This is a genomic window from Mesorhizobium sp. P2_F7, from assembly GCF_056403695.1.
This window is the reverse complement of sequence record NZ_JBFUFA010000001.1, coordinates 340,131-796,771: the sequence shown is the minus strand read 5'-3', so window position 1 is coordinate 796,771 and position 456,641 is coordinate 340,131. Positions and strand designations below refer to the sequence as shown.

Below are 456,641 nucleotides of genomic sequence, written 5' to 3'. Positions count from 1 at the left end.
GCTCGATGCATATGCTGAAGGACGTCAAGGAACTGGCCGAAAGCCTCGGCTTCCATGAAGGTTCGCTTAGCCATCCCTCGACTTTCGTCGTCGAGCGGGCCTTCGTCGGCTGAGAACTGCCGGCGCTTCGGCGCCGCCCTCTCTCGCATCGACTTTTGACCATGCGGTCAAAATTCAGCTGCTTTCGCCGCCTTTTTCCGCTATGACCGTTTGAAGGACTCGTGAAGCGATGCTTCACGGGCTATCTTCGGTGCGTGTTGCCCCAAACCACCATAGGGTTGGGAGGAACGACACGCACCACGACGGAACGTCGTCGAGCGAAAGGGCAGGAGATGAGCAGCACAATCCGCGAAGCCGATCTCGGCGCGTCCAAGGTTACGCCGCTACCCGCGCGCGCCGCCGCCAACACGCCTGTCCCGCAAAGCCACAGCATTGCCCGCAACACTGGCATGCGGCTCGATCTCGGCTTTATGGAATCGGTGCGTTCCGTCAACCGCTCGGCGCTGGAGCGCCGCGTCGCCAGCCTGACCAAAAGGCGCTCGATCAAGGCCGACAACCAGGCGGCATGGCTGTTGCGCGCCGTGTCCTGCATGGACCTGACGACGCTGAATTCCAACGACACAGAAGAACGCGTGCGCCGGCTCTGCGCCAAGGCGATCAACCCGTTCCGCCGCGACATCGTCGAGGGCCTCGGCATAGAGGGCGAGAAGATCCGCCCGGCCGCGGTCTGCGTCTATCATCCCTTCGTCGCCACCGCCGTTGATGCCGTGCGCGGCACCGGCATCCATGTCGCCGCCGTCTCCACCGCCTTCCCGCACGGCCTCGCACCGCTGTCGACGCGCCTGCAGGAGATCGAGGCTTCGGTGCGCGACGGCGCCGACGAGATCGACGTCGTCATCCCGCGCGGCCTGGTCTTCGGCGCCAAATGGCAAGAGCTTTACAACGAGATCGTCTCGATGCGCGAAGCCTGCGGCGATGCGCATTTGAAGGTCATTCTGGGCACCGGCGACCTTGCCACGCTGCGCAATGTCATGCTGGCTTCGATGGTGGCGATGATGGCGGGCGCCGATTTCATCAAGACCTCGACCGGCAAGGAAAGCGTCAACGCCACGCTGCCTGTCGGCCTCGCCATGGTGCGCGCCATCAGGGCCTATTTCGAAGAGACCGGCTTTCTCATCGGCTTCAAGCCGGCCGGCGGCATTTCCACCGCCAAGGCTTCGCTCGACTGGCTGGTGCTGATGAAGGAAGAGCTCGGACGGCCGTGGCTGGAGCCGGATCTGTTCCGCTTCGGCGCCTCGAGCCTGTTGACTGACATTGAGCGTCAGCTCGAGCATCACCTGACCGGGCATTATTCGGCCAATCACCGCCACGCCATGGCGTGAAGGCAGATCTCCCCCTCGTGGGCAGGGGAATCGCATACCTGGAGCGCGCCATGAACATCCTCGAACGCTATCACGCCATGGAATACGGTCCGGCGCCGGAAGCCCGCACCGAGGCCGATGCATGGCTCGCGGCGCGCGATTTCGGCAAGGCGCTGTTCATCGACGGTGCCTGGAAGGCCGCTGCCAGCGGCAAGACTTTTGACACAAGCGAGCCGTCCTCCGGCAAGCTGCTGGCCAAGATCTCCGATGCCGGCGCCGCCGATATTGACGCAGCCGTTGCCGCGGCCACCAAGGCGCTGCCGAAATGGAGCGCCAGCTCGGGTTACCAGCGCGCCAAGGTGCTCTATGCCATCGGCCGCGCCATGCAGCGTCATCAACGCCTGTTCGCGGTGCTTGAAACAATCGACAACGGCAAGCCGATCCGCGAAAGCCGCGACATCGACGTGCCGCTCGCCATCCGCCATTTCATCCACCACGCCGGCTGGGCGCAGGCGCTGGACAAGGATTTCCCCGGCCACAAGGGCGTCGGCGTCGTCGGCCAGATCATCCCGTGGAATTTCCCGCTCTTGATGCTGGCGTGGAAGATCGCGCCCGCCCTTGCCGCCGGCTGCACGGTGGTGCTGAAGCCGGCCGAGTTCACGCCGCTCACCGCCATTCTGTTTGCCGAAATCTGCGAGCGCGCCGGCGTGCCCAAGGGCGTCGTCAACATTGTCCAGGGCGGGCCCGAAGCGGGCGTGGCCATCGTCAACCATCCCGGCATCCAGAAGATCGCCTTCACCGGCTCCTCCGAGGTCGGCAAGATCATTCGCAAAGCCACGGCCGGCTCCGGGAAAAAAATATCGCTGGAGCTTGGCGGCAAGTCGGCCTTCATCGTCTTCGAGGACGCCGATCTCGACAGCGCGGTCGAAGGTCTGGTCGACGGCATCTGGTTCAACCAGGGCCAGGTCTGCTGCGCCGGTTCGCGGCTTCTGGTGCAGGAAGGCATTGCCGAAGCCTTGATCGCCAAGGTCAAAGTCAGGATGAGCCGGTTGCGCGTCGGCAGTCCGCTCGACAAGAACACCGACATCGGCCCGCTGGTCGACGCCACGCAGCTCGACCGCGTCAAGGGCCTGGTCGCCGAGGGCGCCAGGCAAGGCGCCGTCTGCTGGCAGCCGGATGCCGCGCTGCCATCTTCCGGCTACTACCATCTGCCGACGCTCGCCACCGGTGTTGCGCCGGCTAACATATTGGCGCAGGAAGAGGTGTTCGGTCCGGTTCTGGCCACCATGACGTTCCGCAACACCGAGGAAGCGATCGAGCTTGCCAACAACACCCGCTATGGCTTGGCCGCCTCGGTGTGGAGCGAAAACACCAACCTCGCGCTGCATGTCGCGCCGCAGCTGAAGGCCGGCGTCGTCTGGGTCAACGGCACCAACATGTTCGACGCCGCTTGCGGCTTCGGCGGCTACCGCGAAAGCGGCTTTGGCCGCGAAGGCGGGCGCGAGGGCATGTTCGAGTATTTGTCGGCGAAACTGCCACTTGGCCCTGTCATCAAGCCCACGACGTCTTCGGCGCAGCCGGTCGAGCAGGCGGACGGCGGCGCCATCGATCGTACGGCAAAGCTGTTCATCGGCGGCAAGCAGGTCCGGCCGGACGGCAATTATTCGCTCAGCGTTGCCACCGCCAAGGGCAAGCTCGCCGGCGAAGTCGGCCTCGGCAGCCGCAAGGACATCCGCGACGCCGTTTCCGCCGCTCGTGCCTGCAAGGCCTGGCCGGAGGCGACCGCCTACAACCGTTCCCAGGTGCTTTACTACTTGGCCGAAAATCTGTCCGGTCGTGCTGGCGAGTTCGCCGCGCGCCTGACCGAACTCACCGGCGCCAACGCCAAGGCCGCCCGGGAAGAAGTGGAACATTCCATAGAGCGGCTGTTCCTTTATGCCGGCCTTGCCGACAAGTTCGAGGGCAGGGTGCATCAGCCGCCGGCCCGCGCCGTGACGCTGGCGCTGCACGAGCCGGTCGGCGTCGTCGGCATCGTCGCGCCTGATAGCGCGCCGCTGCTCGGGTTTATCTCGCTGGTGGCGCCGGCGCTGGCCATGGGCAACACCGTGGTCGCCGTGCCGTCGGAAAAATACCCGCTGCTCGCCACCGATCTCTACCAGGTGATCGAATATTCCGACGTTCCGGCCGGCGCCATCAACATCGTCACCGGCCGCACGGCCGAGCTGGCCGGCGTTCTGGCCAAGCATGACGATGTCGACGGGCTCTGGCTGTTCGCCGATGCCGACACCTGCGCCAAGGCGGAGGCCGATTCCATCGGCAACCTCAAGCGCGTCTGGACCGGCAATGGCCGCAGCCTTGACTGGACGTCCGACGAAACCGCCGGCGACGCCTTGCTGCGTCGTGCCGTCGAGGTCAAGAACGTCTGGGTGCCTTACGGCGATTGAACGTCGCTAAGGCGCGTTGCGTTTGGACGAACGAAGGCCGCGCGACAAGTTGCCCGGTTGTCATACAAGCTGTTGCATCGGGGCTTGCGATGTGTATTACATCGGCTGTCGTGAAGGTGATCGCGTTCGGGCTTGACGCCCGGACACATGTTCTTTAACCAGAAAAAACATATATTATTCGTGAACTGATGGATCGTGCAGGCCGCATAGTCGCGCCTGTCTGGCACAGGACGCCTTGGTCGGCCGTCAGTAAATCGGGCTGAACCCTGGGAAAGCGGCACAAGGGCCGAGGAGAAAAGCATGGCGGATCTGGCAGGCAAGGTCGTTGTCGTCACGGCGGCGGCGCAAGGCATCGGCAAGGCGAGCGCGCTGGCCTTCGCCAAGGCAGGCGCCGTCGTCCATGCCACCGACATCAACGAGGCGCTGCTGGCCGAACTCGCCAAGTCATCCGGCATCAAGACCCGCAAGCTCGATGTGCTCAATGATGATGCCGTGACATCGGGCTTTGCCGAAATCGGCCGCGTCGACGTGCTGTTCAACTGCGCCGGCTTCGTCCATTCCGGCTCGATCCTCGAGATGAAGGATGCCGATCTCGATTTCGCCTTCAACCTCAACGTCCGCGCCATGATCCGTACCATTCGGGCTGTGCTGCCCGGCATGCTCGAGCGTGGCGACGGCTCGATCATCAACATGTCTTCGGTCGCCGGCGCCGGCAAGGGCGTGCCCAACCGCTTCGCCTATGGCGTCACCAAGGCGGCCGTGATCGGCCTGACCAAGGCGGTCGCCGCCGACTATGTCGCCAAGGGCATTCGTTGCAACGCCATCTGCCCCGGCACTGTCGAAAGCCCGTCGCTGCAGGACCGCATGCACGCGCAGGGCGATTATGACGCCGCCCGCGCCGCCTTCATCGCCCGTCAGCCAATGGGCCGTCTCGGCACGCCCGAGGAAATCGCCGACCTAGCCGTCTATCTCGCCGGCGCCACCTACACGTCGGGGCAGGCCTACAATATCGACGGTGGCTGGTCGATCTGAGCAATTCTCGATCCGACGATCCGGGATAGAGCAGTCCTAAAGTCCGGCTTGCCCTAGGTCGGATCCGATAGCCAGAGTCCGCCCCGATCCCTCGTCGCTTTGGCTGAGTGAGTTTGAAAACGGCCTTGGGCCGCAATTTGGAGAGCAAGATGAAACTGCTGCGCTATGGCGAGACAGGGAACGAACGCCCCGGTCTGCTCGATGCGGATGGAACGATCCGCGATCTTTCAGGTCATGTCTCCGACATTGCCGGCAAGGCGCTCGATCCGGCGTCGCTCGAGACATTGTCGAAGCTCGATCCGAAGTCGCTGCCGGCGGTGTCCGGCAAGCCGCGGCTCGGCGCCTGCGTTGCCGGCACGGGTAAATTCATCTGCATCGGCCTGAACTATTCCGACCACGCCGCCGAAACCGGCGCCACCGTGCCGCCGGAGCCGATCATCTTCATGAAGGCCAGCTCGGCCATTGTCGGCCCGGACGACGACGTGCTGATCCCGCGCGGCTCGGAAAAGACCGACTGGGAGGTCGAGCTCGCCGTGATCATCGGCAAAACGGCGAAATACGTCAGCGAAGCCGACGCGCTGGACTATGTCGCCGGCTATGCCGTCGCCCATGACGTGTCCGAGCGCGCCTTCCAGGCCGAGCGCCAGGGTCAGTGGACCAAGGGCAAGAGCTGCGACACGTTCGGCCCGACCGGCCCGTGGCTGGTCACCAAGGACGAGGTGCCGGATCCGCAGAACCTGAAGATGTGGTTGACCGTCAACGGCAAGACCATGCAGAACGGCTCGACCAAGACCATGGTCTACGGCGTCGCCTATCTCGTCTCCTATCTCAGCCAGTTCATGTCGCTGCATCCCGGCGACATCATCTCCACCGGCACGCCCCCCGGCGTTGGCCTCGGCATGAAGCCGCCGGTGTTCCTGAAGGCCGGCGACGTGGTGGAACTCGGCATCGAAGGGCTCGGCCAGCAGAAGCAGACCTTCAAGGCGGATATCTAGCCGCCTCTTTTCCTGAATCTGCTTGCCCGACGGCTACGGCTTGACGGAGCCGCCGGGCGAGGGGCCACCCATTCCACCGGGCGCTCCAGGGCCACCCGGTGACCCGGCGGGTGTGTCGACACCACCCGTCCCGCCAGGCCCACCGACGCCATCCTGTGGCCCGGTGGCTGGGTTGGCCGGGACATCACCGCTGGCGCGTTGAGCGGGTACGCCGGGTTGGTCCGGCGACTGGCTGCTTCCGGCCTGCCGAGATGCCGAGACAACATGCCCCTCCCTGTCGAAGCGGACGTCGAGGAACGCCCGGACAATACCTGCCGGTTTCGGTTCGTCAGTCCGGTCGTCCAGAGCAACGCCCAGGCCTGATTTGAGCCGTCGCCCCTGACGTTGCAGGAAGGTCTCGTAAAGGACGCCGCCGACGCGGCGGTGGGGGATCGGCGTTTCCGCCGCCAGATGCAGCACCTTGTATCCGTCCGGTGCCTTGGCCAGGGCAACTTCGACGCGCCGGTTTGCAAATTTCGACGATTGCGATCCGACCTTGAGCCGACCGACCAGCAGCGCGCCTGACTTTGCGATCGCCAGCCCGCGCACCAGATACTGCGTTTCATCAGGCCTGGCCTCAATCAGGCTGGCGACGATCTTCCCGTCGGGCCGGCGGATGCCGAAGACGGCGATGACATCGCCGGGCCTGATCCTGGACCGCCTGGGGAGGTGAGCGATGTCGACCTGTTGTCCCAGGATCGACAAGGAGCCGGCAGTCACGCGATCAACAGGTCCGACCACCTCGCTGGTGACGTGGATCGCGCGAGTGACCGTGCGACCGCCCACCACCATCACCGCGACCCGCACGACATGCCCTATCTTCAGCCTGCTTGCCGTGACGCGGGTGCCGTCGATCCATACCGGCACATCAGGGGAATAGCCGACGCGAACGCCGTTGACGAAAATACTGCCGAAACGCTGGACGGTTCCAACGATGCCGGTGCCGCCAATCCCCTGATCGCTGTCGGTCCCCGCCGTCCAGCCGGTGCCGCCGATGCCCTGGTCCTTCGAAGCTTCCCCCGCGCCGGCAGCCATGCCGCGCAACAGCGCCGGCAAGGCGGCTCCCAACATCAGGAGGCCGCGCCTTGTCAGGCTCCGGCTCATGCGGCGTCTCCGTCGTCATCCTTGCGCTGCGGCGCGTCTTCGGCAACCAGCGACGTCCCGTCCGCGGTGAGGATATAGACGCCGCAATTCCACCGGCTGTTGCCGCCGGCATCGGTCTGGACAGCCTGGTTTGCATGCTTGTTCAGGTGCAGCAGCATGTCGATCGCGAGTTTGCGGCTGTAGGCCTCCAGCGATCTGGCCAGGTCTTCGGACAACCCGTCATAGTGGACGGCGCGCTCGAGGAACGGCGGATTGTCGGCCAGCACGTTTTCGACAGCCGCAGTGGCGTGGTCGCCGAGATTGCGGGCAAAATAATAGAGCCGGACCTCGCCGTCCTCGCGCGGCACCATTGCCCTTTCCAGGAGGACGATACGGTCCTTCTCGTCGATCTCGACGAGCTTGCGGTCGAGCCAGTCGTCGAGGACGGCCCTTGGCCGCAAATCGCGCGTCACCGACTCCACCAGGCCGGCAAAGGAAGCCTCTCCGGCCTCGCTCGCGCGCGGCAAAGGCAACGGCACCCCTTTGGCATCGACAAAGGCCGGATCGGCAAGCCAGCGCGCGACGATGGCGCTGGTCCTCGACACGGACTCGGGCACCACTCGAACCGGCGCGCCCGCTCCTCTTAGCCGGCTGACTTCCTTTCGGTGAACGCCTGTCAGCAGGCTGACCCTGCTGTCCGTCTGCTGCTTGTCGGGCAGTGCGAATTCATGCTCGGCGACATTGACGTAGAGCTGGCGCAGCAGATCGACGAAGGTCGGAAACGTCACCCCGCAGCGGATCGCCAGCCGCACCAACGGACGAAGCAGCCGGTTCAACGCACCCTGGACCCCGGCGCCATCCAGATTTTGCCCCCCTGATCTGTCCATCGCCCTGTCCTTCACTAGCTGATCACGAAATCGACCGTCCCTCCCTCAAAAGACGCTCGCCGAACCTACCGCGTGGGAAATGTCTCCACAAGGGCGACCCGAGTCCGGCGTCTGAGTTGACACGTGTGAATTTTTCCCACATGTTCGACTTCATCGTGGAATCATGGCAAGGGGCGCTCTGCAACCACGGCACAGGAGAGGTTTTTGAAGAAGACTTATGTAACGCCTGTTCTAGGCAGGCTTGGCGGCAAACCACAAAGAACCTCTGCCGATTCCATTTCTGAAAAAATCCCCCATACGAACCTTGCTGTTGCCGGAGAGATTGTTGCCATGGTGCAAACGACTGAACTCGACCCGATTGTGTCCGTTGCCGCCGGCGTTGTGTCGGCCTATATTGCCAACAACTCTCTCCCCGCCGCCGACCTGCCTGGTTTCATTGGCCAGGTTTACAGCTCGCTCAAGCATCTCGCGGATGGGTCGCCCGCCCCCCGGGCCAGCGAACTCAAGGCTGCAGTTCCGGTCAAGAAATCCATCACGCCCGACTTCATTTTCTGCCTTGAGGACGGCAAGCCGTTCAAATCATTGAAGCGGCATCTCAGCGTGCATTACGGCCTGACGCCGGATCAATATCGAACGAAGTGGAGCCTGCCTCCCGAGTACCCGATGACGGCGCCGAACTATTCCTCAAAGCGCTCGACGCTGGCCAAGTCCATGGGTCTCGGCCAGAAGCCGAGATAGATCGGCCAAGATAGATCGCGCTGCGGGGTGGCGCCTCTCGTCAGCGCCAGCCGAGAGCCGGCGCGACGTGCTTCAGGATAGCCTCGATGACGTGGGCATTGTACTCCACGCCGAGCTGGTTGGGGACGGTCAGAAGCAGCGTGTCGGCCTCGGCGATCGCTTCGTCCTCTTTCAGCTGCTTGACCAGCACATCAGGCTCGGCGGCGTAGGTACGACCGAAAACGGCGCGCTTCTCGGGTTCGATGTAACCAAAGTGGTCCTCGCTGTCGTTGCCGCCGAAATAGGCGCGGTCGCGGTCATCGACCAGCGCGAAGATGGAGCGGCTGACCGACACACGCGGCTCGCGCGCATGCCCGGCTTCCTTCCACGCCGCGCGGAAGGCGCGGATTTGTTCGGCCTGCTGGATGTGCAGCGGCTGGCCGCTCTCGTCGAACTTCAGCGTCGAGCTTTGCAGGTTCATGCCGAGCTTGGCCGCCCATTCGGCAGTGGCGTTGGTGGCGGCGCCCCACCAGATCCGGTCACGCAGGCCGGCCGAGAACGGTTCGAGGCGCAGCATTCCCGGCGGATTGGGAAACATCGGCCGCGGATTGGGCTGCGCAAAGCCTTCGCCGCGCAGCACGTTCAGGAAAACCTCGGCATGGTTGCGCGCCATGTCGGCGTCGCTCTGCCCCTCCTGCGGCACGTAGCCGAAGTAGCGCCAGCCGTCGATCACCTGCTCCGGCGAGCCGCGGCTGATGCCGAGCTGCAGCCGGCCGCCGGCGATCAGGTCGGCAGCACCCGCATCCTCGGCCATATACAGCGGATTTTCATAGCGCATGTCGATGACGGCGGTGCCGATCTCGATGCGGCTGGTGCGGGCGCCGACAGCGGCCAAAAGCGGATAGGGCGAAGCAAGCTGGCGGGCAAAGTGATGCACGCGAAAATAGGCGCCGTCAGCGCCAAGCTCCTCGGCGGCCACCGCCAGGTCGATCGACTGCAAAAGCGCATCGGCGGCCGAGCGCGTCTGCGATTGCGACGAGGGCGACCAATGGCCGAAGGAAAGAAAGCCGATCTTTTTCATGCGCGCATCCTGTTCTTTGCAGGTCCCTACTTCGTCGCCCGTGCGATTGGGTTCAATCGACTCTCACGCGACGCAGTGTCAATGGCGCCGACCCTTGACGGTTTCGCGACGATACCCATCCGCGTGCAAGGCACCAGGATTGTTAGCCAGCGGACATCGAACCGGATCCGCCGCGTTCTTTTGGGCCAAATGAACCAAGGAAAGGCGATGTGCCGCAAACTCCATTCGCTTGACGGGCTGGTTTTGAAATCTTCTCGCTCATTTAATTCTACAAAATCGGTAGCCTTAATGCACATACGATCGTGTAAGGAGCCGCAAAATGTTAAAAAAGCTCGTGGTGGGGTTGTCTGGCAACCTGACCCGTCCGTCCAAGACCAAGGCTTTCGTCGGCCACATCGCCGGTGAAGTGGCGAGCCGTGCCGGTGCTGCTTTGAGCGTTTTCGACATCGAGGACCTCGGCCCGTCCTTTCCGCTCGCAAAGAAACTTGACGATCTCGACCCGGCGGCCCGCGCCATTGTTGACCAGCTGTTGGCCGCCGACGTGCTGGTGGTCGGCTCACCGACCTTCAAAGGCAGCTATACCGGGCTGTTCAAGCATTTCTTCGACCTGCTCGACCCATCATCGCTGCGCGGCAAGCCGGTCATCCTCGCGGCGACCGGCGGCGGCGAGCGCCATTCGCTTGTCGTCGAGCATCAGTTGCGGCCGCTGTTCGGCTTCTTCGAAGCGCAGACCTTGCCGACCGCGATCTACGCCTCAGACAAGGATTTCGCCAATGGCGTGCTGGTGTCCGAAGCCGTCCAGGCGCGAGCCCGGCAGGCGGTGGCCGAGGCATGCCGCGTGGCCGGCGTGCCCTACAGCGTCGTCCGTGCCGCCTGAAGATCAGCAACGCAACATTCCTTCCCGCATAGACCAGAAGGACGTCTGCAATGACCAGAGCCAGCAAATCCCAGAGCAAGCCGCGGCAGATCAAGCTCGGCGCCTTCCTGCCCGGCGGCGGGCAGCATATTGCCGCCTGGCGCCATCCCGATGCGCCGGCCGACGGCGCCACCAATTTCGAGTTCCACAAGCAGCTGGCGCTGACCGCCGAGCGCGGGCTGTTCGACGCCTATTTCCTGGCTGACAATCTCACCGTCGGCCTCGGCGCCCGCGAAGGCGGCAATGCCAAGATCGCCGGCTTCGAGCCGGTGACGCTGTTTGCGGCGCTGGCGCCATTGACCACGCATCTCGGCTTCATCGCCACGGCCTCCACCACCTATGAAGAGCCCTATACGCTTGCCCGCAAATTCGCGTCGCTCGACCTGCTGTCGAACGGCCGCGCCGGCTGGAACGTGGTGACGTCGGCCGGCGACGAAACGGCGCGCAATTTCAACCGCGACGTCCAGCCCAACCATGCCGAGCGCTATGCCAGGGCGCATGAGCATGTCGAGACGGTCAAGGCGCTGTGGGACAGCTGGGAGGATGACGCCTTCATCCGCGACAAGCAGTCGGGCCGCTTCTACGACAAGGACAAGTTGCACGACATCGACCACACGGGCGAGCATTTCAGCGTCAAGGGTCCGCTCAACGTGCCGCGCCCGGTACAGGGACATCCGGTTGTCGTACAAGCCGGGCAGTCGGAAGATGGACGCGGGCTTGCCGCACACTCGGCCGAAGTCATCTTCACCGCCCATCAGAAGCTCGAGACGGCGCAGGAATTCTACCGCGACATCAAGGCTCGCGTGGCGCAAGTCGGCCGCGATCCTGACCAGGTGGTGATCATGCCCGGCGTCGCGCCCTTCGTCGGGCGCACCGAGGAAGAAGCCCGCGCCAAATACCAGCAGCTCAACGACCTCATCCTGCCAGAGGACGGTGTCGCGCTGCTCAACGGGCTTGCCGGACAGACGCTCGACATCAGGGGCTATCCGCTCGACGGCCCGCTGCCACCGAGCAAGGAAACCGAAGGCATGAAGAGCCGTCAGGCGCTGATCCGGCAGATCGCCGACGAGCACAACTTCACCATCCGCCAGCTCTACCAATGGGTGGCGACGGCGCGCGGCCACTACACCATCGTCGGCAGCGTCACGCAGGTCGCCGACCAGTTGGAGGAATGGTTCACCAGCGAGGCGGCCGACGGCTTCAACATCCTGCCGCCCTGGCTGCCCGGCGCGCTCGACGATTTCGTCGACCTCGTCATTCCCGAACTGCAACGGCGCGGCCTGTTCCGCACCGCTTATGAAGGCCGCACATTGCGCGAGAATCTCGGTCTCAGGCGCCCGGAAAATCCATGGACCGTCGCCCGCTCGACCGTCCTTGCCGCCGAATGATCCTCGTAGCTGAAGGGATGACGCGATGACATTGCAGCACATCGATCGGCCGATCACCATCCGCGCCAGTCGCGGCGAAAGCGGGCTCGGCGACGACTTTCTCCGCCTCGGCGGCAGGGCGGCTGTCCGCTTCCTGTCGCGCTACGGTGTGCTGGTCGGCTTCCTCGCGCTCTGGCAGGTGGCGAGCAGCGTCGGATGGGTCAACGCGGCGGTTCTGCCGCCGCTCGACATGATCATAGCAGCGCTCTGGAAGGGGCTTGCCGGCGGCAGCCTGCTCGGCGACATCGCCATCAGCCTGCAGCGCGCCGGCATTGCCTTTGCGGCGGCCGTTGCGGTTGCCATCCCGCTCGGCCTGTTCATGGGTCAGGTGCGCACGGTCGAAACCGCGCTCGATCCGATCCTGCAGGTGTTCCGGCAGACGTCGGCGCTGGCGCTCTACCCGGTGTTCATCCTGCTGCTCGGGCTGGGCGAAACCTCGAAGATCTTCGTCATCTTCTGGGCGACGCTGTTTCCGCTGCTGCTCAACACCACCAGCGGCGTCAAGGAAGTCGATCCCAAACTGCTCGAAATGGCCCGCGTCTACGGCGCGAGCCGGCTCACCGTGTTTCGCCGCGTCGTGCTGCCGGGCGCCGTACCGTCGATCTTCGTCGGCTTGCGGCTGAGCGCCACCACGGCGTTGCTGCTCCTGATCGCGTCCGAGATGATCGGCGCCAACAAGGGCATCGGCTTCCAGGTGATGAACGCACAGTACAATTTCCAGATCCCGCTGATGTTTGCGGCAATCGTCATCCTCGCCGGACTCGGCCTGATCGCCAACCAGGCGCTGGTCGCGCTGCAGCGGCGGCTCTGCCGCTGGAGCAACCCCGTCAACTAGCAGTCCGTCCCTCACCCTCACTTAGGAAAGACCGGATCATGAAAATCACCCGCCGTTCCCTACTTGCCGGCGCACCGCTTGCCGCCGGCCTCATCGCCGCCGGCTTGCCACGCCTCGCCTTTGCCGAAGCGGCACCGGTAAAATTTCGCTATCTCGCCAGCCGTGGCAGCATCTCGCCGCATGAGCTGGCCGCCGAACTCGGCTATTACAAGGGGCTCGGCGTCGAGCTGGAGAATGTCGGCTATGCCTCGGGCGGACCGGAATCGCTGTTTGCGCTGTCCTCCGGCAGCGTCGACATCGGCTCGGCCGCCACCGCGGCGGTGATCAACTCGATCTCGGGCGGCAATGACTTCGTCGCGGCGTATCCGAGCAACGGCATCAACAAGGACGTAAAAAGCGTCTTCTACGTGCTGGAAGACAGCCCGATCAAATCGATCGCCGACATCGCCGGCAAGACCATCTCGGTCAACACGCTCGGCGCCCATCTCGACTATACGGTGCGCGAAGCCCTGCACAGCGTCGGCCTGCCGCCGACTGCCGCCAACCTCATTGTCGTGCCCGGGCCGCAGCTGGAGCAGACCTTGCGCTCGCGCCAGGTCGATATAGCGGGCCTAGGCTACTGGCAGGCAACGTTTGCCGGCGCGCTGGTCGCCAATGGCGGCGTTCGCGGCGTGTTCGACGATACCCAGGTGCTCGGCGAACTCGCCGGCGGCTTCGTCGTGCTCAGGCGCGACTTCATTGCCGCCAATCCGGATGCGGCGCGCAACTTCGTCCAACAGTCGGCGCGCGCTTCAGACTGGTCGCGCCAGAACCCGGATGAAGCCCGTAAGGTGCTGGCCAATATCCTCAACAAGCGCGGCGAAAACGGCGATCTCGCCAAATACTGGACCGGTTTCGGACTTCGCGATGGTGCGCAGGCGACCGACCACGACATCGATTTCTGGGTCGCCGTGCTGGAGCGCGACGGCCGTCTGGCAAAGGGCAAGCTGAAGGCCGCCGACATTCTGTACCGGCCCGGCGAAACCAAGACGAACTGAGCTCTGAAATAGCTGAGAGATGAGATGAACGGTTCCAACCGTGGAGGAGAGGTCTCGATCCGCGACCTCTCCAAATCATTCAGCCTCGGCGGGCGTCGGCTTGCCGTGTTGCGGACGCTCAACCTCGACATCCGTTCGGGGGAATGCTTGGTCATCGTCGGCGCCAGCGGCTCCGGCAAGACCACGCTGCTGCGCATTCTGGCCGGACTGGAGGCTGCCGACAGCGGCGCCGTCGCCATCGACGGCCAGCCAGTTCATGGCGTCGGCGCCGAGCGCGCCGTGATCTTCCAGGAACCGCGCCTGCTGCCGTGGCTCAGCGTGCTCGGCAATGTCGCCTTTGGCCTCGAAGTTCGCGGCGTGCCCAAAAGGCAAGCCGAGGAACGCGCCCGCTTCTACGTTGCGCTGGTCGGGCTTGCCGAATTCGCCGATGCTTTTCCGAGCCAGCTTTCCGGCGGCATGGCGCAGCGCGTCGGCATCGCCCGGGCGCTGACCGTCCAGCCCGAAATCCTTCTGCTCGACGAGCCGCTGGGAGCGCTGGACGCCATGACCAAGATCGGCATGCAGGAGGAACTGGCGCGCATCTGGAGCGAGGAGAACGTCACCATGGTGATGGTCACCCACGATCTGGAAGAGGCGATCTATCTGGCCGACCGCGTGCTGATCCTGCCCAAGGAGAAAGGCGGCGCGGCGCGATTGATCGACATCGACCTGCCACGCCCGCGCGAGCGCAGCGAAACCCGCTTCGTGCGCTATCGCGAAGAACTGCTGCGCGAATTCGGACTGCACTGATCGGGGCGGGCGCCAGCCGTGGGCTGACACAGGAGATTCGCTCTCGCGATTACTGCTTGGTGAACGTGCCCGTATAGGTGCGGTCGGCAAGCCCATAGGTGACGGCCAGCGTTCCGTCCGCCTGCATGACCGCGCTGACGTCCGCGCCATTGGGAAGGCGCCGCAGTTTCAACGTATTGCCGAAAATCTTGCCTTCGCCGTCGGCCACGCCAGGCTTGTTGTCGGCCACATCGCCCCAGGCGTAGGTGGCGGTGACATTGCCGCCGCGCGATATCGTCAGCACGGCGAGCTTGCCGTCATACATCCCATCCAGTTGTCCACCCCATATGCCGGAAAATGCGACATATTTGGCCGGAATGCCCTCGCCGGGGGGCATGACCCGCACTGACGGATCGAGGACCGCCGCACCGTCCGCAGAGATCGCGGCAGGCGCCATCGGCTGAGCTGCGGGCGCTGGCGGCGGGGATGACGGTTCAGGCGCCGATTGGCAGGCGACAAGCATGAATGCCGCGAAACCGAGCGTCGGAAAGAGACTGTTTGGTGGAGCCAATCGGAATCGAACCGACGACCTCTTGAATGCCATTCAAGCGCTCTCCCAACTGAGCTATGGCCCCACTCCGGCAGTCAGCCGGCGCCGTTGCCGGCGTAGAGGTCCGGCGCGGTTTTCAACACCGCGCCGTTTAGTGCAGGCGGCTTCTAACCCCGCCTTCCCTGAATATCAAGCCTGCAAGAACCGCTTTTTCGTCACAGCTCAAGAAAGCCGGCGAGCGCTAGGCCCGCGGCCGATCAGACCTCGTCGTCGTCGTCGCCGACGCCGATCATGTCGGCGACGTCATCGTCTTCTTCTTCTTCGTCGGCAAGGAAGGTATCGTCCTCGTCGTCGCCGAGATCCACATCGTCTTCGTCGTCGCCCAGATCGGGAAGGTCGTCGCCGGCCTTGACGTCTTCGTCGGCCTCTTCAAGCGAGACGACTTCAACGCCTTCTTCTTCCTCGGCGTCTACTTCCTTCTCGGCCACTTCCTCTTCCTCTTCGATGGCGGCAATCTTACCTTCCTCGAAGTAGGAACGCGGATAGGTCTTGCCCGTATACGGCGAGACGATCGGGTCCTTGTTCAGGTCGTAGAATTTTCGACCCGTCTCAGGGTCGACACGCTTTGTGCCAAGTTCATTTTTTGCCACGGCAAGCCTCGTCAATAAAAGAGTGGTCCCCATACCCACAGTTTACCGCGCTGTCAAAGCGAAAAGCCGGCGTCACAAAACCAAGTCCTGAAAGGCCTCGCGCCAAGTGACGGCCATGGGGATGACCATTTCCCCCCGCCGTGATACGAGACCGCCGCAACAAATGAAAAGCGCCGGTGCGCCGGCATTCCGTCCAGGGAAATTCCATGTCTCACGCCGCCGCTGCCAAGCCGGCCACCGCCCGCAAATCCTCAGCCCTTTCCGGCACCGCCCGCGTGCCGGGCGACAAGTCGATCTCGCACCGTTCCATGATGTTTGGCGGCCTCGCCTCCGGCGAAACCCGCGTCACCGGCCTGCTCGAAGGCGAGGATGTGATGCGCACAGCGGCGGCCATGAAGGCGATGGGCGCGCATATCGAGAAGCGTGGCGCCGAATGGGTGATCCGCGGCACCGGCAATGGCGCGCTGTTGCAGCCAGAAGGACCACTCGATTTCGGCAATGCCGGCACCGGTTCGCGCCTCACCATGGGTCTTGTCGGCACTTACGACATGGAAACGACCTTCATCGGCGACGCTTCGCTGTCGGGACGGCCGATGGGCCGCGTGCTCGAACCCTTGCGCCAGATGGGCGTGCAGGTGCTGAAGGCGACGCCGGGTGACCGCATGCCGATCACGCTGCATGGACCGAAACACGCCGCCCCCATCACCTACCGCGTGCCGATGGCTTCGGCGCAGGTGAAATCGGCCGTGCTGCTAGCCGGGCTGAACACGCCGGGCATCACCACCGTCATCGAACCGGTGATGACGCGCGACCACACGGAAAAGATGCTGAAAGGCTTTGGCGCCAACCTGTCGGTCGAGACGGACGAGCGCGGCGTGCGCCACATCTTCATCGAGGGCCAGGGCAAGTTGACCGGTCAAACCATCGCCGTGCCCGGCGACCCATCCTCGGCGGGCTTTCCGCTGGTCGCGGCCCTTATCGTGCCGGGTTCCGACATTGTCATCGAGAACGTGCTGATGAATCCGACGCGTACCGGCCTGCTTCTAACGCTGCAGGAAATGGGCGGCCAGATCGACATCTTGAACCCGCGCAATGCCGGCGGCGAGGATGTCGCCGATCTGCGTGTGCGCTATTCCGAGCTGAAGGGCGTTGCCGTGCCGCCCGAACGGGCGCCGTCGATGATCGACGAATATCCGGTGCTAGCCGTTGCCGCGAGCTTCGCTGAAGGCGAGACGCTGATGCAGGGCCTGGAGGAGCTACGGGTAAAGGAATCCGACCGGTTGGCGGCTGTCGCCACCGGCCTGAAGATCAACGGCGTCGACTGCACCGAGGGTGAAGCCTCGCTCGCGGTGCGCGGCAAGCCCGGCGGCAAGGGCCTGGGCGGCCACCCCAACGGCCAGGACACGACGGTGCAGACCCATCTCGACCACCGCATCGCCATGAGCTTTCTGGTGATGGGCCTGGCGACGGAAAAGCCGGTGACCATCGATGATGCCGCCATGATCGCGACGAGCTTTCCGGAGTTCATGGGGCTGATGAAGGGTCTGGGCGCGGAGATCGCTTGATGGCGCGGGACTTGTTAGCTGTCGCGACTTACCTCGGATTTGCGCTGGTCCCGTATTTGATTGAACGCATCGCCTTCAAGAAGAGCTTCGGTATCTTTGCGTTCCTTTTTTGGCTCTTTGCTCTGCAGTTCCTTGTCATGTTCGCTTCCGTTCATACCAGCGAGTTCCTGGAAAGAAACGGCTGGAGCATCCTTGCAGGAATTTCGCGCGCAATCGGCGCCATGGCTTTTGTAACAATTGGCGTCATACCCTTTATCTTGTTGCCCCTGTCGATTTTGATCGCTCTGGTGGTGCGGGGGTTCCGTCAATTCAGGCAAGTTAGATGACCCACACCTTCACCATCGCCATCGACGGTCCCGCCGGCGCCGGCAAAGGCACGCTCGCCCGCCGGCTCGCCGACCATTACCGCCTCAACCTGCTCGACACCGGCCTCACCTACCGCGCTGTCGCCTATGCGCTGATCCGGCACGCGCTGCCGCTCGACAATGTCTCGGCGGCTGAAACCGCCGCCCGTCAGGTCGATCTGGCAAAACTCGACCGGGCAGTGCTGTCGGCGCATGCGGTCGGCGAAGCGGCCTCGAAGGTCGCGGTTTACCCGACGGTGCGGCGCATCCTGGTCGAAAAGCAGCGCGACTTCGCCAAGACGCCGCCGGGTGCGGTGCTCGACGGCCGCGACATCGGCACCGTCGTGTGCCCCGATGCCGACATAAAACTCTATGTGACGGCGAGTGCAGAGGTGCGGGCGCAGCGGCGCCTGGCCGAGATCGAGAGCATCGGCGGCTCCGCCAATTTTTCCGAAATCCTCGCCGATATCGTGCGCCGCGACGAGCGCGACATGGGCCGCGCCGACTCGCCACTGAAGCCGGCCGCCGACGCGCACTTGCTTGATACCTCCGAAATGGCTATAGAGGCCGCGTTTCTGGCGGCCAAAGCGATCATCGACGACGCCCTGGCCAAGAGAGATAAAGCCTGATTGAAGGTTTTCCTCGAGTTTCCGTTGCTGGAAGCGAAGAAAATACCCATATCGGGCACGAACCAGCCTGCCAGCATTCTTCATGCGCCGGAATTGCCGCTTAGGCGGCCCAGGGCTTTTGTAGCCCGGAACGCCGGCAGGCCAACGCAACGCTAACCCACGGCGCCCGTCCCGCTTCCAGATGCGGGGCACTCCAGGAGAAAATATGTCAGCTGCAAATCCCACTCGCGACGATTTCGCGAGCCTGCTCGAAGAATCATTTACCACCGGTCACTCCGGCGAAGGTCAGGTCGTCAAGGGCACGATCCTGGCGATCGAAAAAGACATGGCCATCATCGATGTCGGCCTCAAGGTCGAAGGCCGCGTGCCGCTGAAGGAATTCGGCGTCAAGGGCAAGGACTCGACGCTCAAGGTCGGCGACACCGTCGAGGTCATGGTCGAGCGCATCGAGAACGCACTGGGCGAAGCCGTCCTGTCGCGCGACAAGGCCCGTCGCGAAGAGAGCTGGGTCAAGCTCGAAGAGAAGTTCACCAAGGGTGAGCGCGTCGAAGGCGTCATCTTCAACCAGGTCAAGGGCGGCTTCACCGTCGACCTCGACGGCGCCGTGGCCTTCCTGCCGCGCAGCCAGGTCGATATCCGCCCGATCCGCGACGTCTCTCCGCTGATGCACAACCCGCAGCCCTTCGAGATCCTCAAGATGGATCGCCGCCGCGGCAACATCGTGGTGTCGCGCCGCACCGTGCTCGAGGAAAGCCGCGCCGAACAGCGTTCGGAAATCGTGCAGAACCTCGAAGAAGGCCAGGTTGTCGAAGGCGTCGTCAAGAACATCACCGACTACGGTGCGTTCGTCGACCTCGGCGGCATTGACGGTCTGCTGCATGTCACCGACATGGCATGGCGCCGCGTCAACCATCCGACCGAAATCCTCAACATCGGTCAGACGGTCAAGGTGCAGATCATCCGCATCAACCAGGAAACCCACCGCATCTCGCTCGGCATGAAGCAGCTCGAGTCGGATCCGTGGTCGGAGATCGGCACCAAGTTCCCGATCGGCAAGAAGATCAAGGGTACCGTCACCAACATCACCGACTACGGCGCGTTCGTCGAGCTGGAGCCGGGCATCGAAGGCCTCATCCACGTTTCGGAAATGTCGTGGACCAAGAAGAACGTGCACCCCGGCAAGATCCTGTCGACGACGCAGGAAGTCGACGTTGTGGTGCTCGAGGTCGATCCGGCCAAGCGCCGCATCTCGCTCGGCCTCAAGCAGACGCTCGAGAATCCGTGGCAGGCTTTTGCCTCGAGCCATCCGGTCGGCAGCCAGGTCGAGGGCGAGGTCAAGAACAAGACCGAGTTCGGCCTGTTCATCGGCCTCGAAGGCGACGTGGACGGCATGGTGCACCTGTCCGACCTCGACTGGACCCGTCCGGGCGAGCAGGTCATCGAAGAGTACAATCGCGGCGACATGGTCAAGGCGCAGGTGCTCGACGTCGACATCGACAAGGAGCGCATCTCGCTCGGCATCAAGCAGCTGGCCAAAGATACGGTCGGCGAAGCGGCGACTTCAGGCGAACTGCGCAAGAACGCGGTCGTCACCTGCGAAGTCATCGGCGTCAAGGATGGCGGTCTGGAAGTGCGGCTGGTCGACAGCGGCATCGAGACCTTCATCAAGCGCTCGGACCTCAGCCGTGACCGCGACGAGCAGCGCCCCGAGCGCTTCACCGTTGGCCAGAAGGTTGACGCCCGCGTCATCGCCTTCGACAAGAAGACCCGCAAGCTGCAGGTCTCGATCAAGGCGCTGGAAATCGCCGAAGAGAAGGAAGCCGTCGCACAGTATGGCTCGACCGACTCCGGCGCTTCGCTGGGCGACATCCTCGGCGCCGCGCTGAAGAAGCAGGGCAACTAGCCCACCGCGTAACCATCAGCCGCGCCTCGCGCGCGGCCTGAACAAGAAACCCGCGGGCTGCAAGGCTCGCGGGTTTTTTCATGCGCGGTTGGCACAAGACAAAGACTGTGCGAGCCCTTCAATTCCATATTTGCGCCTGTAGGCTCCGGCGTATGTCAGAGAAGCAATTCGCATGAAGGTCGTCGAACTCTATCGCTATCCGGTCAAGAGCTTGCGCGGCCATGCCGTGTCGAGCGCCGACATCGAGACCATGGGCATGGAAGGCGACCGTCGCTGGATGGTCGTCGACAAGGACGGACAATTCCTCACCATTCGCCAGATACCGGCAATGACGACGATCGACGTCGAGCATCGCGCCACGGGCATCCTGCTCAGACATGACAGGCATGGCTCGCATGCCGTCGGAGTTCCGTCCCCAGGTGCCGCGCTCCGCCAGGTCAAGGTCTGGAAGGATGTGGTTGCAGCAAGATCGGGCGATCCGGCCGCCGGCGCATATCTCTCGGCGATTCTTGGCCGGCCCGTCGATCTCGTTTATTTCGACGATCCGAAGAACCGGCCGGTCGACCCGGAATTCGGCCAGCCCGGCGACTATGTCGGCTTTGCCGACGGTTTTCCGTTGCTGATCGCCACGACGGGCTCGCTGCACCATCTGAACAGTCATCTTGCCAGGCCCATCGAGATGGCGCGGTTTCGCCCGAACATCGTCCTCGACGCTGAAGGCGCATGGCCCGAAGACAGCTGGAGGACGATCCGCATCGGCGCTGTCGAGTTGCGCATCGCAAAGCCCTGCTCGCGCTGTGTCATCACCACCCGCGATCCGTTGAGCGGCGAGCAGCCGGATCCACGCGAACCGCTGCAGACCCTTGGCAAACTCCATCGCTCGGCCAAGGGCGGCATCATCTTCGGCCAGAATGCGATACCGAACAACGCCGGCACAATCGCCATCGGCGACGCAGTCGAGGTCATCGAGGCGGGCGTCTCGAACCTGACATAGTCGCGGGTTCTTCTAGTGCGTAGCAGCGTTGGCGACCGCCATGCTTGAAGGGCCGGAAGCCAAACCATCGGAGGCCCTATGACCCGTATCGGTTTTGTCGCAGCATTCCTGCTGGCCGGCACAGTGGCGGCGTCGGCGGCGTTACCGCCCTACTGGCAGCGCAAGGCCGAGATCGACGCCATCACCGACAGCGGCGATGTTGCGCGCAGGCTGGAAAATCACGGCCCGATCGACGTGATCGAGCATATCGGAAACGACCACTACCGGGTGGGCGGCGGCGGCTGCACGCTCGATGTGTTTATCGTCAACGATACGAGCGCGGAACCGATGCCGGGCCCGCGCAAATTCAAGCTGCAGATAGGCACGCTCGTCTGCAAATGAGTTGCACCGCGGCAGCGTCGCCTCAGGCGCGGCCGTAAAGTGGCACCAGCGTACCGCTCATCGCCAGATTGGCCGGTGATGCCAGATAGGCGATGGCTTCGGCGGCAGCTTCCAGGCTGACCCATTTGGTGGCATCGGCATCGGGCATGTCGGCGCGGTTGGCGGGCGTATCGAGCGTCGAGGGCGCGACAGCGTTGACCAGAATGCCCTTGTGCTTCAGCTCTTCCGCCATAGCCACCGTCATCGCCGCGACAGCGGCCTTGCTCGCGGTATAAGCGACCATGCCGGCGCCGCGGCGCGGGTCGAGCCCGGCGCGCGCCGTGACATTGACGATGCGACCCGCCGTGGTTGAGGCGAGCATCGAGCGCACGGCAGCGCGGCAGCACAGGAAGGCAGTGCGCGCGTTGGTGTCCATCATTTCGGCAAAGGATGCGGATTCGATCTTTTCCACCGGCGCCATGGCAAAGCCGCCGGCCAGGTGGATAGAGGCCCACAGTTCGGGGACGCCGGCATAGAAGGCATCGACCTTGGCCGGATCGGCGAGGTCGACATTATGCGCCAGCTTGACGCGCTCATGCGCCGAAAAGGGAAAATGCGAAGGGGCCGAGGCGTGCGCATTGGGCACGTGGCATATGGTGCCGTCGGCCAGCAATTTGCCGACAACCGCCGCACCCAGCGCTCCAGTGCCGCCGGTCACCACGATATGCCTGCCTTGAAGTGTTTCCGTCATCCTGGACCGCTCCTGTAATTTCTTATGATTATGTCGTTCTTTCGCCGCGCCCGACGCAGAGCGTCGCGCCTTTTTAGCGATCACTCAACCGCCATCTCGACATGGCAGTGTTGCGTCTTTGCATCGCTCGAACCTGCCGGCCCCCGCTTTGCCGGCGCATGGATGTACGGCGGATGGCAAGGCGTCAGTCGATGGTGATTTCGATGACATGGGGCAGGCCGGTTGCGCGCGCGCGTTTGAGCGCATCGGCAAGATCCGCGGTCCCGGCAAGCCGTTCGGCTGATATGCCGTAGGCCTCGGCCAGCTTGCAGAAATCCGGAGGCGCCGGCGACACGCCGACCGGCTCGACGCCGACATCGAGCATCGAGGTCTCGATCTCGCGATAACCCCGGTTGTTCCAGACGACGAAGATGACCGGCGCCGGCGCATCGAGCGCCGCGCCCAGTTCCGGCAAGGTGAACTGGAAGCCGCCATCGCCAGTGAGGCAGACCACCGGCACGCCGGGCATGGCGAGGGCTGCGCCGATCGCCGCCGGCGGCCCGTAGCCGAGTGCGCCGAAGCCGGTGGCGGCGTTGAACCAGCCGCCCGGCCGGTCATGGTCGTAATAGAGATTGGCGGCATAGATCGGCTGTGTGGAATCGCCGACGATGATGGCGCCCGGCAAGGCGTCGCGGATGGTTTCCACCGCATGCACCTGCGCGGCATAGGCAGGGCTGAGCTCGGCAAAGGCCGCCTTTCGTGCTGCGGCGGCGCGGACCCCGCCGTCCTTCGCGGCTATGTGAGAGGAGCCGATCGCGCCGAGCAGCGCTTCAATCGCCTCCGCGCAATCGGCCTGGATGCCGACGCTGACCGGGCGGCGGGCGAGCTGATCGGCACCGATATCGATGCGGATGAGATTGGCCGGCAGCACAAACCCGCCATCGCTGTAGCCGTCATAGTCGGTCGGGCCGAATTCGGTGCCGGCGGCGATGACCAGATCGGCGTCGGCCATCAGCGCACGCACCGCCTTAAGGCTGGGACTGGCGGGCACGCAAAGCGGATGCGCGTGCAGCAGGCCGCGCGCATTGGCGGTCTGGACGACAGGCGCGCCGAGCCGTTCGGCCAGGCGCTGCAATGGCTCACCGGCGCGCTTGGCGCCGCCTCCGGCCAGGATCAGCGGCCGGCGCGCCGCGGCGATCAATTTGGCGGCTTCGGCAATGGCCGCGCCATCCGGCGCCGGCGGCGCAGCATTGGTGAGCAAGGCAGCAATACCGTCGGCCGGTTTGACCATGACGTCGGTCGGGATCTCGATATGCACGGGGCCCGGCCGCGAGGACGAGAACAGCGCGAAGGCCTGCGCCAGCGCGCCCGGCAATTCGCTGGCCTCGGTGACGCGTTGCGAAAACAGCGCCACCTTTTCCATCATGCCGCGCTGGTCCGGCAGTTCGTGCAGGAAGCCCAGCCCCTTGCCCAGCGTCGGCATCGCGTTGACGCCGGAAATCACCAGCATCGGCACCGAATCGGCGCGCGCCTGGCCCATCGCGGTGATGGTGTTGGTCAGCCCCGGTCCGGTGATGACGAAAGCCACGCCCGGCCTGCCGCTGGCACGCGCATAGCCGTCGGCCATGAAGCCGGCGCCCTGTTCGTGGCGCGGCGTGACATGGCGGATTTTCGAGCGCGCCAGCCCGCGGTAAAGCTCGACCGTGTGGACGCCGGGAATGCCGAAGACGGTGTCGACGCCATGCGCTTCGAGCAGCGTGATGAGGGCTTCGCCGATGGTGGTCATTGGTTTCCTCCCGTTAGCACCGATCACTGTTCAGCGGAAACAGTGATCGGCTCTACCTCTTTGTTTTTAACGCAATTCCGGACGGAAAACCGCTTCTCACTTTTCCTGGAATTGCTTGTCCGGCGCGAGGCCGAGCTCGGCCTCTATGGCTTTGATGCCTATCGCCGCCAATTCGCCAGGCGAGAACATCTCTGCGGCCAGACAGCCTTCGATCCAGAGCCCGTCGATGATCGCGTTGATCGCGATGGCATGGCGGCGCAGCTCGCTTGCCCCCGGCTTGCGCTGTTCGGCGGCAAGCACTTCGGCCACGACCGCTTCCACCTCGTTGCGAAAGCCGAGATAGCCTTCGCGGTGCGCTCGGGCGAGCGCCGGATCAGCACCTGCGCGGCCGATGAAGGTTGCCCAGAGCGAAAACACCCGCGCGTCGATGATCGGCGCGTTGAGGTTGGCGGTGACGAAGGCCGCAAGGCGTTGGCGCGGCGAAGAATTTTCCATGAGCAATGCCGCCTTCGCCTGCTCGGTCATGCGGCCCATCAGCGTTGCATAGGCTTCCTGCAGCAGTTCCTCCTTGCCGGGGAAATAGTGCCGGATCAGCCCGGCGGTGACACCGGCGCGCAACGCGATGGTGCGCAGGCTGGCGCCCTCCAGGCCATGTTCCGCCACGCTGGCAAGCGTCGCATCGATCAAATCCTGGCGCCGCCGCTCCTCGCCCTCGCGACGGAACTTGCGGCGCTCATTCATTGCCGCAGGATGGGCCGCGTCAGGCATGTCGGCCCACCTTCGCAGGCGATGCAGAGCGCATCCGCATCGAAGATTTCAACCGTGCAGCCGGCGGCTTCCATCGCGGCCCTGGTCTTGGGAAAGCCTGCTACGGCAATGACCTTGTGCGGGCTGGTTGGCAGCACGTTCAGGCTGAGGCCGTTCGAAGTGGCAAACTCTTCCGCGTCGCCTTCGACCAGCCGGATGCCGCGCGCCTTCAGCAGCTGATAGAACGGAGCCGGCAAAAGCGGCGAATAGACCAAAGCGAGGTCGTCGGCCAGCGGGCTGATCACCGACATCAGATGCAGGCATGCCTCTTCGCCCTGCCACAGCGGCAGATCGAAGCCGTAGACCGAAATGTCGAGTGGCGACAGCAGGTTGGAAACCTGCTGGATGCCTTCCTGGTTGGAGCGCACACCGCGTCCGATCACCAGCGTGCTGTTATCCAGCCATACGCAATCACCACCTTCGACCTGGCCGGGAGCCTCGACGCGGCCGAGGATAGGAATGCCCAGGCGTCGATAGGTTTCCTCATGCAGCGATGGCTCACTCTCGCGCAATGGCTTGCCCATGGACAGGATCAGCGCGCCGTGGTCGGTCATCAGCGATGGGTCGTGCGTGAACACCGAATCCGACAGTCCGTCGGCCTTGTCATCGATCCATTCGATTTCCGCGCCGGAAGCTGCCACCAGTTCAGCGAGGGCCGCGTGCTGCGACGCCGCTTTCGCCGGGTCGAAACCCGGGCCATAGTGCCAGGTAGCCCTGTCGGCGCCGCGCATGGCATTGGCCGCCGACCGCATCAGCACACGCCGCAACGGCGCCGCCATGGACTGTGATCCGAAAGCGCTCATCAGTGCCCTTTTCAATGCCGTGTTCAAGGTGAAAAAAATGGAAGAAATTTCATAGAAAGCTATTTATACACTTGCACAATAAGGCCGCAAGTGCCGTAATGAGCGGGATTGACGGGCTCGCGCTGTTGGGTCCATGCTGAAGTCTGGAGTGGGCATCACAGCGTATGTTGATTAGCCGGATAGACGTTCGACGATCTGCGGTCGACCCTGTGGTAGAGGTCACCCGGTGAGCGCGGTGGGAGCCGCCGCAGTCCAATCCGGCAAGGCGCAAGACGGCGCCGCCGAAGCCATCCATGTCGAGAACCTGCACAAGAAATTCGGCCAGCTGCATGTGCTGAAGGGCGTTTCGCTGTCGGCGCGCGACGGCGAGGTGATCGCCATCATCGGCGGCTCCGGCTCCGGCAAATCGACGCTGCTGCGCTGCATCAACTGCCTGGAAAATCCGACCAGCGGCATCATTCGCGTCAATGGCGAAGAGATCAAACTCAAGGCCGACAGCCACGGCCATACCATTCCTGCCGACCGCCGGCAGATCGAGCGCATCCGCTCCAAGCTCGGCATGGTGTTCCAGAACTTCAATCTGTGGAGCCACATGACGCTGATCGAGAACGTCATCGAGGTTCCGGTGCATGTGCTGGGCGTCAAGCGCGATGTCGCGATCCACGACGCCGAGAAGCTGCTGGCACGCGTCGGTCTCGCCGAAAAGCGCGACGTCTATCCGGCCTATCTCTCCGGCGGCCAGCAGCAGCGCGCGGCAATCGCCCGCGCCTTGGCTATCAACCCGCGTGTCATGCTGTTCGACGAGCCCACATCGGCGCTCGATCCGGAACTGGTCGGCGAGGTGCTGAAGGTGATCGGCGACCTGGCACGCGAGGGGCGCACCATGGTGCTGGTGACGCATGAAATGAAGTTCGCCCGCGAGGTCGCGACCCACGTCGTCTACCTCTACAACGGGCTGGTCGAGGAAGAGGGGCCGCCGGAGCAGATCTTCGGCGCACCGAAATCCGAAAGGCTGAAGCAGTTCATCCGCAACATCGGCTAGGAAGGCCGGGACGGAAGAAAACCGGGAACCAACAACAAACTGGGAGTCGTGACTATGAAGACTGTTCTGAAAACATTCGCCGCAGCGCTGCTGCTCGGCGTGGCCGCCATGGGCGTGGCCAAGGCCGATCCGGTCAAGATCGGCGTCGCCGCCGAGCCCTATCCGCCCTTCACCTCGCCGGATGCCTCAGGCAAATGGGTCGGCTGGGAAATCGACTTCATCGACGCCGTCTGCGCCGAGGAAAAGCTTGACTGCGTCATCACCCCTGTCGCCTGGGACGGCATCATCCCGGCGCTGACGACCAAGAAGATCGACCTCATCGTCTCCTCGATGTCGATCACCGCCGAACGCGAGAAGACCATCGACTTCTCCGACAAGTATTATAACACGCCGACCGCCATCATCGGCCCGAAGGACCAGAAATTCGGCGCCACGCCGGACGATCTCAAGGGCAAGGTCGTCGGCGTCCAGGTGTCGACGGTACATGCCGTCTACGCCAAGAAGCACTTCACCGGGGCTTCCGAGATCAAGGAATACCAGACCCAGGACGAAGCCAACAACGATCTTGCCGCCGGCCGTCTCGATGCGGTCCAGGCCGATTCGATCGCGCTCGGCGAATTCCTGAAGTCGGACCAGGGCAAGGCCTGCTGCGACCTGAAGGGCATGGTGGCTCCCGACGACGAGGTGCTTGGACCGGGCGTGGGCGCTGGCGTGCGCAAGGAAGACACCGAGCTGAAGGGCAAGATCAACGCCGGCATCAAGGCGATCCGCTCGAACGGCAAATATGACGAGATCTCGAAGAAGTACTTCGATTTCGACATTTATGGTGGCGGCGGCGCGCAGTCGAACTGACGATCCTCGCATGAGCTAGGGGGCATGGCGCCAAGCCATGCCTCCCTGCCCGATCTTTCCCAGACATGCTTGCCGCCGGCGCTGCCGTCGGCGGTGAGAGCCAGCAATCCGGGGGCGACGCTGATCGACGCACTTCTTTCGGCCTCGGCGGCCGGCATCATCGAGCTTCTTTCGCCCTACCCGCCGGGCTGGGGCGGCACGCTGTTGCTTGGCCTGCTCCACTCGATCGAGATCGCGGTTGGCGCCACGGTCCTCGGTCTCCTGATCGGCACCGGTGGCGCCTTTGGCAAGCTCTATGGCGGGCCGGTCGTGCGCGACCTGCTCGCCGTCTACACCACCGTGGTGCGCGCTGTGCCCGAACTGGTGCTGATCCTGCTGCTCTATTATGCCGGGACGGATCTGATCAACCAGGCGCTGACCGCAATGGGCTACCAGCGCGTCGACATCAGCGGTCTTGCCGCAGGCATCGCCGTGCTCGGCTTCGTCCAGGGCGCCTATTCGACCGAGGTGATCCGCGGTGCGATCCTGGCCATTCCTCAAGGGCAGATCGAAGCGGCCCGTGCCTATGGCATGTCGCCCGGCCTGATGCTGCGGCGCATAACGTTGCCGGCCATGCTGCCCTTCGCCATACCGGGCTTGGCCAATCTGTGGCTGATCGCCACCAAGGACACAGCCCTTCTGGCGGTCGTCGGTTTTTACGAACTGGCGCTGGCGACGCGGCAGGCCGCCGGCGTCACCAAAGCCTACTTCACCTTCTTTTTCGCCGCGGGCGTTCTCTATCTCATATTGTCGCTGGTCTCCAACCTGCTCATCGGCCGCGTCGAGGCCTGGTCGCGGCGCGGCATGCCTTCGCTCAAGGATGCGCGCTGATGGCCGGAGAGGCGACCCTCATCAACGCTGCCGCGCGGACGTCGCTATGGCTGCAGCCGCATCGCATCGTGCTGATCCTGATCGCAATCGCGCTGGTTTTCGGTGCAGCCTTCTTCATGCGCTGGGACTGGCTGCCGCAATATTACGAAATGGGACTTCTCGGCATCTGGCGCTCGCTGTGGATCCTGGCCGTCACCTGCTTTCTCGGCTTCCTGCTTGCGGTACCGCTCGGGCTGGCGCAGGCCACCGGCTCGTTCTGGTTTTCCGCCCCCGCCAAGACATTCTGCACCGTCATCAGGGGCACGCCGCTGCTGATCCAGCTCTGGCTGCTCTATTACGGGCTGGGCTCGCTGTTTCCGCAATATCCATGGATCCGCGAATCCTGGATGTGGCCGTATCTGCGCCAGGCCTGGCCCTATGGCGTGCTGGCGCTGACCTTGTCCTTCGCCGGCTACGAGGGCGAGGTAATGCGCGGCGCCTTTGCCGGCGTGCCCAAGGGGCAGCTCGAGGCCGCCCGCGCCTTCGGCATGAGCCGCTGGAAGATTTTCCGCCGCATCTGGCTGCCGCAGGCCATCTACCGGGCGCTGCCGACGCTGACCGGCGAAACCGTTCTGCAGCTGAAGTCGACGCCGCTGGTGGCGACGATCAGCGTCATCGACATCTTCGCCGTCTCGTCCAAGGTGCGGCAGGACACCTATCTCACCTACGAACCCTTGCTGCTCCTGGCGCTGATCTACATGACAATCACCGGCATTCTGGTGTTCGCCTTCAGCAAGATCGAGGCGCGGATTCCAAACAAAGTTGGATAGGGAATAGGCAGTGGTGAGTAGTAGGTAGTAAGTAGCGAGGATATGGCCGCGAACCCGCTTGCTTTCCCTATTCCCTACTGACAACTCCCTACTCACTCATCACCAATCCAAGGTCCCCCACCATGCAACTCTCTCTCGACCAGGCAACAGGGCTTTGCCGGATGGCGGCACTCGGCGCCGGCGCCAATGAAGAGGCGGCGCAGTCGCTCACCGCCTCGATCATCGCCGCCGAGGCGGAAGGGCTTTCGACCGTCGGGCTGAGCCACTTCATCGACTACCTCGAAGCGCTGGAAGCCGGCCGCATCGACGGCAATGCCGATCCGGTGATCACAAGGCCGGCGCTCGCCGTCTATCTCTCCGATGCGCGCGGCGGCCTGGCGCATACCGGCTTCGACCGCACCATCGACGACCTCGCCAAGGCGGCAAAGCTGTTCGGCGTCGCCATCTTCTCGCAGAAGAACGCCTATACGTGCGGCGCGCTCGGCTATTTCACCGGCCGTCTCGCGCAGCTGGGGCTGGTTTCTTTCGCCGCCACCAACGGACCGGCGGTGCTGGCCGGCTCCGGTTCGGTCAAGCCGGTCTATTGCACCAATCCGATGTCGTTTGCGGCACCCGCCGCCGATGGCGCACCGCTGGTCATCGACCAGTCGTCGAGCGCCACCGCCTTCGTCAACATCCGCAAGGCGGCCGAGGACGGCAAGAAGATCCCCGAAGGCTGGGCGCTGGACGCCAGCGGCAATCCGACCACCGATCCGGCCGCGGCCATGAAAGGCGCCATGCTGGCCTTCGGCGGCCAGCGCGGCGCCAACATCGCGCTGATGGTCGAGGTGCTGGCGGCCGGCCTGTCGGGCGCCAACTGGTCGCTCGACGCGCCATGGTTCTCCGGCGGACCGGACAGCCCGGGAACCGGCCTGTTCGTGCTGGCCGTCGAGCCAAAACTGCTCGATCCGGATTTCGAGCAGCGCATGAAGGACCAGCTCGACCGGCTGCGCCGCCGCTTCGGCGTGCGCGTGCCGGGCCGGGCGCGGGCCGAAGCGGCGGAAAAGGCACAGGCGCGCGGCATCAATGCCCCCAAGGCGGTGGTGCAGCGCATTTCCGAATTCGCCGAGCGCTATTCGGGCTGAAGCAGTCCCAACCAGGAGCTCGACTTGGATACTCCGGAAATGACCTGGACGAGGCTGGATCGTCTGAAGGAAGCCCCGCCTCTTTTTCGCGGGTCGCTGTTTCGCTACCGGAAGATGGCGCCCATAAAGGAAATCATCGACTACATGCTTTTTGAAACGCATGAGGCGTCAGGTCTGGGTCTTATTCGAGATTCCGGATACGGCGCGGGCAACGTACTCGTATTTCTTCCGGCGGAGGCGAGGGTCTCGCGCGACAAGGTGGCCATTTCGCCCGAATGGCTAAGGCGCAACTGGCAAAACTGGGTGGACAGCGATTGCAGCGCCGACCAGGTCTGGGTTTGCCTTGGTGGCCGCCCGGCACCGGACAAACTACCCGAAGAATAGTTGCTCGCAGCGTTGAACCTTTTCCGGTGGGACTGCGACCAATAGCTGCCGGGTTGGGTTTGCCCGGTCGGTGTCTTCTGTCGGATGCGTTTAGGGCCGGGCGGGCGTATGCCGTCTCAGGTCAGCCGCCTCGAGCCCTGTCTCGACCGTTGCGTCACCCAGAAAACCCCGCCTCGGCGGGGTTTTCTGCGCTTCTTGCTCCGCGCACTAAACATGATGGCGAAAGTTAACTTTTGTTAACTTGACTTGCCGGGAGCCATGGGGCGTTTTCGAGCGATCATCACAACGACAGGAGCTACGATGTCCGTGACCACCGACGCTTCCCGCGGCAGACTGATCATCCCACTGTTTGGCCGCCTGTATTCGTCGTTGCATGACGGCGTCGAAACCCTTCTGCGCGTCGTCACCGGCGGGTTTCTCACCATCCACGGCTCGCAGAAGATCACCAACCCTTTCGGCGCCGCCGAAATGGTCGAGGGTCTCGGTTTCTATCCCGGCGCGTTCTGGTCCCTGCTTTTGTCCTGCACCGAATTCTTCGGCGGCATTTTGATCGCCATCGGCCTGTTGACCCGCCCGGCCGCCTTCGCCGGCATGTTTGTGTTGCTGGTCACCGTCTGGTTCCACTGGATCACGGTTGGCCAAGGTTTTTCCGGCGCTGAAAAGTCGCTGCTGTGGGCGGCGATCCTCTTGTTCTTCGCCATCCGCGGCGGCAACCGCCAGTCGGTCGACGCACGCATCGGGAAGGCCTTCTGACAGGTCGAAACTAGGGGTGACAGCGACGACGCGTCACCCTTTGCCTTTGGCCCAAAACGGACTATGAAACGGCTTCAGCCAAGCTTTCGAGCGCCGGAGCCAGCCATGACCGAAATCCTGCAAATCCCAAAGCTCGTGGTCGTCTTCGGCGGCTCCGGTTTTGTTGGCCGCCACATCGTGCGGGCGCTGGCCAAGCGCGGCTACCGCATCCGCGTGCCGGTACGCCGGCCCGATCTCGCGGGCCATCTGCAGCCGCTCGGCAATGTCGGCCAGATCCAACCGGTGCAGGCCAATGTGCGCGTGCGTTGGTCGGTCGACCGCGCCGTGCAGGGCGCCGACCACGTCATCAATCTGGTCGCCATCCTGCATGAGACCGGCCGGCAGAAATTCAACACCGTGCACGAATTCGGCTCCCGCGCGGTGGCCGAAGCCGCGCGCTCGGTCGGCGCCGGCCTCACCCACATTTCGGCGCTGGGCGCCGACCTCAACGCCGAGTCCGACTATGCCCGCACCAAGGCGCTAGGTGAAAAGGCCGTGCTGGAGACCATCCCCGACGCCGTGATCTTCCGTCCCTCGATCAATTTCGGACCGGAGGACAGCTTCTTCAACCGCTTCGCCGACATGGCGCGCTATTCGCCGGTGCTGCCGCTGATCGGCGGCGGCCAGACCAAGTTCCAGCCGGTCTATGTCGGCGACGTCGCCGAGGCGGTGGCGCGCTCGGTCGAAGGCAAGATCAAGGGCGGCCAGATCTACGAGCTGGGCGGGCCACAAGTGCTCACCTTCAAGCAATGCATGGAAGAGCTGCTGACCGTCATCGAACGCAAGCGGCTCTTGGTGCCGGTGCCGTGGTGGGTGGCCAATCTGCAGGCCTCGATCCTCGGCCTGCTGCCCAACCCGCTGCTGACCAAGGACCAGGTGCTGCAGCTGCGCGAGCACAACATCGTCTCGGAGGCGGCGACCAAGGAGAACAGGACACTTGCCGGCCTCGACATCCAGCCGCAGTCGATCGGCACCATCCTGCCGAGCTACCTCTGGCGCTTCCGCGCCGCCGGCCAGTTCCAGCGCAAGCCTGCCAGCATCGCTTAGCTAAGCTAGCTAGAGGCGGCGTGTCACCTGCATCGGCAGGCCGCCCTGCGGTTGCGTCGTCAGCTTCTGCACCGGCCATGGCTTGGTTTCGGATGTCACATCGAAGCGGAAACGCGACAGCATGATGGCGAGCGCAATGATCGCCTCCTGCATGGCGAAGCTGGCGCCGATGCAGATGCGCGGACCGGCGCCGAAAGGCAGATACTGGAAGCGGTCGATTTTTTCACGATTTCCTGGATGGAAGCGCTCGGGCATGAAGGCGTCGGGCCTGTCCCACAATTTTCTGTGGCGGTGCACGACCCATGGCATCACCAGCACGGCGGCGCGCTTGGGCAGCACCAGATCGTTCCAGGTCTCGGTCTCGATCGGCTCGCGGTTGATCGACGGCGCCGGCGGGTAGAGCCGCAGCGCCTCCTCGAAAGCAGCGCGGGTGAACGGCATGGCGTCGAGCCACTTCGTCGGGTCGGGTTCGCGCGCCAGCACGGCATCGATCTCGCGCTCGATCCTTTCGCGCTCCCATGGCGCCTCGGCGAGCAAGTAGAGCGTCCAGCCGAGCGCCCGCGCCGTGGTCTCGTGGCCGGCGCCGATGAAGGTGATGATGTTGTCCTCGACCTCGGCCCGCGTCAGCCCGTCCGGGCCTTCGGCCCTGAGCAGAAGCGTCAGGAAATCCTGCGGCGCGGTGTCTGGGTCGCGCTTCAGCCGCTCCTCGCGCATCTTGACCGTATCGGTGACGATCTTGCGGAAATAGGCCATGGTCTTGCGGCCGCGAATGCGGGTCAGCCGCGGCAGCCATTCGGGCGCGCGCAACAGGTCGAGCGGATCGACACGGCCCATGGTCTCGAACAGGCGGTCGATCTCCTGCGCGAAACTGCCTGGCTCGCCCGAAATCTCGCCGGAAAACAGCGTTTCGGCCAGAATGTCGTAGGTGAGCAGCGTCATGTCATGGGCGATATCGGACATACCGCCCTCTTCGTAGCGGGTGACGAACTGCATCGTGCGGCGCAGCATCGGCTCGGCGAAGCCGAAGATGTGGCGCGGCGTGAACACCGGCGCCATCGCCTTGCGCGAGCGCTTCCACACCTCGCCTTCGGCGGTCAGCAGGCCGTCGCGCAGGATCGGCCGCAGGATCATCTGACGCACCGTCGCCATCTTGTAGTTTTTGGCATTGTCGATCAGCACATGGCGGATGAGGCCGGGATCGTTGGCGACGATCAGATGCCCGCCGACGCCATTCGCCGAAATCCAGGGTTCGTTGTAGGTGTGCTCGCCCCACAATTCGAGCGGGTTGCGGTAGACGATCCGCATCATCTCCAGCGTCGAAGGCGGCGTCGTGCGCGGCTTGGGCGCCGGCGGCACGAAGGGGGCGGGCTGCGTGTCCATGAGGTACTCCGCTGATGCCTCAATGTAGTGGCTGGCAATCGGGGCGTCCATGTGACCGAAGGGTAAGCCGGAACGTGGTATCGCGGGCATGCTTCAACACGAGTGTTCATCGGATCGTGACCGCCTGTGAAACGGCTGCGTCTTGTCCGACAGGACACTCTGCAGTAGGGGACAGTCACCAACAGATACTACCAACCGCCCAGGAGAGCCCGCCTTGAAGCACCAGCTGAACATCATCATCGGCAGCACGCGGCCGGGCCGCGCCGGGCCGGTCTTCGCCCACTGGCTGGAGGGTTTTGCGCGCGAACACGGCAAATTCGAACCGGTGCTGACCGACATTGCCGCATTCCAGCTGCCGGTCCTGGACGAACCGCACCACCCCAGGCTCGGCAATTATCAGAACGACCACACCAAAGCCTGGTCGAAGGCCATCGATGCCGCCGACGCCTTTGTGTTCGTGGCGCCGGAGTACAATTATTTCGCCGCGCCGGCGATCGTCAACGCGATCGACTACCTCCTCCGCGAATGGAAATACAAGCCGGCTGCCATCTTCAGCTATGGCGGCGTCTCCGGCGGCCTGCGCGCCGCGCAGGCGCTGAAGCCGCTGCTGACCTCCGTCGGCATCATGCCGATCCCTGAAGGTGTCGCGCTGCCACTGTACCAGAAACTGCTGGAGGCAGACGGCTCCTTCAAGGCCAGCGAGCAGGTGCAGGGCGGCACCAAAGCCATGCTGGACGAGCTGTCGCGCTGGAGCGAAGCGCTGAAGCCGATGCGGGCGGCGTAAAGCAGCCGGTTTTCGGCCAGAAGCCCGGCTTGCTCATGCCATAAAGAGGTGGAATGGTTGGCAGGTGACTGAGCCGGGGGCGGTTCGACTTGCGGTTTTTGTTTGCCTTGCTGCTGATGCTTGCGACCACCGCAACCGCGGTGGCGGAGCGGCGCGTGGCGCTGGTCCTTGCCGACGATGACTACCGGCTGGTGCGGAAGCTCTCCAATCCGGTCAATGACGGCGAGGCGATGGAGGCGGCGCTGAAGAAGCTCGGCTTCGAAGTCGTGCTCGAAACCAATCGCGACCTCAGGCGCATGCGCCGCGCGCTCGACGATTTTCGCGAAGACGCCAAGGGCGCCGATGTGGCGCTGGTGTATTTCTCCGGCCATGGCGTCGAAATCTCCGGCGACAACCGGTTGTTGCCGGTCGACGCCGATGCCTCCTCGCTCGACCAGCTGGAAAAGACCAGCCTGCCGCTGGAGGAGGTGCGCGACGCCGTTGCCACCACCGCCAAGGTCGGGCTGATCGTGCTCGATGCCTGCCGCAGCGATCCGTTCACGGGTGGTGGTGGCGAAGGACGCGGCGCGGCATCGCTGATCAAGGATCTGGTCGACAAGGTCAAGCCTGGCCTCGGCCGCATCGGAAAGGCGGAAAACATCCTGTTCGCCTTTTCGGCCGCACCTGGCGAGACAGCCGCGGACGGAACCGGCGCGAATTCGCCCTTCACGGCGGCGCTGACCAAATATCTCGGCACCGACGGGCTTGAGATACGCTCGGTGCTGACCCTGGTGCAGCAGGAGGTCTATGACCTCAGCCGCGGCAAGCAATTGCCCTATGTCGAAAACGGACTGCCAAAACTGTTCTTTGCCTCGGCGGCCAAGGAGCAATTGCCGGAGCGCGAACGCCTGCTGCTCGCCATGGCGGATGTGACGCCGGAAATGCGTGGCGCGGTCGAACGGATCGCCAGCGACGCCGACATGCCGCTGGCGCCGCTCTATGGCGCGCTGATCAGCACAGATACCAGCCATCTCTCCGGCGAAAGCCTGGACGCCAAGTTGCGCGAGGCGGCCGATGCCTTCGTCAAGGTGCAGGGCGAGATGAAGACGCTCGCCGCCGACGACCCGAAGGTGACCGAACTGCGCCACCAGGCCGAGGAGCAATTGTCGCTTGGCGCTTTCGATGGCGCACGCGTGATCCTTGCCAAGGCCGCCGACATCGACAATGTCTCGCGCACCACATTGAAGTCCAAATTCGTCAGCCGCACGCTTTCCGAGGCTGCGACACGATTTCTCTCAGGCGGGGCGGCGCGCGCCAGCCTGGATTACGCGACTGCCATCAGCGACTATGAATCGGTGCTGGCACTCTATGGCGAGGCCGGACAGACCTCGCTCAGCCTGGAACAGGCCGACCGCCAGAGCCGCACGCTGGAGGAACTCGGTATCCTCTATACGACGGTCGGCAATGTCGAGGCGGCCGGCCGCGCCTTTACCGCACTGCTGGCCAATCTCGAGCAGCGGGCACGCCAGGAGAGCGACCCCAGCGTCAAACGCGATCTCGCCATCAGTCATATCAAGCTCGCCAACATCAAGATGGCGCAAGGCGACCTGCCGGCCTCCCTGCAAAGCTATGAGGCGGCCCGGGACATGCTGCAGGACCTGACTGCAAGGGTTCCAGACAAGAAGGGCTGGCTCGGCGATCTGGCCATGGCGAACGACAAGATCGGCAATGTGCTGGCGACGCAAGGCGATGTGGGTGCGGCGGCTCAAGCCTATCAGAAGAGCCTGTCGCTCAAGCAGCAATTGGCCGACGCGGAGCCGAACAGCGTCTATCTGCTGCGCGACCTGACCATTACCTATGATGAGATTGGCGATCTTGCGCGTACCGCCGGCCAGCTGGACGGCGCCCAGACGGCATTCGAAGAGAGCCTCAGAATTCGGCTGGCGCTGGCTGACAACAAACCCGACGACCCTGAGCACCAGCGCGCCGTCTCCGTCAGCTACACCAGGATCGGCGACGTCATGCGCCAGCGTGGCGACCCTGCCGGCGCTTTGGCAGCCTACAACAAAAACCAGGCGATCGCCGAAGCGCTGGCGCGCCGCGACCCCAACGATACCGATTTGAAGCGCGACCTGTCGGTCGGTTACGCCAAGATCGGCAACGCGCTCAGCGACCAGAAGGATTGGCAGCCGGCACTGGAGTCCTATCAGCAGGCATTGGCCATAGCGCACGAGCTTGCCGCGAGCGACCCCGGAAACACCGATTGGCAGCGTGACCTGTCGGTCAGCCTGGAAAAGGTTGCCGGTGTGCTCAATGCCCAGGGTGATGTCAGCGGGGCATTGCAAAACTATCAGGATAGCCTTGCCATTGCAGACCGGCTGGCCAAGCTCGACCCTGCCAATTCCGACTGGCAACGCGATCTGTCGATCACGTTCGAGGAAATCGGCTTGCTGGAAACCAAGCAACGGCACTTCGAGGGCTCCAAGAACGCCTTCGAAGCCAGCCTCGGCATTCGCCAGAAGCTCGCTCAGTCCGATCCGGACAATGCGATCTGGCAATTCGATCTCGTGCAGGCCTACATCAACTACGCCTATGTGGCGAAGGATCCGAAGGCGGCGCTGACCAAGGCGTTGAACATCACTTTGGAGCTCGATCGCACCGGGCGGCTGGCGCCCAGGGACAAACCCACGATCAAATATCTGCGCGGCCTTCTGGCCAAACTCGGCGCTCGAAAAAAATAGCCGGCTGCCGGCTGGGGATTCGGCCTCGAAATCCCCGCAAACCTTGGAAAAACCGCCTTTAGCGCCTATATCTAGGCAATATCAGAGGCGCGATTCGGGGCCGATTTTTCGCGCTGTACAAGCGGCATCTAGACAACAGGTTTTCATGAGCGATCAGAGCGACAACACCAACGGCGCCGAAGCCGAATACGGCGCCGATTCCATCAAGGTTTTGAAGGGGTTGGACGCCGTCCGCAAGCGGCCGGGCATGTATATCGGCGACACCGACGACGGCTCGGGCCTGCACCACATGGTCTATGAGGTGGTCGACAACGCCATCGACGAGGCGCTGGCCGGCCATGCCGACCTGGTGACGGTGACGCTTAATCCCGATGGTTCGGTCACCGTTATCGACAATGGGCGCGGAATTCCGACCGATATCCACACCGGCGAAGGCATTTCGGCGGCCGAAGTCATCATGACGCAGCTGCATGCCGGCGGCAAATTCGACCAGAATTCCTACAAGGTGTCGGGCGGCCTGCATGGCGTCGGCGTCTCGGTGGTCAATGCGCTGTCGGCCTGGCTGAAGCTGAAAATCCGCCGCAATGGCCAGATTTTCGAAATGAGCTTCACGCATGGCAATTCCGACGCGCCGCTCAAGGCCACCGGCAGCTATGAACAGGACAAGCAGCCCGGCACCTATGAAGGCCGCAGCGGCTCCGAAATCACTTTCTTTCCGTCGTCCGAGACCTTCACCATGGTCGAGTTCGATTTCGGCACGCTGGAACATCGGCTGCGCGAACTCGCTTTCCTGAATTCGGGCGTGCGCATCATTTTGACCGATGCCCGCCATGCCGATCTCGTGCGCCATGAGCTGCACTATGATGGCGGCCTGGAAGAGTTCGTCAAATATCTCGACCGGGTCAAGAAGCCGCTGATCGACAAGCCGATCGCCATCAAGGCTGAGCGCGACGGCATCACCGTCGAAGTGGCGATGTGGTGGAACGACAGCTACCACGAGAACGTGCTGGCCTTCACCAACAACATCCCGCAGCGCGATGGCGGCACCCATCTGGCCGGCTTCCGCGGCGCGCTGACGCGCCAGATCACCGGCTATGGCGAGTCCTCGGGCCTGACCAAGAAGGAAAAGGTGGCGCTGATCGGCGACGATTGCCGCGAAGGCCTGACGGCGGTGCTGTCGGTCAAGGTTCCCGACCCGAAATTCTCCTCGCAGACCAAGGACAAGCTGGTCTCGTCCGAGGTGCGCCCGGTGGTCGAGGGCCTGGTCAACGAGGCGCTCGGCACCTGGCTCGAAGAACACCCGACCGAAGGCAAGGTGGTCATCGACAAGGTGATCCAGGCGGCCGCGGCGCGCGAGGCTGCGCGCAAGGCGCGCGACATCACCCGCAAGAGCTCGCTCGGCGTCACCTCGCTGCCCGGCAAGCTCGCCGACTGCCAGGAACGCGACCCGGCGAAATCTGAAATCTTCATCGTCGAGGGTGACTCCGCAGGCGGCTCGGCCAAGGGTGGCCGTTCGCGCCAGAACCAGGCGATCCTGCCGCTGCGCGGCAAGATCCTCAATGTCGAGCGCGCCCGCTTCGATCGCATGCTCGGTTCCGAGATGATCGGCACGCTGATCACCGCGCTCGGCACGTCGATCGGCAAGGACGAGTTCAACGCCGACAAACTGCGCTACCACAAGATCATCCTGATGACCGACGCCGACGTCGACGGCGCCCATATCAGGACCTTGCTGTTGACCTTCTTCTTCCGCCAGATGCCGGAGTTGATCGAGCGCGGCCATCTCTACATCGCCCAACCGCCGCTCTACAAAGTGACGCGCGGCAAGAGCTCGCAATACATCAAGGACGAGAGCGCCTTCGAGGAGTTCCTGATCGGCTCCGGGCTGGAAGAGGCGTCGCTGACGCTTGCCTCCGGCGAAGCGCGGGCCGGACAGGATCTGCGCGGCTCCATCGACGACGCGCTGGCCGTGCGTCAGCTGATCAACGGGCTGCACACGCGCTACAACAGGGGCGTGGTCGAACAGGCGGCGATTGCCGGCGCGCTCAATGCCGATGTGCTCAACGACCTCGGCCGCGCCAACGCCATGGCCGAACGCGTCGCCCGGCGCCTCGACATCATTGCCGAGGATACCGAGCGCGGCTGGACCGGCCGGCTGTCGACCTCTAATGAAGGCGTCGGCGGCTATGTGTTCGAGCGCACGGTGCGCAGCGTCAAGGAATTTGCGCAGATCGACGCCGGGCTGATCAATTCGGCCGACGCACGCCAGCTCGATCGCTATGCGCCGCGCCTCACCGAGGTCTATGGCGAACCGCCGGTGCTGCGCCGCAAGGATGTCTCGGAAACCATTTCGGGGCCGCTAGCGCTGCTCAACGCGGTGTTTGCGACCGGCCGCAAGGGCCTGACCATGCAGCGCTACAAGGGCCTTGGCGAAATGAATGCCGAGCAGCTGTGGGAAACCACGCTCGACCCGAATGTGCGCTCGCTGCTGCAGGTCAAGGTCAATGACGCGACCGATGCTGACAGTTTGTTTTCGCGGCTGATGGGCGACGAGGTCGAACCACGGCGCGAATTCATCCAGGACAATGCGCTGTCGGTCGCCAATCTGGATATCTGAGGGCTTGTTAGGGCGCGTTGCGGCCGGACCTACGCTTCGGTGTTAGGCGCAGCCTTTGACTTGGCACCGGCACTCGGCTCCAGCTTCCGGCCGAGATCGACAGCGTCGCGCAGCACTTGCAGATGCGAGCGCCGCGTGGTGCCTGCGGGCGGAACGACCTCGTCGCCTTTTGCCGTCAAAGACCAATAGAGCGTGTGGGTGAAGACGCGGCCGAGCGCGCTGCGCAGCTCGACCTGGATGTTTTCGACGCCGGGGCCGAAATTTTCCGTCATTGGTCCCGAAATCGGGTCGCCTGTCGCCCAGCCATTGCCGCGGTCGAAGACGTTGGTCCAGCGCGTTGCCGCAAACACCGCGCCATGATGCACCGCGCGCTGCGCCTCGCCTGCGAGGTTGTGTCCTTCCTGATAAAGCACGGTGCCGCCGGCCCGCCCGCCATCGGCAATCGGCGGGCAGGCCGAGAACAGCCGCTCGGCAAGGCCGCGCCGGAATTCGGCGAGATTGTAGGTCACCAGAAACTCGCTGTGCGAGAGCGGACTGCCAAGCGTGACGAAATCGCTGATCTTCCACGGCAACGGATGGTCGGCGTCCTTGGTCCGCAGTTGCTGGTAGAGCGCCCACTGCCCACGCCGAAAGCCGGCGAGATCAGCAAGGCTTTCAGGCCATGCCGAGCCATCGGAACCGAGCGTTGCCTTGTCGACGGCATCGACCGCTTCGAGCCTGGCCTTGTCGCGGACGGCTTCCAGTTTTCGCGGCCGGAACTCGGCCCACAATATCTGCAGCAGGTCATAGGCGATGATCGATCCCAGGCTGTGCGAGACCAGCACGATGCGATCGTAGCGCTTGTCTTCCATAAGCGTCTTGAGCAGCGTCAGGCCTCTATCACGGATCAAGGCGCGCTTTTCGACGGTTGCAGCCTCCGCCCGCACATAGGTCGCGACGTCGCCGAAATAGGGAAGAGCGAACTGGTCCACTGCCCAGATGACAAGAGAGGCGAGAGCGGCAATCACAAGGCCGGTGGTCAAGCCGACGGCCTCTTGCCAGACAGATGTCGCAAGCACGAGTGCCGCAAAGAGAATGACGATGACGATCAAAAGCGTGGCGATGTAAAGCTTGCGGGCATCTTGCGGGATATCGGACGGCTTGCGCCACAAAAGGTTCGTCACCCAGGCGGTTAGCCGGCCTCGGGTCGTGCCTTGCGTGATGTCTGCCCAATAGAGTTCGTAGAAATCGGTGCGGCGCCCCTTAACATCGTAGGGCGTGGTGATGCGGCGCAGTTCGTGCGATTTGGTCCGGCTGTCGGGGGTAATCCAGCTTTTGTTCATCTTGGCGCTGCTGGGATCGTCCGGATCCGTCATGTGGGCATGGGACGGCGCGAGGCTGGGATCATGGCTCCAGACAGCCTGCGCAAATCCCCGCAGCGTATCCATGGGCCGCTGTTCGCCCATGCCGTGCACGATCACCACCGCCTGGCTGGGCGGCGCTTCTTTGGAAGCCGGCGATGCGACAGCGTCAGGCACCAACGTCTCCGTTGACGGCAATCCCGTCGATTGGACGGGATTGTTTCCATGCTACCCCCGGATGCCTCCCCGAGCCAACAATACACTGCAGCCGATGTGGAACTCAGTGAACCAGTCCACAGTTTTGCAGTCTTGGCTCGTGCCAACGCACCAAATAGTTCCATCGTCGGCAAACAAAATCATTTCATTTCCCGCCGGAACGGAAGTCGCAGCAAGACATTGTGAAACCATCGATCACAATCTCTCGAAGGAGGCTTTCATGGGACGTGGTATTTTGCTCTGGTTGCTCGGTATTCCGATCCCGATCATCATTCTCATCATGCTGTTCGTACGGTAGGGGGCGTCGATGCAGCCCACCGTATCGGCTATCGACCTATCCGCTTCGGAAGAATCCTCCGCCACGGCCGTCAGCTGGGGGCCGATCATCGCCGGCGCTTTCGCGGCTTCGACGCTGACCTTCATCCTCATGCTGCTCGGCTCGGGGCTGGGGTTAACCATGGTCTCGCCATGGTCCGGCTCCGGTGCCTCGTTGACCACCTTCGCGGTGTCCGGCGCCATCTGGCTGGTCATCGTGCAGTGGCTGTCCTCTGGCGTCGGCGGCTATCTTGCCGGCCGCCTGCGGACCAAATGGGTCGGCATCCACACTGACGAGGTCTATTTCCGCGACACCGCGCACGGCTTCCTCGCCTGGGCATTGGCAACCTTGCTGGTCGTAGGCGTGCTCGGTTCGGCGCTGTCTGCTGTGATCGGGTCAGGTGTGCAGGCGGCTTCGACTGTGGCGTCGGGCGCCGCCATGGGTGCATCGGCCGGCGCGTCTGCCAACGTCGGCGCCGACAATGCGACCTCCTATCTCGTGGATTCGCTGTTCCGGCCCGCCGATGCGACCAAGCTCGCGGCGGCCAATCCGGACAGCGACGCTGCGGCGGTCGGACAGGCCTCGCGCATCCTGATCGCCAGTGCCGCTGCAGGCGAGATTTCGGCTGACGACAGGACCTATCTGTCGCAGCTGGTCGCCGCCCGCACCGGTCTCTCGGAGGCCGACGCCAAGGCGCGTGTCGATGCGCTGGTGGCCAAGGTCGAGGACGCCAAGGTCAAGGCAAAGCAGGCCGCCGACACCGCCAGGAAAGGCAGCGCCACGTTCGCCCTGCTCGGCGCCCTGTCGCTGGTCATCGGCGCCTTTATCGCCAGCGCTGCGGCCGCACTTGGCGGCAGGCAGCGCGATGACGAGGAAGCGGTTTTCCTGACCAACCGCTGAACCGCCCGTTCAACATAAAAAAGCCCGGCACGAAGCCGGGCTTTTCGATTCCGATGCATGGACCGACAACCTTCCCGTGGAAGGTTGCGGCGGGATCAGTGATCCATCGCCTTGACGATTTCCTCGGTCATCTTCTTGGCGTCGCCGAGCAGCATCATGGTGCCGTCCTTGTAGAACAGCGTGTTGTCGATGCCGGCATAGCCGGAGCCGAGCGAGCGCTTGACGAACAGGCAGGTGCGCGCCTTGTCGATATCGAGGATCGGCATGCCGTAGATCGGCGACGACTTGTCGTCGCGGGCGGATGGATTGGTGACGTCATTGGCGCCGATGACATAGGCGACATCGGCCTGCGCGAACTCGGAATTGATGTCTTCCAGCTCGAACACCTCGTCATAGGGCACGTTGGCTTCGGCGAGCAGCACGTTCATGTGGCCGGGCATGCGGCCGGCGACCGGATGGATGGCGTATTTCACGTCGACGCCATTGGCCTTCAGCTTGTCGGCCATTTCGCGCAGCGCATGCTGGGCCTGGGCGACCGCCATGCCGTAACCCGGCACGATGATGACCTTCTGCGCGTTCATCATCAGGTAGGCGGCGTCGTCGGCCGAGCCCTGCTTGACCGTGCGCTCGATGCCGTCGTCGGCTGCCGCCGCCGTCTCGCCGCCGAAGCCGCCGAGGATGACCGAAATGAACGACCGGTTCATGCCCTTGCACATGATGTAGGACAGGATGGCGCCGGACGAGCCGACCAGCGCGCCGGTGATGATCAGCGCCAGATTGCCGAGCGTGAAGCCGAGGGCGGCTGCCGCCCAGCCGGAATAGGAATTCAGCATCGACACGACGACCGGCATGTCGGCGCCGCCGATTGGGATGATCAGCAGCACGCCGAGCAGCAGCGACGCGGCGACGATCAGCCAGAACACCAGCTTGGCCTCGGTGGTGACCAGAAGCACGATCAGCACGATCAGCGCGATGCCGAGGGCGGCGTTGATGATGTGGCGGCCGCCGATCATGATCGGCTTGCCCGACATGCGCCCGTCGAGCTTGAGGAAGGCGATGACCGAACCGGTGAAGGTGATGGCGCCGATGGCGACGCCAAGGCTCATCTCGATCAGCGCCTGGGCGTGGATGTCGCCATTGGTGCCGATGCCAAAGCTTTCCGGTGCGTAGATGGCTGCGGCCGCCACCATCACCGCGGCAAGGCCGACCAGCGAGTGGAAGGCGGCGACCAGCTGCGGCATCGAGGTCATGGCGATGCGGCGCGCAGTGACGGCGCCGACGCCGCCACCGATGGCGAGACCAAGCACGATCAGCCCGAAGCGCCCGGCTGACGGGGTCGCCAGCGCCAGCGTGGTGGCAATGGCGATGCCCATGCCGATCATGCCGTAGAGATTGCCCTGGCGGCTGGTGGTCGGATGCGACAGACCGCGCAGCGCCATGATGAACAGCACGCCGGAGACCAGATAAAGGAAGGACGCAAAGTTGGCGTTCATGGCGCTCTACTTGTCCTTCTTCTTGTACATCGCCAGCATGCGCTGGGTGACCAGAAAGCCGCCGAAAATGTTGACCGAGACCAGCATCAGCGCGACGAAGCCGAAGCCGGTCGCAATGCCCGACGCCGAGATGCCGACGGCCAGCAGCGCGCCGACGACAATGACCGAGGAGATGGCGTTGGTGACGGCCATCAGCGGCGTGTGCAACGCCGGCGTCACCGACCAGACGACGTAGTAGCCGACGAAGATCGCCAGAATGAAAATGGCAAAGCGGAAGACGAAGGGATCGATGGCGCCGCCGGACAGTGCGTGCGCGGCATCGCCCGCCGCATCGGCGCCGCCAGGCGCGTTGGCTAGGTTCTGCACCGCCAGGCGGACGGCGGCACTTGCCTGATCAAGCTGGTCGAGGGCTTTCTGCAAGGTCTGATCCATCACGCGATCCCCTTCGGCTTGGCGGCTTTTTTCGGCGCGGCCTTCTTTGGCGCGGCATCGGCGACCATGGTCTTGGCCGGGATAGCCGCCGGTTCGACATGGGGCTCAACCGCCGCCTTGGCGAAGGCCGGATGCACAACCTTGCCGCCGTCCGTCAGCATCGTTGCCTTGACCAGGTCATCGTCGCGGTTGATGGCGAGCGTCGTGGTGGTCTTGTCGACCAGTGTTTCCACGAAAGCGAACAGGTTGCGGGCGTAAAGCAGCGAGGCCGATGCGGCGACGCGCCCGGGCACATTGAGGTGTCCGACGATCTTCACATTGTTGGCCGTGGTCACCACCTGACCTGGGACCGCGCCTTCAACATTGCCGCCGCGCTCGACGGCAAGGTCGACGATCACCGAGCCCGGCTTCATCGAGGCGACCATCGCTGCCGACACCAGTTTCGGCGCCGGCCGGCCGGGGATCAGCGCCGTTGTGATGACGATGTCCTGCTTGGCGATGTGCTCGGCGGTGAGCGCAGCCTGCTTGGCCTGATATTCCTTGGACATTTCCTTGGCGTAGCCGCCGGCGGTCTCGGCTGCCTTGAACTCCTCGTCCTCGACGGCGAGGAACTTTGCGCCGAGCGATGCGACCTGTTCCTTGGCGGCGGGGCGCACGTCGGTGGCGGTGACGACCGCACCCAGCCGGCGCGCGGTGGCGATCGCCTGCAGGCCGGCGACGCCGACGCCCATGATGAAGATCTTCGCCGCCGGCACCGTGCCTGCCGCCGTCATCATCATCGGCAGCGCCCGGTCATATTCCGATGCGCCGTCGATCACCGCCTGGTAGCCGGCAAGGTTGGCTTGGCTGGACAACACGTCCATCGACTGGGCGCGGGTGATGCGCGGCATGAATTCCATCGAGAAGGCGGTGACGCCGGCCTTGGCAAGGGCAGCTATCGCCGCATCGTTGCCGTAAGGGTCTATGATGGCGATGACCGCCGCACCCGATTTGTAGCCCTTCAGCTCGGCATCCGTGGGACGGCGCACCTTCAGCACCACATCCGCCCGGCCCGCATCCGCAGCCTTGCCGATCGCGGCACCTGCCTTGGCAAATTCCTCGTCGGGAATGCGCGACCTGGTGCCGGCGCCGGTCTCGACGATCACGTCCAACCCCAACGCCGCAAGTCGCTTCACCGTATCGGGCGAAGCAGCAACACGCGGCTCGTTGGCGTCGAGCTCACGAGGGATGAAAACCGTCTGCCCCACCGCATGATCCTTTCGGCTGGAACCTGTTTGCGCAACATGGCGGCCGGAGTCCGGCGGCCTTCCGGCAAAGGGTCTGAAAGTCTATCGGAGAATGAAGGCGCCGACGGCCAAGATCAGCACGAACAAGATGACCGCCGAGAAGAAGCCGCCTGCAAAGAAGCCGAAAGCCATGGCCAGGAGCAGGGCGCCGCAAAACAGCGAGCCGTATTTGGCGAGCGCCAGGAAGCCGGCATAGGTGCGGTCGTGCTCGGCATAGTCCATCTTCGCGCCCAGTTCGACAGGACCGGTCGGCGTGTGATCAGCCATAGGAATACCCCTTCGAAGACATCTTTGAGGCACATAGCGAAAAGCCGGGCCAAGAGCAATGGCAGGATTGCCGCACGGCCGGCGACAACAGCCTCAAAGGAATGTTGAAAGCCGGCGATGCGGGCTTGAAGCCGGCCTCTGTCGAAAGTTGAGATTTCGCGGCTCAGCCGGCGAGATGCGGGAACAGGCCGAGCAGTCCGGCAACGATGAGATAGAGGGCGACGATGTAGTTGAGGAGCCGCGGCATCACCAGGATCAGCACGCCGGCGATCAGCGAGATCAGCGGGGTGAGCGTTAGCGCGGAGATATGCATGTGGTTTCCCTTTCGATGGGCGCGTCAGGCGCCGCGTCATCAAGAACGCCGAAGCCACGGGAAAGCTCCAGAATCAACGTGCTAAATTTCACGGGCTTTGCCAGCGCTACGCTGCTTCGCGGATATATTTGGCGGTGGGCAGAATGGTCAGCGGCGCGAGCTCGCCGGCCGGCGCCTTGGCAAACAGCATGCGCCGCTCCAGCGCCGTCGACTGGAAGAAGGGGAAGCGGTGCAGTGTCGGCGCCATGTTCTGCTCGCAGATCGATTCATAGAAGAAGATCGGCATGGTGAAAGGCGGATAGAGGCGCGGCTCGCCGACCTGCACCGAACCGAAGATGCGATGGTAGAACGCCGTGTGCTCTTCGCGGATCATCGAAATGCAGCTGGTGGCGTTGAAGAAGGTGTTGGCGATGACAGCCAGCCGCAGCGTGACATAGGGCAGGGCTCGGTGGGCCGACGACATTTGCGGATCGATCGCCAGCCGGCTCGGGTCGATGAAGGTTTCGCCGCGTGCCAGCCGCAGCAGCAGCCGGTCGCCGAAAACCGTCATGATCGGCGCCTCGGGGCTCTCGCGGGTCAGGTGGTGGAGCCTGACGGTGCTGACCAGCTCGCCGTCCATGAAGACGCCGAAGCAGTAGCAATTGCGCGCCTCGTCAAGATGATCGGCGAGCTTCTGTTCGACGATGGTGTCAAGCAGGCCGTGCGAGTGAAAAGCCTTGTAGCGCAGCCGGTAGACCGCTTCGAGGTCCTCACCGCTTTCGCAGCGCCGGTATTCGATGCGCTCCAGAACGTCGAGCACATTGCGGGCGAACAGTGAAATCGGCTCGGATTTGACCGCCGTGCCCGAAGGCAGGCCTGACTGATGAGTGTCCATTACTTCCCCTCGTACCGCCGCAGGAGAACAATACCGGACGACCGAAGGAACAAGAAGATGAAACTTAAATCGTCTGCGTTTACTGAATGTTAACCTTAACAAACGGTTAACGCCTAAACAATTCAACGCCTTTTAAACCGGCTTTTCAAGCGCAAATTAATCACGGAAAAGTCAGGGCGTGGCGAGTTTTGCCACTGGCCGCAGCTCCGCGGCGAAAGGCCAGGTCACATTAGACATGGTTTCGATGCCCGAGGCGCTCAGTGCTGCGCCAAACAGGAAGCCCTGAACAAGATCCGGCTTCACCGAATGCACCAGGATCTTCAGCTGCTCGAAGGTTTCCACGCCTTCGATGGTGACGGTCAGCCCGAGCACCCGGGTCAGGTCGACAATGCCTTTCAAAAGGTCGAGCGAGCGCTTGTTCTGGGTCACGTCCATCAGGAACGAACGATCGATCTTGATCTTGTCGAGCGGCAGCTTGTGCAGATAGCTCAGGCTTGAATAGCCGGTGCCGAAATCGTCGAGCGCGATGCGCACGCCAAGCTGCTTCATCTCCTCGATGTACTGGCGTGTCAGCGACTTGTCGTCTAGCAGGGCGGTTTCGGTGACTTCGATCTCCAGGCGGCCGGCGGCGAGCCCCGATTTAGCAAGCGCATCGGCAACCTTCTGGACGACGTCGCGATTGCGGAAATCCTTCGCCGAAAGGTTGACCGAGACGCTGGTCTGGCCGGGCCATTTGGCGCATTCGACGCAGGCCGCCTCGAGCACGAACGTGCTGATCTCGGAAATGATGCCCATTTCCTCGGCTAGAGGGATGAAGACGCTGGGCGAAACCGGCCCGAGATCGGGATGATCCCAACGGCACAGCGCCTCGCAACTGGCGATGCGCATGGTGCTCATCGCCACGATCGGCTGATAGACCACCCGCAGCGCCTTGCCTTCAACGGCGGTGCGCAGGTCCGCTTTCATCAGCTGGCGGTTGCGGAACGCCGCATCCATCGCGGCCTCGAACAGCCGCCAGTTGTTCTTGCCGAGTTCCTTGGCCTTGTAGAGCGCGAGATCCGCCTTGACGATCATGGCGTCGACATCCGTGTCCTCGACCCTGGACAGCACAGCACCGGCGCTGGCCTGGATGCGCAGGCCATGGCCGGCGACATCGACCTCGCCCTGCAGATCGGCGAAGACCTGGTCGAGCAGGCCGGTCAGATGGCTTTCATCCTCGACCCGGTCGAAGAAGATCATGAACTCGTCGCCGCCGAAGCGGCTGACATTGACACCTTGCCCGGCGACGGCCGCCAGGCGTTCGGCAACGGCATAGATCAGCCCATCGCCAACCGGATGGCCGAGCGTGTCGTTGACGCTCTTGAAATCGTCGAGATCGAGCACTGCCAGCGCGCACAGGCGGTCGCGGCTGCCCGACGCCATGGCTTCGCCGACCAGCTCATGGAAATAGGCGCGGTTCGGCAGGCCGGTGAGGCTGTCAAAGCGCGCCATGAAGCGGATCTTTTCTTCGGCCTCGACGCGGGCTGTGACGTCCTCGAAGGTGATGACGCCGAGGTCCTGATTGCCCTCGCGGGCAGAGAACTCGAAGTACTGGCCATTGGAGAAGGAGACCAGCACCTTACGGTCGCGGCCCTCGCGCAGCGCGCGCGTCAGCTGCGCCTCGACATAGCGGCAGTCCTTGGGCGCCAGCATGCCGCCGGCAACGCCGCGCAGCAGCAGGGAATGGATCGACCGCCCGAGCAGCTGGTCGGGCGAGCGCAGCGACATCAGAAGCGCGGCTTCGGCATTGCCGACGACAACCTTGCCGTCGGGGCCGAGCATGACCAGGCCATGCGACATGGTGTTGAGCGCGCGGTTGAAGCGCTCGGCGAGCCTCGCCGCCGTCTTGCGCTCCGAAATGGCGTTGAACAGCACGGTGCGGACGTGGCTGGCCATGCGGGTGATGATGAAGATGAACGGTACGATGTAGAGGCCGAGGATGAAATCGCCGACATGGCCCTTGAGCATCAGCCCGACCGCGATCGGCATCACGACCGTGAAGGCCTGCACCGCGACCATGGTCTTGGAGCCGTAATTGCGGCCAACAATGGTCACCGTCGAGCCCATTATGACGGCAATGGCAGCGCTTTCCCCGAAAACATCGGGAATGAGATAGATCGAGGTAAAGCAGAAGAGCCCCATGAAGAAGGCCTGGATGGTGCCGCCAACCAGGTAGTAGCGTTCCCACTTCTTGGCTTGTTCATAAGTCTCGAAACTACCGACGCGCAGGCCTTTGCGGATGCCGTAATAACGGTAGAGGCCGGCCGCAAGCATAAGCGCGGCCAGTGCAAGATAGGCCGGGTGCCCTGAGGTAAAATAAACGAGAATACCGATGAGGCCGTGGCAAAACGCGCCAATCAGCAGGATCCCGGGATCGTTGAACAACGATCGCACGAACCCAGCATAGACGTCCTCACCTATCTCTGCGGCTTTGTTTTCTTGCATGGCCTGCGGTGTCGCACGAACCGCAGTCATGGCACATCTGCCTTAAGAAAGGTTTAGAGATGCCGTTTCGGCGTCTGCCGTCAAGTCGGCTATCCCGGCGTAAGCCGGGGAAATTCCTGTTCAGGTAAACAAGGCGTCACTCTGCGGCCTGAAGTTCAGGCCGCGCCGGCGTGTTGGCCAGCCGCTCGACAAGCCTTTTGCGCTCGCCATCGGCCTTTTCGGCGCTGGCCTGCCGGACATGGCCATAGCCGCGAATGAGCGCCGGCACCGAGGCCAGCGCCACGGCGGCCTCGATCCTGCCCGGTGCAAGTGCCGCCGCGATAAGCGCGAGATCGGCCTCATAGCGGGCCAGAAGCTGCCGCTCCATGCGCCGCTCGGCGCTATAGCCGAACACGTCGAAAGCCGTGCCGCGCAAGCCTTTCAGCGTCGCCAGCAGGCGAAAACCCTTCATCATCCACGGGCCGAAGCTCGATTTCTTCGGCTTGCCGTCATTGCCGCGCCTGCCCATGATCGGCGGCGCCAGATGAAATTCGAGTTTTTCGTAGCTCTGGAACTGCTTTGACAGTTCCGTGGCGAAGGAGCCGTCGGTGTAGAGCCGCGCCACCTCGTATTCGTCCTTGATCGCCATCAGCTTGAACAGGTTTTTGGCCGCAGCTTCGGTCACCGCCGTTGAACCGGGCACCGCCTTTGCCTCGGCGGCGCGCAAAACGGCCAGCTTTTCGGCATAGCGCCGGCCATAGGCGGCGTTCTGGTAGGCGGTGAGGAAAGCGATGCGGCGGGCAATGATATCATCCAGCGTTTCGGCGATCTCAGTGGCCTTGCCCGGCTGGGCGATGAGGCCGCGCACGAAATCAGGCTGATGCGCAGCGCGACGCCCCCAGCGGAAAGCGGCGATGTTCATCGCCACCGCTTCGCCGTTCAATTCTACTGCTTTTTCAACGGCTTGCGCCGACAGCGGCAGGCCGCCATGCTGGAAGGCAAAGCCGAGCATGAACATGTTGGCGCCGAGCGAATTGCCGAACAATTGCGTGGCGGTGCGCGTGGCGTCGAAGAAATGCGCCTTGTCGTCGCCGGCAGCAGCGCGGATTGCCTTCTTCAGCCGCTCGATCGGCAGCGAGAAATCCGCCGAGCGGGCGAATTCGCCGGGCATGATCTCGGCGGTGTTGGCGAGGAAGATGGTATGGCCTTCGCGCACCGCGCCAAGCACCTTCTTGGCGCCGGACACGACGAGGTCGCAACCGAGCACCAGGTCGGCCTTGCCGGCCGAAACGCGGATGGCATGGATATCGTCCGGGGTGCGGGCGATGCGGACATGGGTGAACACCGAGCCGCCCTTCTGGGCGAGGCCGGCCATGTCGATCATGCCGCAGCCCTTGTCCTCGAGATGGGCGGCCATGCCGAGCACCGCCCCGATGGTGACGACGCCGGTGCCGCCGACGCCGTCGATGATCGCCGCCCAGCCCTCGCTGCCAAGCGGGAATTCAGCCGGCACCGGCACGCCGTCGAGCGGATCGGTCCGCCCGGCAATGCCTTCAGCCTTGCGGATCTTGGCGCCGTGGACGGTGACGAAGGACGGGCAGAAGCCGTTGACGCAGGAGAAATCCTTGTTGCAGCTCGACTGGTCTATTCTGCGCTTGCGGCCGAACTCGGTCTCGACCGGCTGGATCGAGACGCAGTTCGACTGCACGCCGCAATCGCCGCAGCCCTCGCAGACCAGTTCGTTGATGAACACCCGCTTGTCGGGATCCGGGAAGGTGCCGCGTTTGCGGCGGCGGCGTTTTTCGGCCGCACAGGTCTGGTCGTAGAGCAGCACCGAGACGCCTTTGACGTCGCGCAGCTGGCGCTGGACCAGATCGAGATCGTCGCGGTGATGGATGGTCGCGCCGGATGGAAATTCAGCCTTCCCGGCATATTTGTCCGGCTCGTCGGTGACGATGGCGATGCGCTCGACGCCTTCGGCGCGCACTTGCCTGGCGATCATGTCCACCGTCAGCCCGCCTTCATGCGGCTGGCCGCCGGTCATGGCGACGGCGTCGTTGTAGAGGATCTTGTAGGTGATGTTGGCGTGGGTCGACAGCGCGAAGCGGATCGCCAGAACTCCGGAGTGATTGTAGGTACCGTCGCCGAGATTCTGGAAAATGTGGTCGCGCTTGGAGAACGGCGCCTGGCCAACCCATTGCGCGCCTTCGCCGCCCATGGCGGTGAAGCCGACGGTGTTGCGATCCATCCACAGCGCCATGAAATGGCAGCCGATGCCGGCGGCGGCGATCGAGCCGTCTGGCACCTTGGTCGAGGAATTGTGCGGGCAGCCGGAGCAGAAGAATGGCGTGCGCGAACCGATATCGCTGGTGTCGGCAAGCATCGCCTGGAACTGGCGCAGCTTCGCCACCTTCGCGGCGATCTCTTCCGAAGGACCGATGGTGCGCAGGATCCGCTCGCCCAGCGCAATGGCGATCTCGTTGGGGTCGAGCGCGCCCTTGGCCGGGAACAGCCAGTCGCCGCGCTCGTCCTTCTTGCCGACGATGACCGGCTGGGTGGCTGTGCCGTAGAGGTTTTCGCGCAGCTGCACCTCGATCAGCGAGCGCTTCTCCTCGACGACGACGATGGTGTCGAGGCCACGGGCGAATTCGGAGATATGCTGCAGGTCGAGCGGCCACGGGCAGCCGACCTTGAACAGGCGGATGCCGATGCGGTTGGCGGCGGCCTCGTCGATGCCGATGTCTTCCAGCGCCTGGCGGACATCGAGATAACTCTTGCCCAGCGTGATGATGCCGAGCTTCGGGCTGCGGCCGCCGGAATAGACCATGCGGTTCAGGCCATTGGCATGGATGAAGGCGGACGCGGCGGCGCGCTTGTGTTCATGCAGCCGCTCCTCCTGGCCGAGCATGTCGATCTCGTGGCGGATGTTGAGGCCGCCGGGCGGCATGTCGAACTCCGGCACGACGATGTTCAGCCGCTCGAGCGCGGCATCGACGGAGGCCGTCGATTCGATGTTGTCCTTGACGCATTTGATCGCCGCCCAGGTTCCGGCGAAGCGCGACATGGCAAAGCCGTAGAGCCCGTAGTCGATGATCTCCTGGACGCCGGCCGGATTGAGGATCGGCACCATGGTGTCGACGAACAGGAATTCGGTGGCGTGCGCATTGGTCGAGGATTCGGCCATGTGGTCGTCGCCCATCAAAGCGAGCACGCCGCCATGCTTCGACGATCCCGCGAGGTTGGCGTGGCGGAAGACATCGCCCGAACGGTCGACGCCCGGTCCCTTGCCGTACCAGACCGAAAACACCCCGTCATGCGTGCCTTCGCCCAGCAACTCCGTCTGCTGCGAGCCCCAGCAGGCGGTGGCGGCAAGCTCCTCGTTGAGGCCGGGCTGGAAGACGATATCGGCCGCGGCGAGCTGTTTTTTCGCCCGCCACAGCTGCATGTCGAGGCCGCCGAGCGGCGAGCCACGATAGCCGGAAACGAAGCCTGCCGTGTTGAGGCCGGCGCGGCGGTCGCGCTCGCGCTGCATCAACAGCATGCGGATGACCGCCTGCGCGCCGGATAGGAAGATGCGCTCCTTGCCAAGATCGAACTTGTCGTCGAGCGCGACGTCATGCAGCGTCATCAGGCATTTCCTCTGCGGAGGCGGCGGCGGGGGGCGCAGCCAACGTAGGAGTGAGATGGCGCAGTCTTTCTCCGCTTGCAAGGCAGGTCAAACGAAATCGAAAGTGCCAGGCTGAGCGGCGCGTCAGGCCTTCGGGCAATCCGGCTTCGGCTCGTTCGGCAGCTTGCCGTCGGGATGGCCGGCGAGATCCGGGTTGGCGGTGTAGAGCTGGTCGACGACCAAGGGACGGTCGGGCAAGATCGACTGATCCTCGCTCGATATCAGCGTGGTGTCGATCTTCTGAAGCTCAGTGCCGTCGGAACCCTTGATGCTGATCGAAATCGCGTAAGGCTTATCCTTGACGATACAGGTCAGCGCCGGGCTCTCCAGGCTGACCTTGTCGAGCTTCGGCCAGACCTTCTGCTCGACCACCAAAGGCGCGCCGCCGGCGGGATTCTGGAAGCTGGCGACCGCCACCTGGCCTTCGCCCATCGGCTGCAGGGGCCGCAGCGTCACGACATAGGTCGCCCGGGCGAGACGGTAGTTGAAGACGACGACCTTGCCGGAAACCTCGAACAGCTTGCCATCGCCGCCGGTGTCGCGGCAGGCGCCGAGCGCAACAGCGGCAGTGAATGCCGCGCCGACAAGGATCGAACGAAAAACCCTAGGCATTCTTGACCTCATGAGCCGCCGTACGGCGGCGATAGTGACGGCTTGCTTTCTGGCGGTTGCCGCACACCGCCATGTCGCACCAAAGACGGCTGGAATTGCGGCTTCTGTCGACGAACAGCCAGCTGCAGTTGGGACAGATTCTGAGCCTGGCGACCGTATCGTCGCGCAGCAGCGACAAGGCCGAAACCGCCAGCGCCGCCTCAAAGGCGATCGGCGTCGCCGGATCGCCGAACGGCTTGCCCGGAGCGCCGATCTCGGCCGGGCTCTGATCGAGTCCGCTGGCGCATGCCTTGAGAAAAGGGGCGAGGTCGCCGGCGGCAAGCGCACCTTTCGACACCGCGCCGCGAAACAGCCGGTCGGTCGTCTCCCGGATCGACAGCACCACCGGGGCGATCCTGTCCGGCGAGGCCGCCTCCAGCCGCCTGCCGCCAAGCTCGGCGCCGCGAAAACCGCTGGCGGCATCGGCAAAGCGCGCGATCTCGGCCGGATCGGCAAAACGGTCGAAGGTTTTGTCGGGATCGTTGCGCAACACCACGGTGTTCGCCGTGTCGAGCGCAAGCATGCCGCCGGTGAAGCGATGCGGGGTCCAGGATACCGTCATATCGGAAATCTAACCGATAAATCGCGTTTGACAAGTTAGATTCTACGATGCAAACCTTGGTGCGGGCGCGGCCTCCGCAGGACTTTGTTGAGGCATGTCGTTGCCCCAAAACCGCTTTGCACTTTTGGGCGGCATGCCCGGAAGGTCACCCATGCTCTATTTCTTCCAGCAGGTGCTGAACGGGCTGCATTCGGGCGCGCTCTATGCGCTGCTCGCCTTCGGCTACGTGCTGACCAACGGCATCCTGCACCGGACCAATCTCGCTTATGGCGCACTGTTCGCCTTTTGCGGCCAGACGATGATCCTGACCGTGGCCTTCGGCTATCAGGTATTGTGGCTGACCTTGCTGGCGGCGGTGGTGCTCGGCGTCGTCACGGCTTTCCTCTATGCCGCGCTGATCAGCCACGTGCTGTCGCGCAGCGTCTTCGAACCGCTGGCCGACCGCACGCCCAACGCAATCGTGGTGACAACGCTCGGCATCCTGCTGGTGCTGTCGGAAGCCAGCCGCATTGCCGCCGACACACATGACTGGTGGCTGCCGCCGATGCTGGCGCAGCCCATTGTTTTTGCTCAGGACGCCAGCTTCAAGGCGACGCTGACGCTGATCCAGCTTATCGACTGCGCGATTGTTCTAGCGGCAATCATCCTCGCCGCATGGGCGTTTGCCCGTTCGGGTTTCGGCCGCCGCTGGCGCGCCGTCTCCGACGATCCCCATGCGGCAGCCTTGTGCGGTGTCGATGTGCGCAAGGTGTTCCGGCATGCTGTGCTGTCCGGCGGTTTCTGCGCCGCACTGGCCGGCGTCATGGCAGCCCTCTACTACGGCAATGTCAGCTTCGGCTCCGGCCTCGTCTACGGTCTGAAAATCCTCTTCGTCACCGCGGTGGGCGGCTATCTCTCGCCGCCACGTGCCGCGCTCGGTGCGGCCGCCTTCGGCATGGCGGAGTCGTTATGGGCCGGCTATTTCCCGATCGAATGGCGCGATGGCTGGATGTATCTGTTCCTGGTCGCAGCACTCGTGCTGATCGGTCCCGGCCGCGACCAGCAGAAGATCGCCTGATCGCCGCATCCGGCATCAGACTTTGGTTGCATGACGCAGCCGCCAGGCGGCGCTTTATCCCCTGCCTCCCGTCACAACGCCGTTGATCGCGCCTATGCCATGTTGACCCGCCGAACCACGCGCGGCATACCGTTAGGCCACAGCGGCGCGACGGAAAATAAGGGGAGCCGGCGCGCCTTCGACATAAGGGAGGAATGCATGGCAGGGCTGCTCGCTCTATCCAGAACGATTGACCGTATGAACGAGTTCATCGGCAGATGGATATCGTGGCTGATCCTGCTGGCAATCCTGGTCAGCGCCGGCAATGCCGTCATCCGCAAAATCTTCGACATCTCGTCGAACGCATGGCTGGAATTGCAGTGGTACCTGTTCGGCGCCGCCTTCATGCTGGCCGCCGCCTACACGCTGAAGCAGAACGACCACATCCGCATCGACATCGTCTACGGCATGTTCTCGCGCCGCGTTCAGCACTGGATCGACCTGCTCGGCCATCTGTTCTTCCTGATGCCGTTCGTGACGCTGATGGTGATCTATTTCGTGCCTTACGTGTCGCTGTCGTTTCGCAGCGGCGAAATGTCGAACAATTCCGGCGGCCTGATCATCTGGCCGGCCAAGGCGATCTTGCTCGTCGGCTTCTTCCTGCTGGCCCTGCAAGGCATCTCCGAGATCATCAAGAAGATCGCCATCATGAGCGGCGACATGGACGATCCCAATCCGTTCATATCGGCGCACGAGCAGGCCGAGCTCGACGCGAAGGCCCTCGCCGACGAAGCCAAGGCGCTCGCCCAGGAGGCGCGCCCATGATCGAGTTCATCGCCCAGAACATGGCGCCGATCATGTTCGCCTCGCTGATCATCTTCCTGCTGATCGGCTACCCCGTCGCTTTCTCGCTCGCCGCCAACGGCCTGATGTTCTTCTTCATCGGTGTCGTTTTGTCGCCCTATTCGGGCGGCTCGATCAATCTGGCCTGGCCGCTGCTGCACGCTTTGCCCGACAATTTCTACGGCAGCCGGGTGATGTCCAACGACACGCTCCTGGCGATCCCGTTCTTCACCTTCATGGGCATCGTGCTTGAGCGCTCCGGCATGGCCGAGGATCTGCTCGACACGATCGGCCAGCTGTTCGGGCCGATCCGCGGCGGTCTTGCCTATGCCGTGATCTTCGTCGGTGCGCTGCTGGCGGCCACCACCGGCGTGGTGGCCGCGTCGGTCATCGCCATGGGCCTGATCTCGCTGCCGATCATGCTGCGCTATGGCTATGACCGCCGGCTGGCGGCCGGTGTCATTGCCGCCTCGGGCACGCTGGCGCAGATCATCCCGCCATCGCTGGTGCTGATCGTGCTGGCCGACCAGCTCGGCCGCTCCGTTGGCGACATGTATGCCGGCGCGCTGATCCCAGGCCTGGTCCTGACCGGCCTTTACGCGCTCTACATCCTGATCATGTCGATCGTCCGGCCGAAATGGGTGCCGGCGCTGCCGCTGGAGGCGCGCACGCTGGGCCACGGCGTTCTGTCGCTTCTGGCGGCGCTGCTGGTGACAGTCGCGATTTCCTATGCGGCCTATCGCTATCTCGCACCGGCGCATGGCGACAATGCCGACATTCTCGGCGCCAGCGTCGGCGTGCTGTTCATCTACATCGTGGCGATTGCCGACAAGCGCCTGAACATCAACATGATGTCCCGGCTGGCACAGCAGGTGATCATCGTCTTGATCCCGCCGCTGGCGCTTATCTTCCTGGTGCTGGGCACCATCTTTCTCGGCATTGCCACGCCGACCGAAGGCGGCGCCATGGGTTCCGTCGGCGCCTTGATCATGGCGGCGGCCAAGGGGCGGCTGTCGCTCGACGTGATCAAGCAGGCGCTGACCTCGACAACGCGGCTATCGTCTTTCGTGCTGTTCATCCTGATCGGCGCGCGGGTGTTCTCGCTCACCTTCTACGGCGTCAACGGCCATATCTGGGTGGAGCACCTTTTGACGTCGCTGCCGGGCGGCGAGGTCGGCTTCCTGATCGGCGTCAACATCCTGGTCTTTTTCCTGGCCTTCTTCCTCGATTTCTTCGAGCTCGCCTTCATCATCGTGCCGCTCTTGGCGCCCGCAGCCGACAAGCTCGGCATCGACCTGATCTGGTTCGGCGTGCTGCTTGGCGTCAACATGCAGACCTCGTTCATGCACCCACCCTTTGGCTTTGCGCTGTTCTACCTGCGCTCGGTCGCCGCGCGCGTGCCCTATCTCGACCGCCTCACCGGCAAGCAGATCGCGCCGGTAACCACCGGCCAGATCTACTGGGGCGCGGTGCCCTTCGTCTGCATCCAGGTGATCATGATCGGGCTGACCATCGCCTTCCCGCAGATGGTGATGCACTACAAGGGCGCGGCCGTCGATCCAGGTACGATCGAGATCAAGTTGCCGGACATGCCAGGTCTTGCGCCTCTCGGCACACCACCGCCTGCCGATGGCGGCGCATCTCCGGCGGCGCCACCCTCGAACGATCTGTCGCAGCCGCCGAATTTCGGCGACACGCCACCGGCCAGTCCGGCGCCGCCGGCGACGGATCTGTCCAAGCCGCCGAGTTTCAACTGATGCCGCATGGGATAAAGCGATGAGAGCTGTGCGCCTGGAAGCGGTGGGTAGCATCGCGCTGCGGGAAGTCGACAAGCCCGTTGCGGGACCGCAGGATGTTCTCGTGCGCGTGGAAGCCTGCGGCGTTTGCGGCACCGACCGCCACCTCCTCCACGGCGAATTCCCTTCGAGCCCGCCGGTGACACTTGGTCACGAATTCTGCGGCATCGTCGAGGCCGTCGGAGAAGCGGTTTCCGGCATCGCCGTCGGCGACCGCGTCACCGGCGATCCCAACATCTCCTGCGGGCGCTGCGGCCATTGCCGGGCCGGCCGTGTCAATTTGTGCAGCAATCTCAGGGCCATCGGCATCCATCGCGACGGCGGCTTCGCCGACTATGTCGTGATGCCGCAGAGCCAGGCCTTTCTACTGCCTGCGAACCTCAAGCCAACGCATGGCGCGTTCTGCGAGCCGCTGGCGTGCTGCCTGCATGCTGTCGATCTCGCCGGCATCAGGCCTGGCGCTTCGGTTGTCGTGCTCGGCGGCGGCGTCATCGGCCTGCTCACCGTGCAATTGGTGAGGCTCGCAGGAGCGGCGACAATCATCCTGTCGACGCGGCAAGCCTCCCGCCGGGCGCTCGCCGAAGAGCTCGGCGCAACGGCGACGGTCGATCCAGGCGCCGTTGACCCGATCGAGGCCATCGCCGGGCCAGGCGGGCTTGTGCCCGGTGGGCTCGACGTGGTGCTCGAATGCGCCGGTGTCCCCGACACCGTCGAACAATCGATGCGGCTGGCGAAGTCGGGCGGCACGGTGGTGATTGTCGGCGTCATGCCGCAAGGCGTGAAAGTGCCCTTCGAACCGTTCGACATCCTGTTTCGTGAATTGAAGGTTCTTGGCTCGTTCATCAACCCCTTCACCCACCGGCGGGCTGCGGACCTTGTCGCGTCCGGAGCAATCGAGATCGACAAGCTCATCTCAAGACAGGTCGGCCTCGAGGAAGCCCCCTCGGTGATCGCCAATCCGGCCGCCCCCGGCCAGGTCAAGGTGCTGGTGGTGCCGGGACGAAGCTGAGGCGCACCGGCGCACGTCAACCCTTGCCGCCGGTTTGGCTATCGGCTATTCAGGCCGCGCCGAAAAAGACATGGCCGGTTCGGTAGTCCGGCCTCTTCCGTTTCTTGTTTCTCGAGCATGATCTTGTCCGAAAACCGGACGCCACTTCTAGGGATCATGCTCGGCGGAGGCCTGTTCATCGCTCTTGTGCGAGAGGACCCGCGGCCGGCAAGCGAGGCGCACAGCCCGCGAGCCGGTTGGGTCTTGGCAAAATTCCGATGTCAATGCACCCGCCGGTTCGTGGTCTGCGGCCAAGCCTGTCCGCACCTCAACCGTGACAGGAAACGTATCATGAAACTGAACCATGCAAATCTGGTGACGGCCGACGTTGCCGGGCCTCAGTGATTTCTTCACCGGCCATTTCGGCTTTGCGCTTCTCGACATGCGCGGCAAGGATGCCTTTGCTGTTCTGCAAGGCAGCGATGGCTTTGCGCTCAACCTGATGAAGCCCAGCAAGGGAGAGGAGGCCGCCTATCCCGACGGCTTTCATGTCGGCTTCTTCATTGGCAATGCGCAGATGGTGCATGCAAAGCATGCCGAACTTGCCGGTGCCGGCCGCGAGCCGGGCGACGTGCAGGAGCTGACGCGCGGCGGCGTCAAATCGACCACCTTCTATTGCAATGCGCCGGGCGGAATACTGGTCGAGGTCAGCGCCTACGCGGGCTGACAAAAAAAGACCCCGGGCTATCCAGCCCGGGGTCTTTTTAAATGAACAGCGGCCTACAGCTTGCCGTTGCGCTGCTGGACCATCATGAAGGTGTCGTAATTGTACTCGGCCACCTGCGCCCACAGATAGTGCTCCTTGCGGAAGCCCTTGATCGAGTCCCAGATCTTCTTGAACTGTGCGTTTGAGGCTTCCATTTCGGTGTAGACCTCGTTGGCCTTCTCGAAACAGGCAGCCATGATTTCCGGGGTGAACGGCCGCAATTTCGCGCCGCCGGCCACCAGCCGCTTCACCGCCGCAGGATTGAGATAGTCGTATTTCTGCAGCATGTTGGCGTCTGCCGCCTGCGCCGCTGTGTGTACCAGCGACTTGTAGGCAGGCGAAAGCTCTTCGTATTTCGCCTTGTTGAACATCAAATGGACGGTCGGCCCGCCTTCCCACCAGCCGGGATAGTAGTAGTAGGGCGCGACCTTGTAGAAGCCAAGCTTCTCGTCGTCATAGGGGCCGACCCATTCGGCGGCGTCGATGGTGCCCTTTTCCAGCGCCGGATAGATGTCGCCACCGGCGATCTGCTGCGGAACGACGCCGAGCTTCGAGACAACTTTGCCGGCAAAGCCACCGATGCGCATCTTGAGGCCGGAAAGGTCGGCGACGGTGTTGATCTCCTTGCGGAACCAGCCGCCCATCTGCACGCCGGTGTTGCCGCCGGGCAGGCCGAAAAGACCTTGCGTGGCGAGAAACTCGTTGAACAGGTCGATGCCGCCGCCATGGTAATGCCAGGCATTCATGCCGCGTGCATTGAGCGAGAACGGCACCGCCGCACCCAGCGCCCATGTAGGGTCCTTGCCCCAGTAATAGTATGACACCGTGTGGCAGGCCTCGACCGTACCGGCAGTGGTGGCGTCGGCGGCCTGCAGGCCGGGCACCAGTTCGCCGGACGCAAAGACCTGGACCTGGAAATTGCCGTCGGTCGCCTCCGACAGCATTTTCGAGAAGACTTCCGCGCCGCCATAGATCGTATCGAGCGATTTCGGGAAGGACGATGCCAGCCGCCACGTCACTTTCGGATTGGATTGGGCGATTGCCGGCGCGGCAAGCGTGGCCGCAGCCGCCGCGGCGCCCACGCCGGTGACCCCGGCCTTGCGGATGAATGAACGACGATCCATGCAGTTCCTCCCTATTGGACCAACAAACCGATATCAGGGACATCTCCTCACGCCCGGTATCGGTTTGCCCGAAACAATACACGGGCAAGGGGTCGAGTCCAGCATGGCAGCGGGATTTGACGGCGGCGCTGGCGACAAATCCGCAGGCTTGGCGCCCGGCCTGCAACTATAGTCTAACGTTTATTGCCTGGCCCATGCGAGGCGGTGAAACTTGCCATGGAAAAGCGCCTTCGGATCGCCTATTTTGCAGGCACAATAGCCTATTCGCTTCGCGTCAAAGGGAATCCGGACCCAAAATGCACCAACCGCTCGTCGCCATATCGACCGACGTCCGTCAGTTCGACAACTACACCTGGCATGCCGCCCCGCAGCAATATATCGAGGCGGCGCTTTCGGGCGCAGGCGTGTTGGCGCTGCTGGTGCCGTCCTTCGGTGACCGGCTCGACTTCGACGAATTGCTGTCGTCGGTCGACGGCGTCATGGTCACCGGCTCGAAGTCCAACGTGCATCCCTCACTTTATGGCGGCGATGCCAGCGAGGCCAACGGCCCCTACGATCCGGCGCGCGATTCCACTACGCTGCCGCTGATCCGCAAGGCGATCGAGCGCGGCGTCCCGCTGCTCGCCATCTGCCGCGGCATCCAGGAACTGAACGTGGCGCTGGGCGGCACGCTCGGCACCGAAATCCAGGAGCGCGAGGGCTCGCTCGACCACCGCGCCCCGGTGAGCGACAACCAGGACGAGCGTTTCGCCATTCACCAGACCATTTCGATCAAGCCGGGCAGCTGTCTGGCCGGCGTGTTCGGCGCCGGCGACATCAAGGTCAATTCGCTGCATCGCCAGGCGATCGACCGGCTCGGCTCGAAGCTGCAGGTCGAGGCCGTCGCCGCTGACGGCACAGTCGAGGCGGTGTCGGTAAAGGACGCCCGCGCTTTCGCTGTCGGCGTGCAATGGCACCCGGAATACTGGGTCAAGTCGGACAGCAACTCGGCCAAGATTTTCCGCGCCTTCGGTGATGCGGTGCGCCTGCATGCGGCGGCGAAAGCCGGCGCGCGGGCGGCGGCCGAGTAATCGAGCGTATCAGTTGCCGGATTGATCCCGATCGTCGGCGGCCGCCAGCGATAGCAACGGCGTGGCTGGCGCGTAGGATTCGTAGCCATCGCCATCGGCAACCGAGAAGGTGACGATCGGGTCGATGCCGTCGGCGCTGAAAGCCACGGTGCCGTCCTGCTCTTCGCGCCAGAATTTCGCCCGCTCGATGCCGGGCAGCAGCCGGCGGCAATTTGGCGCTACCGTCAACAGTGACAGGCCGTCTCGAATCGCGGCGCCGCGGCTCACCGCGCAATCGCCTTCATCGCCATTGGCGACAAGCCTGAAGCTGGTGGACGGCGTGACCTCGTCGGCAGCGCTTTGCCCAGCGCCGCCGTGAAGCAGCTGAACGCCGCCTAACAGCGCCGCGGCGGCGATCAATGCGGAAAGTATCTTCATTCTGGTATTCATCCACGCATACGCCCCGGATGAATAATCATTTCAAAGGGGTTAAGCCGACGTTAATAAATGTGGCCGTCGCGCCCCGGCGTTAACCGGCGGCCTTCACATTCACCGTCTCCGGCACCGGTGTCAGCGGCCGCCGCTCGCTGAACCAGGACACCAGATTGTCGACGCACAGATCCGCCATGGCGCGGCGCGTGTGGTGCGAGGCCGACCCGACATGCGGCAGCAGCGACGTGTTGGGCGCTTCGAGCAAGGCCTTGGGCACGTTCGGTTCGTCGGCAAAGACGTCGAGCCCGGCGGCGGCGATGGTGCCGTTGGCAAGCGCTGCCGCGAGCGCCGGCTCATCGACCGTACTGCCCCGGCCGATGTTGACGAACACGCCATTGGCGCCAAGCGCCGCCAGGATTTCGGCGTTGACCGCCTTTTCGGTGGAAGCGCCGCCCGGCACCACGGAAATCAGCGTGTCGACCGCTTCGGCAAGGCCCTTCAGCGTCGGATGGTATTGGTAGGCAAGCCCTTCGACACGGCGCCGGTTGTGGTAGGCGACCGGCAGCCCGAACGCCTCCAGCCGGCGCGCCATGGCCAGGCCGATGCGGCCCATGCCCAAAATGCCGACATGGCGGCCGCGCAAGGTCAGCCGGCTCAGCGGATAGTTGCCCTTCTTCACCCAGCTGCCGTCGCGCAGCCATTTCTCGGCGGTATAGAGTTCGCGCACGGTGTTGAGCAAAAGGCCGATCGTGGTGTCGGCAACCTCTTCGGTCAGCACATCGGGGGTGTTGGTGACCATGATGTTTTTCTTGGCCGCATGGACGGCATCGACGGAATCATAGCCGACGCCGAAAGACGCGATCAATTCGAGATTGGGCAAGGCATCCATCAATGCCGCGTTGACGCCGGCGAAGGACGCAATGGCGCGCACGTCACGGCGCATTTCGTCGGTGACAAGTGCGGGATCGGCGCGTTCGATCTTGACCCGTCTGAAGGTGCGGTCGATGCGCTCGACCGCATGGTCGTTGAAATGCCCCGGCACCAGAACGGCGACGGAGTGCAACTGCTCAGGCTTGGTCATGCACGCTCCACCGGCTTGCCGGTCGACTGGCGCACATGCAGTTCCGGCTTGATCAGTTCCTGCGACGGCCGTACCGCCTGTCCATTCAACTTGTCGAGCAGTGCGCTGGCGGCGCGGCGGCCGACCTCGCGCTGGCCATTCCAGACCGTGGTGAGCGCCGGTGTTGCGATTGCCGCCTCCTCGAGGTCGTCATAGCCGGTGACCGAGATGTCGGCGCCCGGCACCAGACCGGCGCGGGCAATGCCGTTCATCAGCCCGATGGCGACGAGATCATTCCAGCAGCAGGCGGCGGTTGGCTTGTCTTTCAGCGCCAAAAACTGTCCAGCCGCCTCGAACCCGCCCTGCTTGGTGCGCGGCCCGGCAATGCGCCAGGACGGCCTGACCTCAAGCCCGGCGGCCTCCATGGCGTTGAGATAGCCCTGATAGCGGTCGCGCCCGGTCGAGGTCTGGTCGGTGCCGCCGATCATGGCGATGCGCTTGTGGCCGAGCGAGATCAGATGATTGGTGGCAAGTGCTGTGCCATAGGCATCGTCACCACGGAACACCGGCACATCGGCGCCTTCCACGGTGCGCGCGATCAACACCGCCGGCAGGCCGTTTTCCTCGGCCATGACGATGTCGGAAGCCGGCGTGCCGATGGCCGGCGACATGATGACGCCGTCTGCGCCGAGCTGCAGCAGCGTGTCGATGAAGGTGCGCTGCTTCTCCAACTGGTCGTAGTGGTTGGACAGGATGAAGGTCTGCCGGCTGCGGTCGAGCTCGCTTTCGATCGAGCGCAGGATCTCGGCGAAGAACGGGTTCATGATGTCGTGGACGACGACGCCGACAATGCCCGAGCGCGAGGTGCGCAGCGAGGCGGCGCGGCGGTTGTAGATATAGCCGATGGCGCGGGCATGTTCCTTGATGCGGTCGCGCGTGGCGCCGGCGACCAGCGGGCTGTCGCGCAGTGCGAGGGAGACCGTGGCCGTGGACACGCCAAGCGCATCCGCGATCGTCGAAAGCTTGATCTTTTGTGCCAGCCCTTCGCTCCCCGAGTTTTTAAATTGTTTAAATGCGGCGTTATGCCATCGGATTCGGAGCAAATCAAAGTTTTTTCGCCAGCGCCTCCGCCTCGACGTCGACAGTCGTGCGATTGCGCAGGCGCAGACGGTGCTCACGATGGATGATGTAGAGGCCGCTGGCGACGATGATGGCGGCACCGACCAGCGTCCAGCGGTCGGGGAACTGGTGGAAGATGATCCAGCCGGACAGGATCATCCAGACCATTTGCGAATAGGGATAGGGCGCCAGCGCCGTGGTGGTCGCCAGGCGGTAGGCCTGCACCAGGAGCCAGTGGCCGCCGGCGCCGAACACGCCCAGCATCACCAGAATGAGCCAGTGCCAGCCGTCCTGCGGCAGCCCATGCGAGAACGGCAGCATGGGCAAAAGCAGCACGGCCGGCGCCAGCGCCGAAAACAGGATCAGGCTTTCCGAGCTTTCGCTGGCCGACATGCGTCGCGTCATGATGACGTAAAAGGAGTTCGACAGCATCGAGCCAAGCGCGAAGAGATGGCCGACACCGAACACGCCGACGCCCGGCCTTGTGATGACCAGCACGCCGACAAAACCCGACAGGATCGCCAGCCAGCGCCGCCAACCGGCCCATTCGCCAAGCAGCGGGCCGGCAAGCGCGGTGATCACCATCGGGCCGAAGAAGTAGATCGAAGTGGTCTCGGCCAGTTGCAGTGTCTTGAGCGCCATGACGTTGCACATGGTCGAGCCGAACAGCAGCCCGCCGCGCAGGATGTGGGCCGGCAGATTGTTGGCGCGGAAGCGCGACGGCTCGCGCCAGCCGCGCAGGAAGACACCGACGAGCACGACATGGACGGTGAAGCGGGCCCAGGCGACGACCAGCGCCGAGACGCCGGCCAGCACCAGATATTTGCTCGACGTGTCGAGAAAGGTGAAAAATACATAGGTCGAAAGCATGAACAGCATCGCCGCGGGCGGCGTTGCGCTTTCGTCTGATTTTGCGGGAACGTTCAATGTCAGGCCGGGCAGGGAGGATAGAAGCCTACCTTTGCGGCAATCGCCTGTGCCCGGCAAGCCAAAAGCGACTGGCACAACAGGCGACGCGCACAGGCTCAGCCCACTGCAGCCCAATTGCTTACGAACTAGGCATGCATGCGGGCACCCTTGGTGATCTTGTCGACAAGTTTCTTGTCGGCGCGCAGCGCGATGCCGACGATCTTGGCGTCTTCCGGCGCGAACTCGGCAAAGATGGCGCGGTTGGCGGCATCAAAGCCGGTGGCAAACATCTCCTCGACATAGGCTGATGTCGCCACGCCGCGCTCCAGCGCCTGGCGGTGGACGGCATTGAGCGTCGGTCCGTCGGCCGAAAGCACGATGACCGGCTGGATCGACAGTGGATTGTAAAGGTTGCCCGCGCGGTCGCGATAGGGCTTGCCGATGATGTCAGGGAATTGCGCGACGATGCCGCTGGTCAGGAACGCCGTGACGTTGAGCTTTTGCCAGACGGCGAGATCGTCCCGCAGCACGATTGCAAATTTCGTATCGAACACCAAGATTAGGACTCCGGGAGCGGGCCCGTGACGGGCAGGGATAGGCGATGGCGCACGGTCTAGACGGTGAGGCGGCACAGGGTCTTGAACGTTCGTGCGCGGATTCGGTCGCCCCTGGGGACCGCATCGTTTCGGCGCCTGTTACCACCGGCATCGAGCGCATCGAGGCGCATTTCCACGGCAACGCCTTCGACCTGCACCGCCACGATACGCTTGCCGTCGGCGTGACGCTGTCGGGCGTGCAGCGTTTCCACTACCGCGGCGCCTTGAACCACAGCCTGCCCGGCCAGGTGATCGTGCTGCACCCTGACGAAGTGCACGATGGCGGCGCCGGCACCGAGGACGGGTTGCGCTACCGGATCCTCTATCTGGAGCCGTCGCTGCTGCTTGATTGCCTTGGCGGTGCGGCGCTGCCTTTCGTCAGGGATGCGGTGGTGAGCGATGCTGCCTTGCGCGGCACGCTGCTGTCGGCCCTGGCGCCGCTCGACGAAGGACTGGACGAGCTGTTCGTCGCCGATTTCGTTGCGGAGCTGGCGCAGCATCTCAGGCGTCATGCCGGACAGAAGGCAAAGCCGATGGGAAAGACGGCCTGGCGCGCCGCGGCGCTGGCGCGCGACTATCTCGAGGAGAATGCCGAGCGGGCCGTCCGTTCCGATGAGCTGGAGGCGATCACCGGGCTCGACCGCTATGCGCTGTCACGCCATTTCCGCGCGACCTATGCCACCAGCCCGCATCGTTTCCTGCTGATGCGCCGGCTGCAAAAGGCAAGGCGGATGATCGAGGCAGGGGAGCCGCTGGCCGAGATCGCCGTTGGCGCCGGCTTCAGCGATCAGAGCCATTTCAACAGACATTTCAAGAAGGCATTTGGCCTTACGCCCGGCCGCTGGTCGACGCTGGTGCGCGGACCTTCGTTGGCGGCCTAGCTCAGAACGTGCCGATCAGTCGTCGATGTCGCCATCGTCGTCGATGAGCACCAGCTCTTCGTTCGACAGATTGGCTTCGATGCGGGCGAGCAGCTTGAACAGCGTCTTCTGCTCTTTCTTGTCGAGGCCCTTCAAGGCCTGTTTTTCCGTCTTCTTCACCGATTTCTCGATGGCGTGGATGATTTCGCGGCCGGTGTCGGTGAGGAAAATATGCGCCTGGCGGGCGTCTGCCGAGGAGGCGCGCTTTTCCAGAAAGCCCTGCGCCTGCAGCCGGTTGATGGTCTTGGTGATGGTCGGCGGGCGCACGCCGAGGCGGCCGGCGAGGTTGCCGGGCGTCTGGCCGTCCTCGCGGTCGAGTGTCAGCATGATCTGGTCCTGGCCGGCATAGAAGCCATGCGCCAGAAGCCGCGCCGCCAGCGCGGTCCTTGCTAGCCTTGCCGCCGAATGCAGCCGGCTCATCGTTGCAGTCTTGTCCGCCTTGGCCATGGTGATCCCTCTTCGGCCGTACCGGTGCGTGCAGCATAGACGCAGCCGGCCGGTTGGCAATCGACGATCAGAAAGATTCCGGCTTTCGAAACAGCTTTGCCGGCAAGCATTTGTGGTGCCCACCGTGGTGATGCCAGATGTTTATTTCAGTTAGATGACAAACGAGTTTCCGCCAAGGCGATTGCAGTGGTTTGAGACGGCGCGGCTCCGCACAGCTCAACGAAGAGGCTTTCAGGCGACGCGCTGGATGGGCGGCATCGCTCGCACACGGCCTGTTCGGGGGATGTTTCGGTCCACACGCCCGCACCCTCAACCCCTGGGTCAAACGCCCATGCGGTTTGCCCCGTGCAAAAACCCGGAGCACATCCTATATCAGGCCAACAATCCCTTCTTGCGGCCCGGAATTTCGCGGCCCAGTCATTCGAGGCAAGACATGAGCGATGCACAGACGACGCAGATCCCCGTGACCGTTCTCACCGGCTATCTCGGTGCCGGCAAGACGACGCTGCTCAACCGCATCCTGTCGGAAAACCACGGCAAGCGTTACGCCGTCATCGTCAATGAATTCGGCGAAATCGGCATCGACAATGATTTGATCGTGGAATCCGACGAGGAAATCTACGAAATGAACAATGGCTGCGTCTGCTGCACCGTGCGCGGCGACCTGATCCGCGTCGTCGAAGGCCTGATGCGCCGTCCCGGCCGTTTCGACGCCATCGTCGTCGAGACCACGGGTCTGGCCGACCCGGTGCCGGTGGCGCAGACCTTCTTCATGGACGACGACGTGCGCTCCAAGACCAAGCTCGACGCTGTCGTGGCGCTGGTCGACGCCAAGCATCTGCCGCTCAGGCTCAAGGATTCCAGGGAAGCCGAGGACCAGATCGCCTTCGCTGACGTCGTGGTGCTGAACAAGACCGATCTGGTGACACCCGAAGAGCTGGCCAAAGTGGAGGCGACCATTCGCGCCATCAACCCGGCGGCCAGGATTCACCGCACCACGCGCGCCGGCGTGGCGCTGTCCGAGGTTCTCGACCGCGGCGCTTTCGACCTATCGCGCGCGCTGGAGAACGATCCGCATTTCCTCGAAGCGCACGATCATGATCACGACCACGACCATGATCATCACCACGATCATGACGGGCACGACCATCATCACCACGATCATGCGCACCCCTCCGATATTCACGATGTGACGGTGCAGTCGGTGTCGCTGCGCGGCGGCGAGATGGATTCGAAGAAATTCTTCCCCTGGATCGAGAAGATCACCCAGATGGAAGGCCCCAATATCCTGCGGCTGAAAGGCATCATCGCGCTCAAAGGCGACGACGAGCGTTATGTCATCCAGGGCGTGCACATGATCATCGAAGGTGACCACCAGCGCGCGTGGAAAGACGGCGAAAAGCATGAGAGCCGGCTGGTGTTCATCGGCCGCGACCTCGACGCCGAGCGGCTGAAGAAGAGCTTTGACGCCTGCCAGGCGGCTTGATTTCCGGACTTTATGGCGCTAGCGCTGCCCGCTCTTCCTTCTCCCTTGTGGGAGAAGGTGGCCTCGCGAAGCGAGGTCGGATGAGGGGTGCTCCAGCTTGGCAAGGACGGCGATCCGTCCAACACCCCTCATCCGTCTCGGCGCTGCGCGCCGATCCACCTTCTCCCACAAGGGGAGAAGGTTGGCGCTACACCTGGCCGCGCTGGCGGCTTCCCGGGGATGGCGACAAAATTCATTGGAATGGTTCTGATGCCCACAGTTGCCCCTCTCGACCTCGACGGCCATTGCGTCGCCGCCGTCTTCCTCGACAACGTGCCGCATTTTGCGCTGGCCGATGGCGCCGTCCATCGGCTCGACAATGGCCACAGGACGGTGCAGGCGAATGATGGACTGCTTTCCACGTTCCATGACGCCGCCAATGATCGGCTGATCACCGGTGGCGAAGACGGCAAGATTCTTGCCATTGCCGCAGGTGGCAATGTCGGGGAACTGGCGAGCGCTGGCAAGAAGTGGATCACCAGCGTTGCCGCCGGGCCGCAAGGCGCCATCGCCTATGCCACGGGCAAGACCGCTTTCGTGCGCTTTGCCGACGGCAAGACCAAAGAATTCTCACATCCGCGTTCGGTCGAGGGGCTGGCTTTCTCGCCCAAGGGCATGCGCTTCGGCGTCGCCCGCTACAATGGCGCGACGCTGCATTTCCCGGCCGCCGAAGGCAAACCGGTGGAACTCGAATGGGCCGGCGCCCATACCGGCATTACCTTCTCGCCCGATGGCGCCTTTCTGGTCACCACCATGCAGGAAAACGCGCTGCATGGCTGGAAGCTTGTCGACGGCAAGCACATGCGCATGACCGGCTATCCCGGCAAGGTCAAAAGCCTGTCGTGGAGCGTGAAGGGCAAATGGCTGGCGAGTTCCGGCGCGCCGGCGGCGATCGTCTGGCCGTTTTCGGGCAAGGACGGCCCGATGGGCAAGGCGCCTCTTGAGCTCGGCACGCGCGGCAATGCGATGGTTACCTGCGTTGCCTGTCACCCAAGCCAGGACGTGGCGGCGATCGGCTATGATGACGGCATGGTGATGGCGGTGCGCTTTGCCGATGCCCGGGAAGTGTTGCTGCGCCGGCAAGGCAAGGGCGCCATCACATCGATGATGTGGGACAAAGAAGAACGCCGGATCGCCTTCGGAAGTGCGACCGGCGATTGCGGCGTCATCGACATCTCAGCCTAGCCGGAACGCTCTTACTCAGCCCCGCAAGACACTTTGCCTGTGACTTCAACCGGCTTGCCGTCCTGGTCCGTGTCCGCGGCGGCATCGTAAATGGCGAGCGTATAGTTCCCGTCATAGACGCCTTCGTCCGTGGTCTTGGTCAGGATTGTCAGCTCGACCGAGTTGATGTGCTGCGCGACTTCATGCTCGTGGTAGATGTTCAGCCGCAATTCCTTGTCGTCGAGCCAGTACTGCGTCAGGTTGGAATCCTCGAACACGGTCTTGCGCAGGCTGTCGCCGTCGGGCCGGCCGACGATCTCGAGATTGCCACGAAAGTTGAAGGTCGGTCCGCCCATGCCCCTTGTGACGCCGGCTTCGACCTCGAAATTTGCCGCCTTGTCATCGGCGGAACACCAGATGCCACCCGACGCGAAGGCCGCGCCAGCCGACAGAAGCAATGTCGTCGTGCAGATGATCGTCCGCATTTTCTCCCCCAGAACCAAATGCCTAAGCGTATTGGCACCGGGCTTGGGCTCAAGGTCAAGCGCCAGCCGAGTGCTGCTGAACCAATGCAGTGCAGCCCGGCGGCCAATTGCGGTTTGAGATGGCGATTGGCTAGAGTGGTGGCCGAGAGGGGATTTTCATGCATTCAACCGACCATTCAGGCCTATCGATCGGCGGCATCAGCCGTGACCGCATCGCCAGGCTGCGCGAGAGTGAGGCAGAAGCCTTCCGCAAGGCGCGGCCGAAATCGGCAGCCAAGGTGGGCAACGGCCTGCCTGGCTTCTTCGGCGGCGTGCCGATGCACTGGATGAACGACTGGCCGACGCCGTTCCCGATCCTGGTCGACAGCGCCAAAGGCGCCACCATCACCGACATTGACGGTATCAGGCTCGACGATTTCTGCCTGGGCGACACCGGCTCGATGTTCGGCCATTCGCCGCCGCCGGTGGCGCGCGCCATCCGCCGCCAGGCTGGACGCGGTCTGACCTACATGCTGCCTTCGGAGGATGCACTGGCCATCGGACCGCTGCTGCAGAACCGTTTCGGCCTGCCGTTCTGGCAGATCGCCACCACCGCCACCGACGCCAACCGCTTCGCGCTGCGCGTTGCTCGCGCCGTCACCGGCCGCGAAAAAATCCTGGTCTTCAATGGCTGTTACCACGGCTCGGTCGACGAGACGATGGTGCGGCTGGTCGATGGTATCGCTGTCAACCGGCCGGGACTGGCGGGCGAATTCCGCGATCTGACCAAGACGGCGAAGGTCATCGAATTCAACGATGTCGCCGCGCTGGAAGCCGCACTCGCCGACCGCGATGTCGCCTGTGTCATCACCGAGCCGGTGCTGACCAACTCCTGCATGGTGCTGCCCGATCCGGGTTTCCATGATGCTTTGCGCAAACTGACGCGCGCGGCCGGCACGCTGCTTCTGATCGACGAGACCCACACCATCTCCACCGGCCCGGGCGGCTACACCAAAAAATTCGGGCTGCAACCCGACCTGTTCGTGCTGGGCAAGCCGATCGCCGGCGGCGTGCCGGCGAGCGTGTGGGGGATGAGCGACGAGGTCGCCAGCCGCTATGCCGATTACAACAGAACCAAGGAACCGGGCTATTCCGGCATGGGCACGACGCTGTCGGCCAATCCGCTGCAGTTCGCGGCCATGCGCGCGACGCTGGAACAGGTGATGACCAGTGAGAACTACGACCGGATGGACCGCCTGGCATTGCGGCTCGACGCCGGGCTGACTGGCGTCATCGACCGCTACAATCTGCCCTGGCATGTCTCCCGCGTCGGCGCCCGTGTCGAGTTCATCTGCGCGCCCGACCCGTTGCGCAATGGCGCCGAGGCCGAGGCAGCGCACGCGCCGGAACTGGAAGCGGCGGTCCATGTCGCGCTGGTCAACCAGGGCGTGCTGATTGCGCCCTTCCACAACATGATGCTGATCTCGCCGGCTACCACCGGCGCCCAGGTCAACCGGCTGATCACCGCTTTCGCCACGGTTGCGGCAAGGCTTACGGCATGAGACAAGCGACTGAACGGGCGGTCAACGAACGGGCCGCCAAGCCAACCTTGAGTACAGTAATCATGACTTCACCTTCGGGCTCGACGCCCGCCGAGGCGCAAGCCTTTCTCGACGCCCATGCCGAAATCGAAGCCTTCGATATCGTCTTGACCGATGCCAACGGCGTCGGCCGCGGCAAGATCGTGCGCCGGCATGAGCTGAAAAGCATCTTTGAGGGCGGCCGCCACATGCCGATCTCGATCCTCGGCCTCGACATCACCGGCGAGGACGTGCACGAGACCGGACTGATCTGGACAACCGGCGACGGCGACCTCAGGGCCTGGCCGATCCCCGGCACGCTGGTGCCGCTCTACGGCACCAGCCCGCCGCGCGGCCAGCTGCTGATGGCGATGTACCATCTGGACGGACAGCCAATGTCATCGGACCCGCGGCTGGCGCTTGCCAGGCAGGTCGAGATCCTGGCGGCCAAGGGTCTCTATCCCGCGGGCGCCTTCGAGCTCGAATTCTTCCTGCTTGCCAATGAGCGTGATGCCGACGGCAAGGTGAAGCCGGCAGACGCCGTACTCGACGGCCGCCGCTCGGCCAAGACCGAGGTCTATTCGGTCGACCACCTGCACGGCATGGAGCCGCTGTTTTCAGACATCTATGCCGCAGCCAAGGCGCAAGGCATTCCGGCCGAGACGGTCATTTCCGAATATGCGCCCGGCCAGTACGAACTGACGCTGAACTACCGCAAGGATGTGATGCGGGCGGCCGACGATCTGGTCATGCTGAAGCGGCTGGTGCGGGCGCAGGCGCGCCGTCATGGCGTCACCGCCTGCTTCATGGCCAAGCCGATCGAGAAATACGCCGGCTCCGGCATGCATTTCCACGTGTCGTTGCAGGACAAGGCTGGCCGGAACGTGTTTGCCGAGGCCGGCGGCGAAAGCTGGTCGCTGCCTTTGCTGCAAGGGCTCGGCGGGCTGATCCAGACCATGGCCGAATCGATGCTGGTGTTTGCGCCACACGCCAATTCCTGGCGGCGCTTCGTCTCGCAATCCTATGCGCCGGTTGCGCCGACATGGGGCGTCAACAACCGTTCGGTGGCGCTGCGCGTTCCGGCGGGCGATGCGAAGAACCGGCGCATCGAACACCGGCCGTCGGGCGTCGACGCCAATCCCTACCTGATCGCCGCAACCGTGCTGGCAGGCATCGTCAAGGGACTGGACGAAGGTCTCGACCCCGGACCCGAGACGATCGGCAATGGCTATGAAGCCGCCGTCACGCGCACGACCATGCCGGTCGACTGGCGCGCCGCGATCGAAGCGGCACGGGCGTCGAGTTTCCTGAAAGAAGCGCTGGGCGAGGACCTGCATCGCACCTTCGTGGCGATCAAGCAGTCCGAATATCTGCGCGTCGCCCGTACCGTGAGCGAACTAGATTACCACCTTTATCTGCACGAGGTGTGACGACCTGATGCTGGGCGGCGATCACTTTTTCGCCGCCTGCATCAAATGAGGTGACATCCGGGCCGTTTAGAACATATCATGAACGGATGAGCGCACTCACCGTCCGTGAAAAGCTGGCGATCCTGTCCGACGCCGCCAAATACGACGCTTCCTGCGCCTCGTCGGGCTCGGCGAAGAGGGATTCGCTCAGATCCGGCGGCATCGGCTCCACCGAAGGCATGGGCATCTGCCATTCCTACGCGCCGGACGGCCGCTGCATTTCGCTCTTGAAAATCCTGCTTACCAATTTCTGCATCTACGATTGCAGCTATTGCATCAACCGTTCGTCGTCCAACGTGCGGCGCGCCCGCTTCGGCATCGACGAGGTGGTGAAGCTGACCATGGATTTCTACCGCCGCAACTACATCGAGGGCCTGTTCCTGTCCTCGGGCGTCATCCGTTCGCCCGACGAGACCATGGCCGAAATGGTGGAAGTGGCGCGGCGGCTGCGACTGGAGGAAAAATTCTCCGGCTATATCCATCTGAAGACCATTCCGGAAAGCTCGGCCGAACTGGTCGAGCAGGCCGGCCTTTACGCCGACCGGCTGTCGATCAATGTCGAGCTGCCGACCGATGAGGGCGTGAAAAAACTGGCGCCGGAAAAGAAGCCGGAAACGATCCGCCTGTCCATGGCCAGGCTGCGCAGCAAGATGGAGGAAAAGGCCGAGCCGACGCTAAGGACCAAGAAGCGCGAACGCTTTGCGCCGGGCGGACAATCGACGCAGATGATCGTCGGCGCCGACAAGACATCCGACGATGGCATATTGCACACCAGCGCGCGGCTCTATGGCAGCTACCATCTGCGGCGCGTCTATTATTCCGCCTTCAGCCCGATCCCGGATTCGTCGTCCTCCCTGCCGCTACAGAAACCACCGTTGATGCGCGAGCACCGGCTTTACCAGGCCGACTGGCTGATGCGCTTCTACGGCTTTTCGCAGCCGGAAATCCTCGCCGGCAGCGGTGACGGCATGCTCGATCTCGCCATCGACCCGAAGCTCGCTTGGGCTTTGCGCAACCGGGGGCGGTTTCCGGTCGACATCAACCGCGCCGATCGCGAGGCGCTGCTGCGCGTACCAGGTCTCGGCACCAAGGTGATCGCAAAAATCCTGGAGACGCGCCGCCACCGGCGGCTGCGGCTCGAAGATGTCGGACGCATCTGCCAGTCGATCGCCAAGCTGCGGCCGTTCATCATCGCCGAAGGCTGGTCGCCGGGCGGGCTCACCGACCAGACCGGCCTGCGCGACACGATCGTGCGCTCTTGCGAACAACTGTCGCTGTTTTGATCATGCAGCCGGCTCAACTCACCCTTGCCCGATATAGCGTGCACCTTGCGAGCCAGACCGATTTCGCCGGCTGGCGCGATGCGGCGCGGCGGCTGGCGCTGAACGAGGTGCGGCCGGAGGACGTCGCTTGGAGCGTTGCAGCAGACTCCCATCAAGCCGATTTGCCTTCTGTGCTGGCGGGCGCGCAACTCGTCGTGCCGCGCGAGTTTATTGCCCATGCCGGAACCGCCTTTTGCCATTCCGATCCCGGCCGGTTCGGTTTTCTCTACCGGATGCTTTGGCGCCTGCGCACCGAGCCAAAATTGCTGGCCATCGCCACGGATCCCGACACCAGACGGCTCGAAGCCATGGAAAAGGCGGTGCGGCGCGACAGCCACAAGATGCATGCCTTCGTCCGCTTTCGGAAAATCGGCCATGGCGACGATGAGCGCTATGTCGCCTGGTTCGAGCCCGAGCATTTCATCGTCGAGCGCAACGCGGATTTCTTCGTCCGGCGTTTCACCGGCATGCGCTGGACCATCCTGACGCCTTACGCCTCCGCCGACTGGGATGGCGAAAGGCTGGCCATCGGGACCGGCGCCGCCAAAGGCGATGCACCGGCCGAGGACGATACCGAGGCGCTGTGGCTCACCTATTTCGAGAACATCTTCAACCCGGCGCGGCTGAAGGTGAAGGCGATGCAAAAGGAGATGCCGAAGAAATATTGGCGGAACCTTCCGGAGGCCTCGCTCATTCCAGACTTGATCGCGGGAGCGGACGAGGCCGCCAGGGATATGATTGCCAGACAACCGACGACGCCCGCGCCGCACCACGCCAAGGTGCAGGCGAAACATTGGCCGAAACGTGAGCCGGCCGAGGCGCCGGATGATGATGCCAGCACCATTTCCGAACTACGCCACGCCGCAAAAGGCTGCCGCCGCTGCCCGCTGTGGCGCGATGCGACGCAGACCGTGTTCGGTGAAGGGCCAGATACTGCCAAGGTGGTTTTCGTCGGCGAACAGCCTGGCGATCAGGAGGACCTCGCCGGCAAACCTTTTGTCGGCCCAGCCGGCAAGGTGTTCGATGCGATACTGGACGATGCCGGTGTCGACCGGCAAAAGGTTTATGTCACCAATGCGGTAAAACACTTCAAATTCGAACCGCGCGGCAAGCGTCGCATCCATTCCAAGCCGAATGCCGGAGAGGTTCAGGCCTGCCGCTGGTGGATCGGCAAGGAGCTCGAGCTGATCAAGCCCGACCTTGCCGTGGCGCTTGGCGCAACGGCGGCCTCGTCGCTGCTGGGCAAGGCGATCCCGGTAACGAAGATGCGGGGTCAGGTGGTTGAGCGGGAGGACGGCTTGCGGGTGTTCATCACCATCCACCCATCCTTCATCCTGCGCATTCAGGAGCCGGCGGAGAAAGAGGCCGAGCGCGAGCGGTTTTTGCGGGATATGAAAGAGGTGAAGCGGTTGATGGTGGCGTGAGATGAGCGAAAGCCTCCGCGCCTTCGTCATCCACGGGCGAAGCAAGGAGCGTAGCGACGCAGCGCAGACCCGAGGATCCATGCCGCGACCTCAATGCTCCGCCACGGTGCAGAACAAGTCCTGGTGAACGCGACCTTCATTCTGTGCCGCTGCGCTCTTCGGCCGCTGTCACGGCATGGATCCTAGGGTTTCCGCGACGTCGCTTCGCGACTGCTCCACCCTAGGATGACGAAGAGAGGCTTCGGCCAATCACCATCGGTTTCGCGACTGAGCGCCAGCCGCGACGACGCGCTCTACCGGATCAGGATCGCCCTCAAATCATTCACATTCGTACCTGTAGGTCCCGGCACAAATAGATCTCCGACGGCATTGAACGCAGTCCAGGCATTGTTCCCCGCAAGCATCGCCTTGGCGTCCACACTGGCCGCTCGCATGCGGGACACCGTCGAACCATCGGCGAAGGCGCCGGCATTGTCTTCCGAGCCGTCAATACCGTCGGTGTCGGCGGCCAGCGCATGGATATTGTCCGCGCCGCTGATGCCGATGGCGAAAGCGAGCAGGAATTCGGAATTGCGGCCGCCCTTGCCCTTGGCCCGCAAGGTCACCGTGGTTTCGCCGCCCGACAGGATCAGCACCGGCTTGGAAAATGGCCGGTTGCGCGTCGCCACTTCGCGTGCGATCGCGGCATGGACGCCGCCGACCTCACGCGCTTCGCCCTCGATGGAATCGGAGAGGATGACGGCTTCGATGCCTTGCCGTCTTGCCTCAGCGGCGGCCGCTTCCAGCGACACGCCGGCCGAAGCGATCAGATGCACTTCATTGCCGGCAAAGCCCGGATCGTCGGGACTAGGCGCATCGGCGGCCGCCGAATTGACGTGCGCCATGACGGCGTCCGGCAATTTCATGCCATAGGCCGCAATCGAGGCCAGCGCATCGGCGCGGCTGCCGGTGTCGGGCACGGTCGGGCCGGAAGCCACCAGCGCCGGATTGTCGCCGGGAATGTCGGAGACGACAAGCGACACGACCTTGGCCGGGTAAGCGGCGGCGGCCAGGCGACCGCCCTTGATGGTCGAGACATGCTTGCGGATCGTGTTCATCGCAGCGATCGGCGCGCCGGAACCGAGCAGCGCCTCGTTGACGGCGATCTCGTCGGCCAGCGTCAGGCCGGCGGCAGGCGACGGCAGCAGCGCCGAGCCGCCGCCGGAGATCAGAGCCACGACCAGATCATCGGCGGTCAGCCCCTGCACCTTCTCCAGCAGGCGCCGCGAGGCTTCCAGGCCGGCAGCATCCGGCACCGGATGCGCCGCTTCGATGATCTCGATGCGCTCGCATTTGGCGCCATAGCCGTAGCGGGTGACGACCAGCCCTTCGATCGGACCGTCCCAGACCTTTTCGAAGGCAGCAGCCATCTGCGCCGAACCTTTGCCGGCGCCGATGACGATGGTGCGGCCTTTGGGCTTCGCCGGCAGATGATCCCGAATAGTTTTTTCTGGATCGGCAGCGGCCACGGCAGCGTCGAAGATGGATATGAGAAAGGATTTGGGGTCGAGTGCCATCACTTGTCTTTATTCCGCTGAAGCAGGCGGCAAGGCAAAATCGGACGGTTCGAACCCAAGACATTCGCATATCGCCGCCACGACGACACCGTGATCCTCACGTTCGGGCAAACCAGAGACCGTAATCGCGCCAATAACGCCAGCGCCCTTGACCGTTATGGGAAAACCGCCGCCGGCCAGCACATAGTCGGCGATATCCAGGCCCTCGCCGATCTTGAAGGTGCGGTCCGGCCGCTGCTGTTCCAGCACCAGACGGTAGGTGCTTTTGAGGTAGCGCTTGACGACATTGATCTTGCGCCGCGCCCAGTCGGGGTTGGAGGCGTTGGAGCCCGGCATCGCGGCATAAAACAGCGGCCGATCCCACAGCCTGATGTCGACGATGATGGGCAGGTTCTCCGCCAGCGCCCGCTCACGGATCGCTGCGCCGATCTTGAAGGCGATGGCCTCGTCGAAGGCCGGAAAGACCAGCGTCTCTTCCTGTTTCTGGATCAGAGCGATGTCGTCCGCAGCGGCCATTTTCTTTCTCCGAAATCGTCACACGTCGTGTGTACGACAAGCTCCGCCCGGTCAAGCTCCCGTCTTGCCGCGCCAGGATCGACCCCCACTCCGTCGAGCTTCGCTCGACACCTCTCCCCCGATCGACGGGGGAGAGGAAGGGCGCGAAGCGATTCCAGCCGGCGCGCTTCCAGTTGGCACCCTTCCTCTCCCTCCGGAGGGGGGAGAGGTGGCGCCGCGAAGCGGCGACGGAGTGGGGGAACCACTTGGCAACCGGGCGCAATCGTCATCTGGTCCCGCGCAAAGATCGACCCCACTCCGTCGAGCTGCGGGTCTCTCCCCTCGGGGGCCGGGCCTTATCCCGCAATCATATCGCTCTTCGCCGGCCGCCCCGCGACATAGACCTCGCGCACCGCGCGGTCGTCGCCCAGCGTCTGCAGCAGGAACAGTTCTTCGGCCAGCGTCTCGACCGTTTCCATCCTCAGCTGCATCGCCGGTGTGGCCCGGGCGTCGAGCACGGTGATGTCGGCGTCGGTGCCTTCATCCAGCGTGCCGACCTTGCCTGCTACCGACAGTGCCTCGGCATTGCCACGCGTGACCTGCCAGAAGGACTGGAACGGGTTCAGCTTCTCGCCGTTCAGCGCGATCACCTTGTAGCCCTCGTCCATGGTGCGCAGCATCGAATAATTGGTACCGCCGCCTACGTCCGTCGCAGCGGCGATGCGCAACGGCTTCTGACGACGACGAAAGCGCTGGTAGTCGAACAGGCCGGAGCCGAGGAACAGGTTCGACGTCGGACAGAACACTGCGACCGATCCGGACTCCGACAGCGCATCGGCCTCGCGCTCGGACAGATGGATGCAGTGGCCGAACAGGCTCTTGGGCCCCAGCAGCCCGTACATCTCATAGACATCGGTATAGTCGCGCGCCTGCGGATATAGCTGTTGCGTGAAGGCGATCTCGGCGTGGTTTTCCGACAGATGCGTCTGCATGTGCAAATCGGGGTGCTCGCGGCAGAGCGCACCAGACATCTCCAGCTGTTCGGGCGAGGAGGTGATGGCGAAGCGCGGCGTGATCGCATAAAGCTGGCGCCCCTTGCCGTGCCATTCGGCAATCAGCGCCTTGGTGTCGTCATAGCCGGATTGCGGTGTGTCGAGCACGCCTGCCGGCGCATTGCGGTCCATCATCACCTTGCCGGCGATGTTGAGCATGCCGCGCGCGTGCGATTCGGCGAAGAACGCTTCGGCGGAGGCCTTGTGCACCGAGCAGTAGGCAGCGACCGTCGTCGTGCCATGGCGCACCATCTCGTCCAGGAACAGCCGGGCGATGCGGCGGCCGTGCTGGGCGTTCTGGAATTTCGTTTCCTCGGGGAAGGTGTATTTGTTCAGCCAGTCGAGCAACTCGGCGCCGTAGGAGGCAATGACCTGCATCTGCGGAAAATGCACATGCGCGTCGATGAAGCCCGGCAACAGCAGATGCGGCCGGTGGTCGATCTTTTTCGTACCGTCGCCGGCCTGCTTTTCGACTTCTGAGTAGGTGCCGGCAGCAATGATCCGGCCGTCGTGGATCAAAAGGCCGCCATCCTCCTCGTAGCGCCAGGCGGTATGGTCGTCGATGGCTTCGGGCCAGCGCAAAAAGCTCAGCGTGCGGCCGCGCAGAAGGGTGGAGGTCATGCTTATTTCCCTGCGCCTTCGAACCAGGCGACCAGCAGCGCCCGTTCCTTGTCGCTGATCTGGGTGACGTTGGCCGGCGGCATGGCGTGGCTGCGCCCGGCCTGCAGGTAAATCTCGCGCGCATGCTCGGCAATGCCGGCATCGGTGTCGAGCATCACGCCCTTCGGCGCATGGTAGATGCCTTCATAAACCGGCTCGGCGGCATGGCACATCGAGCAGCGGCCAAGCACGGTGTCGCGCACCGCGGGGAAATGCGACGAGGCGATGTAGACTTCGGCCGCGGCGGAAGCCTTGGGCTCGCCGGTCAGTATCTTCGGCGCCGTCGACAGCCAGATGATGATGAGGAACAGCACGGCAGCCGCCATCCAGGTCCAGTGCGGGTTGCCGGCGCGCTTGTGCACGGTGTTGAAATAGTGCCGGATCAAGACGCCGATGATGAACACCAGCGAGGCGATGACCCAGTTGAACTCAGTGCCAAACGCCAGCGGATAGTGGTTCGATAGCATCAGGAACAGAACGGGCAGCGTCAGGTAATTGTTGTGCAGCGAGCGCTGCTTGGCGATCTTGCCGTATTTCGGGTCTGGCTTGCGGCCGGCGATGAGATCGGCGACGACGATCTTCTGGTTCGGAATAATCACCATGAAGACGTTGGCCGACATGATCGTGGCGGTGATGGCGCCCAGATGCAGGAAAGCGGCGCGGCCGGTGAACAGATGCGTCAGCCCCCAGGCGATGAACACCAGCACGCCGTAGAGCACCAGCATCAGGCCGGTGTCGCTTTTGCCCAGCGGCGAGCGGCAGAGCAGATCATAGACCACCCAGCCGACGCCGATCGTGGCCATCGACAACAGGATACCCACCGGCACCGACATCGGCAGCACATTGGGATCGATCAGGAACAGGTCGGCGCCAGCATAATAGACCGCGCACAGCATGGCGAAGCCGGATAGCCAGGTGGCATAGGATTCCCATTTGAACCAGGTCAGGTGCTCCGGCATTTCGGCCGGCGCCACCAGGTATTTCTGGATGTGGTAGAAGCCGCCGCCATGCACCTGCCATTCCTCGCCAAAGGCGCCGACCGGCATGCCGGGGCGCTGGCGCAGGCCAAGATCGAGCGCGACGAAATAGAACGACGAGCCGATCCAGGCGATGCCGGTGACGACGTGCAGCCAGCGCACGGCGAAACTCAGCCAGTCCCAGAAAATCGCGAAATCCATCATTTGAAATCGTCCCTGCCGATCGGGTGACTTTACGGTGTGGTACGCAAACGAAAAGAGGCGAGGTGTACGATGACTTTCAAAAAAAAATGGAAAATACTAAGCTTACCCTACGCAGCCACATAAAGAGCCACGAACCAGCATGGCCTATCTCGACAACATCGCCGTCTTCGTCCGCGTCGTCGAGCTTGGCAATCTGTCGGCGGCTGGCCGCGACATGCGCATTTCACCGGCGGTCGCCTCCAACCGCATCAAGGAGTTGGAAAAGCATCTTGGCGTGCGGCTGTTCAACCGCACGACGCGGCAATTGATGCCAACCGAGCATGGCAATGTGTTCTATTCCGGCGCCAAGCAGGTGCTGGAGGCGATCACCGAGGCTGAAGCGGCGGTCTCCGCACTTTCCGGCCAGCCGCGCGGCACGATCCGCGTCACCGCGCCGCTTGGCCTCGGGCGCCGGCTGGTGGCCTCCGGCATTCCGGATTTCCACGACAAATACCCCGACATCGAGGTGCGGCTGAGGCTCTCGGACCACAATATCGATATCATGAAGGAAGGTATCGACGTCGCCTTCAAGCTCGGCATCATCGAGGATTCCAGCCTGCGCATGCGCGGCATCATGGAATGCGAGCGGGTGCTGGTCGCGGCGCCGAAATATCTGGAAGCGCGCGGCGAACCCCTGGAGCCGCAGGAATTGATCGGCAAGAAGCATGACTGCCTGATGCTGCGCTATTCCGGCGCGCGCGAATATGTCTGGACGCTGCAGACGCCCAACGGCCCGCAGAAATTCGAAGTCCACGGCCCCTACGACACCGACGATGGCGATGTGCTGACCGGCTGGGCGCTGTCGGGACGCGGCATCATCAACAAGCCGCGCTTCGAGGTCGAACCCTTCATCCGCGACCAGCGGCTGCAGGTCATCCTGGCCAGCACACCGCCGACGCCGGTGCAGTTCGCCGCAGTCTATCCGCACAAGAAGCTGCAGGACCCCAAGGTGCGGTTGCTGCTCGACTTCATGGCCGAGCGCTGCCAGCGGCTGATCAAGGATTTGCTGGCCGGCAAGTGAGGGGACGTTGGCCCAGCGCCGGCGGTTGCCATCGGGGCATGTGGCGAACATAGTTCCCGCTTGCCTTACCGCAGGAACCATTCATGACCGACGGCACCATGATGCATCTTGCCGTTTCGCCGATGCTTGACACTTCGCCGGATTTCCGCAGCCTTGCCAGCTTCGCGCAGAAGGCCGAAGCCGTCGGGCTGGACATGGTGCTGCTCGCCGACTCAGCACCGGCCGCCGACGCGGATACGCCCAACCGGCAGATGCCGTTCGAAGCGACCACCTTGCTCGCTGCGCTGGCGACGGTGACGAGCCGGATCGGCCTTGTTGCCGAGGCTTCCACCGTCACCCACCAGCCCTACAATCTGGCGCGCCGCTTTGCCTCGCTCGACATCATCAGCCATGGCCGCGCCGGGTGGATTGCCACCCTGATGCAAAACCCGCGCGAAACGGCCAATCTCAGCCGTCCGGAAGGCTTTTCCGACGACGTTTTTAGCCGCCGCATTGAGGAGTATGTCGGCATCGTCCGGCGTCTGTGGCAGGGCTGGGATGCCGACGCGCTGCTGTTCGACAAAAGCGGTGGCCGCTTCCACGATCCCGAAAAGATGCACCTGCTCGACCACAAGGGCGAATTCTTCTCGGTGCGCGGGCCCCTGAACGTTGCGCGCTCGCCGCAGGATAGGCCGGTGCTGGTGATGTCCGGTGTGTCGGAGCGAGCCTTCGATCTTGCCGCCCGCAGCGCCGATGTCGTCTTGCTGGACGAGGCCGAAGACGCAAAGACGCGCCATGACGATCTGAAGCGCCGCGTCGCCGCATCCGGGCGAAACCCGGGTACCGTGAAGGTGCTGGTGAATGTCTCTGGCGCCAGGTCGGATATCGACCCCGGCAGGCTGGAAGAGCTGTGCGGCTCGAAAAGCTGCGACGGGTTCAACATGGTGATGCCGCCTTCCGCGCTCGGCGGTTTCGTTGAGGGCGTGCTGCCGGAGCTGCGGCGGCGTGGCCTCGTTCACCAAGGCTATCCGGGAACGACATTGCGCGCGCATCTCGGACTTGCCGGAGGCGACCAATGACCCGCCAGATGAAACTCGGCGCCTTCCTGTGGGCGACGGGCCACCACATCGCCGCCTGGCGTCACCCCAAGGCGCATGTCACGGCGGGCATCGACATCGACCATTACATCCAGCTGGCGCGTACGGCGGAAGCGGCGAAGTTCGACATGATCTTTTGCGAGGACGCCGCGGGCTTACGCGAAGCCGATGTCGGCATCGCCAGCCAGACCTCGCGTTCGATCGGCTTCGAACCGATCAGCCTGCTGTCGGCGCTCGCCGTCCAGACCGGCCGCATCGGCCTCGTCTCGACGGCCTCGACCAGCTACAACGAACCCTACGGCCTGGCGCGGACGTTCCTGTCGCTCGACCAGTTGAGCGGCGGCCGCGCCGGCTGGAACCTGGTCACATCGGCGAGCCCCATCGAAGCCGCCAACTTCGGCGCGACAGGCCTCAAGCCGCATGCCGACCGCTATGAGCGCGCGCGTGAATTCGCCGAGGTGGTGTCAGGACTTTGGCACGGCGGCGGCTTTCACGGCCATGACGGCCAAAGCTTTTCGGTGCGCGACCCGCTCGATCTGCCGCGCTCGCCGCAAGGCGCACCTGTGATGGTCCAAGCCGGCGCCTCCGATGTTGGCCGTGATCTTGCCGCCCGCACCGCGGACGTGGTGTTCACGGCAGCGCAGACTTTCGAGGAAGCCAAGGCCTTTTACGACGATCTCAAGGGACGCATGGCTGCCTATGGGCGCGAACCCGACGACATCAAGATCATGCCTGGTGTGTCGCCCGTGGTGGCGGAAACCGAAGCTGAAGCGCAGGAAAAACACGAGGAATTGCAGGCCCTGATCCCAGACGATGTCGGCGTGGCGTTGCTGTCCAGCTATCTCAGCATCTCCGATCTCGGGCGCTATCCGATCGACGGACCCATGCCCGAACTGCCGGAGACAGAGGGCATGAAAAGCCGCCAGGCGCTGGTTGTCGAGCAATCGCGCCGCGACGGGCTTTCCATCCGCCAGCTTGCCCGCCATTTCGCCGGGGCGCGTGGCCATTGGCGCATTGTCGGTACGCCGGCGCAGGTGGCCAACGAGTTGCAGGCGCGCTTCGAAGGCGGCGGCGCGGACGGCTTCAATGTCATGCCGTCATATTTCCCCGGCGAACTCGATGCCTTTTGCGACCTCGTGGTGCCGGAACTGCAACGTCGCGGGCTGTTCCGCCGGGAATACGAGGGCAGCACGCTGCGCGCCCATCTCGGGCTGAAGCGACCTGCCTAGCGGCGCCGAAGTTTAGCCGGCCATCATCTTGTCCTGCCGGACCTGATTGTCGGCATTCGCGGCAGCGTTGTGAACGACCAGTGCCGTCATGATCTCGGCGGCAGCAAGCGCCGCGATCACCGGCGGGCGCTTGTCCTTGACCGCATCGCCGCCGATTGGCGAAACGAGGCGGGCGAACTCAGCCTCCGTGCCCTCAGCCGATTTCACGAACCAGTTTCTGAACGTCGCCTTCTTGGTCTTCGAGCCGATCATGCCGACATAGGCCGCGTCGTCGCGCTTCAGCGCCTCGGCGACGATGAGGAAATCCAGCGCGTGGTCGTGGGTGAGGATGGCGAAGGCCGTGCCCGCGGGTGCTTTGCGTATCTCGGCCTCCGGCATTGGCGTCAGCCGCGTCTCGACGGTGTCCGGCATGCCCTCCAACGCCTCGGCACGGGTCTCGATGACGACGCCGTGTACAGGAAGAAGTGCGATGGTCGAGGCCAGCGCCTGGCCGACATGGCCACCGCCGAAGATATAGACATGCGGCAGGTGGGTTTCCTCGGCTTCCGCCGCTGCAACCAGCTCGGCAGCAATAGTGGCATCGACGATACGGATCAGCACCTCCACGCGCCCGCCACAGCACTGGCCGATCTCTGGCCCGAGCGGCACGTCGAGCGTGGCGCAGGTTTCGTCGACCCCGATGCGGGTTCCCCTCCCCCTTGAGGGGAGGGTGGCGGCGAAGCCGCCGGGTGGGGTCGTTGCGGCAGTGCGCGACGCCCTTGCGGTGCCTTCTGAGAGGACCCCCTCTGGCCGCTTCGCGGCCATCTCCCCCTCAAGGGGGGAGAAAAGCATCTGCCTGGCCTTGTCGATCGCCATATATTCGAGCTGGCCGCCGCCGATCGTGCCGAAAATCGCTGCCTGCGAGACGAGCATGAAGGCGCCCTTCTCGCGCGGCGTCGAGCCTTTGGTGCCGGCCACTTCGACCAAAGCAAGCCGCCCGGCGCCGCCGAGAAAGGCCTTCAAGCTTTGCACTTTCGAGTTCATCGTCTGCATTCCCACCTGGGAAATATAGCGTTTCCGCGCCGATTTTGCACGTTTTGGCTCAATCAGGCCGGTTTTGCGGCTCTCAACCGGTCGATCGCCATCAGCACGCGTTCGGGCGTTGCCGGCGCGTCGAGGCGCGGACAAATCTTGTGGTCGGCCACACTTGCCACCGCATCCGACAATGCGTGCAACACCGACATGCCGAGCGGGAAGGGCGGTTCGCCGACCGCCTTGGAGCGGTGCACCGTCGGCTCGTTGGCCTCCGGCCAATCGGCCAGCGTCACATTGAAGATCTTCGGCCGGTCGGACGCCAGCGGGATCTTGTAGGTCGACGGCGCATGGGTGCGCAGCCGGCCCTTGTCGTCCCACCACAGTTCCTCCGTCGTCAGCCAGCCCATGCCCTGGATAAAGCCGCCCTCGATCTGGCCAAGGTCGATGGCGCGGTTCAACGAACGGCCGGTGTCGTGCAAGATGTCGGTTCGTTCCACCACATATTCGCCGGTCAGCATGTCGACCGAGACTTCCGAGCACGAGGCGCCATAGGCGAAATAATAGAACGGACGGCCCTCGCCCTTGTCGCGATTCCAGTGGATTTTCGGCGTCTTGTAAAAACCCGCCGCCGACAGCTGGATGCGGGCCATATAGGCCTGCTTGACGAGGTCGGCGAAAGCGATCTCCTGGTTGCCGATGCGCACGCGGTTGGGCAGGAACAGCACCTGATCGCGCGGCACCTGGTATTTTTCGGCGGCGAAATCGGTCAGCCGGTTCTTGATCTGGCGGGCGCCGTTCTGCGCCGCCATGCCGTTGAGGTCGGTTCCGGATGAGGCTGCGGTGGCCGAAGTGTTGGGCACTTTGCCGGTCGTCGTGGCGGTGATCTTCACCTGGTCGAGGTCGATCTGAAACTCCTCCGCCACCACCTGCGCCACCTTGACGTAAAGGCCTTGGCCCATCTCGGTGCCGCCATGGTTCAGATGCACCGAACCGTCGGTGTAGACATGCACCAGCGCGCCGGCCTGATTGTAGTGGGTGGCGGTGAAGGAGATGCCGAATTTCACCGGTGTCAGCGCCAGGCCGCGCTTGATGAAGCGGCTGTTGGCGTTGAAGGCCTGAATGATGCGGCGGCGGCTTGCATAGTCCGCGCTCGCCTCCAGTTCGGCGACGATGCGATGGATGATGTTGTCCTCGACCGTCTGGTGATAGGGCGTGACGTTGCGATCGCTGGTGCCGTAAAAGTTCTGCTTGCGGATTTCGAGCGGGTCCTTGCCGACTGCAAAGGCGACCTCGTCGATGACGCGTTCGGCGCCGACCATGCCTTGCGGGCCGCCGAAGCCGCGAAAGGCGGTGTTCGAGACGGTATTGGTGTAGAGCGGCGCCGACTGCGCGTGCACCGCCGGCCAGAAATAGGTGTTGTCGCAGTGAAACAGCGCACGGTCGGTGACCGGGCCGGACAGGTCCGACGAAAAGCCGCAGCGCGCCGCGAACATGAAGTCGACACCGAGAATGTTGCCGTCATCGTCAAAGCCGACCTCGTAGTCGACGAGGAAATCATGGCGCTTGCCGGTGGCGGTCATGTCGTCGTCGCGGTCGGGCCGGATTTTCACCGCGCGATGATGTTTCTTCGCGGCGATCGCGGCCAGCGCAGCAAACTGGTTGCCTTGCGTTTCCTTGCCGCCGAAGCCGCCGCCCATGCGGCGGATTTCCACCGTGATGGCGTTGCTCGGCACGCCCAGCGCATGGCTCACCATATGCTGCACTTCGCTCGGGTGCTGGGTCGAGGAATAGATGGTGACGTCCTGGTCCTCGCCCGGAATGGCGACGGCGATATGGCCTTCGAGATAAAAATGCTCCTGGCCGCCGATGCGCATCTTGCCCTTCAGCCGGCGCGGCGCCGTCTTGATCGCGGCAGCAGCATCGCCGCGCTTCAACGTGAGCGGCGGGGTGACCAGTTTGTCCTTGCGCGGGTCGAGGTCGCCAATGTCGGTGACGAAGGGAAGTTGGCTGTATTCGACCTTGGCCAGCCGCGTGGCGCGGCGCGCCTGTTCGCGCGTCTGCGCAATAACGCAGAAGATCGGCTGGCCGTAAAACTGCACCTTGTCTTCGGCCAGCACCGGCTCGTCGTGACGGCCGGTCGGCGAAATGTCGTTTTCGCCGGGCACGTCTTTTGCCGTCAGCACGTCGACGACGCCCGGCGCCGAGCGCACAGCCGACAGGTCCATTTTTGTGATGGTCGCATGCGTCGCCGTCGACAGGCCGAGGCAGCCATGCAGCATGCCTGCCGGTTCCGGCATATCGTCGATGTAAACGGCGGTGCCGCTGACATGCTTGTGCGCGGAATCATGGCGCTGGTCGGTGGCGACGCTGCCGGAAATTTTTTGTGCCTTGAGGTTGGGAGAAGCATGTTTGTTCATCAGGCGGCCTCGTTGCGTGACACCTGGAACGGCGCCTTGCTGCCGCTGGTTTCGGCAAAGAAGCGCAGCAACAGGTTCTTGGCCGCCAGCGCCCGGTATTCGGCCGACGCCCGCATATCGGTCAGCGGGGTGAAATCACTGGCATATTCAGCCATCGCCGCTTCTACCGTCGCCTCCGTCCACGGCTTGCCAAGCAGTGCCTTTTCGACGCCGAAAGCCCGCTTTGGCGTTGCCGCCATGCCGCCATAGGCGATGCAGATATCGGCCACCGTGCCATCCTTGGCGAGGTCGAGGAAAAAGGCGCCGAGGGCCGCGGTGATGTCCTCGTCGCGGCGCTTGGTGATCTTGTAGACGGCAAACTTTGTGCGCTTGGCCGGCACGGGAACATGCACGGCCTCGACGAATTCGCCGGGCTGCCGGTCCTGCTTGCCATAGGCGATGAAGAAATCCTCGAGCGCGATGGTACGCCGCTTTTTGCCGCGGCGCAGCGTCAGTTGCGCGCCAAGCGCGATCAGGGGCGGCGGCGTGTCTCCGATCGGCGAGCCATTGGCGATGTTGCCGCCGATCGTGCCCATGTTGCGCACTTGCTCGCCGCCGATGCGGTCGAACAATGGCCCCAGAGCCGGGATGCGCTTGGCCAGCGTCGCGAAGGCGTCGGTGTAGGTGACGCCGGCGCCGATGGTGATGACATCATTGTCTTCGGAGATCCCGCACAGCCCGTCGAGATTGCCGATGAAGATCACCGGTGAAATATCGCGCATGTGCTTGGTGACCCACAGGCCGACGTCGGTCGAGCCGGCGACAACCGTGGCGCCCGGCTCCTTGTCCAGCACGGTGGCGAAATCGTCGGCATCGGCCGGGACGACCATCCGCTGCTTGCCGGAGCCGATTTCGACGCGCGAGCCGTCATGCATGGCCTCGAGCCTTGCCGTGATTGCCTTGCGCTCGGCCGCCAGCGGGTCCTTAGCCGCCTTGCCGTAGCTGGAGATGGCGTGCGCGGCGCGCATGATCGCCTCGTAGCCGGTGCAGCGGCAAAGATTGCCTTGCAGTGCCTTTTCGATCGCGGCGTTCGACGGGTCCGGCGACTTCATCCACAGGCCGTAGAGCGACATGACGAAGCCCGGCGTGCAGAAGCCGCATTGCGAACCGTGGAAATCGACCATCGCCTGCTGCACCGGATGCAACTGGCCGGGTGCACCGCGCAAATGCTCGACGGTCACGACATGGGTGCCGTCGAGTGAGCCGAGGAACCGGATGCACGCGTTGACGCTCTCATAAGCCAGTTTGCCGGCCGACAATTTGCCGACCAGCACTGTGCAAGCGCCGCAATCGCCCTCGGCGCAGCCTTCCTTGGTGCCGTTCAGCGAACGCTCAAGCCGCAGCCAGTCGAGCAAGGTCGCGTCTGGCGCCACCGACGACAGCGCGACATCCCTGCCATTGAGGATGAAGCGGATTTCGTTGCGGATGGAAATCTTGGCCATGCTTCAGCTCCCCCTGTAGGTCGAATAGCCATAGGGAGAGATAAGCAATGGCACGTGATAATGCACTGTTGCGGCCATGCCGAAGCGGATCGGCACGCTGTCGAGGAAGGCAGGCTCCGGCAGTTTCGTGCCCTGGCCGCGCAGATAGTCGCCGGCGGCGAAGACCAGTTCGTATTCGCCGAGGCGGAATTCCGGGCCTGCCAGCAGCGGCGCATCGCAACGGCCGTCGGCATTGGTGACAACGGTCTTCAGATGTGTCCGTGCATCGCCCTCAAGGTGATAGAGGGCGATCGACAGGCCCGCCGCCGGCTTGCCGGTCGCGGTGTCGAGAACATGCGTCGTCAGACGTCCGCCATCGGCCTTCGACGTTTCTGCCACTGGCGCCTCCCATTTCGGTACAGTCGAACAAAGCAATGAATTGTGCGCCAATTAAAGGCGATGCATAAGTCCCGGTCGAGCGGAGCGGCACAAAAACACTTTCAAAAATTTCGGGGGAATGCGCAGGCAGCCCTTTCGACTATCCTGATCACAACTTCCGGCGGTGTCCGGCAGGGAGGGGCAATGCGTTACAGCAGAGACATGCGCGGCTACGGAGCCAATCCGCCGGATCCGAAATGGCCGGGTGGTGCGCATGTCGCGGTGCAGTTCGTCGTCAACTACGAGGAAGGCGGCGAGAATTGCGTGCTGCACGGCGACAAGGCCTCGGAAGCCTTCCTGTCGGAGATTGTCGGCGCCGCGCCCTGGGTGGGGCAGCGCCACTGGAACATGGAATCGATCTACGAATATGGCGCGCGTGCCGGCTTCTGGCGGCTGTTGCGCCTGTTCAGCGAGGCGCAAGTGCCGGTGACCTGTTATGGCGTCGCCTCGGCCCTGGCCCGCTCGCCGGACCAGGTCGCGGCGATGCAGGAGGCCGGCTGGGAAATGGCCTCGCACGGGCTGAAATGGATCGACTATCGCGATCACAGCGCCGAGGACGAGCGCCGTGACCTCGAAGCGGCAATCAAGCTGCATTACGAAGTAACGGGACAGCGCCCGACCGGCTGGTACACCGGTCGCACCTCGGTCAACACGGTGCGACTGGTCGCCGAAGAGGGCGGCTTCGACTATGTCTCGGACACTTATGACGACGAATTGCCCTACTGGTTCGAGCACGCCGGCGGTGCGCAGCTCGTCATACCCTACACGCTCGACGCCAACGACATGCGCTTCGCCACGCCGCAAGGCTTCAATTCGGGCGACCAGTTCTTTGCCTACCTCAAGGACAGTTTCGATACACTCTATGCCGAGGGCCAGGCCGGCCGACCACGCATGATGAATATCGGCTTGCATTGCCGCCTGGTCGGGCGTCCCGGCCGGGTCGCGGCGCTGAAGCGCTTCGTCGATTATGTCAAATCGCACGACAAGGTCTGGCTGGCGCGGCGCATCGATATCGCCAGGCACTGGCAGGAGCACCATCCTTATCAGCCGCCGGCACTCAAGCCATCGAAGATGGAATTCGAGACCTTCGTTCATACCTTCGGCGGCGTGTTCGAACATTCGCCATGGATTGCCGAGCGCGCCTATGAGCTGGAGCTTGGTCCCGCGCATGACAGCGCAGGCGGCCTGCACAATGCGCTCTGCCGCGTCTTCCGCGCCGCCAGCGAGACCGAGCGGCTTGGCGTGCTCAACGCCCATCCAGATCTCGCCGGCAAACTGGCCAAGGCCAAACGCCTGACGGCGGAATCGACGCGGGAACAGGCCTCCGCCGGCCTCGATGCGCTGACCGACAAGGAGCGCGAGCTTTTCTCCAAGCTCAACGCCGCTTACGTCACCACCTTTGGTTTCCCCTTCATCATCGCGGTGCGGGGCAAGACCAAGGAGGAAATCCTCGCCGAGTTCGAGGCGCGCATCGGCAACAGCCGTGGCGTCGAACTCGATACCGCCTGCAAACAGGTTGAGCGCATCGCGCTGCTTCGCCTGAAAGACATGCTCCCACTCTGAGGGTCAGGACCCCATGGATATGATCAAGACTGACCAGAAAACCTATTACGCGCCGCGTGGCGGCCATCCTGGCCAAAATGAGCTTTTGACAGGTCGCGCCGTCTTCACCGAGGCCTATGCCGTCATCCCCAAAGGGGTGATGCAGGACATCGTCACCAGCCCCTTGCCGTTCTGGGACAAGACCAGGGCCTGGATCATCGCCAAGCCGCTATCGGGCTTTGCCGAGACATTTTCGCAGTACATCGTCGAGGTTCTGCCTGGCGGCGGCAGCGACAAGCCGGAACCGGACGCCGGCGCCGAGGGCGTGCTGTTCGTGGTCGAGGGCGAGCTGACCGTTTCGCTCGCCGGCAAGAAGCACGTGCTTCAAGCCGGCGGCTTTGCCTTCTTGCCGCCGGCCAGCGGCTGGACGGTGCGCAACGAAGCTCGCGACGCCGTGCGTTTCCACTGGATCAGGAAGGCTTATGAGGCCGTCGACGGCATCGACGTGCCGGAGGCCTTTTTCAGCAGCGACCAGCAAGTGGCGCCGACGCCGATGCCCGGCACCGAGGGCCGCTGGGCCACGACCCGTTTCGTCGACCCGGCCGACATGCGCCACGACATGCATGTCACCATCGTCACGCTCGAGCCGGGCGCCGTCATTCCGTTCGCCGAGACTCATGTCATGGAGCACGGGCTCTATGTCTTGGAAGGCAAGGCCGTCTACCGCCTCAACCAGGACTGGGTCGAGGTCGAGGCCGGCGACTTCATGTGGCTGCGCGCCTTTTGCCCGCAGGCCTGCTATGCCGGCGGCCCCGGCAAATTCCGCTATCTGCTCTACAAGGACGTCAACCGGCACGCCAAGCTTGGCGGGGCGGGCATTGGCGGTCGCGCGCGGTGACCCGTATCGTCGCGCGGCCGCTGACCCGCGGAAGCTTTGCCGGCTTTGGTGACGTGCTCGACATGGGCGGCGACAACCACTATCCGATCAATGGCGGCAAAACCGAGCGCTACCACGATCTCGCCACCGCTGAAGCCGCGGGGCCGAACGCCCGCGTGCTGATCTCGATGGCGCGCGGCACGCCCTACGAACTGCCGCTGAAGCTGACCATGGTCGAGCGCCACCCCTTCGGCAGCCAGGCCTTCATCCCGCTGTCACCGCGGCCTTTCCTGGTCGTCGTCTGCCATGACGGCAAGGATGGTCCGGGCGAGCCGCACGCCTTCATCACCGCGCCCGGCCAAGGCATCAACTATCCGCGCAATCTCTGGCATGGCGTGCTGACGCCGCTTGGTGAAGCCCAGGATTTCGTCATTGTTGACCGTGGCGGCGACGGCTCCAACCTCGAAGAGTTCCACTTCTCGCATCCTTACGAGATCTATCTCCCCGACGAGACCTGAGTAAAAAATGACCGACATATCGCTGATCGACCGCCTGCTAGACGTCATCGAGCACGACATCGTACCCAAGACGGCTGACGGTGTTGCCCATGGCAACAAGCTGTTCGGCGCCGCGATCCTGCGGAAGAGCGACCATTCGCTGGTGCTGGCCGAGACCAACAATGAGATGGAAAACCCGCTCTGGCACGGCGAAGTGCACTGCCTGAAGCGCTTTTACGAAATGCCTAGGGCGGAGCGCGTCGACACCAAGGACGCCATCTTCATCGCCACGCACGAGCCGTGCTCGCTGTGCCTGTCGGCGATCACCTGGACTGGCTTCGACAATTTCTACTACCTCTTCAGCCACGAGGATTCGCGCGACTCCTTTGCCATCCCGCACGACCTGAAGATCCTGAAAGAGGTCTTCACCCTCGATCCCGGCGGCTACGCCGCCGAGAACGCCTACTGGAAGAGTTTTTCCATCCGCAGGCTGGTGCGCGCGCTGCCCGAGGCGGAACGYCAAAGACTGGAGACGCGCATAGGCAAGATTTCGGCCCGCTACGACGCGCTTTCCGGTGTCTATCAGGATAGCAAGGCTGAGAACGACATTCCGCTGAACTGAGGTCGTTAGGCGAGCTCCGGCCAGGTCGCAATTTTCGCTGCTCCAGTCGCGAATGGCGATTGAAAGTCGTCGCACTGCAGGGCGTTATGAGCCTCGCATGAAAACCGTTACTGAATTTCCTCGCAAGGTCGTCGAATTCCCGGATATGGGCATCGTCATGCCGGATGGCTGCCGGCTGTCGGCGCGGGTGTGGATGCCGCAGGATGCCGGCGACGATCCAGTGCCGGCGATCCTTGAGCACCTGCCCTACCGCAAGCGTGACGGCACAATCTTTCGCGATCAGCTGACACACCCCTATTTCGCCGGCCACGGCTACGCCTCGATCCGTGTCGACATGCGCGGCAATGGCGATTCCGAAGGGCTGATGGACGACGAATATTCCGAGCAGGAATTGCAGGACGCCTGCGATGTCATCGCCTGGGCGGCGAGCCAGCCCTGGTGCAATGGCAGCGTCGGCATGATGGGCATCTCCTGGGGCGGCTTCAACTGCCTGCAGGTGGCGGCCAAGCAGCCGCCGGCGCTGAAGGCCGTCATCAGCCTGTGCTCGACCGTCGACCGTTATGCCGACGACATCCACTACAAGGGCGGCTGCCTTTTGACCGAGAATTTCGGCTGGGCCTCGACCATGCTGTCCTATTCGTCGCGGCCGCCGGATCCGCTGATTGCCGGCGACAACCGCTGGCGCGATCTGTGGCTGACGCGGCTGGAGAACCAGTCTTTCCTGTTGCCGCTGTGGCTGAAGCACCAGCACCGCGACGCCTATTGGAAACGCGGTTCGATCTGCGAGGACTTTTCCGCCGTCAAGGCGGCGGTGCTGTCGATCGGCGGCTGGCATGACGGCTACCGCAACACGATCTCGCACCTGGTCACCAACATCCAGGCGCCGGTGAAAGGCATTGTCGGGCCGTGGATCCACAAATACCCGCACTATGCGGGGCCAAAACCCGCCATCGGCTTCCTGCAGGAGGCGCTGCGCTGGTGGGATCGTTGGCTGAAAGGCACTGAGACCGGCGTCGAGGCCGACCCGGACTACCGCGCCTATGTGATGGACAGTGTGCGCCCTGCGCGCTGGCATCCCGAGCGGCCGGGCCGCTGGGTGGCCGAGCAGGAATGGCCGTCACCCGGTATCAAGGTCGAGGCGATCGAACTCATCGCTGCCGGCGCCAGGCCGGCGATCGTGGCGACGCCGCAAAGCTGCGGACTTGCCGGTGGCGAATATTTTCCCTTCACCTTCGGCCCGGAACTGCCGGGCGACCAGCGCCCCGACGATGCGCTGTCGGTCTGCTTTGACCAGCCTGTGCTCGCAGAGGCCATCGACATTGTCGGCGCGCCCGAGCTTTTGGTCAAAGTCTCGTCGGATCGGCCACAGGCCAACATCGCGGTGCGGCTGTGCGACGTGCACCCCGACGGCGCCTCGGAGCTGATCTCCTACGGCGTGCTCAACCTGACGCATCGCAAGTCGCATGAATTCCCGGAAGCGCTGGTGCAGGGCGAAACTGTTTCGGCACGTGTCGTGCTCGACCAGTGCGCCTACCGCGTGCCGGCCGGAAACAAGCTGCGCATCGCCATTTCGAACGCTTACTGGCCGATGATCTGGCCGTCGCCGGAGCCGGTGCGGCTTGACCTCTCAGCAGCGACGCTGAAGCTGCCGCTGCGCCCGCTTGCGAAAGGCGACGAGGCATCATTCCTGGCCCCCGAAGGCGCAACGCCCTGGGCGACCGAGACGGTCCGGGCGGCGAATTCCGAGCGTCATGTCGATCGCGACGAAAAGACCGGCATCGTCAAGCTGTCGATCACGGACGATTTCGGCGCGATGCGCGATCTCTCGCATGGGCTGGCCAACGGCAGCATCGCCCGCGAGACGTGGGCCATTCATCCTGACGACCCGCTGTCGGCCTCGGGAAAAACCCACTGGACGCAGACCCTGTCGCGAAATGAATGGTCGGTGCGCACCGAGACATCGGCCGAAATGCGCTGCGACGCGCAAAACTTCATCGTCAGTGCCAGAATCGAAGCCTATGAGGGCGAAACGCTGGTTTTCGAGCGCGATTTCGAAGAGACGATTCCACGTGACCTGCTCTGAGCGCAGATCCGGCTGGTCCAGTTGCGACGTGCGATTTACGCCACGGCATGTCGCATTCGGTCTTGCTTATGGCTTTGCCCTTCGGTCAATATCTCTTTGGTAACAACAAACAAAAAACGACCACAAGGTCGAACCAACAGAGTGAGGAACTCAAATGTCTAACGAACTCGAATATCTGAGCCGGCGCGTTGCGTCTGGCAAGCTGAGCCGTCGTGATTTTCTCGGCCGCGCGGCCGCCCTGGGCGTCACCGCACCCTTCGCCAATATGCTGCTGTCCAGCGCGGCGCGCGCGGAAGGCCCGGTCAAGGGCGGAACGCTGAAAGCCGGCCTGGTCGGCGGCGAATCCACCAACAGCCTCGACCCGGCGCTGATGATGACGCAGGTGCCGTTCGCCTTCGGCAAGTGCTGGGGCGAAATGATCGTCGAGCTGTCGCCCGAGGGCAAGCTCGAGAACCGCATCGCCGAGGAGATCGGCTCGTCGGACGACGCCAAGGTGTGGACGCTGAAGATCCGCGACGGCGTTGAATTCCACAACGGCAAGACCGTGACGGCCGAGGACGTGGCTGCCACACTCGAGCGCCATTCGGACGAAAAGTCGAAGTCGGGCGCGCTCGGCTACATGAAGGGCATCGAAAGCATCAAGGCCAGCGGCAAGGAAGTGGTGCTGACGCTGAAGGAGGCCAACGCCGACCTTCCCTATCTGCTCAGCGACTATCACCTGATCGTCCAGCCCAATGGCGGTAAGGACAAACCCGATGCCGGCATCTCGGCCGGCCCGTACGTGGTCAAGACCAACGAGCCCGGCGTGCGCCATGTCGGCGAGCGCTTCGCCAATTACTGGCAGGGCGACAAGATGGGCCATGCCGACCAGATCGAAGTCGTCGTCATCAACGACGCGACGGCGCGCACGGCGGCCCTGCAGGGCGGTCAGGTCAACATGATCAACCGCGTCGAGCCGAAGATCGTCGACCTGATCAAGCGCGTGCCCGGCGTCACCATCCGCAATCACGCCGGCCCCGGCCACTACGTCTTCATCATGCATTGCAACACGGCGCCGTTCGACAACAACGACCTGCGCATGGCGCTGAAGCTGGCCATCGACCGCGAGGAGATGCTGAACAAGGTGCTGCGCGGCTACGGCTCGCTCGGCAACGACTTCCCGATCAATTCGTCCTATCCGCTGTTCACCGAAATCGAGCAGCGCAAGTACGATCCCGACAAGGCCAAGTTCCACTACAAGAAGTCGGGCCATGACGGCACCGTGCTGCTGCGCACCTCCGACGTCGCCTTCCCGGGCGCCGTCGACGCCTCGCAGCTCTTCCAGCAGAGCGCAGCCAAGGCCGGCATCAAGATCGAGCTCAAGCGCGAGCCCGGCGACGGCTATTGGAACGAGGTCTGGAACAAGCAGCCCTTCTGCGCCTCCTACTGGGGCGGCCGCTCGACCCAGGACCAGATGTACTCGACGGCCTATCTGTCGACCGCCGACTGGAACGACACCCGTTTCAAGCGCCCGGATTTCGACAAGATGGTGCTGGCGGCGCGCGCCGAGCTCGACGAGGCCAAGCGCAAGCAGATGTACCACGACATGGCTGTCCTAGTACGCGACGAGGGTGGCCTGATCCTGCCGATGTTCAACCAGTTCATCGATGCCACCGGCGCCAAGGTCGGCGGCTGGGTCGACGATCCGCATCAGGAGCTGATGAACGGCTACGCACTGGCTAAGTGCTGGCTCGAAGCCTGAGCTCGGCTTTGCGGATATGTCCTCACCCATCTTGAAACTGATTGCCCAGCGCGTTGCGCTGGGCGTCGTCCTCCTGCTGGCCGTTTCGGTCCTGATCTTCGCCGGTACACAGATTCTGCCCGGCGACGTCGCGCAAGCCATTCTCGGACAGTCGGCGACGCCGGAGTCGCTCGCCAATCTGCGCGAGCAGCTCGGCCTCAATCAGCCGGCTTACATCAGGTATTTCCACTGGCTCGGCGGTGCGCTCACCGGCGATCTCGGCACGGCAATGTCGAGCGGCCAGGATATCGCGACCTCGATCAAGGGACGGCTGTGGAACACGCTGTTCCTGGCCTTCTGGGCAGCGGTCGTAGCCGTGCCGCTGGCCATCATTCTCGGTCTGATCGCGGTGCGTTACCGCAATGGCTGGGTCGACAAGCTGATCTCCGGACTGGCGCTCGCTTCGACGTCCTTCCCGGAGTTCTTCATCGGCTACGTGCTGGTCTTCTTCTTTGCCGTCAAATATCAATGGTTTCCGGCAATTTCCACGGTCTATGACGGCATGCCGTTCGGCGAGCGCATGCAGGCGATCGCCCTGCCGGCCGCCGCGCTGACGCTGGTTGTTCTTGCCCACATGATGCGAATGACCCGTGCGGCCATCCTCAACGTCATGCAGTCGGCCTATGTCGAGACGGCGGAACTGAAAGGCCTGTCGGCCTTCAACGTCATCCGCAAACACGCTTTCCCCAATGCCATCGCACCGATCATCAACGTCGTCATGCTCAACCTCGCCTACCTCATCGTCGGCGTCGTCGTGGTCGAGGTGATCTTCGTCTATCCCGGCATGGGGCAATATCTGGTCGATCACGTCACCAAGCGCGACGTGCCGGTGGTGCAGGCGGTCGGCCTGATCTTCGCCGCCGTCTATATCACTTTGAACATCATCGCGGACATCGGGGCGATCGTCGCCAATCCGCGCCTCAGACATCCGAAATAAGGGGGCGGGCATGCTCGATATCAGACGCATCCCCATCCCCGCACTGATCGGTATCGTGCTGACGACAATGTTCGTCGTGGCAGCCGTGTTTGCGCCATGGATCGCGCCGCACGGCAATGCAGAGATCGTCAGCGACGTTCCTTGGGAACCGATGTCTTCGGCGCATTTGCTGGGCACCGACAATCTTGGCCGTGATCTGTTGTCGCGCATGATCTATGGCGCCCGCATCACACTGTTCATCGCGGTGCTGGCCACCGCGCTGTCGTTCTCGCTCGGCGCCATTCTCGGCTTTTCGGCGGCGGTGTTCGGCGGCTGGTTCGACACGCTTTTGTCGCGCCTCGTCGATCTCCTGATGTCGATCCCGACCCTGATCATGGCGCTCGTCGTGCTCTCGGTGCTGCCGACCAATCTGGTGACGCTGATCCTGGTGATGGGCGTTCTCGACTCGACCCGGGTCTACCGGCTGTCGCGCGCAGTGGCCGTCGACATCAACGTCATGGACTATGTCGAAGCCGCCAAATTGCGCGGCGAAGGCAGCGGCTGGATCATCTTCCGCGAAATTCTGCCCAACGCGCTGTCGCCGCTGGTCTCCGAACTCGGCCTGCGCTTCATCTATGCCGTGCTGTTCCTGTCGACGCTGTCCTTCCTCGGCCTTGGCGTGCAACCGCCGGATGCCGACTGGGGCGGCATGGTCAAGGAAAACAAGGACGGCATCGTCTTCGGCATCGGCGCCGCGCTCATTCCGGCGGCGGCAATCGCCGCACTGGCAATCTCGGTCAACCTTGTCGCCGACTGGATCCTCAACCGCACGACAAGCCTGAAGGGAGGACGCGGGTGATGGCCGACACAAAAGCAAAGCCCGGCCTGTTGCTCGATATCCGCAACCTGCGCATCGAAGCGACAGTGTTTCCGCCTGGCGAAGCGCCGAAGAACATCGTGCTGGTGCACGATGTCTCGCTGACGCTGGAAAAGGGCAAGGTGCTCGGCCTGATCGGCGAGTCCGGCGCCGGCAAGTCGACCATCGGCCTGTCGTCGATGGGCTATGGCCGCGGCGGCGTGCGCATCACCGGTGGCGAGGTGCTCCTCAACGGCCGCGACATCCTCAAGGGCGGCAAGGAAGGTTTCCGCAAATTGCGCGGCCGCGAGGTCTGCTATGTCGCGCAGTCGGCGGCCGCCGCCTTCAACCCGGCGCACAAGCTGATGGACCAGGTGGTGGAAGCCACGCTGCTGCACGGCACGGCGACACGGGCCGAGGCCGAGAAACGCGCCGTGGCACTGTTCAAGAAGCTCAGTCTGCCGAACCCCGAAACCATCGGCGAACGCTTCCCGCACCAAGTCTCCGGCGGCCAGCTGCAGCGGGTGATGACGGCGATGGCGCTGTGCTCGGAACCCGACCTGATCGTCTTCGATGAGCCGACCACCGCGCTCGACGTCACGACGCAGATCGACGTGCTGGCGGCAATCAAGGACGCCATTCGCGACACCCATGTCGCGGCGCTCTACATCACCCACGACCTTGCCGTCGTCGCCCAGGTCTCTGACGAGATCATGGTGCTGCGCCACGGCAGGCTGGTCGAATGGGGCGGCACCCGCCAGATCATCAAGGAGCCGCGCCAGGAATATACCAATGCGCTGGTCTCGGTGCATGAGATCGAGCACGCCGAGCAGAAGCCCGGCGCGACACCGTTCCTGTCGGTCAAGAACGTCACCGCCGCCTATGGCGGCAGCAACGTCAAGGTGCTGAAGAACGTCTCGGTCGACATCTATCCGGGCCAGACGCTGGCCGTCGTCGGCGAATCCGGCTCCGGCAAGTCGACGCTGGCGCGCGCAATCACCGGGCTTTTGCCGCCCGAGGAAGGCACCGTCACCTTCGACGGCAGGCCGCTTGCCAACAGGCTCGCCGACCGGCCGAAGGAGGATCTGCGTCAGTTGCAGATGATCTACCAGATGGCCGACGTGGCGATGAACCCGCGCCAGACCGTCGGCACCATCATCGGCCGGCCACTGGAGTTCTATTTCGGCATACGCGGCCGCGAACGCGACAAGCGCGTCGCCGAACTGCTCGACGAGATCGAGATGGGCAAAGGCTTCCTCGACCGCTATCCGGCCGAACTGTCCGGCGGCCAGAAGCAGCGCGTCTGCATCGCCCGCTCGCTTGCAGCCAAGCCGAAGCTGATCATCTGCGACGAGGTGACATCGGCACTCGACCCGCTGGTGGCCAACGGCATCCTCAAGCTGCTGCTCAACCTGCAGCAGCACGAGAAGGTCGCCTACCTCTTCATCACCCACGATCTGGCGACGGTGAAGTCGATCGCCGATTCGATCGCGGTGATGTATCGCGGCGAGGTGGTGCGCTATGGCGCCAAGAGCAAGGTGCTGACGCCGCCCTTCGACGCCTATACCGACCTGCTCCTGTCCTCCGTCCCCGAGATGGAGATCGGCTGGCTGGAAAAGGCGATCAAGGGACGGCGTATGGCGAGTGCGGGCAACTAACGGTTTCGCGGCGCCAACCGTGAAAACTTGCCTTCAACGACAAGCCTTCCGGAGCCGCCGATGGCGCTCAAGACAAAACTGTTGCTGATCGTCCTCGACGGCGTGCCTTACCGGAACTGGCGCCGGCTGATGGGCAATCTCGAAGGCTGGGTGCAATCGGGCGAGGCGCAAGTGTGGAAGATGCGCTCGGTGCTGCCGTCGACCTCGGCCTGCTGCTACGCCTCGATCCACACCGGGGTGTCGCCACAGGAGCATGGCATCCTGTCCAACGAGAACCGTTTCTTGGTCAACAAGCCGGACATCTTCTCCGAGGTCAGCAAGGCCGGCGGAAAGACCGGCGCGGTGACGCATTCCTATTGGTCGGAATTCTTCCGCTCCTATCCGTTCGACCTCGTCGAGGACATGGAATATGACGAGCCGGAGGGGCCTATCACGCATGGCCGCTTCCACACCATGACCGGCTACAATCTGAAGAACCAGATGACGCCGAGCGACGTCGATCTGTTTGCGACGCTGACCATGCTGACCCGGCGCCATGGCATCGACTACGGCATCCTGCACACCTGCACGCTGGATTCGATGGGCCATCGCTTTGGCCATGATTGCCACGAAATGGACCATGCCTGCTATGCGATGGACGGCATGCTGGCGGCGTTCCTGCCCCTCTGGCGGCAAGCTGGCTACGAGGTGATCGTCACCGCCGACCACGGCCAGACCGACCGCGGCCATCATGGCGGCCATGACGACGAAATGCAGGATTTCGCGCTGTATTATTTCGGACCTGGCAAGGGACCGGAGGCCGACACGCTGCTCGACCAGTTGCGGCTGGCGCCGACGGTGCTGAAGCGGCTGGGTGTGCCGGTGCCGGAGACGATGAAGGCGAAGCCGTTTTTGGATTAAGCGGGCGAGGCGCATGCGCTTACCTTCTCCCCTTGTGGGAGAAGGTGGATCGGCGCGCAGCGCCGAGACGGATGAGGGGTGCGCGACAGAGCGCGGTGTGAAAGATCGAAGAATCTGAAGCGCTTACTTCTGCAAAGCAGCGATCCGTCCAGCACCCCTCATCCGACCTCGCTTCGCGAGGCCACCTTCTCCCACAAGGGGAGAAGGTAAGAACCTCACCCTACTGGCAACACTCCCTCTCTTCGGTTAGCTTCCGGAAAATTCCTTGGCGGAAGGATGAACCTTTTTGGACCGATCGGCGACAGAGCAGACAGGAGCCAGGCGGCTCGACCGGCCATGACGGCAGCGACAGAGACTGATCGCGCGCTTGTCGACCGGGTCGCGAAGGGCGACCGTGCCGCTGTTCGGCTGCTGTTCATGCGTCACCACGCGCGGGTCTACCGCTTCGTGGCGCGCCAGACGGGATCGGAAATGATGGCCGACGATATCGCAAACGAGGTGTTTCTTGAGCTGTGGCGCCAGGCGCCCGGCTTCGAAGGACGCTCGGAAGTCTCGACATGGCTGCTCGGTATCGCCCGCTTCAAGGCGCTGTCGATGCTGCGCAAGAAAAAGGAAGACTGGATCGACGACGACGATGCGGCGCAGGTCCCCGATAGCGCCGACACGCCCGAAGTCGCCACCATGAAGGAAGACAAGGGCGCCGCCTTGCGGCGCTTCGTCGATGCCTTGCCGGAAGAACACCGCTCGGTGATCGACCTTGCCTATTACCACGGACAGTCGGTGACGGAGATCGGCGAGGTGCTCAACATCCCGGTCGCCACCGTCAAGACCCGTATGTTCTACGCCCGCAAGAAGCTCGGCGAAGCCCTCAAGGCCGCCGGTTACGACAGGGGTTGGCCATGAGCAATCCTGAAGATATGAGTGCCGCTGAAAAGATGTCGCGCCGCGACGAAATGGAAACGCTGCTGCCGTTCTACCTGAACGGCTCGTTGGAAGGCTCCGACCTCCAAGCCGTCGAGGAATGGCTGGCGTCCGATCCGGCGGCAATGGCAGCACTTGGCGAGGCCGAGGCCGAATTCTCCGGCACCACCGCCGCCAACGAGGCGATCCGGCCGCCGGCCGATGCGCTCAGCCGCTTTGCCAAGGCGCTCGACGCCGAGGCCGGGCCGGTGCGTGCGCCGGCGGGCCGTTCCTGGCTGGCGCAGGCGCTCGACCGTTTCATGGCGGTGCCGGTCGGTGTCGCCTGGGCGGCAGCCGCAGTGTTGCTGGCGCTGATCGTGGTGCAGTCCTATGTGCACACCGGCGGCAAGGGCAATGATTTCGAGATTGCCGGCGCCGAGGACGATCTGGTGAAACTGCCGTTCGCGCTGGTCAAGTTCAAGCCGGAGGCGAAGATCTCCGACATCGCCGTCTTCCTCGACCAGAACGAACTGAAGATCGCCGGCGGGCCGACGGCCTCGGGCGTCTTCCGCATTGCCATCCCGGCCAAGACCGCAGCAGACTATACCAAGTTGCTCGGCCTTATTGCCGCCCAGCCTTTCGCCGAGACTGTGATCGAGGGAAGGAAACCGGTTGATGGCAGCTAAGGCGGTCATTCGATTTGCAATCCTGGCGGCGGCGATGACAATCGCCGCCGTGCCCGCTTTAGCACAGACCAGCAACCCCAATGCCGGCCGCACAACGACCGACTGCACCGACACCACCGGTGCGGCGGCAGCCGACTGCCCCAAGGACGACAAGGGTGGCGGAGCGGGCGGCGGCCAGGGCGCTGTTGTCCTTCCGGCCCTGATCGTCGACCTGTTTCCAAATCCGCCTGCTGCCGCGGCGCCGGTGCCGACGCCACGGCCGTCAGCGCCGCCTGCCGACACGCAGGCCGGTCCGCCGGCTGGTGGGCCGATCGTTTCGCCGACCGATCTTGTCGCGACCGCGCCGCGGCGTGCCATCGCCGGCGATTTTGTGCCCGACGAGGTGCTGGTGACCGTCGATGGTGACGCCGGCGCCGTTCAGCAGATCGCCGCCTCGTTTGGCCTTCAAGTGCGCTCGCAACGCCAGTCGCGGCTGCTCGGCACCACGCTGGTGCGCTTCGGCATTCCGGATGGCCGTCCGGTCGGCACCGTGCTGGCACAACTGGCCTCCGATGGCCGCACCCAGCGGCGCGAGCCGAACCATGTCTATTCGCTGCAGCAGGCAGCCGGGATCGTCAACTATGCCTTCGAGCGCATCCAGCTCGACAACAAGCAGGCAAGCGGCGAGAACGTGCGTGTCGCCGTCATCGACACCGGCATTGACGACACCAATCCGGCGCTGGCCGGCGTCATTGCCGAGCAGTTCGACGCCATGCCCGAAGTGCCGGTCGAAAAGCGCGATCATGGCACCTCGGTCGACGGGCTGATCGCCGGCGTCGGCGCGCTCGAAGGCATGGCGCCGGGGGCCAGGATCTATCATGCGCGGGCCTTCGAGGACGGCAGGTCGACCATGGATGTCATCCTGTCGGCGCTCGACTGGGCGGCCGAGCAGAATGTCAGCATCATCAATATGAGCTTCGTCGGCCCCAAGAACGATTTGCTCGCCACCGCCTGCCGCAATGCGCGCGGGCTCGGCATCATCCTGGTTGCGGCGGCCGGCAACAATGGCCCGAAAGCGCCGTACGGCTATCCGGCCGCCTATCCCGGCGTCATCGCGGTGACCGCCACCGACGCCAAGGACGGCCTGATGCCGCAGGCCAATCGCGGCGCCTACGTCTTCATCTCGGCGCCCGGCGTCGAGATGGTGGCGCCGAGTGGCGCCGGCTCGGACGTGGTCACCGGCACCTCGTTCGCCGCCGCGATCGTCTCCGGCGCCATCGCCAATTTGATCCACGCCGCACCGGAGCGCTCGGCCGACGACATCGAAAAGGCGCTGGCCGCCACCGCCCGGGATCTCGGCCCGAAAGGCCGCGACAAGGATTTCGGCTATGGGTTGCTGGACATCAAGGCGGCCGAAGCGGCGAAGAAGTGAATTTGCGGCACGGCCCCTTCAAGTGGCAACAGCGCGCAGTGGCATCTCACGCTTGATCGTCCTGTCGACGTAGTCGGTCAGATGCGCGGTTAGTTCCCGCGCGTCGTCCTCGGCGCCGTGAATGAAGCTCGATTTCCGGCGACGCAAATATGGCAGTCCCATCACATAGAGCCCGGGAACCTCAGCAACGCCTCGATCGTGCTTCAGGTCGCCCTTGCGATCGAAGATCGGCAAGTCCAGCCAGGAAAAGTCCGGCCGAAAACCGGTGGCCCATAGCACCGTGCGAATGTCTTCGCCGAGTTTAAGATTCATTTGCGGCGGCGCGTCGATTGCAGTGAGGGCAAAGCGCTCGACGGGACCGACGCCGGACGGTGCATTCGCCTCGGCCCATTCGTCGATCGCCGTGAGCAGCCGATTCATCTTCAGGTCGGCAAGCGCGCAGACGTTGCGAAGCGTTCCGGAAAACTGGGCTGTTGCGTCGCGAATGCCCATCAGGCGTCCGACGATTTTAACGCCTTGCCCCTGCAGGACATTGAGGTCAAGCGTGGCGCGGTCTGATGTGCCGACAAGCTGCGGCGACGGGACTCTTCGGGCGCGGTCGGGGTCGTCAGCGTCTTCGATGCGCTGGTCGAGCACGCCCGTCGCAAGCATCCACCATTGGATGTCGCGACCTCGATAGATGCGCGGCAGCCGGACGTGTTCGCCCACCGCGAGCGTGACGGGCCGGCCGCTGAGCTGGATCTCTTGCGCCAATTGCAGGCCTGTCGCCGATGCTCCAACCACCAGCACCCCGCCAGGGGCAAGTTGCCCCGGATGGCGGTAGGAGTGCGCCGATAGCTGTTCGACGGTGGCTGGCATGGAATCGGCCAGTCGCGGTATGACCGGCTTGTTGAAGGCGCCAGTCGCGAGCACGACGGCACGGCACAGCCAGTCCCCATTTTGGGTTTCCACCCGAAAGCCGTGGCTGATCTGTGCAACTCTGTTGACTGTGGTGTGCGTCAGAACCGGTGCTGAGGTGTATGTGGCATAATCGGAAATGAAATCGGCGACCTGTCCGGCGCTCATGTAGCCATCCGGGTCGTCGCCTCGGTACGGGTAGTCGGGGAGCCGCGCCATCCAGTTGGGAGTGAGCAAGCGCAGCGAATCCCAGCGCTCCGTGCGCCAGCTATTCGCCACCTCGCCTTGCTCGAGAATCACATGCCTGAGCGAGTGCTGGCCCAGCAGATAGCTCATCGCCAGGCCCGAGTGACCGGCGCCGATGACGACGACGTCAACGGCGCCGGCGATCCCGCGTGATGCGCTTTCGCTCATCAGGACTTGCTCGAAGTGACCGTGACATCCGTTGGGTTGGCGATCACGTCAAAGACGGCCGAGCGCTTCTGCGACTGCGCGACAAGAGCGGCTATATCGTCCGCGCTGGCGTCCGCGTCGATGTCGTAGTGCACCTTGATGCCGTCGAAGCCGTTGCGCACGTCCGGATCGATGCCGAGGATGCCCTGGATATTCATGCCGGCTTCGAGCGTTGCCTTGACAGAGTGGAGCTGGATGTTGCGGTTTTGCGCGACAGCCGCGATGCCCGCGGTCAGGCAGCCTGCCAGGCCGACCAGCACAAACTCGACCGGTGTCGCACCCTTGTCCTCGGATGCAAAGATTTCCGGGTGATCGGACTCGAACTTGTAGGTCTGGCGATGCTGCTGTTCTGCGCCCAGGCCGAAGAATCCGTCGACGGTCGCTCTGTTGTGGGTCCCCTTGACCCATTCGCTCGTCGCGCGCCACTTGAAGCGGGCTGCGTCGGGGGCATCCTTCAGCGCGTCACGGGCGCCAAGCAAGGCGGCTACGTTGACACCATTTGTGGCGGCTTCCGTATGTTTGGTCATAGGTCGTACTCCTGTTGACAGGTGAGGGTCCGGCTTACAGCGGACGGAATGTTCTTCCCACGGGCGTGTTGTGCGCAGCATGGGCGTGAGCGTGGAATCGCCTGGCGAAGCGCTGTGCTGGCGTGACTCCGGCAAAGCCGAACTCCAGCTATCGCCGAGGTTGAGGTGGTGCCTCGTTCAGAGGATCCTGCCCCAGCTGTTGGATGAGAGCCTTTTCTGGCGCGGTGTAACCGGCCAGCCAATGTCCTTTTGAATTTCCAACGGCAGACTGTTCAGAACGCGTTCGGATTTTCTTGCTTCACGGGCGTTTTTGATGGCCGCCCCATAGCGCGCGACCGTTTCAAACATTGACATTTTCTTCTCCTGTAGAGCCTTTGGGCGCTCGGAATATGCCCGGGCAACCGCTCAACGGTCTGTTAAATGCTCCACATTTGTATCTGCAAGGTTGCACCAAAACCGGCATTCGGTAACAAAATCGCAGATGACCTACGTGAGCGATTTCGGCTACGGGTGGCTGGACACGAAGTCGGCGACGAAGTGGCGGATACGCGCGACCAATTCAGAGAGCCGGACCCAACCGGACAGGGCTTCCATCATAAAAGCGTGACAGCCGGAAGCGGCTAAGGTCGTGCCCGGTCTCGTTTCCCTGAATCATGTCGGTAACGACGCGGCCTATGCCAGGCCCGATACCGAAGCCGTGGCCGCTCATCCCCGTCGCGACGAAAAGGCCGCCGACTGCCTCTACCCGATCTACGACGGGGACGACGTCTGGCATGGCGTCGATCATGCCGCCCCAGCTTGCCTTCAGGCGAACCGTCTCGAACTGCGGAAAGAGGTGCTTGAACTTGCGTTCTATCGCACGCAGACGGGCCGGTTCAGGGGCCGGGCTGAGCACCCGCATTCTCTCGAAAGGGCTGTGCGAATCCGGCGCCCAATCGCGCGGCGTCGACCAGCCATCAGGGTAGCCTGACGGCGCGAACGGAAAGTAGCGTGTCCCCAGTGGATTGTCCCTGAGGGCGGGAAGGTATTTGGTGGCGTGACGGAATGCATCCGGCCCCAGGTAATGCAGGTGACTGCCTCCCGCGGCGAGCGTGTAGCCGCCATCCTGCCGGCGCCTGAAAGCGATGTGTTCGTCAGTCGCAGCACCTGCATAAATCTCGGGCAAGGGCTCTGTCGCGGCTACGGTTACCCTGACGCTGAGCTGGGGGATGGAGACGCCGTGTCTGCGCAAGAACAGGGATGACCAGGCGCCGCCCGCCACCAGTACGCTGGAGGTCTCGATATATCCCGCCTCGGTCCACACCCCTTTGACCCTGCCGCCTGAGATTTCGAGGGTTCGCACTGCGCAATTCTCCACGATTTTGACGCCTTTTCGGACAGCAAGCCGAGCTAGCGCCGGCACCGCCAGCCAAGGCTCTGCACGCATATCGGAGGGTGTCGTCATCGCGCCCTTGAACCTGCGCGACATGCCTTTGATGAGCTTCGCGGTTTCGTCGCCGTCCAGGAGGCGGGTGTCGAGATCATGGATCGCGGCGATCCTCATGAACTCCTCGAAGCCGGCCATGTCCTTGTCGGAGTTCGCCAGGTAGGTCACGCCTGTCTGCGTCAGCCCGATGTCTTCGCCGCATTCCTCAGCCAGTTGCCGCCACAGGCGAATAGCCTCGATGACGATGGGCAGTTCGTCGGCGTCCCGTCCCTGCTTTCTGATCCAGCCCCAGTTGCGGGACGACTGTTCGGCGGCAACGCGTCCCTTTTCCAGCAGCGTCACCGGGATGTTGCGCTGCGCCAGCAACAGCGCCGTCGTTACGCCGATGACACCGCCACCGACAATGACCACCTCCGACGTCTTCGGCGGCGGGCCATGATGCTGGATTGGATCCGCATCGGAGAACGGGAATGTCGGCAAGTGGCGCACCTTTGGGCTGGTCCGGCTCTGGCTTACTGGTTGACACCCTGCAGAAGCCAAATCAAGGACAGGTCCAGGCAGACCGTTGTCCCACGGCAATCCGTTTTCGGGCCATGTCAGCCTGGGGCCGAACGCGTCGCGGAACGAATGGATCGACCTTTAGCCCGGCGCGCCCGCCACCGAGCCCCTGACCACCAGGTCGACCGGCCAGACCTCGCCGCGGGCGCCTTCCTCCAGGCCGGAAATCCGCGCCGCCAGCCGTTCGGCAACGCGGGCGCCGGCGAGGCGGATCGATGACCGCGTCGTCGACAAGGGCACGGAAAAATTCTCCGGCTTCAACCACGGAAAAACGTCGTCATGGGCAATCAGCGACAGGTCGCCCGGAATGGTCAGGCCGAGATCGCGCACCGCGCGCACGACGCCGAGCGACATGATCAGGCTGGAGCAGGCGATCGCGGTTGGCGGCTCGCTCTGTTCGAGCAGGCGCCGCGCGGCGCGATAGCCGTTCTCCTCGGTCATCGTCACCGAGCAGACATGGCGCTCGCCGAGCGCCAGGCCGCTAGCGGCCAGCGCGCGGCGCATGCCGCGCTCGCGGTGGATGGCGAAGGTCTCGCGGTCGTCGCCATTGATCAGCGCCAACCGGCGATGGCCGAGCTGCACCAGCAGCCGCGCCGCTTCGTGGAAGGCGCCTTCATTGTCGATATCGGTGAACGGGTAGTCGAAGTCGAAGCCGTCGCTGCGGCCATGGACGATGAAGGGAATGCCCAGCGTGTTGACCAGCGCCACCCGCCGGTCGGCCGGCCGCGGCGAAGAGATGTAGACGGCGTCGACCTGACGGTTGGCGACGATGCGGCGATAGGTGGTCTCCTGGTCGTCGGCATCGGCCGGCGACAGAACGAGGTCGAGTTCGTGCGAGCGGGCATAGTCGCCCAGGCCGGAGAGGAATTCGACGAAATGCGGATCGATATCGACGGAAGTACCTGTCGGCAGGACATAGCCGATCATGCCGGTCTTGCCGGTCGCCAGCCGGCGCGCGCTCGGGTTGGGCCGGTAGCCGTGGCGCTTGGCGGCATCCACCACGCGCCGGCGGGTTTCCTCGTTGACCTCCGGATAGCCGTTCAGCGCACGGCTTACCGTTGTCTGCGACAGAGCCAGCATCTGGGAGAGCTGCTTCAGGTTCACCGGGAGGCCTCCAAGCCTCAAAGCGCTTTTAATTTTGAATCCACGCGGCCCCCACGACGGGTGCCGCCGAGCCCATCGACCATACGCACTGGTCTGGCCAGTTTGAAGCATAATCTGCTGCTGCATCGCCAAAAAACTATGCTGCAGTGCACTTTATCAAGTGTTGCATCACGAAATTCAATCGATTAGTCTGCTGCCCTCTTGACTTTCGTCGGATTCAGTGGCGAGATCAAAAGGACCAAAGCGCTTTGGAAGACTCTTTCGAAAGGTTGCGGTTCCTTTCCGAGTGAGTCACAGTCCTGCGGCGTCGGCGGACGGAATGGAGGTTCCGTCCGGGTGTATGTGACCACTGGGAGGAATACCGATGAAGAAGATGCTTCTGCTTGGCGCCGCGTTTGCAACGCTCGCCCTGAGCCTGCCGGCGCAAGCCGAACTGAAATTCAAGCCGGGTGAAGACAAGCGCTTCAACTGGGCCAACTACGAAGAGCTGAAGAAGGTCGACCTGAAGGGTGAGACGCTGACCATCTTCGGACCCTGGCGCGGCGAGGACGAAGGCCTCATCCGCACGGTTCTCGAATATTTCCAGGAAGCCACCGGCGCCGAGATCAAATACTCCTCGTCAGAGAATTACGAACAACAGATTGTCATCGACACCCAGGCCGGCAGCCCGCCCAACATCGCCGTGCTGCCGCAGCCGGGCCTGATCCAGGATCTGGCCTCCAAGGGCCTGCTGACGCCGCTCGGCGACGATACCGCCAAATGGGTCAAGGACAATTACGGCGCCGGCCAGTCATGGGTCGACCTCGGCACCTTCAAGGACAAGGACGGCAAGCCGGGCTTCTTCGCGTTTCCCTACAAGGCCGACGTGAAATCGCTGGTCTGGTACTCGCCGGACAATTTCGAGGAAGCCGGCTACAAGGTTCCCAAGACCCAGGAAGAGCTTGCCGACCTCGAGAAGAAGATCATCGCCGACGGCGGCACGCCGTGGTGCATCGGCCTCGGCTCTGGCGGCGCGACCGGCTGGCCGGCGACCGATTGGGTCGAAGACATCATGCTGCGCACCCAGCCGCCAGAAACCTACGACAAGTGGGTAAAGAACGAGATCCCGTTCAACGACCCGGCGGTGGTCAACGCCATCGATATCTTCGGCAAGATCGCCACCGACGACAAGATGGTCGATGGCGGCGCCAAGGCGGTTGCCGCGACCGACTTCCGCGACAGCCCGAAGGGCCTCTTCTCGGTGCCGCCGAAATGCTACTTGCACCATCAGGCCTCGTTCATCCCGACCTTCTTCCCGGAAGACACCAAGGTGGGGCAGGACGCCGACTTCTTCTACTTCCCGCCCTATGCCTCGAAGCCCGAGCTTGGCACGCCCGTGCTTGGCGCCGGTACGCTGGCCATGATCACCAAGGATTCGAAGGGCGCCCGCGCGTTCATCGAATTCCTGAAGATGCCGCTGGCGCATGAAATCTGGATGGCCCAGGGCGGCTTCGTGACGCCGTTCAAGTCGGTCAACAAGGAGGCCTATGCCAGCGACGCACTGCGCAAGCAGGGCGATATCCTGGCCAACGCCTCGACCTTCCGCTTCGACGGTTCGGACCTGATGCCGGGCAAGATCGGCGCCGGCGCCTTCTGGACCGGCATGATCGATCTGGTCGGCGGCAAGTCGGCCCAGGATGTCGCAACCGACATCCAGAAGAGCTGGGACGCGATCAAGTAATCAGCGGCAATCAGCAGCCGCGCAGGCTGCAGCTTTTAGAACGTCCTCCACAGACTGGATCCGGGCCTTTTGGCCCGGATCCGACCGGCGGCTTTAATCTTCAATTTTGATGCATGTCGTTCCCTCAAAACCGTGACCACTTTTGAGCGACATGCACTACGCCGGACCGATTTGCGTTCGTTCGTTCCGAATAACTTAAATCGGCGCATTGCCACATCGCCAGGGCTGTTCAAAGCCCGGCCGATCATGCGCAGGGAGAGGGACCCATGGCTGCTCAGATTCTATCGGCCATTTTTGTCATCATCATCGGCGTCGGCGGCTGCGTCGCCTATTTCTGGGGCGCCAACAAGCTGGTCGACCTGATTTTCCCGTCGCGCGGCGTCGCCGGGGCTGCGGCCATCGACAATCTGCGCCGGCAAGGGCTGGTCCGTCCGTGGCTGTTCGTCGGCCCGGCGATGATCATCCTTACCGTCTATCTGATCTATCCGGTGGTGGCGACGCTCTGGCTGTCCTTCCTCGACCGCGGCGGCCAGCATTTTGTCGGCTTCGCCAACTATGAATGGGCGTTCGGCGACCGCGAGTTCCGCAACTCGATCCTGAACAACATCATCTGGCTGGCAGTGGTGCCGGCAGCGTGCACCTTCCTTGGGCTGATCATCGCCGTGCTCACCGACAAGATCTGGTGGGGCACGATCGCCAAGAGCCTGATCTTCCTGCCGTTGGCGATCTCCTTCGTCGGTGCCAGCGTCATCTGGAAATTCATCTACGAATATCGCGGCGAGGGCCAGACGCAGATCGGCCTGCTCAACGCCATCATCCAGTATTTCGGCGGCCAGCCGCAGGTCTGGATATCGCTGCCGTTCTGGAACAATTTCTTCCTGATGATCATCCTGATCTGGATCCAGACCGGCTTTGCCATGGTCATCCTGTCTTCGGCGCTGCGCGGCATCCCCGAGGAGACACTCGAAGCCGCGGTCATCGACGGCGCCAACCCGTTCCAGATTTTCTGGAAGATCATGGTGCCGCAGATCTGGGGCACCATTGCCGTGGTCTGGACGACTATCACCATCCTGGTGCTGAAAGTGTTCGACATCGTGCTGACCATGACCAACGGCCAATGGAACAGCCAGGTGCTGGCCAATCTGATGTTCGACTGGATGTTCCGCGGCGGCGGCGATTTCGGCCGCGGCGCCACCATCGCCATCATCATCATGATCGCTGTCATTCCGATCATGGTCTGGAACATCCGCCAGGCGAACAAAGAGACGGGAGGACATTGAGATGGCCGTCGCGACCGGAAAATCCTTTGCCAGCCGTTTCGGCGTCCACATCGCCGTGCTCATCTTCGTTGCCATCTGGACCGTGCCGACGCTCGGCATCCTCGTCTCTTCGCTGCGCGACAAGGACCAGATCATCGCCTCGGGCTGGTGGAACTCGTTCTCCAGTTCCACCCAGACTGAAGCCGGCCGGTTGCCGCCTGCCTCGGCACAGGTCGAGAAGGACGGCAAGTTCGTGCTTGCCGGCAACATCTTCGGCGATGCTGTTGCCCGCAACATCAGCGCCTTCGGCGTCAAGTCGGCCGCGCCGACGCAGTATCCGGCCGGCACGACTGCCGATCTCGGCGACGGCGTAACCTTGCAGCTCAATGCCGACGGGACTTTCGTCATGTCGTCGCCAAAAGCCTTTGAAGGCGACCGGGGCCAGCGCGTCTATTATGCCTCGTCGGCGCCGCCGAAATTCACCACCGACAATTACAACACGGTGCTGTTTTCGGAAGGCATCGGCCGCTCCTTCATGAACTCGCTGACCGTCACCATTCCGGCGACCGTCATCCCGATCCTGATCGCGGCCTTCGCCGCCTATGCGCTGGCCTGGATGCGTTTTCCCGGCCGTGCGCTGCTGATCGCCGTCATCATCGGCCTGCTGGTCGTGCCGCTGCAGATGTCGCTGATCCCGTTGCTCAAACTCTACAACGGCGTCGGCACTTTCTTCGGCGTGCCATCGAAAACCTATCTCGGGATCTGGCTGGCGCATACCGGATTCGGCCTGCCCTTCGCCATCTATCTCCTGCGCAGCTATATTGCCGGCCTGCCGCGCGAGATCATGGAATCGGCGCGTATCGACGGCGCCAGCGATTTCGAGATCTTCGTCAAGATCGTGCTGCCGCTGTCGTTCCCGGTGCTGGCCTCTTTCGCCATCTTCCAGTTCCTATGGGTGTGGAACGATCTGTTGGTGGCGATGGTTTTCCTCGGTACCGAGGGCGATCAGATCGTGCTGACCGCCAAGCTCAATGCGCTGCTCGGTTCGCGCGGCGGCGACTGGGAGATCCTGACGACATCGGCCTTCGTCACCATCATCGTGCCGCTGATCGTGTTCTTCTCGCTGCAGCGCTATTTCGTCCGCGGGCTGCTGGCCGGCTCGGTCAAAGGAGGTTGAGACTGATGCAATCCGCTTTGAAGGCGACCTCGAAACCCGATCTCGCCGTCGATCGCGACTGGTGGCGGGGCGCGGTGATCTACCAGATCTATCCGCGCTCCTACCAGGACTCCAATGGCGACGGCATCGGCGATCTCAAGGGCATCATTCGCAGGCTGCCCTATATCGCTTCGCTCGGCGTCGACGCCATCTGGATTTCGCCCTTCTTCAAGTCGCCGATGAAGGATTTCGGCTACGATGTCTCGGACTATTGCGACGTCGACCCGATGTTCGGAACGCTCGCCGATTTCGACGCGCTGGTTGCGGAAGCCCATCACCTCGGCCTCAAGGTGATGATCGACGAGGTGTTGTCGCACACCGCCGACATCCATCCATGGTTCAAGGAAAGCCGCGCCAATCGGACCAACCCGAAGGCCGACTGGTATGTCTGGGCCGACGCCCGGCCGGACGGCACGCCGCCCAACAACTGGCTGTCGATCTTCGGCGGCTCGGCCTGGCAGTGGGACACCAGCCGCCAGCAATATTATCTGCACAATTTCCTGTCCGAGCAGCCGGACCTCAACTTCCACAACAGGCAAGTCCAGGACGCGCTGCTCGACGTCACCCGCTTCTGGCTGGAGCGTGGCGTCGACGGCTTCCGCCTCGACACCATCAACTTCTACTTCCACAGCCAGGGGCTGGAGAACAATCCGCCGCTGCCTCCGGAAGAGCGCAACGACCAGACCGCACCTGCGGTCAATCCCTACAACTACCAGGACCATATCTACGACAAGAGCCGGCCGGAGAACCTTGCCTTTCTCGAGCGGTTCCGGGCGCTGCTCGACGAATATCCGGCGACCGCCGCCGTCGGCGAAGTCGGCGATTCGCAGCGCGGGCTGGAAGTGGTCGCCGCCTACACAGCCGGCGGCAAGCGCGTCCACATGTGCTATTCCTTCGACTTCCTGGCGCCGGAAAAGATCAGCGCCGCCAAGGTGCGCCAGGTGCTGGAAGCCTTCGGCAGGGTCGCCAGCGACGGCTGGTCATGCTGGGCCTTCTCCAATCATGACGTGATGCGTCCGGCTTCGCGCTGGGCCGCCGATGAGGCCGATCCGGCCGCCTATCTCAAGGTGATCTCGGCGCTGCTGATGTCGCTGCGAGGCTCGGTCTGCCTCTATCAGGGCGAGGAGCTTGGGCTGGGCGAAGCCGAGCTGAAGTTCGAGGATCTGCAGGATCCCTACGGCATCCGCTTCTGGCCCGAATTCAAGGGCCGCGACGGCTGCCGCACGCCGATGGTGTGGGATGCCACCGCCAGCAATGCCGGCTTTTCGACGGCCAAGCCCTGGCTGCCGGTGCCGGGCAAGCATCTGTCGCAGGCGGTCAACGTGCAGCAGGGCGACGCCGCCTCGCTGCTCGAGCACTACCGGCGCTTTCTCGGCTTCCGCCGCCAGCATCCGGCGCTGGCCAAAGGCGACATCGAGTTCATCGAGAGCGAGGGCGACACCGTCGCCTTCACCCGCCGCGAGGGCAATGAGCAGATCGTCTGCGTTTTCAATCTGGGCAGCAGGCCGGCCGAAGTCGATCTGGGCGGCCAGGCGCTGCAACCCTTGGCCGGGCACGGTTTTTCGGCACAATCAGGCACAGGCTCCATCCGCCTCGGCGGCTACGGCGCCTGGTTCGGGCGTATCGACTGAGTTTTGACGAAACGGAATTTCTTGACGAAATCTGGGTTCTCTAGGGAAATCACTGGGAGGAAATCATGGCCGATGTCACGCTGAGACAAGTGAAGAAATCATACGGCAATCTGCACATTCTCCATGGCATCGACCTCGACATAAAGTCGGGTGAGTTCATCGTCTTTGTCGGCCCGTCGGGCTGCGGTAAGTCGACCTTGCTGCGGTCCATTGCCGGGCTTGAGGAGATCACCTCCGGCGAGTTGAAGATCGCCGGCGAGGTGGTGAACGATGTGCCGCCTTCGAAGCGCGGCATCGCCATGGTGTTCCAATCCTATGCGCTCTATCCGCACATGACAGTCTACGACAACATGGCGTTCTCGATGAAGATCGGCAAGGAAAGCAAGGCCGAGATCGACAAGCGGGTACGACAGGCAGCGGAAATCCTGCAGCTGACCAAATATCTCGACCGCTTGCCCAAGGCGATGTCGGGCGGCCAGCGCCAGCGCGTCGCCATCGGCCGCGCCATCGTGCGCAACCCGAAAGTGTTCCTGTTCGACGAGCCGCTGTCGAACCTCGACGCCGCGCTGCGCGTCGCCACCCGCATCGAGATCGCCAAGCTCAAGGAATCGATGCCCAACACGACCATGATCTACGTCACCCACGACCAGGTCGAAGCGATGACGCTGGCCGACCGCATCGTGGTGCTGAAGGACGGTCATATCGAACAGGTCGGCACGCCGATGGACCTCTACAAGAAGCCCGGCAATCTGTTCGTTGCCCAATTCATCGGCTCGCCGGCCATGAACATCCTGCCGGCGACAATCGACAAGACCGGCGATCCGACCATCGTCAGCCATGTCGGCGGCCGCAAGGCCACGGTGCCGATCGCGACGCCGGCGTCCGCCAAGGGCGCGGCGGTCAGCTTCGGTGTGCGGCCGGAGGATCTGTCGGTCGCCACCGGCACGGAATATCTTTTCGAGGGCGTGGTGGACTATGTCGAGCAGCTCGGCGAGGTCCAGCTGGTCTATGTCGACATCGGCCGCGCCGACCTGCCGCTGGTGACCAAGCTGCCCGGCAATGTCGAGGTCAAGCGCGGGGCAAAGCTGCGGCTGACGGCGGATGCCGGCGACCTGCACATCTTCGACGCCGACGGGCATTCCTTCTCGCTCAAGCCTCTAGAAGTGAAGGCGGCCTGAGGGCCAGCGCGTCGTATCGGCACGAAAAAAGAACGGCGGGCCAGGCCCGCCGCTCTTTCTTTGCAAACTTCGGCTGTTAGCGGTTGCCGAAGAGGTTCCGGTCGCTGCCCTGCGGGGCGGACTTCTGTACGTCGCCCGACGAGTTCAACAGTTTGTAGACCGGCGAACCGGTGTTCGGTACCGACGACGTCCGGGTGTTGTCGACGTTGACGGTCGCCTGATTGTCGACGGCGCTAGAGCCGACATTGTCGTTGCGGGCATAGGCACTGCCGGCGGCAACCAAAAGCGCAGCGGCAGCAAGAGCAATCTTCTTCATTTCAAGTCTCCTGAGTTTCATCATGCGGCAGAGCGGCTGACGGTCCGCCGCCCTGCGTTTTGTTCGATATTCGACTGGGATCGTTGTTCGAAAACTCTGACGTCAGATCCCGATCGGCTGTTAGCGGCCGAAGAGGTTACGGTCCGCGCCCTGCGCGGGGGTCTGAGCAGCCGAATCCGACTTCGCAACCGAAGCCGTGTGGCCACTGTCGGTCGACGTAACCGCAGGCTGGTTGGCGCCGTTCGAACCGTAGTGGTCACTGGCGGCGAAAGCGCTGCCGGAAACGGCCACAACGGCGGCGGCAGCAAGGATGATCTTTTTCATTTTAAATACTCCTGAATTTCTTCGAGCTCCCAAGAGCGACGGACGGGCCGCCACTCTTTTGTCTGGATCGGAATCAGCTGTTAATGGCCGAAGAGGTTGCGGTCGCTGCCCTGAACGAGGGGCTGCTTGTCAGCGGGCGCCGACTTCTGAATGGAAGCCGTATACGAGCTGTCAGTTGCTGCGGCAGGCTGGTTCGCACCATTGGAACCGTAATTGTCGCTACCAGCGAAGGCGCTGCCGGTAATGGCCAAAACGGCGGCGGCAGTGAGGATGATCTTTTTCATTTTTTGTACTCCAGTTTTGCTGTCCGTCTAGCGGCGTGTCCTGGGAGGAATTCGCGTCGTTCGGACACGCCCGATGTGGGAAAGCCATAGGCCGGTTTCCAATCACGAAGTTGTTCCGTGTGGGCCATGACTTCACCTCTTGTAATTTTCGTAAGCATGCCCACCATCTTGTTTTATAAAAATAATACAAAGGCTTACGTGACAACGCCATCCGGCTCACCGAGTATGTCCAAGCGTCAGCGTACACACCGTCCTGCACGCATTGTCAACAGAAACGAACCGTTCGGTTCGATTTTAGAAGCTGCTAATAGTCACTTTTCGATACTGTTGGCGGTTTTTTCGTTAGTCGGCAGTCTGATTCGAGGTGATTTGCGATGGCCGCGACCCCGCCCCGAAAACAACGACGTCAGCCCCACAATTGTCGGCTGCACCGTTTGTCGCGCGTGTCGCGCCGCATGGAGACGATGTCGCTTTCATGCCGATGTCGCGATCACTGCCGTGATTAGATGATCGCATCTCAGGTGCCGCTTCGTGACGACGGAGCGGAGAATTGGGAAGCCGGTCAGAATCCGGCGCTGCCCCCGCAACGGTGGTGGAGTTCAAGTCGCAACGGGAGACCACTGGGCAATAGCCTGGGAAGGTGTCGCGATGGTCCGCAAGGACAACTCCAGAGCCCGGAAACCAGCCCGAGATGCTTGAACTCGACTGATCGCGGTGGGCGGTCAAGAGGTGGATAGTGCATGTCCGGCGTCGCGCCGGCCTGCGGCCGATCCGTCCTCCATCACCACCAAGTTCAGTCCTTAAACCACGAGGACAGAACTATGGATGCGCGCAACGACATGCTGAGGCTCTTGAACGGCCGCAAGCAAGGCTTTTCGCTCGAACAGCCCTTCTACACCGACCCGGACTACTTCAAGCTCGACATGGAGCTGATCTGGTATCGCGACTGGCTGTTCATCGGCCATGATTGCGAACTGCCGAAGCCCGGCAGTTATATCACCGTGCAGATCGGCGACTATCCGGTGGTGCTGGTCCGCGATCAGAAGGGCAACATCAACGCCTTTCACAATTCCTGCCGCCATCGCGGCAGCCGGGTCTGCAACACCGAGAAAGGCACGGCGGCAAAGCTCGTCTGCCCCTATCACCAGTGGACCTACGAGCTCGACGGCCGCCTGCTGTTCGCCCGCCAGATGGCCGAGGGTTTCGACAAGAGCCAGTTCGGCCTGAAGCCCGTCGCCTGCGAAAGCGTCGGCGGCTACATTTTCATCTGCCTCGCGAAAGAACCTGCCGACTTCGCGCCGATGCGCGCCATGATCGAGCCCTACCTCAAGCCGCACCGACTGAGCGAAGCCAAGGTCGCCTTCGAGTCGACGATCGTCGAGAAGGGCAACTGGAAGCTGGTCTGGGAAAACAACCGCGAGTGCTATCACTGCGCCGGCAACCACCCGGAGCTCTGCAAGACATTTCCGGAAGCGCCGACCGTGACCGGCGTGCAGGGCGCCGACAGCGACCCGGAGATGCTGGCGCACTGGGCAAAATGCGAGGCTGCTGGCCTGCCGAGCAAGTTCCGCATCGATCCGTCCGGACAGTTCCGCGCCACCCGCGCGCCGCTGCTGCGCGATGCCGTCAGCTATACGATGACGGGAAAGCGCGCGGTGACGAAGAACCTTTCCGACAGCGTTGCCGCCGATCGCATCGGCACCTTGATGCACTACCACTATCCGACGACCTGGAACCACATCCTGATCGACCATGCGGTGACCTTCCGGGTGCTGCCGATCAGCGCCACGGAGACCGCGGTGACGACCAAGTGGCTGGTGCACAAGGATGCGGTCGAGGGTGTCGACTACGATCTTGCCGAACTCACCCATGTCTGGACCGAGACCAACGACCAGGACCGCCGCATCGTCGAGGAAAACGCCTTCGGCATCCTGTCGCCGGCCTATGAGCCAGGTCCCTATTCGGAGTTGCATGAGGGCGGCGTGATCCAGTTCGTCGAATGGTACGCAGCCTTCATCGGCCCGCGCCTTGCCGAAGGCGGCCGGCCGGCGCTGCGCAGCGTCGCCTAAGAGAGGTTGAAGGATGAATGCGATGACGGATCTTGGTCTCTATCGCCATCTCGACCAGATGGCGCCATGGAACGACAGGCTGCAGGTGCTGGAAGTGATCGGCGTCAGCGACGAGGCGCCTGGCGTCAAGACCTTCACCTTCCGCTCCGACAACCAGACCTGGTTCCGCTACAAGCCGGGCCAGTTCGTGACGCTGGAGCTGCCGACACCGGACGGGCCGCTGATGCGCACCTACACGCTGTCGTCGTCGCCGTCGCGGCCGTTTTCGATCGCGGTGACGGTGAAGGCTCAAGCCGGCAGCATCGGCACACGCTGGATGTTCGAAAACCTGGTGCCCGGCTCGCACGTCAAGGCCTATGGGCCCGCCGGCGACTTCTCTCTGCACAGCCACCCCGCGGCCAAATATCTGTTCATCTCTGCGGGCTCCGGCGTGACGCCGATGATGTCAATGCTGCGCTGGCTGAACGACTGCGCGCCATGGACAGATGTCGGCTTCGTCAACTGCGCGCGGCGTGCGGAAGAGATCATCTTCCGCAAGGAGCTCGAACTGCTCGGCGGCCATATGCCTGGCCTGTCGCTCGGCTTCATGATCGAGGAACGCTCGAGCCGCGAAGGCTGGTACGGCCATATGGGCCGCATCGACGCGATCCGGCTGCCGCTGCTGGCGCCCGATTTCCGCGAACGCGAGATCTTCTGCTGCGGCCCAGATCCGTTCATGCGCGCCGTGCGTGGCATGCTGGATGCGGCTGGCTTCGATATGACGAAATATCATCAGGAGAGTTTTGCCACACCTGCGGTGGAGGAAGTGCTGGCGCCGTTTGCCTCACCCGCTGAAGACGGCACTGCTGTCCCTGTCGAAGCCGTGACGCCGATCCGCTTCTCGCTTTCGGAGGTTGACGCCGACTGCGTCGCCGGCCAGACCGTGCTGCAGACGGCGCGCAGCTCGGGCGTGCGGATTCCGGCCGCCTGCGAGTTCGGCCTGTGCGGCACCTGCAAGGTGAAGAAGGTCTCCGGCGCTGTCGAGATGAGTCACAATGGCGGCATTCTCGACCACGAGATCGATGACGGCTTCATTCTTGCCTGCTGCTCGAAACCGCTGTCGGCACTCGAAATCGAGGCGTGAGTGGCGCTGCCCGCTCAGACGCCATAGCGCTCGGTGCGAATGATGTCCGCTGACATGCCGGCGTCGATCAGCGCCTGGGCGGCGGCCGAGACGAAGGCGTTCGAGCCGCAGACAAAGGCCAGTGCCGGCGGTTGCGGCAGCCGCGCGAGCGCCTGCATCACCATTGCCGTGTCGATGCGCCTCGAATAGTCGGATGGCCGCCGTGCGGCCTCGCGCGTCAGCGTCAGCACCAGGTCGAAACCGTCGCGGCGGTCGTCGAGGCCGATCAGCTCGTCGCGGAAGATCACCTCGTCCCAGACCCGCACCGAAAACATCAGCGCGACCGGCACCGCCGATTTGCGCAAGGTCCGGTGGCGCACCATCGCCATCAGCGGCACCACGCCGGAACCGCCGCCGACGAGAAGCAACGGCCCGCCATCGCTGTCGGACCAGACGAAATGCCCGCCAAGCGGCCCGCGCAGCTCGATCTCATCGCCGACCGCCGCCACCTCGTGGAAGAAAGGCGAGACTTCGCCATCGTCGAGTTTTTCGATCGCCAGCTCGATCGTGGCGCCGCTCTCCGGTGCCGAGGCGATGGAATAGGAGCGGCGCGCCTGATAGCCGTCAGGCGCCGTCAGCCGGACGTCGACATGCTGTCCGGCGCGATAGGCAAAAGGCCGCGACAGCGCGAAGAAGAAACTGGTGACGCGCGGCGTGCGCTTTTCGATCCGGGTGATTTTCGCCGTCTGCCAGGGAGATTGCGGCGCTTCGCTCATGGATCGCCGCTATAGCGCTGTTCGCGCCACGGGTCGCCATAGATGTGATAGCCGCGCAATTCCCAGAAACCCGGCTCGTCACGCTCTGTGAACTGCAGCCCGTTCAGCCATTTGGCCGACTTCCAGAAATAGAGATGCGGCACCAGGAGCCGCGCCGGACCGCCATGGTCAGCCGTGATCGGCTTGCCTTCATACAGCAACGCCACCATCGCCTTGCCGGTGGTGAGGTCCTTGGCCGGCACGTTGGTGGTGTAGCCGTCATAGCCATGCGCCAGCAGGAAGCCGGTCGGCGCTTCTATGCCGGCATCGGCAAGAATGTCGTCGACCAGCACGCCTTGCCAGGCGGTGTCGAACTTGGTCCAGGCGGTGACGCAGTGGATGTCGCGCGTCATCTTGGTCAGCGGCAGCGCGTTGAACTCGGCCCAGTTCCATTTCTTGATCGGGCGTGGGCCGTGCTTGAGCGTGAACGACCACTCCTCGGTGCGCACCCGCGGCGTCGGTCCCGCCGACAGGACCGGAAAACCCTGTTCGAGATATTGCCCGGGCGGGATGCGCGCGTCGGTTTCCGTTGGAGGCTTTCGACCGGAGGAAAAACCGCGAGTGACCATCGGGACGTGTCCGTCTGCTGGGGATGCAGCCGCAGTGTTCTCGAAGATGCCGCATCGGGCAACAGGAATTTTGGGTGACAGGGCAGGCCCGCCAGTGGTCGGCGAGCCTGCCACGCCATGCCTCAGCCGGCGGCGAAGGGCACCGCGACGAAGATCTGCGCATCGCCGCGGTCGACAAGCAGCAGCACCGACTTGCGGCCCGACTTACCGGCCTCGGCGATCGCGTGGTTGGCCTGCCTTGCGTTGCGCACCGGAGATTGGTCGACGGCGACGATGACGTCGCCCGGCTGCAGGCCGGCATTGGAAGCCGCCTTGTCCGGATTGACGCGCTCGACCACGGCGCCGCGCTGGTTATTCGCGAGGTTCAACTCCTCGCGTATTTCGGGCGTGAGATCGGTCAGGCCGAGGCCGAGCGAGGGCACGCGCAGCGCCTGGCCGGCCGAAGGCTTTTGATTATCCCCCTCGGTCGAGGCGGTCCTCACATCGTCATTGTTGCGGCCGACATCGGCGGAGATCTGCACGCTCTTGCCGCCGCGCCAGACTTCGAGCGTTTCCTTGGCGCCGGGCGAGACATCGGCGACGGCGCGCGACAGGTCCTTGGGATCCTTGATCGCCTCGCCGGCAAAGCTGGTGATGACGTCACCGGTCTTGATCCCGGCCTTTGCCGCCGGCGATCCCTCAGTGACCTCGGAAACCAGCGCACCCCCGGGATGGTCGAGGCCGACCGCACCCGCCACATCCGGCGTCACCGGCTGGATCTGGACGCCGAGATAGCCGTACTGGATGTTTCCGCCCTTCATCAGCTTGGCGACGACCTTTTGCGCCTGGTCCGACGGAATGGCGAAGCCGACGCCGACGCTGCCGCCATTGGGCGAATAGATCGCCGTGTTGATGCCGACGACATTGCCCGCGACATCGACCAGCGGACCGCCGGAATTGCCGTGATTGATCGGTGCATCGATCTGGATGAAATCGTCGAACGGACCGCTGTTGAGGTCGCGCCCGCGTGCCGACACGATGCCGGCGGTAACCGTCGTGCCGATGCCGAACGGATTGCCGATGGCCAGCACCTGATCGCCCGGCATGAGCTTGTCGGAATCGCCCCATTTGACCGTGGGCAGCGGCTTGTCCGCCTTGATCTTGAGCACGGCGAGGTCGTTCTTGGCGTCGTGGCCGACCAGCTTCGCGGGAAGCTCGGTGCCGTCGTCCAGCGTCACCTTGATCGATGTGGCGCCGTCAACGACATGGTTGTTGGTGACGATGGTGCCGTCGGCGTCGACAATAAAGCCGGAGCCGAGAGCCTCGGCGCGCTGCGCCTGCTGTGGCGGCGTCTTCGGCATCGGGATGCCCTGGTCGCCGAAGAACTGGCGGAAATAGTCGTCAAAGGGCGAATTGCCGCTAAAGGGCTGCTCCTCGCTCATGTCTTGCGGCTGCGCCTTCATGACGGTGGTGATGGTCACCACCGCCGGCTTGTCGACGGCCACGATCGGGGCAAAGGAGCCGTTAGGCGCTGTTATCCCGGCGACAGGGGTCTGGGTCGTGGCAACAGAACTCCCAGCGCTTTGGGCGAAAGACGCGACGAAGGGGCTGACGATCAGCGCAGCGCCCAGCAAGGCCGCGACGCGATGTCTGCGAAGTATGTCTGACATGGTCGTTTGTCCGGGCGAGAGATGATCCGGCGCCGTGGCCATTCCGGGAGAGAACCGGTCATCGGCGTGTCGACGGTCGCGGTTGCCCGTCTCGCCTGGCATGGCAGCCGGCCGGATCGACAGCCCTGCATCTAGGGTGCGGATCGGCCCGATTTAGGGTTTTTGCCCTATCTTACGAAGATTTAATATCCGATCACATTTCCGTTAGACGCCAGCTGAGCCAACCTTCAGCGGCCCTCTGTGCGCCTGAGATAGGCGCTGGCGATCTCACGCATCCTCGCGCCGTCGAAGCTCGGCCCGTGGCCGCCATGGCCGAGGCGGACAGGCAGGTCGAGCAGCCGCTGCATGGTTCGGCGATAATCGGGTTTGGAGGAGTCCGGCAGATCGTCGATCAGCATGGAATCGTAGATGGCGTCGCCGGCAAAGAACAGTCCGTCGGCCTCGTCGAACAGCGCGATCGAATCCGGCGAATGCCCGGGCAGGTGCAGCACGCGGAACTGCCTGTCACCGAGGTCAACGATATCGCCTTCGTCAAGCGTACGGGTCAGCGGCGCCGGCGGGATCTTGTAGTCGGCTGCCTTCCAGGTGGGAAACGGCAGTTTCGAGACGGCGCCGTCGAGGTTGGTGAACATGTAGGCGTAGGTGACGGCCTCATCCATGGTGCTGAAGGTCGGGGCACTCTGGATCGGCCCGAGCCGCAGCGGAAACTCATGCAGCGAGCCGACATGGTCGAGATGGATGTGGGTGGCCACAACGATGAGCGGCTTGCCCTCAGGTGTGTCGATCTCCGGCGCCAGCGGACAGATGCCCATGCCGGTGTCGACCAGCAGGTCGGCGTCGCGTCCCCTAAAATGCCAGATGTTGGCGCGCACGAAATCGTGCACGAACGGCTCGGTCAGCATCGTTGTCCGGTCGTCGATGACAGTCTTGCCGAACCAGTCGCCGATCACGCGTTCGCCGCCAAAACGGGCACCGCCAAAACGGTCGCCCATCAGACGAAGGGCTTCCCGACCTTGTATTTTTCCGGCACCAGCCGCTTCAGATAGGCCATGCCTGCCTCCGACAGCTGGTTGACGTCGGGCTTCATGAAATCGTCCGGCATATGGCGCGTCTTGCCGGCGACGTTCTTCAGCGGCACCTTCTTCAGCACGGTCTTGCTGCCGTCATACTGCAACGCCACCGAGCCGCCGCCTTCGCCGGCGACAGCGACCGCGAAGGCCCCGGCATCGAAAGCCTCCTGCGCGTCGACGGCACTGATCGCGCCGATATAGCCGCGCGGCATGTAGCCGAGCGCATCGACACGTGCGCGCTTGCCCGGCAGGCCTTCAGCCAGTGCCCGCTCAAGCGCGGCCGGCAGGTCGCTGCCCGACAGTTTGACGTTGCCATGGGCGTCGCGCTCAAGCTTGTCCGGCGGCACCAGGCTTTCGACCAGTGCCTTGCCGTCGGCGGTGCTGACGCCTTCGGAGACGGCGACGATGCAGCGCTTGTGACGGTCGAGCGAGGCGCGCACGTCGTCGATGAAGCCGGCGGCCGAGAATGGCCGCTCCGGCACGTAGACGAGATGCGGGCCGCTGTCGGGATCGAGCTGCCAGGCGGCGGCGGCCGCGGTGAGGAAGCCGGCGTGACGGCCCATGACGATGCCGACATAGATGCCGGGCAAAGCACGAAAATCGAGATCGACCGAGAGGAAGGCGCCGGCGACGAACTCGGCCGCCGAGATGAAGCCCGGCGTGTGATCGTTTTCCTCGAGATCATTGTCGATGGTTTTTGGTGCATGCACGAAAGCGATGCTGCCGCCGGCGGCATCGGTCAGGATCTGCTGCGTGCCCGACGTGTCGTTGCCGCCGATATAGATGAAGGCGTCGGCGCCGGCTTTCTTCAGGCCATTGAGGATGACCTCGCAATAGGCCGCGTCAGGCTTGTCGCGGGTCGAGCCGAGGGCGGCACTCGGCGTTCCCGCGATCAGCCGCAGCCGATCCTCGGGGATAGCGGAGAGGTCGACATAGTTGCCGTCGCGTATGCCGCGCACGCCATGGATCGAGCCCAGCACCTTGGCGCCGGGATGGCGCTTGCGGATCTCCAGCGTGGCGCCGACGACCGTCTGGTTGATGACGGCGGTCGGGCCGCCGCCCTGTGCGATGACAAACGTTCCAGCCATGCTTGATGTCTCCCCTGGTGTGGTGGATTTGAAGTTCCTGTTGTCTTGGTGGCATCAGCGTCCAGGAACTTCAAATCCACCACACCAGATTCTTACAGGTTTCTAGTGTGGCGGATCCGAAATTCGCTCACTGCGCTGCTCCGAGGTGCTGCGAATTTCGGATCCGCCACACGGGTGATGGTTCTCAAGGCACCTTGGCCTGTCTTGCCGCATCGCGCAACGGGAGTTTGGAGCGGCGCTAACACGCCGCAGAGGGATCAGACGACGACGACCGGGTTCTTCTTGGAAACGCGGCTGTAGAGGTCGATGATGTCCTGGTTGATCAGGCGCACGCAGCCCGACGACATCGCCTGGCCGATGCTCGCCCATTCCGGCGAACCATGGATGCGATAGCCGGTGTCCTTGCCATCCTGGTAGATGTAGAGGGCACGCGCGCCGAGCGGATTGGTCAGGCCGCCGGGCTGGCCGTTTTGCCACTTCACCAGTTCCGGCTTGCGCTGGATCATTTCCGGCGGCGGTGTCCACATCGGCCATTCCTTGCCGTACTGGATGTTGGCGCGGCCGGACCAGCGGAAGCCGTCCTTGCCGATGCCGACGCCGTAGCGGATGGCGTCGCCGCCCTCCTGCACGAGGTAGAGTTTGCGCTCGTTGAGATGGACGACGATGGTGCCGGGCGCCTCGCCGGTCTCGTTGACGACGATCTGGCGGCGGAACTCCGGCTTGACCTTCTGATAGGGCACCGCCGGCACCTCGAAGCCGCCATCGTTGAGCGCGGCGTACATGACGTCGGGGCCGGTGATGTTCTTGTCGACGCTGATCGCCGGGCGGATCGGCCGCACCGAGCCAGTGACCGTATCGTCCAGCTGCAATTGCGGCAGTTCGAGTGTCGCGGTGCTGCAGCCGGTCATGCCGAGCAGCGCCATGGCGCCGGCCCCTGAGAGGACGAAGCGGCGGGAATAAAGATGTTCGGTTTCGATTGCGTCGCCATTCGGCGGCGTCAGATTCTGCGGCAACTCACGCATGCACCCAAACCCTACGCTGTCGGCGGGAAACACGGTCCGGCCGGATAGCGGGCAGTTTCGCTAAACATGGTTGAAAAAGCATGAAGGGCTGCTGGCCGACCTTAACCCTGTCTCGAAATTGGCTGCGAAGACAGGGGCAAAACGGTCCGCCGCGAATTTTTCGGGATGGCTCTTTACAATCTGGCGCACCCAAGGATTTATCCTTTTCTTTGCGCTCAAGGAGACAAAGATGTCGTTCGAAAACTGGGCTGCCTTCGCCGCCGCCTCCACCGTGCTGCTTGTCATTCCCGGCCCGACCATCCTGCTGGTCGTGTCCTATGCGCTGGGCCAGGGCTGGCGTACCGCCTTGCCGATGGCGGTCGGCGTGGCGCTGGGCGACTTCACCGCCATGACGCTTTCGATGCTGGGCATCGGCGCCCTGCTGGCCGCATCGGCGACTGTGTTCACCATCCTGAAGCTGATCGGCGCCTGCTATCTGATCTATCTCGGCATTAAACTGTTTCGGGCCGGCGGTGCGCTCAAAGCCGAACCGCGCACCGACGCCGTATCGGCCGCAAAGATGATGGCGCATGCCTGGCTGGTCACCGCACTCAACCCGAAGAGCATCACCTTCTTCGTTGCCTTCCTGCCGCAGTTCCTCAACCGGGAAGCCGATTTCTGGACGCAGATGCTGACCTTCGAGACGACCTTCCTGGCGCTCGCCTTCGCCAATGCCTTCGGCTACGCGCTGATCGCGGCGCGCGCCCGCAATGTCGTGCGCAACCCCAAGGCGATCCGCATCTTCAACCGCACCGGCGGCACGCTGCTGGTCGGCGCTGGCATTGCCACGGTGGCGATTCGCTCGGGACACTAAGGTCGTTGCTGATCCGGGTGAGGCCGGCAGGCCTCACCATTTTACGCTGAAGCCCAGATTGCCCTCTAGCACGCGCCGTTTGTCGCCGCCGAGATTGGTGGTGTAGTCGCCGGTGGCGAAGAGGCTGACCTTGTCGGTCACCTTGGCGACCACACCGCCACCGAACTCCAGCGATGTCGACTTGCCTTCGGTCGAGATGTCAGTGGCGCCGAAATTGACGTGGTCGATGCCGCCGAAATCATGCCAGATGTTGGCCTTCAGGTAAGGCTGCAACGCCATGCCGTTCAGCATCGTCTCGCCCTGCAGCCGCAACCCCAGCCTGCCACTCACCTGATCGTCGAGGTCGAAGGAGACCGACGAAAAACGGTCCGTGGCGTCGTCAAGCGACAGGTGCTGCCAGACCAGCTGCGCCTGCGGCTCCAGCGTCCAGCCTTGCGCCAGCGCTATGGGATAGCCGCCTTCCAGTGAGGCGGTGATGCCGGTGCCATCGATATCGATGCCGATGTCGCGCGACGAGGTTGCCGAGCCGCTGAAGAAGGTCGCCATGAGGACGCCGTCGAGATACCAGCCGCCCTGGCCGATACGTGTCCAGTAGCCGCCGACGCTGGTGCCGCCGAGATCGATCCCGCCGACGGAGAGACCGTCCTGACCCAGCGCCTGGCCGCGCACGTCGCCATTCATGCTGCCATAGCCGATGAACAGGCCGGCGCGGTCGACACTGCCTGACGCGGTCTCGCGCCCGAACACATCGAAGCCGGACTGCAGGCCGAAGAGCGTGCCATCGAAGGATGGTGACACCGTCCCCGACCAGGCCATTTTGGTGTCCTGGCCGAAAATGCGGCCCCACACCGGCGATATCTCGGTATTCGATAACAGGCTCTGTTCGCCGCGCCGTTCGTGAAATGTGCCAAGCATGCTCATCGCCAGGTGTTCGGCCACCGGAGGCAAGGCCGAATAGACCGGCACCTCGACGCGGTAGAGCAGGATTTCCTCACCTGGGGCCGGGGTCGGCAGAGCAGGGGAATCGCTTGGCACGGGCGGTGGCGGTGGCGGCAGGTCGGCCGGCGGCGCCGGCGGTGGCGGCGGCGGTGGCTCAGGCTCCGGATCGGCGGGCTGGACCGGCGGTGTCGGGTCGACCGGCGGATTGTTGATGTCGCCATCGCTCGGCGGCGGCGTCGGCGGCAATTCGGATGGCGGCGGTGGCGGTGGCTCGGCAGCCGGGGGCTCGGGCTCCGGCGTCGGCGTCGGTTCGAGCGGCGGTGGCGCGGGAGCCGGCTCAGCCGGCGTGGTCAGTGTCGAGCGCAGGTACCAGTTTTCCTCGGTGCCGGCGGTGACGCCGCCCTTGAACAGATAATATTCGAAAGCGCCGGCGGCGACGGGCGCAGCCAGCGCGAACGTCGAGGCGCCCGATGTAGCGCCGTTTTCCGCCTGGATGACCATGATGCCGTTGGCGGTGGTCTCGGCGCCGGCGCCGCCGACATTGACCACCGCAATGCCTGTCGTGCCGGAAGCGGTGCCGCCGGACAGCACCAGTCTGTCCGAATCCGAGGAGTCGTCGCCGAGCTCGGTCTGGATCAGCAGCAGGCCGCCAAGGCCGACATAGTTGCCTCTGATCGTCAGCCGGTCGGTAACGCTCGAGCCGCCATTGGTCAGGTCGATGCGGCCGGCATTGCTGACCGACGCCATCTGGCCGGCGGTGAACGCCTGGATCGAGCTGCTGAAGCCGCCGCCGAACAGCGTGCTGGAAGCGTCGACGTTAAGTGCGCCGGTTCCGGTACCGCTGTCGCCGAGCACCAGATTGCCGTCCAGCGTCAATTCGGTGTCGTCGGTGGCGTTGATGGTTTCCCAGTTTTGAACCCGACTGATGCCGTCGAGCTTGACGTTGTCGAAGGTCAGTTCGTCGGTGCCTAGACCGCCCGATATGGCGTCGGTGCCGCCGAGATTGGCGTTGGTGAGGTTGCTGAGCTTGGCGGTGTCGTTGTCGCCGCCGAGATCGACCATACCGTAGATGATGCCGCCGCCGTTCCAGACAAAGCTGTCGGCGCCGAAACTCATCAGCACGTCGCCGCCGACCGTACCGCCGGTCACAGTTACGCTGTCGGTGCCACCGCTGACGCTGATATTGCCGCCGATGGTGCCGCCCGAGAGAAGGATCGTGTCGTTGCCGAAGCCGGTGACGAGGTTGCGGTCGATGGTGCCGCCGGACATGTCGAAGTAATTGTCGTCGAGCTTCATGTTGACGCGGCCGATGCGGCCGCCAGTCATGACCGCATGGTCGCCATCATCAAAGAAGTCGACGATGCGACCACCGCTCATGGTGAAGGTGTCGAGCGCGTCGCCCTGGTTGAGGGAGCCGATCTGGCCGCCGCTCATGTTGAAATCATCGATGCCGGCGCCCTGCTGGACATTGCCGACGACCGTGCCGCCGCCGATGGTGAAGAAATCCGTGCCGCCGCCCTGGTCCACGCCGCCGGTGATGGTGCCGGACTGCATGTCGATGCGGTCGATGCCGGTGCCGAAGGTGACGTTGCCGCTGATCTGCCCGGTGCCGGCGGTGGGGAAGGTCAGCGTGTTGTCGCCGCTGGTGTCGATAAGGCTGCCGCCTGAATCGCCGCTGTCGCAGATGTAGGCGGTATTTCCGGCCGGTGGGACCAGCGCGCACGCGGCGAAGGCCGTAGAATTGGGCAGCAACGCCAGTGTCGTAGTTGAGAGAGCGCTAATTAACCATGGGTATGGCTGACGCAGCTTTCGCGGCGATAAAGCAACTACTCCCTCCGTAGCCTGCGAACAACTGTCCGCAGGCTTGTTCTTCAGGTGCCGCATCGCGTCCCTCTCGATTCGCGATTTCAAGCTCCCCGCCCAGCGCCGCAATGAAGACACAATCCGCCAGATTTTACAAAGCCTATTCTGTGCCTCATGGTTGATGAACTGCGAAACTAGTTAGACTGGACTCCAGTATTGATTGGTCCAGACTTCGCTTGGCGCGCCCGCCGCCGATGCTCTAGGATCGGCCGCACAGCTGGAATTTTATGATCACCGGAGGGCCGGGCATGGCAGTCAAGGATGCATTCGGCCTGACCATATCGGGCGCGACAGAGACCGGCTTCACGCCCTACAGCCAGGCCGTCCGTGAATTGCAATGCTTCATCGGCGACCCCGTCGCTTCCGTCGATCGCGCCATTGCCGCCGATCCGGGCTTCGTCATGGCGCATGTGTTCAAGGGCTACCTGTTCGGCCTCGCCACCGAGCGCGACGCAACAGCGGTCGCCAGGACATGCCACGAAACGGCGCTGCCGCTTGCCGCGACCGCGCGCGAGCAGGCGCATGTCGCGGCCCTTGGCCATCTCGCAGGCGGCCGTTGGCACGAGGCCTCGCGCTTGCTTGAAGATATCGCCATCGACTTCCCGCTCGACGCGGTGGCGCTGCAGACCGGGCACCAGGTCGACTTCTTCACCGGCAACGCCCGCATGCTGCGCGACCGCATCGGCCGCGCGCTGCCGTCATGGCAAGAGAATATGCCGGGCTATCATGCCATTCTCGGCATGCAGGCCTTTGGTCTGGAGGAAATGGGCGATTATGCGCGCGCGGAGCGACTGGGCCGGCAGGCGGTCGACATCGAGCCGCGCGACGGCTGGGCGCAGCACGCAGTCGCCCATGTCATGGAAATGCAAAGCCGGCAAAAGGACGGCATTGCCTGGATGCGGACCAATCCCGAAGCGTGGACAAGGGACAGCTTCCTGCAGGTGCACAATTGGTGGCATTTGGCGCTGTTCCACTACGATCTCGGCGAGGCCGAAGAGGTATTGGCCCTGTATGACGGGCCGATCTACGGCACGCCGTCGACGATGGCGCTCAATATGGTCGATGCCTCGGCGATCCTGTGGCGGCTTCATCTCGGCGGCGTCGATGTCGGCGACCGCTGGGTAGCGCTCGCCGCCAACTGGCCCAAGGTCGGTGCCGGCAATTACGCCTTCAACGACGCCCATGCCATGATGGCCTTTGTCGGAGCGGGGCTCGAAGCGCCGGCCAAGACCTTGCTGGAGGCACAGCGCGAGGCGATGCGCGGCAGCGACGACAACGCTGCCTTCACCAGGGATGTCGGCCATCCGTTGACGCTGGCGATCAAGGCCTTTGGCGACGGCAACTACAACGAGGCGGTGCACCTGATCCGGCCGATTCGTTCGATTGCTCATCGCTTCGGCGGTAGCCATGCGCAGCGCGACGTGATCGACCTGACGCTGATCGAGGCGGCGCTGCGGGCGGGCGACACAGCGCTTGCACGCGCCTTGACGGCCGAGCGTCAACTGGCACGGCCGGACAGCCCGCTGTCAGCGCTGTTCTCGCGGCGCGCCGCCAATTTGTCAGAGAATTGACCCGCAGCTGATCTTGTTTTAAAAACTGGCCAAGCCAGATTTTTTCGAGACCCGAAAAAATTAATGGCAATGGGAGGAATGCATGTATCTCGGCCTCGATCTAGGCACGTCGGGCGTCAAGGCGCTGTTGATCGATGCCGGGCAAACCGTCATCGGCTCCGGCCATGCTTCGCTTGACGTCTCGCGACCGCACCCCGGCTGGTCCGAGCAGAACCCAGACGACTGGATCCGCGCCTGCGAGACCGCCATTGCAGAGCTGAAAGCCTCGCACCCGAAAGAGCTTGCCGCGGTCAAGGGCATCGGCCTGTCCGGCCACATGCATGGCGCCACCTTGCTCGACGCCGCCGACCAGGTACTGCGTCCCTGCATATTGTGGAACGATACGCGCAGCCATGCCGAGGCGGCCGCGCTCGATGCCGACCCGCGCTTCCGCCAACTGACCGGCAACATCGTTTTCCCCGGCTTCACAGCGCCGAAACTCGCCTGGGTGAAGAACAACGAGCCGGCTGTCTTCGCCAAGGTGGCGAAGGTGCTGCTGCCCAAGGATTTCCTGCGGTTCTGGCTGACCGGCGAGCATATCTCCGAAATGTCCGACTCGGCCGGCACCTCCTGGCTCGATGTCGGCAAGCGGCGCTGGTCGCCGGAACTGCTCGCCGCGACCTCGCTCGACGAGACGCAGATGCCGTCGCTGGTCGAAGGCACGGAAAAGGCCGGCGCCTTGCGCGCCGAACTCGCCTCGAAATGGGGGATTGCGGCGGGCATTCCGGTTGCCGGCGGCGCCGGTGACAATGCGGCCTCCGCCTGTGGCATGGGCACGGTCGGCGCCGGCCATGCTTTCGTGTCGCTCGGCACTTCCGGCGTGCTGTTCGCCGCCAACGCGTCCTATCTGCCCAATCCGGCAAGCGCTGTGCACACCTTCTGTCACGCTCTGCCAAACACCTGGCATCAGATGGGCGTCATCCTGTCGGCGACGGATTCGCTGAACTGGCTCTCGGAGATATCAGGCAAGAAGGCGGGCGAACTGACCGCCGAACTCGGCGAGGCGCTGAAGGCGCCGTCGGGCGTGTCGTTCTTGCCCTATCTCTCGGGCGAACGCACGCCCTACAATGATTCCGCCATTCGCGGGTCCTTCACCGGACTGGCGCATGAATCCAGCCGCGCGGTGCTGACACAGGCGGTGCTTGAAGGTGTCGCCTTCGCCTTCCGTGACAGTCTTGAAGCCTTGAAGACGGCTGGAACGACCTTGACGCGGGTGACCGCGATCGGCGGCGGCTCGCGCTCGCGCTACTGGCTGAAGGCGATCGCCACCGCACTGCAGGTACCGGTCGACATTCCGGCTGATGGCGATTTCGGCGCTGCGTTTGGGGCGGCACGGCTTGGGCTGATTGCTGCAACCGGAGCCAATCCGCTCAGCGTGTGCACGGCGCCGAAGACGGATGCCACGATCGAACCGGAAGCAGGCTTGAGCGGTGCCTATGCGGATGCCTATCAGCGCTACCGGGCACTGTATCCCGCCATCAAGGCCGTAACCGCGTGAGTCGGCGCGAGGCACCCCCCTCTGCCCTGCCGGGCATCTCCCCCCCAAGGGGGGAGACTAGCAGCTTGGGCGCCTCGCTCACTATTGCGGCGTTGGAGATTGGCGAAGGCATAGATGACAGCCAATCTCCCCCCTTGAGGGGGGTGAGGAGAGGTCCGCGCAGCGGACGGAAAGCCAACTGCTTGGCTTTCCGAACGACGAACGCCCGAGGCGATAGCGAAGGGCCAGAGCCGGCAGGCCAGAGGGGGGTGCCTCGCACCACCCTTGCCAAGTTGACCTCACTGCGCCGGCACCTTGTCCAGAAACCCGGTGACGCTCTTGAGCCGCCCGTTCTCGATAACGCCGATATCGGTGCCTTCGATAACCGACGGAACACCCTCCGGTCCGAGGTTCCACGAGAAGCGGATTGTGTCGCCAAATCCGTCCGGCTGACCCTTCAGCGTGAATCGGAAGCCGGCAAAGCGCTGCTGCACGCCATCGATGAGGGCGGCCACGCCCGCATGGCCGTCACCCTGCATCAGCGGATCGCGGTAGCTGACGTCTTCGGTGAAGGTCGCCTTGAGCAGGTCGGCGCGGCGACCCGCATCGGCCTCGTTCCAGGCGGTGATGTAGCCTTCGGCGATTGTGTTGAGGTCGGTCATGGTCTGTCTCCTGTTTTGAGTGGCTTTGACACGAGCCTTTTCACCCCTTGCCAGAACGAAACCAATTACGCCTGAGGTAATCAGGGCGAACTATTCGAGAGAGGACAGAAATCATGAGCAGCGGATTTTTCGGCGACATCAAAGCAATCAAATATGAGGGGCCGGATTCGACCAATCCGCTGGCCTACCGCTTCTACAACCCGGATGAGGTCGTCGCCGGCAAGCGGCTGGAAGACCATCTGCGCTTCGCCGTCGCCTACTGGCATTCCTTCGCCTGGCCGGGCGGCGATCCCTTTGGTGGCCAGACCTTCGACCGCCCCTGGTTTCCCAAGGCGGGTGGAATCGACACGATGGAACTGGCCAAGCTCAAGGCCGATGTGGCCTTCGAGATGTTCTCGCTGCTTGGCGCGCCCTATTTCTGCTTCCACGACGCCGACGTCCGCCCGGAAGGCAAGGATTTCTCCGAAAGTGCCGCGCGGCTTGACGAGATCGCCGACTATTTTGCGGGCAAGATGAAGAAGACCGGCGTCAAGCTGCTCTGGGGCACGGCCAACCTATTCTCCAACCGCCGCTTCATGTCGGGCGCCGCCACCAACCCTGATCCAGATGTGTTTGCCTATGCGGCGGCGACGGTGAAGAGCTGCATCGACGTCACCAAGCGGCTGAAGGGCGAAAACTATGTGCTGTGGGGCGGGCGCGAAGGCTATGAGACGCTGCTCAACACCGATCTTGCCCGCGAGCAGGAACAGGCCGGTCGCTTCCTCAGCCTGGTCGTCGACTACAAGCACAAGATCGGTTTCAAGGGCACGATCCTGATCGAGCCGAAGCCGCAGGAGCCGACCAAGCACCAGTACGACTACGATGTCGCCACCGTCTATGGCTTCCTGAAACGCTTCGGGCTGGAGAAGGAAGTCAAACTCAACATCGAGCAGGGCCACGCCATCCTGGCCGGCCATTCCTTCGAGCATGAGCTGGCGCTGGCCAACGCGCTCGGCGTCTTCGGTTCGATCGACATGAACCGCAACGACTACCAGTCGGGCTGGGACACCGACCAGTTCCCCAACAATGTGCCGGAGATGGCGCTCGCCTATTATCAGGTCCTGCAGGCCGGCGGCTTCAAGACCGGCGGCACCAATTTCGACGCCAAGCTGCGCCGCCAGTCGCTCGACCCGCAGGACCTGCTGATCGGCCATATCGGTGGCATGGATTCCTGCGCGCGCGGTCTGAAGGCAGCCGCGAAGATGGTCGAGGACAAGGCGCTGTCGGGCCCGCTTGCCGAACGCTATGCTGGCTGGAACTCGGCCGAAGCCAAGGCGATGCTCTCGGGCAAGCGCTCGCTGGAAGATATCGCCGAGCGCGTGGTGAAGAAGAAGATCGAGCCGCAGCCGCGCTCCGGCCGCCAGGAACTGCTCGAAAACATCGTCAACCGCTACGTCTGAGACCTGGTACCTTGGGCTGACATAAGCCGCGCGTGGCCGAAAAGCCGCGGCGGCTGACCTCTGCCAGTCAGCCGTTCCCGCAGCACGGTCGCCAAAGTGCGTGGTAAGATCGCGACGGCGCAACCAGCGGAGTCTGATTTGACCATGCCTTCTACCACCAAGCGTGCGCTGATCACCGGGGCGGGTGCTGCTGACGGCATCGGCTTTGCCATTGCGCGGCAGCTCGGCCTTGCCGGTCATGCCGTTTTCCTGAACGGTGCCAGCGCGCGCGTACTCGATCGTGCCGCCGAGCTTTGCGCCGAAGGCATCAATGCCAAAGCCGCGGTCGCGGATCTCACCATCGCGGCCGAAGTCGCGCGGCTGCGGGCCGATGTCGGCGCTGTCGACATCCTGGTCAACAATGCCGGCATGGGTTCGCTGGCATCGCCCTCGGCCGATAAGGCGTTTCTCGCCATGAGCGAGGCCGACTGGGACCAAGGGATCGACGTCAGCCTGAAGACCGTGTTCCTGGTCACCCGCGCGTTTCTGCCGGCGATGGTAGAGGCAGGCTATGGGCGCATCGTCAATGTGGCGTCGGTTACCGGCCCCCTGGTGTCTTTCGAAGGCACAGCAGCCTATTCCGCCGCCAAGGCCGGCATGGTCGGCCTGACGCGCACGCTGGCGCTCGAAGTGGCAAAAAGCGGCGTAACAGTCAATGCCGTGGCCCCGGGCTGGATCGAAACGGGCTCTTCGAGCGCAATGGAGCGGCAAGCTGCCCTGCACACGCCACCAGCGCGGGCCGGGCGACCGGACGAGGTTGCCGCAGCGGCGGTGTTCCTGGCATCGGAAGGTGCGAGCTACGTCAACGGCGCCCTGCTGGTGGTCGATGGCGGCAACAGCCTTCAGGAGCGCAAGGGCTGAATCCGAAACGACCGGCAGAACTCGTCAACCGCTACGTTTGAGGCGGAAAGCCGATTCGTATTGCTTGAGGGGCGACGGGATAACCATCCCGGCCGCCCCGGAATTGGTTTGCGCAAGACCCTGTCCGATGACAAGGTTTTGCCTCGCGCCGCCCCTCAATCACCTCGCTCTTGCCTTCAAACAGCCGTCACGAAGCTCGTATAAGGATGGCGTTGTGGCGGGTGAAAAGGAAGGAGGCGAACCGATGATGCAACACGAACGCGAAATCGACGCCCTACTCTCATCCGGCGAGACCGGATCGATCATCGACCGGCTGATGGCGCTGCCGCGGCCGACCGACAAGGTGAAAAACGAATGGGATCGTGCTGTCAGCAGCCGATTTGAAGTCCGGCTGGCGAGGCAGATGCGCTCGCAGATGGACGCCGGCGGCGATCATCAGAACGCTGCCTGATCTCTCTTTGTCTGTGCATGTCGTTATCCCAAAACCGCGACACACTTTTGGGCGACATGCATCAACCTCGGCGGAGCCGCACCGGCGCTTCGCCGAACGCTCTTGAAAATGCTCTGGAAAATGCCGCGGCGGACGAAAATCCCGTCCGCCCGGCAATATCCGCCATGGCGATCCTGGTGTCGACCACCAGCCGCCGCGCCGCACCCAGCCGCAGCCTGAGATAATAGGCGCCGGGCGTCTCGCCGATCGATTTGCGGAAAATGCTTTCCAATGTCCGTGCCGTCACCCCGGCGCGTTTTGCCACCGCGTCTATGGTCAGCGGCTGGTCGACATGCGATTCCATCAGCCTGATGGCCTGCGCCAGCCGGGGGTCGTAGCCGTCGAGCCGGCCGAGCGAGACCAGCGGCTGCGCGTCGGTGGCGGCGCGAGCCTGGTCGTAGATGAAGACGCTGGCGACATCGAGCGCCACGGCCATGCCGAGGCGGGTGCGGATCAGATGCAGCATCAGGTCGAAGGTCGGCGACGCCCCGCCGGAGGTGAAGACCGGCCCGTCGATGACATAGCGGTCCGGGCGGACATCGACGCCCGGGAAAGCCGAGGAAAAATCCTCCATGTCCTCCCAGTGGGTGGTGGCGCTGCGGCCTTCCAGCAGGCCGGCGCGTGCCACCAGCCAGGTGCCGGCCTCGACGCCGCCACAGGCGCGGGCCGCTCGGGCCGCTCGTCGCAGCCCGGAAAGTAGCGCCGACGTGGCATAATTCTGCGTACCGAAGCCGGCGACGACGACAAGGACGTCGGTTGGCTCGGTGGCATCGAAGCGGCCGCTGACCGCCACCGGCAGGCCGCATGTCGTGACCGGCGCTTCCCCTGTGACCGAGACCAGTTTGAAATCGAACAGCGTCTCGCCCGAGATGCGGTTGGCGGCCCGCAGCGGGTCGACAGCCGAGGCCACGCACATGATGGACGAACCGGAAAACACCAGCAGCGTCACCTTCAGCGGCGAGCGTTCCGAGCGAAAGATGGTCGGTTTTTCGCTTTTGATCATGGAAGCTTCGTAAATCGCAAAACAGTTCGCCGCAAGTCGGATCATTGTTAGGACTTCTGACGATTGGGAGGAGATTGCCATGCCGCTCGCGATGAACCGTGAGGTCTTCATTACCTGTGCCGTCACCGGCTCCGGCGGCTCGCAGGACCGCTCGCCGCATGTGCCGCGCTCGCCCAAGCAGATCGCCGATTCGGCGATCGATGCGGCCAAGGCGGGTGCTGCCATCGTCCACTGCCATGTCCGCGACCCCGAAACCGGCAAGCCGCGCCGCGACGTCCATCTCTATCGCGAAGTGACCGAGCGTATCCGTGACGCCAATGTCGACGTCATCCTGAACCTCACCGCCGGCATGGGCGGCGACATGGTGTTCGGCTCGCCGGAAGCTCCGTTGCCGCTCAATGAAAAAGGGACCGACATGGGCGGCGCCACCAACCGCATGGAACATGTGCGCCAGTGCCTGCCGGAAATCTGTACGCTGGATTGCGGCACCATGAACTTCGCCGAGGCCGACTACGTCATGACCAACACGCCCGGCATGCTGCGCGCCATGGGCGGCATGATGACGGCGCTGGGCGTCAAGCCGGAGATCGAGGCCTTCGACACCGGCCATCTCTGGTTCGCCAAGCAGCTGGTCGAGGAAAAGGTGCTGAACCCCGACGCGCTGGTGCAGCTTTGCATGGGCGTGCCGTGGGGCGCGCCGGACGACCTCAACACCTTCATGGCGATGGTCAACAATGTGCCGTCGACCTGGAACTGGTCGGCCTTTGCCATCGGCCGCAACCAGATGGCCTATGCCGCAGCAGCGGTTCTGGCCGGCGGCAATGTCCGCGTCGGGCTTGAAGACAATCTCTGGCTCGACAAGGGCGTGCTGGCGACCAATGCGCAGCTGGTCGAGCGCGCTGCCAGCATCGTCACCAATCTCGGCGCCAGGATCCTTGGGCCGGAGGAAGTGCGCAAGAAGCTCAACCTGACCAAGCGGGCGCCGATAGCAGCAGCTGCGTAAAACGGGAGCGGATCGTGGCTACCGTCAAATTCACCGCGATGAAGGATGGCGACAGGGACGATTACGAGTTCCTGACCGCCCATGAAATCGACTATGCCGCCAAGACCGGCGAGCGGTTGCTCGACGCGCTGGTTCAGCTCGACGAGGGCCTGTCCGGCTACAAGATCACAAGGCTCGGCCATTCGCTGCAGGCGGCGACGCGCGCCTGGCGCGATGGCGCCGACACCGACTGGATTGCTTGCGCCGTGCTGCACGACATTGGCGACATCTACGCGCCCTACAATCACGACGAATACGCCGCTTCGATCCTGAAACCCTTCGTGCGCGAGCAATGCACCTGGGTGGTGGAAAAGCATGGCGACTTCCAGCGCCTCTACTATGCCCACCATCTCGGCGGCAACCGGCATGCCCGTGACCGCTTTGCGGGTCATATGTATTTCGACGATTGCGACCAGTTTTGCGAACGCTGGGACCAGTCGAGCTTCGACCCCGACTACGAAACGCTGCCGATCGAGTTCTTCCGGCCCTTCGTGCTCGAAGTCTTCGCCCGCAAGGCCTACGACGCCTCCGTGATCCGCGCCGGCGAGCGCGTGCCTCTCATCGATCCTCAAACAGCCAAGACAAGAACCGGAGCCTGACCATGAGCATCATCAACAAGGCGGCCGCCATAGGCGGTGGTGTCATCGGCGCCGGCTGGGTGGCGCGGCTGCTGCTCAACGGCATCGATGTGTCGATCTTCGATCCGGACCCGGAAGCGTCGCGCAAGGTCTCTGAAGTGATGAAGGGCGCGCGCCGCGCCTACAAGCAGATGGTTCCTGGTGGTCTGCCCAAGGAAGGCAAGCTGACCTTCGCCAAGACCATTGCCGAGGCGGTGGCCGATGCCGATTTCATCCAGGAGAGCGTGCCGGAACGGCTCGATCTGAAACATCGCGTGCTGGCGGAGATCGATCTTTACGCGCCGGCCAACGCCATTGTCGGCTCGTCGACCTCCGGCATCAAGCCGACCGACATGCAAGTGGCGATGAAGAAGCATCCGGAGCGGCTGGTTGTCGGACATCCCTTCAACCCAGTCTATCTGCTGCCGCTGGTCGAGATCGTCGGCGGCGAGCAGACATTTCCGGAGGCGATCGAGGTTGCGAAAGAAATCTATGCCTCGATCGGTATGAAGCCGGTCGTCATCCGCAAAGAGATCGAGGCCTTCGTCGGAGACCGCCTGTTGGAAGCGGCCTGGCGTGAGGCGCTGTGGCTGATCAAGGACGGCATCTGCACGGTCGAGGAACTCGACGACATCATGCGCTACGGCTTTGGCCTGCGCTGGGCGCAGATGGGCATGTTCCAGGTCTATCGCGTCGCCGGCGGCGAGGCCGGCATGCGCCACTTCATGGCGCAGTTCGGGCCGTGCCTGAAATGGCCGTGGACCAAGCTGATGGATGTGCCGGAGTTCAACGACGAACTGGTCGACCTGATTGCCACCCAGTCGGACGACCAGGCGCATGGCCTGTCGATCCGCGAACTGGAAAAGATCCGCGACGACAATCTGGTCGCCATCATGGATGCTCTGTCGAAGCAGAACAAAGGCAAGGGCTGGGGCGCCGGAGCCTTGCACAAGGACTATACCAGGCAGTTGGCCAAGCTGGCGGCGAAGAAGCCGGCCGCTTCCAAGGCCGCCGAAAAGGCCAAGGCCTCGAAGCCGGTGAAGAAAGCTGAAAAGCCGAAGAAAAAGAAGAAGGGCTGAGACGATGGATTTCGGTCTTTCGGAAGAGCAAAAACTCATCGTCGAGACGACGCGCGCTTTCGTCGAGAACGAGCTTTACCCGCATGAACGCGAGGTCGAGCGCACCGGCGTGCTGCGCCGGGAATTGATCGAAGAGATCAAGGCCAAGGCGATCAAAGCCGGTCTCTATGCCGCCAATATGCCGACCGACGTCGGTGGCGCCGGCCTCGATACGGTGACCTGGCTGCTCTACGAAAAGGAGCTCGGCCGCGCCAACTATGCGCTGCACTGGACCTGTGTGGCACGACCATCCAATATCCTTCTGGCCGGCACGCCGGAGCAGCGCGAAAAGTACCTGTTCCCTTGCATCCGTGGCGAGAAATGGGACTGCCTGGCGATGACCGAGCCTGGCGCCGGCTCCGACCTGCGCGGGATGAAGGCGACCGCCGTGCAGGATGGCGACGACTGGGTGCTCAACGGCACCAAGCATTTTATCAGCCACGCCGACCTCGCCGATTTCGCCATCTGTTTCATGGCTTCGGGGGAGGAAGAAACCCCGCGCGGCAAGCGCAAGAAGATCACCGCCTTTTTCGTCGACAAGGGCACCAAGGGTTTCACGGTGCGCGACGGCTACCGCAACGTCTCGCATCGCGGCTACACCAACGCCATCCTTGAATTCGACGATTGCCGGCTGCCAGCAAGCCAGGTGCTCGGCGAGGTGCACAAGGGTTTCGAGGTCGCCAATTCCTGGCTCGGCGCCACGCGCCTGCAGGTCGGTGCTACGTGCCTCGGCCGTGCCGAACGGGCGCTCGGCCATGCCATCGAATATTCCGCGCAGCGCCAGCAGTTCGGCCAGCAGATCGGCAAGTTCCAGGGTGTGTCGTTCAAGCTTGCCGACATGGCGACCGAATTGAAGGCCGCCGACCTGATGGTGTTCGAAGCCGGCTGGAAGTACGATCAGGGCACCGTCACCGATCAGGACATGGCGATGGCCAAGCTGAAGGCTACCGAAATGCTGGCTTACGTGGCCGACGAAGCCATCCAGATCCATGGCGGCATGGGGCTGATGGACGACCTGCCGCTGGAGCGCATCTGGCGCGACGCCCGCGTCGAGCGCATCTGGGAAGGCACTTCGGAGATTCAGCGACATATTATTTCGCGGGCGCTGCTGCGTCCGTTCGGGGCTTAGAGCATTATGGCCCCCAAACCGGGGTCCGGTTTTTGGGGAGAAGATCATGCTCAAACGAAAAGATGGCCATGCATAAACTCGAACGTCTCCTGCGCCCGAAGTCGATTGCTGTGTTCGGCGGGGCGCAGGCCGCTGCCGTCGTTGCCCAATCGATCAAGATGGGCTTTGCCGGCGAAATCTGGCCGGTGCATCCGACCAAGGACGAGGTCGCCGGCCGCAAGGCCTATCGTTCTGTTGCAGACCTTCCCGCTGCGCCCGACGCTGCCTTTGTCGGCGTCAACCGCCATCTGACCATCGAGGTCGTCAAGGCGCTGGCCGAGCGTGGCGCCGGCGGCGCCGTCTGCTTTGCCGCAGGCTTTCTTGAGACTGAGGCGTATGACGACGACGGCGAGCGGCTGCAGGCCGAACTGGTGGCGGCAGCCGGCCAGATGCCGATCATCGGCCCGAATTGCTATGGTCTGATCAACTATGCCGATGGCGCGTTGCTGTGGCCCGACCAGCATGGCGGCATCAGGCTGCCAGAAGGCGCCAAGGGCGTCGCCATCATCACCCAGTCCTCCAACATCGCCATCAACATGACGATGCAGAAGCGCGGCCTGCCGATCGCCTTCCTGATGACCGCAGGCAACCAAGCGCAAACCGGCCTCTCCGAAATGGCGCTCGGCCTGATCGAGGACGATCGTGTCACCTCGCTCGGCCTGCACATCGAAGCCTTCGATTCGGTAGCCGGCTTCGAGAAGCTGGCGGCACGGGCGCGCGAGCTGAAGAAGCCGATCATCGCCATGAAGGTCGGACGCTCCGAACAGGCGAGGCAGGCGACGGTCTCGCACACCGCTTCGCTCGCCGGTTCGGATGCTGCCTCGGGCGCGTTCCTCAGGCGACTCGGCATTGCCCGCGTCGACTCCATACCCGCTTTCATCGAGGCGCTGAAGCTGCTGCACGTCACCGGTCCGCTGCCCGGCTACCGGCTATCGTCGATGAGCTGTTCCGGCGGCGAAGCCTCGGTGATGGCCGACAGCGCTGAAGGGCGCTGGGTCAATTTCCCGGAGCTCACCAGCAAGCACCGCGCCCATGTCAAATCGACGCTCGGGCCGCTGGTCGCTGTCGCCAACCCATTGGACTACCACACCTTCATCTGGAACAACGAGCCGGCGATGACCGCCACCTTCACCGCCATGGTGTCAGGCGGCTTCGACCTCAACATGCTGGTCCTTGATTTTCCGCGTCCCGACCGCTGCTCGGTCACCGACTGGTGGGCGACGCTGCGCGCCTTCGAATCGGCGCTGAAGACCAACAAGGCGCATGGCGCGATCGTCTCGTCGCTGCCGGAGAACCTGCCGGAGGAATACACCGCCGAGCTGATGGCGCGCGGCATGGTGCCGTTGTTCGGCATCTCCGAGGCCATGGACGCCGCCGGTGCGGCAGCCTTCATCGGCTGGGCCTGGGCCGAGCCGCAGGCGCAACCCATCGACACGTCGGCTGCGGGCGCTGCCGAAGGCGGCCATGTGACGCCTGACGAGGCCGAAGCCAAGGAGCGGCTGATCAAGGCCGGCTTGCCGGTGCCGAAGGGCGAACGCGCCGCCAACGCCGTCGACGCGGTGATTTCGTCGATGGCGCTCGGCTTCCCGGTCGCGCTGAAGGCGCTCGGTGTCACCCACAAGTCGGAAGTCGGCGCTGTCAGGCTGAACCTGAGGGACGCCGAATCCGTCAGCACCGCGGCGCATGATCTCTTGCCGCTCGGCACCGGGCTCTATGTCGAGCGCATGGTGCGCGACGGCGTCGCCGAACTGATCGTCGGCTTCACCCGCGACCCGATGTTCGGTGCCGTGATGACACTGGGCACCGGCGGCGTGCTGGTCGAGCTGTTGCGCGACAGCGTCACCCTGATGCTGCCGGCGACGCGCGACGATATCGAGGCGGCGTTGCGCCGCCTGAAACTGTTCCCGTTGCTCGAAGGCTATCGCGGCCGGCCCAAGTCCGATGTCGCTGCTGCCATCGAGGCCATCGCCGGCATTGCCGACTTCGTGCAGAAGAACGCCGGCGAGATAGAGGAACTCGACATCAACCCGCTGATCGTTTGCGCCGAAGGCAAGGGCGCCTGGATCGCCGACGCGCTGCTGGTGCTGGGAGACAAGAAGAATGTCTGACGTCATTTCGACCCGCCGCGAGGGCACTATCCTCGAGGTCACGCTTGACCGGCCGAAGGCCAATGCCATCGACCTGAAGACGTCGCGATTGATGGGCGAGACCTTCAAGGCGTTCCGTGACGATCCGGAGCTGCGCGTCGCCATCGTCAAGACCGCCGGCGACAAGTTCTTCTGCGCCGGCTGGGATTTGAAGGCTGCCGCCGGTGGCGACGCGGTCGACGGCGACTATGGCGTCGGCGGCTTTGCCGGCCTGCAGGAGCTGCGCGACCTCAACAAACCGGTCATCGCCTGCGTCAACGGCATGGCGGTCGGCGGCGGCTTCGAGCTGGCGCTGTCCTGCGATCTCATTTTCGCCTCCGACCACTCCTCCTTCGCCCTGCCCGAAATCCGCGCCGGCACATTGGCCGACGCCGCGACGATCAAACTGCCGAAGCGCATTCCCTACCATGTCGCCATGGACCTTCTGCTTACCGGCCGCTGGATGGATGTGGCGGAAGCGCATCGCTGGGGCCTGGTCAACGAGGTGCTGCCCAAGGACAAGCTCGAAGACCGCGTCTGGGAGATCGCAAGGCTACTGGCCAGCGGTCCGCCGCTGGTGTTCGCCGCGATCAAGGAGACGGCGCGGGTGGCCGAGGCGCTGACCTTCCAGGATGCGATGAACAAGGTGACGCGCCGGCAACTGGCGACCGTCGATGCGCTTTATGGCTCGGAGGACGGTATGGAAGGCTTCCGGGCGTTTGCCGAGAAGCGCGACCCGGTATGGAAGGGGAAGTGACACTGCTGAGATGACGGCGCGAGGCACCCCCCTCTGCCCTACCGGGCATCTCCCCCTCAAGGGGGGAGATTGGCAGCTCGGATATCAGCGCTCACTCACCAACGTTGGCGATTGGCGAAAGCCTTCGCGACATCCGATCTCCCCCCTTGAGGGGGAGATGGCCGGCAGGCCAGAGGGGGGCGACTGGGCTCGACCTTCGCAGTCGGCTTTCCCAGCATGACCGACTACAAGACCCTCATCGACGCCGAGACCTGGGCCTTCATCGAGCGGACCAATTCCTATTATCCGCCGGACACGATTGACTACACCATTGCCCAACAGCGCGCGATCTATGACCGGATGTGCCGCGAGTTCTTTGCCGGCTATCCCGACGGCGTGACGGCGGAAACGACCGTCATTGCCGCCGACGACGTCCCGATCCGCATCTATCGTTCTGCCTCACCGAACCAGGCCGCAATGGTGCTCTACATCCATGGTGGCGGTTTCATCCTCGGCGGGCTGGACAGCCATGACGATGTCTGCGCCGAATTGTGCGCCCGCACCGGCTTCGAGGTGGTCTCCGTCGATTATCGGCTGGCGCCGGAGCATCTGCACCCGGCCGCCTTCGACGATGCGCTGCATGCCTTCGAATGGGCGGCCAAAACCTACGACCGTCCTGTTCTGCTCTGCGGCGACAGCGCCGGAGGCAATCTCTGTGCGGCCGTCGCCCACGCAACGCGCAACCACGCCAAAAAGCCCATCGGTCAGGTGCTGATCTATCCCGGCCTTGGCGGCGACCGCTCGCAAGGCTCCTATTTGACGCATGCGGAAGCGCCGATGCTGACGGTGCGCGACCTCGACTTCTACAAGGATATCCGCACCGACGGCGCTGACGGCACCGATGACGTCACTTTGTCGCCGCTCGCCGATACCGATTTCACCAACCTGCCGCCAACCGTGCTGATCACCGCGCAATGCGACCCGCTGTCCTCCGACGGCGAGGCCTACCGCGACCGCGTCCTCGCCGCAGGCGGCCACGCCACCTGGTTCGAGGAGCCGGGGCTGGTGCATGGTTATCTCCGGGCCAGGCACACGGTCGGCCGGGCGCGCGCCTCCTTCAGCCGTATCGTCGAGGCGGTATCGGCGCTGGGCAAGGGCGACTGGGCCTGGTGATCCGGCTCAACCGCGGACAAAGGCGATCAGCGCCTCAGCCATGCGATCGTTGAATTCCTGGCGAAAGCGGTTCTTCTTCAGCCATTCCGGGTTCGAGCCGACGGTTTTGTTGGCATCCACGACAACGCCTTTGCCGTCGACAATGAAATAGTCGATGGCGCCGAAATCCAGGTTGAGCCGCTGCCGCACCGCCAGCACCTCCGGCGGGACGGCGCCGCCCACCTCGTTGCTCAGGATTTTTGAGCCGGCGCACAGAACGTCGTCATAGACCTGCCGCATGTTGATCTCGGCGCCGAGCAGGAACATGTAGCGATGCTTGACGATCGGCAGGTCGAGGGTTTCGAAGGCGAATTTCTCGACCATCAGCCGATCGTTGCGCCACACATCCTGCGGGACCTCGCCGATCGTGTGGTAGACGCGATAGGGCGGGCACAGGCGTTCCTTGTAGCCGGGGTCGAAGAGCTTGCGGATGGCGTGCGCGCTCCGGGTCAGGCCGTTGCGGTGTTGCCACCAGCGCTGCTCTGGCCGGCCCCTGGAGTTGAGGACGGTCTTGACGATGACCGGACCCCGATGGCTGTCGCCGGCCTCCAGCCTCAGCGTCGAATAGAGGTACCTGTGGATGGACAGCGCGCGGCCGTTGATGCTGCGCTCGTAACGTTGGCCGATGTCGCGGTAGGGTGGCGGGACCACGGTCAGGTCGATATGCAGCAGGGCCGCGGGCGCCCTGTCCTGTCGGGCCGGCCGGTCCAGCAGGCGGACTTTCAGCCCGGCCTGTTCCAGGTAGGGCAGCAACTGCGTAATGCTGTAGCTCCGCACCAGGCGGAAATTGCGCAGGCTCTCCACATAGACATCGAGATCGGCCGCCACGAGCCGCTATTCCTTGATATCGACGCCCGAGAAATCATGGTGATCGAACGGGTCCATGACATAGCCGGTCACCTGTTCGCGCATCGGCACCGAGACCACCGAGTGGGCGATGACGACCCACGGCATCTGCTCCCGGAAGATTGTCTGCGCCTGCGCATAGAGTTTCGCGCGGGCTGCAACGTCGGCGATCCCGGCTGCCTGCTTGAGCAGATCGTCGAAGGCCGGGAAACACCAGTTGGCGCGATTGGTGGTGCCGACGCCGGCGCAGCCGAGCGGCACCGACAGGAAATTGTCGGGGTCGCCATTGTCGCCGGTAAAGCCGAACAGCATGGCGCCGTCGCGGTCGCGTGACTTTGAGCGGGCAAGGTATTCTGTCCACTCATAGGTGACGATATCGACGCTGACGCCGATCTTTGCCAGGTCGGACTGCATCATTTCAGCCATGCGCTGCGCGTTGGGGTTGTACGGGCGCTGCACCGGCATGGCCCAGATCTTCATATGCAGGTCCTTGATGCCGGCATCGGCGAGCGCCTGCCTGGCGGCAGCCGGGTCAAAGACATGATCGGGGCTTGTCTTGTCATAGGCCCAGGAGGTCGGCGGCAGCGGATTGCGTGCGACTTCGCCGGTGCCGCGGAACACGACGTCGACCAGCGCCTGGGTGTCGATGGCCATGGCGATCGCCTTGCTTACCCGCGGATCGTCGAAAGGCTTCTGCAAGGTGTTGAAGGCGAGGTATCCGGTGTTGAGCCCCTCCTGCCGCATGACCTTGATGCCGGGCGTCGCCTTGATCGCCTCGAGGTCGGCCGGATTTGGATAGGGCATGAGATCGCATTCGCCGGCCCGCAGCTTTTCCATGCGAATGCTGGCATCGGCGGTGATGGCGAAGACGAGATCGTCGATCTTCGGCCGGCCGCGCCAGTAGTCCGGATTGGCCTTGTAGCGGATGACCGCATCCTGCTGATAGTCGACAAACTGGAACGGACCCGTCCCAACCGGCTTCAGCGCCAGATCGAGCAGCCGCTTCTCGGCGACGAGCTTGTCGGCATATTCCTTCGAGACGACCGAAGCGAAATCCATCGCCAGGTCGGCAAGCATCGGCGCATGCGGTGTCTTCAGCGTCAGCACCACCGTATAGTCGTCAAGCCTGCGCCAACCGGCGACGAGACCTGCCATGCCAATGCCGTCGAAATAGATATACTGGCGTTTGGCATAGTTGTTGAACGGGTTCTGCGCGTTGGCCTGACGGTCGAAGGTAAACAGCACATCGTCGGCGTTGAAGTCGCGACCAGGCGTAAAGCCCTCGATGCTGTGAAATTTCACCCCATGCCGCAGGTGGAATGTGTAGGTGAGACCGTCGTCGGAAATCTCCCAGCGCTCGGCAAGGCCCGGACGCACCCTGGTGGTGCCGGGCTCGAACTCGACCATGCGGTTGTAGAGAGCAGTGGCCGAGGCGTCGCGGGCGCCCGAGGCGAGCGCTGGATCGAACGTGTCCGGACTGACCTCGGTGCAGTAGACCAAGGTCTTGGCATCGCCAGTGACAGAACGAAGTGCCTGCGTGTCATGATACCCCCCAGGGTTGGGATGACGCTAGCAGAACCAGGCACTGACAGTAAGTAAGCCGGCCGGTCTTTCGCGCCGGGTTGTTTTCCATCCTGAGCTGCCTGACACAAGAATTAGTCGCCGGTTCTGTGAAATGGCAAACAGTCCCGGCCGCCGTTTTGAATGAACCTTTCCACTTCCGCCTGCGACTGACGCTCAGGCGCCGCATGGTGCGGGGCCGGAAAGGATGCCCCCAATGACCAGGACCCCAGAGACTCCAAGGTCTCCGGGAACAACGGGAGCTCAGCGCGACCACCGCCTTCGGGACGGGGTCGATGCGCTGGGCTTTCGGCTGATTCCGTTGACCCTGCGCAGGAGCAGGCGTATCGTGAGGATGAGGAAAGCAGACAATTCGATCAGGGACGAACGTGCCGGAACGACGCGCCTTGCCCTGATTCGCACGGCCGGACCGGAAGTTCCTCCCGAAAACTTCGGGGGGAGTTTTATGTCCTGCGATCACGGCACGTCCATGCCATCTCCAAGCGGCGGTTTGCGTCGTTCGCTCCATCGGGCCGGCGGTTTGCTTGCGCTGGCGCTGTGCGCCACGCTCTGGCTGGGCACAGCTGCCCAGGCGCAGGAAACCCAGATCATCTATCCCGGCTCGATGGCGGTGACCGGATTTTCCGGCACCGTCATTCCCAATTTTGAAGAAGGGTTGCCGCCCGGCGTGGACCCGGTCGACGAAACCTTCATCGACACGACGCGCGCCACCTTGCGCGTTTTCGACGTTTCGGCGCTGGGTGGACCGGCCTCCGGCCAGCTCGTCTATACGCCGCCGCCTTTCGAGGTGACGGCCGAACAGATCGGCCAGGTGTTCGCCGTCACCTATGATGACGGCGTGCGCGACGGCGTCCCGTCCGGTATCCCCAACCTCTATGCCGGCGCCACCTCGCTGCACGGCATTCGCATTGTCACCCCCGACGAAGATTCCGACGGCCGGCCCGAGCGGCAACGCCGCGGCACGGCCGGCGCCGTCTTCATGGACGGCCAGTTCGGCACCGAAAACGGCGGCGGTCCCGGCACGATCTGGAAGATCGACGGCATTACCGGTGCCGTCTCCAAATTCGCCGACATCGACACCAACAGCGGTCCCGGCATCGGCGACGTCACTTTCGACAGCAATCATCGCGAGTTCTTCGCCAGCGACCTCGACACCGGCCTCATCCACCGCATCGACGCCAACGGCACGCTGATCGACACCTTCGACCATGGCGTTGCCGGACGGCCGGCGCATGGGCTGGCACCCGTCGCCGACGATGGCGCGGTGATGGACATTCAGGGTGCCGCCTTCGATAGCGAAGACCCCGACACCTGGGGCTACACGCAGGACGAACGCCGCGTCTGGGCGGTCGCCTATCATGGCGGCCGGGTTTACTACTCGGTCGGCGAAAAGTCTGAAATCTGGTCGGTGGGCATTGCCCGCGACGGCACATTCGCCGGCGATCCGCGCTGGGAGCTGACGGTCAAGGCCGACAAGGACTACGCCGTCACCGACATCGCGTTCGACAACCAGGGCTTCATATACCTGGCGCAGCGCGGCCCGGTGGAAAACCGCTATGATTACAGCCAGTTCGCCGATTCCGGCAAAGGCGAGGTCATTCGCTACTGGCGCGAAAACCCCGACGATCCGGCGACGGAATCCGAATGGGTGGAAGAGCCGCAGGAATATGCGGTCGGCTTCCCGCAAGGCAACCGGCAGTCGGCCGGCGGCCTCGACCTGCAATATGGCTACGACGCCGAAGGCAATCTCAACACCGGCGTGTGCACCGATACGCTGGTCAACACCGGCGACAAACTGCGCGACAACCCGACACTGGCCGACCAGCTCGCCGCCGGCGGGCCGCTTGCCGTGCACGGCGTGCAGATAACGCCGACGCCGCTGGTCAAGCCGGCCAACGTGCCGCCCTTCGGCTCATGGTTCGTCGATTTCGACGGCTATTTCGAAGACCCCGAAGTGGAAGGCCATGTCGGCGACGTCGAGGTCTGGCACCCCTGCGAAGGCCGTGCCGGCTACTATGAAGAGATCCCCGGCGGTTACCTGCCGCCCTTCTATCCGCCGGACTTCCCACCGCCCGGCGACCTGCCTCCGTGCATCGATGTCGAGGATGTTCAGTTCTACTGCACGCCTCGCGGCCTCCAGGCCGACCTTTATCTCCATGACCATGCCGGCTTCGGCGGTGATTCGATCAAGGCCCAGTCCAGGACGCCAGGCGTCGGGGTGACATCACTCCAGTCGCACGCGCCCGGCAAGCCATACACGATCGACATCACCGGCCACTATCCGGGCGACAGAGTCGATGTCGGGCTTTGCTTCTACAGGCAATCCGACAAGGACAAGGGTGGCTACTACCCTTGCTGCAAGATGACTTTGCCGCTCAGAACCCCAGCCGTCAGCTGCGAACGTTGAGGAGGGAAAGATGAAAAATCTTGCACTTTCCCCAACCGCAACACGCAACCAGAAAACCGTCATGGAGACCATCATGAGACCCCTGTCATACGCCAGGCGCGGCGCGCGCTGGCTGATGGCGGCCGGTATCGCGGTCGCCATGTACACCCCTGTGGCAAGCCACGCGGAAGATGCCGTTCCGATCACGCCGGAACTGCGGCTCGACCTCGACAACTCGAAAATCATCACTCCGAGGCCGGAACGGGTCGTGCCGTTCTTCACCAAGAAAGGCACCCAGCGGAGCTGCGACTACGTCGTCTACTCCCTGAGCTTCGGCCTGCGCGGCGGTGCGCAAAGCTTTGCCGACCCGGGCATGATTGCCCTGTTGAAGAAGCTCAAGATCGAGTTCAAGGACCAGCTTCCGCACGGCCTGTCGATCGTCAGCGCGCATGTCTCGGGCGACGGCACGGACGCTGCGGGTGGCCCGCTGCCCGGCGTTTCGATCAGCACCTCGGCCGATCCGAACGACACGGCAACCGTGTCCGATTTCCGGCTCTCCGCCGCCGATCTCGACGGCGCAGGCGCCGCCAATGAACGCGTCATCAACTTCCAGATCACGGCCAAGATCGACCATGCGGCGTTTCCCTCGCCGACGGTCATCGACAATCAGGGCCTGATCAAGATTACAAATGGAGCCGGCACCGGGACCATCATCCCGTCGCAGGATCCGGGCAAGCCCGACGATGGCGACTACAAGACGGGTGTGAAGACCTCGATCAAGATCGACCTCACCAACTGCGACAAGCGGCCTCCGCCTCCCGACCGGGAATGCTTCAAGGTGGAGCGCGGCACGGTCGATTGCGTGCCCGGCGGCGGCGCCTTCATCTATCACATGCCTGTCGGCCCGGAGATGGGCGGCAAGTGGGTGCAGGTGTCGACGACCACCCCCGGCATCACCATCATCCCCGACACCCAGCTGGTGCCGGCGGGCGGCGGCGTGCTCAACTGGAAGATCATCGGCGCATCGCCCGGCGACGTCATCCACCTCATCGTCACCGGCATCGAGACCTATGCCGGCCCGAAGGAGGGTTGGGGCCTGTGCTGCACGCAGACCATCGACATCGTCATTCCGCGTGACCTCAGATGTCCGCCCGACAAGGTGCCGGACCTCAAGGTCGAAAAGCGCGCCGATGTCACACGTTGCACGATGGGCGGCGGCTGCGACTTCACCATCCGGGTCACCAATGTCGGCGGAGCGCCTTATCACGGCAAGATCGTGCTCGACGAGGTGACGCTGCCGGCCGGCTCGACGCTGGATTCAGGGCCTAATCCGCCCTGGGTCTGCGTGCCCGGCGTGACCCCGATGACGTGCACCTATCCGGTGACCACGCTCAATCCGGGCGCCTCTGTCGACCTCAAGCTCGGCTTCAAGCCGGCCGGAGGCTGGCAAGGCAGCGTGCTGCGCAACTGCGCCACCTACAATTACGGCGCCAGCGGCAAGCCGCTGTTCGGCAGCCAGCAGAACGATCGCGGCTGCGCCTCGATCCCGATCTGCCGGCGTGGCGATCGCAACCCGGACTGCCGGCCGCCGGTCGACAAGAAGGTCGACCTGATCCTGAAGAAGCGTGCCCGCATTCCGGTCTGTACGCCTGACGGCATCTGCTACTTCGTGATCGACATCATCAACAATGGCAGCGTCCCCTATAATGGGCCGCTGACGGTCATCGACAATTACCCGGGCGGCGCGCCGGCCTCTTCGACCTTCGGCCCGTCTCCGCCCTGGACATGCGGACCGAACGGCCCCGGCCAGTTCCGCTGCGACAATGCCGGCATCGTGCTGATGCCGGGCGCCTCGACGCCGATCGTCGTCAAGGCGGTGATGCCGGCCGGCTACCAGTCGGATACGGTGGAAAACTGCGCGGCGCTGAAGCCTGTCCCCGGTGAGGTCGACCTCACCAACAACAAAGCCTGCGCCAAGGAACGCTTCCGGCATCCCAATGGCGGCAAGCCAACCTTGCGCATAACCAAGGTGTGCAACGGCTCGCTGGCCGGCGCAGCGGTGGTTTCCTGCCGCATCACCGTCATCAGCCTTGGCACCGCTGCCCCCACCGGTCCGGTGCGGGTCAATGATGCCGCCACGCTGATAGCAGGCGGCGCGCCGGTCCAGATCCAGACCGTCACACCCGACGGCGCGGAATGGGCCTGCGGAGCGGTTCCGGCCAACGCGCTGTCGTGCCAGATTCCCGGCGCCGTTATGACGCCCGGAACCTCCAGGCACTTCGACGTGACCGTCTCCGCCAATGGCGCGTTCGAGAACTGCGCACGCGGCTCGTATGGTCCGGCTCCGGGAGACGACGTCGTCTACCCGTTCGGCCAGGACTGCGCCAAGGGCGGAGGCGCTCCCCCGATCAGCGTCAAGAAGACGGGCGATGCCGAGTGCCATCCCGGACAGCCCTGCTCGTTCGAGATCACCATCACCAATGACGGCCAGACCCCATTCTCGGGTCCGGTCCGCATCGGCGATGCGGTCGGCGTGGACGGGCTCGGCCGGCTCGAAGGCGTTGAGATCACCTCGATCGAACCGCCCTTCGGCTGCTCGCCGGAACCGACGACGCTGCCTCTGTCCTGCATTGCCAACCTGACGCTCGGCGCCGGGGAAAGCCACGTGCACACTGTCACCGTGGTCCTTCCCGACGACGGCCGCCTGGCCAATCTGCAGGGCAATGTCAGCGGCCAGAACTGCGTCGGTGTCTTGTCTCCCGATACCAGGGTGCAAGGCGGCGACATGCTGTCCGGCGATCAGACCAACATCCAGGGCGATCGCGGCAAGGCCTATGCCTGCCATCCCTTCACCATCAAGCGCGAGGTGAAGAAGGAGTGCTCGCCGGGCTTTGTGATGAACGACGCCGGCCGGTGCGTGTGTCCGGAAGGCACGACGTTCCGCAACGGCCAGTGCTCGCCCGACGGTGGCGTCATCGTCGAGCCAAAGCCAAGGCCGTGCGTGCTGCTCAAGGGCCAGATCCGCACCGAGGACGGACGCTGTGTCTGCCCACGCGGAACCGAGCTCGAGAACGGCGCTTGCGTCAAGATCGACAAACCGGGCTGCACCATCCCCGGTTCGGTCCCGACGTCGGACGGCAATGGCTGCTACTGCCCGGACGGCACGCATCTCGACCGACAGGCAAATGCCTGCGTGCGCGACAAGCAGAAGCCCGAGCAGTGCAGCATACGCGGCCAGGTTCATGACGCCGACGGCGATTGTGTCTGCCCGCGTGGTACCGAGGTGCGCAATGGAGCCTGCCGGCCGATCCGGCCGAAGCCTGAACAGTGCTCGATCCGTGGTCAGATCCACAACGCCAATGGCGATTGCGTCTGCCCGGACGGCACCGAGGTCAGGGGCAAGGTCTGCCGGCCGATCCGGCCCAAGCCTGAGCAGTGCTCCATCCGTGGCCAGGTTCACGACGCCAATGGCAATTGCGTCTGCCCACGGGGTACCGAGGTGCGGGACGGTGCCTGCCGGAAGAAGCGGCCTGTGCTGGAACAGTGCGACATACGCGGCCAGGTCCACAACGGAAATGGCGATTGCGTGTGCCCGCGCGGCACCCAGGTGATCGATGGTGCATGCCGCAAGCCGAGGCCGAAGCCGGAAGAATGTGCCCCGGGGTCGGTGATGATCAACGGCCAGTGCCAACCGATCAGGCGGCGCTGCCCGGAAGGCACGGTCGGGCGGTTCCCGAACTGCCGGGCGGTCCGTCCACAGCCATCGCTCGATCCGAGCCTGTTGCTCAATCCGGGGATCCTCCAGCAGTTGGTGCCGAAGCGCACGCAGCCGCAGCAGGTACAGCCCCAGAGGGATCCGACGGCCAACTTCAAGCCGTAGGTTCTGGATACAAGCCAAAAGCAGACCCCGCCGGAGCGATCCGGCGGGGTTTTTCTTTCGGGCGGCAGTGTTGTCGACCCTCACACTTGTTCCAGGCCGAATCTCAGTTGGCGGGTGCGTAGCGCAGCAGCGTTACGCCCTGGGCAAGGCTTTGCGTGCCGAGCGGCAGCAAGGTCAGCGACAGGCCGGACTGGAAGTACGGCTTGCCGCCGCCCAGCACGACCGGCTGCATATAGAGCCGGTATTCGTCGATCAGGCCCGCACGCGCGAATTGCGCGGCAAGATCGGCGCCGCTGACGGAGATTTCGCCCTTCGTCTGCGATTTGAGTTGGTTGGCAACGGTTTCGACGTCGCCGCCCGCCAACCGGGCATTGGGTCCGACGTCGCGAAGCGTCGTCGAGAACACGATCTTCGGGGTCTTTTGCCAGGCATCGGCAAAATCCCGCTCGACCTCTCCCCCGGTCTCCCGCTCGGGACTGTCCCAGAAGCGCATCGCCTCATACATCCGGCCCCCGCAGAGCGCGATCGCGGTCCGCCGCATCTCGTCGTTGAAATGCCGGTGCAGTTCTTCCTCGGGCACCGGCAAGCCGATGTCGCCGGACGGCCCTTCGATATAGCCGTCCAGCGACGTCAGCATCGAGTAGACGATCTTTCCCATGGTTACCTCCGTCGATGCCCGCAGACTATACAACTGATTGCATTTTGCAATCAGATTTCAACGAGCGACTGGACTCGAGGTGGATCACCAGGCAGGCCGACACCCGGGCCAGCAATTATGTTTGCCTCTGGGTGAACCTTAGCTCCGGCCGGGATGACCCACTCCTGAAAGGAACACTTTCAGGAGAGAGAAAATGTCTTCAACCCGTTATATGTTTCGCAACACGGCGACCGCTGTTGCCTTGATCGCAGCCGCGCTCGCCAGCACGTCAGCCCTTGCCGAACAGGCCAACATCAAGTCGATGTCCTTCGACACTCAGAGCGCCAACACCACGCTCCACGTCGTTTCGAGCGACAAGCAGAAATGGGACACGCTGAAGAGCGGCACCGTCCAGTTCTGGGGCCACATGAAGATCAATACACGCTGGCCCGGCTACGTTCAGGATGTCGGTGTCGCACTCGGCATCTGCGGACCCAGCCAATGCGGCCCGTTTCCGCCGATCTGGAGCGCGGCGCCTGTCAGCCGTGACTACGACCACCAGGAAAACTTCGCCTTTGATCCGGCCACCTTACCCCTGTCGTCGGATACCGGCATTGCCATCGTGCCCTATGGCGACCAGATCATCGCCAAGTGCAACCAACACCTGCAGGCCGACGGTCCGACGAAATCCTATTCGTTCAGCCACACGTTCGATGCCAGCTTCACGGCGCTTACCGATAAGGCACTCGACATGGGCAATGCCGTTGCCGAAACCCAGCAGGGCAGCTGGCCCTATCCGCTTTTCGACTCGAACTACGCCGCGCATGGCACCTTCCAGGTGCAGGTTGTCTGCGACCCGGTGATCAAGCCCGACGTCCAGGACATCACTGCCGATTTCGGCGAGTTCGAGGTCGAGAACGTCAAGCTGTTCCTGACCACCTACCAGTCGAACCAACAGGGCTCGACACCTGGCACGGTCTGTCCCTCGCTGAAGGTCACCAGCCGGGCGCAGGCCAACCAGGCCGGGCCGGTCTCAATGCGCATCTGGCGACAGAAAGACGGCGGACCGATCACCTCCGAGTTCAAGCAGGCGTGGGCATCGTACGACGCGAGCAAGAACGGCTATTTCGCCAGCTATGAGAAATGGGAGAACGTCGGTGCCACGGCCTATTTCCAGTACAAGACCGAGATCGTCGGCAATGGACCGTTCGAACCCTTCGACGGCTGGAAGGACATCACCGTGCATTGCACCGGTGCCGGCGGCGGTGGCTTCACCGACACACCGCAGGCCGATCCCGACAACCCGCCGGCAAAGGCCGACTGGCAAGGCGAAGTGGTCGTTTCCGACAGCGCAGGAGCGAGAAAACTCTGCCCTCGCAAAGGTCAGGTCGCATTCGAAGTGAACCGCGACGAGCCCGGCGCGTTTCACTATCGGATCGGCTGTTCGAACGGCGCCTTCTTCACCGGCACGACGGTCGCCTTCAATGATGGCGGCGTCTTCAAGGCCAGTGCTGCACATGATCTCAGCATCGTCAGAACCCGCTCGATCCAGTGCACCCTGCAGGAGATCAAGCAGAACGGCTCCATCGCCAGCGTCGATACTGACAAGGAGGACTTCACCTGCATAAAGCGCACCTCCGAACCGGAGGCAGACGATCTCGTCTCGAGCACGCGGCCGGACTTCGGCAAGCCGAGACTGCCGCCGGTCGTCGTCGATCCCGGCCGCAAATGCCTGCCCAGCCAGACATTGCTGCGCGGCAGATGCATCGACAAGCCGATCGTTGCCGCGTGCAAGAGCACCGAAAAGCTTGTCAACGGCAGGTGCATCGGTGTCAGCATCCACTGTCTGCCAGGCTATCGTCAGATCGGCTTGAAATGCGTGAGGAAGCCTGTGGTCGCCGACCAGTGCAGGCGCGACGAATTGCGCATCAACGGCAAATGCGTGCGCAAGCCTCCCCTCGTCATCGACTGCAAGCGCGGCTACCACCTGGTTGGCAAGGCATGCGTCAAGGACGCCGTCATCACCACTGGCTGCCGGACGACCGAAAAGCTGGTGCGTGGACATTGCGTGCCGAAGCCGCCCGTCAAGACGTTCAATCTGCAGAGATTGAAGCAAGGCAGCGGCAAGCTGTTTGCGCCGGGATTGGCCAAACCGCGGCGTCACGTGAACTGAAATTTGACGCTACAGACCTGGAGAGGCGGCCCACTGCCGCCTCTCTGCATTGTGTGGATCAGCCACTCACACCGAATTCCTGTCGACAAGCGGCGTCGAGACGATTAGGGCGGAAGCAAGCTCAACAACGGGAAGCGGACATGGCCAGGAAGACCCTGATTGCGCCATCGGTGCTGGCGTCGGATTTCTCGAAGCTCGGCGACGAGGTCGAGGCGGTGGTCGCGGCCGGCGCCGACTGGATCCATCTCGACGTCATGGACGGCCATTTCGTGCCCAACATCACCTTCGGCCCGCCGGTGATCAAGGCCATCCGCAACCGCACCAAGGCCTTCTTTGACTGCCATCTGATGATTGCGCCGGCCGATCCCTATCTGGCCGCCTTTGCCGATGCCGGCTGCGACGGCCTGACCGTGCATGCCGAGGCTGGACCGCATCTCGACCGTTCGCTGCAGACCATCAAAGGTCTCGGCAAGAAGGCTGGCGTGTCGCTCAATCCGGCGACCCCGGAAAGCGCGATCGAATATGTGCTCGACCGGCTCGACCTGATCCTGATCATGACCGTCAATCCAGGCTTTGGCGGCCAGGCCTTCATCCCGGCGATGGTCGACAAGGTCAAGCGGGTCAAGGCGCTGATTGGCAACCGGCCGATCCGCATCGAGATTGACGGCGGCGTGTCGCCGGAGACAGCTTCCCTGGTCACATCGGCCGGCGCCGACGTGCTGGTGGCGGGCGCCGCTGTCTTCAAGGGCGGCAGCGTCGAAGCCTACCGGGCCAATATCGAAGCCATCCGAACCGCGGCCGACCGGGCTGCCGGCTGACATCAGTTTCAGGAAAAATCCCGACAGCTCTGCTTTCTCGGCCTGATCTTTCCAGCCAGCGAAATCCCAGAAAGCGGTCAACTGGCGGCAGTCGCCAGGGCTGAGCGTCGCGCCGGGCGAGGCGATCATGGCATCTGGCACTACATCTGGAGGCCAAAATCTAGTGGACGAATGCCGAAGGTACCTTCATTACGGGAGGGGCCAGTTCGGCAATCTGACGCGCGTTAAGAAAAAATTACCCGTATTCCGGGCCTCGCAGCCGGGTCGCGAAGACGCGTGCCGCATCGCTGGACAAAGTTTCTTCACAAGAACAAGTTTTTCACGATATTCGTTACTTCCCCCCGAGCAAGATGTGCAAACCTTCCTCTTTAAGTCGAATATCGTGATCTGTCCCTTGAGCCGTGGATGCCTTAAGGCATATAGTAAAAGTACAGGGGATTCGTTTGCTTAGCGAACGGGCAGGCGGAGCATGGGAGAGCGATAGGAGTCATTTTGACCTACGGATCTGCCGATATGAGCGAAGGCGCGGGGGCCAAGAGCACACTCGCCAGCACGGTCTATCAACAGCTTCGCGACGATCTCCTGCGCGGCGTGTTTGAAAGTGAAAGCAAGCTTCGTGTCGAATGGGTGGTTTCCCGTTACGGCGCCGGCGCTTCGCCGGTTCGCGAGGCTCTCAACCGGCTTGCTTCGGAAGGCCTGCTCGGCCGCCACGACCAGCGCGGTTTCTTCATCATGCCGGTCAGTGCACCGGAACTGGAGGAACTGACGCGCACCCGCTGTTGGCTGGAAGAGCGGGCGCTGCGTGAATCCATTGCCAACCGCACCGGCGAATGGGAAGAGCAGTTGGTGCTGGCCTTGCATCGGCTGGCGCGCTCGCAGCGCCGTTTGCCGGAGGATCCGTCCTCGAACAATCCGGAGTGGGAAAAGCTGCATCGCGCCTTCCATCGGGCACTGATCGCGGGCTGCCGTTCCCATTGGCTGACCGGTTTTTGCGACCAGCTTTCCGATCAGGCCTCCCGCTACCGGCTGATCTCCCAGGATGGCAGTGAGCGCGACGAGATCGGCGAGCATCGCCTGATAGCCGAGCGCGCTGTGGATGGCGATGCCGATGGCGCCGTCGAAGCGCTGCTCAACCACTATCGCCTGACAGCGGCCATGTGCATGGAGCGCTTCAACGAGAGCGGCGATGCCCGGGCAAGCGCCAGCAAGTTGCTGCGCGGCCGCAGATAGCAACACTTCCGTTTCGATCCGAAATCTGCTTGCTGCGGTTTTCCCAAAAGCGGTTGTTTTTTTTCGGGGCCATGCGCTAGGGAAGACGCATGACCAATCACCTGTTCGACGCTTTTCGCGACCGCATATCAGCGCCTGAGCGCGCCCTGATGGAAACCGATGACGGGCGCTCGATCCGCTATGGCGATATGCTCGTGCAATCGGCGCAGCTGGCGCATGCGCTAGTGCATTTCGGCGTCGAGCCGGGCGACCGCGTCGCGGTGCAGGTCGAGAAAAGTCCCGAATGCATTTTCCTTTACCTCGCCTGTCTGCGCGCCGGCGCGGTCTTCCTGCCGCTCAACACCGCCTACACGCTGACCGAACTCGGCTATTTCTTCGGCGATGCCGAACCGCGTCTGGTTGTCTGTGACCCAGCGCGGGCAGGTGATATCGCATCGCCGGCGCAGGCGTCGGGTGCCGTCACCGCCACGCTTGGCAGCAAGGGCGAGGGCTCGCTGACCGAACTGGCCGCGCAACAGCCCGCGGATTTCGACGACGTGCCGCGCGGGCCGGACGATCTGGCCGCAATCCTCTACACATCGGGCACCACCGGCCGCTCGAAGGGCGCCATGCTCAGCCACGAAAACCTGGCCTCCAATGCGCGCGTGCTGGTCGAGCAATGGCGCTTCACTGGGCAAGACGTGCTGATCCATGCGCTGCCGATCTTCCACACGCACGGCCTGTTCGTTGCCACCAATGTCATCCTGATGGCCGGGGCTTCCATGCTGTTCGAGCAGAAATTCGACGCGGGCCGCATCGTCTCGCTTCTGCCGCGCGCGACAGTGCTGATGGGCGTGCCGACCTTCTATACCAGGCTGTTGCAGCAGGAAGGGCTCGACGCACAGGCAGCGAAGACCATCCGACTGTTCATTTCCGGCTCGGCGCCACTGCTCTCAGAAACGCACACGGCCTGGCGCGAACTGACCGGCCACGCGATCCTCGAGCGCTACGGCATGACCGAGACCAACATGAACACCTCGAACCCGTATGAAGGCGAGCGCCGCGCCGGCACGGTCGGCTTCCCGCTGCCGGGCGTTTCGCTGCGCATCACCGATCCCGACAGTGGTGCTGCCCTTGGCGAGGGTGAGGTAGGCATGATCGAGGTGAAGGGGCCGAATGTCTTTTCCGGCTATTGGCGCATGCCGGAGAAAACCAAAGCGGAATTCCGCGACGACGGCTTCTTCATCACCGGCGATCTCGGCATCATCGATTCCGATGGCTACGTGCACATCGTTGGGCGCGGCAAGGACCTGATCATCTCCGGCGGCTACAACATCTACCCCAAGGAGATCGAGAGCGAGATCGACGCGCTTGCCGGCGTCTCGGAAAGTGCGGTCATCGGTCTTGCCCATCCCGATTTTGGCGAAGGTGTCACCGCCATCGTGGTGCGTGCGCCGGGCTCGCAGATCACCGGGGCCGAAATCATTGGCGCCATCGCCGGCCAACTGGCGAAATACAAGCACCCGAAGCAGGTCATCTTCGTCGACGAATTGCCCCGCAACACGATGGGCAAGGTGCAGAAGAATGTTCTGCGCGAGACCTACAAGGCTCTCTACAGTCAATAGAAAGCCGGCTAACCACCTGAACTTCGGACACTTCGCCTGACCACCTGTTCGCGGTTCGGCAGAGCCCTCCCTATCGGCGCGGCTTTGCGGTGCCGGAGCCCCACAGGGCGCGGTTCAGCAAGCTGCGTTTGCGCTTGCGCGGGACGAGGTCGACATCGCTGACAAGCTTGGCGCCGCCCTCGCGCCTTTCCAGGGTGATCTTGCGACTATGGAAGGCTTCCAACTCGGCGCGGTGCGCCACGCTGACGATAGTGACCTCAGGCAATTCGCGGATCAGCGTTTTCATCATTGTGTCCTGACTCTTCTCGTCGAGCGCCGAGGTCGCTTCATCCAACACCACGATATCGGGGCGATGCAGCAGCAGGCGTGCGAAGGCGAGGCGTTGCTTCTCACCGCCCGACAGCGTCTGGTCCCATGGCGCTTCTTCCTTGATCCTGTCGGCGAGATAAGCGAGACCGACCTTGTCGAGGGCAACCTTGATCTGCTTGATCGTCCACTTGTCCGCCGCCGCGGGATAGGCGACGGCGCGGCGAAGCGTGCCGGTGGGGATGTAGGGGCGTTGCGGCAGCATGAACAGGCGCCTGTCGGCGTGGAAATTGACGCTGCCGCCGCCCCATGGCCACAGGCCCGCGACGGCCCGCACCAGCGTCGACTTGCCTGAACCAGATTCGCCAGCCACCAGCACCCGCTCGCCCGGCTCGATCACGACCTCGGTTTCCTTGACCACGGAGGTGCCGTCGTCGAGTGTTACGGAAAGATTGTCGAGGCTGAGCATGGCGCCGTCTTCGGTTTCGCCCCGGTTGATGCGTCCTAGCGCATCGCTCTGCTCGGCGCGCTCGAGCCCGTCGAGCGACATCATCAGCGAGGCAATGCGCCGCGCGGAGGCGTTCCAGTCGGCGAGACGCGGATAGTTGTCGACCAGCCAGCCGAACGCGCCTTGCACGATGCCAAAGGCAGACGCTGCCTGCATCACCTCGCCAAGCGTCATCGAGCCTTCGAGGAATTTTGGCGCGCACAGCAGGATCGGCACGACCGGCGCAAACAGGCTCGATCCCTGCGACACCGCCGCCGTGCGCATGTGCTGTCCGGTCAGCAGCGCCCATTGCCTCAGCACATGGCCGAAGTTCCTGTCGATGCCGCCGCGCTCCTCCTCCTCGCCGCCCAGCAAGGCGATGCTCTCGCCGTTTTCGCGCACGCGCGTCAGCGTGTAGCGCAGTTCGGCCTCCGCCTGGTTCTTCCGCTCGGAGAGCTGGACGAAATTGCGGCCGATGACCACCATCGAGGTCGAGGTGATGGCGGCATAGATGATCGCGGTGATGACCAGGAAGCCGGGAATGGTGATGCTCTCGCCGCCGATCGGCAGGGTGAGCGCGCCGCCGATGGTCCACAGCACGACGATGAAGGTCGAGGCCGACAGGAACGCGTTGAGGACGCCGGCGACGAAATCGACCGGCGACTCGGTGGCGATGCGCAGATCGTCGGTCATGCGGGCCTCGGGGTTCTGGTGGTCGCCGCCCACGAGGTTCAGCTGGTAGTAGCGGCCGTTTGCCAGCCAGCGCGCGACGACCCCGGTGGTCAGCCAGGAACGCCAGCGGCGCTGGATCGTCATGCGCAGGTAGACCTGCGCGACGACAAGGCTGCCGCTGCAGATCACCAGCGGCACGAATACGGCGCTGAGGAAATAGACTGTGCGGGCGTTGCGCTGCTCGAGGGCATCGAACATCGAGCGGTTCCAGACATTGATGCCATACTGGAAACCGATGTTGATGCAGATCAGCAGCAGCACTCCGATCGTGAATGGCCAGGCGAGCCGATCGCCGCGCCGGCTCCAGTAGCCGCGCGCGCTGATCCAGAAACGCCGCAGCAGGTATTTCTTGCGCGCCTGCTCGGCCTCTTCGGGCGTCAGCTGCGGATCGGGTTCGATAGCTTCAGGCGGCGGCGCGGCCTCGCCGACGGGCTCGGACGCTGCCTCGGCGGTCGATGCTTCCTGGTCCCGCGACCTACCTTCGCGCGTTTGCCGGGGCGGCTTTTCCCGGCGCGGCTTCGCGGCATCGCGCGGTCTGATGCCGTCGGTCGGTTTCGATTTGGGTTTCGCCTCGGACATACGCTCCGACAACGGCCTCAAAATCAAAAGGTTTCATGGGAGATGGCACCAGCCCCGTCATTCCAGACCGAGCAGCTCCACGACATGCTCGGCGATCGCCAGGCTTGCCGTCAGACCAGGGCTCTCGATGCCGAACAGGTTGACGATTTGCCCGGCGGCATGGTCGGCAGGCCCTTGGACGATGAAGTCGGCTGCCGGCTGGCCTGGACCGGATAGTTTTGGCCGGACGCCGGCATAGGCGGGCTGCAACGCGCCGTCGGCAAGACCGGGCCAGTAGCGCCGGATCTCCTCATAGAAGGCAGCGCTTCGGCCTGGGTCGACGGTATAGTCGACGCGATCGATCCATTCGACATCTGGACCAAAGCGAGCGCTGCCGGACATATCGAGGGTCAGGTGCACTCCAAGGCCGCCGTGGACGGGCACCGGATAGATCAGCCGTGAAAAGGGTGAGCTCCCGGACAGCGCGAAGTAATTGCCGCGCGCCAGCCATAGCGGCGGTACAAGGTCTTGCGGAAAGCCTTCGATGCGTCTGGCCAATGCCTGGGCGTCGAGGCCGGCGGCGTTGACGAAGGCGCCGGCTTTGAGGCGGAACTTCTCACCATTGGCGTCGCGCGTGTCGATCCGGATCCCATCGGTTTCGACGGCTGCGCTGACGACCGTGGTGAGCAAGGCTATGGAGGCGCCGGCGGCCTCGGCGCCGCCGCGCAACGACAGCATCAGCGCCTGGCTGTCGACAATGCCGGTCGACGGCGACAGCAGCGCGCCGGCGCAGGTCAGCGCCGGTTCGAGATTTTCGGCCTCGTCGCGCGTCAAAAGGGTGAGGTCGCCCACTCCGCATTGCGCCGCGTTGGTCTGGATCGCCTGCAGCCTTTCCAACTGGTCGGGTTCGACGGCGACGATCAGCTTGCCGGTGCGCCGGTGGGCGACGTCGTGCTCGCGGCAGTAGGCATAGAGCAACTCGCGACCCGCGACGCAGAGGCGGGCTTTAAGGCTGCCCGGCGCATAGTGGAGCCCGGCATGGATGACTTCCGAGTTACGCGAACTGGTGCCTGTGCCGATGGCTGCGGCCTTCTCGACCACCAGCACTTCGCGGCCCGCCAGCGCCAGCGCACGGGCGATGGCGAGGCCGACAACACCTGCCCCGGCGACGACACAATCGACATCATGCATGGGTGGACTTTAGTGTGAACCGTTGCTGCCTGCAAAAACCCTGTCGCCGCCGATCCACACGCCTTGGACGTCGAGGTTGTCTGACAGGGCGACGATATCGGCCGCGGTGCCGTTGGCGAAGCGGCCGAGCCGGTGCGCCTGACCGACTGCTTGCGCCGGAAAGAGCGAGGCCATGCGCAAGGCTTCCGACAGGTCCAGCCCGACAACCCGATGCACATAGCGGACGGCCGAGATCATATCGAGATCGGCTCCGGCCAGCGTGCCGTCGGCCAGCCGCAGGCTGCCGTCCTTGCGGTAGATGATGCGGCCGTTGAGGGTGAACGAGGTCATGTCGGTGCCGATCGTGGCCATGGCGTCGGTGACCAGCACGATCCTGCCCGGCCCCTGCTTGGCGCGCAGCGCGATTGCCATGGTGGCGGGATCGACATGGATGCCGTCGGCGATGATGCCAGCTGAGAAGCCGCCTATGTCGATGGCCGCACCCGCCAGTCCTGGCTCGCGGTTGCCGATCTGGCTCATGGCGTTGAACAGGTGGGTGACTACACTGGCGCCGGCTTCTGCAAAGGCTTTGGCCGTAGCGTAGCCGGTGTCGGAGTGGCCGAGGCTGACGACGATGCCGGCCTTGGCGAGTGCGGCGACGCGGGCGGGCGCGACGGATTCGGGCGCGATCGTCGTCAGCAGCACCGGCAGATTTTTGCGCGCTGCGATCAGGGCAGCCTGATCGGCATCTGTCATCGGCCGGATCAGCGCCGGGTCATGCGCGCCCTTGCGCGCGACGGAGAGATGCGGGCCTTCAAGATGCAGGCCCAAAAAACCCGGCAGCTTCTGCCGTGCCGCTTCAGCGCCGGCGGCAATGGCCGCGGCGGTGATTGCGGGCGTATCGGTGATCAGCGTCGGCAGCAGCGCCGTGGTGCCGAACGGTGCGTGCGCCCGACAAATGGTTGCAAGCGAAGCGACATCGGGATGATCGTTGAGCATGACGCCGCCGCCGCCATTGACCTGCAGGTCGACAAAGCCCGGCGCAAGCAGGCCACCGCCAGTGTCGACCCGGACAACGCCCGGCGGAATGGCGCCGACGGGATGAATGCCTTCGACCACATCACCCTGCACGACGAGGGCGGCATCGTCATGCCAGTCGTCGCCGTCGAAAATCCGGGCTCCAGTCAGGGCAAAACGGTCGTTCATACGGTTTCCGTCACCTTGCGCAGATTGCGCGGCACATCCGGATCGAGGCCGCGATGGCGGGCGAAGGCCTCGACGAAGCCGTAGAAGGATACGATCAGCGTCAGCGGGTCGGTCAAGGGATGACCGGTGGCGACATGCGGCAGCAGTGCGGCGCTCTTGGCTTTGTCCGAGGTTACAAAAACCGCAGCACCCTTGCCGGCAAGGTTGTCGGCGGCCTCGGCCACGGACGGTTCCGAGGCGTCGCGGGCGGCCAGCGCCAGCACCGGGAAGCCCGGACCGACCAGCGCCAGCGGGCCGTGCATGACTTCGGCGGCGCTATAGGCCTCGGCATGCATGCCGCAGGTCTCCTTGAATTTCAGCGCCGCCTCGTTGGCCATCGCCGCGGATGGGCCGCGGCCGAGAATGAACAGCGACTGCGGCGTCTCCAATGCGCCGGCCAGCGCCATCCAGTCGCAAGCGATCGCCTTGCTGAAATGTTCTGGCAAACGGGCAAGCGCGGCCAGCAGCTTGTCGTCGCCTGTGCAATGCGCCATCAGCGCCAGCCCGGCGACCGCCGAATTGACGAAGGTTTTCGTCGCCGCCACGCTGCGCTCGGGCCCGGCCAGGATGTCGATGGCGAAATCCGAGGCGCGCGCCAGCGGCGAGTCGGCGGTGTTGGTGATGGCAACGGTGAGCGATCCGCCGGCCCGCGCCGTTTCGGCCATGGCGACGATGTCGGGGCTCTTGCCCGATTGTGAGATGGCGAGGCAAGCCGAACCGGCGAGCTTGAGCTTGGCGCCGTAGATCGAGGCGATCGACGGGCCGACCGATGCAACGGCCAGACCGGCGGTCAGTTCGACGGCATATTTCATGAAGGTGGCGGCATGGTCGGACGAGCCGCGCGCGACGGTGACGACGAAGCTCGGATCGCGCTCGCGAATGCCGCGCCCCGCCTCGGTCAGCACTGCCGCCGAGCCGTCGAGCAGGCGCGCGACGGCTTGCGGAATTTCGTCGATCTCGCGCCGCATATGGGTGGTGTTGGGGATCATGGTCGGCCCTCTTCGCTCGGCCCTGTCAGGCGCAATTCGGCGACGAAATCATAGGCGTCGCCCCGGTAGATGGAGCGGGTGAATTCGATCACCTTGCCGCTCGCCAGATAGGAAATGCGTTCGATGTGCAGGCCGGCAATACCCGGCGGCACTTCGAGCAGACGCGCGTCGGCGTCGCCGAGATTGGCGGCGGAAATGCGCTGCACCGCCCGCACCGGCCGGTTGCCGGTCAATTCCAGCGCCGCGTAGAGCGACGAGCCTATTCCTGCCGGATCCGGCAGCACGCTGGCCGACAGCGAGGCGCGCTCGATGGCCAGCGGCGTGTCGTTGGCGATGCGCAGGCGCGACACACGCGCCACCAGCTCGCTCGACGACAGGCCGAGCACCATCATCTCGTCGGGCGAGGGCGCGTACAGTCCGCGGTCAAGCCAGGCCGAACGCACGGCCATGCCGCGCCGCGCCATGTCCTCGGTGAAGGAGGTGAGCTGCGACAGCGACTGCTCGACGCGCTCCATGCGTGGCGCGACGAAGGTGCCGGAGCCGTGGCGCTGGACGAGGATGCCGCCCTTGACCAGGTCCTGCACCGCCTTGCGCACGGTGACGCGCGAAATGTCGGCCTTGGTCGCGATGTCGCGCTCGGAAGGCAGCGCGTCGCCCGGCCCGATCAGGCCGCGATTGACGGCGTCCTCGATGCTTTTCCTCAGCTGCAGATAGAGCGGCGCGCCGCTCTGCGACGATTGCTTCAGCGTGGCGAAGATCTGGTCGGCGGCCTCGCTCATCGAGCCGCCTCCGCTTTGGCGAAGATGCGGGCCGCCATCTGCACAGCGCCGCCCAACGCATCGTCGAGCGGCGCCTTGAGCAACGCCTGATAGCGCTGCGAAAGGCGTGGCGCATAAAGCGGCGCCAGCCCGCCGAGCAGGCAGAGCGGCGCGTTTTGCGAGAGGTCGAGCGCGCCAAGCGATGCCTCGACATCGGCGACCGCCTTGTCGACGATCYAGTTGGCGACGGCGTCGCCCTTCTCGGCATGCTCGAACACTTTGGGCGCGAAGCCGCCGAAATCGCCGGGCTTGGCATTGGTGGTGAACTCGACCACGTCTTCGGGATTGTTGCGGAAGGTGGCCATCATGCTGTCGGTCAGGGCTGAGCGCGGGCGGACACCGTCATGGGCAAGCAGCGTCTGTTCGAGCAGATCGCGGCCGATGCGGGCGCCGCTGCCCTGGTCGCCGACCTGGAACCCCCAGCCGCCAATGGCCCGCGATACCCCGCCCTTGCGCGCCATATAGGCGGTGCCGGTGCCGAGAATGGCCATGGCGCCGTCACCGGAGCCGACTGCGCCTTCCAGCGCGATCTCGGCGTCGGTCTCGACGCGGCTGATGCTGAACGGCAGGATCGCTTCGAGCTGCTGCCGGTAGGTGCCGACATTGGCGCCGGCGAGGCCGAGAATGGCTGGGGTCTGCGGGATCAGGTCCGGATTCTGGCCTGCAGCGATGAAGGCTTGGCGCGCCGACTCGACAATATGAGTGCGGGCGCCGGTGAGATCGGTGCGAATGTTGGCGGCGCCGCTTTTGGCGCGGCCAATGACAGCGCCATCGCCTGTCGCAAGGGCTGCCCTGCAGCTGGTGCCGCCGCCATCGATACCGAGCACGAAATTCACGCGATTTCTCCTCGGGGCGGATAATACCAATAAAATACCAATAGCCAAGGATTAATTTCCGTTTCAAAAAGATTAAGGCGTATTTTATTGAAAAACCTAGGCATTTCGTCGGCTCAGTGATTTCTGGCACCCAAATCCGTTAATGCGTGTGGACAAGTGGTATTTTTTTGGTATTGTTCATCTGTCGGAGGGACAGGGATGGCCGAACCGCGCACCGAAGCGCTTCACAGGAATGCCGAGGGACTGGACATCCAGGCCCCGGACACCATCCTTTCTTCGCTCGCCAATGCACAGATCGAGGCCGCCAAGGCCGTCCGCGACGCCATTCCCGCCATCGCTGCCGCAGCCGAGATCATCGCCGGCCGGCTGAACGGCGGCGGCAAGCTCGCCTATGCGGCGGCCGGCAGCTCCGGCCTGATGGCGCTGGCCGACGCGCTGGAATTGCCCGGCACGTTCGGCATCAAGCGCGAGCGCATCGTCATCCTGATCGCCGGTGGCGACGAGGCCTTCAAGACATTGGCCGGCGGACCCGAGGACGACACAGATGAGGCCTCGGCGGCTGTTGCCGGCGCGGGCATCGGCAAGGGCGACTGCCTGATCGCGATTTCGGCCAGCGGCTCCACGCCCTATGCGGTCCAGGCGCTGAAGGATGCGCGCGACCGGGGCGCGGCGACCATCGCCATTGCCAACAACAAGGACACGCCGCTTCTGAAGCTGGCCGACGTTGCCATCTTGCTGGAGACGCCGCCGGAAGTGATTGCCGGCTCGACGCGCATGGGCGCCGGCACCGCGCAGAAGATCGCGCTCAACATGCTGTCGACGCTGACCGCCATCCATCTCGGCCATGTCCATGACGGCTACATGGTCAATCTCACCGCCGACAACATCAAGCTGCGCGACCGCGCGGCCCGCATCGTCGCCGCCATCAGCGGCCACGACAGGCAAGATGCCGCGCGCCTGCTCGAAGAGAGCGGCGGCGTTGTCAAAACCGCCATTCTGCTCGCCGCCGGCGCCGCCAACGCCGATGTGGCCGAGAAGATACTGGAAAGGACCGGCCAGAAGCTCAGGCCAGCCCTTTCCGCGATCGAGGGGAACAAGGGCGCGAAGGCCCCTGTTCTCAAAACCGAACCTGAAAAAGGTCAACAGGGAGACTAAGCATGACAACGAAACTACTGACGGCACTGCTTCTCGGCACCAGCATTCTCGGCACCGCCGGGCTGGCTCACGCCGCTGACGTTACCCTCAACATCGAAAGCTGGCGCGGCGACGACCTCACCATCTGGAAGGACAAGCTGATCCCCGCCTTCGAAGCCAAGAACCCGGGCATCAAGGTGGTGTTCGCACCGTCGGCCCCGACCGAATATGACGCCGCACTCGGCGCCAAGCTCGCTGCAGGCTCGGCTGGCGACCTGATCACCTGCCGCCCGTTCGACAAGTCGCTCGAACTGTTCAAGAAGGGCAACCTCGCCGACCTGTCGGCGCTGCCCGGCATGGAAAACTTCTCGCCTGTCGCCAAGGCCGCCTGGCAGACCGACGACGGCAAGGCCAGCTTCTGCGTGCCGATGGCCTCGGTCATCCACGGCTTCATCTACAACAAGGACGCCTTCGACAAGCTCGGCATCAAGGTGCCGACGACGCGTGACGAATTCTTCGCCGCGCTCGACAAGATCAAGGCCGACGGTACCTACATCCCGATGGCGATGGGCACCAAGGATCTGTGGGAAGCCGCGACCATGGGCTACCAGAACATCGGCCCGAACTACTGGAAGGGCGAAGACGGCCGCGCAGCCCTCATCAAGGGCGAGCAGAAGCTGACCGACGCCGACTGGGTCGCGCCCTATGCCGAACTGGCCAAGTGGAAGCCCTACCTCGGCGACGGCTTCGAAGCCCAGACCTACCCGGACAGCCAGAACCTGTTCACGCTCGGCCGCGCCGCCATCTACCCGGCCGGCTCGTGGGAGATCGGCCTGTTCAACACCCAGGCGCAGTTCAAGATGGGCGCCTTCCCGCCGCCGGTCGAGAAGGCCGGCGACACCTGCTACATCTCCGACCATACCGATATCGGCATGGGCCTGAATGCAGCGTCGAAGAATGCCGATGCGGCCAAGACCTTCCTGTCCTGGGTCGCTTCGCCGGACTTCGCCACCATCTACGCCAACGCACTGCCGGGCTTCTTCAGCCTGAACTCCAACCCGGTGAAGATGGAAGACCCGCTGGCGCAGGAATTCGTCTCCTGGCGCGACAAGTGCAAGTCGACGATCCGCTCGACCTACCAGATCCTGTCGCGCGGCACGCCGAACCTGGAAAACGAGACGTGGGTTGAATCGGCCAACGTCATCAACGGCACCGATACGCCGGAAGCTGCTGCCAAGAAGCTGCAGGACGGCCTCGACAGCTGGTACAAGCCGGGCAAGTAAGAGCTCAGAGACAGACCGGCCGGGCGCACGCCCGGCCGGCCTTCACTTACAGATTGCGATTGTCGGCACTGCCTCTCGGCCTTACCCTCTTGTCTTGTGGGGAAAGGCTAGCTGACCAGTCGCAGGCCTTCGTCCTGCCCATGCCGGGGCAAGGACATCGGGGCCGTGCATCGAGGCATCATCTGGCATTGACACCCTTTTGGAACCGAGAGACGGCGGGGACCGCACTCATGGCCGCAGAAACACGACCGAAACGACCGTTCCGCTGGCATATCGGCGTCTTCCTGGCGCCGGCCCTGCTGGTTTATACGGCGATCATGATCCTGCCGCTGGCCGGCACGCTGCAGCTGTCGCTGTTCCGCAACATCGAGCAGCACCAGGTCTTCGTCGGCTTCGAGAATTTCCGCACTTTGTTCGGCGACCCCAACTGGTCGGTCAATTTCTGGAACGCGCTGCGGAACAACGTCTGGTTCTTCATCATCCACATGCTGGTGCAGAACCCGATCGGCGTCATGCTCGCAGCATTGCTGTCCAGCCCTAGGCTGAGGTTCGCCGCCTTCTACCGCACGGCGATCTTCGTGCCGACCATCCTGTCCTTTGTCATCGTCGGCTTCGCCTGGAAGCTGATCCTGTCGCCGCTGTGGGGTGTGGCGCCGCATCTGATGGACCTGATCGGCCTGAAAAGCTTCTTCACGCCATGGCTTGGCAAGGAACAATACGCGCTGACCGCGCTCAGCCTGATCTCGGTGTGGCAGTTCATCGGCATCCCGATGATGCTGATCTATGCAGCGTTGCTGTCGATCCCCGAAGAGGTGATCGAAGCCGCCGAATGCGACGGCATTACCGGCATGTCGCAGTTCTGGAAGATCAAGCTGCCGCTGATCCTGCCGTCGATCGGCATCATCTCGATCCTGACCTTCGTCGGCAATTTCAACGCCTTCGACCTGATCTACACCGCGCAAGGCGCGCTCGCCGGGCCGAACTATTCGACCGATATTCTGGGCACCTTCCTCTACCGCGCCTTCTTCGGCTTCCAGCTGCAGGTCGGCGATCCCAATATGGGGGCGGCGATCGCCACGATGATGTTCCTGATCATCCTTGGCGGCGTCTGCGTCTACCTGTTCCTCGTCCAGACGCGCCTGCGTCGCTACCAGTTCTGAGGGACGGAGATGTCGAGCTTGAACACCCCCCTCTGCCTTGCCAGGCATCTCCCCCTCAAGGGGGGAGATCAGATGTCGCGAATGCTTTCGCCAACCACCAACGTTGCAAGGTGGACGGCAGGGTCAATGCTGCCAATCTCCCCCCTTGAGGGGGAGATGTCCGGCAGCACAGAGGGGGGTGCCCTGGCGCCAACCTCACCTGCGTTGGCTCGTCAGGAGACCGTCCAATGAGCACTGCTACCCGTTCGCTGCCCCGCACCATCGGCGCCCACGCTATCCTGCTGACCTACACGGTTATCGCGCTGTTCCCGGTGATCCTGGTCATCATGAATTCGTTCAAATCCCGCGCCGGCATCTTCAGCGAGCCGCTGACGCCGCCGACGCCGAAGACCTTCGACCTGATCGGCTACAATACGGTGATCGGCCAGGGCGACTTCATCCACTATTTCCAGAACAGTCTCGTCGTTACCGTCGCCTCGCTGTTCTTCGTGCTTCTATTCGGCGCCATGGCGGCATTCGCGCTGTCGGAATACCGCTTCCGCGGCAACACGCTGATGGGGCTTTATCTCGCGCTCGGCATCATGATCCCGATCCGGCTCGGCACCGTCGCCATCCTGCAATTGATGGTGGCGAGCGGGCTGGTCAACACGCTGACGGCGCTGATCCTGGTCTACACCGCGCAAGGCCTGCCGCTGGCCGTGTTCATCCTGTCGGAATTCATGAAGCAGGTGTCCGACGATCTGAAGAATGCCGGTCGCATCGACGGGCTGTCGGAATACACCATCTTCTTCCGGCTGGTGCTGCCGCTGGTGCGGCCCTCGATGGCGACGGTCGCCGTCTTCACCATGATCCCGATCTGGAACGATCTGTGGTTCCCGCTGATCCTGGCCCCGTCGGAAGAGACCAAGACGGTGACGCTCGGCGCGCAGCTGTTTCTTGGCCAGTTCGTCACCAACTGGAACGCCATCCTGGCAGCGCTCTCGCTGGCGATCATGCCGGTGCTAATCCTCTACGTCATCTTCTCGCGGCAGCTGATCCGCGGCATCACTTCCGGAGCCGTCAAGTGAGTTTAGAAAGACCTCTTCGCGTCGTCGTCGCTGGCCTTGGCAATATGGGCCGCAGCCATGCGCTGGCCTATCACACCAATCCGGACTTCGAGATCGCCGCACTGATCAACCGCTCAGACGTGCCGCTGCCGGAAGGGCTATCGGGCTATGGCATCAGGCGTTCCTTCGACGACGCATTGCGCGAGGAAAAACCCGATGTTGCCTGCATCGCCACCTATTCCGACAGCCATGCCGACTATGCGGTGAAGGCATTCGAAGCCGGCTGCCATGTCTTTGTCGAGAAGCCGCTGGCGACGACGGTTGCCGACGCCAAGCGCGTCGTCGCCGCGGCCAAGGCCAACGGCAAGAAGCTGGTGATCGGCTACATCCTGCGCCATCACCCGTCCTGGGTCCGGCTGATTGCCGAGGCGCGCAAGCTCGGCGGCCCTTACGTGTTTCGCATGAACCTCAACCAGCAGTCGTCGGGCCCCACCTGGCAGACGCACAAGCAGTTGATGCAGACGACGTCGCCGATCGTCGATTGCGGCGTGCACTATCTCGACGTGATGCTGCAGATCACCGACGCCAAACCGGTCGAGGTGCGCGGCATGGGGCTGCGGCTGACCGAGGAGATCGCGCCGACCATGTACAATTACGGTCATCTGCAGGTGCTGTTCGATGACGGTTCGGTCGGCTGGTACGAGGCCGCCTGGGGGCCGATGATTTCGGAGACGGCGTTTTTCGTGAAGGATGTGATTTCGCCCAATGGCTGCGTGTCGATCGTCATGAAGGAAGGCGTGAAGTCCGACGACATCGACACCCACACCAAGACCTCGACGATCCGGCTGCACAGTGCGGCGACCGGATCGGACGGCAAATTCGCCAGGCCGGACGAAATGCTGTCAATGGAAGGCGAACCCGGCCACCAGGATCTCTGCGACCTCGAACAGGCCTTTGTGCTGAAGGCGATCCGGGAAGACATCGACCTGACCCGCCACATGGACGACGCCGTAAAATCGCTCGCCGTCTGCCTTGCCGCCGATGAGAGCGTGCGCAGCGGCGCCGCCGTCAAACTCTAGAACAAGGACGAAGCCGTGGGCTCGCTGGTAATCGAGAATGTGAAGAAGGCTTTCGGGCCTGTCGAGGTGCTGAAGGGCATCAACCTCGAAGTGACGGATGGCGAGTTCGTCGTCTTCGTCGGCCCGTCGGGCTGTGGCAAGTCGACTTTGCTGCGGGTCATTGCCGGGCTGGAAGATTCAACCTCGGGCCGGGTAGTGATCGATGGCGCCGATGTTTCGGCCACGCCACCCGCCAAACGCGGCATCGCCATGGTGTTCCAGACCTACGCGCTCTACCCGCATTTGACGGTGAAGAACAATATGGGCCTTGGCCTGAAACAGGCCGGCACACCAGCAGCCGAGATCGATCGCCGCATCGGCATCGCCTCGTCGATGCTGTCGCTGGAGCCTTATCTCGAGCGGCGACCGGCGGAGCTCTCCGGCGGTCAGCGCCAGCGCGTCGCCATCGGCCGCGCCGTGGTGCGCGAACCAAAACTGTTCCTGTTCGACGAGCCGCTGTCCAACCTCGATGCCGCGTTGCGCGTCAACACGCGGCTGGAGATCGCGCAGCTGCACCGTCGGCTGAAGGCAACGATGATCTACGTCACCCACGACCAGGTCGAGGCGATGACGCTGGCCGACAAGATTGTGGTGCTCAATGCCGGCCGCATCGAGCAGATCGGCGGCCCGATGGAGCTCTACAATTCGCCGGCAAACGAGTTTGTCGCCGGCTTCATCGGCTCGCCGAAGATGAATTTCATCGACGGCGCGCGGCTGGGCGAGACGGCCAAGACCATTGGTGTGCGACCGGAGCATCTGACGGTCGACGCCAAGTCCGGCGCCTGGAAGGGAACGGTCGTCCACGCCGAGCATCTCGGCGCCGACACCAACCTCTATCTCGACTGCGAGAAGGCCGGGCTGATCACGGTGCGCATTTTCGGTGTGTACGATGCCGAGCCCGGTGCAACGCTTTACGCGACGCCGGAGCCGGGGAAGACCTATCGGTTCGGCGTGGACGGGAAAACGATCAAATAGTCCGCTGCGGACAGCAACACGGCGATCAGACCGCGCCGAGCAGCACCGCGCCGTGAATGGCCGCCTGCCAGCCCAGGGCCGCCCAGCGTATGTCCAGGGGCTGGACAAGAAGCGAGTGCGGCAGGCTGTCCGCGACGCGCTGCTTGAGCGTGAGGCGGGGATAGGACTTCATGTCGACGATCCCGCCGCCGATCAGGATCGTCTGCGGGGAAAACAAAGCGGCCGCCGTTGCGATGGTCACCGCTTGCTGCCAGACGATCTCGTCCAGCCATTCGCGCAGCGATGGCGGCTGCCCGGTCGCCGAAAACAGCTCGGCCACCGGAATATCGTAATCCGCTGCAAGGTCGACGAGCGTTGCCCCCGAGGCATAGGTCTCGACCCGGTTCGGCGGCCCGCTCTCGTCGGGCCGGTAGATCGGCATGTGGCCGATTTCGAGCGCCCAGCCGCCACCCCTGAAAATTCCATCCTTGCCGAGATAGGCCGCACCGATGCCGGTGCCGAGATAGACCGCCAGCACCTCCTTTTGTTGCTTCACCGCGCCGGCAACGCTTTCGCCCAGCAATTGCAGCACGACGTCGCGTTCAAGCCTGACGGGAACGCCGAGCCGCGATGCCAGTTCCGAGCCCAGCCGGATGCCATTCAGCTCGGGAATGTTGGCCGTATGCAGCACCGTGTCGAAATCGCGGTCGATGAAACCCGGTACCGTTGCAACGACGCGCACCGGCTTGAGACCGGCATCGCGGCAGGCTGCGATGACGGCGTCGGCCAGTCCCGCCACCGGCGCGCCCTGGCGCAATTGTGAGGTCGGATAGGTGCGGGCGAAATCCACCGGATTGCCGTGGTCGGCGAAGCCAACCTTGACCGACGTGCCGCCGATCTCGACCACGGCAATCGTGTCGTCCGTCGTTTGATCGGTCATGCGAGCGCTTCCAGAAACTCCGAAAGACAGGCGCGGAACTCCCGCTGGTAGGCTACGCGATCCTGCGATTTGGCGGTGATGGTGCAAAGCCGGGCTGACGGAATGAGCCCGGCCAGTGCCTGCGCATCGGCCATGCGATGGACGAGGTCATGGTCATGACCGATGACCAGGGTCGGCACCGCGATGGAACGGATGTCGGCCTCGCTCACACCGGGCCCATCGCCTGCGATTGCCACCAGCAATCTGCCGAACAGAACCGGATCCGGGCGAGTGAAGAAGCCTTGCAGGCTGGCGAGATTGTCCGGCGCCAGCCTGGCCAGTTCGGCTGATACAGGGCTTTCATCGAAGAGACGCCTGGCATGCTCGGGCGAGTGGCGCATCAAGAGATCGCCGACCACGGCGTAGGGCTTCATGTTGGCCGGCGCCGACTCGGACACCCAGGCAGGCCGTGCGAGTACCAGCGCGCGCACGCGCGCCGGTCTGTGCACTGCCAGGCGCAGCGCCAGCGCTGCGCCCATCGAGATGCCGCCGACAACAGCCGGGCCGATGCCGAGATCGTCGGCCAGCGCTTCGACATCTTCAGCGAACGTTGCAATCGAAAGCCGCTCGACCGGCCCGTAGCCGGAGCCACCCTGGCCCCGGCATTCCAGCGTCAGGCGCCGTGCCTGCGGCCGATCGGGAAACACGTCGGCGACCTGCGCCTCATCGCCGCCCAGCCCATGCTGGAAGATGACGGGAAGGCCGGTGCCGACATCCCGATAGGCAAGGTCGACACCGTCGCGGCTGAAGGTCTGTTTCACGCTTTTCCGCTTTCTTCGAGGACGCTGCGAAGGAAGGCGCCGACGCCAGGCGCCTCGGCCTCGGTCAGGCCATGCGTGATCAGAGGACCATCAAACCCGGCGGCTTTCAGGCGGCCGATGAAATGCGGAAAGTCGACGACGCCCTGGCCTGCGGCGGCAAAACTGCCATCGGCATGGCGATCCTTGGCGTGGGCCATGCCGATCTCCGCGGCCAGTAGATCAATAGCCTCGTCGATCAGGCGATGACGCTCGGCTTTGTCAGCCACTTCGAACAGATTGGCCGGGTCGAGCACGATGCGCAGGCGCGCACTCTTCATCTCGTCGAGCAGTCGGCGAGCCGCCTTCGCACTGGAGACGACATTGGCGAGTTCCGGTTCGATGCCAAGCTCGATGTCGAAGCGGTCGGCAATCGCGACCGCTGCTTCCATCTCCGCACGGAGGTCGCTCCAGGCGGCGTCGCTGGCATTGTCTGGGTGCCAGCGCCACTGATCCTGCGCATCCCTGGTGCCGGTGCAGAGCGTAATCAGCCTTGTGCCCATATCGGCGCATGACGCCGCGAGCACCTCAAGCCGGGCAAGACCTGACACGCGAACCGAGCGATCCGGGTGGATCATGTTGTAGGTTCCAGACACGGCCGCAATCGAAACACCGGTCTGGCTGCTCGCCTCGGCGACGGATCGAGCCACATCGGGCTCGATGCTGTCCGGCATCGACGGCAAGCCAAGGCACGCCATGTTGAACTGTGCCGCCGGGTAGCCGGCATCCGCCACCGCGCGCAGCACCGGCAGAGCGCCGGTGGCGGCGAAGGTCTTGGCGAAAATCCCAAGCTGCATCAGACAACCCCGTCGACATCGGCGAGGTTGACGGCGCGGCCGCCGGCAGCGGCGGAGCGGGCGATTGCCGCCATCCCCCTGACCGATGCGATGCCGTCCTCGATGCCGGCGCCAACCATGGGCGCGCCATTCAGCACCACATCGGCAAAACCTTCGATCTGGCGGCGATAGAAGTGGCCGTCCGCGCCAAGCGTGCGATGCCAGCTGCCATCGGCCTCGCGGAAAATGTCGACCTCGCTGCTCTTGTAGTACCAGGGGTTATAGGTCTTCGCGAGAACGCTGCCGTTCTGGCCGTAGATCTGGAACCCTTCGTGCCAGTCCATGCGCACGGCGACCGTCAGGTCGAGGTGGCCGACCGAACCGTCGGCGAAGATGGCGGTGACGAACCAGCAATAGGCGCCGTAACGCTCGGTGAGCCGGGCCTCGACCGCCTCGATCGAGCCATACAGATGGCGCGCCGTGTCGAGGAGATGGCTGCCATGCGCCAGCATGTAGTATTGGCGCAGGTTCGCCTTGGGGTTGACCGACGGCTTGCGCGCCTTGGCGCTGGTGATGATCAGCGGCTGCACCGCGTCAGTCATCGGGTAGCGATGAGTGCTGTCACAATACCAGCCCTTGAACGCCAGGCGCTCGCCCATCTCGTCGTCGACGAAGGCCTTTGCCGCCTGGATGCCCGGATCGAAGCGCTTCATATGGCCGACCTGAAGCACCTTACCGCTCCTGTCGAGCGCAGCCCGCAAGCCTTCGACTTCCTCGACGGAGACGCCCAGCGGCTTCTCGCACAGCACATGCTTGCCGGCATCGAGCGCCAGTTCCGCTGCCTTCACGTGGAACGTGTCCGATGTCGCGATGATGACGGCATCGAGGTCAGGATCGGCCAGCATCTGGCCATAGTCGGCATAGGATTTTTCGGGCGCGTAGGTCGCCGCCATCCTGTCGCGCAGATCGTCGGCGACATCGCAGATGGCATAGAGATCTGCATTGCGCGCCTTGGTGCAGGATTCGAAATGCGCCGCCTGCGCAATCGGGCCGCAGCCGAGCACGCCGACACGCAGCCGCTTTTCGTCTTTGCGAGGCATGGAAACTCTCCTGATTAGCGCGCGGCGAGGCCGCGAAGTTGAAATTGCGGATCGCCCGACAAAGCTGCCTGATGCAGCAGACAGGCAGCGCCCAGGGCCGGACCGTCGGCGCCGACGCGCGACAGTTCGACTGTGGGAACGGGATAACCTTCGGCGAGGAAGTCCTGCAGGAAAGCTTCCACCTGTTCGGCGACAAAGGGATAGACGGCATTGACCGAGCCAGAGAGGATGATGCGTTCCGGCTGCAAGGTGCAGGCGAGCGTCGCCAGGCCGCGGCCGAACCAGAGCGCCCAGTCGCGCGCGGTGGCGACGGCCGCCGGATCGCCGTCGGCGAGTGCGGCGACGAACTCATCCACGCCGGCGCGCCGCCCGCTTATGTGGAGATAGCGGGCGAGCAGCGCATCCTTGCCGACATAGGATTCCAGCCGACCCGGGCGCTTGGCGTCGAAGACAAAACCTTCGTCGCCGATGCGCAGATGGCCGATTTCGCCGGCGCCGCCGAGCCGGCCGCGATGCAGCCTGCCGGCGTTGATGATGCCGCCGCCGACGCCATTCTCGATCAGGATGACCAGGGCGTCCTCATCGTCCTTTCCCGGCTGTGCCCGGTATGTCTCGGCCACCGCGACGGCATTGGCATCGTTTTCCAAGAGGATCGGAAAATCATCGCCAAAGGCGTTGCCCAAAAGCTCCGCCAGATTGACCCCGTGCCAGCCAAGGATAGTGGCATGGTATGAAACGCCGTCGGCGGCGGGGAAGCCGGGCACGGCGACGTTGAGCCCGTAGAGGCGCGCGCCCGCAGGTAGTTGCGAGCGGATCTCTCCGACAAGCTCCTTGATGATGGCGACCGCCGCCTCAGGCGTGCTGCCAGGGCCGGCAAAGGCCCGCGAGGCGCCGGCACGCTGCGCGCCGGCAAGGTCGACGGCCACCGCTGCGATCCAGTTCACACCGATATAGGCGCCGAGGAAGAAGCCGCCATTGCCTTCGATCTCGACCAGGATACCGGGGCGGCCGACCCGGCCTTCGCCATCCTGCTCATCATCCGCTCCATCCGACCGCTCACGTGCCAGACCGGCTTCGGTCAATCCCAGAACCAGGGCGCCGGTGGTCGACCGGGTCAGACCGAGGTCGCGTGCAAGCGCCGCCCGGCTCGACGCGCCCGCACGAAACAGCGCCGCAAGGGCCCGCGTTTCATTCGGCCGAAGATCGGTCGACACTAGCACATTTTCCTCCATGATTTGTTTGATTGACATACTAATCAACTTTCTCTGCGATTTGAAAGGGACAAAATAGAGTGCAATGCAACAAAATATTTGGCCTTCCGAGCCTATTGACCCAAGTTTCAAACGGTGATTTGTATCCGAAACTTACAAATTGGCATGGGAGGATGCGATGCCGGTTCTAGCGCGTCTCGAACATATCGTGAAGGATTTCGGTGCCGTCCGCGCGCTGGACAATGTCTCGCTCGACATCAATGAGGGCGAGGTTCTCGGCCTGATGGGCGACAATGGCGCCGGCAAATCGACGCTGGTCAAAACCATCGCCGGCAATTTCCAGCCGACATCAGGCACGTACGTTCTCGAAGGCAAACCGGTGCTGCTGTCGGGGCCTGCGGATGCGCGCAGGCACGGCATCGAGGTCGTCTACCAGGATCTGGCGATTTGCGACAATCTGGCGGCGTCGGCCAATGTCTTCCTTGGCCGCGAGATCATGAGACAGCTTGGTCCGCTGAAGGTGCTCGACCACAAGAGCATGAACCAGCGCTCGGCCGAGATCTTTCGCGAGCTGAAGTCGGAGACAAGGCCCGCCGATCTGGTCGTGCGCATGTCGGGCGGCCAGCGGCAAGCGGTGGCCATCGCCCGGACCCGGCTGGCCAAATCCAAGATCGTGCTGATGGACGAGCCGACGGCTGCGATCAGCGTCAGGCAGGTCGCCGAAGTGCTGGCGCTCATCCGACGCATGAAGGACCAGGGCCTGTCGGTCATTCTGATCAGCCACCGCATGCCCGACGTGTTCGAGGTCTGCGACCGTGTGGTGGTGATGCGCCGCGGCCGCAAGGTCGCCGACAAGCCGATCGCGCAATCCAGCCCCGAGGAAGTCACCGGTCTGATCACCGGCGCCATCCAGACCGCCTGAAACAGCCTCTTCACGGAGCCATGCCATGAGCGCCCCCGACGACCATCCCGGAATGGAGATCGACCTTCTCAAGGGGTCGAGCCGCACGTTGTTGAACCGCGTGCTTCTGGCGCAGGAAACCTGGATCGCCATCGCCATACTGGTGCTCGGTCTCGTCGTGTCGATGATCGCACCGAAATTTGCGACGCCGGGCAATCTGCTCAACATTTTTCAAAATGCCTGCTTCATCGGCATCATGGCCATCGGCATGACGCCGGTCATCATCAGCGGCGGGATCGACATTTCGGTCGGTTCGATCCTGGGCATGTGCGGCGTCACGCTGGGCATCGTGCTCAACGCCGATATGCCGCTGGTGGTCGGCATCGTGGCGACGCTGGCGATGGGCGTGCTGTGCGGCGCCGTCAACGGCACGATCATCGCCTACGTCAAGCTGCCGCCCTTCATCGTCACCCTGGCGACGCTGTCGATCGGCCGCAGCCTGGCGCTGGTGCTGACCAACAACCAGGTGTTCTACGAATTCGGCCGGGCAAGCGAGGCGATCGTTGCGCTCGGTGGCGGCTATGCATTCGGCCTGCCCAATGTGGTCTACGCCCTGATCATCGGCGTTGTCGTCCTGCATTTCCTGCTGACCATGTCGCGGTGGGGCCGCTATCTCTTTGCCATTGGGGGCAACGAGCCGGCGGCGCGGCTATCGGGCATTCCCGTCGATCTGATCAAAATCTCGGCCTATGCGTTCAGCGGCTTCATGGTTGCGGTGACCGCCATCTTTCTCGTCGGCTGGCTGGGCGCGGTCACCAACTCCATCGGCACCGGCTACGAGTTGCAGGTCATCGCGTCGACCGTCATCGGCGGCGCTTCGCTGACCGGCGGCTTCGGCTCCGCTCTTGGCGCCGGCATCGGCGCCATTCTCGTCGAAACCATTCGCAACGCGCTGCTACTGGCAGGCGTCAACCCGTTCTGGCAGGGCACGTTTGTGGGGTGCTTCATCCTTGCAGCCGTCCTCCTGGAAAGAATCCGCTCTGTGCGACGCTAGAGCGTGATCCCGAGAGATCATGCCCCAACGAAGAATGAGGCGGACACGTCACGGCGAACCCAAATGGAGGAAACAATGTCGCTGTCGAAAACGCTTAGAACCACGCTTTCCATCGCCTACCTCGCAATTGGCATGACGGCTATCCAGGCCAATGCCGAAGAGCGCGAATTCGCGCTCGTCTTCAAGGTTCTCAACAACGCCTTCAGCCCGCCGATCCAGGCTGGTTGCGAAGCCGCCGCCAAGAAGCTCGGCGACGTCAAATGCACCTATATCGGGCCGACGGAATATGACGAGGCCAAGGAAGTGCAGCTGGCGCAGGACATGGTCACGCGCGGCGTCGCGGGGCTCGGCATTTCGGCCGGCAATCCCAAGGCCATGGCGCGCATCATGAAGATGGCTAAGGAAAAGGGCATTCCGGTCGTCACCTACGACACCGACGTCCTGCCGGAAGACGCCGGCCTGCGCTCGACCTATATCGGCACCGACAACTACGAATTCGGCGTGGCGCTGGCGCAGAAGGTGCTCGCTCACAAGAAGGAGGGCACGGTCTGCATCCAGTCCGGCGCGCCGGCTTCGGAAAACCTCAAAGCACGCGTGCAAGGCATCCGCGACACGCTGGCCGGCGTCACCAAGGACAAGGGCGTCGAGACGCTGACCGGCCAGAATGGCTGGACCGAGCCGGCGGGCTGCCCGGTCTACAACAATGACGACATCACGCTTGCCGCCCAGCAGGTGCGCGACGTCATGACCAACAATCCCGAGCTCAGCGCCTTCGTTGCGGTCGGCGGCTGGGCGCAGTACGCGCCGGAAGCCTACAAGCAGGCGATGACGCCGCTCAAGGCGCGCCTCGACAGCAAGGACCTGGTCGTTGTGTTCGGGGACAATTTCGGTCCGCAGCTCCCGCTGCTCGCCGCCGGTCTCAGCCACTACAATATCGGCCAGCGCCCCTATGACATGGGCTTCGAGACCATCATGGCGTTGGACAAACTGAGCAAGGGCGGCACGGTCGAACCGTTCATCAAGACCGGCACCGAAATCTGCACGCCTGAGGACGCTCTCACCACCTGCGGCAAGGTCGCCAACTGATCAGGCCTCCCAAGCCTGTCCCTCGGCCGCAGCGGCCGGGGGACATCTCTTCGAAGGCGGGCTTGTCAGTTGGCCTTGCCGCCTTTGCGATCAGAGATCGTCGCCGTCTCTCCAGCAGGCGATCAGATGACCGTCGCTGGCCTGCTTGACCGGCGGCTGCGCCTTTCGGCAATCGGGCAGGGCGACAGGACAGCGACTAGCGAAGGAGCATCCGGAGGTCTCGGACGGCTGCGCCGCGAGATCAAGCTGGGCCGGAGCCTTCGGCACCGTCTCGTCCGAGGACGCGGCCAGCAGCAGTTTCGTATAGGGATGATTTGGCCCGCGAAAAATCTGGTCGGCTGAACCGGTCTCGACCAGCCGGCCGCGATAGAGCACGCCGATCCTGTCGGCCATGTAGCGCACGACCCTCAGGTCGTGGCTGATGAACAGATAGGTTGTGTCCTTGTCGCGCTGCAGGTCGTTGAGCACATTGAGCACCGTCGCCTGCACGGAGACGTCGAGCGCCGAGGTTGGCTCATCCAGCACGACAAGCTTCGGCACGCCGGCAAAGGCGCGCGCAATGGCCGCCCGTTGCCGCTGGCCGCCGGACAGCGACCGCGGCTTCTGGTCGACGGTGGTGGCGGCAAGACGGACCGAGGCCAGCAGATCGCCGACGCGCTGCTTCACCTCGCTGCGGCCGAGGCCGGCCAGTCGCCGCAGCGGACGGCCAAGAATCCTGCCGATCCGCTGGCGCGGATTGAGCGTGCGGTCGGGTGATTGGAAGACCATCTGCACGTCGCGCCGTTCGCTCAGGCTTCTTTTCTCGACACGTGGCGCGACAGCGCTGCCGAACAGTTCGACCGATCCGGCATCCGGCACCTGCAGGCCGGTGACGATCCTGGCCAGTGTCGACTTGCCGGAACCGGATTCGCCGATCAGGCCGAACGTCTCGCCCTGGCCGATCTGCAGGTCGATATCGTGCAGCACGGCTTGCGCGCCGAAGGCATGGCTGATCCCTTTGCAGGCGACGGCGATCGGACGCGCGACTTCAGGCTGATCGTTATGGACAGGCAGGCGAGCAAGCGGGCCGGTTGTGTGCGTCTCGGCCAGCCTGCCGTCGCGCTTGGTGAAGTTGAGGGCCGGGATCGAGGCGATCAGCGCCTTGGTGTAGGCGTGCGCCGGGTTCTCGAAGACATCGTTTGCAGCGCCGCTCTCGACCACCGTTCCCGACTGCATGACGGCCACCCGGTCGCAGGCGCGACGAACCATGTTGATGTCATGGCTGATCAGCAAGACACTGGTTTTGTGGTCGCGCCGCAAATCCTGCAGGATGGCGATGATCTCGGACTGGACGCTGGCGTCGAGCGCCGTCGTCGGCTCGTCCAGCACCAGCAGCGATGGGTCGAGCGCAATGGCAATGGCGATGTTGGCGCGCTGCTGCATGCCGCCGGAGAGCTCGTGCGGGTAGAGGTCGAGCACCCGTTCCGGATTGCTCACCCTGACGCGGCCGAGCAGTTCGGCGGCGCGCCCGCGCGCCTCGTCCGGCCGGACCGGCCGATGCCGAATGATCGTCTCGGTGATCTGCCGGCCGATCGTCATGGCTGGGTTGAGTGCGGCGCCCGGATGCTGGTAGACGGCCGCGATGCGGTCGCCCCTTAGCCGGCGCAACTGCTCGGGCGAGAGATCGCGGATCTCGCGGCCCTGGAATTCGAGCGCTGACGCCGCGATCCGGGCGTTTCGCGGCAAATACCGCAATATGGCCATTGCCACCGAACTCTTGCCCGATCCGGACTCGCCGACAAGGCCGAGCGCTTCACCCTCTCCAATATGCAGCGATACGCCGTTGACGGCGGGATGCGCTGCCCGGCGCCCGTTATAGGCGACGGTGAGCTGTTCTACCTTCAGAACCGATGCCGACATGGGGTCCTTGAAACCACTTTCTTCCAGCGCCGCCATCGAGGGCAATCGCTTCCGCTTTCGCAATGTACAATCTCTATAAAATTACTCGAATTAAGCTGGAGCGCAATCTACCTTTCATCGCTCAGGAGAGATTGTCGCAGCCGCTCAACGCATCGCGACGGTCCGCTGAAGCAGTTCTGGAAGGAGACCGGCATGGCACGCGACCACATGATCCTCAGCGCCTTTTTCTTCAATCCGCAGGGCGATCACCGCATGTCGTGGCGCCATCCCCGCGCGCCGGGACGCGAAGTGCTGGACTTCGACTTCTACCGCGATCTCGTGCAGGCGGCCGAGCGTGCCAGGATCGATACGATCTTCGTTGCCGACCATGTCGCGATCTGGGATTCGGTGCAAAGCGGCGTCGCGCACTACGCCAATGCCCGCCTCGAACCGCTGACGCTGCTGTCGGCCCTTGCAGGCGCCACCAAGCACATCGGCCTGATCACCACGGCGTCAAGCTCCTACAGCGAGCCCTACAATGTCGCCCGCATGTTCGCCTCGCTCGACCATATCAGCAAGGGCAGGGCGTCGTGGAATGTCGTGACGTCGGCCATGGACGAGGAGGCCCGCAATTTCGGCCGCGACGGCAATATCGAACACGCCTTCCGTTATGAACGCGCCACCGAATTCCTCGATATCGTCAAGGCGCTGTGGGACAGCTGGGAAGACGAGGCGCTGCTGATCGACAAGGGGTCAGGCTATTTCGCCGATCCCGACAAGGTCCATCCCATCGACCATAAGGGCAAGCATTTCAAGGTGCGCGGCCCGCTCAATGTCTCGCGTCCGCCGCAAGGTCATCCGCTGATCGTCCAGGCCGGCTCGTCCGAAGACGGCAAGAATTTCGCCACTGCGCACGCCGATGCGCATTTCGCCATCTACAGCACCAGGGAAGACGGCATCAAATACCGGCAGGACATCAACGAACGCCTCGCCCGCTATGGCCGCAAGCCCGAGAGCTTCAAGATCCTGCCGGGCATCCTGCCGATCGTCGCTTCTTCAGAAACGGAAGGCCGCGAGCGGCAGGAATATTTGCAGAGCTTGCTGCCCGATCGCGTCGGCATCGATCTCCTCTCGAGCTGGAGCGGCGTCGATCTCTCGGTCTTCCCGCCGGACGGCCCGCTGCCGCCGCTGCCGGATGAGAGCACGTTCAATGGCGGTCGCACCTCGCTCAACCGGGTCAAGGAGTGGTCCAAGCAGAACCTCAGCCTGCGCGAGATCGCCCGCAAGCTCGCCAACAGCGGTTCGGTGCCGACCGTCGTCGGCACGCCCAACCAGATCGCCGACCAGTTGCAGGACTGGTTCGAGGCAGGCGCTGCCGACGGCTTCAACCTGATGTTCCCGCTGCTGCCGGAGGACTGGGTGAATTTTGCCGAACAGGTCGTGCCAGAACTGCAGCGCCGCGGCGTCTTCCCCACCGAGTACGCACCTGGAACGCTGCGCGACCGCTTCGGGCTGGCGCGGCCGGCCAACCGCTTTGCCGAACAGCGCGACAATGCGCGCGCCGTGTCCTGACCTCGCTTAGGAGCAACTGATATGACAGCAGCGCCCAAACTCCAGCCCCGCGAAGCCACCGCTCCGCAGCTCATCAACGTCCTGCACAGCCCCAAGCGCATCCGGGTCCAATTCGCCGGCCGCACCATCGCCGACAGCCGCAACGTGCTGGTGCTGCGCTCCAACCATTTCCTGCCGATCTATTTCTTCCCGGCCTCGTCGGTGGATCGCTCGTTGCTCAAGCCCTCCGAGCACCGCCAGCCGCATCCGGTCGGCGGCGAGACCACCTATTGGGACCTGGAGACAGGCGAAAAAGCCTCGCCCAACGCCGCCTGGTCGTTTGTCGCGCCGCCGGATGAAAACCTGGCGCCGCTGGCCGGCCGCATCGCCTTCACCTGGAAGGCGGTCGACCAGTGGTTCGAGGAGGAGGAAGAGGTCTTCGTCCACGCGCGGGACCCATACGCGCGCATCGACGTCCTGCAGAGTTCGAGCCATGTCCAGATCTGGTTCGATGGCGAGCTGATCGCCGACAGCCATCGCCCGGTCCTGTTGTTCGAGACGCATCTGCCGACGCGTTTCTACCTGCATTCGGACGATGTCAGGCTGGATAGGTTGGTCGCCTCGGACACCACGACGCGCTGTCCCCTACAAGGGCATCGCTTCCTATTGGTCCGGCCGGCGCGCCGACGGCTCGGTGAGCCCTGATATCGCCTGGAGCTACCGCGATCCGATTGCCGAAATGCCCAAGATCAAGGGCCTTATCGCCTTCTACCCGCAAGCCGTCGACCGCATCCATCTCGACGGCGAACCAGTCGCCTAAGCAATTCAATCGTCATTTCAGACAGGGGTTTCAAAATGACCAAACGCAACGATATCGATACGCTTCGCAATCTGTCCGGCGACATCTGGAATGTCGCCGTTGACGAACACCAGGCCGGCTTCCTCAAGCGCCGCGACCTCCTGAAATACGCTGCCTTGATCGGCCTCACCGGCTTTGCCGCTTCGCAGGGGCTTGTTGGTTTTGGCTCGGCGCGCGCTGCCGGCGCCGGCGGCACGGTCCGCGTGGGCCTCGGCCAGCCAACCAAGGCGATCGATCCGGTGTCGATCACCGATCCGGCCAGCATCGGCGTCATCAGCCAGGTTGGCGAATATCTCATCCTCGACGATCCCAAGGATGGTCTGCAAGCCAAGCTCGCTCTGTCCTGGGAGGCCGACGAAACCGCCAGCCGCTGGACCTTCAAATTGCGGCCGGGCGTGAAGTTCCATGATGGCCGCACCGTCACCGCCAAGGATGTGGTGGCGAGCTTCGAGCGGCTGGTCGATCCGGCCAGCGGTTCGTCTGCTTTGTCGGCATATAAGGGCATCCTGTCCAAGGGCGGCGCCAAGGTCGTCGACGATGAAACCATCGCCTTCGATCTTGACGGCCCGAACAGCAACTTCCCCTTCTATGTCTCCTCCGACGTCTACAATGCCGTCATCCTGCCGGCCGACTATGCCGGCGATTTCGAGAAGAATTTCAACGGCACCGGCCCGTTCAAGCTTGAATCCTTCCGTCCCAAGCAGGGCGCCAGCTTCGTGCGCAACCCCGACTATTGGGGCGACAAGGCGCTGCCCGACCGCGTCGAGATCAAGTTCTTCGACGATGAGCAGGCGCAGGTGCTGGCGCTGCAGGCCGACCAGCTCGACGTCATCCCGAGCACGACGCGGCTGGAACTGGCGATCGAGGGCAATCCCAACTTCAAGCTGTTGAGCGTGCAGGCGAGCTCGCATGACGAGGTGCATCTGCGCACCGACCAGGCGCCGTTCACCGACAAGCGCATCCGCCGCGCGCTGGCGCTCACCATCGACCGCGAGGCGGTGGTCAAGGGCTTGCTGAAGGGCCGCGCCATTGTCGGCAACGACACCCCGTTTGCGCCGATCTTCCCGTCAGCCGATCCGTCGGTGCCGCAGCGCAAGCAGGACATCGCCGAGGCCAAGCGCTTGCTTGGCGAGGCCGGCGTGCCGAACGGTTTCCCGGTGACGCTGACCACCGAACGCGCCTATGACATTCCCGACTATGCGGTGCTGATCCAGAACTTCGCCAAGAAGGCCGGCATCGACATCAAGCTCAACGTCCTGCCGCAGGACGCCTATTACGGCTCGGCGAAGTTCGGCAGCTCGCCATGGCTCGATTCCAATCTCGGCATCACCGACTTCGGCCATCGCGGCACGCCCGACATCTTCCTCAACGCCACGCTGAAGAGCTCCGGCGCCTGGAACGCCGCGCATTTCAACAATCCGGCCTATGACGGGTTGCTGCTGGAGTACGGCAAGGCCCGGGACCTGCAGGCGCAACGTCTGGCGGCCGGCAAGATCCAGGCCCTGCTGCTCGACGAGACGCCGCTGATCATCAGCTACTTCTCGCAATACAGCCGCATCGTCTCGTCGAAGGTCGAGGGTGTGCGCTTCACGGCGATCTCGCACCTGCTGCTCGACCGCGTCACCTTCGCCCAGGCATGATCGTGAGACGTCCAGCCATGCGCGGAGCCGCAACGCGATGCTGACCGGCCGCACTTTGTCGGTGCGGGCAGCCACGCTTCTGCTCACGCTGTGGCTGGTCAGCATGCTGGTGTTCTTCGCCGGGCAGGTTCTGCCCGGCGATGTCGGCCGCCTCATGCTGGGGCCGTTCGCCGACGCCGAGGCGGTCGCGGCGCTGAACAAGCAGCTCGGCGCCGACCAGCCGGTGCTGGTGCAGTACTGGCATTGGTTCAGCAGCGCGCTGACGGGCGATTTCGGCACCTCGCTGTCGCTGCGCCTGCCGGTGGCGCCGTTCGTGCTGGAAAGCCTCAAGCGCTCGGCAGCCCTTGCCGGCGTCATCCTCGTCTTTCTGCTGCCGCTCGGCATCGGCGCCGGCATCATTGCCGGGCTCAACCAGGGTCGCTTTATCGACCGGCTGATCGTGCTTGCCGGCGTCTCCTTCGGCATCGTGCCGGACTTCGTCTCCGGCCTGCTGCTGCTCATCGTCTTCGGCCTGTGGCTGAACTGGTTTCCGATCACCGGCGCTGCCCCCGATGGCGCCGGCCTCTGGGTCAGCGGCTATTATCTGATCCTGCCGGCGCTGCCGTTGGTGCTGAACCTGGCCGGCTACATCGCCCGCATGACGCGGGCCGGCGTGATCGAGGCGCTGGCCGCCGACTATACGCGCACCGCCGTCCTCAAAGGCCTCGAGCGGCGCGAAATCCTTATCCGGCACGTGCTGCGCAATGCGCTGACGCCGACCATTGCGGTTCTGGCGACCCAGACCGGCTACATGCTTGGCGGGCTGGTGGTGATCGAGGCGCTGTTCGGCATCCAGGGCCTCGGCAACCTTGTCCTCAATGCCGCCAAGTCCCGCGATTTCCCCATGCTCGAAGCCGGCGTGCTGGTGATGGCCACGATCTTCGTGCTGTCGGCCGCTGCAGGCGATCTCGCCAATGCCTTGCTCGATCCGCGGCAGCGCCGCCGAGTGTCGTCATGATGGAGCTGATGGAATTTCCCGCGCCGCGCCGCGGCGCGCTGGCTTGGCGAACAGCGAGCCGGGTCCGCGAGGCCGCCTCAAAGCTGCCGCCCTCGGTGATCGTCGGCTCGCTGATCCTGCTGTTCTGGGTCGGCTGCGCCGTCTTCGGCCACCTGTTTGTACCTTACGATCCCTATGCCGAGGATTTTCTCGTCATGCTGGCGCCGCCCGATGCCGCGCACTGGTTCGGCACCGACCAGCTCGGCCGCGACGTGCTGTCGCGCATCGTCGTCGGCTCGCGCGACATCCTGCTGGTCGCACCGGCTGCAACCCTGCTCGGCGTTGCCGTCGGCAGCGTGCTTGGCCTCGTGCTCGGCTATTTCGACGGGCTGGTCGATGCCATCGGCGCGAGGCTGCTCGACACGCTGATGGCCTTTCCCTTCATCGTCCTCGTCACCATGACACTCGTCGCGCTCGGGCCGTCGAACCTCACCGTCATCCTGGTGATCGGCATCGCCTATGCGCCGCTGGTGGCAAGGACGGTTCGTGCCGCCGTGCGCGAACAGCGCGAGCGCGACTATGTCAGCGCCGCCCGGCTCGGCGGCGAAAGCGCGCTGGCCATCATGTTCCTGGAGATCCTGCCCAATATCCGGGAGACCATCCTCATCGAGCTGGTCACAAGGCTGGGCTACGCCTTCTTTTCGATCGCGACGCTGAGCTTTCTTGGCCTCGGCATCCAGCCGCCTTCCGCCGATTGGGGGCTGGCCGTCGCCGACGGCTACGGCTTCCTGACCGGCGGCAAATGGTGGGTGGTGATCTTCAACTCCGCCGCCATCGTCTCGCTGGTCATGGCCACCAATCTGATCGCGCAAGGCATGGGCGCCTTCGAAAACAGGGACGGGTGAAGAGCGAAATGCTCAGCAAAGCTGACGCGCAATCCCGGACCGTGCGCTAAAATCGTCCCTTGTGATTCGGTCCCGATAGGGCCTCAAGACAAGGAACGGCATGAGCAAGGCTCTCTCCACATTCGCATTGGTCGCATTGTTCACCGCATTGCTCATGGCGCTTAGCCTGGCGGTCGCCAGGCACGGCTATCCCTACGGCGCGATTGGGGTGCGGCGGCTCGACGGCATTGCCGATGCCGGTTCGTTCCTGCCGCTCGCCGCCGTCTACTTCTTCAGCGCCATGCTGATGATGATCCTGCCGATCCGCGCCGCCGGCATCGTGCTCACCCATGCGGCGGATGCGCTGTTCTGGGCGGTGATCGCCCTGTTCGCCACGATTGTCGGCTGCCTCGTCGCCCGCTGGGCTTTCGGCCAGAGCAGCGTGCTGTGGGCGCTGCTCAACTGGCGCTTCCTGTTCGCCGCGGCAATCGTCGGCTGCCATTTCACCATGAACGAGCTGCGCCGCAACATCCTGCTCAGAAGCCTGTTCTTCGTCATCTTCGCCGCGGCGACGCTGGCCTGCCTGTTCTGGACTTTTCCGACCTGACAAAAGGCCCGCGTCATTTCGTCGGTTTTGAGCTCGCGGCTTTCGCTGCGGCGCGCCATCGGCTATCCAGTCCGCAGCCAATCTCTACCCTCACAGTGTCGTCATTTGTCTGATAAATGATTCAGGCATACGGCAGCGCCAGTGAACAACTACAAGGAAACCGCGACATGACCCTGTTCCGCAAGAATCTGATCGATGGCGAGTGGGTCGGCGAAGCCGGCTCGCGCAACATCAACCCGTCCGATACCGGCGATGTCGTCGGCGAATATGCCTCGGCCGGTGCCGAACAGGCAAAGCAGGCGATCGCGGCGGCCAAAGCCGCTTTCCCGGCCTGGTCGCGCTCGGCGCCGCTCGCCCGTCACAGCGTGCTGAAGAAGGCCTCGGACGAGATCATGGCGCGCAAGGACGAAATCGGCCGCTCGCTGTCGCGCGAAGAGGGCAAGACGCTGGCCGAAGGCATTGGCGAGACCATCCGCGCCGCCCAGATCTTCGACTTCTTCGCCGGCGAGACACTGCGTCTGTCCGGCGAACTGGTTCCCAGCGTGCGTCCGGGCGTCGGTGTCGAGATCACCCGCGAAGCCGTCGGCGTGGTCGGCATCATCACGCCGTGGAATTTCCCGATCGCCATTCCCACCTGGAAGATCGCCCCGGCGCTCGCCCACGGCAACACCATCGTCTTCAAGCCGGCCGAACTGGTGCCGGAGAGCGCCTGGACCATTGTCGAGATCCTGCAACGCGCCGGCCTGCCGAAGGGCGTGCTCAACCTCGTTATGGGCAAAGGCTCGGTGGTTGGCCAGGCCATGCTCGACAGCCCCGACCTCAACGCCATCACCTTCACCGGCTCGGTCGGCACCGGAAAGCGCGTCGCCGCCGCAAGTGTCGAACACATGCGCAAGTTCCAGCTCGAAATGGGCGGCAAGAACCCGCTCGTCGTGCTCGACGACGCCGATCTCGCCATCGCTGTCGATTGCGCCATCAACGGCGCTTATTTCTCGACCGGCCAGCGCTGCACGGCTTCTTCTCGACTGGTGGTGACCGAAGGCATTCACGACCGCTTCGTCGCGGCGCTCAAGGAGCGCCTGGAAAAACTCGTCATAGGCGATGCGCTCGACGCCAAGACCCAGATCGGCCCGGTGGTCGATGCAAGCCAGCTGAAGCAGGACGAGGACTACATCGCCATTGGCAGCCAGGAAGGCGCCAACCTCGCCTTCGGCGGCGAGCGGCTCGATCGCGAAACACCCGGCTTTTACCTCAGGCCGGCGCTGTTCACCGACAGCACAAACGAAATGCGGATTTCGCGCGAGGAAATCTTTGGGCCGGTCGCCAACGTCATCCGCGTCAAGGACTATGACGAGGCGCTGGCGGTGGCCAACGACACGCCTTTCGGCCTGACCTCCGGCATCTGCACCTCGAGCCTCAAGCACGCTACGCATTTCCGGCGCAATTCCGAGGCCGGCATGGTGATGGTCAATCTGCCGACCGCCGGCGTCGATTTCCACGTTCCATTCGGCGGCCGCAAGGGCTCCAGCTACGGCCCGCGCGAACAGGGCCGCTACGCCGCGGAATTCTACACCACGGTGAAGACGGCCTATACATTTGCCGGCTAATCGGTGGATGAACCGATGAAATCGGTAAAAGAGGAACTGACCTGGCTGAACCCGCCGCCGCACCATGTTGTTGGTGACAATACGGTGCATGTGCGCACCGGCAAGGAAACCGATTTCTGGCGCGAGACCTTCTACGGTTTCTGGCGTGACAATGGCCATTTCCTCTATCGCCCGGTCGAGGGTGACTTCAGCGTCGAAGTCACCGTCAAGGGCGACTACAAGGTGCTCTACGACCAGGCCGGGCTGATGCTGCGGCTGAGCGAAACGCACTGGGTCAAGGCCGGCATCGAATACACCGACGGGCTGGCTTACTTCTCCGTGGTTGTCACCAACGACACCTCCGACTGGTCGCTGCTCCGGATTCCAAACGATTCCGACGGCGTCCGCATCCGGCTGACCCGCCACGCCGAAGCCATCCGCATCCAGTATCTGGACTCCACCGACGGCCATTGGAAACCGGTGCGTCTCGCCTATTTCCCGGTCTCGAAGTCGGTCGATGTCGGCATGATGTGCTGTTCGCCGCAGCGCGAAGGGTTCGAGGTAACATTCGCGGATTTCACAGTCGGCCCGCCGATTTCCCGGCAACTGCACGACTGACGACGATTTCGATCTGACCCCGTCTCGGTCGATGTCGCTCGATCAGTGAAGCGCTTCGGCGTTGAACACCTTCTGGACGATTTGCCAGCGGCCGTTGAGGAAGAGACACGACAAAAGGTCGGTCACCTCACGCGGCGGGATTCGCAGGCTGAGCTTGAGGAGCGCCATGTCGCGCACCAGGTTGATCGAGAGAATCTGGTCCTTGCGCTCGACTCCGGCTTCTCGCGGCGATTTCAGCGTGCGAACGATGTCCAGCCAGGCGGCAACAGGGGTAACGACGAGAGCGTCGTTTTCGCCTTTCCGTGTAACGAAGGCCGCCTCGTGCAGGATGGAAGCGAATTTGTCGGCGTCCATGTCATGGGCCGCGTCGAAATAGGTTTGAGCCAGGGCGGCCAGCCCCTCGGTTCCCGGCAATTGGATGTCTGACGTGGTCATGATGGCTTCCCTTCAGGTCTGGCAATGCGCTTGCTATAAGGGTTTCCCCGGCCGCGTTTAACTGGCGCGCCCTTATCAGCCTTGTTAGCTGAACTACGCAATCACGGGTGACCATGGACCCTCTCCTTCCGTCCGCGGGCGACTTCAACCAGCTTCGCGCGTTTGTGGCCGTGGCTGGCTCGCTCAATTTCAGTCGCGCTGCGGAGAAGCTCGGTGTGTCGTCTTCGGCGCTGAGCCAGATGGTCCGCGGGCTCGAGGAGCGCGTGGGCGTCAGCCTGTTCAACCGGACGACACGAAGCGTCTCCCTGACCGAGGCGGGCGCCAGACTTTTCGAGCGCGTCAAGCCCGCCGTCGATCAGCTCGGCGACGCCTTGGGCGAAACCAGCGAACGGCGGGCCCACCCCGCCGGGACAGTGCGGATGCATTGCTTTCACAGTGCCGCCAGCCTTTATTTGACGCCCATCTTGCGAGCGTTCAGCGACGCCTATCCTGAGGTGGTCCTGGACGTCACGCTCGACGATACCGTGGTGAACATCGTCGCCGAGGGCTACGACGTTGCCATCCGGCTGGGAGAGGTCATCGACAAGGATCTGATCGCGGTGAGACTCGGTCGCGAGCTGCGGCAGACCGCGGTCGCCTCCCCCGACTATCTCGCGCGACGCGGCACGCCTGCTCACCCACGCGACCTGCTCGCCCACAGCTGCATCGGCTGGCGATGGCCTGGCCAGGCGACCCCGTACAAATGGGAGTTCATGGCGGACGGCAAGTGGTTCGAGGTCGCCGTGGAAGGGCCTGTCATAGCGAGCCAGAAGGACTTTGGCGTGCAGGCGGCGGTCGACGGGCTCGGCATCGCCTTCGCCAGCGAACATCTGATCGAAGCGCATATCGCGGAAGGACGTCTCGTCCCGCTGCTCGAGGCCTGGTCGGCGCCCTTTCCTGGCTACTACCTTTGTTATCCGGCGCAGCGGCAGATGGCGCCGGCGCTCCGCGCCCTCATCGATACCATCCGTCGGGGGACGCGGGGTCAGCTAGAGGCAGCCAGTTCCTAGCCGTCGGCGCGGTGCTGGAAGAACTGCAAGAACAGCTCCCGCTCGGTGGTGATGTCGAGCTTTTCGTAGATGCGGCGGCGGTGGTTCTTTACCGTTCCGACGGTGATGCCGAGCCGCCCGGCGATATTGGCGGTCGGATGACCCGCCAGGATCAGTTGCACCAGTTCGCGCTCGCGCAGCGAAAGCTCCGGCCACAGGCTCGCAGGGATGGTCGGCTCTTGTCGGGGCGACGCGCCTGGGCCGGTCGGCGCCGATGTGCGGGAGAATTCGGCTCCACGCGCCTTGGTGTCCAGCGCATGCAAGGCTTCGAACACCGGCAGCCGCTCATCCAGAAGCGCAATCTCGCTGTCCTTGAAGGAGGCCGTCGAACGGTCGAGGAAAATGCCGAGGCACCAGTCGCCGCCATCGGCCAGCATGATGCCGACCTCGTCGCAGATTTCCGACTGCGCCAGGAAGCCGGCTATGTACTGGCCGCGCTTGGCTTCCTCGTCGGCCAGGCCCTTGAGCGGCAGGATGCCCAGCCTGCGCTTGCGTCGCCACGAGGCGTAGAAAGGGTCGAAGACGTAGTAGCTGGCGAGATAGCGCTGCACCATCTCGTCGGAAAAGCGCCGGTGCTTGATGAACTCCGGCGTCTGCGTCGCCGAATAGCGTGTCACCGTCACCAGATCATGGTCGATGTCCGCGCCGATCAGGTCGATGAGGCAGTCGACATGCCTGTCCGTACCGGTGGCGGCGATCGCCTTTGCCAGCGGCCCCCAGATAGTGCTCATGCGCATGCCCTTTTCTCGGCGATGTCAGCCGCGCGGTCATTGTGTCTTTAGGCATATGGCGCGATCCGGCACCGAGCCTCTAGCCTGCGGTCATTCTCGAAGAGGGAAGGCGACCCGTGGACCAGATCACTACCAACCCCATCGTTATCGGCATCGACGCCGGTGGCACCATGACCGACACCATCCTTGTCGATCAGGACGGCCACTTCAAGATCGGCAAATCGGCGACCACGCCGAAGGACGAGGCCGAAGGCTTCCTTGCCTCCGCCGAAGACGCGGCCGATGCCTGGGGCATCTCGCTGGAGACGCTCTTTTCCGGCGTCAACGTCGTGCTCTATTCCGGCACCGGCATGCTCAACACGCTCTTGTCGCGCACCGGCCGCAAGCTTGGCCTGATCACCACCAAGGGCCTCGAGGACATGATCCTGATGGGCCGCGGCCTGCAGGCCTGGGCCGACTATTCCTATGCCGACCGCCTGCATGCGGTGACCCACCAGCATCCCGATCCATTGGTGCCGCGCCGCCGCACTCATGGCGTCACCGAGCGCATCGACCAGTTCGGCGACATCATCCTGCCGCTCTACGAGCACGAGGTGCACATCGCCGCCAAAAAGCTGATCGCCGACAAGGTCGAGGGCATCTGCATCATGACGATCTTCTCGCATGTCAACCCGACGCATGAGAAGCGCATCGCCGAGATCTGCCGCGAAGAGGTCACTGCTGCCGGCGCCGACATCCGCGTCTACACCAGCCACGAGGTCCGCCCGGTCATCCGCGAGCAGTCGCGCCTGAACTCGGTGCTGATCGAGGCCTATGCCACCTCGCGCGGCCGCAAGCAGCTCAAGGGCATAGAGGACGTCGCCAAGAAATACGGCTTCAAATATGGCGTGCAGACGCTGCTCTCCTTCGGCGGCCTGACCTCGATCAACCATCCGCGCCTGCATGAAACCATGAGCTCCGGCCCGATCGGCGGCATCCTCGGTGCGGCCTATGTCGGCAAGCTGATCGGCAACGACTCGTTGATCTGCTCGGATATGGGCGGCACTTCCTTCGACATGGGCGTTATCACCCGCGGCCAGACGCGGATCGAGAATGAGCCGCTGATGGACCGCTTCAAGCTCAACGTGCCGACGCTGCATCTCGACACGATCGGCGCCGGCGCCGGCATGATCCTGAAGGTCGACCCGCTGACCAAGAAGGTCTCGCTCGGGCCGGAAAGCGCGGGCTCCGACCCCGGTCCGATCTGTTTCGCCAAAGGCGGCACCGAACCCACCATTGCCGATTGCGACGCAATCCTCGGCCGCCTCAACCCGCACTATTTCCTAGGCGGCAAGGTCGTGCTGCAGGTCGAGAAGGCGAGGGCCGCCTTCGAGGAAAAATGCTCACGCCTGCTTGGCGTGGGTGTCGAGGAAGCCGCCGAAGGCATGATCGACATGCTGGAGGCCGACGCCAACAATGCGTTGCGCCGCGTCATCTCCGGCCAGGGCATCCACCCCTCGGAGTTCACACTGCTCTCCTATGGCGGCTCGGGTCCGTTGCATCTCGCCGGATGCTCCAGGGGCATCGGCTTCAAGGATATCATCACCTTTCAGTTCGCCGCCGCCTTCTCGGCATTCGGCTGCACCACCGCCGATTTCATGCGCCGCCACTCCGTGTCGACGCAGCACGACATCGGCGCGCGGGCCAGCGATGACGAGCTCACCGCCTTCGGCAAGAAGGTCACCACTGTCTGGGACGATCTGACCAAGGCGGCGGTCGATGAAATGATCGAGGACGGCCACGCACGCGAGAAGATCAAGACCGTGCCGTTCCTGATGATGCGCTACACCGGCCAGCTCGAGGACGTCGAAGTGATGGCGCCGCTGTCGGCCATCAATTCCGCCGACGACATGCGCAAGGTGATCGACGAGTTCGAAGCGGTCTATGCCAAGGTCAACCATCGCGTGTCGCGCTATGGCGAAGCCGGCTTCTCGATCACCGAGCTAGGCCTCATCGCCACCGCCGACAAGGTCAAGCCGGTGCTGTTGAAGCGCCCGCTCGGCAAGTCGGATCCGGCATCGGCGCACAAGGGCGTGCGCGAGGCCTATATTGGCGGGCGCTGGCACAAGGCCAATCTCTACGAGATGGATCTTTTGCAGCCCGGCCACGAGGTCATCGGCCCCGCCATCATCGAACATCCGGCGACAACGCTCGTCGTTCACCCGCAAGACCGTGTCCATGTCGATGAATGGACGCTGCTGCACTACACCCACGCTTGAGAAGGGCTGACGCCATGCTGGACAAACCCGCCTCCGCGCTCCGCATCCGCGAACGGCTGATCGAATCCGAACGGCTCATGGAAGAGATCGGCTGCTATGACGGCATTACCGAGTTGCAGCTGCGCAACCAGGATCCGCTGAAGTTCGAGACGCTGCACACCAAGCTGCGCGCCTATTGCGTCTCGGCACGCGAAATGGCCCGCCGCATCTCGGCTTCGCCCGGCGTGCGCGAAGTCGGCGAAATGGTCGTCGCCATCTACACGCCGGAAGGCGATGCGATTGCGCTCTCCAACGGCATCATGGTGCATGTGCACACGATGAGCAGGTTCATCAAGTGGATGATCCGCAACGGCTACGAGGAAAACCCCTGCATTCGCGAGGGCGACATCTTCGCCAACAACGACGCCTTCATTGGCACCGTCCAGGTGCCTGACGTGATGGACGTGGTGCCGATCTTCCATTCCGGCAAACTGGTCGGTTGGGCCGGCGCCGTCTGCCACGAACTCGAGGCCGGCGGCATCACGCCCGGCGGCGACGTGGCGCTGGCACAGGAACGCTTCACTGAAGGCCTGTTCGTCTGCGCCGAAAAGGTCGGCGAGAATGACGAGATCCGCCGCGACTATGTCATTCGCTGCGAGCGCAATCTGCGCATGCCGATCTACTGGGTGCTCGACGAAAAGGCCAAGGTCGCCTCCTGCATCGACATGCGCGAAAGCGTCAAGGCGCTGATTGACGAGATCGGCCTCGACTACTGGATGCAGGTGTCGAAGGAATTCATCGAGGAGGGCCGTCGCGCCCAGCTCGCCCGCACGCGCCAGCTCACCGTACCCGGCATCTATCGCGGCCACACTTTCTACGGCCACGTCACCGCCGGCAAGCCGGGCTACCAGCCGCTTGGCGATCCCGACTGGCTGTACAACATGCCTATCGAGATGGAGATCACCACTGACGGCAAGATCATCATGGATTTCGAGGGCACGCAGCCCTGGGGCTACCATTCGATGAACTGCACGCCGGCCGGCATGGATGGCGGCATGTTCGTGACGCTGACCCAGCACATGAATTTCGAAGGCCTGGTCAATGACGGCGCCTGGATGGCGACCGAGCTGAAACTGCCGCACGGCACCTGGACCAACCCCGACAATGAGATGGTGGCAACCGCCACCTCATGGGCCTTGCTGCTGCCGGCCTATGGCGTGTTCCAGCGGCTTCTGTCGCGCTCCTTCATCGGACGCGGCTTTGTCGAGGAAGCTTTCGTCGGCCAGGTCAACAGCCCGATGATCGAAATGGGCGGCACCAGCCAGTACGGCAAACTCTTCGGCATGGCGCATTTCGAATGCGCGGCCGCAGGCTCCGGTGCACTGGCCATCAAGGACGGGCTCGACACCGCCTATGTCGGCTGGAACCCCGAATCCGACATGGGCAACATCGAGATCTGGGAACAGAACATGCCGATGCTCTATATCGGCCGCTCGATCGTTCCCAATTCCGGCGGCGCCGGCAAATATCGCGGTGGCTGCTCCTTCATCTCGACCTGGCTGGTCAGCAAGACTGATCATTTGCGGCTGGTGACCTCGGAGCATTCGTCTCGCGTCTTCGACAATGGCGGCATGTGCGGCGGCTATCCGGCGCCGACCTGCCAGAAGCATCGCGCGGTGCGCAACTCCAACATCTTCGAGCTCGCCGCAAAGGGCGCGCCGCTGGCGCATCACACCGGCACCAACCCGCACCGTTCGGAACTCGAACTGCGGTTTCAGGGCGAGCATGTGACGATGGAGGGGCCCTACATCACCGCCCCGCACAAGACCGGCGACGTCTTCACCCATTCCTACAACGGCGGTGGCGGCTACGGTGACGTGCTGGAGCGCGATCCGCTCAAGACGGCCATGGATGTCGAGAATGGCTATCTCACCAAGGAAGCGGCCGAGGACATCTTCGGGATCATGCTGGACGAGGATGAGGAGGGTTATCCCGTCGCCAATCTCGAAGCCACCAAGCGCCACCGCGCCGAAATGCGCGCCAAACGGCTCGCCCAGGCCAGGCCGGTGTCGGAGTGGATCGCCACCGAGCGCAGCCGTGTCGAAAAGGCCGACTTCGCGCCCGAGGTGAAGAAAATGTATGCCAGCGCGATAAAACTGTCGTCGCGCTTCACCAAGGACTTCAGCGATTTCTGGAACGTCGACGCCAAATCGATTTTCATGCCGGGAGCAAAGCCATGACCTCATACAGCAAGGAAGTCATTGCCGATCTGGTTGCGGGCACGCTGCCCTGGCCGCAGACGCGCCGCGTCATGAGCGCCTACAAGGATGACGACCGCTTCTTCAAATATGTCGCGGTGCTGCAGGACCGCGTCGGTTGGAAAGACCCGATCCTGCTGCCGGTCTCGGATCATCTGTTCATCTGCCAGAGCGGCGACGAGCGCGTGACGCGGTGCGAATGCGGCCATTCCTTCGGCGACTATCGCAAGAACTGGAAGCTCAAGGCGGCGATCATCGTGCGCAACACCGAGGAGGCCCTGCGCGAAATCTATCCCAACAGCGATATCCCCGATCCGCAGTGGATGGAGATCCGCGAATTCATCTGCCCGCAATGCGGCACCATGCACGAGGTCGAGGCTGCGGCGCCCGGCTATCCGATCGTCCACGATTTCGAACCGGACCTCGAAGGGTTTTATCGCGAGTGGCTGGGAAAGCCGCTTTAAGGAAACTGATTTTGTGACCATGTCGCCGGCAAGGTAGCGCTCCTTGCCGGAGCCGGCCTATGAATAGCGCATCGGATTTCGGCATCGGAGACCGGCCACCCATGACAGACCTTTCCGGCCGCAGCGCGATCGTCACCGGCGGATTCTCCGGCATGGGCTTCGCCATTGCCACGGCGTTGGCGCAAGCTGGCGCCAATGTCGCTGTCGGCTCCTACATAGCGCCCGCCGACGCCGATAGATCGGACGCCGCCTACTACCCGGGCGCCGACGAAATCGAGCGCGTGCGCTCCGCCCTTTCGGCCCATGGCACCAGGGTTCACGCGGCGCATCTCGATGTCCGCGACAGGGAGGTGACCAACCGGTTTGCGGCTGACGCGCAAGCCTCCATCGGCCCCGCCGACATCCTGGTCAATGCCGCCGGCACCACTGCCGAGCAGCCGGTCTGCGGCCATTCCGACGCGCTATGGGACAAGATCGTCGACACCAACCTGACCGGCGCTTTCCGCGTCACACGCGCCCTGTTGCCCGGCATGATCGAGCGCGGCTGGGGCCGCATCGTCAACATAGGCTCGACCGCCGCCACCGTCGGCTGGAAGGACAACCCGGCCTATTGTGCCTCCAAGGCCGGCCTGCTCGGCCTCACCCGTTGCGTGGCGCTGGAGGGCGCTGCGCACGGCGTCACCTGCGTCATGATCAGCCCGACCTGGGTCGAGACCGAACTGATGCGCCGCAACGTGGCGCAGGTCGTCGAACGTGAGGGCAAGGGCCGTACGGCCGAGGAAGCCATGGCCGAGATCGCCAAGGGCAATCCGCAGCAGCGCCTGCTGCAGCCGCAGGAGATCGCGGCACTCGCCGTGTTCCTGTGCTCGGATCTGGCCAAGGGCATCACCATGGAAAACATTCAGGTCACCGGCGGAGCGCTGTGGTAGCCGCCACTCCCTGGATTTTGAGGGAGCAGGCCGTATTCAGGCCACTTGGCTGTTGCATGGTCGTTTTGGCTGGCGCGCCTTTTGCCCGTGACAACATTTCCGTTGAGCCGCCGGCGATAGGGCGCTAGATTATGCTGCAGTGCACAATCGGTGCCGGAAAGCCGCTGTGGGCGTTTGCGCCCGCTTCCGAGACCAACGGATGAAAGATCCGGCATGAAAATCCCGAAATCCATTCTGATCGATCCGGACAACAATAGGGCCTATGCCGCCTTTGCCGTGGCCGTGTCGGTCTTTGCCTTCGCCTATTCCACCAATTTCGGCCAGATCCTGATCCTGGCCTACTATCTGGTGTGGCTGCCGCTGCTGTTCGTCGACTACCGGCGCTTCGCGCGCGATCTTTCCAGCGCCTGGCTGCCGCTGCTTTTTGCGGCCTATGTCTGCCTTTCGCTGTTCTGGTCGCAGGCGGCCGGCACCAGCGCGCGGGCGGGGCTGCAATATTTCTCGCACATCCTGTGCGCCTACATCGCTGCGCGCACCATCAGCACACGCACACTGGTGCTGGGCTCGCTGATCGGCATCTTCATCGTGCTGCTTTACTCGCTGAAGGTCGGCGCCTATGCGCTCGACACCATCGACGGCACCACCAACTTCGTCGGCGCCTTCGGCTCCAAGAACCAGATCGGCTTCTTCGCCTCGCTGGGCATCTTCTTCTGCCTTGCTTTTCTGGCCTTCTACCGGCGCAACTGGATGAGCTTCGTGTGGACCGCGCCGATCATGCTGTTGTCGGTCTATCTGCTGGCGATCGCCCATTCGGCGACGTCGGTTGCTTCGCTGCCGGCGGTGATCGGCGTCGTTGCCTTGCTCACCATGAGCAAGGTCCTGTCGCGCCGTTATCGCCGCGTGCTGTTCGTCGTCGGCGCCGGTGCGTTGGTGGCGGGTGTGGTGGCTGCGCTCAACCTCGGCCTGCTCGACGTCGTGCTCGGCATCTTCGGCAAGGACTCGACGCTGACCGGCCGCACCTATCTCTGGGAACAGGGTTGGGAAGCCGCACAGCAGCGTCCGCTGCTAGGCTATGGCTATGCCGCCTACTGGATACAGGGCTTTGCCGATCCGGAACGCCTATGGGCGGAGTTCTACATCTCGACCCGCACCGGCTTCCATTTCCACAACACCTATATCGAGACGCTGGTCGAGCTCGGCTTCGTCGGTGTGGTCATGCTGGCGCTGATCATCCTGCGCTCCTTCTATGGCCATGTCTCGAAAGTGGTGTTCGGCGATTGGAGTGCCGATTCGGTGGTGCTTGCTGGCGCGGTCGGCATGATGCTGATCCGCTCCTTCTTCGAGGTCGAGATCCTCGGCCCCTATTTCATGGCCTCGTTCATCGTCTATTACGGCCTGTTCAAGCTGCGCCCGGTGCCGGTCGCCAGGGCAAGTAGGACCTATGCTCCGGTGCAGGACGAAAAGGCCGCCAACGGCCGCATGCCGGCCCGCGTCTGACGATTTAGGCGACGGCCCGCTTGCGCAGCATCAGCCGTTGCAGGAAACGCCGCAACGGCTCGTCATAGATCCGCGTGGCGATGTCGGCGATGACGATGACCGCAGCCGCCATGACGATTCCGAACCAGGGATGGTGCGCGAACGGGTCGATCGCGGCGGCCTTGCCGGCGCCGGCGATGATCATCAGCATCGGCGTGTGGATGATGTAGATCGGGTAGGAAATCCGCCCAAGCCAGCCATAGAGGCCTGACAGGCGTGGAGCCGTCGGCGCTACGGCGCCGACCACCACCAGGGCCGGGAAGACGAAGACAATGCAGGCGAGATCGTAGGCGACGCGCGCGCCGCCGTCCGGTGCGATGGCGAAAACGACAAGCGTCAGCGCGATCGCGGCCTCGACCCACCAGCCATGCCGCAGGAACACAAGCCCGCTTTGATAGCGCGCCATGGACCGGCAAAGCAGCACGCCCAAGAAGAACGAGAAACAGACGCGCGGCAGCCCGCTGATGATGGTCGCGCCGGTCATGCCGAAGTCGAGCGTACCGGCCACGATCGAGGCGACCACCAGCAGCGCGAGGCTGACGGTGATCAGCCCGGCCAGCACGCGTTTCGTCAGCAGGACGAAGACGGCGACATAGGCAATGTTGACGATCAGCTCGAAGAACAGCGACCACGACGCCGGATTGAGCGGAAAGATGGTGTGATAGGCATCGCTGACCAGCGGGATGAAGAACATGCCCGTCGTCAGCATCGTGCCAATCTCGGACAGCGGCATGTATTCGGCCGGGATCAGCCGGTTCTTGACCATGAGATAGAAGAAGCCAAGCAGCGTGCCGGCGAGGTAAAGCGGGTAGAGACGGATCAGGCGGATCGCCACGAACGTGCCGAAACCCATGCCGTTCTCGATCTTGCGGTCATAGGCATGCGCGATGACGAAGCCGCTGAGCAGGAAGAACAGGTCGACCGCCAGATAGCTCGACGGCAGCACCTTGCCGTCGGCCAGGAACGGCGAGAAGTGGTAGAGCATCACGCTGATCGCCGCCACGCCGCGGATGGCGTCGAGATTGAGGTAGACGTGGCGCGGGGCGGCGGGTTGCATGGGATGCCTTCAAGCGGTCGAAACGGAATTGCTCGCCCGCGCCCTTGGCGCGAACGAGCCGAATGCATTCCTCCTGCCCCGTCGTGTCAGTCTCGTCGCGCGAGCCCGAGCGGCGAGAGCTACTGGCTGGCCGTCGGCGCCAGCTTCACCTTGACGACGTCGCCCGGCAGCACCGGCGTGTCTTCCTTGGCGTCGATCTCGCTGGTCTTGCCGTCGGCAACGCGCACCAGCGAATAGGTGAGCGTCGGCTCTTCGCTGTTGTTTGTGATGGCGGCAGTCGTGGCGGGATCCGATGCCTGGGTGATCAGCCCCTTTTGCATGTTGACCCTGAGTGCCGCCTCGTTCAGGTCGGCCTCGACCTGCTGCCGGTCGGCGGCAAGGCTCGAGCTCAACGTGTTCTGGGCATCGATGGCGTCCTGCGTCGCTTTGCTGATCGACTGCTTGGCGGTGAGGATCGCCGTCTCATAGTCCAGGATCTTGCCTTGCAGGTCGGTGACCGATTGCTGCGAGGACAGCAGGCGTGCGTTGGCGACCAGGCCCTTTTGCGCCAGCGGACCGATGCTGTCCGCCTGCTGCTGCGCCAGGTCGACCTGCTTCTGCTGGTTGACGATCTTTTTCTGCAGCGCTTCGATTTCGGACTGCAGGACCCCTTTCAAATCGTCGAGCGCCTGCAGCTTCAGCTTCAACGCCTTCTGGTCGGAGGTCAGGATCTGCATTTCGTCGGCGACGATGGTCGGCAAGCGCGGATCGCCCTCGACCTCTTTCGGCGCCTCGAAGCTCGCCTGTCCGGCGAGGTCGGCATCGATGCGTGCACGCCTGACGATCAGCCGCACGCGCTGGTCGTCATAAATGTCGAAATTGCCCTTGGCGGTGACCAGGTCCTTGCCGAGCTGCGAGCCGTAGTCGGCGTTGCGCCGGATGCCGCCGGCGATGCTGATCGCCTTCAACACGGTCAGCTCAGGCACATAGGGGAACTGGCCAGGCGACTGGATTTCGCCCGAGATATAGAACGGCCGGAACTGCACCATTTCCACCGAGGCTTCCGGCTTGTCCGACAAGGCAAGTTTGCGCTGCAAGGCGACGCTGATGGCGGCCGCAATCTCCGACGTGGTCTTGCCGGCAGCCGGCAATTCGCCGACGAACGGCACCGACAAATTGCCGGCCGGACCGACCGAATATTCGCCGTTCACCGCCGACCAGTCGCGGAACGTGCCTTCAACCGTCTGCCATTCGGCGACGCGGATGTTGAGCTTGTCCTGCGAGCCGAGCCGGTACTCGTCGGCCATGGCCGGAACCGTGAGCGACAGTGCGAGGCACGTGGCGACGAGTCGTGSCGGCCGCATCGGGCCGGCAAGGCGAAAATACGCTGATATGTCTGTTTTCAACTGAACGTTTCCGATCCGTTTTGGCCCCATCCGCCCGATAGGCCCGCCGCCGCGGTTGACCACCGCGGCTGCAATGCAAGACCGACCCGTCGCCGCATGGCTTGGGGCCGGATTGGCTTCGGGCCGGACCGGCCCGATTACTGACCCGTTGCGGTCGGTCAGTAGGAACCGCGCGACATCCATACCGCAGGCACGGTCTTGAGGATGATGCGAACGTCTTCGAATAGCGACCAGTTCTCGACATAGTGGCGATCGAACGCAACGCGGCTGTCATAGGAGACATCGTTGCGTCCGCTGACCTGCCAGAGCCCGGTCAGGCCCGGCCGCGACTTCAAATAATAGACCGCAGCACTGCCATAGATCTCAAGCTCGTCGCGCACCACGGGACGAGGCCCGACAAGGCTCATGTCGCCCTGCAGGATGTTGATGATCTGCGGCAGTTCGTCGAGGCTGAGCTTGCGCAGAACTGCGCCGACGCGGGTGACGCGCGGGTCGTTCTTCAGCTTGCGGGTCGCGATCCACTCGGCGTTGGCTTCCGGGTTGGCCGCCAGATAAGCGGTCAGCACGCGTTCGCCGTCTTCGACCATGGTGCGGAACTTGAGGCAGGGGAAAATCCGCCCGCCGCGTCCGATTCGCTTGTGTCCGTAGAAGATCGAGCCACCGTCGGAAAGCTTGACCAGAAGGGCCACCATCAGGAACAGTGGGCTGAGCGCCACCAGGCCGACAAGTGAACCGAAAATATCGAAACTGCGCTTTAGCAGCCCGCCGATTGGTGGCGGAAAATCTACGCCGACCTGCGAAAATGCCGCATTGGCCGACTTGGCAACATCCCTCATGCAAAAGCTCCATACGTTGAACGGATGGTTTATGTCACGATACCAAAAAAATGCTGCAGCGCAACACACAATTTCCCATACGAGTGAAATAGTCACGTCATGAATTGACTAAATAATAAACGTCTCCTGCCCAAATTTTGCCCTTTATGGCACGTTTGTGACGAACAACGAGCAACACAAGAAAATGCAGTGCCGTTTTGGGGCCGATTTTGGGCGAATCGTCCTTTGCCTCAGAGAGAATGGCTTTAACTGATTTCTGAATCCATCGTTTTGCTAATGTAATCAAATAAAATACTAATCAACACCATACATTCTACTGCAGCATAAATTGCGTGGTGAGTTAGGCCACCACCCCTGCGTGTGCATCGCAGCATGGCAGAGTCCAGCGCCCTTGCGGACTGAAAATTATCCCCGGTTGCCCTTGCTGTCAGTTTCGCGCCTTAATAGAGTCGCAAATTATTTCTGTTAGAGTCTGGATGGGTTGGGAAGGCCGGAAGCAACCGGCCGAAAAAGAGCAGCTGAATAAGCTCGCATGGCGAATGGGGAGATACTCGGGTGGGTAAGTCATCGCTTTTGCATGCTCGGGCCGGTTGACGGGCCGCCGATCATGTCATTACCAAAATTCGTCATCGGAATGGTTTTCGCCCTCGCGATTGTAGTCGCGTGGTCCTATGCCGACGGCGCGACGGTCACCACAACGGTGCTTCGCGTCATCGGCTGCGCTGTCCTCATCCAGATCGGTTATTTCCTGCTGGTCTATGTGATGATCGCCAGGAGCGCGCCGACAACGGCCGACAAGGCTCGCGACGCCGAAAGAAGCCTCGGCACCGACAAGGCGGCTGAACGCGAGAAGCTCTCGGCCAGGCGCAGCGTGCATTGAACACAGGCTGAGGGCGGCGCAGTGCCGGCCTCGGATATTCTTGCAGCCGGACTCAGCTTGCCTCGGCCGGCTCCGGTTCTGATTGCTCGCCTGAAAGCATTTTGGACAGGCGGCTGCCGGCCTTCGCCTTCAACCTCTGATATTGCCCGACTTCGACGATCCGGCCGGTTTCGATCGCAACCACCCAGTCGGCGAAGGCGATCATCGATGGCCTGTGCGCGATGGTCAGGATCGTCATCGAACCGCGCAACCCATCGATCGATTTGGCGATCAGGGATTGGTTCTGCCAGTCGAGCGCGCTGGTCGCCTCATCGAGAATGAGCAGCAAGGGCTTGCGCAGCAGCGCGCGCGCGAGCGCAATGCGCTGGCGTTCGCCGCCCGAAAGCCGCACGCCGCGATCGCCGACCACCGTGTCGAGCTTCAGCTCCAGCCGTTCGACGAAGTCGGCGCCATGCGCGGAGCGCAGCGCGGCCCACAGTTCCTCGTCGCTGGCTTGCGGCGCGGCGAGCCGCAGGTTGGCGGCGATGGTGTCGTGCAGCAGGAACACGTCCTGCGGTACATAGGCCACCTGATCGCGCCAGCGCCGCCGGTTGGCAGCACTGATCTCGACCCCGTCGGCGAGGATCTTGCCCGCGCTCGGCTCAAGCAGGCCGAGCAGCATGTCGGCAAGCGTGCTCTTGCCCGAACCTGACGGCCCGATCAGCGCCGTCACCTTGCCGGCAGGCAGGCCGAAGGTGACGTCGCTCACCACCGGCTTGCCGCCGGCCTCATAGGCAAAGGAAACATTGCGGATGTTGAGCCCGATATCGAGCGACAGCTTGGCGTCGGATTCCGCGCTCGCCGGTTCGCGCTCGGCATCGAAACGCGCCTGCATGTCGCGCATCGAGGCGTAGGCGGGCAGGTTGATCAGCACCTGCTGCGCCTGCATCTGCATATCCATGAAGCGCGGCGCAATGCGCATGAATACCAAAAGCAGCACGACGATCTCCGCCAGAGAGAGATTGAAGCGGACCAAAGCGACATAGATGAACAGGCTGAGACCGATGACGCTGGCGACCTGGAACAAAGCCGTGCCGATGGTGCTGTTGCGGACATAATTGATGTTGTCGGCCTTCATCTTCTCCAGCGTCGCGCGAAGCTGCGCGTAATAAGTCGCCTCGACATTCAGGCTCTTGGCCACCTTGATGCCGCCGAGAAACTCCGAGACCGTGCGGTATTGCTCCTGGCGATTGGTGGTCAAAACCCGACCGAAGGCGCTGGCCCGCGCCCGAAACGGCTGCAGCGCCAGGAACATGATTATGCCGATGACGATGGCGAACGCGGTCATGACAGGCGAAATGAACAGCGACACCACGAGATAGCCTGCCGACAGCACTGCGATCTGCACCAGCATCAGCAGCGAGAACGCCGCCGACTGCACGCGGTCGATGTCGCCGGTCAGCGCATGGTCGAGATCGGAGCTGCGCATGCGGGCAAAAATGGCCCAGCGCGCCTTGCCAATGCTCTCGAACAAATTCATCCGCAGGCGGTTGATGAAGTCGAGCAGCAGGCGCGCCATGTAGACGGATTTGTAGCGGTTGAACGCCGCCTGCAGCGCGACAAGCCCGACCAGCAGGCAAAGCACCGTCGTCAATTGCAGCGTCCCGTCCGGCGCCAGCCAGCGCACGAACTCGTTGTTCGGCAGATTGACCGCAAAATTCTGCTCGGGCCGTCCGACCAGATGCAGCAGCGGCACCAGAAGCAGGATCGAGATGCCTTCGGTCAGGCTTCCCAGGATCAGGAACAGCAGCGCCGTCAGCGTTCTGCGCCCGCCGATCCTGGCCATGACGGCGCCTAAGCCGGCAACGTCACGGTAGAACGACAGCTCAAAAATCTTCGATGCCGACATGTCTCGTCACCGCAGCCGGTTGCCGGCCGCCAGATCGTTTTCGATCAGGGCGATGGCTTCGTCGATGCGCTCAAGCCCGGTCGGCACTTCGAGGCGGCAGACGCCGATCTGGCTGGCCAGCGCCGCGCATTGGCGAAGATGCGTCGTGGCAAAATCGCCGACGAGCGCCGGACGGCCGAACCGCGTCACATAGGAGAATTTGATGATTGCCGGCAGGGCACCGATGCTCGGCAGCGGCGTGATCGCGGCCTTGTCGCCGCGCTCGAGGATGTAGATCCGCGTCGCCGGCACCGCATCTGCCGAAAACCCGCCATGCAGGCGATGCTGCATCTTGTCGATGGCCGCATGCACCTGCGGACGTATCTCTGCTTGGCCGAGCGGTATGGCGGCGGCGGCATCGGCGGCGAGTTTTAGTTGCGGAAAGCCCGGAACGATCATCGGCTGCTCGGTGAGATCGAGCGCCACGACATCGTCGGTCAGCAAGCGATGTCCGGCGCGGATCATCGCGCTCGCCGTCGTCGATTTGCCGGCGCCCTTGTCGCCCATGAAAACAGCGCTCTTGCCGCCGACGGCAATGGCGCTGGCATGCAGGATGAGCAGGCCGCGCTGATGCAGGAGCAGCGCCATGACCGGGCCGAGCAGCGGAAACGCCAGCAGCGCATCGTCGACATCAGGCGCCGGCTCGACCTCGATGCGGCAGGCGTCGGTGATCAGGAAGGCGCCGACCGTCTGCCACGCGAGATATTGCTGTCGCGGCTCGAAGCGGAAAGCGGTTCCGGTCTCGGGCGAGGGTTTTGGCCGGTCGATCGGGCCGACCGTGATCAGGACATCGACAGAGGCCGGCGCGCTCGGCTCGAGTTCGGGCAATTCTATCTGCGAAGCAATCGTCAGGCCATAAGCCCTGTAGAAGTGCTGCGCGCGGGCAGCGCTTGGATGCCGGTCATCGGCGGCGACCGACATGTTGGCCGGCATCATGCGTGGCTCCCGCGCTGTTGCACCTGCCGCAGCCACAGCGACAGCGAAATCGAGCGCCAGACATACTGGACATCGGGCAAGGTGGCGGCCTCAGGCTGGCTCGAAATGCGGCCATAGGCGGCGGTTACTGCCGCCAGGTTGACGTAGGGTGCGATCCGATCCGCGTCCTTCACCAGCACCCTGTCCAGAAGATCGCGGTGGTTGCCCAGCATGCCTTTGACCAGATTGGAGGTGAAGTCGATCTTGTCGCGCCGCCATTGCACCGCTGGCGGCAGGATGCCTTCCATGGCGCGCCGCAGCACCGAACGGCCAAAGCCCTGGTTCAGCTTTTCCGCGCCGGGCAGCGCCAGGCAGAACTCGACCAGCGGCTTGTCCCAGAAGGGATAGCGCGGCTCGACGCCGAAATTGGCGGCGGCCTTGTCGAGAACCTCGAAAGCGTGCGGCACCATGCCGTTCGACAGCAGCCAGCGATGGGTCAAGGTCTCGCTGGCGCTGACCGCGGGCGGCATGTAGCCGGCCCGGCGAAACCGCTCGACGAGGTCCGTCCGCCTCGCCAGATCCGGATTGATCAGGCCGCGCCAGCTTGTCGCCGGCCGTCCAGCGGGATGGCGCCGCAATTTGCTGAGCGCACGGTTCGCGAACCGCCTGATTTTCGCGATGCGCCAGGCCGGCCCATAAAGGGTGAGAAACTGGTAGTAGAGGCCGAGCATGCCGTCGCCATAGGTGTTGGAGGCGCTGCGCAGTTCCCGCCACAGCTCCATCCATTTGCCGGCATCGGCGAGTTCGTGCAGATGGCCGTGGCCCTGCGAAACCACCTCGTCGCCGCCATGGCCGTCCAGCAGCACCTTCATGCCTTTGGCGCCGGCGGTTCTGTAGATATCGCGGGTCAACGACAGGCCAGGCGCCAGGAACGTTTCTTCCTGCTCTTCCAGGATGCGCTCGAACTCGGCGAAGGGCGCGTAATTGCCGACCGAAATCAGGGTGCCGTCGACCTTCTGCTGCCCAAGCACCGCCTCGATGAAAGGCCGCTCGTCCATCGGTGAGCCCTTTTCGAACACCAATGAGAAGGTCGCCAGCCTCGGCTTTCGCTGCGCGGCATTCTGCAGGCCCGCCACGCAGGCGATCGAGGAGGAATCGAGCCCGCCGCTCAGCATCGCCCCGACCGCCGGCGTGCCACGCATGCGGTTGCGGACCGATTGCGAAAACAGATGGCGGAATTCTTCGGCCGCGTCCGCGTGCATCGGCCTCCGCGACGGCTCGATCTGCCAGTAGCGGCGCAACACCACCTGGTTGCCGGTCACCGTCAGGCTGTGGCGCGCCGGCAGGCGGAAGATGTCGGCGTAGGCGGTCGATTGCGGATCGTCGGGCAGCCCGGCCAGAAATCCCGAAATCTGGTGCTCGCTGATGCGCATGTCGACGCCGCCGACATCGAGGATCGGCCCGATCTCGGAGGCAAAGACGAAGCGCTGGTCGCTCGAATGGTAGTAGAAGGGTTTGACGCCAAAATGGTCGCGCACGCAAAACAGCTGCTGGCGCTCGCCGTCCCAGATGGCAAATGCAAAATCGCCTTGCAGATGTTCGGGGCAGGCTTCGCCCCAGCGCAGATAGGCGCGCATCAACAGCACCGCGTCGGCAACAGAGCTGTCCCTGATCCCGAGCCTGGCCAGCAATTCGTCGCGATTGTCCAGCCGGCAGTCCGCCGTGATCGCGAGCTTGCCGCCGGCCATCGTCAGCGGGCCGGGGCCGGCTTCATCTGTGGTGTTGAGCCAGGCGTGGCCAAGAACGATGCCAGAATCCATCCACCACGAACTGCCGTCAGGCGCGCGATGCTGCATGCGGGCAAGCATGCGCTGGATATCGGCCGCGGCCGCCGGCTTGCCTTCCTGCCTGAGCAGAATTCCGGCGACGCCGCTCATCGGTCACTGGCCGTGGTCGACGAGATGGGTAAACCTTCCAAGCGAGCCGCCAAGCACGATATGGTCGCCGCTGACCAGCCAGGCATGCGCCTTCAATTCAGTGCCGGTATCGCGCTCGATGCCGATGCGGATCTTCGAAGCGTTGCCCTGGCTGGCAAGCAAATACTGGCCGGAAAGCGCCTGGGTGAGGCAGCTTGCCCCCGGCACCAGGCGCGCCGCGGCGGCAACGCCCCAGGCGACGCGCCTGAGATCGCCGATGCCGGCCGGCTCGCTCGCGTCGAGCCGCGTCACCACCCGACGCACTCTGTTGTAGGAAAACAGTGTCAGCCCCAGCCGCACCGCGACGACCACCGCGAGGCAGTGGGCGAGAAAGAGCATCTCCGGCCCGCTCAGCGAGAGAACTCTAGACAAGTTCCTCATCATGGAGCCTCGCAAGCCCGGCATCCGCCAGGCCTTTCAACAATCCGTCGACATCGGCTTTACAGCGCTCGGGCTCGACATTGTAGCGCTCGAGCACGGCGTTGCGGATTTCCGCAATCGGCTTCGGCTCCTGGATCAGTTCCCAAATATAGGCCCCGACGCTGTTCAGGCTGTAATAGATGTTGGATCGCATATCGAGCAGCGCCAGGCCGTTGCCGAATTCGCAGGCCACGGCATCCTTGCTTGCGCTCACCCGATCATGCTCCGAGGGTTTCCAGTCCATCCTAAACCTCGCTCACACGACACTGCTTACAACACCAACGCTTCGGCAATTCCGGACAAGGCGCGAGAGCCGGGACCTGAGCCCCGACTCTCCTTAATGCGCTCTGTTTCAGAGTCCGGACTTTGTCACCCCAACGAGAAGAGTCTCAGGAGAAGGTGAGTTCGCCGACCGGCGTATGTGCCGGAAACGAGGCGTCGAGAGCCGTCGAGCCGCTACCGCCTTGCGTGATGGTCTCGATCGAGCCGTGGACCGTCAGGCTTGGGGTTTCGTACTCATGCTTTTCAACATTCTGTTCCATTTTACTCTCCAATTATGGACTGGAAGCGGCCTGTCGATTGCCGGCAGCGAGACATTGCTGCACCGCAATAGCTGCATGGCAGCATTTATGAGTCAAGTCTGATTTACCCGCTGTTAATCAATTCTCGGTTGCGGCTGCCTTCAAGGGTGATCAAAACGCTTGCATCTGCACTCTAGCCGCGCATCCCGGGGGAGTTCAACAATGTATCCGTGGTGATTAATTAAGCATCTGATTTAATTACACTAAATTTTCCGCCTGGAATGCCAACCTTTTAGGCTCGAGCGAAGTCGCACGAAAATTGCTGCGGGCGTACCGTCGGCGGATCGGATTCCGGCGACGTGCCTGTGCTGCGTTGCACAATTGCGTCGCTAAACGCTATGGTTGTGGCAAAATCGACCCCGAAGGAAAAACTGGACGCGGCACATGAATTTGGCGATGCTTTGCTTCGCACTTGCAATATAACGCGCCTGGCGAATTATAACGCGCCTGGCGAATTTTTTTGCGGAGATGCTGCAGCATATGGCCTTGCAGGAAGGGACCTTCGAGAGGTTGCGCGCCGCCGGCTGCGCCGACGAAGTCGCCTATGTGCAGGCGTGCCTGCGGCTGTTCTTCAACCCGGAGGCGAGCGCCAGCACGGCGCCTGCACCGGCCATCTCAGTTGCCGACGTTTGCGACATCGCCAGGCTGAACAAGGTCGCGACCTTCATGCTGAAGGCCTTGTCGCGCCCGCCGGCAGGCGAGACGCCACCGGGGTTGCTCGAGTGGCTCGACACCTATCGCCGGCGCACGATCGCGATGAACTCGTCCGGCATCATGGATTCGATGGCTATCGACAAGGCGCTACGCGACAGCAGGATCGATTTCGTCTTCCTGAAGGGACCGTTCCAGCAGCAGCTGCTCTATGGCGACCATTTCATGAAGCCGTCCGGCGACGTCGACATTTTGGTGTCGCCGGCCGGCTTCTTCAAAGCCCGCGATGCGTTGCGCTCGATCGGTTACGAGGTCGCCGGGAAGTCCCGCTCCGTCTGGTGGGTGCGGTTTTTGGGCGAACAGCACATGGTTCGCAGCCAGGGCCAGAAACTGTCCACCGTCGATCTCCACTACCGGCTCCAGCAACCGGGATCGCCAAGCCCACGCGACACGGACGGCTTCCTGCGCCGCAAGCGCGCGCTTGCGATCGCCGGCTCCAGCGTGCCTTTCATCTCGGCTTCCGACACCTTGCTTTTGTCCTGCATCAGCGTCGCCAAGGCGCTGTTCAACCGCGAGCCTTGCGCGGGCTATGTCTGTGACATCAGAGCCGCCGCCAGCCGCCTGAGCGAGGCCGAGCAGCAGACTGTGCTCGACTACGCGGCCGAGCAGGGGCTGGCCGACACGTTGCTGCTGGGCTTGCGCGCCGCCGACGTGCTGCTTGGCGGCGCCGGCACGCTGCTGTCGGATCGGGCGACGCGGATCCTGTCACGCATCGGCAATGAAGATTTGTTCCACATGGTCATCGCGCCGTGGCTGTCGTCGCTGAAGTGGCCGCAGCGACGCACCGTCTTGTGGGAACTGTGCGGTCGCGAACCGGTCCGCTACCTAACCGAGGCCGGCTGGGCTGCGTCCGCCGACCTCAGCCGGCGGATTTTCGAACGGCCGGAAGGCCGGTGACGATGGCTATCGCAGAACGGCAGCGGGCAGAGACGGTTCCGTCCCGGTTGGATGGCGACGGATCATGGGAGGATGGGTTGGGGCACCCTGCGGTGTGCAATGGGCAGGGCAAAGTCAGCAACCATCCATGGAATTGAAAGGCGTCCCCATGTCCGCATCAGTACCCCAGGTCTGCGTGATCATCGCGGCCCGCAACGCGGCCCGGACCATTCCCGCGGCCATCGCTTCGGCGCTGCGCGAGCCGGAGGTGGCGGAAGTCGTCGTCGTCGACGATGCCTCCACTGACGACACCGCAAAAGTCGCCACTGCCGCCGATGATGGCACCGGCCGGCTTTCGGTCATCCGCCTCGACGTCAATCGTGGGCCATCCTTTGCCCGCAATGCCGCTATCGCCGACTCCAAATCGCCCTTCATCAGCATTCTCGACGCCGACGATTTCTTCCTTGAGGGCCGGTTCCGCCAGCTGTTTGCCAGCGCCGACTGGGATTTCGCCGCCGACAACATCATGCTGATCCGTGACGATACGGCGACCGATGTCTCGAAGATCGTCGCCCCGTCCTTTTCGGCCGACCCGGAGTTCCTCGACTTCGAGCGCTTCATCGAAGGCAACATCTCCAGGCGGCGCGTCCAGCGCGGCGAACTCGGCTTTCTCAAGCCGGTCATATCAAGGGCTTTCCTCGACAGGCACGGCCTGCGCTACGACGAAAACCTGCGTCTGGGCGAAGACTATGAGCTCTATGCCCGCGCCTTTGCGCTTGGCGCGCGCTTCAAGGTCATCCGGTCCTGCGGCTATGGCGCGATCGTGCGCGCCGATTCGCTGAGCGGCCGCCACAAGACGCAGGATCTGAAGCGTCTGGCCGATGCCGATCTGGCGCTTCTCAAGATCGACAGCCTGCCTGAAGGCTCCAAGGCCGTGCTGCGCAAGCACGAACGGCATGTGCGCGACAAATACCGGCTGCGCAATTTCCTCGACGTGAAGGCCGAGCGCGGCATGGCGTCGGCGGCTGCCTATGCGCTGGCCAGCCAGTCAAATCTCATTCCCATTGTTCGCGGTGTGGCCTCGGACAAGCTGGATGCGTTGTTTCGTCACGTCGGTTTATCACCGAGACAGCAACCGGTGCCGCCCTTGCGGTACCTGATGGCGGGAACCAGCACGTCCCTGGACAAGTAGGCCTCTCCAGTCCGCGGCAACGGGTACGGAAGGTGGAAAAATTGCCTTTCTGAAACTCGGAGGTTGCCTACGCGCCCCGACGATGGCACTGTATGTTGCGGTGCAGCAATTTTGGAAGGCCAACCGGATGGCTTCAATTTTCGGCTTCAGGTCCAGGGACCCGGCCCGGGACAAGCAGACCGATCTGGCGCGTTTCGACCGTCTGGCAAAGCTGCTGGATCAGATCACGGCCGAGATCGCGGCCGAGAAAACCGGGCTGGAGAATCGCTATCGGTCGAAGTCCACCAACGCGGCCTTCCTGGTCGAATCGATGGAGAACGGTTCAGCGTCGGCAAGCAAGCGGTCGGAAGTCGGCAATTTGACGAAGTCGATCCTGAACTGCGAACAGCGCATTGCCGAATTGGTGCGCCAGACCAGCCGGATGAAAGAACTGCGCCATTCACTCGACGCGATCGTCGAGGAAAATGGGCAGAGTTCCGAGCAGAGAGGCGAATACGTCAAATCCGCGGGCCGCTGAAGCCGGTCATACGAGGCACAGAAGAGAAAGTTCGGGGGACGGAGGATCGGGATCGGCCCGTTAGCAATGTGGGCCAGTCGGTGACTTTGGGTTGGGGCGGAACAGCACAAAGGTGAATTGATATGAACGCAGACCCGAAGACGACCTCCATCGTGGCAATCGATGCCATGGCGTCGGCGCAGCCAAATCGGCAATTGCGTCTTCTATCCGTTGGTGCGCTTCTGCTGGCGGCAGCCGCAGCACTCTTCGGCGCCGCGCAGCCGTCCCGCGCCCAGGATGCCTCCCCGGAGATGCAAAGCGCGCCATCCTTTGTCGACGATTTCAAGAGTTTCGATCGCTCGCGTTGGTATGTCTCCGACGGTTGGTCGAACGGCAACCACCAGAATTGCACCTGGTCGAAAGGCCTGGTCAAACTTTCCGACAACATGCTGACGCTCGGTTTCGAAAAGCGCAAACTGAAGGACCGCGAGTTCGCCTGCGCCGAAATCCAGACCAAGCAGCGCTTTGGCTACGGAACCTATGAGGCGCGGATGAAGACCGACACCGGTTCCGGTCTCAACGCCGCTTTCTTCACCTATATCGGCCCTGCCGACAAACAGCCCTGGTATGAGATCGACTTCGAGGTCCTGACCAAGGATACCTCCAAGGTGCAGGTCAACAGCTACATCGCCGGCAAGCCCAAGAACGAGAAGCTGGCCGAGGTCGAAGGCGGCGCCGACAAGGGCTTCAACGACTATGCCTTCATCTGGGAAAAGGACCGGCTGCGCTGGTACGTCAACGGCAAGCTGGTCCAGGAAGTGACTGACCCGCAAGAATTGCCGACCCATTCGCAGAAGATATTCTTCAGCCTCTGGGGCAGCGACACGCTGAAAAACTGGATGGGCGCCTTTTCGGATCCCGGTCGCCAGGTGTCGATGCAGGTGCAACGCGTGGCCTTCACAGCGCTCGGCCAGCCGTGCCAGTTTCCAGAATCGCTGGCATGTAGTGTAAGCAGCATAAAGTAGATCTGAACCGGCTCGGCCATATCAGGCCAAAGGGCGTGAACAGGAATTAACCCGAATGAATTTGACGGTCTTTGGAATTGGCTATGTCGGTCTCGTGCAGGCCGCGGTGCTGGCGGAAGTCGGGCACCAGGTGGTGTGCGTCGATGTCGATGCCAAAAAGGTCGAGCGGCTCAACCAGGGCTTCGTGCCGATTTTCGAGCCCGGACTGGAGAGCCTGGTCAAGGAGAACCACGCCGCCGGACGCATCCAGTTCACCACAGACGCCGCAGCCGCGGTCAAGCATGGCGAAATCCAGATGATCGCGGTCGGCACGCCGCCCGGCGAGGACGGCTCGGCCGACCTCAAATACGTGCTGGCGGTGGCCGAGACTATCGGCCGCGAGATGGACAGCCCCAAGATCGTGGTTGGCAAGTCGACCGTCCCGGTCGGCACCTGCGAAAAGGTCAAGGCCAAGATTGCCGAGACGCTGAAGGCGCGCGGCCGCCAGGATCTGGCTTTCGACGTCGCCTCCAACCCGGAATTCCTCAAGGAAGGCTCCGCCGTTTCCGACTGCATGAAGCCCGACCGCATCATTGTCGGGACCAACAGCGAGGACACCGAGGCGGTGATGCGCGAGCTCTACGCGCCGTTCAACCGCAACCACGAGAAGATGATCGTGATGGACGTGCGCAGCGCCGAATTCACGAAGTACGCCGCCAACTGCATGCTGGCGACCAAGATCTCCTTCATGAACGAGATGGCCAATCTGGCCGAGCAACTCGGCGCCGACATCGAGGAGGTGCGCAAAGGCATCGGCTCGGATCCGCGCATCGGCTACCACTTCATCTATCCCGGCCTCGGCTATGGCGGCTCGTGCTTCCCCAAGGATGTGCGCGCGCTTATCAAGACCGCCGAGGGCGTCAAGTTCGACGCCAGGTTGCTGCGCGCCGTCGAGGAGCGCAACAACGAGCAGAAGACGGTGCTGTTCGACAAGGTGCACCGCTATTTCAAGGGCAACCTCAAGGGCAAGACCTTCGCGCTCTGGGGCCTCGCCTTCAAGCCCAACACCGACGACATGCGCGAGGCGCCGGCGCGCGTCCTGATGGAGGCGCTGTGGCAGGCCGGCGCCAATGTGCAGGCCTATGATCCCGAGGCGATGCAGGAATGCCAGGCCATTTACGGCCTGCGCGACGACCTGCTTTTGTGCGGCACCAAGGAGGCGGCCTTACGCGGCGCCGACGCGCTTTTGATCGCCACCGAGTGGAAGAGCTTCCGCGCCCCGTCCTTCGACGCGGTGAAGGACGCGCTGACCACGCCGGTCATCTTCGACGGCCGCAACCTCTACGATCCCAAGGTCATCGCCCGCCACGGCATCGAGTATTTCTCGATCGGCAGGATGGCGGCCTGATGCATGTCGACATTCATCAAACCAAAGGCTTAAAGCGCGTCGCGCTTTAAGCCTGGCATGGAAAGTTGGCTGACCGGGGGGTTGGGCCTGGACGAACGACAAAGACGCCGTGGGGTGGGGCGTGTCGCAAGAAAGGCAATATCTGATGGTGCTTGACGTCAAACCCGAGCAAATCGCCAAGGAACATTTCGATCTCGTCGTCATCGGTTCCGGTTTCGGATCGTCCTTCTTCCTGCATGCCTTCGCGCAACACCGCAAGGCGCGCGTCTTGGTGCTGGAGTGGGGCCGCCACAACACGCATGAATGGCAGCTCGAGCAGAATGCCAACACCGATATCGATGACGAGACGACCTACAAGACCGACAATGCCGACAAGCCCTGGAATTATACGATCGGGCTTGGCGGCGGCACCAATTGCTGGTTTGCGCAGACGCCCAGGTTCCATCCGAGTGACTTCCGCCTGAAGAGCCTCTATGGCATCGGCAATGACTGGCCGATCTCCTATGACGAGCTCGAGCCGTTCTACTGCGAGGCCGAAGAGGTCATGTCGATTTCGGGCGATCCCGACATGGCGACGATGCTGCCACGCTCAAAACCGTTTCCGCAGCCGCCGCATCGCATGTCGACGCCGGACCGGATGATGAAGGCGGCGCAGCCGGGCCAGCATTTCGTCATGCCGACCGCGCGCGCCCGGGTGCCGACGTCGCAACGGACCGCGTGCTGCGCCAATCTGCGCTGCTGGCTCTGCCCAGCCGATGCGAAATTCACCGTCAACAATGGCCTCATGCACGTCTTCGAGCATCCCGACGTTTCGGTCTGCCTCGGCGCGGAAGTGCGGCGGCTCGATCATGTCGGCGGTTCCGTGCGCGCGGTGACGTTCATGCATGACGGCAAGGAATACACGGTCAGCGGCGACCTGTTCGTGCTCGGCGCCAATGCCATACAGAGCCCGGCGATCATGCTGCGCTCCGGACTGGGCAGCGAGTTCGTCGGCCTCGGCCTGCATGAATCCTATGGCTGGAATTTTGAGGTCTATCTCGACGGTGTCGACAATTTCGATGGCTCCACCATCACCACCGGGTTGAATTTCGGCCTCTATGACGGCCCGCACCGGGCCGAACATGCGGCAGCCCTGGTCTATTTCGAAAACCGCTGGCAGCACGGCATGCGGGCGGAGAAGGGACGGCTGCGGCAAACGCTGCCGATCGTCATGGTGACGGAAAACCTGCTCGACCCGGACAATCACGTTGTCCTCGACGAGGACGAGAACGCCTTCGTCTCCTTCAAGGGCGCTTCCGACTATGCCGTCCAGGGCATGGCGAAGGCGTTGGACAAGCTGCCGGCTCTGCTCGCCCCGCTGCCGGTGGAGCGGATTTTCGACCGCGGCATAAGACCGACCGAATCGCATGTCCAGGGGACGCTGCGGATGGGCACGGGCCCGGCCGATTCGGTGGTCGACCGCGACTTGATCCACCACCAGCTGAGGAACCTCGTCGTCGTCGGCACAAGCACCTATCCGACCTGTTCCTGCGTCAATCCCAGTCTGACGGCGGCAGCGCTCTCGATGCGGGCGGCAAGCCGGATAGCGGCATGAAGGGAGCTGCCGGAATGATGAAGATATCGCGCCGTGCAGCACTCGCCTTCGTCGCCGGCGGGGTCGCCTCGACCGGCATCGCCTATGCCGCCGTGTCCTCCTTCTCGGACGAGGACCTGGTCCTGGTCACGCTCGAAAAATACCTCGGCAAGTTGAATATGCGGGTCGAGCATCTGCAGCAGTTCGTTGTTGAATTTCAAAACCGCAATCCCTGGATATCCCCGAGCGGAAACCTGGGCGACGCCGTCACCTTGCTCGAGACGGCGAAACTGGGTCAGGCGCGCCAGCTTCTGCCGCGGGAGAAGCGCCGCTATCTCAGGCATTTCGACCGCGTCGTGCTCGCCGAATTCCACATGCTGACCGACTATGCCTGGCGCAGCTCGCCGAACGATCCCATCCGCTTCACCGGGTGGCAGTCATGCACCAATCCATTCGCCAATCTGGAGCCGCCCAAGGTCGCTTGAGCAACGGCAACGGCGTCGTCTGCGGCCGTCCAGAATAACGACAAGGAACACAGTTCGATGAAAGTGCTTTTTGCAGGAGGCAGCGGTTACCCACCCGAGTTCAGCGGCGGTGTCCAGTCCAGCACCCACCATCTGGCCGAGCAGTTGCTCGAACATGGCCACGAAGCCTCGGTGCTGGCCGCTTTGTTCGGCGACGGCATGTTCGGCCTCAAGGCGCGCGCCAAGATGAAGCTCTTGCGGCAGCGCGGCGCCATCGATTCCCACCTTGGCTACCCCGTGGTGCGGGCCTGGTTTCCGTGGGAGGCGGCGGGTTTTGCCGTCAAGAAGCTCAAGCCGGATGTCGCCGTGGTCCAGTGCCACAACTCGGTTCCGATCGGCAAGGCGCTGCAGGCCGAGGGCGTGCCGCTGGTCGTCTATCTCAGGAACGTCGAGTTCCACGAACTCTCCGGCGACCTGCGTGACCTGAAGTCGGCGCTGTACATCGCCAATTCCGAATTCACGGCGCGCACCTACAAGGAAAAATTCGGCATCGAGGCGACGGTCATTCCGCCGACCATCAACCCGGCGCATTACGCGACGCCAACGACCGGGCAATTCGTCACGCTGATCAATCCCTATGAGGAAAAAGGTTTTGATCTTGCGGTGGGCATTGCCGGCGCATGCCCCGAAATCCCGTTCCTGTTCGTCGAGAGCTGGAAGCTTGAGGACGACCATCGCGCCCGCATCGAAGCGACCATTGCACCGCTCGGCAACGTCACGCTGGAGAACCGCACCAGCGACATGAAGACCGTCTATGGCCGCACGAAGATTCTGCTGGCGCCCTCAAAGTGGGAAGAGGCCTGGGGCCGGGTGGCGTCGGAGGCCCATTGCAGCGGCATTCCCGTCGTCGGCTCGCGCCGTGGTGGCCTGCCCGAAGCGATCGGCTCCGGCGGCGTGGTGCTGGACTATGACGCGCCGCTCACCGACTGGGCAGCAGCGGTCAGGCGGCTGTGGAACGACAGCGAGGAATACAAGCGGGTATCAGCGGCGGCACGCGCCTTCTCCGAGCGGCCGGCGCTCAACCCGGAAGCGCAGTTCGCGACCTTCTTTTCGCTGATCGACCGGGCGGCGCAACAGCGCTCGCGCAAGGCCGCGTAGCAGCAGCGATATCTAGGCCGGCCGCTTCACCCGGTTCTTCAACGTCTCGTAGCCGCGCTCGCCCAGCAGCGTGCGCGCCGCCTTCTTGACTACCGACTTGCGCCCTTCGGGCGAATTGATCTGGCGCAGTCTGGCCGGCAGGTTGCGCGCCGCCTGCTCCAGCGCCGGCAGCGACAGCGTGTCGGGGAAGGAGACGATGTTGGTTTCGACGCACAGCACCGGCTTGCCCGACAGTTTCGCTATTCTGAGCGCCTGCTCGTGTTCGCTCTCGATGAACAGGATGGCGTCCGACTTGCGGTAGAACTCGGCCTTGAAGCTGCCATGCGCGCCGAGCCTTTGCCGCTCCGCCTTGCTCGGCAGGTCGAGCATGATCAGGTGGTCGTATTTGATCTCGTGTTTGGCCAGCCAGGCTTCGGTCAGCTTGCGGTATTTCTCCAGCCGGCTGGTGACCAGCCAGCCGATCTTGCGGGTCGGTCCGAGCAGCGTCCGCGCCTCAGCCAGGAATTTCTCGTAGATCGGTCCGTCGTCATTTTCTTCCTCGGTCGGATCGAGACAGAGCACGCCGTCAATGTCGACGCAGCATTGCTCGAGGAAGATGTGGTGCATGAAATTCCACTGGAACATCCGGGGATGCGGCACAACCTCGAGCACAACATCAGTCTCCTGGTGCTGCGGCTGCAGCCCGAAAACCGCGGCGTAGACGAAATCGCCCTGGATGCCGGCGGCAGCGATCTTGTCGCGGGCGTCGCGTATGGCGTTGCCGCCGGCGATGCTGTCGTCGATGACCAGGATCTTGCGCATATCGGCATGCTGCCGGTCGAGCGCGGCGCGCCGCTTGGTGATGCCCGACGTGTAGATCCTGCCGGCGAGAAAGCTGTCGAGATCGGTCATTGGAATGTTGGCCGTCAGGCTGACCAGCGTCGCGGCGAGAATGCCGCTGCGGGGAACGCCCACCACCAGGTCGATGTCGCGCGGCAACCGGTGCAGATTGCGCAGGATGGCGTCGTTCATGTCTGAGATCGATCGGTAATTCATGCTGCTAGCCCTCAAATAGATGCGCGACAAACATGGTCACTTCGCCTCGCTGGGTGCCGGGGCAAAGCCCCGTGCGGGTATCAATTTCATGGCCTCCCGCAGCGCCTCGCGGCCGGCGCTGAACACAAGCGAGACGGCAATCGTGATGACGTAGGCCAGCACGGCTCCTGCGGCCAACGCGATGACCGGCTGTGCCGGCAGCAGCGGCTTGGCGAACCACACGGCGGCCAGCGCCAGATGCGCGCCGAGCACGAAAGGCGCTGCCCCGTAGAGCACATGGCGGGCCTGCAACGGTCCGCTCTTGCCGACATAGAGCCACAGGAACGGCGTCCTGAGATATTCGCTGACCGCATAGGCGACCGCGACGCCGAACGCGCCATAAGGCAGGCCGATCACGAAGGCGATCACCGATGTCACGGCGGTGACGATGCCCCAGCGCATGAAATCGCCGGAGCGGCCCTGGCTGACGAACAGCCAACCCGCGGGATTGTTGAGCGGCTGCAACAGCCCGGCAAAGCCGAGCGCCAGGAAGATCGAGGCGCTTGCACGCCATTGTTCGCCAAGCACGAAAGGAATGAGCACGTCGGACATGGCAGTGGCGAAGGCAACGCCCGGCAACGCCACCAGCAGGATCAGCGGCATGACGCGCAGGTAGGCGCTGCGATAGCGGTCCGGCTCGTCCTTCAACCGGGACAGCGCCGGCACCATCACCTTCGACAGCGGATTGGTGATCTGGCTCAGCGGAAACAACAGCAACTTGTAGGCGCGGTCATAGAGACCGAGCTGCGCTTCGCCCCAATATTTACCGATCAGCACATTGTCGAGATTGCGGGCGAAGAAGTTGGCAAAGTTGAAGCCGGTAATGCCGGCGCCGAAATTGATCAGCGCCCTGATGCCGTCGACCTTGCGCGGCAGGCCGGGGCGCCATTGCGAGCTTGCCCAGTAGCAAAGCGTCGGCAGCACGGCACCCGTCAGCGTGCCGGCGAAGAGCGCCCAGTAGGAGCGGTCGATGAAGGTCCAGGCGATCGAGACGGCCAGCCCGAAGACCGCGCTTGCCACCTCGATTGCCGCCAGCCGGGCGAACTGCATGCGACGCGTCAAAAGCGCCAGATGCTGAGCGCCGAGCCCATAGGCCATGATCTGCAGCCCGAACGCGGCCACCAGGCCCGTCACCCGCGGTTCGCCATAGAAGGCGGCGACCAGGGGTGCCGCGCCCGCGAGCACACAAGCCAGCACGGCGCTGACCGCGACATTGACCCAGAAGAGGTAGTTGACCTCCTCGTGCCGGATCCCGGTCTTCTGGATGGTCGCCTGGGTCAGGCCGAAATCCTGGAACAGCGCGATGAAGGCGAGCACCGGCGCACACATCGCCACCACGCCGAAATCCTGCGGCGACAGAAGCCGCGACAGCACGATGACGGAGACGATCTGCGTCGCGACCCGGACGCTTTGCGCCATGGCGGTAACGACAGCGCCGCGTCCGACCGATTTGCGCAGTGAGCCCTCGGGCGGATCGAATGCACTGGTTTCCAAATTCAGGATTCCTGATTTTACGCCGGTCCGACAATCGTCACGACCGGCGCCCGCCGCCATCAACAAACTACAGCAATACGTTTTTGCAGTGCAACAAAAAACGTGCACTTATTGCTACGGCGCACCAAAAATGTTGCGATGCAGCAAAAGCTGGGTTAGCATTCCCTTGGGTGGGCCAACAGCGGTCGAGTTTTCATGCTGCATGTCTTGTACCTTGTGCACGACGTTTCCGACCCGGCCGTGCGCCGGCGGATCATAATGCTCAGGGCAGGCGGCGCGCGGGTCACATTGGCCGGCTTCCGTCGGACCACAAATGCCGTTCCCGACGTCGAGGGTCTGCAGCCGATCGACCTTGGCGCGACGCGTGACGGCCGATTCGGCCAGCGCATGGCGGCGGTCGCCAAGGCGGCGCTGTCGATAGGTTCCAAGCTTGCGGCAATACCCAAGCCCGACCTCATCATTGCGCGCAATCTGGAAATGCTGGCGCTTGCCAGGCGTGCCAAGGCTGCCTTTCGCGGTGGCGTGCCAATCGTCTACGAATGCCTCGACATCCACCGCCTGGTGCTGCGCAACGACATACTGGGTAAGGCGCTGCGCACCGCGGAACGCTATCTCGCCCGCGACGTGAAGCTTCTGGTGACGAGCTCGCCGGCCTTCATCGCCAATTACTTCAAGCCGTTCGGGCAAGTCGCAGCACCTGTGGAGCTGGTCGAAAACAAATATTTCGAAACCGCGCCGATCGCCACGGACGATCGCCTGAAGGTGGAAAATCCTGTCGCGCCGCCCTGGCGCATCGGCTGGTTCGGCGCGCTGCGCTGCCGCCGCTCGCTGGAACTGCTGGCCGATTTCACGCGCCGCCAAGGTGGGCGCTTCGAGGTCGTCCTGCGGGGCCGTCCGGCACTTTCTGAATTTCCGGATTTCCACGCTTTTGTCGAAGCCGAGCCTTACCTCTCCTTCCGTGGCCCCTACCGCAACCCGGAAGACATGGCGGCGATCTACGGCGAAGTGCATTTCTCCTGGGCCATCGACTTCTTCGAGGAAGGGCAGAACTCGGAATGGCTGCTGCCCAACCGTCTCTATGAAGGCTGCCGCTTCGGCGCCGTGCCGATCTCGATGGGCAACACCGAGACCGGGCGCTTCCTCAACCAGCAGGACATCGGCATTCTGCTCTCCGAAGCCACACCCGAGACGCTGGAAACCGCGCTCGGCCGGATGGACCAGGAGCGCTTCGGCAAGGCCAAGGCGCGCGTGCTGGCCCGCAATCCGAGAACCTGGAGCTACGACCGCAGCGACTGCCGCGCCTTTGTCGACAAGCTGCGTGGTCTGGCGGCGGCACCCGGCGGCCCCTTCGCCACCGAGGCATTGGCCTAGGGATGATTGGCGATGAGAAAAGTGCAGAGCATGGAAAGGCACCGATGACGCAAACCAAGGCGCTGCCGCCAAGCCTGATCGTCATTCCGTGCCTGAACGAGGCTGCGCATATCGGTGCGCTGCTCGAACAGCTGAGGCCGGCCTCGCTAAGGCTCGGCGCCCGCATCGTCGTTGCCGATGGCGGCAGCACCGACGGCACCTTGGCCATTGTCGAGGCGGTTGCGGCCAAGGACCCTCAGGTCATCCTCCTGCACAACCCAAAGCGCATCCAGAGCGCTGCGATCAACCTTGCCGTCGCCAGCTACGGCGCCGGCGCCGAATATCTCATCCGCATCGACGCCCATGGCGGCTATCCCGCCGACTATTGCGACCGGCTGGTCGAGGAGGCGCTGGCCACATCGGCGGATTCGGTTGTCGTGTCGATGCTGACCAGCGGCAGCGGCGCGGTGCAGAAAGCGGTCGCGGCGGCGCAGAATTCCAAGCTCGGCACCGGTGGCTCCAAGCACCGGCACCTGTCGGCTGGCGAATGGGTCGACCATGGCCATCACGCGCTGATCCGCATTTCAGCCTTCACCGCGGTTGGCGGCTATGACGAGACCTTCAGCCACAATGAGGACGCCGAGCTCGATTACCGGCTGCGCCAGGCCGGCTACCGCATCTGGATGAGCGGCAAGACGCAGATGGTCTACTATCCGCGTTCGTCGCTGAAAGGCCTGTATTTCCAGTATCTCGGCTATGGCCGCGGCCGCGCCAAGAACGTGCTCAAGCACCGCATGATCCCGAAGGTACGGCAGATGATTCCGCTGCTGGTGGCGCCCGTCGTTCTCCTCGCGGCATTTTCCTTCATCCATTGGCTGGCGGCGGTGCCGCTGCTGGTTTGGGCCTCGGTCTGTCTCGGCTATGGCATCGTGACCGCGATTACCCAGCGCAATCCCAACAATGTGCTGGCCGGTATTTCGGCCATGGTCATGCATTTCGGCTGGTCGGTCGGCTTTTGGCTGCAACTGCTCGGGGCGCGATCGCAGCGCAAGGTGGCGTGATGGGCATGGCCTCCAGGGATCGTCGCATCGACATCTGCGTCTGCACGTTTCGCCGGCCGGAACTGGCCGACACGCTGCGCTCGCTTGCGGCTCTTGCCATGCCTGCCGGCTTCGGCATCGGTGTCATCGTCGCCGACAATGACGACGAGCCGACCGCCGAGCCGCTGGTGACTGCGCTAGCGAGCGAATTGCAGCTGCTGGTCCGCTACCGGCATGCACCGGCGCGCAACATCTCGGTCGCCCGCAACGCCTGTCTTGACACCAGCACGGCGGATTTTGTCGCCTTCATCGACGACGACGAAACCGCCTCCGCGCAATGGCTGGCCGAATTGGTCGCTGCGGCGGAGACAAGCGGCGCCGAGGCCGTGCTCGGCCCGGTGCGGGCGCTCTACCGCCCGGATGCGCCGGACTGGATGCGCAAGGGCGACTTCCATTCCACCTTGCCGGTCTGGGTGCAGGGCGAAATCCGCACCGGCTACACCTGCAACGTGCTTCTGAGGATGAGCGCCGACAGCTTGCGCGACCGGCGTTTCAGCCTGGCGCGCGGCCAAAGCGGCGGCGAGGATACCGAGTTCTTCGATCGCATGGTCAGGGACGGCGGCCGCATCGCATTTGCGCCGCAGGCCTGGGTCGAGGAAGTGGTGCCGCGTTCGCGCGCCGCATTCGACTGGCTGCGCCGCCGCCGCTTCCGCTTCGGCCAGACGCATGGCCACCTCATCGGCCAAAATGCCGGTGCTGTCAGACGCGCGAAGAATATCGGCCTTGCCTCGGCCAAGGCAGCCTACTGCTTCGGCATGGCCGCGCTCACCGCGATCAGCCCCGTCCGACGCAACCGCAGCGTCTTGCGCGGCATCATGCATGTCGGTGTCGTCAGCGGCCTGGTCGGTATCAGCGAGATTCGCCAATACGGCCTGCCATCCCCACAGCAAGGAGGCAAGCGTGCAGCCTGACGTCTCCTTTGTCATCGCCGCCTACAATGCCGCGGCCACGCTTGACCGGGCGATCGCCAGCGCCATCGCCCAGCGTGATGTCAGTGTTGAAATCATCGTCGTCGACGACCAGTCGCGCGACAACACGCTCGACGTCGCGAGAGCCTACCCGCAGGACATCGTCCGCGTCGTCGCACTGCCCGCAAATCGCGGACCGGGTGGCGCCAGGAATGCCGGGCTCGAGCTGGCCTGCGGCCGCTGGGTCGCGGTGCTCGATTCCGACGACGCCGTCCTTCCCGGGCGGCTTGGCGCCATGATCGCGCGGGCGGAAAAGGCAGGCGCTGTGATCGCCGTCGACAACCTTCAGGTGGTGCGCGAGGACGGCGTTGCAGAAGCGACGATGTTTCCCGCCGACTATCTGGAAAGCCTGCGCGAGATTTCGCTCGCCGACTACATCGCCGGCAACATCGTTTTCGAGTCCACGTTCAATCTTGGCTATCTCAAGCCGATCTTCCAGCGCCGCTTCCTGACCGAAAACAGACTTCGCTATGATGAAAATCTGAGCATCGGCGAGGACTACATCCTGCTCGCCAACGCGCTGGCCAAGGGCGGCAAATGCGTGGTCGAGCCGACGACCGGCTATATCTACCACATCCGCACAGGTTCGATCTCGCGCGTGCTCGAGCTTCACCATGTCGAGGCGATGCGCAAAGCCGATGCGGTCTTCGCCGAGGCCAATTCCATGGACGCGGCTGCCGCGGCCGCCTTCGCCAGGCGCGCCCGCAGCCTGCGCAAGGCGGCATCGTTCCTGTCGCTGGTCCAGCACATCAAGGCGCGCTCGCCGTTGAAGGCGTTACGCACCGCGCTAAGTGATCCGGCGGCTGTCAGGCATATGTCGATGCCGATCGCCGTCCGGCTACGGAGGGTGGCGGCACAGTTTGCCGTGGGGACGGGGAGATGAAGCATGCGGGCCAGTTTCTAGAGCATGATCCCGAAAAGTGGAAACCGGTTTTCGGAAAAGATCATGCTCCAACAATGAATTGCCGGCGATAGGTAGAAATCTTTTTCTCTCAGAAGGAATAGCAGATGCAGAAAGTCAGGAAGGCAGTCATCCCGGTGGCGGGACTCGGAACACGGTTCCTGCCGGCGACCAAGTCGATGCCCAAGGAAATGCTGCCCGTGGTCGACCGGCCCGTCGTCCAATATGCGGTGGACGAGGCTTTCGAAGCCGGTATCGAGCACATTGTGTTCGTCACCGGCCGCAACAAGGCTGTCATCGAGGACTATTTCGACCTGCATCCTGAATTGATCGGAACGCTTGAGCAGACCGGCAAGAAGACCCAGCTGGAGGCGCTTGAAAGCATGCTGCCGGTGGCCGGCGCCACCAGCTTCATCCGCCAGCAGTCGCCGCAGGGCCTCGGCCATGCGGTGTGGTGCGCGCGCGAAGTCATCGGTGACGAACCGTTTGCGCTGCTGCTTCCCGACATGGTGTCGTTCGGCGGCCGAGGATGCCTGGCCGAGACCGTCGATCTCTATCAGCAGACCGGCGGCAACGTCATCGCGGTCGAACGCTGCGAGCCGTCTGAGACCAGCAAATATGGCATTGTCGGCCGAGGCGCCGAGGTCGGCGGCGGCTTCGAGGTGACGGCCATGGTCGAAAAACCTGCGCCGGCCAATGCGCCGTCGAATTACTACATCAACGGCCGCTACATCCTGCAGCCCGAAATCTTCTCGTTGCTGGGCAACCAGCAGCGCGGCGCCGGCAACGAAATCCAGCTCACCGACGCCATGGTCCGCCTGGCGAAAAGCCAGTCTTTCTATGCCCAACCGTTCCACGGCCGGATGTTCGACTGCGGTTCCAAGGAAGGCTTCATCGAGGCCACCATCGCCTTCGCCTTGGCGCGCGACGACATGAAGGGGCCGGTCTTCAAAATGCTTCAGGAGTTCGTGCGGTCGCATGAGCGTCAGGAAGTGGCCGCATAATGCCCATCTTTCGAGGGCATATGCGTTTGGACGATGGCGCAGCTCATGCTTGCGCGCCCGGCCGATCAGGCCCGGCGCCAGATGGCACGAAGCTTGCGTTGCATATCTCGCCCCCGATCTCCGCAGCTTCGGATGAGATGGGGACTGACCCCGTCTCGCTCCGGCGCCTGTAACCTAGAATTGGACCGAAGATGAATTATGCCAGCTTTCCTCTCGACAAGAGGATGCCATTGCCCAACACTGATCAGGAAAAGGGTGAAGACTTCATCGACGTCGAGCGCCTGCTTGGCATGGCGGCGCGCCAGGTCAAGGTGGTGGCGGTCTGCGCCATCATCGGCCTTTTCCTGGGCGTGCTTTATCTGCAGACCACGCCCAAGCAATATATGTCGGTCGCCAGCGTTCTGATCGACGAAGGCCTGAACAAGGTCGTCGACGACATCTCGGCTGCCTCCGTCACCATGCAGACCGACGCCGCTTTGCTCAGCCAGATCGAAATCATTACGTCGGCGCGGTTGGCTTCGGTGGTCGTCGACAAACTGAAGCTCGACGAGAACGCTGAGTTCATGAACCCGCCGCAATCGGCGCTGGTCAAGGGCATCGGCTTCGTGCGCGGCGTGATCGGCTATTTCCGCTCCAGTTCCGCCGACCAGATTCCCGGTATGGAAAACGTCGACGAGGCGACACGCCAGGCCATGATGCAGACGGCGCGCCACGACTACGCCGTGCTGAAGTTGCAGAGCGAGGTGCTGGCGCAGCGCAACGGCCGCTCCTATGTGCTGGCCATCGGCTACCAGTCGACCAATCCGGCGCTGGCCACCGCAATCACCAAGGCCTATGCCGATGCCTATCTGGCCGACCAGCTCAACGCCAGCTTCGACGCCACCGAGCGCGCGGCGGTCTGGCTGCAGGGCCGGTTGACCGAGCTTCGGCAAAACTCGCAGGCAGCGGCGCTCGCGGTCGAGAAGTTCAGGTCAGAGCACGGCCTTGCCGCCAACAGCGACGGCCAGCTGATCAGCGACAAGCAGATCGCCGATCTTACCGCCCAGCTCATCGTCGCGCAGGCTGATACGGCGCGCGCCAGCGCCCGCTACCAGCAGTACAAAACCATCGTCGAAAGCGGTTCCGACAACGCCTTCAACGATTCCGCCATATCGAGCGACCAGCCGGCAAGCTCCGTCATTGCAACGCTCAAGACCCGCTATCTCACCGTCGCCAAGCGACTGCAGGACGTGACGGCCAATTTCGGCGCCGACCATCCGCAAGCCGTGGCGTTGGCCAAGGAGAAGGCCGATCTGTCGACACAGATTTTCGGCGAGTTGAAGCAGCTGACCGAAAGCTATCGCAACGAATATGAAGTCGCGCTTTCACGCGAGACGTCGCTGAGGCAGAAGATCGCCGACGCTGCCGGCAAGAGCTCCATCGACAACCAAAGCCAGGTCAAGCTGCGCGAACTCGACCAGCAGGCGCAGGCGCTGACCACGCTCTACCAGACCTTCCTCGGCCGCTACGAGGAAGCCTCGCAGCAGCAGTCTTTCCCGGTCGGCAAGGTGCGCATCATCTCGGATGCCTCGCAGCCGCTTTCCGCCTCGAGCCCGCGCTCCTCCAGGGTGCTGGCGCTGTCACTGGTGCTTGGCGTGCTGCTTGGCGCCGGCTTTGGTGGCCTGAACGAGTTCAACGAACGCTTCTTCAGGACCGGCGAGGACATCCGCGATCGCGTCGGCCTCAAATTTCTCGGCTATCTGCCGACAATCGGCGGCAGGCTGGGCAAGGATACGGACGACGGTGGGGCGGATACCAAAGGCACCAATACCTTGTCGGCGGCCGAAAAGCGGGCGCGCATGCGGGTCAGCGTCGACGCGCCGGCATCGATGTTCTCCGAAACGCTGCGCAACGCCAAGATCGCCTTCGATGTCGTCATGGAAGGGCAAGGCAGCCGGGTCATCGGCGTGGTCTCGGTCCTGCCTGGCGAGGGCAAGTCGACGGTCGCGGCCAATCTGGCCGGCTTGCTTGCCGCCAACGGCTCGAAGACCCTTCTGATCGACGCCGATTTGCGCAATCCGGGTCTCAGCCGCAACCTCGGCATGGAGGCCGAGCAAGGGCTGATGGAAGCCGTGGTCAACGGCCAGACCTGGCAGTCGGTCGGCAAGGTCGATCGCCAGACCAAGCTGGCGATCATCCCGGCCGTGCTGCGCGGGCAGTTCTCGCACACCAGCGAGCTGCTTTCGTCGGCCGGCATGCGGCGCTTCATCGACAACGCCAAGGAGACGTTCGAGTACATCGTCGTCGACCTGCCGCCACTCGGGCCCGTGGTCGATGCCAAGGCCTTCGCGCCGCTGGTCGACGGCTTCGTGCTGGTCGCCGAATGGGGCCGCACACCACGCGCCATGGTGCGCTCGCTGCTGGAGCAGGAGCCTTACGTCGCCAACAAGGTCGTCGGCGCCGTGCTCAACAAGGTCGATCTGAAGAAGCTGGCGAAGTACAGCTCGCTCGGCGGTTCGGAGCGGTTCTTCGATCGCTACTCGACCTACTACCTCGAAAAGTCGGAACTGCGCGCCAAGACGGCCGCGTAAAGCCGGCGCAGAACGAGTTCAAGCAGGCCAGTGTTAGACGCTGGCCTGCTTTGGTCCCTTGGCTTGCGGAATGGGGCAAGACGCCGGCGCCGGCGGTATGGCGCTACTGACGGGTGGCGAGGGATAGTACTGCGTCGTTTGCTGAACCTGCTGTGCGGCAACCGTCCCTTTCAGCAGCTGGATCAACATCAGCGCTTCGTCCAGTCCCGACGAAATCCCGCCGCCGGTCAGGCGGTTGCGGTCGAGCACGAAACGCGGGTTGCCCTCGGCGACGATGACTTTGGGAAAGCGCTCGGCGAAGCAGGGAATGAACGCCCAGTGCGTGGTCGCATTGTATCCGTCCAGCAGCCCCGCGGCGGCGAGCAGCATGGCGCCTTCGCACACCGAGCATACCATCGGCGTACGCTTCGCCTGCTTGATCAGAAAATCGAGATATCTGCGCTTGGGGTCGTCAATGATCTTGGCAAGCGCCTTCGGGTCGCCGCCTGGCACCCAGAGCGCATCGTATTTGCGCGCTTCGGCAAAGCCTTTGGTGACTTCAAAGGCGAATCCGTTGCCGCGGAACCGTTTCATGCCCGGCTTTTCGGCAAGCAGATCGATCTCGAATCCGGCCCAGCCGAACATTTCGAACGGACCTGTCACGTCGAGCATATCGACATGATCGTAAACCGGAATGCCGATCCTCATCGTCGCGCTCCTGGCAAAACCTCATTCAACTGTCGAATGAAAGTATTATTGCCATGGTTACCTCGAAATCAAAGCATGGGATAGAGAATCGCCCTGCCTTTTTCTGGGCCGGCCCTGCCCTCAGGAAAAGATCAGCTTGCCGAATTTGTCGGCGATCCTGACGGCCGTCAGTCGGCCGCTGTGAAAGGCGCCGGTGTCGATATCGAGCCTGCGTCCGTCGAGCCGGGGGATGTCGACCGGCGTATGTCCGTGCACCACAAAGCGGTCGAGCAGATGGGCGGCATCGAAGAACTCGTCGCGGATGTTGAGCAGGTCCTGCTCATCCTGCGCCACGAGGTCGATGCCCGGCCTGATGCCGGCATGGACGAAGACGAATTTGTCCGAACAGAGCAACACCGGCAGGCTGCGCAGGAAGTCGATATGGCTGGCCGGGATGACCTCCTTCACGCGCCGGTCGACCTCGTCGCTGGATGCATAGAGGCTGGCAAGCCGCGCCGGATCGACGCCATAGGAGAACAGCGTCTCGCGACCGCCGACCGCCAGCCAGCGATCGCGCGAGAGATAACCGTCGAGATAGTGCAGCATCGCCACTTCATGGTTTCCCGCCAGGCAGACGCGCAGGAAGCCTTGTGGCGGCGGCGCCAGAAGATGGTCGAGCACGCGCGCCGATTGCGGCCCGCGGTCGATATAGTCGCCGAGCATGACGATGATCTTGCGCCCGCGAAATTGCAGCCCGTCGAGCGCGATCTTCTCTTCCAGCGACAGCAATTCCTTGTAGCAGCCATGCACGTCGCCGATCGCGTAGACGACCGTGTCCTCCATATCCATTTCGAAGCGCTCGCGCGGCGCCGTCCGTGGGGGTCTGGATCGCTGAAACAAGGCCACTGGGGCTCGATGCCTGCCGAAAAATGGGTTTCGTTGCCACGCTACGCCTTCATGGCGCACCGCAAACCCGTGGATACAGGGCAGGCGTTGGAAATTCCATAACGGCGACCAACTGCTTTCGCCGGGGGTATCGAGGCCTGGTGGTCAGGCGGCCTTGAGGCGGTAGCGGAACACGGTGTGGTCGAGCAGAAGCCGGATGCGCGGCTCGGCCTCGATCGCCACCAGCCAGCTGGCGGCAATCATCGTCGCCCCGGCAACGGCGATCGAAAGCGGATAGGGCACGCCGGCGCGCATCATGGCGCCGATCATCGCCGCGCCGACGACGTCATGCAGGAGATAGAGCGGATAGGTCATCAGGCCGATGCGGCGCCAGCCGGACCAGGACAAATCGAGCCGCAAAGACCATGCCATCAATACCACGGCGGCGAGGAAGATGACGATCGGCGGCGCATAGGGCATTGCCGCTTCGACCTTGATCGCATGCACGTCGACGGAACTCATGATCTCCAGCACGCCGCCGGCCAGAAACACCGCGGCAAAGCCGAGCCGAGCCGGGGTCACCGCCTTGAACCGCATCAGCCACAACAGGACGCCGAGCGCAAAGAAACAGCCATGATGCACCAGCGTCAGCTGCAGCCAGCGCGTCTCGGCGAGGTTGGAAAGATCGAGGGGATAATACAGGCACCAGAACAGCGTGCTGACCAGCCCGATGACGATGGCGACCGTTTCCATCAGATCGAAGCGGCCGAGCCTGAGCAAGGTCCAGACAATGGCGTAGAAGGCGATCTCGATGCCGAGCGTCCAGTAGACGCTGTCGACCCACGGATCGAAGGGAACGAACAGCCCGGTGCGCAGCAACCGGATTACCGCATCTGTCGGCCAGCTGAGGCCGAGACAGAGCAGCACGACAGCGGTGATCGGGGCGCAAACCCAGACCGCCGGCGCCAGCCGCTTCACCCTTGCCTCGAAGAACCGCAAGGGCGTCGAGCGCTCGGCGCTGAAGGCGATGACGAAGCCGCTGATGACGAAGAAGATTTGAACACCGACCCAGCCGGAGCCGACAAAGGCCATTTCCGGATGCGGCGGGATACCGCCGGTGGCGCGGGCCGAAATACCGTCGGGAAATGCCCACACCCAGAAGCCGTAGTGGTAGAACATCACCATGGCGGCGGCCAAAAAACGCAATATGTCGACGCCGCCGAATGTCGTCTTGTGCTGAGCCATGCCGTACCTTCGGGATGGCCCCCCACGCAAACTTTAAAGTCTGTTGCTGCATTGCACAACAGACGATTGCAGTGCGGGATGATTTTGCCGCCTCTGTGCGGCTCCGCCCCCGCAGCGCCGGTGGTCAGATCCCGATGCCGCGGTCTTTGAGCGCCGCGGTGATCTCGTCGAAGATGACAGGATCGTCGATGGTCGCCGGCATCGTCCACGCTTCCTTGTCGGCGATCTTCTGCATGGTGCCGCGCAGGATCTTGCCGGAGCGCGTCTTGGGCAGGCGCTTGATCGTCACCACCGTCTTGAAGGCGGCGACCGGGCCGATCCGTTCGCGCACCAGCGAGACCACCTCGCTTTCGATGGCAGCGGCATCGCGGGCAACCCCGGCATTGAGCACGACGAAGCCGAGCGGTATCTGGCCCTTCATTTGATCGGCGATGCCGATGACGGCGCATTCGGCGACGTCGGGATGCGCTGAAAGCACCTCCTCCATGGCACCGGTCGACAGCCGGTGGCCGGCGACATTGATGATGTCGTCGGTGCGGGACATGACATAGAGGTAGCCGTCCTCGTCCATCATGCCGGCGTCGGCGGTCTTGTAGTAGCCGGGGAACTCCTCGAGATAGGCCTGCCTGAAGCGGGCGTCGGCATTCCACAGCGTCGGCAGGCAGCCCGCCGGCAGCGGCAGTTTCACCACCACATTGCCCAGAGTGCCGCGCGGAACCTCATGGCCGGCATCGTCGAGCACGTGGATGTCGTAACCGGGCATCGGCACGCCGGGCGAGCCGTATTTGACCGGCAGCAGGCCAAGGCCCGCCGGGTTGATGGTCATCGGCGAGCCGGTCTCGGTCTGCCACCAATGGTCGACCACCGGCACGTTGAGTTTCTGCTCCGCCCATTTGATGGTTTCGGGGTCGGCGCGTTCGCCGGCGAGGAACAAGGTGCGGAATTTCGACAGATCGTATTTTGGAACGAAGTCGCCCTTGGGGTCCTGCCCCTTGATGGCGCGAAAGGCGGTCGGCGCCGTAAACAGGGCCACCACGCCGTGTTCGGCGATCACCCGCCAGTAAGTGCCGGCGTCGGGCGTGCCGATCGGCTTGCCCTCGAACAGAACGCTTGTCGCGCCATGCAGCAGCGGCCCGTAGACGATGTAGGAATGGCCGACCACCCAGCCGACATCGGATGCCGCCCAGAACACCTCGCCCGGCTTGACGCCGAACTCGTTTTCCATCGTCCATTTGAGCGCGACCATATGGCCGCCATTGTCGCGCACGATGCCTTTCGGCTGGCCGGTCGTGCCGGAGGTGTAGATGATGTAGAGCGGGTCGGTGGCGAGCATCGGCACGCAGTCGACATTGGCGCCCGCCGCACGCTCGCGGGCGACCGCGTCGGCGAAATCGATGTCGTAATGGTCCGCCAGATCGCAGCGCAGCTGGTCGCGCTGCAGGATCAGGCAGGCGTCCGGTTTGTGCTTCGACATCTCGATCGCCTTGTCGAGCAGCGGCTTGTAGGCAACGACGCGTCCCGGCTCCAGGCCGCAGGACGCCGAAATGATCAGCTTCGGCTTGGCGTCGTCGATGCGGGTGGCGAGCTCGTGCGAGGCAAAGCCGCCGAACACCACCGAATGCACCGCGCCGATGCGGGAGCAGGCCAGCATGGCGATCGCCGCTTCCGCCACCATCGGCATGTAGATGATCACGCGGTCGCCTTTGACAATACCGCGGTTCTTCAGCACCGACGTCAGCGCCACCACTTCGCGCTTGAGCTCGGCATAGGTGAATGTCTTGACCGTGCCGGTGATGGCGCTGTCATGGATCAGCGCGATCTGGTCGGCGCGGCCGCCGGCGACATGGCGGTCGATGGCGTTGTAGCAGGTGTTGCAGGTGGCGCCGTTGAACCAGCGGCCGTAAACGCCCGCACTGGCATCGAACACGCTGGTCCACGGCGAATACCAGTCGATCGCCTCGGCGGCATCGGCCCAGAATTGTTCCGGGTCGCGTTTCCAGCCGTCGTAGACCTCATGGTAGCGTGACGCCATTCACCCCTCCTCGGGAAATTCCCTACCTGCAATAGCCTATGCGGGTTTTTTCGGCCATGTCTTCCCTCAAATGCCATGTGGCTCCCGAAATTCGGCAGATAGTCGCTCTCGCCTTGGCCACAAATTGCAGGCACGATTGCCTGGGTTTGAAATCGGGGCAGGGCGCGCAATGATGGTGCGATACGGGGTTGGATCTGCCGTTGCAGCAGCGTTGCTGTTGACGATCGTTTCCGCCGCCCAGGCCGGCGATGCCGCGGCCAGGCGCATCATCGACTTTTCGCCCGACGGCAATTATTTCGCCTTCGAGCAATATGGCGAGATCGACGCCGCTATTTCCGGCTGGTCGCAGATCGATATCATCGACACGAGAACCGACGAATTCGTCGGCGGCAAGCCGATCCTCATCGTCGACGAATCGGAAGAGGCGACAACGACGGTGGAGCAGGCACGGGCGCAGGCGGCCAGCCAAGCCGCGCCTATCCTGGCCAAATATGCCATCGCCGCGCCCGGTGAGCGCACTGGCTTTGACCGGTTCACCTTCCCGGACGACACGGTCGAATACAACGACATCTTCCGCCTCGAGCAAGCCGGACAGAAATGGCTGTCGCCCTTCTATGATGAAACGGGGATTTCGACTTTTCAGCTCGATGAGATCCTGGGCGACTCGAAGACGGATTGTTCGGCAAGCTTCGACGATGCAAAGCCGGACGACCAGCAAGGCGACAAGACGCTCCAGGGTGACAAGGCACTTCAAGGTGACAAGACGGGCAAGGCGCTCGGCTTCCGCCTGTCGCTGCAGGGGCAGGACGGCAAGCCGTTCAAGGTGCTGCACGAGGACAAGGCGGTGCCCGGTTCGCGCAATTGCCCGACCTCCTACAGCCTGTCGGAATCCTACAAATACACCCCACCCGGCAAACCGGCCGTGCTGGCGGTGCTGGTGCAGCGTTTCAGCCAGGGCTTTGAGGGGCGCGACCGCCGCTTCATTGCGGTGACCGGCCAAGTGCGCTGAACAAACTGGCACGCTGAGCCGCATCCTGCCTTGCGGCAGGCGGCAACGGCTTATGAGCCCCAGTGGGGCCCGTGTCTGATATCAGCTCTTAAAGCGGCAAGGCCGCCAGCATCAGACCGACGCCACCGGCAATCAATATGGCGGCTGCCAGTGCCTTCCGATGGCGTTCGAACGCCGTCGGAGCACGCTCCCAATTGTAACGCATACCCAATGCTCTCCCAAAACCCGGCGACTCCATAGCTTACTTAAGGTAAGAAAAGCAAGACTTTGACACCGTCCGATAGCCGGCTTGACGGTTTGCGGCAGTGATTATCGCGACTATTTCTGGGGTGCTTTCCTGCCTTCAGACCTTGAACGATGTGGAAGCTACCACAACCCAGGATTGGATGTCGCCACCATGTTTTGGTTGCGTGTGTCGTAGAGGCGTTGGCGTTGCCGGATTGCCACAGGTCGGTCAGACTGACCTGTTCTCCTTCTCGCCCGCGCAATGGACAGCGCCGCATCGCCGCGCTATCTGCTCTCCAGCAAAATGGTCTGGAGGGCGCCATGGCCCAAATCGCTTCTGAAATGGTCCTGCGGCTGGCGGACGACGCCTCGGTCCAGCATGTCGGCGACGGCGCTGTTGTGCTTTTGGCGCGCAGCGGCCAGCTTTACACCTGCAACGGCACCACCGAAGCCTTTCTCGACAAGGTCGACGGCGCCCGCAGCCTCGACCAGATCGTCGTCCTGCTTTCCGACGAGTTCGAGGTCGACAAGGATACGCTCGACCAGGACATGGCGGCGTTGGCCGCCGAGCTGGTGAGCGAAGGCATTCTGGCCGACCCGGCTCTCTGATGGCGGATGGCGTTCTCCTGCGCACCCTGTTTCGCGTCCATTTGTGGACAAGCGCGCGGCTGATGCCGGTCCTGATAGGCCACCGCAGCTTCGAATCGGTGTTGAAATGGGCGCCGCTCAGCGCGCCTGCCCCCTATCGCGGCCTGTCGTCCGCCTACATCGTGGCTGCCGTCAACCGCACCGTCAGGCACCCCTGGCTGATGCGCGATCGCAGATGCCTCAGGGAAGGCCTGCTCGCCCACCGCTTCCTGCGCTTTGCCGGCTTCGATCCGGACCTGCGCTTCGGCGTCGATCCGAAGTCGATGCAGGAACCGCGCATGTCGGCCCATTGCTGGGTCTGCCTCGACGGCCGGCCGGTGGTCAGCGACAGCCTCCCCGGCATGGTGCAGATCTATCGCCATCACGCCGATACCGGAAAGGCGCATGCCGCTTGACCGGTTCGGCGGCCACGTTCTGTTTTGACCTCAAGGGTCAGGTCATCAGCATATCGGCCTCGCGGGCCGATCTCTGGCCGAGCTTCGACCTTTTGCTTGGCACGTTGCGTGTGGCTGACCCCGTCGAGCCCGCTTTCCGCGTCAACATCGTGGAGACATCGGAGTTACAGGAATCGCCTGCCGGAAAACTCGCTTTCGACGGCGATGTGCCGGAGGACGGCCATTGCCGGCTGATCGATGGCGGCGTCCTCGTTCACCTGATCTTTCCCGGCCTGCAGACCGTCTCGATCAACGCCGATGAGGGCTGGGCCGAGATCCGTGTTCATCCCGACGCCAAGGTCAAATGGACGTTGCTGATGATGGTGCTGGATGCCGCGCTCGATGCCGGTGGTCAGCACATGCTCCACACGGCCGGCCTGACATTGCCCGGCCGCGAGGCGCTCGTGCTGATCCATGCGCCGAGCGGCACCGGCAAGTCGACGACGTCGCTGGCGCTGGCTTCGCAAGGCTTCGGCCTGTGCTCTGACGACGCCATGATCCTCAAGGTTTTGGCCGATGGCGGTATTACGGCCTGGGGCTTGCCGCGCAAGGTGAAGGTCCACCGTCACACGGCCGCAATGCTGCCTTTCGTGGCTCCCTGCCTTGGCGACAAATGGGACGCCAATGGCGAGCAGGCCGTTTCGCTGGAACGTCTCGCCGAGATCATCCGCATCGAGGAGACAATCGACAGGCCGGTTGCGGCGCTGCTTCATCTCGCCCGCTCGCCGGATGCGCAAACCCGGCTCGTCCCCATGACCAGGACAGACGCCATGGTGGCGCTCGCCACCGACAATGTCAGGACCGGCATGACCGGCCTTTTGCCGGCGCAGAAGCGCCGCATGGCAACGATCGCAACGCTGGTCAAAGCGGTTCCAACCTTTACGCTGGAAGTCGGCGAGAACCCGGCCGAGGCGTCAACATTGATCCGCGCCGCGCTGGCAGACTGAGGCACCCACTCAATCTTCAGATCCAAATCTTCGTATCGGAAGCGCCGGCCTTCGTTGGCTCACGGAACCCAGCTTTCGCTGCAGTTGCATAAGCAGTCGGGTTAGCCGGTTGTAGACCAGGTGAACAACGCGTCCGTCTGCGCAATCAAATGCCACAACGCCCCATCGGTGCATCGACGCCTCGCCGGTCACGGGTCGGGGCCGCAAGACAGGTTGCGCAAGTCGAACCGGTTTTCCGTTTACCAGCACGTTGACCGCAACGCTCGGCCCTACGATGCGGCATAGTCGTGCGACATGGGCGCTCGACCATTCGCGGCCAACGATCAGCGGGTTTCGCCCCAACTGCGCCCAAACATACTCGCCGCTGGGCTGGGGCATGCCGGTCAGCCTGCCACGGCAATGCTCGGGTGCGGCGTCCGCCACCAGCCCGGCCATTGCGATGGCTGTAGCGGCTGAGACGGTCGCTGCCGAATGCCAATCCTCTGGGGATAACGCGACCTGCGCCAGAATATCACCCTGGTCGAATGCCGCTGTCATCTTGTGAAGCGTCACTCCGCCGTGGATTGCGTGGTTGCCGTCGATGACCAGCCTGTGAATCGGATGCGGTCCGCGATAGTGCGGCAGCAGCGCCGGATGCAGGTTCACCCCGCCTTTTGGAAACAGTGCCAGCACCGTCTGCGGGATCAGCCCGCGAAAACCGAAGCAGATCAGGAGATCGGCCTTGAGCGCCGCCAGCCGATGCCCCAGCTTTGCCCAATCATAGGGCGGACCGAACTCGATCAGCGGCGGGTGTCTGTGACCGAGATAGCGCCTTAAGACCGGCCTGCGGCGCCGGCGCCGCCGCCATGTGCTGAAGCTCGACTGCTTGCCCGGCAGCGGGCCGGGAATGACAATGGCTGCAATGCGATGACCTTTCTCAACCCAGGCAGCCAGCATCGGTGCGGTGAGAGAGAAAATTTCGCAGACAAAGACAGCCGAGAGCGGCGCTTCCAGATTCACTGCCTGCTCAGGCTGCATAGGGCTTGGATCGGGTAAGGCGCTGGACCCAGCGGAAGGCGTCGCGGCGCAGACGCGAATGCATCCTGTCCCTGGAATTGACGCCCAGCAGCGTATCGCCGGTGATCAGCCATTTGGCCAAACGTATCGACAGGTCGGGCTTGATGCGCTCAGCCAGCTCGATCGCGCGCGGTGCATTGAACAGCCGCCCCGTCACATTGAGGACCGTGGCCAGCTCAAGTTCGATGCCGCTCATGCGCGCCGCCTCGAACAGCCGATCCTCATCCGCGGATGACCGAAGCGCGCGCACGCCTTGCAGCACGTCCACGCAAAGCTGCAGCCGGTGGAACTTGTGCCCGCCCGCGGCATGGACGATGGCGATGGTCAGCAGCGCGGCCGGCGTGTCGGCCTCGCCGCCATCGATGGTCTGCAATTCGCGAAAGCCCAGCGAGAGCCTCCGCCGCATGCCGGAATCGTGCACAAGGTTGCCGTGCAGTTCGATCAGCAGGCTGGAATTCTCCTTCTCCAGCCATTTGAACTCCTGCAAATCCTGCGACTGCGCCTCACCGCTCCAAAGATCGAAGCCGCATCCGGCAATCACCGCGTTGGCCTCGGCGATGCTGGCCGGCTCGACCAGGATGTCGATGTCGGTGAAGGGCCGGTCGGCGGCGTGGCGGTAAAGTTTGCGCGCGAACACCGGCCCCTTGACGATCCGGGCCGGAACGCCTTTCGCCGCCAAAGCCTTCATGATGCGGTCGCCATGATACTGCAGCAGCATCGACTGGCCGGTCGCCAGCGTCGACTGGTCGCGCAGATCCGCCAGTTTCTGCTGCAACGCGGCTTCCGCCGGCAGCTGGGCGTCGCCGATTTCCCTGAGCTTGCGCAGCATGATCGGCAGCACGCCGTGGAACTCGGCATTGGCGAGCAGCGCCAGCAAGGTTTTGGCAGCAACGTCACTGCCAACAGCAGCCGGCGCCTCCGGGTCGGCGAAGGTCAGCAGCAGTTTTTCATCGGCAGGCGCAAGAGATGGCAGCATCAATCCGGATGTCGTTCGCCCAATCGAGCAATTCCAGGAAAGGTGTGCAGCGGTTTCCCATCTGGAATTGCGTCAAAACAAGAAGCCAGGGCAGGTCGCCGTTTCAGTGAACTGCTCTGGGAGGGCGTATGTTGCAGAAAAGCATGCATGAAGCCAGCGTGTGGGTGATCGAACCGGCTCATGAATTGACTTTCGGCGGTTTCCGTCCATTCTTTTGCATTGGAATCTGGAGGGCATTGGAATGACCAAGAAAAGGTACGAGGCGCCTGTGCTGCGCAGGGCGGGAAAATTATCCAGCCTGGTGGCCGGTGGAGCGTCAAAGGCAGTTTAAGACTTCTGAGACCTCGGTTCGGCTGAGGCCAGATGCCGGGGGGCGCTACTGGACTCGCCGGCAAAAGGGGGAAATAGGATGACCAAGAAGCCATACGAGGTGCCTGTGCTGCGCAAGGCGGGAAAATTGTCCAGCCAGGTGGCCGGCGGGGTGTCAAAGGCGCCGCCGCCCTAAGACTTCTGCGACTTTCAGTTTGCTGAAGCCGGAGCCAGTGGCCTTGTCGGGGCCACTATGGACTTGCCGGCAAAGGGGGAAATGCGATGACCAGGAAGCCATACGAAGCGCCTGTGCTGCGCAAGGCAGGCAAGCTGTCCAGCGTGACCGCGGCTAACGGTGCGTCCGGCCCGACCGGTCCGGCGGGCTGACGGCCAAGGCTCCCATGGAGCAGGGGAATGAGATGACCAGGAAACAATATCAGACGCCGGTGCTGCGCAAGGCGGGCAAACTGTCCAGCGTTACGGCGGACACGGCTCCGTCGGCACGATAGACGGACGGCTAGTCTAGACCCCCCAACGCAGCGCAGCGGTGTGCACAGGCGCATCCCACAAGCCCGTCGTTTCGCCATCCAGCATGGTTAGCGTGATCGAGCAGCCGGCCATGTCGAGCGACGTAACATAGGACCCGACCAGCGAGCGGGTCACCGTCACGCCGCTGTTTTCGAAGATTTTACGGGCGCTGTTGTACATCAGATAGAGCTCCATCAGCGGCGTGCCGCCGAAGCCGTTGACGAACAGCAGGGCGGGGCCTTTCGCCTTGGCGCCGAGATCGCCCAGGATCGCCACGCCGATTTCCCCAGTGATGGCATCGGCGCTTTTCAACGTGTCGCGACGCCGGCCGGGCTCGCCATGGATGCCGACGCCGAATTCCATCTCGCCATCGCCGATGTCGAAGGTTGGCCGGCCGGCCGCCGGCACGGTGCAACTGGTCAGCGCCACGCCCATCGAACGCGTCGCAGCGTTGACGCGATCTCCGAGCGCCTTGAGATCCGCCAGCGCCATGCCTTGCTCGGCGGCAGCGCCGATGATCTTTTCGACCACCAGCGTGCCGGCAACGCCGCGCCGGCCGGTGGTGTAGGACGAGTTCTCGACTGCGACGTCGTCATTGGTCACCACTTGCAGGACGCCGTCGGCCATCTCGGCCGCCATGTCGAAATTCATCACATCGCCTTCATAGTTCTTGACGATGAACAGGCAGCCGGCGCCGGTGTCGACGGCTTCAGCCGCAGCCAGCATCTGGTCCGGCGTCGGCGAGGTGAAGACCTGGCCGGGGCAGGCGGCGTCTAGCATGCCGTGGCCGACAAAGCCCGCGTGCAGCGGCTCGTGACCGGAGCCGCCGCCCGAGATCAGCGCTACTTTCCCTGGCTTCAGCACCTTGCGGCGGATGAATTTGTGCTCGTCACCCAGCACCAGGATGTCGGCATGGGCGGCAACGAAGCCATCGAGGCTTTCGCTCAGCACCGTGTCGACCGAATTGATAAACTTCTTCATGTGTCCTCCCGAACGCCAGGAAACGCTCAGCCCCCGCTTTTACCGGTGATGCTGGTAATCTTCTGGATGAAATCATTGACCGCCCTGTCGAGCGCCGCGTTCTGCTTGTCGTCGCCAAAATCCGGTACGATCAGCGACACATGCCGGGTCTTGCGCATGCCTGAGGCCACCGACAGTTTCCCCGGATGCGCCAGATGGTAGGCAGCCAGAAAATGATCGCGCTCGGCCGGACTGAAATGGCAGACGGAAAAAATAGCCGGCAAATGTTTTGACGGTATCGGGATCGAATAGGCCGGGCTGGAGATCTGCGTCACGAAGCTGCGATGCTTGCCCAGGGCGTCGGCAAGGCGCTGGCGCATGCCCGAGGGGCGCTGGTCGATGACCTGCGACAGGATCGTCTTGTAGGCGCGGATCGCCTCTTCGGAGCCGGGTTCTGGTGTCTTGTCGACCATCTCAGCCACGCCTAGACCGCAACATCTGCGATAGCCGCCTTGGCCATGGCAAGTTGCGCAGGAGCGACGGAAAGACCGCGCAGGCCGGCTTCAATCAGCGCCGGTATCGCCGCGGGGTCTCCGCCGGCATCGCCGCACAGGCTGACCGGAATTTTGGCGCGCAAGCCGAACGCGGTCACTTCCGCAACGAGCCGCAGCACGGCCGGATGGCGGACCGAATTGAGGTGCGCTACCGCAGCATTGTCGCGGGCGGCGGCCATCACATATTGGGTCAGATCGTTGGAGCCGATCGAGAAGAAGGCGACATCGGCAAACGCCTCCGGTGCGATTGCCACCGACGGCACCTCGACCATGATGCCGAGCGGCGGCATTTTGTGCGCGACCCCGCGTGCGACGAGCCCTGCCTGTTCTTCTGCGAACAGAGCGGTGGCGCGCTGGTACTCATCGACGACGGCAATCATTGGAAACATCACCTTCAGATTGCCGTGCATGGCGGCGCGCAGCAACGCCCGAATCTGCAGACGAAACACCTCCGGCCTTGCCAGCGACAGCCTGATGCCGCGAAGCCCGAGGAATGGGTTGCCTTCCTCGACCGTAAAGCCCGGCACCGGCTTGTCGCCGCCGGCATCGACGGTGCGGATGGTCACCGGCTTGCCGCCGGCCCACTCCAGCACTTTTCGGTAGGCGCGGTATTGCGTCTCCTCATCCGGCGGCGCCTTGCCGAACAGGAATTCGGTGCGCATCAACCCGACGCCATCGCAGGTCGAAATGTCGATGCCGTCGACTTCGGATGGATCGGCGATGTTGACCTGCACGCGCACAGCCGTTCCGGCCTTGGTTACCGCCGGCTTCGCCAGATAGGCCTCGGCCTTGTCGCGGCGTGCCGCGAAGGACGACGACGAATGGTGGAACGCCTCGATCTCGGCTTTCGAGGGCGAAAGCACGATGCCGCCATGCTCGGCATCGAGCAGCGCCATGCCATTGGGATTGGCCGGCGAAGAGCCAAGCCCCACCACCATGGGCACGCCACGCGAGCGCGCCAGCATGGCGACATGGCTGGCGGTGCTGCCAGCCCTCAGCGCGATGCCACCGCCGGCGGTCCAGTCGGTTTCGAGAAAGCGCGTCGGCGCAATGTCCTCGCCATAGAGGATGGCGCCCGCGGGCGGAGTGCTCTCATCCTCCTCGGTCAGCGCGCGCAGCACGCGGTCCCTGATGTCGCGGATGTCTGCGGCGCGGGCGCGGAAATAGTCCTGGTCCGATGTTTCATAGCCGGCGATCTCGGTGTCCAGTGCCTGCCGCCAGGCCATGTCAGCGGGTATGCCTGATGCGATCGCGGCAAAGGCTGGACCGGTCAGGGCATCGTCCTCAATCATGGCGATCTGGAATTCGAGAATGCCGGCGGCCTCGTCATCGGCCGTTTCGATCAGGGTCGCGAGCCGGTCCGTCGCGCTGGCGAGTGCTGCTTCCAGTGCAGCCTTCTCCTCGCCGGCTGTCACCTTGCCTATGTAGCGCGCAGGGCCGCGGTCGAGATTGAACAGTGGCCCCTCGGCATAGCCGGCCGAAGCCGAAATGCCTTGCAGCCTAAGCGGTTCGGGCATGGCCCGCACCCTCGTCGAAATCGCGCCGCACCAGCTCGGCCAGCGCACCGACCGCCTCGGTGGCGGCTTCGCCACTGGCCCGGATATGCAGCATGGTGCCTTTCGGCGCCCTGGTTGCCATCACCTTGACGATGCTCTTGGCGTCGAACCACGGGCCATTGGCGGCAAGCGCTATTTCCACCTCGGCGGCAAAGCTCTTAGCAAGCTTGGTGAACTTCACCGAAGGGCGCGCATGCAGACCCACCTCGTGGGTGATCAGGACGGTGGCCTCGGCAAATGCGGACATGCGCTCAAACTTCCCGTTCACTCACGACGGCGACAATTCATGCGCCGTCGCCACCACTTCCTTCAGCGAGGCGCCGCCTGACGCCTCGGTTGCCGCCATCACCGCGCCTTCGACGATCGGCGCGTTGCAGACGATGATCTTCTGCGCCCGCGGCTCGCCGATCATCTCCACCGCCATCTCCGAGTTGGTCTCGGCGCCGCCGAGATCGACGAGGATGGCGACGCCGGCCTCCGACCAGGCCTTGTCGATGGCGCCCATGATCGCCTCGATGCTGGTGCCGAGCCCGCCATGGCCGTTTCCGCCGCACCATGCAAGCGGCACTTCGTCGCCCACCATCTGGCGCACCATGTCGGCCGTGCCTTCGGCAACCAGCGGCGAATGCGAGACGATGACGATGCCGACATTGCTCATGGCTGACCTTCCAGCGTTTCGCCGACAGCCCGCACCAGCAACGCGACGGAGCGTCCGCCGGCATCCATGTGACCGATAGAACGGTCGCCAAGGAACGAAGCGCGGCCGCGCAAAGCCTTCATCGGGATGGTCGCCTCGGCCGCCCGGTCAGCGATGTCAGCGATCTCGGAACCTGTCTTTCCCGTCGCCAGCGCGTCATGCACCGGCTGCAGCACGTCGAGCATCGTCTTCTGGCCGACCTGCGACTTGCCTCTGGCGGCCACCGCTTCGATAGCCTTGCCGAAGGCAGCCCTCAGATTGGCGCGATCGGGCGCTGCCGAAATCTCTTTGCCGAGCGCCAGGAACAGCGTGCCGAACAGCGGTCCGGAAGCACCACCCACCGTCATCACCAGCTTGGTGCCGATGCCCTTCAGGGCTTCGGGCAGTGGCTTTGCCGAAAATCCCGCGGCTTCGGCCCGCACCGCATCGAAGCCACGCTTCATATTCAGCCCATGGTCGCCGTCGCCGATCGCCTGGTCGAGCGCGGTCAACTCGTCGGCGTGCGCGGCAATCCTGTCCGCTGCGGCTGTGATCAGCCTGGCAAGGTCCAACGCCGCCATATCCAAATTCCCGGTTTCGGTCCTGCCGGCAGTATCGAAAGAAATTTCATTCGACAACTGAAGCATACCGTCAGGCCGCTGCATACAGCGCGGCGGCGGCCGCAAACACTTCGGCGACGGCATGCGCACCCGGGTCGACCACGCCTTGCAATTTGGTGCCGACATAGGCGGATCGTCCGGCTTTCGCCTTCTCCATGGCGGCAGTGGCCTCGGCGCCATGCCGGGCCGCTGTCGCCGCAGTGTCCAGGCCCTTGGCGTCGAGGGCTTTCAGCGCTGGTTCCAGGGCATCGACCATGGTGCGGTCGCCGACCTTGGCGCCGCCGTAGAAGGTCATGCGGTCAAGGCCGGCAAGCAGCGCCCTGGAAAGGGGCGCCCCGGAATTCGAAGCCTGGGCCGCAGCGGTAAAGAAGATCGACAGCAGCACGCCCGAGGAGCCGCCCATGGCGACACCTAGGAGATCGCCCACCGCCGCCAGCGTGGCGGCCGGGTCGGCCAGCGGCAGGGCATCGAGCTTTTCCAGCACGGTGCGCGCGCCGGTCGCCACCGTCGAGCCGGTATCGCCATCGCCCGCCTTGGCGTCCAGCCCGTTCAGTGTCTCTTCGAGCCCGATCAGCCGTTCGCAGATCGTGACGACAAGCCGCCTGGTGCTGGCGTCCTGGCTGGCCTTTTGGGCTGCGCCCTTTCCGGCCGCTTTCGCCATCGGCACAACGGCAGGCGCTGCAACCGGCTTTGCCGGCATCCAGGCGTGCGGGCCGACCGGCGCCAGCAGGGCGGCTTCGCGCGCGGCATCGAGCTTGATCAGCGACAGCGAGAAACCGTTCATGTTGAGCGCCGTCATCAGCGGGCCGGGGCCGATGGCAAGTTTGACGGTCTTGGCCAAGGGCGAGGCCAGCACCGCATTGGCGACAAGCGACATCTCGAGCGGCGGCACCGAACCGAGATTGTTGATCAGCAGCGCATGCTTGGCCGTCGGGTCGAGCCGTGCCGCAAGCCGCTCTGCCATGATCGCGACAAGCTTGTCGGCGCTTTGCACCGCGATCCGCTCGACGCCCGGCTCGCCATGGATGCCGAGGCCGAGTTCGCCGTCGTTTTCGCCGAACCGCTCTTCATGCGGCTGGCCAGGGATCGAGCAGGACGACAGCGACATGCCGAGCGAAATGATGTCCTTCGCCGCCGCGCGAGCCGCTGTCGCGATGGACGTCAGATCGCTTCCCGTCTCAGACAGATGGCCTGATATCTTGTGCACGAACAAGGTTCCGGCGACGCCGCGTGGCTGATTGATGTCAGGCAAGGCGATGTCGTCGGCGACGATCGCCATCTCGACGCGAAAGCCTTCGGCGCGTGCCTTCTCGGCCGCCAGGCCGAAATTGAGCCGGTCGCCGGTGTAGTTCTTGACGATCAGAAGGCAGCCGGCCGGGCCGGTCACCGCGCGGATCGCCGCCAGCACGGCCTCGACGCTTGGCGAGGCAAAAATCTCGCCCGAAACGGCCGCCGTCAGCATGCCCCTGCCGACAAAGCCGGCATGCGACGGTTCGTGCCCGGCGCCGCCGCCGGAGATGACGGCAACTTTTGCCTTGTCCCAGTCGGCGCGCAGCACAACCTTGATCTCGGGATAGCCATCGAGGCGCGCGAGATCGCCGGAACCGATGGTCCGCAACAGACCGTCCAGCGCCTCGATGACGATCGTTTCCCTGCGGTTGAAAAAGTGCTTCATCGAATTCGTCCTGTATTCGTCAATCAGAAGCTGGTGCCGCGCCGTTGGCGAGACACCGAAAGCCTCACATCAGCCTTTGCCCATCGGCGCCGAAATAGAGCGGCGACCGGTAGCGGATCACCACTTTGTCGCCTTGCGCCAGATCCGTATCGGGGTCGGTCAGCGTCACCAGCTTCTTCGGGCCGACCGTCACATGCAGATGGTTCTGGTCGCCGAGATGCTCGACCCAGTCGACGACACCGTCGGCATGGCCATTCTTCGCCTTCTCGATCGACAGGTGCTCGGTGCGTGCGCCGATCGTGCTGGTGCCCGCAGGTGCGCCACCATCGGGCAACAGTCCGGCCGGCAGAAGATTGATCGCCGGCTGGCCGAGCCGTGCCGCGACATGAAGGTTTGCCGGCTCCGAATAGATCGTCCGCGGCGTACCGATCTGCACCAGCACGCCATCGGCAAGGATGCCGATGCGGTCGGCCATGGTCATCGCCTCGATCTGGTCGTGGGTGACATAGAGCATGGTAGCGCCGAGTTCGGACTGGATGCGTTTCAGCTCGAGCCGAAGGTCGGCGCGGAGCTTAGCATCGAGCGACGACAGCGGCTCGTCCATCAGATAGATCGACGGCTTGCGCACCAAAGCGCGGCCGATGGCGACGCGCTGCATTTCGCCGCCCGACAGCTTGGTCGAGCGGTTGTTCAGCTTGTGATGGATCCGCACCATTTTCGCCACCTCTTCGACGCGGCGGCGGATCTGGTCTTCCGGTATCTTCCGCGCCGGCGAGCGCAGCGGGAAGGCGAGGTTGTCGTAGACCGACAAATGCGGATAGAGCGAATATTGCTGGAACACGAAGGCGGTGTCGCGCTCGGCCGGCGACAGCATGGTCGCATTGTGCCCGCCAATATGGATCGTGCCGCTGTCCGGCTGCTCCAACCCGGCGATCAACCGCAGCGTCGTCGTCTTGCCGGCGCCTGTGGGACCAAGCAGCACGACGAACTCGCCATCCTTGATCTGGAGGTCGAGATTGCTGACGGCGGCATGGTCGCCAAAGCTCTTGGTCACGCCCTTGATGTGTATGTCAGCCATGCTGCACTCTCCCTTGAGAGGCCGTATCGTGGATCGCGGTGCGTACGGCGCGGCCCGATCCCTTGTCGAACAGTGACAGCCGTGCGCTGTTCAGGGTCAGGCCGACATGATCGCCGGCGGCGATCCGGATTTCGGCCGGCACCCGTGCCTTGATGATGCCGTCCGCGGTCTCCACCGCCACGATCTGCGTGGTGCCGAGATACTCGGTGCCGTAGATCGCGCCGCGCAGCTTTGAGGCATCGTCGAAGCGGATGTGTTCCGGCCTGATGCCGAGCGCCATGTCGGCCGGTGCGATGTCCTCGCGCACCTCCGGTACCGCCACCTTCGCACCCTGGACGACGATTTCCTTTGCCCCCTTCGCCAGCCCGCCGCCAAAGCCCAGAAAGTTCATCGGCGGCGAGCCGATGAAGTCGGCAACGAACATGGTTGCCGGACGGTCGTAGATTTCGCGTGGGCTGCCAAACTGTTCGATGACGCCATGGTTCATGACAGCGATCTTGTCGGCCATCGACATCGCTTCCATCTGGTCGTGCGTGACATAGACGGTGGTGGCGTGGATGCGGTTGTGCAGCTCGCGCAGCTCATGGACCATGAGGTCACGGAACTCTGTGTCGAGTGTGCCGAGCGGCTCATCCATCAGAAAACACTTTGGCCGCCGCACGATGGCGCGGCCGAGAGCGACGCGCTGGCGGTCGCCGCCGGCGAGACCCGAGACCGATTTGTTGAGCAGATGGTCGATGCGCAAGAGCTTCGCCGTCTCTTCGACGCGTTGGCGGATCTCGGCCGATGGCATGCCTTGCGCCAAGAGCGGGAAGCCGATGTTCTTGCGCACATTCATGTGCGGGTAGAGCGCGAACAGCTGGAAGACGAAGGCGATGTCGCGCTCACGCGCGCGCCGCATGGTGACATCCTCGCCGCCGAGCAGGATCTGGCCGCCTGTCGGCAGTTCGAGCCCGGCGATCATGCGCAATGTGGTCGTCTTGCCGCAGCCCGACGGCCCGAGCATGACGAAGAATTCGCCGTCCTCGACGACGAAGCTGGAATCCTGCACGGCGACGAAATCGCCGAAGGCCTTTCTCAGGTTCTGGACGCGGATTTCGGCCATGACTATTCCGGAAATTTCGAGACGATGATGAACATCACCGTGCCGGCGAGCATGGTGATAAAGGAGTAGGTGTAGAGCGCCAGCGCGAAGGGCTGGAACAGCATCAGGAAGCCGATGGCGATGATTGCCGTCGCGATGTTTTCCAGGAGGCCGCGGCGAGCCCAGCGCGGCCAGCGCGACTTCCGTTTCGTGGGTTGGGTCAGGCTCATTTGCGCACCGCGCCGAAGGTGATGCCGCGCAAGAGCTGCTTGCGGAGCAGGATGGTGAAAACCAGGATCGGCACCAGGAAGATCGTCGTGCCCGCCGCCACCGCCGGCCAGTCCTGGCCGCCTTCACCGATGATGGTCGGGATGAAGGGCGGCGCCGTCTGTGCGGTGCCCGACGTCAAGAGTGCCGCGAAGGCATATTCGTTCCAGGCGAAGATCAGGCAGAAGATGGCGGTCGCGGCAATGCCGGTTGTGGCCTGTGGCAGCACAGTGCGCCAGAAGGCCTGCAGCCTAGTATAGCCGTCGATCATCGCCGCTTCCTCGTATTCGCGCGGGATCTCGTCGATGAAGCCCTTGAGCAGCCAAACCGCCAGCGAGACGTTGACCGCGGTGTAGAGCAGGATCATGCCGAGCGCGGTGTCGGAGAGGCCGAGCTCGCGATACATCAGGTAGATGGGAATGGCGACCGCGATCGGCGGCATGAAGCGCGTCGACAGGATGAAGAACAGAAGATCATCCGCCAGCGGCACCTTGAAGCGCGAGAAACCGTAGGCCGACAGCGTGCCGAGGAAGACGGCGCAGAAGGTCGAGCCGAAGGCGATGATCAGCGAGTTGACGAAGCGCGGCAGGAAGTTGGACGGGCCGGCAATCACCATGTTGCGCTTGCGCACCGTCTCGTCGCAGAAGCCGGTCGCCGGCCCCAGCGAGTTGATGTATTCCGGCGTCTGCCTGGTGCGCGTAGTGAACAGGTTGCAATAGCCCTCGATGCTCGGCTGGAAGACGATCTTCGGCGGATAGGCGATCGAATCCGGCGGCGTCTTGAAGCTGGTGGCGAAAATCCACAACAGCGGCACGATCGAGATCAGCGCGTAGGCAACGATGATCGTGCCGGCGATGCCTTTTGCCGTTCCCGAAGGGGCGACCACGGAGTGGGCGGTGGTCAGGCTCATCTCTGCTTCACCTTGTTGAGCGCCTTGACGTAGATGTTGGCGAGGCCAAACACCGCGACGAACAGGATGATGGCGAAGGCCGAGGAATAGCCGGTGCGCCAGCTCTCGAAAGCCTGCCGTTTCAGCGTGATCGAGGCGACCTCGGTGGTCGAGCCTGGCCCGCCGCCGGTCAACAGATTGACCATGTCGAACATCTTGAAGTTCTCGATGCCGCGAAACAGCACCGCCAGCATGATGAAGGGCAGCGCCATCGGAAGCGTGATCGACCAGAACTGCCGCCAGTTGGAGGCACGGTCGACCTCGGCCGCCTCATAGATGTATTCGGGGATGGAGCGCAGCCCGGCGAGGCAGATGAGCATCACGTAGGGCGTCCACATCCAGGTATCGACGATGATGATCGACCACGGCGCCAGCGACACGTTGGACAGCATCTGGATGTCGGTTGGCGGGATGCGGGTGACGAACGATATGGCGTAGGCGAACAGGCCGATCTGCGGCTCGTAGAGGAAGCGCCAGAAATTGCCGACCACCGCCGGCGACAGCATCATCGGCACCAGGATGATGGTCGTCCAGAAGGCATGGCCGCGGAATTTTCGGTCGATCAGCCAGGCCAGTGTGAAGCCGATCAGTGTCTGCAACAGGATGGTCCAGAACACGAAGTGCGCCGTTGTCTGCATGGCGATCCAGATGTCCTGGTCGCCGAGGATGCGCTGGTAATTGGCAAAGCCGAGGTTCTTCACCACCTCGTTCGGCCGGTTGGCGCGGAAGTTGGTGAAGGACAGATAGATCGCCCAGAACAGCGGGAAGATGTTGATGGCGAGCAGCAAAAGGATCGTCGGCGAGATGAACAGCCAGGCGAGGCCCTTGTCGCTGATGCCCCGGACCTTGCGGGCCAACGGCTCCGGGGTCGCCCGGGCAACGTTCTCCGCAGTCCGATTGAGCATGGTAAGTCCTGCTTCGGTCACGTGGGTCGTCTCTGTCATGAATTTATCTGAACTGCGTCCCGTGCCAAGGGCGGCACGGGACGCGTCGGTCTGGCTCGGGAGGAGCCGTTGGTCCGGTTACATCTTGCCGTCGTCCTGGAACACTTGCGTCCAGTCCTTGACCAGGCCGTCAAGCGCATCCTTGGCCGAGCCTTGGCCGGCGACGACATAGTCGTGGAAGCGCTTCTGCGAGGCCTGCAGCAGCGGTGCGTAGCTCGGCTCGGCCCAGAAGTCCTTCACGATCGCCATCGAGTCGAGGAAGGTCTGTGCGTAGGGCTGGCTGGCCGGGAAGGCCGGGTCCTTCACCACCGCGTTCAGGCAGGAGTAGCCGCCGAGCGACCACCACTTGGCCTGCACGTCCTTGTTGGCGAACCACTTGATGTATTTCAGCGCCGATTCCTGCTTGTCGGAATAGGAAACTACCGAAATACCCTGGCCGCCGAGTTGGGCGAACTGCTCGCCGTCTGGACCCTTCGGGTTGACGAAGTAGCCGATCTTGTCGCCGCCGACATTCTCGTCCTTCTGCAGGCCTGGCCAGGTGAAGGCGAAGTTCATATGCATGGCCACCTGGCCGGATTTGAAGGCGTCGACGCCTTCGCCCATGTAGCTGTTCGACGCGCCGGGCGGGGTGCAGCAATCATAGAGCGCCTTGTAGAACTCCAGCCCCTTCACCGATTTCTCGGAGTTGACGTAGCCTTCCATTTCGTAGGGCTTCTTCGGGTTTTCATACTGGAAGCCGAAGCTGTAGAGCACATCCATGGCGCCCATGGTGATGCCTTCCGAGCCGCGCTCGGTGTAGATCGAGGCGCCATAGACGGTCTTGCCGTCGATCTCGCGCTTCTGGAAGAATTCGGCGATCTGCTTCAACTGGTCGAAGGTGGTCGGCGGGCCGAGGTCCCAGCCGTACTTTTCCTTGAATTCCTTCTGCAGTTCCGGCTTGGAGAACCAATCCTTGCGGTAGGTCCAGCCGACGACGTCGCCCATGGCCGGCAGCGCCCAGTAGTTCGGCGTGTTCTTCGGCCATTCGGAATAGCCGACAACGGTTGCCGGCACGAAATCGTCCATGCTGATCTTCTCCTTGTCGAAGAAGTCGTTCAGCTTGACGTAGTGGCCGTTCTCGGCCGAGCCGCCGATCCACTGGCTGTCGCCGATGATCAGGTCGCAGAGCTTGCCGTGCGAGTTGAGCTCGTTGAGGAAACGGTCGGCATAGTTGGTCCACGGCACGAACTCGAATTTCATGCCGATGCCGGTTTCCTTGGTAAAGTCCTTGGACAGTTCGACAAGTGCGTTGGCCGGGTCCCAGGCGGCCCAGCACAGCGTCAGGTCTTCAGCGTGCGCAACGTTCGAGACAGCTGTCGACGCGGTGATCGCCGAGGTCAGTCCCAACGCCAGTTTCAAGCTCGATTTCATGCCTTCCTCCCATTTGCGAAACGCGCCCGGATGGCGGTTTCAAGAGCCCCTCAACCCTCGCTCCTCCGAGGGCCTAAACATGGCGGCGCGGTGCGTCGCAGATGTTTAGTAATTTGTTTAGTGATGCAATTTTTACTAAACAAGGCAAGCGAAATCGTTGCTGCGCCGCAGCATGGCGAAACGGGCATTGAAATCGTTGGGAAATGATTGCCGGGCGGCTCGCCCGAGAGTTGCTTAGCCGGCGTCGATTACAACGTTGGTCTGTGGCGTCACCGGCCGGACAGGCGGCGCGGGCGGCAGCAATGCGCGAATATCGGCAAAGGGAAATGTCGGCTCGAAGCGGAAAGCCTCGGCCAGGGAACCGGGCGTGCTGTTGCATTGCCCGGCGCGAAATTCATTCTGAACGCGCGCCCTGTCGACATATTGTTCCGGCCGCTGCGAGCGATGCGCGCGGATCGCCTGTGTCTTGATATCTCGGTAGGCGGAGATGTCGACATAGTGCGTCGGCGAAAATCCGGTGCCGCCCATCGTATCGGCATGCAGCACCGGCACGGCGAAGGAGGCGGCGATGCGCACCCCGTCCGAGAGCGCGCGGTGGTCGGCGTGATAGTCGTTGGGCGCGTGCGTGATCACCAGATCCGCCGCGGTGTCGCGTATCAGCGCTTTCAGCGAAGCGATCAGCGCCGCATCGGCCACCAACTCGCCGTCGGGAAAGTCGAGAAAGTGAAGGGTTGCGCCGAGCAGTGCCGCCGCCGCCGCCGCTTCCTCCCGGCGGACACGCGCCAGAACGCTGGGGTCGCCCTTGCCGCCCTTGGCGCCATCCGTGGCTATGGCAAAAGTGAGTTCTGCGCCTTGCGCCGCATAGGCGGCCAGCGTACCGAACATGAATATCTCGATGTCGTCCGGATGCGCGCCGAGCGCCAATACCTTCACTTAACTCTCCCCGGAAATGGAAACACGTGACGAACGGAATCCTGCTCGCCCTCATCGCCTATGCAAGCTATTCGTGCAGCGACGCCGTTATCAAGAGCCTTGGCGCACAGTTCACCGTCTTCGAGATCGCCTTCTTCGTGACGCTGTTTGCCGGCGGCTTCCTGTTTTTCAGCCGGCCGGCCGATGAGCGCTGGCGCGGTTTCTGGCGTACCAAGCGGCCATGGGCGGTGCACGCACGCGCCTGGGCCGGCATGGCATCGGGCTTGCTCAGCGTCTATGCCTTCACCACCATTCCGCTGGCTGAAGTCTACGCACTGGTCTTCCTGGCGCCGCTCTGCGTCACCATTCTCTCGACGCTGGTGCTCAAGGAAAAGGTCGGCCCATGGCGCTGGCTGGCGGTGGTTGCCGGCTTTGCCGGCGTCATGCTGGTGGTGCGGCCGGGTTTTCGCGAATTGCATCTCGGCCACCTAGCCGCCTTCGCCGTTGCCTTCCTGGCCGCCTCCAACATCATCCTGACCCGCTCGCTGGCGCAGCAGGAGAAGCGCACCACCATGCTGGGCGTGCTGGTTGGCTATGGCCTGGTGTTCAACGGCATAGGCGTCGCCGCCACATCGTTTACCCTTCCCAACGCGATGCAGTTGCTGTGGCTGGTGATGGCCGGCGCGTTCGCCGCTTGCGGACAGTTGCTGCAGCTGCTGGCCGCCAAATACGCGCCCGCCAACCGCATCGCGCCGACACATTATTCGCAGATCGTCTGGGCGGTGATCCTCGGCGCGCTATTCTTCCAGGAATATCCCGACTGGCTGTCCCTGGTCGGCCTCGTCGTGGTTGGCGCTTCCGGCCTGCTCACCATGGTGCGCGAGGAAGTGCGGCTGGGCACGGTGCGCTGGAATCCGCTTGCGCGGACAAGACTGTGAGCGAGCGCCGGTTGCACGGTTATACTGACCGCTGATATGCGGACGCGATGACGACAAGACCCTTGCCGGAGCTTCCGGTGTCCGCCGTACTGCCGGCGCTGAGCGAGGCGCTCGGCGCCGGCAACAGCGCCGTGCTGGTAGCGCCGCCCGGCGCCGGCAAGACGACGCTGGTGCCGCTGGCGCTGCTCGATGCGTCGTGGCTGGGCACCGGCAAGATCATCCTGCTCGAACCGCGCCGGCTCGCCGCCCGTGCCGCTGCCCGCCGCATGGCCGAATTGCTCGGCGAGGAGCCCGGCGCCACCGTCGGTTATGCCATGCGCATGGAGAACCGCACCTCGGTGCGGACCAAAATCCTGGTCGTGACCGAAGGCGTGCTGGCGCGCATGATCCTCGACGACCCGGAACTGCCCGGCGTTTCGGCTGTCATTTTCGACGAATTCCACGAGCGTTCGCTCGACGGCGATTTCGGCCTCGCGCTGGCGCTCGATGTGCAAGGGGCCTTGCGGCCCGACCTGCGGTTGCTGGTGATGTCGGCGACGCTCGACGGCGCGCGCGTTGCGAAACTTTTGTCCGGCGCGCCGGTGATCGAAAGCGAGGGCCGCGCCTTTCCCGTCGATATCCGTTACGACGAGCGGCCGGCCGGCATCCCGATCGAAGACGCCATGGCCAAGGCGATCCGTTCGACGCTGGCCGAGGAGAGCGGCAGCGTGCTCGCCTTCCTGCCGGGGCAGCGCGAGATCGAGCGCACCGCCGAGCGGCTCGACGGCCGATTGGGCGCCGACACCGACATCGTGCCGCTCTACGGCCAGCTCGACAACAGGGCGCAGGACGCCGCCATCAAGCCGGCGCCGCCCGGCCGCCGCAAGGTGGTGCTGGCGACCTCGATCGCCGAGACATCGATCACCATTGACGGCGTGCGCGTCGTCATCGATTCCGGCCTGTCGCGGCTGCCGCGCTATGAGCCGGCAAGCGGCCTGACGCGGCTCGAGACGGTGCGTGTTTCCAGGGCATCGGCCGACCAGCGCGCCGGCCGCGCCGGGCGCACGCAGCCAGGTGTCGCCATCCGGCTGTGGCGGGGCGAGCAGACGGCGGCACTGCCCGCTTTCACCCCGCCCGAGATCCTTGAGGCCGATCTGTCCGGACTGCTGCTCGATTGCGCCGCCTTCGGTGTCGCCGATCCGGCGAGCCTGTCCTTCCTCGATCCGCCGCCTACGCCGGCGCTCAACGAGGCGCGAACGCTGCTCGGCGCGCTGCACGCCATTGATGACGCCGGCCGGTTGACGGAACAGGGCGGCGCGATGCGCAAGCTGGCGCTGCCGGTGCGGCTGGCGCACATGGTCGCCGAAGCCGCTAACAGCGGCCACGCGCTGGAGGCGGCGATGCTGGCCGTGCTGCTCACCGAGCGCGGTCTCGGCGGCGACGGCGCCGACCTCGAACGGCGGCTGACGCGCTTTCGCAGCGAGAAATCGCCGCGCGCGATTGCCGCAAGGCAATTGGCTGAAAGGTTGGCGAAACCCTCCCCCTCGAGGGGAGGGTCGGCGATCACGCTGAGCAACGCTCAGCAGGATCGACGGGGTGGGGTCGCCGGTGGCGTGCCCGAACCGACCCCACCCCGATCCGCTAAGCGGATCGACCCTCCCCTCAAGGGGGAGGGTAGCACCGCCGGCGCTCTCCTCATCCACGCCTGGCCGGACCGCGTCGCCAAAGCGCGCGGCGAGCGTGGGCGTTTCGTGCTCGCCAACGGCTCCGGCGCCATGCTCGACGCCGCCGATCCGTTGGCCGGCGAGAGCTGGCTGGTCGTCGCCGATCTGCAGGGCAAGGCGCAAAACGCCCGCATCACCGCGGCGGCCGCGGTCGACGAGGCCGACATCCGCGCCGCCCTATCCGACAGGATCGAAACCCGCCGCGAGACGAACTTTGACCGCGAGCGGCGCGCGGTGCGCGTGCGCGAGACCGCCAGGCTCGGCGCCATCACTCTGTCGGAGCGCATGCTGCCCGCACCCTCCGGCACTGACGCCGACCGCGCCATCCTGGATGCCTTGCGCGAACACGGGCTCTCGCTGCTGGAATGGGGCAAGGACGGCGAGACGCTGCGCCAGCGCCTGGGCTGGCTGCATCGCGGCCTTGGGGCTCCTTGGCCCGATGTTTCGGACGCGGCCCTCATCGAACGCCTCGACGACTGGCTGCTGCCGTTCCTCTCAGGCAAGGCATCCTTCGCCGCGATCGACCCGGGGGCACTGTCTTCGGGCCTGATGGCGCTGGTGCCGCATGAATTGCAGCGCAAGATCGGCGCACTGGCGCCGACCCATTTCGATGCGCCGTCCGGCAGCCATGTGCCGATCCGTTATGACGGCGAATGGCCGGTGCTGGCGATCCGCGTGCAGGAGCTGTTCGGCCTCGACCGCCATCCCGCTATCGCCAACGGCACAGTGCCGCTGACGCTGGAGCTGTTGTCGCCGGCACACCGGCCGATCCAGACGACGCGCGACCTGCCCGGCTTCTGGCGCGGCTCCTGGGCCGATGTGCGCACCGACATGCGCGGCCGCTATCCCCGCCATGTCTGGCCGGAAAATCCGCTGCTTACCGCCCCTACAGCGCGGGCAAAACCGCGCGGGACCTAGCGCTCGTCCTTTCCCGGCTATAATCCTTGGCCATGATCAAAATTCTGCACGCGCCAGACTTCCAGCAAAGCCAGCGGCTGCGCCTCAACACGCTGATCCGGCTGCGCTGGCTGGCCATTGTCGGCCAGAGCCTGACCGTGCTGGTCGTCGCCTATGGGCTGAAGTTTCCGCTGCCGGTCAGCCTCTGCTTTGCGCTGATCGCCTGCTCGGCCTGGCTCAACCTGGTGCTGACCTTCCGCTATCCGGCAGCGCACCGGCTGACCCCGTTCCCGGCCTTCTTCATCCTGACCTTCGACAGCCTGCAGCTTGCCGGCCTGCTCTACATGACCGGCGGTCTCACCAATCCGTTTTCGCTGCTGATGACCGTGCCTGTGGTCGTTTCGGCGACATCGTTGCCACTGCGTCTCACAGCCATTCTTGGCGGGCTGGTGATCGTGGGGGCAAGCTTGCTGGTGTTCTTCCATCTGCCGCTGCCCTGGTACGAGGGCGCGCCACTGCCCATGCCGTTCATCTATGTCGCCGGCATATGGATGGCGGTGTTTTCCTCGATCGCCTTCACCGCCATCTACGCCTTCCGCGTCGCCGAGGAAGCCCGCCTGCTCGCCAACGCGCTTGCCGCCACCGAACTGGTGCTGCAGCGCGAGCAGCATCTGTCGGCGCTGGATGGCTTGGCTGCCGCCGCAGCACACGAGCTCGGCACGCCGCTCGCCACCATCGCCCTTGTCTCCAAGGAGATGGAAAAGGCGCTGGGCGACGACCCGAAATACGCAGAGGACGTCAAGCTGCTGCGGTCGCAGAGCGAGCGCTGCCGCGAGATCCTGAAGCGGCTGACCAGCCTGTCCTCCGAGGGTGAGGCGCATCTGTCGCGGCTGCCGCTGACCTCGCTGGTCGAGGAGGTGACGGCGCCGCACCGCGATTTCGGCATCTCGATCAAGCTGCGGCCGGGCGAGCGCATCGGCCCCGAACCCGTGGGACGGCGCAACCCCGGCGTCATCTATGGCCTCGGCAATCTGGTCGAGAACGCGGTCGACTTCGCCCGCAAGACCGTCACCGTACGCTGGAGCTGGGACGAGCTCGACGTCACCTTCTCGATCATCGACGACGGGCCGGGCTTTCCGCCCGAAATCATCGATCGCATCGGCGAGCCCTATATGTCGACGCGCCAGGGCAACGAAGCTGGCGGCGGCCTGGGTCTCGGGCTCTTCATCGCCAAAACCTTGCTCGAACGCTCCGGTGCCACACTCGATTTCCGCAATTCGAGCGGGTTGGGCGAGGGCGCCATCGTACAGATATCGTGGCCGCGCACCGTCTTCCTCAACCCGGAATCGGTGGGAACCTCGATGTTCGACACCGCCTGAAGCATTTTGATTTGGCGCATGATCCTTTCTGAAAATCGACTACGATTTTCGGGGTCATGCACTGGCTGAGACCGGCAAAATTGGACAATGGCGTTCAGGAACTATATCTGCGTAAAATTAAGGCAGCAGGATTTTTGAAAGACGATGACTGGCGAAGAAGCAATAGGCGCAATGGTTGAAGGCGAGGATACCTCGCTGCTGATCGTCGACGACGACAAGCCGTTCCTGACGCGGCTGGCGCGGGCCATGGAAACCAGGGGTTTCGTGGTCGAGACGGCCGAGAGCGTCGAGGAGGCGGTGGCCAAGGCGCGCGCCCATCCGCCGGCCTATGCGGTGGTCGACATGCGGCTTGGCGACGGCAATGGCCTCGACGTCGTCGCCGCCATCCGCGAGAAGCGCGACGATGCCCGCACGGTCATCCTCACCGGCTATGGCAACATCGCCACTGCGGTGACGGCGGTGAAGCTCGGCGCCATCGACTATCTGTCGAAACCCGCCGATGCCGATGATGTGTTTGCAGCACTTACCCGCACCGCTGGCGAACGCGCCGCCCCGCCCGAAAACCCGATGTCGGCCGACCGCGTGCGCTGGGAACACATCCAGCGCGTCTACGAAATGTGCGACCGCAACGTCTCCGAAACCGCACGCCGGCTGAACATGCACCGCCGCACGCTGCAGCGGATACTGGCCAAGCGCGCACCGCGTTAAGGCACCAATAGCGCAGGCCAATCGTCGAGGTTAGCACCGCCCCTCATTGCCCTGCCGGGCATTTCTCCCGTGAACGGGGAGAAAGAAGCTGGCCGCAACGCCGGCGAGTGGCGAGACCGTCGATGACAGCGCCCCTCGCCCCGTTTACGGGGAGAGGATTCCGGCAGGCAGGTGAAGGGCAGCGCCGGCGCTTGGCAAGTGAGACGCTTGCCCAGCCATCGAGCTTTGCGCATCATCGCAAACAACGCTGGAGGACCAGCCCGGTAACGGAGGAAGCATGCGCGACGAGCGGCCGAAATCGATCCTTCGCGAATTCCTCGATGGCGAGGCGGCGGGCGGCATCATCCTGATGGTGGCGGCAGCGCTCGCGCTGATCGTCGCCAATTCGCCGATGGCCGAAACCTATTTCGCCGCTCTCCACGCCTATCTCGGCCCGCTCAGTCTCTCGCACTGGATCAATGACGGACTGATGGCGGTGTTCTTCCTGCTGGTCGGCCTCGAGATCAAGCGCGAGATGCTCGACGGCCAGCTCTCGACCTGGCCGCGCCGCGTGCTGCCGGGCGTCGCCGCCGCCGGCGGCATGCTGGTGCCGGCGCTGGTCTATGTCGCCATCAACCGCAACAATCCGGCCGCGCTCTCCGGCTGGGCGATCCCGACCGCCACCGACATCGCCTTTGCGCTCGGCGTGCTGTCACTGCTCGGCAACCGCGTGCCGGCATCGCTGAAGATTTTCCTCACCGCGCTCGCCATCATCGACGATCTCGGCGCCGTCATCATCATCGCCATCTTCTACACAAGCGGGCTGTCGCTGGCCTATCTCGGCGCCGCCTTTGCCGTCATCGCGGTGCTCATCGTGCTGAACCGCATGCGGGTGACGACGCTGGCGCCCTACCTCGTGCTCGGCGCCGTGCTGTGGGTGCTGGTGCTGAAATCCGGCGTGCATGCGACCCTGGCCGGCGTGGCGCTGGCGCTGACCATCCCGCTCAAGGTCTCTCCCGGCAGCGGCCACGATCTCGACCATTCGCCGCTGCACCGGCTCGAACACGGCCTGCACAAAATTGTGCCCTTCTTCGTCATCCCGATTTTCGGCTTTGCCAATGCCGGCGTGTCGCTGGCCGGTCTCAGCGCCGCTGCTTTGGTCGAGCCTTTGACGCTCGGCGTCGCCGCCGGCCTGGTGCTGGGCAAATTGGTCGGCGTGTTCGGCTCGTCCGCACTGGCGATCCGGCTCGGCTTTGCCGACCTGCCGGTCAATGCCGGCTGGCTGCACATGGCCGGCATTTCGCTGCTCTGCGGCATCGGCTTCACTATGAGCCTGTTCATCGGCCTGCTCGCCTTCGCCAGCGACGTGGCGCTGCAGGACGCGGTCAAGGTCGGCATCCTCGCGGGCTCGCTGATCGCTGCGCTGCTCGGTGCCGCCGTGCTGCTGATGGCGCCGGCCGCGGAGGAGATTGAGGAAGAAGACTAGATTGGCGGCAGGCCGAAAGCCGCAAACAGGTCGGGTCCGAGCGGCGGCACGTAGATCGTCAGCGAGGCGATTTTGCCGTCCGCAGCTTCGATGACATGCAGCGAATGCGGTCGCCATACAAGGTCCTGATGGCTGCATGCGTAGACGCCGACCGCGGGTTGGGCGTTGGCTCCGATGGCGACCGTGCGGTAGCCCGAAAAATTGCCCCAGACGGTCGCCAGGAAAGCATGGATCGCCTCGCGTCCCCGGTACCATTCCTGCCATGGTGGCATGTGGTAGGTGGCGTCCTCCTTCAAGAGCTCGATAAGGCTGTCGAGCCTGGCCGCCTGCCAGGCCTGCATGTAGCGTTCGAGCAGCACGGCCTCTTGCCGGTTGGGCCGCGACCGCTGCTGCGGCCGCCCCTGAGGATATCGCTCGCCCAGCGTTGCGCGCGCCCGCTGCAAGGCGCTGTTGATCGAAGCGGTCGAGCCGCCCAGCAATTGCGCCGTCTCGACAGCCGACCATCCGAGCACATCGCACAAAAGCAGAATGGCCCGCTGCCTGGCGGGCAGAAGCTGGATCGCCGCCACGAAGGCGAGTTGCACCGCCTCGCGAGCTTCGTAGCGCGCTTCCGGCCCGGGCTCGTCGTCAACGAGGTCCGGAAGCTCCGTGTCCGGGTACGGCTCCAGCCAGGTTAACTCGGCGGCGGGCCCGCCAGTGGCCCGCCCGGCGCTCTCCGGTCGTCCGGGCTGCTGGAGGAGGCGATGCGCCGTCGACCGCGCCTTGATGGCGTTGAGGCAGTTGTTGGTGGCGATCGTATAGAGCCAGCCGCGCACCGAGCCTCGCCCATCGTATTGCGACCTGCCGCGCCACGCCCTCAGAAAAGTGTCCTGGACAAGGTCGTCCGCCTCATGCAGCGAGCCCATCATCCGATAGCAATGGAGTTTGAGTTCGCGGCGGTGGGCCGCCGTGAGACGCTCGAAGGCCGACCGATCGAGGATCGGCCGGCCCAGTGGCTCAACGGGGCCAGGAGCATCTGTCATAGCAAGCCTGCGGTGCTGAAATCGCCTTGCATCCTGAGCGCCTCACGCCGCCGCCGCAAGTCCGCTGCCGCTGACGGTGAAGGAACTGCCTTCCGATTTGCCGGTGGCGAGCGCGACCACCGCGCGGCCGACATCGGCCGGCGTCTGCAAGTCGGTCATGCTGGCAAGGACGTCTGCAGGCCGGATGCCCAGATAGGCCGCAAAGCCATCGAGCCCGGCATCGCCTATGCCGGTCCCTGGCATGATGCGAGCCGGTGCGAGCGCCATAAAGCGCAGGTCCAGTCCAAGCCGATCCGATTCCTTTTGGCAATGACCGGCCAGGAACATCTGCATGCGTTTTGCGCCTGCATACCCGCCGGAGAACGGAGGTCCGCCGCTGAAGGCTGCGCCGCTGGAGATCAGCACAACCCGGCTCCCCGGCTTCAACCGGCCCTGGAGTGCGGCCTTGCAGAACAGGAACGACGCCTTGACGTCCATTTCCCAGTTCACCGAGAAGTCCTCCCAGCTCTGATCCTGGACGGGCGCGGACGGCGCAAGGGCGCCGGCGCAGATCACCAGCACGTTAGGCTCGAGCGCGGCGAAAACCGCATCGGGTGCGGTCTCGTCGGTGGCGTCGACCGCAAGCGTCTTCACACCCGATGTCTCCCAGGAGAGTTCCTTCAGCGCGGCTGCACCGCGGGCAACGGCGAGCACTGTCGCGCCCTCGCCAAGCGCGGCCTGCACGATCGAGCGGCCGACGCCCCGGCTGCCTCCGATGACGACGACATTCTGACCTTGCAACGATCCCATGGACTACCTCTCTTTCCGGCCGCCGGACCATCCAGACGCGCCTACTGATCAGGACAGCGCGGGCAGGCGGAAATCATCGGTGCGAGGTCGAAAATTTTCCATTCTGATGACTTCGAATTGATCAAAAGGAACATCTCCAAGAGTGGTGACGTGCTCGAAATGGTCTTAAAATCATCGAAGGGGGTTCACTCGGGTATGGGGTAGCAAAAATGATCTTCCGCACAACAAGTGTCATAGCGATGTTTGTGCTTCTGGGGTTCGCGGTCAGTCCGGCAGCGGCCGGGATGACGCGAACTTATGAAAAAACCACATTGGCTGGGCAGGAGATTTTTCTTTTCGGAGGCTCGACTCTAAACCCGGACTGTTCGAAAGCGGGTAAGGATGATCTCAGGGCAACCTCGGGCCCGAGCCATGGAAGATTGAGGATCGTATACGGGAAGACCTATTCGCATTATTCGAAGAAAGATCAGCGCTCGAGTTGTAATTCTCGGAAGGTCGACGGCATCAAAGTTTTGTACAGATCGAATCCTGGGTTCAAAGGCTGGGACAAGGTGACCTTGGCCGTCCATACCTACTTCGGGCGTGCATCCAACGCTGTCATAAACATCAAGGTTGAATAGCGCCGGCCGGTCGGAAGCCCGCGTCGGGATGCCGGCGCGCCCGACCTGTCACCACGGCGGCGAACCTATTCGCTCTCGCCCTCGAGCGCCGGTACAGCCACCCCGGCAAGCTCCGCCGCCAGCAGCCGCGCTGCACCCGCCCGCGCAATGCGCAACATCAGCGCCTTGCGCGTCGCCGCCGCCATGCGGTGCTCAGGCGCATCGCGCAGGATCTCGGCGCCGTAGCCGTCGGAAAGGATGAACCCGCATTCCTCGGGAAAAATCTCCGAGGGCACACCGGGATGGGTGGCGAAGAAGAAGCGGTCGGAATGCAGCCGGTAATCCGGCCATTTGCGGTCGACGCGAAAATCCTCGATCGAGGATTTGATCTCGATGATCCAGATGTCGCCCTGCCGGGTCAGCGCCACCAGATCGGCGCGCCGGCCTGTGGCCAGCGACAGTTCAGGCAGCACATGCATGCCCATCTGCATCAACAGCCGCTGCACGCCACGCCGCACCAGCATGGCGCGTTCCGACTGGCGGCCGTCGATCAGGGGATTGAGGGGAATCGGCGAAATGAGAGGCATGGCAGCCACCATGCCAGATTTTGTTCACGGTTTGAACCTGTTTTTGGAAGGGGATTATATATTTGACGGACCCAGCCAAAGGTAGGAATGTCCCGTGGGGTGGATATGGGGCATGGCCTTATGGGCATGACTAGACAGGTTTATGCAGTATTGCAGCGGGTGTCGCTCGCGGGTCTCCTGTCGGTCGCCACGACACCCCCCTCTGCTTCAGAAGAAAAACCCTTTGACAAGCAGCTGCTATACCCAATCGAATTTCGGTGCCCGGATACACATGACGGAGCTGCAGAGCTAATCTTGAAGAACGCCCTTGATCAGACTGAGACCTACCTCATCGTTTACGGACCAAATCGTCGACAAACCCGACTGGTAGTGCTTGGGGCAGAAGCGGGCAGCGCCGAATTCAAGGTCGCCGTCGACATTGATCTCACTACTGCTCTCCTCGATCCAGGCCGAACACCCGAGGTTGGGGCTCTTACTGACGAAATGAAGCAATGGGTGTCCCAAGCATGCGATGGAGGGCCTGAGGCAGCAAATCGCGTCGAGCGACAGTCTGAGGAAAATCGCGCGCTCCTCGCGCGAAATCAGTAGCAGTCACTTCACCCCTTTACGTGCGGGGGTGCGTTTCATTGAGGCTATGACAGCCCGGCACCTCCCCTATGTGGGGCTAACACCCTGAACGTGCTATGATTCGTACGGTGGGCAAGAAGGCAAAACAGAGCCGAGAAGAACCAATCGACCGGGAACGAATGGCCGAAGCGGACTTCTACGCCCGCAGATGCGGCCTAACCCGCGAGGAAGCCTTGAGGCTTCTCAAAGAGGCCAGCCCGTCAAAGACCGGCTCTCAACCGACAGGCAAGGGCAAGAGGCGCTAGGCGCTACCCAGCCGCAGGGGAATGGCTAGCTTGATGGCTTCTCCCGCGCGGCTGCGCTGGGCATGTTATGGGCATTGTGCTACGGTTCAAATGTCGGAGGCAGCATGACCCAGTTAATACTTTCGGGAACGATTGGCGGGCTTCTTGGCACCGGGCTGGCTCTAATTGGTGTCCGGCAGGTGAGGATTCTCGACTGTGTCGTCGTGTTCGGCACATTGATGCTGGGGCTGACGTGGTTTGTGCGCTAGCGCATTGGCGGCTTCACCGGCCCTGTCCCGTTCTGCTGGATGAACGGCGCCCTCTTGTCGGTGATAGTCTCTATCGACTTCAACAACGGCTCATGGATCTCACGAAGGGCGCGGCAGTGCTCGCTGTGGTACGCTAACAGCGGCGATTAGATATTTGACAAACCCTATTTCGACTACCACAGCGACTCAAACAGTCCTTGAGAGATCGTCTCCTCGTAGCAATTGCCGGAAAAGCCAGGATAATCGAGGCGTAGCCTATCGACTGTATCCGCATATGTGAGTCGCCCCTCGCGTATATCATCGCCGGCTTGGTAGGCGTTTCTGAACAGCGCGCTCGCAAGGTGAGTTGCGTCATCGATTTCGCTCTTCGAAAAGCGATATCTTAGGACATTCCAATCAATCGGAGGCAGCTGTTCAGGGATTGGGCCAAACCGCCGACGAAAATTGTTGTAGTGATAAATAGCGAACGTCGCGTCTAGCAGGCCGGCGGTGAGTGCTTCTGCTTCAGCCTTTGCTCGGACGGAAGCTTGATGCTTTTCGATTTCTTCTCTGGTGATCATCCGCGCCATCGCCCCGCTCCACAACTGGAGAATGCGGCTCTTGCCCGGTTCGAGTCCAGATGGGCCAGGTCACCAGCCTCGTCCCGTTCCACCGGATGACGAGCTGTCGTTGCTGACTTTTTTCGGCTTGTCGTCTTTCGGCGGCACCGACTTCGCGACCGTTTTCAAGTTGCAGTCAAGGCTTCCTCTGACTGGTCGGTTTCGAGGTTGCGAGCGGCCTCCTCGAACGTTTCGCGCTGGGTCTTCCCTTTCGTCATGGAAGTGGCACCGGACGGCCCGATCCCTTCGCCTTACGCGATCGCACCATATTCGTCTGGGTGCAGTCTGGTATTGATCCGGGGCGGCCCTATGTCGTGCCAGTCACCTTCCGTTCTTATCTAACAAGACGGCAGGACTAAAGTCTTGCGCCGTGAGGGACGAAGGTCTGATGTAACCGCTTTGGTTCCGGTCTTGTCCATTGGACGTTCCGTATTTTAGCCAAATGAGATGTTAGACCTTTGGAGGATTTCGTGCGCGTCGGCGCCAGTCCATTCCAGCGCAGCCTTTCAAACCGTGGCCGAAGCCGGCCCGTCTCCTAACGCCATTCCCGCAATATCATCCAAAATCGGGCAGTCCGGCCGGTCATCACCATGGCAGGCGTGGATCAGCTTCTGCAGCGTCGCGCGCATCGACTGCAGCTCGCGCACCTTCTCCTCGATGGCGCTGACATGGGCGGCGGCGATCTCGCGCACGTCGTGGCTGGCGCGGCTGCGATCGCGGTAGAGCGCCATCAACTGGCGGCAATCGTCGATTGAAAAGCCCAGGTTGCGGGCACGCCGCAGAAAGGCCAGCCGGTGGATGTCGTCGCCGGAATAATCGCGATAGCCATTGCCGGCGCGCGCCGGCGCGATCAGGCCGATCTCTTCATAGTAGCGGATGGTCTTGGCCGGCAGGCCGGACCGCGCCGCGGCATCGCCAACATTCATAATGGTTCCTCGATGTGGTTCCCTGATTCTGGGCTATCCGACAGGACCGCCCATTGATTTTCCTTCACAATCCTGTGACCCCTGTTGCCGAATTGCCATAGTTGATGGCTTACCGGCATGTAAGCCCTTGCATATAGGCATCGCGTGCTTGGCAAGCAAAGCAAATGCCAGCAAGAATGATTTCAGGAAAAGCGGCCGCAACGTGCCGATCGATTCTGGGCGGGGCATCGGACCATTTCATGCGCATGAAGTCATTTGCAATCGTCGCTGCACTTGCGTTGTCGACCGCGATCTCGGGTTGCAGCACGATCGGCTCGCAGCTCTTCAGCAACAACTACGGTTCGGTGAACGATGCAGGCTATCAGCTGCCGCGCATCCCGATCGAGAAGGTGCCGCTGAAGTATCACCGGCAAGAGGTGAACTACGACACCTCGGAAAAGCCGGGCACCATTGTCGTCGATACCCAGAACAAGTTTCTCTACTTCGTCGAAGGCGACGGCCGGGCGATCCGCTACGGCATCGGCGTCGGCCGCGAAGGTTTTGAATGGCACGGCACCGCCCACATCGCGCTGAAGCGCGAATGGCCGACCTGGACCCCGCCGCGGCAGATGATCCAGCGCCAGCCCGAACTGGCCAAGTTTGCCAGCGGCATGGAGCCGGGCCTGAAGAATCCGCTCGGCGCGCGCGCCATGTACCTGTTCAACAAGGGCGGCGACATGGGCTATCGCCTGCATGGCAGCCCAGAATGGAATTCGATCGGCAAGGCGATGTCGTCGGGCTGCATCCGGCTGATGAACCAGGACATCATCGACCTCTACGACCGCACGTCGGTCGGCGCCAAGGTCATTGTGATGTGACGAGTTTTATGACGCGGACCGTCTAGGCAACAACGGACGTCCCAAACAGAAAACCGGGCAATTTGGCCCGGTTTTTTGTTTTTGGTCCGTTGGGAAAGGCCTTTTAAGAGACCTGCTCGACCTGCTGAACTTCCGGCACGAAATGCCGAAGCAGGTTCTGGATGCCGTGCTTCAGCGTCGCCGTCGACGACGGGCAGCCGGCGCAGGCGCCCTTCATGTGCAGGAACACAGTGCCGTTCTCGAAGCCGCGGAAGGTGATGTCGCCGCCGTCCTGGGCAACCGCCGGGCGCACCCTTGTGTCGAGCAGTTCCTTGATGGTGATGACCAGTTGCTCGTCGGCCTTGTCGTAGAATTCGCCGGTCTGGCTGGTCTCGGCGGCGGGGCCGGCGTTGACCATGACGGGCGCGCCCGACATGAAATGCTCCATGATGGCGCCCAGGATGGCCGGCTTCAGATGCTGCCAGTCGGGGCCGTCCTTGGTCACGGTGATGAAGTCATAGCCGAAGAACACGCCGGTGACGCCGGGGATCTCGAACAGCCGGCCGGCCAGCGGCGAGGCGCTGGCTGCACTGTCGGCATCGCGGAAATCCGCGGTGCCTTCAACAAGCACTTCCTTGCCGGGCAGGAATTTCAATGTTGCCGGGTTCGGCGTCGATTCGGTCTGGATGAACATGGCCGTCTCCGTGCCCCAGTCGGGCAGCTAGTTTGGAATAGTTCTAAATAGGCTCAATCGGCTGGACATTCAAGCGAAACGCGTCGCTAGAAATGGCTGGCTGGCGGAATGTTTTTGCTGGCTCCCGGCCTGCTCGAGGTGTGTTGAGATTCAGGTCAGGCCGAGTCGAGAATAGTGGCGTCCGAGAACCGGAGCGGAGCGTACTAGAAGTACGTGAGCACCGGAAGCGCAGGACGCCGCCATTCGCAGGCTGGCATCACCTGAATATCAATACACCTTCAGGCGAGGCTGTCGATCTCCTCGTCCGACAGATTCTGCGGCACCACTGTGACCGGAATGGGGAAGGCGGCGCCCTTGCCGGCGACAGCGCCGACCAAGGGACCAGGCCCTTCCTTGCCGGCGCCTGCCGCCAGCACCAGGATGGCGATGTCCTGGTCTTCCTCGATCAGCTTGTGGATCTCCTCGGTCGGCTTGCCTTCGCGCACCACCATTTCGGGCTCGATGCCGAGCTTCTGACGCACCTTGTTGGCATAGCCGTCGAGCGCAGCGCGCGCCGTGGCGTTGGCTTCCTCGCGCATGATCTTCTCAACACCCAGCCAGTGCTGAAAGTCGTCCGGCGTGATGATGTAGAGCAGCACCAGCGTCCCACTGGTGCTCTGCGCCCGCTTCGAAGCGTAGGCGACGGCGCGCTCGCACTCCGGCGTGTCGTCGATGATCGTCAGGAATTTCCTGCGATGGCCGGCTTCGCGACTGAGGCGTTTGGAGACCATGTCTATCTACTCGATGCTATTTCGGCCGCAATCTGCCACCCGCGCCGGCCGGCCGCAAGCGGCCGGCCTTGTGCCAGTATGGTGCGGTGCACAGGCGATGCAGATCAGCCCTGCAGCAGGCCGACAATGTCGCGCACGGTTTTCATCGTGGTCTCGGCCAGCACGCCGGCGCGCTCGCCGCCATCCTTCAGCACCGCGTCGACATAGGCGCGGTCGCCTTCGATGCGGCGCATCTCGCCGGCGATCGGCGCCAGTTTTTCCACGGCAAGGTCGGCCAGCGCCGGCTTGAACACCGAAAACTGCTGACCGCCGAACTCCTTCAGCACGTCGGCCTTCGACATCTCGGCCAGCCCGGCATAGATGCCGACCAGATTTTCCGCTTCCGGCCGGCTTTCCAGGCCGTCGACCTCGCTCGGCAAGGCCTCCGGGTCGGTCTTGGCCTTGCGGATCTTCTTCGAAATGGTGTCTGCATCGTCGGTCAGATTGATGCGCGACAGGTCGGACGGGTCCGATTTCGACATCTTCTTGGAGCCGTCGCGCAGGCTCATGATGCGCGCCGCCGGGCCGCCGATGACGGGTTCGGTGATCGGGAAAAAGCCGTTCACCGTCTCTTCGCCGACCTGCATCTCGACGCCGACGCCAAGGCTGGCGATGCGGCTCGAAAAGTCGTTGTTGAATTTCTGCGCGATGTCGCGGGTCAGCTCCAGATGCTGCTTCTGGTCCTCGCCCACCGGCACATGGGTGGCGCGATAGAGCAGGATGTCGGCCGCCATCAGCGAAGGGTAGGCGAGCAGGCCGAGCGAAGCATTCTCGCGGTCCTTGCCGGCCTTGTCCTTGAACTGCGTCATCTTGTTCATCCAGCCGATGCGCGCCACGCAGTTGAAGATCCAGGCAAGCTCGGCATGCTGCATCACCCGCGACTGGTTGAAGACGATGTGCTTCGTCGGGTCGATGCCGGAGGCAAGGAAGGCGGCGGTGATCGAGCGGGTCTGGTCGGCAAGGTCGTCATGGACGAGCTGCGCGGTCAGCGAATGCAGGTCGACGACGCAATAGATGCAGTCGGACGTGTCCTGGAGCGCAACGAATTTCTTGATGGCGCCGAGATAGTTGCCGAGATGCAGATTGCCGGTCGGCTGGACGCCGGAAAAGACGAGTTGTTTGAAGGCGGTCATGATGTCCTCATGGCTTGTGGAGGGCCGTTTCGCGCGCGGCGAAAGTCTTTCGACGGCGCGCTTATGGACGAGAGCGGCCTTGCGATCAAGACCGGCGCCGTCGGGCTGCCCCGACTACTCGTCCAGTTCGGTGTTTGCGGCGGGTGGGGTTGCTTTGCCAGAGCCGCGTTTCACATTCCGGCGGATCATGCCGAAATCGGCGCCGCCGGTGGCAAAGGCGGTGACGAAATAGAGAGCCGCGCCGCAGGCGACCAGCGCCAGCAGCGTCGTCGCCTTGATCACCAATGGCGAGCCGGGGCCGAGCCTGACCGCCAGCCAGTGTTCGGCGAAATAGAGCGCCGCCGCCATCACCACCGCCGACAGCACCAGGCGCGGGATGCGCTTCAGCAGCGGCACGTCGCGGCCCCAATGGCCGCGCCGGATCAAGACGGCAAGCAGCATCACCGCATTGACCCAGCCGGCGACGGCCGAGGCCACCGCGATGCCGGGCGCGCCCATCCTGGGAAACAGCGTCAGCGCGGTCGCGACGTTCACGCCCACCGAAATGGCGGCGAACATCATCGGCGTGCGCGTGTCTTCGCGGGCGAAATAGCCGGGGGTGAAGGCCTTGATCAGCACGAAGGCGGGCAGGCCAAGGCCGAAGATCGCCAGGATCGCAGCCACCGTCGGTGTCGAATGGTTGGCGGCAAAGGCGCCGCGCTCATAGACCAGCCGTACGATCGGCTCGGACATAACCCACAGCGCGGCCGCCGCCGGCAAGGTCATGAACAGCGTGAATTCGACCGAGCGGTTCTGCAGATTGGCGGCCTCGACCAGATTGCCCGACTTCAGCGCCCGCGACAATTCCGGCAACAGCACGATCGCCACCGCGACGCCGACGACGCCGAGCGGCAGCTGGTAGATGCGGTCGGCGTAGGCGAGTGATGACACGGCACTGTCCTGCGCCGAGGCGATCGCCGTGCCGATCAGCTGGTTGATCTGGGTGATGCCGCCGGTGATCGCCGCTGGCAGCGCCAGGATCAGCAGCCGCTTGACGTTGGGCGTCATTTTCGGCCGGCGAAAACCGATTGCGATGCCGGCATTGCGCACCGCCACCCAGACGATGGCAAGCTGCACCAGTCCGGCCGCCAGCACGCCCCAGGACAGGCTGAAGCCGACTTCGCGAGCATCCATGCCGTGGTACCAGGCATAACCAAGCACGCTGATCAGGATGATGTTGAGGAAGGCGGGTGCGACGGCTGCCGCGAAATAGCGGCGCAGCGAATTCAGCATGCCGGCCATCATCGCCGCCAGCGACATGCAGATGAGATACGGGAACATGATCGTCGCAAGCAGGACGGTGGTCTCGAACTTGCCCGGCGTGTCGGCAAACCCCGGCGCCACCAGATAGCGCACGATCAGCGGCATCGCCAGTTCCATGATGATGGTCAGCGCCAGCAGCGCCGAGAACAGCACGCCGAACACTTCCTCCGAAAAGCGCTTGGCGCCGTCGGTGCCGTGCGTCTCGATCTCCTTGGCAAACAGCGGCACGAAGGCGGCGTTGAAGGCGCCTTCGGCAAACAGCCGGCGAAACGTGTTGGGAAACTGAAAGGCGGCGTTGAAGGCGTCCGCCACCGGTCCGGTACCGAGTGCAGCCGCCATCAGCATCTCGCGGCCAAAGCCGAGCGCGCGGCTCATCAGCGTGCCGGACGCAACCGTGGCGAATTTCTTGACGAGGCTCATGCGCGGGAAGATTGCCTGGATGATTGGGAAAAAGGGGGTGATTGGGACAAAGTGATGGTCACTCAGCCGCCGCCTTGGCCTTGCCACCGCGCTCCGGGGCAATGCCCTCGAGTGCGGCGATCAGCCTGGTGCGGATGGCGGCGGTGCGCGCCGGGCTGTCGATCTTCTGTCCGGTCAAGTCGGTGACATAGAAAGTATCGATGACCTTCTCGCCGAAGGTGGTGATGTGGGCCGAGGCGATGTCGAGCGACAGGTCGGACAACGCACTGGTGATCTCCGACAACAGGCCGGGCCGGTCGAGCCCCTCGACCTCGACCACCGAAAACCGGTTCGACAGCGTGTTGCGGATTTCGGCGCGCGGCGGAATTTTGAACACCTTGGCGCCGCGCCGCGGCCGGGTGCGCTTCTCGATCATTTCCGGCAGCCAGCTCTTGCCCGACAGCACGTCTTCGATCAGCCGGCCGACGCGCTCGGCGCGGCGGCGCTCGTCCTCGTCGCGGTCGAACTCCCGCGAGATCAGGATAATGTCCAGGGCGCGGCCGTCGGACGTGGTGAAGATCTGCGCGTCGACGATGTTGCCGCCGGCGCCCGCACAGGCCCCGGCAATGACCGAAAGCAGACGCGGATGGTCCTGCGCCAAAACGGTGATCTCGGTCACAGCTTCGAACTGGTGGGTCCTGACCACGGTGGCGAGCTTCTTGCCGGCCGCGTCCGCCTCGCGGATGAATTCGGCATGGCGCAGCTGATCGGCGAGATCGACGGTCAACAGATAATTCTCATAGTGCAGGCCGACATAGCGCTTGCGCGCCTTGTCCGGCCAGTCGGCCAGCGCCTCGGCCAGACGTTCGCGTGATGCCGCCGTGCGCTGGGCGCGCGACACTTCCGAGAAGCCGCCGGTCAACAAGAGTTCGGTCTCGTAGTAGAGCGTGCGCAGGAGCTGACCTTTCCAGCCATTCCAGACGCCTGGTCCGACGCCTCTGATGTCGCACACAGTGAGGATCAGCAGCATCTTCAGCCGTTCGACCGACTGCACGATCGCGGCGAAATCCTCGATCGTCTTGCGGTCGTTGAGGTCGCGCGTCTGCGCCGTCATCGACATCACCAGATGGTTCTCGACCAGCCAGGCGACGGTCTCGGTATCGGCGGCCGACAGTCCCATATGCGGGCAGATGCGCCGCGCTATCCGGGCGCCGGCCTCGGAGTGATCCTCCGGCCGGCCCTTGGCGATGTCATGCAAGAGCACGGCGACATAGAGCGCCTCGCGGCTCTTCTTCAGCCCCGGCATCAGCGTGTGCGACAGCGGATGCACCTTCTCGCCGTCGCCGCGCTCGATCTCGGCCAAAACGCCGATGCAGCGGATGAGGTGCTCGTCCACCGTATAGTGGTGGTACATCGAGAACTGCATCATGGCGACGATCTTGCCGAAGTCGGGGATCAGCTTGCCGAGCAGGCCGGCCTCGTTCATGCGCCGCAGATTGAGCTCGGCATTGCGGTCCGAGGTCAGGATGTCGAGGAACAGCCGGTTGGCCTCCTCGTCGCGCCGCAGCGACTTGTTGACCAGACCGAGCGAACGGGTGAGCAGCTTCAGCGCATCGGGATGGAATTCCAGCCCGTGCTTGTCGGCGAACCAGAACAGCCTGAGCAGATTGACCGGGTCGCGCTCGAACACCGTGTCGTCGGCGACGTTGATGCGATGGTTGTCGACGATAAAATCGGACGTGCCGGCCAGCTTGCGCTTGCGGCGCTGGAAGGTGAGGAAGATGCGGTTGAAGCCCGGAACGTGCTTGGCCTGCTCCTCCTCGAGCGCGGCGCAGAAGATGCGGGTCAGGTCGCCGACATCCTTGGCGACGAGAAAATAGTGCTTCATGAAGCGCTCGACCGCCGACAGGCCGGGATGGGTGGTGTAGCCGAGACGCTCGGCGATCTCGCGCTGGATGTCGAAATGCAGCCGCTCTTCGGGCTTGCCGGTGAGGAAATGCATGTGGCAGCGCACCGCCCACAGAAAGTCCTCGGCCTTGAGGAATTCCCTGTATTCGGCTTCGGTGAAAACAGCCTTGTCGACCAATTCCTCGCCGGTGCGCACGCGATAAAAATATTTGGCGATCCAGAACAGCGTCTGCAAATCGCGCAGGCCGCCCTTGCCGTCCTTGACGTTTGGCTCGACCAGATAGCGGCTTTCGCCGGCCTTGGCATGGCGCTCGTCGCGTTCGGCGAGCTTGGCCTGCACATATTCCGGTCCCGTGGTGCGCACCACTTCATGGTCGAAGCGGGTTAGCAATTCGTCAAAGAGCTTTTGCTCGCCCCACAGGAACCGGGCCTCCAGGATCGAGGTGCGGATGGTGATGTCGCTGCGCGACAGCCTCAGGCACTCGTCGATGTTGCGGGTGGCGTGGCCGACCTTCAGTCCGAGGTCCCACAGCATATAGAGCATGTATTCGACGATCTGCTCGCCCCACGGCGTCTGCTTGTAGGGCAGCAGGAACAACAGGTCGATGTCGGAACCCGGCGCCAGCGTGCCGCGGCCATAGCCGCCGACGGCAACGACAGCCATGCGCTCGGCGGTCGACGGGTTTTTCACGCGATAGACATGGGTCGCGGCGAATTCGTAGAGGGCGCGGATGATCTCGTCCATGAGATGCGACAGCCGGGCGGCGCAGGCGGCGCCGCTGCCATCGTCCATCAACATGCGCTCGGCGACCTTGCGGCCCTCGGTCAGCCGACCCTTGAGCAGCCTGAGCGCGCCGACGCGCGCCCCGGGCTCGGCGCCGTTGCCGGCCGAGGTCAGCGCCGTCATCTCGCGGCGCAGGGCGTCGCTGTCGATCAACTCGTCGAGTTTGAGGGAGATTTTTGCCATAAGTTGCCGGTTGGCCTCGCCTTTCGGCGGCGTCTATAGCGCGTTTTCACGATGCTGGGTATGGGGCGGACGGACGCGTCGGCCGCGAAACTCGAACGGGATGATTTTCTCCCGCCGTAACCGGAAGAGATCGGCGATTTGCCTCGCCAGCCGCTTGGCCTCGATCCCCACCTTGGTGGCAATCGGCTTATGGCGTTTTTTATCCCGGCCGCTTGCCACCCATTCCTCCGTGCGATTCTGCTTGAGCAGGCTCGGCAGTCTCACCGGACTGCCGCCAAGGAACTGAGCCTGCAGGCACAAAGCCGGCACAAGCTGATAAATGACGTCGCGGGACGAGGTCGCAAAACGCGGATTGAAGACGAGCTGATCGACGGGAATGGCAATGTCATTCGTTGCTTCGATGAGATCTCGGGCGGCCTGTCTCGACAGGATGTACCCGGCCGTACCGATATGGACGGCGTACAGCCTGCTCGCAGAAAAACCGTTGCCACAGGCAACCTTCTTGCGTGAAATCACGGTTCGATTGAAGAACGTTTCCAGCTTGACGATGTCCGCATCGGCGGGAATCCAGCCCACATCGGCAAGCAAAGCGCCGGCATTGTCAGCGAAGACGACATCGTCCTCGAAGATGGCGCCATAGGCGTCATCGCCTGCCGCAATGATCGACCAGCATTGTTTATGGCTGAGCAGGCAGGCGATCTCGCCGTCAGCCATACGCAACTGCTTCTTGCCCTGCGACATTTCGGCCAGATCCGGCCGATCGCGCGCGTCGATGGCGACGACCCGTTCAAAGGCGATGCCTATGCGGGCGAACTCGGCCGACACGTGGGCGAGGCGGTCGCGGGACCGATCGAGATTGATAACCAGGCATTTCATTTAGGTGGGATCGATGCAGTGGATGCGGGTGGTCGCGTCCATAACATAGGAAAGAAATTGCGTAAGCGATTTTCCCTCGATGCCGTCAGATGGCGGCCATGATCGAAAAGTCGAAATCGCCCCTTGACCTTCCAGTTACTGGAAGCACTACCTCCGCATCCAGACAGACATGAAGGCATTTATTCGATGGCGCATTCCGAGCATCACCACCACGCGCATGCTGCCGATGGCAGCTGCTGTACGGCAAAGGCGGCTGCGCCGGCCGCCGAGGCGGTGGTGCGCGACCCGGTCTGCGGCATGAGCGTCGATCCGGCCGCAGGCAAGCCGACGGCCGAACATGGCGGCCGTCTCTTTCACTTCTGCAGCGAGGGCTGCCGCACGAAATTCGTCGCTGCGCCTGAAAAATACCTGACCGCCACCGACCCTGTCTGCGGCATGAGCGTCGACCGGGCCACTGGGAAGCATTTTTTCCGCCACGAAGGTCAGGGTTTCTATTTCTGCTCGGCCGGCTGCCAGGCGAAGTTCGAGGCTGAGCCGCAAAAATATCTCGGCGACAGGCCGGCGCCGTCGCCAATGCCGAAAGGCACGCAATACACCTGCCCGATGCATCCCGAGGTGATCAGGGACAAGCCCGGCTCTTGCCCGATCTGTGGCATGGCGCTGGAGCCGATGGGCGTACCCACCGGCGACGAGGGCCCGAACCCCGAACTGGTCGACTTCACCAGGCGCCTCTGGGTCAGCGCGGTGCTATCCGTGCCGCTGCTGATCGTCGCCATGGCGCCGATGCTCGGCCTGACGTTCCAGGCCTTTGTCGATGAACGCACGATGGTCTGGCTGGAACTGGCGCTGGCCAGCCCGGTCGTGCTGTGGGCGGCCTTCCCGTTCTTCCATCGCGGCTGGGAGTCGCTGGTCAATCGCAGCCCCAACATGTGGACGCTGATTTCGCTCGGCGTCGGTGCTGCCTATCTTTACAGCGTCGTCGCTACGCTGTTTCCGGACATCTTCCCGCATCAGTTCCGCGGTCATGGCGGCAGCGTGCCGGTCTATTTCGAGGCCGCCGCCGTCATCGTCGCGCTGGTGTTCCTCGGCCAGGTCCTCGAATTGCGAGCCCGCGAAAAGACCGGCTCGGCCATCCGCGCGCTTCTCGACCTGGCGCCGAAGACGGCGCGGTTGATCGGGGACGACGGCTCCGAGGCCGACGTGCCGCTCGATGCGGTCAAGGCCGGCGACCGGCTGCGCATCCGTCCGGGCGATGCAGTGCCGGTCGACGGCATCGTGCTCGAGGGTCGCTCCTCGGTCGACGAATCGATGATCTCGGGCGAGCCGCTGCCGGTCGAAAAGACCGGAGGCGATGCCTTGACCGGCGGCACGCTGAACAAGAACGGCTCGCTGATCATGCGCGCCGAAAAGGTCGGCGCCGAGACCACGCTTTCGCGCATCGTCGAACTGGTCGCCAAGGCGCAGCGTTCGCGCGCACCGATTCAAGGGTTGGCCGATCGCGTTTCCTTCTATTTCGTCCCGGCCGTCGTGCTGATCGCGCTTGCCGCCTTTGCCGCCTGGGCGGTCTTTGGCCCCGAACCCAGCCTGATCTCCGCCATCGTCTCGGCGGTCTCGGTGCTGATCATCGCCTGTCCCTGCGCGCTCGGCCTGGCGACGCCGATGTCGATCATGACCGCCACCGGGCGCGGGGCGCATGCCGGCGTGCTGATCAAGGAAGCGGCAGCGCTCGAACGCTTTGCCTCGGTCGACACGCTGATTGTCGATAAGACCGGCACCTTGACCGAAGGCAAGCCTCGGCTGACCGATGTCGTCGCTGCCGAAGGCTTTTCGGAGAACGAATTGCTGGCGCTCGCCGCTGGCCTCGAAAAAGGCTCGGAGCATCCTTTGGCCGAAGCAATCGTCGGCGGCGCCGGTGAGCGTGGCCTGACAATCGAAGAGGCCAGTGGCTTCGAAGCCGTCACCGGCAAGGGCGTCTCCGGCACTGTGTCAACCCGCGAGGTCGCGCTCGGCAATGCCGCCATGATGGCCGATCTTGGTATCGATACCGCGTCCCTGTCGGCCAGGGCCGAGGCGCTGCAGGCCGAAGGTAACACCGTCATGTTCGTTGCCGTCGACAAAAAACTGGCCGGCATCGTCGCCGTCGCCGACCCGATCAAGGCAACGACGGCCGAGGCGATCCGGGCACTGCACGACAGGGGACTGAAGATCATCATGGCGACCGGCGACAATGAGCGCACGGCGCGCGCCATCGCCAAAAGTCTCGGGATCGACGAGGTGCGCGCCGGCCTGCTGCCGGAGCAGAAGGCGGCATTGGTCGAGGAACTGCGCGCCAAGGGCGCTGGCATCGCCATGGCCGGCGACGGCGTCAACGATGCGCCGGCCTTGGCCGCCGCCGATGTCGGCATCGCCATGGGCACCGGCGCCGATGTCGCCGTCGAAAGCGCAGGCATTACGCTGGTCAAGGGCGATCTCAACGGCATCGTCAGGGCGCGAACGCTGGCCCAGGCGACGATCCGCAATATCCGCCAGAACCTGTTCTTCGCCTTCCTCTACAATGTGCTCGGCGTGCCGGTCGCCGCCGGCGTGCTCTATCCGCTCACCGGCACGTTGTTGTCGCCGATGCTGGCGGCGGCGGCGATGAGCCTGTCCTCGGTTTCGGTCATCGCCAACGCATTGCGGCTGAGGACATTGAAACTCTGAACTCAACCCCCAAATACGAAATCCAATCAACAGGAGATCATGGATGACCTTGGCTAAAAAGATCGTGCTTTTGCTGATGGCGGCGGGAATGCTGCTTGCCGTTTTCCTCGAAAGCGTCCCGGCGCAGTCCGAGGAGATGAAACATGACATGGGCGCGATGGCGACAGACGCGACCAGTCCGTCGACCGAAGGCTACAAGGCGGCGATGGATAAGATGCATGCCGACATGATGGCCTCCGAATATTCCGGCAATGCCGATGTCGATTTCGTGCGCGGCATGATCCCGCATCATCAGGGCGCAATCGACATGGCCAAGGTGGAACTCGCCAATGGCAAGGATCCTGAAATCCGCAAGCTGGCCGAAGGCGTCATCGCTGCCCAGGAAGCCGAGATCAAGCAGATGCAGGGCTGGCTCGCCGCCCATCCGGTTAAGTAGGGTATGGGCGGCCGCAGCGGAATATCCTTTCTGGAAGTCTCCCGCTCGCTATAGTGCCGGCGTCAGGACTCAGGCATGTCGTCAAGACGGGTCGAGGCGTCGAAGAAATGTGGCAAGAGGGCCCGAATGATGGATAGTGCCAGGCAGTTGCCATCTTGCCCGTGATCTTGGCCTTTAAGCTTGCCACCGCGCCGGTTCTTATCCTTTGCCTTACGCTGCTGAGCCGCAAATACGGCCCCGCTGTAGGCGGAATGCTTATGGGCGTTCCGCTGATAACGGGACCGATCTCGGTCTTTACGGCGCTGGAGCATGGCGCTTCGTTTGCGCAGCACGCAGCGGTGGCAAATTTCGTTGGCCAGGTTTCGACGTGCATCTTCTGTTTTACCTATGCGCTGCTGGCAAAGCGGCTCAATGTGGCCATGACCGTTCTGTGCAGCGCAGGCGCGTTTTTTGCAGCGACATTGATCTGGAATGAATTCGAATGGACTGTCGCATCCGGATTGGGGTTGCTTCTGGCAGCGATCCTGCTTTTCATGGCCATATTGAAGCCTGTGAACATTGACGCCGCTGCAAAGGTCACGATCCGTTTTGATCTCACTCTGCGGATGCTGGTATCAGCTGCCTTCGTGCTTCTGATCACTTTCTTGACAGGGCATGTCGGCGCAAAGCTAAGCGGCCTGCTTGCGCCATTTCCGGTTTTCGTTCTGATCCTGAGCGTTTTTACCCACCATCAGATGGGAGCGGGTGCCGCATCAAATCTTCTTCGAGGGGTGATCACTGGCTCGTTTTCGTTTGCCGCGTTCTTCGCCGTGGTGGCAATCTGGCTGGACAACCTTGGCATTGCTGTCACCTATTCAGCGGCGGCACTCGCGAGTGCGATGGTAAGTGGAGTGGTCTATCTGATCCTCCACCGTTCAACCGCATCTGCCGCATAGGAGGCTTTGTCGAACAATCGCCTGGACGAAGATGAGGAGCTTCAGTCTGGATTTCCCACGGCGGCTATGCCGCGATCTGACTTCACACGGAGCTGGCCATGTCATCTAAAATCAGAACCACCACGCTCCCTTCGGGAGAAGCCGTCCAGGTGCTGGGCCAGGGCACGTGGAAGATGGGCGAGGATTCCCGCCGCCGTGCCGGCGAGGTCAATGCCCTGAAGCTCGGGCTGGACCTCGGTATGACGCTGATCGACACCGCTGAAATGTATGCCAGCGGCGGCGCCGAGGAGGTTGTGGCGGAAGCCATTGCCGGACGCCGCGACGAACTCTTTCTTGTCTCCAAGGTGCTGCCGTCCAATGCCTCGCGCGCCGGCGTGGCGCGGGCCTGCGAAAACAGCCTGAAGCGCCTGCGCACCGACCGCATAGATCTCTATCTCCTGCACTGGCCGGGCAGCGTGCCGCTGGCGGAGACGGTCGACGCTTTCGAAGCGTTGAAGAAGGCCGGCAAGATCCGCCACTGGGGCGTCAGCAATTTCGACACCGACGAGATGGAGAAGCTGACCGGGCTGCGCTCGGGCGGCAATGTCCAGACCAACCAGGTGCTCTACAATCTGTCGCGGCGCGGCCCCGAATTCGACCTTGCGCCATGGAGTCGGCAGCGCAGCATTCCGCTGATGGCTTATTCGCCGGTCGAGCAGGGCGCCTTGGCCCGCAATGCCAGGCTGGAAACCATCGCCGCTCGCCACAACGCCACGGCGGCGCAGATCGCGCTGGCCTGGGTGATGGCGCAACCAGGCGTCATCGCCATTCCGAAAGCCAGCAGCCAGGACCATGTCCGCCAGAATGTCGCCGCGCTCGACATCAAGCTCACCGGCGAAGACCTCGCCGAACTCGACCGCGCCTTCCCGCCGCCGACCCGCAAGCGCGGGCTGGAGATGATCTAGATTGGAACGGATTTCGACCGGGCCTCGTCACACCGCGTACAAGATCGGCGATATCACGGTCACGTCGCTGCGTGACGGTTATGTCGACATGCCAATCAGGCGGCTGCGCCATTCGGGAGATATTCCATTCGGCGATGACCTGCCGTCGCAGGTGCCTCTCGTTGACGGTGCGCTCAGGCTATCGGTCAATGCGTTTGCGATCGATGACGGCGACGACATCACGCTGATCGACACGGGCTCCTCGAACGCCTGGCACCCGACAATGGGGCATCTGCCCGAGGCGCTGCGCGAGGCCAAGATCGCCGCCGATCGGATACGGACCGTTGCCTTCACCCACACCCATCTCGACCATATACACGGGCTCATCCTTGCCGACGGTCGGGATGGCTTCCCGCAGCTCACGCGCCTGCTGGTGCCGCGCGCTGAGCTCTACATGTTTCGGGAGGAGGCGAGGCTGGAACGCTTCCACGACCGCGCCCAGCCTCTCGACGCTGGGCAGCGCCTTAACGCGCATATTGATACGATCCCCACCCCTGGCCATGAAGTCGGTCACACCTGCTTTCGCGTTGTCAGCGGGGGCGAAACACTGCTGATCTGGGGCGACATCGTGCATGTGCCGTCGCTTCAATTCGATCGGCCGGAGATCACTTGGGAATTCGATGCCGACCAGGATCAGGCGCGAGCAAGCCGGCTGCAGATACTGGCCCTGGCCGGCGACAACGCCTGTTACGTCGCCGGCGCGCATCTTGATTCACCAGGTGTTGGCCGGGTTTCTCGCACCGAAACGGCCTTCCGTTTCGAACCCTTGTGAGCGCTAGCCGAGCGCCGCCCGCGCTCGTTGCAGCGCGCGCGAAAACACCGCCGCGTCATCGAAGGCGCGTGCTAGCGTGAGTGCACCCTGGATGGCGCCGACCGTCTCTTCTGCGAGTTCTCCCGCCTTGGCCGGGCTGTGGCCGGTGCGGGTCAGCGCCTCGGCAAGATGCGCCACCCAGCGGCCGAAATAGCTTTTGATTGCCTTGGCAAAAAGGTCGCGAGACTCGTCCAGCGCAAAGGCGCCGATCAGGCAGACACGTTGGCCGGAGCGGAAATAGCTGTCGGTTGCCTCCAGCATGCGCTCAATGCCGGCTTGCGGATCAGCTTTGTCCTGCAGCGGCACGAAGACATTCTCCTCGAACCAGCCGTCTATGTGGGCAATCACAGCCGCTGCCATCTCCTCCTTCCCGCCGGGAAAGAAGTGATAGAGGCTGCCTTTGCCCAAGCCGGTCGCCGCGCCGATCAGCGCCAGGCTGGCGCCCTCATAGCCATGCTCGCGAAAGACCTCTCCGATGATGGAGAGCAAATCGCCACGATCGGGCGCAATCCTGCGCATTTGCGCTTTACAAGCCGAGTTCGGTCAGGCCCGGATGGTCGTCAGGCCGGCGGCCGAGCGGCCAGTGATATTTGCGCTCGGCCTCAGTGATCGGCAGGTCGTTGATGCTGGCGACGCGCCGGCGCATCAGCCCGGCGGCGTCGAATTCCCAATTCTCATTGCCGTAGGAGCGGAACCAGTGGCCGCTGTCGTCACGCCATTCATAGGCAAAGCGCACGGCAATGCGGTTCTCGTTCCAGGTCCAGACCTCCTTGATCAGCCGGTACTCGAGCTCGCGCGCCCATTTGCGCGTGAGGAAGCTGACGATCTCACTTCTGCCTGAGACGAATTCGGCGCGATTGCGCCAGGTGCTGTCCTCGGTATAGGCGAGCGAAACCCGCTCCGGGTCACGGCTGTTCCAGGCGTCCTCGGCCATACGCGCCTTCTGTGCGGCGGTCTCGGCGGTGAAAGGCGGCAGCGGCGGACGGCTCATCGTATTCTCCCATCGTCAGGTGATGGCGAGTATTGTACCGTTTGGTACAGTCGGGTCAAGTCTGGAATTGGGCTACGGTTTTCCCGCCAGCCCCTTCAGCCGGTAGAGCGCTTCCAGTGCCTCGCGCGGCGTCATCTCGTCCGGGTTGATCTCGCCGAGGGCTGCGCCCAATGCATCGCTCTTCACGGGCTTCGGCGCTTCCCGCTTCACCGCCACAGAAAACAAAGGCAGATCGTCTACCAGCCGGTTGGCCTTGCCGGAAACCTCACCTTCCTCAAGCTGGTGCAGCACCTCTTTGGCGCGGCCGACCACCGCTTCCGGCAGGCCGGCAAGGCGAGCGACCTGGACGCCATAGGAGCGGTCGGCGGCACCCTTGCCGACCTCGTGCAGGAAGACCACGTCGCCCTCCCATTCCTTGACCCGCATGGTGACGTTGGAGAGGCGCGGCAGTTTGCCGGACAGCGCCGTCATTTCATGGAAATGGGTGGCAAAGATCGCCCGGCAGCGGTTCTTTTCATGCAGGTACTCGACCGCTGCCCAGGCGATCGACAGGCCGTCGAACGTCGCCGTGCCGCGGCCGATCTCGTCCAGGATCACCAGCGCCCGCTCGCCGGCCTGGTTGAGGATCGCCGCCGTTTCGACCATCTCGACCATGAAGGTCGAGCGGCCGCGCGCCAGATCATCCGAGGCGCCGACGCGCGAGAACAGCCGGTCGACGACGCCGATATGGGCCGATGTCGCCGGCACGAAGGCGCCGGTCTGCGCCAGGATTGCGATCAGCGCGTTTTGCCGCAGGAACGTCGATTTACCGCCCATGTTTGGGCCGGTCAGCAGCCAGATGGCGCCAGCCTTGGCGCCGCCTTGCGGCGACAGATCGCAATCATTGGCGACGAACGGCCCTTCGCCAGAACGCCGCAGCGCCTGTTCCACCACCGGATGCCGCCCACCCGAAATTTCGAAGGCAAGGCTGGCATCGACCAGCGGCCGGCACCAGGCCTCGCTCTCCGAGAGGAGCGCAAGGGCGGCGGAAACGTCGAGCACGGCGAGCGCATCGGCGCCGGCGCGAATCGCCTGCGCCTCGCCCACCGCTTCGGCCGTCAGCGTGTCGAAAGCGGCAAGCTCGATGCTCAGCGCCCGGTCGGCGGCGTTGGCGATCTTGGTCTCGAGTTCGGCAAGTTCGGTCGTCGTAAAACGCATGGCGTTGGCCATGGTCTGGCGATGGATGAAGCGCGCCTTGGCGCCGTCGCTGCCGGTCATGATCGAATGGTGGTTGGCGGTCACCTCGATGTAGTAGCCCAGCACATTGTTGTGCCGGATTTTCAGCGAGCGGATTCCGGTCTCGTCGATCAGCGAGCGCTCCAGCCCGGCGATCACCTTGCGTGATTCATCGCGCAGCGCCCGCATTTCGTCGAGTTCGGCATGGTAGCCGCCGCGCACGAAGCCGCCATCGCGCCGGAGCAGGGGCAGTTCGTCGCCAAGCGCCTGCGACAGATGCTCAGCCAGCGCGCGCGGCAGCGCCACCACCGCCGCCAGCGCTGCGGTCAGCTCTGTGGGCAGGGCCGTCGTCCCGAACAGGTCAGCGATGGTGGCCGCCGCCTCGAAGCCGGCGCACAGCGCGCCGAGGTCGCGCGGCCCGCCGCGGTTGAGCGCCAACCGCGACAGCGCCCGCGGCATGTCGGCGACGCTCTTCAGGCTTGACCGCACCGCCTGGCAGAGCCGCGTCTCGGCACGGAAGAAGGATACCGAATCGAGCCTGGCAGCAATCGCCGCCGGGTCGGTCAGCGGCGCCATCAGCCGGTCGGCGAGCAGCCTTGCGCCGCCGCCGGTGACCGTGCGGTCGATCGCCTTGAACAGCGAGCCGTCGCGGCTGCCCGACAGCGTGCGCAACAGCTCCAGATTGCCGCGCGTCGCCGGATCGATGAACAGCGTCGAGCCCTGCTCCTCGCGTTCGGGGCGCGACAGTGGCGGCCGCTCGGCCTTCTGCGTCTTTTCGACATAGGCGATGGCGCCGGAGATCGCCGACAGTTCGGCGCGCGAGAAGGCGCCGAAACTGTCGGGTGTCGCCACCTCGAAGAAACGCGCGATCCTGCCCGCGGCCGACGCCGAATCGAACAGCGACGGCGGCTGCGGGCTGGCGACGCGGCCGATGACGTCGAACACCGGCTTCAGCTCGGGATCGTAAAACACCGGCTCGGCTACGATCAGCTCGCGCGGGTCGACGCGAAAGACATCGGCCAGCAGCCGGTCGGCCGTGGTTTCGGCGACACGGAAGACACCGGTCGAGATCTCGATCCAGGCGAGTGCGAAGGCGTGATCGCTGCTGCCGCCCTTCACCCGCCCCAACGCCATCAGGAAACTCGATTCCGACGGCGCCAGCAATTTGTCCTCGGTGATGGTGCCCGGCGTCACCAGCCTCACCACGTCGCGGCGCACCACCGATTTGCCGCCGCGTTTCCTGGCTTCCGCCGGGTCCTCGATCTGCTCGCAGACGGCAACGCGGAAACCCTGACCGATCAGCTTCTGCAGATAGTCGTCGGCCGCATGCACCGGCACGCCGCACATCGGAATGTCGTGGCCCTGATGCTTGCCGCGCTTGGTCAGCACGATACCCAGCGCCCGGCTCGCCTTCTCGGCATCGTCGAAGAACAGCTCGTAGAAATCGCCCATGCGATAGAACAAGAGCGAATCCGGGTTCGCCGCCTTGATCTCGATATACTGCTCCATCATCGGCGTGACGCTGCCGGGGGCAGGCGCAGGCGGTGTCACCTCGGGGGCGTCGGTTTCTGCTGAAGTGTGCATGTTCATGCCGGCACGCTAGCAGATGTGGCCGGGCGGTTTAATGCCGGCTGCTTCGAAAACAGGGGACGACTTGGCATCAATGACGGCTTGCGGCGAGCCTGTGCCCCCGCCAACCTGACCTTGCCCGAGTTCGAGATTTAGCGCGGCCGGGTGTGAAGATCGCTTGGCGGTTTACAGCGCTGGCGTGTAGCCTTAATCCGGAAGGTCAAAAACACGCACCCGTCTCAAGGGTCCGGCACCGGCGAGGAAATCAAAAGCATCATGGCCAAGAAAACCGAAAACAGCGGCCCGTCCGTCAGCGCCCAGGAGGCGCTGGAGTTCCACGCCATGGGCCGCCCCGGCAAGCTGGAGGTCGTCGCCACCAAGCCGATGGCGACGCAGCGCGATTTGAGCCTCGCCTATTCGCCCGGCGTCGCGGTTCCTGTCCTGGCCATTGCCGAGGACCCCAGCCGCGCCTTCGATTACACGACGCGCGGCAACATGGTCGCCGTCATCTCCAACGGCACCGCCATTCTCGGCCTCGGCAATCTAGGCGCATTGGCCTCCAAGCCGGTCATGGAGGGCAAGGCGGTGCTGTTCAAGCGCTTCGCCGATGTCGATTCCATCGATCTCGAGGTCGACACCGAGGATGCGGACGAATTCATCAATTGCGTGCGTTTCCTCGGGCCGTCCTTCGGCGGCATCAACCTCGAGGACATCAAGGCGCCGGAATGCTTCATCATCGAGCAGCGCCTGCGCGAACTGATGGACATCCCGGTCTTCCATGACGACCAGCACGGCACCGCCATCATCTCCGCCGCCGGATTGATCAACGCGCTGGAAATAACCGGCCGCGACATGAAGACCACGAAAATGGTCTGCAACGGCGCGGGTGCCGCCGGCATCGCTTGCATCGAGCTGATGAAGGCGATGGGCTTTGCGCCGGAAAACATCATCTTGTGCGACACCAAGGGCGTGGTCTTCCAGGGCCGCACCGAGGGCATGAACCAGTGGAAATCGGCGCATGCGGTCAAGACCGACACGCGCAGCCTGGCCGAGGCGCTGGATGGCGCCGATGTCTTTCTCGGCCTTTCGGCCAAGGGCGCGTTGACCACCAAGATGGTGCAGTCGATGGCCAAGAACCCGATCATCTTCGCCATGGCCAATCCCGATCCGGAGATCACGCCGGAGGAAGTGGCCGAGATCCGCACCGACGCCATCATGGCCACCGGGCGTTCCGACTATCCGAACCAGGTCAACAATGTGCTGGGCTTCCCCTACATCTTCCGCGGCGCGCTGGATGTCAGGGCCACCACCATCAATGACGACATGAAGATCGCCGCAGCCCGGGCACTGGCCGAGCTGGCGCGCAAGGACGTGCCGGACGATGTCGCCGCCGCCTATCAGGGCAACCGGCCGAAATTCGGCCCCAACTACATCATCCCGGTGCCGTTCGATCCGCGCCTGATTTCGGCCATTCCGCTGGCGGTGGCGAAGGCGGCGATGGAGTCAGGCGTCGCCCGCAAGCCGATCCTGGATCTCGACCGCTACGCGCAGGAGCTTTCCGCTCGCCGAGACCCGATTGCGTCCACTTTGCAGCGCATCTACGACCGCGTCCGCCGCCAGCCCAAGCGCATCGTCTTCGCCGAGGGCGAGGAGGAACAGGTGATGCGCGCCGCCGTCTCCTATGTGAACCAGAAGCTTGGCACCGCAATCCTGCTCGGCCGCGACGATATCATCAAGGAAAACGCCAGGCACGCCGGCATCGACTTGAACAAACAAGGCATCGAGATCATCAATGCCCGGCTGTCGCGCCGCAACGGCATCTACACCGACTTTCTCTATGAGCGCATGCAGCGCAAAGGCTTCCTGTTCCGCGACTGCCAGCGGCTGATCAACAATGACCGTAACCATTTTGCCGCCTGCATGGTGGCGCTGGGCGACGCCGACGGCATCGTCACCGGTGTCACCCGCAATTACTCGACCGCGCTCGACGACATCCGCCGCATCATCGATGCCAAGCCCGGTCACCGCGTCATCGGCGTGTCGATCGTGCTGGCGCGGGGCAAGACCGTGCTGGTCGCCGACACCGCCGTGCACGACATGCCCAATGCCGAGCAGATCGCCGACATCGCCGAGGAGGCCGCCGGCTTCGCCCGCCGCATGGGCTACGAGCCGCGCCTCGCCATGCTCGCCTATTCCACCTTCGGCCATCCGCAGGGAGAACGCTCGGAACGGGTGCAGGAAGCGGTGCGTATCCTCGACAAACGCCGGGTCGATTTCGAATATGATGGCGAAATGGCCGCCGATGTCGCGCTCAATGCCCGCTCCATGGCGCAATACCCGTTCATCCGGCTCACCGGCCCTGCCAACGTGCTGATCATGCCGGCGTTCCACTCGGCCTCGATCTCGACCAAGATGCTGCAGGAACTCGGCGGCTCCACCGTCATCGGCCCGCTGCTGGTCGGCCTGAACAAGCCGGTCCAGATCGTCTCGCTCAACGCCAAGGACTCGGACATCGTCAACATGGCTGCGATCGCTGCCTATACGGCGGGGGCTTGATGAGCGATCCGCGCCGCGGACTGTCTTTTTCTTGCTTGGGCAGAGTCGCTGGCGTTTGCAGCGGCTCGTGTCGCCGAACGCTTGCACCGATGGCCTAGTCGCGCCGCCCTATAAGAGATTGATAATATTCAGCTGATATAGAACCCCTCTCGCCGACTTGCCGCTACGGCATCTACGGCGCGCTCAGACCGCCAAAACGGGGGTGCGGCCATGAAGCATGACGGAGTTTCTGCATCCGCGGTTGGCCAGGGGGTCTACCACGACGAGCGGCTGGACGCGCTGCTCAGCATCACCGGCCGCATGGACGGTTATCTCTACCGTTGCCGCAACGATGCGTCCTACACCATGCTCTATATCAGCGACGGCATCTTCACCGTCAGCGGCTACCGGCCGAGCGATTTCATCCACAACGCGGTGCGCGACTACGTCTCGGCCATCCATCCGGACGATCTCGCCGCCGTCTATGCCGCCGTCGACACCGCGCTCGAGGCGCGCTGCAACTGGAACGTCGACTACCGCATCGTGCCGCAGGTCGGCGAGCCGCTCTGGGTCCGCGAGATCGGCGGCGGCGTCTGGGACGAGGCCGGCGAACTCGAATTCCTCGAAGGCTTCGTCGTCGACATCAGCGACCGCAAGGTCGTCGAGGATCTCAACGCCGAGCTGCTTTTGGAGCTCAAGGCCGCCAATGAGGAACTCTCCGCGCAAAAGCGCGAGATCGAACTCGCCAAGCAGCAGAGCGACCATTCGGCCAACCACGACGCGTTGACCGATCTGCCCAACCGGCGCGCCTTCCACAACGAGCTGAAATCGGTGATCGACCGTTGCGCCGGCTCCGGCGATGCAGCCGGTCTTCTGTTCATCGACCTCGACCGGTTCAAGCAGGTCAACGACACGCTCGGCCACGAGGCCGGCGATGCGCTGCTGCAGCGCGTGTCGGACAAGCTGCGCACGATCCTGCGCAGCGCCGATTTCGTCGCGCGGCTCGGTGGTGACGAGTTTGCCTTCCTGTTTTCGGGGAACGCGGAGCAGGCCAGGGAGAAGGCCGTGCGCGTGGCGGAGCGCGTGCTGGAGCGGCTGCGCATCAAGGTTCCCGCTCCGGGTGGCGACATCCATGTCGGCTGCACTGTCGGCGTTGCGATCTATCCGACGGAGGCTGCCGATCCGGACGCGCTGGTCGCGCTCGCCGACCGGCTCATGTACATCGGCAAGAAAAACGGTCGCGACCGGCTGGTCACCACCGACGCTTTGGGGTCCGAAGCCGGAGAGCTTCGCCAGTCCGCCTGAACGAAGCTCGAATGAAAAAGGCCCGCAGCGACGTGCTGCGGGCCTTTTTGTCGAGACAGGTCGATCAGAACGAGCGCTGGAAGCGGAGAATGCCGCCGACGTTGCTCTTCTTGGTGGCCTTGGTCCAGTTGTTGAAGTCGGCGTCGCCGAACTTGCCGGCATTGAGGTAGTCGACTTCAGCCGTGACCGTAAAGCCGGGCACAACGGTATAGGCAACGTTTGCAGCGATGCCGAGGTTCTTCCAGTCGTCATAAGACACCTGGGCGTTGAACGCGGTCTTTTCGTTGAACTTATAGGTGCCGCCGCCCCAGATTGCCCAGTTGCCGCCCCACTGCTTGTAGAAGCCGCGGCCGTGAGCATCGAAAGCGTTGCCCGCGTCGTCTGTGAGGTTATCGTCCGTACCATAGCCGCCCATGACGAACAGCGTGAACTCCTTGCTGACGTTGACGTCCAAACGGACCTTGCCCGCCACTTCCTCGTAGTTGCTGTCATAGGAGACGACGCCCGTGACCGCGCCCCAGTCGCCCTTGTACTTCAAGCCGCCGACGACATGCGGAACATAGCTGTCGATCGTGTGGAAGCCCGCGCCTTCTTCGAGCGAGATCACGCCCGAGAAGCCGCTGCCTGCGTCGAAGTAGTACTGAACGACGTTGCTCTCCTGCCCGCCGTAGGGGACCAGCGTATCCTGGATGACGGCGCCGGCATAGTTGGTGAACGTATCGAAAGCCGTGTCGTCCTTACCGACGCGCAGGCCACCGAGCTGGATATAGGCGTAGCGCAGCGAGACGGTGGCGGCATTGCCAGCCGCATTGATGTCGCCGCCAGGGCCATCCGCACCGACATCAGCCTGACGGTTGCCGAAGTTGAAGCGGGTCTCGGTGTAGGTCTTCAAGGTGCCGAGTTCGGTTTCCTGGCCGGTCCAGGTCTTCAGCGTGAAGCGGGCGTTCTTGCGCCAGGTGTCATTGCTGTTGCCATCCTGGTGGTCGTCGCTGGTCGCGCCGTCGAACGAGCCGACGTCGCCGCCACCGATGTCGTAGCGGACATAGCCGCCGATGCGCAGGCAGGTCTCGGTGCCGGGGATGTAGAAATAGCCGGCGCCGTAGACGTCGCAGATCTTGACGTATTCGGCCGGTTCCGGCTCGGCGACGACGACCGCGTCGGCGGCGCGTGCGCCCGAAAACGCGATCAGCGCCGCGGCGGAGCCGAGAAGAAGGCTCTTGATGTTCATTTTCTTGAATCTCCAGTCAAAGGTTCAAATTCAGGTCGGACACGGCGCTTGGGCCTGCCGCTTCACCCCATATTGAAAGCCGCGCACCGCGCCGTGCTCTCGGCCCTGACATGACCCATGAGGCAGCGGCGATCAACAGAGATTGTGTCCAGAAAGCGGTTTTCTGACTCTTCAAAAAGTATTGTTGCGCAATTATCACGTCATATATTTGATAAAATGGCACAATTGGCACAATCGGTACATAAGAGACGGAGATTTATGGGAATATATGGTGGGATATGCCTTGAAAATTCGATTATGACTGTGTTGTGAAATGCATTTAACTGACTAAGCAACGCGAGGCGTGATCAGCCGATTGTTCTCGATTGGGGCGGCAAATCAGGCCGGCGAGAAATCGCGCGCGGCCGACACGACCTCCTGCACCATGTCCTGCTTGAGCATTTCGATCGGCACGCGGCCGCCAAGTTCCGGTGCGGGGCGGTTCAGCCAGAACCAGGCAAGCCTCGGATTGGCGATCGCCGACAGCACCTCGCTGATCCCGGCCGCCGGCCTGCCATCGACGAACTGGGCCAGCGGGAAGACATGCTTGCGGCCGCCTTTGCGCAGCGCAATGACTTCGCTGCGCCTTTGCCAGCGATGCAATGTCGAGCGCGGGATGCGAAACTTCTCTTCCAGATAGGTCGACCCGGCGACCTCGCCGGCCCAGTCCTCGATCAGCATTGACTGAAGCGCCCGCTCGCCCGGTGGCGAGCCCGATAAGGCAGATGCAGCATTGCCGGTATTGGCTGTCGACGACGATTCGTCGATTGCGGCAAATGCTGGATCCTCAAGTGCAGTCTCAGGGCGTGCAGCCTTGTCCGTCATCCATTGGACGAACTCGGTGGCAAGCGCTGTTCCCTTGACGGTCTCGATGGTCACCTGCTTCATCGGCGAAAGGAACGCCAAGGCGGCAGCGATGCTGCCCGCAATAGCGCCGGCTGAAGCCAGTGCCTGTGTGTCTAGGGCGATGCCGTGTTGGATCAGCGCCTGCTGAACCGCCTCGCCGACAAGGCCTGCCAGGGCTTCCTGCGAGATCCCGTCCGTCGGGTTGTGAAATCTGGTCATGCATCTGTCTTGCTGGCCACGCGCTCTCCTCCCAGGCTGCGGCCGGTTGTTGAACGGCTACAGTGGAAAGCGGAAAGCGCGGTGACGACAGGCGCAGCGACCTGACCGGTTGCTGTCTTGCATTTTGACACCCCAACTGTCTGCGGGCGCCCCGAAATGTCAGTCGCGAGACGCCTCACACTGCATGTAGGTGTCGTCTGTGACGGGGGCGCGACAGAGACGTCGCTCGACGCCTCGTCAGAGGTGACGCAGCGGGACTACAGCAGGCCGGCCAGTTGGGCCGCGCTGCGCAGGTTCTGCCGCGGCCGCGGCCCGAGCTGCTGGATCACCAGCCCTGCTGCCAGCGAGCCGAGATCGCCGCAATCCTTCAGGCTGCGCCCCGCAGTGTAGCCGTAGAGGAAACCGGCGGCGTAGAGGTCGCCGGCGCCGGTGGTGTCGACCAGTTCGCGGATCGTCGTCGCCTGGATGGTGACGGTCTCGTCGCCGCGCACGATCACCGAACCTTTTTCGGACCGGGTGACGGCAGCGATCTTGCAGTCCTTGCGGATCGCCTCCAGCGCTTCGTCGAAAGATTTGGTCTGGTAGAGCGACTTGATCTCGTGGCTGTTGGCAAACACGATGTCGACGGTGCCCGAGCGCATCAGCTCGAGGAACTCGTCGCGGTAGCGATCGACGCAGAACGAATCCGACAGCGTCATAGACACTTCGCGCCCGGCTGCATGCGCCAGCTTCGCTGTCTGCCGGATCGCCTCCTTGGCGCGCGGCGGATCCCACAGATAGCCTTCGAAATAAGTGACCTTGGCGCCCGAGGCCTTGTCGGCCTCGACGTCTTCCGGGCCGAGTTCGACGCAGGCACCGAGATAGGTGTTCATCGAGCGTTCGCCGTCGGGGGTGACGAAGATCATCGAGCGCGCCGTCGGCGGCTGGCCTTCGAGCGGCCTGGTGTCGAAAGCAACGCCCTGGGCATGGATGTCATGGGCATAGATTTCGCCGAGCGGATCGTTCGACACCTTGCCGAAGAAGGCGGCGCGGCCGCCGAAACTGGCGACGCCCGCCGCCGTGTTGCCGGCGCTGCCGCCCGAGGCCTCGATCGCCGGGCCCATGCGGCTGTACAGCAGCTCGGCGCGCCTGGTGTCGATGAGGTTCATCGCACCCTTGATGATGCCGTTGGTCTCGAGAAAAGCGTCGTCGCACTGGGCGATGATGTCGACAATGGCATTGCCGATGCAAAGCACGTCATAATCCGGCATCAATGTCTCCGCCTTGGAACCTGCCGGCTTTCTGCCACGCCGGCCGGGCGCGGGTCTAGCGATTTGAGATCGCTTTGCCTAGCCGTCAAATCGAACTGGACCATGCGCGCCATAGAGATGTGCGGCTACAGTTGCACCGCCATCGAAGCATCTCGTCCGATTCCGGACTAGAACGGCGTCGATCACAACTGTTGAAGGCGCTTACAAGCTATGCCCGCAAAGAGCGACATGACCACCGAACTGGCGCTACTTGGCGTGCTGGCCGCTTTGTGGGGCGCGTCCTATACCTTCATCAAGATCGGTGTCGAGGCGATCCCGCCGATAACCTTCATCGCTGCCCGCACCTTGATCGCCGGCGGCATCCTGCTCGCGCTCATCCGCTGGCGCGGCCTCTCCATGCCGAAGGACGGCGCGACCTGGCGGCGGTTCATGGTCCAGGCCTGCCTCAACAGCGTCGTGCCGTTCACGCTGATCGCCGCCGCCGAACGCTCCATCGATGCCGGCCTCGCCACCATCCTCAACGCGACATCGCCAATCTTCACCTTCCTGCTGACCGCGCTCATCACCCGCCACGAGCAGGTCACCGCACGCAAACTCTTCGGTGTCGGCGCCGGCATAGCCGGCATTTGCCTGATCGTCGGCACCCAGGCGCTTGGCGGTCTCGGCCATCAGTTGTGGGCGCAGCTTGCCGTTGTCGCGGCCACGGTCTGCTATGCCGGCGCCGCCATTTTCGGCCGCGGCTTCAGGGGACTCGACCCGATGCTGCCAGCCGCCGGCTCGATGCTGTGCGGCGCGGTCATCCTCGTCCCCTTGAGCCTGGTGGTCGATCGCCCATGGACGCTTTCGCCGTCTACGGCCTCGATCCTGGCCTTGCTGGCACTGTCGGTGTTCTCGACGGCGCTGGCCTTCTGCATCTTCTTCCGCCTCATCCACACGCTGGGTTCGGTCGGCACCACGTCGCAAGCCTATCTGCGCGTGCCGATCGGCGTCGGCATCGGTGTCCTGTTCCTCGGTGAAAGCCTGGGGCCGACGGCGTTCTGGGGCATGGGTTGCGTCGTCGCCGGCGTTGCTGCGATGACCATCCCCACCCGCTCGCGGGTGCTGGCGCGCTAGCAAGCTTGCGGCCCAAGCGGTCTCAGCCTATCTCCGAGATGTCCATTTCGACCGAGGTTGGAGGCGCCCCGTGATTCTCGACGCTGCCCGCGCCGCCCTGAGTCGGCTGTTCTCTCCCGAATTCCGCGCCGTCTTCCTGAAGACACTGGGACTGACTGTACTGGCGCTCGTGGCCTTATGGTTCGCCTTGACCGGGCTTGTCGATTGGCTGGCCCTGCCCTGGGTTCACTCCCTGTTGCCTGGCCTGCCGTCCTGGGCCGGATGGCTGAGCGGCATCATCGCCGCAATCGCGCTCGCTTTCGGTATGGCGCTGCTGATCGCGCCGGTGACGGCAGTCGTGGCCGGCCTGTTTCTCGACGACATCGCCGAAGTGGTCGAGCGCACCGACTTTCCTGGCGACCCGGTTGGCAGGGCCATGCCTGTGCTGCGCTCGCTGGTGCTGTCGATAAAATTCCTCGGCGTCGTTATAGCGGGCAACATCATCGCCCTGCTGCTTCTGCTGGTGCCGGGCATCAACATCGCCGCCTTCTTCATCGTCAACGGCTACCTGCTCGGGCGCGAATTCTTCGAATTTGCCGCCATGCGTTTTCGTCCTGAAATCGAGGCGAGGGCGTTGCGCAGGAAATATGCCGGCACGGTATTTCTGGCCGGGCTGCTCATCGCCGCCTTCCTCGCCGTGCCGCTGCTCAACCTGCTGACGCCGCTCTTCGCCGCCGCCATGATGGTGCATCTGCACAAGGCGGTTGGCGCGCGGGAAAACGCCAGGCGATAGGCGGCTTGCTCAACGCAATAGAAACCCGCGTCCAAGGTCATCGTCCGGCTCGACGGTGAATTCGGCCCGCCCCGAATAATAGGCGCGGCCGCCGACGCGGGCGATGATGGCCTCATGCGGCCCGGCCTTGGTGGTACGCGCCGCCGCGCCGGAAAAGCGCGAACCGGCGATGCTTTCGAAGGTCCGCGTTTGATCGACCGCGATTTCGCCCTTGGCGTACATCGCCGCCAGCCGCGCGGTGACGCCGGAGCCGGTCGGCGAACGGTCGACCTCGGCATCGGCGAACACGCAGACATTTTTCGTCGCCTCGCCGGAAAACGCATCGCGCCCGTCGGTCAGAATGGTGCCGTAGAGAAAAGCGAGATCGGCATGGTCGGGATGTGACAGCGGGAACTCCGCCTTCAGCCGTTCGGTCAGCGCGGTTGCCGCGTCGACGAAATCGCGCACCCGGCTGCTGCCGAATTCCAGGCCGAATTGATGGCAGTCGGCTAGCGCATAGAAGGCGCCGCCATAGGCGACGTCGAAACCGGTCTTGCCGTATCCCGCCAATTCGATTTTCTGGTCGCGGGCAAACAGGAAGGCCGGCACGCTCTCGAACGACACCGCACCGGCTTTGCCATCCCTGACCTCGACCGAAGCCACGACCAGGCCGCAAGGCGCCTCGATGTTGACAATCGTCACCGGCTCGCGCCGCTCGACCAGGCCTTCATCGACGGCATAGCGGCCAAGCGCGATGATGGCGTGGCCGCACATCGTCGAATAGCCCTCATTGTGCATGAACAGCACGGCGAGGTCGGCGCCAGGCAGGTCGGGTTCGACCAGCAGCGCGCCATACATGTCGTAGTGGCCGCGCGGCTCGAAGATCAGCAGCTTTCGCAGGTGATCCAGATTCTCGCGCACATAGGCGCGCTTTTCCAGGATCGTGCCCTTGGGGATATCGGGATAGCCGCCGGTGATGATCCTCAGCGGCTCGCCGCCGGTGTGCATGTCGACGACGGTGAACGCCATTCGGGAGCCTTAGCCTGAGGATTTGGAAAACAGCGCCTGCAGCTTGCCGAACGGCATGGCGGCCCGGGTGAAGCCGAACGTGCCGTCCTGCTGGATCTCGCGCGCCGCTGTCTCCAGCATGCCGAAGGCGAAATTGGTCAGCCACGGCCCGAGCGAGATGCGCTTGACCCCGGCCATGGCGAGATCGGCAATGGTGAAACCGGGCAGTGCCATGACATTGACCGGCCTGCTCACCGCTGAGCAGACTTTCTGGATCGTCTCGACATCGTCCAGGCCAGGCGCATAAAGCACGTCGGCGCCGGCCTTTTCGAAGGCTTGCAGCCGCTTGATCGTGTCGTCGAGATCAGGCCTGTCCCATAGGAAATTCTCGGCGCGCGCGGTGAAGACGAAATCGTGCTTGAGCGCCCGCGCCGCTTCGGCCGCCGCGGCGACGCGCTCGACGGCGTGCGAAAACTCGTAGATCGGCTTGTCCGGATCGCCCGTATGGTCCTCGATCGAACAGCCGGCGAGACCTGCCGCTGCGGCCGCGAAAATGGTTTCGCCCGCCTGTTCTGCGCTGTCGCCCTTGCCTTTTTCGAGGTCAGCCGACACCGGCAGGCTGGTTGCCGCCGTCAGCTCGCGGCAATGGTGGATCATCGCCTCGAACGTCACCGCGCCGTCAGGCAGGCCGCGCGAAAAGGCAAAGCCGGCGCTGGTCGTCGCCAGCGCCTTGAAGCCAAAGGAGGCCAGAAGCTTGGTCGTGCCGACATCCCAGGGATTGGGCATGACGAAGGTCGAGGCGTGCAGGTCGCGAAAGATCTTGCCCTTGTCCATGGTGCTTCCCTTCATGTGCGGAATTGTGGTCGGATTCTAGCGTGCCGATTTGCACCGGGCAAACGAATGCGGTTGGCTCAGAAGCGTTTGGCGTTCTCTCCTGCCAATTTGTCCAGCGCGTCGGAATCCTTGACGTAATGCGATGCCGTCTTGTCCCAATGATAGGTGACGGAAATCGCGTGAGATTGAGCCTCGGGCGGTTGCTCATCACAGCTTTCGTCGCTGGGTGCCGTGGCGTCGGTCACCGTCACCTTGATTGCGGCATAAGGCTGTCCGTCGGCGATGGTTTGGAACGCCACATCCTGCGTGCGCCTGTAGGCGCAGACGTTCTCGTCGAACGTGTAGATCATGTCGACCAGTTCGAACTTGTCGTCGCGCACCATGATCAGCGGCGTGATCACATAGCCCTGGCTTGAATTGAAATGCGTGCTCATGGTGATGAGGACATCGTCGCCGGCGCCGACGGAAAGCTTGCCGGGCTCGCGGAAATAGGTGCTGCGGTCGACGGCGACATTGACCGCATCGAGCAGTTTTGGCTTGGCCGTGACGTCGTAGAGCGCCAGAACCGCATAGCCTTCGGCGCTGTCGGGAGAGTCGCCGAGGTCGTACAGCATCGCCAGCCGGTCCTTGCCGCCGGCTTTGACCGGAAGCACGCCGGCATTGGAGAGGCCCGAGGTCTCAGGCGGCGAGCCACCGCTATCCGCACCCTCGATGTGGCGCATCTCGATCGGCGATCCGCCCTTGTAGAAGCCGTCACTGTCACCGGTCAGGTCGGGGATGACCATTCTGGCGAGGTCGAGATAGGTGACATCCTTGTGGCCAGGGATGGCGCTGCCGAACTCCGGAAAGCTGACGGCTTGCGCGGCCGCGGTCCACAGCCATGGCAGCAGCACAAGCGTGAGAATGAAGCGAAGCAGGTTGGTTGGCATGGGCGCCTCAGGCTGGCTGCGCGGACCCTAGCACAGCTTCCGAAGGCGTCCAGCTTGCCAAACGGCCCGGATCAGTGGATCGGCACCAGCCCGGCCAATGCGCGCATGTCATCGAACAGGACGCCGCCGGCATCGGCCAGGCCGTCGCGGTCGGAATAGGGGTCGCCATGATAGGAATAGACGCGCATGCCGGCAGCAATGCCGGCCTGTGTTCCGGCGACGCTGTCCTCGATGACGATGCAGTCGGCGGGCGCAAAACCCATGGTCTTTGCCGCATGCAGGAACAGGTCCGGGAACGGCTTGCCGCGGCCGACCATGGTCGAAGAGAACATGGCGTGCTCGAACAGCGGGAGCAGCCCGGTCTGGCCAAGTGTGATGTGCATCTTCGAAATACGCGCTGATGTGGCGACGCAATAGGGGATGCCGGCTGCTCGAACCGCCTCGATGAAGTCGCGCACATAGGGGATCGCCTCGACGCCATGCGCGAACAGATCGGGCAGGCCGGCATTCCAGCGGTCGACGAAATCGGCGCCGAGCCGGACAGCGGTCGTCTCTTCGATTTCTTTCTGCACCGAAGCCATGCTGCGGCCGGAAAAGTATTTGCGGCAATATTCGAATGTGGTGGTAAAGCCGGCCTCGCTCAGCCACTCGGCAAGCCGCCGGTTGGCAAGGTTCTCGGTGTCGACGAGGATCCCGTCGCAGTCGAAGATGACCAGTTTTGGTATGCTCATTTATGCATGTCGCTCAAAAGTGGCCCCGGTTTTGAGAGAACGACATGCATCAAAATAAAGGCTTAAAGCGCGTCGCATGAATCCGTTTCAGCGCGACGCGCTTTAGGCGGTGCCGGTCGATCCGAACCCGCCCGCGCCGCGTGTCGTGGCGCCGGCTAGGCTGCGCTCCTCGACCGTCGCCTGCGTCACCGTGGCAAACACGATCTGGGCAACGCGCATGCCGCGCGTCACCGCGAAATCCTCGTCGCCAAGATTGACCAGCAGCACCTTGACCTCGCCGCGATAGTCGCTGTCGACCGTGCCCGGTGAATTGAGCACGGTCAGCCCGTGCTTGAAGGCAAGGCCGGAACGCGGCCGCACCTGGCCTTCCATCCCCTCGGGTATCTCCAGGATCAGCCCGGTCGGCACCAGGGCGCGCTTGCCCGGCAGGATCAGCAGCGGCCGGTCATCCGGCACCGCGGCGCGCAAATCCATGCCGGCGGCGCCGGTGCTTTCATAGGCGGGGAGGGGAAGTCCTTCACCATGCGGCAACCGGACGAAGCCGACAGTGGGACCAATGACGGAGGAATTTTGGAGGGCTGCGCGCATAAAATCGATCCTATCGGCGCGAACCGCGATTCGGTCAACTCGCCCGCCACGCTATCAACGGCTTTCTTTGCGGCGTCACGATGACCTGAGGTATGTTGAGAGGCGTCAGCGCAGTTCCACCGGCACGACCGTCGTCTCCTTGATCTCTTCCATGACGAAGGAAGCCGAGACGTCCGAAAGCGCCACCTTGGCGATCAGCCGCTGGTAGAGCCGGTCATAGGCCTTCACATCGGCGACGCGGGCGCGCAGCACATAGTCGAGATCGCCCGACATGCGGTAGACCCCGGTTATCTCTGAGAAACCGGTTACCGCGGCGCGAAATTTCTGCAGCCAGTCCGGATCGTGGTTGGAGGTGCGGATCAGGATGAACACCGAAAGCCCGAGCCCGAGCTTGTCGGCATCGACCAGCGCCACCCGGCCGGTGATGACGCCGTCCTCCTCCAGCCGCTTGACGCGCCGCCAGCAGGCGTTGCGCGACAGCGACACTTTTTCCGAGAGCTGGTCGACGGACAGCGTGCCGTCGCGTTGCAGCTCGGCCAGCAATCTTCGGTCTATTTCATCGAATTCAAGCGCCATGTTGGGATGAATGTCCCGAACTACAGCGTTAGGCAAGGACAAATTGAGACCGATGAACCTTTCCCCAGTGGCAAGATACCCAGCATCGGGGCTTATCCCGGCAGGAGGGATCACCATGACGACGCTGTTTTCGAAGCTGTTCACCTCGCACCCGGCCAAGGTCGGCGAAACCTATTTCAGCCACATGGCCTTCGCCGCCTGGTTCTCCTCGCGCCTCCTGATGGCTGCCGGAGCAGCACTCGTTCACGCTTTCTTGCCATTTCTCTTCGAGACTACGGCAAGCCGAATCGTTCGCGAACTCTATGAGCGGACGCACAACAGAGGCTCACATGCGGTCAAGGAGCCCCAGGCTCTCTTGGATCGCGGCTAGGAACGGTCGAAAGCGATGTGCCGATGGGCGGCCTATCTTGGTGAAGCGGTCTTCCTCGAAGACATAGTCACCGCGCCCTGTCATTCGCTGATTGCCCAGAGCCATTGCGCCCAGGAAGCCAAGTCGCCCACCAATGGCGACGGTTTTGGCCTCGCCTGGTATGGCGACCGGCCCGAGCCCGGCCTCTACCGTGACATCCTGCCGGCCTGGTCGGACCCCAATCTGAAGAGCCTGTGCCGGCAGATCAAATCTGGCCTGTTCCTCGCCCATGTCCGCGCATCGACCGGCGGCGCCACCAGCCGCATGAACTGCCACCCTTTCATTTCCGGCCGCTGGTCGTTCATGCACAACGGCCAGATCGCCGGCTTTGAAAAAATCCGTCGCGCGCTGGAGAATTCGCTCTCCGACGCCGTCTTCGATCAGCGCGAGGGCACCACCGATTCCGAACTGTTTTTCCTGCTGATGATCGACGAGGGCCTTGCCAGTGACCCGCAAGGGGCCGTGTCGCGCGCCACCGCTCGCGTCATCGAGGCTTCACGCCGCGCTGGCCTTGAGCCGGCCCTGAAACTCACCGCAGCCTTTTCGGATGGGCAGGCGCTGTATGCCGTGCGCTACGCGAGCGACACCCACGCACCGACGCTCTACACCTCGGTCCGCAATGGCGGCCGCTGCATCGTATCGGAGCCCTTCGACCGCGAAGGCGGCGACTGGCAAGCCATTCCGCCGGCGAGTTTCGTCACCATTGCAGGTGATGGGATGAGCATCCGGCCGTTCGTGCCGGCTGCGGCGAAGCTGGCACTGGTCGGCTGAGACAATCTAGGCCGCATTCCGTCGCGCCCCCCTCTGTCCTGCCGGACATCTCCCCCACAAGGGGGGAGATTGGATGTCGCGACGGCTTTCGCCAATTTCCAACGTTTGAAAGGGGCGCTGTCAGCGAAGCCGCTGATCTCCCCACAAGTGGGGGAGATGTCCGGCAGGACAGAGGGGGGCGCCGTAGAGCGCTGACATCAATCGACCTAAGCAAGCGCAATTCCGATCAAGCGCTGCCTGTCCTAGAAATGCTGAACTTGGCTTCAAGCCGTTATACGCGGGACAGCAGCCGGAGCATTCATCATGGACCTCGTCTTTTCCTCGACCATCGAACTGGCTGCTGCCATTCGAGATCGCAAGATCTCCGCCGCTGAAGCGCTTAACGCCCGCCTGGCCCAGATCGACCGTCACAACGAGGCGATCAACGCAGTCATCAATCTCGACCGCGAAGGCGCCTGCGAGCGAGCAAAAGAAGCCGACGCGGCGTTGGCGCGCGGCGACGCGCTTGGTCCGTTGCATGGTGTACCCTTCACCTTGAAGGATATGCACGAAACAGCAGACATGAAGACCACCGTCGGCTTTCCATCTTTCGCCGACTATGTCGCAAAAGCAGACAGCCCGGTCGTTGCGCGGCTCAAGACGGCCGGCGGCATTCCCATTGGCAAGACCAATGTCGCGACCATGCTTGGCGACTGGCAATCGGACAATCCACTGTTCGGCCGCACCAGCAATCCGTGGAACCTCGCGCGCACATCGGGCGGCTCCAGCGGCGGCGCCGCAGCAGCGGTGGCGACTGGGATGACGCCATTCGACATCGGCACCGACATGCAGAATTCGATCCGCCTGCCTGCGACGTTCTGCGGCGTCTATGGCCTGAAGCCGACCGAGCACCGTGTGTCGCTCGCCGGCGCCTTTCCCGATCCCGGCGGTGCCGCGCGCAGCGTCCGGCTGATGTCGTGCCTCGGCCCGCTGGCGCGCTCGGTGGACGATCTGGCGCTGATTTACAAGATCATCGCCGGTCCGGACGAAGCCGACACCGACCTTGCGCCCGTACCGGTCGAGGCTATGCCGGCGGTCAATCTCAAATCGCTGCGCATCGCCGTCGCGCCGTCCTTCCCCGGCTTTCCGGTGGCCGGCGACATTGCTGCTGCCGTCGAGGCTCTGGCGAAGCAACTTCAGGCCGCAGGTGCGATCGTTGAGCCGGCAAAACTGCCGAAGCTCGATCTGCGCGACGATCTGGAGCAAGGCGGCGCGCTGATTGGCATGATGCTGGAGGCCGCGCAACCCGAGCCGCCCGAAAACCCGACGCCGGTCTCACACTGGTTCGAGGCGCTCGCCCGCCGCGACCTCTCGATCCTGGAGTGGGACAGGTTCTTTGAGCATTGTGATGCCTTGCTGTGCCCGGTCGCCATGACCACGGCCTTCCCGCATTGCGAGCCCGGCACGCCGATAGAGGTTGACGGCAAGGAGCAGAGCTACTGGATGCTGCCGGCCTATGGCGCCGTTTTCAACTATTCCGGCCATCCCGCGCTGACGATTCCGTGCGGGCACGACCGCGACGGCCTGCCCATCGGCTTGCAACTGGTCGGCAGGCGCTGGTCGGAGGCACGGCTGCTTGGCATCGCCAAGGCGATCGAACCGCTTATCGGCGGTTTCCGTCGACCGCCAGGCTATTGAGCGAAGCGCTCCAGCCCGTAGGGCGTGAGCAGCGGGTCGCGTTCGCCGTCGAGGATTTCGCGGCTGGCGAAAAGCCCGACCGCCGGCGCCAGCGTGATGCCGGAATGCATGACGGCGATGTAGAGGCCGTCGGCGCCCTCCGCGCGGCCGATGATCGGAAAGCCGTCGACCGGATTGGGCCGATAGCCGATGGTATGGAAGTCGAGCTCCAGCCCTTCGGCGCCGTGCAGGGCTGCCTTCGCTACCGCAAACAGTTCGCGCGCCGTGGCGTCGGGGTTCTCGCCTGGATCCCCGCCGGCGAAATCCGAGCCGGCAATGATGCGGCCTTCGGCCGTCTGGCGCATATGCAGTCTCTCGGCATGGACCAGCCCGTTGAGCAGCTTCTTGTATGGCCGCGAGTGGACAATCAGACCAGGCGGCGTCTCGATCGGCAGTTTGATGCCGGCGGTAGCGGCAATATCGGGCGCCCCGACACCGGCTGCGATCACCACTTCGTCGGCTGCCATCAGCCCATGCGATGTATCGACACCGGTAATCCTGCCATCGGTCTGGACAAGTGCGGTTACAGAACTGGAGAGAATGCGCGCGCCGTGCCGTTCCGCGTCGGTCAGCAGCGCATTGGCTGTCGCTACCGGCTCGGCCACGCCTTCTTCCGCAACATAGACGGCGAATGCAGGCGGCTCGACGAGGTTGGGCTCGATCTGCGCTGCCCGCTTGGCGTCGACCCGTTCGATGCCGTAGCCCCATGCAGAGTGCTCGGCGGCGTAGGCTTCGAGCTTGTCCGCCGGCAAATCCCAGCACAGTCCGCCGCACCAGCTGAGCGGCAGCCCCGGCAGTTCGTTTGCCAGCCGTTTCCACTCGGCCATGGCGCGGCTGCGCAGCCGGAAATAGATTTCCGGGTTGCCCCAGCTGGCGTTGATCCAGGCAAAGGAATTGGGCGTGGCGACGCCACCGGCGCCGCTCTCGGAAACAACGGTGACCCCTGCGCCCGCCTTGGTCAGGTGCCAGGCGATCGATGCGCCGATGATGCCGGCGCCGATGACGATGATTTGCTTCGCCACGCTGTTCTCCATCTCGTTCCCGATAAGCTCCCACCTGCCATTTTGCGGCAGCTTTTGCCAATGCAAACTTGTGTGCTTGACACAAATACGTACGTACGTATTATTTGACTATGGCTAGACAATCACTCCGCGAAAAACTCCTTGATGCCGGCTTCCAGACCATTTGGAATTCCGGCTATGCCGCAGCCGGCGTGCGCGACATCGTTGCCGCGGCCGATGCTCGGCCGGGCTCCTTCACCAACCATTTTGCTTCCAAGGAGGAGTTCGCCGGCGAGGTGGTGGACCGCTACTTCGCCTATGTCAGCGGACTGGTCGAGAATGCGCTGGCGCGCGACGGCACGCCGCCCATTGGCAGGCTGCGCCGCTACCTCGATGTCATCACCTCGAAACTTGAAGCGCATGACTGGGCACGCGGCTGCATGATCGGCAATCTCAGCCTGGAGACGGCTGTTCACAGCGAGCCGCTCAGGCTGCGGCTGGTCGCCATTTTCGAACGCTGGCGCCAGCCTTTCGCGGCCTGCATCGCCGAGGGCCAGGCGGCCGGCGACATCACTCGGGCCTTCGACGCCGAGGATCTTGCAGATTTCCTGCTGTCGTCCTGGCAAGGCGCCATGCTGCGTATGAAGGTCGAGCGCAGTCCGGAGCCACTCGAGTGGTTCAAAAAAATCATCTTCAGCACAGTGTTCGCAAAGGAGACGACCCCATGAGTCCGAAAACCGACCTGCCTCAAGCTGGCGTCGCCGCAGCGCGACGTTCGCAGATCGCGGTATTCGATTCGACCATGTCCTATGTCGAGGCTGGCGCATCCGGTCCTACCGTTCTGTTCCTGCACGGAAACCCGACCTCGTCCCACATCTGGCGTAACATCATCCCGCATGTCGCGCCTTTTGGCCGTTGCATCGCGCCCGACCTGATCGGCTACGGCCAGTCCGGCAAGCCCGATATCGACTATCGCTTCTTCGATCATGTCCGCTATCTCGACGCCTTCCTCGAGGCGCTCGATATCAAGGATGTCGTGTTGGTGGCGCAGGACTGGGGCACGGCACTGGCCTTTCATCTGGCGGCACGGCGGCCGCAGCGCATCCTCGGTCTCGCGTTCATGGAGTTCATCCGGCCTTTTGAACGCTGGGAGGATTTTCACCAGCGCCCGCAGGCTCGTGAAATGTTCAAGGCGTTGCGCACGCCAGGCGTCGGCGAGAAACTCGTCCTGGAAGACAATGTCTTCGTCGAAAAGGTGCTGCCGGCCTCGGTGTTGCGCACAATGAGCGACGATGAGATGGCCGGCTACCGGGCGCCGTTCCCGACGCCGCAGTCGCGCAAGCCGGTGCTGCGGCTGCCCAGGGAACTACCAATCGAGGGCCAGCCCGCCGACGTTGCCGCCATCAGCGAGCATGATCATCGCGCGCTGCGGCTGTCCACCTACCCGAAACTGCTTTTCGCGGGCGATCCCGGCGCGCTGATTGCGCCGCAGGCCGCACGCGAATTCGCGGCCGTTTTGAAGAACTGCCGATTCATCAATCTTGGACCCGGCGCCCACTATCTGCAGGAAGACCATGCCGACGCGATTGGCGGCGCCATTGCCGGCTGGCTTCCGGAGGTCGTTGCAGCAAGCCGCGTGAGGGAATTGGCCTGAGCGAGCCGTCGGCGGCTCCTAAGCCGCCGCACCGGTCGACAGCCCGGCACTGCGCTGCTAGAAGCCCGGCCTGTCACACGGAAATCCCAGAGAATGCCTGAAGCAATACAAGAGGAAGTGGCGCGCCGCCGCACTTTCGCGATCATCGCCCACCCCGACGCCGGCAAGACGACGCTCACCGAAAAGCTGCTGCTGTTCGGTGGCGCCATCCAGCTTGCCGGCGAGGTCAAGGCCAAGAAGGACCGCATCCAGACCCGGTCCGACTGGATGAAGATCGAGCGCGAGCGCGGCATTTCGGTCGTCACCTCGGTGATGACCTTCGAGTACGAGGACAATGTCTTCAACCTGCTCGACACGCCCGGCCACGAGGATTTCGCCGACGACACCTATCGCACGCTCTCGGCGGTAGACTCCGCCGTCATGGTCATCGACGCCGCCAAAGGCATCGAGCCGCGCACGCTGAAGCTGTTCGAAGTCTGCCGGCTGCGCGACATCCCGATCATCACCTTCATCAACAAGATGGACCGCGAAAGCCGCGACCCCTTCGAAATTTTGGACGAGATCGAGCAGAAGCTGGCGCTGGACACCGCCCCCATCACCTGGCCGATCGGCCGCGGCAAGAATTTTGCCGGCACCTACCACCTGGCGCTGAACGCGGTGCGCAAGGGTGACGCGGAGAAAGACCGCACGCCGGTCAACGGTCCCGATTCCAACCGCGTCGCCGGCCTTTTGCCGGAAAACGAGCGCGAAGCCTTCATCGAGGAGCTGGAACTCGCGCGCGAAGCCTGCCGCCCGCTCGACATCGATGCGTTCCGAGAAGGCCATCTGACGCCGGTCTATTTCGGCTCGGCGCTGCGCAATTACGGTGTGCGCGACCTGATCGAGGCGCTCGGCGCCTTCGGCCCGCCGCCGCGCGCGCAGGAGGCAGACACCCGCAAGGTCGAGGCCACGGAGGACAAGATGACCTCCTTCGTTTTCAAGATCCAGGCCAATATGGACCCCAACCACCGCGACCGCATCGCTTTCGTGCGCGTCTGTTCGGGCAAGCTCGAGCGCGGCATGAAGGCCAAGCTGGTGCGCACCGGCAAGCCGATGTCGCTCTCGGCACCGCAGTTCTTCTTCGCCCGCACCCGTGTCACCGCCGATGAGGCGTTTGCCGGCGACGTCGTCGGCATTCCCAACCACGGCACGCTGCGCATCGGCGACACGCTGACCGAAGGCGAGGAAATTCTCTTCAGGGGTGTGCCGAACTTCGCCCCGGAAATCCTGCGCCGCGTCCGCCTTGGCGACGCGATGAAGGCCAAAAAACTCAAGGAAGCGCTGCACCAGATGGCCGAGGAAGGCGTCGTGCAGCTGTTTTCGCCCGAGGACGGCTCACCGGCAATCGTCGGTGTCGTCGGCGCGCTGCAGCTCGACGTTTTGAAGGAACGGCTGAACTTCGAATACACGCTGCCGGTCGAATTCGAGATGTCGCGCTTTTCCGTCTGCCGCTGGATTTCGGCCGACGACAAGGCCGAGACGCTTCGCTTCATCGAGGCGCATCGCGGCGACATCGCCCGCGACCTCGACAATGATCCGGTGTTTCTGGCCCAGCACGCCTTCTCGCTGAACTACGAAGCCGAGCGTTGGAAGGCGATCCGCTTCGCTACGATCAAGGACTACCAGGTCCGCGACAGGGCGGCTTGAGGGCAACTCGGCGCGGCAGTCACCCGTCGCGATAGCCATTGTTCATAACGCGTGACTATGAAGTGGCCATGTGGTTGGTTTCTCGCAACCGTAGCGGGAAGGCCATGGCGCGGCGCGAGGTGACTAAGCCTGAAGAAGAAATCGTCGCGGGCTATGACAGCTGGCGCCGAGCCAGATTGGCCGCAAGAATGGCCTCAACCGCCCACCAGCCTGTGCGGAACCATCTGATCACGGTCTTGGTGTGTAGCTCGGCATCGACGGGCGCGGCGACTGCGCTGACGCTGTCGACGCTGCTTGAGCAGACTTACCGCAACATCGAGATACTGGTCGCGGGAGCCCAGGAGGCAGAGCTGCCCGATCCGGCGGATTTCACCGCCCTGCGCGGACTGTTTGCGGAGCCCGCGCTTGATCCGCTGGACGTGCTGGCGAACCCCGCAACCGATCACCTTTGGCGCGGCAGCCATATTGTCTTCGCACTTCCAGGCACCACTTTCGATCCCGATGCGTTTGTTCTTTTGAACCGCATGCTTTCCGCGGCGGAGGAAGGGCCTCCAACGGACCTCATCCTATGTGATCACGATCGGTCCACCGGTGCTGGCCAAGCCCCCTGTTTTCTGCCGAGCTGGGACCCCGATCTGATCATGGCGACCGACTATGTCGGGACCGCTTTCATGGCCTCGCGCAAGCTGGTCGTCGAACAGCGTTTGGGTGAGCCGGCCAAATCATTGCACGGTTGGCTACGCAGTCTGGCCGACCGGCCCCTCGCAACGACCCTTCTTGCCGAAACGATCATGCATCTTCCCAGGTCTGCCGCATCCCCTTGGAGAGAAATCAGCCATGACAGGCCGCGTGCGACGAAAGACACGCTCATTCAGAGGAGCCTGCGGCACGTACGCAACGCTATTCTGCGGCGGCAGGAAATCAGGCCGCCCATGCCCGACATCGAGCAGCAGCCACTGCCATCAGTGCCCGATATCGAACAAACCAGCGATCAGCTCCAGGCACTCGCCCAATCCGCAGGCGTCTTCGATGCCGAATGGTACCTGAGCGCCAACAGGGATGTCGCAGAGCACGGCATCGATCCGTTCACCCACTATATGGGCAATGGTTGGCGAGAGGGGCGAAAGCCGGCGAGTGGGATCGACATTGAGGCCTACGCCTCGATGTTTCCGGGGTTCAGGCTGGGCGACGACAACCCGATGCTGTTCGTGCTGCAGAGCGGGCTTCGGCTCGACGCGGTGGGGCGAAAGCTTGCCGAACGCCAGGCCATTCAGCATCCAACCCGTCTGGAGGATGGACTTTGCGTAGTCGGCTATCTGTGTTCGGAGATCGGACTTGGCCAGGCGGCACGCAACATCGTCTACGCTTGCGACGTGGCGCGCCTGCCGGTTTCTTCGCGCTCGGTGACCATTCCCGGTCGCGACAACGCGCCCGAATTCGTCAGCAAATCCAATCCGGCGGTGGATCGCAAGGCTCAGTTGACTGTTACCGGATTGGCGGCGGCCGAACAGTATAGCGGGGATATTGCGCGGGACCGGCTCAACATCCTGTTTCCGTTCTGGGAACTCGGCCAAATCCCTCGGCGCTGGCACGACACGATACGCAGCTATGACGAGGTCTGGGCCCCCTCCCGCTTTGTCGCCTCGGTCCTTGCCGACATTTCCGGCCTGGCCTTGCACTATGTGCCGCAGCCCGTGCTCCTCCCCCTTCGGCAACCGGCGCCCCGCTTGAACCGCACGACGCTGCGCTTCTTCACCTATCTGGATTTTGACTCCTACGTCGCGCGGAAGAATCCGCAGGCCGCCGTCGATGCCTTCCGAGCCGCTTTCCCCTCGGCGCAGCGTGACGTTGAACTCATTGTGAAGACGCGTGGTGAGCGCGACGACGGGTTGCGGGACTGGCTTGGCGAGGTCGCGGCGCGCGATGAGCGGATCCGGATCATCGATCGTACCGTGGATCGCGCCGGAATCGATGCGCTGATGGCGGGATGTGACGCGTTCATCTCGCTGCATCGGTCCGAGGGATTTGGGTTCGGCGCCGCCGAGGCTCTGGCGGCGGGCAAGGCCGTCGTGGCCACCGACTACGGGGGCACGACCGATTTCATCAATGAGCTGACTGGCTACCCCGTGGCCTACAGGCTGGAGCCGGTTCGCCGCGGCGAGTACGTTGAGACCGAAAACCAGGTCTGGGCGACCGCGAAGGCAGACTCCGCGGTCGAGGCCCTGCGCGCCATCTATGCTTCTCCCGACGAGGCCGAGGCACGCGCTAGGCGTGGCTTTGCGCTTCTCAAGCAGCAAAATGCGCTGGCCGTGGTAGGCCAGCGCATTGCGCATATCCTTGGCGAGCACGGCCTGATCCAGCGATAGAGCCGGCCGCAGCAGGCGAGAGCAGCCTATCCCTTCGCCGCCGCTTCGATCTTGGCAATATCGATCTTGCCCATCTGCATCATCGCATTCATCGCCCGGCTGGCCTTGGCCTGATCTGGATCCTGCAGCAGGCGCGGCAGTTGTTCTGGCACGACCTGCCAGGAAACGCCGAACTTGTCCTTCAGCCAGCTGCAACGCCCGGGTTCGCCGCCTTCGGTTAGCCTGTCCCAGAAATGGTCGACCTCTTCCTGGTTCTTGCAGTCGATCGAAAGCGAGATCGCCTCGGTGAATTTGTATTGCGGTCCGCCGTTGAGCGCCAGGAACGGGACGCCGTCGAGTTCGAACGAGGCCACCAGCACTTTGCCTTCGAGAGCGTGGCCCTTGGGCCAGCGCGTCACGTTCAGCTGCTTGGAATTTTTGAAGATGGATATGTAGTGGTTCATCGCTTCTTCGGCCTGGTCGTCGAACCACAGGAAGGTGGTGATCTTTTGCATAGGTCTGTCCTCGTTTCTCTGGGGGATGATGGGAGGGTCAGGCGGCGCCCTTGGCGGCGTCCCGCACGGAAGCAAGATAGGCGTCGAGCTGGGCGTAGCTTTCGGCCATGCCGCTGGTCATGCCGGTGCCGAGCGCGCCGTCACGGGCCGCCTGCGAGGCGTAAAGCACCGTCTGCGTCAGCAGGGTTTTGCCGGTCTGCTCGGCAAAGGTCACCGTTCCGATCGTCTCGCCACCGGTCCAATCCTCGTCGAACAGTTCGGTGGCGACGATCCGGCTTGGCCGCACGATCTCGCGATAGGCGCCGCTCATGCCCATGCTGCGACCGTCGCGATGCTGCCAGACATAGCGCGTGGCACCACCCACCCTGAGGTCGATTTCGCACACAGCCAGCCGCCACCCGTCCGGCCCGTGCAGCCAGCCTTTCAAAAGCTCCGGTACGGTCCAGCAATCGAACACCATCGGCCGCGGCGCGTCGAAGATGCGGGTGATCTGGACTTCACGGTCGCTCGGCGTGGTCACGGTCAATGTCGCAACGGTCGAGCCGGGCAAGGTGGTGGTGCTCAAGGTGGTCCTCCTGCGTTTGTCTGTTTGCCCAAGGACGTCCGGCCGACTGGCGATCCGACACGGGCTTCTGATCTTTTCGGCGAGCGTTCGAGCTGTGGCCCCACCCGCTTCCGGCTATTGGTCCGCCGCGTCGGGGTTCTTCTCGGCTTGCATGGCGCCCAGCAGCGCGTCGAGGCGCTGAAAATTGCCTTCCCAGATCTTTCGGTAGCGTTCAAGCCAGTCATTGGCTTCGGCCAGCGGCCGGGCTTCCAGCCGGCAGGGCCGGCGCTGCGCGTCGCGGCCGCGCGAAATCAACCCGGCGGCTTCCAGCACTTTCAGATGCTTGGAGATCGACGGCTGGCTCATCGCGAACGGCTCGGCCAGTTCCATCACCGAGGCTTCTCCCTGGATGAGGCGGGCAAGGATGGCGCGCCGCGTCGGGTCGGCAAGCGCGGCAAAGGTGGCGTCGAGCTGGTTCATTTCGCGTCCATAGCCAATAAGGTATATACCCATTTGGCTATATACAGCCGAACGACCGTCGTCAACCCGCTTGCGCCTGGCGTTCTGGCGCATCGCAAAATTGTGGCCATACCAGATTGTGGCGTCTATAACGCCTGCGGTCCGAATTCAGCGCCGCCGCGCCGCCCGTCGAGCGCAGCCAGCCACCAAGGAAAAAATATGCCTGCCTATCGTTCCCGCACCACCACCCATGGCCGCAATATGGCCGGCGCACGCGGCCTGTGGCGCGCAACCGGCATGAAGGATTCGGATTTCGGCAAGCCTATCATCGCCGTGGTCAACTCCTTCACCCAGTTCGTGCCCGGCCATGTGCATCTGAAGGACCTCGGCCAACTGGTGGCGCGCGAGATCGAGAAGGCCGGCGGCGTCGCCAAGGAGTTCAACACCATCGCCGTCGATGACGGCATCGCCATGGGCCATGACGGCATGCTCTATTCGCTGCCGTCGCGCGAGCTGATCGCCGATTCCGTCGAGTACATGGTCAATGCGCATTGCGCCGACGCCATGGTCTGCATCTCCAATTGCGACAAGATCACGCCCGGCATGCTGATGGCATCTCTGCGCCTCAACATCCCGACCGTCTTCGTCTCCGGCGGCCCGATGGAAGCCGGTAAGGTGGTGCTTGCCGGCAAGACGCAGGCGCTCGACCTCGTCGACGCCATGGTTGCCGCCGCCGACGACAAGATCTCCGACGAGGACGTCAAGGTCATCGAACGCTCGGCCTGCCCGACCTGCGGCTCGTGCTCCGGCATGTTCACCGCCAATTCTATGAACTGCCTGACCGAGGCCCTCGGCCTGTCGCTGCCCGGCAACGGCTCGACGCTGGCCACGCATGCCGACCGCAAGCGGCTGTTCGTCGAGGCGGGCCATCTCATCGTCGATCTCGCCCAGCGCTATTACGAACAGGATGACGAGACGGCGCTGCCGCGCAGCATCGCCTCGAAGGGCGCCTTCGAGAACGCCATGACGCTCGACATCGCCATGGGCGGCTCGACCAACACCGTGCTGCACATTCTGGCGGCGGCCCATGAAGGCGAGGTCGATTTCACCATGGAAGACATCGACCGCCTGTCACGCCGTGTTCCCGTGCTGTGCAAGGTTGCGCCGGCCAAGTCCGATGTGCACATGGAAGACGTCCATCGCGCCGGCGGCATCATGGCTATCCTCGGCCAGCTCGACAATGCCGGGCTGCTCAACCGCGACCTGCCGACGGTGCACACGGCAAGCCTTGGCGAAGCACTCGACCATTGGGACATCTCCCGCACCACGAGCCAGAATGTCCGCGATTTCTTCCTCGCCGCGCCCGGCGGCGTGCCGACGCAGGTCGCCTTCAGCCAGGACCGCCGCTGGAACGATCTTGATCTCGATCGTGAAAAGGGCGTCATCCGCTCGGCCGAGACGCCGTTCTCCAAGGATGGTGGCCTTGCCGTGCTGAAAGGCAATCTGGCGCTCGATGGCTGCATCGTGAAGACGGCGGGCGTCGATGAATCGATCCTGAAGTTCACCGGCCCGGCACGGGTGTTTGAAAGCCAGGACGCTTCGGTCAAGGCGATCCTGTCCAACGAAATCAAGGCCGGCGACGTCGTCGTCATCCGCTATGAAGGACCGCGCGGCGGCCCCGGCATGCAGGAGATGCTCTATCCCACGAGCTATCTGAAGTCGAAGGGGCTGGGCAAGGCCTGCGCGCTGGTCACCGACGGCCGCTTCTCCGGCGGCACATCCGGCCTGTCGATCGGCCATGCCTCGCCGGAGGCCGCGGAAGGCGGCATGATCGGTCTGGTGCAGGAAGGCGATACGATCGAGATCGACATCCCCAACCGCACCATCCGTTTGGCGGTCAGCGATGCCGAACTCGACGCGCGGCGCGTGGCGATGGAGGCCAAGGGCGCGCTGGCATGGAAGCCCGAGGAAAAGCGCAAGCGCAAGGTGACGACCGCGCTGCGCGCCTACGCCGCCTTCGCCACCAGCGCCGACAAGGGCGCGGTGCGGCACGTGCCGGAGTAGCGCAGTTCTTCCCTTCTCCCCTTGTGGGAGAAGGTGTCGCCGCAGGCGACGGATGAGGGGTGTTCCAGCGGAGTGAGGCGTCGGTGTTCCCTGGAACACCCCTCATCCGTCTCGGCGCCGCGCGCCGATCCACCTTCTCCCACAAGGGGAGAAGGGAGGAGCGCTACGGCATCAACTGATATTCATAAAGCTTCTGATACAGCCCGCCCTGGTTGAGCAGCGTGTGATGCGCGCCGCTTTCAACCACCTTGCCGGCTTCCAGCACCACGATCGTGTCGGCCTGGTGCACGGTCGACAGGCGGTGGGCGATGACGATGGTGGTGCGTCCGACCGTCAGCTGCTGCAGCGCGTCGCGGAACAGCGCTTCCGACTCGGCGTCGAGCGCGCTGGTCGCCTCGTCGAGCAGCAGAATCTCGGCATTGCGCAGCATGGCGCGGGCGATCGAGATGCGCTGGCGCTGGCCGCCTGAAAGCAGCGCGCCGTTCTCGCCGACATCCGTGTCGTAGCCTTTCACCTGGGCGCTGATGAAGTCATGCGCATTGGCGGCCCTTGCGGCGGCCATTACTTCCTCGTCGGTGGCGCCCTCGCGTCCGAGCCGGATGTTGTGCATAATCGTGCCGGCAAACAGGAACGTGTCCTGGCTGACATAGGCGATCTTTTCCCTGACCGAGGCGAGCGTGGCGTCGGAGATGTCCTGGCCATCGAACAGCACCTTGCCGCCCTGCGGGTCGTACATGCGCATGATCAGGTTGAGGATGGTCGACTTGCCGCTACCCGAGGGCCCGACCAGCGCCGTCATCTTGCCGGCCGCTAGCGTCAGATCCAGTCCTTCGAACACCGGCGGGCTTTCCGGATAGGCGAAGCTGACCTTGTCGAAATGGATTTCGCCCGGCCCGGCCAGCAACGGCTTTGCATCCGGCTTTTCGGCCAAGGTCAGCGGCCGGTCGGCGAGCTCGAACATCATGCGCACGCCGACAATGCCGCTCTCCAGCGAGATACGGACGCGCGCCAGGCGCTTTGCCGGCTCATAGGCCAAAAGCAGCGCCGCGATGAAGGCCATGATGTTGCCCGGCATCTGGCCGCCCTCCAGTACCAGAAGCCCGCTGACCAGGACCGACCCGGCAATGGCCAGCCCCGCCAGCGTTTCCATCACCGGGCTGGTGGCAGCTTCCAGCGTGGCGATGTTGTTGGCGCGGTTCTCCACGTCCGACACCGCCTTGTACATGCGCTTGCGCATCGCGCCTTCGAGACCGAAGGATTTGACGACACGCACGCCGATTGCCGTTTCCTGCATCACCTGCACGATCTGGCCGAGCGAGCGGAATTCCTGCTTCGCAATCTTGCGCACACGCTTCAATATGTGGTTGACGCCGTAAATGGCGACAGGCCCGATGACGAAGCAGATCAGCGACAGCCCCGGTTGCTGCCAGACCATGACTCCGACCAGCACAACCATCGTCACCAGATCGCGCACATAGGATGTGACGACGAGGTCGAGCACGCTGCGCGCCGCTTGCGCATTGTTGGTCATGCGGGTGATCAGGTCGGACGACGAGGTCGAATGGTAAAATTCGATGCCTTGCGCCAGGATGCGGTCATAGATCTTGCGCTGTCGGTCGGCGATGATGGCATTGCCGACGCGGCTCATGAAATAGGCCTGGACGAAATTGGCGATGCCTTTGAAGACGAAGATCGCAGCGACCCCTCCGGCGATCAGGTTGACGCGGTCGAGCCTCTTGTAAATCACGAATTCATTGGTGATCTCGCGCAGAATCCAGGCGCTTGCTCCGGTCATGGCGGCCACCACCAGCATCGACGCAATCGCGGCGGCATAGCCGAATTTATGGTCGTGGAAGGATTCCCTGACCAGCCTCGCGATGAGGCGCTGGTTTTCCGTCGAGCGGAAGAAGCGAAACAATGGCGGATCCCATGCCTGACTGAGACGAATTTCGGATTCGCCACGGGGGCGAAAGGCGGCTTATAGAGCGAGTTGTGGTCGGATGGAACCTTTCGCTGTCGCGGCGACAAACCGCTGCGGCACGGTGTCTTTTGCGCCACGATTGTGACGATTGATCTGCAGGGAGATGACGACAGATGGATTTCGACCTTGTTGTGCGCGGCGGAACGCTGCCCGACGGCACCGTCGCCGATCTCGGCATTGTCGGCGAGACGATCATTGCCATCGAGCCCGAACTGCATGTCAGCGCCGGCTCGGCGATCGATGCCTACGGCAATTTGATCTCGCCGCCCTTCGTCGATCCGCATTTCCATATGGACGCCACGCTGTCCTACGGCATTCCGCGCATCAACGCCTCGGGCACGCTGCTCGAGGGCATTTCGTTGTGGGGCGAGCTGAAGCCGCTGCTGACGCATGAAGCGGTGCGGGAGCGCGCGCTCGCCTATTGCGACTGGGCTGTCTCAATGGGCCTGCTCGCCATCCGCACCCATGTCGATGTCTGCGACGACCGGCTGCTGGCGGTCGAGGCGCTGCTCGACGTCAAGAAGATTGTCGCGCCCTATATCGACCTGCAACTGGTCGCCTTCCCGCAGGACGGCTTCTACCGCTCGCCGACGGCGCGGCAGAACACGCTGCGCGCGCTCGACATGGGCGTCGACATCGTCGGCGGCATCCCGCATTTCGAACGCACCATGGCCGACGGCACGCGCTCGGTGACCGAACTGTGCGAAATCGCGGCGAAGCGCGGGCTGATGGTCGACCTGCACTGCGATGAGACCGACGATCCGCTGTCGCGCCATATCGAGCAGCTTGCCTATGAGACGCAGCGCCTCGGCCTGCAGGGCAGGGTGGCCGGTTCGCATCTCACCTCCATGCATTCCATGGACAGTTACTACGTCTCCAAGCTCTTGCCGCTGATTGCCGAGGCCGGGGTGTCGGCCATCCCCAATCCGCTGATCAACATCATGCTGCAGGGCCGCCACGACACCTTCCCCAAGCGCCGCGGCCTGACCCGGGTCAAGGAGATGCTGGCGCTCGGCATCCGTGTCGGCTGGGGCCAGGATTGTGTGCTCGACCCCTGGTATTCGCTGGGCACCGCCGACATGCTCGACGTCGCCTTCATGGGACTTCACGTCGCCCAGATGTCGAGCCCGGCCGACATGGCGCGCTGCTTCGACATGGTCACCAACGTCAACGCCGCCATCATGGGCCTCGATCATCTCGGCCTTGCGGTGGGCAAGCGCGCCAGCTTCGTTATCCTCGACGCAGGTAACCCGATTGAGGCCTTGCGCCTGCGCGCCGAACGGCTGTGCGTCGTCGCCAGGGGCAAGGTGGTGGCCGAGCGCACGAAACAGGAGACGCGGCTGTCGATTGCCGGGCGGCCGCGCGAGGTCAACCGGCGGCACAAAACTGCATAGAGACAGCCGATTTCCGCCGCTGGTCTTACCGATTTGCCTCGTCAAAGCGGTCGCTTGGCGTTAGGAGCCGGCATGGCCCAGCCGCTTGCCCGCAACTTTACGATCAGGAACGTGCTTCTGGCCGGCATTCTCCTGATGCTGGCCGGCGACTTCATGTTCGCGCTGAACGACGCGATGGGCAAATGGCTGGTCGCCAGCTTCTCCGTCGGCCAGGTGGTGCTGATCCGTTCGATCGGCGCCTTCATCGTGCTCGGGCCGATGATCGCCAACCAGGGCACCGCAAAACTGTTCCAGATGGAGCGACCGGTCCTCCAGCTTCTGCGCGTTCTGGCGACGACGGTCGATACCGCTCTGTTCTACGCCGCCGTGGTCTACCTGCCGCTTGCCGATGTGATGAGCTTCTACATGGCCGGGCCGATCTATGTGGCCGCACTTTCGCATTTTCTGCTCGGCGAAAAGGTCGGCTGGCGCCGCTGGGTAGCCATCCTGGTCGGTTTCTGCGGCGTGCTGATCATACTGAAGCCGTCCTCGGCGGCGTTCTCGCAGTCCTCGCTATTCGCGCTGGTCGGCAGCATTGCCTTCGCCTTCGCAATCATCCTCAGCCGCCGCCTGCGCGGCACCAGCGACACCACATTGGTCACCTGGCAGACGATCGGCACGCTACTGGTCGGCGCCGTGATGACCATCGGCGCCTGGAAGACCCCCTCGGCGCTCGATTTCGGCGCCATGCTCCTGCTCGGCATCGTCTCCTGCAGCGCCCATCTGATGATCACAAGGGCGCTGAAGCTGGCGCCTGCCTCGACGCTGGCGCCGCTGCATTACTCCCTGCTTCTATGGGCCGTGATCTTCGGCCTGGCCTTCTTCGGCGACGTGCCGGGACCGCGCACCCTGATCGGCTCGGCTATCGTCGTGCTCGCCGGCCTGTTCATCTTCCACCGCCAGAAGGTGGTCGAGACAGTGGTGCCGCCGGAGAACGTGCCGAAAGGCGTGAACTGACCATCTTCTTGTTTTGACGCAATTCCGGACGGAAAACCGCTTCACACTTTTCCTGGAATTTGCTCTAACCCTTTCGCACAGCCGCCAGGTGCCGTGAAAACTCCGGTGTCTCCATCAGCGCCTTGCAGCGGGCGAAGCGGCCGTCGGCATAGGCGCGGAAATCCTCGACCGGATTGTTGTTGGCAAGCTGGATCAACCCCCACAGCGTCCACAACAGGTCGCACATTGCCTTGTAGATGACGATACGGCCGCGCTCGGCCGGTTTCGCCTCGCCGCCGAAATAGGCGCGCATCATCTCTTCCTCTTGTGCTGTGTCGAACTTGCCCTCAACCGAGAGGTCGCCGAGATCCCAGAGCGGGTCGTTCATGCCCGAATATTCCCAGTCGACGATCCACATCCGCTTGCCCGTATCGAGAAAATTCTCGCACAGCGGGTCGCAATGGCATGCGGCAATCGGCAAAGGGTGGGCGGCAAGCGCGGCCCGCACGCTTTCGGATTCGCGGACAACGTCGTGGTAGCCGGGCGGCAAGGCCACGTCCTTGGTCGATAAAACCTTGAGATAGTCGTCGATCATCGCAAACAACTCGAAGCGGAACGGAAACACCGCGCCGGACGCGTGCAGTTTGCGGAAGGCTTCGCCGGCGCGGGCCGGGCTGCCGGCGCGCAGCTTGAACTTTTCCGGCGACATTGTTTCGGCGCCGGCAACGAAGCGGCTCGCCATCACGCCCGTCTTGGGGTCGACATGCAGAACTTCTGGACTGACGCCGGCTTTGGCTGCCTCGCTCGCGGCGACGGCTTCGTTGGAGCGGTTGATGTACTCATCGGTGCCTTTGCCGGGGATGCGCAGGCAGATATCGCCGGCCCGGAAGACAAGATTGGTCATCCCGCCCAGCCGCTCCAGCGGCCCGTCATAGCCGGCCAGTGCCGGAATCGCCGCAAGTGTTGCGCGTGCCTCGTCCGTCCCCATGCCTGTTGCCCCTGGCGGTGTTATTTCTTGCAACAACGGTTCCACAGTTTTCGCCGTTTGGCTATCATCCGATCGACAATGAGCAGCGAGCTGGCGGAGAAACAGCGATGGCGGGAAACAAGGATAATGGCGGGCTTGGCGCCGCCTATGCGGCGCAACGGCCCGAGGACGTGGCCGCGATCTATGACAACTGGTCGGAAACCTACGATGCCGACATGTCGGCCGCAGGCTATCGCCATCCAACGATCTGCCTGGCCCTGCTCGCCCGCCATCTGCCGCGTGGCGCCGTTCCGCTTCTCGATGCCGGCGCCGGCACCGGGCTGATCGGCGAATGGCTGGCCATCACCGGCTATCCCCAGGTCGAAGCGCTCGACATTTCGCAAGGCATGTTGACCAAGGCGGCGGCAAAGGGCGTCTATTCGGCGCTGCATTGCCTGGCGCTTGGCGGCCCGCTGCCTTTTGCCGACAATGCCTATGCCGGCATCGTCTCGGCCGGCGTCTTCACCTCCGGCCATGTCGGCGCCGAGGGGCTGGACGAACTGATCCGCATCTGCCGGCCGGGCGGCGTCATCGTGCTGACGGTCAAGAACACGCTGTGGAACGCCGGCTTTGGCGAACGCATCGCAGCACTCGAGGCTGAGGGCAGGGTCGTTCGCGCCGAGGAGACCGCGCCCTATGTCTCGATGCCCGGCGAGTCCGATACGGTGCCCAGCCGCGGCCTTGTGCTGCGCGTGAATTGATTCCGGCTCTGCCTATGCCTTGATCCTGCTCATCGTGGGATCATACATCGGTTCGAGATGAATCTTGGCCGGCGTCCGTTCCATCGCCATCACTAGCTCATAGTCGCCCGAGGCAAGAAAATCGTCGCTGACGCCATCGGCGTTGCGGACATAGCCGTAGCCGATGTTCTTAGCCACCGTGTAGCCATAGCCACCACTGGTGAGATAGCCGACCGGCTCGCCATTGCGCAAAATCGTCTCGCGTCCGACCAGCACGATATCGGAATCGTCGACAGTGAAGCCGGCAAAGCGTTTCTTCAGGTCGGCGCCGCTGATCTTTTCAAGTGCCCTTCGGCCGACGAAATCGGTGTTTTTCCTGAGTTTCACGGCCCAACCGAGGCCTGCCTCCTGCGGCGTATCGTTGGGCGTGATGTCGGAACCCCAGGCGCGATAGCCTTTCTCCAGCCGAAGCGATTCCAGCGCCCGATAGCCGATCGGACGGATACCATGCGGCTTGCCCGTTGCCATCAGCGCATCGAAGATCTCACCGGTCGCTGCGATCGGCACATGCAGTTCCCAGCCGAGTTCGCCGACATAGGTGACGCGCAGCGCCCTTACCGTGTGACCGGCGATCTTGATCTCGCGCACATGGCCGAACGGGAAGGCGGCATTCGAGACATCCGCCTCCGTGACCGCTGCCAGCACATCGCGGGCCCGCGGGCCCATCAGCGATAGCGTGCCGAAATCCTCGGTGACGTCCTTCAGCGTCCCGTCGAGATCCTTGCCGACATGGTCGCCGATCCAGGAGAGATCGTGCGTGCGGAAGCCGGTGCCGGTGACGATGTAGAATTTGTCTTCGGCGAGCCTGGCCACCGTCAGGTCTGCTTCGATACCGCCGCGCGTGTTGAGAAGCTGCGTGTAGGTCAGCCGTCCCACAGGCTTGGCGACATCGTTGGCGCAGATCCAGTCCAGCGCCTTCTGTGCGTCCGCACCCGTCATCTCATATTTGGCAAAGGAGGACTGGTCGAAGATGCCGACCTTTTCGCGCACATGCCGGTGCTCGTCACCGACGGCTGAGAACCAGTTCTGCCGGCCCATCGAATAGATGTCTTCGGGCTTGGTGCCCTCGGGTGCGAACCAGTTCGGCCGCTCCCAGCCTAGCTTGGAGCCGAAGACGGCGCGGTGCAGTTTCAGCCGGTCATAGAGTGGCGAGACGATGCGTGGCCGTCCCGAGACGTACTCCTCATGCGGAAAGCCGATCGTGTAGTGCTTGCCATAGGCTTCCAGCGTGCGGTCGCTGACCCATTGCCGGTCGCGGTGCAGTCCGGAAAAGCGCCTGATGTCGACCACCCAGAGGTCGAGCGGCGCCTCGCCGTCGACCACCCATTGCGCCAGCACCCAGCCGGCGCCGCCGCCCGACGCGATGCCGAAGGCGTTGAAGCCGGCGCCAACGAACATGTTGGCGCATTCGGGCGCGACGCCGAGGATGAAATTGCCATCCGGCGTAAAGCTCTCCGGTCCGTTGATCATCTGCTTGACGCCGGCCCGCTCCAGCGCCGGCACGCGCGCGATAGCCTGGTTCATATGCTGCTCGAAATGATCGTAGTCGTCGTCGAACAGGCGGAATTCCCACTCGTCAGGCACATCGCCGCCGGGCAGGCCGGTCGCCCAGGCCTGCGGGTTTGGCTCATAGCCGCCCATCACCAGTCCGCCGACCTCTTCCTTGAAATAGGTGCGGCGGTCGGGGTCGCGAATGGTCGGCGCGTCGGTCGCCAGCCCGTCGATCTTTTCGGTGATGATGTATTGGTGCTTGACCGGCTGCAGCGGCACGGAAATGCCGGCCATCGCGCCGACCTGGCGCGCCCATTGCCCGGCGCAGTTCACCACCTTGTCGCAGGCAATGTCGCCCTTGTTGGTCTTCACCGCGGTGATGCGCCCGTCTTTCATCTCGAAGCCGGTGACGCGGACATCCTCGAACAGTTTGGCCCCATGCATGCGCGCGCCCTTGGCCAGCGACTGCGTGATGTCGGAGGGGCTGGCCTGGCCGTCGGTCGGCAGCCAACTCGCGCCGACGAGGTCGCTGGTCTCCAGCAGCGGCCACATCCTTTTCACTTCCGCCGGCGACAGCAACTGCATATCCATGCCGAAGCTCTTTGCCGTCGTCGCCAGCCTTTTGTATTCGGTCCAGCGGTCGGCATTGGTGGCAAGCCTCAGGCACCCGGTCATCTTCCACCCGGTCGCGAGCCCGGTTTCAGCCTCCAGCCCCTTGTAGAGCTCGACGGAATATTTGAGCACGCGGGTGATCGAGGCCGAGGAGCGCAATTGGCCGACCAGCCCGGCCGCATGCCACGTCGAGCCGGAGGTCAGCTTGCCCTGCTCCAGCAGCACGACATCGGCCTTGTGGTCGCGCGCCAGATGATAGGCCGTCGAACAGCCGATAATGCCACCGCCGATGACGACGATGCCGGCTTGGCTGGGCAAGGTCATGGCTGTGTTCCGTATTTCGTGCGGTAATTGTCCAGCGCCGCGTCGAGCCGCGTCAGGTTCTCTGCGGTATAGGCGACGTAGTCGATGCCGGGCGCATCGAGATAAAGCTCGGAAACCATGCTCCACATCGCCTCGCGCAGCAGCGACGCGCATTGCATGGCGGCGTGCGAGCGGCGGATCGCCTCATCCGGCTCGCGCATGAAATAGGCGGTGAGGAAGGCGAAGGACTCGGCGTCGCTCATCTCGGCGTTGGAGGCAACGCCGGCAAGATCGAACATCGCGGTGTTGAAGCCGGCATATTCGAAGTCGATCAGCCACAGTCTGTCGCCATCGTCAAGAATATTTGCCGGCAAAAGATCATTGTGGCCGAACACGATCGGCAGCAGTTTTTGCGCCCGCTCCAGCTCGTCGGCCAGCGCCAGCAACCGTGGCAGCTCGTCGCGCTTGCGGCTGCCGCCTTCGCTCAGTGTGCGCGCATAGTCGCGGATGACATGGAAGACCCAGAACATGAAGCCGGCGCCGGAGATGTGATTGGGCATCTCGCGATGGAACCCACGCATCAGTGCAGCGACGCGGCCGATATTGGCGCGCACGTCTGCGGCGACATAGGTTTTTGCGCCGAGGAATTCCGTCACCATGATGCCAGGCTCGGAATATCGGACCGCCGGCGCGAAGCCCGCTTCATGCGCAGCCCGCGATGTCATCACCTCGCGGTCGCGAAAGACGTGGTGGAACGGATAGTCCTGGCCGAAGCGCACGACGTGCCGCCCGGACGCGTCCTTGACCAGATAGTTGGCGTTGCTAAGGCCGCCCGGCAGCGGTGCAATGTCGACGCTGCCGTTCCAGCAGGGCAAGGCCCGGATGCGATCTTCAGCAGTCACGGGGCCACCCCTGATTTGGCGGAGACACAACAAGACGGAGGGAACAGCGCAATCAGGGCTGGGGAAACGAAAAAACCTCGTCGGCGCGGGTCGCCGGAACTTCTGTCCAGCGCCGCACCGACGAGCCCCTTTGGCCAGGCTTTGATACCCGGTCTCCGCCCCCGCGGATTTGAAAAACCTTTGTGCCAGATCAATCCCAGACGGTCTGGCCAGACGGTCCGGTCCGTGAATTGCGGCTCTGCCATCACCCTCCCGTGGCAGTTCCGAAGCCTGTCACGCCATCAATGTCACGCCAGTGCCGCCCGGGTGTCAATCAAATGTTGTGACTTTTTTTGGGTGTTTTGCCCGAAAACACCTGCAATTCCTTTAAAAACGTCTGTATTGCCTTAGAACCGGTCATCTCAGCAACTGGGAAGCCACATGATCCATTCGAAACGGCATGGCGAAATCCTCCGTCTCCTGAAGGAAGAGGGCACCGTCACCATTGCCAGCCTGGCGGACCGGCTGGGGGTCTCGCTTGAAACCGTGCGCCGTGATGTCAAGCCGCTCACCGGCAACGGCTCGGTGCTGAAGATGCACGGCGCCATCGGCCTGCCGTCGATGACCGGTGAAGCGCCGTTCGAGCGGCGCATGCGCGACAATGCCGATGCCAAGCGGCTGATTGCCCGCATGGTCGCCGCCACCATCCGCGACGGCGAGTCGGTGATGCTGGACACCGGCACCACAACCTCGTTCCTGGCGCGCGAACTGCTCGGCCACCGGCGGCTGACCGTGGTCACCAACTCGTCCGACATCGCCCGCACGCTGGCCACCGTCAACGGCAACAAGGTCTATATGGCAGGGGGCGAACTGCGCAGCGATTCCGGTGCAGCCTTCGGCGCCTCGGCGATCGACTTCGTCAGCCGCTTCTCGGTCAGCCATGCGGTGATCTCCATCGGTGCTGTCGATGCCGCCGCGGGCCTTGCGGACTATGATCTGGACGAAGCGGAGTTCGCCCGCATGGTGCTATCGCGCGGCCAGCGCTCGCTGGTCATCACCGACCACACCAAATTCGGCCGCCATGGGCTGGTTCAGGTCTGCGGCTTCGACGGCTTTTCCGAACTCGCCACAGACCAGACGCCGCCGCGCGACATTGCCACTGCCCTGGCAGAGGCTGGTGCACGCCTTAGCATCGCAGCCGCTTAGCGAACTCTGATCCCCCGAGCACCGGAGAGCGGAGCGCGTTTCCCGACAAATCTTTCGCTCAAGCCTGCGGCTCGCAATGTTCATGCAATCCGGTCGCCGCAAACAGCGCCTCATCGAAATGCGGGCGAACGAATCGCCCGTATCCGCAGTGAGGTCACCATGCCTGCAAACGACGCCCTGTCTTTCCTCATGGCCTGGACGCTGGCGCCGCTCCGGCTCGGCGCCGTCCCGCCCTCCAGTTCCAGCCTTGCGGCCCTGATCGCGCGCGAGATCGGTCCCGAGACCGGTCAGGTGCTGGAGCTTGGACCTGGCACCGGCCCATTCACGCGGGCGTTGCTGGAGCGGGGTGTCAGGGAGCAGGATCTGACCCTGGTCGAAGCCGACCCAGACTTTGCCTCGCTGCTGACGCGCCGCTTTCCCGCCGCGCGCATCATCGAAGTGGATGCTGTGGGCCTGCGCAATCCGCCTCTGTTCGACAGCCCGGTGGTGGGGGCCGCCATCAGCGGATTGCCGTTTCGGCTGATGTCACCGCGCAAGGCTTTCGCTATACTGGAAGGCGTGTTCGACGCTTTGCGGCCGGGCGCGGCCCTTTACCAGTACACATTGGGCAGCCGCTGCCCTTTCGACCAGACATTGCTCGACAGGCTCGACCTGGAAGCGGTCCGGTTTGGCCGGACCTTCCGCAACTTCCCGCCGGCGACGGTGTATAAGGTGTCCAGGATCAAGAACCTCAAGACCTATGACTGGCGCTTCTCATGACCGATCCGCTGTCGGCGATCCTGGGCCTCGGCCTGCTCGGCGTCGCCTGCCTCGCCTTTACCGAAAAGATTCTGCCGTTACCGCCTTCGCATGTGCTGCTGCTCTTTCTCGGCATGACGGCAGCGCCTGATCTATCGAGGCTGGCGGTCCTGCTCCTTGTGACGACACTGTCCGCCATCACAGGCTGCCTTGTCTGGTATTCCGTGGGACGCAGGATTGGACCCGATCGTGCCGACAGGTTGGTCGAGCGTTTCGGCAAATATGTCTGCCTGCGCTATGCGACCTATTCCAGGCTTGGCGAGGCCTATCGCCGCCATCATGTCAGGGTCTCCTTGCTGGCGCAGTTCATCCCGACGGTGCGCAACTATCTGCCGATCGCCGCCGGTGCGCTTTGTCTGCCGCCCTTGCCCTTCGCGGCGGCGACGCTGCTCGGTGCCACGCTTTGGAACACGGGCTTTCTGGTCACCGGTTATCTCATGCGCGGCAGCGGCCGGGATTCCTATGCCATAGGCTTTCGCATCATCGTCATCGTGGTAGCGCTGGAAGCGACCTTCATGCTTGCCTTGCGTTATGGTCCGGAGTGGCGGCGGCGCATCAGGCTGTTGTTCGGCTGAGCGTGGGGCGTCAGCTATCCTGCCAGGGATAAGCCAGCCGCCTGCTTTCTTTCCCTGCCGCGCCGGTGTTTAGTCCGGCCATGGCCTTCACCATCCGCCAGCTGCAGTTCTTCATAGCCGTCGCCGAGCAAGGCACGGTGTCAGGCGCAGCACAAAACCTCTCCATCTCGCAATCCTCGGTCACCGAGGCGATCAAGGAACTGGAGAGCGATCTCGGCGTCGAACTGTTTGAGCGCCATCCACGCGGCCTCAACATCACCCACAAAGGCCACCAGTTCCTGCGCCATGCGACCAAGATCCTGGCCGACGTTTCCGATGCGCGCCGCGCTTTCTCCGACGAGCAGGTGGTGGCCGGCGGACGCTTGCAGCTTGGCGTCACCTCGCTGGTCGCCGGCTATGTGCTGTCCGATCTTCTGGCGCGCTACCGCCGCGCCTATCCCGGCGTCGATGTCTCGGCCATCGAGGACAATGGCGACTATCTCGAGCACCTGCTGATCGGCGGCAAGCTCGACATCGCCGTCATGGTCACCTCTAACCTGCGTGACCGCACGGCGCTGCAGTCGGAAATCCTCGAAGTCTCGGCCTACCGGCTGTGGGTGCCGCTCAGCCATAAACTGGCCAGCGCCGACATTATCGGCATTGGCGACATTGCCGGCGAACCGCTGATCATGCTCACCGTCGACGAGATCGAGGAAAGCACCGGCAAGCTTCTGGCGGCGATCGGCGCCAAGCCCTATGTCGCCTTTCGCACCCGCTCGGTCGAAGCAGTGCGCAGCCTCGTCGCCACCGGCGCCGGCGTGGCGCTGCTGCCCGACCTCGTCTACCGGCCATGGTCACTGGAAGGTGACCGCATCGAATCGCGTGATATCTCAGGCACTTTGCCGGTGGTCCAGGTCGGCATGGTCTGGCGCCGCGGCTCCGGCCTGCCGCAAGCGGCGCGCGACTTCATCGGCCTTGCCCAGTCGCAGCGCACAGTACGCCAGCAGCGCTGATAGTCTTTCTGTTTTTATGCACGTCGTTCTCTTAAAACCGGGCCACTTTTGAGCGACATGCATTCGGTATCTATCTATCGGAAAAACCGATATCGTGTTTCTGATAAATGAATTTGCGAAACCGGAATTTTCCAAGCACTTTTCATTTCAGGGACCGAACCGCCGCTAGAGCGGTAAGCGTCCATCGGACGAACTGACGCTTTTCAGCCTGCGGCTGACCGCAGCGAAGACCGGCTTCGCAGTCAGGCGCCAAAATGGGAGATTGACGATGAATTCATTTCTGAAGACGTGCACGGCTTTGACGGTCGCGCTGACCTTTTCCGGTCAGGCCGTCGCCCAGGTCAAGGAGCTTGGCAAGGGCGAAGGCGAGGTCAGCATCGTTGCCTGGCCCGGCTATATCGAGCGCGGCGAAACCGACAAGGGTTATGACTGGGTGACCTCCTTCGAGAAGGAGAGCGGCTGCAAGGTCAACGTCAAGACCGCCAACACCTCCGACGAGATGGTCTCGCTGATGAATGAGGGCGGCTTCGACCTCGTCACCGCCTCGGGCGACGCCTCGCTGCGCCTTGTCGCCGGCAAGCGCGTGCAGCCGATCAACACCGATCTGATCCCGAGCTGGAAGAGCGTCGACGACCGGCTGAAGGATGCGCCCTGGTTCACCGTCGACAAGGTGCATTACGGCGTCCCCTATCAGTGGGGCCCGAACGTCCTGATGTACAACACCGATGTCTTCAAGGAAGCGCCCAAGAGCTGGAACATCGTCTTCGAGGAAATGAACCTTCCCGACGGCAAGTCGAACAAGGGCCGCGTCCAGGCCTATGACGGTCCGATCCACATTGCCGACGCCGCCAACTATCTGATGTTCCACAAGCCGGAACTCGGCATCAAGAATCCCTACGAACTGAACGAAGACCAATACAAGGCCGCGCTCGACCTGCTGCGCGTCCAGCGCACGCTGGTCGGCCGCTACTGGCATGACGCCGCCATCCAGGTCGACGACTTCCAGAACGAAGGCGTCGTCGCCTCGGGTTCCTGGCCCTACCAGGTCAACACGCTGGTCGCCGCCAAGAAGCCGGTCGCCTCGACCGTGCCGGAAGAAGGCGTCACCGGCTGGGCCGACACCACAATGATGGAGGCCGACGCCGCCCATCCGAACTGCGCCTATATGTGGCTCGAGCATTCTCTGTCGCCCAAGGTCCAGGGCGACGTCTCGGCCTGGTTCGGTTCGTTGCCGGTCGTGCCCGCCGCCTGCAAGGGCAACGAGCTTCTGACCGACGAAGGCTGCAAGACCAACGGCTACGACAATTTCGACAAGATCAAGTTCTGGAAGACCCCGGTCTCCAAGTGCGCCACCCAGAACGACCAGTGCGTGCCCTATTACCGCTGGGTGTCTGACTATATCGGCGTCATCGGCGGGCGGTAATTTCGCCTTTACCCTCCCCCTTGTGGGGAGGGTCGACGCGCAGCGTCGGGGTGGGGGTCTGCCCGATAGGTCAGCGCTATCACCCCCACCCGCGGCTTCGCCGCGACCTCCCCTATCGAGGGGGAGGTAGGGCCCCGCGCGACATCAGAAGATCAACCAGGCAACAGACTGGCAGCCCATGACCTCGGCCGTTTCCTTCCAGAAAGTGTCTCGCCATTTCGGCAGCGTTCGCGCCGTCGATGCGGTCGATCTCGATATCGTGCCGGGCGAGTTCTTCGCCATGCTCGGCCCGTCCGGTTCGGGCAAGACCACGTGCCTGCGTCTCATTGCCGGTTTCGAGCAGCCGACCTCGGGCTCGATCTCGATCTTCGGCGAGCGTGCCGAGGGCGTGCCGCCCTATCGCCGCAACGTCAACACAGTCTTCCAGGACTACGCGCTGTTCCCGCATCTGAACGTTCTCGACAACGTCGCCTACGGGCTGATGGTCAAGGGCGTCGGCAAGGCCGAACGGCAGAAGGCGGCGGAAGAGGCGCTGTCGCTGGTGCGGCTTCCCGGCTATGGCGCCCGCCGTCCGGGCCAGCTCTCCGGCGGCCAGCGCCAGCGCGTCGCGTTGGCGCGTGCGCTGGTCAACCAGCCCAAGGTGCTTTTGCTCGACGAGCCGCTCGGCGCGCTCGACCTCAAGTTGCGCGAGAACATGCAGGACGAGCTGAAGTCGTTGCAGAAGGCGCTCGGCATCACCTTCGTCTTCGTCACCCATGACCAGGGCGAGGCGCTGTCGATGGCCGACCGTGTCGCCGTTTTCAATGACGGCAAGATCATGCAGATCGGCACGCCGGAAGACATCTACCAGCGGCCGAAGACTCGCTTCGTCGCCGATTTCGTCGGCTCGTCCAACGTCCTGCCGCCGGATTTCGTCCAGCGTTACTCCGGCCAGCACCGCTGGGGCAGCCTGCGTCCTGAATCCATCCGCATCGGCCGCGCCGCGAAAGGCGAAGGCGTTGCCGCCCGCCTGGTCGGAACCAACTATCTCGGCGCCACCACAAAGCTTGCACTCGATGCCGATGGGCTGCGGCTGCACGCCATCGTGCCGGCCGGCACAAAACTGCCGGCGGAAGGCGAAGCAGTGGTGCTGACGTTTAATCGCGAGCACCTGCATCTGATGGATGAGCCGGCATGAGCGTCGACGCCGCCATGCCGCGCGCCACCGCACCCGCCATCTTGCCGGGCAGCGGCGGCATGCGTGGAGCGCTGTCCGACCTGTTCTGGCGTCGGCCGCAACTCCTGCTCTTCCTCATGCTGCTGCCGCCGGTTCTCTGGCTGGGCGTCGTCTATATCGGCTCGCTGTTCGCGCTGCTGGCGCAGAGCTTTTTCTCGATCGACGAATTCTCGGGCCTCATCAACCATGAGTTCACGCTGAAGACCTATGGTGACCTGTTCCAGGCCGCCAATCTCGACATCATCCTGCGCACGGTGACGATGGCGGTGCTGGTCACGCTGGCCTCCGCCGTCATCGCCTTCCCCATCGCGTACTATGCGGCGCGCTATGCCCGCGGCCGCTGGAAGGCGCTATTTTATCTTGGCGTCATGCTGCCGCTGTGGTCGAGCTACCTAGTCAAGATCTATGCCTGGAAGCTGATCCTCGCCAAGGAAGGCATTTTGACCTGGCTGCTCGCCAAACTGCATCTGCTCTGGGTGCTCGACGGCTGGCTGTCGCTGCCGGTCGTCGGCGGCAACTCACTGTCGGTCTCCGCCACCGGTACCTTCATCGCCTTCGTCTATGTCTGGCTGCCCTTCATGATCCTGCCGGTGCAGGCGGCATTGGAGCGCGTGCCCGGCAATCTGGTCGAGGCGTCCTCCGACCTTGGCGCGTCGCCGGGCCAGACGTTCCGCAACGTACTGTTCCCGCTGGCACTGCCCGGCATCGTCGCCGGCTCGATCTTCACATTCTCTCTGACGCTGGGCGACTACATCATCCCGCAGATCATCGGCACATCTAGGCTGTTCATCGGCCAGGCCGTTTACTCGCAGCAGGGCACTGCCGGCAACATCCCACTCGCCGCCGCCTTCACCGTGGTGCCCATCGTCATCATGGGTTTCTACCTCTGGGGCGCCAAGCGCATGGGGGCCTTCGATGCGCTCTGATGGTTCGCAATCGGCTCCGCTTAGCCTCAAGATCGCAGCTGCCTGCGGCCTCCTCTTCCTGCATCTGCCGATCCTGCTGATCTTCGTCTACGCCTTCACCACCGAGGAAAAGAGCTTCGTCTGGCCGCCGCCGGGGCTGACCACGCAATGGTTCGCCGTCACCTGGAACCGGCCGGATGTCTGGCAGGCGCTGTCGCTCTCGGTCCGCGTCGCCGCCATCTCGACGGCGATCGCACTGATCCTGGGCACGCTGTGCGCCGCCGCCGTATCGCGAACGAAATTCTTCGGCCGCGAGACCATCTCGCTGCTGGTCATCCTGCCGATTGCGCTGCCCGGCATCATCACCGGCATCGCGCTGCGCTCGGCCTTCTCGCTGGCCGACATACCGTTCTCGTTCTGGACGATCGTACTCGGCCACGCCACCTTCTGCGTGGTCGTCGTCTACAACAATGCGGTCGCCCGTTTCCGCCGCTCCTCGGGCTCGATGATCGAGGCCTCGATGGATCTCGGCGCCGACGGCTTTCAGACCTTCCGGCATGTCGTGCTGCCCAACATCGCGACCGCATTGCTTGCCGGCGGCATGCTGGCCTTCGCGCTGTCCTTCGACGAGGTCATCGTCACCACCTTCACCGCCGGCCAGCAGCAGACCGTGCCGATCTGGATGCTGGAGGAGCTGATCCGGCCGCGCCAGCGCCCGGTCACCAATGTCGTCGCCATGGTTGTGGTTCTGGTGACGCTGCTGCCCATCCTGTTTGCCTATTACCTGACCCGCGACGGCGACCAGATCGCCGGCTCGGGCAAATAACCGATAAGGGAGAGATGTCCATGGACACCCAGATGCTGATCGGCTCGATCTTCGACAAGGGCACCGAGACCGAGGAACCGATCCTCAATCCAAAGACCGGGGCGACCATTCTCAACCTGCCGGAAGCAAGCCCGGCGCAGATCGAGGCTGCTGTCGCGGCGGCGGAAAAGGCGTTCGTCACCTGGTCGCGGACCACGCCGGCGCAACGCTCGGCCTGTCTCCTCAAGATCGCCGACCGCATCGAGGCCGACGCCAAGGAGTTCGCCGCGCTCGAAGCGCTGAACTGCGGCAAGCCGATCAATGCCGTGCTCAATGATGAAATCCCGGCGATCGTCGACTGCTATCGCTTCTTTGCCGGCGCTGTGCGTTCCATGCCGGGCGTGGTCGCTGGCGAATATCTCCCCGGCCACACTTCGATGGTGCGGCGCGATCCGATCGGCATCGTCGCTTCGATCGCGCCCTGGAACTATCCGCTGATGATGATGGCCTGGAAACTGGCGCCGGCAATTGCCGGCGGCAACACCGTCGTCTTCAAGCCGTCGGAGCAGACGCCGCTGACGGCGCTGAAACTGGCGAAAATCCTGGCCGAGGTGCTGCCCGAAGGCGTCGTCAACGTCGTGCTCGGCCGCGGCGACAGCGTCGGCAACACGCTGATCAACAACGCCAAGGTCAATATGATCTCGATCACCGGCGACGTCGCCACCGGCAAGAAGGTGCTGCAGGCCGCTGCCAAGTCGGTCAAGCGCACACATCTCGAACTCGGCGGCAAGGCGCCGTTCATCGTCTTCGACGACGCCGACCTCGGCGCCGTGGTCAACGGCTTGCGCGCCTTCGGCTACTACAATGCCGGCCAGGACTGCACGGCTGCTTGCCGCATCTATGCCGGCAAGAAGATCTACGACAAGCTCGTCGCCGACCTGTCCTCGGCGGTCTCGACCATCAAGTACAACCAGCCCGACGACACCGAAAACGAGATCGGCCCGCTGATCTCGCGCCGCCAGCGCGACCGCGTCTCGAGCTTCGTCGAGCGCGCGTCGGAATTGAAGCACATCGAGATCACCACCGGTGGCAAGCCGGGCGAGGGCTCCGGCTTCTACTACCAGCCGACCGTGGTTGCCGGCGCGCTGCAGGAGGACGAGATCGTGCGCCGCGAAGTGTTCGGCCCGGTCGTCTCGATCACGCGCTTCTCCGAGGTCGACGAAGCCGTAAACTGGGCCAATGACAGCGATTATGGTTTGGCGTCCTCGGTTTGGACCAAGGACGTTTCGCGCGCCATGGCGACGGCAGCACGTCTTCAGTATGGCTGCACCTGGATCAACACCCATTTCATGCTGACCAACGAGATGCCGCATGGCGGGCTGAAACAGTCCGGCTACGGCAAGGACATGTCGCTTTACGCGCTGGAGGACTATACCGCCGTTCGGCATGTGATGGTGGCTCATGGGTGAGGAGCGGTCCGCGCAGTGGACGAAAAGCCCCTAAATGGGCTTTTCGAGCGACGAACGGTGAAGGCCCGGTTCGCCTTCGGGCGAATAAAAAGGTCCGGTGGACCTTTTTAAGGGACTGAACGCCCGAAGGGCAGGGAGCCATAGCGAAGGGCCGGGAGGCCGTCGAGACGAAGTATGCGTCGGCTATCTCTAAAATATTCGCTGCGCCGTTTTCTGTATATTAAGCGTAAGTTACTTTCACCGCGCGGCGATAGTTCACAATTTACTGAATATTCAACCTGAACGAGCAGCCTCCTTGCCGAGAAACCGCGCGGCGAGGGGGTTTGCGCATGAATACGACCAAGATCAAGCTGGTCATGATTGGGGGCTTCTGCCTGGTGATGGCCTTCTTCGGCGGCAAGGACATGCTGAAGAAAGGCGGTTGGCCGGAAGTGCCGGCCGAAGTCATCGCGGTCAACGTCGAATGCGACATGGAATCGACTGCCCACAAGGTCGTCTACAAGACTGTCAGCACCGCCACGATCCCCTGCGAACTGGTTGAGGCGTTCAAGACGGTGCACGCGGACAAAGAGTGGAAGGTGAAGCAGAAATTCACCGGCACCTTGCGTGTCGGCACTGGTTCTGATGCCGTCGAGACGACGATGGAGCTGAACAAGGACGGCGGCCGTGAGCCGCAGGTCGGCGACAAGCTCACCGTCGTCCAGAACCCCGCCAAGCCGACCCAGATCGAGCGCACCGGCATGACCGGCGCGCGTCTGACGATCGTCATCGGCGGCGGATTGCTCGGCGCGCTGCTTCTCTATCTTGCTTTCAAGCCCCGCCGGCGGGCAGAGGCCTACGCTGCGGCCGGCAACCTTGCCGGCAATGCAGGCGCGGACCAGGGCGCCCGCCAGGCCGACGCCCTGATAGCGGCTGCCCTGGCCAAACAGGCAACGCTGCCCAATCAGCCGTCGCGTGTCGCGGCGACCGGATTGGCCAGGGAAGGCCGCTTCGCCGGGCAGAAAACGAATTTCGGCCGCCGCAACTGACGGCCGAATCGCGCAGTCCTACTCCACGATGCGGTAGATGTTCCAAAGGCTGGTGCCCGACACGACGAAGGGCTCAATCTCCTTGCCCCATTTGGCGTGGGCATCGATCTTGCCGATCCTGGCAAAGAAACTCTCCAGCTGGGCAAGGCTTTCGACCTGATGATGCGATTCCACCGTCGCTTCCCGGGCGCCGATCGAACCCGTCATGATCTGGAACTTGAGGTCGGCAATGCCGACCTGAGAGCCGATCTCGCGCTCCCATTTCTTGAGCAGTTCAAGCACGGTCTGCTTGTGCCCGAATTTGGCGTCGATCTGCCATCTGGCGCTGAACATGTCTCTCCTCCTCACTCGTCCCAGGCCTGCACGACGGTCTGTCGTGCAATCCGCCCGTTTTTCAACTCCAGCATCGCAGCGCAGAACACTTTCGTTCCGTCCGGATAGGCGCAGGCCTGGGTGAAGGCGAGGTTGTCGCCATCGGCGATGGTGGTGTCGACCTTGTGGGTCATCGCCCGGCTGCAGATATCGTCCCAGAACGTGCTGATCGCCGCCCGGCCGCGTATCTCGCGCGGCTTGCTCGGCGGGTTGTTGCGATCAATTACCCGCACCAGCGCATCGTCGGCGTAGAAGCTCGCCAGCATCCTGCCGTCCCGTCCCTCGATCGCTTTCTTGATCGCCGCGCCGTCCACGCTTTGCGTCTTGGTCAGCATTTTCTCCTCCATGGCCCGTCGGTCGGGCGGTTGATGATCACAAGCACTGCCGGCGCCCATCGCCGGGCAGCGTCTTTCACTGCGACTTGGCTTTGATGGCCGCGAACACACCGTCGGTCTGCTGTTTGAAGGTCGCGAAGTCGACCTGGCTGCCGTTGAGCATCGTCGACCAGTGGCGCACGATGGCTGCCATCGCGATCGCCTCTTTGATCTCCTCATCGGTCGCGCCATTGAGCTTGGCCGCCTCGGTGTGGAAATAGATGCAGTACTGGCACGGGATCTGTGAGGCGACGGCCAGCCCCATCAGCTCCTTGGTCTTGCCGTCGAGCGCGGTTTTGGGGTTGAGCTGCACGCCCTTGATCTCGGCCCAGGCGCCGGCAACCGCAACGTCGGGCAGCGTCTTGAACATGTCCGGCACCGAGCCGAGCGTCGCCTCGATGTCCTTGTAGGCGGCGGCCGCCGAGGCATCCTCGGCCTTGGCAGGGGCGATGGTGAACAGCGCGCCAACGCTTGCCGCGATCACCAGCGATTTGATCGACCTGTTTGACTTCAGCATTGCATCCTCCGTTCGCAGCGCCTTCCCGGCGACATCCGCCTGGGCTGCATGGAGAGAATTGGTAGCGCCTGCGCGCCCTTGGCCGCTTCGCCCGAAAGCGCCATGGCTCCTATGGCCCGTCCGGGCCAGTGTGCCTGGCGGAAAATGCCGCTGCCGCCGCCCGCGACGGCAGGTCGAGCTTCAGCAATATGTTGGCGACGTGACGCTTGACCGTATGCTCGCTCAGCCTCAGCTCGACAGCGATTGCGGCATTGCTCTTGCCGTCGGCGATAAGACCCACCACCTCGCTTTCGCGCGCCGTCAGTTGGGCCGGCTCGGCAGGCCTGGCCTTCGGACGGCAGGCGGGCTCGAGATGCTGTTCCGACGTCGCCTGGACCAGCGCCAGCGGCTCGTCCAGTTCATCCACGGTGACACGCCCGGCATCGATGAAATGCAGGCCGGAACCGGCCGCCAGGTCAGCGACCAGCCGCGACGCCAGAATATCGCCGCGCCCGGCATGGGCGGCGATCTGCATCGTCACCCGTGCCATCAGCCCGACCGGCGGCCCGCGCATCTCGACCTCGCCGACATGCGCGCCCTGCGCGCATGCAATGCCCATATGTTGCGCCGCATCGCGCAGCGCCGCCGCGCAGCGTATGGCCCGCGCTGGCCCGTCGAAGCGCGAGATCATCAATTCGCCATGGATGCCGGCGACGCGTCCGCCATGACGGCCGACCAGCTGCCGCCAGCTCTCCTGGAAGCGCAGGCTGCGTTCGCTCCACATGCGGTCGCCCACCCGCGCCGTGTCGTAGATGCGTGTCGCCAGAAGAGCGGCAAGCACGCGATCCGCTTCGGCCACGGCACGCTCGCCGGTAAGGAATTCCTCGAGCAGGTCTGCTACCCGGTCGACGTCGCCGGTCCAGATCGGGTGGTCGCGGCCGGGGATTTCGACCAGCCGCGCATTCGCGATCTTTTTCGCCAGGAAGCGGCTGGCGTCGGGGTCGACCCGCACATCGTTGCGGCGATGGAGGAGCAGCGTCGGTGCCCGGATCGCCGAAAGCACGTCGCGCACGTCGATGTCGGCATTCATCCGGGCCAGCGCCGCCGCTGCCGTCGGGCTGGCCGACAGCCGTTCAAATCGCCCCCACCACTGGGTGAAATGCGGGTCATCGACGCGGCCCGGCGCGAAGTTGGGCAGAGTGGCGCCGGTGCCCCAGGCCGTCCCGGCGGTCGCGATGAAGGCCTCGAGGCGATCCGGCGGCATCACCCATTTGTGGAAATGCGCATAGCCGCCATAAAGCGCCAACGCCCGTGTCCGCTCCGGATAAGTGGCGGCAAACAGCATTGCCAGCGGCGCACCTTCCGAGGCACCGAGCAGGGCGGCACGGCCGCTGCCGGTGGCATCCATCACCGCGCGCACATCGTCCATTCGGGTTTCGAGACTGGGCAGATGGCGTGGGTCGACGCGGTCAGACAGGCCGGTGCCGCGCTTGTCAAACAGGATCAGCCGCGAGAACGCCGAAAGCCGTTTCAACAGCCTGGTATAGCCTTCGTCTTCCCAATGCAGGTCGAGATTGGAGATGAAGCCGGGCACGAAAACCAGGTCGAACGATCCCTGGCCGACCACCTGATAGGCTATCCGCACGTCGCCACTGAGGGCATATCGCGTCTCGATCGGCCTCACGATTCCATCCCGCCCGGCCAGACGATTTCTGATCGCCGACCATAGCAGACGCCTGCAGGATGCGGCAGTCAAACTTTAGAAGACGGGAATATAGCCTGGCGACCCGAACCGCTTTCGTCCGGCTATTCCTGGGGAGGGGCTATTTCTGGGGAGCGGCGCTCTCTGCACCCGTGGGTTGGACGTAGTCGATGCTCATATCGGCCTGCTCCTCGGTCTTCGGCCGCTTGATCCGGGCCGAGGCCACGACGACGAGCTCGTCGAAATCTTCGCCGCCGCTGTCCAGCATCTCGAAGAACTGGCGGCGCATCCTGGGCTCCCAGAACTTGTTGATGTGCTCGGCTACGCCAGCTACGCCCTCCTCGCGCGGCCTCGAATGGAAAAAGGCGGCAATCTGGTTGGCCATCCGCACCAGCTTTTCCCTGGTGCTCGTGATGTGGTCTTCGTCATGCGACATGCTGGGCAACTCCCAAGACCACCCGTTCCGGGTGGGTGAAAACATCGAAATCGTCGCCGCGCACCAAGGCCACCAGTGTCATACCGGCTTCTTCGGCAGTGCGGATGGCAAGTGCTGTCGGCGCCGAGACAGCCATGATGAAAGCCGAGCCGATGGCCGCCGTCTTCTGCACCATCTCGACCGAAACGCGGCTGGTCACGACAACAGCGCCGGTGGCGCCGCCGATGCCGGCCCTTGCAAGCGCGCCGGCCAGCTTGTCCAAAGCATTGTGGCGGCCGACATCCTCGCGCGCCATGACGATGCCTTTGCCCGGTACATAGAAGCCCGCGGCATGCACGGCGCCGGTTTCCGAATGCAGTGGCTGTACCTTGGACAACAGCCTGACCGAGCGAACGATATCGTCAGCCGCAAGCGTAAGTGTTGACGCACCAACCTTGTCGACCGAGCGCATCGCTTCCTCGATGGATTCGATGCCGCACAGCCCGCAGCCGACCGGCCCGGCCAAGCGCCGGCGCCGCGCCTCGAAGCGGGTGTTGGCCTGATCCTTCAGCCGGATTTGAATGTCGATCCCGGCGCCGTGGTCCTCGACCTCGATCGCCTCGATTTCGTCGGGCAACGCGATGATGCCTTCGGTCAGCGAGAAGCCGAGCGCAAAATCCTCGAAATCGGCTGGGCTCGCCATCATCACCGCATGTGTGGTGCCGGCGAACGAGAACGCCACCGGCGTCTCCTCCGGCACCATGCGATTGGCCGCGGTCGTGCCGCTGGCGCGGTGCGCCAGCCGCGAGATCTGCGTCGTTGCTTTGCGGCGCGCGGCCAAGACTACTCCGCCGCCTGTAGCGGAGCGATGCGGCGGCTCTGCTCGGCCTGCTCGTTGTAGTCGCGCTGCCAGTCCGAAGGCCCGTTCGACGCTCCGACCTGCACTGCAGTCACCTTGTACTCCGGACAATTGGTCGCCCAGTCCGAGAAGTCGGTGGTGATGACGTTGGCCTGCGTGTCCGGATGGTGGAAGGTGGTGTACACCACCCCCGGCGACACCCGGTCGGTGATCAGCGCACGCAGCGTCGTCTCGCCCGAACGGCTGGTCAGCCGCACCCAGTCGCCATCGCGCAGGCCGCGGTTCTCGGCGTCGTGCGGATGGATTTCCAGCCGGTCTTCCGAGTGCCACATGACGTTTTCGGTGCGCCTTGTCTGTGCACCGACATTGTACTGGCTGAGGATGCGGCCGGTGGTCAGCAGCAACGGGAAACGCGGCCCCGTCCGCTCGTCGGTCGCCACATATTCGGTGCGGATGAACTTGCCCTTGCCGCGCACGAAGCCGTCGATATGCATGATCGGCGTGCCAAGCGGGGCCTTCTCGTTGCAGGGCCATTGCACCGATCCGACACGGTCGAGCAGATTGAAGGAGACGCCGGCGAAGCTTGGCGTCGTCTTGGCGATCTCGTCCATGATTTCCGAGGGATGCTGGTAGTTCCAGTCAAGCCCGATCGCACGGGCAAGCTCCTGCGTCGCTTCCCAGTCGGCGTAGCGCGCCTTCGGCTCCAGCACCTTGCGCACCATGTTGATGCGGCGCTCGGCGTTGGTGAAGGTGCCGTCCTTCTCCAGGAAAGTCGAGCCCGGCAGGAAGACATGCGCGTAGTTCGCTGTCTCGTTGAGGAACAGGTCGTGCACGACCACGCATTCCATCGCCGCCAGGCCGGCCGCGACATGCTTGGTGTCAGGGTCGGACTGCAGGATGTCCTCGCCCTGGATGTAGATGCCTTTGAAGGAGCCGTCGACAGCGGCATCCAGCATGTTGGGGATGCGCAGGCCCGGTTCGTCGTCGAGCTTCACGCCCCACAGGCTTTCATAGATGTCGCGCACCGCCTCGCCGGAGATGTGGCGGTAGCCCGGCAGTTCATGCGGGAACGAGCCCATGTCGCATGAGCCCTGCACGTTGTTCTGGCCGCGCAGCGGATTCACGCCGACGCCTGGGCGGCCGATATTGCCGGTCGCCATGGCAAGGTTGGCGATGGCCATAACCGTGGTCGAACCCTGGCTGTGTTCGGTGACGCCGAGGCCGTAGTAGATCGCACCGTTGCCGCCCTTGGCATAGAGCCGCGCGGCACCCCGGATCAGCTCCGGGTCGACGCCGGAAAGCTTGCCGACGGTCTCGGGGCTGTTCTCCGGCAAAGCGACGAAGGAGGCCCAGTCCTGGAACTCCGTCCAGTCGCAGCGTTCACGGATGAAGGCTTCGTCGAAAAGCCCTTCGGTGACGATGACATGCGCGAGCGATGTCAGCACCGCCACGTTGGTGCCGGGCTTCAGCGGCAGGTGGTAGTCGGCCTCGACATGCGCCGACTTGACCATTTCGGTGCGGCGCGGATCGAGCACGATCAGCTTGGCGCCCTGGCGCAGCCGCTTCTTCAGCCGTGAGGCAAACACAGGATGAGCGGAAACCGGATTGGCGCCGATGATGACGGCGACATCGGTGAATTCGACGGAATCGAAATCCTGGGTGCCGGCCGAGGTGCCATAGGTCTGGCCGAGGCCGTAGCCGGTCGGCGAGTGGCAGACGCGGGCGCAGGTGTCGACATTGTTGTTGCGGAAGCCCTGGCGCACCAGCTTCTGCACCAGATAGGTCTCCTCATTCGTGCAGCGCGAGGACGTGATACCGCCGATCGAGGTGCGTCCGTATTGGTACTGGATACGGCGGAATTCCTTGGCCGTATGGGCGATCGCCTCTTCCCAGCTTACCTCGCGCCAGGGATCGCTGACCTTTTCCCTAATCATCGGCGACAGGATGCGGTCCTTGTGGGTCGCGTAGCCATAGGCGAAACGGCCCTTGACGCAGGAGTGGCCGTGGTTCGCCTTGCCGTCCTTGTAGGGCATCATGCGAATGACTTCGTCGCCCTTCACTTCGGCCTTGAAAGAGCAGCCGACGCCGCAATAGGCACAGGTGGTGACCGCGGAGCGCTCGGGCATGCCTTTCTCAAGCACGGTCTTTTCACGCAGCGCATCGGTGGGGCAGGCCTGCACGCAGGCGCCGCAGGACACGCATTCGGAAGCGATGAAATCCTCATGCATGCCGGCGACCATGCGCGATTCGAAACCGCGGCCCTCGATCGTCAGCGCGAAGGTGCCTTGCACCTCTTCGCAGGCCCGCACGCAGCGCGAGCAGACGATGCATTGCGCCGGATCATAGGTGAAATAGGGGTTGGACTCATCGCGGGCGATGTAGTCAACCGCCAGCGAGCCATGGCCGGGCGCGACACCGTTCTCTTCCTTGACGTGGTTGCGGCCCTCGACGCCATAGCGGTTCTCGGTCAGGCCGACCGACTTCGCCACAACGTCGAACTCGCTTGCGCCGGTTCCGGCCTTCTCGTTCCAGCCGGTCGGATGGTCGGAGACGTAAAGCTCCATGACACCGCGGCGGATGGCGTCGAGCCGGTCGGATTGCGTGCGCACCACCATGCCTTCGCCGACCGGCGTCGTGCAGGATGCCGGCGTGCCGCCGCGACCTTCGATCTCAACGAGGCAGACGCGGCAGGAGCCGAACGAGTCCAGCATGTCGGTGGCGCAGAGTTTTGGAATCTCGACCCCGCCTTCCATCGCCGCGCGCATGATCGACGTACCCTCCGGCACGCTGATGCTGCGGCCGTCGACGATCAGCGTGACCTGCTTTTGCGCCTTCGATTCCGGGGTTCCGTAGTCGAGTTCTTCGATGAGTGTCGGGAAGTCGGCCTTGATGTTCATCTGCCAGCTCCTATTCAGCAGCCACGCGCGCCGGCGCGGGCTTGAAATCTTCGGGGAAATGGGTGATCGAGCTCATCACCGGGTAGGGCGTGAAGCCGCCCAGCGCACAGAGCGATCCGAACTTCATCGTGTTGCAGAGATCGGTGACCAGAGCCAGGTTCTTTTCCGGCTCGATGCCGGCGGCAAGCCTGTCGATGGTCTCCACCCCGCGTGTCGAGCCGATGCGGCAGGGCGTGCACTTGCCGCAGCTCTCGATGGCGCAGAATTCCATGGCGAAGCGCGCCTGCTTCAGCATGTCCGCGGTATCGTCGAATACGGTGATGCCGGCATGGCCGATCAGCCCGTCACGCTTGGCAAACTCTTCGTAGTCAAACGGCGTGTCGAACAGGCCGCGCGGGAAATAGGCGCCGAGCGGTCCGCCAACCTGCACTGCCTTCACTGGCCGGCCAGTCGCTGTGCCGCCGCCGATGTCGTCGACGATTTCGCCGAGCGTCAGGCCGAAGGCCGTCTCGAACAGGCCGCCATGCTTGACGTTGCCGGCGATCTGGATCGGGATCGTGCCGCGCGAGCGGCCCATGCCGAAATCCTTGTAGAAGGCGGCACCCTTGTCCATGATGATCGGCACGGAAGCCAGCGAGATGACGTTGTTGATCACCGTCGGCTTGCCGAACAGGCCTTGGATCGCCGGCAGCGGCGGCTTGGCGCGCACCACACCGCGCTTGCCTTCGAGGCTGTTCAGCAGCGACGTTTCCTCACCGCAGACATAGGCGCCGGCGCCGACCCGGATTTCCATGTCGAAGGCGTTGGGCGAACCCAGCACGTTGACGCCGAGCACACCTGCCTTGCGGGCGACCTCGACAGCCTTGTTCATGACAGCCACCGCATGCGGATATTCCGAGCGGATATAGACGAAGCCCTTAGTCGCGCCGGTGGCGATGCCGGCAATCGTCATGCCTTCGATGAGCACGAAGGGGTCGCCCTCCATGATCATGCGATCGGCAAAGGTGGCGCTGTCGCCTTCGTCGGCGTTGCAGACGATGTATTTGCGCTCGGACGTCGTATCGAGCACCGTCTTCCACTTGATGCCGGTCGGGAAGCCAGCGCCGCCACGACCGCGCAAGCCCGAATCCGTGACTTGCTTGACGATGTCGAGCGGCGCCATAGCCACCGCGTTCTGCAGGCCCTTCAGTCCGCCCAGCGACTTGTAGGCGTCGAGCGACAGCGGGTCGTTGATGCCGCAACGCGCGAAGGTCAGGCGAGTCTGCTTGGCGATAAACGGGATTTTGTCAGGCGCGCCCAGCCAGCGCTTGTGATGGCCGCCGGTGAGGAAGCCCGAGTCGAACAGGCTCTTGACGTCGGATGGCTTGACCGGCCCGTAGGCGACGCGGCCCTTTTCGGTCGCAACTTCGACCATGGGTTCGAGGAAATAGGCGCCGCGCGAGCCGTTGCGCACGATCTTGGCCTCGATGCCCCGTTCGGCCAGTTCTGCACGAACAGCCTTCGCGACCTTTTCGGCGCCGAGCGCCAGCGCGCCGGAGTCACCTGGAATGTAGATGCGCGGGATCATGAGCGTACCTCCGCGACGATCTCTTCGATCTTTTCGTCATCGAGCCGCCCGATCACTTCGCCATCCAGCATCGCCGACGGTGAGCAGGCGCAAAGCCCGAGGCAATAGACAGGCTCAAGTGTAACCGATCCGTCGCGGGTGGTCTCATGGAAATCGATGCCGAGCAACTGCTTGACCTTTGCGGCGACCGCATCCGAACCCATCGACTGGCAGGCTTCCGCCTGGCAGAGCTTGAGCACGTGCCGGCCGGCCGGGCGGGCACGGAAATCATGATAGAAGGTGACGACGCCGTGCACCTCGGCCCTCGACAGGTTCAGCCCATCGGCGATGACGGGCACCGCGTCCTGCGGTACGTGGCCAAATTCTTCCTGGATCTCGTGCAGGATGGGCAGTAGCGGGCCTTCGAGGCCCTTCAGCTCCTGGATGATCGCTGCCGTGCGCGACTGAATCTCGGTACTTGCAGGCTGCATTGGCATGCAGCGCCCTCCCTGGTCGAAGCGGTTTATCGCTAAGTGGTTACAAAAACAGAGGAAACCCGCGAAATCAATAAAGCTGATCCGTTGCTTGATAGAAATTTTCTATCAAGCACGTCCGGCACCCAGTCTCTAGCCTAGCGGTGGTTGCGGAAATCGTCTGCCAGCGCCATCGCCTCGTCCAGCAGCGCCTGCACCAGCGGCGTGTGCGGTTCGCGCGGCGTCGCCACCAGCCCGACCGTGTGGCTGGCATCGGGCTCGACGATCGGAATGGCCCGGATCGGCTCGGAAAAGCCGAATGTTTCCGCAAGGTTGAGCGGCATGATCGACGACCATTTTCCGGTCCTGATATGCGAAAACAGCACGATCATCGAATTCGATTCCAGCGTCGGCCGAACCTGTGTGCCGGCCTCGGCCAGGTGCTGGTCGATGATGCGGCGGTTCTGCATGTCCGGCGTCAACAGGCAGAGCGGCAACTGGCTAAGCTCGGCCCATGTCACTTTGTCGCGATCCGAATAGGGATTTCCGACCGCGGTGATCAGCTGGTAGCGCTCGTCATAGAGCGGCACACTGGTCACCCGCCCCAGCGGCTCGTTGTCGAGATAGGTGATGCCGGCATCGATGTCGAAATTGCCGAGCAGCGACAGCACCTCGATCGAGGTGCGCGACAGGATCGAAAAGGTGACGCCGGGATGCTTGGCCCGAAAGGGCGTCGTCAGCCGCGCCACCATGGCCAGCGCGGTCGGGATGGCAGCGATGCGAATGCGCCCGGACAGGCCGTGGCGCGCCGCGCGCATCTCCTCGCGCATGGTCCTGGAGTCGCCGACGATGCGGCGCGCCCATTCCAGCACCTGCTTGCCCTCCGGCGTCAGCCCCTGAAAGCGCGAGCCGCGATTGACCAGCATGACGCCGAGCTGACCTTCCAGTTGCTTGATGCCGGCCGACAAGGTCGGCTGGGTGACGCCGCAGGCTTCCGCCGCCCGGCCGAAATGCTCCTCCTTGGCCAGCGCGATGAAGAATTCCAGCTTGTCGATCATGGCACGAGCCTTTCCATATCGACGCCATAGGCCGGGCGGCTGAGCGGTTTGTTAATCATCGTCGTGTACAGGGCGACGGGCCGTGGCAGGATGCGATAACCAATTGATAACACTTGGCTTGCCATCATGGTCGATATGCGCCGCCTCAAGTCGCCGGAGGTAAAGTGGGTAGCATGCTCCGTGAGCTTTCGCCAGAAACACATGCTGCAGCTGAGGCCGACCTGCGCGAAGCTGCACGTCTCGACGCGCTCAATCGCTTCGACATCCTGGACACGCCGAGCGAGGCCTCGTTCGACCGCATAACGCGGTTGATCAAGACAGTGCTCGACGTACCGATCGCCATCGTCTCGGTCATTGATGGGCATCGCCAATGGTACAAGGCCTGCGAGGGTCTCACCACGGGTGAGGCTGACCGCAAAGACGCATTCTGTCGGTACACGATCCTGCAGGACAGCCCGCTGGTCGTCGAGGACGCCACAAAAGATCCGCGTTTTGCCGACAACCCGCATGTCAGGAACGATCCGCACATCCGGTCTTACGCCGGTGTGCCATTGCGCACGGCCGATGGCCACAACATCGGCAGCGTCTGCGCAATTGGACACAAGCCTCGGGAGTTTGGCCCGCGCGAGACCGCCATCCTGCAGGATTTTGCTGATCTGGCCATGGATCAGCTTGAAATGCGTCACCACGCCTCGAGCGATGCGTTGACCGGTGTGCTTTCACGCCGGGCCTTCATGGAGCAGGGCAGCCGGGCGTTCGCGCTGGCCAAGCGGCAGCGCTTCGATTTGTCTTGCATTGCGCTCGATGTCGATCACTTCAAATCGGTCAACGATACGTTTGGCCATACCGCCGGCGACAAAGTTCTGAGCGGCATTGCGAGGCAATGCGCCGACGCCTTGCGCGACGTCGACATTTTCGGGCGCGTTGGCGGCGAGGAATTTGCCATCTTCATGTTTGCGGGCCGCAACGGTGCGCAAGAATCCGCCGACCGGCTCCGCGGCGCTATTGAAACCATGAGGTTCGCGTACGGCTCAACCAACATCAAGGTCACCGCGAGCCTGGGTGTGGCGTCGATCGATTCCACGATCGGCAGCCTGGATGAACTGCTCGAACGCGCCGATGCGGCGATGTACAAGTCGAAGCATTCCGGCCGCAACCGAACCTCTGTGTGGAATTCGCAAGGAGGCGACCAGGCGCGGCCGCAGCGCAGGGTGCTCAAGGCTGGCCAGATCGTGTTCAACGGACGAATGTCGACCATCGATTGCACAGTTCGCGGCCTTGGCGAAGATGGCGCCACCATCGATGTTTCCAACGTTGCCGGAATCCCTCAGCAATTTGTTCTGGCCATCCGGGCGGACCGCTTTGAGACGAAATGCCGGGTCGTCTCCCAGGCCGAAAGACGCCTGGAACTCGCCTTCTGCTGAATCTGGACTGTCCGATCTCGCGCGCCGCCGCTTGGTGTTGGCGATGAACTGCATTATCTCAGGCCAACCGCCCTCTTGGGTCAGAGCATGATCCAGAAAAGTGGAAACCGGTTTTCGGAAAAGATCATGCTCCAACAAAAAAGCCAGATCAGCATGACGATTCAACGAAACGTCATCCTGATCCGGCCAACGTCTGAGGAATGCCGCCATGTCCGTCACAAAGGAAATCGTCACCGAGCGTCTGAAGACGGTCAATGGGCCGGACTTCACCGGCAACATCGTCGACCTCGGCATGGTTTCGGAGATTTTCATTGCCGATTCGAAAGTGTTCTTCTCGATCACCGTTCCGGCTGCCCGCGCGCAGGAGATGGAGCCGCTGCGCGCCGCCGCCGAGCGTGTCGTCAAGGCGATCCCCGGTGTCGCCGGCGCCGTCGTTGCGCTGACGGCTGAAAAGAAGGGCGGCGGCATGGAGGCGCCGGTTCCGGCGCGTCCTGCACCCAGGCCCGCACCACCGGCTCCGCCTGCCGCACCGCGCGCGGCTCCGCACGCCCCGGCCCCGCAAAGCTCGGGCAAGCGTGGCGTGCCCGGCATCGAGGCGATCATCGCGGTTGCGTCCGGCAAGGGCGGTGTCGGCAAGTCGACCACCGCCGTCAACATCGCGCTCGGCCTTGCCGCAAACGGTTTGCGCGTCGGCGTGCTCGATGCCGATATTTACGGACCGTCTATGCCCAGACTGCTCAACATCCACGGCCGGCCACAAACCGTCGACGGCAAGATCCTGAAACCAATGGAGAATTACGGTCTCAAGGTTATGTCGATGGGCTTCCTGGTCGACGAGGAGACGCCGATGATCTGGCGCGGTCCGATGGTGATGTCGGCACTGACGCAGATGCTGCGTGAAGTCGAATGGGGCAGGCTGGACGTGCTCGTCGTCGACATGCCGCCAGGCACCGGCGACGCCCAGCTGACCATGGCCCAGCAGGTGCCGCTGGCCGGCGCCGTCATCGTCTCGACGCCGCAGGATCTGGCGCTGATCGACGCGCGCAAAGGCCTAAACATGTTCAAGAAGGTCGACGTGCCGCTGCTCGGCATCGTCGAGAACATGAGCTATTTCATCGCGCCCGATACCGGCAAGCGCTACGACATTTTTGGCCATGGTGGCGCCCGGCGCGAGGCCGAGCGCCTCGGCGTGACCTTCCTGGGCGAAGTGCCGCTGGAAATGGGCATTCGCGAAAGCTCGGATGAAGGCGCGCCGGTGGTAGCGTCGAAGCCCGACAGCGCGGAGGCCAAGATCTATCGCGACATTGCTTCGAAGGTCTGGGAGCGGGTCAACCAAGAGCGCGGCGCGGCCGCAGCGGCGGTGCCTAGTATCGTGTTCGAGTAGCGCGAGTTACCCCTCCCCCTTGAGGGGAGGGTGGCCCGAAGGGCCGGGTGGGGTCCGCGGTGATACGCTCGGCGCTATTTCTCCACAGATTGAGGCGGTTCAACTCAGGTCGGGGCAGTTGAGGCGACCCCACCCGCCTCGCTTCGCGAGGCACCCTCCCCTCAAGGGGGAGGGAGCTAACCGCCCACCTTCTCGCCAAATGTCGAGAAAAACTGCCCGGCCAGTTTCTTCGAAGTCGATTCGATCAGCCGGCTGCCGAGTTGGGCGATCTTGCCGCCGACATCAGCCTTGGCCGCGTATTTGAGTACGGTCGCATCCGGTCCATCCGCCGTCAGCGTCACATCGGCGCCGCCCTTGGCGAAGCCGGCGATGCCGCCCTTGCCCTCGCCCTGGATGGTGTAGGAATGCGGCGGCTTCAAATTCTTCAGCATCACCTCGCCGTTGAACGTCGCCTTGATCGGGCCGATCTTCAGGACCACGGTCGCCGCCATTTCGGTCGGCGATTTCATCTCGAGGCTCTGGCAGCCGGGAATGCTTTCCCGCAGCACGTCCGGGTCGTTCAGCGCTTCCCACACTTTCTGCAAGGGAGCGGCAATGCGTTCCTCGCCTTCGATCACCAAAGCCATCGACACCTCCCGAGCGCTACTCCAGCAGGCCTAACGTACGGTCAGCTGCCTGTCTATCGCACCAAAGTCCGGATGCGACGGTGCGCCCTCTTGCCTGCTTCCACGCGTTGCCATATCGATTTGTCTTACAAATACGGAGACCACGATGGCAGGCGCCCCCACCAGGAAGAAGAAATTTCGCTCGCAGGAGTGGTTCGACAATCCCGACAACCCAGGCATGACCGCGCTCTATCTCGAGCGCTATCTGAACTACGGCCTGACGCGCGCCGAGCTGATGTCGGGCAAGCCGCTGATCGGCATCGCGCAGACCGGCTCGGATCTGTCGCCCTGCAACCGCCACCATATCGAGCTCGCCAAGCGCGTGCGCGAAGGCATCGTCTCGATGGGCGGCATCCCGTTCGAATTCCCGTGCCATCCAATCCAGGAAACCGGCAAGCGCCCGACCGCGGCGCTCGACCGCAACCTCGCCTATCTCGGCCTGGTCGAGGTCCTTTACGGCTATCCGCTCGACGGCGTCGTGCTCACCATCGGTTGCGACAAGACCACGCCGGCGCTTTTGATGGCAGCGGCCACCGTCAATATTCCGGCCATCGCCCTGTCGGTCGGCCCGATGCTCAACGGCTGGCACAAAGGCAAGCGCACGGGGTCCGGCACCATCGTCTGGGAATCGCGCCAGCGGCTTTCGGCAGGCGAGATCGACTATGACGAGTTCATGGACATCGTCGCCTCCTCGGCGCCGTCCACCGGTTATTGCAACACAATGGGCACCGCCACCACGATGAACTCGCTCGCCGAGGCGCTCGGCATGCAATTGCCGGGCTCGGCCGCGATCCCCGCACCCTACCGCGAGCGTGGCCAGATTTCCTACGAGACGGGCAAGCGCATCGTCGAGATGGTGCATGAAGACCTGAAGCCATCCGACATCATGACCCGCAAGGCCTTCGAGAACGCAATTGTCGTCAATTCGGCGATCGGCGGCTCGACCAACGCCCCGATCCACCTCAACGCGATCGCCCGCCATCTCGGCGTGCCGCTCACCAATGACGACTGGCAGATGATCGGCCTCCATGTGCCGCTCATCGTCAACCTGCAGCCCTCAGGCGAATATCTCGGCGAAGACTACCACCATGCCGGCGGTGTACCGGCGGTGGTGGCCGAACTGATGAAAGCCGGGCTGCTGCCCTATCCCGAAGCCATGACCGTCAATGGCAAGACCATGGGTGACAATTGCAAAGATGTCGCCAACGAGAACAGCGACGTCATTCGCACAGTGGCCAAGCCGCTGAAGACCAATGCCGGCTTCATCAACCTGAGCGGCAATCTGTTCGATTCCGCAATCATGAAGATGAGCGGCATCTCGCCGGAGTTTCGCGAGCGCTATCTGTCCAATCCGAAGGACCCGGAAGCCTTCGAAGGCAATGCCATGGTCTTCGACGGGCCGGAGGATTACCACGCCCGCATCGACGATCCGGCGCAAGGCATTGACGAGCACACCATCCTGTTCATGCGCGGTGCCGGCCCGATCGGCTATCCCGGCGGCGCCGAGGTCGTCAACATGCAGCCGCCGGCCTATCTCATCAAGAAGGGCATCCACGCGCTGGCCTGCATCGGCGACGGCCGCCAGTCAGGCACGTCGGGCTCGCCGTCGATCCTCAACGCCTCGCCGGAAGCGGCAATAGGCGGCGGCCTGGCGTTGCTCAAGACCGGCGACCGTGTGCGTATCGACTTACGCAAAGGCACCGCCAACATCCTCGTCAGCGACGACGAGATCGCCAAGCGGCGCGGCGCGCTGCAGGGCAATGGCGGCTATCACTATCCGCAGCACCAGACGCCGTGGCAGGAGATCCAGCGCGGCATGGTCGACCAGTTCTCCGAAGGAATGGTGCTGAAGCCGGCGGTGAAATACCAGGACGTAGCGCACACCAGAGGCGTGCCGAGAGACAATCACTAAGCGCGACATCGTTTGCCTAAACCGAAAGGGCGGTCTGCAGAGCGGACCGCCCTTTGTCATGGCTGCACCCTTGTTTTGGCCGTACCGGACCTACAGATATGCGGGGTCTCGGCAGTGCTCTGATAGGGGAAGACCATGATGACAAAACGGCGTTCTTCCGTCGGATTCGTCGGCATGTTTGGCCGCTCGGGCGACTTGCGGGAGCTCGACAATGCGCTACGCGGCGCCGACCTTCATCCGGCGCTTGTTCCCGAGGGCGTCAAGCTCACCATCGTCAATCTGATGAAAGACCATTGGCCGGACGAGCCGCCGCCGGACGCCTATCGATCCGTGGCGCAGCTGTTCAGCTATTGCATCGCCGGGCCGCAAACGTTCGAGCAGGCGAATGGCCGGGAGCGGCGGCTGGACGCAGAGCGCCGCATCGAGGCGGCGCTCGAGGCCGGTGACAGTCTCGATGCACAGATCGTGCTGATGGCGCTGCATGGCAAGCTGATCAACGCCGAAGTCGTCGAGTATTTTGGGCTAAGTGCGGGCTGACCTTCGTAAGGATAGGCTTACCCGCCCATGCCGCTGCGCGGCAGCTTGATCATCTCGCCGAAGCGGGCGCGCAGTTTGTCGTCGAGCAGCTTCGGCACATGGCGGGGGAAGCGCTCGGCAAGCACGCGCTTCTTCTCGATGATCGCCCGCTGCAAGATGTCGGGCCGACCCTTCTCGTTCCATTCCTTGGGCGAGAACCGGTCGCCGACGGCCGGGTAGAAATATTCGGTCTGCATCAACCGCAGCGTCTGCTCATTGCCAAGATAGTGGCCCGGGCCATTCATGCAGACTTCGGTGATGGTGTCGATGGACAGCGCTTCGTCGGTCACCTCGATGCCGCGCACGCAACGCAGGCAGTGGCCCAGCATGTCGTTGTCGATGATCAGGCTTTCCAGGCAGAAGCCGAGCAGCGAGGCATGCATGCCGGCCGATTCATAGACCAGGTTGAGGCCAGCAAGGCCGGCCATCACATCGGTGATGCCCTTTTCATAGCCGGACTGAATGTCGGGCAGTTTCGAATCCGTCATGCCGGCGGCCGAACCGCCCGGCAGGTTGTAGAATTGCGCCATCTGCGCGCAGGCCGACGTCAGCACCGCCTGCTCGGCCGAGCCACCCGACATGGCGCCCGTGCGCAAGTCGGACACGAATGGCCATGTGCCGAAGATCGCCGGATGTCCCGGCTTGATGGCGTTGACATAGATGAGGCCGACGAGCACTTCGGCCACGGCCTGGACCACTGCGCCGGCAATCGCCGCCGGGGCGGTGGCGCCGGCCTGGCCGGCCGACAAAAGCAGGATCGGAATTCCGCCTTCGACGCAGGCTTCAAGCACGCCGCAGGCGTCTTCGGCGAATTTCATTGGCGGCACGACGAAGCAATTGGAGTTGGAGACGAAAGGCCGCGCCCGGAAATTCTCCTCGCCGCCGGCGATCGCATAAAGCATTTCCAGCGCCGGCTGCACGTTCTCACGCACTGTGAACGAGGTGCCGACATGCTTCGACGTCCCCATCACGCAGGCGTAAAGCGTGTTGAAGTCCATTTCGAGCGGATCGGGAATGTCGCGCGGCACCATCGGCCGCTGGAAGAAATGGATGTTGTCGAGCCCTTCGACGAGGCGGGCGGCGTCGTAAATGTCCTGCACCAGCGACTCGCGGTATTCGCGCTTTTCGACGTCGACCAGATGCACCGCGGCGCCTGCAGTGCCGTAATGCACGCGTTTGCCCTGGATCAGCATGTCATGCCTGGGGTCCTGGCCGTGCAGCGTGAAATTCCGCGCCGCTTTCTTGATCGTGTCCAGCACCAGGCCGCGCGGGAAGCGAATGCGGCCGTCGTCGCCATAGACGGCGCCAACCCCGGTCAGCGCCTCGATGCAGGAGGGAATGGCATTGGCGAAGCCGACAGTCTCCAGCAGTGTCAGCACCGCTTCATGGATGCGCTCCTGGTCGTTCCTGTTGAGCGGGCCGTAGCTGCCGCCTTCGAGACCGGCGCGCACCGGCCTGATGTCGTCGGCCAAAGGTGCGGCCCGCATGGCGCGGCGCGCCTCGCGCCCGCCGGATCGTCGCGAACGCTGGTCGGCCGACGCATCCTTAACAGCCGCATCCTGCTTAAGAGCCGCATCCTGCTTCTCGACAGCCACTGACATGGGGGCACTCCACCTTTTAGCTTGCGAAGCACGGCGCGGTGATTGGTCCACCGTCGGCATGCTTCGTCCCTCTGTCAGCCGACTATGCCGCCGCCATTGGCCCAGCCTATGGGCCAGTCAGTGCAGCCGAGTATGCCAGAGAGCTAATGCAGAATGCTGGAGATGATGCCAAAGGCCGGGGCCGTTTAGAGCCCCGGCACGAGGAAATCAGGCGGCTGCCGGCCGGCGGCCGGCCGCGGTCGCAAGCTCGCGGATGCCCGGCTCGATGTGCTGCAGCGCGATCGAGGAAATCCCCAAGCGCATGAAACGCGACGGCTTTTCGGTGCGGTCGAAGAAGCGGTCGCCGGGCTCGATAATGACGCTCCGCGACGCAGCGGCCTCGGCCAGTCCACGCGAATCGGTGCCGCGCGGGCCTTCCAGCCAGAGCGATGTGCCGCCGGCTGAATCGGTCGAACGCCATTCCGGCAGGAATGCGGAAATCGCATGGACCAGGCGCTTGCGGCGTTCGTCGAAGGCTGACGACAGCCGCCGCACCAGCGCCTCGTGATGGCCGAGCGACAGGAACAGGGCAACGGCACGCTGGTTGTTGGCAGGCGGGTGCCGCAGCATGAATCGGCGCAGCGCCCTGAGCTCAGAGATTAGTCCAGCCGAAGCCACGATGTAACCAAGCCGCAAGCCCGGAGCCAGCGTCTTCGACATCGAGCCGACATAGACGACGCGTCCCGAGCGATCCAGGCTCTTCAGCGCCTGCTGCGGCGCCTCGTCGAGAAGCTGGCTGTCATAGCCGTCCTCGATGATGATCTGGTTGTGGCGGTTGGCGCGCGCCAGAAGGTCCTGCCGGCGCTCCGCCGACAGCGGCACCATGGTCGGGCAATGGTGGCTGGGCGTAACGAAGACAAAGCCGGAATCGTTGGGGATGGACGAGGTTACGATGCCGGACTGGTCGACCGGAACCGGCTGGATTTCGGCGCCGGCAAGCCTGAAGATCGAGCGCGCGTCGGGATAGCCCGGGTCTTCCATCGCCACCTTCGAACCCTTGGTCATCAAGAGCGTCGCCAGCATGTAGAGCGCGTTCTGGGCGCCCAGCGTCACGATAATCTCGTCCGGATTGGCGAAGATGCCGCGCCGCGGCAACAGCCGCGCCTGGATCTGCTCGATCAACAGCGGATCGTCGCGATCGACCATGTCGGAGGCCCAGTTGCGGATCTCGAGCACCGCCAGCGCCATGCGGTTGCATTCGCGCCATTCGGCGGTCGGGAACAGCGCCGGGTCGAACTGGCCGTAGACGAAGGGGTAGGACGACTTGATCCAGTTGTCGTGCTTGGCCGGCGGCGGCATGTCGCTGGCGGCGATCTGCCGGCGTGCCTTCCAGTCGATCTCGTTCTGCTGGTCGGGCGCCTTCTGGTGTGGCTTGGCGGGGGTGGCCAGGACATCCGGATTGACGAAATGGCCGCGCCGTTCGCGCGCCACCAGGAAACCCTGGTCGACCAGCTGCTGGAACGCCAGCACCACGGTGCCGCGCGCAACGCCGAGTTTTTCGGCCAGGATGCGGCAGGACGGAAGCGGCATCGAAGCGGCGATCTGCCGGTCCAGGATGGCGGCGACGATCGCCTGGCGGATCTGCGCCTGCAGGGTCTGGCCCGATTCCGCCGAAATCCGGAACAGGCCGGACCATATGGCCGTGTCGTTACGCTGTGGCATGGAAGATGTTCCTCGATGGCCAAACTTTTTTGCTTGGCTGGACCAGCGGAAGGTAACCGTGGCACAAGGGGTTGCGCCAATCAATTTTTCTGATCGCTGGGATTTATGCCAGTGATCCTTCGCGCGACGCGCAGCGTCGTCGCGCCGCGTTTTCCCGGGTGACGCTTGCGTCATCCCGCCCGCGCATTGCGTCGTCGCGTTATGCTCCACCTGCACAATACCATGGCGCGCCCGACATGCTGCACTGCGTCATCCCCACGCATTGAAACAAATGGAATTCGGCTCAATAACATCGGCGCGACGACACGCGCCGGAAACATCCGGTCTGATAAGATGTCGTGAAAAAGTATCAGGAGCCGGCATTTGGATCATTCGTCCTTCGACAAACAGCTTGTCGCCTTGCGTGCTGCGCGCGCGGCGGCATCGGGCACGATGCGCGAGGCTTTTGCCGCCGACCCCAAGCGCTTCGAGACGTTTTCGGCCAGCGACGGCGACCTTCTGCTCGACTGGTCGAAATGCGCGGTTGATGCGCGCACCATGGAGCTGCTCGAGAAGCTCGCCGGCGCCGCCGACCTCGAGGGACGCCGCGCCGCGATGTTTTCCGGCAAGAAGATCAACATCACCGAGGACCGCGCCGTGCTGCACACGGCGCTGCGCAACCTCTCTGGCAAGGACGTCACGGTCGATGGCCAGGACGTCAAGGCGGATGTGCTTGCCGTGCTCGACGCCATGGGCGCCTTTGCCGATGCCATTCGCTCCGGCAAGGCCGCCGGCGCCACCGGCAAAAAGATCACCGACATCGTCAACATCGGCATTGGCGGCTCCGATCTCGGCCCGGCCATGGCGACGCTGGCGCTGGCGCCCTATCACGACGGCCCGCGCGCGCATTACGTCTCCAACATCGACGGCGCCCATATCCACGACACGCTGAAGGGCCTGTCCGCCGAAACCACATTGTTCATCATCGCCTCAAAGACCTTCACCACGGTCGAGACGATGACCAATGCCGAGACGGCGCGCAAATGGGTGCAGACGGCGCTCGGCAAGGAAGCCGTCGGCAAGCATTTCGCCGCCGTCTCGACCGCGCTCGACCTGGTCGCGAAGTTCGGCATCGAGGCCGATCGCGTCTTCGGCTTCTGGGACTGGGTCGGCGGCCGCTATTCGCTCTGGGGCGCCATCGGCCTGCCGGTGATGATCGCCATCGGCCCCCGCAATTTCCGCGCCTTCCTCGACGGCGCGCATGAGATGGACGAGCACTTCCGCACCGCCCCCCTGCAGAAGAACCTGCCGGCGCTGCTGGGGCTGGTCGGCTGGTGGCATCGCGTGATCTGCGGCTATCCCGCGCGCGCCGTCATTCCCTATGACCAGCGCCTGTCCCGGCTGCCGGCCTATCTGCAGCAGCTCGATATGGAATCGAACGGAAAGGGCGTCACCCTCGACGGCACGCCGGTGACGACGCCGACCGGACCGCTGGTCTGGGGCGAGCCCGGCACCAATGGCCAGCACGCCTTCTTCCAGCTGCTGCATCAAGGCACAGACTTCATCCCGGTCGAGTTCCTAGCCGCCGCCGTTGGCCATGAGCCCGATCTGAAACACCAGCACGATCTCCTGCTTGCCAACTGCCTGGCGCAGTCGGAAGCATTGATGAAGGGCCGCACGCTGGAAGAGGCGCGCGCGCAAATGCTGGCCAAGGGCATGAAGCCGGCCGATGTCGACAAGATCGCGCCGCACCGCGTCTTCTCCGGCAACCGCCCCTCGGTGACCATCCTCTACCGCAAGCTCGATCCGCGCACCTTCGGCCGGCTGATCGCGCTCTATGAGCATCGCGTGTTTGTCGAAGGCACCTTGTTCAACATCAACTCGTTCGACCAGTGGGGCGTCGAGCTCGGCAAGGAGCTGGCGACCGGCCTCTTGCCTGTCGTGGAAGGCAAGGAGAGCGCCGCCAAGCGTGACGCCTCGACCGCCGGGCTGGTTGCCCGCATTCAGGAATTGCGGGGTGCGCAATGAAAAATCCGGCCGACATCAAGGGCATCCTGTTCGACAAGGACGGCACGCTGGTCGATTTTAACGCGACATGGCTCAGCATTGCCGATTTCATGGCCATGGATGCTGCCGAGGGCGATCGCTGGAAGGCCGACAGGCTGCTGTCCGCGGCGGGCTTCGATTTCGTCAACAAGCGCTTCAAGCCCGACTCCATCTTTGCCTCCGGCACCAACATGGATGTCGTCGAACTATGGTTCCCGCGACTGTCCGACGAGGACCAGATGCTGGCCGTCGCCCGCTTCAACGAGATCACCTCGGTGCAAGGCTCGTCGATGGCGGTGGCGCTGCCCGGCATCGTCGGTGCGCTGACGGCCCTGCACAAACGCGCCTACCGGCTCGGCGTCGCCACCAACGATTCGACCGCCGGCGCGGAGAAGACCATGGTCACGCTCGGCGTCGCCCAGCTCTTCGACGCCGCCTATGGCTATGACGCTGTGGCCAATCCCAAACCGGCGCCGGACACCATCCTCGCCTTTTGCGACCTGACCGGGCTGAGGCCGGCCGAGATCGCCATGGTCGGTGACAACCGCCACGATCTGGAGATGGCGCGGGCCGGCGGCTGCGGGCTGGCGGTCGGCGTGCTCTCCGGCACCGGCACACGGGAATCGCTATCGGCGATCGCCGATGTCGTTCTGGATTCCGTTGCCGACCTGCCGGGCTTCCTGTCGGCGCGGGTCAAGGAGACGGTGTGACGGGGAAAGCTGGGGTAAGCGCAAATCAAGCTGAGCTTTTCCGTCACTGGGCGAAGTGGGTGGCTAGCCGACATCGGGAGACGGAGTGCCGAACGTCCGTTCTTAGGCCGGGGGCGGTCTGTCCGCTCTTGGTTACCGCTCCTCCAAGAGCGGTCGGAGGAGAGATGCTGATGCTGGGTTCGGTCTTTCTGGTTTTGGACATGTGCGGCTCGTCAGGCGCCGGATGTACCGCGCGGTTTTCCGTGACACCGGCCCGCAACCCCAGAATTTGATACCCGCGGCAAACCGGAGAAGGGGATCTGTGCTCTCAAGCCAGCATCGACTGCTGGGCGAAGATGCCCGCCATCGCGCCTTGCCATGATGCCGTGGTGACCGAGGGCAAGAGGGGGTTGGCGAGGTCGCCAGCGGCGTAGATGCCGGGCATGCTGGTTTCGCGGCGCTCGTCGACCTTGAGCACGACGCCGAGGGGTGTATCGACCGTGGCGAGGCCCAGTGATTCATGCAGGCTTGCGGATGGCTTGTTGCGCGGATGGGCGAAGAGGATGTCGACCGCGGCATTGGGGCCGCTGTCGAGCTTGACGGTGGCGCTATGGCGCCCGTTATGGGCGAGCCCGGTGATCCTGCCCTCGACGACAGGTACGTTGCGATGCGCCAGATCGGCCCGGATATCGGGCGGAATGTCGTGACCATCGGCGAAGACCGTCAACCTGTCGGTCCAATCGTGGAACAGCCTGACCTGATTGTGCGACTGCCGGCCTGACCAGACGAGGCCCCAATGCTGGCCGGCGACTTCAAAGCCGTCACAATAGGGGCAGGGCACGATGGCCGAGCCCCAGCCTTCGGCAAAGCCCGGAATATCAGGCATCTGGTCGACGATGCCATAGCTCAGGATCAGGCGGCGTGCGCCGAGGTTTTCGCCATCGCCAGTGCGGACGGAGAAATTGTCGATGGCGCCGGAGACGCTGTCGGCCCGGGCACTGACCAGCCTGATCGTGGGATAGCGCGCCAGCTGCTGCCGCGCCTCGGCCAGGATGTCCAGCGGCGGCTTGTGATCGTGGCCAAGCAGACCATGCGAGTGGCCGGCGAAGCGATTGCGCGGCAGGCCGGTATCGAGAACGGTGACCTTGCGGCGGGCACGGCCCAGCTGCAGGGCGGCGGCGAGGCCGGCAAAGCTGCCGCCGATGATGATGACGTCATCCATGGTGATGGGCTCCGTGTTGCGGATGGAGGGGGTTGGGCTGGGCCTGGCGCGAAAGCGGCCCAGAGAAACTCGATTTGAGGGACAGGGTAAAATCCATTCTTTGGCTTGCATATTTCAGATACTACATGGTATCGTTATTCAATAATTAGGATACTGTCAAGGACTGGAATTGTCGTGACCGAAAAAAACAGTCAGGCCCGGCGCGGCCGACCCGCCAACGAGGCGCTTGGCCAAACGATAGTCGACACCGCGGGCGAACTCTTTGTGGAATTGGGTTTTCAAGCGACGACATTGGACAAGGTCGCCCAGCGGGCGAAGATATCCAAGCTCAGCATCTATCGGCACTTCGAGAACAAGGAGGCGCTATTCAGCGCGGCCATCGCGGCCCACTGCCATCAGTTTGCACCACAGGCCCTTTTTGAAGGCGTCTACGGTTCGGCCGAAGATCAGCTCATGGCGGTGGGATCATCCCTGCTTCGCACGCTGTTGAGCCCGGACGTCCGCAGTGTCGAAGCCATGATCATGGCCGACAAGACGAATCAAAAGTCGTTAAGCAAGCTCCATTACGAAGCAGGTCCCGCCTATGTCATCGCCCAGATCGAGGCCTTGTTGCGTCAGTTGCACGCGAAGGCGGTTCTGAACGTGCCCGATCCTCTCCGATCCGCCCGCTTGTTTGCCGCGCTTTTCAAAGGATCCGATCTCCTGATTATCGCACGCTTCGATCAGGCGAGAGCAGAGGACGACAACGAAATCGAATCCTATTGCCGGTCAGCCGTCGCCATGTTCATCGCCGCGCACGGTGGCAACGACCACGCAGGCGGCCTAGTCTAGGAGTACTTGCATGATATTTTGGATGCTCGCATTGATATCAACGCGATTATTATCGTTGGGCAGCGGGCTGACCGGCGGAGTAACCCCTGTCACCCCATTCGAGGCCTTAGTGCCGGCTTAGCAGACCGTCAGCTTTCGGGAAGCAGCAACGGTGGTCTGAACGACGGGAATGAGCCGCAAAGCAGTCGTTCACGTCGGGGTCGGCGCAAATCAGCGTTCGGTCGAACCCGGCTATTCAGCGATAGGGTCTTTTGTAGCGTCAGCGCTCTTCCGCCTCAAACGAAAACACCCCGCTCGGCCTGGCCGCACCACCCTTTGCGTCACCAAAATCCGGCACCCGATATTCAGCCAGCATCCGCAGCCGTGACAGCGGCAGATCGTTGCGACGGGGATCGCCGACCAGCACCGCGATGCCGGCTGCCAGGCAGCGGTCGAGGAACGGGATAATCCGCAGGGCGACCTCACGGCCGTAGAACACGTCGCCGGCGAGCACGATGTCAACGGCCGGCGGCGGGCCAAGGGTTATGTCCTTGTCGACAATGGTGATCTCGACACCATTGGCCGCGGCGTTGAGGCCGATCGCGGCGACCCCGTTGCGGTCGATCTCGGCGGCGATCACCGTGCTGGCGCCGGCCTTGGCGGCGGCAATGCCGACAAGGCCCGAACCGGCGCCGAGGTCGAGCACGCGGCGGCCGGCCACGCTTTGCGGATGGGTGAGTATGTAGCGCGCAAGCACCAAGCCGCCGGCCCAGGCGTACGCCCAATAGGGCGGCTGCGGCTCAGGCGCGGTGTCGCCCGGCTCGACCGCTTCGTCGTCCACAGTTTGGTGCGGATCGACGAGCCGCCTCAGGCCACTCGCCGGATGGGCTGTGTAGAGCAGGATTTCGGGAAGTGCTGGAACAGGCGCAAGGCGCATGTTCGCCTTGATGAACGTCGCCGCATCGGAACGCGGATTGTCGTCTGCACCGCGACTACGCTCGTCGTTCAAATCTATTCCCGCAACGCCCGGCGCAAAATCTTGCCCACCGGCGTCTTCGGCAGCTCGGTCCGGAACTCGATGTATTTCGGCCGCTTGTAGCCGGTCAGGTTCTCGCGGCAATAGGCGGTCAGCGCCTCGACGGTCAGCGCCGGGTCCTTCTTGACCACGAACAGTTTTGGCACTTCGCCCGAATGCTCATCCGGCACGCCGATCGCCGCCACTTCGAGCACGCCCGGATGCTGGGCGACGACTTCCTCGAGTTCGTTCGGATAGACGTTGAAGCCGGAGACCAGGATCATGTCCTTCTTGCGGTCGACGATCTTGGTGTAGCCGCGCTCGTCCATGAAGCCCATGTCGCCGGATTTGAAATAACCGTCCTTGGTCATCACCTTGGCGGTCTCGTCCGGCCGATTCCAGTAGCCGGCCATCACCTGCGGCCCGCGGATGCAGATCTCGCCGACCTCGCCGAGCGGCAGATTGTTGCCGTCGTCGTCGCGGATGGCGATCTCGGTCGACGGCAGCGGCAGGCCGATCGTGCCGGTGAAATTGCCGTCGCTGAACTTGTTGGCGGTGGCCACCGGCGACGTCTCCGAAAGGCCGTAACCTTCGGTGATCGAGTTGCCGGTCAGCGCCTTCCAGCGCTCGGCGACGCCCTTCTGCACCGCCATGCCGCCGCCCAGCGTCAGGATCAGCGGTTTGAAGTCGAGCTTGCGGAAGTCCTCATTGTTGAGCAGCGCGTTGAACAGCGTGTTGAGACCGGGGAAAATGTGCGCCGGATATTTCTGCAGCTCCTTGACGAAGCCGGGAATGTCGCGCGGGTTGGGAATGAGCACGTTCTGGGCGCCCTGTTGCATGCCCATCAGCGCGTTCACCGTCAGCGCGAAGATATGGTAGAGCGGCAGCGCGCAGATGAAGTTGAGATGCGCCGGCTTCGGCTTGATCGCGTAGGCGTCCTGCAGCCACAGGGTGTTCTGCGCGACATTGGACAGCACGTTGGAGTGCAGCAGCACGGCACCCTTGGAAATCCCGGTGGTGCCGCCGGTATATTGCAGGAAGGCGATGTCGCTTGCTTCCATCTTGGCCGGCTTGAAGGCGATGCCGGCGCCGATCTTAACGGCCGCATTGAACTTGACATGGCCGGGCAGCGACCAGGCCGGCACCATCTTCTTCACCCGCCGCACGACGAGGTTGACGATCGTCCCCTTGAGGCCGCCGAGCATGTCGCCCATCGCCGCGACCACCACGTGCTTGACATCCGTCCTGGCAATCACCGCGTCCAGGGTGCTGGCGAAATTCTCGAGAATGACGATCGCCTGTGCGCCGGAATCCTTGAGCTGGTGTTCGAGCTCGCGCGGCGTGTAGAGCGGATTGATGTTCACCACGACATAGCCGGCGCGAAGCACGGCCATCATCGCCACCGGATATTGCAGCACATTCGGCATCATCAGCGCCACGCGGTCGCCCTTCTGCAGGCCCTTCGATTGCAGATAGGCGCCAAAGGCGGCCGAGTGCCGCTCGAGCTCGGCATAGGAGATCGACTTGCCCATGCACACGAATGCCGGCTGGCCGGAAAACTGTTTGCAGGCGCCGACCAGGAAGTCGCCGATCGAACTGTAGGGCAGGGTGCCGATCTCGGCCGGAACGACTTTCGAATAGCTTTTGAGCCACGGCTTTTCAGGCAGGCCTGCGGCAAGCGCCGTCAGTGTCTTCGGCAGTTTTTTGGCCGGGCTCGGCGCCGGCTTTGCCGCCGCCGTTTTCGATGCAGGGTTGGCGGCGGGCTTTGCAACAGGTGCTGTCTTCGCGGCCGTGGGCTTCGCCGCAGGTTTTGCTGCCGGCTTGGCGCTTGCCTTCGCCGGCGCACTGGCTGCCTTAGGCTTGGCGGCGGTCTTGGCCGGTGGCGCTTTCGGCTCGGCGGCAGCGTTAGCGGGTTTTGAAACGGTTGCCGCTTTTGCTTTCGCCGGGGCCGTTGTCTTTGTTGCTTTTGCCACCTCTAGCCTCCCTCAGTCGTTCGGTTGCCTGCTCCATGCTGCACCGCCTCTATATAGTGAGGCGTCCTCCGCTGCAGCGATGTCGCGGATTCCGGGAAATCCGGCGTGTCATCTATCTATTGCGACTATCGGCGGCCGTGCAAGTCTTGCCCCAACGGCAGGACGGCAAAGATTTGCCGTCAAAATCTGCCCCGCTCTGTTGCCTCCAGCACCAGCTTGTCGCGATAGGCATGAGGAACCCCAGGCCCGTGGATCATTGTTCCAGCGATATCGGTCATCAATGAAAAAATGCGGTCGTTAACAATCCCGTGATTAGCAGATTTTGCTATTTCTTTCTGAAATCGAGCAAAAGCCGAGAAATATTTTCTGCTTACGGTGGGGTAGGCAAACAGGGTGTTCCAAAGCCGGAAAAACGGTGCTTATATGCGCGCTTCGCGAGCCTGATAGAGGGGCTTGGAAGAACATCAGGGAGTGCTCAATGAAAAAGAAACTGACTTTTGCAGCCGCGTTGCTGGCTGCAAGCGTCCTCGGCGGCGTGGCCAATGCCAAGACGCTGGTCTACTGCTCGGAGGCCTCGCCGGCCAACTTCGATCCGGGTACCACGACGGGCGGCAACGACTTCGACGCCTCGTCGCGTACCGTCTATTCGCGCCTGGTCGAGTTCAAGCATGGCGGCACCGAGATCGAGCCCGGCCTTGCCGACAAATGGGAAATCTCCGACGACGGCCTGGTCTATACTTTCCACCTGCACCCGGGCGTGAAGTTCCAGACCACGGATTTCTTCAAGCCGACGCGTGACTTCAATGCGGACGACGTCGTCTTTTCCTTCGATCGCCAGTTCAACAAGGAAAATCCCTGGAACGGCGAAAAGTACCTGCCGAACCTGACCTGGGACTACTACACCGGCATGGATATGCCGAAATATGTCGCCAAGTGGGAAAAGGTCGACGACCTGACCGTGAAGCTGACGCTGACCGAGCCGAACGCGCCGATGCTGGCCAATCTCGGCATGGACTTCGCCTCGATCGTGTCGAAGGAATATGCCGACCAGCTCGAGAAGGAAGGCAAGATGGCCGACTTCTCGACCAAGCCGATCGGCACCGGTCCGTTCCAGTTCGTCGACTATCAGCTGGATTCGGTCATCCGCTATGCGGCCAACCCGGATTACTTCAAGGGCAAGGAAAAGATCGACGATCTCGTCTTCGCCATCACGCCTGACGCGACCGCCCGCATCCAGAAGGTGCTCGCCGGCGAATGCGACATCGCGCCCTATCCGAATCCTGCCGACATCGGCACGATCAAGGCCAACGCCGACGTGACCCTGATGGATCAGGCCGGCCTGAACATCGGCTATATGAGCTACAACACCACCATCCCGCCGCTCGACAAGCCTGAAGTGCGCCATGCGCTCAACCAGGCGATCGACCGGGAATCGCTCATCAAGGCGCTGTTCCAGGACGCCGGCGCCACGCCTGCGGTAAACCTGATCCCGCCGACCATGTGGTCGTGGGACAAGGACGTGAAGTCCGACGCCTATGATCCGGAAGCGGCCAAGAAGGTACTGGCCGATGCCGGTCTGAAGGAGATCCAGCTCTGGGCCTCCGATCGCGTCCGTCCCTACAACCCGAACTTCCAGCGCGCCGCCGAACTGATCCAGGCCGACTGGGCCAAGGTCGGCGTCAAGGCGGAGATCGTCAGCTACGAGTGGACGAAGTACCGCGAGGAAGGCAAGAAGAAGGAACGCCCCGGCGCCTTCCAGATCGGCTGGACCGGCGACAATGGCGATCCGGACAACTTCTTCGCCACGCTGTTCGCCTGCTCAGCCATCGGCGTGTCGAACTACTCCAGCTGGTGCGACAAGGACTTCGAGGACCTGATCCAGAAGGCCAAGAAGACCAGCGACCAGGCCGAACGCACCAAGCTCTATGAAGAGGCGCAGGTTGTCTTCCAGAAGCAGGCCCCGGCCTTCCTCATGGCACACAGCCAAGTCTACTCCGTCGTGCGCAAGAATGTCAGCGGTTACATGATGGACCCGCTTGGCATTCATCGCTTCGACGGCGTCGACAAGGCCGAATAGAACTGTTAGGCGGGCGGCGCGCAATCAAGCGCCGCCCCCTTTTCAAGATGCTCCGATATCTCCTCAACAAAATCGTCTTGGTGCTGCCGACGCTGATCGGCATCACCATCTGTGCCTTCGCTTTCGTCAGGCTGCTGCCCGGCGATCCCATTCTTGCCATGGCCGGCGAGCATGGCGTGTCGCCCGAGCGCTACGCGGAACTGAAGGAACAGTTCGGCTACAATCTGCCGATCTGGCAGCAATACGCGCATTATGTCCGCGATGCCGCGACCGGTAATTTTGGCGTCTCGATCTCGTCCAAGCGCCCGGTCATCGAAGATTTCATGACGCTCTTCCCGGCGACCATCGAGCTGTCTGTCTTCGCCATGATCTTCGCCATGCTGCTGGGCATTCCCGCGGGCATCTTCGCCGCGGTCAAGCGCGGCTCCTGGTTCGACCAGGGGCTGATGGGCACAGCCCTTGTCGGCTATTCCATGCCGATCTTCTGGTGGGGCCTGCTGCTGATCATCTTTTTCTCCGGCTATCTCGGCTGGACCCCGGTTTCCGGCCGCATCGGCCTGCAGTTCTTCATCAAGCCGATCACCGGCTTCCTGACCCTCGACAGCCTGCTCTACGGCAAATGGGATGCTTTCCGCTCGGCATTGAGCCATCTGGTGCTGCCGACAATTGTGCTCGGCACCATCCCGCTGGCGGTGATCGCCCGCCAGACGCGCTCGGCCATGCTCGAAGTGCTGGGCGAGGACTATGTGCGGACCGCCCGCGCCAAGGGGCTGTCGTCGTCCCGCGTCATCGGCGTGCACGCGCTGCGCAATGCGCTCATCCCGGTGGTCACCACCATCGGCCTGCAGGTCAGTACGCTGCTCGCCGGCGCCATTCTCACTGAAACCATCTTCGCCTGGCCGGGCATCGGCAAGTGGATGGTCGATTCCATATCCAAGCGCGACTATGTCGTCGTGCAGTCGGGCTTGCTGTTGATCGCCCTTATCGTCATGGCCGTGAACCTGATCGTCGACGTGCTCTATGCCGTCATCAACCCGCGCATTAGGGCAGCGTGATGAGCCAGTCGACCGAAATCGCCCCGATGGCCGCCGGCAATCCTGATCGCCTGACCGGCTTCAGGACTTTCTGGCACTATTTCTCGGTGAACCGCGGCGCCGTCATCGGCCTGTTCGTCTTCATCCTGCTGGTGCTGGCAGCGCTGTTTGCGCCGCTGCTGGCGCCCTATGCGCCCGACATCCAGGACAAGACCGCTTTCTTGCGGCCGCCGGCATGGCAGGCGGGCGGCAGCGCCGAATATCTGCTCGGCACCGACGCGGTCGGCCGCGACATGCTCTCGCGCCTGCTCTATGGCGCGCGTTTCTCGCTGCTGATCGGCGCCGTCGTCGTCACGCTGGCACTTACCGGCGGCATCATGCTCGGCCTGCTGGCCGGCTATTTCCGTGGCTGGGTCGACGTGGCGATCATGCGCGTCATGGATTTGATCCTGTCCTTCCCGTCGCTGCTTTTGGCGCTGGTTCTGGTCACCATCCTCGGCCCCGGCCTGTTCAACGCCATGCTGGCCATTGCCCTTGTCCTGCAGCCGCATTTCGCGCGCCTGGTGCGCGCCGCGGTCATGGCCGAAAAGAGCCGTGAATATGTGGTCGCCGCCAAGGTCGCCGGCGCGGGACATATTCGGCTGATGCTGCGCACCATCCTGCCCAACTGCCTGGCGCCACTGATCGTCCAGGGCACGCTGTCCTTCTCCAACGCCATCCTCGAGGCGGCCGCTCTCGGCTTCCTCGGCCTTGGCGCCCAGCCGCCGACGCCGGAATGGGGAACCATGCTCGCCTCGGCGCGTGAATTCATCCTGCGCGCCTGGTGGGTGGTGACCTTCCCCGGCCTCGCCATCCTCATCACCGTTCTGGCCATCAACCTGGTTGGCGACGGCCTGCGCGATGCGCTCGATCCGAAGCTGAGGAGGTCGTGATGGCGCTGCTCAACATCCGCAATCTCGTCGTCGAGTTCCAGACCGCATCCGGCCCGTTCCGCGCGGTCGACGGCGTCTCGCTGCATGTCAACGAACGTGAGGTGCTGGCCATCGTCGGCGAATCCGGCTCCGGCAAATCGGTGTCGATGCTGGCGGTGATGGGCCTGTTGCCGTGGACCGCGACGGTCACTGCCGACGAGATGAGCTTCAACGGCCGCGACCTGCTGAAGCTGAGTTCGGCCGAGCGGCGCAAGATCGTCGGCAAGGACATGTCGATGATCTTCCAGGAGCCGATGGCCAGCCTCAATCCCTGCTTCACGGTTGGCTTCCAGATCGAGGAAGTGCTGCGCTTCCATATGGGCATGGACAAGGCCCAGCGCCGCGAGCGCGCCATCGAGCTTTTGACGCAGGTCGGCATTGCCGAGCCGGCCGAACGGCTGAACTCGTTTCCGCACCAGATGTCGGGCGGCCAGTGCCAGCGCGTCATGATCGCCATTGCCATCGCCTGCAATCCGAAGCTTCTGATCGCCGACGAGCCGACGACCGCGCTCGACGTCACCATCCAGAAGCAGATCCTCGACCTCCTGGTCTCGCTGCAGGTCAAATACGGCATGGGCCTGATCATGATCACCCACAATATGGGCGTCGTGGCCGAGACCGCCGACCGCGTCATCGTCCAGTACAAGGGCCGCAAAATGGAAGAGGCCGACGTGCTGTCGCTGTTTGAATCGCCGAAGAGCAATTACACCCGAGCGCTGTTGTCGGCGCTGCCGGACAACGCCGTCGGCGACCGCCTGCCGACCGTCTCCGACATGTTGTTCGAACCGGCCGCCGGAGTCGCCTGATGAGCATCAAGGTCGTCGAAGGCAAGAACATCAAGCGCGACTATCACGTCGGCGGCGGCCTGTTCCGTGGCGCGCGCACCGTGCATGCGGTCAAGGGCGTTTCGTTCAGTGTCGACAAGGGCAAGACGCTGGCCATCGTCGGTGAGAGCGGCTGCGGCAAGTCCACGCTGGCCCGCATCATCACGCTGATCGATCCGGCGACGTCCGGCGAACTGTTCATCGACGGCAACAAGGTCGACATCGCCAGGAACGGCCTGACCAAGGAGATGCGCCGCAAGGTGCAGATCGTCTTCCAGAACCCTTATGGCTCGCTCAATCCGCGCCAGAAGATCGGCGATGTTCTGGGCGAACCGCTGCTCATCAACACCGACAAGCCGGCCGAAGAGCGGCGCGACCTCGCCATGAAGATGCTGAAGAAGGTCGGCCTCGGAACCGAGCACTACAATCGCTACCCGCATATGTTCTCGGGCGGCCAGCGCCAGCGCATCGCCATCGCTCGCGCGCTGATGCTGAACCCGAGCCTTTTGGTGCTCGACGAGCCGGTCTCCGCGCTCGATCTGTCGGTGCAGGCGCAAGTGCTCAATCTGCTCGCCGACCTGCAGGACGAGTTTCAGCTGACCTATGTCTTCATCAGCCACGATCTGTCGGTCGTGCGCTACATCGCCGACGACGTGATGGTGATGTATTTCGGCGAAGCCGTCGAATACGGCTCGCGCGAGGAGGTCTTCGCCGACCCCAAGCACAACTACACCAGGACCCTGTTCGCTGCGACTCCGCGCGCCGACGTCGCCTCGATCAAGGCCAGGCTGGCGAAGAAAAAGGCTGCCTGACCTCCCTGGCACTTGCTGTGCACAATCGGGAATGCGTCGCGGCGATGGTTTGCCGGCAGGATTGATCGCAATCCGCGAGCTGCTGGGCGCAAGCCGCGTCGCAGATACGGGTGCGCCCCATCACTCACCCGCTCCGTGTTGGTAAAGCTCGTCCATGCTGAGCTTTGCCAGCGTTGCGAAGGGGGCCTGTTTCTTCACCCGGCCACGGCTCAGGATCACCACGTCGTCGCAGAACGAGATGGTGCTGTGGTGATGGCTGATGACGATGGTGGTGCGGCGGCCGGCCCGCGACTTCAGCGTCTCGACAATGGCGGCTTCCGACAACCCGTCCACCGCACTGGTGGCTTCGTCGAGAATGAGAATATCGGGATCGCGGACCAGCGCCCGCGCCAGGGCGATCCTTTGCCTTTGTCCGGCTGACAGGTTGACGCCCCGGTATCCGACAAGTGTCGCGTAACCCCGCGGCAGGTGCTCGATGAATTCATGTGCCTCGGCAAGCCTTGCGGCGCGCATGGCGTCGCTGGCCGACGCCGTGTCGTGGCCGTAGACAATGTTTTCAAGAATGGTGCCGTCGACCAATTCCAGCTCCTGGCTGGCCAGGGCAATGTTCCGCAGCCACTGCCTTGGGTCGATTTCACCGAGCGGTGCGCCATCGACGAGGATCCTGCCGCTGTCGGGTTTGACGAAGCGGCACAGGAGATTGACGATTGTCGTCTTGCCGGCGCCCGAGCGGCCGATCAGCGCCGTCGAGCGGCCGCTGCGGATGTCGAACACCGCCTGATGCAGCACCGCCTCGCGCGCGTCGGGGCCGGACAGGGCACCGGAATAGGCGAAGCTCACATCATCGAAGCTGATCCCCTGGCGCAAGCCGTCGAACGGCAGGCTGCCCGCCGGCGCCTCGGGCTTGTCGGAAGGATCGAGCAGCCATTGCACCTCCTCCAGCGAGCCGCTCATGCCTTGCAGCTGACTCCACGACATCTGCAAGGCGCGCATATGAGGCTGCAGCCGGTAGAGCAGGATGAGGAAGGCGACGGTCAGCGGGAAGCTTACATTCGCCAGCCAGGCTCCAATCACCACCGCCAGGAACAGCATCGCGTGCAACACCTCGGTCAGCGGCGGCAAGACGCCCTGGCGGATTGAAAGCACGAAAGCCGCCCGCCGCACCCCGTCGGACGCTTTGGCGAAAACCGCCTTTTCGTGGTTCTCCTGCCCGAAAATGCGGATCAGGCGCCCGGCATGCACCAGATGCAGCATCTGCGACGCGAGCGCGCTGTTGCGCGAGACGACGCTGCGGCTCGGCGCCTTCAGATTGGACGACAAAATCCCGTGCGCCAGCTGGACTAGCGCCAGCCCCAGCGTCACCAGCAGCGTCATCTGCCAGGACAGGAGCAGGAGGAAGGCGAGCAGGATGACGGCGGCCGAGGCACTGACGATCGCGCCGAGCAGGGCCTGGATAGCGTCGGACGCTCGCCAGGATTCATTGGAGATGATGTTGAGCAGCCGTCCGGGGCTTTGCTGCAGGAAGAAGGGGTAGCCGACCCTGAGCAACTGCTCCGACAGTGCGCTGCGGATCGAATAGCCTGCCTTGCCGTAGATGAAGCTGGTCAGCAGCGTGTTGGCGAAGGCAAAGACATTCTTCAGCACGATCGAACCAAGGATCGCGGCGGAAATGGCAATCAGCCGCTCGCGCTCGCCGAGCTCCGCTCCAACCTGCTGGAGGAGGGCGGAGAAACCGGCCATGCCTGATGTTTCGCCACGCCCCATGATGATGCCGAGCAGCGGAATGATGAGGCCGATGCCGAGGCCTTCCAGCGCGGCGCCTGCAAGCCCGAGCCCGACTACGACGGGAACGAGCCGCAACAGCCTGCCACCAAGCGCGCGGCGCAGCATTGGCAGGGCTGACGGAACAAGTGACATTATCGCGCTCTGGCCTCCGCATTGGCTTCGCCGGCTTGCCGGTCCTGGCGCAGCGGCAACCGTTTTGGCCATCCCATCATGACGAGCAGCGCAAATCTGGCGGCACCTGCCAGGTTCATGACGACAATAGGCCAGTGCGACAGATCGAGGTCGCGGTCGAAGCGAGGACGGCCCGCCAGTTCCTTGAACGCGGCCCGCGCGGACCAATAAACATGGCGAAGCAGCCAAGGGGCGCGGCGGACATGCTTCAGGCACAGCGCACCGTTACCGAGGCTATAGTCGCGGTGCAGCCTGTCGATCGATTTGCGGTCTCGCCGGCCGTGATGATGCAAGACCGTCATGTCGGGCACATACTCGACCGGCATGCCGAGCAGCATCGCCCGCACGAGATAATCCGTATCCTCAGCCGAGCGTAGCGGGCCGCCTGCGCCGAAGCGTTCGTCGAACGGCCCGATGCGGGCCGCGACGTCGCGGTGCATGGTCATGTTGCAGCCGAGTACGAAGCCGCCCGGGTGGACCGCAGGGGTCAGCCGCTCGCGCGCCTCGCAGCGCTTGATGGTGAAGGGCAGGTCGCGGGCATCACCGAGCTCGACGCGGCCGCCGCGGATCAGCCACGTCTCGCCGCTTCGATAGTGCCGCTCGAGATCGCGGAGATAATCGCGATCGAGCTTGCAGTCATCGTCGATGAAGACCAGCACGCGGCCTCGCGCTCGCGCCAATCCGGCATTGCGGGCAGAGGCCAGTCCGGGACGGGGCTCCGAGACGGCTGTGACCGGGATGTCTGACGTTTCGGCGATACCGGCCAGCCGCGTTGACGTGCCGTCCCGTGAACCATTGTCGACCACCACCAACTCAGCCGCGAAGGCGGCGTGGGCTCGGCATGCAGCCTGGATCGACGCTATGCAGGCCTCCAGCACGGCGGCGCGGTCGCGCGTGCAGACGATGAAGCTGACCTCGAACGACGGCCGTTCCGATCGGGGAGTTGTCGGGACAGGCGCACTCTCAAACGGGTGATCGCGCAGGAGCGGGTGGGGCCTGTCGGTCATACCAGTCCTCGCTGATAACGCGCAAGCACCGCTTCGGCCGGCGTGGTTTTGAAGAAGTACGCTACAGCGTCCGCTCGCTTTCCGGCCGCTATCGAGGCCAGGCTGAGCCAGGGCGCCCAGACGCCGGGACGCAGCGCATATTGTTCGCGGCGCCGGATGAAGTTCCATCTCGCTGTCCGCGTGAGCAATTCGTGCGTCAGCGGCGGTTCTTTTTCGTCGCTGACGAGCTGGTAGAGGAAATAGAACAGGTTCAGCGCGCCGGCCTCGAAGCTTGGCCGTGTGTCGGGCGGCAGCGCGGAAATCCGCTCCTCCAGCGCACGGATGAAATCGGCTGCGCGCGCAACCGTGTCGAAAGAGACGGCTTCGCCGATGTCGCGCAGATCAGCAGTGGCTTCAGCGAGCCCCTCACGCACGAGATTTTCGGCCACGATCCGCAAATGCGTCCTGCGCATTTCCTTGCCATACCGCATGGTCACGCTTCCAGCATGGATGCGATAGACGAGCAGGTTATCGGGCGACAGGGTCGCCGGGAAACGTCGAGCAAGCCGCCTGAAGAGATCGAAATCCTCGGCGTGCCTGTATTCGGGATCGTAATAGAGATCGTCGTTCCCTATGACCTTCCGGTTGTAGACCACCGTCGGATGCATGAATATCGTAAAGAACATCGACAATATGTCGAGCCGGCCGAGCCGAAACACCGGGTCGAGCCTGCCCTTGGCGATACGGCCGTGAAGCAAGGTATCGACGCAGGCGCCGCAGAAGCCGAGCTCGGGCCGCTGCTCGAACAGTGCCACCTGGCGTGAGAGGCGCCAGGGATAGGCGACATCGTCCGCATCCATTCGCGCAACCAGCTCGCCCTGGGCCAGTCGCAGCCCTTCATTGAGGGTGGCGACGAGGCCGCGGTTTTCACGTGAGATGACAGAGACGCGATTCTCGGTCCGGCGGAATCGTTCGAGGATATCGAGTGAATTGTCGGTCGACCCGTCATCGATAGCGATGACCTCCAGGCGATCGTAGTCTTGCCGCAGTATGCTCCCCAGCGCAGCGGCGAGATAAGGCCCGGCATTATAGACCGGCAGCAGGACGGAGACGAGCGGCGCGGCGGTCATCTCTGCGCATCCGTTGGCTGGAGATCGAGCGCGGCGCGGCCGTCGGGGAATCCGCCCGGATAGGCATCCGCCGCCCTGCCGAGCCAGCCGGCATCGCCGGCGCGTGCCTGGGAGCGGCCGCGCGCAACATAGGGAAAGCGGCGCTTGAGGCCGTTGAGCGGCTTTTCGAAAACCGTCCACGAGATCGAAGCGACGGCGATCGTGGCGACGCTCGCGACCAGGAACCGCCCTGGCCCCTGCTCCGAGACATTGAGCGGAATCCACGGCTGTGACTTGACGGCGAGCGACAGAAGGATGGGATGATAGAGATAGACGCCGTAGCTGATGCGACCCAGCGACAGCAGTGGCGGCAGTTCGAAAACCCTGCCGAGCGCGCCGCCAAGGCCGGCTGAGCAGGCGGCCACAACGGCCATCAGCGGCACCAGGGGCAGGATCTGCAGCAGCGCCCAGCGGGCCCATTCCAGCATGGGGTCGGCCGGCGCCGGGACAAGCCACTCAATCGCCAGGAAGATGGCCGCGAGGGCTGGCCAGCCTAGCCGCATCCATTGCGGCAGGCCAACGCCTCTGGTCCGCCGGCAGGCGAGCAAAGCGCCCAACGCCAGCGCATCCATCGATGCCGGCGGCAGCAGGTCGCGCGCCAGCGCCGGGGTAGCGGTGATCGGCCAGTAGAAGCGATAGGCCAGCGACAACACGATGACACCGATAGTGATCGCTTCCACGCGCCGGCGCGGTGCAAGAAGCACGACCAGCGGCCAGGCGATGTAGAACTGCTCCTCGATGCTCAGGCTCCAGAAATGGCAGAGCAGCCAGGGCGTCCATTCGTTGCGCAGCGCGTACCAGAAATTCGACAGGTAAAGCGCATGCCAGACGAGCGATCCGCTGGACTGCTCCAGATCGGTCAGCCAGACGAACCCGAGCACGGCGAAATAGGGCGGGAATATGCGCAGCGCGCGCCTGATATAGAAGGATCTCAATGCAGGGCCGGCTTCGAATTCGGCCGCGGCGCGGGCTTCGAGCAGCAGTCGGGTAATCAGGAAGCCRCTCAGCACGAAGAACAGCCGCACGCCGATATGGCCCCAAAAGGAGGACCCGTTGGGTGCCAGGAAATGAGAATAGAGAACCATCGTGACAGCGATGGCGCGAAGCGCGTCCAGCTGATTGTCGCGCGCGACCGCCATCAGCCATTTCCGCCGGTCTGATAGGTCAACTTGGCGGACTCCTCCACGGCGCACGTCCCGGTACTGAATCCCCCCAGGAAATGGTGTAGCCGGGCAATGGTGCGGTGCAACACAAAATATCTACCGAACTGTAATATTTATGTGAGCGAATGCTAAAAAATGGATACGATACGCAAATGCGCTGTGTCGTTGGCGGCCTTTCTCGCACCGTGCCATCGAAAGAGTAGTATAGCATCAAAAAGTCTTGATTTAGTTGCGTGTATAGGATCTTGTTTTCTGGATGTTTTTTGTAGAATAGCAAAACAATGCACGATATATATTTAGCAATTGAGGTTTGTATCGCCGAATAGTCGGAAAAATCGAAACTGTCGATTTTGCGCAATGCAGCATAATCGATAGCCAAGCGTCTGACGACGCAATCCTTCCCGATGGCGCGACAATCCCGGTGCGGGAGCTGACAACCGGAGATATCCGCACGTGTGGCGGCGGCCATATGGCGCATGTCGACGCAGACAGGAAGGCGTTTGCGCAGGGAGTGACGTGTCTTGGCTTGCGGCGTCCGTCGCTCGCTTGCGTCGGGTAGAGAACTGGTGCCGCTTAGGTGACTCGAACACCTGACCCCATCATTACGAATGATGTGCTCTACCAACTGAGCTAAAGCGGCCCGGGAAGCGCGGGGCTTCCAAGATCGGCTGGGTGATAGACTCAACCGGCCGCTAATTCAAGATGGGCAACCGCGATTTCAAGGCGGTATCCGGCAATTCGTCCCGGCATACCCGTTGGCGCGGGACCGAGCCACGTCTCGTTTTCGTCTTTCGATCTCGCCGGGACGTGTCGGCGGTCTGCGGGTAAACTGCCCGGGGAGACGGTGAAAGAAGCTGATTTTATTGTCAAAAACCCTGGAAATTGGCTTTCAACGCCTCGCCAAGGCAGAATGCAGCCGCTCGCCCGTTGATTGATTGGTCGCCTGCGGCTAACGATCATGGCAATGTGAGCGAACGGACAGGGGAAATTCGCTTGGACGCGATCGAAAAAGCGATCCGCAACGCCTTCGAGAAAGGCAATGCCGAGGACCGGGCGTTTCGCGAGAGGGTCTACCGCTCGGCCTTCGCCGCGCTCGACCGTGTCCTTCAGGCCAATCCCGGCGTGACGGTGGAAGCCGCCATAAAGCGCCGCAAGGCGGTGCAGGAGAAGATCGCCGAGATCGAATCCGAATTCCTGCCGGCGGTGCCGGATGTCACCGTGCCGACGCAAGACGCCGCGCAGACGCAAGACGCCGGGCAGACGCAAGGCGCTGCGCAGACGCAAGATGCCGTACAGGCGCCAGGCGCCACAGAAGCGCCAGCAATCGATGCCCCGACAGGCGTCGCAGCCGGGCCATCGCCGGCGATCTTCGTTGACGGGCCGGTGCAGCCTGACGCATCCGATGCGCCGCGCTCGCGCGTCCTGCCGGTCGTCCCCGACATCATGCCCGACGCCGCGCTGCCGGGCGCCCCGGCGATCGATATGGCCGATTCCACGCCGACCGAGGCCGCGACGGAAGTGGCGCCCGACCGCGACGAAAGGCGGATAAGGGGCCGCCGCCTGCCGCTGACGGCCATCTTCTTCGGCGTCACATTGCTCGCCGCCGCCGGCATCGGCCTCTATTTCGCCGTCCAGACCGGTGTCTTCAAGACGCAGGCGCAGCTCGACACGGCCCCGCCGGAGGCGCCGCCGACGGTCGACGATGACGATTTCACGCCGCCCGCCGATGCGCCGCAGCAGCCTGGCGCGCCGCAACAGCCTGGCGCCGCCGAGCAGGCGCGTGACTGGATCAACGTCTTTACGCCCACCGATCCGACGCATGTCGCGACGCCCTCCGACGCCAAGGCCGATGTCGTACAGGACGATACCGGGTCCTTCCTGCGCATCCGCTCCGGCGCTTCCGGCTCGGCCATCAGCTTCGATGTCGGCCAGGGCGTGCTGGAGAAACTCGCCGGCAAGCATGCCGTGTTCGACATCGTCGCCCGGGCCGAGGACGGCAAGGATACGCAGATCTCCGTCGACTGCAATTTCGGCGATCTCGGCGATTGCGGCCGCAAGCGCTATGCCGTCGGCCAGCAGCGCAACGAATATCTGTTCGACGTGAAGTTCCCCGACAAGCCCCCGGGCGCGGCCGGCAGCATCGCCATCAATTCCGACTTCGACAAGCAGGGCAAGGCAGTCGACATCTACGAGATCCGCGTCTCGATCGAACCGTAGGACCCGGCAGCCTGACCGGCTGGACACGGCGAACTAGATCACCGCTTTCGGGCTGCGCAGGATGCTCCAGGACGGGGCGGAGTCCAACGCAGTGAAATCACCGGCCGAAATCTCCTGGCAGATGGCCATCAGTGCTCCGCCAGCAGCGCGGGCAAGCGATCCGCCGACGCTGATCCGCTGCACGCCCGCTCGCGCAATCTGGTCGAAGGTCAATCCGGAGACACCCTGGCCGATCACATGATTGACGGGAGCGTTCACGGAGCTGCAAAGCTTTTGGAGGGACGCCAGGTCCGGCACGCCAGGCGCATAAAGGACCTCAGCGCCGAGCCTCTCGAAGACCCTAAGGCGGCGAACGGCTTCTTCGAGATCATAGGCGCCTTTGCCGAGGCCGTCGGCGCGGGCGGTCAGGACGATGTTGTGTTTTCGCGCGGCCTCAGCGGCGGCAGCCACCCGCGCGACCGCGTCGTCAAAATCGCGTATCGGCACAGCGGAATTCGGCTTCCGATCCTCTATGGACAGCCCCGCCAATCCTGCCTCAGCGGCGAGCCGAACGGTTTCGGCGACACCCTCGGGCGCGTCTTCGTACCCGTCCTCCAGATCGGCGGTAACCGGAACATCGGTCGAAGCCGCGATCTCGGCGGCATAGGCCAGGCTCTCCTCGCGGCTGACGTCCAGCGCTCCGTCTTTCCTGCCTTTCGAGAACGCGTACCCCGACGATGTCGTCGCCAGCGCCTTGAAGCCCAGGCCCGCCATCATCCGCGCGCCGGCTATGTCCCACGGATTGGGGATCACGAAGCAGCCGGATGTGTGAAGAGCACGAAACCGTTCAACCTTGTCGGACCGGGAAATCATGTGCGCGCCTGCCTGGAATGGAAGTTTCGAGTTTCGCCCTATCAATCGAGCAGCGCCTGCAGCGTCTCGATGCGGTCGGCTTCGGCGGTCGGCTTGTCCCAGCGCAGCCGCGAAATGCGCGGAAATCGCATGGCGACGCCGGATTTGTGCCGGGTCGAGCGGTTGAGACCTTCGAAAGCCACCTCCAGCACCAGCCCCTGCTTGCGGTCGGCGCGCACCGAGCGCACGGGGCCAAAGCGCTCGACCGTGTTGTCGCGGACAAATTTGTCGATCTGCTTCAGTTCCTCGTCGGTGAAGCCGAAATAGGCCTTGCCGACCGGCACCAGCTCTTCCGAGCCCTCTGGCCCCGACCAGACGCCGAACGTATAGTCGGAGTAGAAGCTGGAGCGCTTGCCATGGCCGCGCTGTGCATACATCAGCACCGCGTCGACCGTGTGCRGATCGCGCTTCCATTTGAACCACGGTCCCTTTGGTCGCCCCGCGAGATAGGGCGAATCCCAGCGCTTCAGCATCACGCCTTCGATGATCGGGTGTGGCGGCGTGCGGCGCAGTTCCTCCAGCGTTTGCCAATCTGAAAATTCGACGAATGGCGAAAGATCGAAACGGCGGGGTTCGAGCGTTGTGACGAAGGTCTCAAGCCGCTTCCGCCGCTCGCGAAAGGGCAGAGCGCGCAAATCCTCGCCGTCGATCTGCAGCGCATCGTAGCAGCGCATGAAGGCCGGGTATTGCTGCTGTATCTTCGGCGTCACGCTCTTGCGGTTGAGCCGCTGTTGCAGGTCCGAAAACGTACCGGCCGCCTGGGGCTCGCCGACCAGCAATTCGCCGTCCAGCGCGGCAGAAAAATTCATGGCTTCGGCAAGATCCGGAAAGGCGCCGGACACGTCGTCGCCGGTGCGCGAATAGAGCCGGCGCACGCCGCCCTCGCACACCGCCTGGACGCGGATGCCATCCCATTTCCATTCCGCCGCATAGTCGGCCGGATCGAGCTTTTCGAGGTCTCCGTCACCGACCGGGTTCGACAGCATCACCGGACTGAACAGCGCCAGCGCCGTGCGCTGCGGTTTTTCGGCCTTGCCTTCCAGCCAGGCGAACAGCGCGGTGTAAGGCGGTGTCAGCCCATGCCACAGCTCCTCGATATCGGTGACATCGACCTTGCCGAAATCGGCCAGCGCCTGTTTAGCCAGTCGCGCCGAAACGCCGATGCGCAAGCCGCCGGTGACCAGCTTGATGATGGCGAAGCGGGCCGAGATGCCGGCGCTGTCGAGCAGACCGGCCAGCACTTTCGGGCCGTCGGAACGGCTTGCCGCCTGCAGTTTGGTCACGACATCGCCAAGCGTCGGCTCCCGGTTGGGGATATGCCCTGATGCTTGCGGCCAGACCAGTGAGACGGTTTCGGCGAGGTCGCCGACATAGTCGTAGGAATAGCCGAACAGCACAGGGTCCATGCGCTCGGTGACCAGCGTGCGCAGCATCGCCGGCTTGACCGCCGCGATGTTGAGATCACCGGTGATCGCCGCCAGCGCCAGGCCGCGATCGGGGTCCTCGACGCTGCGGAAATAATCGACAAGCAGCGTCAGCTTGCCATTGCGCGACGGCGTCAGCACCAGCCGGTCGAGGAGTTCAGCGAAGCGGTTCATGGGTGCGTGCGCCACGCCAATGGCGAAAACCGGCGCGCGGCACCCCCCTCTGTCCTACCGGACATCTCCCCCTCAAGGGGGGAGATTAGCAGCTTTGCGCGGCATACCCTTCCTTCAACTTTGATAATTGGCGAAAGCCGAGCGAACAGTTGATCTCCCCCCTTGAGGGGGAGATGGCCGGCAGGCCAGAGGGGGGTGCCGTAGAGCGCGGCGGTGGCAATTGGCGAACTTTGTTGCATCAATCGCCCTCGTCCTCATAGCCGACCAGATGCAGCGGCCGCGCGGCGATGCCTTCCAGCTCGCACCAGCGCACCAGCGCTTCCTCGCGGCCATGGGTAACCCAGATTTCGCCGGCGCCGGTCTCCTTGATGGTGGCGGTCAGCTCATCCCAGTCGGCGTGGTCGGAAATGATCAGCGGCAGTTCGACGCCGCCTTGCTTGGCGCGCTGGCGGATGCGCATCCAGCCCGAGGCAAAGCAGGAGATCGGGTCGGGAAATCGCCGCGCCCAGCGGTCGGCGAAGGCCGATGGCGGACCGACGACGATGGCCCCAGTGAAATCCTGCTTGCCACCGCTCTCGACGGTTGCCGGCTCGAGCTGCCCGAGGTCGATGCCCTGGCTCTGATAGTAGTCGCTGAGTTTGGCCAGCGCGCCGTGGATGTAGATCGGCCTGTCATAGCCGCCATCGCGCAGCAGCCGCATCACCCGCTGCGCCTTGCCCAGCGCATAGGCGCCGACCAGATGCGAGCGCTCGGGAAACTGCGCCGCCGATTTCAGGAGACGAGCGATCTCTTCCGTATCGGGCGGATGGCGAAACACCGGCAGGCCGAAGGTTGCCTCGGTGATGAAGACGTCGCATTTCACGGGCTCGAAGGGTGCGCAGGTCGCATCCCTGCGTCGCTTGTAGTCGCCGGAGGCGACGATGCGCCTGCCCTTGTGCTCGACCGCGATCTGCGCCGAGCCCAGCACATGGCCGGCCGGATGGAAGGTGACGGTGACCTCGTTCAGCGCGATCGGCTCGCCGAGTGCAGCCGCTTGGCGGGTCCCGGCAAAGTCCTCGCCATAGCGCAGCCCCATAATATCGAGCGTCTGCTGCGTGGCCAGCACCGAGCGGTGACCGGAGCGGGCGTGGTCGGAATGGCCATGCGTGATCAGCGCGCGGTTGACCGGCCGCACCGGGTCGATGAAGAAATCGCCCGGCGGGCAATAAAGGCCTTCCGGCCGGGAATGAAGCAGGTCGCTGGCGCGCATGGTTCCAAGATAGGCACAAAATCCGGCGCGGGAAGCCTGTTGCAAGAGACTGCTGACTCGTCCTACAGCCAGCCACCGGCCGCATCAGCCGGCGGACCAATCGCCATGCAAACGCTGAAAACCTCGTCCGGCGACCTGACCGCCGACCGCCGCGCCGACTATGCCGAGATGCTTTTCGGCTCGGGCGACCCTGCGGCGGCAGCGGAATTGCTGCTCGGCGCGCTGGAGCTGGCGCCGCAATGGGCGGCGGGCTGGTTCCGCCTCGGCGAGATGCAGGAGACACGGGAGCAGCTCGACCTGGCGGCGCAGGCGTGGGCGATGGCGCTGAAACTCGACCCGGCGGATCGCCTCGGCGCTGCGCTGAAACTGCAGCTGATCGGCAAGGCGCCTGCTGCCGCGGCGCCACCCAGCGCTTTCGTCGAAACGCTTTTCGACCATTATGCCGAAACTTTCGAGGGTTCACTGGTCGACAAGCTCGGCTACCGGCTGCCGGAGTTTCTCGATCGCGCCATTCGCGCGGCATGGCCCGGCCGCTTTTCGCTCGCCCTCGACCTCGGCTGCGGCACTGGCCTGATGGGCGAGAGGTTGCGGCCGCTGGCCGACCGGCTCGAGGGCTACGACATCTCCGCCGCCATGCTGAAGAAGGCTCGAGCCAAAGGTGTCTACGACCTGCTCGCCAAGGCGGACCTGCAGCATTTTGCCTATGGCGGCTCGAAGGCCGGTCTGGTGGTGGCCGCCGATGTGTTCATCTACGTCGGCGCACTCGATCGTGTGGTGAAGGCCGTCGCCGGCATTCTGGCCGGCAATGGCCTGTTTGCCTTTTCCGTTGAGACGCTGGCCGAAGGCGAGGCGACCGGCGAAGCCGGCTTCGCGCTGAGGCCATCGCGCCGCTATGCCCATTCTCAAGCCTATGTCGAGCGGGTGCTTGCTGCCGGCGGCATGTCGGTCCTGTCCATACAGCCGACCGTCATCCGCTGGGATCGCCGCCAGCCGGTCGATGGGCTGGCCGTGCTGGCGACGCTGTCGTCCGGCTGATGTCTCGTCCTGTTCGAAAACGTGACTGGGATTTTTGCGGCTGGCGCGGCATCAGATAGGACATCCGTCGAGAAAGGGTTCGCTCGGCTTGCCATTGAGGAGGAACAGATGCGCTGGAACATGATGGTCTTGGCGTCTTGCCTGGCGATGGCCGGCTGCATGGGCAGTTCGATGTCCGAACGGCAGGATCAGGACGTGCAATCGTCACTGCAATATGACAGCGTGCCTTGCGATCAATTGCTGGCGCAGCGCAACGGGCTGGCGCAGCAATATCATCTGTCGACGGATGCAAAACCGAGCTTCTCCAATCCGGCCATGGGCTTCGGTCCGTTCACGCCGGATATGCGCTCCAAAAACAAGCGCGACACCGACCTGGCAAGCGGCAAGATCGACGCCATGAACCGCTCGATAGAACGTCGCGACTGCGGCAAGCCCAACAAGCAGAAGAAGTTCGCCCTCCCCAGTTAAGATCCCAAGCCGTTACCGGTCGAGAATAGCAGGTCAAGCTACCAAGGGCACGATCGGATGGATCTCTCGGAGCTGGGTGACCGCATTTGTATCCTCGGGCCGTCCAACAGCGGCAAGTCGACCCTTGCCGACGCCATTGGCCGCAAGCGCAATCTTGAGGTGGTTCACCTCGATCTGCTTTTCCATCTGCCGAACACGGATTGGGAGCAGCGCCCCAGGACCGAATTCATCGCTCTGCATGACGCGGCCATCGCCGGCGAACGCTGGGTGATGGACGGAAATTATTCGATCGGCATGCCGCAACGCCTTCAGCGCGCGACGGGCCTGATCCTGCTGGATATCTCCACGCCGGCCAGTCTGTTGCGTTATTTCAGGCGGACGCTGTTCGAGAAAGAGCGGCGCGGCGGCCTGGAAGGTGGTCGCGACAGCATCAAATGGGACATGATTCACCACATTGCCGTGACCACGCCGAGAAATCGCGAACGATACCGGGCAATGTTCGCAGAACTCGATCTGCCAAAGCTGCAGCTGTCGTCGCTGCGGGCAATCAAAAGGTGTTTCCGGGAATGGGACCTGACACCATAGAATGCCGGATCAATATCCCGCCTTGCGATCAACCAGATTGTCCAGCTTTTCGCCGCGCTCGAAAGCATCCATCTGGCGCAGCATGATCGGCGCCAGGTGAACGGGGTCCGAGGTTGCCGCCGCATGCGGCGTCACGAACACTTTTGGATGGCCCCAGAGCGGGCTGGTCTTGGGCAGCGGCTCGACTTCGAACACGTCGAGGCTCGCCTCCTTCAGCGTGCCGTCGTCCAGCGCGCGCAAAATGTCGGCATCCTTCTGCAGCCGGCCGCGCCCGGCATTGATCAGCACCGAGCCGCCGAGGCCGTTGCGCTTGCGCAATTCCTTCAAGACGCCGTGGTTGATGATGCCTTGCGTGTCCGGCGTCAGCGGCAACAGCACCACCAGTATGTCGGTGGCGTTGAGGAACGGGATCAGCCCGGCCTCGCCGGCATAGGTCGAAACGCCTTTCATGGGCCGGTCGTTGCGCGACCAGCCATTGACGGTAAAACCGAGCGACAAAAGCACTGATGCCGCAGCGCGGCCGAGATTACCGAGCCCCATAATGCCGACCGAAATGTCGCCGGCCGGTCGCTGCGGCGGTTCGTGCCAGGTCTTCTTCGGCTGCTGCGCGCGGTAGAGCATGCCCTGGCGGTGATGGTCGAGCACACGCCAGACGACGTATTCGGTCATGTATTGGGTGAGATTGTCGGCGACCACCTTGACGATCGGCACATCGGGCAGGCCGGGATCGGCGAAGATGTGGTCGACACCGGCGCCGATCGAAAAGATGGCGCGCAGATTGGGCAGCGACTTGAGCAAGTTCGGCTTCTGCTTCCACACCACTGCATAGGTGATCGACGGGTCCGAGGCGCCGTCCGGCTCCAGCACCACTTCGCGCTCCGCCGACAGCAGCTCGCGCCAGCGCTGCGGATGAAAGCCGGTGACGGCAAGCAGGATTTTGCCTTTTTCCATTTGTGAATTGTATTCCCTGTTACTCGCTGACGATACCGACCGGCGCCGTCTCGATCCTGAACGCGGCCGAGATCAGCGCCTTGGTATAATCGGTCTGCGGCCGCTCGAAAATCTGCTCGGACGGGCCGGCTTCGACGATCCTGCCATTGCGCATGACGATGACGTCGTTGGCAAGGGCGCGAATGACTTTCAGATCGTGGCTGATGAACAGATAGGCAAGGTCGTGCTTGGCCTGCAGGTTGCGCAGCAGGTCGACCACTTGCGCCTGCACGCTCATGTCGAGCGCCGAGGTCGGCTCGTCCAGCATCACGAAGCGCGGATTGAGCACCATGGCGCGTGCAATGGCGACACGCTGGCGCTGGCCGCCGGAGAATTCGTGGGGATAGCGGTTGCGGGTGGCGGGATCGAGCCCGACCTCCTTCAGCACGTCGACGACCTTGTCGTCGCGCTGGTCGGGCGACAGTTTTGGCTCGTGGATTTTCAACCCTTCCTCGATGATCTCGGATACCGACATGCGCGGGCTGAGCGAGCCGAACGGATCCTGGAAGACGATCTGCAACTCGCGCCGCAGCGGCCGCATGGCGTTGAACGACAACTGGTTGATGTCGCTGCCGTTGAACTGGATGGTGCCGGTCGACGAGATCATCCGCGCCAGCGCCAGGCCGAGCGTGGTCTTGCCGGAGCCGGATTCGCCGACCACGCCGAGCGTCTGGCCGGCACGAACGGTGACGTCGATGCCGTCCACTGCCTTCACATTGTCGACGGTGGTGCGGAAGAAGCCCTTCTTGATCGGGAACCAGACCTTGATGTCCTTGCCGGTCATGACAGGCTTGGCGGCGGCGTTGGCGGCCGGCGGCTTGCCTTTCGGCTCGGCGGCCAGCAGGTGCTTGGTATAGGCATGCTGCGGGTTGGCGAAGATCTCCTTGGTCGGCCCGGTCTCGACGATCTTGCCCTTGGTCATCACGCAGACCCGGTCGGCGATCTTTCGCACGATGCCGAGGTCATGGGTGATGAACAGCATCGACATGCCCTTGCGGCTCTTCAGCCCCGCCAGCAATTCGAGGATCTGCGCCTGCACGGTGACGTCGAGCGCGGTCGTCGGCTCGTCGGCGATCAACAGCTCGGGTTCGTTGGCCAGCGCCATGGCGATCATGACGCGCTGGCGCTGGCCGCCGGACAGCTGGTGCGGGTAGGCGTCGAGGCGCTTTTCCGGCTCGCGTATGCCGACCTCCTTGAGCAGGGCCAGCGTGCGCGCCTTGGCCTGGCGGTCGCCCATGCCCTGGTGCAGCGCCAGGATCTCGACAATCTGCTGCTCGATCGTGTGCAGCGGATTGAGCGAGGTCATCGGCTCCTGGAAGATCATGGTGATCTTGTTGCCGCGCACGCTGCGCAACTGCTTTTCGTTCATCGCCAGCAGGTCGGCGCCCTGGAACAGGATCCTGCCCGAGGGATGGCTGGCCGTCGGATAGGGCAACAGCTTCAGCACCGACAGCGCCGACACCGACTTGCCCGAGCCGGATTCGCCGACCAGCGCCACGGTCTCGCCCTTGGCGAGGTCGAAGGAGATGTGGTCGACGGCAATCGACTGGTTGCCGCCTTGCGTGAAGGCGACGCTGAGGTCGCGGACCGAGAGCAGGGGCTCGCTCATCGGAACGCCTTGCGTGGATCGAAGGCGTCGCGCGTCGCCTCGCCGATGAACACCAGCAGCGACAGCATCAGCGAGATGACGACGAAGCCCGATATGCCAAGCCAAGGGGCATTGAGGTTACTTTGCGCCTGTTTGAGCAGTTCGCCCAGCGACGCGGTGCCCGGCGGCAGGCCGAAGCCGAGGTAGTCGAGTGAGGTCAGCGTCGAGATCGAGGCACTGACCAGGAAAGGCATGAAGGTCAGCGTCGCCACCATGGCGTTGGGCAGAAGATGGCGCAGCATGATGGTGCGGTTGGACACGCCAAGCGCGCGGGCCGCATTCACATATTCGAAGTTGCGGGCGCGCAGGAATTCGGCCCGGACCACGCTGACCAGCGACGTCCAGGAAAACAGCAGCATCAGCCCGAGCAAGATGAAGAAGCCCGGCGGCAGGATGGCGGCGACGATGAGCAGCAGATAGAGCACGGGGATTGCCGACCAGATTTCGATGAAGCGCTGGAACAGAAGGTCGGTCCAGCCTCCGAAATAGCCTTGCAGCGCGCCGGCTGCGACGCCGATCACCGACGAGCCAGCGGTCAGGATCAACCCGAACAGCACGGAAATCCTGAACCCGTAGATGATGCGCGCCAGCACGTCGCGTGCCTGGTCGTCGGTGCCCAGCCAGTTCCAGTTGCCGACAATGCAGTCAGGATCGGCAGCGCCCTGCGGATACTGGCTGCATCGCTTCTGCGCGTCATATTCCCACGACGGTTTTGCCGGAGCGGCGTCGGGGATCGCATTGTTGACGGTGCGGTAGGAATAGCGGATCGGCGGCCAGATCATCCAGCCATTGGCATTGATCTCGTCGCGGATGACCGGGTCGCGATAATCGGTGACAGCGTAGAACCCTCCGAACTTCTCTTCGGGGTAGGCGACCGCCACAGGAAACAGGATCTCACCCTTGTAGTAGGCGACGATCGGCCTGTCGTTGGCGATCAGTTCGGAAAACAGCGACAGCACGAACAGAGCGAGGAATATCCACAACGACCAGTAGCCGCGCCTGTTGGCCTTGAAGTTCTTCCAGCGCCGCTGGTTGAGCGGCGACAACCAGGGTCGCGCGATCCTTGTCGGTGTCGCTTCGGCTGCAGCCTGCGCCATCAGACGTCTCTCCGCTCGAAATCGATGCGCGGATCGACCCAGGTGTAGATCAGGTCGGAAAGCAGCGTCACGAACAGGCCAAGCAGCGAAATTATGTAGAGATTGGCAAAGACCACCGGATAGTCGCGCGCCAATACCGATTTGAAGCCGAGCAGGCCGAGGCCATCGAGGGAAAAAATGTTCTCGATCAAAAGCGAGCCGGTGAAGAAGGCCGAGATGAAGGCGCTGGGAAAGCCGGCAATGACGATCAGCATGGCGTTGCGAAAGACGTGGCCGTAGAGCACCCGTCGCTCGGACAGGCCCTTGGCGCGGGCGGTCACCACATACTGCTTGCGGATCTCCTCCAGGAAGGAGTTCTTGGTCAGCAACGTCGTCGTGGCAAAGGCCGACAGCACCAGCGCCGTCAGCGGCAAGGTCATGTGCCAGAAGTAGTCGATGATTTTATCCGGCCACGAGAGCTGGTCCCAATTATCTGACACGATGCCGCGCAATGGAAACCAGTCCCAGAACGAGCCGCCGGCAAAAAGCACCATTAGCATTATGCCGAACAAGAAAGCCGGTATGGCATAGCCGACGATGATCACGCCGCTGGTCCAGACGTCGAAGGCGGAGCCGTCCTTGACCGCCTTGCGAATGCCGAGTGGGATCGAGATCAGATAGGAGAGGATCGTGATCCACAACCCGAGCGAGATCGATACCGGCATCTTTTCCAGGATCAGGTTGAGCACCGAAATGTCACGGAAATAGCTGTCGCCGAAGTCGAAGCGGGCATAGTTCCACAACATCATGCCGAAGCGTTCAAGCGGCGGCTTGTCGAAGCCGAATTGCTTTTCCAGCTTCTTGATGAATTCCGGATCGAGCCCTTGCGCGCCGCGGTACTTCGACCCGACATCGCCGGCGACATCGAAATTGCCGCCGCCGCCCGCATCGCCGCCGCCGCTGCCGAGGCGGTCGCTGCCACCCTGGTTGGTCAGGCTGGCGATGACCTGCTCGACCGGCCCGCCCGGCGCAAATTGGGTTACGACGAAAGCAACTGCCATGATGCCGAACAGCGTCGGGATCATTAGCAGGATGCGTCGCAGTATGTAGGCCCCCATCAGGCCGCCAATCCTGCGCGAACGGTCATGTCAGGCTTTGCCAATTTTTGCCGCCTTGCCCTTGTCGACCCACCACAGCGCTTCGACCGGAAAGTCGAAATCGGGTTTCCGCTCGGGAAAGCCGAACATGTCCCAATAGGCGCATCGGTGATTCGCCAGGAACCAACTTGGAATCCAATCGCGCCTTGCACGCAAGACCCGGTCGAGCGCGCGCATGGCAATTGTCAGGCTTTCGCGATCCGTGGCGGCGCCTGCGGCGTCGACCAGGGCGTCGATGGCCGGGCTTGATGTTCCCGGCAGATTGCGAGAGCTCGGCACGGTCGCCGCGCGCGAGTGGAAAATGGTTTCAAGGTCGTCACGGGTTGGCGTTGCCGGAAACCGGGCCGCAACCGAGATGAGATCAAAGTCGAACGAATTCTGCCGCAGCTGATACTGCGCGGCATCGACCAGCCGGATCGACGCATCGATGCCGACCGCTTTCATGTTTTCAATCCATGGCGAATAGATTTGTTCGAAGATCTGGTCGTCGACAAGGAACTCTGCTGACAAACGGCCGCCCTTGTCGTTCACGACGAAATTGCCGGAGCGTTTCCAGCCGGCTTCAGCCAGAAGCTTGGCCGCCTTGCTAAGCAACTGACGATCGCGGCCGGTGCCATTCGACACGTCTTGCATGACCGCTTCGCCAAAAGCCTCGGCCGGAATCTGGTCGCGCAGCGGCTCAAGAAGAGCCAGCTCTTTCGTCGACGGCATGCCTTCGGCGCGAAACTCGGATTGCTCGAAGCAGGATTGCGAGCGCTCGTAGGAGCCATAGAAGAAATTGCGCCGTGTCCATTCGAAGTCGAAGCAGAGCCCGATCGCTTGCCGCACGCGCGGATCGCGAAACTGCTCGCGCCGCTGATTGGCGGCGGTGGCCTGCATGGAAGGCATGGTTTCGGCAGGGAATTCACGCTTCACCACCTTACCGGCAAGGAAAGCCGGGAAGTCGTAGCCCGTCGCCCAGATCCGGGAGACGGCTTCCTCCTTGAAGAGGATCTCTCCCTTCTTGAACGCTTCGAAGGAAGCGTTGCGATCCTGGTAGAACTCGATGCGGATGCGGCCGAAATTGTTCTGGCCACGGCTGACCGGCAGGTCATTGCCCCAATAGTCAGCCACACGCTCATATTCGATCCACGCCCCTGCCGACCAGCGGCCGACCTTGTAGGCGCCTGACCCCAGCGGCGGGTTCATCTGCGAGGAATCGAACGGGTTGGCCGTGTAGAAAGCCTTCGATAGGATCGGGAACTCGACGATGTTGAGGATGGTTCGACTTGTCTGCTTGCCGGAGAAGTTGAGCTTCAGCGTGTGAGGGTCGTCGGCGATCGCATCATCCAGATGCGTCAACGGCAACGAATAGTCCGGGTGTCCCTTGTCCTTGAGCAGCTTGAAGGTGAAGGCGGCATCCTCTGCCGTCAGCGGCGTGCCGTCATGAAAGCGGGCCTGTGGCCGAAGCGAGAAGGTGAAGCCGTTGCGGTCGTCGGAAATCGTCACGCCGTCAGCGATCAGCCCATAGAGGGCGTCAGGTTCGTCGAATGCTCTCACCATCAGCGAGTCGAAACACATCTCCATGCGCTGGGGCGAGTCGCCTTTGGGGACGAACGAATTCAACGTGTTGAAGGTCAGCTGCGACTGATTCCGGCCCCAGGTGCGTGGCAGGAAATTGAAGGTTCCACCCTGCGGCGCGTCGACGTTGACGTAGTCGAAATGGGTGAAGTCCGGCTTGTATTTAAGATCGCCGAAGGCTGACAGCCCATGCAGTTTCACCCCGGTCGGGCTGGCGGCGAACGCCTTGCTCGGCAACAGCGCGGCGGCGGTCGCCGCGGCGCCGAGGGCCAGGAAATCGCGGCGAGGCAGCGCAGCCATTAATTGCTGCCCTTGTATTTCGCCGCGAGCGCTTTTTCCTTCTCGGCATCGATCCACCAGGAATCGATATCGGCGCCACGGTAACCGGGCTGTTTTTCCGGAATGCCAAACTTGTTCCAGTAAGCGAGCCACACCACAGCGCGGTAGTATTGCGGCACGACATAGTAATTCCACAGCAACACGCGATCGAGCGCATGGGTGGTGGCGACGAGGTCATCGCGGTCCGTGGCAAAAATGATGCGGTCGACAAGGGCATCGACGACCGGGTTCTTTATGCCGGAATAGTTGCGCGATCCCGGCGTATCGGCGGCCTTCGAACTCCAGAAGTCGCGCTGCTCGTTGCCGGGCGATTCCGACTGCTGAAGCTGCCCCGTGATGACGTCGTAATCGAAATTTCGGACGCGGTTCGTGTATTGGCTCGGGTCGACGATGCGCAATGTCGCATCGACGCCGATCTTGCGCAGATTGGCGATCCAGGGGCTGGAGATGACCTGGTCGGTTTCACTCGAGCCGAGGATTTCAAACTTGAATGGCTCGCCGGTCTTGGCGTTGACCATCTTGCCGCCCTTTATCACCCAGCCGGCCTGGGCGAACAGGTCGACCGCCTGCTTCAGATATTTGCGCTCGGCTTGCGGCGAATCGTAGACCGGCAGCTTGAATTCCTGCGTGAATAGCTCCGGCGGCAGCTTGTCGCGGTACTTCTCCAGGATTTCCAGTTCCTTGCCTTGCGGCAGGCCGCTCGAGGCCAATTCCGTGCTTTGGAAATAGCTGTGGGTGCGGCTGTTGAAGCCGAAGAACAGCGTGCGGTTCATCGATTCGAAATCGAAGGGGTAGGTGAGCGCGGCCCTGACCAGACGATCGGCAAACAGCTTATGTCTTTGGTTGAGCATGAAAGCCTGCATCGGCTCGGGCGAGGTGGTCTTGAATTCTTGCTTGATCACGTCGCCGGCCTTGATCGCCGCGAAGTCGTAAAACGTCGCCCAGCGCTTCGAGCTGTTTTCCGGCTTGATGTCGTCGAGACCACCCTTCTTGAACGCCTCCCAGGACGCGTTGTCGTCAAGAATGTAGGTGAAATGCTGGGTGTCGAAATTCTCGCGGCCGATCTTCACCGCCAGCTTGGCGCCCCAATAGTCGGGCACGCGCTGCCAGACAATCTCCGAGCCGGCTTTGAAGCTGGCGATCTTGTAGGCAGCCGAGCCTAGTGGCGGCTCCAGCGTTCCCTTGGTGATGTCACGCTTCTTGCCACTGGCGTCGGTACCTTCCCACCAGTGTCTGGGCAGCACGACAAGGTCGCCGAGAATTTTCGGCAGCTCCCGATTGCCTTTCTGGTCGAAATGAAACTCGACCTCACGGTCCGAGACCGCGACGGCGTCGGTGACGTTTTCGAAATAACGGCTGTACATCGGGCTGTTGGCCTTCAGCACCTGGAACGACCAGATCACGTCGTCAGTGGTGATTGGCTGCCCGTCATGCCATTTCGCCTGCGGATCAAGGCGGTAAGTCGCGGAAGAATAGTCGGCCGGGTATTTATATGCGTTTGCGATCAAGGGATGGCTGACGCTGCCTTCGTCAGTCGCTTGATCCATCAGCGTGTCGTAGAGCAGGCCGCCGCCAAATGGCTGCAAACCGGCCGCCGGCGAGCCCTGCACGATGTAGGGATTGAAGCTGTCGAACGTGCCGGAAACGACCGAATTATAGGTGCCGCCCTTCGGCGCGTCCGGGTTCACATAATCGTAGCGCTGGAAATTCTCGCCGTATTTGGAGGGGCCGATCAGCGAGGAGGTCGTTCGCCATTCCTGGGACAAAGCTGCCTGCAGGCCACCGGCAAGAGCGGCGACAATCAGCGTTGATCTTAGAAGCGTACGGCCAACCGTCATGCGTTCTCCTCTTCGCAATGCGTCCGCCAGCGATCCTAGAGGATTTGACGCCGGTGAAAACCGCCATGCGCCGGCTTTGTCGCCGCATATGCGGTTTTCCTAACAAAAAAGCCGGGCTGAACCCGGCTTTTTTGAGATCGTCGAGATGACAAATCGGTTATTTCGCGGGCGCTGCAGGAGCCGGTGCCGCAGGGGTCGCACCTTCAGCGGGCTTTGCCGGAGCGGCACCTTCGGCAGGCTTGGCTGGCGCGCTCGCGTCGGCGGCGGCACCTGGCGTCGGCAGCGGCTTCGGGCTGTCCGACAGTGTGCGCAGATAGGCGATGACGTTGGCGCGGTCCTCGTCCTTCGGCAGGCCCGCAAAGCCCATCGCCGTGCCCTTCACGAACTTCTTCGGCGAGGTGATGAAGTGGTTGATGTTGTCATAGGTCCACTTTTCAGTGCCGCCCTTGGAGAACTCCTTCATGCCGGCCGAATAGGCGAAGCCCTCATGCTCGGCGACCGGTCGGTCGATCAGGTCCCAGAGGTCCGGGCCGACCTTGTTAGGGCCGCCCTTTTCGCCGGAATGGCAGGCTTGGCATTTCTTGAACACGGCCGCACCCTGCTCGACGTTGGCGGTGGCCAGCAGGTCGGCAATCGGCTTGGCCTCTACGGCAGGTCCGGCGCCACCACCTTCGGCCGGCTCGGTCGCCTCGATGGCGTAGCCGGGCTTTTCCGGAGCGGGCGAGGCGAACAGCGCGTCAGACACCAGCCCGACCGAGAAAACGACGAAACAGGTTCCGAGCAATCCGGCGAGCAGCTTGTTGACTTCGTTGGAATCCATGCGCCCCTTGCTCCCTTTTCCGGCGGACCGATCGTCCACTCCGTCCGTCGGTATCCCGACCAGCCCCGTCGAGCCGGTCAAATCGGGCGGAAACTAGGTCTTTTGCTCCAGCGTTGCAACACCTATAAGGGCGCTTCCAGTGAGACCTTTTGCCACTTTTCCCGTCGTCTTTTCAAACGCCAGCAGCCCCGATGTCCACGCTCATCCTGATCCCGGCCCGCATGGCCTCGACGCGCCTGCCAGGCAAGCCGCTGGCCGACATAGCCGGCGCCCCGATGATCGTGCATGTCGCCCGCCGCGCCGCCGAGGCCGGGCTCGGCCGGGTGGTGGTGGCAACCGACACGCAAAGCGTGGCTGAGGCGGTGCAGTCGCACGGTTTCGAGGCGGTGATGACGCGGATCGACCATGAATCCGGCTCCGACCGCATTTTCGAGGCGTTGAGCGCGCTCGATCCCGGCCACAAGGTCGAAACCATCGTCAATGTGCAGGGCGACCTTCCGACCATCGATCCCGAAATCATCGGGGCGGCGCTGCGGCCGTTCGAGGACGCCGCGGTCGACATCGCCACGCTTGGCGTCGAGATCGTCCGCGACGAGGAAAAGACCAATACCAATGTCGTCAAGATCGTCGGTTCGCCGCTGTCGGCGACGCGGCTCAAGGCGCTCTATTTTACCCGCGCCACCGCGCCCTGGGGCGAGGGGCCGCTATATCACCATGTCGGCCTCTACGCTTATCGCCGGGCAGCGCTCGAGCGCTTCGTCGCGCTAAAACCGTCGCCGCTGGAACGGCGCGAGCGGCTGGAGCAGTTGCGGGCGCTGGAAGCCGGCATGCGCATCGACGCCGAGATCGTGCAGTCGCTGCCGCTCGGCGTCGACACGCCGGAAGACCTCGAACGCGCCAGAACCATCCTTTCAACCTGAGATATCGGCATGCCTGAAAAGACCAACAGAATATCCTTCCAGGGCGAGCCGGGCGCCAATTCCGACACCGCCAGCCGCAACATGTTCCCTTCGATGGAGCCGTTGCCGTGCCCGACCTTCGAGGATGCCTTCAACGCGGTCGAGAGCAACAAGGCCGACCTCGCCATGATCCCGATCGAAAACACCATCGCGGGGCGTGTCGCCGACATCCACCACCTGTTGCCGGAATCGAAGCTGCACATCGTCGGCGAATATTTCCTGCCCATCCACTTCCAGCTGATGGTCCTGCCGGGCGTCAAGCGCGAAGAGATCAAGACCGTCCACAGCCACATTCATGCGCTGGGCCAGTGCCGCAAATACATCCGCAAGAATGGCTGGAAGCCGGTGATTGCCGGCGACACGGCGGGGTCAGCCAAGCTGGTGTCGGAGCTCAAGGACCGCACCATGGCCTCGCTCGCGCCGGCTCTCGCCGCCGAACTCTATGGGCTCGACATCATCGAGAGGAATGTCGAGGACACTGACTCGAACGTCACCCGCTTCGTCGTCCTGACCAAGGACAAGCGATTGGCCGAACGGCCCTCGGCCGACACCAAGATGATGACGACCTTCATGTTCCGCGTCCGCAACGTGCCGGCCGCGCTCTACAAGGCGATGGGCGGCTTCGCCACCAACGGGATCAACATGACCAAGCTGGAGAGCTATCAGCTCGGCGCCTTCACGGCGACGCTGTTCTACGCGGACATCGAGGGCCACCCCGACGATCCGCTGGTCAAGCTGGCGTTAGACGAACTGCGCTTCTTCTCGCGCGAAGTGCGCATTCTGGGCGTCTATCCCGCCAGCGAGTCGCGCGAGCAGTGGAAGGTCGCGGATTAGACCAGAAGGGTCAGCGGCACGTAGTCGATCTCGAGGAATCTCTCGACTTCCGGCACCCAGCGGTCGCGCACGAAGGCGACGTGGTCGGGATGCTCATTGTATTTGGTGTAGGCGGCCTGATCGACGAACTCCATCGAGAAGCCGAAGTGATAGTCGTTCTTGGGGCTGACCTGCCGCAGCGGCTCGAAATCCGTGACGCCCTTGATCGCGCTGAGGATGCGCTTGGCGTCGGAGAGGAAGCGCTTTTCCTCCAGCGAGTACTGCGGGTGCTTAAGCGTGAAAACCACGGTGTGACGGATCATTTTTTGCTCCCGTTATCCCTACTTACTCGCTATCGACCCAGGCGCGGATCAGATGATGCGCGATGGCGCCTTTCGGCGGCGTGACCAGATTGTCCTTGTGCGTCCTCTCCAGCATAGAGCGCACCTCGTCGCGGAAAAACCAGCGGCAATCCTCCAGTTCGTTGAGGTCGGCCTGGATGTCCTCGTTGAGCGGTTCGCCGAAACAGCCGATCATCAGCGAATAGGGGAACGGCCAGGGCTGGCTGGCGTGGTAGACGACGCGGCCGAGCCTGATGCCGGCTTCCTCCAGCGTTTCGCGGCGCACCGCGGCCTCTATCGTCTCGCCCGGCTCGATGAAGCCGGCCAGCGCCGAATACATGCCAGGGCCGAAATGCCGGCCGCGGCCGAGCAGGCATTTTTCCCTTGTCACCGTCAGCATGATCGCTACCGGATCGGTGCGCGGAAAATGCTCGGTGCCGCAGTTAGGGCAGTGCCGCTTGTAGCCGCCGGCCCGCATTTCGGATTCATGGCCGCATTTGCTGCAGAAGCGGTGGCTGGCATGCCAGGCAAGCAGCGCCGCACCTTGCGCCAGCGCGCCGGCGGACGCCTCGTCGATCAGCCCCTGCATATAGACTGAGCGATAGTCGATGGCCTTGATGGTCTCCGGCAGCAGCTCCGGCTCGATGCCAACCGGCACCGCCAGCACCGGGCCGCTCTCGGCAAAACCAAGCAGGACGCCATGCGCGAAGGACGGTTGCAGGAGCTCGCTGCCGGCGACATCGAACCACGGGTCGAAATTGCCGTCGTTGAATTTCAGATACAGCCGACCACCATGCATCGCCAAAAGCCGTGCTTTGGGATCGGCGAGCGCCCTTTCGACGGAATCGTCGGCGCGGTTTTCGGATTGCCGATCGATCGTGTTGCCGGCGAAACCGACGAAGTGGCTCGGTTCGCGCAAGGGCGCGTCAAACAGGCGAAAGGTCATGGAGGCTCGAACGTTCAGGATGGACACGGGCGCAGTTTATAGCGCCGCCTTTATCTGTTGCGCAAACCGGCGGATGTCGGAACGCTGATAGGGCTCGCGCATGCCGTGCCCCCATACCGGGCCTGGCCAGCCCGGATCGCCTTCGGAGCGGGCAATGACATGGACATGCAGTTGTCGCACGATGTTGCCGAGCGCGCCGGTGTTGATTTTGGTGCAGCCGGTGGTCCGTTTCAGCGCCTGCGCCACCATATTGGTCTCGAAGGTCAGCATCGCCTGGTCGAGCGGCGTCATGTCGTGGATTTCCTCGATGCCGGGCCGCTGCGGCACCAGGACCAGCCATGGCCAGCGGCGGTCGTTCATCACGCGCAATTCGCACAGGCCGAGCCACATCAGCTGCTCGCTGTCCGCCTCCAGCCTGGAGTCGAGCGTGAATCCGGCCTTGAGGCCCGGCAGCATTGGCGTTTCCCTTGCGTTTCTCGCATTGTTTCCCAAACTCAGAACGCTAGAGCGGCAGCACGGGGGCTGCAAGCGATTCATTGAGCGGCGGAGCTTGAGAGCGTCCGATTCTCGATGCACCCTTGCATTTCACCGCGCAATTGCCGATATGGAACCCGGGAGGTTGGTGGTGGACGATCCACTCGCCAACCGGGTCAGGTCCGGAAGGAAGCAGCCCTAACGAGCCCGGAACGGGTCATTGTTCCAGCCTCCCACCTCATCGGCCCCTCTCGCGACATTGACGACGCATTGCAGCGCGGGCGAGACTATTAGCAGGAATCGGCCAGCCTCGGACGCGGCCTTTTGGAGCTTTATGGGCGAATGAGCGAAGCCGGAAATTCGGGCCCAGAAAACCTGGATAAGCAAAAGGCCGCCGCCTATCGCGTGCTGGCGCGCAAGTACCGTCCGGCGAACTTCTCCGAACTGATCGGCCAGGAGCCGATGGTCCGCACGCTGACCAACGCTTTTTCCACCGGCCGCATCGCCCAGGCCTGGATGCTGACCGGCGTGCGCGGCGTCGGCAAGACGACCACGGCGCGCATCCTGGCGCGGGCGCTCAATTACAAGACGCCGACCGTCGATCAGCCATCGGTCGACCTTGCCGTTTTGGGGGAGCACTGCCAGGCGATCATGGAAGGCCGCCATGTCGATGTCATCGAGATGGACGCCGCATCGCATACCGGCATCGACGACATCAGGGACATTATCGAGCGCGTGCGCTACGCCCCGGTGTCGGCCCGCTACAAGGTCTACATCATCGACGAAGTGCACATGCTCTCCACCCAGGCCTTCAACGGCCTGTTGAAGACGCTGGAAGAGCCGCCGCCGCACGTCAAATTCATCTTCGCCACCACTGAAATCCGCAAGGTGCCGATCACCGTCCTGTCGCGCTGCCAGCGCTTCGATTTGAGGCGCATCGATGCCGGCGCGCTGGTCGCGCACCTGTCATCCATTGCCGGCAAGGAAGGCATATCGGTCGACGACGACGCGCTGGCGATGATTGCGCGCGCGGCCGAAGGTTCGGCCCGCGATTCGCTCTCCATCCTCGACCAGGCGATCGCCCATGGCGGCGGCGCCGTCAGCGCCGAAGCGGTGCGCGCCATGCTGGGGCTCGCCGACCGTGCCCGCATCGTCGACCTGTTCGAACATGTCATGAAAGGCGATGTGGCAGCCGCCCTGGCCGAATTCCGCAACCAGTATGACACCGGCGCCGATCCGGCCGCGGTGCTCACCGATCTTGCCGAATTCAACCACCTCGTCACCCGGCTGCGTTTCGTGCCAACGGCCGCCGACGACGCCTCGCTGTCCGAGGACGAGCGCCGGCGCGGCGCCGACTTCGCGAGCACGCTGTCGGTCAAGGTGCTGTCGCGGACCTGGCAGATGCTGTTGAAAGGCATTCCCGAGGTGCAGTCGTCCAACCGTCCGGTCAGCGCCGGTGAGATGGTGCTGATCCGGCTGGCGCATGCCGCCGACCTACCGACGCTGGACGAGGCGCTGAAATCGCTGGAGAGCGGCGCCTCCGTCTCGAGCGGAACGCCGCGTCCGAATGGCGCGCCGGCGAGCACCGGCCCGGCAACCCCAGGCAATGGCGGCGGCGCCAGTGCCGTGGCGCAGTCGCGCATGCCGACGCCCGGTGGCAGCGGCGCGCAAACCATGCGGCTGGTTGAGCCGCAACCTTTGCCGGCAGCCTTTGTCCCGGCGCCGGAACCGGTTGTCGAAACGCCCGCCGTCCCGGTGAAATCGTTGGCCGACATCGTCGCCCTTGCCGACCAGCAGCGCGACATGGCCTTCAAGGTGCAGGTCAAGCGCTGCGTGCGCCTGGTGCGCATCGAGCCCGGCCGCATCGACGTCAGCCTGACCGACGATGCGCCGAAAATGCTGCTTAACGAACTGACCGCCAAGCTGCGCGCCTGGACCGGCCGCAACTGGCTGGTGTCGCTGTCGAAGGAAGAGGGCGGCCAGACTCTGGCCGAGATGGAATCGACCAAGCGCGAGACCGCTTTCTCCGATGCGAAAAGCGATCCGACGGTGGCCGCCATCCTGGCTCGTTTTCCCGGCGCCAAGATCATCGACGTGCGCATTCCCGACGCGCCCGACGTCGATACGGACAAGGCCGAAGTGCCGGTCGAGCCACCGGCCGACGACGACGAAACCTGACCACAGCACGAATCCGCAAAGGACCCGACCATGAAAGATCTTCTCGGCCTGATGGGCAAGGCGAAGGAAATGCAGGCCAAGTTCCAGGCCATGCAGGACGAGATCGCCACGCTTGAAGCAAGCGGGCAGGCCGGCGGCGGCCTGGTCAACGTCACGCTGACCGGCAAGTTCGAGATGAAGTCGCTGAAGATCGATCCGTCGCTGTTCAAGGAGGACGATGTCGAGATCCTCGAAGACCTGCTTCTGGCCGCCCACAATGACGCCAAAAATAAGGTCGAGCAGATCATGCAGGAGAAGACCAAGGCGCTGACGGCAGGCTTGCCGATCCCGCCCGGAATGAAATTGCCGTTCTGAGCCGGCTGCCACCAGTTAATTGATTATGAACGGAAATCGGCTGCCGGGGCTATTGTTAAGACTTTCCCCGGCTTTGCTCACGCGGACATATCGGGGCATTTATAAAGTTTTACCTATGCTGCACGAATGCTAATCCTTTAGCCATCTTTTTGCCTTTAAGAGTCTCATTCTTGCCACATCCTGGGACGGGGCGGCATCTGGAAAATGAGGCACTTTTGTTGATCGCGACGCGATGGAAGACGCCGCTGTTGCTCGGCATCATCTTCTCCCCTTTGTTCCTGGCGGGTTGCAGCCAGACCACTTCTCACGGCATGTCGGTCGCCAGCCTGACCGACGCCATAACTCCCAGCTTCCTCTCAACGCGCGCCTACCGCAACACGCCGAAGGAGAAGGAATGCCTTGAGCGGGCAATGTTCTTCGAGTCCAACCGGTCGAGTCGCGACGGCATGATCGCCGTCGGCACGGTGGTGATGAACCGGCTGCGCTCCGGCAATCATGGCAGCACCATTTGCCAGGTGGTGGGCGAACCGGGTCAGTTCGCGCCTGGCGTGATGACGCGGCCGATGAATTCCAAGGCGATGCCTGATGTCGAGGAAGCTGCCGACGCCGTGCTCAAGGGCGAGCGCAAGGCCAAGCTGAAGAACACGATGTACTTCCACACCGCCGGCCTGAAGTTCCCCTACAAGAACATGCACTACACCATGGTTGCCGGTGGCAACGCCTTCTACGAGAAGCGGGGCCGCAACTGGCAGCCGCTGCCGGATGAAGGCACGACCATGGTTGCCTCCGCAACGCCGCGCGCGCCTGTGCCTGAAGCGCCGGTGCAGGTGGCTTACGCCGAGCCGGTGGTGAAAACGATTGTCCGTCCCGATCCGGCCAAGCAGGCCGCAGCTTCTCGCGCGGCCAAGGCAATCGCCGCCCCGGCCGAGCAGACCTATGTCACGGCAGCCGCAGCCCCGGTGAAGGGCGCCCGCGTCGCTACAAAGCAGACCGAGGTGGCGATGCAGGAGCCGATGGCCGAACCGGATGCGTCGCGCTTTGGCGGCACTCTCAACGCCCGCTACATCACCTCGGTGCCATCAGCGACGCAGGAAGCGTCTATGGGTTTCCAGTCGACGCCTGAGAACACCGACGCCATCGGCGCGATGATCGTCGATCAGACCCGGCCGCTCTCCGCCTATTGAGCCTTACTGCATTTTCAGAGCCCGCCATGGCAGCATGGCGGGCTCTGTGCGTATGCGGCATGTTTCAAAGCGCGCCGAAAAATCCTAGATCAGTGCGATGTCCAAGCGAATCGCCGGTCCCGAGATCGAACGCCTGATCCAGCTCCTGGCCAAGGTGCCGGGCCTCGGCCCGCGTTCGGCCAGGCGCGCCGCACTGCACCTGATCAAGAAGAAGGAACAGCTTTTGTCGCCGCTCGCCGCCGCCATGGGCGAGGCGGCCGACAAGGTGCGCATCTGCACCACCTGCGGCAATGTCGATACGGCAGATCCCTGCATGATCTGCACCGATCCGCGCCGCGATGCCAGTACGCTGATCGTCGTCGAGGATGTCTCGGATCTCTGGGCTTTGGAGCGGGCAGCGGCGATGAACGTGCGCTATCACGTGCTCGGCGGCACGCTGTCGCCGCTCGACGGCATCGGCCCCGAACAGCTCAACATCCGCTCGCTGGTCGACCGCGTCGCCGGCGGCGAGGTCAAGGAAGTGATCCTCGCCGTCAACGCCACGGTCGAGGGCCAGACCACGGCACATTACCTGACCGACCAGCTCTCTGGTTTCGAGGTCAAGGTGACCAGGCTCGCGCATGGAGTGCCGGTTGGTGGTGAGTTGGACTATCTCGATGAGGGTACGCTAGCCGCCGCGTTGCGATCGCGGACGGCGTTTTGACGCAATTGGCGGAGAGGGTGTGCGACATGACCGGTACGCATTCTTCGAGGTTAGCGCCAAACACCCCCCTCTGTCCTGCCGGACATCTCCCCCTCAAGGGGGGAGATTGGATGTCGCTTCGGTTTTCGCCAACCACCAGCGTTGAAAGAAGCATCCCGTCCGAAAAGCTGCTGATCTCCCCCCTTGAGGGGGAGATGTCCGGCAGGACAGAGGGGGGGGTGACGGAACGCGGATCTTTCACATTAGCACTCGTCACGTTTCTCACAGCCCTTGCCGCTCTCCTCCTCATCTCTCCCGCCTCCGCCGCCAAAATCGACGACCAGTTCCGCACCTGGCTGCAAACCGATCTCTGGCCAGAAGCCCAGACCAAAGGCATTTCCAAAGCCACATTCGACGCCGCCTTCGACGGCGTAAAGCCCAACCTCAAACTGCCCGACCTCGTCCTGCCCGGCGAGAAGCCCAAAGCCCCGCAAAAGCAGCATCAGGCCGAGTTCGGCTCGCCCGGCGCCTATTTCGCCGAAAAGACGGTGCGCGCCGTTACATCAGGCGGGCGCACGCGCGAGGCGGCCAACGCCAGGACGCTGGCCGCCATCGAGAAGCGCTACGGCGTCCCGGGCGAGGTGCTGCTGGCGATCTGGGGGCGTGAAACCGGCTTCGGCGCGGCAAAGATGCCTTACGACGCCTTTCAAGTGCTCGGCACCAAGGCGTTCATGTCGACCAAGAAAGATTTCTTCCGCACCGAAGTTCTGGCCGCTCTTGAGATCGTCGAGCGCGGACTGGCGCCGGTCGGCGCCATGAAATCGTCCTGGGCCGGCGCACTCGGCCAGCCGCAATTCATGCCGACCTCCTTCCTCAAGCATGCCGTCGATTTCGACCGTGATGGCCACCCCGACATCTGGAATTCGACCCCGGACGTGCTGGCCTCGATCGCCAACTATCTCGTCCATTATGGCTGGGTGAAGGGTCGCGGCTGGGGTTTCGAGGTCACGGTGCCGGCAAGCGTTTCCTGCTCGCTAGAAGGCCCTGACCAGGGCAGGAAGATATCGCAATGGGCGGCTCTGGGCATCAGCCGCGTCGACGGCAAACGGTTTCCGGGCAGCGAACTGAAGGCTGAAGGCTTTCTGCTGATGCCGGCCGGGCGCAGCGGACCCGCCTTCATCGCGACGCCGAACTTCTACGTGCTGAAGGAATACAACACCAGCGACCTCTACGCCCTGTTCATCGGCCATGGCGCCGACCGCATTGCGCACGGCGATGCCGACTTCGCCGGCAAATGGGGTCCGGTCGGCGGTCTCCATCGTTCCGACATCGCCGCCTTGCAGCGGGCGCTGGAGGCCAAGGGCTACGATGTCGGCAGCGCCGACGGTCTGCCCGGCTTCAAGACCCGGCGCTCGATCGGCAGCTGGCAGGAAAAGAACGGCCGCGCCGCCACCTGCTTTCCCGACGCCGATCTGGTCGCCGCGATCAAGTAGCACTGACAAGAGCAGATTTTTCCAAATAGGCGGCTGCAATTGGCTGGCCCATGCTTCGACGCGCGCAGCACATTCCGCTCCACTATGCCAGCTCATAAATGCCCGTTGCCGGTTGGAGGGCTGCCGGATAGGGTGTTGACCAATTGGAAAAAAATCAACACGGTAAGGGGTCTAACGGTCGTCCTTCGGCCGCGAAAAAGATTACTGCAACCCTGAGCCGGGAACTCGGGTCAACAATCAACAAAACAGGGAACAATCATCATGATGATGGAAAAGTTTGCTCTACGCTCGCGCGTTTGGCTCGCCGGTGCTGCCATGTCCGCGCTGCTCATTGGCGTTGCTCCTGCCTTTGCCGTGACGCCCGCCGACACGCTGGTCGAAGGTTTTGCCATCGACGACATCATCTCCATGGATCCGGGCGAGGCGTTCGAGCTGTCGACCGCCGAGGTCACCKGCAACACCTATGATCTGCTGGTGCGCCTGGATCTCAGCGACACCTCCAAGGTCAAGGGCGATCTCGCCGAGAGCTGGACCGTCTCCGACGATGGCCTTGTCTATACGTTCAAGCTCAAGCCCGGCCTGAAATTCGCCTCCGGCAATCCGGTCACCGCGGCCGACGTCGCCTACTCCTTCGAGCGCGCCGTCAAGCTGGACAAGAGCCCGGCCTTCATCATCGGCCAGTTCGGTATCAGCGGCGACAACGTCACCGACAAGGCCAAGGCGGTCGACGATGCGACGTTCCAGTTCACCGTCGACAAGGCCTATGCGCCGAGCTTCGTCTTGAACTGCCTGTCGGCAACGGTCGCCTCGGTGGTCGATGCCAAGCTGGTCAAGGAACATGTCGCAGCGGTCACGCCGAGCGCCGACTACAAATATGACAATGATTTCGGCAACGCCTGGCTGAAGACCGGCTATGCCGGCTCCGGTGTCTACAAGCTGCGTGAATGGCGGGCCAACGAGGTCGTCGTCATGGAGCGCAACGACAACTACTATGGCGAGAAAGCCAAGCTTGCCCGCGTCATCTACCGCAACATGAAGGAAAGCTCGGCGCAGCGCCTGGCGCTCGAAGCCGGTGACATCGACGTCGCCCGCAATCTCGAGCCGAACGATCTCGACGCCATCGCCAAGAACGCCGATATAACGACCACCGCTGCCCCGAAGGGGACGGTCTACTACATCAGCCTCAACCAGAAGAACCCGAACCTGGCCAAGCCCGAAGTGCGCCAGGCGTTCAAATATCTGGTCGACTACGATGCGCTGAGCACGACCATCCTCAAGGGTATTGGCGAGATTCACCAGTCCTTCCTGCCCAAAGGTGATCTGGGCGCCGTAGACGACAATCCCTTCAAGCTCGACGTCGCCAAGGCCAAGGAATTGCTGGCCAAGGCCGGCCTGCCCGATGGTTTCAGCGTAACCATGGACGTACGCACGGGACAGCCGACCACCGGCATGGCGGAATCCATCCAGCAGACGCTGGGCCAGGCCGGCATCAAGCTGGAGATCATCCCCGGCGACGGCAAACAGACGCTGACCAAATACCGCGCCCGCAATCACGACATCTATATAGGCAATTGGGGCCAGGATTATTTCGATCCGAATTCCAATGCCCAGACCTTTGCGTCGAACCCCGACAATTCGGATGCCGGCAAGTCGCATACGCTCGCCTGGCGCAACTCCTGGGACATTCCGGACCTGACCAAGGAAACGGAAGCCGCCCTGCTGGAGAAGGACGCGGGCAAGCGTGCCGATATGTACAAGGATCTGCAGCAGAAGATCCTCGACACCAGCCCCTTCGTCATCATTCACCAGCAACTCGAAGTGGCCGGCCTGCGCAAGAACCTCAAGGGCTTCGCGCTCGGCCCGAGCTTCGACAGCAACTTCGTCGGCCCGGTCTCGAAAGAGTAATGCCCACGGGCGCGCCGTATGAGCGCGATTGAAAACCAAAGCGGGCGCGGCAGCGCCCGCGCCTTCGCTATTGCATCGGCGATCGGCCGTTTCCTGGTCATCGCGGTCACGACCTATCTTGGCCTGCTCGCGGTGACCTTCTTCATCGGCCGCGTCATCCCGATCGACCCGGTGCTGGCGGTGCTGGGCGACAGGGCGCCTCTCAATGTGGTCGAGCGCACCCGCCGCGAGATGGGCCTCGACCTGCCGCTGATCGAGCAGTTCTATATCTATGTGAAGAATGCGCTGAACGGGGATTTCGGCACGTCGGTGCTGACCACCAATCCGGTCATGACCGACATCCGTCGTGCCTTTCCGGCAACCATCGAACTGGCGACTTTGGGAACGCTGATAGGCTCGTTGATCGGCGTGCCGCTCGGCGTGCTGGCAGCGGTAAAACGCGGCAGCCTTATCGACCAGATCGTACGCGTCATCGGCCTGATCGGCTATTCGGTGCCGATCTTCTGGATCGGGCTTCTGGGGCTCGTCCTGTTCTACGCCAAGCTGCAATGGGTGGCTTTCCCGGCCCGCCTGGACGTCGTCTACGAATACACCTTCACGCCGATCACCGGCTTTTATCTGCTCGACGCCGCGATGCAGGGGCAATGGGATGTCTTCTACGACGCCTACCGCCACATCATCCTGCCGGCCTCGCTGCTCGGCTATTTCTCGCTCGCCTATATCAGCCGCATGACGCGCTCCTTCATGCTGAACGAGCTGTCGCAGGAATACATCGTCGCCGCGCGCGCCAAGGGCCTGTCGGAGACGCGCATCATCTGGGGCCACGCGCTGCGCAATGCAGCTGTGCCGATGGTCACGGTGATCGCGCTGTCCTATGCCGGCCTGCTCGAAGGTTCGGTGCTGACCGAGACCGTATTCTCCTGGCCCGGCATCGGCCTCTACATCACCAATTCGCTGCAGAACGCCGACATGAACGCCGTGCTCGGCGGCACCATCGTCATCGGTTCGGTGTTCATCGGCATCAACCTTCTGTCCGACCTGCTCTACAAGGTGCTTGATCCGAGGACGAAGGTCCGATGAGCAGAGGTATCCCACTTTCGATCTCAGCTGCGGCCAATCACCCCCACTCCGGCCCTTCGGGCCACCTCTCCCCCTGCCCGAGGGAGAGGAAAAGCCGGTCGCGCGCCTGGCGCCTTTCCTCTCCCCCGTCGATCGGGGGAGAGGTGGTCTGCGAAGCAGACCGGAGTGGGGGTCGACGGTTTCAAGGGGCATCGACATGACCGCCTCCGACGCCCGTCCTCTCTCTCGCCGCGATTGGCTGCTCAGCGAGCGGCCGGCCTCGCGCATGCAGGCAAGGCTCGGGCGCGCCTATGTCGCCTGGCGGCGCTTTTCCGCCAACCGGCTGGCGTTTCTCGGCCTGCTCATCATCATCGCGCTGCTGGTCGTCGCCGCCTTCGCCGACGTGTTGGCGCCCTATTCGCCGACCATTGGCGACTTGAAGAACGCGCGGCTCTTAGCGCCCAGCGCGGCGCATTGGTTCGGCACCGACGATCTCGGCCGCGACATCTATTCGCGCATTCTCTTTGGCTCGCGCTGGACGCTCTATGTCGTCATTCTTGTCGCCATCATCGCAGCACCTATCGGCCTGCTGGTCGGCACCGTCGCCGGCTATGCGGGCGGCTGGACCGATGCGATCCTGATGCGCATCACCGACATTTTCCTCGCATTCCCCAAGCTGATCCTGGCGCTGGCCTTTGTCGCGGCACTTGGCCCCGGCATCGAGAACGCGGTGCTCGCCATCGCCATCACCTCCTGGCCGCCTTACGCCCGAATTGCCCGCGCCGAGACGCTGACGGTGCGCAATTCGGATTACATCAAGGCGGTGCAGTTGATGGGCGCCTCGCCGTTTCGAATCGTGCTGCGCCACATCATGCCTCTCTGCATCTCCTCGCTGATCATCAGGGTGACGCTCGACATGGCCGGCATTATCCTCACCGCTGCCGGTCTTGGCTTCCTCGGCCTTGGCGCGCAGCCGCCGCTGCCGGAATGGGGCACGATGATCGCATCCGGCCGCCGCTTCGTGCTCGACCAGTGGTGGGTGGCCGGCGCGCCGGGCTTTGCCATTCTCATCGTCAGCCTCGGCTTCAACCTGCTTGGCGACGGCCTGCGCGACGCGCTCGATCCCCGGAGTGGCGACCAATGAGCGAGGATCAATGAGCGGCACCCTTCTCGACGTCGACGACCTGCGTGTCGATTTCCCGACCCGCACCGGCCTGATCCAGGCGGTGCGCGGCGTCACGTTTTCGCTCGGCCGCGAGCGGCTAGGCATCGTCGGCGAGAGCGGTTCCGGCAAGTCGCAGACCGGCCGCGCCATTATGGGGCTGACGCCGCCGCAGGCCCTTGTGTCGGCGAAGACGCTCGCCCTCGACGGTATCGACCTTCTCGCCATGCCGGCTCGTCAGCGCCGGGCGCTGCGCGGCAAGCGTATCGCCATGATCCTGCAGGATCCGAAATATTCGCTCGATCCGGTGATGAGCATCGGCCGCCAGATCGTCGAGACGCTGCGCACGCATGAGAAGGTCTCCAAGGCCGAGGCGCGCGACCGGGCGCTCGCCATGCTCGAAGCGGTGCAGATCCGCGATCCCTCGCGTGTCTTCGACCTGCATCCGCATGAGGTCTCCGGCGGCATGGGCCAGCGCGCCATGATCGCCATGATGCTGATCGCCGGACCGGAACTGATGATTGCCGATGAGCCGACCTCGGCGCTCGACGTCACCGTGCAACTCGACGTGCTGAACATCCTCGACAAGCTGGTCAGCGAGCGCGGCATGGGGCTGATCTTCATCTCGCATGACCTGCGGCTGGTTGCCTCCTTTTGCGACCGGGTCATCGTCATGTATGCCGGCAAGGTGGTCGAGCAGCTCAAGGCCTCGGAACTGCGCGATGCGCAGCATCCCTACACGCGCGGCCTGCTCAACTGCATGCCGAGGATCGGCTACGAACGCCACCCGCTGCCGGTGCTGGACCGCAAGCCGGAGTGGGCGGCATGACTCCAGCCATTTCCATCGACGGGCTGGAGGTGGTGTTCGACCGCTTTCGCGCACTGAAGGGTGTCAACCTCGAAGTCCAGTCCGGCGATTCCTTCGGGCTGGTCGGGGAGAGCGGTTCCGGCAAGTCGACATTGCTGAAAGCCATCGCCGGCCTCGTGCCGGCCAAATCCGGCACCATCACAGTCAACGGCAAGACGCTGGGGCCGCGTCGTGACAAGGCTTTTTATCGCGAAGTGCAGATGGTCTTCCAGGACCCCTATGGCTCGCTGCATCCGCGTCAGACCGTCGACCGCCTGCTGCAGGAGCCGCTCGCCATTCATGGTTTTGCCGACGGCGAAAAGCGTATCCAGCAGGCTCTGGACGAGGTCGGCCTCGGCAACGGCTTCCGCTTCCGCTACGCGCACCAACTGTCGGGCGGCCAGCGCCAGCGTGTCGCCATTGCCCGCGCCTTGATCCTCGAACCGTCGATCCTGCTGCTCGACGAGCCGACCTCGGCCCTCGACGCCTCGGTGCAGGCCGAGGTGCTCAACCTCCTGGAAGAGGTCCGTCGTCGACGCAAGCTGACCTTCCTGATGGTCAGCCACGACCTCGCCATCATCACCCATATGTGCGAGCGGCTGATGGTGATGGAGAACGGCGAAGCGGTGGAAAATCTCACCGCGAGCCAGCTGATCGGGCACCGGGTGGAGAAGGATTACACGCGCAATCTGTTGAGGGCGAGCGAGGGATTTGTAAGAACCGCTTGAATCTGGGGTTTCCTATGGCGGAATGGAACTTCGAAGACCCACCCAATGTCGCGGTGTTGTCAGACAAGAGCATATTTAAAAATGGCGACTGGATCGCATACGTCGTGCACGAAGCTGATGACGACGATAACTACAACGATGAAGGTGGCAGTTGGCAATTTCATAGCAGCGAAAAGCAAAATCGGGATGAACGCGAGATAATGCTCGTCAGCCTCCAGAATGTGGTTCAGCGGGATGAGAGCATCCTGGAATTGGCCGATTTGCCAAAAGGCTGGCATGCTTGGCGTACTTCGAAATTGTCGCCCTGGCAGCGCGCCAAATCACTCCCTGTACCCTCCAACGACAACGAGTGATGCAGCAGGGCCTTAAGTCGAGCTTTGCGCCAGTTCGCCGTTCTCCGGAGCGGATGGATTGTCCCCCTGCTTCGGCTCCTTGATCCGGAACCAAGTCACATAAAGCGCCGGCAGGAACAGCAGCGTGATCGCGGTACCCGCGATGATGCCGCCCATCATGGCGTAGGCCATCGGGCCCCAGAACACTTCGCGCGCGATCGGGATCAGCGCGAGACTCGCGGCCGCCGCCGTCAGCGCGATCGGCCGCATGCGGTGCTCGGTCGCTTCGATCACCGCTTCCCAGCGATCCTTGCCTTCCCGCACCAGATCCTCGATCTGCACGATCAGGATGACCGAGTTGCGGATCAGGATGCCGATCAGCGCCAGCACGCCGAGGATGGCGACGAAGCCGAGCGGTGCGCCGCTCGGCACCAGAGCCGCGACCACGCCGATCAGGCCGAGCGGCGCCACCGCCACCACCAGGAACAGGCGCTGGAAGCTCTGCAGTTGCACCATCAGGATGGTCGCCATGGCAAACAGCATCAGCGGCACGACGGCGGCGATCGGTCCCTGGCTTTTGGCGCTTTCCTCGACCGAGCCTGCGGTGGCGACCGAATAGCCCGGCGGCAGCTTGGCGATGAAGGCGTCGACCGACGGCTTCAATTCATTGACGACGGTCGCCGGCAGCACATCGCCGACCAGGCCTGCGCGCACCGTGATCGTAGGAATGCGGTTGCGCCGCCACACCGTCGGCTGTTCGAGGTCGTAGCGGAAGTTGGCGACCGCCGCGAGCGGGATCGCCTCGCCGTTGCCGGTCGGCAGCTGCATGTTCTGCAGCGTGTCGATCGAGCCGCGTTCGGCCTCGCGCGAGCGGGCAATGACGCTGATCAGATAGGTGGCGTCGCGCACCTGGGTGATGGTGGCGCCGCCGACCGTGCTGTTCAGCGCGCTGGCGATGTCGGAGGAGGTGATGCCGAGCTGGCGCGCCTTGTCCTGCAGCACGTCGACCCTCAGCACGCGTTGCGGTTCATTCCAGTCGAAGGTCGGCGCCGCCAGCTTCGGATTGACCGAGATCAGGCCGGCAAATTGCTGCGCGAGATCCCGCACCGTCTGTATGTCGGGTCCGCCGACGCGGTACTGCACCGGGCGCCCGACCGGCGGCCCGAGCTCGAGCGGCTTGACGAACGCATCGGTACCGACGAATTCCTCGCGCAACAGCTTCTCCAGCACCGGCTTCAGCCGGTTGCGCGCCTCGATGCTCTTGGTGACGATGACGGTCTGGCCGAAATAGGGATTGGCCGGCTGCACGTCGAAAGCGAGCAGGAAGCGCACCGCGCCCTGGCCGATATAGGACGAGAAATGGTCGACGTCGGGATTACCGGCCAGCGCCCGGCCTTCGAAGCGCTCGATCTGGTCGCGGGTTTCGGTGACCGACGAATTCTGCGGCAGGTTCCAGTCGACGATCAGCTCCGGCCGGTCCGAAGGCGGGAAGAACTGCTGCTGGACAAGGCCGAAGCCGGCTATCGAGCCGGCAAACAACAACACGGTGACGAAGATCGTCAGCCAGTGATGGCGCACCGAGCCCACCAGCACGCTCCGAAACAGCTTGGTGAAGCGTCCGGCCTGCTCATGTTTGTGCTTCATCGTCGCCGGCAGGATGGTGACGCCTAGCAGTGGCGCAAACAGCACCGCCACGATCCATGACACCAGGAGCGAGACCGCGATGACGACGAACAGCGTAAACGTGTATTCGCCGGCAGCGCTGTTGTTGAGGCCGATCGGGATGAAGCCGGCGACCGTAACCAGCGTACCGGTCAGCATCGGGAAGGCGGTCGATGTATAGACATAGGTTGCCGCCTTGCGCAGATTGTCGCCGACCTCCAGCCGCGCCACCATCATCTCGACCGCAATCATCGCGTCGTCGACCAAGAGCCCGAGCGCGATGATCAGCGCGCCCAGCGAAATGCGCTGCAGCGAGATGCCGAGATAGGCCATCACGGTGAAAGTGATGGCCAGCACCAGCGGGATCGACAGCGCCACGACGAAGCCGGCGCGCATGCCGAGGCTGATGAAGGACACGGCAAGCACGATGGCGACCGCCTCGAACAGCGCCTGCGTGAAGCCCGAAACGGCTTCCTCCACGATCACCGGCTGGTCGGCGACCAGATGCACGCCGACGCCTATCGGCAGGTCGGTCAGCACCTCGTCCATTTTCTTCTCAAGTGCGGCGCCGAATTCGAGCAGATTGGCATTGGGCTTCATGCCGATGGCGAGCCCGATCGCATCCTGGCCGTTGAAGCGGAACAGCGCGGTTGGCGGATCGGCATAGCCGCGCCGGATCGTCGCCACATCGCTCAGCCGGAAGAAGCGGTCGTTGACGCGCAGATTGATGCCGCGCAGGCTCTCCTCGGAGGTGAACTGTCCGCCGACGCGCACACTGACGCGCTCGGGCCCGGATTCGATGACGCCCGACGGCGTGATGGCATTCTGATCCTGCAGGCTCGCCACAATCGCCTGCTGGTTGAGGCCGAGGGCTGCGATCTGGCGGGTCGAGAATTCGAGATAGATGGCTTCGTCCTGCGCGCCGACCAGGTCGACCTTGCCCGCGTTAGGCACCGTCAGGATCTGGGTCCTGACATCCTCGACATAGTCTCGCAACTGGCGCGGCGTCAGCCCGTCCGAGGTGAAGGCGTAGATATTGCCGAAGACGTCACCGAAACGGTCGTTGAAGAACGGACCCTGCACGCCTTGCGGAAACTGCGCCCAGATGTCGTTGACCATGTTGCGCACCTGGGTCCAGTTCGGCACGACATCGCGCGCCTTGGTGGTGTCCTTCAGGTTGACGAAGATGACGGTCTTGCCCGCCGTGGTGACCGAGCGGGTGAAATCGAGGCTGTCGAGTTCCTGGAGCTTCTTTTCGATCCGGTCGGTAACCTGCCGCACCGTTTCGTTGACCGAGGCGCCCGGCCAGTTGGCCTGGATAACCATGGTCTTGATGGTGAAGTTCGGATCTTCCTCGCGGCCGAGGTTGAGGTAGGCGAAGATGCCGGCAACGACGAAGACCAGCATGAAGTACCAGACCAGCGAGCGGTGGTTGAGCGCCCAGTCGGAGAGGTTGAACCCCTTCATGACGCGCCTCCTTGCGGGATCTTGACCTTCTGGCCCTCCACCAGGCTGTGGACGCCGGCGGTGACGACGCGCATCCCGGCCTCGAGCCCTTCGGCGACGATGAAGCTGGCGGCGCTCTTCGAGGCGATCTTTATCTCGCGCGTCGAGACGCTCAATGTCTTTTCATCGACGATCCAGACCTTGTCGCCGCCATTCTTCTGCAGCAGCGCTGATAGTGGCAGCTCGATCGTCGGCGCCACTTTCGCCACCCGCGTCGCCGTCACCGTCGAGCCGAGCCGGAAGGCTTGCGGCGGATCGGTGAGCGTCAGCTTGACGCGGCGGCTGCGCGTCGAGGGATCGGCCTGCGGTGCGATCTCGCGCAGCGTGGCCTGGGTTTGGATTGATGGCAGCGATTGCAGGATGACCTCGAACGGCGTGCCGACGGAGAGGTCGCCGGTCAGCTGGTCGGGAATGTCGACCACCGCTTCGCGCAAATCCGAGCGCGCCACTGTGACGATGGTCTGGCCCGCCGAAACGGTCTGGCCGACCTCGGCGCCGGTCGCGGTGACGACGCCGTCGAAGTCCGAAAACAGCCTGGCGTAACCAAGCTGCTCCTGCGATTTGGCAAGCGCCGCCTTGGCCCGCTCGACGCCGGCTTCGGCGGCTTGCCTCGCCTGCTGCGCGGCGTCGAAGACGGCCTGCGAGGTGTTGGCGGCGGCAAGCAATTGGCGCTGGCGGTCCTCGCTGGCGGCGGCGTTGGTGAATTGCGCCTCGGCATTGGAGAGTTCGGCCTTGGCCGCTTGCACGGCAAGTTCCAGCGCTGTCGGATCGAGCGTGGCGATCGTCGTGCCCTTGCTGACGATATCGCCGACCTTGACGTCACGCGAGACGACCCGGCCGAGCAGGCGGAAGGCTAGGTCGGCGCTGACCTGAGGCTCGATGGAGCCGGCGAAGCCGAAGGTTCGCGTCGTCTGCGGCTCGATCACCATCGACAGCACCGGCCGGATGATCTCGGGCGGTTTTTCCTCCGATTTCGAGCAGCCGGCGAGCGCCGCTATTGCAGACAAGGCAGACACAAAGAGCAGGATACGCCGCCGCCTCATTGTACGGCTCCCGAGATCTCGACCGCCTGTCCGGGGCTGAGCAGCTGGCCACCGGCGGTGACGACGCTTTGTCCGGCCTCTAGCCCCTTGTCGACGACGACCACGCCGGAATCGAAGGCCAGCACATTGACCAGGGCTGTTGCCACCGCTTTGGTCGAGGGATCGACAATCCAGACAGCCGGCTTGCCCTCGACCGAGGTCAGCGCCTGCCAGGGCAGGATGATGGCTTTCGCCGGTCTGGCGTTGACCGAGCCGATGACGGTGGCGCCGAGCGGCATGCCTTCCGGCGTATCGGCAATGCCGACCTTGACCCGCACCGACCCCGAAGCCGGATCGACCGCGGGAGAGACTTCACGCACCTTGCCCAAGGCCTTCACCTGCGGGTCGGCCAGCAGCGTGATCGTCACCGACGGCGATGGCGCCGTTTTGGCGACCAGCGTTTCCTGGACGTTGAACACCGCGTCACGGTCACCGTCCTCGGCGACGGTGAAGACCGTCTGTGCCGCCTGTACCACTTGCCCGGCTTCGACCTGGCGAGCGGTGATGACGCCGGCAGCGCCCGCCTTGAGCTCGGTGAAGGACAGGTTCTCCTTGGCATTGGCAAGCGCGCTCTGTGCCTGATCGACGCTGCCTTGCGCCACTTTCTGCGCCTGGTCGGCGGCATCATAGTCGCGCCTGGTGGTAAAACCCTGGGCAAGCAGGGTCTTCTGCCGTTCGAAGGCGGCGGCGGCCTGGGTCAGTTGCGCTTGCGCTGCGTCGAGATCGGCCTGCGCCGAGCGCAAATCGGATTCCTGTTCCTGCGGATCGATGCGGGCAAGCACGGCGTCCTTGTCGACATGCTGGCCGACATCGACGAGGCGTTCGGCGACGCGGCCGCCGACGCGGAACGACAGATTGTTCAGCGTGCGCGCCGCGATCACGCCGGTCAGCGAGGTCCTCGGCGCGTAGTCGGCCATCGCCACCGTCTCGGTGCGCACCATGATGGGCAGCTTCTTGGCCGCCGCCTCCTGCTTCTGGCAGCCGGCTAGAATGAGCGGCGCCATCGCACAGACGAAAAGGATCGGGGAAAACGAAAGAAGGCCGGCGGCCGGGGGCTGCGGGGCGGACGATGTCGCGTTCCTGCTCATGGGGTCCCTCACCGATCCGGGACGCTCATGACGGGTGAGCTGTCACAGACTGAAGCGAGGATAATCGATCCCAAGGAAAAGGAAACCGGTCTCGTACGCGTATCGGTCGGTGGCAGGCCCAATCGCCGGGCGACGGTGCCGACTTGAGGAAAACGTGAAATAAGGTCAGAAGAGGCCTTGAGACCTGTCAAGCAAGAGCGGGCGCCAGCCCGGCGAGGGATGACCATGAAGAACGCAGCCATTTCCGAACGCAAGAACCAGTCGATCTCGCGCGGCGTCGGCATGACGACGCAGATCTATGCCGACCGCGCCGAGAATTCGGAGATCTGGGACGTCGAAGGCCGCCGCTATATCGATTTCTCGTCCGGAATCGCCGTCGTCAACACCGGCCACCGCCACCCCAAGGTGATCGAGGCGGTCAAGGCGCAGCTCGACCGCTTCACCCACACCTGCCACCAGGTCGTGCCCTATGAGAGCTATGTCAGGCTGGCCGAACGGCTGAACGCTATGCTGCCCGGCAAGTTCGAGAAGAAGACGATCTTCGTCACCACCGGCGCCGAGGCGGTGGAGAACGCCATCAAGATCGCCCGCAACGCCACCGGCCGCCAGGCCGTCATCGCCTTCGCCGGCGGCTTCCACGGCCGCACCTTCATGGGCATGGCGCTGACCGGCAAGGTCGTGCCCTACAAGGTCGGCTTCGGCGCCATGCCGGGCGACGTCTACCACGCGCCGTTCCCGGTGCCGCTGCACGGCGTATCGGTCGCGGATTCGCTTGCCGCGCTCGACAGACTGTTCAAGGCCGATGTCGACCCGGCCCGTGTCGCCGCCATCATCATCGAGCCGGTCCAGGGCGAGGGCGGCTTCTATGATGCGCCGCGCGAGTTCCTGACGGCGCTGCGCAACCTCTGCGACCAGCACGGCATGCTGTTGATCGCCGACGAGGTGCAGACCGGCTTTGCCCGCACCGGCAAGATGTTCGCCATGGACCATCACGAGGTCGCGGCCGACATCACCACCATGGCTAAGAGCCTGGCCGGCGGCTTCCCCCTGGCGGCGGTCACCGGCCGCGCCGAAATCATGGATGCACCCGGCCCCGGCGGGCTAGGCGGCACCTATGGCGGCAGCCCGATCGGTGTTGCGGCCGCGCATGCCGTGCTTGATGTCATCGAAGACGAAAAGCTCTGCGACCGCGCCAATGCGCTCGGCGCCCGGCTGAAGCAGCGCCTGTCGGCCATCCGTGACGACGTGCCCGAGATTGTCGACATTCGTGGTCTAGGGTTCATGAACGCGGTCGAGTTCAACGACGTCAAGAAAGGCCTGCCATCGGCCGAGATTGCCAACGCAATCAGGCTGAAGGCGCTCGACAAGGGGCTGATCCTGTTGACCTGCGGCGTCTATGGCAACGTCATCCGCTTCCTCGCCCCGATCACCATCCAGGACAACGTCATGAACGAGGCGCTCGACATCCTGGAAAGCTCGATCCGCGAAGTCTGCGCGGCCTGAGCCGCGACCCCTACCTCCCCCTTGTGGGGAGGTCGGACCGAAGGTCCGGGTGGGGGTCGGTGCCGCACCCCCACCCCGATGCTTCGCATCGACTTGCCGGGGCGAGCCACGGGTCTCGCCCGTCCTTCAGCCCCCCACAAGGGGGAGGGTAGGCGCATCTAGCCCGCGGCCCTTGCCGGCTCATCCTGCTGAAACGCCGCCAACGCAGCCTTCAACCCGTCAGGACCTTCCGCCACTGTCTGCGGCGTCGGTGAAAACCTAGCGCCGAGCATCTTGCGGCCGAGCATGTGGTCGCCCGGGCGATTGACCGATTCGATGCCGAGCAGCCGGTTGCCGGCATAGTGGTAGATCGAGAATTTGTTGTCGGCGAGGTCGCCCAGCACGACATGGCTGTCGCCGCCCGAGGTCAGCCCGACCATCTGCAATTTCATGTCGCCGATATCCGACCAGAACCACGGCACGGCCGAATAGCTGTCGGTGTGGCCGGTGATCGTGCGCGCGGCAAGCCGCGCCTGGTCGGTGGCGTTCTGCACCGATTCCAGCCGCACGTCGCCGCCGGTCGACCAGTGGCGGTAGGAGGCGGCGTCGCCGATGGCGAGGATATCAGGCACTGACGTGCGCATCTGCTGGTCGACGCGGATGCCGTTGGCGATGGTCAGCCCCGCAGCCTGCGCCAGTTCGATATTCGGCACCGCGCCGATGCCGACAATGACCATGCGCGCCGGCAGCCTTTCGCCGGTAGAAGTGACGGCGGTTGAGACATGACCGTTTTCGCCCTCCAACCTGGCAATGGTGGTGCCGGTGAGGATGCGCACGCCGATTGTTTCCAGCCGCTGGCGGACATGGCTCGCCACCACCGGTGCCACGGCGCGGCCGAGCAGCCGGTCGACCGCCTCGACCACAGTGACGTTGCGGCCGGCCGCCCGCAGCGTCGCCGCGATTTCCAGTCCGATGAAGCCGCCGCCGAGAATGACGACATCGTCGCTCTGCGCACTGAGCTCGCGGATCAGCCGCGCATCGGCGATCGAGCGCAGCGACAGCACGCCCGAGAGGTCCGCGCCCGGCAGCGGCAGAAGCCGCGGCCGCGAACCGGTGGCCAGAATGAGGCGGTCGAAGGCAAGCGCGCCGCCGCCCGCTATATCCAGCGTCCGGCCAGCCGTATCGATGCGATCGATTCGGATGCCCGGCCTGAAGTCGATGGCGCTGCCCGTATAAAAGGCCTCGCCGCGCAAAGGCTGCGATTTGGCCTCGGCATCCTTGATGAAGGTCTTCGACAAAGGCGGCTTGTGGTAGGGCAGCTCGTTCTCGTCGCCGATCAGCAAGACCGGTCCGTCATAGCCTTCCTCGCGCAGGCTGGCGGCCGCTTGCACGCCCGCATGACCCGCACCGACAATGACGACACCGTTCTTCATCGCAACCCGAATTCCTGTTTCAAATCTAGAGCATGGTGCTGTGCGAAGCGGTTTTCGGACGACACCATGCTTTGATTTTGAGCCGTTCCGCCAGATGGCGATTGTCTGCCACCGTCGCAAGAGGCCCGGTCCGGGTCGCACCCGGAACGGTGGTCTGTCAATCGCCCCGTCTCGCGACGGTCCCTGCACGATACGATTTAAAGTTGACAGTCCTAGTTTAGAATAATTCTAAACTGTTGTTTCAATTGAATTTTCTGGGGTTCACCAGTTGACTTCCGGCGCCGCGGTCGTTTTATGGAGGCTCGCGCGTCAGCGCATCCCTTTGATGTTTGGGCCTTGAACCCGTTCGATTGGAGGCATTTGGTGTCTTTCTTCCGTGAGCCGCGGGGCGGCGCGGCATCTGTTGTGTCCTATGGCATGCCTATGCCCGGGCACCGTCTGGCACGCGCGCCTTTTACCGAATTCCCTTTGACCTGGAGAATGATGATGACAGCACGATATGGCGGCAGGCTGGCTGCGATCGGTGCCACGGCAATGTTGACGGCGGCGGTTTTCATCCTGCCGGCCAAGGCCGCGGAGGTCGATGCCAAGGCGGTCATCAAGACCTATTCCGACATCGCGCTGGCCAAGTATGAGGATTCGCTGACCACCGCCCAGGCGCTCGACAAGGCTGTCGACGCGCTGCTTGCCAACCCATCGGCGGACACGCTGAACGCCGCCCGCGATGCCTGGAAGGCGTCGCGCGTGCCTTACCAGGAGACCGAGGTGTACCGCTTCGGCAACAAGATCGTCGACGACTGGGAAGGCAAGGTGAACTCCTGGCCGCTGGACGAAGGCCTGATCGACTACGTCGCCAAGAGCTATGGCACCGAGTCCGATGCGAACGCGCTCTACACCGCCAATGTCATCGCCAACAAGGAAATCGAGATCAACGGCAAGAAGGTCGACGCCTCGAAGCTGTCGCCGGAATTCCTCTCCGGCACGCTGCAGGAAGCCGGCGGCATCGAAGCCAATGTCGCGACCGGCTATCACGCCATCGAGTTCCTGCTCTGGGGCCAGGATCTGCACGGTACCGGCCCGGGCGCCGGCGAGCGGCCCTACACCGACTATGACCTCAAGAACTGCACCGGCGGCAATTGCGACCGCCGCGCCGAGTATCTGAAGTCCGCCAGCGACCTGCTGGTCTCCGACCTGCAGGAAATGGTCGGCAACTGGAAGGAAGACGGTGCCGCCCGCAAGAACCTCGTCGACGGCCAGCCGAACACCGCCATCTCGGTGATCTTCACCGGCATGGGCTCGCTGTCCTACGGCGAACTGGCTGGCGAGCGCATGAAGCTCGGCCTCTTGCTGCACGATCCGGAAGAGGAGCACGACTGCTTCTCCGACAACACCTACAACTCGCATCTCTATGACGCCATCGGCATCCGCGCCGCCTATCTCGCCAGCTACACCCGCCTCGACGGCACCGTCGTTTCGGGCCCGTCGGTGCACGATATGGTCAAGGCGGCCGATCCGGCGATCGACAAGGAACTGTCCGACAAGCTCGATGTCTCGGTCGCCAGGATGGAGGCGATCAAGGCGCGGGCAGTGGCCGGCGAGGCCTATGACCAGCAGATCGCCGAGGGCAATAAAGAAGGCAACGCCACGGTGCAGGCGGCAATCGACGCTCTGGTCGACCAGACCAAGTCGATCGAACGCGCGGTCGGTGCCTTGAAGCTGAACAACATTGCTTTCGAAGGTTCCGACAGCCTCGATGCACCGGACAAGGTGTTCAAGTAGCACCCCAACCAACCACCAGCCAAACGGCGCGGAGGAGGCGCCGTCAGCCAGAGCCAATCCATGCTGATCTGCCATTGCAACATCATCACCGAAAAGGAGATTGAGCAGACGATCGTCGATCTGCTGGATCAGGATCCCTGGCAGCTCATCGTGCCGGCGAAAGTCTATCACACGATGCAAAAGCGCGGTCGCTGTTGCGGCTGCTTCCCAAATGTGGTCGAAACGATCATTCGGGTCACCGAAAATTACCACACCCGCTCGGAGGCGAGCGGCGTGGACATCGTTTCACATCTGGATCGCGTCAGAGGCCTGCGCGTCCAATACGGGAGCAGAACCCATGAAAGGCGAAAAGCAGATCATCGAGCGGCTTAACGAGGCTCTTTTTCTGGAGCTTGGCGCCGTCAATCAGTACTGGGTGCATTTCCGCCTGCTCGAGGACTGGGGATACGCCAAGCTGGCAAAGAAGGAACGCGCCGAATCGATCGAGGAGATGCACCATGCCGACCGGCTGGTGGCCCGTATCATCTTCCTCGAAGGGCACCCCAACCTGCAGTCCGTGGCGCCTTTGCGCATCGGTCAGAACGTCAAGGAAGTGCTCGAATCCGATCTTGCCGGCGAATATGACGCGCGCACCGCCTACAAGCGTTCGCGCGAGATCTGTGAAGAAGCAGGCGACTACGTGACGATGAAGCTGTTCGAGGAATTGCTCGCCGACGAGGAAGGTCATATCGACTTCCTCGAGACGCAGCTCGACCTGCTGGCCTCGATCGGCGAGGAAAAATACGGCCAGCTCAACGCCGCATCGGCGGACGAGGCGGAATAGGACCATGCAGGAATGCGGCGCCCCCTAGATCTTTTGCGCCGCATGCGGCGGGCCGGCGGCCCGCTACTTTCCAAAACCCCGCGATGCCAGGTGTTTCGCGGGCTTTTGATTGCCATCTTTGCCATTGTTTCGGCCCCGGCGCTGGCTGGTTCTGCAGAACCGGTCGGCCTCGCGACGAGCCGCGCCGATCTGACGCCGAAGGATCAGGCGCGCGTCCTTGCCGTTACCCGGCCGACCACGGACTTCTCCAAGCCGGAATCCTTCGAAACGATGCAAGGCGGCGCCGGCACCTCGCGCAAGCAGGTCGACCGCGACGCCTTCTCGCAACCCGCTGAAAACATCACCTTCGAGGAAGAGGGCACCTTCAAGCTCGGCAATGCGCTGTTCCGCAAGAACTGGGTGTCGTCGCCGTCCTCGACCCAGGCTTCGGACGGGCTCGGACCGCTGTTCAACGAGCGTGCTTGCCAGAATTGTCATCTCAAGGATGGCCGCGGCCGTCCGCCGGCTGCTGACATTCGAAGCACCTCGATGTTCCTGCGGCTGGCGCGCGATGCGAGCACGGCTGAGGAGAAGGCCGAGATAGAAGCACACAAGGTGCTGAACTTTCCCGATCCGGTCTATGGCACGCAATTGCAGGAACTGGCGGTCCCCGGCCTCAAGGGTGAAGGCCGCATGCGTATCGACTACAGCGAGGAAAAGGTTACGCTTGGCGACGGCACCATCGTTTCGCTGCGCAAACCGACCTATTCCATCGATGGTCTTGGCTACGGCCCGCTCGACCCGCACACTACATTGTCGCCGCGCCTGACGCCGCCGATGATCGGGCTTGGCCTGATCGAACAGATATCGCCGGCCGATATCCTTGCCCACGCCGATCCCGATGATCGCGATGGCGACGGCATTTCCGGCCGGCTCAATATCGTACGCGACGGCACGAGCGGCGAATTGAAACTCGGCCGTTTCGGCTGGAAGGCCCAGACCGCCTCGATCCGCCAGCAGGCGGCGGATGCCTTTGACGGCGATATCGGCATTTCGACACCGGAAGAGCCCAACCACTGGGGCGATTGCACCGCAGCAGAAAAAGCCTGCCTTGCTATGCCGAACGGCGTCCAGAAGCGGCTTGGCCCGGTCGAGGCGCCGCCGCCGGTGATGGACCTCGTCACCTTCTATTCGCAGAACCTTGCCGTGCCCGCGCGGCGCGATGTCGGCGATCCCGCCGTGCTCGCCGGCAAAAAACTGTTCTATGAGATGGGCTGCATTGCCTGCCACACGCCGAAATTCGTCACCATGCGCGGCACGCCCAACAAGGCGCAGGCCTTCCAGCTGATCTGGCCTTATTCCGACTTCCTGCTGCACGACATGGGACCGGGTCTCGCCGACGGCCAGGCCGTTGGTGAAGCCACAGGCAACGAATGGCGCACCCCACCGCTCTGGGGCATCGGCCTGACCGAGACGGTAAACGGCAACAGCTTCTTCCTGCATGACGGACGTGCGCGTACGCTTACCGAGGCGATCCTCTGGCATGGCGGCGAGGGGCAGAAGGCGCGCGACCGCTTTGCCGCTGCCGACGCGGCCGACCGCGATGCACTGGTCAAATTCCTGGAGTCACTGTGATGCTGAAGCGTTTTCTGCCCGTTCTCGCTCTTGCGCTGGCCATGTCCTCGCCGGCATCGGCCTCGGTGAAAGCTTCCGACGTGATCCAAAGAGCGATCGACGGCTTTGTCCGCCCCGCCTATGCCAGCCTGCACGACCATGCCGGCGGCCTGGCCAAGGCCATGAACGCGCTTTGCCAAGCGCCTTCGCATACCGCGCTCGATGCCGCGCATGCCGAGTTCTCGGCCACGGTCGCAGCCTGGTCGTCGGCCGAAATCATCGGCTTCGGCCCGATCAAGGAGAACAACCGGCTGGAGCGCATGCTCTACTGGCCGGACCGCAAGAGCATCGGCCTGAAGCAGGTGCAGGCGGCGCTCGCCGGCAAGGACCCGACCGCCACCGATCCGGTGCAGCTGGCCGGCAAGAGCGTCGCCATGCAGGGGTTAGGGGCGCTTGAGTTCGTGCTCTATGGCGACGGCTCCGAGGCGCTGGCCGGCAAGGACGATCCCTATCGCTGCGCCTATGGCGCGGCGATTGCCAAGAACATTGAGACCATGGCGGCCGATGTCGACGCGGCCTGGAAAAAGCCGGACGGCTTTGCAGCGCTGTGGGCCAATCCGGGGCCTGACAATGCGCTCTACCGCGACGGCACCGAAGCGGTGACCGAACTGGTCGGCGTCTTCATCAATGAGCTGGAAATGGTCCGCGACGTGCGCCTCAAGGGTTTTCTCGGCGCCAAGCCGGATGCAGACAAGCCTAGGCAGGCGATCTACTGGCGTTCGCAGAACACCGGCGTGTCGTTGGCCGGCAATCTCTCCGGTATCGATACGTTGTTCCAGGCCTCGAAGCTCGGCGACGCGCTGCCCGAAGATGCGCGATGGATGGCGGAATCGATCCATATCCAGCTCACCAATGGCGTCGCCACTGCCAAATCCGTCCAGGGTCCGATCGACAAGGCGCTCGCCAATCCCGCCGAGCGCGAAAAGCTCGAGCATTTCGCGCTGATCACCTCCAGCCTGTCGGGCCTGATCGGCACCCGGCTAACCGCCGAATTCGGCCTGACCGCAGGCTTTTCGTCGCTGGACGGAGACTGAGCAATGCGTACGCCCTTGACCGATCGTCGCGATTTTCTGAAGGCCGCCGGCGCTGGCTTCGTCGCGGCAATGGCGCCTCGGGCCTGGGCAAATACGCTTAGCACGGATGCGGTCTTCGCCACCGCCTTCGTCAAGCGCGACGGCAGTTTTGGCGCGGCCGTGCTGTCGGAAGCCGGCAAACTACTGCATGCGATCGACCTGCCCGACCGCGGCCACGATGTCACCTTCGATCCGGTGTCGAAGCGCTCGGTGGTCTTCGCCAGGCAGCCCGGCACCTTTGCCGTGGTCTTCGACCACACCGGTCGCGAAGCGCCGCTGACCATCGCCAGCATCACCGGCCGCCATTTCTTCGGTCATGGCGTGTTCTCAGCCGATGGCGCGCTGCTCTACGCCACCGAAAATGACTTCGACAATGCCGCCGGCGTCGTCGGGGTCTATGACACTCGCGCCAAATTCAGCCGCATCGGCGAATTCCCGACCTATGGCATGGGGCCGCACGAACTCCTGTTGCTTGGCGACGGCCGGACCATCGCCATCGCCAATGGCGGCATCGAGACCCATCCGGACTATGGCCGCGCCGAGCTCAACATCGCGACCATGAAGCCGTCCTACGTGCTGGTCGACCGCATCACCGGCGACCTTATCGAAAAGCACGAACTGCCGGCAGCGCTCCATCAACTGTCGATCCGCCACATGGATGCCGACGCGTCAGGCACCATATGGTTTGGTTGCCAGTATCGCGGCCCGGGCATCGACCGCCCGCTGCTGGTCGGGCGCGCCGCCCGCGGCGAGGAATTGCAGCTGCTCGACATGCCGCAGGACGTGCTCTCCGGCTTCCGGAATTATATCGGCTCGGTCGCCGCCAATCCGCTCGCCGGGACTGTCGCGGTGTCGTCACCGGAAGGCAATTCGCTGGCCGTGATCGACGCCGCCAGCGGCAAGATCGTGACCACCAAGGCGCTGGTCGAGGTTTGCGGCCTGGCCCCGGACGGCCCGGGTTTCATCGCGACGACAGGCGCCGGCGACATCATCGAAGGCAGCGGCACGACTCGCTCCGAGCCAGACTATGTCTGGGACAACCACATGCTCCGCATCGCGCCGGCGGCGTAAGCCGTCCAGCCTACGCCGAAGCGAAGCCGTGTAACTTTCCCCTTGCGGCGGCGCGCCATGGCGGGCAGAGGAGGCTGTTCTTGCAACCGGCTTCCTTTATGAAACTGCTCGCCATCGATTGTGCCGCTAATCTCTGCGCCGCCTGCGTCTACGACGCGGCGGCCGGTAAGGAGCTCGGCCGATCGGTACTCGATCTCGGCAAGGGCCATGCCGAACACCTGATGGCCGTCATCGACGAAGCGCTGAAGGCGGGCGGAACCGACTATGCCAGCCTTGGCGCTATCGGAGTGTCCGTCGGCCCGGGCTCGTTCACCGGCCTGCGCGTCGGCGTATCGGCGGCGCGTGGGCTGGCGTTGGCGCTGAAAATCCCGGCGATCGGCGTGACGACGCTGGAAGCGTTGGCGGCTGAAGCAAGCGCGGCATTCCCCGGCCGCCCGGTCCTGGCCGCGCTCGACGCCGGTCGCGAGGAGATTCACGCCGCGTTTTACGATGCGGAAGCGATTTTGCGTTATGGTCCGGCGGTGACCACACTTGCGCAAGCCGCGGGAATGGCGGCGGACAATCTTCCGGTGCTTGCCGGCACGGCGGCTGAGCAGATCGCCGCGGCGGTCGGACGCACCTTCGATATCGGCCCGACAGCGGCCACTGCCGACATTGCGATCTACGCCCGGTTGGCAGCTGCCAAGCCTGAGGGTGAAAAGCCGAAACCGCTTTATCTGCGCGGCGCTGACGCCAAACCGCAGGCGGGGTTCATTCTGTCGCGGCAGGAAAAGTAATGCGCATTCCTTTCCTCCAGCCGCGCCGCAGGGACTATGCGCTCGAGCCTCTGACCATCGCCGACAGCCCGGCAGCGTCGATGCTGCATCGCGAGGATTTCGTCCGCCCGTGGACCGATGGCGAGTTCGCTGCGCTGCTCGAACAGGACACCGTGTTCGGCTATGCCGCGCGTGAGATCGGCCAGGGCGCCAAGCCACCCGTCGGCTTCGTGCTGGCCAGGCTTGCCGCCGGCGAGGGCGAGATCCTGACAGTGGCGGTGGCGCGCTCGCATCGCCGCCAGGGGCTCGGCTGGCAGTTGATGGACGCGGTGCTGCGCGAATTGCATGCACAGCGCGCCGAGGCGCTTTTCCTCGAAGTCGACGAGACCAATGTCGCTGCGATCGCGCTTTACCGTCGGCTCGGCTTCCGCCAGGTCGGCCACCGCGCCAATTATTACCGCTCGACCGAACACGGCCCGACCGGCGCGCTTGTCATGCGCCGCGATCTTCGTTAGCGAAAGTTTTGGGGCAGGGCCAAGCCGCATGATCGGAAAAATCAGGATTTTCCTGGCGCTGAGCCTCGTTGTCATCGGCTCGCTGGCGCTTGTGCCGCTGCAGCTTCTGTCGATGAAGACCGGAATCTGGCGCGAGACGGTCATTCTGAAGGTCTGGCACCGGCTTATCGTGCGGACGCTCGGCCTGCGCATCCATGTCAAAGGCGCATTGTCCAGCCAGCGCCCGCTGCTGGTCGCCTCGAACCATATCTCCTGGACTGACATCATGGTGCTCGGCTCATTTGCCGATGTGACGTTCATCGCCAGGGCGGATATGGAGGGATGGCCGCTGATCGGCTGGCTGTCGAAGCTGCAGCGCACCGTCTTCATCGAGCGCGAGCGCAAGCGCACGGCGGGCGATCAGGCCAGCGAGATCGCTAGCCGCATGGCCAAGGGCGATGCTATGGTGTTGTTCGCCGAGGGATCGACCGGCGACGGCAACACCATCCTGCCGTTCAAGAGCACGCTGTTCGGCGCCGCCTCGATGGCGATTTCGGAAGGTGCGGCCGAACAGGTTTTCATCCAGCCGGTGGCGATCGCCTACACACGGGTGCACGGCGTGCCGCTCGGCCGCCGGCACCGGCCTATCGCGGCCTGGATCGGCGACCAGGACCTGATGCCGCATCTCAAGGTGCTGATGGCCGAAGGCGCACTCGACGTCGAAGTGCATTTCGGCGAGCCCGTCGCCTTTGCCAAGGGCTCGAACCGCAAGGAAACGTCAAGGCTGATGGAAAGCGAGGTGCGCGCGATGATGCAAGCTGCACTCGCCGACCCGGTCTCGAGCCGGTAGCTCCGGGCTGCGCCCTTAGGCGCAGGCCCAGAATCGTCTGTTTTTTGTCACGGAAAGGCGTTAGAAGCCGCCGGATGGACTTGAACACGATTGAAACGCACGACCTCGGCGCCGTGACTCAACAGCCGGCAGAGCGCTCCACGGCTGCCAAAAAGGTCTTCGTCAAGACCTATGGCTGCCAGATGAATGTCTATGATTCACAGCGCATGACCGATGCGCTGGCCGCCGACGGCTATACCGCGACGGACGTCATCGCCGATGCCGACCTGGTGCTGCTAAACACTTGCCACATCAGGGAGAAGGCGGCGGAAAAGGTCTATTCCGAGCTCGGCCGCATCCGCGACATGAAGGCCGAACGGGCAGCAGCCGGGCGCGAAATGCTGATCGGCGTCGCCGGCTGCGTGGCGCAGGCTGAGGGTGCGGAAATCATCCGCCGCTCGCCCGCCGTCGACCTCGTCATCGGCCCGCAGACCTATCACCGGCTGCCTGACGTGCTGGCGCGGGTGCGCGGCGGCGAGAAGATCGTCGAGACCGAATACGCCATCGAGGACAAGTTCGAACATCTGCCGCAGCCAAAGCGCGCCGAGGTGATCAAGCGCGGCGTCACCGCCTTTCTCACTGTGCAGGAAGGCTGCGACAAGTTCTGCACCTTCTGCGTCGTGCCCTACACCAGGGGCTCGGAAGTGTCGCGGCCGGTGGCGCAGATTGTCGCCGAAGCCGAGCGCCTGGCCGACGCCGGCGTGCGTGAGGTGACGCTGCTGGGCCAAAACGTCAACGCCTGGCATGGCAAGGGCGAAGATGGCACGGAATGGGGGCTTGGCCGCCTGCTGTTCCGGTTGGCTGAGATTCCCGGCCTGGCGCGGCTGCGCTACACCACCAGCCATCCGCGCGACATGGACGAAGAACTGATCGCAGCCCATCGCGACCTACCGGCGCTGATGCCGTATCTGCATTTGCCGGTGCAGTCCGGGTCCGACCGGATCCTCAAGGCGATGAACCGCAGGCACACCGCAAAGGACTATCTGGCGCTGCTCGAGCGCATCCGCGCTGCACGCGGCGACATCGCGCTGTCCGGAGACTTCATCGTCGGCTTTCCCGGCGAGACCGAGGCCGATTTCGAGGCGACAATGCAACTGGTGCGCCAGGTCAACTACGCCTCGGCCTTCTCGTTCAAATACTCACCGCGCCCCGGCACGCCCGGCGCTGAGATGCCCGATCACGTGCCGGAAGCGGTCAAGGATGAGCGCTTGCAACGGCTGCAAGCCCTGCTGCTCAAGCAGCAGCAGGATTTTGGCCTGAGCCTGGTCGGCAGCACCATCGATACGCTGATCGAGAAGCCCGGCCGTCAGGCCGGCCAGAAGGTCGGCCGCTCGCCCTGGCTGCAGCCGGTTATTGTTGATGAAAAGGCCGGCGAAATCGGTGACATTATCCGGGTGCGAATCACGAAGACGGGCTACAATAGCCTGTTCGCCGAATTGGCCTGATGGCCTCGGCAGATGAGGAGAGACGGTTGAGCGCTGCTGAAGTGAAGACTCTGCCCCAGAATCAAGCATCCGGGGCCTCTGACATGGCGCACATCGTTCTGACTTTCGACAACAACAAGCTTGCCAGCGCCCTGTACGGCCAGTTTGACGAGAACCTGGCCCGGCTCGAGCAGAAGCTCGGCGTCGACATCCGCTCGCGCGGCAACCAGCTGACCATCAAGGGCTCGGCCTCCGCGGCCGAGCAGGCGCGCCGCGCGCTCGACAATCTCTACGGCATTCTCCAGAAAGGCACCGATATCGGCCAGTCCGACGTCGACGGCGCGGTGCGCATGGCGATTGCCGCCGACGACCAGCTGACGCTGCCGACGCTGGAGCGCAAGGGCAAGGTCTCCGCCGCGCAGATATCCACCCGCAAGAAGACGATCTATGCCCGTTCGCTCAACCAGGACGCCTATATGCGGGCGCTGGAGCGGTCGGAACTGGTCTTCGGCATCGGTCCCGCCGGCACCGGCAAGACCTATCTGGCGGTGGCGCATGCGGCGATGCTGCTCGAACGCGGCATGGTCGAGCGCATCATCCTGTCGCGACCGGCGGTCGAGGCCGGCGAGCGGCTGGGCTTCCTGCCCGGCGACATGAAGGAAAAGGTCGATCCGTATCTGCGGCCGCTTTATGATGCGCTCTACGACATGATGCCGGCCGACAAGGTCGAGCGCGCCATTGCCGCCGAGGTGATCGAGATCGCGCCGCTGGCCTTCATGCGCGGCCGAACGCTGGCGCACGCCGCCGTCATCCTCGACGAGGCGCAGAACACCACGCCGATGCAGATGAAGATGTTTTTGACCCGCCTCGGCGAGAATTCGCGCATGATCGTCACCGGCGATCCGACACAGATCGATCTGCCTCCAAGCACCAAATCGGGCCTGGTCGAAGCTTTGCGTGTCCTTGACGGTGTGGCCGGCGCGGTCACCGTGCGCTTCAACGATGTCGATGTCGTGCGCCATCCGCTGGTGGCGGAAATCGTCAGGGCCTATGACCGCGACGCCAAGCTGTCGCGCGGCCTCGGCGCCGAAAGCTGATCATGACGATGCGGGCTCATGCCTGAAGACATAAAAACCGGCGGCGGGGATGTTTCGGTCCCCGTCGAGGTCGATCTATCGGTCGAGGCCGGCGATTGGCCCGGCGAGGCGGCGCTGACGCTGCTGGTCGATCGCGCCGTGTCGGCTGCCTTTGCCGAAACCGGTGCCGCCGGCCACTCCGAACTCAGCATTGTCTTTTCCGACGATGCCCATATCCGGACCCTCAATGCTGGCTGGCGCGGCAAGGACAAGGCGACCAACGTCTTGTCTTTCCCGGCTTTTCCGTTCCCCAAGGGCGGCAAGCTGCCGCCGATGCTGGGCGATATCGTGCTCGCGTCTGAGACCGTGACGCGCGAAGCGGCCCTGGAAGAGAAGCCCTTCGAGAACCATATCACCCATCTCGTCATCCACGGCCTGCTGCATTTGCTGGGCTACGATCACGAGACCGACGCAGAGGCCGAGGAGATGGAAGCCATCGAGCGCGCAGCGCTTGCAAGGCTTGCCATTCCCGATCCCTACACGTAATGACAAAAGACCAATTGACCGGACGACGATGAACGACAAACCAGAAACTGCCGCCCGCCCCGAGGCTGGCAGTGCGACCAAGCCTTCCGATACGACGGAAGAGGGATCGAGTCCGAGTACCATCACCGGCAGCCCCGCTTCTGGTAGCATTGCCAGCGAGCCATCGCCTGCCGGTCCCTCCCTGTTCGACCGCGTTTTGGGCCTTTTCCGGCAGCGCAACGGCACCAGCCTGCGCGAGGAAATCGCCGGCGCGCTTGCCGAAACGACCAGCGATGCCGAGTCTTTTTCACCCGGCGAACGCGCCATGCTCAACAACATCCTGCGCCTGCGCGAAGTGCGCGTCGAGGATGTCATGGTGCCGCGCGCCGACATCGAGGCGGTCGAGATCACCACGACCTTGGGCGATCTTCTCGGCCTGTTCGAACAGTCCGGCCATTCCCGCATGCCGGTCTATTCCGAGACGCTCGACGATCCGCGCGGCATGGTTCACATCCGCGACGTGCTGGCCCACATCACAAAGGTCGCCCGTGTCAAGAAGGGCAGGACATCGAGGAAGACGCCGGCAACGACGCTTCTCGACCTCGCCCAGGTCGATCTTGGCCGCACCATTGGCGACCTCAATCTGATCCGCCCGGTGCTGTTCGTGCCGCCCTCCATGCTTGCCTCCGACCTGATGGGCCGTATGCAGACGACGCGCACCCAGATGGCGCTGGTCATCGACGAATATGGCGGCACCGATGGTCTCGCCTCGCTGGAAGACATCGTCGAAATGGTCGTCGGCGATATCGAGGACGAGCATGACGAAGACGAGCCGCTGATCACGCAGACCGGCGAGGGCGTCTTCGTCGTCGACGGCAAGGCCGAGATCGACGAGGTCGCCAAGATGATCGGCGAGGACTTTACCGCCGGCGAGCATGGCGAATATGTCGACACCATTGGCGGCATGATCTTCAACACGCTCGGCCGCGTGCCGGCGCGTGGCGAAGTGGTGCAGGCCATTCCCGGCTTCGAATTCCACGTGCTCGACGCCGATCCGCGTCGCGTCAAGCGGGTGCGCATCGTCCAGAACCAGAAAGGCGAGCGCCGCCGGCGCGCAACCGCTCGCACCGAGCAGGCCTGATTTCGCGCTGCATGACGGTCGACGACCCGTTCAAACACGCCACGTTCGGTTCCGGGGTTTTCTATCGGGATCCAAGGGCGGCGTTGATCTGGCTTGAAGCGGCCTTCGGTTTCGAACCGAGCATGGTGGTCAGCGACGCAGACGGAAAGCTTGTCCATGCCGAAATGCGTTTCGGCGATGGCTACATCATCGTCGATTCCGAATGGGCCGATCACGTCGCCAGCCCGGCTTCGGTCGGCGGCAAGAACACCCAGTCGGTCTGTGTGCGGCTGAAAGGCGGCCTGGACGCGCATTGCGAACGGGCGAGGGCGGCCGGAGCCGAGATCGTCGAGGCGCCCGCCGACCATTTCTACGGCGAGCGGCAATACCGCGCCCGTGACCCCGAAGGCCATGTCTGGACCTTCACCCAGACCTTGCGCGCCGTTCCGCGCGAGGAGGCCGAGCAGCTGAGCGGCTTCAGCATAGAAGGCTGGCACCGGTAACATCAGATTGCGCTTATCGACGTTTGGAGCACGGCGCGCGGCCTGATAAATCTTGGCTCCTGATTCGCACGACTTGGGAAGTCTGCATGGAGCGCCTGGCCGGCCGGATAATTCTGCTTTGGGGCTGGCGGCGTGCGCTGGTGGCGTTTCTCGCCGGCGCGCTGGCGGTGCTCGCCCAGGCGCCTTACGATTTCTTCGCTGTCTGTTTCGTCTCGTTTCCGCTGCTGGTCTGGCTGCTCGACGGCGCCACCGGCGAGGCGTCCGACAGCTGGCTGAGGCGCCTGCGGCCAGCCTTTGCCATCGGCTGGTGGTTCGGCTTCGGTTATTTCCTCGCCGGCCTGTGGTGGATCGGCGAGGCGCTTCTGGTCGAGGCCGACAGTTTCGCCTGGGCCTTGCCCTTCGCGGTCGTCGGCATTCCTTTGGCACTGGCGTTTTTCTACGGCTTCGCCACCGTCGTCGCCCGGCTGTTATGGACCAACGATATCGGCCGCATCGCCGCCCTCGCCTTCGCTTTTGGTCTGACGGAATGGCTGCGCGGCTTCCTGTTCACCGGCTTTCCCTGGAATGCCGTCGGCTATGCGGCGATGCCCGTGCCGCTGCTGATGCAAAGCGTGTCGGTGACCGGCATGATCGGCATGAACGCGCTGGCGGTCTTTGTCTTTGCCATGCCGGCGCTGCTCGCCGCGCGCCGGCATCTGCGCCTCGGACTGGTGTTGCTTGCCGCTCTCGTCGCCGCACATGTCGGCTTCGGCTATTTCAGGCTGGCGACCCCCGACAAGCCGGCGACGCACAATCTCGATGTCCGCATCGTGCAGCCGGATGTCGATCTCAGCGAGAAGTGGGACGCGTCGGTGCGTGACCGCATCTTCGCGACCATGATGGGCCTGTCGGCCGCAGCACCGGATCCCGGTCACAACAAGCCGCAGCTGATCCTGTGGCCGGAGACCTCGGTGCCGTTCCTGTTCACCGAGCGCCCTGACGCGCTGACCGCGCTCGGCGACATGCTGCAGCCCGGGCAGATGCTGATTGCAGGCGTCGTGCGCGAGGAGGGCGGATCGGGAGCCGAGACCGGCAGCCGCTATTACAATTCCGTGGTGGCGATCGACGACAAGGGCGAGATTGCCGACGCCGTCGACAAGGTCCATCTGGTGCCCTTCGGCGAGTATCTGCCGTTTTCCGGTCTGCTCGGCCGCTTCGGCATCGAACAACTGGTCGCCGGGCCGATGAATTTTGCTGCCGGCAATGAACGCCACCCGATCGCCTTGCCCGGCGGCATCAGCGCCTTGCCGTTTATTTGCTACGAGGTGATCTTTCCCGATCTGGTTTCAGTTGACGCTACGTCATCCCAGCTTATTGTGAATGTCACAAACGACGCCTGGTTCGGCGACACGCCCGGGCCGTACCAGCATTTCAGACAGGCACAGATTCGCGCGGTGGAAAATGGATTGCCCCTGTTGCGCGCAGCCAACAACGGCATTTCGGCCGTTGTCGATACGCGCGGACGCATTGTTGACGCCTTGGCGGTCGATGCGCGCGGCGCCATCGACGTGCGGGTGCCCATCTCCGGCCAGGCGTTCATATCCGCCGCTCAACGGCGCATTAACGGAATGCTGATCATGTTCCTGTTTGCCGCGATCGCCCTCAGCTTGAACGTAAGGCAACGGCTACGGGTGAATTGACAGTCGACACATTAGAAACTCATACTGTTATCGCCTAATTTTCTCGAAGTCGGTTGGTGTTTCTGTTGGGGCAGGTGGCTCCGGCTTCGTTTGGGCAAGAAAAATAGAAAAGGCCGGAAAAATTCGGCGAGGAAAAAATGACAGAAGAAAACAAGAAGAAACCGAATCCGATCGACATCCATGTCGGAAGTCGCGTCCGGCTTCGGCGTAATATGCTTGGAATGAGCCAGGAAAAGCTGGGTGAAAATCTCGGTATTACGTTTCAGCAGATCCAAAAATATGAAAAGGGAACGAATCGCGTCGGCGCCAGCCGTCTGCAGGCAATAGCCTCGATACTCAGCGTGCCTGTCGCCTTCTTTTTCGAGGATGCGCCAGGGCAGGAGCCGTTGGGTAACAGAGGATTTGCCGAGGACGCCTCGATGGCTTTCGCCGTCGAATTCTGCGGCAGTCCGGAAGGACTTCAGCTCAACCGCGCCTTCGTCAAAATAGCGGATGTGAAAGTGCGCCGCCGGATCATCGATCTGGTGAAATCCCTTTCTGCCGAAGATGCCGAGTGATCCCTGGGGGTCTATCGACCCACCGGGCCGATTGACCCGTTGGCGACAATAGCCCCGAGGCTCGACTGCCGGCGGCAAGTGCCGCCGGTGGTACAAGATATATTGCTGCGACATTCATGCCAGAACTGCGGCACCGCTTGACGAGCGGCGCCCGGCACCGTTAACACGTGGCGCGCCAAAATCGGCAGAACTGCCGATCGTTTTTTCAAGAGGGGACACCCGTGACGCGGCAGAACTACTTCTTCACCTCGGAATCCGTTGCCGAGGGTCATCCCGACAAAGTCTGTGACCGCATCTCCGACGAGATCGTCGATCTGGTCTATCGCGAGGCCAAGAAGACCGGCATGGACCCCTGGAAAGTCCGCGTCGCCTGCGAAACGCTGGCCACCACCAACCGTGTCGTCATCGCCGGCGAGGTCCGGGTTCCCGAGACGCTGCTGAAGAAAGACAAGCAAGGCAACATCCTGATGGATGCCGCCGGCCACCCGGTCGTCAACCCGGCCAAGTTCAAGTCGGTCGCCCGCAAGGCGATTCGCGAAATCGGCTACGAGCAGGCCGGCTTCCACTGGAAGACGGCAAAGATCGAGGTTCTGCTGCACGGCCAGTCGCCTGACATCGGCCAGGGCGTCGACAACGCCGCCGACCGCCAGGGCGAAGAAGGTGCCGGCGACCAGGGCATCATGTTCGGCTATGCCTGCCGCGAGACGCCGGACCTGATGCCGGCGCCGATCTACTACAGCCACAAGATCCTCGAACTGCTCGCCGCCGCCCGCCACGAAAACAATGGCGAGGCCGGCAAGCTCGGTCCCGACGCCAAGAGCCAGGTCACCGTTCGCTATATCGACGGCAAGGCCGCTGAAGCGACGCAGATCGTGCTGTCGACCCAGCACCTCGATTCGTCCTGGGATTCCAAGAAGGTCCGCAAGGTCGTCGAACCCTACATCCGCGAGGCGCTCGGCGACCTCAAGATCGCCGACGATTGCATGTGGTACATCAACCCGACCGGCAAGTTCGTCATCGGCGGCCCGGACGGCGACGCCGGTCTGACCGGCCGCAAGATCATCGTCGACACCTATGGTGGTGCTGCCCCGCATGGCGGCGGCGCCTTCTCCGGCAAGGACACCACCAAGGTTGACCGTTCCGCCGCCTATGCGGCGCGCTACCTCGCCAAGAACGTCGTGGCGGCCAAGCTCGCCGACCGATGCACCATCCAGCTGTCCTACGCCATCGGCGTCGCCCAGCCGCTGTCGGTCTATGTCGACCTGCACGGCACCGGCAAGGTCGACGAGGCCAAGCTCGAGGATGCGCTGCGCACCGTGATGGATCTGTCGCCGTCCGGCATCCGCAGGCATCTCGACCTCAACAAGCCGATCTACGCCAAGACGTCGTCCTACGGCCATTTCGGCCGCAAGGCTGGCCGTGACGGGTCTTTCTCCTGGGAGAAGACCGATTTGGCCAAGGCGCTCAAGGACGCGGTCGCCGCTTAGGCATGATTCCAAAAAGTGGGTACCGGTTTTTGGAAAAGATCATGCTCCAACAAAGGATTAGATTGAGATGAGATTTCAGCCAAATCTCATCTCAATCTAAGCGCGGCGCGCGACCTGGCCATGGACCCAAAGGAAAGGCGGAGCCGGGCGACCGAAGGGTTCTTCGGCCGCCGGCATGGCAAGACCATTCGCCCGCTGCAGGCGGCGGCGCTGGAAAGTGGTCTTGGTGCCTATGGCCTCGACCTCTCCGCACAAGCGCCTGCGGATTTGCGCACGCTGTTTACGGCGGATGTTTCGACGGTTCGGCTGGAAATCGGCTTCGGCGGCGGCGAGCATTTGCTGCATCGGGCCATGGAAGCCCCGGCGACCGGCTTCATCGGCGTCGAGCCGTTCGTCAACGGCATGGCCAAGCTGATGATGGCGGTGCGGGAAAAGCCGCTTGCCAATCTTCGCGTCCACAATGACGACGCCACGCGCCTGCTTGACTGGTTGCCACAGTTCTCGCTCGACGGCATCGACCTGCTCTATCCCGATCCCTGGCCGAAGAAAAAGCACTGGAAGCGGCGTTTCGTCAGCCCGCTCAACCTCGACCGGTTCGCACGCGTATTGAAGCCCGGCGGAAAATTCCGCTTCGCGTCCGACATCGACACCTATGTGAACTGGACCTTGTTGCACTGCCGGGCGCATGGCGCGTTGTCATGGCAGGCAGGGGACGCGGCCGACTGGCATCGGCCCTATGAAGGCTGGCCGGGCACACGCTACGAGGCAAAAGCCATTCGCGAGGGCCGGCGGCCGGCCTATCTCACCTTCGTTAGAAAATAGTCCAATGGGGGACCAGCGGTCCCGGCATCGTAGTCCGCTTCAGATTTAGGGCAATTCCAGGAAACGTGTGAGCGGCTTTCCGTCCGGAATTGCGTAAAGACAAAGAGATAGAGCGGTTCGCCGTTTCCGTGAAACGGTGAAATGCTCTAGAAACGGCCGATCTTGTCGAACGCGGTCGGGTCCATGCCGAGCCGGCGCAAATCATTGGCGCGCGGCTTGCGGCCGGCTTCGACGGCCCGCGAGGCGGCAACGGCGCTGCCGAACAGGGCAAAAGCGTCGCCTATGGCGGAAAACACATTACGGTTGCTCATTGTCTTGACCTTTCGCGCGCCACTGCGCGCCATGTCGGTTTGTGCAGTGCAACATAGATAGGGATGCGGCGTCTGAAATCACAGGGCTGTTACGGCATAGGCGGCATGCGCCCCGCGCAATCCTGGCCAGCCGTCGCCGGCTGTACTTTGCCCGACCCGTCAACAGGCTTGAAACACCGGCCGGGATCGTCTATATCAGCCTCAAATTCTTGGTCGGTATGACGAAGAGTGGGTCCACCCGGTCCCGCTCTTTTTTATTACCTGCCGGTCAGCCATCAAAGAGCGACAGGAACCGCATGACTGCTACGGCAAGCGAAGCCGACGACCGCATCATCCGCGAAAGCGGCATCGATGCGCGCATCGCGCTGATCGTTCAGCCGGTGTTGCGCGGCATCGGTTTCCGCCTCGTGCGGGTGCATCTGTCGGGCCAGAACGGGCTGACGCTGCAGATCATGGCCGAACGCGAGGACGGCACCATGACCGTTGAGGATTGCGAAGAGGTCAGCCGCGCTGTGTCGCCGGCGCTCGACGTCGACGATCCGATCGAAAAAGCCTATCATCTCGAAGTGTCGTCGCCCGGCATCGACCGGCCGCTGGTGCGCAAGTCGGATTTCGTCACCTGGACCGGCCATCTGGTGAAGATGGAAACCTCGGTGCTGGTCGCCGACCGCAAGCGCTTCAAGGGCAAGATCGCCGAAGCTGGCGCCGACGACGTGCTGATCGAGCGCGACAAGGCCGCTTATGGCGAAGAGCCGACGGTGCGCGTTCCCTATGACGCGATCGCCGATGTGCGGCTGATCCTCACCGACGACCTCATCCGCGACGCCCTGTCGAAGGACAACAGGGAACGCAAGGAAGCCAAGAAACGCCGCGGCGAGCCGGAAGACGATGTTTCCGAAGGCGCCACGGAAGAAAACGAACAGGAATAACGATTGAGCTGCCGGTCAAGCTCCGGCACCCAGTTCGGGAGATAAAGACATGGTTGTAAGCGCCAACAGACTTGAACTGCTGCAGATCGCCGACGCGGTCGCGCGTGAAAAGTCGATCGACAAGTCGATCGTCATCGCCGCCATGGCCGATGCGATCCAGAAGGCCGCGCGCTCGCGCTACGGCCAGGAAACCAACATCCGCGCCGACATCAACGCCAACACCGGCGAGATGAAGCTGCAGCGGCTGATGGAAGTGGTCGAGAAGGTCGACGACTATGCCACCCAGATCGCCATTTCCTCGGCCCGCGAGCGCAACCCCGACGCCCAGCTTGGCGACTTCATCGCCGAACAGCTGCCGCCGATGGATTTCGGCCGCATTGCCGCCCAGTCGGCCAAGCAGGTCATCGTGCAGAAGGTGCGCGAAGCCGAGCGTGACCGCCAGTATGACGAATACAAGGACCGCATCGGCGAGATCGTCAACGGCACCGTCAAGCGCGTCGAGTATGGCAACGTCATCGTCGATCTCGGCCGTGGCGAGGCGATCATCCGCCGCGATGAGCTGATCCCGCGCGAAAACTACAAGTATGGCGACCGCGTCCGCGCCTATGTCTACGACGTGCGCCGCGAACAGCGCGGCCCGCAGATCTTCCTGTCGCGTACCCATCCGCAGTTCATGGCCAAGCTCTTCACCATGGAAGTTCCGGAAATCTACGACGGCATCATCGAGATCAAGTCGGTCGCCCGCGATCCGGGCTCGCGCGCCAAGATCGCCGTCATTTCGCGTGACTCGTCCATCGATCCGGTCGGCGCCTGCGTCGGTATGCGCGGCAGCCGTGTTCAGGCCGTTGTCGGCGAATTGCAGGGCGAAAAGATCGACATCATTCCGTGGTCGCCTTCGGCCGCCTCCTTCATCGTCAATGCGCTGCAGCCGGCGGAAGTCGCCAAGGTCGTGCTCGACGAGGATGCCGAGCGCATCGAGGTGGTGGTTCCCGACGACCAGTTGTCGCTGGCCATCGGCCGCCGCGGCCAGAATGTGCGCCTTGCCTCGCAGCTCACCGGCTGGGACATCGACATCCTGACCGAGGCCGAGGAATCCGAGCGCCGCCAGAAGGAATTCGTCGAACGTTCGTCGCTGTTCATGGAAGCCCTCGATGTCGACGAGATGGTCGGCCAGGTGCTGGCCTCCGAAGGCTTCACAAGCGTCGAAGAAGTTGCCTATGTCGATTCGGGCGAGATTGCCTCGATCGACGGCTTCGATGAAGACACCGCTTCGGAAATCCAGACCCGCGCTCGCGAATATCTGGAGAAAATCGAAGCCGAGCACGACGAGAAGCGCAAGGCGCTGGGCGTCACCGACGAGCTGCGCGAAATCCCCGGCGTCACCACCGCCATGATGGTGACGCTCGGCGAGGACGGCGTGAAGACGATCGAGGACTTCGCCGGCTATGCCGCCGACGACCTCACCGGCTGGAAGGAACGCAAGGACGGCGAGACCAAGGTCTATCCGGGCGTGCTCGCCAGTCACGGCGTGTCGCGCACTGACGCCGAGCAGATGGTTCTGGCAGCCCGCCTCAAGGCCGGCTGGATCACCGAAGACGAGCTTGCAGCCGAACAGGTCCCGGCTGACGAAGCTGTTGGTGCGTGAGGTGAAACCGCATCGCACACAACCCGCCCCAGGACGAGATGAACGATCGCACCTGCATCGTTACCCGCAGGCAAGCCGAGCCGGATGAGCTGATCCGTTTCGTCGTCGGCCCGGATTCGGCCGTCGTTCCGGACATCAAGAGAAACCTGCCCGGCCGTGGTTGTTGGGTGAGCGCCGACCGCCTACATATCAACAAGGCGGCGGCGAAGAACCTGTTTGCCCGCGCCTTCAAGGCGCAAGTGACCGTACCGCCCGATCTCGGCGGCATGGTCGACGGACTGCTTGCACGATCCGCTTTGGGCATGCTCGGCCTTGCCCGCAAGGCCGGCGCGATCGCTCTCGGCGCCACCAAGGTCGAGAGCGCGGTGCGCAGTGGATTGGCGCTTTTCGTGCTCCACGCGACCGAAGCGTCCGACGATGGCGTGCGCAAGATCAGCCAGGCGCGGCGGGCAACTGTCCACCTCGGCGGGCCCGCAGTCCTTGCCTACAAACTTTTCTCCGAGGCCGAGTTGAGCTTGGCATTGGGGGGTACAAATGTGATACATGCTGCCGTTCTCGCGGGAGACGCGGGCAAGGCGGTTGAGAAGCGCATGGTTGCGCTCGACCGATATCGGGGCGGAACCCCCGACGATCTGGCAATGCTTGCGGCCGTTGCTGACGAAGATGATGCTGCAGAGGATATGGAATGAGCGATACGAAATCGGGCGACGACAAGACGTTGAGTGTTACACCGAAGAAGACCTTGACGCTGAAGCGCCCCGGTACCGAGCAGAGCGTCGTGCGTCAGAATTTCTCGCATGGCCGCACCAAGCAGGTCCAGGTCGAGATCAAGAAGCGCAAATTCTCCATGCCCGGCGACAAGCCGGAGCCGGTGGCCGCACCCGTTTTGACGCCCAAGCCCGCGGTTGTGGCAGCTCCCGTGGTGCAGGAAGTGCCCAAGGCGCCGCCCCCGCCGCCGCCGGTCGAACGCAGCGGCATGGTGCTGAACGAATTGTCGCGTGGCGAAATGGAAGCCCGGCGCAGGGCGCTCGAAGGCTCCAAGGTTCGCGAAGTCGAGGATCGTCAGCGCGCCGCCGAAGACGCCAAGCGCCGCGCCGAGGATGAGGAACGCCGCAAGCGCGAGCGCGAGGAATCCGCGCGCCGTCAGGCCGAGGAAGAAGCTCGTCTGCAGACTGAGGCCGAGTCCCGCCGCCGTGCCGAGGAAGAGGCGCGCCGTCGCGCGCCGCTCGCCGCCGAACTGGCGACGGTCGACGACGAGGAAGAGGTCAAGCCGAAGCGCCCAAGCGGCGCGGGTGCCCCGGTCCGCCGTCTGGTCACGCCCGAAGTGGCGCGTCCGGCCAAGCCCACCAAGGCTGAGGAAGACCGTCGTCGCGGCAAGCTGACCCTCAACACGGCGCTTTCCGACGAGGATGCGCGCGCCCGCTCGCTGTCGTCGATGCGTCGCCGCCAGGAAAAATTCAAGCGCGCGATGCACAATGAGCCGCGCGAGAAGGTTATGCGCGAAGTGATCCTGCCCGAAACCATCACCATCCAGGAACTGGCGCAGCGCATGTCCGAGCGCGCTGTCGATGTGGTCAAGTACTTCATGAAGCAGGGCCAGATCCTGAAGCCGGGCGACATCATCGACGCCGACACGGCCGAACTGGTCGCCACCGAATTCGGCCACACGGTCCGCCGCGTCGCCGAGTCCGACATCGAGGAAGGCCTGTTCAACATCGCCGACAATGCCGAGGACCTGGTGTCGCGGCCGCCGGTCGTCACCATCATGGGCCACGTCGACCACGGCAAGACCTCGCTGCTCGACGCCATCCGCAACGCCAATGTCGTCTCCGGCGAAGCCGGCGGCATCACCCAGCATATCGGCGCCTACCAGGTTGAGAAGAACGGTCAGAAGATCACCTTCATCGACACGCCCGGCCACGCCGCCTTCACGGCGATGCGCGCCCGCGGCGCCCAGGCCACCGACATCGCCATCCTGGTGGTGGCGGCCGACGACAGCGTCATGCCGCAGACGATCGAATCGATCAGCCATGCCAAGGCGGCCGGCGTTCCGATCATCGTGGCGATCAACAAGATCGACAAGCACGGCGCCGATCCGCAGAAGGTGCGTTCCGAACTGCTGCGCCATGAGGTGTTCGTTGAATCGATGGGCGGTGAAGTGCTGGACGTCGAAGTCTCGGCGACCAAGGGCACCAATCTCGACAAGCTGCTCGAGGCGATCCTGCTGCAGGCCGAAATTCTCGACCTCAAGGCCAATCCGGACCGCACCGCCGAAGGCGTCGTCATCGAAGCCCAGCTCGATAAGGGCCGCGGCCCCGTCGCCACCGTGCTGGTGCAGACCGGCACGCTGATGCCGGGCGACATTCTCGTCGCCGGTAACGAGTGGGGCCGGGTGCGCGCGCTGGTCAACGACCGTGGCGAACAGGTCAAGGAAGCGCCGCCGGCTATGCCCGTCGAGGTGCTTGGCCTTCAAGGCACGCCGCAGGCCGGTGACCGCTTCGCCGTCGTCAACAATGAGGCCCGCGCCCGCGAGATCACCGAGTATCGTCAGCGTCTGGCCCGCGAGAAGGCGGTGGCCAAGCATGCCGGCCAGCGCGGCTCGCTCGAGCAGATGATGTCGCAGTTGCAGACGAGCGGGCTGAAGGAATTCCCGCTGGTCATCAAGGGCGACGTGCAGGGTTCGATCGAGGCGATCAGCGCCGCGCTCGACAAGCTCGGCACCGACGAAGTGCGTGCGCGCATCGTTCATGCCGGCGCCGGCGCCATCACCGAAAGCGACGTGTCGCTGGCGGAGACTTCGGGCGCCGCCATCATCGGCTTCAATGTCCGCGCCAATGCGCAGGCACGTGCTGCCGCTGCCGCTGCCGGCATCGAGATCCGCTACTACTCGATCATCTACAACCTGGTCGATGACGTGAAGGCGGCGCTCTCGGGCCTGCTCTCGCCGGAACGTCGCGAGACCTTCATCGGCAATGCCGAGATCCTCGAGATCTTCGACATCACCAAGGTCGGCAAGATCGCCGGTTGCCGTGTCACCGAAGGCAAGGTCGAGCGTGGTGCGGGCGTGCGCCTGATCCGCGACAACGTCGTCATCCACGAAGGCACGCTGAAGACGCTCAAGCGCTTCAAGGATGAAGTTGCGGAAGTCCCGGGCGGCCAGGAATGCGGCATGGCCTTCCAGAACTACGAGGACATGCGCGTCGGCGACATCATCGAATGCTTCCGCGTCGAGATGGTGACCAGGACGCTGTAGAGGTTCGGATTTGCCGATGGAGATTGGCTTTACGCCGAACTACGAAGAATCGATCATTGCGGGTCGCGCAGCGACCCGCAATGCGTTTAGCTTCTGGCAACGTTACTGGTGCTGGCCTGTCTACCTGCTTCTCGGCTTGGCCGTGGGCTGGTTCTTTGGCTGGTCGTTGGCCCATCTCGGTCGTTCCCTGGGCAAGCCAGCAGGACTTGCGGTCTCTGTACTGATAGCGCTCGGGCTGTATGTTATAGGCGCCAGGCTTGTTATTGGTCTTGCGCGACGTCTCGGAGCTCGCTGGTTAAAGCAACGAAGACCTGAAACCGCCGTAGTTTTTTCCATGGAGGCCGATGGGCTGCAGTGGAAAAGCGCCCATAGTCTTGTGAAGTTGGGTTTCCCGGATATTGATCAGATCTACGAGACGGAGACATTGGTGGGATTTATGTCGGCTCGATCGGCACCTTACGTAGCCAAGCGCGCATTCAGCTCACCTGCCGACAGTCGAACATTGATCAGGGATGTTTTCCACCATCTCTCCGACGAAGCAAAACAGCGTTCACTCAAGCAAAACTCAATACGCGTTGCGGTATCCTGATAGTCGGCCCACTAATCCGATCTCGGCGCGGCAGTCTGGACAAGAAAAATGAAAACATCCGCCAAAGGCCCAACCCAGCGCATGCTGCGCGTCGGCGAACAGGTGCGCCACGCGCTCTCCGAAACCTTGCAGCGCGGCGAGATCATCGATCCGCTGATCGAGAACACGGTGGTTTCGGTCTCGGAGGTGCGCATGTCGACCGATCTGAGGGTGGCTACCGCATTCGTCTCGCCGCTCGGCGCCAAGGACACCGGAGCGGTGATCGACGCGCTCAACAAGCACGCGAAATTCGTCCGTGGCCGCGTTTCCGGCGCGCTCCGGCAAATGAAGTTCATGCCTGAGTTTCGCTTCAAGCTCGACACGTCATTCGACAATTTCGCCAGGATCAACGATCTCCTGAAATCGCCCGAAGTCGCCCGCGATCTCGGCCCTGAAGACAACAACGACAAGGACGAGAAATAGTGGGGCGCCGCGGCAAGAAAAAGGGTCGGCCGATCTCCGGCTGGGTGGTGCTGGACAAGCCGGTCGGCATGGGTTCGACGGAAGCCGTCTCCAAGATCAAATGGCTGTTCCAGGCCGAAAAGGCCGGCCATGCCGGCACGCTCGACCCGCTGGCCTCGGGCATGCTGCCGATCGCGCTCGGCGAGGCGACCAAGACGGTGCCTTACGTGCAGGACGGCGCCAAGATCTACCGTTTCACCGTCGCCTGGGGCGAGGAGCGCTCGACCGACGACCTCGAAGGCCCGGTGACGCAGAATTCCGACCGGCGTCCGGCTGAGGCCGACGTCAGGGCGCTGCTGCCGAACTACACCGGCGTCATCATGCAGACGCCGCCGCAATTCTCGGCCATCAAGATAGCAGGCGAGCGCGCCTATGACCTTGCCCGCGAGGGTGAGACGTTCGACATACCCGCACGTGAGATCGAGATCGGACGTCTGGACATCGTCGAGCACGCCGCCGAGCGCACCCTGTTCGAGGTCGAATGCGGCAAGGGCACCTATGTGCGCTCGCTGGCCCGCGACATGGGCCGCGACCTGGGTTGCTTCGGCCACATCGCCGAGTTGCGCCGGGTAGAGGTCGAGCCGTTCACCCAGGAAGACTTCGTCACCGTTGCCGAACTGGAGGCCGCTCGTTTCGGCGAACAAAGCGAAGCTGTCGGCGATGCCGACGCCGACGCTGCCGATACGCCGATCGACTTCGGCGCCATCGATGCGCTGCTCGTTGATACGGCAGCCGCGCTCGACTGCCTGCCGCAGATCGCCATCAGCGACGAAGCGGCGACCAAGATCCGTCTTGGCAATCCGGTCATCATCCGCGGCCGGGACGCGCCGGTGGAAGCCGAGGAAGCTTGCGCCACGGCGCGCGGCAAGCTGGTCGCCATCGGCGCCATCGAGCAAGGCATGTTCAAGCCGAAGCGGGTCTTTGCCGGCTGATTCCCGTCGTCTAATCTCAATCGGACGTTACACCCGAGGGGCACATGGCAAAGGCTGATACGGTGAAGAAGCGGACGCCGGTGAAAACGCGGCGGCCGCCGGTCGGCGCTTCCCCCGGCACGCTGATCGCCGATCCGGCGGCGCGCCGCTCCGAGCTCCGGCTGACGCTGATCTCACCGGAAAAATTCAAGACCATCGAAAAGGCCAGCATCGACGATCTCAACACCCATTGCGACAACTGGCCGGTCGTCTGGCTGGACTGCACCGGGCTCGCCAACATCCAGCTGATCGAGGAGATCGGCCGGATTTTCAACCTGCATCCGCTGGCTCTGGAAGACGTGGTCAACACCGGCCAGCGACCGAAGGTGGACTTCTTCGAAGACCATGCCTTCGTCGTCATGCGCATGATCGACGACGTCAAGGTGCATCGCTATGAGCAGATCGCGGTGTTCTTCGGCAGGAATTTCGTCGTCACCTTCCAGGAGCGCGAAGGCGATCCATTCGATCCCGTGCGCAAACGCATCGCGGCGGCGCTGCCCAACCGCTTGCGGTCGCGCGGCGCCGACTATCTGGCCTATGCGCTGATCGACGCCATCGTCGACAGCTATTTCCCGCCGATCGAGGCGGCGAGCGAGGAGGTCGACGGCATCGAGGACGAGATGCTCAACACGCCGCACAAGCATCAGATGCGCCAGCTGCACGAATTGCGGCGCGACGCCAATGTGCTCAAGGGCGTGCTATGGCCGATGCGCGACGCACTGGCGACGCTGATCCGCAACGACGTGCCTTATGTGAAGCCCGAGACGAAGATCTTCTTCAACGACACGCTCGACCATGCACTGCGGCTGATCGAGCTGGTCGAGAACCAGCGCGACATGCTGACCGGCCTGATTGAAATGCATCTGTCGCTGAGCCAGGCGCGCACCAACGATGTCATCTCTTATCTGACCATCGTCTCGGTGATCTTCATGCCGCTAACCTTCCTGGTCGGCATCTGGGGCATGAACTTCGACCCCGATAGCTCGCCATGGAACATGCCGGAACTGAAAGCCTATTACGGCTACCCGGCTTCGCTGCTGTTCATGCTGGCCGTTGCTGTCGGGCTGATCGTCTTCTTCAAAAGCAAGAAGTGGCTATAGACTCCTGGTGTCATGAAAACCTTGGATTCCCCAGCAAAAGCCTGCGACAAGCCGGCTTTATGAATTGGGCTGGTGTTTTCCGGGGAATTGCCCTATATGCGCCGCAGCTTCGCGCCGTGTCGCGTTGCTTGCACCGGCCCCTGCTGGACGACATCCCGGCTGAGGGCGACCCGTTTCCTCAAACAGATAAGGAAAAACACGATGTCGATTACTGCCGAGCGCAAACAGGAATTGATGGGTGAATTCGCAACCGCCAAGGGCGATACCGGGTCTCCGGAAGTCCAGGTGGCCATCCTTTCCGAGCGCATCAAGAACCTGACCGACCACTTCAAGGACCACAAGAAGGATAACCATTCCCGCCGTGGTCTGCTCGCTCTCGTCTCCCAGCGCCGCAGCCTGCTTGATTATCTCAAGCGCAAGGACGACGCGCGCTATCAGACGCTGATCGAGAAGCTCGGTCTGCGCCGTTGACGAATTGACCGGCGGGCTTTCGAAGGAGAGTCCGCCGGTCGCGCATTCTGCCAGTCGCATCGATTGGCCAGATCCGGTTTCGAGCGTGCAGAGGGCCACTCGAAACCGCCCATGGACGGTCATGGGGCAGGATTGCAGGACGCTCGTGCGCTGACCAGCGCCGAAATTTACCCGAGCTTCCCGTTGTCTTGCCCGTGGCTGCCCGAGAAAGGAAGCCAGGGAAAGGGCTCCGCGCACCGTGAAACGGCGCGGCCCTTTCCGCTTATTAAGGACAAGACATGTTCAATCACCACAAAGTGGAAATCGAATGGGGCGGCCGTCCGCTCATCCTGGAAACCGGCAAGATCGCGCGTCAGGCTGACGGCGCGGTGCTCGCGACCTACGGCGAAACCAAGGTTCTCGCCACCGTCGTTTCGATGAAGGAGCCGAAGCCGGGTCTCGATTTCTTCCCGCTGACCGTCAACTACCAGGAAAAGACCTACGCCGCCGGCAAGATCCCGGGCGGCTACTTCAAGCGCGAAGGCCGTCCGAGCGAAAAGGAAACGCTGGTTTCCCGTCTCATCGACCGCCCGATCCGCCCGCTCTTCGCCGACGGCTACAAGAACGACACCCAGATCGTCGTCACCGTCGTCCAGCATGACCTCGAAAACGATCCGGACATCCTGTCGATCGTTGCCACCTCGGCCGCTCTGACGCTCTCGGGCGTTCCCTTCATGGGCCCTGTCGGCGGCGCCCGCGTCGGTTACATCAACGGCGAATACGTTCTCAACCCGCATGTCGACGAGATGCAGGAATCCAAGCTCGACCTCGTTGTCGCCGGCACCGCCGACGCCGTGCTGATGGTCGAGTCCGAAGCCAAGGAACTCGGCGAAGAGCTAATGCTCGGCGCCGTCATGTTCGGCCACAAGGGCTTCCAGCCGGTCATCGACGCGATCATCAAGCTGGCCGAAGTTGCCGCCAAGGAGCCGCGCGACTTCACCGCGCCGGATTATTCCGCGCTTGAAGCCGAGATGCTGAAGATCGTCGGCGACGAGCTCAGCAATGCCTACAAGAACGTCGACAAGCAGAAGCGCTACGCCGCCGTCGACGCCGTCAAGGCCAAGGTCAAGGCAGCGTTTGGCCCGGCCGAAGGCGAAGACGCCAAGTACACCTCCGAGCAGATCGGTTCGGTGTTCAAGGAACTCCAGGCCAAGGTCGTGCGCTGGAACATCCTCGACACCGGCTCGCGCATCGACGGCCGTGACCTCAAGACGGTTCGCAAGATCGTCTCCGAAGTCGGCGTTTTGCCACGCACCCACGGTTCGGCGCTGTTTACCCGCGGCGAGACCCAGGCGCTGGTTGTTGCCACGCTGGGCACCGGCGAGGACGAGCAGTACGTCGATTCGCTGACCGGCATGTACAAGGAGAAGTTCCTCCTTCACTACAACTTCCCTCCCTACTCCGTCGGTGAGACCGGCCGCATGGGTTCGCCGGGCCGCCGCGAAATCGGCCACGGCAAGCTCGCCTGGCGCGCCATCCGTCCGATGCTGCCCTCCGCTGACCAGTTCCCCTATACGCTGCGTGTCGTCTCGGAGATCACCGAGTCCAACGGCTCGTCGTCGATGGCCACCGTCTGCGGCACTTCGCTGGCGCTGATGGATGCCGGCGTTCCGCTGGCCAAGCCCGTCGCCGGTATCGCCATGGGCCTGATCAAGGAAGGCGAGCGCTTCGCGGTTCTCTCCGACATCCTGGGTGACGAAGATCACCTCGGCGACATGGACTTCAAGGTCGCTGGCACCGCCAACGGCATCACCTCGCTGCAGATGGACATCAAGATCGAGGGTATCACCGAGGAGATCATGAAGATCGCGCTGGACCAGGCCAAGGATGGCCGCCAGCATATCCTCGGCGAGATGGCGCATGCTCTGACCGGCGCCCGCCCGGAACTCGGTGAGTTCGCGCCGCGCATCGAGGTCATGCATATCCCGACCGACAAGATCCGCGACGTTATCGGCTCCGGCGGCAAGGTCATCCGCGAAATCGTCGAGAAGACCGGCGCCAAGATCAACATCGAGGACGACGGCACGGTCAAGATCGCTTCGTCGAACGCCAAGGAGATCGAGGCGGCCAAGAAGTGGATCCACACCATCGTCGCCGAGCCGGAAGTCGGCGAGATCTACGAAGGCACGGTCGTCAAGACCGCCGACTTCGGCGCCTTCGTCAACTTCTTCGGTCCGCGTGACGGCCTCGTCCACATCTCGCAGCTTGCCAACGACCGGGTCGCCAAGACATCGGACGTCGTCAAGGAAGGCGACAAGGTCTGGGTCAAGCTGATGGGCTTCGACGAGCGCGGCAAGGTCCGCCTGTCGATGAAGGTCGTCGACCAGGCCACCGGCAAGGAAATCGTCCGCGACAAGAAGGCCGAAGGCGAAGAAAACGCCGCCTGAGCGGTCTAACAGTGAAATTGAAACGGGCGCGGCTTATGTCGCGCCCGTTTTCGTTTAAGACCCGGTTTGTTTCAGGCATGAGATCGAAGAATGGCCGCTGAGCCGCTGAAGACACTGTTCCATCCCTTCGAGGCCGAGGCGCTGCCTCTGCCGCAAAAGGGCGAGCGTGTTTTGTTCCTGGGCGCCGAGCCCGGCTTCCGCCTGCCGGAAGGCTTTGAGGCAGCGCTGCATCTCGTGCAGGGTTTCCGGCCGCACTTCCGTGCGCTGGAACGCGCTGGCAACACAGTGACGCCGCGTCCGGAAGGCGATGCATTCGATGCAGCCCTCGTCCTTGTCGGCCGCCATCGCGGCCAGAACGAGATGCGCATTGCCGAGGCGATCGAATGCGTTGCTCCGGGCGGCCTGATCGTTGTCGCCGGCGGCAAGGAAGACGGCATCGACAGCCTGCGCAAGCGCATCGACGAGCTTGTCCCGCTCGAAGGGCATCGGCCGAAACATCACGGCATTGCCTTCTGGCTTCGCCGTCCTGTCGATCTGGCCGCTGCGGAAAAACTCCGGACCGCCAATCCTGCCGCGCTGATCGAAGGCCGCTTCCGCACCGCGCCCGGCATGTTTTCCTTCGACCGCATCGACGCCGGCTCAAAACTTCTGGTCGATAACCTGCCCAAAGACCTGCGCGGCAACATCGCCGATTTCTGCGCCGGCTGGGGCTATGTCGCCGCCGAGGCCGCGGCACGTTCACCTGGCATAACAGGGCTCGACCTTTACGAGGCGGATTTCGACGCACTCGAGGCAGCAAAGGGCAACATCGGCGTGACCAGCTTCGAGCCGGGCTTTTTCTGGATCGATCTTCTGAGCGAGCCGGTCGAGCGGCGCTATGACGCCATCGTCATGAATCCGCCCTTCCATCGCAGCCGGGCAGCCGAGCCTGAAATCGGCGCCGGCATGATCCAGGCGGCGGGCAAGGCGCTGAAGCCGGGCGGGCGGCTGTTCATGGTGGCAAACCGCCAGCTGCCTTATGAGCCGGTTCTGAAGGCTGTCTTCTCCAGCCACGCCGAAATCGCCCGCGATGGCATGTTCAAGGTCTTTGCCGCACGCCGCTAGAACATGGTCCCAAGGCGATCATGCGCGGAACAGAACCGCCTCAATGCATGCTGACGATGCGCGCCGGCTCGTGGACGGGAATGGTCGCTCTGATCTCGCCGGGCTTGATCTTGAGCGGTGCCGGCCTGCCGAACAGATAGCCCTGCACCATCTCGCAGCCGGCCGCTCGCAAGAGCGTGGCCTGATTCTCGGTCTCGACGCCTTCGGCGATGATGCCGACGCCGAGCGCCCGTGACAGGCCGACGATGGTGGAGACAACGGCGCCCGAATTGGAATCGGTGTCCATGCGGCTGATGAAGGAGCGGTCAATCTTCAGCTTGCCGAAGGCGAAGTCGATCAGATAGCTCAGATTGGAATACCCGGTGCCGAAATCGTCGACGGCCACCGAAATGCCCATGTCGGCAAGCTGCTTCAGGATGATGGCGGCGCGGTCGCGGTCCTGCATCATCGCCGTCTCGGTCAGTTCGAGTTCCAGCCGTGACGGCTTGATGCCGGTGCTGGACATGGCGTCGCGCACGATGCCGACGAAATCCTTGGTCATGAACTGGACCGGCGAAATGTTGACGGCAACGAAGCAGTCCTCGGGCAAATGGCGGGCATCGCTGCAGGCCTTGTGCAGCACCCAATTGCCGATCGGGTGGATCATGCCGGTCTCCTCCGCGATCGGAATGAACTCCATCGGCGGGATCATGCCGCGTTCGGGATGCTTCCAGCGGATCAGCGCCTCGTAACCGACGATGCGGCCGCTCCGCAGGTCGAGCTGCGGCTGGTAGTGGAGGTCGAAATCGCCGCGGTCGAAGGCAATGTGCAGTTCGGATTCGATCCAGTGGCGATAGTCGGCGACCTGACCCATGTCGGAATGGAAGAACGACCAGTTGCCCACCCCGCCGGCGCGGGCATTCTGCAGCGCCAGGTTGGAGCGGCGCAGGACGAGGACCGGATCGACGCCGTCTTTCGGCATCGCCACGATACCCACCGATATGCCGACCGATTGCAGGTGGGAATCAAGCTGATAGGGCTTCAGCATCTCCTCAATCAGGGTTTCGACAGTGGCTTCCATCGATCCCTGGATCTCATGATCCGAGACGAGAATGGCGAATTCGCCGGCGCCGATGCGCCCCATCACCGTGCCCTCGGGCATGCAGGCCTTCAGCCGCCTGGTAAAGGCGCGGATCAGTTCATCGCCATGGCTGTAGCCGATGGCGTCGTTGATCTGCTTGAAGCGGTCGATGTCGATGTCGATGAGGAACACCGGCTCGCCGGTCTTGATCGTTGCCGACGCCGCGTCGGCAACCTTGCCGACCATGGCCGGCCGCGCCAGAAGCCCGGTCAGCTTGTCGAAATGGGTTTCGTTGAAGACGTAGTCCACCGATTCATCGACGCCGGCGAAGAAAGACAGGGCCGCACCGGCGGCGGCCAGCGCGCACAAGGCCGACGCGATGCCGACCATGGTTCCAGCCTGCATGCCGGCAAAGCCGTCACCAAAACCGTACTGGAGACCCCAGAGCCCGAGAACGAAACTGCCAAGGCCCGAGGCGGCGACGGTGAGCAGCCGGAACACAGGTGTTCGCTTCGGGTTGCTGACAGCAGGCATTACTCAGTCCCTGTTGCACGATCCCAAAAATCAACTCGACTTTCCGGAAAGATCACACGCGAATTCACAAACCCTAAAGCACGCGCAGTGCCCTAGCCATAGGACTTATAGCGGGTATGTCCTTAAAATGAGTTTCTGCCAATGCATCTAATTTTACTGGAAGAACTGGAGCGTGATCGCGAAAGGTGGTCTCAGCTTTTCTCGGACAAACGGGAACCGTTAGTCCAGAAATCATGCTTAACCAAAAGAGATAGAGCCCCGATTTCATCGGGATGGAACAAGCTCTAATCGCGTCCGCTGTCGGTCTGCTTCAATTCATCCAGCGTTGGCATGGACACGATGTGATAGCCGGAATCGACATAATGGATCTCGCCGGTGACGCCTGACGAGAGGTCGGACAAAAGATAGAGCGCCGAGCCGCCGACTTCGTCGATGGTCACCGTGCGGCGCAGCGGCGAGTTGCGCTGCTGGTAGGAATACATATGCCGCGCATCCGAAATCCCGGCACCTGCCAGCGTGCGCACCGGTCCCGCCGATATGCCGTTCACCCTGATGCCGCGCGGGCCGTAATCATTGGCGAGATAGCGCACGCTGGCTTCCAGCCCGGCCTTGGCGACGCCCATGACGTTGTAGTTCGGCATGACGCGGACAGAACCGGCATAGGTCAGCGTGATCATCGCGCCGCCGTCGCTCATCAGCGGGGCGGCATGGCGAGCGATCTCGGTGAAGGAATAGCAGGAGATGACCATGGTGCGGACGAAGTTGTCGCGGCTGGTGTCGGCGTACAGCCCCTTGAGCTCGTTCTTGTCGGAAAAGCCGATGGCGTGGACGACGAAGTCGAGCCCACCCCATTCCTTGCCGAGCGTCTCGAAGGTAGCCGCGACCGAAGCGCTGTCCTCGACGTCGCAGGGCACGACCAGCGACGCGCCGAGCTTCTCGGCGAGCGGCTTGACGCGGCGCCCGAAGGCTTCGCCCTGATAGGTGAAGGCGAGATCTGCCCCATGCTCGGACAGCTTCTTGGCGATGCCCCAGGCGATCGAATGATCGTTGGCGACGCCCATGACAAGCCCGCGCTTGCCCTTCATCAGTCCGTCCATGGCCGGCAAATCCTTATGCGGAATAGCGCTGGAAAACGAGCGTTGCGTTGGTGCCACCGAAACCGAACGAATTGGACAAAACCGTGTCGATCCTGGCGTCGTCGATGCGCTTGCGCACGATCGGCATGCCCTCGAATTCCGGATCGAGGTTTTCGATGTGGGCGCTCTCGCCGATGAAGCCGCCTTGCATCATCAGGATCGAGTAGATCGATTCCTGCACGCCGGCCGCGCCCAGCGAATGGCCGGTCAGCGACTTGGTCGAGGTGATGAACGGCATCTTGTCGCCGAACACCTCGCGGATGGCGCCCATTTCCTTGGAATCGCCGACCGGCGTCGAGGTGCCGTGCGTGTTGATGTAGTCGATCGGGGTCGACACCGTCGCCAATGCCTGGCGCATGCAGCGCACCGCGCCTTCGCCCGACGGCGCCACCATGTCGTAGCCATCCGACGTCGCGCCATAGCCGACGATCTCGGCATAGATCTTGGCGCCGCGCGCCTTGGCGTGTTCGAGTTCCTCCAGGATGAGGACGCCCGCGCCACCGGCGATGACGAAACCGTCGCGGTTGGTGTCATAGGCGCGGGAAGCAGTCGATGCCTTGTCGTTGAACTTCGACGACATCGCGCCCATGGCGTCGAACAGGTCCGACATCGTCCAGTCGAGGTCTTCGTGGCCGCCGGCAAACATCACATCCTGCTTGCCCCACTGGATCAGCTCGTAGGCATTGCCGATGCAATGCGCCGAGGTCGAGCACGCCGACGAGATCGAATAGTTGACGCCGTGGATCTTGAACCAGGTGGCGAGCGTCGCCGACGCGGTCGACGACATCGCCTTCGGCACTGCGAACGGACCGATGCGCTTGGGGCTGTTGTTCTTGAGCGTGATCTCAGCCGCCTCGACGATGGTGCGGGTCGATGGCCCGCCCGATCCCATGACGATGCCGGTGCGCTCATTGGTGATGTCGCTTTCGCCAAGCCCGGCGTCGGCGATCGCCTGGTCCATGGCGACATGGTTCCAGGCCGCCCCCTGGCTCAGGAAGCGCATGGCGCGGCGGTCGATCATGGCCGACGGGTCGAGCGTCGGCGCGCCCCAGACCTGACAGCGGAAGCCGTGTTCGGCGAAGGAATCGGAGAAGCTGATGCCCGATTTGGCATCGTAGAGCGAGGATTGCACCTCGTTGGCATTGTTGCCGATCGACGATACGATGCCGAGGCCTGTGACGACGACCCTTCTCATTCGCAACTCCTTCCAGCGGATGATCCCGAAACCGTAGCCGGTTTTGGCCGGCGATCATACGCAAAATCAAAATGCTGCAGCGTCATTGCGCGTTCCGGGAAACGCCCTGCCGCAGTGGCGCCGGTCAGGCGGCCAATTGCTTGGACAGCCCCACCTTGAGGTCTGTCGCCGCGTATATGGGTTCGCCGTCGGCCTTAAGCCAGCCATCGGCGATGCCGAGCACCAGGCGCCCGCGCATGACGCGCTTGAAATCGATGCCGTATTCGACCTTCTTGACCGATGGCGTCACCATGCCCTTGAACTTCACTTCGCCGGTCGACAGCGCCATGCCCTTGCCCGGTTCGCCGAGCCAGCCGAGGTAGAACCCCGTCAATTGCCACATGGCGTCGAGGCCGAGGCACCCCGGCATGATCGGATTTCCGATGAAATGGCAGGCGAAGAACCACAGGTCCGGCTTGATGTCGAATTCGGCGCGGATGAAGCCCTTGTCGTGGGCGCCGCCGGTCTCGCTGATCTCGGTGATGCGGTCGAACATCAGCATCGGCGGGTAGGGCAGCTGGGCATTGCCGGGCCCGAACAACTCGCCGCGGGCACAGGCCAGCAATTCCTCATAATCGTAGCTGGATTTCGAACCCGCCATCAATCTCGTCCCCATGATAGTCCCGGGCGGTGGGCGCCCTTGTCGTTGGTTTCCTAACACAATCCATTTCGAGCCGGAAACCGGCGTTTGCGCTTAACCCGCCCGTCTGCCCGGGTCAATGCGCGCTATTGATCGCATTCGGCCAACAGAATATATGTCGAGGGGTGTCCAGTTTCGGTCGATGACGTTTTTTCGCCACTCTGGGGGTGTCTTGAGGCGGAACTGTGGGCTTGGACGAATAGATGGATCTGGGCTGCCGGAAGGAAAATGTCGCTGTGGACAAGCGGGTTCGCGAAGCCGGCCTAAGGCCGACGCGCCAGCGCATTGCGCTGGCCGATCTGCTTTTTGCCAAGGGCGACCGCCACCTTTCGGCCGAGGAATTGCATGAGGAGGCGACCGCCGCCGGCGTGCCGGTCTCGCTTGCCACCGTCTACAACGCCCTTCACCAGTTCACCCAGGCCGGCCTGCTGCGCATCCTGGCGGTCGAGGGCTCGAAGACCTATTTCGACACCAACACCTCCGATCACCATCATTTCTACATCGAAGGCGAAAACCGGATTTTCGACATCGACAGCGGTCCGGTGACCGTTTCCAACCTGCCGGAGCCACCCGCGGGCATGGAGATCGCCAATGTCGACATCGTGGTGCGGCTGCGCCCCAAACGCAGCGTTTAAGCTGCACACCATGAGACCTGTCGATCTTGCAATCCGGCTCGAATGGGCCACTGTCGCCGTGGTGGGCATCGTCCTTTACGCGCTGTCGGGTACTTCCTGGTGGCTGTTTGCCCTGCTCATCCTGGCGCCGGACCTGTCGATGCTGGGCTACCTCGCCGGGCCGCGCGTCGGCGCCATCGCCTACAACGCCTTGCACATCCTTGTCGTCCCGCTGCTGCTGGCACTCGCTGGATATGTGCTTGTCAATTCGATGGCGACTGCGATCGGCCTGATCTGGATCATCCACATCGCAGTCGACCGCGCGCTCGGCTACGGCCTCAAGCTGTCGACCGGCTTTCAGGACACCCATCTCGGCCGCATCGGCCACTAGGCGACCTTTCCAGCAATCTCAGTTCTTGACGTGCTCGCCGGGATAGGCGCCCCAAACCTGCGACTGGGCGATCCAGCCGGTGTGGCCGTCGAAGGTCATCTCGCACCACTGGCCATCGCAGGTTTTGATCGTGCCCGTCACGCCCGGCTCGATGATGGCGATGACGCTGGCGTCCTTGTCCGCATCGTCGAGGAGATTGATTCGGCCACCCTTGCTGCGCTGCCACGGCGCCACGATCGCCGTGCGGCGGCCCGACAGCAGCGACTGATTGATCCAGCCCTCCGAACCGTCGGCGTCGCGCACGCGCCGCCAGGTGTCGAATTCTTGGATGATCTCCATCGGCAGGCCGGCCTTGGTGTACATCCAGTCGACGGAATAGTTGGCGCCGGGGCCGACGCGCGAGTTGACGCGGGCCGATTTCAGGCTGACGAAACGCGGCAGCGGCAGGCCGCTCGGACCGAGCGTGACTGTCTGCACTGGTGCGGCAGCACCTTGCGCCGCGGCGTGCGGGGAATGCAGGAGAGCGCCGAGAAGCGCTGCGCTGAGGACCAGGCGAAGCGACGCGAAACCAGACACTTTCATTCCTTTCGGCGCGTGCCCTTTGGCCTCGGCGCCCCTTTTTCTTTGTCTTCGGCGGCACCGCTTGTTACAGGAGTGGCAGGCACCGCGACCGGTATTCAGTTTCGCCTGTCTTGGTTAAAGAGGTCTCAACGAGATCGGGTTCGAGGAAACAATGGCAGGCAAAAAACGGCCTCTCGTCGTCATCACGCGCAAGCTCCCGGATCCGGTCGAGACCCGCATGCGCGAACTCTTCGACGCCAGGCTGAATGTCGAGGACAGGCCGATGACTCAGCCGGAGCTGGTCGCGGCGGTCAAGGAAGCCGACGTGCTGGTGCCGACCATCACCGACCAGATCGACGCGGCGCTGATTGCCCAGGCCGGCGACAACCTCAAGCTGATCGCCAATTTCGGCAATGGTGTCGACAAGATCGACGTCGAAGCAGCGGCGAAAAAGGGCATCACCGTTACCAACACGCCGAACGTGCTGACCGAAGATACGGCCGACATGACCATGGCGCTGATGCTGGCGCTGCCGCGGCGATTGGCGGAAGGCGCCAATGTCTTGACCGGCGACAAGAAATGGGCCGGCTGGTCGCCGACCTGGATGCTCGGCCGGCGCATTTGGGGCAAGCGCCTCGGTATTGTCGGCATGGGCCGCATCGGCACCGCGGTCGCCAGGCGCGCCAAGGCCTTCGGCCTGTCGATCCACTACCACAACCGCCATCGCGTGCTGCCGGCGGTCGAGGAAGGTCTGGAGGCGACCTATTGGGAAAGCCTCGACCAGATGCTTGCCCGCATGGACATCATCTCGGTCAATTGCCCATCGACGCCGGCCACCTTCCATCTCCTGTCGGCGCGGCGGCTGGCGCTGATGCAACCCACCGCTTACATCGTAAACACCGCCCGCGGCGATATCATCGACGAGGAGTCTCTGGTCAAGCTGATCCAGGACGGCAAGATCGCCGGCGCCGGCCTCGACGTCTACGAGCACGAACCGGCGCTGAACAACAAGCTCTTGAAACTCGCCGCCAAGAACAAGGTGGTGCTGTTGCCGCATATGGGTTCGGCGACACTCGAAGGCCGCATCGACATGGGCGAGAAGGTGATCATCAACATCCGCGCCTTCTTCGACGGCCACCGTCCGCCGGACCGCGTACTGCCACTGCGGACCTGAACCGAGAGCAATTCCAGGAAAAGTGTGAAGCGGTTTTCTGTCCGGAATTGCGTGAAAGCAAAAACAGCGGCTCTCAGGCAGCGATGGCGCCGTCCGCACTGACGCTCACATGCTTGCCGCGATAGGCCTCGAACGCATTGCGCCCGAGTTGCAGCGCCACCGGGGTCTCCCAGCCCATCTCTCGCGCGACGATCAAGCCGAGCAACAGGATCGCGTCCGGCTCGTGCAGCACGAGGGCGGCCGGCGCATGGCCATTGTGGACGAGCTCCATCAGCACGGCTGAGGCCGAGGACGAGCCGATCGTGCCAGGCAAGAACAGCACACGTCCGGCTATGCTCTCGCCATGCTGTGGGTGACGGACGTCGGCGATGCGGCCGCTCTTCGGATCGACGCCGCCCCAGAAGCTGATGGGCGCGGTCAGCACCAGGGCTGCGCCTTCACCGCCGCTCCCGCTCACCAGGATGTCCGCGACGGTACTCATGCGGCGATATCCGTAAAACGCGGCTTACCGATGACGGCGCTTTCGACGCAGTCGGCCAGCGAGCCGTAAAGCACCGCGTAGCCTGTATTGCCCGGCGCATACTGCGCGAATTTTCCCGAATTGGTCATCAGAACGCCGTTGCCGAGCTCCGGCAGGATCGGCGTCACCACCACGCAGGTGTCGGCGACGATGACCACGCCGCTCGCCTCGAGTGTTTTGCGCTGACCATTCCGTTCGAGCGTCGTGAGCACATGGCGCCCGGTGCAAGCGTAAATCGGCACGTGAAGCCGGCGGCCGCCGATCAACCACTCCAGCGCGTCGAATTCGGCCGAAGACAGATGCGGGCTGCCGATCGCCACCGCATCGATGGCGTCCAGCGTGGCTGCCGTGGATAGGCTGGAACGGGCCTTCGCGGCCATCTCCGGCGTGACGCGGATCACCGTTTCCGGCCTGCCGCCCGCCAGGATGGTTTCGGCGTCGGGCGCCTCTGGTGTCACGCCGGCAATATGGAACAGGCCGACAGCGCCTGACGATGCCGCCGCCGCGCCGAAGGCTTTTAGCGCGTCCTCACCGGGGTGGCTGGATACGCCGGTGACGACGCCGACTGCATTGCCCACCTCGCGGCCATAGAGGCTGCCCAGCACCGGCCAGGCGATCTCCGAACCAAGGAAGGAGGCGGAGAGGCCGGACACATCGAACACCAGCCGCGCCTGCCGGTTCTCGACGCGGTGCAGCCCGTAGTCCGGCGCCCGGCCCGATATGGCGCAGGCGATATCGAGGAAATCGCCATAGCGGTTGGTGCGGGCGCCCAGCACCGAATTGCAGAACACCACGGCGTTGGATTCACCCCAGGCGACGTCGCTGCCAAGCGCCGGCCTGTGGCCGGCCTGATAGGGCGCGCAGGTCCAGCTCTGCTCGCAGCCCAGCTTGCGGTAGGCCTCCATCATCCGCCGCGCCATGCCGCGCGCCGGCTCTTCGAGGCGCACGCGCGAGCAGCCCATCAAATCGAGCGCGCCGACATTGAGCGTCGCGCGCACCGCAACCCGCGCGCCGCCTTCGACCAGCCGTTCGGCAAACAGCGTGCCGGAATCGCCGTGATAGAGCGCGCCGTCTATGTGCGCCGAGGCGATCGGGATCAGCCGCGGCGCGCCGAGCAGCGCAGCACTTTCGGCAACGATGCGCATGGACATCGCCGCCCCGTCGTGGCCGGAGGCGATTGCCTGCTCCTGCGCGCTGAGGGCGAGGCTCACTTGAGCTCCTTGCGCATGGTGATCGAAGTCGGCCGGTCATAGCCCTGATGGGCGGTGCGCACTGTTTCGCGAAAGCCGAGACGGGCAAAGGTCGCGTGATTTGCCGTGAGTTCGATCCGTGTCTGCAGTTCGATGGCGGGCTTGCGGCCGCGGGCAAAATCCTCGACAGCCTGCATCAATTGCCGGCCGATGCCTCGTCCCTGAAGCTCAGATTCTACGGCGAGCTTGCCGACATAGAAATCGGCAGTTCTCTCAAGCGCGAAGATACAGCCGGCGATCCGGCCGTCCTGCAGCGCCAGGAACACCGTCTCCTTGCCAGCCTTGTCTCGCAGGCTTTCGACACTCAGCAGATGCGCCGAGGATGGCGGGTCGATGATGCCGTCCATCGGCGCAAAGGCCCGCATGATCAGGCCAAGCAGCTCGTCCCAGCGATCGAAGCCGGGGGCAAGCCGCGTGACCAAAACGCCGGCGGACTGATCCATGCGCTCAGTTTCTCTTGTAGCGGATGGTATCGAAGCGCGCAGACAGCGCATCGTAGAGCAGCAGCCTGCCGACCAGCGGTTCACCGATGCCGGTGATCAGCTTGATCGCCTCCATCGCCTGCAGCGTGCCGATGACGCCGGTCAGCGCGCCGACGACGCCGGCCACCGCGCAGGACGGCACCAGCCCTTCCGGCGGCGCCTCGGGGAAGAGGTCGCGATAGCTAGGGTTCGGGTTGCCGTCGGCACCGGTCTCGAACGGTGTCAGCACCGTCACCGTGCCGTCGAAGCGGCCGACAGCGGCATGTACCAGCGGCCGCTTCTCCGCGGCGCAGGCATCGGCCACGACATAGCGTGTGTCGAAATTGTCGGAGCCGTCGACAACGATGTCATAGCGAGCAATGAGGGCAGCGGCGTTCTCGGCCGTCAGCCTGAATTCGTGCAGTTCCACCGCGACATGGGGATTGATGCGGGCGATCGCCGCTTTGGCGCTTTGGGTCTTTGCCGCGCCGACCGTGTCGGTGGCGTGGATCACTTGCCGTTGCAGATTGGACAGCGAGACGATGTCGTCGTCGACGATGCCGAGCGTGCCGACGCCGGCGGCAGCAAGATATTCCAGCACCGGCGCGCCGAGCCCGCCCGCGCCGATGACCAGCACCCGCGCCCGCTTCAGCCTCTGCTGGCCGGCGCCGCCGATTTCCGGCAGCACGATGTGGCGGGCGTAACGCTCAAGCTCTTCGTCGGTGAGGGCGGCATGGGTCATTGCCGGACCTTACAGCGGGCAAAAAACCTTGTCAGGTGTCTTCGGTTGGCCCAACCGTGCCGTGGTCGACGGTGAGGAACTGCGCGCGTCCCCTCAGGCTGGAAAACAGCGCGGCGTCGGTTCCGGTCATGAAGGCCTGGCAGTTCAGCTCTTCCAGGATCGAGAACAGCGCGGCGCGCCGGCCGGCGTCGAGATGCGCGGCGATCTCGTCGAGCAGCAGGATGGGCGTCATCCCCGACATTTCGCCGGTCAGCCTTGCATGCGACAAAACGATGCCGACCAGCAGCGCCTTCTGCTCGCCGGTCGAGCAGAGTTCGGCCGGCATCGCCTTGGGGCGGTGGCGCACGAGGAGATCCGAACGGTGCGGGCCGTCCAGCGTGCGCCCAGCGGCGCGGTCGCGTTCGCGGCCATCGGCGAGGGCGGCGCGATAGCGTTCCTCGACATCGACTGCTGGCGAAGTAGCCACATCGCTTTCCAGGTCGCCGAACAGGCTGATGTCGGCCTGCGGAAACGGTCCGCTGGAAGGCAACCGATCGATCATCGCGGCTAGCAGGCGCACAAGTTCGGCGCGCGCGGCGGCGATCGCCACGCCGGTCTCGGCCATTTGCATCTCGATGGCGTCGAACCAGGCGCCGTCACGCGAACCTTCCGTAAGTAAACGGTTACGCCCGCGCATCGCCTTCTCAT

The 456,641-nt window shown here is 63.5% G+C and carries 408 protein-coding genes, 2 tRNA genes, 1 other RNA gene and 1 riboswitch (2 of these 412 cut by a window edge); of the genes, 228 read left to right on the top strand and 183 right to left on the bottom strand.

Annotated elements, in window-relative coordinates; all coding sequences use genetic code 11:
• The 5 genes from AC1DZ8_RS03610 to AC1DZ8_RS03590 form a co-directional block, all read left to right on the top strand.
• On the top strand, positions 1-113 hold the final stretch of the coding sequence (locus AC1DZ8_RS03610) for a ferredoxin--NADP reductase (protein ID WP_477305976.1). 715 nt of this gene lie to the left of the window's left edge; the window shows 113 of its 828 coding nt (coding positions 716-828); its start codon lies off the left edge, out of view; it ends in the stop codon at positions 111-113.
• Positions 114-332: 219 nt separating this feature from the next.
• Complete coding sequence (gene deoC / locus AC1DZ8_RS03605; RefSeq protein WP_477305974.1) at positions 333-1,382, top strand: deoxyribose-phosphate aldolase; 1,050 nt, start codon at positions 333-335, stop codon at positions 1,380-1,382.
• A gap of 50 nt (positions 1,383-1,432) precedes the next feature.
• Positions 1,433-3,805: an aldehyde dehydrogenase family protein gene (locus AC1DZ8_RS03600; RefSeq protein ID WP_477305972.1), complete on the top strand. Its 2,373-nt coding sequence runs from the start codon at positions 1,433-1,435 to the stop codon at positions 3,803-3,805.
• A 300-nt stretch (positions 3,806-4,105) separates the two neighbouring features.
• Positions 4,106-4,837, top strand: coding sequence for an SDR family oxidoreductase (locus AC1DZ8_RS03595; protein ID WP_477305970.1), 732 nt, complete (start codon positions 4,106-4,108; stop codon positions 4,835-4,837).
• A 149-nt stretch (positions 4,838-4,986) separates the two neighbouring features.
• Positions 4,987-5,832, top strand: a complete 846-nt coding sequence (locus AC1DZ8_RS03590) for a fumarylacetoacetate hydrolase family protein (RefSeq protein WP_477305968.1) — start codon at positions 4,987-4,989, stop codon at positions 5,830-5,832.
• Between the two features lie 33 nt (positions 5,833-5,865).
• Here the strand turns inward: AC1DZ8_RS03590 and AC1DZ8_RS03585 are convergent, their stop codons facing one another.
• Both AC1DZ8_RS03585 and AC1DZ8_RS03580 read right to left on the bottom strand, forming a co-directional pair.
• Positions 5,866-6,975, bottom strand: a complete 1,110-nt coding sequence (locus AC1DZ8_RS03585) for a DUF5666 domain-containing protein (protein ID WP_477305966.1) — start codon at positions 6,973-6,975, stop codon at positions 5,866-5,868.
• Positions 6,972-7,841 carry a DUF6502 family protein gene (locus AC1DZ8_RS03580; protein ID WP_477305964.1) on the bottom strand — a complete coding sequence of 290 codons (870 nt, stop codon included), beginning with the start codon at positions 7,839-7,841 and terminating at the stop codon, positions 6,972-6,974. Before AC1DZ8_RS03580 ends, AC1DZ8_RS03585 begins: the two co-directional genes overlap by 4 nt.
• 330 nt (positions 7,842-8,171) lie before the next feature.
• Between AC1DZ8_RS03580 and AC1DZ8_RS03575 the strand changes: the two genes are divergently transcribed.
• Positions 8,172-8,579: a Ros/MucR family transcriptional regulator gene (locus AC1DZ8_RS03575; protein ID WP_477306136.1), complete on the top strand. Its 408-nt coding sequence runs from the start codon at positions 8,172-8,174 to the stop codon at positions 8,577-8,579.
• A gap of 40 nt (positions 8,580-8,619) precedes the next feature.
• Here AC1DZ8_RS03575 and AC1DZ8_RS03570 read toward each other — a convergent pair whose 3' ends face one another.
• On the bottom strand, positions 8,620-9,639 hold the full coding sequence (locus tag AC1DZ8_RS03570) for an LLM class flavin-dependent oxidoreductase (RefSeq protein ID WP_477305962.1): 1,020 nt from the start codon (positions 9,637-9,639) through the stop codon (positions 8,620-8,622).
• A gap of 319 nt (positions 9,640-9,958) precedes the next feature.
• Between AC1DZ8_RS03570 and msuE the strand changes: the two genes are divergently transcribed.
• Genes msuE through AC1DZ8_RS03545 form a run of 5 tightly spaced genes read left to right on the top strand, consistent with a single transcriptional unit; the run spans position 9,959 to position 14,643 of the window.
• Positions 9,959-10,516, top strand: a complete 558-nt coding sequence (gene msuE, locus AC1DZ8_RS03565; protein ID WP_477305960.1) for an FMN reductase — start codon at positions 9,959-9,961, stop codon at positions 10,514-10,516.
• A 50-nt stretch (positions 10,517-10,566) separates the two neighbouring features.
• Positions 10,567-11,943, top strand: coding sequence for an LLM class flavin-dependent oxidoreductase (locus tag AC1DZ8_RS03560; RefSeq protein WP_477400318.1), 1,377 nt, complete (start codon positions 10,567-10,569; stop codon positions 11,941-11,943).
• 25 nt (positions 11,944-11,968) lie between these two features.
• Complete coding sequence (locus AC1DZ8_RS03555; RefSeq protein ID WP_477308821.1) at positions 11,969-12,817, top strand: ABC transporter permease; 849 nt, start codon at positions 11,969-11,971, stop codon at positions 12,815-12,817.
• A gap of 38 nt (positions 12,818-12,855) precedes the next feature.
• Entirely contained in the window at positions 12,856-13,854 is a 999-nt protein-coding gene (locus AC1DZ8_RS03550) for an ABC transporter substrate-binding protein (RefSeq protein ID WP_477308819.1), read from the top strand.
• Positions 13,855-13,878: 24 nt separating this feature from the next.
• Entirely contained in the window at positions 13,879-14,643 is a 765-nt protein-coding gene (locus tag AC1DZ8_RS03545) for an ABC transporter ATP-binding protein (RefSeq protein WP_477308817.1), read from the top strand.
• Positions 14,644-14,692: 49 nt separating this feature from the next.
• Here the strand turns inward: AC1DZ8_RS03545 and AC1DZ8_RS03540 are convergent, their stop codons facing one another.
• From AC1DZ8_RS03540 to AC1DZ8_RS03530, 3 genes are all read right to left on the bottom strand, one after another.
• The gene (locus AC1DZ8_RS03540) at positions 14,693-15,079 is read right to left on the bottom strand and encodes a hypothetical protein (RefSeq protein ID WP_477308815.1); all 387 of its coding nucleotides are present in this window, start codon (positions 15,077-15,079) and stop codon (positions 14,693-14,695) included.
• A gap of 102 nt (positions 15,080-15,181) precedes the next feature.
• Positions 15,182-15,257, bottom strand: a tRNA-Ala gene (locus AC1DZ8_RS03535).
• Positions 15,258-15,429: 172 nt separating this feature from the next.
• Positions 15,430-15,822 (bottom strand): TIGR02300 family protein, encoded by a 393-nt coding sequence (locus tag AC1DZ8_RS03530; protein ID WP_181056631.1) that lies wholly within the window; start codon positions 15,820-15,822, stop codon positions 15,430-15,432.
• 206 nt (positions 15,823-16,028) lie between these two features.
• Here AC1DZ8_RS03530 and aroA point away from each other — a divergent pair, with 206 nt between their 5' ends.
• The 6 genes from aroA to AC1DZ8_RS03500 all read left to right on the top strand — a co-directional run bounded on the left by aroA (position 16,029) and on the right by AC1DZ8_RS03500 (position 21,638).
• Positions 16,029-17,387, top strand: coding sequence for a 3-phosphoshikimate 1-carboxyvinyltransferase (gene aroA / locus AC1DZ8_RS03525; RefSeq protein ID WP_477400317.1), 1,359 nt, complete (start codon positions 16,029-16,031; stop codon positions 17,385-17,387).
• The gene (locus AC1DZ8_RS03520) at positions 17,387-17,713 is read left to right on the top strand and encodes a hypothetical protein (protein WP_477308811.1); all 327 of its coding nucleotides are present in this window, start codon (positions 17,387-17,389) and stop codon (positions 17,711-17,713) included. Before aroA ends, AC1DZ8_RS03520 begins: the two co-directional genes overlap by 1 nt.
• Complete coding sequence (cmk, locus tag AC1DZ8_RS03515) at positions 17,710-18,360, top strand: (d)CMP kinase (protein WP_477308809.1); 651 nt, start codon at positions 17,710-17,712, stop codon at positions 18,358-18,360. The genes AC1DZ8_RS03520 and cmk overlap by 4 nt, the downstream gene beginning before the upstream one ends.
• A 205-nt stretch (positions 18,361-18,565) precedes the next feature.
• A complete protein-coding gene (rpsA, locus tag AC1DZ8_RS03510) occupies positions 18,566-20,263 on the top strand; it encodes a 30S ribosomal protein S1 (protein WP_015314259.1) in 1,698 nt (565 codons plus the stop codon).
• Positions 20,264-20,435: 172 nt separating this feature from the next.
• Positions 20,436-21,257 (top strand): MOSC domain-containing protein, encoded by an 822-nt coding sequence (locus AC1DZ8_RS03505; protein ID WP_477308805.1) that lies wholly within the window; start codon positions 20,436-20,438, stop codon positions 21,255-21,257.
• A 78-nt stretch (positions 21,258-21,335) separates the two neighbouring features.
• The gene (locus tag AC1DZ8_RS03500) at positions 21,336-21,638 is read left to right on the top strand and encodes a hypothetical protein (RefSeq protein ID WP_477308803.1); all 303 of its coding nucleotides are present in this window, start codon (positions 21,336-21,338) and stop codon (positions 21,636-21,638) included.
• Between the two features lie 22 nt (positions 21,639-21,660).
• On the opposite strand, the gene AC1DZ8_RS03495 is transcribed toward AC1DZ8_RS03500, so the two are convergent.
• From AC1DZ8_RS03495 to AC1DZ8_RS03480, 4 genes are all read right to left on the bottom strand, one after another.
• A complete protein-coding gene (locus tag AC1DZ8_RS03495; protein ID WP_477308801.1) occupies positions 21,661-22,368 on the bottom strand; it encodes an SDR family NAD(P)-dependent oxidoreductase in 708 nt (235 codons plus the stop codon).
• 184 nt (positions 22,369-22,552) lie between these two features.
• Entirely contained in the window at positions 22,553-24,133 is a 1,581-nt protein-coding gene (locus tag AC1DZ8_RS03490; protein WP_477400316.1) for a 5-guanidino-2-oxopentanoate decarboxylase, read from the bottom strand.
• A 96-nt stretch (positions 24,134-24,229) separates the two neighbouring features.
• Positions 24,230-24,901: a TetR family transcriptional regulator C-terminal domain-containing protein gene (locus AC1DZ8_RS03485; RefSeq protein WP_477308797.1), complete on the bottom strand. Its 672-nt coding sequence runs from the start codon at positions 24,899-24,901 to the stop codon at positions 24,230-24,232.
• Positions 24,871-25,743, bottom strand: a complete 873-nt coding sequence (locus AC1DZ8_RS03480; protein ID WP_477308795.1) for a dimethylarginine dimethylaminohydrolase family protein — start codon at positions 25,741-25,743, stop codon at positions 24,871-24,873. Before AC1DZ8_RS03480 ends, AC1DZ8_RS03485 begins: the two co-directional genes overlap by 31 nt.
• A gap of 226 nt (positions 25,744-25,969) precedes the next feature.
• On the opposite strand from AC1DZ8_RS03480, the gene AC1DZ8_RS03475 reads away from it, so the two are divergent.
• From AC1DZ8_RS03475 to AC1DZ8_RS03440, 8 genes are all read left to right on the top strand, one after another.
• A complete protein-coding gene (locus tag AC1DZ8_RS03475) occupies positions 25,970-26,785 on the top strand; it encodes an ABC transporter ATP-binding protein (protein WP_477308793.1) in 816 nt (271 codons plus the stop codon).
• 54 nt (positions 26,786-26,839) lie between these two features.
• Positions 26,840-27,637: a transporter substrate-binding domain-containing protein gene (locus AC1DZ8_RS03470; protein ID WP_477308791.1), complete on the top strand. Its 798-nt coding sequence runs from the start codon at positions 26,840-26,842 to the stop codon at positions 27,635-27,637.
• A 156-nt stretch (positions 27,638-27,793) separates the two neighbouring features.
• A complete protein-coding gene (locus AC1DZ8_RS03465) occupies positions 27,794-28,507 on the top strand; it encodes an ABC transporter permease (RefSeq protein WP_312037248.1) in 714 nt (237 codons plus the stop codon).
• On the top strand, positions 28,507-29,316 hold the full coding sequence (locus AC1DZ8_RS03460; protein WP_477308789.1) for an ABC transporter permease: 810 nt from the start codon (positions 28,507-28,509) through the stop codon (positions 29,314-29,316). Before AC1DZ8_RS03465 ends, AC1DZ8_RS03460 begins: the two co-directional genes overlap by 1 nt.
• 122 nt (positions 29,317-29,438) lie before the next feature.
• Positions 29,439-30,440: an Ldh family oxidoreductase gene (locus tag AC1DZ8_RS03455; RefSeq protein WP_477308787.1), complete on the top strand. Its 1,002-nt coding sequence runs from the start codon at positions 29,439-29,441 to the stop codon at positions 30,438-30,440.
• Between the two features lie 24 nt (positions 30,441-30,464).
• A complete protein-coding gene (gene imm45 / locus AC1DZ8_RS03450) occupies positions 30,465-30,824 on the top strand; it encodes an Imm45 family immunity protein (RefSeq protein WP_477308785.1) in 360 nt (119 codons plus the stop codon).
• A gap of 300 nt (positions 30,825-31,124) precedes the next feature.
• The gene (locus AC1DZ8_RS03445; protein ID WP_477308783.1) at positions 31,125-31,577 is read left to right on the top strand and encodes a DoxX family protein; all 453 of its coding nucleotides are present in this window, start codon (positions 31,125-31,127) and stop codon (positions 31,575-31,577) included.
• Between the two features lie 105 nt (positions 31,578-31,682).
• Entirely contained in the window at positions 31,683-32,663 is a 981-nt protein-coding gene (locus AC1DZ8_RS03440) for a complex I NDUFA9 subunit family protein (RefSeq protein WP_477308781.1), read from the top strand.
• 9 nt (positions 32,664-32,672) lie between these two features.
• On the opposite strand, the gene AC1DZ8_RS03435 is transcribed toward AC1DZ8_RS03440, so the two are convergent.
• Complete coding sequence (locus tag AC1DZ8_RS03435) at positions 32,673-34,043, bottom strand: cytochrome P450 (RefSeq protein WP_477308779.1); 1,371 nt, start codon at positions 34,041-34,043, stop codon at positions 32,673-32,675.
• A 214-nt stretch (positions 34,044-34,257) separates the two neighbouring features.
• On the opposite strand from AC1DZ8_RS03435, the gene AC1DZ8_RS03430 reads away from it, so the two are divergent.
• The 3 genes from AC1DZ8_RS03430 to gyrB all read left to right on the top strand — a co-directional run bounded on the left by AC1DZ8_RS03430 (position 34,258) and on the right by gyrB (position 40,164).
• Positions 34,258-34,827, top strand: a complete 570-nt coding sequence (locus tag AC1DZ8_RS03430) for an NADPH-dependent FMN reductase (RefSeq protein WP_477308777.1) — start codon at positions 34,258-34,260, stop codon at positions 34,825-34,827.
• A gap of 89 nt (positions 34,828-34,916) precedes the next feature.
• Positions 34,917-37,547, top strand: coding sequence for a caspase family protein (locus tag AC1DZ8_RS03425; protein WP_477308775.1), 2,631 nt, complete (start codon positions 34,917-34,919; stop codon positions 37,545-37,547).
• 145 nt (positions 37,548-37,692) lie between these two features.
• On the top strand, positions 37,693-40,164 hold the full coding sequence (gene gyrB, locus AC1DZ8_RS03420) for a DNA topoisomerase (ATP-hydrolyzing) subunit B (protein ID WP_477308773.1): 2,472 nt from the start codon (positions 37,693-37,695) through the stop codon (positions 40,162-40,164).
• A 29-nt stretch (positions 40,165-40,193) separates the two neighbouring features.
• On the opposite strand, the gene AC1DZ8_RS03415 is transcribed toward gyrB, so the two are convergent.
• Positions 40,194-41,681 (bottom strand): hypothetical protein, encoded by a 1,488-nt coding sequence (locus tag AC1DZ8_RS03415; protein ID WP_477308772.1) that lies wholly within the window; start codon positions 41,679-41,681, stop codon positions 40,194-40,196.
• Between the two features lie 346 nt (positions 41,682-42,027).
• Between AC1DZ8_RS03415 and AC1DZ8_RS03410 the strand changes: the two genes are divergently transcribed.
• Positions 42,028-42,936, top strand: a complete 909-nt coding sequence (locus AC1DZ8_RS03410) for a hypothetical protein (protein WP_477308770.1) — start codon at positions 42,028-42,030, stop codon at positions 42,934-42,936.
• Between the two features lie 95 nt (positions 42,937-43,031).
• Here the strand turns inward: AC1DZ8_RS03410 and AC1DZ8_RS03405 are convergent, their stop codons facing one another.
• The 10 genes from AC1DZ8_RS03405 to AC1DZ8_RS03360 all read right to left on the bottom strand — a co-directional run bounded on the left by AC1DZ8_RS03405 (position 43,032) and on the right by AC1DZ8_RS03360 (position 54,944).
• On the bottom strand, positions 43,032-44,429 hold the full coding sequence (locus tag AC1DZ8_RS03405; RefSeq protein WP_477308768.1) for an NAD(P)(+) transhydrogenase (Re/Si-specific) subunit beta: 1,398 nt from the start codon (positions 44,427-44,429) through the stop codon (positions 43,032-43,034).
• 6 nt (positions 44,430-44,435) lie between these two features.
• Complete coding sequence (locus tag AC1DZ8_RS03400) at positions 44,436-44,861, bottom strand: proton-translocating transhydrogenase family protein (protein WP_477308766.1); 426 nt, start codon at positions 44,859-44,861, stop codon at positions 44,436-44,438.
• On the bottom strand, positions 44,861-46,108 hold the full coding sequence (locus AC1DZ8_RS03395; RefSeq protein ID WP_477308764.1) for a Re/Si-specific NAD(P)(+) transhydrogenase subunit alpha: 1,248 nt from the start codon (positions 46,106-46,108) through the stop codon (positions 44,861-44,863). Before AC1DZ8_RS03395 ends, AC1DZ8_RS03400 begins: the two co-directional genes overlap by 1 nt.
• 81 nt (positions 46,109-46,189) lie before the next feature.
• Positions 46,190-46,414: an aa3-type cytochrome c oxidase subunit IV gene (locus AC1DZ8_RS03390; RefSeq protein ID WP_477308762.1), complete on the bottom strand. Its 225-nt coding sequence runs from the start codon at positions 46,412-46,414 to the stop codon at positions 46,190-46,192.
• 163 nt (positions 46,415-46,577) lie between these two features.
• Complete coding sequence (locus tag AC1DZ8_RS03385) at positions 46,578-46,727, bottom strand: DUF3096 domain-containing protein (protein WP_477308760.1); 150 nt, start codon at positions 46,725-46,727, stop codon at positions 46,578-46,580.
• A 106-nt stretch (positions 46,728-46,833) separates the two neighbouring features.
• Complete coding sequence (locus AC1DZ8_RS03380) at positions 46,834-47,601, bottom strand: N-acyl amino acid synthase FeeM domain-containing protein (RefSeq protein WP_477308758.1); 768 nt, start codon at positions 47,599-47,601, stop codon at positions 46,834-46,836.
• A 171-nt stretch (positions 47,602-47,772) separates the two neighbouring features.
• Positions 47,773-50,115: a putative bifunctional diguanylate cyclase/phosphodiesterase gene (locus AC1DZ8_RS03375; RefSeq protein ID WP_477400315.1), complete on the bottom strand. Its 2,343-nt coding sequence runs from the start codon at positions 50,113-50,115 to the stop codon at positions 47,773-47,775.
• A 106-nt stretch (positions 50,116-50,221) separates the two neighbouring features.
• On the bottom strand, positions 50,222-53,692 hold the full coding sequence (locus AC1DZ8_RS03370; protein ID WP_477400314.1) for an indolepyruvate ferredoxin oxidoreductase family protein: 3,471 nt from the start codon (positions 53,690-53,692) through the stop codon (positions 50,222-50,224).
• 123 nt (positions 53,693-53,815) lie between these two features.
• Entirely contained in the window at positions 53,816-54,355 is a 540-nt protein-coding gene (locus AC1DZ8_RS03365) for a hypothetical protein (protein ID WP_477308752.1), read from the bottom strand.
• Positions 54,336-54,944 (bottom strand): CGNR zinc finger domain-containing protein, encoded by a 609-nt coding sequence (locus AC1DZ8_RS03360; protein ID WP_477308750.1) that lies wholly within the window; start codon positions 54,942-54,944, stop codon positions 54,336-54,338. Before AC1DZ8_RS03360 ends, AC1DZ8_RS03365 begins: the two co-directional genes overlap by 20 nt.
• 151 nt (positions 54,945-55,095) lie before the next feature.
• Here AC1DZ8_RS03360 and AC1DZ8_RS03355 point away from each other — a divergent pair, with 151 nt between their 5' ends.
• The 5 genes from AC1DZ8_RS03355 to AC1DZ8_RS03335 all read left to right on the top strand — a co-directional run bounded on the left by AC1DZ8_RS03355 (position 55,096) and on the right by AC1DZ8_RS03335 (position 60,334).
• Entirely contained in the window at positions 55,096-56,001 is a 906-nt protein-coding gene (locus AC1DZ8_RS03355; RefSeq protein WP_477308748.1) for a branched-chain amino acid ABC transporter permease, read from the top strand.
• Between the two features lie 198 nt (positions 56,002-56,199).
• Positions 56,200-56,805, top strand: coding sequence for a TRAP transporter small permease subunit (locus tag AC1DZ8_RS03350; RefSeq protein WP_477308746.1), 606 nt, complete (start codon positions 56,200-56,202; stop codon positions 56,803-56,805).
• Positions 56,802-58,580, top strand: coding sequence for a TRAP transporter large permease (locus tag AC1DZ8_RS03345; RefSeq protein ID WP_477400313.1), 1,779 nt, complete (start codon positions 56,802-56,804; stop codon positions 58,578-58,580). Before AC1DZ8_RS03350 ends, AC1DZ8_RS03345 begins: the two co-directional genes overlap by 4 nt.
• A 19-nt stretch (positions 58,581-58,599) precedes the next feature.
• A complete protein-coding gene (locus AC1DZ8_RS03340) occupies positions 58,600-59,628 on the top strand; it encodes a zinc-dependent alcohol dehydrogenase family protein (protein ID WP_477400312.1) in 1,029 nt (342 codons plus the stop codon).
• Between the two features lie 367 nt (positions 59,629-59,995).
• The gene (locus tag AC1DZ8_RS03335) at positions 59,996-60,334 is read left to right on the top strand and encodes a VOC family protein (protein ID WP_477308742.1); all 339 of its coding nucleotides are present in this window, start codon (positions 59,996-59,998) and stop codon (positions 60,332-60,334) included.
• Between the two features lie 53 nt (positions 60,335-60,387).
• Here AC1DZ8_RS03335 and AC1DZ8_RS03330 read toward each other — a convergent pair whose 3' ends face one another.
• The gene (locus AC1DZ8_RS03330; protein ID WP_477308740.1) at positions 60,388-61,497 is read right to left on the bottom strand and encodes a TRAP transporter substrate-binding protein; all 1,110 of its coding nucleotides are present in this window, start codon (positions 61,495-61,497) and stop codon (positions 60,388-60,390) included.
• Positions 61,498-61,793: 296 nt separating this feature from the next.
• On the opposite strand from AC1DZ8_RS03330, the gene AC1DZ8_RS03325 reads away from it, so the two are divergent.
• The gene (locus AC1DZ8_RS03325; protein ID WP_477308738.1) at positions 61,794-62,567 is read left to right on the top strand and encodes a gamma-glutamyl-gamma-aminobutyrate hydrolase family protein; all 774 of its coding nucleotides are present in this window, start codon (positions 61,794-61,796) and stop codon (positions 62,565-62,567) included.
• Positions 62,568-62,576: 9 nt separating this feature from the next.
• On the opposite strand, the gene AC1DZ8_RS03320 is transcribed toward AC1DZ8_RS03325, so the two are convergent.
• From AC1DZ8_RS03320 to AC1DZ8_RS03300, 5 genes are all read right to left on the bottom strand, one after another.
• On the bottom strand, positions 62,577-62,984 hold the full coding sequence (locus AC1DZ8_RS03320; protein WP_477308736.1) for a hypothetical protein: 408 nt from the start codon (positions 62,982-62,984) through the stop codon (positions 62,577-62,579).
• Positions 62,985-63,075: 91 nt separating this feature from the next.
• Positions 63,076-64,059 carry a 2-hydroxyacid dehydrogenase gene (locus AC1DZ8_RS03315; RefSeq protein ID WP_477308734.1) on the bottom strand — a complete coding sequence of 328 codons (984 nt, stop codon included), beginning with the start codon at positions 64,057-64,059 and terminating at the stop codon, positions 63,076-63,078.
• Positions 64,056-65,078: a LacI family DNA-binding transcriptional regulator gene (locus AC1DZ8_RS03310; RefSeq protein ID WP_477400407.1), complete on the bottom strand. Its 1,023-nt coding sequence runs from the start codon at positions 65,076-65,078 to the stop codon at positions 64,056-64,058. Before AC1DZ8_RS03310 ends, AC1DZ8_RS03315 begins: the two co-directional genes overlap by 4 nt.
• 64 nt (positions 65,079-65,142) lie before the next feature.
• Positions 65,143-66,027 (bottom strand): DMT family transporter, encoded by an 885-nt coding sequence (locus tag AC1DZ8_RS03305; RefSeq protein ID WP_477308732.1) that lies wholly within the window; start codon positions 66,025-66,027, stop codon positions 65,143-65,145.
• Between the two features lie 185 nt (positions 66,028-66,212).
• Complete coding sequence (locus AC1DZ8_RS03300; RefSeq protein WP_477308730.1) at positions 66,213-66,620, bottom strand: DUF2000 family protein; 408 nt, start codon at positions 66,618-66,620, stop codon at positions 66,213-66,215.
• A gap of 47 nt (positions 66,621-66,667) precedes the next feature.
• Between AC1DZ8_RS03300 and AC1DZ8_RS03295 the strand changes: the two genes are divergently transcribed.
• On the top strand, positions 66,668-67,543 hold the full coding sequence (locus AC1DZ8_RS03295) for a helix-turn-helix domain-containing protein (RefSeq protein WP_477308728.1): 876 nt from the start codon (positions 66,668-66,670) through the stop codon (positions 67,541-67,543).
• Positions 67,544-67,558: 15 nt separating this feature from the next.
• Here AC1DZ8_RS03295 and AC1DZ8_RS03290 read toward each other — a convergent pair whose 3' ends face one another.
• On the bottom strand, positions 67,559-68,029 hold the full coding sequence (locus AC1DZ8_RS03290) for a MarR family winged helix-turn-helix transcriptional regulator (RefSeq protein WP_477308726.1): 471 nt from the start codon (positions 68,027-68,029) through the stop codon (positions 67,559-67,561).
• A 433-nt stretch (positions 68,030-68,462) separates the two neighbouring features.
• Between AC1DZ8_RS03290 and AC1DZ8_RS03285 the strand changes: the two genes are divergently transcribed.
• Both AC1DZ8_RS03285 and AC1DZ8_RS03280 read left to right on the top strand, forming a co-directional pair.
• Positions 68,463-69,515 (top strand): CobW family GTP-binding protein, encoded by a 1,053-nt coding sequence (locus AC1DZ8_RS03285; RefSeq protein WP_477400311.1) that lies wholly within the window; start codon positions 68,463-68,465, stop codon positions 69,513-69,515.
• Between the two features lie 249 nt (positions 69,516-69,764).
• On the top strand, positions 69,765-70,739 hold the full coding sequence (locus tag AC1DZ8_RS03280; RefSeq protein ID WP_477308722.1) for a WD40 repeat domain-containing protein: 975 nt from the start codon (positions 69,765-69,767) through the stop codon (positions 70,737-70,739).
• A gap of 11 nt (positions 70,740-70,750) precedes the next feature.
• Here AC1DZ8_RS03280 and AC1DZ8_RS03275 read toward each other — a convergent pair whose 3' ends face one another.
• On the bottom strand, positions 70,751-71,203 hold the full coding sequence (locus AC1DZ8_RS03275; protein WP_477308720.1) for a hypothetical protein: 453 nt from the start codon (positions 71,201-71,203) through the stop codon (positions 70,751-70,753).
• 158 nt (positions 71,204-71,361) lie between these two features.
• Between AC1DZ8_RS03275 and AC1DZ8_RS03270 the strand changes: the two genes are divergently transcribed.
• The 4 genes from AC1DZ8_RS03270 (at position 71,362) to AC1DZ8_RS03255 (ending at position 76,977) form a co-directional block, all read left to right on the top strand.
• Positions 71,362-72,744: an aspartate aminotransferase family protein gene (locus tag AC1DZ8_RS03270; RefSeq protein WP_477308718.1), complete on the top strand. Its 1,383-nt coding sequence runs from the start codon at positions 71,362-71,364 to the stop codon at positions 72,742-72,744.
• 62 nt (positions 72,745-72,806) lie between these two features.
• Positions 72,807-74,192, top strand: coding sequence for a glutamine synthetase family protein (locus AC1DZ8_RS03265; protein ID WP_477308716.1), 1,386 nt, complete (start codon positions 72,807-72,809; stop codon positions 74,190-74,192).
• An 86-nt stretch (positions 74,193-74,278) separates the two neighbouring features.
• Positions 74,279-75,514, top strand: a complete 1,236-nt coding sequence (locus tag AC1DZ8_RS03260) for a putative DNA modification/repair radical SAM protein (RefSeq protein WP_477308714.1) — start codon at positions 74,279-74,281, stop codon at positions 75,512-75,514.
• Positions 75,515-75,516: 2 nt separating this feature from the next.
• Positions 75,517-76,977 (top strand): UdgX family uracil-DNA binding protein, encoded by a 1,461-nt coding sequence (locus AC1DZ8_RS03255; RefSeq protein WP_477308712.1) that lies wholly within the window; start codon positions 75,517-75,519, stop codon positions 76,975-76,977.
• 293 nt (positions 76,978-77,270) lie between these two features.
• Here AC1DZ8_RS03255 and AC1DZ8_RS03250 read toward each other — a convergent pair whose 3' ends face one another.
• From AC1DZ8_RS03250 to AC1DZ8_RS03235, 4 genes are all read right to left on the bottom strand, one after another.
• Positions 77,271-78,536, bottom strand: coding sequence for a glycerate kinase type-2 family protein (locus tag AC1DZ8_RS03250; RefSeq protein ID WP_477308710.1), 1,266 nt, complete (start codon positions 78,534-78,536; stop codon positions 77,271-77,273).
• A 6-nt stretch (positions 78,537-78,542) separates the two neighbouring features.
• Entirely contained in the window at positions 78,543-79,049 is a 507-nt protein-coding gene (locus tag AC1DZ8_RS03245) for a heme-degrading domain-containing protein (RefSeq protein WP_477308708.1), read from the bottom strand.
• Positions 79,050-79,384: 335 nt separating this feature from the next.
• Positions 79,385-80,701 (bottom strand): guanine deaminase, encoded by a 1,317-nt coding sequence (gene guaD / locus AC1DZ8_RS03240; RefSeq protein ID WP_477400310.1) that lies wholly within the window; start codon positions 80,699-80,701, stop codon positions 79,385-79,387.
• Positions 80,702-80,703: 2 nt separating this feature from the next.
• Positions 80,704-81,921, bottom strand: a complete 1,218-nt coding sequence (locus tag AC1DZ8_RS03235; RefSeq protein ID WP_477306634.1) for a urate hydroxylase PuuD — start codon at positions 81,919-81,921, stop codon at positions 80,704-80,706.
• Between the two features lie 139 nt (positions 81,922-82,060).
• On the opposite strand from AC1DZ8_RS03235, the gene AC1DZ8_RS03230 reads away from it, so the two are divergent.
• From AC1DZ8_RS03230 to AC1DZ8_RS03220, 3 genes are all read left to right on the top strand, one after another.
• Positions 82,061-82,981 carry a LysR family transcriptional regulator gene (locus AC1DZ8_RS03230; RefSeq protein WP_477306632.1) on the top strand — a complete coding sequence of 307 codons (921 nt, stop codon included), beginning with the start codon at positions 82,061-82,063 and terminating at the stop codon, positions 82,979-82,981.
• An 83-nt stretch (positions 82,982-83,064) separates the two neighbouring features.
• Complete coding sequence (locus tag AC1DZ8_RS03225; protein WP_477306630.1) at positions 83,065-84,039, top strand: LLM class flavin-dependent oxidoreductase; 975 nt, start codon at positions 83,065-83,067, stop codon at positions 84,037-84,039.
• Positions 84,036-85,286, top strand: a complete 1,251-nt coding sequence (locus AC1DZ8_RS03220) for an LLM class flavin-dependent oxidoreductase (protein ID WP_477306628.1) — start codon at positions 84,036-84,038, stop codon at positions 85,284-85,286. The genes AC1DZ8_RS03225 and AC1DZ8_RS03220 overlap by 4 nt, the downstream gene beginning before the upstream one ends.
• A gap of 12 nt (positions 85,287-85,298) precedes the next feature.
• Here AC1DZ8_RS03220 and xdhC read toward each other — a convergent pair whose 3' ends face one another.
• From xdhC to uraH, 4 genes are all read right to left on the bottom strand, one after another.
• Entirely contained in the window at positions 85,299-86,309 is a 1,011-nt protein-coding gene (gene xdhC / locus AC1DZ8_RS03215; RefSeq protein ID WP_477306626.1) for a xanthine dehydrogenase accessory protein XdhC, read from the bottom strand.
• A gap of 62 nt (positions 86,310-86,371) precedes the next feature.
• Positions 86,372-88,717 (bottom strand): xanthine dehydrogenase molybdopterin binding subunit, encoded by a 2,346-nt coding sequence (xdhB, locus tag AC1DZ8_RS03210; RefSeq protein ID WP_477306624.1) that lies wholly within the window; start codon positions 88,715-88,717, stop codon positions 86,372-86,374.
• On the bottom strand, positions 88,717-90,198 hold the full coding sequence (xdhA, locus tag AC1DZ8_RS03205; protein WP_477306622.1) for a xanthine dehydrogenase small subunit: 1,482 nt from the start codon (positions 90,196-90,198) through the stop codon (positions 88,717-88,719). The genes xdhB and xdhA overlap by 1 nt, the downstream gene beginning before the upstream one ends.
• Before the next feature lie 3 nt (positions 90,199-90,201).
• Positions 90,202-90,576 (bottom strand): hydroxyisourate hydrolase, encoded by a 375-nt coding sequence (gene uraH / locus AC1DZ8_RS03200; RefSeq protein WP_477239330.1) that lies wholly within the window; start codon positions 90,574-90,576, stop codon positions 90,202-90,204.
• A gap of 183 nt (positions 90,577-90,759) precedes the next feature.
• Between uraH and puuE the strand changes: the two genes are divergently transcribed.
• From puuE to AC1DZ8_RS03135, 13 genes are all read left to right on the top strand, one after another.
• A complete protein-coding gene (gene puuE, locus AC1DZ8_RS03195; RefSeq protein WP_477306618.1) occupies positions 90,760-92,178 on the top strand; it encodes an allantoinase PuuE in 1,419 nt (472 codons plus the stop codon).
• Positions 92,179-92,197: 19 nt separating this feature from the next.
• Positions 92,198-93,055, top strand: a complete 858-nt coding sequence (locus AC1DZ8_RS03190) for a bifunctional allantoicase/(S)-ureidoglycine aminohydrolase (RefSeq protein ID WP_477306617.1) — start codon at positions 92,198-92,200, stop codon at positions 93,053-93,055.
• On the top strand, positions 93,052-93,552 hold the full coding sequence (locus AC1DZ8_RS03185) for an ureidoglycolate lyase (RefSeq protein ID WP_477306615.1): 501 nt from the start codon (positions 93,052-93,054) through the stop codon (positions 93,550-93,552). Before AC1DZ8_RS03190 ends, AC1DZ8_RS03185 begins: the two co-directional genes overlap by 4 nt.
• Positions 93,553-93,559: 7 nt before the next feature.
• On the top strand, positions 93,560-94,153 hold the full coding sequence (locus AC1DZ8_RS03180; RefSeq protein WP_477306613.1) for a nucleoside deaminase: 594 nt from the start codon (positions 93,560-93,562) through the stop codon (positions 94,151-94,153).
• Positions 94,154-94,250: 97 nt separating this feature from the next.
• On the top strand, positions 94,251-96,236 hold the full coding sequence (locus AC1DZ8_RS03175) for a CocE/NonD family hydrolase (protein WP_477306611.1): 1,986 nt from the start codon (positions 94,251-94,253) through the stop codon (positions 96,234-96,236).
• Between the two features lie 154 nt (positions 96,237-96,390).
• Complete coding sequence (locus tag AC1DZ8_RS03170) at positions 96,391-97,977, top strand: ABC transporter substrate-binding protein (RefSeq protein WP_477306609.1); 1,587 nt, start codon at positions 96,391-96,393, stop codon at positions 97,975-97,977.
• Between the two features lie 16 nt (positions 97,978-97,993).
• Entirely contained in the window at positions 97,994-98,953 is a 960-nt protein-coding gene (locus AC1DZ8_RS03165) for an ABC transporter permease (RefSeq protein ID WP_352582418.1), read from the top strand.
• A gap of 10 nt (positions 98,954-98,963) precedes the next feature.
• The gene (locus tag AC1DZ8_RS03160) at positions 98,964-99,791 is read left to right on the top strand and encodes an ABC transporter permease (protein WP_352582416.1); all 828 of its coding nucleotides are present in this window, start codon (positions 98,964-98,966) and stop codon (positions 99,789-99,791) included.
• A complete protein-coding gene (locus AC1DZ8_RS03155) occupies positions 99,791-101,446 on the top strand; it encodes an ABC transporter ATP-binding protein (RefSeq protein WP_112562026.1) in 1,656 nt (551 codons plus the stop codon). Before AC1DZ8_RS03160 ends, AC1DZ8_RS03155 begins: the two co-directional genes overlap by 1 nt.
• Positions 101,447-101,506: 60 nt before the next feature.
• Positions 101,507-102,346 carry an alkaline phosphatase family protein gene (locus AC1DZ8_RS03150; RefSeq protein WP_477306606.1) on the top strand — a complete coding sequence of 280 codons (840 nt, stop codon included), beginning with the start codon at positions 101,507-101,509 and terminating at the stop codon, positions 102,344-102,346.
• A 336-nt stretch (positions 102,347-102,682) separates the two neighbouring features.
• Positions 102,683-103,249: a sigma-70 family RNA polymerase sigma factor gene (locus tag AC1DZ8_RS03145; RefSeq protein ID WP_352555779.1), complete on the top strand. Its 567-nt coding sequence runs from the start codon at positions 102,683-102,685 to the stop codon at positions 103,247-103,249.
• Between the two features lie 14 nt (positions 103,250-103,263).
• The gene (locus tag AC1DZ8_RS03140) at positions 103,264-103,932 is read left to right on the top strand and encodes an anti-sigma factor (RefSeq protein WP_477400405.1); all 669 of its coding nucleotides are present in this window, start codon (positions 103,264-103,266) and stop codon (positions 103,930-103,932) included.
• Positions 103,922-105,343, top strand: a complete 1,422-nt coding sequence (locus AC1DZ8_RS03135; RefSeq protein ID WP_477400309.1) for a S8 family serine peptidase — start codon at positions 103,922-103,924, stop codon at positions 105,341-105,343. The genes AC1DZ8_RS03140 and AC1DZ8_RS03135 overlap by 11 nt, the downstream gene beginning before the upstream one ends.
• A gap of 18 nt (positions 105,344-105,361) precedes the next feature.
• Here AC1DZ8_RS03135 and AC1DZ8_RS03130 read toward each other — a convergent pair whose 3' ends face one another.
• From AC1DZ8_RS03130 to AC1DZ8_RS03110, 5 genes are all read right to left on the bottom strand, one after another.
• The gene (locus tag AC1DZ8_RS03130; RefSeq protein WP_477306603.1) at positions 105,362-106,654 is read right to left on the bottom strand and encodes an NAD(P)-binding domain-containing protein; all 1,293 of its coding nucleotides are present in this window, start codon (positions 106,652-106,654) and stop codon (positions 105,362-105,364) included.
• Complete coding sequence (locus tag AC1DZ8_RS03125; RefSeq protein ID WP_477400308.1) at positions 106,654-107,172, bottom strand: OsmC family protein; 519 nt, start codon at positions 107,170-107,172, stop codon at positions 106,654-106,656. Before AC1DZ8_RS03125 ends, AC1DZ8_RS03130 begins: the two co-directional genes overlap by 1 nt.
• Positions 107,173-107,397: 225 nt before the next feature.
• A complete protein-coding gene (locus AC1DZ8_RS03120; RefSeq protein WP_192255001.1) occupies positions 107,398-107,574 on the bottom strand; it encodes a hypothetical protein in 177 nt (58 codons plus the stop codon).
• A 205-nt stretch (positions 107,575-107,779) separates the two neighbouring features.
• On the bottom strand, positions 107,780-109,126 hold the full coding sequence (locus AC1DZ8_RS03115; RefSeq protein ID WP_477306598.1) for an NAD(P)/FAD-dependent oxidoreductase: 1,347 nt from the start codon (positions 109,124-109,126) through the stop codon (positions 107,780-107,782).
• A 159-nt stretch (positions 109,127-109,285) separates the two neighbouring features.
• Positions 109,286-110,308 carry a substrate-binding domain-containing protein gene (locus tag AC1DZ8_RS03110; protein ID WP_477306597.1) on the bottom strand — a complete coding sequence of 341 codons (1,023 nt, stop codon included), beginning with the start codon at positions 110,306-110,308 and terminating at the stop codon, positions 109,286-109,288.
• Between the two features lie 364 nt (positions 110,309-110,672).
• On the opposite strand from AC1DZ8_RS03110, the gene AC1DZ8_RS03105 reads away from it, so the two are divergent.
• The 5 genes from AC1DZ8_RS03105 (at position 110,673) to AC1DZ8_RS03085 (ending at position 117,312) form a co-directional block, all read left to right on the top strand.
• Positions 110,673-112,028 (top strand): ABC transporter substrate-binding protein, encoded by a 1,356-nt coding sequence (locus AC1DZ8_RS03105; RefSeq protein ID WP_477306594.1) that lies wholly within the window; start codon positions 110,673-110,675, stop codon positions 112,026-112,028.
• 266 nt (positions 112,029-112,294) lie between these two features.
• On the top strand, positions 112,295-113,308 hold the full coding sequence (locus AC1DZ8_RS03100; RefSeq protein ID WP_023668891.1) for a carbohydrate ABC transporter permease: 1,014 nt from the start codon (positions 112,295-112,297) through the stop codon (positions 113,306-113,308).
• A 1-nt stretch (position 113,309) separates the two neighbouring features.
• Complete coding sequence (locus AC1DZ8_RS03095) at positions 113,310-114,464, top strand: carbohydrate ABC transporter permease (RefSeq protein ID WP_112562034.1); 1,155 nt, start codon at positions 113,310-113,312, stop codon at positions 114,462-114,464.
• A 5-nt stretch (positions 114,465-114,469) separates the two neighbouring features.
• Entirely contained in the window at positions 114,470-116,134 is a 1,665-nt protein-coding gene (gene bglA / locus AC1DZ8_RS03090; protein WP_477306592.1) for a beta-galactosidase BglA, read from the top strand.
• Positions 116,135-116,199: 65 nt separating this feature from the next.
• Positions 116,200-117,312 (top strand): ABC transporter ATP-binding protein, encoded by a 1,113-nt coding sequence (locus AC1DZ8_RS03085; RefSeq protein ID WP_477306590.1) that lies wholly within the window; start codon positions 116,200-116,202, stop codon positions 117,310-117,312.
• Between the two features lie 76 nt (positions 117,313-117,388).
• On the opposite strand, the gene AC1DZ8_RS03080 is transcribed toward AC1DZ8_RS03085, so the two are convergent.
• The 3 genes from AC1DZ8_RS03080 to AC1DZ8_RS03070 form a co-directional block, all read right to left on the bottom strand.
• Positions 117,389-117,628 carry a DUF680 domain-containing protein gene (locus AC1DZ8_RS03080; protein ID WP_112565555.1) on the bottom strand — a complete coding sequence of 80 codons (240 nt, stop codon included), beginning with the start codon at positions 117,626-117,628 and terminating at the stop codon, positions 117,389-117,391.
• A 120-nt stretch (positions 117,629-117,748) separates the two neighbouring features.
• A complete protein-coding gene (locus AC1DZ8_RS03075) occupies positions 117,749-117,952 on the bottom strand; it encodes a DUF680 domain-containing protein (RefSeq protein ID WP_477306587.1) in 204 nt (67 codons plus the stop codon).
• 80 nt (positions 117,953-118,032) lie between these two features.
• Entirely contained in the window at positions 118,033-118,236 is a 204-nt protein-coding gene (locus AC1DZ8_RS03070) for a DUF680 domain-containing protein (RefSeq protein ID WP_477306585.1), read from the bottom strand.
• 502 nt (positions 118,237-118,738) lie between these two features.
• Positions 118,739-118,940: riboswitch (cobalamin riboswitch) on the top strand.
• 117 nt (positions 118,941-119,057) lie between these two features.
• Between AC1DZ8_RS03070 and AC1DZ8_RS03065 the strand changes: the two genes are divergently transcribed.
• Both AC1DZ8_RS03065 and AC1DZ8_RS03060 read left to right on the top strand, forming a co-directional pair.
• The gene (locus tag AC1DZ8_RS03065) at positions 119,058-120,305 is read left to right on the top strand and encodes an aromatic ring-hydroxylating oxygenase subunit alpha (protein WP_477400307.1); all 1,248 of its coding nucleotides are present in this window, start codon (positions 119,058-119,060) and stop codon (positions 120,303-120,305) included.
• Positions 120,306-120,327: 22 nt separating this feature from the next.
• Positions 120,328-121,428, top strand: coding sequence for an FAD-binding oxidoreductase (locus AC1DZ8_RS03060; protein WP_477306580.1), 1,101 nt, complete (start codon positions 120,328-120,330; stop codon positions 121,426-121,428).
• Positions 121,429-121,442: 14 nt separating this feature from the next.
• On the opposite strand, the gene AC1DZ8_RS03055 is transcribed toward AC1DZ8_RS03060, so the two are convergent.
• The 6 genes from AC1DZ8_RS03055 to AC1DZ8_RS03030 form a co-directional block, all read right to left on the bottom strand.
• Positions 121,443-122,183, bottom strand: coding sequence for an FAD-binding oxidoreductase (locus AC1DZ8_RS03055; RefSeq protein ID WP_477306578.1), 741 nt, complete (start codon positions 122,181-122,183; stop codon positions 121,443-121,445).
• Positions 122,180-122,791 carry a molybdopterin-dependent oxidoreductase gene (locus AC1DZ8_RS03050; RefSeq protein WP_352582382.1) on the bottom strand — a complete coding sequence of 204 codons (612 nt, stop codon included), beginning with the start codon at positions 122,789-122,791 and terminating at the stop codon, positions 122,180-122,182. The genes AC1DZ8_RS03055 and AC1DZ8_RS03050 overlap by 4 nt, the downstream gene beginning before the upstream one ends.
• A 122-nt stretch (positions 122,792-122,913) precedes the next feature.
• A complete protein-coding gene (locus AC1DZ8_RS03045) occupies positions 122,914-124,440 on the bottom strand; it encodes a DegQ family serine endoprotease (protein ID WP_477306576.1) in 1,527 nt (508 codons plus the stop codon).
• A gap of 227 nt (positions 124,441-124,667) precedes the next feature.
• The gene (locus AC1DZ8_RS03040) at positions 124,668-125,432 is read right to left on the bottom strand and encodes an MBL fold metallo-hydrolase (protein WP_477306574.1); all 765 of its coding nucleotides are present in this window, start codon (positions 125,430-125,432) and stop codon (positions 124,668-124,670) included.
• Entirely contained in the window at positions 125,432-126,598 is a 1,167-nt protein-coding gene (locus AC1DZ8_RS03035) for a diphosphate--fructose-6-phosphate 1-phosphotransferase (RefSeq protein WP_477259685.1), read from the bottom strand. Before AC1DZ8_RS03035 ends, AC1DZ8_RS03040 begins: the two co-directional genes overlap by 1 nt.
• A 257-nt stretch (positions 126,599-126,855) precedes the next feature.
• Positions 126,856-127,620 (bottom strand): L,D-transpeptidase, encoded by a 765-nt coding sequence (locus tag AC1DZ8_RS03030; protein ID WP_477306570.1) that lies wholly within the window; start codon positions 127,618-127,620, stop codon positions 126,856-126,858.
• 229 nt (positions 127,621-127,849) lie between these two features.
• Here AC1DZ8_RS03030 and AC1DZ8_RS03025 point away from each other — a divergent pair, with 229 nt between their 5' ends.
• Entirely contained in the window at positions 127,850-128,473 is a 624-nt protein-coding gene (locus AC1DZ8_RS03025) for a LysE family translocator (protein WP_477306568.1), read from the top strand.
• A 33-nt stretch (positions 128,474-128,506) separates the two neighbouring features.
• Here the strand turns inward: AC1DZ8_RS03025 and AC1DZ8_RS03020 are convergent, their stop codons facing one another.
• A complete protein-coding gene (locus tag AC1DZ8_RS03020; protein WP_477306566.1) occupies positions 128,507-131,296 on the bottom strand; it encodes an autotransporter family protein in 2,790 nt (929 codons plus the stop codon).
• 227 nt (positions 131,297-131,523) lie between these two features.
• Here AC1DZ8_RS03020 and AC1DZ8_RS03015 point away from each other — a divergent pair, with 227 nt between their 5' ends.
• Entirely contained in the window at positions 131,524-132,846 is a 1,323-nt protein-coding gene (locus AC1DZ8_RS03015) for a tetratricopeptide repeat protein (RefSeq protein ID WP_477306564.1), read from the top strand.
• Positions 132,847-132,928: 82 nt separating this feature from the next.
• Complete coding sequence (xylB, locus tag AC1DZ8_RS03010; protein WP_477306562.1) at positions 132,929-134,383, top strand: xylulokinase; 1,455 nt, start codon at positions 132,929-132,931, stop codon at positions 134,381-134,383.
• A 278-nt stretch (positions 134,384-134,661) separates the two neighbouring features.
• Here xylB and AC1DZ8_RS03005 read toward each other — a convergent pair whose 3' ends face one another.
• Positions 134,662-135,024, bottom strand: coding sequence for a nuclear transport factor 2 family protein (locus tag AC1DZ8_RS03005; protein ID WP_477400305.1), 363 nt, complete (start codon positions 135,022-135,024; stop codon positions 134,662-134,664).
• Between the two features lie 113 nt (positions 135,025-135,137).
• On the opposite strand from AC1DZ8_RS03005, the gene xylA reads away from it, so the two are divergent.
• The 3 genes from xylA (at position 135,138) to AC1DZ8_RS02990 (ending at position 137,814) form a co-directional block, all read left to right on the top strand.
• A complete protein-coding gene (xylA, locus tag AC1DZ8_RS03000; protein WP_477278924.1) occupies positions 135,138-136,463 on the top strand; it encodes a xylose isomerase in 1,326 nt (441 codons plus the stop codon).
• A 144-nt stretch (positions 136,464-136,607) separates the two neighbouring features.
• Complete coding sequence (locus AC1DZ8_RS02995) at positions 136,608-137,363, top strand: SDR family oxidoreductase (RefSeq protein ID WP_477306640.1); 756 nt, start codon at positions 136,608-136,610, stop codon at positions 137,361-137,363.
• Between the two features lie 244 nt (positions 137,364-137,607).
• Positions 137,608-137,814 (top strand): hypothetical protein, encoded by a 207-nt coding sequence (locus AC1DZ8_RS02990; RefSeq protein WP_477306557.1) that lies wholly within the window; start codon positions 137,608-137,610, stop codon positions 137,812-137,814.
• 61 nt (positions 137,815-137,875) lie between these two features.
• Here the strand turns inward: AC1DZ8_RS02990 and AC1DZ8_RS02985 are convergent, their stop codons facing one another.
• Positions 137,876-138,856: a GlxA family transcriptional regulator gene (locus AC1DZ8_RS02985; RefSeq protein WP_477306555.1), complete on the bottom strand. Its 981-nt coding sequence runs from the start codon at positions 138,854-138,856 to the stop codon at positions 137,876-137,878.
• Positions 138,857-138,935: 79 nt separating this feature from the next.
• Between AC1DZ8_RS02985 and bcoG the strand changes: the two genes are divergently transcribed.
• From bcoG to AC1DZ8_RS02950, 7 genes are all read left to right on the top strand, one after another.
• Positions 138,936-139,859 (top strand): 3-dehydrocarnitine:acetyl-CoA trimethylamine transferase BcoG, encoded by a 924-nt coding sequence (gene bcoG / locus AC1DZ8_RS02980; RefSeq protein ID WP_475436700.1) that lies wholly within the window; start codon positions 138,936-138,938, stop codon positions 139,857-139,859.
• A gap of 14 nt (positions 139,860-139,873) precedes the next feature.
• Positions 139,874-140,497 (top strand): HD domain-containing protein, encoded by a 624-nt coding sequence (locus tag AC1DZ8_RS02975; protein WP_477306552.1) that lies wholly within the window; start codon positions 139,874-139,876, stop codon positions 140,495-140,497.
• 2 nt (positions 140,498-140,499) lie between these two features.
• On the top strand, positions 140,500-141,594 hold the full coding sequence (locus AC1DZ8_RS02970) for a carnitine 3-dehydrogenase (RefSeq protein WP_477306550.1): 1,095 nt from the start codon (positions 140,500-140,502) through the stop codon (positions 141,592-141,594).
• Between the two features lie 4 nt (positions 141,595-141,598).
• The gene (locus tag AC1DZ8_RS02965; protein ID WP_477306548.1) at positions 141,599-142,762 is read left to right on the top strand and encodes an acyl-CoA dehydrogenase family protein; all 1,164 of its coding nucleotides are present in this window, start codon (positions 141,599-141,601) and stop codon (positions 142,760-142,762) included.
• Between the two features lie 68 nt (positions 142,763-142,830).
• Entirely contained in the window at positions 142,831-144,909 is a 2,079-nt protein-coding gene (locus tag AC1DZ8_RS02960) for an acetate--CoA ligase family protein (protein WP_477306546.1), read from the top strand.
• Complete coding sequence (locus AC1DZ8_RS02955) at positions 144,902-145,684, top strand: carnitinyl-CoA dehydratase (protein WP_112397156.1); 783 nt, start codon at positions 144,902-144,904, stop codon at positions 145,682-145,684. Before AC1DZ8_RS02960 ends, AC1DZ8_RS02955 begins: the two co-directional genes overlap by 8 nt.
• 216 nt (positions 145,685-145,900) lie before the next feature.
• The gene (locus AC1DZ8_RS02950) at positions 145,901-146,836 is read left to right on the top strand and encodes an alpha/beta hydrolase (RefSeq protein ID WP_477306544.1); all 936 of its coding nucleotides are present in this window, start codon (positions 145,901-145,903) and stop codon (positions 146,834-146,836) included.
• A gap of 6 nt (positions 146,837-146,842) precedes the next feature.
• Here the strand turns inward: AC1DZ8_RS02950 and AC1DZ8_RS02945 are convergent, their stop codons facing one another.
• A complete protein-coding gene (locus tag AC1DZ8_RS02945) occupies positions 146,843-147,703 on the bottom strand; it encodes a hypothetical protein (protein WP_477306542.1) in 861 nt (286 codons plus the stop codon).
• A 6-nt stretch (positions 147,704-147,709) separates the two neighbouring features.
• Positions 147,710-149,221: an ABC transporter substrate-binding protein gene (locus tag AC1DZ8_RS02940; RefSeq protein ID WP_477306540.1), complete on the bottom strand. Its 1,512-nt coding sequence runs from the start codon at positions 149,219-149,221 to the stop codon at positions 147,710-147,712.
• A gap of 277 nt (positions 149,222-149,498) precedes the next feature.
• On the opposite strand from AC1DZ8_RS02940, the gene AC1DZ8_RS02935 reads away from it, so the two are divergent.
• Both AC1DZ8_RS02935 and AC1DZ8_RS02930 read left to right on the top strand, forming a co-directional pair.
• The gene (locus tag AC1DZ8_RS02935; protein WP_477306538.1) at positions 149,499-151,709 is read left to right on the top strand and encodes a hypothetical protein; all 2,211 of its coding nucleotides are present in this window, start codon (positions 149,499-149,501) and stop codon (positions 151,707-151,709) included.
• 10 nt (positions 151,710-151,719) lie between these two features.
• On the top strand, positions 151,720-155,568 hold the full coding sequence (locus AC1DZ8_RS02930) for a DUF7929 domain-containing protein (protein ID WP_477306536.1): 3,849 nt from the start codon (positions 151,720-151,722) through the stop codon (positions 155,566-155,568).
• Between the two features lie 103 nt (positions 155,569-155,671).
• Here AC1DZ8_RS02930 and AC1DZ8_RS02925 read toward each other — a convergent pair whose 3' ends face one another.
• Positions 155,672-156,226 (bottom strand): dihydrofolate reductase family protein, encoded by a 555-nt coding sequence (locus AC1DZ8_RS02925; RefSeq protein WP_477306534.1) that lies wholly within the window; start codon positions 156,224-156,226, stop codon positions 155,672-155,674.
• Positions 156,227-156,419: 193 nt separating this feature from the next.
• On the opposite strand from AC1DZ8_RS02925, the gene AC1DZ8_RS02920 reads away from it, so the two are divergent.
• The 4 genes from AC1DZ8_RS02920 to AC1DZ8_RS02905 all read left to right on the top strand — a co-directional run bounded on the left by AC1DZ8_RS02920 (position 156,420) and on the right by AC1DZ8_RS02905 (position 162,030).
• Positions 156,420-158,378, top strand: a complete 1,959-nt coding sequence (locus AC1DZ8_RS02920) for a hypothetical protein (protein ID WP_477306532.1) — start codon at positions 156,420-156,422, stop codon at positions 158,376-158,378.
• A gap of 140 nt (positions 158,379-158,518) precedes the next feature.
• On the top strand, positions 158,519-159,196 hold the full coding sequence (gene rpe / locus AC1DZ8_RS02915; RefSeq protein ID WP_477306530.1) for a ribulose-phosphate 3-epimerase: 678 nt from the start codon (positions 158,519-158,521) through the stop codon (positions 159,194-159,196).
• Between the two features lie 492 nt (positions 159,197-159,688).
• Positions 159,689-160,426: a GntR family transcriptional regulator gene (locus tag AC1DZ8_RS02910; protein ID WP_477306528.1), complete on the top strand. Its 738-nt coding sequence runs from the start codon at positions 159,689-159,691 to the stop codon at positions 160,424-160,426.
• 89 nt (positions 160,427-160,515) lie between these two features.
• A complete protein-coding gene (locus tag AC1DZ8_RS02905; RefSeq protein ID WP_477306526.1) occupies positions 160,516-162,030 on the top strand; it encodes a malonate--CoA ligase in 1,515 nt (504 codons plus the stop codon).
• A 70-nt stretch (positions 162,031-162,100) separates the two neighbouring features.
• Here AC1DZ8_RS02905 and AC1DZ8_RS02900 read toward each other — a convergent pair whose 3' ends face one another.
• The 6 genes from AC1DZ8_RS02900 to AC1DZ8_RS02875 are packed head-to-tail and all read right to left on the bottom strand — an operon-like array spanning position 162,101 to position 169,171.
• Positions 162,101-164,134 carry an ABC transporter ATP-binding protein/permease gene (locus AC1DZ8_RS02900; protein ID WP_477306524.1) on the bottom strand — a complete coding sequence of 678 codons (2,034 nt, stop codon included), beginning with the start codon at positions 164,132-164,134 and terminating at the stop codon, positions 162,101-162,103.
• 57 nt (positions 164,135-164,191) lie between these two features.
• Positions 164,192-165,304 (bottom strand): NAD(P)/FAD-dependent oxidoreductase, encoded by a 1,113-nt coding sequence (locus AC1DZ8_RS02895; RefSeq protein ID WP_477400304.1) that lies wholly within the window; start codon positions 165,302-165,304, stop codon positions 164,192-164,194.
• Positions 165,305-165,313: 9 nt separating this feature from the next.
• Complete coding sequence (gene nagA / locus AC1DZ8_RS02890) at positions 165,314-166,489, bottom strand: N-acetylglucosamine-6-phosphate deacetylase (RefSeq protein WP_477400303.1); 1,176 nt, start codon at positions 166,487-166,489, stop codon at positions 165,314-165,316.
• Complete coding sequence (locus tag AC1DZ8_RS02885) at positions 166,486-167,517, bottom strand: SIS domain-containing protein (RefSeq protein WP_477306518.1); 1,032 nt, start codon at positions 167,515-167,517, stop codon at positions 166,486-166,488. Before AC1DZ8_RS02885 ends, nagA begins: the two co-directional genes overlap by 4 nt.
• Positions 167,514-168,296 (bottom strand): GntR family transcriptional regulator, encoded by a 783-nt coding sequence (locus tag AC1DZ8_RS02880; RefSeq protein WP_477306516.1) that lies wholly within the window; start codon positions 168,294-168,296, stop codon positions 167,514-167,516. The genes AC1DZ8_RS02885 and AC1DZ8_RS02880 overlap by 4 nt, the downstream gene beginning before the upstream one ends.
• Positions 168,293-169,171, bottom strand: a complete 879-nt coding sequence (locus AC1DZ8_RS02875) for a glucosamine kinase nucleotide-binding domain-containing protein (RefSeq protein ID WP_477400302.1) — start codon at positions 169,169-169,171, stop codon at positions 168,293-168,295. The genes AC1DZ8_RS02880 and AC1DZ8_RS02875 overlap by 4 nt, the downstream gene beginning before the upstream one ends.
• Positions 169,172-169,369: 198 nt before the next feature.
• Between AC1DZ8_RS02875 and AC1DZ8_RS02870 the strand changes: the two genes are divergently transcribed.
• From AC1DZ8_RS02870 to AC1DZ8_RS02845, 6 genes are all read left to right on the top strand, one after another.
• Entirely contained in the window at positions 169,370-170,326 is a 957-nt protein-coding gene (locus AC1DZ8_RS02870) for an N-acetylmuramic acid 6-phosphate etherase (protein ID WP_477306512.1), read from the top strand.
• Positions 170,327-170,328: 2 nt separating this feature from the next.
• On the top strand, positions 170,329-171,588 hold the full coding sequence (locus AC1DZ8_RS02865; RefSeq protein ID WP_477306510.1) for an ABC transporter substrate-binding protein: 1,260 nt from the start codon (positions 170,329-170,331) through the stop codon (positions 171,586-171,588).
• A gap of 230 nt (positions 171,589-171,818) precedes the next feature.
• Complete coding sequence (locus AC1DZ8_RS02860) at positions 171,819-172,748, top strand: carbohydrate ABC transporter permease (RefSeq protein WP_477306508.1); 930 nt, start codon at positions 171,819-171,821, stop codon at positions 172,746-172,748.
• 227 nt (positions 172,749-172,975) lie between these two features.
• Positions 172,976-173,815: a carbohydrate ABC transporter permease gene (locus AC1DZ8_RS02855; protein ID WP_454575885.1), complete on the top strand. Its 840-nt coding sequence runs from the start codon at positions 172,976-172,978 to the stop codon at positions 173,813-173,815.
• Positions 173,812-174,873, top strand: coding sequence for a Gfo/Idh/MocA family protein (locus tag AC1DZ8_RS02850; protein WP_477306506.1), 1,062 nt, complete (start codon positions 173,812-173,814; stop codon positions 174,871-174,873). The genes AC1DZ8_RS02855 and AC1DZ8_RS02850 overlap by 4 nt, the downstream gene beginning before the upstream one ends.
• A gap of 15 nt (positions 174,874-174,888) precedes the next feature.
• Positions 174,889-175,887: an ABC transporter ATP-binding protein gene (locus AC1DZ8_RS02845; protein ID WP_477306504.1), complete on the top strand. Its 999-nt coding sequence runs from the start codon at positions 174,889-174,891 to the stop codon at positions 175,885-175,887.
• Positions 175,888-175,912: 25 nt separating this feature from the next.
• Here AC1DZ8_RS02845 and AC1DZ8_RS02840 read toward each other — a convergent pair whose 3' ends face one another.
• From AC1DZ8_RS02840 to AC1DZ8_RS02820, 5 genes are read right to left on the bottom strand one after another with little or no spacing between them, the layout of a single operon-like run.
• On the bottom strand, positions 175,913-176,806 hold the full coding sequence (locus tag AC1DZ8_RS02840; RefSeq protein WP_477306502.1) for an ROK family protein: 894 nt from the start codon (positions 176,804-176,806) through the stop codon (positions 175,913-175,915).
• Positions 176,803-177,606, bottom strand: coding sequence for an alpha/beta fold hydrolase (locus tag AC1DZ8_RS02835; RefSeq protein WP_477306500.1), 804 nt, complete (start codon positions 177,604-177,606; stop codon positions 176,803-176,805). The genes AC1DZ8_RS02840 and AC1DZ8_RS02835 overlap by 4 nt, the downstream gene beginning before the upstream one ends.
• A complete protein-coding gene (locus AC1DZ8_RS02830) occupies positions 177,603-178,439 on the bottom strand; it encodes a sugar phosphate isomerase/epimerase family protein (RefSeq protein WP_477306498.1) in 837 nt (278 codons plus the stop codon). The genes AC1DZ8_RS02835 and AC1DZ8_RS02830 overlap by 4 nt, the downstream gene beginning before the upstream one ends.
• Positions 178,439-179,518: a Gfo/Idh/MocA family protein gene (locus tag AC1DZ8_RS02825; protein WP_477306496.1), complete on the bottom strand. Its 1,080-nt coding sequence runs from the start codon at positions 179,516-179,518 to the stop codon at positions 178,439-178,441. Before AC1DZ8_RS02825 ends, AC1DZ8_RS02830 begins: the two co-directional genes overlap by 1 nt.
• Positions 179,519-179,532: 14 nt before the next feature.
• Positions 179,533-180,732, bottom strand: a complete 1,200-nt coding sequence (locus AC1DZ8_RS02820; RefSeq protein ID WP_477306494.1) for an ROK family transcriptional regulator — start codon at positions 180,730-180,732, stop codon at positions 179,533-179,535.
• A gap of 175 nt (positions 180,733-180,907) precedes the next feature.
• Here AC1DZ8_RS02820 and AC1DZ8_RS02815 point away from each other — a divergent pair, with 175 nt between their 5' ends.
• From AC1DZ8_RS02815 to AC1DZ8_RS02805, 3 genes are all read left to right on the top strand, one after another.
• Positions 180,908-181,651 (top strand): ATP-binding cassette domain-containing protein, encoded by a 744-nt coding sequence (locus AC1DZ8_RS02815; protein ID WP_477306492.1) that lies wholly within the window; start codon positions 180,908-180,910, stop codon positions 181,649-181,651.
• A 52-nt stretch (positions 181,652-181,703) separates the two neighbouring features.
• Positions 181,704-182,684 carry an ABC transporter permease gene (locus tag AC1DZ8_RS02810; RefSeq protein ID WP_477306638.1) on the top strand — a complete coding sequence of 327 codons (981 nt, stop codon included), beginning with the start codon at positions 181,704-181,706 and terminating at the stop codon, positions 182,682-182,684.
• 75 nt (positions 182,685-182,759) lie between these two features.
• Positions 182,760-183,770, top strand: coding sequence for a sugar-binding protein (locus AC1DZ8_RS02805; RefSeq protein WP_477306490.1), 1,011 nt, complete (start codon positions 182,760-182,762; stop codon positions 183,768-183,770).
• 90 nt (positions 183,771-183,860) lie between these two features.
• On the opposite strand, the gene AC1DZ8_RS02800 is transcribed toward AC1DZ8_RS02805, so the two are convergent.
• Positions 183,861-185,669 carry a dipeptide ABC transporter ATP-binding protein gene (locus AC1DZ8_RS02800; protein ID WP_477306488.1) on the bottom strand — a complete coding sequence of 603 codons (1,809 nt, stop codon included), beginning with the start codon at positions 185,667-185,669 and terminating at the stop codon, positions 183,861-183,863.
• A 192-nt stretch (positions 185,670-185,861) separates the two neighbouring features.
• On the opposite strand from AC1DZ8_RS02800, the gene AC1DZ8_RS02795 reads away from it, so the two are divergent.
• The 9 genes from AC1DZ8_RS02795 to AC1DZ8_RS02755 all read left to right on the top strand — a co-directional run bounded on the left by AC1DZ8_RS02795 (position 185,862) and on the right by AC1DZ8_RS02755 (position 194,369).
• Entirely contained in the window at positions 185,862-187,220 is a 1,359-nt protein-coding gene (locus AC1DZ8_RS02795) for an LLM class flavin-dependent oxidoreductase (protein WP_477306486.1), read from the top strand.
• Between the two features lie 21 nt (positions 187,221-187,241).
• Positions 187,242-187,904 carry a DUF427 domain-containing protein gene (locus AC1DZ8_RS02790; RefSeq protein WP_477306484.1) on the top strand — a complete coding sequence of 221 codons (663 nt, stop codon included), beginning with the start codon at positions 187,242-187,244 and terminating at the stop codon, positions 187,902-187,904.
• Positions 187,894-188,019: a DUF427 domain-containing protein gene (locus tag AC1DZ8_RS02785; protein ID WP_477306482.1), complete on the top strand. Its 126-nt coding sequence runs from the start codon at positions 187,894-187,896 to the stop codon at positions 188,017-188,019. The genes AC1DZ8_RS02790 and AC1DZ8_RS02785 overlap by 11 nt, the downstream gene beginning before the upstream one ends.
• Before the next feature lie 35 nt (positions 188,020-188,054).
• A complete protein-coding gene (locus tag AC1DZ8_RS02780; protein WP_477400301.1) occupies positions 188,055-189,698 on the top strand; it encodes an ABC transporter substrate-binding protein in 1,644 nt (547 codons plus the stop codon).
• Positions 189,699-189,735: 37 nt separating this feature from the next.
• Entirely contained in the window at positions 189,736-190,695 is a 960-nt protein-coding gene (locus tag AC1DZ8_RS02775; RefSeq protein ID WP_477306478.1) for an ABC transporter permease, read from the top strand.
• On the top strand, positions 190,692-191,579 hold the full coding sequence (locus tag AC1DZ8_RS02770) for an ABC transporter permease (RefSeq protein WP_477306476.1): 888 nt from the start codon (positions 190,692-190,694) through the stop codon (positions 191,577-191,579). The genes AC1DZ8_RS02775 and AC1DZ8_RS02770 overlap by 4 nt, the downstream gene beginning before the upstream one ends.
• Before the next feature lie 100 nt (positions 191,580-191,679).
• A complete protein-coding gene (locus AC1DZ8_RS02765) occupies positions 191,680-192,165 on the top strand; it encodes a hypothetical protein (protein WP_477306474.1) in 486 nt (161 codons plus the stop codon).
• Positions 192,166-192,332: 167 nt separating this feature from the next.
• A complete protein-coding gene (locus AC1DZ8_RS02760; protein WP_477306472.1) occupies positions 192,333-193,772 on the top strand; it encodes an aldehyde dehydrogenase family protein in 1,440 nt (479 codons plus the stop codon).
• Positions 193,773-193,787: 15 nt separating this feature from the next.
• Positions 193,788-194,369: a DUF1349 domain-containing protein gene (locus AC1DZ8_RS02755; protein ID WP_477306470.1), complete on the top strand. Its 582-nt coding sequence runs from the start codon at positions 193,788-193,790 to the stop codon at positions 194,367-194,369.
• A 42-nt stretch (positions 194,370-194,411) separates the two neighbouring features.
• Here the strand turns inward: AC1DZ8_RS02755 and AC1DZ8_RS02750 are convergent, their stop codons facing one another.
• The gene (locus AC1DZ8_RS02750; protein WP_477306468.1) at positions 194,412-194,804 is read right to left on the bottom strand and encodes a nuclear transport factor 2 family protein; all 393 of its coding nucleotides are present in this window, start codon (positions 194,802-194,804) and stop codon (positions 194,412-194,414) included.
• Positions 194,805-194,917: 113 nt separating this feature from the next.
• On the opposite strand from AC1DZ8_RS02750, the gene AC1DZ8_RS02745 reads away from it, so the two are divergent.
• The gene (locus tag AC1DZ8_RS02745; RefSeq protein ID WP_477306466.1) at positions 194,918-195,853 is read left to right on the top strand and encodes a LysR family transcriptional regulator; all 936 of its coding nucleotides are present in this window, start codon (positions 194,918-194,920) and stop codon (positions 195,851-195,853) included.
• Here the strand turns inward: AC1DZ8_RS02745 and AC1DZ8_RS02740 are convergent.
• Positions 195,850-196,629 carry a helix-turn-helix transcriptional regulator gene (locus AC1DZ8_RS02740; RefSeq protein ID WP_477306464.1) on the bottom strand — a complete coding sequence of 260 codons (780 nt, stop codon included), beginning with the start codon at positions 196,627-196,629 and terminating at the stop codon, positions 195,850-195,852. The two genes, AC1DZ8_RS02745 and AC1DZ8_RS02740, sit on opposite strands and share 4 nt — an antisense overlap.
• A 110-nt stretch (positions 196,630-196,739) precedes the next feature.
• Here AC1DZ8_RS02740 and AC1DZ8_RS02735 point away from each other — a divergent pair, with 110 nt between their 5' ends.
• From AC1DZ8_RS02735 to AC1DZ8_RS02715, 5 genes are all read left to right on the top strand, one after another.
• The gene (locus AC1DZ8_RS02735; RefSeq protein WP_477306462.1) at positions 196,740-198,881 is read left to right on the top strand and encodes a hydantoinase/oxoprolinase family protein; all 2,142 of its coding nucleotides are present in this window, start codon (positions 196,740-196,742) and stop codon (positions 198,879-198,881) included.
• Positions 198,882-198,895: 14 nt separating this feature from the next.
• Positions 198,896-201,100 carry a hydantoinase B/oxoprolinase family protein gene (locus AC1DZ8_RS02730; protein ID WP_477306460.1) on the top strand — a complete coding sequence of 735 codons (2,205 nt, stop codon included), beginning with the start codon at positions 198,896-198,898 and terminating at the stop codon, positions 201,098-201,100.
• Positions 201,097-201,582 (top strand): acetone carboxylase subunit gamma, encoded by a 486-nt coding sequence (locus AC1DZ8_RS02725; RefSeq protein ID WP_477279024.1) that lies wholly within the window; start codon positions 201,097-201,099, stop codon positions 201,580-201,582. The genes AC1DZ8_RS02730 and AC1DZ8_RS02725 overlap by 4 nt, the downstream gene beginning before the upstream one ends.
• 101 nt (positions 201,583-201,683) lie before the next feature.
• Positions 201,684-202,511 (top strand): SDR family NAD(P)-dependent oxidoreductase, encoded by an 828-nt coding sequence (locus AC1DZ8_RS02720; protein WP_477306459.1) that lies wholly within the window; start codon positions 201,684-201,686, stop codon positions 202,509-202,511.
• Between the two features lie 213 nt (positions 202,512-202,724).
• Positions 202,725-204,008, top strand: a complete 1,284-nt coding sequence (locus AC1DZ8_RS02715) for an O-antigen ligase family protein (RefSeq protein ID WP_477306457.1) — start codon at positions 202,725-202,727, stop codon at positions 204,006-204,008.
• Positions 204,009-204,012: 4 nt separating this feature from the next.
• Here the strand turns inward: AC1DZ8_RS02715 and AC1DZ8_RS02710 are convergent, their stop codons facing one another.
• The 3 genes from AC1DZ8_RS02710 to AC1DZ8_RS02700 all read right to left on the bottom strand — a co-directional run bounded on the left by AC1DZ8_RS02710 (position 204,013) and on the right by AC1DZ8_RS02700 (position 207,325).
• Positions 204,013-205,104: an acyltransferase family protein gene (locus AC1DZ8_RS02710; protein WP_477400300.1), complete on the bottom strand. Its 1,092-nt coding sequence runs from the start codon at positions 205,102-205,104 to the stop codon at positions 204,013-204,015.
• A gap of 119 nt (positions 205,105-205,223) precedes the next feature.
• On the bottom strand, positions 205,224-206,447 hold the full coding sequence (locus AC1DZ8_RS02705; protein ID WP_477400402.1) for a polysaccharide biosynthesis/export family protein: 1,224 nt from the start codon (positions 206,445-206,447) through the stop codon (positions 205,224-205,226).
• Positions 206,448-206,647: 200 nt separating this feature from the next.
• The gene (locus AC1DZ8_RS02700; protein ID WP_112560555.1) at positions 206,648-207,325 is read right to left on the bottom strand and encodes a sugar transferase; all 678 of its coding nucleotides are present in this window, start codon (positions 207,323-207,325) and stop codon (positions 206,648-206,650) included.
• A 607-nt stretch (positions 207,326-207,932) separates the two neighbouring features.
• On the opposite strand from AC1DZ8_RS02700, the gene AC1DZ8_RS02695 reads away from it, so the two are divergent.
• Positions 207,933-208,205, top strand: a complete 273-nt coding sequence (locus AC1DZ8_RS02695) for an exopolysaccharide production repressor exox (RefSeq protein WP_477300200.1) — start codon at positions 207,933-207,935, stop codon at positions 208,203-208,205.
• Between the two features lie 52 nt (positions 208,206-208,257).
• Here the strand turns inward: AC1DZ8_RS02695 and AC1DZ8_RS02690 are convergent, their stop codons facing one another.
• From AC1DZ8_RS02690 to AC1DZ8_RS02665, 6 genes are all read right to left on the bottom strand, one after another.
• Positions 208,258-210,093, bottom strand: coding sequence for an ABC transporter ATP-binding protein (locus AC1DZ8_RS02690; RefSeq protein ID WP_477300202.1), 1,836 nt, complete (start codon positions 210,091-210,093; stop codon positions 208,258-208,260).
• A 6-nt stretch (positions 210,094-210,099) separates the two neighbouring features.
• Positions 210,100-211,068, bottom strand: coding sequence for a phosphoenolpyruvate carboxykinase (ATP) (locus AC1DZ8_RS02685; RefSeq protein WP_477300204.1), 969 nt, complete (start codon positions 211,066-211,068; stop codon positions 210,100-210,102).
• On the bottom strand, positions 211,065-212,984 hold the full coding sequence (locus AC1DZ8_RS02680; protein WP_477300206.1) for a lasso peptide isopeptide bond-forming cyclase: 1,920 nt from the start codon (positions 212,982-212,984) through the stop codon (positions 211,065-211,067). The genes AC1DZ8_RS02685 and AC1DZ8_RS02680 overlap by 4 nt, the downstream gene beginning before the upstream one ends.
• A gap of 3 nt (positions 212,985-212,987) precedes the next feature.
• Entirely contained in the window at positions 212,988-213,395 is a 408-nt protein-coding gene (locus AC1DZ8_RS02675; protein ID WP_477300208.1) for a lasso peptide biosynthesis B2 protein, read from the bottom strand.
• Positions 213,388-213,657 carry a PqqD family protein gene (locus AC1DZ8_RS02670; RefSeq protein WP_477300210.1) on the bottom strand — a complete coding sequence of 90 codons (270 nt, stop codon included), beginning with the start codon at positions 213,655-213,657 and terminating at the stop codon, positions 213,388-213,390. The genes AC1DZ8_RS02675 and AC1DZ8_RS02670 overlap by 8 nt, the downstream gene beginning before the upstream one ends.
• Positions 213,658-213,832: 175 nt before the next feature.
• Complete coding sequence (locus AC1DZ8_RS02665) at positions 213,833-213,985, bottom strand: lasso peptide (protein WP_477279040.1); 153 nt, start codon at positions 213,983-213,985, stop codon at positions 213,833-213,835.
• Positions 213,986-214,504: 519 nt separating this feature from the next.
• Here AC1DZ8_RS02665 and AC1DZ8_RS02660 point away from each other — a divergent pair.
• The 8 genes from AC1DZ8_RS02660 to AC1DZ8_RS02625 all read left to right on the top strand — a co-directional run bounded on the left by AC1DZ8_RS02660 (position 214,505) and on the right by AC1DZ8_RS02625 (position 222,906).
• Positions 214,505-215,632: a nucleotidyltransferase family protein gene (locus AC1DZ8_RS02660; protein WP_477300212.1), complete on the top strand. Its 1,128-nt coding sequence runs from the start codon at positions 214,505-214,507 to the stop codon at positions 215,630-215,632.
• Between the two features lie 148 nt (positions 215,633-215,780).
• Positions 215,781-216,803 carry a glycosyltransferase family 2 protein gene (locus tag AC1DZ8_RS02655; RefSeq protein WP_477400299.1) on the top strand — a complete coding sequence of 341 codons (1,023 nt, stop codon included), beginning with the start codon at positions 215,781-215,783 and terminating at the stop codon, positions 216,801-216,803.
• Positions 216,804-216,930: 127 nt separating this feature from the next.
• Positions 216,931-217,320 carry a hypothetical protein gene (locus AC1DZ8_RS02650; protein ID WP_477300216.1) on the top strand — a complete coding sequence of 130 codons (390 nt, stop codon included), beginning with the start codon at positions 216,931-216,933 and terminating at the stop codon, positions 217,318-217,320.
• Between the two features lie 122 nt (positions 217,321-217,442).
• Positions 217,443-218,324, top strand: coding sequence for an endo-1,3-1,4-beta-glycanase ExoK (exoK, locus tag AC1DZ8_RS02645; protein WP_477400298.1), 882 nt, complete (start codon positions 217,443-217,445; stop codon positions 218,322-218,324).
• A 55-nt stretch (positions 218,325-218,379) separates the two neighbouring features.
• The gene (locus AC1DZ8_RS02640; protein WP_477300220.1) at positions 218,380-219,711 is read left to right on the top strand and encodes a UDP-glucose dehydrogenase family protein; all 1,332 of its coding nucleotides are present in this window, start codon (positions 218,380-218,382) and stop codon (positions 219,709-219,711) included.
• Between the two features lie 145 nt (positions 219,712-219,856).
• Positions 219,857-221,305, top strand: a complete 1,449-nt coding sequence (locus tag AC1DZ8_RS02635) for a GMC oxidoreductase (RefSeq protein WP_477400297.1) — start codon at positions 219,857-219,859, stop codon at positions 221,303-221,305.
• A 14-nt stretch (positions 221,306-221,319) separates the two neighbouring features.
• Complete coding sequence (locus tag AC1DZ8_RS02630) at positions 221,320-221,769, top strand: hypothetical protein (protein ID WP_477300222.1); 450 nt, start codon at positions 221,320-221,322, stop codon at positions 221,767-221,769.
• A gap of 57 nt (positions 221,770-221,826) precedes the next feature.
• On the top strand, positions 221,827-222,906 hold the full coding sequence (locus AC1DZ8_RS02625) for a glycosyltransferase (protein WP_477400296.1): 1,080 nt from the start codon (positions 221,827-221,829) through the stop codon (positions 222,904-222,906).
• 12 nt (positions 222,907-222,918) lie between these two features.
• Here AC1DZ8_RS02625 and AC1DZ8_RS02620 read toward each other — a convergent pair whose 3' ends face one another.
• Positions 222,919-223,941: a phosphoribosyltransferase gene (locus tag AC1DZ8_RS02620; protein ID WP_477300226.1), complete on the bottom strand. Its 1,023-nt coding sequence runs from the start codon at positions 223,939-223,941 to the stop codon at positions 222,919-222,921.
• 36 nt (positions 223,942-223,977) lie between these two features.
• Entirely contained in the window at positions 223,978-225,474 is a 1,497-nt protein-coding gene (locus AC1DZ8_RS02615) for a lipopolysaccharide biosynthesis protein (RefSeq protein ID WP_477300228.1), read from the bottom strand.
• A gap of 195 nt (positions 225,475-225,669) precedes the next feature.
• On the opposite strand from AC1DZ8_RS02615, the gene AC1DZ8_RS02610 reads away from it, so the two are divergent.
• From AC1DZ8_RS02610 to AC1DZ8_RS02585, 6 genes are all read left to right on the top strand, one after another.
• Positions 225,670-226,845, top strand: a complete 1,176-nt coding sequence (locus tag AC1DZ8_RS02610; protein WP_477300230.1) for a glycosyltransferase family protein — start codon at positions 225,670-225,672, stop codon at positions 226,843-226,845.
• Positions 226,846-226,889: 44 nt separating this feature from the next.
• Positions 226,890-227,885: a glycosyltransferase family 2 protein gene (locus tag AC1DZ8_RS02605; protein ID WP_477300232.1), complete on the top strand. Its 996-nt coding sequence runs from the start codon at positions 226,890-226,892 to the stop codon at positions 227,883-227,885.
• A 5-nt stretch (positions 227,886-227,890) separates the two neighbouring features.
• Positions 227,891-228,835: a glycosyltransferase family 2 protein gene (locus tag AC1DZ8_RS02600; protein ID WP_477300234.1), complete on the top strand. Its 945-nt coding sequence runs from the start codon at positions 227,891-227,893 to the stop codon at positions 228,833-228,835.
• The gene (locus tag AC1DZ8_RS02595; RefSeq protein WP_477300236.1) at positions 228,825-229,775 is read left to right on the top strand and encodes a glycosyltransferase family 2 protein; all 951 of its coding nucleotides are present in this window, start codon (positions 228,825-228,827) and stop codon (positions 229,773-229,775) included. The genes AC1DZ8_RS02600 and AC1DZ8_RS02595 overlap by 11 nt, the downstream gene beginning before the upstream one ends.
• 125 nt (positions 229,776-229,900) lie before the next feature.
• The gene (gene galU / locus AC1DZ8_RS02590) at positions 229,901-230,797 is read left to right on the top strand and encodes a UTP--glucose-1-phosphate uridylyltransferase GalU (protein WP_477300238.1); all 897 of its coding nucleotides are present in this window, start codon (positions 229,901-229,903) and stop codon (positions 230,795-230,797) included.
• A gap of 191 nt (positions 230,798-230,988) precedes the next feature.
• Positions 230,989-233,367 carry a polysaccharide biosynthesis tyrosine autokinase gene (locus AC1DZ8_RS02585; RefSeq protein WP_477300240.1) on the top strand — a complete coding sequence of 793 codons (2,379 nt, stop codon included), beginning with the start codon at positions 230,989-230,991 and terminating at the stop codon, positions 233,365-233,367.
• A gap of 33 nt (positions 233,368-233,400) precedes the next feature.
• Here the strand turns inward: AC1DZ8_RS02585 and AC1DZ8_RS02580 are convergent, their stop codons facing one another.
• The 4 genes from AC1DZ8_RS02580 to AC1DZ8_RS02565 all read right to left on the bottom strand — a co-directional run bounded on the left by AC1DZ8_RS02580 (position 233,401) and on the right by AC1DZ8_RS02565 (position 238,195).
• A complete protein-coding gene (locus AC1DZ8_RS02580; protein WP_477300242.1) occupies positions 233,401-234,054 on the bottom strand; it encodes a DJ-1/PfpI family protein in 654 nt (217 codons plus the stop codon).
• A 120-nt stretch (positions 234,055-234,174) separates the two neighbouring features.
• Positions 234,175-234,882 (bottom strand): metallophosphoesterase, encoded by a 708-nt coding sequence (locus AC1DZ8_RS02575; protein ID WP_477400295.1) that lies wholly within the window; start codon positions 234,880-234,882, stop codon positions 234,175-234,177.
• A gap of 201 nt (positions 234,883-235,083) precedes the next feature.
• Positions 235,084-236,163, bottom strand: coding sequence for an acyltransferase family protein (locus tag AC1DZ8_RS02570; protein ID WP_477300245.1), 1,080 nt, complete (start codon positions 236,161-236,163; stop codon positions 235,084-235,086).
• Between the two features lie 124 nt (positions 236,164-236,287).
• Positions 236,288-238,195: a propionyl-CoA synthetase gene (locus AC1DZ8_RS02565; protein ID WP_477300247.1), complete on the bottom strand. Its 1,908-nt coding sequence runs from the start codon at positions 238,193-238,195 to the stop codon at positions 236,288-236,290.
• Between the two features lie 217 nt (positions 238,196-238,412).
• On the opposite strand from AC1DZ8_RS02565, the gene AC1DZ8_RS02560 reads away from it, so the two are divergent.
• The 4 genes from AC1DZ8_RS02560 (at position 238,413) to AC1DZ8_RS02545 (ending at position 241,458) form a co-directional block, all read left to right on the top strand.
• On the top strand, positions 238,413-239,204 hold the full coding sequence (locus tag AC1DZ8_RS02560) for a DUF2259 domain-containing protein (protein WP_477300249.1): 792 nt from the start codon (positions 238,413-238,415) through the stop codon (positions 239,202-239,204).
• 546 nt (positions 239,205-239,750) lie between these two features.
• Positions 239,751-240,038: a PqqD family protein gene (locus AC1DZ8_RS02555; protein WP_454575842.1), complete on the top strand. Its 288-nt coding sequence runs from the start codon at positions 239,751-239,753 to the stop codon at positions 240,036-240,038.
• The gene (locus tag AC1DZ8_RS02550; protein ID WP_477300252.1) at positions 240,038-240,472 is read left to right on the top strand and encodes a lasso peptide biosynthesis B2 protein; all 435 of its coding nucleotides are present in this window, start codon (positions 240,038-240,040) and stop codon (positions 240,470-240,472) included. The genes AC1DZ8_RS02555 and AC1DZ8_RS02550 overlap by 1 nt, the downstream gene beginning before the upstream one ends.
• A complete protein-coding gene (locus tag AC1DZ8_RS02545; protein WP_477300254.1) occupies positions 240,469-241,458 on the top strand; it encodes a serine kinase in 990 nt (329 codons plus the stop codon). The genes AC1DZ8_RS02550 and AC1DZ8_RS02545 overlap by 4 nt, the downstream gene beginning before the upstream one ends.
• 9 nt (positions 241,459-241,467) lie before the next feature.
• Here the strand turns inward: AC1DZ8_RS02545 and AC1DZ8_RS02540 are convergent, their stop codons facing one another.
• Positions 241,468-242,457 (bottom strand): formyltransferase family protein, encoded by a 990-nt coding sequence (locus AC1DZ8_RS02540; RefSeq protein ID WP_477300256.1) that lies wholly within the window; start codon positions 242,455-242,457, stop codon positions 241,468-241,470.
• 7 nt (positions 242,458-242,464) lie between these two features.
• Positions 242,465-243,490 (bottom strand): nucleotidyltransferase family protein, encoded by a 1,026-nt coding sequence (locus tag AC1DZ8_RS02535; RefSeq protein WP_477300258.1) that lies wholly within the window; start codon positions 243,488-243,490, stop codon positions 242,465-242,467.
• Positions 243,491-244,081: 591 nt separating this feature from the next.
• Between AC1DZ8_RS02535 and AC1DZ8_RS02530 the strand changes: the two genes are divergently transcribed.
• Positions 244,082-244,186, top strand: a complete 105-nt coding sequence (locus AC1DZ8_RS02530) for a lasso RiPP family leader peptide-containing protein (protein WP_477300260.1) — start codon at positions 244,082-244,084, stop codon at positions 244,184-244,186.
• A 135-nt stretch (positions 244,187-244,321) separates the two neighbouring features.
• Here the strand turns inward: AC1DZ8_RS02530 and dhaK are convergent, their stop codons facing one another.
• The 14 genes from dhaK to AC1DZ8_RS02460 all read right to left on the bottom strand — a co-directional run bounded on the left by dhaK (position 244,322) and on the right by AC1DZ8_RS02460 (position 257,033).
• Positions 244,322-245,308 carry a dihydroxyacetone kinase subunit DhaK gene (gene dhaK / locus AC1DZ8_RS02525; protein ID WP_477300262.1) on the bottom strand — a complete coding sequence of 329 codons (987 nt, stop codon included), beginning with the start codon at positions 245,306-245,308 and terminating at the stop codon, positions 244,322-244,324.
• Positions 245,309-245,334: 26 nt separating this feature from the next.
• Positions 245,335-245,760, bottom strand: a complete 426-nt coding sequence (locus AC1DZ8_RS02520) for a hypothetical protein (protein WP_477300263.1) — start codon at positions 245,758-245,760, stop codon at positions 245,335-245,337.
• Between the two features lie 11 nt (positions 245,761-245,771).
• Complete coding sequence (gene ptsP, locus AC1DZ8_RS02515) at positions 245,772-247,358, bottom strand: phosphoenolpyruvate--protein phosphotransferase (protein WP_477300265.1); 1,587 nt, start codon at positions 247,356-247,358, stop codon at positions 245,772-245,774.
• Complete coding sequence (locus AC1DZ8_RS02510) at positions 247,342-247,644, bottom strand: HPr family phosphocarrier protein (protein ID WP_181056479.1); 303 nt, start codon at positions 247,642-247,644, stop codon at positions 247,342-247,344. Before AC1DZ8_RS02510 ends, ptsP begins: the two co-directional genes overlap by 17 nt.
• A gap of 21 nt (positions 247,645-247,665) precedes the next feature.
• Positions 247,666-248,055 carry a dihydroxyacetone kinase phosphoryl donor subunit DhaM gene (gene dhaM / locus AC1DZ8_RS02505; RefSeq protein WP_477300267.1) on the bottom strand — a complete coding sequence of 130 codons (390 nt, stop codon included), beginning with the start codon at positions 248,053-248,055 and terminating at the stop codon, positions 247,666-247,668.
• A complete protein-coding gene (gene dhaL, locus AC1DZ8_RS02500; RefSeq protein ID WP_477300269.1) occupies positions 248,052-248,654 on the bottom strand; it encodes a dihydroxyacetone kinase subunit DhaL in 603 nt (200 codons plus the stop codon). The genes dhaM and dhaL overlap by 4 nt, the downstream gene beginning before the upstream one ends.
• Before the next feature lie 70 nt (positions 248,655-248,724).
• A complete protein-coding gene (locus AC1DZ8_RS02495) occupies positions 248,725-250,368 on the bottom strand; it encodes a dihydroxyacetone kinase subunit DhaK (RefSeq protein WP_477300271.1) in 1,644 nt (547 codons plus the stop codon).
• A 64-nt stretch (positions 250,369-250,432) separates the two neighbouring features.
• The gene (locus tag AC1DZ8_RS02490; RefSeq protein ID WP_477300273.1) at positions 250,433-251,446 is read right to left on the bottom strand and encodes an ABC transporter ATP-binding protein; all 1,014 of its coding nucleotides are present in this window, start codon (positions 251,444-251,446) and stop codon (positions 250,433-250,435) included.
• Entirely contained in the window at positions 251,439-252,551 is a 1,113-nt protein-coding gene (locus AC1DZ8_RS02485; RefSeq protein WP_477300275.1) for an ABC transporter ATP-binding protein, read from the bottom strand. Before AC1DZ8_RS02485 ends, AC1DZ8_RS02490 begins: the two co-directional genes overlap by 8 nt.
• Positions 252,552-252,553: 2 nt before the next feature.
• Positions 252,554-252,760: a hypothetical protein gene (locus AC1DZ8_RS02480; protein WP_112560587.1), complete on the bottom strand. Its 207-nt coding sequence runs from the start codon at positions 252,758-252,760 to the stop codon at positions 252,554-252,556.
• Complete coding sequence (locus AC1DZ8_RS02475) at positions 252,757-253,707, bottom strand: carbohydrate ABC transporter permease (RefSeq protein WP_112560588.1); 951 nt, start codon at positions 253,705-253,707, stop codon at positions 252,757-252,759. The genes AC1DZ8_RS02480 and AC1DZ8_RS02475 overlap by 4 nt, the downstream gene beginning before the upstream one ends.
• On the bottom strand, positions 253,704-254,651 hold the full coding sequence (locus tag AC1DZ8_RS02470) for a carbohydrate ABC transporter permease (protein ID WP_031198535.1): 948 nt from the start codon (positions 254,649-254,651) through the stop codon (positions 253,704-253,706). Before AC1DZ8_RS02470 ends, AC1DZ8_RS02475 begins: the two co-directional genes overlap by 4 nt.
• 117 nt (positions 254,652-254,768) lie before the next feature.
• Entirely contained in the window at positions 254,769-256,100 is a 1,332-nt protein-coding gene (locus AC1DZ8_RS02465; RefSeq protein ID WP_436257837.1) for an ABC transporter substrate-binding protein, read from the bottom strand.
• 234 nt (positions 256,101-256,334) lie between these two features.
• Positions 256,335-257,033, bottom strand: a complete 699-nt coding sequence (locus AC1DZ8_RS02460) for a PIG-L deacetylase family protein (RefSeq protein WP_477300279.1) — start codon at positions 257,031-257,033, stop codon at positions 256,335-256,337.
• A gap of 26 nt (positions 257,034-257,059) precedes the next feature.
• Here AC1DZ8_RS02460 and AC1DZ8_RS02455 point away from each other — a divergent pair, with 26 nt between their 5' ends.
• The 5 genes from AC1DZ8_RS02455 to nhaA all read left to right on the top strand — a co-directional run bounded on the left by AC1DZ8_RS02455 (position 257,060) and on the right by nhaA (position 264,102).
• Complete coding sequence (locus AC1DZ8_RS02455) at positions 257,060-257,950, top strand: DMT family transporter (RefSeq protein WP_477300281.1); 891 nt, start codon at positions 257,060-257,062, stop codon at positions 257,948-257,950.
• A 47-nt stretch (positions 257,951-257,997) separates the two neighbouring features.
• Positions 257,998-260,571: an ATP-dependent helicase HrpB gene (gene hrpB, locus AC1DZ8_RS02450; RefSeq protein ID WP_477400294.1), complete on the top strand. Its 2,574-nt coding sequence runs from the start codon at positions 257,998-258,000 to the stop codon at positions 260,569-260,571.
• Positions 260,572-260,603: 32 nt separating this feature from the next.
• Entirely contained in the window at positions 260,604-261,929 is a 1,326-nt protein-coding gene (locus tag AC1DZ8_RS02445) for an ActS/PrrB/RegB family redox-sensitive histidine kinase (protein ID WP_477300285.1), read from the top strand.
• A gap of 144 nt (positions 261,930-262,073) precedes the next feature.
• Positions 262,074-262,637 carry an ActR/PrrA/RegA family redox response regulator transcription factor gene (locus AC1DZ8_RS02440; RefSeq protein ID WP_023672848.1) on the top strand — a complete coding sequence of 188 codons (564 nt, stop codon included), beginning with the start codon at positions 262,074-262,076 and terminating at the stop codon, positions 262,635-262,637.
• Between the two features lie 277 nt (positions 262,638-262,914).
• Positions 262,915-264,102: a Na+/H+ antiporter NhaA gene (nhaA, locus tag AC1DZ8_RS02435; RefSeq protein ID WP_477300289.1), complete on the top strand. Its 1,188-nt coding sequence runs from the start codon at positions 262,915-262,917 to the stop codon at positions 264,100-264,102.
• Here nhaA and AC1DZ8_RS02430 read toward each other — a convergent pair.
• From AC1DZ8_RS02430 to AC1DZ8_RS02420, 3 genes are all read right to left on the bottom strand, one after another.
• On the bottom strand, positions 264,099-265,124 hold the full coding sequence (locus AC1DZ8_RS02430; protein ID WP_477400293.1) for an RNA polymerase subunit sigma-70: 1,026 nt from the start codon (positions 265,122-265,124) through the stop codon (positions 264,099-264,101). The two genes, nhaA and AC1DZ8_RS02430, sit on opposite strands and share 4 nt — an antisense overlap.
• Before the next feature lie 42 nt (positions 265,125-265,166).
• Positions 265,167-265,913 carry an SDR family NAD(P)-dependent oxidoreductase gene (locus tag AC1DZ8_RS02425; RefSeq protein WP_477300293.1) on the bottom strand — a complete coding sequence of 249 codons (747 nt, stop codon included), beginning with the start codon at positions 265,911-265,913 and terminating at the stop codon, positions 265,167-265,169.
• Positions 265,914-266,598: 685 nt separating this feature from the next.
• Complete coding sequence (locus tag AC1DZ8_RS02420) at positions 266,599-267,099, bottom strand: MmcB family DNA repair protein (protein WP_477300295.1); 501 nt, start codon at positions 267,097-267,099, stop codon at positions 266,599-266,601.
• A gap of 976 nt (positions 267,100-268,075) precedes the next feature.
• On the opposite strand from AC1DZ8_RS02420, the gene AC1DZ8_RS02415 reads away from it, so the two are divergent.
• Positions 268,076-268,219: a hypothetical protein gene (locus AC1DZ8_RS02415; protein ID WP_477300296.1), complete on the top strand. Its 144-nt coding sequence runs from the start codon at positions 268,076-268,078 to the stop codon at positions 268,217-268,219.
• Between the two features lie 173 nt (positions 268,220-268,392).
• On the opposite strand, the gene AC1DZ8_RS02410 is transcribed toward AC1DZ8_RS02415, so the two are convergent.
• Together AC1DZ8_RS02410 and cueR are read right to left on the bottom strand one after the other, a co-directional pair.
• Positions 268,393-268,788: a hypothetical protein gene (locus tag AC1DZ8_RS02410; protein ID WP_477300298.1), complete on the bottom strand. Its 396-nt coding sequence runs from the start codon at positions 268,786-268,788 to the stop codon at positions 268,393-268,395.
• A 536-nt stretch (positions 268,789-269,324) separates the two neighbouring features.
• Positions 269,325-269,744: a Cu(I)-responsive transcriptional regulator gene (cueR, locus tag AC1DZ8_RS02405; protein ID WP_477300300.1), complete on the bottom strand. Its 420-nt coding sequence runs from the start codon at positions 269,742-269,744 to the stop codon at positions 269,325-269,327.
• A 239-nt stretch (positions 269,745-269,983) separates the two neighbouring features.
• Here cueR and AC1DZ8_RS02400 point away from each other — a divergent pair, with 239 nt between their 5' ends.
• A complete protein-coding gene (locus AC1DZ8_RS02400) occupies positions 269,984-270,601 on the top strand; it encodes a L,D-transpeptidase (protein ID WP_477300301.1) in 618 nt (205 codons plus the stop codon).
• Between the two features lie 103 nt (positions 270,602-270,704).
• Here the strand turns inward: AC1DZ8_RS02400 and AC1DZ8_RS02395 are convergent, their stop codons facing one another.
• From AC1DZ8_RS02395 to AC1DZ8_RS02370, 6 genes are all read right to left on the bottom strand, one after another.
• Positions 270,705-271,274, bottom strand: a complete 570-nt coding sequence (locus tag AC1DZ8_RS02395; protein WP_023685140.1) for a NifU family protein — start codon at positions 271,272-271,274, stop codon at positions 270,705-270,707.
• Between the two features lie 278 nt (positions 271,275-271,552).
• Positions 271,553-272,044: a universal stress protein gene (locus tag AC1DZ8_RS02390; RefSeq protein WP_023672856.1), complete on the bottom strand. Its 492-nt coding sequence runs from the start codon at positions 272,042-272,044 to the stop codon at positions 271,553-271,555.
• A 104-nt stretch (positions 272,045-272,148) separates the two neighbouring features.
• Positions 272,149-273,216: a tryptophan--tRNA ligase gene (gene trpS, locus AC1DZ8_RS02385; RefSeq protein WP_477300304.1), complete on the bottom strand. Its 1,068-nt coding sequence runs from the start codon at positions 273,214-273,216 to the stop codon at positions 272,149-272,151.
• Between the two features lie 114 nt (positions 273,217-273,330).
• A complete protein-coding gene (gene murJ / locus AC1DZ8_RS02380) occupies positions 273,331-274,938 on the bottom strand; it encodes a murein biosynthesis integral membrane protein MurJ (protein WP_477300306.1) in 1,608 nt (535 codons plus the stop codon).
• 58 nt (positions 274,939-274,996) lie between these two features.
• Complete coding sequence (locus AC1DZ8_RS02375) at positions 274,997-277,792, bottom strand: [protein-PII] uridylyltransferase (protein ID WP_477300308.1); 2,796 nt, start codon at positions 277,790-277,792, stop codon at positions 274,997-274,999.
• A gap of 33 nt (positions 277,793-277,825) precedes the next feature.
• Entirely contained in the window at positions 277,826-278,668 is an 843-nt protein-coding gene (locus AC1DZ8_RS02370) for a glycosyltransferase family 25 protein (RefSeq protein ID WP_477300310.1), read from the bottom strand.
• Between the two features lie 186 nt (positions 278,669-278,854).
• Here AC1DZ8_RS02370 and AC1DZ8_RS02365 point away from each other — a divergent pair, with 186 nt between their 5' ends.
• The 5 genes from AC1DZ8_RS02365 (at position 278,855) to AC1DZ8_RS02345 (ending at position 284,494) form a co-directional block, all read left to right on the top strand.
• The gene (locus tag AC1DZ8_RS02365; RefSeq protein WP_477400292.1) at positions 278,855-281,368 is read left to right on the top strand and encodes a heavy metal translocating P-type ATPase; all 2,514 of its coding nucleotides are present in this window, start codon (positions 278,855-278,857) and stop codon (positions 281,366-281,368) included.
• Positions 281,369-281,411: 43 nt separating this feature from the next.
• Positions 281,412-281,804 carry a CopM family metallochaperone gene (gene copM / locus AC1DZ8_RS02360; protein ID WP_352582186.1) on the top strand — a complete coding sequence of 131 codons (393 nt, stop codon included), beginning with the start codon at positions 281,412-281,414 and terminating at the stop codon, positions 281,802-281,804.
• A gap of 155 nt (positions 281,805-281,959) precedes the next feature.
• Positions 281,960-282,739 carry a hypothetical protein gene (locus AC1DZ8_RS02355; RefSeq protein ID WP_477300314.1) on the top strand — a complete coding sequence of 260 codons (780 nt, stop codon included), beginning with the start codon at positions 281,960-281,962 and terminating at the stop codon, positions 282,737-282,739.
• A 98-nt stretch (positions 282,740-282,837) separates the two neighbouring features.
• Entirely contained in the window at positions 282,838-283,683 is an 846-nt protein-coding gene (locus AC1DZ8_RS02350; RefSeq protein WP_477300316.1) for an aldo/keto reductase, read from the top strand.
• 1 nt (position 283,684) lies between these two features.
• Entirely contained in the window at positions 283,685-284,494 is an 810-nt protein-coding gene (locus AC1DZ8_RS02345; RefSeq protein WP_477400291.1) for an MBL fold metallo-hydrolase, read from the top strand.
• Positions 284,495-284,497: 3 nt separating this feature from the next.
• Here AC1DZ8_RS02345 and AC1DZ8_RS02340 read toward each other — a convergent pair whose 3' ends face one another.
• The 3 genes from AC1DZ8_RS02340 to mutS all read right to left on the bottom strand — a co-directional run bounded on the left by AC1DZ8_RS02340 (position 284,498) and on the right by mutS (position 288,329).
• Entirely contained in the window at positions 284,498-285,052 is a 555-nt protein-coding gene (locus tag AC1DZ8_RS02340; RefSeq protein ID WP_477300320.1) for a TetR/AcrR family transcriptional regulator, read from the bottom strand.
• 7 nt (positions 285,053-285,059) lie between these two features.
• Positions 285,060-285,524 carry a nuclear transport factor 2 family protein gene (locus AC1DZ8_RS02335; RefSeq protein ID WP_477300322.1) on the bottom strand — a complete coding sequence of 155 codons (465 nt, stop codon included), beginning with the start codon at positions 285,522-285,524 and terminating at the stop codon, positions 285,060-285,062.
• Between the two features lie 72 nt (positions 285,525-285,596).
• Positions 285,597-288,329 carry a DNA mismatch repair protein MutS gene (gene mutS, locus AC1DZ8_RS02330; RefSeq protein ID WP_477300324.1) on the bottom strand — a complete coding sequence of 911 codons (2,733 nt, stop codon included), beginning with the start codon at positions 288,327-288,329 and terminating at the stop codon, positions 285,597-285,599.
• Positions 288,330-288,584: 255 nt separating this feature from the next.
• On the opposite strand from mutS, the gene AC1DZ8_RS02325 reads away from it, so the two are divergent.
• Together AC1DZ8_RS02325 and AC1DZ8_RS02320 are read left to right on the top strand one after the other, a co-directional pair.
• Entirely contained in the window at positions 288,585-290,864 is a 2,280-nt protein-coding gene (locus AC1DZ8_RS02325) for an NADP-dependent malic enzyme (protein WP_477300326.1), read from the top strand.
• A 210-nt stretch (positions 290,865-291,074) separates the two neighbouring features.
• Positions 291,075-292,148 (top strand): GGDEF domain-containing protein, encoded by a 1,074-nt coding sequence (locus AC1DZ8_RS02320; protein WP_477400290.1) that lies wholly within the window; start codon positions 291,075-291,077, stop codon positions 292,146-292,148.
• Between the two features lie 64 nt (positions 292,149-292,212).
• On the opposite strand, the gene AC1DZ8_RS02315 is transcribed toward AC1DZ8_RS02320, so the two are convergent.
• The 3 genes from AC1DZ8_RS02315 to AC1DZ8_RS02305 all read right to left on the bottom strand — a co-directional run bounded on the left by AC1DZ8_RS02315 (position 292,213) and on the right by AC1DZ8_RS02305 (position 295,730).
• On the bottom strand, positions 292,213-293,376 hold the full coding sequence (locus tag AC1DZ8_RS02315) for a porin (RefSeq protein ID WP_477300330.1): 1,164 nt from the start codon (positions 293,374-293,376) through the stop codon (positions 292,213-292,215).
• A 378-nt stretch (positions 293,377-293,754) separates the two neighbouring features.
• Positions 293,755-294,480, bottom strand: a complete 726-nt coding sequence (locus AC1DZ8_RS02310; protein ID WP_477300332.1) for an antitoxin Xre/MbcA/ParS-like domain-containing protein — start codon at positions 294,478-294,480, stop codon at positions 293,755-293,757.
• Positions 294,481-294,737: 257 nt separating this feature from the next.
• A complete protein-coding gene (locus AC1DZ8_RS02305; RefSeq protein ID WP_477300334.1) occupies positions 294,738-295,730 on the bottom strand; it encodes an adenosine kinase in 993 nt (330 codons plus the stop codon).
• Positions 295,731-295,940: 210 nt separating this feature from the next.
• Here AC1DZ8_RS02305 and AC1DZ8_RS02300 point away from each other — a divergent pair, with 210 nt between their 5' ends.
• On the top strand, positions 295,941-296,843 hold the full coding sequence (locus AC1DZ8_RS02300) for a DMT family transporter (RefSeq protein WP_477300336.1): 903 nt from the start codon (positions 295,941-295,943) through the stop codon (positions 296,841-296,843).
• A 70-nt stretch (positions 296,844-296,913) separates the two neighbouring features.
• Positions 296,914-297,615: a sulfate transporter family protein gene (locus AC1DZ8_RS02295; protein WP_477300338.1), complete on the top strand. Its 702-nt coding sequence runs from the start codon at positions 296,914-296,916 to the stop codon at positions 297,613-297,615.
• A 9-nt stretch (positions 297,616-297,624) separates the two neighbouring features.
• On the opposite strand, the gene AC1DZ8_RS02290 is transcribed toward AC1DZ8_RS02295, so the two are convergent.
• From AC1DZ8_RS02290 to AC1DZ8_RS02265, 6 genes are all read right to left on the bottom strand, one after another.
• Positions 297,625-298,623, bottom strand: coding sequence for a proline racemase family protein (locus AC1DZ8_RS02290; protein WP_477300339.1), 999 nt, complete (start codon positions 298,621-298,623; stop codon positions 297,625-297,627).
• A gap of 9 nt (positions 298,624-298,632) precedes the next feature.
• Positions 298,633-299,436 (bottom strand): isocitrate lyase/PEP mutase family protein, encoded by an 804-nt coding sequence (locus AC1DZ8_RS02285; protein ID WP_477300341.1) that lies wholly within the window; start codon positions 299,434-299,436, stop codon positions 298,633-298,635.
• A gap of 77 nt (positions 299,437-299,513) precedes the next feature.
• Positions 299,514-300,365 (bottom strand): hypothetical protein, encoded by an 852-nt coding sequence (locus tag AC1DZ8_RS02280; protein WP_477400289.1) that lies wholly within the window; start codon positions 300,363-300,365, stop codon positions 299,514-299,516.
• A gap of 71 nt (positions 300,366-300,436) precedes the next feature.
• Positions 300,437-301,096 (bottom strand): HAD family hydrolase, encoded by a 660-nt coding sequence (locus AC1DZ8_RS02275; RefSeq protein ID WP_477300345.1) that lies wholly within the window; start codon positions 301,094-301,096, stop codon positions 300,437-300,439.
• 102 nt (positions 301,097-301,198) lie between these two features.
• Entirely contained in the window at positions 301,199-301,684 is a 486-nt protein-coding gene (gene dut / locus AC1DZ8_RS02270; protein WP_477279177.1) for a dUTP diphosphatase, read from the bottom strand.
• A 105-nt stretch (positions 301,685-301,789) separates the two neighbouring features.
• Entirely contained in the window at positions 301,790-302,260 is a 471-nt protein-coding gene (locus AC1DZ8_RS02265; RefSeq protein ID WP_477233545.1) for an Lrp/AsnC family transcriptional regulator, read from the bottom strand.
• Positions 302,261-302,375: 115 nt separating this feature from the next.
• On the opposite strand from AC1DZ8_RS02265, the gene AC1DZ8_RS02260 reads away from it, so the two are divergent.
• The 3 genes from AC1DZ8_RS02260 (at position 302,376) to AC1DZ8_RS02250 (ending at position 305,117) form a co-directional block, all read left to right on the top strand.
• A complete protein-coding gene (locus tag AC1DZ8_RS02260) occupies positions 302,376-302,630 on the top strand; it encodes a DUF6356 family protein (protein ID WP_477400288.1) in 255 nt (84 codons plus the stop codon).
• Positions 302,631-302,645: 15 nt separating this feature from the next.
• On the top strand, positions 302,646-303,440 hold the full coding sequence (locus tag AC1DZ8_RS02255) for a class II glutamine amidotransferase (protein ID WP_477300349.1): 795 nt from the start codon (positions 302,646-302,648) through the stop codon (positions 303,438-303,440).
• Positions 303,441-303,743: 303 nt separating this feature from the next.
• Positions 303,744-305,117, top strand: coding sequence for an amidase (locus tag AC1DZ8_RS02250; protein ID WP_477300351.1), 1,374 nt, complete (start codon positions 303,744-303,746; stop codon positions 305,115-305,117).
• Here AC1DZ8_RS02250 and AC1DZ8_RS02245 read toward each other — a convergent pair.
• The gene (locus AC1DZ8_RS02245) at positions 305,111-306,190 is read right to left on the bottom strand and encodes an NAD(P)/FAD-dependent oxidoreductase (RefSeq protein ID WP_477300353.1); all 1,080 of its coding nucleotides are present in this window, start codon (positions 306,188-306,190) and stop codon (positions 305,111-305,113) included. The two genes, AC1DZ8_RS02250 and AC1DZ8_RS02245, sit on opposite strands and share 7 nt — an antisense overlap.
• A 98-nt stretch (positions 306,191-306,288) precedes the next feature.
• Between AC1DZ8_RS02245 and AC1DZ8_RS02240 the strand changes: the two genes are divergently transcribed.
• The 4 genes from AC1DZ8_RS02240 to AC1DZ8_RS02225 all read left to right on the top strand — a co-directional run bounded on the left by AC1DZ8_RS02240 (position 306,289) and on the right by AC1DZ8_RS02225 (position 311,863).
• A complete protein-coding gene (locus tag AC1DZ8_RS02240; RefSeq protein WP_477300355.1) occupies positions 306,289-306,885 on the top strand; it encodes a TetR/AcrR family transcriptional regulator in 597 nt (198 codons plus the stop codon).
• On the top strand, positions 306,882-307,811 hold the full coding sequence (locus AC1DZ8_RS02235; RefSeq protein WP_477300357.1) for a haloalkane dehalogenase: 930 nt from the start codon (positions 306,882-306,884) through the stop codon (positions 307,809-307,811). Before AC1DZ8_RS02240 ends, AC1DZ8_RS02235 begins: the two co-directional genes overlap by 4 nt.
• 93 nt (positions 307,812-307,904) lie before the next feature.
• A complete protein-coding gene (locus tag AC1DZ8_RS02230; protein ID WP_477300359.1) occupies positions 307,905-309,497 on the top strand; it encodes a peptide chain release factor 3 in 1,593 nt (530 codons plus the stop codon).
• Between the two features lie 104 nt (positions 309,498-309,601).
• On the top strand, positions 309,602-311,863 hold the full coding sequence (locus AC1DZ8_RS02225; protein WP_477300361.1) for a glycosyltransferase: 2,262 nt from the start codon (positions 309,602-309,604) through the stop codon (positions 311,861-311,863).
• A gap of 26 nt (positions 311,864-311,889) precedes the next feature.
• Here the strand turns inward: AC1DZ8_RS02225 and AC1DZ8_RS02220 are convergent, their stop codons facing one another.
• The 3 genes from AC1DZ8_RS02220 to AC1DZ8_RS02210 all read right to left on the bottom strand — a co-directional run bounded on the left by AC1DZ8_RS02220 (position 311,890) and on the right by AC1DZ8_RS02210 (position 313,381).
• Positions 311,890-312,357, bottom strand: coding sequence for a VOC family protein (locus tag AC1DZ8_RS02220; protein WP_477300363.1), 468 nt, complete (start codon positions 312,355-312,357; stop codon positions 311,890-311,892).
• Positions 312,358-312,394: 37 nt separating this feature from the next.
• Entirely contained in the window at positions 312,395-312,922 is a 528-nt protein-coding gene (locus tag AC1DZ8_RS02215) for an SRPBCC family protein (protein ID WP_477300364.1), read from the bottom strand.
• Between the two features lie 114 nt (positions 312,923-313,036).
• Entirely contained in the window at positions 313,037-313,381 is a 345-nt protein-coding gene (locus AC1DZ8_RS02210) for an ArsR/SmtB family transcription factor (protein WP_477300366.1), read from the bottom strand.
• Positions 313,382-313,579: 198 nt separating this feature from the next.
• On the opposite strand from AC1DZ8_RS02210, the gene ilvD reads away from it, so the two are divergent.
• Complete coding sequence (gene ilvD / locus AC1DZ8_RS02205) at positions 313,580-315,424, top strand: dihydroxy-acid dehydratase (RefSeq protein ID WP_477300368.1); 1,845 nt, start codon at positions 313,580-313,582, stop codon at positions 315,422-315,424.
• A gap of 163 nt (positions 315,425-315,587) precedes the next feature.
• On the opposite strand, the gene AC1DZ8_RS02200 is transcribed toward ilvD, so the two are convergent.
• Entirely contained in the window at positions 315,588-317,342 is a 1,755-nt protein-coding gene (locus AC1DZ8_RS02200) for an ABC transporter ATP-binding protein (protein ID WP_477400287.1), read from the bottom strand.
• A gap of 176 nt (positions 317,343-317,518) precedes the next feature.
• Between AC1DZ8_RS02200 and AC1DZ8_RS02195 the strand changes: the two genes are divergently transcribed.
• Together AC1DZ8_RS02195 and AC1DZ8_RS02190 are read left to right on the top strand one after the other, a co-directional pair.
• Positions 317,519-318,799, top strand: a complete 1,281-nt coding sequence (locus AC1DZ8_RS02195; RefSeq protein WP_477300372.1) for an amidohydrolase family protein — start codon at positions 317,519-317,521, stop codon at positions 318,797-318,799.
• Between the two features lie 72 nt (positions 318,800-318,871).
• The gene (locus tag AC1DZ8_RS02190) at positions 318,872-319,795 is read left to right on the top strand and encodes a DMT family transporter (protein ID WP_477300374.1); all 924 of its coding nucleotides are present in this window, start codon (positions 318,872-318,874) and stop codon (positions 319,793-319,795) included.
• 64 nt (positions 319,796-319,859) lie between these two features.
• Here the strand turns inward: AC1DZ8_RS02190 and AC1DZ8_RS02185 are convergent, their stop codons facing one another.
• Positions 319,860-320,762, bottom strand: a complete 903-nt coding sequence (locus AC1DZ8_RS02185) for a phosphotransferase (RefSeq protein ID WP_477300376.1) — start codon at positions 320,760-320,762, stop codon at positions 319,860-319,862.
• Positions 320,763-320,869: 107 nt separating this feature from the next.
• Here AC1DZ8_RS02185 and AC1DZ8_RS02180 point away from each other — a divergent pair, with 107 nt between their 5' ends.
• Positions 320,870-321,502: a class I SAM-dependent DNA methyltransferase gene (locus AC1DZ8_RS02180; RefSeq protein ID WP_477300378.1), complete on the top strand. Its 633-nt coding sequence runs from the start codon at positions 320,870-320,872 to the stop codon at positions 321,500-321,502.
• Between the two features lie 12 nt (positions 321,503-321,514).
• On the opposite strand, the gene AC1DZ8_RS02175 is transcribed toward AC1DZ8_RS02180, so the two are convergent.
• On the bottom strand, positions 321,515-323,968 hold the full coding sequence (locus tag AC1DZ8_RS02175; RefSeq protein ID WP_477300380.1) for a GcvT family protein: 2,454 nt from the start codon (positions 323,966-323,968) through the stop codon (positions 321,515-321,517).
• Positions 323,965-324,849, bottom strand: a complete 885-nt coding sequence (locus AC1DZ8_RS02170) for a phosphotransferase (RefSeq protein ID WP_477300382.1) — start codon at positions 324,847-324,849, stop codon at positions 323,965-323,967. Before AC1DZ8_RS02170 ends, AC1DZ8_RS02175 begins: the two co-directional genes overlap by 4 nt.
• A 420-nt stretch (positions 324,850-325,269) precedes the next feature.
• Here AC1DZ8_RS02170 and AC1DZ8_RS02165 point away from each other — a divergent pair, with 420 nt between their 5' ends.
• From AC1DZ8_RS02165 to AC1DZ8_RS02120, 10 genes are all read left to right on the top strand, one after another.
• Positions 325,270-326,034: a DeoR/GlpR family DNA-binding transcription regulator gene (locus AC1DZ8_RS02165; RefSeq protein WP_477300384.1), complete on the top strand. Its 765-nt coding sequence runs from the start codon at positions 325,270-325,272 to the stop codon at positions 326,032-326,034.
• 159 nt (positions 326,035-326,193) lie between these two features.
• Entirely contained in the window at positions 326,194-326,793 is a 600-nt protein-coding gene (locus AC1DZ8_RS02160) for a class I SAM-dependent methyltransferase (protein ID WP_477300386.1), read from the top strand.
• Positions 326,790-327,407, top strand: a complete 618-nt coding sequence (locus AC1DZ8_RS02155; RefSeq protein ID WP_477300388.1) for a DedA family protein — start codon at positions 326,790-326,792, stop codon at positions 327,405-327,407. Before AC1DZ8_RS02160 ends, AC1DZ8_RS02155 begins: the two co-directional genes overlap by 4 nt.
• A gap of 80 nt (positions 327,408-327,487) precedes the next feature.
• Complete coding sequence (locus AC1DZ8_RS02150; RefSeq protein WP_477267942.1) at positions 327,488-328,399, top strand: LysR family transcriptional regulator; 912 nt, start codon at positions 327,488-327,490, stop codon at positions 328,397-328,399.
• A 268-nt stretch (positions 328,400-328,667) separates the two neighbouring features.
• Positions 328,668-329,822, top strand: a complete 1,155-nt coding sequence (locus tag AC1DZ8_RS02145; RefSeq protein ID WP_477300391.1) for an ABC transporter substrate-binding protein — start codon at positions 328,668-328,670, stop codon at positions 329,820-329,822.
• Between the two features lie 178 nt (positions 329,823-330,000).
• Complete coding sequence (locus AC1DZ8_RS02140; protein ID WP_477300393.1) at positions 330,001-330,999, top strand: ABC transporter ATP-binding protein; 999 nt, start codon at positions 330,001-330,003, stop codon at positions 330,997-330,999.
• On the top strand, positions 330,996-331,964 hold the full coding sequence (locus tag AC1DZ8_RS02135) for an ABC transporter permease (RefSeq protein WP_477300395.1): 969 nt from the start codon (positions 330,996-330,998) through the stop codon (positions 331,962-331,964). Before AC1DZ8_RS02140 ends, AC1DZ8_RS02135 begins: the two co-directional genes overlap by 4 nt.
• Complete coding sequence (locus AC1DZ8_RS02130; RefSeq protein WP_477300397.1) at positions 331,954-332,769, top strand: ABC transporter permease; 816 nt, start codon at positions 331,954-331,956, stop codon at positions 332,767-332,769. Before AC1DZ8_RS02135 ends, AC1DZ8_RS02130 begins: the two co-directional genes overlap by 11 nt.
• Positions 332,770-332,789: 20 nt before the next feature.
• A complete protein-coding gene (locus AC1DZ8_RS02125; RefSeq protein ID WP_477300399.1) occupies positions 332,790-334,217 on the top strand; it encodes a gamma-aminobutyraldehyde dehydrogenase in 1,428 nt (475 codons plus the stop codon).
• 329 nt (positions 334,218-334,546) lie between these two features.
• Complete coding sequence (locus AC1DZ8_RS02120; RefSeq protein ID WP_477400286.1) at positions 334,547-335,245, top strand: hypothetical protein; 699 nt, start codon at positions 334,547-334,549, stop codon at positions 335,243-335,245.
• A gap of 18 nt (positions 335,246-335,263) precedes the next feature.
• Here the strand turns inward: AC1DZ8_RS02120 and AC1DZ8_RS02115 are convergent, their stop codons facing one another.
• The 10 genes from AC1DZ8_RS02115 to AC1DZ8_RS02070 form a co-directional block, all read right to left on the bottom strand.
• A complete protein-coding gene (locus AC1DZ8_RS02115) occupies positions 335,264-335,578 on the bottom strand; it encodes a hypothetical protein (protein ID WP_477279241.1) in 315 nt (104 codons plus the stop codon).
• A gap of 11 nt (positions 335,579-335,589) precedes the next feature.
• Positions 335,590-335,952 (bottom strand): nuclear transport factor 2 family protein, encoded by a 363-nt coding sequence (locus AC1DZ8_RS02110; protein WP_023688799.1) that lies wholly within the window; start codon positions 335,950-335,952, stop codon positions 335,590-335,592.
• A gap of 76 nt (positions 335,953-336,028) precedes the next feature.
• Complete coding sequence (locus AC1DZ8_RS02105) at positions 336,029-336,508, bottom strand: carboxymuconolactone decarboxylase family protein (protein WP_477400285.1); 480 nt, start codon at positions 336,506-336,508, stop codon at positions 336,029-336,031.
• A 109-nt stretch (positions 336,509-336,617) separates the two neighbouring features.
• Complete coding sequence (locus tag AC1DZ8_RS02100; RefSeq protein ID WP_477300405.1) at positions 336,618-338,171, bottom strand: alpha/beta fold hydrolase; 1,554 nt, start codon at positions 338,169-338,171, stop codon at positions 336,618-336,620.
• Between the two features lie 139 nt (positions 338,172-338,310).
• Positions 338,311-338,625 (bottom strand): formate dehydrogenase subunit delta, encoded by a 315-nt coding sequence (locus tag AC1DZ8_RS02095; protein WP_477300408.1) that lies wholly within the window; start codon positions 338,623-338,625, stop codon positions 338,311-338,313.
• The gene (gene fdhD / locus AC1DZ8_RS02090; RefSeq protein WP_477400284.1) at positions 338,615-339,445 is read right to left on the bottom strand and encodes a formate dehydrogenase accessory sulfurtransferase FdhD; all 831 of its coding nucleotides are present in this window, start codon (positions 339,443-339,445) and stop codon (positions 338,615-338,617) included. Before fdhD ends, AC1DZ8_RS02095 begins: the two co-directional genes overlap by 11 nt.
• A 2-nt stretch (positions 339,446-339,447) precedes the next feature.
• Complete coding sequence (fdhF, locus tag AC1DZ8_RS02085; protein ID WP_477400283.1) at positions 339,448-342,360, bottom strand: formate dehydrogenase subunit alpha; 2,913 nt, start codon at positions 342,358-342,360, stop codon at positions 339,448-339,450.
• A gap of 10 nt (positions 342,361-342,370) precedes the next feature.
• Positions 342,371-343,927, bottom strand: coding sequence for a formate dehydrogenase beta subunit (locus tag AC1DZ8_RS02080; RefSeq protein WP_477300414.1), 1,557 nt, complete (start codon positions 343,925-343,927; stop codon positions 342,371-342,373).
• Positions 343,924-344,403, bottom strand: a complete 480-nt coding sequence (locus AC1DZ8_RS02075; protein ID WP_477300416.1) for a formate dehydrogenase subunit gamma — start codon at positions 344,401-344,403, stop codon at positions 343,924-343,926. Before AC1DZ8_RS02075 ends, AC1DZ8_RS02080 begins: the two co-directional genes overlap by 4 nt.
• Positions 344,404-344,537: 134 nt before the next feature.
• A complete protein-coding gene (locus AC1DZ8_RS02070; protein ID WP_477300418.1) occupies positions 344,538-345,437 on the bottom strand; it encodes a LysR family transcriptional regulator in 900 nt (299 codons plus the stop codon).
• Positions 345,438-345,610: 173 nt separating this feature from the next.
• Here AC1DZ8_RS02070 and AC1DZ8_RS02065 point away from each other — a divergent pair, with 173 nt between their 5' ends.
• The gene (locus tag AC1DZ8_RS02065; protein ID WP_477300687.1) at positions 345,611-346,861 is read left to right on the top strand and encodes a sensor domain-containing diguanylate cyclase; all 1,251 of its coding nucleotides are present in this window, start codon (positions 345,611-345,613) and stop codon (positions 346,859-346,861) included.
• Positions 346,862-347,069: 208 nt separating this feature from the next.
• Complete coding sequence (locus AC1DZ8_RS02060; protein WP_477300420.1) at positions 347,070-348,245, top strand: Mrp/NBP35 family ATP-binding protein; 1,176 nt, start codon at positions 347,070-347,072, stop codon at positions 348,243-348,245.
• 176 nt (positions 348,246-348,421) lie between these two features.
• On the opposite strand, the gene AC1DZ8_RS02055 is transcribed toward AC1DZ8_RS02060, so the two are convergent.
• Positions 348,422-348,871 carry an SRPBCC family protein gene (locus tag AC1DZ8_RS02055; RefSeq protein WP_477300422.1) on the bottom strand — a complete coding sequence of 150 codons (450 nt, stop codon included), beginning with the start codon at positions 348,869-348,871 and terminating at the stop codon, positions 348,422-348,424.
• Between the two features lie 145 nt (positions 348,872-349,016).
• Here AC1DZ8_RS02055 and AC1DZ8_RS02050 point away from each other — a divergent pair, with 145 nt between their 5' ends.
• A complete protein-coding gene (locus AC1DZ8_RS02050) occupies positions 349,017-350,822 on the top strand; it encodes an IlvD/Edd family dehydratase (RefSeq protein WP_477300424.1) in 1,806 nt (601 codons plus the stop codon).
• A gap of 138 nt (positions 350,823-350,960) precedes the next feature.
• Positions 350,961-351,359 (top strand): hypothetical protein, encoded by a 399-nt coding sequence (locus AC1DZ8_RS02045; protein WP_477300689.1) that lies wholly within the window; start codon positions 350,961-350,963, stop codon positions 351,357-351,359.
• 17 nt (positions 351,360-351,376) lie between these two features.
• Here the strand turns inward: AC1DZ8_RS02045 and AC1DZ8_RS02040 are convergent, their stop codons facing one another.
• Positions 351,377-352,999 carry a trimethylamine methyltransferase family protein gene (locus AC1DZ8_RS02040; RefSeq protein WP_477300426.1) on the bottom strand — a complete coding sequence of 541 codons (1,623 nt, stop codon included), beginning with the start codon at positions 352,997-352,999 and terminating at the stop codon, positions 351,377-351,379.
• 207 nt (positions 353,000-353,206) lie between these two features.
• On the bottom strand, positions 353,207-354,700 hold the full coding sequence (pdxR, locus tag AC1DZ8_RS02035; protein WP_023669484.1) for a MocR-like pyridoxine biosynthesis transcription factor PdxR: 1,494 nt from the start codon (positions 354,698-354,700) through the stop codon (positions 353,207-353,209).
• Positions 354,701-355,063: 363 nt separating this feature from the next.
• Here pdxR and pgi point away from each other — a divergent pair, with 363 nt between their 5' ends.
• Together pgi and AC1DZ8_RS02025 are read left to right on the top strand one after the other, a co-directional pair.
• Positions 355,064-356,707 (top strand): glucose-6-phosphate isomerase, encoded by a 1,644-nt coding sequence (gene pgi, locus AC1DZ8_RS02030; protein WP_477300429.1) that lies wholly within the window; start codon positions 355,064-355,066, stop codon positions 356,705-356,707.
• Positions 356,704-357,435 (top strand): HAD family hydrolase, encoded by a 732-nt coding sequence (locus tag AC1DZ8_RS02025; protein ID WP_477300431.1) that lies wholly within the window; start codon positions 356,704-356,706, stop codon positions 357,433-357,435. The genes pgi and AC1DZ8_RS02025 overlap by 4 nt, the downstream gene beginning before the upstream one ends.
• Positions 357,436-357,742: 307 nt before the next feature.
• Here the strand turns inward: AC1DZ8_RS02025 and AC1DZ8_RS02020 are convergent, their stop codons facing one another.
• Positions 357,743-358,636 carry an NAD(P)/FAD-dependent oxidoreductase gene (locus AC1DZ8_RS02020; protein ID WP_477300433.1) on the bottom strand — a complete coding sequence of 298 codons (894 nt, stop codon included), beginning with the start codon at positions 358,634-358,636 and terminating at the stop codon, positions 357,743-357,745.
• A 168-nt stretch (positions 358,637-358,804) separates the two neighbouring features.
• Between AC1DZ8_RS02020 and AC1DZ8_RS02015 the strand changes: the two genes are divergently transcribed.
• Positions 358,805-359,467 (top strand): TetR/AcrR family transcriptional regulator, encoded by a 663-nt coding sequence (locus tag AC1DZ8_RS02015; protein WP_477300691.1) that lies wholly within the window; start codon positions 358,805-358,807, stop codon positions 359,465-359,467.
• A 259-nt stretch (positions 359,468-359,726) separates the two neighbouring features.
• Here the strand turns inward: AC1DZ8_RS02015 and AC1DZ8_RS02010 are convergent, their stop codons facing one another.
• Both AC1DZ8_RS02010 and AC1DZ8_RS02005 read right to left on the bottom strand, forming a co-directional pair.
• Positions 359,727-360,455: a class I SAM-dependent methyltransferase gene (locus AC1DZ8_RS02010; protein ID WP_477300435.1), complete on the bottom strand. Its 729-nt coding sequence runs from the start codon at positions 360,453-360,455 to the stop codon at positions 359,727-359,729.
• A gap of 2 nt (positions 360,456-360,457) precedes the next feature.
• Positions 360,458-362,434: a long-chain-fatty-acid--CoA ligase gene (locus AC1DZ8_RS02005; RefSeq protein WP_477300437.1), complete on the bottom strand. Its 1,977-nt coding sequence runs from the start codon at positions 362,432-362,434 to the stop codon at positions 360,458-360,460.
• A gap of 478 nt (positions 362,435-362,912) precedes the next feature.
• Here AC1DZ8_RS02005 and AC1DZ8_RS02000 point away from each other — a divergent pair, with 478 nt between their 5' ends.
• Genes AC1DZ8_RS02000 through AC1DZ8_RS01980 form a run of 5 tightly spaced genes read left to right on the top strand, consistent with a single transcriptional unit; the run spans position 362,913 to position 368,152 of the window.
• Positions 362,913-364,511 (top strand): ABC transporter substrate-binding protein, encoded by a 1,599-nt coding sequence (locus AC1DZ8_RS02000; protein ID WP_477300439.1) that lies wholly within the window; start codon positions 362,913-362,915, stop codon positions 364,509-364,511.
• 47 nt (positions 364,512-364,558) lie between these two features.
• Positions 364,559-365,566 (top strand): ABC transporter permease subunit, encoded by a 1,008-nt coding sequence (locus AC1DZ8_RS01995; RefSeq protein ID WP_025583791.1) that lies wholly within the window; start codon positions 364,559-364,561, stop codon positions 365,564-365,566.
• A gap of 26 nt (positions 365,567-365,592) precedes the next feature.
• Positions 365,593-366,477, top strand: coding sequence for an ABC transporter permease subunit (locus AC1DZ8_RS01990; RefSeq protein ID WP_454588178.1), 885 nt, complete (start codon positions 365,593-365,595; stop codon positions 366,475-366,477).
• On the top strand, positions 366,477-367,322 hold the full coding sequence (locus tag AC1DZ8_RS01985; RefSeq protein WP_477300441.1) for an ABC transporter ATP-binding protein: 846 nt from the start codon (positions 366,477-366,479) through the stop codon (positions 367,320-367,322). Before AC1DZ8_RS01990 ends, AC1DZ8_RS01985 begins: the two co-directional genes overlap by 1 nt.
• Positions 367,322-368,152, top strand: a complete 831-nt coding sequence (locus tag AC1DZ8_RS01980; RefSeq protein ID WP_192249814.1) for a dipeptide ABC transporter ATP-binding protein — start codon at positions 367,322-367,324, stop codon at positions 368,150-368,152. The genes AC1DZ8_RS01985 and AC1DZ8_RS01980 overlap by 1 nt, the downstream gene beginning before the upstream one ends.
• A 120-nt stretch (positions 368,153-368,272) precedes the next feature.
• Here AC1DZ8_RS01980 and AC1DZ8_RS01975 read toward each other — a convergent pair whose 3' ends face one another.
• From AC1DZ8_RS01975 to AC1DZ8_RS01955, 5 genes are all read right to left on the bottom strand, one after another.
• Complete coding sequence (locus AC1DZ8_RS01975) at positions 368,273-370,069, bottom strand: ABC transporter ATP-binding protein (RefSeq protein WP_477300444.1); 1,797 nt, start codon at positions 370,067-370,069, stop codon at positions 368,273-368,275.
• Positions 370,069-371,115, bottom strand: coding sequence for a glycosyltransferase family 2 protein (locus tag AC1DZ8_RS01970; protein WP_477300446.1), 1,047 nt, complete (start codon positions 371,113-371,115; stop codon positions 370,069-370,071). The genes AC1DZ8_RS01975 and AC1DZ8_RS01970 overlap by 1 nt, the downstream gene beginning before the upstream one ends.
• Positions 371,112-372,224 carry a glycosyltransferase family 2 protein gene (locus AC1DZ8_RS01965; protein WP_477300448.1) on the bottom strand — a complete coding sequence of 371 codons (1,113 nt, stop codon included), beginning with the start codon at positions 372,222-372,224 and terminating at the stop codon, positions 371,112-371,114. Before AC1DZ8_RS01965 ends, AC1DZ8_RS01970 begins: the two co-directional genes overlap by 4 nt.
• Positions 372,221-373,402, bottom strand: a complete 1,182-nt coding sequence (locus AC1DZ8_RS01960; RefSeq protein WP_477300450.1) for an acyltransferase family protein — start codon at positions 373,400-373,402, stop codon at positions 372,221-372,223. Before AC1DZ8_RS01960 ends, AC1DZ8_RS01965 begins: the two co-directional genes overlap by 4 nt.
• Before the next feature lie 588 nt (positions 373,403-373,990).
• Positions 373,991-374,066 (bottom strand) — tRNA-Thr (locus tag AC1DZ8_RS01955).
• Positions 374,067-374,419: 353 nt separating this feature from the next.
• On the opposite strand from AC1DZ8_RS01955, the gene AC1DZ8_RS01950 reads away from it, so the two are divergent.
• Complete coding sequence (locus AC1DZ8_RS01950) at positions 374,420-375,643, top strand: hypothetical protein (RefSeq protein WP_477300452.1); 1,224 nt, start codon at positions 374,420-374,422, stop codon at positions 375,641-375,643.
• A 33-nt stretch (positions 375,644-375,676) separates the two neighbouring features.
• Here the strand turns inward: AC1DZ8_RS01950 and AC1DZ8_RS01945 are convergent, their stop codons facing one another.
• The 3 genes from AC1DZ8_RS01945 to AC1DZ8_RS01935 all read right to left on the bottom strand — a co-directional run bounded on the left by AC1DZ8_RS01945 (position 375,677) and on the right by AC1DZ8_RS01935 (position 379,381).
• The gene (locus tag AC1DZ8_RS01945) at positions 375,677-376,495 is read right to left on the bottom strand and encodes an isocitrate lyase/PEP mutase family protein (RefSeq protein WP_477300454.1); all 819 of its coding nucleotides are present in this window, start codon (positions 376,493-376,495) and stop codon (positions 375,677-375,679) included.
• A 41-nt stretch (positions 376,496-376,536) separates the two neighbouring features.
• Positions 376,537-378,132, bottom strand: coding sequence for a cisplatin damage response ATP-dependent DNA ligase (locus AC1DZ8_RS01940; RefSeq protein WP_477400282.1), 1,596 nt, complete (start codon positions 378,130-378,132; stop codon positions 376,537-376,539).
• Positions 378,133-378,370: 238 nt separating this feature from the next.
• Positions 378,371-379,381, bottom strand: coding sequence for a ligase-associated DNA damage response exonuclease (locus AC1DZ8_RS01935; protein WP_477300458.1), 1,011 nt, complete (start codon positions 379,379-379,381; stop codon positions 378,371-378,373).
• Positions 379,382-379,486: 105 nt separating this feature from the next.
• Here AC1DZ8_RS01935 and AC1DZ8_RS01930 point away from each other — a divergent pair, with 105 nt between their 5' ends.
• The 3 genes from AC1DZ8_RS01930 to AC1DZ8_RS01920 all read left to right on the top strand — a co-directional run bounded on the left by AC1DZ8_RS01930 (position 379,487) and on the right by AC1DZ8_RS01920 (position 381,469).
• Positions 379,487-380,416 carry a methyltransferase domain-containing protein gene (locus tag AC1DZ8_RS01930; protein ID WP_477300460.1) on the top strand — a complete coding sequence of 310 codons (930 nt, stop codon included), beginning with the start codon at positions 379,487-379,489 and terminating at the stop codon, positions 380,414-380,416.
• Positions 380,417-380,524: 108 nt separating this feature from the next.
• The gene (locus tag AC1DZ8_RS01925) at positions 380,525-380,884 is read left to right on the top strand and encodes a hypothetical protein (protein ID WP_477300462.1); all 360 of its coding nucleotides are present in this window, start codon (positions 380,525-380,527) and stop codon (positions 380,882-380,884) included.
• 57 nt (positions 380,885-380,941) lie between these two features.
• Positions 380,942-381,469 carry a P-loop NTPase family protein gene (locus AC1DZ8_RS01920; protein ID WP_477300464.1) on the top strand — a complete coding sequence of 176 codons (528 nt, stop codon included), beginning with the start codon at positions 380,942-380,944 and terminating at the stop codon, positions 381,467-381,469.
• 9 nt (positions 381,470-381,478) lie between these two features.
• Here the strand turns inward: AC1DZ8_RS01920 and AC1DZ8_RS01915 are convergent, their stop codons facing one another.
• The 7 genes from AC1DZ8_RS01915 to AC1DZ8_RS01885 form a co-directional block, all read right to left on the bottom strand.
• Positions 381,479-382,420 (bottom strand): 2-hydroxyacid dehydrogenase, encoded by a 942-nt coding sequence (locus AC1DZ8_RS01915; RefSeq protein WP_477300466.1) that lies wholly within the window; start codon positions 382,418-382,420, stop codon positions 381,479-381,481.
• 19 nt (positions 382,421-382,439) lie between these two features.
• On the bottom strand, positions 382,440-384,068 hold the full coding sequence (locus tag AC1DZ8_RS01910) for an ABC transporter ATP-binding protein (protein ID WP_477300468.1): 1,629 nt from the start codon (positions 384,066-384,068) through the stop codon (positions 382,440-382,442).
• Positions 384,065-385,204 carry an ABC transporter permease gene (locus AC1DZ8_RS01905; RefSeq protein ID WP_477300470.1) on the bottom strand — a complete coding sequence of 380 codons (1,140 nt, stop codon included), beginning with the start codon at positions 385,202-385,204 and terminating at the stop codon, positions 384,065-384,067. Before AC1DZ8_RS01905 ends, AC1DZ8_RS01910 begins: the two co-directional genes overlap by 4 nt.
• Positions 385,204-386,301: a microcin C ABC transporter permease YejB gene (locus AC1DZ8_RS01900; protein ID WP_477400281.1), complete on the bottom strand. Its 1,098-nt coding sequence runs from the start codon at positions 386,299-386,301 to the stop codon at positions 385,204-385,206. The genes AC1DZ8_RS01905 and AC1DZ8_RS01900 overlap by 1 nt, the downstream gene beginning before the upstream one ends.
• 30 nt (positions 386,302-386,331) lie before the next feature.
• Positions 386,332-388,200 carry an extracellular solute-binding protein gene (locus AC1DZ8_RS01895; protein ID WP_477300474.1) on the bottom strand — a complete coding sequence of 623 codons (1,869 nt, stop codon included), beginning with the start codon at positions 388,198-388,200 and terminating at the stop codon, positions 386,332-386,334.
• Positions 388,200-390,077, bottom strand: a complete 1,878-nt coding sequence (locus AC1DZ8_RS01890) for an extracellular solute-binding protein (protein WP_477300476.1) — start codon at positions 390,075-390,077, stop codon at positions 388,200-388,202. The genes AC1DZ8_RS01895 and AC1DZ8_RS01890 overlap by 1 nt, the downstream gene beginning before the upstream one ends.
• 157 nt (positions 390,078-390,234) lie before the next feature.
• Positions 390,235-390,897 carry a c-type cytochrome gene (locus tag AC1DZ8_RS01885; protein WP_477300478.1) on the bottom strand — a complete coding sequence of 221 codons (663 nt, stop codon included), beginning with the start codon at positions 390,895-390,897 and terminating at the stop codon, positions 390,235-390,237.
• Positions 390,898-391,088: 191 nt separating this feature from the next.
• Here AC1DZ8_RS01885 and AC1DZ8_RS01880 point away from each other — a divergent pair, with 191 nt between their 5' ends.
• On the top strand, positions 391,089-391,817 hold the full coding sequence (locus AC1DZ8_RS01880) for a 3-deoxy-manno-octulosonate cytidylyltransferase (protein ID WP_477300479.1): 729 nt from the start codon (positions 391,089-391,091) through the stop codon (positions 391,815-391,817).
• A gap of 9 nt (positions 391,818-391,826) precedes the next feature.
• Complete coding sequence (locus tag AC1DZ8_RS01875; protein ID WP_477300481.1) at positions 391,827-392,690, top strand: prephenate dehydratase; 864 nt, start codon at positions 391,827-391,829, stop codon at positions 392,688-392,690.
• Here the strand turns inward: AC1DZ8_RS01875 and AC1DZ8_RS01870 are convergent.
• Genes AC1DZ8_RS01870 through AC1DZ8_RS01860 form a run of 3 tightly spaced genes read right to left on the bottom strand, consistent with a single transcriptional unit; the run spans position 392,687 to position 394,412 of the window.
• Positions 392,687-392,992 (bottom strand): Dabb family protein, encoded by a 306-nt coding sequence (locus tag AC1DZ8_RS01870; protein ID WP_477300483.1) that lies wholly within the window; start codon positions 392,990-392,992, stop codon positions 392,687-392,689. The two genes, AC1DZ8_RS01875 and AC1DZ8_RS01870, sit on opposite strands and share 4 nt — an antisense overlap.
• 22 nt (positions 392,993-393,014) lie before the next feature.
• Positions 393,015-393,956: an NAD(+) diphosphatase gene (nudC, locus tag AC1DZ8_RS01865; RefSeq protein ID WP_477300485.1), complete on the bottom strand. Its 942-nt coding sequence runs from the start codon at positions 393,954-393,956 to the stop codon at positions 393,015-393,017.
• 36 nt (positions 393,957-393,992) lie between these two features.
• Positions 393,993-394,412, bottom strand: coding sequence for an HIT domain-containing protein (locus tag AC1DZ8_RS01860; protein ID WP_142868516.1), 420 nt, complete (start codon positions 394,410-394,412; stop codon positions 393,993-393,995).
• A 158-nt stretch (positions 394,413-394,570) separates the two neighbouring features.
• Between AC1DZ8_RS01860 and ffs the strand changes: the two genes are divergently transcribed.
• From ffs to AC1DZ8_RS01800, 12 genes are all read left to right on the top strand, one after another.
• Positions 394,571-394,667, top strand: an RNA gene (gene ffs / locus AC1DZ8_RS01855) — signal recognition particle sRNA small type.
• A gap of 105 nt (positions 394,668-394,772) precedes the next feature.
• A complete protein-coding gene (locus tag AC1DZ8_RS01850) occupies positions 394,773-396,608 on the top strand; it encodes a DNA polymerase III subunit gamma/tau (protein ID WP_477300488.1) in 1,836 nt (611 codons plus the stop codon).
• A gap of 30 nt (positions 396,609-396,638) precedes the next feature.
• Complete coding sequence (locus AC1DZ8_RS01845) at positions 396,639-396,962, top strand: YbaB/EbfC family nucleoid-associated protein (RefSeq protein WP_454588116.1); 324 nt, start codon at positions 396,639-396,641, stop codon at positions 396,960-396,962.
• Between the two features lie 218 nt (positions 396,963-397,180).
• Positions 397,181-398,146, top strand: a complete 966-nt coding sequence (locus AC1DZ8_RS01840; protein WP_477300490.1) for a cell wall hydrolase — start codon at positions 397,181-397,183, stop codon at positions 398,144-398,146.
• A 97-nt stretch (positions 398,147-398,243) separates the two neighbouring features.
• Positions 398,244-398,849, top strand: coding sequence for a recombination mediator RecR (gene recR / locus AC1DZ8_RS01835; RefSeq protein WP_477300492.1), 606 nt, complete (start codon positions 398,244-398,246; stop codon positions 398,847-398,849).
• 194 nt (positions 398,850-399,043) lie between these two features.
• Positions 399,044-400,321, top strand: a complete 1,278-nt coding sequence (locus tag AC1DZ8_RS01830) for a lytic murein transglycosylase (protein WP_477400280.1) — start codon at positions 399,044-399,046, stop codon at positions 400,319-400,321.
• 261 nt (positions 400,322-400,582) lie between these two features.
• Positions 400,583-402,226: an ABC transporter substrate-binding protein gene (locus AC1DZ8_RS01825; protein ID WP_477400279.1), complete on the top strand. Its 1,644-nt coding sequence runs from the start codon at positions 400,583-400,585 to the stop codon at positions 402,224-402,226.
• An 18-nt stretch (positions 402,227-402,244) separates the two neighbouring features.
• Complete coding sequence (locus tag AC1DZ8_RS01820) at positions 402,245-403,306, top strand: ABC transporter permease (protein ID WP_477300498.1); 1,062 nt, start codon at positions 402,245-402,247, stop codon at positions 403,304-403,306.
• Between the two features lie 196 nt (positions 403,307-403,502).
• Positions 403,503-404,429, top strand: coding sequence for a nickel transporter permease (nikC, locus tag AC1DZ8_RS01815; RefSeq protein WP_477300500.1), 927 nt, complete (start codon positions 403,503-403,505; stop codon positions 404,427-404,429).
• Between the two features lie 10 nt (positions 404,430-404,439).
• Positions 404,440-405,276 (top strand): ABC transporter ATP-binding protein, encoded by an 837-nt coding sequence (locus tag AC1DZ8_RS01810; protein ID WP_477300502.1) that lies wholly within the window; start codon positions 404,440-404,442, stop codon positions 405,274-405,276.
• A complete protein-coding gene (locus AC1DZ8_RS01805; protein WP_477400278.1) occupies positions 405,273-406,022 on the top strand; it encodes an ABC transporter ATP-binding protein in 750 nt (249 codons plus the stop codon). The genes AC1DZ8_RS01810 and AC1DZ8_RS01805 overlap by 4 nt, the downstream gene beginning before the upstream one ends.
• A gap of 14 nt (positions 406,023-406,036) precedes the next feature.
• Positions 406,037-406,375, top strand: coding sequence for an immunity protein Imm33 domain-containing protein (locus AC1DZ8_RS01800; protein WP_477300506.1), 339 nt, complete (start codon positions 406,037-406,039; stop codon positions 406,373-406,375).
• Between the two features lie 12 nt (positions 406,376-406,387).
• Here the strand turns inward: AC1DZ8_RS01800 and AC1DZ8_RS01795 are convergent, their stop codons facing one another.
• Genes AC1DZ8_RS01795 through AC1DZ8_RS01785 form a run of 3 tightly spaced genes read right to left on the bottom strand, consistent with a single transcriptional unit; the run spans position 406,388 to position 411,692 of the window.
• A complete protein-coding gene (locus AC1DZ8_RS01795) occupies positions 406,388-409,483 on the bottom strand; it encodes an efflux RND transporter permease subunit (RefSeq protein WP_477400277.1) in 3,096 nt (1,031 codons plus the stop codon).
• On the bottom strand, positions 409,480-410,565 hold the full coding sequence (locus AC1DZ8_RS01790; protein WP_477300510.1) for an efflux RND transporter periplasmic adaptor subunit: 1,086 nt from the start codon (positions 410,563-410,565) through the stop codon (positions 409,480-409,482). The genes AC1DZ8_RS01795 and AC1DZ8_RS01790 overlap by 4 nt, the downstream gene beginning before the upstream one ends.
• A complete protein-coding gene (locus AC1DZ8_RS01785; RefSeq protein ID WP_477300512.1) occupies positions 410,562-411,692 on the bottom strand; it encodes an efflux RND transporter periplasmic adaptor subunit in 1,131 nt (376 codons plus the stop codon). Before AC1DZ8_RS01785 ends, AC1DZ8_RS01790 begins: the two co-directional genes overlap by 4 nt.
• A 225-nt stretch (positions 411,693-411,917) precedes the next feature.
• On the opposite strand from AC1DZ8_RS01785, the gene AC1DZ8_RS01780 reads away from it, so the two are divergent.
• Positions 411,918-413,195, top strand: a complete 1,278-nt coding sequence (locus AC1DZ8_RS01780) for a 4-aminobutyrate--2-oxoglutarate transaminase (RefSeq protein WP_477300514.1) — start codon at positions 411,918-411,920, stop codon at positions 413,193-413,195.
• A 158-nt stretch (positions 413,196-413,353) separates the two neighbouring features.
• Here the strand turns inward: AC1DZ8_RS01780 and AC1DZ8_RS01775 are convergent, their stop codons facing one another.
• Positions 413,354-414,607 carry an NAD(P)/FAD-dependent oxidoreductase gene (locus AC1DZ8_RS01775; RefSeq protein ID WP_477300516.1) on the bottom strand — a complete coding sequence of 418 codons (1,254 nt, stop codon included), beginning with the start codon at positions 414,605-414,607 and terminating at the stop codon, positions 413,354-413,356.
• Between the two features lie 486 nt (positions 414,608-415,093).
• Here AC1DZ8_RS01775 and AC1DZ8_RS01770 point away from each other — a divergent pair, with 486 nt between their 5' ends.
• The 18 genes from AC1DZ8_RS01770 (at position 415,094) to trmB (ending at position 432,337) form a co-directional block, all read left to right on the top strand.
• Positions 415,094-416,386 (top strand): imelysin family protein, encoded by a 1,293-nt coding sequence (locus tag AC1DZ8_RS01770; RefSeq protein ID WP_477300518.1) that lies wholly within the window; start codon positions 415,094-415,096, stop codon positions 416,384-416,386.
• Between the two features lie 60 nt (positions 416,387-416,446).
• Positions 416,447-416,758, top strand: a complete 312-nt coding sequence (locus AC1DZ8_RS01765) for a (2Fe-2S)-binding protein (RefSeq protein ID WP_477300520.1) — start codon at positions 416,447-416,449, stop codon at positions 416,756-416,758.
• Positions 416,724-417,209 carry a bacterioferritin gene (gene bfr, locus AC1DZ8_RS01760; RefSeq protein WP_142868533.1) on the top strand — a complete coding sequence of 162 codons (486 nt, stop codon included), beginning with the start codon at positions 416,724-416,726 and terminating at the stop codon, positions 417,207-417,209. The genes AC1DZ8_RS01765 and bfr overlap by 35 nt, the downstream gene beginning before the upstream one ends.
• A gap of 12 nt (positions 417,210-417,221) precedes the next feature.
• The gene (locus tag AC1DZ8_RS01755) at positions 417,222-418,823 is read left to right on the top strand and encodes a di-heme oxidoreductase family protein (RefSeq protein WP_477300522.1); all 1,602 of its coding nucleotides are present in this window, start codon (positions 417,222-417,224) and stop codon (positions 418,821-418,823) included.
• Positions 418,823-419,896, top strand: a complete 1,074-nt coding sequence (locus tag AC1DZ8_RS01750; RefSeq protein WP_477300524.1) for an imelysin family protein — start codon at positions 418,823-418,825, stop codon at positions 419,894-419,896. The genes AC1DZ8_RS01755 and AC1DZ8_RS01750 overlap by 1 nt, the downstream gene beginning before the upstream one ends.
• A gap of 3 nt (positions 419,897-419,899) precedes the next feature.
• Entirely contained in the window at positions 419,900-421,006 is a 1,107-nt protein-coding gene (locus tag AC1DZ8_RS01745) for a DUF1513 domain-containing protein (protein WP_477300526.1), read from the top strand.
• A gap of 98 nt (positions 421,007-421,104) precedes the next feature.
• Positions 421,105-421,782 carry a tRNA (adenosine(37)-N6)-threonylcarbamoyltransferase complex dimerization subunit type 1 TsaB gene (gene tsaB, locus AC1DZ8_RS01740; protein WP_477300693.1) on the top strand — a complete coding sequence of 226 codons (678 nt, stop codon included), beginning with the start codon at positions 421,105-421,107 and terminating at the stop codon, positions 421,780-421,782.
• Positions 421,782-422,276, top strand: coding sequence for a ribosomal protein S18-alanine N-acetyltransferase (rimI, locus tag AC1DZ8_RS01735; RefSeq protein WP_477400276.1), 495 nt, complete (start codon positions 421,782-421,784; stop codon positions 422,274-422,276). Before tsaB ends, rimI begins: the two co-directional genes overlap by 1 nt.
• Positions 422,277-422,304: 28 nt before the next feature.
• On the top strand, positions 422,305-423,105 hold the full coding sequence (olsA, locus tag AC1DZ8_RS01730; RefSeq protein WP_477300530.1) for a lyso-ornithine lipid O-acyltransferase: 801 nt from the start codon (positions 422,305-422,307) through the stop codon (positions 423,103-423,105).
• Between the two features lie 74 nt (positions 423,106-423,179).
• Entirely contained in the window at positions 423,180-424,589 is a 1,410-nt protein-coding gene (gene miaB / locus AC1DZ8_RS01725; RefSeq protein WP_477400275.1) for a tRNA (N6-isopentenyl adenosine(37)-C2)-methylthiotransferase MiaB, read from the top strand.
• An 83-nt stretch (positions 424,590-424,672) separates the two neighbouring features.
• Positions 424,673-425,665 (top strand): PhoH family protein, encoded by a 993-nt coding sequence (locus AC1DZ8_RS01720; protein ID WP_477233649.1) that lies wholly within the window; start codon positions 424,673-424,675, stop codon positions 425,663-425,665.
• Between the two features lie 18 nt (positions 425,666-425,683).
• Positions 425,684-426,190: an rRNA maturation RNase YbeY gene (ybeY, locus tag AC1DZ8_RS01715; protein ID WP_477300534.1), complete on the top strand. Its 507-nt coding sequence runs from the start codon at positions 425,684-425,686 to the stop codon at positions 426,188-426,190.
• Positions 426,191-426,218: 28 nt separating this feature from the next.
• On the top strand, positions 426,219-427,310 hold the full coding sequence (locus AC1DZ8_RS01710) for a hemolysin family protein (RefSeq protein WP_112566430.1): 1,092 nt from the start codon (positions 426,219-426,221) through the stop codon (positions 427,308-427,310).
• An 11-nt stretch (positions 427,311-427,321) separates the two neighbouring features.
• Positions 427,322-427,792 (top strand): VOC family protein, encoded by a 471-nt coding sequence (locus AC1DZ8_RS01705; protein WP_477300536.1) that lies wholly within the window; start codon positions 427,322-427,324, stop codon positions 427,790-427,792.
• 86 nt (positions 427,793-427,878) lie between these two features.
• Positions 427,879-429,471, top strand: a complete 1,593-nt coding sequence (gene lnt / locus AC1DZ8_RS01700; RefSeq protein ID WP_477300538.1) for an apolipoprotein N-acyltransferase — start codon at positions 427,879-427,881, stop codon at positions 429,469-429,471.
• 137 nt (positions 429,472-429,608) lie between these two features.
• On the top strand, positions 429,609-430,028 hold the full coding sequence (locus tag AC1DZ8_RS01695; protein ID WP_477279390.1) for a helix-turn-helix domain-containing protein: 420 nt from the start codon (positions 429,609-429,611) through the stop codon (positions 430,026-430,028).
• Between the two features lie 221 nt (positions 430,029-430,249).
• Positions 430,250-431,515 (top strand): methionine adenosyltransferase, encoded by a 1,266-nt coding sequence (gene metK / locus AC1DZ8_RS01690; protein ID WP_477279392.1) that lies wholly within the window; start codon positions 430,250-430,252, stop codon positions 431,513-431,515.
• Positions 431,516-431,635: 120 nt separating this feature from the next.
• Positions 431,636-432,337: a tRNA (guanine(46)-N(7))-methyltransferase TrmB gene (trmB, locus tag AC1DZ8_RS01685; protein WP_477300541.1), complete on the top strand. Its 702-nt coding sequence runs from the start codon at positions 431,636-431,638 to the stop codon at positions 432,335-432,337.
• 146 nt (positions 432,338-432,483) lie between these two features.
• On the opposite strand, the gene AC1DZ8_RS01680 is transcribed toward trmB, so the two are convergent.
• Positions 432,484-432,648: a hypothetical protein gene (locus AC1DZ8_RS01680; RefSeq protein WP_477300543.1), complete on the bottom strand. Its 165-nt coding sequence runs from the start codon at positions 432,646-432,648 to the stop codon at positions 432,484-432,486.
• A gap of 296 nt (positions 432,649-432,944) precedes the next feature.
• Here AC1DZ8_RS01680 and rimP point away from each other — a divergent pair, with 296 nt between their 5' ends.
• The 11 genes from rimP to AC1DZ8_RS01625 all read left to right on the top strand — a co-directional run bounded on the left by rimP (position 432,945) and on the right by AC1DZ8_RS01625 (position 445,637).
• Positions 432,945-433,577 carry a ribosome maturation factor RimP gene (gene rimP / locus AC1DZ8_RS01675; RefSeq protein WP_477300545.1) on the top strand — a complete coding sequence of 211 codons (633 nt, stop codon included), beginning with the start codon at positions 432,945-432,947 and terminating at the stop codon, positions 433,575-433,577.
• A 49-nt stretch (positions 433,578-433,626) separates the two neighbouring features.
• Positions 433,627-435,222, top strand: a complete 1,596-nt coding sequence (gene nusA, locus AC1DZ8_RS01670; protein WP_477279400.1) for a transcription termination factor NusA — start codon at positions 433,627-433,629, stop codon at positions 435,220-435,222.
• Positions 435,223-435,260: 38 nt separating this feature from the next.
• On the top strand, positions 435,261-435,911 hold the full coding sequence (locus AC1DZ8_RS01665; protein WP_477300549.1) for an RNA-binding protein: 651 nt from the start codon (positions 435,261-435,263) through the stop codon (positions 435,909-435,911).
• Positions 435,908-438,475, top strand: coding sequence for a translation initiation factor IF-2 (gene infB / locus AC1DZ8_RS01660; protein ID WP_477300551.1), 2,568 nt, complete (start codon positions 435,908-435,910; stop codon positions 438,473-438,475). The genes AC1DZ8_RS01665 and infB overlap by 4 nt, the downstream gene beginning before the upstream one ends.
• 16 nt (positions 438,476-438,491) lie before the next feature.
• Positions 438,492-439,064 carry a hypothetical protein gene (locus AC1DZ8_RS01655; protein WP_477300553.1) on the top strand — a complete coding sequence of 191 codons (573 nt, stop codon included), beginning with the start codon at positions 438,492-438,494 and terminating at the stop codon, positions 439,062-439,064.
• 48 nt (positions 439,065-439,112) lie between these two features.
• The gene (gene rbfA, locus AC1DZ8_RS01650; protein ID WP_477300554.1) at positions 439,113-439,526 is read left to right on the top strand and encodes a 30S ribosome-binding factor RbfA; all 414 of its coding nucleotides are present in this window, start codon (positions 439,113-439,115) and stop codon (positions 439,524-439,526) included.
• Positions 439,526-440,497, top strand: a complete 972-nt coding sequence (gene truB / locus AC1DZ8_RS01645; RefSeq protein ID WP_477300556.1) for a tRNA pseudouridine(55) synthase TruB — start codon at positions 439,526-439,528, stop codon at positions 440,495-440,497. Before rbfA ends, truB begins: the two co-directional genes overlap by 1 nt.
• A 44-nt stretch (positions 440,498-440,541) precedes the next feature.
• The gene (gene corA / locus AC1DZ8_RS01640) at positions 440,542-441,636 is read left to right on the top strand and encodes a magnesium/cobalt transporter CorA (RefSeq protein WP_477300558.1); all 1,095 of its coding nucleotides are present in this window, start codon (positions 440,542-440,544) and stop codon (positions 441,634-441,636) included.
• A gap of 96 nt (positions 441,637-441,732) precedes the next feature.
• On the top strand, positions 441,733-442,107 hold the full coding sequence (rpsO, locus tag AC1DZ8_RS01635) for a 30S ribosomal protein S15 (RefSeq protein ID WP_477300560.1): 375 nt from the start codon (positions 441,733-441,735) through the stop codon (positions 442,105-442,107).
• A 278-nt stretch (positions 442,108-442,385) separates the two neighbouring features.
• Positions 442,386-444,533 (top strand): polyribonucleotide nucleotidyltransferase, encoded by a 2,148-nt coding sequence (gene pnp / locus AC1DZ8_RS01630; RefSeq protein ID WP_477300562.1) that lies wholly within the window; start codon positions 442,386-442,388, stop codon positions 444,531-444,533.
• A 90-nt stretch (positions 444,534-444,623) separates the two neighbouring features.
• Complete coding sequence (locus tag AC1DZ8_RS01625; RefSeq protein WP_477300564.1) at positions 444,624-445,637, top strand: class I SAM-dependent methyltransferase; 1,014 nt, start codon at positions 444,624-444,626, stop codon at positions 445,635-445,637.
• A 40-nt stretch (positions 445,638-445,677) separates the two neighbouring features.
• On the opposite strand, the gene AC1DZ8_RS01620 is transcribed toward AC1DZ8_RS01625, so the two are convergent.
• From AC1DZ8_RS01620 to fabA, 4 genes are all read right to left on the bottom strand, one after another.
• Positions 445,678-447,231 carry a putative bifunctional diguanylate cyclase/phosphodiesterase gene (locus AC1DZ8_RS01620; RefSeq protein ID WP_477300566.1) on the bottom strand — a complete coding sequence of 518 codons (1,554 nt, stop codon included), beginning with the start codon at positions 447,229-447,231 and terminating at the stop codon, positions 445,678-445,680.
• A gap of 284 nt (positions 447,232-447,515) precedes the next feature.
• Complete coding sequence (gene fabI / locus AC1DZ8_RS01615; RefSeq protein WP_477300568.1) at positions 447,516-448,328, bottom strand: enoyl-ACP reductase FabI; 813 nt, start codon at positions 448,326-448,328, stop codon at positions 447,516-447,518.
• Positions 448,329-448,341: 13 nt separating this feature from the next.
• Complete coding sequence (fabB, locus tag AC1DZ8_RS01610; protein ID WP_477279417.1) at positions 448,342-449,562, bottom strand: beta-ketoacyl-ACP synthase I; 1,221 nt, start codon at positions 449,560-449,562, stop codon at positions 448,342-448,344.
• A 124-nt stretch (positions 449,563-449,686) separates the two neighbouring features.
• Complete coding sequence (gene fabA / locus AC1DZ8_RS01605) at positions 449,687-450,202, bottom strand: 3-hydroxyacyl-[acyl-carrier-protein] dehydratase FabA (protein ID WP_477300570.1); 516 nt, start codon at positions 450,200-450,202, stop codon at positions 449,687-449,689.
• A 242-nt stretch (positions 450,203-450,444) separates the two neighbouring features.
• Between fabA and irrA the strand changes: the two genes are divergently transcribed.
• Both irrA and AC1DZ8_RS01595 read left to right on the top strand, forming a co-directional pair.
• Positions 450,445-450,876, top strand: a complete 432-nt coding sequence (irrA, locus tag AC1DZ8_RS01600; RefSeq protein ID WP_477300572.1) for an iron response transcriptional regulator IrrA — start codon at positions 450,445-450,447, stop codon at positions 450,874-450,876.
• 10 nt (positions 450,877-450,886) lie between these two features.
• Positions 450,887-451,246, top strand: a complete 360-nt coding sequence (locus tag AC1DZ8_RS01595) for a DUF4260 domain-containing protein (RefSeq protein WP_477300574.1) — start codon at positions 450,887-450,889, stop codon at positions 451,244-451,246.
• Between the two features lie 18 nt (positions 451,247-451,264).
• On the opposite strand, the gene AC1DZ8_RS01590 is transcribed toward AC1DZ8_RS01595, so the two are convergent.
• Positions 451,265-451,822: an SH3 domain-containing protein gene (locus AC1DZ8_RS01590; RefSeq protein ID WP_477279423.1), complete on the bottom strand. Its 558-nt coding sequence runs from the start codon at positions 451,820-451,822 to the stop codon at positions 451,265-451,267.
• A 157-nt stretch (positions 451,823-451,979) separates the two neighbouring features.
• On the opposite strand from AC1DZ8_RS01590, the gene AC1DZ8_RS01585 reads away from it, so the two are divergent.
• Positions 451,980-452,981, top strand: a complete 1,002-nt coding sequence (locus AC1DZ8_RS01585; protein ID WP_477279425.1) for a 2-hydroxyacid dehydrogenase — start codon at positions 451,980-451,982, stop codon at positions 452,979-452,981.
• Between the two features lie 73 nt (positions 452,982-453,054).
• Here AC1DZ8_RS01585 and AC1DZ8_RS01580 read toward each other — a convergent pair whose 3' ends face one another.
• The 5 genes in view from AC1DZ8_RS01580 to recF are tightly spaced (at most 31 nt apart) and all read right to left on the bottom strand, a layout consistent with a single transcriptional unit that may run on beyond the window.
• Positions 453,055-453,462, bottom strand: a complete 408-nt coding sequence (locus AC1DZ8_RS01580) for an aconitase X swivel domain-containing protein (RefSeq protein WP_477300577.1) — start codon at positions 453,460-453,462, stop codon at positions 453,055-453,057.
• Complete coding sequence (locus tag AC1DZ8_RS01575; RefSeq protein WP_477300579.1) at positions 453,459-454,712, bottom strand: aconitase X; 1,254 nt, start codon at positions 454,710-454,712, stop codon at positions 453,459-453,461. Before AC1DZ8_RS01575 ends, AC1DZ8_RS01580 begins: the two co-directional genes overlap by 4 nt.
• Positions 454,709-455,194 carry a GNAT family N-acetyltransferase gene (locus AC1DZ8_RS01570; RefSeq protein WP_477300581.1) on the bottom strand — a complete coding sequence of 162 codons (486 nt, stop codon included), beginning with the start codon at positions 455,192-455,194 and terminating at the stop codon, positions 454,709-454,711. The genes AC1DZ8_RS01575 and AC1DZ8_RS01570 overlap by 4 nt, the downstream gene beginning before the upstream one ends.
• A 4-nt stretch (positions 455,195-455,198) precedes the next feature.
• Positions 455,199-455,954, bottom strand: a complete 756-nt coding sequence (locus tag AC1DZ8_RS01565; protein WP_477300583.1) for a molybdopterin-synthase adenylyltransferase MoeB — start codon at positions 455,952-455,954, stop codon at positions 455,199-455,201.
• 31 nt (positions 455,955-455,985) lie between these two features.
• Positions 455,986-456,641, bottom strand: partial view of a DNA replication/repair protein RecF gene (gene recF, locus AC1DZ8_RS01560; RefSeq protein WP_477300585.1) — the 3' portion only. Its footprint extends 490 nt past the window's final position; the window shows 656 of its 1,146 coding nt (coding positions 491-1,146); its start codon lies beyond the right edge, outside the window; it ends in the stop codon at positions 455,986-455,988.

Bases quoted from the DNA above. Each gene is read 5' to 3' on its own strand.
- deoC (WP_477305974.1), top strand. From the start codon at position 333: ATGAGCAGCACAATCCGCGAAGCCGATCTCGGCGCGTCCAAGGTTACG.
- AC1DZ8_RS03600 (WP_477305972.1), top strand. From the start codon at position 1,433: ATGAACATCCTCGAACGCTATCACGCCATGGAATACGGTCCGGCGCCG.
- AC1DZ8_RS03595 (WP_477305970.1), top strand. From the start codon at position 4,106: ATGGCGGATCTGGCAGGCAAGGTCGTTGTCGTCACGGCGGCGGCGCAA.
- AC1DZ8_RS03590 (WP_477305968.1), top strand. From the start codon at position 4,987: ATGAAACTGCTGCGCTATGGCGAGACAGGGAACGAACGCCCCGGTCTG.
- AC1DZ8_RS03585 (WP_477305966.1), bottom strand. From the start codon at position 6,975: ATGAGCCGGAGCCTGACAAGGCGCGGCCTCCTGATGTTGGGAGCCGCC.
- AC1DZ8_RS03580 (WP_477305964.1), bottom strand. From the start codon at position 7,841: ATGGACAGATCAGGGGGGCAAAATCTGGATGGCGCCGGGGTCCAGGGT.
- AC1DZ8_RS03575 (WP_477306136.1), top strand. From the start codon at position 8,172: ATGGTGCAAACGACTGAACTCGACCCGATTGTGTCCGTTGCCGCCGGC.
- AC1DZ8_RS03570 (WP_477305962.1), bottom strand. From the start codon at position 9,639: ATGAAAAAGATCGGCTTTCTTTCCTTCGGCCATTGGTCGCCCTCGTCG.
- msuE (WP_477305960.1), top strand. From the start codon at position 9,959: ATGTTAAAAAAGCTCGTGGTGGGGTTGTCTGGCAACCTGACCCGTCCG.
- AC1DZ8_RS03560 (WP_477400318.1), top strand. From the start codon at position 10,567: ATGACCAGAGCCAGCAAATCCCAGAGCAAGCCGCGGCAGATCAAGCTC.
- AC1DZ8_RS03555 (WP_477308821.1), top strand. From the start codon at position 11,969: ATGACATTGCAGCACATCGATCGGCCGATCACCATCCGCGCCAGTCGC.
- AC1DZ8_RS03550 (WP_477308819.1), top strand. From the start codon at position 12,856: ATGAAAATCACCCGCCGTTCCCTACTTGCCGGCGCACCGCTTGCCGCC.
- AC1DZ8_RS03545 (WP_477308817.1), top strand. From the start codon at position 13,879: ATGAACGGTTCCAACCGTGGAGGAGAGGTCTCGATCCGCGACCTCTCC.
- AC1DZ8_RS03540 (WP_477308815.1), bottom strand. From the start codon at position 15,079: ATGGCGCCTGCCGCGATCTCTGCGGACGGTGCGGCGGTCCTCGATCCG.
- aroA (WP_477400317.1), top strand. From the start codon at position 16,029: ATGTCTCACGCCGCCGCTGCCAAGCCGGCCACCGCCCGCAAATCCTCA.
- AC1DZ8_RS03520 (WP_477308811.1), top strand. From the start codon at position 17,387: ATGGCGCGGGACTTGTTAGCTGTCGCGACTTACCTCGGATTTGCGCTG.
- cmk (WP_477308809.1), top strand. From the start codon at position 17,710: ATGACCCACACCTTCACCATCGCCATCGACGGTCCCGCCGGCGCCGGC.
- rpsA (WP_015314259.1), top strand. From the start codon at position 18,566: ATGTCAGCTGCAAATCCCACTCGCGACGATTTCGCGAGCCTGCTCGAA.
- AC1DZ8_RS03505 (WP_477308805.1), top strand. From the start codon at position 20,436: ATGAAGGTCGTCGAACTCTATCGCTATCCGGTCAAGAGCTTGCGCGGC.
- AC1DZ8_RS03500 (WP_477308803.1), top strand. From the start codon at position 21,336: ATGACCCGTATCGGTTTTGTCGCAGCATTCCTGCTGGCCGGCACAGTG.
- AC1DZ8_RS03495 (WP_477308801.1), bottom strand. From the start codon at position 22,368: ATGACGGAAACACTTCAAGGCAGGCATATCGTGGTGACCGGCGGCACT.
- AC1DZ8_RS03490 (WP_477400316.1), bottom strand. From the start codon at position 24,133: ATGACCACCATCGGCGAAGCCCTCATCACGCTGCTCGAAGCGCATGGC.
- AC1DZ8_RS03485 (WP_477308797.1), bottom strand. From the start codon at position 24,901: ATGCCTGACGCGGCCCATCCTGCGGCAATGAATGAGCGCCGCAAGTTC.
- AC1DZ8_RS03480 (WP_477308795.1), bottom strand. From the start codon at position 25,743: ATGAGCGCTTTCGGATCACAGTCCATGGCGGCGCCGTTGCGGCGTGTG.
- AC1DZ8_RS03470 (WP_477308791.1), top strand. From the start codon at position 26,840: ATGAAGACTGTTCTGAAAACATTCGCCGCAGCGCTGCTGCTCGGCGTG.
- AC1DZ8_RS03460 (WP_477308789.1), top strand. From the start codon at position 28,507: ATGGCCGGAGAGGCGACCCTCATCAACGCTGCCGCGCGGACGTCGCTA.
- AC1DZ8_RS03455 (WP_477308787.1), top strand. From the start codon at position 29,439: ATGCAACTCTCTCTCGACCAGGCAACAGGGCTTTGCCGGATGGCGGCA.
- AC1DZ8_RS03445 (WP_477308783.1), top strand. From the start codon at position 31,125: ATGTCCGTGACCACCGACGCTTCCCGCGGCAGACTGATCATCCCACTG.
- AC1DZ8_RS03440 (WP_477308781.1), top strand. From the start codon at position 31,683: ATGACCGAAATCCTGCAAATCCCAAAGCTCGTGGTCGTCTTCGGCGGC.
- AC1DZ8_RS03435 (WP_477308779.1), bottom strand. From the start codon at position 34,043: ATGGACACGCAGCCCGCCCCCTTCGTGCCGCCGGCGCCCAAGCCGCGC.
- gyrB (WP_477308773.1), top strand. From the start codon at position 37,693: ATGAGCGATCAGAGCGACAACACCAACGGCGCCGAAGCCGAATACGGC.
- AC1DZ8_RS03410 (WP_477308770.1), top strand. From the start codon at position 42,028: ATGCAGCCCACCGTATCGGCTATCGACCTATCCGCTTCGGAAGAATCC.
- AC1DZ8_RS03405 (WP_477308768.1), bottom strand. From the start codon at position 44,429: ATGAACGCCAACTTTGCGTCCTTCCTTTATCTGGTCTCCGGCGTGCTG.
- AC1DZ8_RS03400 (WP_477308766.1), bottom strand. From the start codon at position 44,861: ATGGATCAGACCTTGCAGAAAGCCCTCGACCAGCTTGATCAGGCAAGT.
- AC1DZ8_RS03390 (WP_477308762.1), bottom strand. From the start codon at position 46,414: ATGGCTGATCACACGCCGACCGGTCCTGTCGAACTGGGCGCGAAGATG.
- AC1DZ8_RS03385 (WP_477308760.1), bottom strand. From the start codon at position 46,727: ATGCATATCTCCGCGCTAACGCTCACCCCGCTGATCTCGCTGATCGCC.
- AC1DZ8_RS03380 (WP_477308758.1), bottom strand. From the start codon at position 47,601: ATGGACACTCATCAGTCAGGCCTGCCTTCGGGCACGGCGGTCAAATCC.
- AC1DZ8_RS03375 (WP_477400315.1), bottom strand. From the start codon at position 50,115: ATGACTGCGGTTCGTGCGACACCGCAGGCCATGCAAGAAAACAAAGCC.
- AC1DZ8_RS03370 (WP_477400314.1), bottom strand. From the start codon at position 53,692: ATGACGCTGCATGACGTCGCGCTCGACGACAAGTTCGATCTTGGCAAG.
- AC1DZ8_RS03365 (WP_477308752.1), bottom strand. From the start codon at position 54,355: ATGAGGTCAAGAATGCCTAGGGTTTTTCGTTCGATCCTTGTCGGCGCG.
- AC1DZ8_RS03360 (WP_477308750.1), bottom strand. From the start codon at position 54,944: ATGACGGTATCCTGGACCCCGCATCGCTTCACCGGCGGCATGCTTGCG.
- AC1DZ8_RS03355 (WP_477308748.1), top strand. From the start codon at position 55,096: ATGCTCTATTTCTTCCAGCAGGTGCTGAACGGGCTGCATTCGGGCGCG.
- AC1DZ8_RS03350 (WP_477308746.1), top strand. From the start codon at position 56,200: ATGGCAGGGCTGCTCGCTCTATCCAGAACGATTGACCGTATGAACGAG.
- AC1DZ8_RS03345 (WP_477400313.1), top strand. From the start codon at position 56,802: ATGATCGAGTTCATCGCCCAGAACATGGCGCCGATCATGTTCGCCTCG.
- AC1DZ8_RS03340 (WP_477400312.1), top strand. From the start codon at position 58,600: ATGAGAGCTGTGCGCCTGGAAGCGGTGGGTAGCATCGCGCTGCGGGAA.
- AC1DZ8_RS03330 (WP_477308740.1), bottom strand. From the start codon at position 61,497: ATGGATCGTCGTTCATTCATCCGCAAGGCCGGGGTCACCGGCGTGGGC.
- AC1DZ8_RS03325 (WP_477308738.1), top strand. From the start codon at position 61,794: ATGCACCAACCGCTCGTCGCCATATCGACCGACGTCCGTCAGTTCGAC.
- AC1DZ8_RS03320 (WP_477308736.1), bottom strand. From the start codon at position 62,984: ATGAAGATACTTTCCGCATTGATCGCCGCCGCGGCGCTGTTAGGCGGC.
- AC1DZ8_RS03315 (WP_477308734.1), bottom strand. From the start codon at position 64,059: ATGACCAAGCCTGAGCAGTTGCACTCCGTCGCCGTTCTGGTGCCGGGG.
- AC1DZ8_RS03305 (WP_477308732.1), bottom strand. From the start codon at position 66,027: ATGCTTTCGACCTATGTATTTTTCACCTTTCTCGACACGTCGAGCAAA.
- AC1DZ8_RS03295 (WP_477308728.1), top strand. From the start codon at position 66,668: ATGGCGCACGGTCTAGACGGTGAGGCGGCACAGGGTCTTGAACGTTCG.
- AC1DZ8_RS03290 (WP_477308726.1), bottom strand. From the start codon at position 68,029: ATGGCCAAGGCGGACAAGACTGCAACGATGAGCCGGCTGCATTCGGCG.
- AC1DZ8_RS03285 (WP_477400311.1), top strand. From the start codon at position 68,463: ATGAGCGATGCACAGACGACGCAGATCCCCGTGACCGTTCTCACCGGC.
- AC1DZ8_RS03280 (WP_477308722.1), top strand. From the start codon at position 69,765: ATGCCCACAGTTGCCCCTCTCGACCTCGACGGCCATTGCGTCGCCGCC.
- AC1DZ8_RS03275 (WP_477308720.1), bottom strand. From the start codon at position 71,203: ATGCGGACGATCATCTGCACGACGACATTGCTTCTGTCGGCTGGCGCG.
- AC1DZ8_RS03270 (WP_477308718.1), top strand. From the start codon at position 71,362: ATGCATTCAACCGACCATTCAGGCCTATCGATCGGCGGCATCAGCCGT.
- AC1DZ8_RS03265 (WP_477308716.1), top strand. From the start codon at position 72,807: ATGACTTCACCTTCGGGCTCGACGCCCGCCGAGGCGCAAGCCTTTCTC.
- AC1DZ8_RS03260 (WP_477308714.1), top strand. From the start codon at position 74,279: ATGAGCGCACTCACCGTCCGTGAAAAGCTGGCGATCCTGTCCGACGCC.
- AC1DZ8_RS03255 (WP_477308712.1), top strand. From the start codon at position 75,517: ATGCAGCCGGCTCAACTCACCCTTGCCCGATATAGCGTGCACCTTGCG.
- AC1DZ8_RS03245 (WP_477308708.1), bottom strand. From the start codon at position 79,049: ATGGCCGCTGCGGACGACATCGCTCTGATCCAGAAACAGGAAGAGACG.
- guaD (WP_477400310.1), bottom strand. From the start codon at position 80,701: ATGACCTCCACCCTTCTGCGCGGCCGCACGCTGAGCTTTTTGCGCTGG.
- AC1DZ8_RS03235 (WP_477306634.1), bottom strand. From the start codon at position 81,921: ATGATGGATTTCGCGATTTTCTGGGACTGGCTGAGTTTCGCCGTGCGC.
- AC1DZ8_RS03230 (WP_477306632.1), top strand. From the start codon at position 82,061: ATGGCCTATCTCGACAACATCGCCGTCTTCGTCCGCGTCGTCGAGCTT.
- AC1DZ8_RS03225 (WP_477306630.1), top strand. From the start codon at position 83,065: ATGACCGACGGCACCATGATGCATCTTGCCGTTTCGCCGATGCTTGAC.
- AC1DZ8_RS03220 (WP_477306628.1), top strand. From the start codon at position 84,036: ATGACCCGCCAGATGAAACTCGGCGCCTTCCTGTGGGCGACGGGCCAC.
- xdhC (WP_477306626.1), bottom strand. From the start codon at position 86,309: ATGAACTCGAAAGTGCAAAGCTTGAAGGCCTTTCTCGGCGGCGCCGGG.
- xdhB (WP_477306624.1), bottom strand. From the start codon at position 88,717: ATGAACAAACATGCTTCTCCCAACCTCAAGGCACAAAAAATTTCCGGC.
- xdhA (WP_477306622.1), bottom strand. From the start codon at position 90,198: ATGGCCAAGATTTCCATCCGCAACGAAATCCGCTTCATCCTCAATGGC.
- puuE (WP_477306618.1), top strand. From the start codon at position 90,760: ATGCGTTACAGCAGAGACATGCGCGGCTACGGAGCCAATCCGCCGGAT.
- AC1DZ8_RS03190 (WP_477306617.1), top strand. From the start codon at position 92,198: ATGATCAAGACTGACCAGAAAACCTATTACGCGCCGCGTGGCGGCCAT.
- AC1DZ8_RS03175 (WP_477306611.1), top strand. From the start codon at position 94,251: ATGAAAACCGTTACTGAATTTCCTCGCAAGGTCGTCGAATTCCCGGAT.
- AC1DZ8_RS03170 (WP_477306609.1), top strand. From the start codon at position 96,391: ATGTCTAACGAACTCGAATATCTGAGCCGGCGCGTTGCGTCTGGCAAG.
- AC1DZ8_RS03165 (WP_352582418.1), top strand. From the start codon at position 97,994: ATGTCCTCACCCATCTTGAAACTGATTGCCCAGCGCGTTGCGCTGGGC.
- AC1DZ8_RS03160 (WP_352582416.1), top strand. From the start codon at position 98,964: ATGCTCGATATCAGACGCATCCCCATCCCCGCACTGATCGGTATCGTG.
- AC1DZ8_RS03155 (WP_112562026.1), top strand. From the start codon at position 99,791: ATGGCCGACACAAAAGCAAAGCCCGGCCTGTTGCTCGATATCCGCAAC.
- AC1DZ8_RS03150 (WP_477306606.1), top strand. From the start codon at position 101,507: ATGGCGCTCAAGACAAAACTGTTGCTGATCGTCCTCGACGGCGTGCCT.
- AC1DZ8_RS03145 (WP_352555779.1), top strand. From the start codon at position 102,683: ATGACGGCAGCGACAGAGACTGATCGCGCGCTTGTCGACCGGGTCGCG.
- AC1DZ8_RS03140 (WP_477400405.1), top strand. From the start codon at position 103,264: ATGAGTGCCGCTGAAAAGATGTCGCGCCGCGACGAAATGGAAACGCTG.
- AC1DZ8_RS03135 (WP_477400309.1), top strand. From the start codon at position 103,922: ATGGCAGCTAAGGCGGTCATTCGATTTGCAATCCTGGCGGCGGCGATG.
- AC1DZ8_RS03130 (WP_477306603.1), bottom strand. From the start codon at position 106,654: ATGAGCGAAAGCGCATCACGCGGGATCGCCGGCGCCGTTGACGTCGTC.
- AC1DZ8_RS03120 (WP_192255001.1), bottom strand. From the start codon at position 107,574: ATGTCAATGTTTGAAACGGTCGCGCGCTATGGGGCGGCCATCAAAAAC.
- AC1DZ8_RS03105 (WP_477306594.1), top strand. From the start codon at position 110,673: ATGAAGAAGATGCTTCTGCTTGGCGCCGCGTTTGCAACGCTCGCCCTG.
- AC1DZ8_RS03100 (WP_023668891.1), top strand. From the start codon at position 112,295: ATGGCTGCTCAGATTCTATCGGCCATTTTTGTCATCATCATCGGCGTC.
- AC1DZ8_RS03095 (WP_112562034.1), top strand. From the start codon at position 113,310: ATGGCCGTCGCGACCGGAAAATCCTTTGCCAGCCGTTTCGGCGTCCAC.
- bglA (WP_477306592.1), top strand. From the start codon at position 114,470: ATGCAATCCGCTTTGAAGGCGACCTCGAAACCCGATCTCGCCGTCGAT.
- AC1DZ8_RS03085 (WP_477306590.1), top strand. From the start codon at position 116,200: ATGGCCGATGTCACGCTGAGACAAGTGAAGAAATCATACGGCAATCTG.
- AC1DZ8_RS03080 (WP_112565555.1), bottom strand. From the start codon at position 117,628: ATGAAGAAGATTGCTCTTGCTGCCGCTGCGCTTTTGGTTGCCGCCGGC.
- AC1DZ8_RS03075 (WP_477306587.1), bottom strand. From the start codon at position 117,952: ATGAAAAAGATCATCCTTGCTGCCGCCGCCGTTGTGGCCGTTTCCGGC.
- AC1DZ8_RS03070 (WP_477306585.1), bottom strand. From the start codon at position 118,236: ATGAAAAAGATCATCCTCACTGCCGCCGCCGTTTTGGCCATTACCGGC.
- AC1DZ8_RS03065 (WP_477400307.1), top strand. From the start codon at position 119,058: ATGGATGCGCGCAACGACATGCTGAGGCTCTTGAACGGCCGCAAGCAA.
- AC1DZ8_RS03060 (WP_477306580.1), top strand. From the start codon at position 120,328: ATGACGGATCTTGGTCTCTATCGCCATCTCGACCAGATGGCGCCATGG.
- AC1DZ8_RS03055 (WP_477306578.1), bottom strand. From the start codon at position 122,183: ATGAGCGAAGCGCCGCAATCTCCCTGGCAGACGGCGAAAATCACCCGG.
- AC1DZ8_RS03050 (WP_352582382.1), bottom strand. From the start codon at position 122,791: ATGGTCACTCGCGGTTTTTCCTCCGGTCGAAAGCCTCCAACGGAAACC.
- AC1DZ8_RS03045 (WP_477306576.1), bottom strand. From the start codon at position 124,440: ATGTCAGACATACTTCGCAGACATCGCGTCGCGGCCTTGCTGGGCGCT.
- AC1DZ8_RS03040 (WP_477306574.1), bottom strand. From the start codon at position 125,432: ATGGGCGACCGTTTTGGCGGTGCCCGTTTTGGCGGCGAACGCGTGATC.
- AC1DZ8_RS03035 (WP_477259685.1), bottom strand. From the start codon at position 126,598: ATGGCTGGAACGTTTGTCATCGCACAGGGCGGCGGCCCGACCGCCGTC.
- AC1DZ8_RS03030 (WP_477306570.1), bottom strand. From the start codon at position 127,620: ATGCGTGAGTTGCCGCAGAATCTGACGCCGCCGAATGGCGACGCAATC.
- AC1DZ8_RS03025 (WP_477306568.1), top strand. From the start codon at position 127,850: ATGTCGTTCGAAAACTGGGCTGCCTTCGCCGCCGCCTCCACCGTGCTG.
- AC1DZ8_RS03020 (WP_477306566.1), bottom strand. From the start codon at position 131,296: ATGCGGCACCTGAAGAACAAGCCTGCGGACAGTTGTTCGCAGGCTACG.
- AC1DZ8_RS03015 (WP_477306564.1), top strand. From the start codon at position 131,524: ATGGCAGTCAAGGATGCATTCGGCCTGACCATATCGGGCGCGACAGAG.
- xylB (WP_477306562.1), top strand. From the start codon at position 132,929: ATGTATCTCGGCCTCGATCTAGGCACGTCGGGCGTCAAGGCGCTGTTG.
- AC1DZ8_RS03005 (WP_477400305.1), bottom strand. From the start codon at position 135,024: ATGACCGACCTCAACACAATCGCCGAAGGCTACATCACCGCCTGGAAC.
- xylA (WP_477278924.1), top strand. From the start codon at position 135,138: ATGAGCAGCGGATTTTTCGGCGACATCAAAGCAATCAAATATGAGGGG.
- AC1DZ8_RS02995 (WP_477306640.1), top strand. From the start codon at position 136,608: ATGCCTTCTACCACCAAGCGTGCGCTGATCACCGGGGCGGGTGCTGCT.
- AC1DZ8_RS02990 (WP_477306557.1), top strand. From the start codon at position 137,608: ATGATGCAACACGAACGCGAAATCGACGCCCTACTCTCATCCGGCGAG.
- AC1DZ8_RS02985 (WP_477306555.1), bottom strand. From the start codon at position 138,856: ATGATCAAAAGCGAAAAACCGACCATCTTTCGCTCGGAACGCTCGCCG.
- bcoG (WP_475436700.1), top strand. From the start codon at position 138,936: ATGCCGCTCGCGATGAACCGTGAGGTCTTCATTACCTGTGCCGTCACC.
- AC1DZ8_RS02970 (WP_477306550.1), top strand. From the start codon at position 140,500: ATGAGCATCATCAACAAGGCGGCCGCCATAGGCGGTGGTGTCATCGGC.
- AC1DZ8_RS02965 (WP_477306548.1), top strand. From the start codon at position 141,599: ATGGATTTCGGTCTTTCGGAAGAGCAAAAACTCATCGTCGAGACGACG.
- AC1DZ8_RS02960 (WP_477306546.1), top strand. From the start codon at position 142,831: ATGCATAAACTCGAACGTCTCCTGCGCCCGAAGTCGATTGCTGTGTTC.
- AC1DZ8_RS02955 (WP_112397156.1), top strand. From the start codon at position 144,902: ATGTCTGACGTCATTTCGACCCGCCGCGAGGGCACTATCCTCGAGGTC.
- AC1DZ8_RS02950 (WP_477306544.1), top strand. From the start codon at position 145,901: ATGACCGACTACAAGACCCTCATCGACGCCGAGACCTGGGCCTTCATC.
- AC1DZ8_RS02935 (WP_477306538.1), top strand. From the start codon at position 149,499: ATGACCAGGACCCCAGAGACTCCAAGGTCTCCGGGAACAACGGGAGCT.
- AC1DZ8_RS02930 (WP_477306536.1), top strand. From the start codon at position 151,720: ATGAAAAATCTTGCACTTTCCCCAACCGCAACACGCAACCAGAAAACC.
- AC1DZ8_RS02925 (WP_477306534.1), bottom strand. From the start codon at position 156,226: ATGGGAAAGATCGTCTACTCGATGCTGACGTCGCTGGACGGCTATATC.
- AC1DZ8_RS02920 (WP_477306532.1), top strand. From the start codon at position 156,420: ATGTCTTCAACCCGTTATATGTTTCGCAACACGGCGACCGCTGTTGCC.
- rpe (WP_477306530.1), top strand. From the start codon at position 158,519: ATGGCCAGGAAGACCCTGATTGCGCCATCGGTGCTGGCGTCGGATTTC.
- AC1DZ8_RS02905 (WP_477306526.1), top strand. From the start codon at position 160,516: ATGACCAATCACCTGTTCGACGCTTTTCGCGACCGCATATCAGCGCCT.
- AC1DZ8_RS02900 (WP_477306524.1), bottom strand. From the start codon at position 164,134: ATGTCCGAGGCGAAACCCAAATCGAAACCGACCGACGGCATCAGACCG.
- AC1DZ8_RS02895 (WP_477400304.1), bottom strand. From the start codon at position 165,304: ATGCATGATGTCGATTGTGTCGTCGCCGGGGCAGGTGTTGTCGGCCTC.
- nagA (WP_477400303.1), bottom strand. From the start codon at position 166,489: ATGAACGACCGTTTTGCCCTGACTGGAGCCCGGATTTTCGACGGCGAC.
- AC1DZ8_RS02885 (WP_477306518.1), bottom strand. From the start codon at position 167,517: ATGATCCCCAACACCACCCATATGCGGCGCGAGATCGACGAAATTCCG.
- AC1DZ8_RS02880 (WP_477306516.1), bottom strand. From the start codon at position 168,296: ATGAGCGAGGCCGCCGACCAGATCTTCGCCACGCTGAAGCAATCGTCG.
- AC1DZ8_RS02870 (WP_477306512.1), top strand. From the start codon at position 169,370: ATGGCCGAACCGCGCACCGAAGCGCTTCACAGGAATGCCGAGGGACTG.
- AC1DZ8_RS02865 (WP_477306510.1), top strand. From the start codon at position 170,329: ATGACAACGAAACTACTGACGGCACTGCTTCTCGGCACCAGCATTCTC.
- AC1DZ8_RS02860 (WP_477306508.1), top strand. From the start codon at position 171,819: ATGGCCGCAGAAACACGACCGAAACGACCGTTCCGCTGGCATATCGGC.
- AC1DZ8_RS02855 (WP_454575885.1), top strand. From the start codon at position 172,976: ATGAGCACTGCTACCCGTTCGCTGCCCCGCACCATCGGCGCCCACGCT.
- AC1DZ8_RS02840 (WP_477306502.1), bottom strand. From the start codon at position 176,806: ATGACCGATCAAACGACGGACGACACGATTGCCGTGGTCGAGATCGGC.
- AC1DZ8_RS02830 (WP_477306498.1), bottom strand. From the start codon at position 178,439: ATGCAGCTTGGGATTTTCGCCAAGACCTTCGCCGCCACCGGCGCTCTG.
- AC1DZ8_RS02825 (WP_477306496.1), bottom strand. From the start codon at position 179,518: ATGCCTCGCAAAGACGAAAAGCGGCTGCGTGTCGGCGTGCTCGGCTGC.
- AC1DZ8_RS02815 (WP_477306492.1), top strand. From the start codon at position 180,908: ATGCCGGTTCTAGCGCGTCTCGAACATATCGTGAAGGATTTCGGTGCC.
- AC1DZ8_RS02810 (WP_477306638.1), top strand. From the start codon at position 181,704: ATGGAGATCGACCTTCTCAAGGGGTCGAGCCGCACGTTGTTGAACCGC.
- AC1DZ8_RS02805 (WP_477306490.1), top strand. From the start codon at position 182,760: ATGTCGCTGTCGAAAACGCTTAGAACCACGCTTTCCATCGCCTACCTC.
- AC1DZ8_RS02800 (WP_477306488.1), bottom strand. From the start codon at position 185,669: ATGTCGGCATCGGTTCTGAAGGTAGAACAGCTCACCGTCGCCTATAAC.
- AC1DZ8_RS02795 (WP_477306486.1), top strand. From the start codon at position 185,862: ATGGCACGCGACCACATGATCCTCAGCGCCTTTTTCTTCAATCCGCAG.
- AC1DZ8_RS02790 (WP_477306484.1), top strand. From the start codon at position 187,242: ATGACAGCAGCGCCCAAACTCCAGCCCCGCGAAGCCACCGCTCCGCAG.
- AC1DZ8_RS02780 (WP_477400301.1), top strand. From the start codon at position 188,055: ATGACCAAACGCAACGATATCGATACGCTTCGCAATCTGTCCGGCGAC.
- AC1DZ8_RS02775 (WP_477306478.1), top strand. From the start codon at position 189,736: ATGCTGACCGGCCGCACTTTGTCGGTGCGGGCAGCCACGCTTCTGCTC.
- AC1DZ8_RS02770 (WP_477306476.1), top strand. From the start codon at position 190,692: ATGATGGAGCTGATGGAATTTCCCGCGCCGCGCCGCGGCGCGCTGGCT.
- AC1DZ8_RS02765 (WP_477306474.1), top strand. From the start codon at position 191,680: ATGAGCAAGGCTCTCTCCACATTCGCATTGGTCGCATTGTTCACCGCA.
- AC1DZ8_RS02760 (WP_477306472.1), top strand. From the start codon at position 192,333: ATGACCCTGTTCCGCAAGAATCTGATCGATGGCGAGTGGGTCGGCGAA.
- AC1DZ8_RS02755 (WP_477306470.1), top strand. From the start codon at position 193,788: ATGAAATCGGTAAAAGAGGAACTGACCTGGCTGAACCCGCCGCCGCAC.
- AC1DZ8_RS02750 (WP_477306468.1), bottom strand. From the start codon at position 194,804: ATGACCACGTCAGACATCCAATTGCCGGGAACCGAGGGGCTGGCCGCC.
- AC1DZ8_RS02745 (WP_477306466.1), top strand. From the start codon at position 194,918: ATGGACCCTCTCCTTCCGTCCGCGGGCGACTTCAACCAGCTTCGCGCG.
- AC1DZ8_RS02740 (WP_477306464.1), bottom strand. From the start codon at position 196,629: ATGCGCATGAGCACTATCTGGGGGCCGCTGGCAAAGGCGATCGCCGCC.
- AC1DZ8_RS02730 (WP_477306460.1), top strand. From the start codon at position 198,896: ATGCTGGACAAACCCGCCTCCGCGCTCCGCATCCGCGAACGGCTGATC.
- AC1DZ8_RS02725 (WP_477279024.1), top strand. From the start codon at position 201,097: ATGACCTCATACAGCAAGGAAGTCATTGCCGATCTGGTTGCGGGCACG.
- AC1DZ8_RS02720 (WP_477306459.1), top strand. From the start codon at position 201,684: ATGACAGACCTTTCCGGCCGCAGCGCGATCGTCACCGGCGGATTCTCC.
- AC1DZ8_RS02715 (WP_477306457.1), top strand. From the start codon at position 202,725: ATGAAAATCCCGAAATCCATTCTGATCGATCCGGACAACAATAGGGCC.
- AC1DZ8_RS02710 (WP_477400300.1), bottom strand. From the start codon at position 205,104: ATGCAACCCGCCGCCCCGCGCCACGTCTACCTCAATCTCGACGCCATC.
- AC1DZ8_RS02700 (WP_112560555.1), bottom strand. From the start codon at position 207,325: ATGAGGGATGTTGCCAAGTCGGCCAATGCGGCATTTTCGCAGGTCGGC.
- AC1DZ8_RS02695 (WP_477300200.1), top strand. From the start codon at position 207,933: ATGTCATTACCAAAATTCGTCATCGGAATGGTTTTCGCCCTCGCGATT.
- AC1DZ8_RS02690 (WP_477300202.1), bottom strand. From the start codon at position 210,093: ATGTCGGCATCGAAGATTTTTGAGCTGTCGTTCTACCGTGACGTTGCC.
- AC1DZ8_RS02685 (WP_477300204.1), bottom strand. From the start codon at position 211,068: ATGATGCCGGCCAACATGTCGGTCGCCGCCGATGACCGGCATCCAAGC.
- AC1DZ8_RS02680 (WP_477300206.1), bottom strand. From the start codon at position 212,984: ATGAGCGGCGTCGCCGGAATTCTGCTCAGGCAGGAAGGCAAGCCGGCG.
- AC1DZ8_RS02665 (WP_477279040.1), bottom strand. From the start codon at position 213,985: ATGGAACAGAATGTTGAAAAGCATGAGTACGAAACCCCAAGCCTGACG.
- AC1DZ8_RS02660 (WP_477300212.1), top strand. From the start codon at position 214,505: ATGGCCTTGCAGGAAGGGACCTTCGAGAGGTTGCGCGCCGCCGGCTGC.
- AC1DZ8_RS02655 (WP_477400299.1), top strand. From the start codon at position 215,781: ATGTCCGCATCAGTACCCCAGGTCTGCGTGATCATCGCGGCCCGCAAC.
- AC1DZ8_RS02650 (WP_477300216.1), top strand. From the start codon at position 216,931: ATGGCTTCAATTTTCGGCTTCAGGTCCAGGGACCCGGCCCGGGACAAG.
- exoK (WP_477400298.1), top strand. From the start codon at position 217,443: ATGAACGCAGACCCGAAGACGACCTCCATCGTGGCAATCGATGCCATG.
- AC1DZ8_RS02640 (WP_477300220.1), top strand. From the start codon at position 218,380: ATGAATTTGACGGTCTTTGGAATTGGCTATGTCGGTCTCGTGCAGGCC.
- AC1DZ8_RS02635 (WP_477400297.1), top strand. From the start codon at position 219,857: ATGGTGCTTGACGTCAAACCCGAGCAAATCGCCAAGGAACATTTCGAT.
- AC1DZ8_RS02630 (WP_477300222.1), top strand. From the start codon at position 221,320: ATGATGAAGATATCGCGCCGTGCAGCACTCGCCTTCGTCGCCGGCGGG.
- AC1DZ8_RS02625 (WP_477400296.1), top strand. From the start codon at position 221,827: ATGAAAGTGCTTTTTGCAGGAGGCAGCGGTTACCCACCCGAGTTCAGC.
- AC1DZ8_RS02620 (WP_477300226.1), bottom strand. From the start codon at position 223,941: ATGAATTACCGATCGATCTCAGACATGAACGACGCCATCCTGCGCAAT.
- AC1DZ8_RS02610 (WP_477300230.1), top strand. From the start codon at position 225,670: ATGCTGCATGTCTTGTACCTTGTGCACGACGTTTCCGACCCGGCCGTG.
- AC1DZ8_RS02605 (WP_477300232.1), top strand. From the start codon at position 226,890: ATGACGCAAACCAAGGCGCTGCCGCCAAGCCTGATCGTCATTCCGTGC.
- AC1DZ8_RS02600 (WP_477300234.1), top strand. From the start codon at position 227,891: ATGGCCTCCAGGGATCGTCGCATCGACATCTGCGTCTGCACGTTTCGC.
- galU (WP_477300238.1), top strand. From the start codon at position 229,901: ATGCAGAAAGTCAGGAAGGCAGTCATCCCGGTGGCGGGACTCGGAACA.
- AC1DZ8_RS02585 (WP_477300240.1), top strand. From the start codon at position 230,989: ATGAATTATGCCAGCTTTCCTCTCGACAAGAGGATGCCATTGCCCAAC.
- AC1DZ8_RS02580 (WP_477300242.1), bottom strand. From the start codon at position 234,054: ATGAGGATCGGCATTCCGGTTTACGATCATGTCGATATGCTCGACGTG.
- AC1DZ8_RS02575 (WP_477400295.1), bottom strand. From the start codon at position 234,882: ATGGATATGGAGGACACGGTCGTCTACGCGATCGGCGACGTGCATGGC.
- AC1DZ8_RS02570 (WP_477300245.1), bottom strand. From the start codon at position 236,163: ATGGCTCAGCACAAGACGACATTCGGCGGCGTCGACATATTGCGTTTT.
- AC1DZ8_RS02565 (WP_477300247.1), bottom strand. From the start codon at position 238,195: ATGGCGTCACGCTACCATGAGGTCTACGACGGCTGGAAACGCGACCCG.
- AC1DZ8_RS02555 (WP_454575842.1), top strand. From the start codon at position 239,751: ATGGCCCAAATCGCTTCTGAAATGGTCCTGCGGCTGGCGGACGACGCC.
- AC1DZ8_RS02550 (WP_477300252.1), top strand. From the start codon at position 240,038: ATGGCGGATGGCGTTCTCCTGCGCACCCTGTTTCGCGTCCATTTGTGG.
- AC1DZ8_RS02535 (WP_477300258.1), bottom strand. From the start codon at position 243,490: ATGCTGCCATCTCTTGCGCCTGCCGATGAAAAACTGCTGCTGACCTTC.
- AC1DZ8_RS02530 (WP_477300260.1), top strand. From the start codon at position 244,082: ATGACCAGGAAGCCATACGAAGCGCCTGTGCTGCGCAAGGCAGGCAAG.
- dhaK (WP_477300262.1), bottom strand. From the start codon at position 245,308: ATGAAGAAGTTTATCAATTCGGTCGACACGGTGCTGAGCGAAAGCCTC.
- AC1DZ8_RS02520 (WP_477300263.1), bottom strand. From the start codon at position 245,760: ATGGTCGACAAGACACCAGAACCCGGCTCCGAAGAGGCGATCCGCGCC.
- ptsP (WP_477300265.1), bottom strand. From the start codon at position 247,358: ATGCCCGAACCGCTTAGGCTGCAAGGCATTTCGGCTTCGGCCGGCTAT.
- AC1DZ8_RS02510 (WP_181056479.1), bottom strand. From the start codon at position 247,644: ATGTCCGCATTTGCCGAGGCCACCGTCCTGATCACCCACGAGGTGGGT.
- dhaM (WP_477300267.1), bottom strand. From the start codon at position 248,055: ATGAGCAATGTCGGCATCGTCATCGTCTCGCATTCGCCGCTGGTTGCC.
- dhaL (WP_477300269.1), bottom strand. From the start codon at position 248,654: ATGGCGGCGTTGGACCTTGCCAGGCTGATCACAGCCGCAGCGGACAGG.
- AC1DZ8_RS02495 (WP_477300271.1), bottom strand. From the start codon at position 250,368: ATGAAGCACTTTTTCAACCGCAGGGAAACGATCGTCATCGAGGCGCTG.
- AC1DZ8_RS02490 (WP_477300273.1), bottom strand. From the start codon at position 251,446: ATGGCTGACATACACATCAAGGGCGTGACCAAGAGCTTTGGCGACCAT.
- AC1DZ8_RS02485 (WP_477300275.1), bottom strand. From the start codon at position 252,551: ATGGCCGAAATCCGCGTCCAGAACCTGAGAAAGGCCTTCGGCGATTTC.
- AC1DZ8_RS02480 (WP_112560587.1), bottom strand. From the start codon at position 252,760: ATGAGCCTGACCCAACCCACGAAACGGAAGTCGCGCTGGCCGCGCTGG.
- AC1DZ8_RS02475 (WP_112560588.1), bottom strand. From the start codon at position 253,707: ATGAGCCTGACCACCGCCCACTCCGTGGTCGCCCCTTCGGGAACGGCA.
- AC1DZ8_RS02470 (WP_031198535.1), bottom strand. From the start codon at position 254,651: ATGCTCAATCGGACTGCGGAGAACGTTGCCCGGGCGACCCCGGAGCCG.
- AC1DZ8_RS02465 (WP_436257837.1), bottom strand. From the start codon at position 256,100: ATGAAATCGAGCTTGAAACTGGCGTTGGGACTGACCTCGGCGATCACC.
- hrpB (WP_477400294.1), top strand. From the start codon at position 257,998: ATGACGACAAGACCCTTGCCGGAGCTTCCGGTGTCCGCCGTACTGCCG.
- AC1DZ8_RS02445 (WP_477300285.1), top strand. From the start codon at position 260,604: ATGATCAAAATTCTGCACGCGCCAGACTTCCAGCAAAGCCAGCGGCTG.
- AC1DZ8_RS02440 (WP_023672848.1), top strand. From the start codon at position 262,074: ATGACTGGCGAAGAAGCAATAGGCGCAATGGTTGAAGGCGAGGATACC.
- nhaA (WP_477300289.1), top strand. From the start codon at position 262,915: ATGCGCGACGAGCGGCCGAAATCGATCCTTCGCGAATTCCTCGATGGC.
- AC1DZ8_RS02430 (WP_477400293.1), bottom strand. From the start codon at position 265,124: ATGACAGATGCTCCTGGCCCCGTTGAGCCACTGGGCCGGCCGATCCTC.
- AC1DZ8_RS02425 (WP_477300293.1), bottom strand. From the start codon at position 265,913: ATGGGATCGTTGCAAGGTCAGAATGTCGTCGTCATCGGAGGCAGCCGG.
- AC1DZ8_RS02420 (WP_477300295.1), bottom strand. From the start codon at position 267,099: ATGCCTCTCATTTCGCCGATTCCCCTCAATCCCCTGATCGACGGCCGC.
- AC1DZ8_RS02415 (WP_477300296.1), top strand. From the start codon at position 268,076: ATGACCCAGTTAATACTTTCGGGAACGATTGGCGGGCTTCTTGGCACC.
- AC1DZ8_RS02410 (WP_477300298.1), bottom strand. From the start codon at position 268,788: ATGGCGCGGATGATCACCAGAGAAGAAATCGAAAAGCATCAAGCTTCC.
- cueR (WP_477300300.1), bottom strand. From the start codon at position 269,744: ATGAATGTTGGCGATGCCGCGGCGCGGTCCGGCCTGCCGGCCAAGACC.
- AC1DZ8_RS02400 (WP_477300301.1), top strand. From the start codon at position 269,984: ATGCGCATGAAGTCATTTGCAATCGTCGCTGCACTTGCGTTGTCGACC.
- AC1DZ8_RS02395 (WP_023685140.1), bottom strand. From the start codon at position 271,274: ATGTTCATCCAGACCGAATCGACGCCGAACCCGGCAACATTGAAATTC.
- AC1DZ8_RS02390 (WP_023672856.1), bottom strand. From the start codon at position 272,044: ATGGTCTCCAAACGCCTCAGTCGCGAAGCCGGCCATCGCAGGAAATTC.
- trpS (WP_477300304.1), bottom strand. From the start codon at position 273,216: ATGACCGCCTTCAAACAACTCGTCTTTTCCGGCGTCCAGCCGACCGGC.
- murJ (WP_477300306.1), bottom strand. From the start codon at position 274,938: ATGAGCCTCGTCAAGAAATTCGCCACGGTTGCGTCCGGCACGCTGATG.
- AC1DZ8_RS02375 (WP_477300308.1), bottom strand. From the start codon at position 277,792: ATGGCAAAAATCTCCCTCAAACTCGACGAGTTGATCGACAGCGACGCC.
- AC1DZ8_RS02370 (WP_477300310.1), bottom strand. From the start codon at position 278,668: ATGAAATGCCTGGTTATCAATCTCGATCGGTCCCGCGACCGCCTCGCC.
- AC1DZ8_RS02365 (WP_477400292.1), top strand. From the start codon at position 278,855: ATGGCGCATTCCGAGCATCACCACCACGCGCATGCTGCCGATGGCAGC.
- copM (WP_352582186.1), top strand. From the start codon at position 281,412: ATGACCTTGGCTAAAAAGATCGTGCTTTTGCTGATGGCGGCGGGAATG.
- AC1DZ8_RS02350 (WP_477300316.1), top strand. From the start codon at position 282,838: ATGTCATCTAAAATCAGAACCACCACGCTCCCTTCGGGAGAAGCCGTC.
- AC1DZ8_RS02340 (WP_477300320.1), bottom strand. From the start codon at position 285,052: ATGCGCAGGATTGCGCCCGATCGTGGCGATTTGCTCTCCATCATCGGA.
- AC1DZ8_RS02335 (WP_477300322.1), bottom strand. From the start codon at position 285,524: ATGAGCCGTCCGCCGCTGCCGCCTTTCACCGCCGAGACCGCCGCACAG.
- mutS (WP_477300324.1), bottom strand. From the start codon at position 288,329: ATGAACATGCACACTTCAGCAGAAACCGACGCCCCCGAGGTGACACCG.
- AC1DZ8_RS02325 (WP_477300326.1), top strand. From the start codon at position 288,585: ATGGCCAAGAAAACCGAAAACAGCGGCCCGTCCGTCAGCGCCCAGGAG.
- AC1DZ8_RS02320 (WP_477400290.1), top strand. From the start codon at position 291,075: ATGAAGCATGACGGAGTTTCTGCATCCGCGGTTGGCCAGGGGGTCTAC.
- AC1DZ8_RS02315 (WP_477300330.1), bottom strand. From the start codon at position 293,376: ATGAACATCAAGAGCCTTCTTCTCGGCTCCGCCGCGGCGCTGATCGCG.
- AC1DZ8_RS02310 (WP_477300332.1), bottom strand. From the start codon at position 294,480: ATGACCAGATTTCACAACCCGACGGACGGGATCTCGCAGGAAGCCCTG.
- AC1DZ8_RS02305 (WP_477300334.1), bottom strand. From the start codon at position 295,730: ATGCCGGATTATGACGTGCTTTGCATCGGCAATGCCATTGTCGACATC.
- AC1DZ8_RS02300 (WP_477300336.1), top strand. From the start codon at position 295,941: ATGCCCGCAAAGAGCGACATGACCACCGAACTGGCGCTACTTGGCGTG.
- AC1DZ8_RS02290 (WP_477300339.1), bottom strand. From the start codon at position 298,623: ATGGCGTTCACCGTCGTCGACATGCACACCGGCGGCGAGCCGCTGAGG.
- AC1DZ8_RS02285 (WP_477300341.1), bottom strand. From the start codon at position 299,436: ATGGACAAGGGCAAGATCTTTCGCGACCTGCACGCCTCGACCTTCGTC.
- AC1DZ8_RS02280 (WP_477400289.1), bottom strand. From the start codon at position 300,365: ATGCCAACCAACCTGCTTCGCTTCATTCTCACGCTTGTGCTGCTGCCA.
- AC1DZ8_RS02275 (WP_477300345.1), bottom strand. From the start codon at position 301,096: ATGAGCATACCAAAACTGGTCATCTTCGACTGCGACGGGATCCTCGTC.
- dut (WP_477279177.1), bottom strand. From the start codon at position 301,684: ATGCGCGCAGCCCTCCAAAATTCCTCCGTCATTGGTCCCACTGTCGGC.
- AC1DZ8_RS02265 (WP_477233545.1), bottom strand. From the start codon at position 302,260: ATGGCGCTTGAATTCGATGAAATAGACCGAAGATTGCTGGCCGAGCTG.
- AC1DZ8_RS02260 (WP_477400288.1), top strand. From the start codon at position 302,376: ATGACGACGCTGTTTTCGAAGCTGTTCACCTCGCACCCGGCCAAGGTC.
- AC1DZ8_RS02255 (WP_477300349.1), top strand. From the start codon at position 302,646: ATGTGCCGATGGGCGGCCTATCTTGGTGAAGCGGTCTTCCTCGAAGAC.
- AC1DZ8_RS02250 (WP_477300351.1), top strand. From the start codon at position 303,744: ATGGACCTCGTCTTTTCCTCGACCATCGAACTGGCTGCTGCCATTCGA.
- AC1DZ8_RS02245 (WP_477300353.1), bottom strand. From the start codon at position 306,190: ATGGAGAACAGCGTGGCGAAGCAAATCATCGTCATCGGCGCCGGCATC.
- AC1DZ8_RS02240 (WP_477300355.1), top strand. From the start codon at position 306,289: ATGGCTAGACAATCACTCCGCGAAAAACTCCTTGATGCCGGCTTCCAG.
- AC1DZ8_RS02235 (WP_477300357.1), top strand. From the start codon at position 306,882: ATGAGTCCGAAAACCGACCTGCCTCAAGCTGGCGTCGCCGCAGCGCGA.
- AC1DZ8_RS02230 (WP_477300359.1), top strand. From the start codon at position 307,905: ATGCCTGAAGCAATACAAGAGGAAGTGGCGCGCCGCCGCACTTTCGCG.
- AC1DZ8_RS02225 (WP_477300361.1), top strand. From the start codon at position 309,602: ATGGCGCGGCGCGAGGTGACTAAGCCTGAAGAAGAAATCGTCGCGGGC.
- AC1DZ8_RS02220 (WP_477300363.1), bottom strand. From the start codon at position 312,357: ATGCAAAAGATCACCACCTTCCTGTGGTTCGACGACCAGGCCGAAGAA.
- AC1DZ8_RS02210 (WP_477300366.1), bottom strand. From the start codon at position 313,381: ATGAACCAGCTCGACGCCACCTTTGCCGCGCTTGCCGACCCGACGCGG.
- ilvD (WP_477300368.1), top strand. From the start codon at position 313,580: ATGCCTGCCTATCGTTCCCGCACCACCACCCATGGCCGCAATATGGCC.
- AC1DZ8_RS02195 (WP_477300372.1), top strand. From the start codon at position 317,519: ATGGATTTCGACCTTGTTGTGCGCGGCGGAACGCTGCCCGACGGCACC.
- AC1DZ8_RS02190 (WP_477300374.1), top strand. From the start codon at position 318,872: ATGGCCCAGCCGCTTGCCCGCAACTTTACGATCAGGAACGTGCTTCTG.
- AC1DZ8_RS02185 (WP_477300376.1), bottom strand. From the start codon at position 320,762: ATGGGGACGGACGAGGCACGCGCAACACTTGCGGCGATTCCGGCACTG.
- AC1DZ8_RS02180 (WP_477300378.1), top strand. From the start codon at position 320,870: ATGGCGGGAAACAAGGATAATGGCGGGCTTGGCGCCGCCTATGCGGCG.
- AC1DZ8_RS02175 (WP_477300380.1), bottom strand. From the start codon at position 323,968: ATGACCTTGCCCAGCCAAGCCGGCATCGTCGTCATCGGCGGTGGCATT.
- AC1DZ8_RS02165 (WP_477300384.1), top strand. From the start codon at position 325,270: ATGATCCATTCGAAACGGCATGGCGAAATCCTCCGTCTCCTGAAGGAA.
- AC1DZ8_RS02160 (WP_477300386.1), top strand. From the start codon at position 326,194: ATGCCTGCAAACGACGCCCTGTCTTTCCTCATGGCCTGGACGCTGGCG.
- AC1DZ8_RS02155 (WP_477300388.1), top strand. From the start codon at position 326,790: ATGACCGATCCGCTGTCGGCGATCCTGGGCCTCGGCCTGCTCGGCGTC.
- AC1DZ8_RS02150 (WP_477267942.1), top strand. From the start codon at position 327,488: ATGGCCTTCACCATCCGCCAGCTGCAGTTCTTCATAGCCGTCGCCGAG.
- AC1DZ8_RS02145 (WP_477300391.1), top strand. From the start codon at position 328,668: ATGAATTCATTTCTGAAGACGTGCACGGCTTTGACGGTCGCGCTGACC.
- AC1DZ8_RS02140 (WP_477300393.1), top strand. From the start codon at position 330,001: ATGACCTCGGCCGTTTCCTTCCAGAAAGTGTCTCGCCATTTCGGCAGC.
- AC1DZ8_RS02135 (WP_477300395.1), top strand. From the start codon at position 330,996: ATGAGCGTCGACGCCGCCATGCCGCGCGCCACCGCACCCGCCATCTTG.
- AC1DZ8_RS02130 (WP_477300397.1), top strand. From the start codon at position 331,954: ATGCGCTCTGATGGTTCGCAATCGGCTCCGCTTAGCCTCAAGATCGCA.
- AC1DZ8_RS02125 (WP_477300399.1), top strand. From the start codon at position 332,790: ATGGACACCCAGATGCTGATCGGCTCGATCTTCGACAAGGGCACCGAG.
- AC1DZ8_RS02120 (WP_477400286.1), top strand. From the start codon at position 334,547: ATGAATACGACCAAGATCAAGCTGGTCATGATTGGGGGCTTCTGCCTG.
- AC1DZ8_RS02115 (WP_477279241.1), bottom strand. From the start codon at position 335,578: ATGTTCAGCGCCAGATGGCAGATCGACGCCAAATTCGGGCACAAGCAG.
- AC1DZ8_RS02110 (WP_023688799.1), bottom strand. From the start codon at position 335,952: ATGCTGACCAAGACGCAAAGCGTGGACGGCGCGGCGATCAAGAAAGCG.
- AC1DZ8_RS02105 (WP_477400285.1), bottom strand. From the start codon at position 336,508: ATGCTGAAGTCAAACAGGTCGATCAAATCGCTGGTGATCGCGGCAAGC.
- AC1DZ8_RS02095 (WP_477300408.1), bottom strand. From the start codon at position 338,625: ATGTCGCATGACGAAGACCACATCACGAGCACCAGGGAAAAGCTGGTG.
- fdhF (WP_477400283.1), bottom strand. From the start codon at position 342,360: ATGAACATCAAGGCCGACTTCCCGACACTCATCGAAGAACTCGACTAC.
- AC1DZ8_RS02080 (WP_477300414.1), bottom strand. From the start codon at position 343,927: ATGATCCCGCGCATCTACATTCCAGGTGACTCCGGCGCGCTGGCGCTC.
- AC1DZ8_RS02075 (WP_477300416.1), bottom strand. From the start codon at position 344,403: ATGCCAATGCAGCCTGCAAGTACCGAGATTCAGTCGCGCACGGCAGCG.
- AC1DZ8_RS02070 (WP_477300418.1), bottom strand. From the start codon at position 345,437: ATGATCGACAAGCTGGAATTCTTCATCGCGCTGGCCAAGGAGGAGCAT.
- AC1DZ8_RS02065 (WP_477300687.1), top strand. From the start codon at position 345,611: ATGCTCCGTGAGCTTTCGCCAGAAACACATGCTGCAGCTGAGGCCGAC.
- AC1DZ8_RS02060 (WP_477300420.1), top strand. From the start codon at position 347,070: ATGTCCGTCACAAAGGAAATCGTCACCGAGCGTCTGAAGACGGTCAAT.
- AC1DZ8_RS02055 (WP_477300422.1), bottom strand. From the start codon at position 348,871: ATGGCTTTGGTGATCGAAGGCGAGGAACGCATTGCCGCTCCCTTGCAG.
- AC1DZ8_RS02050 (WP_477300424.1), top strand. From the start codon at position 349,017: ATGGCAGGCGCCCCCACCAGGAAGAAGAAATTTCGCTCGCAGGAGTGG.
- AC1DZ8_RS02045 (WP_477300689.1), top strand. From the start codon at position 350,961: ATGACAAAACGGCGTTCTTCCGTCGGATTCGTCGGCATGTTTGGCCGC.
- AC1DZ8_RS02040 (WP_477300426.1), bottom strand. From the start codon at position 352,999: ATGTCAGTGGCTGTCGAGAAGCAGGATGCGGCTCTTAAGCAGGATGCG.
- pdxR (WP_023669484.1), bottom strand. From the start codon at position 354,700: ATGCCACAGCGTAACGACACGGCCATATGGTCCGGCCTGTTCCGGATT.
- AC1DZ8_RS02025 (WP_477300431.1), top strand. From the start codon at position 356,704: ATGAAAAATCCGGCCGACATCAAGGGCATCCTGTTCGACAAGGACGGC.
- AC1DZ8_RS02020 (WP_477300433.1), bottom strand. From the start codon at position 358,636: ATGGATGACGTCATCATCATCGGCGGCAGCTTTGCCGGCCTCGCCGCC.
- AC1DZ8_RS02000 (WP_477300439.1), top strand. From the start codon at position 362,913: ATGAAAAAGAAACTGACTTTTGCAGCCGCGTTGCTGGCTGCAAGCGTC.
- AC1DZ8_RS01995 (WP_025583791.1), top strand. From the start codon at position 364,559: ATGCTCCGATATCTCCTCAACAAAATCGTCTTGGTGCTGCCGACGCTG.
- AC1DZ8_RS01990 (WP_454588178.1), top strand. From the start codon at position 365,593: ATGGCCGCCGGCAATCCTGATCGCCTGACCGGCTTCAGGACTTTCTGG.
- AC1DZ8_RS01985 (WP_477300441.1), top strand. From the start codon at position 366,477: ATGGCGCTGCTCAACATCCGCAATCTCGTCGTCGAGTTCCAGACCGCA.
- AC1DZ8_RS01980 (WP_192249814.1), top strand. From the start codon at position 367,322: ATGAGCATCAAGGTCGTCGAAGGCAAGAACATCAAGCGCGACTATCAC.
- AC1DZ8_RS01975 (WP_477300444.1), bottom strand. From the start codon at position 370,069: ATGTCACTTGTTCCGTCAGCCCTGCCAATGCTGCGCCGCGCGCTTGGT.
- AC1DZ8_RS01970 (WP_477300446.1), bottom strand. From the start codon at position 371,115: ATGACCGACAGGCCCCACCCGCTCCTGCGCGATCACCCGTTTGAGAGT.
- AC1DZ8_RS01965 (WP_477300448.1), bottom strand. From the start codon at position 372,224: ATGACCGCCGCGCCGCTCGTCTCCGTCCTGCTGCCGGTCTATAATGCC.
- AC1DZ8_RS01945 (WP_477300454.1), bottom strand. From the start codon at position 376,495: ATGATTTCCCGGTCCGACAAGGTTGAACGGTTTCGTGCTCTTCACACA.
- AC1DZ8_RS01935 (WP_477300458.1), bottom strand. From the start codon at position 379,381: ATGCGCGCCAGCGACCTGCTTCATTCCCGGCCGGAAGGCCTTTATTGC.
- AC1DZ8_RS01930 (WP_477300460.1), top strand. From the start codon at position 379,487: ATGCAAACGCTGAAAACCTCGTCCGGCGACCTGACCGCCGACCGCCGC.
- AC1DZ8_RS01925 (WP_477300462.1), top strand. From the start codon at position 380,525: ATGCGCTGGAACATGATGGTCTTGGCGTCTTGCCTGGCGATGGCCGGC.
- AC1DZ8_RS01920 (WP_477300464.1), top strand. From the start codon at position 380,942: ATGGATCTCTCGGAGCTGGGTGACCGCATTTGTATCCTCGGGCCGTCC.
- AC1DZ8_RS01915 (WP_477300466.1), bottom strand. From the start codon at position 382,420: ATGGAAAAAGGCAAAATCCTGCTTGCCGTCACCGGCTTTCATCCGCAG.
- AC1DZ8_RS01910 (WP_477300468.1), bottom strand. From the start codon at position 384,068: ATGAGCGAGCCCCTGCTCTCGGTCCGCGACCTCAGCGTCGCCTTCACG.
- AC1DZ8_RS01905 (WP_477300470.1), bottom strand. From the start codon at position 385,204: ATGGCGCAGGCTGCAGCCGAAGCGACACCGACAAGGATCGCGCGACCC.
- AC1DZ8_RS01900 (WP_477400281.1), bottom strand. From the start codon at position 386,301: ATGGGGGCCTACATACTGCGACGCATCCTGCTAATGATCCCGACGCTG.
- AC1DZ8_RS01895 (WP_477300474.1), bottom strand. From the start codon at position 388,200: ATGGCTGCGCTGCCTCGCCGCGATTTCCTGGCCCTCGGCGCCGCGGCG.
- AC1DZ8_RS01890 (WP_477300476.1), bottom strand. From the start codon at position 390,077: ATGACGGTTGGCCGTACGCTTCTAAGATCAACGCTGATTGTCGCCGCT.
- AC1DZ8_RS01885 (WP_477300478.1), bottom strand. From the start codon at position 390,897: ATGGATTCCAACGAAGTCAACAAGCTGCTCGCCGGATTGCTCGGAACC.
- AC1DZ8_RS01880 (WP_477300479.1), top strand. From the start codon at position 391,089: ATGTCCACGCTCATCCTGATCCCGGCCCGCATGGCCTCGACGCGCCTG.
- AC1DZ8_RS01875 (WP_477300481.1), top strand. From the start codon at position 391,827: ATGCCTGAAAAGACCAACAGAATATCCTTCCAGGGCGAGCCGGGCGCC.
- AC1DZ8_RS01870 (WP_477300483.1), bottom strand. From the start codon at position 392,992: ATGATCCGTCACACCGTGGTTTTCACGCTTAAGCACCCGCAGTACTCG.
- nudC (WP_477300485.1), bottom strand. From the start codon at position 393,956: ATGACCTTTCGCCTGTTTGACGCGCCCTTGCGCGAACCGAGCCACTTC.
- AC1DZ8_RS01860 (WP_142868516.1), bottom strand. From the start codon at position 394,412: ATGCTGCCGGGCCTCAAGGCCGGATTCACGCTCGACTCCAGGCTGGAG.
- AC1DZ8_RS01850 (WP_477300488.1), top strand. From the start codon at position 394,773: ATGAGCGAAGCCGGAAATTCGGGCCCAGAAAACCTGGATAAGCAAAAG.
- AC1DZ8_RS01845 (WP_454588116.1), top strand. From the start codon at position 396,639: ATGAAAGATCTTCTCGGCCTGATGGGCAAGGCGAAGGAAATGCAGGCC.
- recR (WP_477300492.1), top strand. From the start codon at position 398,244: ATGTCCAAGCGAATCGCCGGTCCCGAGATCGAACGCCTGATCCAGCTC.
- AC1DZ8_RS01830 (WP_477400280.1), top strand. From the start codon at position 399,044: ATGTCCGGCAGGACAGAGGGGGGGGTGACGGAACGCGGATCTTTCACA.
- AC1DZ8_RS01820 (WP_477300498.1), top strand. From the start codon at position 402,245: ATGAGCGCGATTGAAAACCAAAGCGGGCGCGGCAGCGCCCGCGCCTTC.
- nikC (WP_477300500.1), top strand. From the start codon at position 403,503: ATGACCGCCTCCGACGCCCGTCCTCTCTCTCGCCGCGATTGGCTGCTC.
- AC1DZ8_RS01810 (WP_477300502.1), top strand. From the start codon at position 404,440: ATGAGCGGCACCCTTCTCGACGTCGACGACCTGCGTGTCGATTTCCCG.
- AC1DZ8_RS01805 (WP_477400278.1), top strand. From the start codon at position 405,273: ATGACTCCAGCCATTTCCATCGACGGGCTGGAGGTGGTGTTCGACCGC.
- AC1DZ8_RS01800 (WP_477300506.1), top strand. From the start codon at position 406,037: ATGGCGGAATGGAACTTCGAAGACCCACCCAATGTCGCGGTGTTGTCA.
- AC1DZ8_RS01795 (WP_477400277.1), bottom strand. From the start codon at position 409,483: ATGAAGGGGTTCAACCTCTCCGACTGGGCGCTCAACCACCGCTCGCTG.
- AC1DZ8_RS01790 (WP_477300510.1), bottom strand. From the start codon at position 410,565: ATGAGGCGGCGGCGTATCCTGCTCTTTGTGTCTGCCTTGTCTGCAATA.
- AC1DZ8_RS01785 (WP_477300512.1), bottom strand. From the start codon at position 411,692: ATGAGCAGGAACGCGACATCGTCCGCCCCGCAGCCCCCGGCCGCCGGC.
- AC1DZ8_RS01780 (WP_477300514.1), top strand. From the start codon at position 411,918: ATGAAGAACGCAGCCATTTCCGAACGCAAGAACCAGTCGATCTCGCGC.
- AC1DZ8_RS01775 (WP_477300516.1), bottom strand. From the start codon at position 414,607: ATGAAGAACGGTGTCGTCATTGTCGGTGCGGGTCATGCGGGCGTGCAA.
- AC1DZ8_RS01770 (WP_477300518.1), top strand. From the start codon at position 415,094: ATGACAGCACGATATGGCGGCAGGCTGGCTGCGATCGGTGCCACGGCA.
- AC1DZ8_RS01765 (WP_477300520.1), top strand. From the start codon at position 416,447: ATGCTGATCTGCCATTGCAACATCATCACCGAAAAGGAGATTGAGCAG.
- bfr (WP_142868533.1), top strand. From the start codon at position 416,724: ATGAAAGGCGAAAAGCAGATCATCGAGCGGCTTAACGAGGCTCTTTTT.
- AC1DZ8_RS01755 (WP_477300522.1), top strand. From the start codon at position 417,222: ATGCGGCGCCCCCTAGATCTTTTGCGCCGCATGCGGCGGGCCGGCGGC.
- AC1DZ8_RS01750 (WP_477300524.1), top strand. From the start codon at position 418,823: ATGCTGAAGCGTTTTCTGCCCGTTCTCGCTCTTGCGCTGGCCATGTCC.
- AC1DZ8_RS01745 (WP_477300526.1), top strand. From the start codon at position 419,900: ATGCGTACGCCCTTGACCGATCGTCGCGATTTTCTGAAGGCCGCCGGC.
- tsaB (WP_477300693.1), top strand. From the start codon at position 421,105: ATGAAACTGCTCGCCATCGATTGTGCCGCTAATCTCTGCGCCGCCTGC.
- rimI (WP_477400276.1), top strand. From the start codon at position 421,782: ATGCGCATTCCTTTCCTCCAGCCGCGCCGCAGGGACTATGCGCTCGAG.
- olsA (WP_477300530.1), top strand. From the start codon at position 422,305: ATGATCGGAAAAATCAGGATTTTCCTGGCGCTGAGCCTCGTTGTCATC.
- miaB (WP_477400275.1), top strand. From the start codon at position 423,180: ATGGACTTGAACACGATTGAAACGCACGACCTCGGCGCCGTGACTCAA.
- AC1DZ8_RS01720 (WP_477233649.1), top strand. From the start codon at position 424,673: ATGGCGCACATCGTTCTGACTTTCGACAACAACAAGCTTGCCAGCGCC.
- ybeY (WP_477300534.1), top strand. From the start codon at position 425,684: ATGCCTGAAGACATAAAAACCGGCGGCGGGGATGTTTCGGTCCCCGTC.
- AC1DZ8_RS01710 (WP_112566430.1), top strand. From the start codon at position 426,219: ATGAACGACAAACCAGAAACTGCCGCCCGCCCCGAGGCTGGCAGTGCG.
- AC1DZ8_RS01705 (WP_477300536.1), top strand. From the start codon at position 427,322: ATGACGGTCGACGACCCGTTCAAACACGCCACGTTCGGTTCCGGGGTT.
- lnt (WP_477300538.1), top strand. From the start codon at position 427,879: ATGGAGCGCCTGGCCGGCCGGATAATTCTGCTTTGGGGCTGGCGGCGT.
- AC1DZ8_RS01695 (WP_477279390.1), top strand. From the start codon at position 429,609: ATGACAGAAGAAAACAAGAAGAAACCGAATCCGATCGACATCCATGTC.
- trmB (WP_477300541.1), top strand. From the start codon at position 431,636: ATGGACCCAAAGGAAAGGCGGAGCCGGGCGACCGAAGGGTTCTTCGGC.
- AC1DZ8_RS01680 (WP_477300543.1), bottom strand. From the start codon at position 432,648: ATGAGCAACCGTAATGTGTTTTCCGCCATAGGCGACGCTTTTGCCCTG.
- rimP (WP_477300545.1), top strand. From the start codon at position 432,945: ATGACTGCTACGGCAAGCGAAGCCGACGACCGCATCATCCGCGAAAGC.
- nusA (WP_477279400.1), top strand. From the start codon at position 433,627: ATGGTTGTAAGCGCCAACAGACTTGAACTGCTGCAGATCGCCGACGCG.
- AC1DZ8_RS01665 (WP_477300549.1), top strand. From the start codon at position 435,261: ATGAACGATCGCACCTGCATCGTTACCCGCAGGCAAGCCGAGCCGGAT.
- infB (WP_477300551.1), top strand. From the start codon at position 435,908: ATGAGCGATACGAAATCGGGCGACGACAAGACGTTGAGTGTTACACCG.
- AC1DZ8_RS01655 (WP_477300553.1), top strand. From the start codon at position 438,492: ATGGAGATTGGCTTTACGCCGAACTACGAAGAATCGATCATTGCGGGT.
- rbfA (WP_477300554.1), top strand. From the start codon at position 439,113: ATGAAAACATCCGCCAAAGGCCCAACCCAGCGCATGCTGCGCGTCGGC.
- corA (WP_477300558.1), top strand. From the start codon at position 440,542: ATGGCAAAGGCTGATACGGTGAAGAAGCGGACGCCGGTGAAAACGCGG.
- rpsO (WP_477300560.1), top strand. From the start codon at position 441,733: ATGCGCCGCAGCTTCGCGCCGTGTCGCGTTGCTTGCACCGGCCCCTGC.
- pnp (WP_477300562.1), top strand. From the start codon at position 442,386: ATGTTCAATCACCACAAAGTGGAAATCGAATGGGGCGGCCGTCCGCTC.
- AC1DZ8_RS01625 (WP_477300564.1), top strand. From the start codon at position 444,624: ATGGCCGCTGAGCCGCTGAAGACACTGTTCCATCCCTTCGAGGCCGAG.
- AC1DZ8_RS01620 (WP_477300566.1), bottom strand. From the start codon at position 447,231: ATGCCTGCTGTCAGCAACCCGAAGCGAACACCTGTGTTCCGGCTGCTC.
- fabI (WP_477300568.1), bottom strand. From the start codon at position 448,328: ATGGACGGACTGATGAAGGGCAAGCGCGGGCTTGTCATGGGCGTCGCC.
- fabB (WP_477279417.1), bottom strand. From the start codon at position 449,562: ATGAGAAGGGTCGTCGTCACAGGCCTCGGCATCGTATCGTCGATCGGC.
- fabA (WP_477300570.1), bottom strand. From the start codon at position 450,202: ATGGCGGGTTCGAAATCCAGCTACGATTATGAGGAATTGCTGGCCTGT.
- irrA (WP_477300572.1), top strand. From the start codon at position 450,445: ATGGATCTGGGCTGCCGGAAGGAAAATGTCGCTGTGGACAAGCGGGTT.
- AC1DZ8_RS01595 (WP_477300574.1), top strand. From the start codon at position 450,887: ATGAGACCTGTCGATCTTGCAATCCGGCTCGAATGGGCCACTGTCGCC.
- AC1DZ8_RS01585 (WP_477279425.1), top strand. From the start codon at position 451,980: ATGGCAGGCAAAAAACGGCCTCTCGTCGTCATCACGCGCAAGCTCCCG.
- AC1DZ8_RS01580 (WP_477300577.1), bottom strand. From the start codon at position 453,462: ATGAGTACCGTCGCGGACATCCTGGTGAGCGGGAGCGGCGGTGAAGGC.
- AC1DZ8_RS01570 (WP_477300581.1), bottom strand. From the start codon at position 455,194: ATGGATCAGTCCGCCGGCGTTTTGGTCACGCGGCTTGCCCCCGGCTTC.
- AC1DZ8_RS01565 (WP_477300583.1), bottom strand. From the start codon at position 455,954: ATGACCCATGCCGCCCTCACCGACGAAGAGCTTGAGCGTTACGCCCGC.